This is a genomic window from Kribbella sp. NPDC049174 (assembly GCF_043197365.1).
Lineage (GTDB): Bacteria > Actinomycetota > Actinomycetes > Propionibacteriales > Kribbellaceae > Kribbella.
The window spans coordinates 57,672-507,620 of sequence record NZ_JBICSZ010000003.1; the positions used below are offsets into that span (position 1 = coordinate 57,672).

Here is a 449,949-nt window from a genome sequence, read left to right on the forward strand (position 1 = left end):
CCGATGTTCAGGATCAGCAACGTCACGATGGCCGGTGCGATCCCGGGCAGCGTGATGTGCCAGGTCTGTTTCCACCGGTTGGCACCGTCGATCCTGGCCACCTCGTACAAGGTGTCGTCGATCTGCGTGAGTGCGGCCAGGTAGAGGATGGTGCCCCAGCCGGCCGTCTGCCAGACGTCGGAGGAGACGTAGATGGCCCGGAACCAGTCCGCGTCCTGGATGAAGTTCACCGTACTGCCGGTCGTTGCCTTCAGCACCTGGTTGATCGTGCCGTGCAGCGAGACCAGTTGCAGGATCATCCCGGCCACGATCACCACCGAGATGAAGTGCGGCAGGTAGGACACGGTCTGGACGAACTTCTTGAACCGCTGCCCGCGCAACTCGTTCAGCAGCAGCGCCAGCGCGATCGGGATCGGGAAGGTGAACAGCAGACTCAGTCCGCCCAGCACGACGGTGTTGCGGAACACCTGCCAGAAGGTCGGGTCCTCGATGAACATCCGGATGTAGCGCAGCCCCACCCACTGCTCGCCGAACATCGACCCGCCGGGCACGAAGCGCCGGAACGCGATGATGTTGCCGGCCATCGGCAGGTACTTGAAGACCACGAAGTACGCGATCGGCAGCGCCAGCAGCGCGTACAGCCGCCAGTCCCGTTTCACATCGGTCCAGAGACTGCGGTGGTGACGCACCTCTACGCGGCGGTTGTGCACGCCCGCTGCCTCCTCACCGAGTCTGTCCACCTCCCGTTTCCGAGAGGCTCGAAAGTTTCGTTGAAACCTTCGACACTTAATGTGGGACACACCGTACGCACGCCCCAACACACCGTCAATAGGTCGAGCAAGCGGTTTCCAGACGGTCCGATGAAGGTAGTTGAGACGTAAGCCACGCCCGCCCGGGGTGGGTCGGCGTACTCCGGCGTGGGAAGAATGGGCTCATGCTGCAGCCGACACGGGAGGTGACTCCCTACACCGAGCTGGACCGGGCCGCCTGGGCGCAACTCGCCGAGACGACCGTGTCCCCGCTGACCGCCGAGGAGATCGAACGGCTGCGCGGTCTCGGCGACGAGATCGACATGAACGAGGTCCGCGAGGTCTACCTGCCGCTGTCGCGGATCCTCTCGCTGTACGTCCGGCACGCCCGGGCCCTGCACGCCGACACCGAGAGCTTCCTCGGCAAGCCGGCCGCGACCCGGACGCCGTTCGTGATCGGCATCGGCGGATCGGTCGCTGTCGGCAAGTCCACCACCGCCCGCCTGCTGCGCGAACTGCTGGCCCGCTGGCCCGAGCACCCGCGGGTCGCGCTCGTCACCACCGACGGCTTCCTCTGGCCGAACGCCGAGCTGGAACGCCGGAACCTGATGATGCGCAAAGGGTTCCCGGAGTCGTACGACCGCAAGTCGCTGCTGCGCTTCGTGGTCGAGGTGAAGTCCGGGATGGACACGGTCGAGGCGCCGGTCTACTCACACCTGCACTACGACCGGATGCCCGGGGTCCGGACCACCGTCGAGCAGCCGGACATCCTGCTGCTCGAGGGTCTGAACGTGCTCCAGCCCGCCCCCCGGCACGCGGACGGCAAGAGCGGCCTGGCCGTCAGCGACTTCTTCGACTTCTCCGTGTACGTCGACGCCGGCGCCGACGACATCCGGTCCTGGTACGTGCACCGCTTCCTCAAACTGTGGGAGACCGCGTTCCGCAACCCGGAGTCGTACTTCGTCCGGTACGGCGAGCTGAGCCGGGACGAGGCGGTCAAGAAGGCGGAGTCGCTCTGGGACGGCATCAACGGGCCGAACCTGCGGGAGAACATCCTCCCCACCCGCTCCCGGGCCACCCTCGTCCTCCGCAAGGGCGCCGACCACACCGTCCGCTACGTCCGGTTGCGCAAGCTCTGAACTGCCGGGACGATCGCTGCGGCGACGACCACGGCGGTCAGGCCGAAGGCCACCGAGTAGCCGGTGCCGGCGACGATCGCGCCGAAGACGATGGCGCCGACGCCCCAGCCACCGTCGTACGCCAGATTCCACAGGGCGCTGACCTGGCCGTAGCGGGACCTGGGGACGCGGTTGTACATCAGCGACAGGGTGAGGTTCTGTGCGGCGCCGAAGCCGATACCGAACAGGGTCGAGCCGACCACGATGGCGACGGCGCTGCCGATCAGGATCAAGGCCGCGGCGCCGAGTGCGGCGAGGATCAACGCCGCCGGCAGCAGCTTCGCCGGGCCGACGCGATCGCCGTACCGGCCGGCCAGCCAGCGGGCGCCGGGTGCCGTGATCGCCTGCATCAGCAGGGCTGCGGCCACCAGTGACTGCTTGTCCTCGGCAACCGCCAGGGGCAGGAAGGTGACGCTGATCCCGGCGGCGACGGTGACCGCGGCGAACACGAACGTCGGCATCAGTAGGCCGCTCCCCCGCAGACCGCCGAGCACCTTGACGTGCTGCTCCTCGACGCTGGGCTGCCTGGGCATCCCGCCGAGGGCGACGAGACCTACCAGCGCCGCCACGGCCGCGAAGACGAACAGAGCGTCGAAGCCGACCACGGAGGTCAGGTAGACGCCGAGCGGAAGGCCGATCGCGGCCGGCAGGCCGACGACCACGCCGTAGATGCCGAACGCCTCACCGCGCCGGTGCGCCGGGGTCACCTCGGCGATCAGTGCGACCGCGCCGACGACCAGGATCGCCAGGCCGGCGCCGCGGACGACACAGACCGCGAGCACGAGCGGAAGCGACGCGGTGGCCAGCAGGACCAGGGACGGCGCACCCAGCAGGATCAGCCCGAGCCCGAGGACGACCTGGTAGCCCCAGCGGGCCAGCATCCTGGGGACGAGCAACTCGACGCCCACCGCGGACAGCATCATCGCGCCGGTGGACAACCCGGCGCCGATGCCGCCGGAGCCGCTGGCGGCCAGGTACAGCGGGACCACCGAGGTGAGCAGGTACATGCTCAGCGCGGAGCCGAAGACCGTGAACAACAGGCGGCCGAACTGGCCCGTCAGCAGGCGGGGAGCCGTGGGTGCGGTGACGGTGGAGACTTCGCAGATGGTGGTCATGTTTCGACGGTAGGAGCGGACCGGTCTGCCCTACAGATCCAGTTTCGCCCCGGCCAAGAGGACCAGTTACGGGAGCTGGTCGGCGATCAGGGCGGCCAGGCGGTTGAGGGCGGCGTCGATCTGCGCCGTGGTGACCGCGCTGCAGGACAGTCGGAGGGCGTGGATCGGCGGGCCGGCGTCGTAGAAGTGGCTCATCGGCGTCCAGAGCACGCCGTACTCGTGGGCGGACGTCTCCAGCAGTACGTCGTCGACCGGGAACGGCACGGTGACGACCACGAAGAAGCCGCCGGACGGGATCGTCCAGCTGACCTCTCCGTGGGGGAAGCGAGCGGCCAGACCGTCAGTGATCGCGCGCAGGTTGGCGGCGTAGATCTCGCGCTCGCGCCGGTTCGCGGCGACCAGGCTGAAGTCGTTCGCGAGCAGCTTGCCGCCGATCACGGCCTGCGCGACCGGCGAGGTGTTCACGGTGACCATGCTCTTGATCTTCGACAGCTCGTCGGCGAGGACTCCGAAACTTCCGTCCGGAGCCTCGACAGTCTGGTCGGCGACGACGTACCCGACCCGCGCTCCGGGCAGCCCGGTCTTGGCGAACGACCCGAGGTAGACGACCCGCCGATCGGTGTCGAGGGCCTTCAGGGTCGGCACCCGATCGACCCCCTCGGCCGGGAACAGCCCGTACGGGTTGTCCTCGATCAGCAGCAGATCCTGCTCAGCGGCGACCTCCAGCAGCCGTCGTCTGGACTCCAGATCCAGACTGAGCCCGGACGGATTGGCGAAGTCCGGCATCACGTAGCACGCCCGCGGCCGCAACCCGTCGGCCCTGGTCGCCTTCACCACCGTGGCCAGATCGACGTCCTCGGCAACCGGTACGACGGGGAAGTCGAGCAATCGAGCAGCACCGGTGATGCCGACGTACGTCGGGGAGATCGCGAGCAACACGTCCGTCGCGCCGGCCCGCAGGGCCCGCAGGGTGAGGACCATCGCCTCCTGGCAGCCGACCGTGATGACGATCGCCTCGGGATCGACGTGGATGTCCTCGTCGACGGCGAGGTTGCGGGCGACCAGGTCGTGCACGATGCCCTTGGTCCGGCCGTACTGGAAGATGGTCCGTCGTACGGCGGGTTCGTCGTACCCCTGCGTACGCAGGTGATCGGCGAACAGGTCGAGGTAGGTGTGCAGGTCCGCGAGGTCGAAGAACTCCTCGGTCGGACGGCCGGCGGCGAGTGAGATCGCATCCGGGTAATGGTGCGAGACCTCGTTGAGGAAGTTCATCGAGTTCAGCGCGCGGTCCGTCAGCGAACCGTGCAACTCGGTCAGTCTCAGGTCGGCCATCACGCTCTCCCCGTCGTCAGCCCGGCCACCGCGGCCAGGTCGGCACAACCAGCCAGCAGCATCGCGTCCCGCACTTCTCGCCGGAGCAGTCCAAGCGCTTCGTCCACAGCTTCCACAGCCAATGCCCACAGCAACGGTCGCCCGACCATAACTGCGGACGCCCCCAACGCAAGGGCTCTGACGACATCGGTCCCACTGCGGATGCCACTGTCCAGCAGTACGACGCAATCGTTGCCGACCGCATCCACAACCGGGCCGAGGGCATCGATCGACGCGATCGCACCGTCCAGCTGGCGACCGCCGTGGTTCGACACCACGACGGCCTGCGCTCCCGTGTCCACCGCCCGACGGGCGTCGCGCGGATCGAGAATCCCCTTCACCACCAGGGGAAGCTCGCTCTCCCGCCGAATCCACTCCAGGTCCCGCCAGGACACGGCGGGTTCGAAGGCGGAGGCCGTGTGAGCAGCGACCGCAGAAACCCCGGCCGCCGCGGTGTGCGCGGAGACTCCCGACGCCGCCGCGTGCGCGTCTGTCGTTATGTCGACAAGGTTCGCAGCGACCACATCCTCCGGGAGCGCGAAGGCATTCCGCACGTCCCGCAGTCGACGGCCCATCACGGGGACGTCCACCGTCACCATCAGCGCGGTGCATCCAGCCTCCGCAGCGCGATGCACCAGAGATGTCAGCAGGGCGCGATCTCGCAGCCAGTACTGCTGGAACCAGGAAGGTGCCGCAGCCGCGATCTTCTCCAGCGGATAGCTGCTCAACGTGCTGATGACGTAGGGGATTCCGGCCTCGGCAGCCGCACGCGCGAGCAGGAGTTCACCATCGGGATGGAGCAAGCGCTGATACGCCATGGGCGCGACTGCTACCGGCATCGCGAGCTCGGAGCCGAGGACCGAACCTGTGGTGTCGGGCTCGTCGACGCCGGCCAGCACGCGCGGGACGAGAGTCACCGAGTCGAGGGCCGCGCGGTTCAGTCGCATCGTCGTCTCGGAACCGCTGCCGCCGGCAACAAAGTCGCGGACGGCGGTCGGCAGGACGGCCGCCGCCTGCGACTCGTAGTCGGCGAGAGCCTCAGCCACCGGCCACCTCAGCCATCGCGCAACACCTCAGTCATCGCCGAAGATTCCGCTCAGCCAGGTGGCTGCCTCCTCCATCGCCTTCTTGCCGCCGTCGAGGATGCCCGACATCGCGAAGAAGCCGTGCACCATCCCGTCGTACCGGCTGAGGGTCGTCGGTACGTCGGCGGCGTGCAACTTCTCCGCGTAGTACTCACCCTCGTCGCGCAGCGGGTCGTACTCCGCCGTGATCACCAGCGCGGGCGGGAGATTCGCGTGCGACTCGGCCAGGAGCGGCGAGGCGAGCGGGTCCAGACCGTCGGCGGAGTCGGTCAGGTAGTGATCCCAGTACCAGCCGACCGAGGTCTTGTTGAACAGGTACGGGTCGTCGCCGGCCCGCATCGAAATGGTGTCCGAGCCGTAGAGCGTGTTCGGGTAGACCAGCAGTTGGCCGGCCAGTTCCGGACCGTTGTCCCGGGCAAGCAAAGTGGTCGCGGCCGCCAGGTTGCCGCCGGCACTGTCGCCGCCGACGACCAGTCTGGTCGCGTCCACCTGCAGTTCCTTGGCGTTCGCCGCGATCCATTGGGTGGCGTTGTGGCAGTCGTGCACCGCGGCCGGGAACGGATGCTCCGGCGCGAGCCGATAGCCGACCGTGATCACCTGACAGGGAACGGCATTGGCCAGTTTGCGGCTGATTCCGTCGGCGGTCTCGATGCTGCCCAGCGTCCAGCCGCCGCCGAAGAAGTAGATCAACGTCGGCAGCGGGCCGGCCTGGTCCGGCCGGTAGAGGCGCAACGGCAGACCGTCGTCGGTCGCGATGTCCTCGACGTGGTGAACCGCTTCGACCTCACCGCCCGCGGCCTGGATGGACTCGAGGTCGGCGGCACGGGCCTCGGCCAGCGTCTGGGTGTAGAGCTGCGGAACCTGGTTGGCCTCGCGTTCGGCACGCATGGCCTCGACCTGCGGGTCCAGCGGCATCGGATCACCCCAATCGGATCGGCATGGACTCGTGCCCACGCAGCAGCAAGCTACGGCTCCGCACCGGCTCGCTCACGAGTCGCAGTCCGGGGAACCGGCGGAACAACTGCCCGAATGCGGCCCGCCCTTCCATCCGGGCCAGCGCGGCCCCGACACAGTAGAACGGTCCGGCGCCGAAGGACAGATGCTGAAGGTCGTCACGGCCGGGATCGAACGTGTCGGCGTCCGGATGTTTGGCCGGATCCCGGTTCGCCGCGCCGGGCAGGATCAGGACCAGACTGCCCTCGGCGATCGGTTCGCCGGCCAGTTCGAGATCGGTCGACGCCTTCCGGCTGATCAGCTGCACCGAGCTCTGGTGTCGCAGGATCTCCTCGACATGGTCCGACGCCAGCCCCGGATCGTCGCGCAGCGCGTCGATGAGTGGTGGCTCGGCGAGCAGTAGTTCGAGGCCGTTGGTGAGCAGGTTCATCGTGGTCACGAAGCTCGCGTTGACCAGCACCAGCAGGTTGTCGATCAGCTCCTGCTCGTCGATCCCCGACGTCCCCGAATCAAGCGCATGCACGAGCGATCCGACTGTGTCTGATTCCTTCCCCACCCCACCGCCCCGGTCGTCGTCGCGCGGCCGGAGCCGTCGGTCGCGGATCATCCGTGCGTAGTAGGCGTTGAGCTCGTCGGCGGCCTGGTTCGCGGCCGCCAGCTTCTCCGGCGCCTTGCCACCCAGGTCGAGGTATTCGTCGATCCGCTGGGTCCGGTCGCGGAACCAGCCGAGGTCGGACCGCGGGATGCCGAGGAACGTCCCGATCACCGTGATCGGCAGCCGGTAGGCGAAGTCGACGAAGTCCACCAGCTGTCTATCCGCACCGGCCTTGCCGAGGTCGTCGAGCAACTCGGCGACCAGGCCGTCGACGACCGGTTCGAACCCGGCCAGCCGGCGCGGTGTCAGTACGGCCTGGAAGACCTTGCGCATCCGCAGATGGTCCGGTTCGTTGCGGAACATCATCGACCCGCCGAGCCGGCGCAGCACCGAGGCCTGCGGGTCCGGGTCCGCGGTCAGCAACCGGTGGAACCTGGTGTCCTTGAGTGCTTCCTGGGCGGCGTCGTACCCGTTGACGACAACGGCGTACGGCGAACTCCCCGGTTCGAGGCGGCAGACCGGGCCGATCCGATGCAGCTCGGCGAAGAGCGGCATCGGATCGCGGCGACCTTGCTCGGAACCGAGGGCGGCGAGAAGTTCGTTCGCGGTCCGGGCAGGCATGACGATCAGCGCACCAGTTTGAGCGGCACCGAGGCCGCCATCGCCTGGTAACCGGCGTCGTTCGGGTGGATGTGGTCACCCGAGTCGTAGGCCGGGTTCAGCTTGCTCGGCGCGGCCGGGTCACGCAGCACCTGGTCGAAGTCCAGCACGCCGTCGAACTCCTTGCTCGACCGCAGGTAGCTGTTCACCGCCTGCCGGGTGGCCTCCTTCGTCGGGGTCCAGCTGTCGGTGCCGCCGATCCCCTCGAACGGAGTGATCGTGGTGACCAGGCTGCGCAGCCCGCGTTGCTTGACCTGCGCGTTCACCTGCCGCAGCGCGCCGATGATCTCGGCCGCGGAGTCGTCGGACATCCAGATGTCGTTGACGCCCAGCTCGGTGATGACGGTGCGTACGCCGGTCTGCGCGAACACGTCCTCGTTCAGCCGGGCCAGCGAGTTCACACCGACCTCGTTGAAGCCCGGGAAGGCGCCGTTGTCGGACGGCTCGCTGCCCTCGTGGTTGAGCCGACTGCCGGCCAGGCCGGCGTTCAGCACACTCGGCACCTTGTCCCGCTTGCCGGCCGACGCGATCAGGCGCTCGGCGAGCTGGTCGGGCCAGCGGTTGTTGGCGTTGAACGTGCTGGCGGTGCCGTCGGTGATCGAGTCGCCGAGGACGACGATCGATCCGTCGGCCTTGTCGGTCTCCACGTCGACGCCGGACAGGAAGAACCAGCAGCAGCGCCGGGTCAGCGTGTACGCCGTACCGCCGGGCTGGGTGACCAGGTTCGACGGGCCGACGAAGTTGTCCTGGATCGACGAGCCGTGGAACGTCGTCGGGCCGGTGTTCTCCGGGAAGTACAGGCTGACGACGAGGTCGTCGAGGTTGCCGAGCCGCAGGTTGACCGGGTCACTGAGCAACTCGCTGCCCTTGACCATCGACGCGGTCCCGGCGCCGTTGAACGTCAACGTCCGCAGGGTGGCCGGGTCGATGTCGGACAGCTCCGGGGTCGCCTTGTTGGGCTTGGCAACGGTCGCGGCGCCCACGGTGACCGTCTTCTCGCCATAGATGTTCGACAGCCGGATCCGGATCCGGTCGCCGCCGACGGTCGGCCGCACCACCAGCCGGACGCTCTGGTCGGTCAGGCCGAGGTTGGTCGAACCGGACGCGTTGCCGTGGGTGACCGCGGTGGCCCAGGTGCCCACCCAGTCGGCGTCGGGCTGATCGCCGCCGTAGTGGGCGCCGGCCAGGCTGGAGCCTGCCAGGGTGAGCGCCGCGGTCACCGCGACCGCGCGCCAACTGCTGGAAACATGCATGGACGGACCTCCTGGGCGGAATCGGATGCGGACGGAACGTAATACGCGGCGAGTAATCCGGTCAATGAAACGGAAATGCATTTCTGGAAATGCTTTCGCAGCGGTTAGCCAAGCGGTTCCACGGCCCGATCGCAGGGGTATTCCTTCACCTGGCCGACGCAGTGATCGGTCGACTCCGGAGAGCGACGATCACGCCTGCACAGCAGGGATTCCAGCCTCTTTCCAGCGGTCCGCGCATCGAGTAGAGTCGCGCCGACGGCTGGGGGTGGCCGGAGTCGAGGGGACTATTGACGAAATGCCGCCTGAATTCGTCCTGCCCGAGCACAGCAACAATTATGCGCTGCGGGCGCTTTCTCTGTTTCATCGCTTTGCGGAGCGTCCCGCGCTGGTCCGCGGTGACCGGCGGGCGACGTACGGCGAACTGATCGGCGACGTGCTGCGGATCGCGGCCGTGGTCCGGGACGCCGGCATCCGGCCGGGCGGCAAGGTGCTGGTGATGGCGGCGAACTGCTTCGACGCGCCGGCCCTCCAACTCGCCCTGCACCTGCACGGATGCCGGGTGCTGTGGTGTGCGCCGATCACATCCCGCCGCGAGATCGACCGGTTCGCCGTGCTGGCCGACGCGGACGCACTCGTGTACGACGGCCACCTCGGTCGGGAGCTGGCCGAGTCACTCGCGCCGATGCCGGCCTTCGAGTTGACCGAGCTCATCCGACGCCCGGCATCCTCGCCGTACGAGATCGATCCGGCCGTGCCGGCGCCGGACTCGGTGCTGCAGACGAGTGGGACGACCGGCGATCCGAAGCTCGTGCACCACACGCAGAGCTTTTACGAGCAGATCCTCGACCTGGCCGATGCCTTTGCCGGCAACGGGTTCCCGCTGTTGCGGCACTACTCGGGTTCGCCGTTGTGGCTGGCAAGCGGGCAGATCACCAGCTTCTTCAACCTGTTCACCGGTGGGGTGTTGTTCCTCACCGACACCTGGTCACCGGACGAGTTCTACCGCGTCGTCTCGACGGAGAGGATCACGTCGACCTATGTCACGCCGCCGATGCTCTACGAACTGCTCGACCATCCCGGTGGGGAGGAGTTCGACTGCAGCAGTCTGTTCATGCTCAACGTCGGTGCGGGACCGGCCACGCCGTCGCGACTGCGTCAGGGCATCGCACGGTTCGGTCCGGTGCTGCGGATCGTCTACGGACTGAGCGAGGCCGTCGTCGTCACCGCGTTGCCGGGATTGACCGAAGACCCCTTGCACCCCGAGCGGTTGGCGTCGGCCGGTACGCCGTACGGCGATGTGCGCATCGAGATCCGGGATGACGACGGGAAGGTGCTTGCGGCCGGACAGACCGGGGAGGTGTGGGTGCAGAGCAAACTCACGTTCGCTGGGTATCTCGGGAAGCCGGAGCTGACCGCGGAGACCTTGGTCGACGGGTGGTTGCGGACACGCGATCTCGGCTACGTCGACGAGGACGGGTACCTGTTCCTGGTCGATCGGGTGCACGACATGATCGTCACCACGCGCCGCAACTGGGCCATCTTCTGCCGCCCGATCGAAGACGTCCTCGCGACCCATCCCGCCGTCCGCACCGCCGCGGTGATCGGCGTACCGGATCCCGTCGTCGGCGAAGCGGTCCACGCCTTCGTCGTCACTCGATCGCCGGTCACCACGCAAGAACTTCAAGGTTTGGTCACCGGGACCCTGAACGAGATGTGGAGCCCTACCTCCATCGACTTCGTGGCCGAGTTGCCGCTGACCCGCATCGCCAAGGTGGACAAGGTTGCCCTGCGCAAGCTGTACGCGGAGCTCCACGGGAGTGATGCGGACGCTGTGGTGGGTGGCGCATGACCCCACGCCGTGGGTTGGTGGTGCTGTTCGCCGCCGACGTCCTGTCCGCGGTGGGCAGTCGGGTCTCGATGGTGGCGATTCCGTGGCTGGTGCTGGTGTCCACCGGCAGTGCGGCGCGGATGGGACTGGTCGCCGCGGCCGAGATGGTGCCGTACATCGTGGCCAGCATCATGGGCGGGCCGGTCATCGATCGGCTCGGCGCGCGGCTGTCCTCGATCATCGCGAATCTGGCGAGTGCGGTGGCGGTGGCCGCGATCGCGGCGACCACCGGGCTCGGGTTCGCGGCGCTGATGTTGCTGGTGGCTGTGGCAGGTGCGCTGCGCGGTGTCGCGGACCGGTCCAAGGAGTTGCTGGTACGGCCGATGGCGGAGGCGGCCGAGGTGGCGCTCATCCGGGTGACCTCGCTCCATGAGGCGTTCGCCCGCGGTGCGACCTTGCTGGGCGCGCCGCTGGCCGGGTTGCTCATCTACTGGACCGACGCGGCCTCGGTGTTGTGGATCGACGCGGCGACCTTCGTGGTGTGCAGCCTGCTGGTCGCCGCGTTCGTTCATCCGCCGGACACCACGGTGGAGGCGCGCCGGGACAAGTACTTCCGCTCCCTGGCGGTGGGATTCTCCTTCGTACGACGCGACGCGCTGCTCGCCACGATGCTGATCACCACGTTCACCATGAACGTCTTCGCCAGCGCGAGTACGGCGGTGTTCATCCCGCTCTGGGTCGCGGAGGAACTCGGCTCACCGGCCGGCCTCGGTCTGACCCTCGGTGCATTCTCGGCCGGCGCGTTGCTCGGCAGCATCGGGTTCGCCGTACTCGCGACCAAGGTGCCGCGGTACCTGACCTTCGCCATCGGTGCGTTCATCGGCGGCAGTCCACGCCTGCTCGTCCTCGGGCTGAGCGACGACCTGGTCCTGGTGATGGTGGTGACGTTCCTGTCCGGGATCGGGATCGCCGCCATCAACCCCGTCTTCGGCGCGGTGCTGTACGAACACGTCCCGAAGGACCTGCAGGCGCGGGTGATCGGCCTCGTCGCGGCCACGTCCTTCGCCGGGCTCCCCATCGGCGCCCTGCTGGCCGGCGAACTGGTGAGCGCCTTCGGCCTGATCCCGGCCCTGATAGGCTGCGGGTTCGCCTGCCTCATCGTCAGCGCCTACCCGCTGCTCCACCGAGGTCCCGGCAAAGTCCTCGACGCCCCAGCCCCGGCAGAGGCAACATGAACGAGTCAACCGGCCCTCACTGCCTCACCCCGCGGAGGCACTATGAACGAAGCGACTGACCCTTACTGCCTTGCCCCCGGTGAGAGCGAGGCACTGCTCGGCGGCCATCCCTGGCGGCGCTTCGTCGTCCTCGGTGACAGCGTCGCCGAGGGTCTGTGTGAACCGGTCGACGGCTACAGCGACCTGCAGTGGGCCGACCGGATCGCGGCCGAACTCCGGGCGATCCGACCCGAGCTCGCCTACCTCAACCTCGGCGTCAGCGGCCTGCGCAGCCGCGAGATCCTCGCCACCCAACTCGACCCGGCGCTGGCCTTCGGCCCCGATCTCGCCCTGGTCGTCGGCGGCGGCAACGACGCCTTCCCGGCCACCTACGACCCCGACCGGGTCGACCGCGCCCTGACCCTGATGATCACCGCGTTGCAGGACGCCGGCGCCGACGTGATGACGCTGGGTATGTTCGACGTCTCCTACAGCCCGGCCGTCGCCGACTGGCTCAGACCAGGACTCAGGCAACGAATGCGAACCCTCTCGACCCGGACCGCCGCCCTCGCCGACAAGCTCGGCACCATCCACATCAACCTGACCGACCACCCACTGTCCACTGATCCCGGTCTGTACAGCTCCGACGGCCGTCACGGCAACGCCCGCAGCGACGCCGTCGCCACCGCCGAGACGGTGCGGGCGCTCGGCCGACGGCTCTGAGGATCATCGGACCCGCTTCACCGGCAGGATGGCGGCGGCTCCGACGACGGCGCTGATCCCGGCAACGGTGTAGAGCACGGCGTAGCTGCCGCTGCCGATCGCCAGGATGGCCGGCGCGATCGCGGGCGCGACGAAGAACGGGAGCGCGCTGGCGATGTTGAAAACGCCGAGATCCTTCGCGGCCGTGGCCCTGTCCGGGAGTACGTCGGCCACGAGCGCGAGGTCGACCGCGATGTACAGGCCGAAGCCGAGTCCGCTGATGGCCATGCCGACGAGGAAGCCGTTGAAGTCGTCGGCGAGGGCGATCACGAACAGCGCCGCGCCGTACACGATCGACGCGGTGACGACGAGGATCTTCCGTCGGCCGGTCCGGTCGGAGACCCGGCCACCGGCGAGGGACGCGACGACGAGCACGGCGGACTGGACGAGGGTGCCGAGGAAGACCTGGTGCGGTACGTCGGCCTCGGCGCTGCCGAGCTGGTCCAGCAGGTAGTAGGCCTGGTAGGTGGTGAGGAAGGCGTAGGCCATCAGAAGCAGGAATCGGCTGGCGAAGGCCCAGGCGAGGTCCGGGCTCTTGCGCGGGTTGAAGTAGAAGGCACTGGGCAGCTCCCGCAGCGACCAGGCCGGCTTGTCCGCGGGGTCGAGCCGGCGATCGTTCAGCCTGCTCACGAACAGCAGGACGAAGAACCCGCCGATCGCGCACGGCACCAGGAACATGGCGAGCCGGTTGCCGGTGAACAGCTGGACCAGGAAGGTGGCGCTCACGGACGCGATCGGCAGGGCGATGCCCAGGACACCAGCGACCGAACCGCGTTGATAGACGGGGACCTGGTCCGGCAGCACCGCCACCTGAGCGGCGAGCAGGGCATTGAGGGACAACTGGGCGAAGCACCATCCGATCAGGACGACCAGGACGTTCGGTGCCAGCGCGACAATGAGGATGCCCAAGGTGCCGCCGCCCAGGCCGGCGACCATCCAGGGCCGCCGCATGCCCAGTCGCGACGAGGTGCGGTCGCTCAGTTTGCCGAAGAACGGGTTTCCGACCATCGCCACGATCGATCCGATGCCGGCAACCAGCGCCAGGCTGTTCGGTGCTTGCTCGATCCCTACCAGCGAGTTGACCTTCAGCGCCAGGGAGACCAGTAGTGGAGCCAGGAACACCAGGGACGTGCCCATCGACGCCAACGCGTAGAGCGAGATGAAGCCCCACCCGACCCGGCTCTCTGGCATCTGGCTCTCCTCACGGCGGTCGAGAACTGGCGACAGACGGGAGGTGCTTCGCGCGTTTCCTCACGATAGCTGCCATCCCGCCGGTCGCCAGGAGTGATCAGTCGACCTTGACGAGGTCGGCGGTGATCGGCGCGGGCCTGAACCCCTTGACCGTCATGTAGGTGCCGACCGACAGCTCCCAGAAGGCGATCGGGAGCGTCGCGAGCATCGTGATGGCGGAGGTCTGCTCGTTGTGGCCGAACAGGGTCGCGACGTTGGCGGTGAAGAGCAGCGGAGCCCCGATCAGACCAACGGTGGGGATGATCCGCGGAACCAGCCGCGACTGGTACATCAGGGTGCCGAGCAGGACGGCGTTGATACAGGCCATGAAGCCCGGACCGAACAGGAACGTCCACTCGCGGACGGCGACGAGGGCCTGGCTGCTCGCGACCGAGCCGGCGCCGTGCTGGTTGAGGGTGACGACAGCGAGGAGGCTGACGACACCGGTCATGATGATCGCGGCCTCGAGCAGCCGGGAGGTGACGAAGCCGAGCGCGAGGGACTGGTTCTGCCGCTTGAGGACCGGGAACAGGGCCACGGCGCTGCCGACGCAGGCGATGGCGTTGACGAAGTCCAGCAGGCCGGCCGACAGGAGTCGCGTGTCGTGCCCGGCGTTGACCGTGAGGTCCGGGTTCAGCGCCGATCCGATGAGGACGAAGGCGGGCAGGGACGCCGCGAAGGTGATCAGGTAGAAGATGCCGGCGGCGCGGGCGTGATTGCGGGTCGGGTCGCCGGAGGTACGGCCGGCGGTCGTGGGTCGAGCTGTGGTGGTCATGGCTTGTCTCCAGTGTTCGAACTGCGCGGATCGTTCGGGTTGGGCGGCGACGCCGGGTCGGGCTCCACCTGGGCGACCGAGATGAGGGGGAGGCCGAGGTCGCGGAGGCGTTGCAGCAGCCCGTGCAGGGCGGCCTGGTCCACGACAGGGCCTCGGAGGGTGGTGGTGCCGTCGGCGCCGGCGCTGAGGGTGAGCCCGTCGAACCAGACCGACCACCGCGAGTCGAGACGCCCCTGGAGGCGGATCTCGTACCAGCTGCGGTCGTGCGGCCGGCCGGTGGCTGTGCTGCTCACGGGGTGCTCCTCTTGTCGATCCCGACTGCCCGCCCTGTGGTGCGGGCTGTCCGGGTATCTGCAAGCTAGGAGCCGATGTGATGAACCGGCTTCACATCATGTGATGAAGTCGGTGATGATCTTTCTCCGCTTCTCAGCCAGCGGGGCGGTGCGACAGCAGGTTGAGCTGGTGCGCCCGCCGTACCGCGGCACGGCGGTTGTTGACGCCGAACTTGGCGTAGATGTTCCTGGTGTGGGTTCGCACGGTGTTGAGCGAGACGACGAGTTCCCGGGCGATGGAGGGGCCGTCGAGGTCGCTGGCGAGCAGCCGCATCACAGCCAGCTCGCGTTCGGTCAGCGGCTCGATGAGGCCATCCCGGGGAGTCCGGTTCAGCCGGGGCGTGGCTGCCTCGTGCAAGTCATGCGACCCGACGGCTGCGTCGAGGAGTCGGCGGAGGTACGCCCGGCCGGGGTGGTGCCGGTCCAGCGTGGTGAGCAGCGTGGTCATCGGCGGCCCTTCGCTGGTGAAGACGCGGATGTAGCCTTCGGGCTCGGCCAGGGCCAGCGCGCGTTCCAGCATCGCCTGTGCCTCGTCGTCATCACCGTCTGCATGCCGCGCGAGCGCGAGGAGTGCCAGGAGTTCGATGACGGTGCCTTTCCTGCCGCCGTCCTCGGCTGCCGCGAGCAGTCGCTCGAGCAGACTGACGGCATCGCTCAGCTGGGAGCCATTGGCGTCGTACTGGGCGAGCAGGACCCGGGCCAGAGTCACGTGTTCGTACTCGCGCAGGTACGACGCCTCGTCGTGCACGGTCACGCCGTACCGGCTCGCCCACTCCAGCGCAGCGGTCACGTCCCCGTGCGCCGCCAGCATTCGCGCGCGCAGTGCGGGGACCGGTCGCACGTTGGGTGCGAAGTCGCCCACGTACACGCGTTCTGCCTCCGCGAGCAGCCCTAGCGCAGCGTCGACATCGCCCTCGGCCTCCCGGAGCAGCGCCATCGCGACGCGCCACCGGTACGGGTTCTGCGGCAGGCCGGCCTGCTCGCCGAGGTCGTCGCTGCGCCGCAGGTACTCCGTGGCAGCGGCCAGGTCGTTGCGCTCCAACGCGATGTGACTCAGCCCGACGTACATGTCCCGGGTGCCGCGGAGGGCTGGGTCGTGTCCGGCGAGCTCGAGGGCGCGCTCGTAGGTGCGTTGTGCTCGGTGCAGTTTGCCCTGCGTGGACTCGAGGTCGGCGAGCGTGATGGAGCACCCCAGCACGTCGGCGATGTAGCCGAGCCGATGCAGCCCGTCCGCGGCGTCGGTGTAGCTGCGATGGGCGGCGTCGAGGTCGCCTGTCGTCCAGGATGCGAGCCCGGACAGGGCATCGGCCGAAGCCCGGGTCAGGTGATCGTGCTCGGGGGCACGGTCGACCGCCAGACGGGCGTGCACCAAGGTGCCGGCCGGGTCGCCCCCGATGAGCGCCAGCGCGGCCCGGTACTGCTCGATGCAGCCCGGTAGCCGGGCGAGCTCACGCTCGTCGACGACCACGATCTCTGCACGCCCGACCGGTCTCGCACTGCCCGCGGTGTCGCTGTATCGGCCCGCGCTGGGATTGGAGCCGCCGTCGAGGCCGGTCAGTAGCCGCTCGATGTCGCGCAACCGGCGCTCGACATCGCCGAACTCGTTGCTGGCCATCAGGGCGCCGACGAACCCCATGGCGAGCACCGGCCGGCGCTCGACCACGTCGTCGGGAAGCTCGTCGATCCATCGGCGCAGGGTTGCTTCCTGCCGGTTCCGGCGCAGCTCTGGAACAGCCAGCTCGACAAGGTCGGCGGCGCGGTCGATGTCGCCGGCGGCGAGTGCGTGCCGGACCGCGGGCACCGGCTCGCCGGCTTCGCCGTACCAGTTGCCGGCCCGTCGATGCAGGTCCGCGACGTCGCCGCGCTCGTCGAGCAGATGTGAGCGGAGGACGTCTCCGAAGAGGTGGTGGTAGCGGTACCAACGCCGCTGGTCATCGAGTGGGACGAGGAAGAGGTTTGCACGGTCGAGCCGTTCCAGCATCGCCTTGCCGTCGTGCTCGCCGGTCACGGCATCGCACAGCGGGCCGGTGAGACGGTCCAGGATGGATGTGTCCAGCAGGAACCGTCGTACCGGATCGGGCTGGCGGTCCAGGACCTCTTCCACCAGGTAGTCGACGACGAACCGGTCGTCACCGGCGAAACCGGCGATGAACCCGGTGGCATCGCCACGACCTTGGAGCGACAGCGCGGCGAGTTGTAGGGCCGCGACCCAGCCTTCGGTGCGCTCCTCGAGTGACGCGATGTCCTCGGTGGTCAGGCGCAGGCCGGTCACGTCGTTGAGGTAGGTGGCTGCTTCGGCGAGGGTGAAGCGAAGGTCGGCGGCGCGGACCTCGATGAGCTCACCGCGGGCGCGCAGGCGGGCCAGTGGGAGGCCGGGGTCCGCGCGGGTGCTGATCACCAGCCGCACCTGCGGCGGCAGCCGGTCAACGAAGAAGCTCATCCCGGCCCGGATGCCAGGACCGTCGGCGAGGTGGTAGTCGTCCAGAACCAAGGTGACCTCCCCCGGCAGCACGCTCAGCTCGTTGAGCACCACAACGAGCACCCCCTCAATCGAGCTCTGCCCGGCTGCAAGCAACGGCAGTGCCCCGGCCCCCACGCCGGGAACTGCCCGATCCAACGCGGTAACCACGTAAGTCCAGAACGCATCCGCCTCCTGATCCCCCACATCAAGAGAAACCCACGCAACCGCAGACCCGGTGGTGCGGGGGTTGGTGGGTGTTAGCCAGGTGGTGAGGAGGGTGGTTTTGCCGAAGCCGGCTGGGGCTGAGATGAGGAGGAGGCGGCCGGGGCGGGAGAGGTGGTTGTTCAGGCGTGGACGGGGAACCAGGCCGGGGCGTGGGGCAGGGGAGAACAGCTTGGTCTCGACGAGAGGTCCCGTCATCGCAGCTCCCCCTTGCGGTTGACGCCCTGCGCACGAGCGTAAGACACCCGCCGACACGACCTCCGGCACCTCAGCCAGCGCGACCGACGGACGGAGTACCTGTGCCTTGACCGGGGCATATCGATTGTCGTTATTATCGACTAACGATGTTATCGAGAAACGATAGGGGTACGTGACATGCGATTGCCGCAGTCGATCGTCGGCCTCGGCCGGTGGAGTCGCACCGATGCCCTGGTTCTGCAGGGCCTGCTCGGGACCGCGTTCGTCGTACAAGCCGTGATCGGCCTGGTGATCCCGCTGCTCGGCGTGGCCGGTGCGCTCGATCTGGACACCAGTCGGGAGGTTCCCGTGACCGACGTGGCAGCCCCCGACCTCCCGGAAGCCGACGGAGTGCAACTGTCCGCATCCGGATCAGCGACGCTCACCGTCGACGACCCGAGTCTCGGCCAGCGAGTGCTGCTCGAACTGCCGACCATCGTCGGTGCCGTGCTGATCCTGTTGGGGATCTACCTGCTGTTCCGGATCGCCCGCACGCTCTGCCTCGGTGACCCGTTCGCACCGCACAATCCGCTCCGCCTCTTCGGCATCGCCCTCCTGATCGCGGTCGGCAGCGTCACCGGCACCCTCCTGCAGGCAATGACCACCAACCAGCTAGTCGCCGGCACGCCGTTGGCGCACAACGTCCCGTTCGCGGTCGAGTTCTCGTTGCTCCCGCTGGTGGTCGCCCTCCTCGTCGCCGCCCTGGCCGAGGCGTTCCGCGTCGGCGTACGCCTCCGCGAGGACTCCGAGGGACTGGTCTAGTTGCCCCCCGGCGATCCCCACCGCATCCAGGTCAACCTCAGCCGCCTCCTGGCCGAACGCAACATGACCCTGACCGAACTCGCCGACCGCGTCGGCATCACCATCGTCAACCTGTCCATCCTCAAGAACGGCCGAGCCAAATCCATCCGCTTCTCCACCCTGACCGCCCTCTGCGAAGCCCTCGACTGCGCCCCCGGCGACCTCCTGGACCTCACCGACGACGCTCGGGCCGGGTCAAGGAGCCAGTAGCAGACCGCTCGTCAATGCGCCTTGCCCGACGTTGACGACCGGCCCGGCGCCGGGGACGGAGAAGCGGAGGTAGGCGCCGGCGGGGGTGCCGCCGAAGAGGTAGGGGGCTATGCAGAAGGGGACGGCGGCCTCGTGGACCTCGCCTGTTGATACCTCGATGAATTGCATGGTGAGGCGGTCGACCGGGACGTGGGCTTGGAGGATGTAGCCGCCTTCGGTGATCGCGGCGTCCAGGGCTGCTTGCCAGGCGTGCGCGGACACCTCGGGTCCGACGACGACGCCGACCCCGCCGTACGAGCCGGATGGTTTGAGGACGAGTTCGCTCTGCTTGGCGACGGCCTCGGAGCGGAGGCCCTCGGACAGCACCGAGGTTCGAGGGACGTGGCGCCGTACGACGTCGGCGTCCTCGGGCGACAACGTGGACAGGTCGTCCCAGAGCCAGGCGAGGATCGACTTGCTGGCCAGGAGCCAACTCGCGGCGGGCGTGAACATCCGGACCGCACCGGTGCCGACCGCTGTCGCCAACGCGTCGAGGCCAGTGCTTGGTTGAGTGCCTTGTGGGACGAACATGCGGAGTACGGCGTCGATCGGGCCGTCGTCGACGCACAGCCGGCCGGCGTCGTCCAGCGTCAGCCACTCGACCGGGAACACCCGCATGTCCAACCCGAGCTCGCGTCCGCGTTCGCTGAACGGCTCGAGCAACTTGATCATCGCCTGCCCGTCCTGCGAACCCGGGTACGTTCCACCGGTGGTGAAGATCATCGCGAGCCGGTCCTGCCCACTCAACTGCAGAGCCGCCCGCACCGCCTCGTAGCGAGCGTCGACGGCCGACGGCGGCGCGGTCAGCCCGACCGCATCCAGCACCGGATCACCGTCGTACGCCGACAGGAACCGCCGCGCGACCCCATCGGAGTCGTGCGCACCACCGAGTGCGCTGTCGATGTTGGCCTCGACCACGTACGGCGTACCGCCCGCCAGCAGGATGTCCGCACGCACACCCCCGATCAGCTCCTCGCTCAACACCAAGTCCTCGAACAGCAGGTCGATCGCGCCGACCGGCATCCCGACCGCCCGCCGCAGCTCCCCCGCGGTCGTTGCCCGACGCAAGCACGCTTCCAGGATCAGCCGCGCGACCGTCGCCGAGATGTCGGTGAGCTGCCCGTAGGCGGCCGCGGACATGATCGGCGGCCGCAGCGGCCGCCACTCCTTGTTGTGCGTCGCGACTCCGTCGTACACCTGCTGCCACGACTCGACTCCCCGCGCGACGAGCGCCGTACGAACGTCCTCGGACAAGCGAGGCCACAGGTCGGTCATACTTCCTCCAGTACGGCGTGGATCGCGGCGACGAGGTGGTCGCGACCGGGTTGGACTGCTCGATCCAAGGCCAGGGCGAACGGCAGGACAGCGCCGTCGGGTCTGGTGATGCGGCGCGGTGGGGCGTCGAGATCGCATCGTTCGGCCGCGACGGCGAGGACTTCGGCGGCGAACCCGCTGGTTCGGTTGGAGTCGTCGATCACCACCAGCCGGCGGGTTTTGGCCAGCGACGCGGCCAGGCCGTCCACGTCGAGCGGGTAGACGGTTCGCGGATCGAAGACCTCGACCGAGATCCCGAGACCGGACAGTTCGTCGGCAACGGCCAGCGCATCCTGCACAAGGTGGCCAAGGGCAACGACCGTGACATCGGTCCCGATCCGGGCGATCCGGCCGACGCCGAGCGGCACCGGCGCCAACGTGCTGAAGTCGAGATCGTCGCGGACGCCGAGCGCAGCCGAAGGCGCGAACACCACGACCGGATCGTCGTCCCGGATCGCCGAGACCAGCAGACCGTACGCATCCGATGGCGTCGCCGGCACCGCGGTCTTCACGCCGACGTGTGCGAACAGACTGTACGGATGGTCGGAGTGCTGCCCGGCCCACCCGGTCCGCGAGCCGGAGCCTGGTACGACGTACGTCACCGGGACCCTGCACTGACCACCGGTCATCAACGAGAACTTGTGCGCCTGGTTGGCGATCTGCTCGAAGACCAGGAACAGCAACGACGGGATCTGAAACTCGACCACCGGCCGGAGACCGGCCAGCGCCGCACCGGTGGCGAAGTTGGTGAACGCCTGCTCCGACAACGGGGTGTCCAGCACCCGATCCGGGCCGAAGCGGTTGAACAACCCGGCGGTCAGGTTGGAGGCCGCGACCCGGATGTCCTCACCGAGCAGGAACACCGCCGGGTCGGCATCCATCGCGTCGCCGAGGGCCCGGTTGAGGGCCTTCAGGTACGAGAGCTTCATCGCATCACCTCCGGCGAGGCGTAGAGGTACTCGAGTGCGGCGGCCGGGTCGGGATGGGCGCTGCCCAGCGCGATCCCGGCCGCCGCGTCGAGCAGGGCCTCGACCTCGGCATCGAGCTGTTCCCGCTCGGCAGCGGTCAGTCGTGCGCCCTGGATCTCCACTGGGTCCCGCGACCGCCCAGCGGAGACTTCCTCGGTCGAGCGATAGGTGAGCCGCGTCCGGTGCTCGAAGGTGTGATGAGCGTCGAAGCGGTACGTCGTACATTCCAGGAACGTCGGCCCCTTGCCGGCCCGGGCCCGGTCCACCGCCGAGGACGTTGCTGCCAGCACCTTTTCCGGATCCTGCCCGTCGATGGTGAAGGCCGGGATGCCGAAGGCGCGGGCGCGGCCGCTGATACTGCCGGCGACCGCCGACGCGACCGGCATCGTGGTGGCGTAGCCGTTGTTCTCGCAGACGAAGATCACCGGCACCCGCCAGAGCGCGGCCAGGTTGAAGGCCTCGAGCAGCATGCCCTCGTTCATCGCACCGTCGCCGAAGAAGGTGACCGCGACGGTGTCGCGGCCCTGCCGGCGATGCGCCCAGGCGGCACCGGTCGCGATCGAGCCGGCCGCGCCGACGATCGCGTTCGCGCCGAGGATGCCGAGGCTGAAGTCGGCCGCGTGCATCGAGCCGCCGCGGCCTTTGTTCAGCCCCGACTCCCGGCCCATCAGTTCGGCGAACAACCTCGCCGGGTCGACCCCGCGAGCCAGTACGTGCCCGTGGCCACGGTGGGTGCTGGTCAGCACGTCGGACTCCCGAAGCGCCGCACAGACGCCGGTCGCGATCGCCTCCTGCCCGACGTATGGATGGATGCCGCCGACGATCTCACCGGACCGGACGAACTCGATCGCACGCTCCTCGAAGCGGCGGATCAGCCGCACGGTCCGATAGAGACGGGCAGTGGTCACGGGGCCTCCCGGCCTGGACTGAGGAGCGGAGGGAGCGAAGCGACTGGAGCGACGAGGGAAGGCCGGGAGCCAAGGCCCCGTGACCCCGCCGTGCCGGAGGCGCGGCAATTCAACACAGCGAGAATGGCGTCCCAGAGGCGGGCGCGGGCTGCGAGAGCGGTGTTGATGGTGTCCGCGCAGGCCTCCCACTTGGCCGGGTCGTCACCACAGAGGTCGGTGACCATCTGCATCGCCATCGGGGTGTGCTGCTCGCCGTCCACCTCGATGTGCCGTTCGAGGTAGTCGACGAAGGTGTTGAGCTTGTTGGACCGCTCGTTCACCGCGACCACCTGGGTGAACATGTCCGGGATCAGGTCCTCCCGGCCGAACGCGAACGCGGCCGCCTGGCAGTGGATCGGCGCGTTCTCGATGATGTCCCAGGTGGTGCCGGCGAAGTCGATCGACGCCTGCGGTACGCCGGCCGCGCGCAACGACTCGACCACCGAACCGCCCTCGCGCAGCAACCCGATCAGCCGCGTGATCGCGGTGGTGTCGGCACCGGCCTCCGTCATCCCGTTGACGTAGAGCTCGAAGTGGCTGATGAACCCGTCGCCCAGCTCGTCGCTCTCCTCGACCATCACGATGTCGTTGATCAGCCGCCGGCTGCCGGTGTGCGCGGTCGGGATCCACGGCACCGTGACACAGGTGAGTTCGCGCTGCAGCGACTTCAGCAGGGACATGAAGTCCCAGACCGCGAACACGTGGTGCTCCATGAAGGTGACCAGCGCCTCGTGCGTGTCCAGGTTGGCGTAGAGCGGGTGCTGGACGACCTTGTCGCGAGCCTCCGTGACCGCCTTCTCCAACTGCTCGATCCCTGGGTGGGTCTGACCCCAGTCGTAACGGGACATGTGCTGGTCTCCTTAGCGATCGGCCCAGAGTGTTGGGCAGTAGTCGGGGTCGGCGTAGTCGGGGTGGCCGACAGGAGTACGCCGTACCAGGACGTCGTGGTTGTAGGCGGCCAAGGTGCCGTCGGACAGCGGGAACTCGCGGTAGCGGTTGCCGCCGTCCTGGAGGTGCAGCGAGATCGCCCGGCGGGGACGGTCGCTGACGTTCGCCCCGCTGCCGTGGTACGTCCGGCAGTGGTGGAAGTTCATGTGGCCGCGCGGGATGGTGATCGGGACCTTGACCACCTCGGCGTTGTTGTACGTCGCGTTCTCGGTCAGCATCTGGTCGAGCCGCGACCGGTCCCGCTCCGCGAAGTGGCGTACGACGGTGTCGTCGGAACCGATCTCCTGCCAGCGATGGCTGCCGTCGACCATCGTGATCGTGCCCATCTCCGGCGGGCAGTCGTGGAACGGGATGAACGCGGTCAGCATCCGGTCCGACGACGAGGAGGACCAGTAGTGCTTGTCGAAGTGCCAGGGCACGATGTTCGACGGCTCACCCTCGATCGGCGGCTTGTAGATCAGCGTGGACTGGAAGATCCGGATCTCGTCCACCTGGGCCAACCGCGCCGCGACCGCGCCGATCAGTGGTTTGCGCAGCATCTTCGCCAGGCCGTCGTGTTCGTAGTGCACGTAGTCGTTGTGCCGTTGGACGTCGCCCTTCGACGGGTCCCAGTAGGCCAGCTTCGGCGGCGTCGTCGGCAGGGTCCGGTCGCGCTCGCCGGCGTAGTACCGCTCGCTGGCGTTGACCAGCTCCTCGGTCTCGTCGTCGGTGAGCAGCTTCTTGGACAGGTACCAGCCGTGCTCGTTGTAGAAGGCAACGTCCTCGTCCGACGGCAGTAGCTCGATCTCTTCCTCGGACAGTGTGAATTCCAGCGTCATGCGTCAGCTCCCGCCAGCTCGCGCTCTTTCGCCTCGTAGAGGGCCTTGATGTTGCCGCTGCCGAACGTCATCGCGCCACGCCGCTCGATGATCTCGAGGAACAACGTGCGCCGGACGTGCATCGACTCGGTGAAGATCTGCAGCAGCTGACCCCAGTGATCGCGGTCGACCAGGATGCCGAGCTTCTGCAGGTCCTCGACCGGGGTGTCGACCTCGCCGACCCGGTCGGACAGTGCTTCGTAGTACGTGGACGGCGTACCGAGGAAGTTGACCCCGCGACCGGCCAGCGTGCTGACCGCCTCGACGATGTCGCCGGTCCGCAACGCGATGTGCTGCACCCCGGCGCCCGCGTGCCAGCTGAGGAAGTCGTTGATCTGGCCAGGGCGGCGGCTCGGGTCCGGCTCGATCAGGGTGAAGGTGACGTGTTTCGACGGACTCTGGACGACCTTCGAGTCCATCCCCTGGCCGGCCACCTCGATGTACTCCTCGAAGATCCGCGGGAAGCCGAAGACGTCCTCGTAGAACTTCGCGGTCGGCTCGAGGTCGCCGGACGGTACGCAGATGGCCAGATGGTCGATCTCGCTGAACAGCTTCTCGTCCGGTCCGCCGCTGGGCTCGGTGATGTGGAACCGGCCGGGCAGGAACTCGTGCCGCGGTCCGTGCCGCTCGACCAGTCGGTGGATCACGTCGCCGAAGCCGGCCGCCTCCGCGATCACCACGGTCGTCTCGCCATCCTCGTACCGGATCGGCTCCTGGAGTCCTTGGGCGCCTCGGGCAACCAATTCGCCGTACGCCGCTGTGGCGTCGTCGACCTCCAGCCCGACGACGGCGACCCCGTCACCATGGCGTTGCACGTACGCCGCAGCCGGGTGGTCCGCGGCCAGGCCGGAGGTCAGCACGATCTGAACGGCGTCCTCCCGCAACAGCAGCGATCGCTGATCCGGCAGCCCCGTCTCCGGCCCGCCCTGCCCGTGGATCTGCAGGCCGAACGCGTGTCCCAAGTAGAACGCCGCCTGCCGAGCGTCGCCCACGTACATTTCCACGTGGTCGATCCCGTAGATCTCCATCACACCCTCACCTCACTGTTGATCTGTAGTGCCGACACGAGGCACTCTCTTCTCCGGCGTACTGGCGGCGCCGAGGAGCAGGCTCACGTTCTGGCCGCCGAACCCGAACGAGTTCGACAGCGCGTACTCCAGCCGGATCTCCCGTGGTTCCTTGCGAACGTGGTCCACCGGGCAGGCGGGGTCCGGATCGTCCAAGTGGTACGTCGGCGGCACCTGGCCGGTGTTGACAGCCAGCGCGGTCGCCGCGGCCTCCACCACACCTGAAGTGCCGAGCATGTGACCGGTCAGCGCCTTCGTCGAACTCACCGCCGGCTGGTGATCGCCGAACGCCAACCCGATGGCCACGGACTCGGCGACGTCACCGAGCTTCGTGCTCGTACCGTGCGCGTTGACGTAACCGACCTGCTCGGGCCGCACAGCGCCACTCGCGAACGCTCGCCGCATGCAGGCTGCGGCCCCTTGTCCGTCGGGACGCGGCGCCGTCGGGTGATGCGCATCGGAGTTGACCCCGTATCCGACGACATCCGCATAGCCGGGTGCATTGCGTGCGGCGGCGTGCTCGGCGCTCTCCAGCACCAGCAGCGCCGCGCCTTCACTGAGGACGAATCCGTTGCGGCGCAGGTCGAACGGACGACTGGCCTCGGCCGGGTCGTCCCAACCACGTGCGAGCGCCCGGGCATTGGCGAACGTCTCAGCGAAGGTCGGGAACAGCGGTGCCTCGCTCGCTCCGCACAGTACGATGTCCGCCTCGCCGGACCGGATCAGGCGGACCGCGTCGGCGATCGCCTGCGCTCCGGAGGCGCACGCCGTACCGACCGACGAGGTGTAGCCGCGGAGGCCGAAGCGGATCGCTACGCGGGCGGCCGGCATGTTCGGGAGGATGCCGGTCAGCAGGTACGGGCTGACGGCCGCGCGACCACGTACGGCTCGGGCGAGGACTTGTTGTTCGAGGGTCGCCATCCCGCCGACACCACCGATGATGACGCCGATCCGGTCCGGGTCGACGTTGTCCAACTCCTCCCCCGCACGGCCCCGGTCGTCGCCGATGAGCAGGCCGGCGTCCGCGAGCGCGTCCGCGGCAGCGAGTTGGGCCAGGATGACAGTCCGGTCCATCACCTTGCCGTCCGGGCCGCTCGCGATCTTCCCCGGGTCGATCGGCGGCAGGATGCCGGCGAGTTCGACCGAGTTCGCGACCGGGTGGTCGGCCGGTGGCTTCACGATCCCAGACCGGCCGTGCAGCAGAGCGCCGTACACGGTCTCGACGCCGCGTCCGACGGGGGTCAGCAGCCCCATCCCGGTGATCGTGACGGCGGGCGCGCTCATGCGTCTGCTCCCGTTAGGCGCTCCTCGCGGAGCGCGACCTTGCGGACTTTGCCGGTGACGGTGACCGGGACCTCGTCGCCGCCGACCACGGTGACCTTGCGGATGATCGCTGCCACCTCGTCGCCGACCGCCGACTTCACCTGATCCGTGCGATCGATCGCTGCCGCATCGGGAGCCAGCTCCAGCAGCACATCGGCGACGTACTTTCCGTTCTCCGGCAGGATCACGACCGTGCAGTCGAGGACCTCGGGAAGCGCGGCCAGGATGCGTTCCTCGGACATCGACGTGAACAGCTGCGGTCCTTCGAAGCCGGCGACGGCGTCCGGGATCCGGTCGAGGTGGAAGTAGTGGCCGGTCTCGTCGCGGTAGGCCAGGTCGCCGGTGAGGAACCAGCCGTTCAGCCGGAAGCGGTACGTGTTGACCGAGTCGTTCCAGTACCCGGGTGAGACAGACGCCGAGCGGAAGCCGAGCAGGCCGACCTTGCCGGCCGGCAGTTCGTCGCCGGCCGAGCTCAGCACGGCGGCTTCCGCGAACTGGTACGGCTTGCCGATACAGCGGCCGTAGTGGTCGCTGTCGATCGTGTGCGTGATGTGGAAGCCGTTGTGGCCCATCTCGCTGGAGCCGAGACCGTCGACGAAGTGCGAGCCCTTGACCGTCGTCCGCCCTTGCCTGGTGACGGTCTCACGGGTGCCGACGGCAACGAGTTTGCGGATGTGCGGCTCGTGCGCGCAGTCGCCGGTGTTGAACCACATCCGGACCGAGTCCAGGTCGTGCTTGCTCAGGTCCTCGCGGGCCAGGCCGGCCCAGGTGACGGCGAATCCGTAGACGGCGCGTGGCTTCCAGCGCTCGATCTGTCGCAGTACGTCGGGCGCGTCCTGACTGGACAGCAACAGCATCTGAGCTCGGTTGCCGAGGACCTGGTTGACCATCAGGACCGTCGCGGTATGCGGGATCGGCAGCGCGTTCAGGATCCTGTCGGTGCCCTGCGCCTGCGGCATCGTGAGCAGGTGCTTCAGCGCGGCGTACAAGGTGGTGTGAGTGTGCAGCACAGCCTTGGGTACGCCGGTCGTGCCGCTGGTGTGCGTGATGACCACGGGGTCGTCGCCGTGGTGGCGGTAGTGCTCGGGCGCTTTGGCCGGATCACCGGTGCCGAGCTCGTGTGGTTCGGCGAGGACTTCTGCCTGCAGGAGCGGCCGGTGGGCGGCGTCAGCCAGTACAGCGGTGACGCGCAGGCGGCGGATGTACTCGTCAGCGATGGGCGGAGCCATCTTGCCGTTCATCAGCGCGGGGATTGCGCCTCTGCGGGTCAGCGCAAGGAAGCTGAGCACGATGTCGGCGGCGTTGGTTGCCCAGATCGCGACTACGTCCCGGCGGCCGATGCCGTGCTCGTGCAGCCAGGCAGTCCGGGCCTGGACTCGTTCGTCGAGTTCGCCCAGCGTCAGCGGGTGCTCGGCCGGATAGTGGTCGACGGGTGTGTCGAAGGTCAGCCCTGGTCCGTCGAGATCGGCGCCGTGGGCAATCACCCGGTGCAGGACGTTGCCGGTGCCGATCTCGGGATCGGCGGCCAGCCTGGCTCTCAGACTCTTCATGTTCGCACTCCCCAACTCACGATCCGGGCGGTTGCCTGCTCGGCGTCGATGTCCACGATCAGCACTTGGTCGGCGTCCCCGTCGCCGATCAGCAGGGCGGCCTCGTCGAGTCCGCCGTCCGTCACACACACCACGGGTCCGCGCAGGTCCCACTTCGCCGCGATCAGCCCCGCGACGCTGTTCGGCACCGACTGGAAGAAGAACAGCGGCCCGATGCGCTTGCCTTCAGCAACAGCTCGCCGTACGTGCTCTGCGCTGGTCAGGTCGCCGTCGCTCACCAGCACGATCCCGGTGTTTCTTGACGGCGGCTCGGGCAAGGCACTCAGGCAGCGATCCGCAACAACTGCAGCCAGGGGGTTGAACGTCGACAACACGAACCCCGGCAAGGCCGGCGGTCCTGCCTCGACGTCGTCACCCGGCTCCGGCCAGTAACCCTCACCGAGCACCACAAGGTCATGAACTTCCAGCGCCGGCCTCATCCCGCACACACCACCAGCGCGGTATTGGCGCCCCCGAACGCCGAGTTCAGCGTCATCCCGTACGGCGAGTGGGCCGGCCGCGGCGCATCCAGAATCAGATCCAGCGCACACTCCGGATCAGGCTCCAGAAACCCCGCATTCACAGGCAACTTCCCTTCCCGCAAGGCCTGCACAGTCACCACCAGCTCAACCAACCCCGAAGCCTCCAGCGCATGCCCATGCACCCCCTTGGTCGAACTAACCGCCGGGCCGGCTTGGGTGAATACCTGCCTGATCGCCGCGGCTTCGGCGGCGTCGCTGAAGGTGGTGCCGGTGGCGTTGGCGTTGATGTAGCCGATCTCGTCGGGAGACAGGTTGGCTTTGCTCAGTGCGGCTTGGATTGCGGCTGCCAGGCCTCGACCGTCCGGGGACGGCTGACACGGGTGGTACGCGTCTCCGGCTCGACCCCAACCAGCGATCTGCGCCAGCCCTTCGCCCGCTTCCAGGACGACTGCGGCTACACCGTCCCCCAGGAGCAGCCCTCGGCGGTTGAGACTGAACGGCCGGACGGTCTGGTCGTCGGAGAGCGCTCGGCCCGCGTCGAAGAGCGCGTACTGGTCCGACTCGACCAAGTACGCGGCTGCGACGACGATCCGGTCGGCCCGCCCGCTCCGGATCAACGTCGCGGCGTCGGCGACCGCCGTACTGGCTGAGACGCAGGCGCTGGTGTAGATGCGTTGCTGGCCGAAGTCGCAGGACGGGGCGGTGTGCAGCGCGAGCAGGAGAGGTGTCGTGCTGCGGTCGACACCTGCCTGACTGCAAGCGGTGGCTATTGCCAGGTCCAGCTCTTCTTCCAGAGTGCCGACGTCTGCAGCCGTGGCGGCGTGGTGCACGCGGCGGTTGCTGGTATCGAAGCGCTGGACCTCGGTGAACGCCGCCGTACCGACCAGCTGCGCCTCAGGGCCGCGCCCAAGTGCGGTCAGGACCGAGAGGCCGGTGACAGAGACCGGTCCGGGTTCAGACATGGCTGGTCAGCACCTCGGCCAGTACCGTCACCGCGTCGTCGACGGTGGCCATGCGTTCGAGCTGGTCGTCGGACAGCTCTACGCCGTACCGCTGCTCGACCTGATGGACCAGCCAGGCCAGCTCCATCGAGTCGATCCGCTCGGCGCCGGGTGGTCGCTCGCCGAGTCCGGTCAGCCAGGTGATGATGTCGTCCCGCCCGGGCGGTGGTGGGGTCGAGTTCATCAGACTTGCTGGGCTACCCGGCCGGCCACCTCGGCGGTGAACTCGCCGACCGTCATCAACGCCAGCTGCTCGGACTCGTCGTCGGAGAACCGGACGCCGAACCGGTCCTCGACCCGGACCGACAGATCCGCCAGCGCAAGCGACTCCAGGTCCACCCCGGCCGGGCCGAGCGTGGTCTCGTCGTCGATGCCCTCGGTGTCGTAGTTCATGTCCTGCAGTTGCGCGATGACGAAAGCGCGAACCTCGTCCTTCATCGGGATACCTTCTTTCGGTGGGAGACGGTCGGGTGCATGTGTGGACGGCGGCGGCCGGTGACGACCAGCGCTCGACTGCCAAGGACCTGCTGCTGGAACTCGCCGGCTCGCTCCTCGGGCGGTCTATGGACCTGCGCCGCGAGCCGAGCGGCCGGCCGTACGTCGACGGTCTGGCGGTGAGCATCAGCCACAGCCGCACCCTGGTGGCGGTCGCGGCGTCTGCGGCCGGCCCGGTCGGCGTGGATGTCGAGGACGTGTACCAGCGGGAGGTCGCCGGGCTGGCTCGCCGCTGGTTCGATCCGTCTGAGCTCGAGTGGATGGCGGGGGAAGCGGATGAGCTGACCGCGTTCCTGCAGCTGTGGACGGCGAAGGAAGCTGTCGGCAAAGCTCTCGGCCTGGGCCTCCGCAACACCGGCCTCCGCCGCCGCATGCCACTCCCCACTTCGCCTGTCCCTGCGGAACAGGCACCCCGGGTTGAGGTAGGCGCCGACAGCGGCGGACCCGGCGACGCGAGGCTCCCGGCACTTCGCGGCAGCTTGGTCCCGTCTGAGCCGGACCTCGCCGTGCTGCACCTGTCGGTCGATCAGCCGGCAGTGCTGGCTGTGGCTTTGCCCGCGGACGCTGGTGAGGTGCTTCTGATCGAGCATCACGGGGCCGCCTTGCGGAGGACGGTGAGGTCCCGGACAAGCTTCCCGGTAGTGGTTCGAGGCATCTGATCGAGGATCCGGAGGCTTCGCGGGCGTTTGTAGGGAGCCAGACGTTGCGCGAGTTCGGACTCCAGGACCGCGATGTCGCGGCGCTCCTTCAGCTGTAGGTAAGCGGTGATCGACCCGTCGAAAACGACGACCGCCGCCTCGACACCGCGGAGCGTGCCCAGGGTGTACTCGACCTCGGTCAGGTCGACCTTCATCCCGCCGACGGAGACCTGCGAGTCGAGCCGGCCCTTGATGCTCACCAACCCGGTGTCCGCATCGACGACCCCGGCGTCACGCGTCCGCAGCCAGCCGTCCGCCCAACGCGCCGGATCGGAGAGTCCGAGGTACGGCGATTCCGGCCACCGGATGTGGAGTTCGCCGTCGACCGCGCGGACCTCGATCCCCGGAGCCGGGCGGATCGCCGGCCGATGTTCGCCGTACAGATCGGTGCCGATGACTCCGACCTCGGTCATCCCGTACATGTTGCCGAGCGGTACGCCGTACTTCGACTCGAACGACTGTGACACCGCCGCCGGCACCAGCTCGCCGCCGGTCGTCATCCGCTTGAACTGTGGAAGCTTCGGCGGCTCCTGCACCGACGCGAGCAGCCCGATGTGGAACGGCACCCCGAGCACCGTCGCCGGCGTGTCCCCCGACGCGATGGCCTGAACGATCGCGTCACCGGTGAGCCGCGTCGGCGGGACCAACTCGACTCCGGCGTGCAGGCCGTACATGAGACCGCCGACCAACCCGAGCACGTGCACCATCGACGGCAGCAGGATCACCCGCTCGCCCCGCAACGGAACACCGTCGATCTGGGTGTACCGCAGTACCTCCTCGACCAGATCCTCCGCGGTCCGCCCGATCACCTTCGACGGCCCGGTCGAACCGGAGCTGAGTTGTACGACGGCGTGCGCCGTACCGGCCGGATGACCGGAGTAGCTGGCCACATCGGTCTCGACCTCGAGGAAGGTCCGCAGACCGGCCGGGACCGGCCGACCGGGCGACACGACCACCTGCGGGACCAGCCGCTCGATCGCACGCCGGACCTCGTAATCGGTCAGCCGATGATCGAGCAGGATCGCCTGCCCACCGCTGCGCCAGACCGCCAGCAAATGCGTCACGAAAGCCATCGACGGCGGTAACCGCAATGCCGCCGCACCACCCGCCCGTAAACCGGCCGCCGCCAATTCGGATTGGCGATCCCGCACCAACCGGCGTAGCGTCGCACGATCAATGGGATCGGGCAACCGAAAGCAAATGTCACCCGCCGAGCCGGCCAGCAGCACATCATCGACCCACTGGGCACCCTGGGTGGTTCCGGGCACCACGACAGCACCGTCCATGGTCATCCGAGCTCCGAAGTTCGTTACACACAAAGGATTCGAAGACCAGAACCCCCACCAAGGCCTGGCGATGACGCGACGATACGACACGATCACACAAACGCGCTATGCACCAAAAGTGATAGTCCCACTACCGTTCGCAACCACCCTGCAGCAACATTCCAATTCAATGAAAACAAACCGACCCCAACCTCCCCAACGGTTAGGTTTTCCCATCACCCTTCACTTCCACGAAGGGTAACCCGCGCAATTCCCCAACCCCACCAACAGGACCACACCAGAATGATTTCCAGGCAATTTGCGCCGCCATTCCGATACCTCGACAACAGCTCGGGTGGATCCGACTCGGTCCACCAGAAGCCGCCGACCTTCCAGGCCCCAGCTACCGGTGCCCGGTAAGGTCCAGGAGCTCGGACGCCGCTTCGAGGCACTGCAGGCGACGTCCGCCGGTTGACGACGAGGAGCTGCCATGCAGGTTGAGCCCGGCCGAGTGTTTCGCGAGGCATGGATCGATGGAGTCAAGCAGCACTATCCCGGCGAACCGAAGCCCAGCTACATCACCCCCTGGGACGAGACACCCGCCTGGGAGCGCGCGAGTGCCGCGGCTGTCTACGAGCAGGTCAGAACCTTCATCGAGACATCCGAAGGCGCGACCGCCAAGCTGAGCCGTCCACAGAAAGGCCGATTCGTAGCACTGTGCTGGATCGCCCAGATCTACAAGCACTTCCCCAACCCGAAGCCGTCCTACGTCGCCGACTGGGACGACCTGCCCGCCTGGCAACGCGAGACCGACGCCGACATCTTCGAACGCATCGAGCAGCAGTCCTAAGACGCGCACCAAGACACCCGACCTGCCTACACAACACAACACGGCGATCCCGCCGAAGAGGCGATCTCCTGCCGCCCAACCACACACCGCGTCCTCTCCGCGCATCACAGCATCCCTGACTGGGGTCCGCGACCGCGCCGAAGGCGCCAAAAGACTGCCGCCGCCGAAGGCGGTGTCCTTTCCGCGGAGGCGGTGTGCTTAGGCGGAGGCGGGGTCCTTCTGGGCGGGTGCGCCGAGGGTGGCCAGGGCGTCGGCTACGCGGCCGTGGGCGGCTTCCAGGGCAGCCCGGGCAGCTGGGATGGGCGTGCCGGTCAGGAGGTGGACCAACGCCGGCTTGAGTTCGCCGTCGGCTTCGGCGAGGGCGGACTCGCAGGCGTCGGGGTCGGCGCCGGTGGCTTCGCCGAGGATGCGGAGCATGCGGCCGCGGAGTTTCTGGTTGGTGGCGACGAGGTCGACCATCAGGTTCGACCAGGTGCGGCCGAGTTTGATCATCAGGGTGGTGGAGAAGGAGTTCAGGATCATCTTCTGGGCGGTGCCGGCCTTCAGTCGGGTGGAGCCGGCGATGACCTCGGGCCCGGTGTCCGCGGCGATGACGATGTCGGCCAACGGCGCCAGCGGGGCGGAGGGGTTGGACGTCACCAGGACGGTGGTCGCCCCGGCCGCTCGTGCGGCCTTCAACGCGCCGGCGACGTACGGCGTACTCCCGGAAGCTGCGAGGCCGATCGCGATGTCCTGAGCGGTGACGGCGACCGCGTCGGCGGCGCCGCCCTCCTCGGAGTCCTCGACGTTCTCGACCGCGCGGAGCAGCGCCTCCATACCGCCGGCGTGATGGGCGACCACCAGGCCCTCCGGCACGTGGAACGTCGGCAGCAGCTCAGCCGCGTCCAGGACGGCCAGGCGGCCCGACGTACCGGCGCCGAAGTAGTGGACCCGACCGCCGCCGCGCACTGCCTCGACAGCGGCATCCACGGCGCGGGCCAGCTCGGGGATGACGACGCCCACAGCACCGGCGACCCGGGCGTCCTCGGCGTTCACCATCCGGAGGATCTCGATCGTGCCCACCGCATCGATGGCGAGCGTCCTGGGGTTGCGCTGCTCAGTCGGCGTGGTCACAGCTCCGATGTTAGTTTCCTACTGAAGATTTTTCAATTCTGTTGATCGTTGACGGAAACGATTGACGCAACCTTGAGACAGTGACCCGGAGCCCTCGCGGCAGCTACTCGGAGCCCTTGAGGCGGTGCCCGCGGACCGCGGTGGCGGTCTCCTCGAGCGCCTTGCGCGCATCCGGCAGGACCTGCTGGGCCACGCCGATGAAGAGGCAGTCGATCACGGTCAGCTGAGCGATCCGGCTCGACATGGCGCCGGAGCGGTACGTCGTCTCCCGGGCGGCCGTGGTGAGCACCAGGTCAGCCGTCCGGGCCAGCGGGGAACGGGGGAAGTTCGTCACCGCGACCGTGGTGGCGCCGTGCTTGGCCGCCTCCTCGAGCGCCTCGACGACCTCGACCGTCGTTCCGGTGTGGGAGATGCCGATCGCCACGTCGCCGTCACCGAGCAGCGCCGCACTCGGCAGCGCCACGTGGACGTCGGACCACGCGAAGGCGACCCGGCGGATCCGGTGCAGCTTCTGCTGCAGGTCGAGCGCCACGAACGCGCTCGCACCGAAGCCGTACAAGTCCACCCGCGGCGCGTTGACGACCGCCGTGACCACCTTGGCCAGGGCGTCGACATCGACCTGCTGAGCGGTCTCGCGGACGGCCCGCTCGTCGGCGAACGCGACCTTGGAGACCACGTCCGCCAGCGAGTCACCGGGCTCGATGTCGCCGCCGATCTCAGGCCGGATACTCTCCTGCGCCGACTGGGCCGCCAGCTGCAGGCGGAGCTGCGGATAGCCGGGGACGCCGATCTGTTTGCAGAACCGGATGACCGTGGTCTCCGAGGTGGATGCCACCTCGGCCAGTTCGGAGATCGTCATCGCCGCCACTCCGCCCGGGTCCGCGAGGACCGCGTTCGCCACCCGCTGCTCGGCCGGCGCCAGCGCGGGCATCACCGCGCGGACCCGGACCAGCAGCGGCCCCGTGGGTTCTGGAGAGGAAACTGAGTTCATGACAGCACGGTACGGCGCCTATGCACGAAGTGGGGTCACCGACGCGAAAGTCTCCAACCTGTAGCGACAAATGATTCAGGCGTTCGCTCTCCGTCGAGAAGAACACCATCCTTGCTCGTGATCTTCACACCGTCGACATACACACCACGCCCCTGGTAGAGCGCGTCGGAGGTGTAACGCCACCTGATCGTCTGATCACCGGCCGCGAGATTGGCGAACACCTGGTGCCAGTGCCGGTCGCCGGAGCCGCCGATCGTCCCGTCGGTGTCGATCACGGATCCCCGGTCCAGCACGGTGAACGGCACCTTCGTCCACGTCGTCCCGTCGGCCGAGGTCTCCAGCGACAGCAGGTCGGTGTCCTCGGTGTCCACGAACATGTCGAACGTCAGCTTCGCGCCCTCGGCCGGTACGGCGACCTGCGTGGCCAGGGTCGTGGTCGCGCCGTCCGTCGTACCGGAGAACCAGGCATCCTTGCCGTGCCGCGGCCCGACGCCGAGCGCGAGCGCCAGCCCTTGGACGACCGCGCGCCGGGCCGGGTTGTTGCTGCCCCAGTTACGGCTCGGGTGGACCCGGTTGGTCAGCAGGATCGCGAACGAACGGGAGTCGAAGTCGATCACGACCGACGTACCGGTGTACCCGGTGTGGCCGGCCGCGCGCGGTCCGGACAGGCCGCTCATGTACCAGCGCTGGTTCAGCTCGAAGCCGAGCCCGTGGTCGTTGCCCGGGAAGGCGCCGTTGAAGTTGGTGATCATCGCGGTGACCGAGGATTCCTTGAGGATCCGGGCGCCGCGGTAGCTACCGCCGTTCAAGAAGGTCTGGGCCAGAATCGCCAGGTCGTCCGCGGTGCTGAACACACCCGCGTGCCCGGCGACGCCGTCGAGGGACCAGGCGTTCTCGTCGTGCACCGAACCCCAGACCATCCCGCGCGGCGGCGCGGACTGGAACTCGGTGGCCGCGATCCGCTGCTTCTTGCGGGGGTCCGGGTTGTAGCCGGTGTCCCGCATCTGCAGCGGCTTGGTGATGCCGTCGGCAACCAGCCTGTCGAGCGTCTTGCCGGTGACCCGGTGGGCCAGCTCGCCGAGGGCGATCAGGTTCAGGTCGCTGTAGAGGTACTTCGTCCCGGCCGGGCTGGTCGGGGTCGCGGTCAGCGCCATCTGCATCCGCGAGGCCGGGTCGGGCCGCGCGCTCCACAGCGGCAACCAGGCCGGCAGCCCGGTCGTGTGGGTGAGCGCCTGCCGGACCGTGATCGCCTGCTTGCCGTTCTCGGCGAACTCCGGCACGTAGGTCGCGATCGGCGTGTCCAGCCCGACCTTGCCCTTCTCCACCAGCTGCAGCACCACGATCGAGGTGAACAGCTTGGACACCGACGCCATGTCGAAGATCGTGTCGGTGCGCATCGGGATCTGCTGGTCCGCCGGAAGTTCTTCAGCGCCGTTGCCGGCTGAGTTCACTGTGTACTTCAGCGCCATCCCGGTGGCCGTCTTGGTGACGATCTTCCCGTCGTGGCCGAGCAGCGTGACCGCACCGGCGTACAGGGGTTTCGCCGTACCGTTGGGCCTGGTCCAGGCGTCGACCTGGGCCAGCGCCGCGTCGATCGGCGCCGGGTCGAGACCGGCCTTGGCCGGGGTGGAGTCGCGCAAGAGAGTCGTCCTCGGTGCGTAGCCGTCGTACGGGCGGTCGAACCGGCCAGATCTGTTGCCATTGGCAACTGCAGGGGTGGTCATCGCGAGCATCAGGGTGGAGACTACCGCGATTCCGAGGACTCGTCTCACCGGTGCGCTCCCTTGTACAGCAGGTACTTCGCCCGGCGGGCGGTCCACGCGTCGGTCTCGGACTTCCAGGCCGCGACGATCTCCTCAGCCGTCGCGCCGGCCTCCAGCATGGTCCGGAACCGGTCGGATCCGGTCAGCAGGTCGATCCACCGGCCGGGCGGGTTCTCGGCCCGCCAGGAGAAGCCCGGGTAGAGCCGGCGCGCCTCCACGATCATGTGGGTCGCGGCCGTGATCGCCTCCACCTTGTGCGGATCGGTGATCTGCACCTGGACGCCGCCGCAGAGCACATTCGCGTTCTTGCTGATGAACGGCGTGAAGTACGCCTCCCGGAAGTCGACTCCGGGGATGTTCTTGGCCTGCAGCGCCTCGGCCCACTTGTAGTCGATGTACGGCGCCCCGATCAGCTCGAACGGCCGCGTCGTACCGCGGCCCTCGGAGAAGTTGGTCGCCTCGAACAGGCACATACCCGGGTAGAGCAGGGCGGTGTCCGGGGTCGGCATGTTCGGGCTCGGCATCACCCAGGTCAGGCCGGTGTCGGCGTACAGCTGGTCGCGCTTCCAGTTCTTCACCGGGATGACCTGGAGTTCCTTCAGCCGCGCGCCGTTCGCGTCGAGCGGCAGGTACTCCGCGTTGAACAGCCGGGCCAGCTCACCCACGGTCATCCCGTGCTGCTGGATGATCTCCTCCTTGCCCACGCCGGAGGTGAAACCGGGCTTGAGCATCGGCCCACGCGCGTACCCGCCGACCGGGTTCGGCCGGTCCAGGACGACGAACTTCGCGCCGGTCCGGGTGGCCGCGATCATCGCCTCGTACATCGTCCAGATGTAGGTGTAGAACCGCGCCCCGACGTCCTGGATGTCGAAGACGACGGTCTCCACGCCGGACTTGGTGTAGAGGCTGACCAGCTTGTCCGCGTTCGCGCCGTAGGCGTCGTACACCATGATCCCGGTGCGCGGGTCGATGTGGTCCTGCTCGGATCCGCCGGCCTGCGCCGTACCGCGGAAGCCGTGCTCGGGGCCGAAGACCGCGACGATGTTGACCTTCCCGGAGGCGTGCATCGTGTCGACGATGTGGCTGAGGTCGGGCAGGATGCCGGTCGGGTTGCTGATCACGCCGACCTTCTGGCCGGCCAGCGCCTTCCAGTCGTCGGCGGCCAGCACCTCGGCGCCGACCATCGCCTGTCGCCTGCTGGGGGTCTGGACGGCATGGGCCGCCGGTACGTCGATCAGGGGGGCGGCGGCCAGGGCACCGGCGCCCGCGAGCAAACTGCGGCGCTTCATCAGACTTCTCCTTCGGCAGGCATTACGGGCGGAACATCAGGTCGGCCACCACGGGGCGATGGTCACTGGCCGCTTGTTCAGAGGGAACGGAGGCGCGCCGGACGCGGAACCCCGCGCCGACGGTGACGAAGTCGATCCGCTTGACCGGGCCGACCGCGGGGTAGGTGTTCGGGCCGCCGGCTGTGGTGGCAGCCGCCGTCCAGGAGTCGGTGAGGCGGCTCCACAGTCCGGCGAGCTCGGGAGCGCCCGCCTCGGCGTTGAAGTCGCCGGTGAGGATCTGCAGATCCTTCCGGCGGTCCCGCGCCAGGATGTTCATCGTGTCGGCGACCTGGGCCTGCCGCACCGACGGATCGGCCCGGTAGTCCAGGTGCGTGGAGTAGACGTGCACCCGGCGGCCGCGGACGTCGATCTCGGCCTCCAGGAACCCTGGCGCCGGGGCCGGCACCGGGTTCGGGTCCTGGGTGGAGAGCCGGGTGATCGGGTGGTTCTCGGTCCGGACCAACGGGAACCGGGACAGTACGCCGACGCCGTACTGCCGGCGTGGCTGCCCGGCCGCGGGTGGGTCGAGGTCGTAGATCGGCGCGAACCCGGCGTACATGCCCAGCTTCTCCGCGAGTTCGGCGAGGGTGTCCCGCCACTCGCTGCGCGCAGCCCAGTGGACGTCGACCTCCTGCAGCCCGATCACGTCGGCGTCGAGCGCCTTCAGCGCCTGCGCGGTCCGCTCCAGGTCGAACACGTTGTCGGATCCGGCACCCGCGTGAATGTTGTACGAGGCAACGGTCAGCCGGGTGTCGCGCGGGTCGAAGGTGAGTCCGTGGCCGAACGGGTGCAGAGTTTGGGCCGGATCGGGCTGCGCCGGGATCGCGACCGGCAGCTTCCCGGCCGGTGCGAGTTCGCCGTACAGGACCTTGGCCAGCGCCTCCATCGACACCGCCGCGTAGCCGTAGGTGGCCAGCGTGGTCTGTGCCGAGGGGAAGTAGGCGACGTCGTACGGGTCCCGGACGGCGACCACGATGACCGGCCGGCCGGTGACAAGCAGGGCGTTGACGAGTTTCTGCTGCTTGGCCTGCTTGTCGGTGACGGTGGTGTCCCAGGCCTTCATCGTGAGGACCACGGTGAGGTCGGCGCCGGCGGATGCCGCCACCGCATCGTCGATCTTGGCGTCGGTCGGCGTCGCGCCGGTGTCCTTGACGATCGCCGTCGCGCCCCGGCCCTGCAACGCGGTCCCGAGGGCGGCCGGGGTGTACCCGGCGACCAGGATCTTCCGCGGTGCCGGCGACAGCGGCAGCAGGCCGGCGTCGTTCTTCAGCAGCGTCGTACTGCGGTCGGCGATCCGCTGGGCGGCGGCGTAGTTGGCCGGTGTGCCGACCACCTTCGCGACGCGACTCAGGTCGACGTACGGGTGATCGACGACGCCTGTCTTGACCTTGAGCTTCAGGATGCGCTCGACACTCTGGTCGATCCGCGCCTCGCTGATCCGGCCGCCGCGGACGGCGCCGAGCACCGAGTTGAACGCGAGCTCCGGATTGGCCGGCATCAGCAACTGGTCGACTCCCGCCTCGATCGCCCGCAGCGGGATCTCGGCGTCGCCGTACTTCTCCCGGACACCCTGCATACCGAGCGAGTCGGTGATCACCACACCGTCGAAGCGAAGCCGCTCGCGCAGGACGCCGGTCAGGATCGGCCTGCTCAACGTGGCCGGGTCGCCGGACGGATCGAGGGACGGGACCACGATGTGCGCGGTCATGATCGAGTCGATTCCGGCCCTGATCGCCGCCTGGAACGGCGGCGCGTCGATCGTGTTCCACTCCTCGACGGTGTGATTGATCGTCGGCAGCGACGTGTGGCTGTCGTCCCGGGTGTCGCCGTGACCGGGGAAGTGCTTCGCGGTCGACACGATCCGGCCGTCGCGCTGGTACCCCTTGACCTGTTCCGCGGTCAGGTCCGCGACCAGCGAGGGGTCGGACGAGAAGGAGCGGACGCCGATCACCGGGTTCAGCGGGTTCACGTTGACGTCCGCGACCGGCGCGAAGTCGGTGGTGACACCGACCGCCTTCAGCTCCCGGCCGCCGATGCCGGCCGCGAGCCGCGCGTACTGCGGGGACCGCGTCGCACCGAGCGCCATCGCGCCGGGGAACTGGGTCGCCGGGGGTCCGACGCGGAACACCACGCCGTACTCCTGGTCGGTGCTGATCTGCAGCGGGATCCCGGTAGCGCCGATGGACGCGCTCTGCAGTCCGTTGGAGAGCCGGGCGATCTGCTGCGGGTCCTTGGTCGAGTCGGTCCAGGCGAAGTAGATGACGCCGCCGAGGTGGTACTTGCGGACCACCTCGGCCGGCGTCGCCACGCCGTACAGGTTGGTGTTGCGCTGGTCGGCCGTGTCCGCTGTCGCCCCGTAGGCGTAGCAGACGAACAGCTGGCCGACCTTCTGCTCCAGCGACATGCGTCGCAGCGTGTCGCGGACCCAGCGGTCGGTGCCCGCCTGTGCGGTCGTGGTGCCGGCGATCGTCGTACCGGCGACCGCGGCGGCGGCGAGGCCGAGGGTCTGGCGTCGGGTGAGGGTTGGGCGGGCGAGTTCCATCGTCACCAGGTCAATCCGTGGCCGAAGGGATAGAGGGCGGTGTCCGGCTGGCCGGCGACGGGGATGTCGACGGGCAGCTTTCCGGTCGGCTTGATCTCACCGTAGAGGGTCTTGGCCAGTGACTCCATCGATACCGCGGCGTAACCGTAGGTAGCCAGGTACGTCGGTGCCGCGTCGAAGTACGCGATGTCGTACGGGTCGCGCACAGCAACCACGATCACCGTCTTGCCGGTCGCGAGCAGGCCCTTCACCAGCTTCTGCTGCTTGGCCAGTTTGTCGGTGACGGTGGTGTCCCAGGCCTTCATCGTCAGTACGACGGTGACGTCGTTCAGCTGCGCTTTGGCCACAGCATCCGCGATGGCCGCGTCACTTGGTGCCGCCCCGGTCTGCGCGACCGTGGTGGTGGCTCCGCGCTTGGTCAGGCTGCTGGCGAGCGACTGCGTCGTACTCACGCCCCAGCCGGTGACGAGGATCTTCCGCGGGTCGGCGCTCAGCGGAACGGCGTTCGCGTTGTTCTTGACCAGCGTGACGCTCTTGTCGACGATCGTCTGCGCGGTCGCCAGGCTGGCCGGCGTACCGACCGTGGTGGCCACCTTCGCCGGGTCGACCAACGGGTTGAACAGGACGCCGTTCTTCAGCTTCATCAGCAGGATGCGCAACAGGCTCTCGTTGATCCGCTGCTCGCTGATCCGGCCCGAACGGACGGCGTCCAGTACGGCGTTGAACTGCACGTCCGGCGCCGGCGGCAGCAGCAACTGGTCCACGCCGGCCTCGATCGCCCGGACCGCCACCTCGGCGTCGCCGTACTGCTGGCGGACCGCGGCCATCTCCAGTCCGTCGGTGATGATGAGGCCCTTGAATCCGAGCTGCTGACGCAGGACGCCGGTCAGGATCGGCTTGCTCAGCGTCGCCGGGTCGCCGGACGGATCGAGGGACGGGACCACGATGTGCGCGGTCATGATCGAGTCGATCCCGGCCTTGATCGCGGCCTTGAACGGCGGCGCGTCGATCGTGTTCCACTGCTCGAGCGTGTGGTTGATCGTCGGCAGCGCGGTGTGGCTGTCGTCGCGGGTGTCGCCGTGGCCCGGGAAGTGCTTGGCGGTCGCCATGATGCCGGCGTCGCGCTGGTAGCCCTGCACCTGCGCGACCGTCATGTCCGAGACCAGCTTCGGGTCACTGGAGTACGAGCGGACCCCGATGACCGGGTTCAGGGCGTTCACGTTGACGTCGGCGACCGGGGCGTAGTCCTGCCGGATCCCCATCGCCTTCAGTTCGCGGCCGGTGATGGCGGCGGCGGTCCGGGCTTCCGCGGTGTTCCGGGTCGCGCCGTGCGCCATGTTGCCGCCGAACTGCGTGGCCGGCGGACCGATCCGGACCACGACGCCCTGCTCCTGGTCGGTCGCGATCATCATCGGGACGTGCAGGCCGGTGTTGAGGGCTGCTGTCTGGAGCTGGTTCGAGAACGTCGCCAGCTGGGTCGGGCTCTCCACATTGCCGCGGCCGTTGAAGTAGATCCAGCCGCCCGGCTTGTACTTCGCCACCACCTCGGCCGGCGTGGCGACGCCGTACAGGGTGGTGTTGCGGGTGTCGGGCTTGTGCGCGTCCGGCCCGTAGGCGAACAGCACGAACATCTGCCCGACCTTCTCCTCCAGCGACATCGTCTGGATCGTCCGGCCGAGTGCGGCGGCCGAGTTGCCGGGTGGTTCGGGTGACGGAGCGCTGACAGCTGTGCTGACCCCGACTCCGGAGACAGCGGTGGCGAGGGCAAGGCCGGCGAGACTCACTCGGCGCAAGGCGGACATGACAGACCCCCTACAAGTTATTGAATTACAGGCGCGCCCCCGCGACGCGAAAGTTACCCACACCGCCACAGTGGGTCAAGGGGAAACTACTAACTGACGTTGTGTAGTCAGACCTCCAGGCAGACAGATACGCGCGGAGAAGCCCCAACGCCAGGGCTTCTCCGCGCGTACTGCATTCCGGGGACCGGATTCCCCGGAGCTTCAGGACTCCAGGCCGACGACCTTCAGCACGTTCGGCCACGCCTTGAGCGCGGCCTGCAGGGTCGGGTCCTGGACGGTGGCGAGGGCTTCTTCGTAGGCAGCCTCGAGTACGTCGGCCACGCGGACCACCTCGCCCGTCGAGGCGGACCGCACGGCGGCCTCGACCATGGCGACGCTGATGACGTTCGAGTGCACCTCCGACTGCGGAATCGTCGACTCCCGGACCGCGTCGACGAACTCGACCAGTGAGCCGGCGATCTGCTCCGGGTCTTCCGGCAGCGCGCCCGGCACGGCCTCGCCCGTGGCCAACTCGGCGACCGGTGCGTTGTCTCCGTCCCAGGTCGCCGTACCGCCGGATGCGCTGGCCCGCCAACTGCCGTTCCACGACGTCTCCAGGCCGGGCGCGCACCAGCTGCCGGTGAACGAGAAGCGGGTGCCGTCGGCGAACTTGAAGATCGCGGAGGCGGCCGCGTTGCCGTCGAACCAGCTCCAGTCCGGGTTGTACGACTCGCAGTACACCGAGACCGGCTCGGACCCGATCAGCTTGCGGGACAGGTCGAACTGGTGGATCGCCATGTCGACGAGCAGCGGTTCGGCCATCCGCTCCCGGAAGCCGCTGAAGTGCGGAGCCTTGAAGAACTCACACGACAGCGACCCGATCGTGCCGAGCTCGGCGAGTTGCCGGCCGAAGGCGTTCCCGGCCCGGAAGTAGCGCCGGGACTGCGACACCATCAGCAGCTTCCCGCTCACCTCCGATGCGGCAACCATCGCCAGGCACTCGCGAACCGTCTCGGCCAACGGCTTCTCGCAGAGCACCGGCAGCCCACGCAGCAAGGCATCAACGCTCACCTTGGGATGCGCGACCGGCACGGTCACGTCGATGACCGCATCGGCTCGGTCGGCCAGTTCGCCGAGGGTGGCAGCCACCGGTACGTCGCCGTACCCGTGCTCGTCGGCGGCCGTCCGGGCCAGGTCGACATCGAGGTCGACCAGGCCGGTCAGGACTACATCAGGATTGTCGGCAATCGTCCGAAGCCAGGCGCGGCCCATCCCGCCCGCGCCGACCTGGAGGAGTCGCAAGGGTTCAGGCATCGGCAGACTCTTCGATCGGACCCGTGTAGCCGTGACCGTTGAAGAAGTCCTCGGTCTCGTACCGCAGCAACGTCGGCACCGCCCGCTCCGGCCGGTCGCTGTTGACCCAGGCGACGCCGTTCGCGATCACCTTGCGGATGTCCTTGTGGTGGTAGACCGGGTAGTCCTGGTCACCCGGCGAGAAGTAGAAGATCTTCCCGTGGCCGCGACGGAACGTGCAGCCGGACCGGAACACCTCGCCGCCACTGAACGACGACACGAAGACCAGGTCGTCCGGCACCGGGATGTCGAAGAACTCCCCGTACATCTCCTGCTGCTCGATGATGATCGGGTGCGGAACGCCCTGCGCGATCGGGTGCGTCGGGTTCACCGTCCAGACCAGCTCGCGGTCCCGCTCGCTGCGCCAGCGCAGCGTGCACGACGTACCCATCAGCTTGCCGAAGATCTTCGACCAGTGGCCGGAGTGCAGGACGACCAGGCCCATCCCGGACAGCACATGCTGGTAGACGCGCTCGACCACCGCGTCGTCGACCTCGCCGTGCGCCGCGTGACCCCACCACACCAGTACGTCGGTCTGCGCCAGCACCTCCTCGGTCAGGCCGTGCTCGGGCTCGTCGAGGGTCGTCGTACCGACCGTCGCCTCGGCGCCGAGGTTGTCGCTGATCCCGGCGGCGATGGTCGAGTGCATGCCGTCGGGGTAGATCTCGGCGACATGCGGCTCGACCTGCTCGTGCCGGTTCTCGCCCCAGACGAGTACGCGAATCGTCATAGTGAAACGTCCTTGGATGTGGAGGGTTATTTGACGGCTCCGCCGATGGCGCCGGCGGCGATGTACTTCTGCGCGGCGACCAGGAGCACGATGGCCGGGATCGCCGAGAGGACCGCGGTCGCCATCACCGCGTTCCAGTTCTGCACCTGGGTGCCGAGGTACTGGTAGATCCCGAGCGTCACCGGCCGGACGCCGCCCTTGGTGGTCAGCGTGAGCGCGAACAGGAAATCGCTCCAGGAGAAGAGGAAACTGAACAGTCCCGCGGTGATGAGGGAGTTCTTGCTGATCGGCAGCACGATCGAGACGAACGCCCGGAACAGCCCGGCACCGTCCACCCGCGCGGCCTCCACCAGCGACGGCGGCAGCGAGAGCATGAACGAACGCAGGATCAGGATCGCGAACGGGACACCGCTGCTGCAGTTGGCCACGATCAGGCCCGGGATCGAGTTCAGCAGCCCGAGCCGCTCGTACGCCGTGTAGAGCGCGTTGGCGATCACGATGCCCGGAATCATCTGCGAGATCAGGATCGCCAGCAGCCCGACCGACACCCAGCGGGACCGGAACTGCGAGAGCGCGTACGCGCACGGGGTGGCGACGGCGAGACTGAGCACCACGGTGCCGGCCGCGATGATCAGGCTGGTGACCAGGTTGCCGCCCTGCTCGCTGAGCGCCCGCCGGTAGCCGGCGAACGTCGGGTCGAGGGGCAGGAAGCCGGCCGTCAGCGTGTTGCCGGACGGTTGCAGCGACGCGTTCACCATCCAGTAGACCGGGAACAGCATCATGCCCAGGATCAGCACGCCGATCACGGTGTAAACACCCCGACGGACAGTCGACTCGGTCATGGGGCCTCCCGGCCTGGACTGAGGAGTGGAGGGAGCGAAGCGACTGGAAGGACGAGGGAAGGCCGGGAGCCAAGGCCCCATGACCACGCCGGTGCCGAAGGCCCGGCCAAATGCACTGTGTCGGTCATCGTCGTACCCTCCTACTCGTCGACGGCACGACGGGTGCCGCGCAGGTAGAGGACCGCGAACAGCAGCGAGATCGCGATCAGGATGTTGCTCAACGCGGCGCCCTCGCCGAACTTGAAGTCGATGAACGACCGCTCGTACGACTGGGTGGCCAGCGTCTGGGTGGCGTTGGCCGGACCGCCGCCGGTGAGGCCGAGGATGATGTCCAGCACCTTGATCGTGTAGACCACGCCGAGCATCAGCACCACGCTCGCGACCGCCCGCAGGTTCGGCCAGGTGATGTACCAGAACGCACGCCACCCGGTGGCGCCGTCCAGCTGGCCGGCCTCGTACAACTCGTCCGGGATCTCGGCCAGACCGGAGTACAGCAGCGTCACGTTGAACGGGATGCCGATCCAGATGTTCACCCCGATGACCGCGATCAGCGCGACCGACGGCGAGTTCAGCCACGGCACCGGATCGTTGATGATGCCGAGCCCGGTCAGCGTGCGGTTCAGGATGCCGCTGTCCTGCTCGAGGATGGACCGCCAGGTCGCACTGGACACGATCAGCGGCAGCAGCCACGGCAGCAGGAGCAGCGATCGCAGTACGCCGTTGAGCGGGAAGCGCCGGCGGAAGAACAGCGCCAGCGCGAGCCCGATGACGAACTGGAAACTGATCGAGCCGAGGGTGAACAGCGCCGTGTTCACCATCGCCTGCGAAAACAGCTGGTCCGTCACCACCGCCGTGTAGTTCTTCAGGCCGACCCAGGGAGCCTCGCCGGTGAAGAACGTCCGCAGGCCGTAGTCCTGCAGGCTCATCATCAGGTTCTTGACCACCGGGTACCCGAACAGGGCGACCATCGCCAGCGCGGCCGGCAGCACGAACAGAACCTTGGTCAGGTCCTCACCCCGGTGGCGCCGGCCACGGAACCTGCGAGCAGGCTCCGGGCCGGACGCCGCGGCGTCATTGCGGGTCAACGTCGCATGGGCCATTGCGATCAGCCGCCGGAGGCCTGCTTGAAGGCGTCCTGGGCCGAGGCCTTACCGGTCAGCGCGAGAGCGATCGCCTGGTAGATCACCTTGGCGGCCTCCGGCCACTTGTCGCCGAGCTTGCCGGTCCGGGACCGCGCGGTCTTGACCTGCTCGGTGAACGCCTTCATCGACGGCACTTCCTTGACGTACTGATCGAGCAGCGCGATCTTGGTCGGCACAGTGAAGCGGGCCTTCGCCCAGGCCAGTTCGTTCTCGTCCGAGTTCAGGCACTTCACGAAGTCGGCGGCCTTCTGCTGCTTGGCCTGGTCCTTGTTCAGCGGCACCGTCCAGGCCTCGCCACCGAGCGGCGCGACCGGCGTCTGGTCCGGCTTGTTCAGCGGGAACTTGACCACGTCCCACTTGACGTTCGGGGCCTTCTCCAGCGCCGGGATCTGCCACGGACCGTTCACCATCATCGCGGCCTTGCCGGCCACGAACTGGTCCTTCGCGTCGCCCTGGGTCCAGTTGATGACACTCTTCGACGCCGACCCCGACTGCACCAGGTCGACCCACAGCTGCAGCGCCTCGGCCACCTGCGGGCTGGTCAGGTCGGTCTCGTCACCGCCGTTGGTCCACATCGCCGGCAGGAACTGCCAGGATCCTTCGTACGTCGCGTTCGCGTTGAAGGCGATGCCGTACCGGCCGGGCTTGGTGAGCTTCTTGGCCGCGGCCTTCAGCTCCTCCCAGGTCTTCGGCGGCTGGACGCCGGCCTCCTGCAGCATCTGCGTGTTGTAGAACAGCGCGATCGTGTTCGTCACCGGCGCCAGTCCGTAGAGCTTGCCCTCGTACGACGTCGCGTCGACCATTCCCTGAATGACTCCGTCCCCAGTCAGGCCCATGTCGTTCAAGGGCGCCAGCGCACCGGTCGCGGCGATCTGCTGCACGTCGGGGTTGTCCAGCATCAGCACGTCGGGCAGCGTCTTCGACGAGGCCTGCTGCAGCACCTTCTGGATCAAGGTGTCACCAGGCACCGTCTCCCGTTGGATGGTGATGCCCAGCTGGCTCGCGCAGGAGTCGAGTCCCTTCTGGACGAGCGACTTGTCGGGGTCGTTGTTGTAGTAGTCCAGAATCGTGAGGCTCTTGACGGTGTCGCCGGACGAGGACGACGCCGAGTCACCGCCGTTGTCACCACAGGCTGCCAGCACGAGCGACAGGGTCGTCGCGCCCGCCAGCACAGCGGTGATCCGCTTGCTGATCATGACTTGCGCTCCTTCGGAGGGGATGGTCGGAGGCCGCCGCGGGCAGGCTGATCTAAGCGTTTAACCGCGTGCCGCCGAAGAATGCCGTTCACTTGTCTGCTGGTCGGTAAACCGCTTAACTGAGGTGTCCAAGGACTATGTTCCTCAGGTCACACTGCTGTCAAGAGTTCAGAGGAGGTTCGCTGCGATGGTGAACATGCGGGACGTCGCGCACCGCGCGGGCGTGTCGATCGCGACCGTCTCCTTCGTGCTGAACGGCACCAAGCCGGTCACCGCGGCGACCCGGGCGCGGGTCGAGAAGTCGATGGCCGACCTGGGCTACCAGCGCAACGTGGTGGCTCGCGCGCTGGCCAGCCGGCGGACGCACATCATCGCGATGGCCTACCCGGCGCTGGACCACAAGTTCGGCTTCTCGGCCGCCGAGTTCTTCACCAGCGCCGCGGACGCGGCGCGCAAACAGGACTACCACCTGGTCCTCTGGCCGGTCGGCAACGACGGCAGCGAACTGACCGAACTGGTCGGCCAGGGCCTCGTCGACGGCGTCGTGCTGATGGAGGTCCAACTGGACGACCCACGCGTGGCGGTCCTGCAGGGGACCGGTACGCCGTTCGCCCTGATCGGGCGAACGAGCGAACTGGAGGGCCTGTCCCATGTCGACATCGACTTCGACCGAACCGTCGAGGACGCGATCGGCTACCTGCACGGCCTCGGGCACCGGCGGCTGGCGCTGATCTCGGGCAACCTCAACGATCCGCTGTTCAGCACCTACGGCCCCTATGTCCGCTCCGAAGCCGCCTACCGCCGGGTCGCCCCGGAGTACGGCCTCGAAACCGTCGTACTGGAATGCTCCGGCTCCACCCTGGCCGGCCAGGAAGCCATGGCCCGCCTCGTCCGCGATCACCCGGACACGACCGCCGTCCTGATCGTCAACGAATTCGCCGCTCTCGGCGCCGTCGCCGGCCTGAACCGCCTCGGCCTCCGCGTCCCCGACGACATCTCGGTCCTGCCGTTGCTGATGGCCCCGGAGATGGCGGCCCTCACCAACCCTGCGCTGACCATCATGCGAACCCCGGGCCCCGAGCTCGGCCACCTCGGCACCGAAGCCCTCATCCGGCAACTGGACGGCGCCGACCCCCTCCCGCCCCAACTCGTCCCAGCCAAGCTCTACCCCGGCGCCACCACCGGCCCACCCCGCTGATCCAGCCCCCAGAGGGCGGCGATCAGGGGGCGGCGGAGGTCGGCGCGGCGGGCGCAGAGGCCGATGGTGAGCGGCTCGAGGTCGGCGGGTAGCTCGGTCAGCCGGTCGGCCGATGGCGAGGACTCCAGGACCAGACGCGGCACGATCCCGGTGCCGCAGCCGAGTGCTACGAGAGCCAGGAGCGCTTCGTGGCCGTCCGGTTCGGCGGCGATGACCGGCTTGATGCCTTTGCGACGGAACCATCGAAAGGCGGCTTCCCGCACCAGACCACGAGCCGGTACGACGAACGGCCCGTCAACTGTGGATTGGTCAGCTGCAACCAGCACGAGGTCGGTGACGGCCACCGTGCGAGTCACCAAGGTCTGCGGCAGGCGCTTCGGAATGCCTGCGACAGCGGCGTCCACCTCACCTTCGTCGAGCCGCGCCAATGCCGCCGCCGCGTCGCCGGTCCGAACGTCGAGCCGGATCTGCGGATGGGCAACCCGCAGCGGCGCGAGCAAGTCGGGCAGCAAGGCCTGGCAGGCGGTCACAGTGGCGAAGATGCGCAGCTCCCCCACCAGGTCGGTCGCCTCGCCTGTACCCGCGTGGTAGTCCTCCCAGAGCGCCAAAGCCCGTTCGGCGTACGACGTGAAGCGCTGACCGTCCGCGGTGAGGACGACGCCGCGCGGACCGCGGTCGAGCAGCCGCGCACCCGCTCGCACCTCCAGCCGCTGGATCGTTCTGGTCAGCGTCGCCGCGCTGACATGACACTCCAGGCTGGTGCGCCCGTAGTTCAGGGTGCGCGCCAGGTGCAGGAACAGCTCCAGCTCCCGATGCTCCATATTCCATTCTCCGCAACGGCCCGGTGCAGATGTTGCGCTTGCTGCAACACTCGCGCTCGACCTTAACTGAACGGCATGAGCACCTTCACCTCGTCGGTCTTCCGCACCGAGACCATGACCGTTCCGGGCGGAACGGAGACCATCTTGCGCGGCGGCCGGGACCTGTTCCCGTTGCTGCCACAGGCGTTGCACGGCGTCCGGCGGATCGGCGTCCTCGGCTGGGGACCGCAGGGACGCGCCCAGGCCCAGAACCTGCGCGACTCGCTGGCCGGCACCGACGTGACCGTGTCCGTCGGCCTGCGTCCGGGGTCGGCCTCGGCGGACGACGCGCGCAAGCACGGATTCACCGAGGAGGACGGCACCCTCGGCGACTTGGCGACCGTGGCCGCGGCCTCCGACCTGGTGATCCTGCTGATCGCCGACGCCGCGCTGGCCGCCGAGCACGAGAAGATCTTCGCGGTGCTCGAGCCCGGCGCCACGATCGGTCTGTCGCACGGCTTCCTGCTGGGTCATCTGAGGGCCGTCGGCGGCGACTTCCCCGCCGGCCACCCGGTGATCGCGGTCTGCCCCAAGGGCATGGGCGATTCGGTACGACGCCTGTACGAGCAGGGCGCGACCGTGAACGGTGCCGGCATCAACGCGAGTATCGCCGTCCATGCCGATCCGGACGGTCACGCGACCGACCGCGCGCTGGCCTGGTCCGTCGGGCTGGGGTCGCCGTACACGTTCGCGACCACGCTGGAGAACGAGTACAAGTCCGACATTGTCGGTGAACGTGCCATCCTGCTCGGCGCGGTCCACGGCCTGGTCGAGGCCCTTTACCGACACTTCCGGCTCGACGGTGCCGATCCGGTCACGGCGTACGAGCGTTCGACCGAATCGATCACCGGCCCGATCGCGCGCACCATCTCCGCGGCCGGCCTGCCCGCCGTCCGCGCCGCGCTGACCGGCGACGGCCGGGACCTGTTCGACCGCGCCTACACCGCCGCCTACGGACCCGCCCGCGAGCTCGTCGCCGAGATCTACGACGAAGTTGCCGACGGCACCGAACTGCGCAGCGTGATCCTGGCCGAGCACCGCCTCGCCACCCGGCCGATGTCCCGGATCGGCGGCAGCCCGATGTGGTCGTACGGCGCCGAGGTCCACGCCCGCCGCGGTACGACGCCGGCGGAGATCGACCCACTGACCGCGGGCCTCTTCGTGGCCACAATGGTCGCCCAGGTCGACGAGTTCGCCGACCGCGGCCACCCCTGGTCCGAGATCGTCAACGAGTCGATCATCGAGGCGGTCGACTCGCTGCTGCCGTATATGCACGCCCGCGACGTGGCCTACATGATCGACAACTGCTCCCGCACCGCCCGCCTCGGCACCCGCCGCTGGGGCCCGCGTTTCCAGGCGTCGTACGAGCAGATCGCCCTTCCCGCCCTGGACGCGCCCGCCGATCCGGCACTCATCAACAGCTTCCTCGACAACCCCACGCACGCAGCCCTGACCGAAGCCGCCAAGCTCCGCCCGTCGGTAGACATCTCGGTTTCCTAGTCGTGCTTTCCAGCGCCGATTCACCCTGCTCCCGGAGCTGCCGTCGGAGGATCCGCACGAGGGCGATCGCGAGATGATGCGCCTCGGCCTGCAGGTGGCACCGCCGGAGACGTCGATCGCGGCCGAGGATCTCGCCCGGATTCCGCAGCAGACGACGCTGCAGCGAGCGTTCGTGGCGCATCTGCGCTCCGGCCGCCGCTGGGCCATCCGCGCGGGGATCAGGCTGACCGGCTAGAAACGCAAGTACGCCGGGAGAAACCTTCTCCCGGCGTACTTGTCGGAACATCTCAGAGCTTCAGTGAGCTGGCGACCACGTCGGCCAGGGAGTGGGCGATCTCGTCGGCGGTGTCCGAGGACTCCGCTTCGACCATGACCCGGACCAGCGGCTCCGTGCCCGACGGGCGGAGGAGGACGCGGCCGGTGTCACCCAGGCGGGCGGTGGCTTCGGCAACGGCGGCCTGGACGGCCGGGTCGGTGCCGGCGCGGGACTTGTCCACGTCCTTGACGTTGACCAGCACCTGCGGGAGCCGCGACATCGCGCCGGCCAGATCGCTCAGCGTCTTGCCGGTCTGGGCGATCCGGGCGAGCAGCATGACCGCGGTCAGCGTGCCGTCCCCGGTGGTGGCGTGGTCGGACAGGATCACGTGCCCGGACTGCTCACCGCCGAGCTTGTGACCGCCGGCCTTCATTGCCTCCAGCACGTACCGGTCGCCGACCTTGGTCTGCTCGACCGCGATCCGCTCCCGGACCATCGCCTGGACGAAGCCGAGGTTGCTCATCACGGTGGCGACCACGGTGTCGTTGGACAACCGGCCACTGTCACGCATCGCCAGCGCCAGGATGGCGAGGATCTGGTCGCCGTCCACCAGTTCGCCGTTGGCGTCGACGGCCAGGCAGCGGTCCGCGTCGCCGTCGAGCGCGATACCGAGGTCGGCGCGGTGGCCGAGCACCTCGCGCTGCAGCCCCTCCAGGTGGGTGGAACCGCAGTCGAGGTTGATGTTCAGTCCGTCGGGTGCGGCGGCGTACGTGATCACCTCGGCACCGAGCCGGCGCAGAGCCTCCGGCGCGGTCTGCGAGGCCGCGCCGTTGGCGCAGTCGATCACGACCTTGACCCCGTCGAACCGGTTCGGCGCGGACCGGACCAGGTGCGAGACATATGTCTCGAAGCCCTGCCCGTCGTCGAACACCCGGCCGACGGCGGCACCGGTGGGACGCTGCCACTCCTCGCCCATCCGGGCCTCGATCGCGTCCTCGATCGCATCGTCCAGCTTGATCCCGCCGCGGGCCAGGAACTTGATGCCGTTGTCCGGCATCGGGTTGTGGCTGGCGGACAGCATCACACCGAGATCGGCGCCGGTCGAGCCGGTCAGGTAGGCCACGGCCGGGGTCGGCAGTACGCCGAGCCGGACCACATCGACGCCGGCGCTGGCCAGACCGGCCACCACGGCGGCTTCCAGGAACTCACCACTGGCCCGTGGATCCCGCCCCACAACGGCGCGTGGCCGGTGCCCTTCGAAGGCACCGGCCTCGCCGAGTACGTGAGCTGCCGCGACCGAGAGGTCGAGCGCCAGCTCCGCGGTCAGGTCCACGTTCGCCAGGCCACGGACTCCGTCCGTGCCGAACAAACGACCCATCAGGTGATCAGCGCTTGCTGTACTGCGGCGCCTTGCGGGCCTTCTTGAGACCAGCCTTCTTCCGCTCCTTGATCCGCGCGTCGCGGGTGAGCAGACCGGCCTTCTTCAGCCCCGGCCGGTTCGCCTCCTGGTCGGCGGCGTTCAGGCAGCGGGCCACACCCAGCTGCAGCGCACCGGCCTGGCCGGTGATGCCACCGCCGTTGATCCGGGCGATCACGTCGTACGAGCCCTCCAGGCCCGCGACGACGAACGGCTCGTTCACGTGCTGCTGGTGGACCTTGTTCGGGAAGTAGACGTCCAGCGGCTTGCCGTTGACGGTCCACTGACCGGTGCCGGGCACGAGGCGGACGCGGGCGACGGCCTCCTTGCGGCGGCCGGTGGCGCCGGCGGGGTTGATCACCGCGACCCGACCCGTCTCGGCGCGCTGCTCCGGAGTCGGGTTCGTCTCGGAGGTGTAGGCGACCGGGCCCTCGTTGTCGATGGGGACCTCGGGGTCGAACGCTTCGGTCTCGGTGGTGATGTCGCTCACGCTGGGAATCCTCGTTTACCTGGCTCGTCGATCGCTTACTGGGCGATCTGGGTGATCTCGAACGGCTTCGGCTGCTGGGCGGTGTGCGGGTGCTCCGGACCGGCGTACACCTTCAGCTTGGTGAGCAGCTTCCGGCTCAGGCGGTTCTTCGGCAGCATGCCCCAGACAGCCTTCTCGACGGCCTTGCGAGGGTCCTTGTCGAGGATCTCGCCGATCGGCGTGGCCGTCAGACCACCCGGGTGACCCGAGTGGCGGTACGCCAGCTTGTCCGTCCGCTTGGTGCCGGACAGCGCGACCTTGGACGCGTTGACGACGACGACGAAGTCACCGCCGTCCACGTGCGGCGCGAACGTAGGCTTGTGCTTGCCACGCAGCAGGGTGGCGATCTGGACGGCGAGCCGACCGAGCGTGACGTCGGTGGCGTCGATCACGTGCCACTCACGGGTGACGTCAGCAGGCTTCGGGCTGTACGTGCGCACGGTCGTTGACCTTCGTTTCTCAGAGGTTGACAAAACTGGTACGTCGGCGAATGGTCCGCCGACGGGGCTGGGACCTGGAACGCACAACAGCAGCCCAGAATACCGGCGGTGTCCGCCCCGGGTCAAAGCGAGCAAATCCCCGCCGGGGACCCCGGCTTGGAAGCAGACCCCGACAGCACTAGTTTAGCGGTGAAGATTGCAGTCCGATCCGCGTCCCGCCGGCTGACGATAACCCTCACTCACCAGGCGATGACGCCAGCTTCCGAAGAGGGCATTGTGACCGATCAGTCGCTCACCGTCCGGGACAACCGGACCGGCAAGGACTTCGACCTTGCCATCACCGATGGCACCATCCGTGCCGCCGATCTCAAGCAGATCAGCGCATCCGACGGCGACGGTGGCCTGGCCACCTACGACCCCGGGTTCGTCAACACCGCCTCCTGCCGATCGTCCGTCACCTTCATCGACGGCGACAAGGGCATCCTGGAGTACCGCGGGTACCCGATCGAGCAGCTCGCCGAGCAGTCGAACTACCTCGAGGTGGCTTACCTGCTGGTGAACGGCAAGCTGCCGAACAAGGCGGAGTACGAGGCCTGGGCGCACGACGTGACGTATCACACGTTCGTGCACGAGAACCTGAAGACCTTCATGCAGGGCTTCCGGTACGACGCGCACCCGATGGGCATGCTGGCTGCCTCGGTCGGGGCGCTGTCCACCTTCTACCCCGAGTCGCGCAACATCTTCGACGAGGAGTCCCGGGCGCTGCAGATCCGGCGGCTGATCGCGAAGATGCCGACGCTGGGTGCGTTCGCGTTCCGGCACGCCCAGGGCAAACCGTACGTGTACCCGGACAACGAGCTCAGCTACACGGCGAACTTCCTGTCCATGCTGTTCAAGATGAGCGAGCCCAAGTACGCCGCCGACGACCGGCTGGTGCGGGCGCTCGAGATCCTGTTCATCCTGCACGCCGACCACGAGCAGAACGCCTCAACCAACGCGGTCCGGGCGATCGGCTCCACCCAGGTCGACCCGTACACGGCGGTCGCCGGCGGCATCGGCGCGCTCTACGGCCCGCTGCACGGCGGCGCCAACGAGGCGGTCCTGAAGATGCTCCGCCGGGTCGGCTCGGTCGACAACGTCCCGTCGTTCATCGAGGGCGTGAAGAACGGCGACGAGCGGCTGATGGGCTTCGGCCACCGGGTCTACAAGAACTACGACCCGCGGGCCAAGATCATCAAGAAGGCCGCCGACGACGTGTTCGAGGTGACGGGCATCAACCCGCTGCTGAAGATCGCCGTCGAGCTGGAGAAGATCGCGCTGGAGGACGAGTACTTCGTCTCCCGCAAGCTCTACCCGAACGTCGACTTCTACTCCGGCCTGATCTACGAGGCCCTGCAGTTCCCGCCGGAGATGTTCACCGTGCTGTTCGCCATCCCGCGGACCTCGGGCTGGCTGGCGCAGTGGCTGGAGATGCTGGGCGACACCGACCAGAAGATCGCCCGCCCCAAGCAGATCTACACCGGCGAACGCGGCGTCCAATACGTCCCCATGGGCGACCGCTGACCCACAGCCCGAACGGCCCCTCCCTCGCGGAGGGGCCGTTTGCGTTTCAGGTAAAGGACACCACCTTCGGCGGCGACAGTTCCTCTGGCCGCCTCCGGCGGCAGGCGCGAACCCCAGACCCGGCCAACCGCAATCGGCGGAACCAACCTGGACACCTGGCGGGTGATCGCATCAGAAGCACTCACCTGCTCTCGGCCGACTCTTGACCGCCAACCGCGACCAGCGGGGAGGCCGACCAACCGCGAGCCTCCCAACCTTCTCCCCAGCACCGCGATGAGCGGAGCCGGCCTGAACCCATTTCGAGCAGCCGGGCGCCGGTCCGGCCGTCGCGGAGGTTCTCACACCAAGCGGTCGGCACGTCAGGGTGCAGCCGCCTGGCATCCGTCAGCGCCTTGTAGACAACCGATGCGGACATCTGCGAGCCAGGGGGCGGCGTTAACTTCTGGGAGCGGTTAGCTTCGGTGGATGGGCATGCTGGAGGGGAAGGTCGCGCTCGTCACCGGAGCGAGTCGCGGTGTGGGGAAGGGGATCGCTCTCGGGCTCGGTGAGCAGGGAGCGACCGTCTACGTCACAGGCAGGACCGTGGCCGGCGGCGCGCCGACGACGCCGCTGGACGGCAACGTGCAGGAGACCGCCGCGGAAGTGACGGCCCTTGGCGGGCACGGGATAGCGATCGCGTGCGACCACCGCGACGACGAGCAAACGAGGAGGGCCGTCGCGCGAGTGGTGACGGAGACCGGCCGCCTCGACGTACTGGTGAACAACGTCTGGGGCGGCTACGAGCACTTCTGGGACGGCACGGAGTTCTGGGTCGAGGCCGGCTTCTGGACGGTGCCGATCGACCGCTGGGACGCGATGTTCCAGGCCGGGGTCCGAGCCCACTACGTCACCAGCGTGGCGGCCGCGCCGACGATGGTCGCCCAACGCTCAGGGCTGATCGTCAACGTCTCCTCCGACGCCGCGGACAAGGACGACGCCGGCGTCCCCTACGGCGTAGCGAAAGCCGCCACCGACCGCATGATCGCCTGCATGGCCCACGACCTCCGCGACCACGGCGTAACCGCTGTGTCCCTATACCCAGGCCTCGTCCGAACCGAGTCAGTCCTCCGAGCAGCCGAACACTTCGACCTCTCCGACTCAGAATCCCCCCAGTTCATCGGCCGAGCCGTCGCAGCCCTAGCCGCCGACCCCACAGCCATGCGCCTCACGGGCCAGGTAGTGCGATCAGCCGAACTCGGCCAGCACTACGCCTTCACGGACACCGACGGCCGCCACCCGGGCACCAACGGCCCGCCCTACCAGCCCCCAGTTGCCTAAGGCCCCCGAAGGAAGCCCTCCGGCGACTGCGCTTCTGGCTGCCCTCGGCTGCCACGCCTGAGACGGCTCTCGGGCACCACAGTCGTCTGCAGGTTGTCCGATCCACACCCGGTCCGCCCACCACACCCGGCCGGGTCACCGGTCTGCGCGCCGAAGGAGGCGGCCAAAGGAACAGCCGCCGCCGAAGGCGGTGTCCTTTGCGGCTTCTCCGGGTGGTTGGTTAATGTGTAGTGAATTAACCAACTTATGGGTATTGACCGGGTCTTGGGGTCAGGTTAATGCTTTCACCATGACCAGGGAAGGCCGTACGACGCTTCGGGATGTGGCTGCTGCCGCCGGGGTTTCGGTGGCGACCTGTTCGTATGTGTTGAGTGGGCGGGCGGACCGGACGACCCCGTTGCCGGAGCCGACACGGAGAAGGGTCGAGGAGGCTGCCCGGCAGCTCGGGTACAAGGGCAATACCGCCGCCCGGAGCCTGCGCCGGCAGCGGTCCGAGCTGATCGCGCTGGTCTACGCCCCACCGGTTGGCCCCTGGCTGGACCGGCTGACGATGGAGTGCGAGGACATCGCCGCCGCGCACGGCTACTCCGTGATCGGAGTCCCAGTACGGCGCCTCGACCGCGCCGCCCAGTCGTTGCGCGTCATCACCCGCGGCCATGTGGACGCTGCCATCTTCACGCCCGGCCTCAGCGACGACCTGGATCTGACCGCGGCCCGGCGATCCACCCGCGCGTTGCTGGCCTTCAGCGACCACCTGGACCTCAAAGGTGTGGACGTCGTACGCAACAACGTCCGGCAAGCCGTCGCGGAAGCCACCACATACCTCCTCGACGCAGGTCGGGAGCGGATCGCTTTTCTGTCCCACGCCGCGCGCAACGACGACCGGTACCTGGGGTACGTCGACGCCCTGCAAGCGCGCGGGCTCGACGTCGATTCGGGGCTGGTCCGGATCGGGGCGGCCTCGCGGGAGGAGGCGGTCGTCGTGGTCCGCGACCTGCTTGAGTCACCGAAACCACCGGACGCGCTCGTGTCGGAGTCGGACCGGGGCGCGTTCGCCGCACTGCAGGCGGCGGTCGACCGTGGGTTCAAGGTGCCGGACGACCTCGCCGTGATCGGCACCGGCAACACCCTGGAAGCGACCTACTCGTCACCGCCGCTGACCAGCGTCGGCATGTACCAACTGGACTTCACCGAGATGGTCGAGGCGCTGTTCGCGCGTATCGACGATCCCACGCTGCCGGCCCGGAAGCTGTCCATGCCCTGGGTCCTGAACCGCCGCGTGTCCGCCTAGCCCTCCGCCGCTCCGCCCCAGCCCTCCGCCCCAGCCCTCCGCCCCAGCCCTCCGCCGTACCCACTCCGCCCAGCCCTCCGCCGTACCCCACCTACGGAAGCCACACCCCACCCTTCGGAAGCCGTTCGGAAAGGTTTCGCCATGCCCTCTCTCGACCGCCGCTCGTTCCTCCAGCTCGGGCTCGGTGCCACCGTCCTCGGCGCGGTCGGCACGGCCTGCTCGCCGGCCACCCCGGCGGCGAAGAAGCAGGACGCCCGGACGTTCACCATCTACTGGAACGCCGGCCACGGTTATCAGGCCTACAAGGACGTGATCGACCAGTTCGGCAAGGATCACGACCTGGAGATGAACTGGCAGAAGTTCCAGTGGCCGGATCTGACCACCAAGCTGACCGCGGACTTCCGGTCCGGGAACGTGCCGGATCTGGTCGAGGAGGTGTCCGCCGGGACCGGGACGCAGTACGGGCTGGCCGGCAACGTGCTGGCGCTGGACGAGTTCGCCGCCGCGGACCAGGCGTTCGGCTTCCCCGGCGACTTCATCGACCAGGCCGTGGTCGCCCGGCAGTACGAGGGCAAGACGTACTCGATCCCGCTCCACCTGACCGCGAACGGGCTCGTCTTCTACAACAAGGCGATGGTCGCCAAGCCGCCGACCACATGGGACGAGTTCCTCGACATCGCCAGGTCGGCGACCAGGGACAAGGTCTCCGGTACGGCGCTCAACGCCGACGCCAGCTACAGCGCGCCGTTCTACAGCCAGCAGGGAGTGGACTTCAGCCAGGTCGCCGGCAAGCAGTTCATGGTGCCGGCCGACGGAGCGCGGACCGCGTTGCAGTACATGCAGGACCTGATCTTCACCCACAAGGTCTCCCCCGCACCGGTCGCGACGACCGACTACTCCGGTCCGCAGAAGCTGTTCTCGGCCAAGCGGGCGGCGATGTTCGTGTCCGGGCCGTGGGACATCGGCCCGATCCGGCAGGGCAGCCCGGACATCGAACTCGGGCTCGCCGTACCGCTGACCGGGGCGGTCCAGGCTTCGTCGATGGCAGGCGCCGGCCTGATGATCCCGGCCAAGGCCAGGGACCCCAAGCTGTCCTGGGAGCTGCTGACCAAGCTGACCGCGGTGAAGACCGAACTGGCCGCCACCAAGGAGGCCGGGATGTCGATGCCGCGGAAGAGCTGGGCCGCCGATCCGGCCGTCGCCGCGGACCCCGATCTGGGCACGATCGCCAAGGCTCTCGCGGTGGTGGCCAAGCAGGACGTCGCGCTGTCCGCCAGCGGTAAGGCCGCCCAGATCACCGAGCTGTGGAAGAAGGCCTACCAGCAGATGATCATCCAGCACGCGCCGGTCGAGCAGACGCTGGCCGACTTCCGCAAACAGGCCGGGGCCGCCCTGTGACCCGTCGGCGTCAGGCGGCGACCGCATGGCTCTTCCTCTCTCCGGCGGTGCTGTTCTTCGTGCTGTTGTTCTTCCTCCCGATCGGCAACCAGCTGATGACCGGCCTGTACGACGCCGACGGCGTCTCGTTCGTCGGCCTGGACAACTTCAGTCGCGCCCTGAGCGATCCCGAAGTGATCCACTCGTTCCTGATCACCTTGTTGTACGCCGCCGGGACTCTGATCGTCGGTACGGCGGTGGGCCTCGGACTGGCCGTGATCCTGAACCAGGCGCTGCCGGGGCGCACGCTGTTCCGCTCGGTGCTGCTGATCCCCTATCTGACGTCGGTCTCGATCGTCGGGCTGCTGTGGCGGAACATCCTCGATCCGCAGGTCGGCATCCTCAACCGGCTGCTCGAGTCCCTCGGCCTGCCCGGTCAGACCTGGCTGAGTACGCACCCACTGGCGACGATCGTCGGCATCACGGTCTGGTCCGGCGCGGGCTACACGATGGTCCTGTTCCTGGCCGGTCTGCAGGGGATCCCGGGCCTGTACTACGAGGCCGCGCGGATCGACGGCGCCGGTCCGTGGCGGCGGTTCTTCGCGATCACGCTGCCGTTGCTCGCCCCGACGACGCTGTTCGTTTCGATCATCGGATTGATCAGCACGTTGCAGCAGTTCGCGCTGCCGTACATCGTGACCGGCGGCGGGCCCGGGAACGCGACCTCGCTCTATGCCCATCGGCTGTTCATCGTCGCGTTCAACGACAACGACTTCGGCTACGCGTCGGCGTTGTCGGTCCTGCTCCTGCTCGTCGTACTGGTGCTTTCACTGCTGCAGTTGCGGATCGGAGACCGGGCCAATGCGTGAGCGGCTGTTCCCCGGTGACCGCTTGGTGGCGTACGTCGTACTGGTGGTGCTCGGGCTCGTCACCGTGCTGCCGTTGTTGTACATGATCGTGCTGGCGTTGCAGAGCGATGCCGAGGTGCAGTCGGGTGGTCCGGTGCTGTGGCCGGCTGAGCTGCAGTGGGGGAACTTCACCCGGCTGTTCGAGTCGGCGCCGTTCGGGCGGTTCTTCGTGAACAGCTTCGTGATGGCCGGGGCGATCACGATCGCGCACCTGGTCTTCGACCCGCTGGTCGGGTACGTGTTCGCGAAGATGGAGTTCCCGGGCAAGCGGATCGCGTTCGTCGCGGTGCTGTCCACGCTGATGGTGCCGTTCTTCGTCCGGATGCTGCCGATCTACGCGATCTTCGCCAACCTGGGCTGGATCGACACCTACCAGGGGCTGATCGTGCCGTTCCTGATGGATGCCTACGGCATCTTTCTGATGCGGCAGTTCATCCGGCCGCTGCCGGACGAGCTGATCGAGGCGGCCCGGGTGGACGGCGCCGGCGAGTTCCGCATCTACCTGCGGGTGATCCTGCCGCAGTGCAAACCCGCGCTGGCGGTGCTCGGCCTGTTCACCTTCGTCTTCCAGTGGAACGAGTTCCTCTGGCCGTTGATCGCCACCAGCCGGACCGAGATGCGCACCCTGCCGATCGGGTTGACGCTGTTCAACCAGGAGTACTTCACCCAGTGGAATCTGACCGCGGCCGGCGCGCTGCTGCTGTTCGTCCCGACCGCGTTGTTCTTCGTGATCACGCAGAAGTTCCTGGTCGAGGGCATCGCGCTGTCCGGAATCAAATAACTCACGGAGCCCCTTGATGCGCCCTAACGTGATCGTCTTCTTCACCGACCAGCAGCGCTGGGACACCGTCGGCGCGGCCGGGTGTCCGCTCGGCCTGACTCCCAACCTCGACCTGATGGCCCGCCACGGCACCATGTTCGAGACCGCGTGCACAACCAATCCCGTGTGTGCACCGGCCCGCGCCGCGATGCAGACGGGCATGTACCCGACGAACACCGGCGTCTACCGCAACAACGTGCCGCTGCCCACGGACGCGCCGACGCTCGGCCGGCTGTTCGGTACGGCGGGCTACCAGACCGGCTACATCGGCAAGTGGCACCTCGGCACCCAAGACCCCGTTCCGGTCGCCGAACAAGGCGGCTACGACTTCTGGTTGGGCTCGAACCTGCTCGAGTTCACCTCCGACGCGTACCGGACCGTCGTCTACGACCGCGGCGGCGAACCCGTCCGCCTGCCCGGCTACCGGCCGGACGCGTTGACCGATGCGGCGATCCGGTTCGTCGCCAGGGCTTCGGCAGATGAGCGGCCGTTCATGCTGTTCCTGTCGCTGATCGAGCCGCACCACCAGAACGAGCACGACGACTACCCCGCCCCCGCCGTCTACCGGGACACCTACAACGGCGCGTGGTTGCCACCGGACCTCGCCACACTGCCCGGTACGGCGCACCAGCACGCCGCCGGGTACTACGGCCAGATCAAGCGAGTCGACGAGTGCCTCGGGCGGCTCCGTGACGCACTGGTCAGTCTGGACCTGCTGGACGACACTCTGGTCGTCTACACGTCGGACCACGGCTCCCACTTCAAGACGCGGAACAGCGAGTACAAGCGCTCACCGCACGACGGGTCGGTCAGAGTTCCCCTGGTCGTGGAGGGCCCTGGTTACCGCGGTGGTAGGCGCGTCGGCGTACCGGTCAGCACCGTGGACGTCGTACCAACGGTGCTCGACGCGGCAGGGATCGAGTTGCCGGACCATCTGGACGGCGTACCCCTGCGTGAACGGACGTCCAGCGACGGTGTGCTGATCCAGGTGAGCGAGTCGGAGGTGGGCCGGGCGCTGCGGACGGACCGGTGGAAGTACTACGTCCACGCGCCGGAGGTGGGTGACGAGCCCGCGTCCGATCAGTACGTCGAGCGGGCCTTGTACGACCTGACCGCCGACCCGTACGAGCTGAACAACCTGATCGACAGCGCCGGCCACCAGGAACTCGCTGCCGACCTGCGGGACGCCTTGATCGCCCAGGTCGCGCGGATCGAGCGACGGGACCTGACGGTCGAGCCGTGTCCGGACGTGCGCGACCGCGGGCGGTTCCCGGAGACCACGGTCCGGCGGATGAAGCTCGACGGCCGACTGCTGGAGTGATCCATACGGCCTAAGGGTCCCCCTGAGGAGTACGTCGTACGGGGCTAAGGGAGTACGGCGGACTACCGCAGCCGGGGTAGGCGGAGTGCCCTCGTCGGGCCGACGCGGTGAGTGGGTGGTTTTCGCGACGCTGTTGACACATCGATCGCGACAGGGAGAAACCATCATGAATGCCTTGATCTACAAGGGAAACCGCATCGCCGGACTGCTCGGCCGGCACAGTGTCGACATCCTTCGGGTCAGCCTCGGGCTGGTCTTCCTCGGATTCGGCGTCCTCAAGTTCTTCCCGGGGGCGAGCCCGGCCGAGGCGCTGGTGATGCGCACCATCGACACGCTCACCCTCGGCATCATCGACGGGCGGAACGCGGTCCTGCTGACCGCGCTGATGGAGTGCTTCATCGGGCTGACCCTGGTCACCGGGAAGTTCCTGCGGACCGGGCTGCTGGTGCTCGGCCTCTCGCTGGTCGGGATCATGTCGCCGCTGGTGCTGTTCTTCGGCGACCTGTTCCCCGGGACGCCGACGCTGGAAGCGCAGTACGTGCTGAAGGACATCGTGCTGGCGGCCGCCGGACTGGTGATCGCCGCGAAGGCCCTGGCCGCGTCGCCACTGCGGCTGCGGGCGTGACCCTTGAGCATTGGAGATGGCCCCGGGCGGGCTCAGTTGCCTCGGTCCGGGGCCATCCGGCGCCTCTGCTGACTACGACGCGGCCGGGGCGCTCGCCGGTTCCTTGAGATTCGCGACCAACTGGTCGAGCTGACCGCGGGCCCGGCTCATCGCCACGTGGTCGATGTAGTCGCGGGACTCGACGATCAGCCCGTCCCGGACGCGCAGGACGAACACGCACGGTGCGGTGAACGGCTCCCCCGTCGCGATCACAGTCCCGGCGTAGTCGAACTCGGCGACGATCACCTCCGGGTCGGCGGTGTGATGGATCCGGATGTTGTCCGGCTGGAACCGGATCGTCCCGGCCACCCGCGGCGCGTTCAGGCCGAAGTGCTCGCGCAGGGCGTCCCGGCTGAGCAGCGGATGGTCGCCGTACGGGTTCATCGGATGGCGTACGTCGGTCTGCTCGGCGTACAGCGCCGGGAGCGCGTCGAAGTCGCGATCGGCGACACCGTGGACGAGTTTCAGGAAGACCTCTTCGGGAGTCATCGGGTTCCTCTCGGATAAACGGAGTAGCGACTCCGAATATACGGAGCGCCGACTTCGTTTACAACCCATTGCCGGGTCGCGGCGTCTCCTAGGCTGAGAGACGACGCTGAGCCGGATCGCCAAGAGGGGAGCAGGGTGCGAGCAGACGCGCGGGACAACCGGGCCAGGATCATGACCGCGGCGGACGAGGTGTTCGGCCGGTCCCCGAGCGCGTCCACCGATGACGTGGCGAAACTGGCCGGTGTCGGCATCGCGACCGTGTTCCGGCACTTCCCCACCAAGACCGAACTGCTCGAAGCGGTACTCACCCTGCGCCTCGAGCGGCTCCGCGACCGGGCCATCGAGCTTGCCGACAGCAACTTTCCGGGCGAGGCGTTCTTCGGCTTCTTCACCCAGGTGGTGTCGGAGTCGGCGTCGAAGCTGGCGATCGCCGAGGCGCTCACCGCGGCCGGCTCGGTCGCCGGCGCGGACGCGAAGAAGGCGGGCAGCGGGCTGCGGGAGGCGTTCAACACTCTCCTGACCCGGGCTCAGGAGGAAGGCGTCGTCCGGCGGGACGCCGGGCTGACCGAGGTCTACGCGCTGCTGATCGGCGCGTCCCGGGGAGCGACTGCGGTCGGGCTCGAGCCGGAGAACCGCGAGCGGATGCTCGGGATGCTCTTCGACGGTCTGCGGCCTCGTCCGTGAGGCGGCGCTGGAAGAACTGGTCTCGTAAGCGCCGAGTCGTGATGGTGCTGGTGCTCGCCTTCGTACTGCTCGTGCCGGTGCCGCTGGGCGCGTATGCGGTGTCGCTACGGGTGCGGTACGTCGGTGAGCCGGCCGCCGAGGCGCGGACGCGGGACAACGACGCACTATGGCTGGGCCACGCCTGGGTGGACGGGCGGAAGACCGAGGCGGACGTGACCGCGCTGGCCCGTCAGCTCGCTGACACGGGGATCCGGGATCTCTATGTCCACGCGGGCCCGTTGGAACATGACGGCACGTTGCCGCTGGCGAAGGTATCACCGCGGGCACGTTGGTTCACGTCGGCAATGCGGGCCGCCGCGCCCGACGTCCGCGTGCAGGCGTGGCTGGGCGACATCGTGCAGCCGGGGAAGAACCCGGGGATGGATCTGGCCGACCCGGCCGTGCGGACGCGGGTCGTGGCGTCGTCGGCCGCCGTACTCGACCAGGGGTTTCAGGGCATCCACTTCGACTTCGAGCCGGTGCAGTCCGGGTCGGCCGGGTTCCTCGCCGTACTGGACGAAACGCATCTGCTGACGGCCGAGCGCGGCGTACCGCTATCCGTCGCGGCAGCGCAGCTCGAGCCGCTCTGGCACGTCAACGCGCTCCCACTGGCCCTGACCGGCGAGGCCAAGTGGTGGTCGCAGGACTATTTCGCCGAGGTGGCGCGCCGGGTCGAACAGATCGCTGTGATGTCCTACGACACCGCGATGCCGTTGGAGTCCTTGTACGGCGGCTATGTCGAGCAGCAGACCAAACTCGCGCTGGAGGCGACTCCGGCAGCGACGGACCTGCTGATGGGCCTGCCCGCCTACTGGGAGAGCAACCCGTCCCACTGGGGCCACGCGGAGACCGTCAGCGCAGCGGTCCGAGGTGCCCGGCTCGCCCTAGGCACCTCGAACCGCCAGAACTTCGGCCTGGCCATGTACGTCGACTTCACCGCCACCCCGGACCACTGGGCCGCCTACCGCGACGGCTGGTGCGTCAGCCCCTAACGAGCGCGTTCGACGCGACCCTCGTCCCAGACCGGCTCATTGGACTCGTAGACCGAGCCGTCAGCGCCGAAGACCAGGTAGCGGTCGAAGCCTCGGGCGAACCAGCGGTCGTGCGTCACCGCGAGCACGGTGCCGTCGAAGGAGTCGAGGCCATCCTCCAGGGCCTCGGCTGACTCGACGTCGAGGTTGTCGGTGGGCTCGTCGAGCAGGAGGAGCGTGGCCCCGGACAGCTCGAGCAGGAGGATCTGGAACCGGGCCTGCTGACCACCGGAGAGGCTGTCGAACGTCTGCTCCGCCGCATGCGCCAGCTCGTACCGGTCCAGCTTCCGCGAGGCCAACTCGCGCCCCATGCCCTCCCGGTGGTCGTCACCCCGGTGCAGGATCTCCAGCAGCGTCCGGCCGACCAGCTCCGGGTGCTCATGCGTCTGCGCGAACCAGCCCGGTCGCACCCGTGCGCCCAGCTTCGCGTTGCCGGTGTGCACCACCGGAGCGATCTGTACGTCGCCGACCGGCCGGTGCTCGACATCGGGGTCGGAGCCACCGTTGGCGAGCAGCCGCAGGAAGTGCGACTTGCCGGACCCGTTGGACCCCAGTACGGCGACGCGTTCGCCGTACCAGACCTCCAGGTCGAAGGGCTTCATCAGACCGGTCAGCTCCACACCGGTGCACACCACCGCACGCTTGCCGGTGCGTCCGCCGGTGAGCCGCATGCTGACCTTCTGCTCGCGCGGGATCGCCTGCGGCGGACCGGCCTCCTCGAACTTGCGCAGCCGGGTCTGCGCGGCCCGGTAGCGCGACGCCATGTCGGAGTTGTACGCCGCCTTCTGCTTGTACATCAGCATCTGCGCGCGGAGCTTCGCGTGCTCCTCGTCCCAGCGCTTCCGCAACTCCTCGAACCGCTCGAACCGGTGCTGCCTGGCCTCGTGGTACGTCTTGAAGCCGCCACCGTGCGTCCACACCGTGTTGCCGGCGGCACCGAGCTCCACCGTGACGATCCGGGTAGCGGTGTTGGCCAGCAGCTCACGGTCGTGGCTGATGTAGAGCACCGTCTTGTCGGTGCCGCGGAGCTGCTCCTCCAGCCAGCGCTTCCCGGGGACGTCGAGGTAGTTGTCCGGCTCGTCGAGCATCAGGACCTCGTCCGGACCGCGGAGCAGGGCCTCCAGGACCAGACGCTTCTGCTCACCACCGGACAGGGTCTTCACCTCGCGCCAGCGACAGCGGTCGAACGGTATGCCGAGTGCGGCCGTCGTACAGACGTCCCAGAGGACCTCAGCGTCGTACCCGCCGACCTCACCCCAGTCGGACACGGCCTGCGCGTACTTGAGCTGGGTCTTCTCGTCGTCGGCCTCCATCATCGCCAGCTCGGCCTTGTCCAGCTTGGCGGCGGCGGTCTGGATCGCCTCCGGTGCGACCGACAGCAGCAGGTCGCGCACAGTGGACGAGTCCCGGACCGAGCCGACGAACTGCCGCATCACGCCGAGCCCGCCGGACCGCGCGATACTCCCGCTGTGTGCTTTCAGGTCGCCCGCGATGATCCTGGTCAGCGTGGTCTTCCCCGACCCGTTCGCCCCGACCAGAGCGACCTTGGCCCCGTCCCCGACCCGGAACGTGATGTCGTCCAGCAACACCCGACCGTCCGGCAACTCGAACCCGACCCCACCGACATCCACGTGACCCATCCCACCAGTCTGACCGCCAAAGGCCGGACCAGGCGACCGGTTATCGTCAGGTTTGTGCGGACGAAGACCGGGGCGACCCGATGGTGACGGCCAAAGGCGTCCATCCGGACACCGTGCGCGGGACGTCCGATGCCGGGTAAGCGCGGCGCGCTGCTGGATCCCAGGTCGCGGGAGTACCACTGGGTGGCGACGGCCATTCAGGCCGTCGCGGAGGCCAGCGGGCAGAAGAGCCGGTGGAACAAGCGCGTCTACTTCGAGCTCAGTGGCCTCGAAGGGGCGGCCAGTCCGGACGGCGGGATGAGTGTCAGCGACGCGACCGTGCTGCACCCGCTGCGCCGCGCCTACGCAGGCGAACAGCTGACCGACAGCGACCTGTCCCAGCTCCGCGACGCGCTCGTCACGCTGACGCATGAGAGCTTGCACCTCTGCCACGAGCTGCAGAACGCCGACGGTGCCGTTCAGCTGTCGGCCGCCGAACTGGCCTTGGAGGAAGGCCTGGCGGAGAACTGGGCCCAGCAGAACGTCCACCAAGTGATCCATGCCATGGACCTGGCCGGCAAGCACCCCACGTTGCTCACCCAGAAGCCGGTCGACGCCTACCCCGCCCTGCAATCGGCCACCACCACGCTGGTCGATGGTGTCGACACCTTGAGCGGCCGGCAGCACGAGGAGGTCGTCCGCCGGCTCCAAGCGGCCAAGGCCACCGAGCGGTTCGGCGTGATCGCGGACCTCGTCATCGAAGGCCGGTACGGCGGGACGGGTGACCGGCCCGAGCTCCGCGCTCAGCTGGAGCGGACCTTGCAGGAGAAGTTCGCCCCGGTGCTGACGGTCGAGCGGGACGGATCCCTCGACGCCGACGCGCAGAAGCAGCGCGGCTCCGAGATCAGCGCGCTCGCGGTGGCGGAGCTAGACCAGGTGCTGACCTCACCGCATTCACGCTCACCAGCGCAGCAGCCGCAAGCGGTCGAACAGACCTGGGAACAACAGATCCTCGCCTGGCAGAAGGAGCAGACCCAGCAGGCCGCCGCGCGGGAGCCTCAGGTCGGGAGCGTGGAGCATCTGCAGAAGTTCTTGGCGCAGGGGCAGCCACACCGCGAAGACAGCGGGCAGGTCGCACAGCTGCCGGGTACGCCGGCCGACCCGCGGCACCTCATCGCACGGAGGAATCCGGGCCGAGCCGTCGACTGACCTGCTGCGACGACAGGATGTTCTCGTGAGGTTCTCGGTCCGTGTCGGCGCGGAGGTCCTGCCAGGAACGCCGGAGTACGAGTGGGTGTCGAGCGTCGTGGCGGCCGTCGAACGTCGTACCGGCAGGACGTCACGATGGGACCGGCGGCTCTACGAAGGGCCGAGCGACCAGTCCGGTGGCAAGGCGGTGGCGAACGGTCCGCTGATCCTTGCCCGGAAGAACGTCCTGGATCCGGTCGTGCGGGCCTACACCGCGCAGGCGCCACTCACTCCTGACGAGATCGTCGCAGCCCGGCAAGCGGTGTACGTGACGGTGCACGAGGCCGTCCACCACCTGTCCGACGCGGGCGACGAGGAGGCGCCGGACGCGGTCTGGCACGGGTCGCCGGCGGAGATCGCGCTGGAGGAAGGTCTCGCCGACACCGAGGCCGTCCGGATCGAGATGGACATCATCCGGGACATCGGGATGGACCGGGCTGTGCCCCGGATCCTCGACCTGCACATCTCCGCGGCGGAGTACTCCGCCTACAACCAAGCGGTGGACGACGTGGTGCACGGCCTGGCCGAGCTCACCGAGCAGCACCCTGACGACGTCCGGGCGGTGATCCACCGGACCCCGATGGCGCAGCGGTACGCCGCGATGGCCGACCTGGTCATCGATCACCGGCTGGGTGACCTCACCGAGCACCGCGCCGAGCTCCGGGCCAGGCTCGCCGAGCCGCTCCGGTCCGGGCTCGGGGCGTTGCCGAGGTACGAGGGACACGATCGACCGGCCGAGATGTCTCCCCAGCAAGCAGCCGACATCGGTGCGCAGCACGCGCAACGGGCAGTCCGTGAGGTCGGCAGGCGGCTGCCCCAGCTCAGGTCGCAGTACGCCGCGGTTGCCGACATGCAGCGCTTCCTGGGCGAGCACACGGGGCACAGCACGGCTGCAGGTGCAGGTGCAGGTGCAGGTGGCGCGGCGGCCGGAGCAGGCGCGGCGGCATCGGGAGCGGCCGCAGCCGCGGCCGTTGTGCTGCCGTTCAGACGAGAACTTGGCCGGGCTGTCGAGTGAGTGTCACCAGTCCTTGAGAGCGTCCAGGTAGGTGCCGCCGGGCGGGCGGACCTGACCGGTCATGAAGAGTTTGAGTGGGGCGGCGTACAGACCGAAGGTGCGTGAGCCTGTGAAGAAGCCGGCCGAGTCGCAGCCGTCGTACTGGACCCAGATCTCCCGTACGCCGGTGGACGTGTCGAACCTCAGCACGATCGCCTCGGACGGCTGCGCGGTCTGCGGTGTGCACTTGAACACGGGCAAGTCCGGATTCCGCTCCGGCAGCACCTTGATCGCGTCGACGACCTGCTGCGCGACGTCGGCGTTGAAGGCCTGCTGACCGAGCAGCATCGTGGCACCCGGCGTGAGCCGGTAGCGGCACGCCTGCAGCCCGAACACCGGCTTCTCGACGTCCAGCCCGGTCCCGCTCTGTACGGCGTTGTTCCCCGCTCCCAGGATCGGGTGGTCGGCTGGGCACGCCGCATCCCCCGCCGGCGGCACCAGCGCCGGCGTGCGGGATCCGGACTCCGAGCCCGACCCGGCCGCACTCTCGCTGCTGCTGTCCTGGGCGCTCGATGCGATCGGCGACGGCTCTCCGATCGCGTTCCAGACACCTCCGATCGACGCTGCCACCACTACGGCCGCCGCGGCCATCACCATCCCCTGCCGGCGCTTGCGGACCCGCCGACGTGCCTCTGCGGCCAGCACACTGCCCCGCGGACCAGTGGCCGCGTCGGCCTGCTGCTGGAACGCGTCGGCGATCTTGGGGCCGAGCTCCTGCTCAGACTCGTGCTCAGGCATCCTCGGCTCCTTCCTTGCTCAGCGTGGTCTTCAGTGCTGCCAGTGCTCGGTGTACGTGCGACCGGGCAGTCGCCTCCGCGCAGTGCAGCAGTGCACCGATCTCGGCGTACGAGAGCTCCTCGTAGAAGCGCAGTACGACGGCTGCCCGCTGCTTGTCCGGCAGCGTCGAGCACAGCGCCCAGACGGCATCGGACTCAGCTCTGTCCGCGGCACCGTCCGGAGCCGGTGGCCCGGTCCGGACCGGGTCGGCGGCCGGTGCCTCCCGGCGACGGAAGCGACGCCACCAGGAGATGTGTGCGTTCACCACCATGCGTTTCACGTAGGCCTCGGGGTCGTCGGCGCGGCTCACCCGGCTCCAGCGGGCACAGGCGGTCGTCAGGGCGTCCTGCACCGCGTCCTCGGCCAGGGCTTTGTCCCCGGTCAGGACGTAGGCGAAGCGCAGCAGCGCGTCCGCCTTCTCGGTGACCCAGATCTCGAAGTCGATCGAGTCCGTCCGTGCCTCTGCTGCCGCCAAGGCTGCCTCCATACCCTCAGGACGGCGATGGACCCGCGTTCGTTGCACGCAGTACCCGGAACCCCTTCGCGCTGCCGACCCGCGCGCAGGGGTAGCCCTGCTCGGTCAGCCAGCGTTGCAGCGAGTCGCCGCCCAGGTTCTTGCCGACGACGAACCATGCCACGCCGCCGGGGGCAAGACGGGCCAGCCAGCGCAGCAGCATCTTGTGCAGCTCGGGCTTGCCGATGTGAATCGCCGGGTTCGACCAGATCTGGTCGAAGACCACGTCCGGCGGCACGTCGTCCGGCAGCGCCGGGTGCACCCGCTCCGCGACCCCGGCGGCCTTGGCGTTCTCCGCGGTCAGCTCCAGCGCCCGCGTGTTCACGTCGACCGCCCACACCTCGGCCTCCGGCGCCTCCACGGCCAGTGCACACGCGATCGGGCCGTAGCCGGTTCCCAGGTCCAGGAACGTGCCCGGTTTGGCCGGCGGATCCACCTCGCGCAGCAAGACCGCCGTACCGATGTCGAGGCGGTCCCGGGAGAACACTCCGGTCGCGGTGGTGAACGTGTACTCGCGTCCCCAGATCCGGGCTTCGACAGTACGGCGTACGTCGGCCGAGCCGGGCTCCGCCGAGAAGTAGTGGTCAGCCACGCTGGTGCACCTCTCCCCTGACCTGCCGGGCTTGCAGCGCCCGTGCGGCCAGCTCGTCGTCGGCCGGGTAGCGCACTTCCTCCAGTGTGAGGCCGTGGGCGGGCAGGACAGACACAGCCGAGTCCCGCACTTTCCCAGCCAGTACGGCGGCCGGCCAGCTCACGTCACGTCGCCCGTCCCCCACCGGGATCAGTGCACCCACCAGAGCCCGGACCATCGAGTGACAGAAGGCATCGGCGATCACTGTGCCCTCCAGCTGTCCCACACCCGTCCGCTGCCAGGAGTACTCCAGCAGGGCCCGCACCGTGCTGGCCCCCTCTCGCTTCTTGCAGAAGGCCGCGAAGTCGTGTTCGCCGAGCAGTCCGGCTGCGGCGGCGTTCATCCGGTCCACGTCCAGTGGGCGGCCCACTCGCAGTACGTGACCCCGTGTGAGCGGGTCCCAGCCTGCCGGGTCGTCACACAGGCGATACACGTAGCGACGGGCCAGAGCGGAGAAACGGGCGTCAAAGCCCTCTGGAGCCGCTCTGACGGCTGTGACAGCCACATCCTCGGGTAGGACGCCGTTCAGGCTTCTGAGCAGCCTCAGCGGCTCTACAGCGCCTTCGACGTCCACATGGGTGACCTGACCACGAGCATGGACGCCGGTGTCCGTCCGGCCGGCGCAGGTGACCGTCACAGGCTCAGGCAGCCGCAATACGACGCGGAGGGTCTCCTCCAGCACGCCTTGCACGGTCCGGAGACCTTCCTGACGGGCCCAGCCGTGGAAGGCCGTTCCGTCGTACCTCAGGTCGATCCGCCAGCGCGCAGTACCGTCAAACACAGTGCAATCTAACGCAACAGCGCCCCCTCACCGTGAAGTGAGGGGGCGCTGTCGTACGGCTCAGGTGTTACTTGTCGTCGTCCTCGGTCTCGCCGGCCTTGGTGAAGCCGGCAGCCTCGGCGTCCGCCTCGCTCTTGAACCAGACCTCGGCCTCGGTCTGGTCGTACCACGGCGACTCGGTCGTGTGGTACTTCATCGAGTTCTCGTTGCCCTTGATGTCGAAGCCGGCCGGCGCGGAGCCGTCGGCGTTCGGGGCGGCCGAGCCGTCGTACTTGCCCGCGACAACGTCCTGGACCTTCTCGTCCTGAACGTCCTCGACCTCGGGCTCGACGTCGGCCGCCGCCTTCTTGGCCGGGGCCTTCTTCGCGGTCTTCTTCGCCTTCGGCGAGTCGGCCAGCGCCTCGACCAGCTCGATCTTCACCATCGGCGCGTTGTCACCCTTGCGCGGGCCGAGCTTGGTGATCCGGGTGTAGCCGCCCGGACGGTCGGCGTACCGCTCGCCGATCTCGGTGAAGAGCACGTGCACGACGCTCTTGTCCTTGATCCGCTTCATCACCTGGCGGCGCGAGTTCAGGTCACCACGCTTCGCCTTGGTGATCATCGACTCGGCCAGCGGCTGCAGGCGCTTGGCCTTGGCCGCGGTGGTGGTGATGGCGCCGTGCTCGAACAGCGACGTCGCGAGGTTGCTGAGGATCAGCTTCTCGTGCGCCGGGCTGCCGCCCAGCCGGGAACCCTTGGTGGGGGTAGGCATCTCTTGACTCCAGGAATCTCAGGCCGCTCGGGACCCGGGGGTGGTTAGTACTGCTCGGTCTCGGCGAAGCTCTCGTCCTCGTCGTCCGCCTCGGTGCCGTACGCCTCGGCGGCCGCACGCAGGTCGAAGCCAGGAGGCGAGTCCTTCAGCGACAGGCCCATCTCGGCCAGCTTCAGCTTGACCTCGTCGATCGACTTGGAGCCGAAGTTGCGGATGTCCAGCAGGTCCTGCTCGCTGCGCGAGATCAGCTCACCCACGGTGTGGATGCCCTCACGCTTGAGGCAGTTGTAGGAGCGGACGGTCAGCTGCAGGTCCTCGACCGGCAGGGCCAGGTCGGCCGCCATCTGCTCGTCCACCGGCGACGGGCCGATGTCGATGCCCTCGGCCTCGACGTTCAGCTCGCGGGCCAGGCCGAACAGCTCGACCAGCGTCTTACCGGCCGACGCGACGGCGTCGCGGGGCAGCATCGACGGCTTGGTCTCGACGTCGACCACGAGGCGGTCGAAGTCGGTGCGCTGCTCGACACGGGTCGCCTCGACCTTGTAGGTGACCTTGAGCACCGGCGAGTAGATCGAGTCGACCGGCATCCGGCCGATCTCGGCGTCGGCGGACTTGTTCTGGATCGCCGAGACGTAGCCCCGGCCCCGCTCGACGACCAGCTCCATCTCGAGCCGGCCCTTCTCGTTCAGGGTGGCGATCTTCAGGTCCGGGTTGTGCACCTCGACACCGGCCGGCGGCGCGATGTCCGCGGCGGTGACGTCACCGGGGCCCTGCTTGCGCAGGTACATGGTGACCGGCTCGTCGTGCTCGGAGGAGACGACCAGGTCCTTCAGGTTGAGGATCAGCTGGGTGGCGTCCTCCTTCACCCCGGCCACGGTGGAGAACTCGTGGAGGACGCCGTCGACCTTGATGCTGGTCACGGCGGCACCCGGGATGGAGGACAGCAGGGTCCGGCGGATCGAGTTGCCGAGGGTGTAGCCGAAGCCCGGCTCGAGCGGCTCGATCACGAACCGCGAACGGTGCTCGTCGACAACCTCTTCGGTCAGGGTGGGGCGCTGGGCAATAAGCACTTCGTGTTCCTTGTCTGTCGCGACGACCACTATTTGAGGTCGCGAAGGGTGAAGAAACAGACCCGTCCGGCCGGCGGCCCGGAGGCCGCCGGCCGGAGGCGGATCAGTTCTTCGAGTAGAGCTCGACGATCAGGTGCTCGGCGACCTGGGTGTCGATCTGCTGCCGGGTCGGCAGCTGGTGGACGAGGATGCGCAGCCGTTCGGGCATGACCTCGAGCCAGGCCGGGACGACGCGCTCGCTGTGCGTCTCCCGGGCGATGATGAACGGGGTCGTCTCGACCGACTTCGCCTTGACATCGATGATGTCGTGGGCAGCCACCCGGTACGACGGGATGTTCACCTTGATGCCGTTCACGGTGAAGTGACCGTGTACGACGAGCTGACGGGCCTGCCGCCGGGTCCGGGCCAGGCCGGCGCGGTAAACCACGTTGTCCAGCCGGGACTCCAGGATGATCAGCAGGTTGTCACCGGTCTTGCCGGAGCGCCGCGAGGCCTCCTCGTAGTACCGGCGGAACTGCTTCTCCAGGACGCCGTACGAGAAACGGGCCTTCTGCTTCTCGCGCAGCTGGAGCAGGTACTCGCTCTCCTTGGGACGGCCGCGGCCGTGCATACCCGGCGGGTACGGACGACGCTCGAACGCCTTGTCGCCACCGACGAGGTCGACCCCGAGACGGCGCGACTTCTTGGTCATAGGTCCGGTGTAACGGGCCATAGTTCAGTGCTCCTCTCGGAAGATCAGACCCGGCGCCGCTTGGGCGGGCGGCAGCCGTTGTGGGCGGTCGGGGTGACGTCCTGGATGGTGCCGACCTCGAGGCCGACGGCACCCAGCGAACGGATCGCGGTCTCACGGCCGGAGCCGGGACCCTTCACGAACACGTCGATCTTGCGCATGCCGTGCTCCATCGCCCGGCGCCCGGCGGCCTCGGCGGCCATCTGCGCGGCGAACGGAGTGGACTTGCGCGAACCCTTGAAGCCGACGGTTCCCGCGGAAGCCCACGAGATGACCGCGCCGGTTGGGTCGGTGATCGTCACGATCGTGTTGTTGAACGTGCTCTTGATGTGCGCGTGGCCGGCGGCCACGTTCTTCTTCTCCTTGCGGCGCACCTTCTTCGCGCCGGCCGCGGTGCGGCTCTTGGGAGGCATAGGTCAGTTGCTCCTGGGGTGGTCGACGGTCATCCGGGTCATCACTTCTTCTTCTTGCCGGCGATCGCCTTGCGACGACCCTTGCGGCTGCGGGCGTTGGTCCGCGTGCGCTGACCACGCACCGGCAGGCCGCTACGGTGCCGGCGACCCTGGTACGACCCGATCTCGATCTTGCGGCGGATGTCCGCGGTCACCTCGCGACGGAGGTCACCTTCGATCTTGTAGTTACCTTCGATCCAGTCCCGGAGCTTCACCAGCTCCTCGTCGCCCAGCTCGTGGACGCGCTTGTCACCGGAGATCCCGGTGGCTTCGAGCGTCTTCAGGGCGCGAGTACGACCTACACCGAAGATGTAGGTGAGAGCGACCTCGATGCGCTTGTCGCGCGGCAGGTCGACCCCTACGAGGCGTGCCATGTGGCGGTGTTCCTTTCGTCGGCAGAGGTGTGGTGGCGCGCCGCGTCCTTGCCCGCCTCGGTGAGTTGTTGTTCACCGGCAAGGCCCCGGCCTCTGTTCCGGGGGCAGCATCCAGCTGTACAGCTTTCGTGCTGGATGAGCGTGCGCGCTGTGGTGCGAAAGTGCGGGTGTGCTGCTCGAGTGCGGGTTTTAGCCCTGCCGCTGCTTGTGCCGCGGGTTCTCACAGATCACCATGACCCGGCCGTGACGGCGGATCACCTTGCACTTGTCGCAGATCTTCTTGACGCTCGGATTGACCTTCATCGAGCTTCTTTCTTCGACAGGTGTTGGTGGTGGTCTTACTTGTACCGGTAGACGATGCGACCCCGGGTGAGGTCGTACGGCGACAGCTCCACGACGACCCGGTCCTCGGGGAGGATCCGGATGTAGTGCTGCCTCATCTTGCCGCTGATGTGCGCGAGCACCTTGTGCCCGTTGGACAGCTCAACACGGAACATCGCGTTCGGCAGGGCCTCGACGATGGTGCCCTCGAGTTCGATGACTCCCTCTTTTTTGGGCATGTCCTCGCACTTCTGTAGACGACGTACTGAATGATGGATTACCGCTGGCTCCAGCCCGGCTCAGGCGCCCTCCCGACGTACGTCAGGCAGCCGCGGGCAGCACGAGACAGAGGCTACAAAGAGCCAAGGAAAGAGTGTACGCCACCCACCCAGGCGAAACCCAATCGAGACCGCTCAGCCGGCCCGTGAGGCCTCCAGGACGTCAATATGCTCGGCTCCCCAGGCATCCAGCGGCGCCAATGCCTCGTTGAGTGACTGACCGAGCGCGGTCAGTGAGTACTCGACCTTCGGCGGCACCTGGTGGAAGACCTCCCGGTGCACGATGTCCCGGCTCTCCAGCTCGCGCAACTGCTGGATCAACATCTTCTCCGTCACGCCGGCGACCTCCCGGCGCAGCTCGCCGAACCGCATCGGTCCGTGGTGCAGCGCCCACAGGATCCGCGGCTTCCACTTCCCGCCGATCACGTCGGCCGCGGCGTCCAGGCCACAGGTGTACGGAAGCATCACTTACCTTTCGGTCAGTACCTGACAAATTAGTGGGTACTTGTCCATCCTAAAGCCTCAGACCAGGCTGGACGGCATGAAGACTCCTGTCACCGTCCTCGGTCTCGGCGCGATGGGTACCGCCCTCGCCCGGGCCTTTCTGGCCGCCGGTCACCAGACGACCGTCTGGAACCGCACCCCCGGCCGCTCCCCCGAACTCGACACCCTCGGCGCCAGCCGCGCCGCCACCGCGGCCGAGGCGGTCGCCGCCAGTCCGCTCGTGGTGGTCTGCCTGCTCGTCGACGCGACCGTCCGCAGCACCCTCGACGGCCTCGACCTGACCGGCAAGACCGTCGCCAACCTCACCAACGGCACCCCGGCACAGGCCCGGGACACCGCCGACTGGGCCGCCGCGGCCGGAGCGGCGTACCTGGACGGCGGAATCATGGCCGTGCCCGCGATGATCGGCGGACCCGCCGCCTTCATCTTCTACAGCGGCTCCCCGGACGCGTTCGCGCGGCACCGGGCCGACCTCGCCGCGATGGCCCGGCCCGAGTACGTCGGCAGCGACCCGGGGCTGGCCGCATTGCACGACATCGCCCTGCTCAGCGCGATGTACGGCATGTTCGGGGGCGCCCAGCACGCACTGGCCCTGGCCGGCAGCGAGAAGGTCTCCGCGATGCGGTTCACCGAGGACTTCCTGCTGCCCTGGCTGACGGCGATGCTCGGCAGCCTGCCGGGGATCGCCAAGGATCTCGACGAGGGTCCCGAGCCGGGTGCGGCGGGTTCGAACCTCGCGATGCAGGCGGCTGCCTACGACAACCTGATCGACACCTCGATCGGCCAGGGCGTCGATCCCGCACTGCTCGTCCCGATGGGCGAACTGCTGCGCAAGGCAGTGGCGGCCGGGCACGACGACGAGGACCTGGCCGCTCTCGTCCCGCTGCTCAGGGCTGGTGGGTAGCGGCCCACTGTTCGCCTTCGCGCCAGATCTGCTGGGGCATCAGGTCGAGCAGATCGCACGCGGCGTCCAGCTGCGCGAGGGCGGTGGCGGAGTCGCGGTACGCCGGCAGGATCGCGACGAAGTGCCGTCCCTCGCAGCTGAACCCGAACGGCGGCACCGCGGCGAGCGCCTCGACCGCGCGCGCATGCAGCACCGCCTCGGCGTGATCCTCCCGGCCGTTGAACAGGCAGTACCGCCCGGGCAGGCCGTCGAACGTCATCTTGATCGGCAGCAGACTCGCGGCTGCCACCGGAGCCAAAGCGGCCGGCAGCACCTGCAGGGGCGGTAGCGGCCGATCGACCTGCAGCTCGAGGAAGTCGAAGCCCAGGTCGCGCCGTCCGACCTTGTGCCGGAACCGCCCGGTCGAGAACTCCCGGCCCCGATGCCGGCCCGAGGTCACGTCGTAGACCTCGGCCTCCGGGTCCAGCGAGAACGGCGGGAACGGCCAGCGCTGCGGCAACTCCGGCTGGTCCGCGCTGATCCGCCAGCCCAACTGCTCGACGACACCGCCCCAGGCCTTGCGCCGTCGGCTGTCAGCGACCCGCAGAGCGACCGTGAACCCCACCAGCACCAGGAACCAGACCAGCACCATCCAGCCGACCCAGCGCGGCTCCAGCAGCAGTCCGGCGATCCCCAGCGGTACGGCGACCGCGAACCAGATCACGTAGACGAGGGCCGACCCCTGGCGCAGCTGCCAGTCCCAGTCCGGCCGCAACCGCGGGCCGGTGAGGCGCCGGGAGACCTGCGCCGCTGTCAACGGCGCTTTCCGAGGTTGCTCAGGGCGAACAGGGTCCAGGGGATCAGCAACCAGACCGGCCAGAAGTGCGGCCAGTTCCCACCGTTCGCAACCCCGATGACGAACCAGATCACCACGTTGATCAGGACGACGCCGGTGAAGCCGCCGCCGAGTGCCGCCAGCCCATGACGCTGCGGCTCTGCCTCTCGCTTCCGCTCCGGGAACTCGCCCGGCGCCGGAGCCGGCTTGCTGTCCTGCACCATCGCCGGAGTCTGGTACGTCCGCGCCGGTGGCAGGTCACGCACCAGCGGTTCCAGCTCGCCGTACGTCTGCACCGAGTAGAGCTGGTCGAGGCGGGAGGCGAACTCGGGCTGGTCCAGCCGGCCGTCCGCGAACGCGTCCCGCAACCGGCCGGCGATCTTGTCGCGGTCGGCTTCGGTGAAACGTTGGTGCGGCTGGTACTGAGGCATGGCTCAAGTGTGCCTCAGCGGTGGGCCCTTGGCGTCCCCCGACGGGTGGACCCCGGTTGTCCATCGGTACGGCGAGTCAGCGGACTCCGGCGTACCGTAACGGCGTCAGTCAGTCGGCCAGTGCGCCGTACTGGATACCGAGCTCGGCCAGCTTGGCCTCGCCGCCGTCCAGCGCGGTCAGCACCCACGGACCCTGCGGGGTCAGGGTGAACGTGTGCTCGGTGTGCGCGGCGACCTTGCCGTCGTTGGTCACGACGGTCCAGTCGTCCTCGAGCGTGTGGTTGTCCTGCTTGCCGAGAGTGAGCATCGGCTCGACCGCCAGCGCCAGCCCCTCGACCAGCTTCGGGCCGCGGCCGGGCCGGCCGAAGTTCGGCACGTTCGGCGGCTGGTGCATCGCCGACCCGATCCCGTGCCCGACGAAGTCCTCGACGATCCCGTACGACGAGTTGGCCCGGACGTGGGCCTCGACCGCCGCCGAGATGTCGGTCAGCCGGCCACCGAGCTTCGCCGCGGCGAACCCGCGCCACATCGACTCCTCGCAGATCCGGGCCAGCTCGAGCAGCTCCGGCTCCACCTCGCCGACCGCGACGGTGATCGCGGCGTCGCCGTGCCAGCCGTCCACGATCGCACCGCAGTCGATCGAGATCAGGTCGCCGTCGGCCAGCACCCGGTCACCGGGGATGCCGTGCACGATCTCGTCGTTCACGGACGCACAGATCGAGCCGCTGAAGCCGTGGTAGCCCTTGAACGACGGGGTCGCACCGGAGGAACGGATGTTGTCCTCGGCGATCGCGTCCAGCTCACCGGTGGTCATCCCGGCCCGGACCTCGCCCCGCAGCAGTTCCAGCGTGCGGCCGACCACCAGGCCGGCCGCACGCATGGCGAGGATCTGTTCGCGGGTCTTGATCTCGATCCCGCGGTCTCTGAACATCACAGCTCGTACTTACCCCGTGATCGTCTTCAGGGCGGCGAGCACCCGCTCGCTCACCTCGTCGATCTCGCCGACGCCGTCCACCTCGACCAGCAGGCCACGCTGGGCGTACACCCGCAGCAGCGGCTTGGTCTCGGCGGTGTAGACGTCCTGCCGGTGCCGGACGACGTCCTCGGAGTCGTCCGCCCGGCCCTCGACGTGGGCCCGGCGCAGCATCCGGTCGACCAGGACGTCGGTGTCGGCGACCAGCGCCACCACCGCGTCCAGCTTGTGGCCGTGCTCGGCCAGGATGTCGTCCAGCGTGCCGACCTGGGCCAGCGTCCGCGGGTAGCCGTCCAGCAGGAAGCCGTCACCGGCGTCCGCCTCGGACAGCCGGTCCCGCACCATCGCGTTGGTGACCTCGTCCGGAACGTAGTCGCCGGCGTCCATGTAGCGCTTCGCCTCGAGCCCGAGCGGCGTCTCGTCCTTGACGTTCGCACGGAAGATGTCGCCGGTGGACACGGCCGGGATATTCAGGCGTTCCGCAAGCACCTTTGCCTGCGTGCCTTTGCCCGCCCCGGGCGGACCCATCAGCAACATTCTCATCAGCGCAAGAACCCTTCGTAGTTACGCTGCTGCAACTGAGACTCGATCTGCTTCACGGTGTCCAGACCGACGCCGACCATGATCAGGATCGACGTACCGCCGAACGGGAAGTTCTGGTTCGCGTTCAGGAGCACCAGCGCGATCAGCGGGATCATCGAGATCACCGCCAGGTAGAGCGCGCCGGGCAGCGTGATGCGGGACAGCACGTAGCCCAGGTACTCCTCGGTCGGCCTTCCTGCCCGGATGCCCGGGATGAAGCCGCCGTACTTCTTCATGTTGTCCGCGACTTCCTTCGGGTTGAAGGTGATCGAGACGTAGAAGTACGTGAAGAAGATGATCAGGGCGACGTACGAGATCATGTAGATCGGGTGGTCGCCTTTGACCAGATTGCCCTGGATCCACTGCGCCCAGGGCTTTTCCTGCTGGAACTGACTGACCAGCACCGGCAGGTAGATCAGGCTGGAGGCGAAGATGACCGGGATGACACCGGCCTGGTTCACCTTCAGCGGGATGTAGGTCGAGGTGCCGCCGAACATCTTGCGGCCGACCATGCGCTTGGCGTACTGCACCGGGATCCGGCGCTGCGCCTGCTCGATGAAGATGACCGCGGCCATGATCACGAGACCGATCGCCAGCACCACCACGAAGGTGGGCAGGCCCTTCTCCTTGCGGATGCTCCACAGCTGGGAGGGGAAGGTCGCGACGATCTGGGTGAAGATCAGGATCGACATACCGTTACCGACGCCACGGTCGGTGATCAGCTCGCCGAGCCACATCACCACACCGGTGCCGGCCGTCATGGTCAGCACCATCACGACCACCGGGAACCAGCTGTCGTTGTGCAGCAGCGGCTCCTGGCAGCCCTGGAACAGCCGGCCCGGGGTCCGCGCCAGCGCGACGAACGCGGTGGCCTGCAGGACCGCCAGCCCGACGGTCAGGAACCGGGTGTACTGGGTGATCTTGGCCTGTCCTGCCTGGCCTTCCTTCTTCAGCGACTCCAGCCGCGGGATCACCACGGTGAGCAGCTGCAGAATGATGCTGGCGGTGATGTAGGGCATGATGCCGAGCGCGAAGATCGCGAGCTGCAGCAGCGCACCGCCGGAGAACAGGTTGATCAGGTTGTAGAGGTTCGCGTTGGCGCCGCCCTGTGCGAGCTTGAGACAGGTGTCCAGCGACTTGACGTTGACACCTGGCGCCGGAACGACCGAACCGATCCGGAAGATCACGACGATGAAGAGCACGAACAAGATCTTCCGGCGCAGGTCCGGAGTCTTGAACGCGTTGGCAAAGGCGCCTAACACCCTGTCCTCCCACATGTTTCCTCTGCCCGGTCCGGGCAGGGGCCTAGCAAAGCAGCTTGGCAAGAGACGAACCAGGGCTCGTCCGAACTCCAGCGCACGATATCAAGCGCCGGCTCGCACGAGCCCTGGACATCACACCTCGGTGGTGGTCCCCCCGGCCGCCTGGATCTTCTCCTGGGCGGACTTGGAGAACTTGTGCACCGAAACCTGCAGTGCCACGGTCAGCTCGCCGTCACCCAGCACCTTCACCGGCTGACCGCTGCGAACCGCGCCCTTGGCGACCAGGTCGGCCACGCCGACCTCACCGCCTTCGGGGAACAGTTGTCCGAGCTTGTCCAGGTTAACGACCTGGAACTCCACCCGGTTCCTGCTCTTGAAGCCCTTCAGCTTCGGCAGCCGCATGTGCAGCGGCATCTGGCCACCCTCGAAGTACTCGGGGATGTTGTTACGCGCCTTGCTGCCCTTGGTACCGCGGCCGGCCGTCTTGCCCTTGCTGCCCTCACCACGACCCACGCGGGTCTTGGCGGTCTTGGCACCGGGCGCCGGACGCAGGTGGTGAACCTTCAGCGCCATGTCAGTCGACCTCCTCGACGGTGATGAGGTGGCGAACCGTACGGACCATGCCGCGGATCTCCGGGCGGTCGTCGTGAACGGCGACGTCGCCGATCCGCTTCACGCCCAGGGTCCGCAGCGTGTCGCGCTGGTTCTGCTTGCCACCGATGCCGGAACGGGTCTGGGTCACCTTCAGGCGAGCCATCAGGAGGCCACCTCCGCCCGCGCCTTCAGCAGCGCCGCCGGGGCGACGTGCTCGACCGGCAGACCACGGCGAGCCGCCACGGCCTCCGGTGTCTCCAGGCTGCGCAGCGCCTCGACGGTGGCGTGAACCACGTTGATGGCGTTGGACGAGCCCAGCGACTTGCTCAGGATGTCGTGGATGCCGGCGCACTCCAGTACCGCACGCGCCGAGCCACCCGCGATCACACCGGTACCAGGAGCAGCCGGACGCAGCATCACGACGCCTGCGGCCTTCTCACCCTGGACCGGGTGCGGGATGGTGCCCTGGATCCTCGGCACCTTGAAGAATGCCTTCTTGGCCTCCTCGACGCCCTTGGCGATCGCCGCGGGCACCTCCTTGGCCTTGCCGTAACCCACACCGACGGTGCCTTCACCGTCGCCGACGACCACGAGGGCGGTGAAGCTGAAGCGACGACCACCCTTCACGACCTTGGCGACACGGTTGATGGCTACCACGCGCTCGATGTAGGCGGTCTTGTCAGCTGCCGCACCGCGACCACCGTCGCGGTTACGGCGCTCACCACCGGCGCCGCCTCCGCGACGCTGCTGGCCTCCGCTCATTTCGAATCCTCGCTTCGCTCGGAGTTCTCATTCGCGAGTCGCTGCTGCGCTGAATTGTCCACTCGCATGCGCTCGTGCACGGAACTACCTTCTTCCTTTTGTGTCGCCATGTCAGAAGCCGAGGCCGCCCTCACGGGCGGCGTCGGCCAGGGCCGCGATGCGGCCGTGGTACTTGTTCCCGGCCCGGTCGAACACGACCGAGTCGATGCCGGCAGCCTTCGCCCGGTCGGCGATCAGGCCGCCGACGGTCTTGGCCTTGTCCGTCTTGTTCGCCTCCGCGCCACGCAGGTCGGCCTCCATGGTGGAGGCGGACGCCAGCGTCTTGCCGGCCACGTCGTCGATGACCTGAACGAACAGGTGCTTCGACGACTTGGTGACCACCAGCCGCGGCCGGTCGGCCGTGCCGTTGATCTTCTTCCGGACCCGGATCTGGCGACGCAGGCGCGACGCCGTCTTCTTGGCGGAGTGCTTGTGCGGACGCAGTCCGATCGCCATGGTTACTTACCAGCCTTTCCGACCTTGCGGCGCACCTGCTCGCCGGCGTACCGCACACCCTTGCCCTTGTACGGCTCGGGCTTGCGCAGCTTGCGGATGTTGGCGGCAACCTCGCCGACGGACTGCTTGTCGATTCCCTGCACCGAGAACTTGGTCGGCGACTCCACCGCGAAGGTGATGCCGTCCGGCGCCTCCACCGTGATGGTGTGGCTGTAGCCGAGCGAGAACTCCAGCGTGGCCGGGCCCTTGGACAGGACGCGGTATCCGACGCCGACGATCTCGAGCTTCTTCTCGTAACCGTCCGTCACGCCGGTCACCAGGTTGGCGATCAGGGTGCGGGACAGGCCGTGCAGTTCCTTGCTCTTGCGCTGGTCGTCCGGGCGGCTGACGGCGATGGTGCCGTCCTCGTCCCGGTTGACCACGATGGGCTCAGCAACGACGTGCGAGAGCTGACCCTTGGGACCCTTCACGGTGACCGTCTGGCCGTCGATCGTGACGTCGACGCCGGACGGGACCGTGATCGGGAGCTTACCGATGCGAGACATGAGAGTGGTCCTCCTTCCGGTTCTTCGTCACCAGACGTAGGCGAGGACTTCCCCGCCGACGCCCTTGTTCTTGGCCTGCCGGTCGGTCAGCAACCCCTGGGACGTCGAGATGATCGCGACGCCCAGGCCACCGAGAACCTTGGGCAGATTGGTCGACTTCGCGTAGACCCGCAGGCCCGGCTTGCTGATCCGCCGGACGCCCGCGATGGAGCGCTCCCGGCTGGGGCCGAACTTGAGGTCGACGATCAGGGTCTTGCCGACGGCGCCCTCTTTGGGCTCCTCCACCTTGTAGGAGGAGATGTAGCCCTCCTGCTGGAGGATGTCGGCGATGCCCTGCTTGATCTTGCTGTACGGCATCGAGGTCGACTCGTGGTACGCCTGGTTGGCGTTGCGCAGACGCGTCAGCATGTCTGCGATCGGGTCGGTCATCGTCATGGCCTGGGGCCTCTTTCCCGCCGTGGTTTCGCCGGCCGGCGACCTACGGTGACTAGATGGTGAGTGGAGAAAAGATCGGGGGTGGAGACGGTCACCAGCTGGACTTGGTCACACCGGGCAGCTCGCCCCGGTGCGCCATCTCCCGCAGGCAGATCCGGCACAGGCCGAACTTGCGGAAGACCGCCTTCGGCCGGCCGCAGCGCTGGCAACGGGTGTAACCGCGCACCGCGAACTTCGGCTTCCGGGCCTGCTTGACCTTGAGTGCTGTCTTCGCCACGTCAGTTCTCCTTGAACGGGAAACCGAGCTGCCGCAGCAGGGCCCGGCCCTCGTCGTCGTTCTTCGCGGTGGTCACCACGGTGATGTCCATGCCCCGGACCCGGTCGATCCGGTCCTGGTTGATCTCGTGGAACATCACCTGCTCGGTCAGGCCGAAGGTGTAGTTCCCGGTGCCGTCGAACTGCTTCGGCGACAGACCGCGGAAGTCGCGGATCCGCGGCAGCGCGAGCGCCAGCAGCCGGTCCAGGAACTCCCACATCCGGTCACCGCGCAGCGTCACGTGCGCGCCGATCGGCATCCCCTCACGCAGCTTGAACTGCGCGATGGACTTACGGGCCTTGGTGACCTGCGGCTTCTGGCCGGTGATCGCGGCCAGGTCCTTCACCGCGCCGTCGATCAGCTTGGAGTCGCGAGCCGCCTCGCCGACGCCCATGTTCACCACGATCTTGGTGAGCCCGGGCACCTGCATGACGTTCTCGAACTGGAACTGCTCCTGCAGGTTGCCGACGATCTCCTCGCGGTACTTCGTCTTCAGCCGCGGCAGGACCTTGGTGCCCTCGGTTGTCGTTGCAGTCATCAGATCTCCTCGCCGGTACGCCGCGCGATCCGGACGCTCCGGAAACCGGTGTACGTCGAGCCGTCGGGGCGCCGCTTCTGCACCTCGACGCGGTTGTAACCGACGCGGGTGGTCACCTTCTGCTTCTTGCCGTCCTTCTCGACCTCGACCAGAAGCATCACGTTGGAGACGTGGATCGGGGCTTCCTGGGTGACGATGCCACCGGTGGTGCCGCCGCGCTGGGCCTGCTGCACCTTGGTGTGCTTCTTCACCCGGTTGACGCCCTCGACGATGATCTTCTCGTCGTCGGGGAAGACCTGGATGATCTTGCCCTCGAGGCCCTTGGACTTGCCGGCGATCACGCGGACGAGATCACCCTTCTTCACGTGCAGCTTGTTCTGTGCCATCTCAGAGCACCTCCGGGGCGAGCGAGATGATCTTCATGAAGCGCTTCTCGCGCAGCTCCCGGCCGACCGGCCCGAAGATGCGGGTACCACGCGGCTCGCCGTCGGCCTTCAGGATCACCGCGGCGTTCTCGTCGAACCGGATGTAGGAGCCGTCCGGACGCCGGCGCTCCTTCACGGTCCGCACGACGACCGCCTTGACGACGTCACCCTTCTTCACACCACCGCCGGGGATCGCGTCCTTGACGGTGGCGACGATCGTGTCACCGACACCGGCGTAGCGCCGACCGGAGCCACCGAGCACGCGGATGCAAAGGATCTCCTTCGCGCCCGTGTTGTCGGCGACCTTCAGTCGCGACTCCTGCTGGATCATCTGTTGATCTCCTGGTTGTCTCGCTGGTTCTCACTCACGTGAGCCTTGCGGAACGAATAATTTCGATTGGTTGCCGGTCAGTGCCGAAGCGCTGGGCCCGGAACTACTTGGCCTTCTCGAGGATCTCGACGACGCGCCAGCGCTTGGTCGCCGACAGCGGCCGGGTCTCCATCAGGAGGACGCGGTCGCCGATCCCGGCGGCGTTCTGCTCGTCGTGCGCCTTGAGCTTGCTGGTGCGCCGGATGACCTTGCCGTACAGCGCGTGCTTGACCCGGTCCTCGACCTCGACGGTGACGGTCTTGTCCATCTTGTCGCTCAGCACCAGGCCCTCACGGGTCTTCCGGCGGCCTCGCGCCTCGGGGGTCGTGCTCACGTTCTCGTCCTTCGCTGCGTTCTCGGTCATGCCTTGCTCCCGGCCTTCTCGCTGTCGTCCGCGGTCTCCTCGGCGTCGTCAGCCTCGACGACGTCCTCGGCCGCGGCAGGCGCGGCGTCGACCTCTTCGGTGATGCCGAGCGCGCGCTCGGTCAGCACCGTGTAGATGCGGGCGATGTCCTTACGGACGGCGCGCAGCCGGCCGTGGGACTCCAGCTGGCCCGTGGCAGCCTGGAACCGGAGGTTGAACAGCTCCTCCTTGGCTTCAGCGAGCTTGCTCTGCAGCTCGTCCCGACCCAGGTTCCGCAGCTCGGCGGCGGTCACGGTCGTAGCCATCAGTTCTCACCTGCCTCTCGGGTGATGAAGCGGCACTTCATCGGCAACTTGTGGATCGCGCGGCGCATGGCCTCGCGAGCGATGTCCTCCGGTACGCCGGACAGCTCGAACATCACGCGACCGGCCTTGACGTTGGCGATCCACCACTCCGGCGAACCCTTACCGGAACCCATCCGGGTCTCGGCCGGCTTCTTGGTCAACGGGCGGTCGGGGTAGATGTTGATCCACACCTTTCCGCCACGCTTGATGTGCCGGGTCATCGCGATACGCGCGGACTCGATCTGCCGGTTGGTGACGTAGTGGCTCTCCAGCGCCTGGATGCCGAAGTCACCGAAGGCCAGCGTGGTACCGCCCTTGGCAGCGCCGGAGCGCTTCGGGTGGTGCTGCTTGCGGTGCTTGACCTTGCGGGGGATGAGCATTGGTCAGCTCTCCGTTCCGGTCGTCTCGGCGGGCTTGCCGGCGGCCTTCTCGGCCGGCGCGGCCGCGTCGGTCTTCGGGGCCTCGGCGCGGGCGCCACCGTCCCGGCGGTCGTCACGACGACCGCCACGGTCACCGCCGCGGCCACCACGGTCACCGCGGTCACGGTCGCCGCGAGCCGGACGGCCACGCCCCTGAGTGGCGGCGCGGGCAGCTGCCTGCGCCTCCCGCTCGGCGCGAGTGCCGGCGACGTCGCCCTTGTAGATCCAGACCTTCACGCCGATCCGGCCGAAGGTCGTGCGGGCCTCGTAGAAGCCGTAGTCGATGTCCGCACGGAGCGTGTGCAGCGGCACCCGGCCCTCACGGTAGAACTCCGACCGCGACATCTCCGCGCCACCGAGCCGGCCGGAGCACTGGATCCGGATGCCCAGGGCGCCGCCACGCATGGTGGTCTGCATCGCCTTGCGCATCGCGCGGCGGAACGCCACGCGGCCGGACAGCTGCTCGGCCACGCCCTGCGCGACCAGCTGGGCGTCGACCTCGGAGTTCTTCACCTCGAGGATGTTGAGCTGCACCTGCTTGCCGGTGAGCTCCTCCAGGCTGCCCCGGATCCGGTCCGCCTCGGCGCCGCGGCGACCGATGACGATGCCCGGACGGGCGGTGTGGATGTCGACGCGGACGCGGTCACGGGTGCGCTCGATCTCCACGCGGGAGATGCCGGCGCGCTCCATGCCCTTGCTCAGCAGGCGGCGGATCTTGACGTCCTCGCCCACGTAGTCCTTGTACAGCTTGTCGGCGTACCAGCGGCTCTTGTGATCGGTGCTGATGCCGAGACGGAACCCGTGCGGGTTTACCTTCTGTCCCACAGTCAGGACTCCTTCTTCTCAGCGGTGGCCTTCTTGGCAGTCGCCTTCTTGGCCGGCGCCTTGTCGGCGGCGGCCTTGTCAGCGGCCTTCTTGGCCGGTGCCTTCTTGGCAGCCTTCTTGGTGTCCGCCTTCTTGGCCTCGGCCGGCGGCTCCTCCTCGACCCGCGGCGCGACCACGACGGTGATGTGGCTGGTCCGCTTGTCGATCCGGGTGGCCCGGCCCTGTGCACGGGGGCGGTGACGCTTCAGCGTCGGTCCCTCGTCCACGAAGGCCTTCGCCACGACCAGGTCGGCCCGGCTCAGGTGCTCGGTGCCCTCGGCGTTCGCCGCAGCGCTGTCGACGACCTTGTACACGGTCGCGGCAGCGGCCTGCGGGGCGAACTTCAGAGTGGCGAGTGCGTCGTCGACGCCCAGACCGCGCACCAGGTCGACCACGCGGCGCGCCTTCATCGGCGTCACGCGGACGAAGCGCGCGACCGCGAAGGCCCCGGGCTCGTCGCCCAGCAGACCCTCGCGACGGGCGCTGATCGCCCTACGCTCTTGAACGCTCATGATGTTCGAATCTCTCCGTAGGTTGCTTTCGCTTCGTCACTGACCACGGTCAGCGACGCCGTGACTTCCGGTCGTCCTTCTCGTGACCCTTGAACGTCCGGGTCGGGGCGAACTCGCCGAGCTTGTGCCCGACCATCGCATCCGTCACGAACACGGGCACGTGCTTGCGGCCGTCGTGCACCGCGAGCGTGTGGCCGATCATGTCCGGCACGATCATCGATCGGCGGGACCAGGTCTTGATGACGTTCTTGGTGCCCTTCTCGTTCTGCACCTCCACCTTCTTCATCAGGTGGTGGTCGACGAACGGGCCCTTCTTCAGACTGCGTGGCATTCTGGCCGGCTCCTATCAGCGCTTCTTGCCGGCCTTGCGGCGCCGGACGATCATGCGGTCGCTTTCCTTGCGGGTGCGGGTGCGCCCCTCAGGCTTGCCCCACGGGGACACCGGGTGACGACCACCCGAGGTCTTGCCCTCACCACCACCGTGCGGGTGGTCGACCGGGTTCATCGCGACACCGCGGACGGTCGGGCGCTTGCCCTTCCAGCGCATCCGGCCCGCCTTGCCCCAGTTGATGTTCGACTGCTCGCCGTTGCCGACCTCACCGAGGGTGGCGCGGCAACGCACGTCGACCATCCGGACCTCGCCGGACGGCATCCGCAGGGTGGCCATCCGGCCCTCCTTCGCGACCAGCTGGATGCTGGCACCGGCCGAGCGGCCCATCTTGGCGCCGCCGCCCGGGCGCAGCTCGACGGCGTGCACCGTGGAGCCGACCGGGATGTTGCGCAGCGGCAGGTTGTTGCCGACCTTGATGTCGGCGGCCGGGCCGTTCTCGACGATCGTGCCCTGCTTCAGGTTCGCCGGGGCGAGGATGTAGCGCTTCTCGCCGTCGACGTAGTGCAGCAGCGCGATCCGCGCGGTGCGGTTCGGGTCGTACTCGATCTCGGCCACCTTCGCCGGGACGCCGTCCTTGTCGTACCGCTTGAAGTCGATCAGCCGGTACGCCCGCTTGTGACCGCCGCCCTGGTGCCGGGTGGTGATCTTGCCGGAGTTGTTCCGGCCGCCCTTCTTCGGGAGCGGACGCAGCAGCGACTTCTCCGGGGTCGAACGGGTGAGCTCGACGAAGTCGGCCACGCTCGAGCCACGGCGGCCCGGCGTCGTCGGCTTGTATTTGCGGATACCCATTACGACTGGCCTCCGAAGATGTCGATGCGGTCGTCACCCTTGAGGGTCACGATCGCCCGCTTGGTGTCCGGGCGCTTGCCCCAGCCGGACCGGGTCCGGCGGCGCTTGCCCTTGCGGTTGATGGTGTTGACGTCGCTGACCTTGACCTTGAAGACCTTCTCGACCGCGAGCTTGATCTCGGTCTTGTTGGCGTTCGGGTCGACCTCGAACGTGTACTTCTGCTCGTCCAGCAGGCCGTAGCTCTTCTCGCTCACGACCGGCCGCAGCAGCACGTCCCGCGGGTCCTTGTTGACTCCGTGGCTCATGCCTCTACCTCCTCGGCTTCGGTCGACGTCGCGACAGCCTTGACGGACTTGCCCTTCGGGGCGCCGGCGACGAAGGCGTCGAGCGCTCCCGTGGTGAACACGACCGCGTCGGCGACGAGTACGTCGTACGCGTTCAGCTGGTCGGCGGCGATCAGGTGCACGTGCTGCACGTTGCGCAGGCTCAGCCAGGTGAGCTCGTCGGCACGCTCGACCACGACCAGGGCCTTGCCCGGGTCGGTGACCTCGGACAGCACCTTCAGCGCGGTCTTGGTGGACGGGGTGTCGCCGTCGACGAACTTCTCGACCACGAACACCTGGCCGTCACGGGCCCGGTCCGAGAGCGCACCGCGAAGCGCGGCGGCAATCATCTTCTTCGGGGTCCGCTGGCTGTAGTCGCGCGGGGTCGGGCCGTGCACCACGCCACCGCCGGTGAACTGCGGCGCGCGGGTCGAGCCCTGCCGGGCGCGACCGGTGCCCTTCTGGCGGTACGGCTTGGCGCCACCGCCGGACACCTCGCCCCGGGTCTTGACCTTGTGCGTCCCCTGCCGGGCCGCGGCCAGCTGGGCCACCACGACCTGGTGGATCAGCGGGATGTTGACCTGGACGTCGAACAGCTCGGCCGGAAGCTCGGCGGAGCCCTTCTTGCTGACCTTGTCGCCCTTCACGACGACGACGTCGACGGTGCTCACTTGGCAGCTCCCTTCGCGGCGTTGCGGATCAGCACGAGGCCGCCCTTCGGACCAGGAACGGCGCCCTTGAGCAGGATCAGGCCGCGCTCGGTGTCGATCGCGTGGACCGACACGTTCTGCGTGGTGACCTTCTCGTTGCCCATCCGGCCGGCCATCCGCAGGCCCTTGAAGACCCGCCCAGGGGTGGCGCAGCCACCGATGGAGCCCGGCGAGCGGTGCTTCTTGTGGACACCGTGGGTGGCGCGCAGGCCGTGGAAGCCGTGCCGCTTCATCACACCGGCGAAGCCCTTGCCCTTGCTGGTGGCGGAGACGTCGACCAGCTCACCAGCGGCGAACGCCTCGGCCTTGATCTCCTGGCCCAGCGTGTACTCGCTCGCGTCGGCGGTGCGCAGCTCCAGCAGGTGGCGCCGCGGCGTCACGCCGGCCTTGTCGAAGTGGCCGCGCATCGGCTTGGCCACCTTGCGGGGGTCGATGTCGCCGAACGCGATCTGGACGCCGTCGTACCCGTGGCTGTCCGAGGTGCGAACCTCGGTCACGACGCACGGGCCGGCCTGGATCACGGTCACGGGGACGACGCGGTTGTTCTCGTCCCAGGTCTGGGTCATGCCGAGCTTGGTGCCCAGCAGACCGCGCGTGTTCTTCTGCTTGCTCATTGGTTGTTCGCGTCCCTCAGAGCTTGATCTCGATGTCGACACCGGCCGGCAGGTCGAGCCGCATCAGCGAGTCGACGGTCTTCGGCGTGGGGTCGATGATGTCGATGAGCCGCTTGTGGGTGCGCATCTCGAAGTGCTCGCGGCTGTCCTTGTACTTGTGCGGCGAGCGGATGACGCAGAACACGTTCTTTTCCGTCGGCAACGGCACCGGGCCAGCAACCTTCGCACCAGTACGCGTCACCGTGTCGACAATCTTGCGCGCCGAGCTGTCGATGACCTCGTGGTCGTAGGCCTTCAGCCGGATGCGGATCTTTTGTCCCGCCATCGCTTCGCTTCGTCCTTCTCTATCGTCTTCGTTGCGTTGCTCCGACCCCCGAGGTCGGGTGTGTCGCGGACGCGGAACGCGCGCGACTCACCGCTTCATCGACCTGGAATGGTGATCGGGGCCCGGTCTCGGACCGGAACCTCGGCATGGTCTCCGGTCCGGCGCACCAGCCAGACCAACGGTCTGGGGCGCGCCCCGGCGGCCTCGCCTGAGCAACCTGAATATTGTGCCAGAGATCGGCGTCGAAACGCCAATCCGGTGGCTTCACCCCTGATCCGGCGCACCTGATGCGCCGGATCAGGCGCAAAGCAGAGGTCCGCGGGGGCTCAGGACTGCGAGCCCTCGCGGACCTCGTGAGATCACTTGATGATCTTGGTGACCCGGCCGGCGCCGACGGTGCGGCCACCTTCGCGGATCGCGAACTTCAGACCCTCTTCCATGGCGATCGGCTGGATCAGCTCGACCGACATGTCGGTGTTGTCGCCCGGCATGACCATCTCGGTGCCCTCGGGCAGCGTGACGACGCCGGTGACGTCCGTGGTGCGGAAGTAGAACTGAGGCCGGTAGTTCTGGAAGAACGGCGTGTGACGGCCGCCCTCCTCCTTCGACAGGATGTAGACCGACGCGTCGAAGTTGGTGTGCGGGGTCGTGGTGCCCGGCTTGATGACGACCATGCCGCGCTCGACGTCCTCGCGCTTGGTGCCACGAAGCAGCAGACCGACGTTCTCACCGGCCTGGCCCTCGTCCAGCAGCTTGCGGAACATCTCGATACCGGTGACCGTGGTGGTCTGCTTCTCCGGACGGATGCCGACGATGTCGACGGTCTCGTTGATCTTGACGACACCGCGCTCGATCCGGCCGGTGATGACCGTGCCGCGACCGGTGATGGTGAAGACGTCCTCCACCGGCATCAGGAACGGCTTGTCGACCTCGCGCTCCGGCTGCGGGATGTAGGAGTCGACCGCGTCCATCAGCTCGATGATCGACTCGCCCCACTTGGCGTCGCCCTGCAGCGCCGGGTGAGCGGCGACGCGGACGATCGGCGCGTTGTCGCCGTCGAACTCCTGCTCCGAGAGCAGCTCGCGGACCTCGAGCTCGACGAGCTCCAGGATCTCCTCGTCGTCGACCATGTCGCACTTGTTCAGCGCGACGACCATGGCCGGCACGCCGACCTGACGGGCGAGCAGCACGTGCTCACGCGTCTGCGGCATCGGGCCGTCGGTGGCGGCGACGACCAGGATCGCGCCGTCCATCTGGGCCGCACCGGTGATCATGTTCTTGATGTAGTCCGCGTGACCCGGGCAGTCAACGTGGGCGTAGTGCCGGGCCTCGGTCTGGTACTCGACGTGCGCGATGGAGATGGTGATACCGCGCTGACGCTCTTCGGGCGCCTTGTCGATCTGATCGAAGGCCGACGCCTCGTTGAGGTTCGGGTACTTGTCGTGCAGCACCTTGGTGATCGCCGCGGTAAGAGTGGTCTTACCGTGGTCGATGTGACCGATGGTGCCGATGTTGACGTGCGGCTTAGTCCGCTCGAACTTCGCCTTCGCCACTGGGGCCCTCCTAGTAAATGTTGACTACGCCGTACGACGCTGTGGGTGGTTGGTCCGGAGCGAGAGACTACTCGCCCCGGGCCTTCTTGATGATCTCTTCCGCCACGTTCTTCGGAACCTCGGCGTAGGAATCGAACTGCATCGAGTACGACGCGCGTCCCTGCGTCTTGGAACGCAGGTCCCCGACATACCCGAACATCTCCGACAACGGCACCAGGGCCTTCACGACCCGGCTGCCACCGGGGCCTTCGTCCATCGACTGGATCTGGCCACGGCGAGAGTTGAGGTCGCCGATCACTTCACCCATGTAGTCCTCGGGGGTGGTGACCTCGACCGCGAACATCGGCTCCAGGATGACCGGAGTCGCCCGGCGGGCGGCGTCCTTGAAGGCCATCGAACCGGCGATCTTGAACGCGAGCTCGGAGGAGTCGACGTCGTGGTAGGCGCCGTCCTGCAGCGTCACCTTGACGTCCACCATCGGGTAGCCGGCCAGTACGCCGAACTCCATCGCCTCCTGGGCGCCCTCGTCCACCGACGGGATGTACTCCCGGGGGATGCGGCCACCGGTGACGGCGTTGACGAACTCGTACCCGCCCTCACCACCGGCCTCGACGCTGGTCGGCTCGATGTCGATGATCACGCGCGCGAACTGACCCGAACCACCGGTCTGCTTCTTGTGCGTGTAGTCGACCTTCTCGACCTTCTTCTTGATGGTCTCGCGGTAGGCGACCTGCGGCTTGCCGACGTTCGCCTCGACCCGGAACTCGCGCTTCATCCGGTCGACCAGCACCTCGAGGTGCAGCTCGCCCATCCCGGCGATGATGGTCTGGCCGGTGTCCTCGTCGGTCCGGACCTGGAAGGTCGGGTCCTCCTCGGCCAGCCGCTGGATCGCGACGCCCAGCTTCTCCTGGTCGCTCTTCGACTTGGGCTCGATGGCGACCGAGATGACCGGGGCCGGGAACTGCATCGACTCCAGCACGACCGGGTTCGACGGGTCGGCCAGGGTCTCACCGGTGGTGGTGTCCTTCAGACCCATCACGGCGACGATGTGGCCGGCGCCGATCGACGCGATCTCCTCACGCTTGTTCGCGTGCATCCGGTAGATCTTGCCGATCCGCTCCTTGCGGCCCTTGGTCGGGTTCAGCACCTGCGTACCGGTCTCGAGCTTGCCCGAGTAGACCCGGATGAAGGTCAGCTTGCCCAGGTGCGGGTCGGCCGCGATCTTGAACGCCAGCGCCGAGAACGGCTCGCTGTCGTCCGGCTTGCGCAGCACGACCTGCTCCGCGTCCTTGACGTCGTGACCCTCGATGGCCGGGACGTCGATCGGGCTCGGCAGGTAGGCGTTGACCGCGTCGAGCAGCGGCTGGACGCCCTTGTTCTTGAAGGCCGTACCGGTCAGCACCGGGGTCAGCTTGCTGGCCAGGGTGGCGCGGCGCACGGCGGCGACCAACTGCTCCTGGGTCGGGTCTTCACCCTCCAGGTACAGCTCCATGATCTCGTCGTCGGCCTCGGCCACGGTCTCGACCAGCTTGTCGCGCCACTCGGCGGCCAGGTCGGTGTGGCTGGCCGGGATCTCCTCGACCGTGTAGTCCTCACCGATCTTGGTCTCGCCACGCCAGGTCAGCGCGCGCATCCCGACCAGGTCGACGACGCCGATGAAGTCGGCCTCGGCCCCGATCGGCAGCTGCATGACCAGCGGGACGGCGCCGAGGCGGTCCTTGATCATGTCGACACAGCGCATGAACTCCGCGCCGGTGCGGTCCAGCTTGTTGACGAAGCAGATCCGCGGCACGCCGTACCGGTCCGCCTGACGCCAGACGGTCTCCGACTGCGGCTCCACGCCGGCGACACCGTCGAACACGGCGACGGCACCGTCGAGGACGCGCAGCGAGCGCTCCACCTCGACGGTGAAGTCGACGTGGCCCGGGGTGTCGATGATGTTGATGGTGTGGTCTTTCCAGGTGCAGGTCGTCGCGGCGGACGTGATGGTGATGCCGCGCTCCTGCTCCTGCTCCATCCAGTCCATCGTGGCGGCGCCCTCGTGGACCTCACCGATCTTGTAGGTGATACCGGTGTAGAAGAGGATCCGCTCGGTCGTCGTCGTCTTGCCGGCGTCGATGTGAGCCATGATCCCGATGTTGCGGACCTTGGCCAGGTCGGTGGTGATTTGTACGGCCACCTCGGTGGTCTACCTCTCGATTCTGTACTGCGTCAAAGGGGTGAGCGCTGGGGTCCGGATCGGACCCCGGATCACCAGCGGTAGTGGGCGAAAGCCTTGTTGGCTTCGGCCATCTTGTGCGTGTCCTCGCGGCGCTTGACCGAGGCACCCAGACCGTTCGAAGCGTCCAGGATCTCGTTCATCAGGCGCTCGGACATGGTCTTCTCGCGACGGGCGCGGGAGTACGTCGTCAGCCAGCGCAGCGCCAGCGTGGTGGACCGGCCCGGCTTGACCTCGATCGGCACCTGGTAGGTGGCGCCACCGACCCGGCGGCTCTTCACCTCGATGCTCGGCTTCACGTTGTCCAGCGCACGCTTCAGCGTGATCACCGGGTCGGTGCCGGTCTTGGTGCGGGTGCCCTCGAGCGCCGTGTAGACGATGCTCTGCGCGATCTGCTTCTTGCCGTCGACCAGGATCTTCGAGATCAACTGGGTGACGAGCGGCGAACTGTAGACCGGGTCGATGATGACCGGCCGCTTCGGGGCGGGACCCTTGCGCGGCATTAGCTCTTCTCCTTCTTCGCGCCGTAACGGCTGCGGGCCTGCTTCCGGTTCTTCACACCCTGGGTGTCGAGCGAACCGCGGATGATCTTGTACCGGACACCCGGAAGGTCCTTCACACGACCGCCACGCACGAGCACGATCGAGTGCTCCTGCAGGTTGTGGCCGACGCCGGGAATGTACGCGGTGACCTCGATGCCGCTGGTCAGGCGGACACGCGCAACCTTGCGAAGAGCCGAGTTCGGCTTCTTCGGCGTGGTGGTGTAAACGCGCGTGCACACACCGCGACGCTGAGGGGAACCCTTCAGGGCGGGCGTCTTGTTCTTGGACACCTTGTCCTGGCGGCCCTTGCGGACCAGCTGCTGAATGGTGGGCACCGCGTAGGTCTCTTTCTGTCGTCCGGCTTTCTTCTGCTGCTGCTGTTGCCTGACCCCCGCGGTCGGGTGTGTCGCGTGCGCACGGGCGTACCGGAGCCGTAATCTTCCAGACTGTCGGCAGGAGTCCCGTGCCACGCGCGCAGACCCGTTCGACCGAGGGGCACGCATGACGGCCCAGGATGACCCGGGCACGATCGTTAAGACTAGCGGCTGCCTCAAGCACGGTCAAAATGAGTAACCGACCGGCGATGAGGTGTTTCCGCAGGTCCAGTCTACAGGGCCTACGGCGTAGCTGTGCCGGCCAGGAAAGCGGCTGCCACCGCGGGGTCTCCCTCGACCGTCAGGACGCTTCCCGGCAAGCGCTTCCAGAGGCAGAGGTCGAGCTCGGCCGCCGTCCCCGAGACGACCGCCTCACCGGTCGCCTTGCCGCGCTCGACCTGCGGCCGATCCCCTTCTGGCACAGGCGTGAGCGTCCATTCGTCACCGGTGTCGACGGCCCGTACGCCGACCTGCCGGGTGACCGCCGGCGCGAACCCGCGGGCCAGCATCCGGGGCAGGAACACCCCGAAGACCTCGTCGACCCCGTCGGCCGCGATCCGGGCAGGTACGACGGTAAGACCACTGGCCGACCGCTGGTCCTGATCCGCCCCGGCCTGGACGGCGTCCACGAGGTGGATCACCGTCTCATGCATGCGCCGGCGCGACCAGAATGCAGCGCGCTGTTCGACCGGCGCGAAGTTCCAGCACGGCTCGTCCGGATCGACGGCCCGGATCGCGGCGGCCAGTGCCGCGGTCGTGCCGCCATACCAGTCGGCCCAGGAGATCGTCGTACGCAGAACTTCGGGGACTCGCTGGCCGGTGCCGCTGAGCAGGATGGAAGCGGCCCAGCGTTGGCCGGCTCCGAGGTGCAGAGCCAGGTCGGCCAAGGTCCAGCCGGGGCATCCGGGCACCGCCGCGGCCGGGTCGACGCGATCGAGGACGGCCGCGAAGTCCGCGGCCGTCCGCTCGAACTCGGCCAGATAGTCGATGGGGCTGTCAGACACGGAACTGGACTTCGCCGATCAAACCGTCGGTGACGCGATAGAGGGCGATCATCGGGGTCGGCTCGCCGGTGTCGTACGCCAGGATGTGCTCGACCACCCAGTCGCCGAGCATCAGCTTCTGCACCACCTCGGTCTTGCAGCGGCCGGCGTCGAAGCGCGGCCGGTAGTACTCGCGGAGGAACCGGCGGCCCTTCAGTTCGGTGCCGTCGGCCAGCTCGATCCGAGCGGTCGGCGAGTACATCGCCAGGAACGCTTCCAGGTCGTGCGCGGCGTACGCGGAGTGCTCCCGGGCGACCACCCGCGCGGCCGGGGTATCAGCCGTGGCGGCGGCGACTGTGGCGGCCGCAACGCTGGCGAGCGGCGTGGCCGCGGGAGCGGCAGCCGAAGCCGGCGTGGCTGTGGGAGCGGGAGTAGCTGCGGGAGTGGGCGTGGCGGCGACTGAGGGCGTGGGAGTAGCGGCGGCTGTGGGAGTAGGCGTGGCCGGGGAGGTGGAAGGCTTCGGCCGGCTGGCGGGCTCGGCGGGTGCCTTCGTCTCCTTCACCGCCACGGTGGGCTTGGCGGCGGCCGTCGGGCGCCGGGTGGAGGACTTGGCCGGTGGAGGGGGTACGAGGAGTTTGTCCTGGCCGTCCGGCTCCTCGCCCAGGTGGGCGATCGCCCAGTCCAGAGCCTTGGTGACGGCGGCGCGTGATTCTTCGGTGTGGTCGAGCATGTCGAACCCGTGGTGCCCTTTCGGTACGTCGATGATGTCCAGCGCGGTGCCACCGGCGGAGACGAACTCCGCGACCGGAGCGGCGAGCTCCTCGTGCTCGAGTCCGGCTCGGGTCAGCAGTACCGGCAGATCCTTGTGTTTGCCGATCACTTCGGCGGCATTGACCAGTTCGTCGACACCGGGCGGGGTGGCGAGCAGGGGGTACGTGAGGGCGACACAACGCAACCAGTCGGGGCGGCTGTCCAGCCACTCCCCTGCCAGCAGGCCGGCGCCGGAGAAGAACCACAGGGCGACCCGATCGGGGTCGACCCGTGGATCGGATCGCAGTGAGCCGACCGCAGCCTCCACCTCGTCCGCGGCGGTGACCAACTGGTCGAAGCCGCGGAGCAGGCTGTGGTCGACGACAGCAGCCACTACGCCACGCCGGGCGGCAGCGGTTGCGTAACCCTTGAACACCGGCCACTCCCGCGGCGTCGCCGCGGGGTCGGCCGGCACGGGACCCCCGTGCACGAAAAGAATCGCGCCGGTCCGGGCGGTTCCGGCCGGGCGGTAGAAGTCGATCTCTCCGAGCCGGTCGACCCGCACGTCTGGTCCGTCCAAGACTCCCAGGACGAAAGGCCGCAGGTAGGCCGGGAGATCCGTCATGGACCAATCTTGGCGCATCCCGGGGACAACTTCAGCCGCCACCCCGCGCGCCGTCCACACTCCGCTGCGCAAGCTCGGTCAGAACGCCGGAATCCACGTCGGACAAGCGTTTGACGTACAGGCAGCCGACGCCGGTCGTGTGCGGGCCGAGTCGCTCGAGCAGTTCGTCGTACCCCTTGAATCCCTCGGTGAGGTAGAGGGTCAGGGCCTGTTTGCGGGCGGCGAAGCCGATCTGGAACCAGTCCAGCTCGCGACCGCTCTCGTAGACCAGGTGGCGGTCGCCGTAGCCGACGATGGACGGGCCCCACAGGGCCGGCTCGAGGCCGGTCGCCCCGGTCAGCAATTCGTTCAGTGCACGGGCGTCCTCGCCGCGTGGTCCGGCGAGGCCGGCCAGGTAGTCGTCGACGGACGCATCGGTCTTGACGGTCTTGTTTCCGGCCATAGCCCATCCTGCCTCGCCCGGTGCCTGCTCCGGAACGCCGCGATGGCGGCACCCCCGGACTGGGAGTGCCGCCCTCGGCGGTGTGTGACTCGAATCAGTTCTGGTACGAACCGAGGTCGAAGTCGTCGAGCGGGACCGACTGCCCGGTGGACGGGCCGAAGTCGTAGTCGTACGACTCGTAGCCGACCATCGAGTACATCGCGGCCTTCGCCTCCTCGGTGGGCTCCACCCGGATGTTGCGGTACCGGTCCATACCCGTACCGGCCGGGATCAGCTTGCCGATGATGACGTTCTCCTTCAGACCGACCAGCGAGTCGGACTTGCCGTGGATCGCGGCCTCGGTGAGGACGCGGGTCGTCTCCTGGAAGGAGGCGGCCGACAGCCACGACTCGGTGGCCAGCGAGGCCTTGGTGATACCCATCAGCACCGGACGACCCGAGGCCGGCGTACCGCCCTCGGCGACCACGCGGCGGTTCTCCGCCTCGAACATGATCCGGTCCGCGAGCTCACCCGGCAGCAGCTGGGCGTCGCCCGACTCGATCACCGTGACCCGGCGCAGCATCTGCCGGACGATGATCTCGATGTGCTTGTCGTGGATGGCCACACCCTGCGACCGGTACACCTCCTGGACCTCGTCCACCAGGTGCTCCTGCGCCTTGCGCACACCGAGGATCCGCAGTACCTCCTGCGGGTCCGGCGTACCCTGCGTCAGCTGCTGACCGACCTCGACGTGCTGACCTTCCTCGATCAGCAGGCGGCCACGCTTCGACACCGGGTAGGCGACCTCCTCGGAACCGTCGTCCGGGGTGAGCACCAGCTTCCGGGTCTTGTCGGTGTCCTCGATCGAGATCCGGCCCGCGGCCTCCGAGATCGGCGCCTTGCCCTTGGGCTGGCGAGCCTCGAAGAGCTCGACCACACGCGGCAGACCGTGGGTGATGTCATCACCCGCGACACCGCCGGTGTGGAAGGTACGCATGGTCAGCTGCGTACCCGGCTCACCGATGGACTGGGCCGCGATGATGCCGACCGCCTCGCCGATGTCGACCGGCTTGCCGGTCGCCAGCGACCGCCCGTAGCACTTCGCGCAGGTACCGGTCTTGGCGTCACAGGTCAGCACGGAGCGGACCTTGACCTCCTCGAGCCCGGCCTCGACCAGCTTCGCGATCGAGACGTCGCCCAGGTCGCTGCCGGCCGCCAGGACGACGGTGCCGTCCGCACCGATGGCGTCGGTGGCCAGCGTCCGTGCGTAGGCGCTGGTCTCGACGTTCTCCGCGTGCACGACCTTGCCGTCCGGACCGGGCTCGCCGATCTTCTTCGGCAGGCCCCGCTCGGTGCCGCAGTCCTCCTCGCGGATGATCACGTCCTGCGAGACGTCCACCAGACGACGGGTCAGGTACCCCGAGTCGGCGGTCCGCAGCGCGGTGTCGGCCAGACCCTTCCGGGCACCGTGGGTGGCGATGAAGTACTCGACCACCGACAGACCCTCGCGGAAGTTGGACTTGATCGGCCGGGCGATGATCTCACCCTTCGGGTTGGCCACCAGACCACGCATACCGGCGATCTGCCGGATCTGCATCATGTTGCCTCGGGCACCCGAGTGGACCATCATCCAGATCGGGTTGGCCTTCTCGAAGTTCTCCTCCATCGCCTTGCCGACCTCGGCGTTGGCGCCGGTCCAGATCTCGATCAGCTCCTGACGCCGCTCGGACGAGGTGATCAGGCCTCGCTCGAACTGCTTCTGGACCTTCTCGGCCTGCGACTCGTACCGGGCCATGATCTCCGGCTTGGATGGCGGCGTGCTGAAGTCGTCGATCGACACGGTCACACCGGAGCGGGTGGCCCAGCGGAAACCGAGATCCTTCAGCGCGTCCAGGCAGTTGGCCACCTGGACCTTGGAGTACCGCTCGGCCAGGTCGTTGACGATCCCGCCGAGCTGCTTCTTGCCGACCTCGACGTCGACGAACGGGTAGTCCGCCGGCAGCGCCTCGTTGAACAGGGCCCGGCCCAGCGTGGTCTGCAGCGAGAACGCACCGCCGTCCAGGTCCACCGCACCGGTCGGTACAGAGGCCTCGTCGAGACGCAGCGTGATCTTCGCCTGCAGCGACAGCTCGTTGCGGTCGAAGGCCATCAGCGCCTCGGCCACCGAGCTGAACGCACGACCCTCGCCGAGCGCACCCTCCTTCAGCATGGTCAGGAAGTAGATGCCGATGATCATGTCCTGCGTCGGCATCGTGACCGGACGGCCGTCGGCCGGCTTCAGGATGTTGTTCGTCGACAGCATCAGGATCCGGGCCTCGGCCTGCGCCTCGGCCGACAGCGGCAGGTGCACCGCCATCTGGTCACCGTCGAAGTCCGCGTTGAACGCGGAGCAGACGAGCGGGTGGATCTGGATCGCCTTACCCTCGATCAGCTGCGGCTCGAACGCCTGGATACCCAGCCGGTGCAGGGTAGGCGCCCGGTTCAGCAGCACCGGGTGCTCGGTGATGACCTCTTCCAGCACGTCCCAGACCTGGGCGCGCTGGCGCTCGACCATCCGCTTGGCGGACTTGATGTTCTGCGCGTGGTTGAGGTCGACCAGCCGCTTCATCACGAACGGCTTGAACAGCTCCAGCGCCATCGCCTTCGGCAGACCGCACTGGTGCAGCTTCAGCTGCGGACCGACGACGATCACCGAACGACCGGAGTAGTCGACGCGCTTACCGAGCAGGTTCTGCCGGAAGCGGCCCTGCTTGCCCTTGAGCATGTCGGACAGCGACTTCAGCGGCCGGTTGCCCGGGCCGGTGACCGGACGGCCACGGCGGCCGTTGTCGAACAGCGCGTCGACGGCCTCCTGGAGCATCCGCTTCTCGTTGTTGACGATGATCTCCGGCGCGCCCAGGTCGAGCAGTCGCTTGAGCCGGTTGTTCCGGTTGATCACCCGGCGGTACAGGTCGTTCAGGTCCGAGGTGGCGAACCGGCCACCGTCGAGCTGGACCATCGGCCGCAGGTCCGGCGGGATCACCGGAACGCAGTCGAGCACCATACCCATCGGGCTGTTGTTGGTGGCCAGGAACGCGGTGACGACCTTGAGCCGCTTCAGGGCGCGGGTCTTGCGCTGGCCCTTGCCGGTCTTGATCGTCTCGCGCAGGTTGTCCGCCTCGGCCTTCAGGTCGAAGGTCTCCAGCCGGCGCTGGATCGCGGCGGCACCCATGGCGCCCTCGAAGTACTTGCCGAACCGCTCCTTCATGGCGCGGTAGAGGATCTCGTCGCCCTCCAGGTCCTGGACCTTGAGGTTCTTGAACCGGGTCCAGACCTCGTCGAGGCGGTCGATCTCGCGCTGCGCACGGTCGCGCAGCTGCTTGACCTCACGCTCGGCGCCTTCCTTGACCTTGCGCCGTACGTCGGCCTTGGCGCCCTCGGCCTCGAGCTGTGCCAGGTCCTCCTCGAGCTTCTTCAGCCGCTGCTCGATGTCGTTGTCGCGCCGGTTCTCGAGCTGCTTGCGCTCGACGTCGGTGCGACCCTCCAGCGACGCGAGGTCGCGGTGCCGCGACTCCTCGTCGACGTCGGTGATCATGTACGCCGCGAAGTAGATGACCTTCTCCAGGTCCTTCGGGGCGAGGTCGAGCAGGTAGCCGAGCCGCGACGGGACACCCTTGAAGTACCAGATGTGGGTGACCGGCGCGGCCAGCTCGATGTGGCCCATCCGCTCGCGGCGCACCTTGGAGCGGGTGACCTCGACGCCACACCGCTCGCAGATGATGCCCTTGAAGCGAACACGCTTGTACTTACCGCAGTAGCACTCCCAGTCCCGGGTGGGACCGAAGATCTTCTCGCAGAACAGTCCGTCACGCTCGGGCTTGAGCGTCCGGTAGTTGATCGTCTCGGGCTTCTTGACCTCGCCGTGCGACCACTGGCGGATCTCATCCGCGGTCGCCAGGCCGATCCGAAGCTCGTCGAAGAAGTTCACGTCGAGCACGATGTGTTATCTCCCGTTGCTAATTTTGGTCTGAGTGAGTTGGTTGTTGATCTCAAGCGGCAACCCGCTCAGACCTCCTCGACGCTGTTCGGCTCACGCCGGGACAGGTCGATGCCCAGTTCCTCCGCGGCACGGAAGACGTCCTCCTCGCTGTCGCGCATCTCGACCCGGCTTCCGTCGGACGAGAGCACCTCCACGTTCAGACACAGGGACTGCATTTCCTTGACCAGAACCTTGAAGGACTCCGGGATACCCGGCTCCGGGATGTTCTCGCCCTTGACGATCGCCTCGTACACCTTGACCCGGCCGACCACGTCGTCGGACTTGATCGTCAGCAGCTCCTGCAGCGCGAAGGCGGCACCGTAGGCCTCCAGGGCCCACACCTCCATCTCGCCGAACCGCTGACCGCCGAACTGGGCCTTACCACCCAGCGGCTGCTGGGTGATCATCGAGTACGGACCGGTCGAACGCGCGTGGATCTTGTCGTCGACCAGGTGGTGCAGCTTCAGCATGTACATGTAGCCGACACCGACCGGCTCCGGGAACGGCTCACCCGAACGACCGTCGAACAGCCGGGCCTTACCGGTGTTGTCGACCATCCGGACACCGTCGCGGTTCGGCAGCGTGGAGCCGAGCAGGCCGGTGACCTCCTCCTCCTTGGCGCCGTCGAAGACCGGGGTGGCGACGTTCGTCATCGGCTGGGCGGAACCGGCGCCGATCTTGATCAGCCGCTGGGCCCACTCCTCCTTGTTCGACTCGTCGATCTCCCAGCCGCGGCTGGCGACCCAGCCGAGGTGGGTCTCGAGCACCTGACCGACGTTCATCCGGCCGGGCACGCCCAGCGGGTTCAGGATGATGTCGACCTGGGTGCCGTCCTCGAGGAACGGCATGTCCTCGACCGGCAGGATCTTCGAGATGACGCCCTTGTTGCCGTGCCGGCCGGCCAGCTTGTCGCCGACCGAGATCTTGCGCTTCTGGGCGACGTACACGCGGACCAGCTGGTTCACGCCCGGCGGCAGCTCGTCGCCGTTGTCGCGGTCGAAGACGCGGACGCCGATGACGGTGCCGTTCTCGCCGTGCGGCACCTTCAGCGAGGTGTCGCGGACCTCACGGGCCTTCTCACCGAAGATCGCGCGCAGCAGCCGCTCCTCCGGCGTCAGCTCGGTCTCACCCTTCGGGGTGACCTTGCCGACCAGGATGTCGCCGGTGGTGACCTCGGCGCCGATCCGGATGATGCCCCGCTCGTCCAGGTCGGCCAGCATCTCGTCGGAGACGTTCGGGATGTCCCGGGTGATCTCCTCCGGCCCCAGCTTGGTGTCGCGAGCGTCGACCTCGTGCTCCTCGATGTGGATCGAGGTCAGCAGGTCCTGCTGAACGACGCGCTGGCTGAGGATGATCGCGTCCTCGTAGTTGTGACCCTCCCACGGCATGAACGCGACCAGCAGGTTGCGGCCGAGCGCCATCTCGCCCTCGTCGGTGCACGGACCGTCGGCCAGCGGGCTGTTCACCTCGACCCGCTGCCCCTGGTCGACCAGCGGACGCTGGTTGATGCAGGTGCCCTGGTTCGACCGGCGGAACTTCGCCAGCCGGTAGGTCTGGTACGTGCCGTCGTCGGCGGCGACCTCGATCAGGTCGGCCGAGACCTCCTTGACCACACCGGCCTTGTCGGCCACCAGCACGTCACCGGCGTCGACCGCACCGCGGTACTCCATCCCGGTGCCGACCAGCGGCGCGTCGGCCGTGATCAGCGGAACGGCCTGCCGCTGCATGTTCGAGCCCATCAGCGCGCGGTTGGCGTCGTCGTGCTCGAGGAACGGGATCATCGCGGTCGCCACCGACACCATCTGGCGCGGCGAGACGTCCATGTAGTCGACGTCGTCGACCAGCACGAGCTCGACCTCACCGTGCCGCCGGCGGACCAGCACCCGGTCCTCGGCGAACCGGTTCTCGTCGGTCAGCGCGGCGTTGGCCTGGGCGATGACGAACCGGTCCTCCTCGTCCGCGGTCAGGTAGTCCACCTGGTCGGTGACCTGGCCGTCGACGACCTTGCGGTACGGCGTCTCGACGAAGCCGAACGGGTTCACCCGGCCGTACGTCGCGAGCGAGCCGATCAGACCGATGTTCGGGCCTTCCGGGGTCTCGATCGGGCACATCCGGCCGTAGTGGGACGGGTGCACGTCGCGGACCTCGAAGCCGGCCCGCTCCCGGCTCAGACCACCCGGGCCAAGGGCCGACAGGCGGCGCTTGTGGGTCAGACCCGCGATCGGGTTGGTCTGGTCCATGAACTGGGACAGCTGGGAGGTGCCGAAGAACTCCTTCAGCGCCGCCACCACCGGACGGATGTTGATCAGGGTCTGCGGCGTGATCGCCTCGACGTCCTGGGTCGTCATCCGCTCCCGGACCACGCGCTCCATCCGGGCCAGGCCGGTGCGCAGCTGGTTCTGGATCAGTTCACCGACGGTGCGGAGACGGCGGTTGCCGAAGTGGTCGATGTCGTCCTCTTCGACCACGATCTCGCCCTGCGGCGCGTCCAGCTCGGTCTTGCCCTCGTGCAGCGCGACCAGGTACTTGATCGTCGCGACGATGTCGTTGATCGTCAGGACGGCCGTGTCGTGGGCCTCGTCGCGGCCCAGCTTCTTGTTGATCTTGTACCGGCCGACCTTGGCCAGGTCGTAGCGCTTGCCGTTGAAGTAGTAGTTGTCCAGCAGCGCCTGGGCGGCCTCCCGCGTCGGCGGCTCACCCGGCCGCAGCTTGCGGTAGATGTCCAGCAGCGCGTCGTCCTGCCCGGAGGTGTGGTCCTTCTCCAGGGTGAGCCGGATCGACTCGTAGTCGCCGAACTCCTCCAGGATCTGCGCGTCGGTCCAGCCGAGCGCCTTCAGCAGCACGGTGACGTTCTGCTTGCGCTTGCGGTCCAGCCGGACGCCGACCATGTCGCGCTTGTCGACCTCGAACTCCAGCCACGCGCCGCGCGACGGGATGATCTTGGCGGTGAAGATGTCCTTGTCCGACGTCTTGTCCGGCGTGCGCTCGAAGTACACACCGGGCGAACGGACCAGCTGGGACACGACGACCCGCTCGGTGCCGTTGATCACGAAGGTGCCCTTGCGCGTCATCAGCGGGAAGTCACCCATGAAGACGGTCTGGCTCTTGATCTCACCGGTTTCGTTGTTCATGAACTCGGCGGTGACGAACAGCGGCGCGGAGTAGGTGACATCCCGCTCCTTGCACTCGTCGACCGTGTTCTTCGGAGGCTCGAAGCGGTGGTCGCGGAACGACAGCGACATGGTGCCGCTGAAGTCCTCGATCGGGGAGATCTCCTCGAAAATCTCTTCCAGGCCGCTGGGGCCGGACAGGTCCGACCGTCCCTCGGCCTCGGCGGCGGCCACACGGGCCTGCCACGTTTCGTTTCCGACCAGCCAGTCGAAACTGTCCACCTGCAGCGCAAGCAGATCCGGAACCTCGAGAGGCTCGGAGATCTTTGCGAAGGAGATGCGGCGGGAGCCGGAAACGTCGGAAATGCTGTCGGACTGGGGGTTGCGCGAGGCGACCAAGGGGCGTCCTTCCACGGGCTCGCAGAAATCACTTCGGTGCTGGGAGCGCACGCCGAACCGCCCTAGTCAAGTCGAGACCAGAGCCAGGGTGGGATTAAAGGCAGCGCAAAGCAATAGGCTACCCGATGAGGGCAAGCCTGTCCAATGGGGTCCGATACTATGCCTTCGGACCACCCACTCAGTCAAGGATCAACCCGGGTTCTCGAGCAGGAAGACCACCTGCGAGCCGCCCAGGACATCCTGTCCGGAGTCACATAGAGACTACAGTCCGGCGATCTCCTGGACCAGCCATTGATCGCCGTTTCGGACCATCGTGAACCTCGTCCGGTTCAGATCGACCCGGGGCTTACCCTCTGTGATCGTGCTGGTGGTGGTCTGGTTGACGAAGATGATCAGCGTGACCCGGTCGGCGTCGCCGTCGCGGACCCCGACCTCGCGCACCTCGGCCCGGACCGTCGCCTTGGTCTTGGTGGCCAGCTCGCCGGCCACCTTCGCGGTCTCGTCGAACTTGCCCGCGAACTCCGGGGTCATCGTCGCCCGGGCGGCAGCGAAGCTCTTGTCCAGGTCGCGGTAGTCGTAGCTGAGCGCGGTCTCGGCGGCCTTCCGGCCGGCCGCGGCAGCCTGGTCGCGGGCGTCCTCGGCCTGCTTGCCCTGCCACGCCTTGACCCCGAGGACGACGGCGAAGGTCAGCACCAGGACGACCAGGACGCCGAGCAGCGCGGACAGCACACCGCCCAGCGATCGCCGCGTTTCATCACTTTCTGTAGCGACCGGAGACTCTTCAGCAGCCTCTTCGGGGGTCTCCAGGGTCTCCGGTGTGGCCGGGGTCACGTCGTCGTCGAGCGGTTCGGAGACCTTCGTTGTCACCTCCGCCGGAGCTTCGGCCGTCGTTTCGGTGGCCGTCGTACCGGTGGCGGTACGGCGCTGGCCGGCGATGCGGGGGCGGTTGCGGGAACGGTCCGGCATCAGCCCACCGCCTGCAGGTCGGCGGTCAACCAGCGGTCCTGCTCCCGGACCAGGTCCAGCTTGATCCGGTAGCGGCGCTGCACCCCCTCGGTCGAGGCGGTGTTCGTCACCACCGCGTCCACGATCACCAGGACCTGGGCGGAGTCCTTGTCGTTCGAGACCACCGCAGCCTCCTTCACGTCACCCTTGGAGGTCGCCTTGTTGGTCTGCACCTCGGCCTTCACCACGTTCAGCCCGGCCTGGAACTCCTCCTTGAACTGCCCGGTGGAGTCGTCCAGCACCCGCTTGGTGTCGGCGTCCCAGGTCTTGTAGTCGTACGTCGTGAAGTCGAGGGCCAACTGCCGACCCGCCTTCATCGCGCCCTCCCGCTCGGCCGTGTCGTCGCTCTGCCGCTGCAATGCGACGATCGAGAGGGTCGCACCGGCCAGCGCGACCACGAGCAGGACGCTCAGCGCCCACGCCAGGATCACGGGGCCGCGCTTGGAGTTACGAGAAGACCCAGAGCTGGCAAAAATCACTGTCCGGTCACCGGTCCGAGGATGAGGGCTTTCCAGGAGTCGCTGCCGAGCAGGTCGGCCTGGCCGCCGGTCGAGCCGAGCACCATCTCCGGCATCCCGTTGGATCCGCCCGCGGTACCGGTGGCCGGGTCGTACCCGATGCCGTACCCGGTCCGGTTCAGGTCCTCGCGGGACGACGGGCTCGGCTTGTTCTGTGCGCCGCGGACGTTGACACCGGTCGACGGACTCGCGGCGCAGCCCGCCTTCGAGTTGGCGGCCTTGTCTGTGGTGTCTTGAGGGATCCGCTTGTCGGTCCCGCCGTACCCGGCCCGGCAGGCGGGCGGGTCGATCCCGAGCACCAGGCCGAAGTGCGCGTCGTAGTGCCCGGTGCCCTTGTCCTTGGCCGGTACGACGTACCCGCCCATCGACACCGCCGGGTACACGACCAGCAACTGCTCGACGGCGTCCAGCCGGACGGCGGTCAACTCGCTCACCGTCAGCAGGTTACCGAGCAGCACCGCGATGTCCGCACGGTTCTCCGAGATCAGGGCGGTCACCTGCTCGGAGGCGCCGGAGCCCTGGTCGATCACCTGGCGGATCTCCGCGTCCGAGCTGACCAGGGTGTCGGACAGCAGGGCGAGGTTCTTCGCCCAGGTCTTGATCGCGTCGCCGCTGGCCACCTGGGTGGCCAGCACGGTGTCGCCGTCGTTGATCAGCTTGATCGTCTGCAGGATGTTGGCGTCCGCGGCGTCGATCAGCGTGCCGGAGTTGTCGATGATCCGCTGCAAGTCGGTCCCCCGGCCCTTCAGCGCCGCCCCGAGCTCGCTGACCGTGGTCCTCAGGCTTTCCTTGTCGACCGAGTTGACCAGTTGGTCCAGGTTCAGCAGCAGCTCGGTGGTGTCGATCGGGATCGCGGTGTCCGCGCGGTCGATCCGCGAGTGGTCCCGCAGGTACGGACCGCTGTCGCGGCGCGGCTGCAGGTCGACGTACTGCTCGCCGATCGCGGACCGGTTCGCGACCACCGCGAGCAGGTCGTTCGGGATCTTCACGCCCTTGTCGATGTCGAGGTTCACCTCGACGCCGTCGGACAGCAGCCTCAGCTCGCCGACCCGGCCGACCGGCTGGCCGCGGTACGTCACCTCGGCACCGGAGAAGATGCCACCGGACTCGGCGAAGCTGGCGCTGACCGTGTAGTCGTCGTCGAACAGCAGCTTGTCGATCTGGGCGTACTTGCCGCCCACGTAGGCGACGCCGACCACGGTGATCAGCAGGAACACCATCAACTGGATCCGGACGCCTCTGGTGATCACTTCGCCACCCCCGGCATCAGGACCTTGGCCAGCTCGGGGTCGAAGCCCGAGCGGTTCAGCTTCGGCGTACAGACCGGCAGTCCGAGGATCGTGGTGCAGGTGGTCGCCGTACCGGTCGGCACCGGGAGCGCCGGCAGGCCGGTCGGGTTGTGCACCGGGACGCTCAGCCGCGGCACCGAGACCGACGTCGGACCGGCGGTCGGCAGGGTGATTCCCACCAGGCCCTGCAGGGCCTTCTGGGTGTTCACGTCCAGGGTGATGCCGAGGTTGGTGAAGTCGCCCTGGACGGCCTTGGCGGCAGCGTCCGGGAACGGGTAGGTGAACAGCAGCTCGAGCGACTTCGGCAGGTTCTCCCCCGCCTCGGCCAGCTTGGTCAGGATCGGGTACAGCGACTGCAGGTTCGCCACCAGGTCCTGCTGCGACGCGGTGATCACCCGGGTGGCCGTGTTGCCCAGCGTCGCCAGCGCCTGCAGCGTCTTCACCAGGGCCGCGCGCTGCTTGTCCAGGGTCGCGATCGACTTCGGCAGCGAGTCGATCGCGGTCGCCAGCGTCGCCTTCTGCGCGTTCAGCTTCTTGGCCAGCGCGTCGACCGCGGCGATCGCGGTGACGATCCGTTCCTTGTTCTGGTCCAGCGTGCCGACGAACGTGTTCAGCTGGGTGAGCACGCTGCGGATGGCCGGCTCGTTACCGGTCAGCGCCTTGTTCAGCTCCTGGGTGATGATCTGCAACTGGGCCACGCCGCCGCCGTTCAGCAGCAGCGACAGGGCGGACAGGACTTCCTCGACCTCGACGTTGCTGGTGGTCCGCGACAACGGGATGATCTCGCCGTTGTCGAGCTTCCCGCGCGGCTGCTCCGACCCGCTCGGCGCCGACAGCGACACGAACTTCTCGCCCAGCAGGCTGGTCTGCCGGATCGTCGCCCGCTCGTTGTCCGGCAGTTCCAGGCTCTTCGGCAGCTTGATCCGGACCTTGGCGACGTACCCGTCCAGCCAGACCTTCTCGACCGTGCCGACGGTGACGTCGTCCACCTTGACCGACGACTTCGGCACCAGGTCCAGTACGTCGGCGAACTCGACGGTGACCGTGTACGACGGCCCCTTGATCTTGGCGCCACCCGGCAACGGCAGCGAGTACACGCTGAAGTCGCACCCGGTCAGCAGCATGGCCATCCCGAGCAGCCCGGCGATGATCGTCGTACGGCGTCTCATCGGACCAGCCCCCCGAGGGTCGGGTCGACCGGGTCAGGACTGTTCAACGGTGCCTTCGGCTGCGGGGCCCACGGCGTACCGGCCGGACCGCCGCTCGCCGGCGCACCACCGGTGAGCTGGCTCAGCAGCGGCAGCTTCTTCAGGGCGTCGAGGACGGGCTTCAGCGCCGTACAGGTCGACATCGGCTGGTTCGCCTGCCGCAGCAGTGAGCAGATGAACGTCGCGGGGTCGTCCAGCTGGGCCAGGTTGAGCCGCTGGTCCAGCGTCCCGTACTGCGGGTTGTACACGCGGGCCAGGTTGCCCAGGCCGAGCGGCGCGGTGTCGAGCACCTCGGCCAGCGCGGCCTTCTCCTTGACCAGGATCTGCGACAGGTCGGTGGCGCTGGAGATCGTCGTCTTCAACAGCGCCCGGTTGTCCTTGACGAACGTGGCGACCTCACCGAGCGCCGTCGCCAGCAGGGACAGCGCCTTGGCCAGATCCTGGCGTTCACCGGCCAAGGTGGTCGAGGTGGCGGCGAAGTTGGTGTTGAACTGGCGGACCAACTGGTCGTTCGCGGCCAGCGCGGACACGAACGTCTGCAACTGCCGGATGGTCGCGAACAGACTCTGTGAGTTGCCCGCCAGCGTCCCGGTCAGCTTGGACACGTCGGTGATGGTCTGGTTCAGCTTGGCGCCCTGACCGTTCAGGTTCTTCGCCGAGACGTCCAGCAGCCGCGACAGCGCGCCCTGGTCGTTCGCACCCTTCGGACCGAGCGCGACGGACAGGTCGTTCAGGCTCTGGTAGATCTGGTCCAGCTCCAGCGGTACGGCGGTCCGGTCGATCGGGATCTCGGCCCCGTCGGCCATCACCTCACCCTTGGAGTAGACCGGGGTGAGCTGGACGTACCGGTCGGCCACGATCGACGGCGCCGCGATCACCGCCTTCGCGGTGGCCGGCACCTTGTGCTTGGCCTCCCACCAGAACTTCACCCGCACGGTCCGGCCGGCCGGGGTGACACTTTCCACCTCGCCGACCTTGATGCCGAGGATCCGTACGTCGGAGCCGGGGTAGACCGACACCGCGCGCGGGAAGTACGCCGTGGCGCTCACCCGGTCGGATTTCGGCCAGAGCGAGACCACGCTGACCGCGAGAATCACCAGGACCACCGCGATCGCGATCAGCCGGGACAACGACGCGATCTTCATCAGCCGCCACCTCCCAGGATCGGCGGTATCCCGGCCGGCGGAACCGCCGGCAGGGGGATCTCCGGGACCGGCACCAGGTTCTGCAGGTAGACGTCGAACCAGGGGCCGGTGCCCAGGGTGTTGGTGAAGACGCGGACGAACGGCGCCAGGCCCTTGATGCTGGCGTCCAGGTCGTTCTGGTTCTTCAGCAGGACCGCCAGCACGGCGTTCACCTTCTGCAGTGTCGGCGCCAGGTCCTTGCGGTTCTCCCGGACCAGCGCGGTGATCTGGGCGGACAGCTTCTGCGTCGACACCAGCAACTGGTGGATCAGCGCCCGCCGGGCCTGCACGGCCTGGAAGACGGTGTTGCCGTCCTTCATCAGCTTGATCAGCTGCTGGTTGCGGTCGGCAAGGACCTTGGTGACCACGTTCGAGTGCTGCAGCAACAGTTTCAGCTGCTCGTCGCGCTTGGCCACGTTGCGGGACAGCCGGGACAGCCCGGTCAGCGACGCCTGCACCTCTTCGGGCGTGTTCTGGAACGTCGTCGAGAGCGTGTCCAGGGCCTTGGCCAGCTGAGCGGTGTCGATCCGCTCGGTGGTGTTCGCGAGATCGCTGAAGGCGTCCACGACGTCGTACGCCGAGATGGTCCGGGCCAGCGGGATCTCGGCGCCGGCCTTGAGCTGACCGGTGCCGGCCGGGTTCAGCTTGAGGTACTTCTGGCCGAGCAGGGTCTTGATCTTCATCTCGGCGCCAGTCTGGTCGCCGAGTTTCACGCCCTTGTCCACCACGAAGTCGACCCGGACGTGGGTGCCCTCGAGCTCGACCTTGCGGACCTGCCCGACCCGGACGCCGGCCACCCGGATCTCGTCGTTCGGCTTCAGCCCGCCGGCCTCGGAGAACTGCGCGGAGTACTTCGTCCCGCCACCGATCAGCGGCAGGTCCTGCGCCTTGAACGCGGCCAGCATGATCAGCCCGAGCACGGTCAGGCCGATGACGCCGACGGTCACCTGGTTCTGCTCGCGGAACGGCTTCACTTGGCGCACCTCGCCGAGTTGTTGTCGTAGGCAACCGGGACGCGGGTTCCGACGGGCAGGGTGACGTTGCCGTCGAAGTTGCACAGGAAGAAGTTGAACCAGGAGCCGTACGACGCCGTGCGAGTCATCGTGTTCAGCTTCTCCGGCATGTTCTGCAGTGTCTTCACCCAGATCGCCTGGGTGTCGTCGAGGGTGGTCGCGACGGTGCGGAGCCGGGCCAGGTCGGCCTTGATCGGCACCCGGGACTGCTGCAGGAGACCGGCGGTCTTGTTGTTCAGTGAGTTGATCGAACCGACCGAGTTCAGGATCGGGTTGATGTCCTGACTCAGCCCGGTGATGAACTGCTGCAGGTTCACCAGCAGCTGAGAGAAGTTCTGCTGCCGCTGGGAGACGATCTGCAGCGTCGAGGTCAGGTTGGTGATCAGGTCGCCGATCACCTGGTCCGCATCAGCCAGGGTCGTCGTCAGAGACGCGGTCTTGGCCAGCAGCGACTCGATCGTGCCGCCCTCACCCTGCAGCACCTTGATCACCTCGAACGCGAACTGGTTCACGTCCGCCGGCGTGAGCGCGGTGAACAGCGGCTTGAACCCGTTGAACAGCACCGAGAGGTCCAGCGCAGGCGCCGTCCGCTCCTTCGGGATGACGCCTCCTCCCTTCAGCCGTGGGCCGCCGCCGACGCCGTCGGTGAGTGCGATGTAGCGGTTCCCGACCAGGTTCCGGTACCGCAGCGTCGCCTTCGTGGACTCGTCCAGGACCTGGTCGGAGTCGACGCTGAACGTCACCATCGCCAACGTGTCCTGATACAGCGCGATCTTGTCGACCTGGCCGACCTTCACCCCCGCGATCCGGATGTCGTCACCCTTGTTCAGCCCGACCGCGTCGGTGAAGACCGCCTTGTACTTCGTCGTCGCGTTGAAGCTGATGTTCCCGATCGTCACCGCCAGCAGCGCGGTCGCGACGGTGGTCACCACCACGAAGATCGCCAGCCGCACGGTGTCGAGCGAGGTCTTCTTGTCCAGGATCTTCACTTCAGGTTCACCTGCCCTCCGCGCAGCAGGGGCCCGACCATCAGGGTGGTCAGGTCCGGTACGTCGGACGGCGCGACACCCATCTCGGGGCCGACGACCGAGTCGATCACCGTCTGCTCGGCCGGCGTACCGACGCCCTGGGTGTCCAGGTCGAAGCCGGGCATGGCCCGGTTCAGCTGGAGGTTCAGCGGGAATCGCTCGTTCTTGTTGTGGTCGCCGATCACGCCGTCCTCACCGGTGATGTACGGCGCCGGGTTGTCCTGGGTGTACGGACCCGGCTTGGCCCCCGGGTGACTGTAGTTCTTCCCGACGCAGGTCGGCCCGCGGTGGTCCTGGTAGGCCGGCAGTTCGTTCGGCTCGTACGGCGTCGGCTGGTTGGTGATCAGCTCGAGGTTGATGTTCAGCCGGCCGTCCCGGAACGTGTCGTTCAGGATCGGCGCCGTGTCGGTCATCACCTTCAGGAAGCACGGGTACTCCGGCGAGTACCGCTCCAGCAGGTCCAGCACCGGCCGGCTCACCTCGCCGAGCCGGATCACCCGGCTCTCGTTCTCCTTGAGGACGGTGTTCGTCGTACTGGACAGCTTCTGGACGTCGACGAAGAACTTCTGCAGCTGGACCTGCTTCTCCACCACCGTGTTGCCGGTGACGGTCAGGTTACGCAGGGCGCGGACCAGGTCGGGCGTCGCGTCGCCGTACAGCTGGGAGACCTGGGTGAGCTTGGTCAGCGCGGCCATCAACTTCGGGACGTTCGGGTTCAGCTTCTTCAGGTACGCGTCCAGCTGGGTCAGCGTGCCGGCGATCTCGGCGCCCCGGCCCTCGAGGGCGGTGGCCAGCGTGTTCAGGGTGGCGTTCAGGTCGGCCGGGTCGACCGCCTGCAGCAGTGGCAGGGCGTCGTTCAGCACCTTCTCGATCTCGATGCCGACCGCGGTCTTGTCCCGCGCGATCACGTCACCGGCCTTGATGTGCCGGCCCTGTGCACCGGTCGGCGGGACCAGGGCGACGTACTTCTCGCCGAACAGCGTCTTCGGCAGGATCCGGGCGCTGACCGCGCTGGAGATCTCGGCCACCTGGTCGGGTTTCAGCGACAGCTCGACGGTCGCCTCGTCGCCGTCGGTGGAGACGTCGCGGACCTCGCCGACGATGATGCCGCGCAGCTTCACGTCCGCGTGCTTGTTCAGCTGCAGCCCGATGTGGCTGGTCTTCAGCTCCACGTCGATCGTCTTGGTGAAGACCTTCGCGTAGAAGGCGTAGGTCAGCCAGAGCAGGAAGCACAGCACGCCGATGAAGGCGATGCCGAGGATCTTGTGGGATAGCACTCTGGTCATGGCGCTACCCCGCCAGCCTGACTGTGGTCGTCGTACCCCAGATGGCCATCGACAGCAGCAGGTCGACGACGTTGATGACGACGATGGAGGTCCGGACCGCACGACCCACCGCGACGCCCACACCGGCCGGGCCGCCAGTCGCGTGGTAGCCGTGGTAGCAGTGCACCAGGATCACCAGGACGGCGAAGACGAGCACCTTCCCGAACGACCACAGCACATCCCCGGGTGGCAGGAAGAGATGGAAGTAATGGTCGTACGTCCCCGTACTCTGCCCGTAGAACATGGTCACGGTGAGCCGGGTGGCGAAGTACGACGCGAGCAGGCCGACGACGTACAGCGGCACGACCGCGACCAGGCCGGCGATGATCCGGGTGGTGACCAGGAACGGCAGCGACGGGATCGCCATCACCTCGAGGGCGTCGATCTCCTCGCTGATCCGCATCGCACCGAGCTGGGCGGTGAACCCGCAGCCGACCGTCGCGGCCAGCGCGATCCCGGCGATCAGCGGACCGATCTCGCGGGTGTTGATGTACGCGCTCACGAACCCGGCGAAGGCCGAGGTGCCGATCTGGTTCAGCGCCGAGTAGCCCTGCAGGCCCACCTCGGTCCCGGTGAAGAAGGCCAGGAAGGTGATCACGCCGACGGTGCCGCCGATCACGGCGAGCGCGCCGGTGCCGAGCGTCACCTCGGCCAGCAGCCGGAGGATCTCCTTGCGGTACCGGGTGATCGACTTGCCGGACCAGGCCAGCGCCTTGATGTAGAAGGCGAGCTGCTCACCCAAACGATCGAGTGAGCTCAACGGCTTGCGAACCAGCGTGTCCACGAGGGCCGACATGGTCAGGCCCCCTTCGGCGGAACGAGCTGGAAGTAGATCGCCGTCATCGCGAAGTTCGCGACGAACAGCAGCATGAAGGTGATGACGACGGACTGGTTCACCGCGTCACCGACCCCCTTCGGCCCGCCGCCCGCGTTCATTCCCTTGTACGACGCCACCACCGCGGCGATGAATCCGAACACCAGTGCCTTCGCCTGGCCCTGCCACAGGTCGGGCAGATGGGCGAGCGCGGTGAACGAGGCGATATAACTGCCTGGCGTCCCGTCCTGCAGTACGACGTTGAAGACGTAACCGCCCATCACGCCGACCACGCTGACGAACCCGTTCAGGAAGAACGCGACCAGCATCGTGGCCAGCACCCGCGGCACCACCAGCCGCTGGATCGGGTCGATGCCGAGCACCATCATCGCGTCCAGTTCCTCGCGGATCTTGCGCGCGCCGAGGTCGGCACAGATCGCCGAACCACCGGCACCGGCGATCAGCAGCGCGGTCGCGATCGGCGACGCCTCCCGGACCACGGCCAGGACGGCGGCCGAGCCGGTGAAGGCCTGGGCGCCGAACTGCTTGATCAGGCCGCCGACCTGCAGCGCGATCACCGCGCCGAACGGGATGGCGACCAACGCGGTCGGGATGATCGTCACGCTCGCGACGAACCAGGCCTGCTGCAGGAACTCCCGCAACTGGAACGGCCGGCGGACCGACGCCCGGGCGGTATCGAGGGCGAAGGAGAACAGCGAGCCGGCCTGTTTCAGGGGGGCGGTGGCAGAAGCGGTCACGGGGCCTCCCGGTCTGGACCGAGGAGCGCAGGGAGCGAAGCGACCGGAGCGACGAGGGAAGACCGGGAGGCAAGGCCCCGGGACCGGCCGCGCGGCAGCGTGGCATTCAATACAGTCACGTAGCCCCCACCACGTCGGCGGCGAAGGACCCCGGCGGTGGGGTGACGCCGTTCTCCCGGCACCACTCGCCGGGCGGCCGCTGGGTCGGCCGGATCACACCGCTGCTCGGCAGCTGCTGCACCGGGATCGGCGGCAGCGGCGGGAGCTCCTGGTCCGCCTCGCGGGCCAGTTCGTCGGCGTCCTTCTCCTCGGACATGCCGATCGGGCCGACCCGCTGCGCGTTCAGGAACTGGCGGACCACCGGTTCCTCGCTGGACAGCAGCATCTCCCGCGGGCCGAACATCGCCAGATGCCGGTGATAGAGCAGCCCGATGTTGTCCGGCACCGTCCGCGCGGTGTTGATGTCGTGGGTGACGATCAGGCAGGTTGCCTGGGTCATCTCGTTCAGGTCGATGATCAGCTGGTTCAGGAACGCCGTACGCACCGGATCGAGACCCGAGTCGGGCTCGTCGAACAGCAGGATCTCGGGCTCCAGCACCAGCGCGCGGGCCAGGCCGGCCCGCTTGCGCATCCCGCCGGAGATCTCGCCGGGCAGTTTCCGCTCCGCGCCGACCAGGCCGACCATCTCCATCTTCTCCATCACGATGGAGCGGATCTCGGCCTCGGACTTCTTGGTGTGCTCACGCAGCGGGAAGGCGACGTTGTCATAGAGGTTCATCGAGCCGAACATCGCGCCGTCCTGGAACAGCACGCCGAACAGTTTGCGGATCTCGTACAGCGACCGCTCGGAGCAGGTGGCGATATCGGTGCCCTCGATGTGGACGTGACCCTTGTCCGGCTTGAGCAGACCGATCAGCGTCTTCAGGAAGACGGACTTCCCGGTTCCGGACGGGCCGAGCATCACGCAGATCTCACCGGCGGGCAGCGTCAGGGACACGTCGCCCCAGATCAGCTGGCTTCCGAAGGACTTGGTGAGACCTTCGACGCGGACTTCGACGCCCACCTGGCCCTCCTGATCGGTCTTCCTCACGGGATGTCTGACTCGCCCCGACCGACGACGTTCTGCCGTTCCAACGACGGGGCGGTTGCCTAGGTTACGCACGAGTACGGTTTTGTGTAACCCCCGCATGTCAAACGACGGTGACCAATGCGTCACGCTCCGGTCACGCCGATCACTCTGTGCTGACGCCGATCACGGTGTGCTGATCGGCCCGCGGCTCCGGGTGATCCTAGCGGCTGCCCAGGTCCGTATACGGCGCCCCCACCGCGGACCACCGCCGAACTGGTATCGCAGCGCAAACGACTCGACACACATCGCGACCGCTGATCCGAGATCTGTCCGGAAACCGGTCCGAAAGCTAGCGTCGATCAAGGGATTTCGCCTGGCCGAGGAGGGGACTGACGGATGAACATCGAACGACGAACATTCCTCAGAGGAAGTGCGGCAGTCGCGGGCGGCATGCTCGCGGGCGGGCCGTTCCAGGGGTTCGTGGCCCGCGAGGCGGTCGCGGCGCCACAGGACGGCCCGGCGTTCCGGGCGCTGCGGGCGATCCCGGACCAGCGGGACGGCAAGGTCCGGCTGCATCTGCCGGAGGGGTTCAACTACCGGTCCTTCCACGACACGGAGTTCCCGGTCGTGCTGAACGACGGCACCAACCTGCCCGGGCGGCACGACGGCATGGGCGCGTTCAAGCGGCGCAACGGCAACATCGTGCTGGTCCGCAACCACGAGGTGAACAACCCGGGCGCGCCCTTCGGACCGGGTACGCCGTACGACACGATGGCCCAGAGCGGGACGACGACGATCGAGGTGACGCGGTTCGGCCAGGTGATCGACGCATACACCAGCCTGAACGGCACGATGATGAACTGCAGCGGCGGAGTCATGCCGTGGGGCAGCTGGATCACCTGTGAGGAAACGGTGAACGGGCCCGACGTCGGCGCGGACTTCACCGGTGTGTCGAACGTGCCACTGACCAAACCGCACGGGTTCGTCTTCGAGGTCCCGGCCCGCGGCCAGTCCGACCGGCAGCCGATCACCCACGCCGGCCGGTTCGCGCACGAGGCTGTCTCGTTCGACCCGCACGACGGATACCTCTACCTGACCGAGGACAACTTCGCGTTCCCGTCCGGCTTCTTCCGCTACCGCCCGCCTCGCAACCCGATGAAGCGGGGGCGGATCGAGGACGGCGGCCGGCTGCAGATGCTCGCCGTCAAAGGCCGTCCGAACCTGAACCTGGCGGCCGAGCAGCCACGGCGGGCGACGTACGACGTGAAGTGGGTCGACATCGACGACCCGGCGCCCAAGTTCCCCTACACACCGGGGCAGCCGGCGCCGACGACGAACGACCAGGCGCTCGTGTACGTCGGTGACCAGGGTCGCTCACAAGGAGCGGCGTACTTCTCCCGGCTGGAAGGGCAGGTGTACGACAACAACGTCGTGTACTTCTGCTCGACGCAGGGCGGTGGCGCGGCGGAGACCGGGCCGGATCCGGTCGGTGGCTACGGCAACGGCTTCGGCCAGGTCTGGGCCTATCACACCCGGGCACGGAAGCTGCAGCTGATCTATCAGTCGCCGAACCGGGCAACGCTGGACTTCCCGGACAACGTGACGACCAGCAAGCGCGGAACTCTGGTGCTCTGCGAGGACAACACCGAGGACAACTACCTGCGCGGGCTGTCCCGGGGTGGTCAGCTGTGGGACATCGCGCTGAACCGGCTCACCAGTAGCACCGGGGTGGACAGATCCGGCGACGAGTTCGCCGGCTCAACGTTCAGTCCGGACGGTCACACCTTGTTCGTCAACATCCAGGCCAGTCGCGGGATGTCGTTCGCCATCTGGGGACCGTGGCACCGCATCGGAGTCTGACGGTCGAGGACGACGTCCTCGTCTGGCTACATGACGACGACGCAACGGTTGCCCAGGCCGTCAGCGATCTGACGGACCTGGAGCCGCTCGTGGCCGTTGCGGTCGTCGTACTGGTGGTGCTTCTTGTACTGCGCCGGTGGATGGACGCGATGTTTTTCGCGGCCGGGGTCGGTGTTGTCTGGGCGGTCAATCCGCTGCTGAAGGAGCTCGTCGGGCGGTCGCGGCCGGATCTCTGGCCGTTGCCACCTGACGTGTCCGAGTACAGCTTCCCGAGCGGTCATGCGGCGAACACGGCCGCTCTCGTCGGCGCGGTCGTGTTGATCCTGCGCCGTCGGCTGCCGGCTGTCCTGACCGGCGCGGCTGTGCTGCTGGTGGTGGGGTGGTCGCAGTTGGCACTCGGACGGCACTACCCCTCCGACGTTCTCGTCGGGTGGCTCTGGGCGCTGGCCTGGGTGAGCCTGCTCCGGAAAGTGACGAAGGGCGGCCCTGGGTAGGACCGCCCTTCGGCGTACTGCTGTGTTGTGCGGCTACGCCGCACAGATCACTTCAGGGTGACGGTGGCGCCGGCGCCCTCGAGGGCCTCCTTGGCCTTCTCCGCGGCAGCCTTGTCGACCTTCTCCAGGATCGCCTTCGGGGCCGACTCGACCAGGTCCTTGGCCTCCTTCAGACCAAGGCTGGTGAGACCGCGCACCTCCTTGATGACCTGGATCTTCTTGTCGCCGGCCGACTCGAGGACGACGTCGAACTCGTCCTGCTCGACGGCCTCTTCGGCGGCAGCGGCCGGGGCGCCCGCGGCAGCGGCAACGGCGACCGGGGCGGCGGCGGTGACGCCGAACTCCTCCTCGAACGCCTTAACGAACTCCGACAGCTCCAGCAGGGTCAGTTCCTTGAACTGGCCGAGGAGCTCTTCGGTGCTGAGCTTCGCCATTTTGGCGGTCCTTCCGTAAATGTGTTGCTGGGTGATCACTGAATGGGTGTTGCGTGGGTGACAGCGTCAGCTCTCGGCCGGCGCGGTCTCCTCGGTGCTCGCCTCGGCAGGTGCCTCGACCGTGTCCTGCACGGCCGGCGCCTCCTCCGCCCCTTGATCCTGCGCTGGGGCGGCCTCGGCCGGCAGCTTCTCCTGCAGCGCCGCGAACAGGCGCGCGGCCTGGGACAGCGGAGCAGCGAACAGCGACACCGCTTGCTGCGGAGCCGCCTTCATCGCACCTGCGAGCTTCGCGAGGAGGACCTCACGCGACTCCAGGTCAGCGAGCTTGTTGATCTCGTCAGAGCCGAGTGCCTTGCCTTCCAGCACTCCACCCTTGATGACGAGAAGGGGATTCGCCTTGGCGAAGTCACGCAGGCCCTTGGCCGCAACCACCGGGTCGCCCTTGATGAACGCGATGGCCGACGGACCCTGCAGCAGCGAGTCGAATGACTCGACGCCGGCGTCCTTGGCCGCGATCTTGGTCAGCGTGTTCTTCACCACGGCGTAGTTCACGTCGTCACCGAGCGCAGTGCGCAGTTCCCGCAGCTGCGCCACGGTGAGTCCGCGGTACTCGGTCAGCACGGCGCCGTTCGAGCTGCGGAAGTTCTCCGTGAGCTCTGCGACGTCGGCAGCCTTGTCCGGCCTCGCCATGGGGTCTCCTTTTCTTGGCTTCCACGCCTTGGACCCCTGAAAAGGAAAACGCCCCTGCGCAGGCGCAAGGGCGTGAACATACAGTCACACTATCCAAGTCACCTGCGCGGGCCGCCCACTCGGAAGTGGGACCTTCAGCTACTCGAGGAGCAGCGACCAGCGGTCTTCGGCAGCATTCAGTGTGCCTGATCTGGACGCGGGAACCAAATCGGTTCCACTCAGACCGGCTGGTCCTGGGTCGGATGCGGTGGGATCCACCGGTGCATCGCGGCCGCGGCGGCCCAGCCGGTCGCGGCCATGAACACGATCGCAGGCCCCAGTCCCAGGACGGCGGTCGCCCCCGCCAGCAACAACGGGCCCGCACCGTTCCCGGTGTCGGCGAACAACCTGAACGCACCCAGGAACTGGGCCCGGCCGACAGGTGGAGACGCATCGGCGCCCAACGTCATGATCACCCCGGCCCCCAGCCCGTTCCCGACCCCCATCAGCAGCGCGACCGCTGTCAGGGTGACGGTCGAGTGGGTCAACGGCAGCAGCAGATGAGCCAGTCCGAGGACGAACATCGACGGTACGGCGACCCACTTGCGGCCGAGGCGGTCCATCACCGACCCGGCCGGATAGAAGAGCAGCATGTCGACCGCGCCGGACAACCCGAAGATGATGCTGGTGGTCTCCGGATCGAGCCCGATGTGCAGCGCCCACAGCGGAATCACCACCTGCCGCGACGCCCGGACCGCTCCGACCAGCAGCGCTCCGACACCGAGGGTCCGCAGCACCGGCATGTGTTCCCGGATCACGGTCCACGTCGACTGGGCGGCGACCGGCCGGCTTCCGCGCGTACGTCGTACCGACTCGATGTCGGGCAGACTCACCAGCACGCCACAGGCCAGGACAGCAGCGACCAGGTGGACCCAGTAGGCGCCGTCGGTGCCGAGGAACCTCATCGCGAACGCGCCGAGGAACGGGCCGATGAACGAGCCGATCCGCTGTACGCCGCCGAGCGTGGACAGTGCGCGGGCCCGTAGCTGGATCGGCACTGCCTCGCTCAGGTAGGCCTGCCGAGCCAGACCCCACACCGCTCCGGCCACTCCGGTGGCGGCGATCGCGATCGCGAGACCCCAGGCCGTCGGGACGAGCAGACAGGCGACCAGGGCGAGCGCGACCAGGCCGGTCGCGAGGATCATCGCGCTGCGTTCACCGATCTTGTTGGTGAGCGCGCCGGCCGGGATGTCGCCGATGACCTGGCCGAGGCCGGCCGCCGCGACCACCAGTCCGGCGGCCGCGACCGATGCGCCGAGGTGCGTGGCGGACACAGCCACGACCGGCGCGATCGCGCCTTGGCCGATGCCGTACAGGAGCGCGGGCAGGTAGACCGATGGTGCGATCTTCCAGAGGCTCGCCGACCCGGCCATCAGTGGATGCCCGCCGAGGCGCGCGTCGTACTGCGGTCCCGCGCCGCCGGGGTCGCGCCCAGCAGCTCGGACACCGACCATGCGGCCGGGACGATCCGCTCGCCGAGCTCCTCCAGCCGCTCCTCCGGCATCCGCAGCTCCGGTCCGGAGATCGACAGACAGCCGATTGCCTGACCGGTGAAGTCGAAGACCGGTGCGGCGACCGACCTGATCCCCGGCGTGCGTTCCGCCATCGACTTCGCGAAGCCCCTGGTCCGGATCTCGGCCAGCTGAGCGGCCAGTACGACGGGATCAGTGATGGTCGCGGGCAGCACCTGCGCGAGCGGAGCGGCCAGTACGTCGGCCTGTCGCTCCCACGGCGAGAACGCGAGCAACACCTTGCCCGGGGCACCGAGCGGCAACGGCACCGGAATGCCGAACTCCGTGTAGGTACGGCGCAACTGGTGACGACTCTCGACCTGATCCAGTACGACGCGCTGCCCGGTCGGCAGCAACTCGTGCACGGCCGCGGTCTCCTCGGTGTCGTCGCGGAGCGCGCGCAACACCGGCAGCGCGGCCTCGCGCAGGCCGGCCGGGATCCCACCGCTGTGAGCCAACTGGGCGACCAGCGGACCGATCGCGTAGCGGCGGTGTGCCGTCTGGCGGATCAATCCGTTCTCCTGCATCGCCAGCAGCAGCCGATGCACGGTGCTGGTGGACAGACCGGTGGCGCGGGCCAGGTCGCTGATGCCGAGGTCGGGAGTACAGGCGTCGAAACACCGCAGGATCGCCACCGCCCGGTCGATCGACTGCACCGACCCACGGCGGATCTCGTGTTCCTGCATAGCAGGAGATTATCCCACGATGCGGGAAATGGATGCCCGCTCTCACTAGCTGGACACCGTGGCACCTAGGCTGACCGCAGGTCTTGCCGATCACGTTGGGAGCGCCATGTCCGGTTCGGTCCAGGTGGGTTCCGTAAAGGTTGCCGGCGGCAATGAAGTGCCGGTGGTGCTCGACCCGGACCGCGGCGTGGTTCCGGCCGCCGAGCTGGGCTTCGACGGGGACCTGCTGTCGCTTCTCGGCCGGATCTCGCTGAGCGAGCTGGCTGTTGCCGCGCGGTCCGCGCCGGAGAGCTTCTTCCGCGATCCGGCCGGGTTCGAGTTCGCCGCGCCGTACCGGCAGCCGCGGAAGCTCTGGGGGATCGGGCTGAACTACTTGGAGCACGCCGGCGACCTGTCCGAGAACGTGCCGACCGAGCCGGCCTCGTTCATGAAGGGCGACCACACGATCATCGGGCCGGGCGATCCGATCCCGGTGCCGGCACAGAGCACCCGGACCACGGCCGAGGCCGAGCTCGGGCTGGTGATCGGGCGGGAGTGCTACCAGATCGAGGAGGACGAGGCGCTCGACTACGTGTACGGCGTGGTGCCGGTGCTGGACCAGACGGCCGAGGACATCCTGGAACGCAACCCGCGGTTCCTGACCCGGTCGAAGAACTTCCCGGGATTCTTCTCTTTCGGGCCCACGATCGTCGGACTGGACGCCGTACTGGCGCATTGGGGTTCGCTCGATGCCGTGGAGGTGTCGACGGTGCTCAACGGCTCGGTGCACCGGAGCAACACGGTGTCGAACATGGCCTTCAGCCCGGCGTTCCTGGTCAGCTTCCACAGCAAGGTGATGCCGCTCTTCCCCGGCGACATCATCTCCACCGGTACGCCGGGAGCGGTGCACATCAACCCTGGCGACGTGGCGGAGTGCCGCATCCCGGGCGTAGGCGTCCTCACCAACCCGGTGATCGCCGGCCGATGACGATCACCGAGTCCTGGCGGCAGATCGAGCGCTGGCTGGCGCAGTACGCGCCGGCGAGTCACGCCGTACTCGCGCCACCCGCCACCGACGCGGATCTCCAAGCCTGCAACGCCGTGATCGAGCTGCCGCCGGACCTGGTCGAGTCTCTCCGCTGCCACAACGGCCTCACCGAGTGGGCCAACATCCTTCCCGAGGGCCCACCCTCCAGCACGACCGAGATCGCGGCCAACTGGGAACTCCGGATGGACCTGGCCCCGGACTTCGACGGCTTCACCCGTCCACGCGCCCAACACCGATCCGTACTGGCATCCGTCCTGGGTCCCCTGGGCCGACTCCGAGGGCGACCTCCAGATCATCGACCTCCGCCCGGGCCCGTCCCACGGCCGCCTCGGCATGGCCTACCACGACGGCACCGCCGACTTCATCGACTCCTGGCCGAACCTCACGACCTACCTGCAAGCCGTAGTCCGCGCACTCCACAACGGCACCGGAGTGAGCGGCTGGTACCCGTACCTCACCACCCACAAAGAACTCTGGTGGGACCACGGCCCAGACAAGACGTCCGTCAACGACGAACCCCTCACCCGCCTCCCCGGCCAGAACTAGTCCAGAGCTAGCGGGAGAACTAGCTCAGGACGGCGAGGGCGTCGATTTCTACCAGCATGTCTTCGCGGGGGAGGCCGGTGAAGACGGTGGTGCGGGAGGGGAGGACGCCGCTGGGGGTGCGGGTGGAGAGGAACTCGGCGTACGCCTCGTTCATGGCGGCGAAGTGGTCGCGGGTGGTGAGGTAGCAGCGCATCATCACCACGTCGTCGAAGCTGCCGCCGCCGGCCGTCAGGATCGCCTCGATGTTCTGCAGGACGCGGGTGGTCTGGCCCTTCACGTCATCGGTGAAGACGAACTCGCCGGTGGCCGGGTCGACCGACCCTTGGCCGGACACCTGCAGGATGTTGCCCTTGCGGACACCCTGGGAGTACACCGGCATCGGCGCGGGGGCGTCGGTGGTGGAGACGGCGGTCTTGTCGGACATCAGGGTCATACCTCTCAGTTGTAGTCAGTACTGATCGCTGTGGTGGTGGCGAGCAGGTCGGGCAGGAGCTCGAGCACCTGCTCGTAGTTCAGCAGTACGTCGGGCACCGAGACCGACACGGCCCCGACGACCCGGCCGTCGTGGTCGGTGACCGGGGCGGCGATGCAGTTGATGAAGGACTCGTGCTCGGCCCGGTCCTGCGCCCACCCCTGAGCCCGGACCTCGTCCAGTTCGTCGCGCAGCGCCTCGGGCTCGGTGATCGTCTGCGGCGTGAACGCGTGGTAGTCGATCGACGCGAGCAACGCCTCCCGCTCACGCTTCGGCTGAGCCGCCAGCAACACCTTGCCCACGGCGGTGCAGTGCAGTGCAGCCGGTACGCCGACCTGCGAGTACATCCGCACCGACCGCACACTGTCGAGCTTGTCGATGTAGATCACCTCACCGTTCTCCCACGCCGCGAGATGCACGGTCTGCCCGGTCTTCTGGTTCAGCTGCCGCAGGTGCGGTGCAGCCACCGCCCGTACGACGTACTGTTCGCGAGCCGCATCCGCCAGCGAGAACAGTCGCGACCCCAACCGGTAGCGATGCGACTCGTCACGCCGTACGAACCTATCTGCCTCCATGGTCCGCAGCAGCCGCAGCACTGTCGTCTTGTGTACGTCGAGCTCCGTCGCGAGCTGGTCCAGCGACCGGTCCCCCTCACCCAAGCTGGCAAGGATCTGCAACGCCCTGGCAAGGCTCTGACTCATGGCAGCTTCACACCCGCTGGACCGACCCGCGTGGCGGCCCACTCCTCGTCAGAGCAGTTCAGCAGGGTCTTGCGGACAGCGGGGTCCAGCGGAGCCGCATGGTCCTCCGGCACGGCCAACACCGCAGCAGCACCCAGGTGTCCCTGCCGCAACCTCTGCTCCATCGGCAACCCCTGCAACGTCCCAGCAAGGAACCCGGCCGCGAAGGCGTCACCAGCGCCTACCGGCTCGACTACCTCAACGGTGAGCGCCGGCACCTCGGTACGACGGCCATCCGGCTCCAGCACGAGAGCAGTATGCGCGTCGTTCTTCATCACCAGCGTGGAGCGCGGACCAAGCAGCTCACGCAGCTCAGCGGGGTCACTGGTGCCTGCGAAGACCTGAGCCTCGTCAGCCCCGATCAGTACGACGTCAGCCGCCCGCAGCAACCGCCACAGCGGCTCGGGGTCCTTGTCCCGCCACAGCGCCGGGCGCCAGTTGAGGTCGACGCTCAGCTTGAAGCCATAGGTGCCACGTAGAGCCGCCAACCGCTCGAGCATCTCGGCAGCCGTGGCGGAGATCGCAGCGGTGATCCCGGTCGTGTGAACGAGCTCCGCGCTTTGAAGCCTGGCGCGGACTTCAGGCCGGTCCAGGAACGCCGGACTCATCGCCGAGGCAGCCGAGCCGGACCGGTAGTAGTGCATCCGCGACCGGCCGTCCGCGGAGTGCTTCACGTAGAGCGCGGTCGGTCGTTCCGGGTCCTCTTCGACGCCGCCGATCTCGACACCTCGCGCTTGCAAGTCACGCAGTACGTGCCGGCCGAACCCGTCGTCGCCGAGTCGCGAGATCCAACTGGTCGCGACCCCCAGGGCGGCCAGCCCACCGGCCACGTTGCACTCGGCCCCACCCACCGACCGCCGGAACGTCTCGACATCCTCCAGCAGACCACCCGCATCCCCGGCGAACATGATCATCGCCTCGCCGACACAGACCGCGGTCGGGGCCGTCTCACCAACGGGGTCGGACATCGGCACTCCTCGGTGGGCAGGTGATGGGATGGGTACCCGGAACAGACGTCCGTTGACGCGAGTTCCGGCGCGATGCTACAACCGTGGAGTCAGAATGCGCAATCACCATTGCGTATTCTGCAATCTCACTCACAGCAGAGGATCAGATGCCAGCCTCCTACGATGCAGACGCCCTCACCGCTCTTGCCGACCAGCAGGTGAGCTGGCAGGACAAGGCACTACCGCCCGCGTTCTGGGGCCGGACCGTCGCCGAGGTGCTGGCGGACAAGCCCCGGCTCTCCCAGTTGCCCACTCCCCTGCTGACGCTGTCCGCGCCCGGCCTGCGGCACAACGTGGACACCCTGGCCCGCTGGTGCGCCAACCACGGCGTCGAGCTGGCGCCACACGGCAAGACCACGATGGCGCCCGCCCTGTGGGCAATGCAGCTCGAGGCCGGCTCCTGGGCGATCACCCTCGCGAACGGCTTCCAGCTCGGCGTCGCCCGCGCGTACGGCGTCAGCCGAGTGCTGATCGCCAACGCCATCGTCTCCCCGCTGCAACTGCGCTGGATCGCCGACGAGCTCGCATCCGACCCCACGTTCGAGGTCCTGGTCTGGGCCGACTCGGTCCGCACCGTCGAGATCATGGAGGCGGCCCGATCGGCGTACGTCGGACCGGACGCGCGGCCCCTCGACGTCCTGGTGGAGGTCGGCGGACTCGACGGCCGGACCGGTGCCCGTGACGCCGAGACCGCACTGGCCGTCGGCGAGGCGATCGCTCAGGCATCGACATTGCGGCTCACCGGCGTCGCCGGGTACGAAGGCGCGATCGGTCACGGCGTCGACGAGGCCGAGCTCGAGGTGGTTCGCGCGTACCTCCGCGAGCTGGGCGGGATTCACACTCGCCTGCGGGACAAGGGCCTGTACGACGCGGACGTCGTACCGGTCGTGAGCGCCGGAGGCAGTCAGTACTTCGATGACGTCGCGCGAGTGCTGGCGCCGTTCGGTGAGGACGGCGCGCGGGTGGTGCTGCGATCGGGCGCGTACATCACGCATGACGACGGTATGTATCGCCGGCTCTCACCGCTCGGTGAGACGCCGCGGACGGATGGGGAACGACTGGTTTCCGCGATGCACGGCTGGGTCCGGATCACCTCGCAACCCGAGCCGGGGCTGGCGATCTTCGACGCGGGCCGACGTGACCTGCCGTTCGACCAGGATCTGCCCGAACCACAGCTGATCCGGCCGCGCGCGGACGGCGAGCCGGTGCTGAAGGCCGACGGGATGACCGTCGCCAAGCTGAACGACCAGCACGGCTACCTGCACTTCGACGGCGAACCGGTGGTCATCGGCGACGAGCTCAGAGTCGGACTTTCGCACCCGTGTACGGCGTTCGACAAGTGGGGACTGATCCCGGTCGTCGACGACCCGGACGCCGCCGACCCCGTCGTCGTCGACCTGGTCAGGACCTTCTTCTGACATGGCCGACCTGCTGATCAAGGGCGCGACCGTGCTGGACGGTTCCGGCGCTCCCGGCGTTCTCGCCGACGTGGCCGTGGACGGTGCGCGCATCGTGGCTATCGGCAACGACCTGCCGGCCGGCCGCCGGACGATCGACGCGGACGGACTGGCGCTGTCACCCGGGTTCATCGACATGCACGCGCATTCCGATCTGCAGATCCTGGCGAACCCGGACCACACGGCCAAGGTCAGCCAGGGCATCACGCTGGAGGTGCTCGGTCAGGACGGCCTGTCGTTCGCACCGATCGACGACCCGACCCGATCAACGCTCCGGCGTCAGATCGCCGGCTGGAACGGCGAACCGGACGACTTCGACTTCAGTTGGTCCACCGTCGGCGGGTACCTGGACCGGCTCGACCAGGGCATCGCCTGCAACGCGGCGTACCTGGTCCCGCAGGGCACACTGCGGATGATGGTCGTCGGCACCGAGAACCGCCCGGCCACTCGCGCCGAACTGGACGAGATGAAGCGGCTGCTCGCCGAGGGCCTGCAGCAGGGCGCGGCCGGCATGAGCAGCGGCCTCACCTACACCCCCGGCATGTTCGCGACGACCGACGAACTGGTCGAGCTGTGCACGGTGCTGGCTTCGTATGGCGGCTACTACAGCCCGCACCAACGGTCGTACGGCGAGGGCGCTTTGGACGCGTACGGCGAGATGGTCGAGATCGCCCGTCGATCCGGCTGCGCGCTGCACCTCACCCACGCGGTGATGAACTTCGAACCGAACCGCGGCCGCGGCGCCGACCTGGTGGCGATGATCGACAAGGCCGTCGCGAACGGGGTCGACGTGACCACCGACACGTACCCATACTTGCCGGGGGCAACGACGCTGGCAGCGATCCTGCCGAGCTGGACCGCCGAGGGTGGACCGGACGCGCAGCTGGCGCGACTCCGGGATCCCGCCTCCCGTGAGCGCATCGCCCACGAGATGGAGCAGGTGGGCTCGGACGGTTGCCACGGGTGCGTGACCGACTGGAACACCATCGAGATCGGCGGCGTGAAGAGCTCGTCGTTGAGCGGTGCTGTCGGCCAGACGATTGCCGCACTCGCCGAGTCGGCGCGCGAGGCACCGGCCGAGGTGTTCTTCGACCTGCTGATCAGCGACAACCTGGCGACCTCGATCCTGCAGCACGTCGGGCACGAGCAGAACGTCCGCGCGATCATGCGCCACTCCAGCCACACCGGCGGCTCGGACGCGATCCTGGTCGGGGCGAAACCGCATCCGCGCTCGTGGGGCACGTTCCCGCGCTATCTCGGCCGGTACGTCCGCGAGCTCGGCGTACTCGATCTCGCCGACTGCATCCATCACCTCACCGGCCGCCCGGCCCGGCGACTGCGGCTGACCGATCGCGGGCTGGTCCGGGAGGGGTATTACGCCGATCTCGTCCTGTTCGACCCGGCCACCGTGCGCGACACCGCGACCTTCGACGAACCCCGGCAACAGGCCGAGGGCATCCCCTACGTCTTCGTCAACGGCGTCCCTGTCATCGACGCCGGCCGCCGGACCGACGCACTGCCCGGCGGCGCTGTCCGTCGTCCTTCTGGAGAGGAAGCTCTATGACCACCACGCTGGATCTGCTCCGCACCGACCGCGTCCTGACCGTGGTCCGGGCACCGGAGATCTCCGACGCCCGCGACCTGTGCGCGGCCCTGGTTGCCGGCGGCATCCATGTCGTGGAGCTGACCTACACCACGCCTGACCTCCCGAAGCACCTCGAACGGGCCGCAACCACCGCTGCCGAGACCGGCGCGGTGGTGGGAGCCGGCACCGTCCAGACCGGCGCGCACGCGAAGCAGGCGATCGACGCCGGCGCCCAGTTCCTCGTCACGCCGGGCCAAGGCCCCGAGGCGGCAGCGATCGCCGAAGCCGCTCGCGCCGCCGGGATCCCCGTCGTACTCGGCGCGTTCACTCCGTCCGAGGTGATGACCGCTCTCGCCCTGGGCTCCGACGCGGTGAAGATCTTCCCGGCTCACCAACTCGGCCCGAAGTACTTCAAGGACCTGAACGGCCCGTTCCCCGGCGTACCGCTGATCCCGTCCGGTGGCGTCAACGCCGGCAACGCCCGTGACTTCCTCGCCGCCGGCGCCCTCGCCGTCAGCGCCGGCACGGACGTCGTCTCCCCCGCTGATGTGGCGGCCGGGAACTGGCAGGACATCACCACCAAGGCCGCCACGTTCTGCAAGGCTCTGCAATGAGAGTGACCGCGGTCGAGACCATTCGCCCGCGGATCCAGTCGAACCTGTGCTTCGTCCGGCTGCACACCGACACGGGCCTGACCGGTCTCGGTGAGTCCTTCTTCGGCGCACCCGCCGTGGAGACTCACATCCACGAGACCGTCGCACCACTTCTCCTCGGCATGGACGATCCCGCACCGCAGCGGGTGGCCGCACTGCTCACGCCGTACGTCGGCTATCAGGGCGGCGGCGCCGAACTCCGCGGCAACGGCGCCATCGACATCGCCTTGTGGGACCTGATCGGCAAGGCCACGGACCTGCCGTTGGCGCGGCTGCTCGGTGGACCGGTACGGGACCGCATCCGGACGTACAACACCTGTGCGGGTGGGCGTTACGTCAGCACCACGACGCGGCAGAACTCCTCGAACTGGGGTCTGCCCACCGATGCCGGCGAGTACGAGGACCTGTACGCGTTCCTGCACCACCCGGCCCGGCTCGCCCGCGAACTGTCGGACGAGGGCACCCGCGGGATGAAGATCTGGCCGTTCGACCAGGCCGCCGAGGAGAGCAACGGGACCGACATCTCGCCGCGGGCGCTCGCCGCCGGCCTGGACATCGTCGCGGCGATCCGCGCCGAGGTCGGGTTCGAGATGGACCTCATGATCGAGTTGCACGGATTGTGGACCCGGACGGCGGCCGCCAAGATCGCGCGGGCGCTGGCCGAATTCCGCCCGTACTGGATCGAGGACCCGCTCCGGCCCGACGCGGCCGACGCACTCGGCGTCCTGCGCGCGGAGATCGACATACCGATCGCCACCGGCGAGACCTGTATCGGTCGCCGCGGATTTCTCCCACTCTTCCAACGCGGCGCGGTCGACGTCGCGACCCTGGACATCGGCTGGACCGGCGGCATCACCGAAGCCGCCAAGATCGCCTCCCTGGCCGACGCCTACTCGGTCCCCATCGCCCCGCACGACTGCACCGGGCCGGTCTCCCTGGCCGTCGCGACTCACCTGGTCTGCAGCCAACCCAACGGCCTCCTCCAGGAAACCGCCCGGTCCTTCGTCCGCACCTGGTACCCGACTCTGGTGGAAGGCCTTCCGGAACTGATCCCGGGCGAGATCGTCGTACCGACTGCGCCAGGCCACGGTGTGCATGTCCGCGACAACCTGGTGCCCGACGATCTCGCCACCCAACGGATCTCCCGGCTATCCGATCAGCTCTAGCACCGGCCCTTCGTGCAGTGCTCGGTAGACCTTGTCGCGGAGTGCGTTCGCCTCTGCGTCGGTGAGGGTGCGGTCCACCGGTCTGAGGACCAGTCTGACCAGTACGTTCCGCTGACCCGGGGTCAGTTGGAGGCGATCACGGGCAGCCGGCGGCAGGTCGTCGTACGACGTCTCGCCGAGGACCTCAAGGGATTCCGCGGCGTCAGCGTCGGCGCCGAGTGCGTTGCGGACCTTGTCACCGAGCACCTCGGGTGAGACGTCGGCAGACGCGTCTACGACGACGGAGAGGTCGCGGCGGACCGGTGGCATGGAGGAGACGGGCTTGTACGGCGTCAGGTCGAGCATCTGGTCCGCTGCCCGCGGATCTGTCGATCTGAGCAGCCGGATGTCGCGGATGCCCTTGCGCAGCATCAGGAGGCGGTCCAGCCCCGGCCCCATGGCCAGACCGGTCCAGCTGGCGTCCAGACCGGCTCGTTGGAGGACATGCGGCGCCGCAACACCGCACTCACCGATCTCGATCCACTGGTCGTCGAGCAGTACGTCGATCTGGCGGCCGTGGATCGTGTACGGGTGGACTGCCGGCACTGTCCGGTACGTCTGGCCCGGCAGCACGGTGTCCACGAGCCGGGCGATCATGTCTTCCAGCTCGGGCTCTCCGACGGTGACGTTGCGGCTGATCCGCCAGAGGTCGAGCTGATGCGGCGTACCGGTGTGCTGCCAATCGACGGAGTCACGGCGGTAACAGATACCCGCACAGATCATCAGTACGTCGGACGACGAGGAGCCGGCCAGTTCACGCAGTGCCGGTGGGATCATCGCGGACGTGTGGCTGCGCAGTACTTCGCCCTCTGACGCGTAGCGGGTGTAGCGAGCCTCCCGGGTCACCGCGTCGCCGGCGTACCCGAGGTTGTCGTAGTTGTCGGCCAGTGTGACCACGGGATGGTCGCGTCTGGTCCAGATCTCGGTGTACGGCCAGGCGTGGCCCAGGGCCGTACGGATCGAGTCGACGATCAGCTGGATGGCATGGGGTCCCTGGGCCGGATCGGTGAGGTCGCGCAGGGCCAGGGCGTCGTGCAGTTCAAGCGGGGTAAGGACAGACATGGGTCTCGCTCCAAGGTGACGGTCTCGACGGGGGTCCACCCCGGTCGGCCGCGGTCACCTCAGGAGAGAGCGCAGCAGCAGCTCACCCCGTCGGCACCGTCGTGCCGGCCGGGGCGCAGAAATCGCCGCCCGTACTGCGCCATGCCTCCACTGTACCGGTCTGGGACGATAGGCCGCATGCGATGGATCGACACACTGGAAGCCGCAGCCGCCGAGAAGCTGCCCGAGGCCGTGCACCGGTATTACCGGCAAGGCGCGGCCGGCGGGGTCAGTGTGAGCGAGGCCGTCGCGGCCTGGTCGGCGTACCGCTTCCGGCCCCGTGTCCTGAACGACGTGTCCACGGTCGAGCTGGGTACGACGGTGCTCGGCACGCCGGTCGACGTACCGGTGCTGGTGGCGCCGTCGACCCTGCATCGGATGGCGGATCCGGACGGCGAGGTCGCGATGGCGACCGGTGTCGGTGCGGCGAACTCGCTGATCGGTCTGTCCAGCAACGCCGGTACGACGTTCGCCGACCTCGGGGCGACCGGTGTGCCGTGGTGGTTGCAGATCTACGTCGTGCGGAATCGCGAGATCACCGAGCGCATGCTGGACGCGGCGGTCGAGGCCGGCGCGCGGGCCGTCGTCCTGACCGTCGACACCCCGGTGGTCGGCCGCAAGGAGGACACCGGGGAGACCGTGTGGGATCTCGTCCAGCCCAGCCAGTTCCTGGCGAATCTGCCCGAAGGCGACTGGACCGACGCGGACCTGGCGAAGTCCGATGACCTGAGTCCGGACGTGATCGGCCGGCTCGCCGAGCGCACCGGGCTGCCCGTGGTGGTGAAAGGCGTGCTGCGCGGCGACGACGCCAAACGCTGCGCGGACGCGGGCGCGGCCGGCGTGATCGTGTCGAACCACGGCGGCCGCCAACTCGACGGATCCATCCCGACCGCGCAGGCACTGCCGGAGGTCGCGGAGGCGCTCGCGGGCACGAGCACCGAGGTGTACGTCGACGGCGGCATCCGTCGCGGCGAACACATCCTCACCGCGCTGGCGCTGGGTGCCCGAGCCGTCTTCGTCGGCCGCCCGGCCCTCTGGGCCCTCACCGTCGACGGCTCCGCCGGAGTCACCCGCCTCCTCACCGACCTGGGCACCGAGCTCGACCACTGCCTCCGGCTGGTCGGCTGCCCCCGCCCCGCCGACCTGACCCCCGACCTGGTAATCCGCACCTGACCCACCGGCCGGTGACCGGGGTGGCTCGTACGGTGGGGTGGAGGGCGCGAGAGGGGTGTAGGTGTGGAGCCGCTGCGGATTGTTTCGTTGAATGCTTATCCGGCCGGGTATCAGCTGGTTCATGATTTCGCGGAGCGGAACGGGCACGAGATCGTGCTGGTGGTGACGCTGCCGCACACGAGCCGGTACGGCGAGTCGGTCCGGCCGATGGTGCTGGATCTGCCGGAGCGGACCAACGCGCTGATCACCACCAAGCTGCGGACCGTCGCGGCCCCGGTGATCGAGACACTGCGACCGGACGTGATCATCTCGGCCGCGTTCCCGCGACTGATCCCGGCGGAGATCCTCGAGATCCCGAAGTACGGCGCGATCAACTGCCACCCGTCCCCACTGCCGGCCGGGCGCGGGCCGACACCCCAACGGCTGATCTACGAGGGTGACGACCGGGTCGGCGCGACCGTGCACCGGACCGCCGCCGAGTTCGACACCGGCGCGATCCTCGCGCAACGGATCGCGCCGCTACCGGACGATCTCAACGGCATCGGCATCATGCGCACCTGGCGCGCGCTCCTCACCGAATGCCTCGACGAGGCCGTCCCCCGCCTCGTCGCCGGCGACCCCGGCGAGACCCAGGACCCGGCCAAGGCGACCGAGGCGCCGTTCTTCACCGAGGCGGAGTACCTGCTCGACCTCACCGAACCGTCCGCAGTGGTACGGCGCAAGGCCGCCGCGCTGAACGTGACGTCGCCCGCGGCCAAGGTGCAGCTCGGCGGTACGACGTACGTGATCAGCCGGACGGACGTCGTACCGACGGAAGCGACCGCGGCGCCGGGCAGTGTGCTGGCGGAACACGAGGATGGCTGGACCGTGCAGACCGGCGACCTGGCGCTCCGGCTGACCCGGCACTCCCCTTAGCCAGCCACCAGAGCCGGCCACGGGGATGCAGAAAGGCCCCGGTCCGTAGACCGGGGCCTTCCAATGCTGGTGACGCTTTAGGCGTCAGCCGTCTCCTCGAGGAGGTTGCGGGTGAGGTTGGGGTCAACCTGGACACCCGGGCCCATCGTGGTGGAGACGACGGTCTTCCTGATGTAGCGGCCCTTGGAGCTGGCCGGCTTGAGCCGGAGGATCTCCTCCAGCGCGGCGCTGTAGTTCTCCACCAGCTGGGCCTCTTCGAAGGAGGCCTTGCCGATGATGAAGTGCAGGTTCGCGTGCCGGTCGACCCGGAACTCGATCTTGCCGCCCTTGATCTCGGTCACGGCCTTGGCCACGTCCGGGGTGACCGTACCGGTCTTCGGGTTCGGCATCAGACCGCGCGGGCCGAGGACGCGGCCGAGGCGGCCGACCTTGCCCATCAGGTCAGGGGTGGCGACGACGGCGTCGAAGTCGAGCCAGCCGTCGGTCACCTTCTTGATCATGTCGTCGTCGCCGACGAAGTCGGCGCCGGCGGCCTTGGCGGCCTCGGCCTTGTCACCGGTGGCGAAGACGAGGACCCGTGCCGTCTTGCCGGTACCGTGCGGAAGGTTGACGGTGCCGCGCACCATCTGGTCGGCCTTGCGGGGGTCGACCCCGAGGCGCATCGCGACGTCTACGGTCGAGTTGAACTTCTTGCCGCCGGCGGCCTCTTTGGCCAGCCGGATCGCCTCGAGCGGCGTGTACAGGTGGTCGAAGTCAATCTTGTCCGCGATCGTGCGGTAGGCCTTACTGCGCTGTGCCATTGGGTTTCCTCTCTGGGGTGTGGTCCACGGGCGGCGCTTCGCCCTGCCACAACTGCATGAAGTCTTGCTGCGGTGTACGGACTCAGCCGTCGACGGTGACGCCCATCGAGCGGGCGGTGCCCTCGATGATCTTCATCGCGGCGTCGATGTCGCGGGCGTTCAGGTCCGGCATCTTGGTGGTGGCGATCTCGCGGACCTGGTCCTTGGTGATCTTGCCGACCTTGTCGCGCTGCGGGACGGCCGAGCCCTTCTGCAGACCGGCGGCCTTCTTGATCATCTCCGGCGCCGGCGGCGTCTTGGTGATGAAGGTGAAGGAACGGTCTTCGTAGATGGTGATCTCGACCGGCACCACGTTGCCGCGCATGGACTCCGTCTGGGCGTTGTACGCCTTGCAGAACTCCATGATGTTGACGCCGTGCGGACCGAGCGCGGTACCGACCGGCGGGGCCGGCGTCGCGGCACCGGCCTGGAGCTGCACCTTGACCAGGGCAGCGATCTTCTTCTTGGGAGGCATTTCGGGTCCTTAGACTTTCTGGATCTGGCTGAAGCTGAGTTCCACCGGGGTCTCCCGGCCGAAGATCTCCACCAGCGCCTTGATCCGCTGGGCGTCGGCATTGATCTCCGTGATCGTGGCGTGCAGGGTCGCGAACGGCCCGTCGACCACCATGACCGAGTCGCCGACACCGAAGTCCGCAACCTCGACCTTCTTCTTGGCCGCGGTCTTGGTCGGTGCGGCGCCGGCCTCGGCTGCCGCTGCCTCGGCCGCCGCCACGACGGCCGGAGCAAGCATCTTCTCCACCTCTTCGAGGCTGAGCGGGACGGGCTTCTGGCTGTTCCCGACGAAACCGGTCACCGACGGCGTGTGCCGCACGGTCGACCAGGACTCGTCGGTCAGGTCCATCCGGACCAGCACGTAACCCGGGAGCACGGTGCGCTTCACCATCCGGCGCTGCCCGTTCTTGATCTCGGCGACCTCCTCGGTCGGCACGATGATCTCGAAGATGTAGTCCTCCATGTTCAGGGAGTTGATCCGGTTCTCCAGGTTGCCCTTGACCCGGTTCTCCATCCCCGAATAGGTGTGGACGACGTACCAGTCGCCGATCTGCGAACGCAGCCGGCTGCGCAGCTCCTCGAGCGGGTCGCCCGGCTCCTCGGGCTGCGCTTCCTCGGGCTCGTCGGCCTGCGCGGCGGCGGCCGCGGCCGCGACAGCGAAGGCTTCCATGTCGGCGTCGTCGGCGGGCTCGTCCTCGTCGGACTCGTCGTCCGCGGTCAGGCTCGCGGCGGCCGCCGTACCGGAGTCGGCGTCGCCGGCGGAGAAGACCACCTCGTCGGCGACCGGCTCCTCGTCGGTGTCCTCGACCGCCGTCTCGGCGGTCTCGGCGGCCAGCTCGTCGGCGGCGTCCTCGACGTCGGACGCGGTCACGACCTCGTCGTCCTCGGCGGCATCGGCGGCGGCGACCACCACGACGGGCTCGTCGTCGGAGTCGTCCGCGTCGGCCGGGCCCTCCTCGGCCTCGTCGTCGGCGGTGTACTCCTCGGCTTCGTCCTCGATCGCGATCTCGTCATCCTCATCGTCGTCATCGGTGTCGAGATCCGCGAACAGGTCGTCATCGTCGTCGGAGTCGTCGTCCAGGTCGAGATCAAGGTCCAGGTCGATCTCGTCGTCGGAGTCAGCGGATACGTCGAACTCGTCCTCGAAGTCGAGGACCTCGTCGTCACGCTCGGACACGTTGTACTCCGTCATCTCTTGCATCGGGTCTTGTCTGCTTCGGGTCGGGCCGCGGCCCGGGACCCCCGGCTCAGGTGTTCGTGGGCGGCTGCGAACTGTCTCAGCCGAAGATCTTGAACATCGCCCAACCGAAGGCGAGGTCGAGAACCGAGACGATCGCGATGACGAACACCACGAAGGTCAGGACGACCACGAAGTAGGTGGAGAGCTGCTTGCGAGTCGGCCAGACGACCTTGCGGAGCTCGGCAACCACCTGGCGGTAGAAGCGCAGCAGGCGGTTGCCCGACTTGCTCTCCGCAGGCTTGCCGGCGCCGGACGGTGCCGGGGTGCGCGTCTCCGTCACGACCTAACCTCTTTCGCTAGCGGCGGCCTGACCGGCCCTGCGCCGGTCAGGATTTGCAGGGCACGAGGGACTTGAACCCCCAACCTTCGGTTTTGGAGACCGATGCTCTGCCAGTTGAGCTAGTGCCCTCTGCAATCCTCCGGACGCCGCGGGACCTGATCTCGGGCATGCCGAGTCAGGGCCTCCAACGCCCGGACTAGAAGAGTGTACGGGTTCGGGGCCACCTGGTCGAACTGAGGCCCTGCCCGTACGACCCCCTCCCGGGCGTCGCACCGCGACGAGAACCATACAGCCTCCACCCGGTCCCAACGGACCACACCCCCACCGCGTTCCCGGATCGTGGACGACGTGCCGCGGCCGCCCGGCCCCGAGTACGTGCGGCCGACCGACAGTGCCAGGATGGGCACCATGGGTTCCAGGGTTTCGGCGCGGATCGGCGCCATCAGTGAGTCGGCGACGCTCGCGGTCGACAGCAAGGCGAAGGCGCTCAAGGCGGCCGGGCGACCGGTGATCGGGTTCGGGGCCGGTGAGCCGGACTTCCCGACGCCGGACTACATCGTCGAGGCGGCCGTCGAGGCGGCCCGCGATCCGAAGAACCACCGCTACAGCCCGGCCGGCGGCCTGCCGGAGCTGAAGCAGGCGATCGTCGCCAAGACCAAGCGCGACTCCGGCTACGAGATCGAGGCCGCCCAGGTGCTGGTCACCAACGGCGGCAAGCACGCGGTCTACAACACGTTCGCGACGCTGCTCGACCCGGGTGACGAGGTGCTGCTGCCGGCGCCGTACTGGACGACGTACCCGGAGACCATCCGGCTGGCCGGCGGCGTACCGGTCGAGGTGCTCGCCGACGAGACGCAGAACTACTGCGTCACCATCGAGCAGCTCGAGGCGGCCCGGACCGAGAAGACCAAGGCCCTGCTGTTCTGCTCGCCGTCCAACCCGACCGGCGCGGTGGACAGCCCGGAGGCGATCGAGGCGATCGGCCGCTGGGCGCTCGAGCACGACCTCTGGGTGATCACCGACGAGATCTACGAGCACCTGACGTACGGCGACACGACGTCGACCTCGATCCCGGTCGCCGTACCGGAGCTGGCGGACAAGACCGTCGTGCTGAACGGTGTCGCCAAGACCTACGCGATGACCGGCTGGCGAGTCGGCTGGATGATCGGCCCGAAGGACGTGATCAAGGCCGCGACGAACCTGCAGTCGCACCAGACCTCGAACGTCTGCAACGTCGCCCAGCGGGCCGCGATCGCCGCGCTGACCGGGGACCTGAGCGCGGTCGACGAGATGAAGAAGGCGTTCGACCGCCGCCGCCAGACGATGGTGAAGCTGCTGAACGAGATCCCCGGTGTCGAGTGCCCGGAGCCGACCGGGGCGTTCTACGCGTACCCGTCGGTCAAGGGCGTGCTCGGTAAGGAGATCGCGGGCCGCACTCCGACGACGTCGGCGGAGCTGGCCGAGGTCATCCTGGACGAGGCCGAGGTGGCCGTCGTACCGGGTGAGGCGTTCGGTGCGCCCGGATACCTGCGGCTGTCGTACGCGCTCGGCGACGCGGATCTGGCCGAGGGCGTCGGCCGGATCGCCAAGCTGCTGAGCTGAGCGTCGGGACTGAGATGAGGGCCGTCCATCCGCAGGGTGGACGGCCCGATTTCTGTCCGGGCGCTGTCCCTCGGTAACCTTCTGTGATGACGCATCGGGATCTGCGGGTGCTGCCGAAGGCGCATCTGCATCTTCACTTCTCGGGCTCGATGCGGCACCTGACGCTGGTCGAGCTGGCGGACAAGCACGGCGTCCGGTTGCCCGACGCGCTGCGCACCGACTGGCCGCCGGAGCTGTCGGCGGCGGACGAGCGCGGCTGGTTCCGGTTCCAGCGGCTGTACGACATCGCCCGGTCGGTGCTGCGCACGGAGGACGACGTACGGCGCCTGGTCCGGGAAGCGGCCGAGGACGACCGGGCCGACGGCTCCCGCTGGCTCGAGATCCAGGTGGACCCGTCGGGGTACGCGAACCGCTTCCACGGCATCACCGAGTTCACCGACCTGGTCCTGGACGCAGCCCGGGACGCGGCCGCCTCGACCGGCATCGCCGTCCAGGTGGTGATCGCGGCCAACCGCACCCGCCACCCGCTCGACGCCCGCACGCTGGCTCGGCTCGCTTCGCAGTACGTGGGGCGCGGTGTGGTCGGTTTCGGCCTGTCGAACGACGAGCGGCGCGGGACGACGTCGGAGTTCGCGCCGGCCTTCCGGATCGCTCGCAACGCCGGACTGCTCTCCACACCGCACGGTGGTGAGCTGTGCGGCCCCGCCACCGTCCGGACCTGCCTGGACGAGCTGGGAGCCGGCCGGATCGGCCACGGCGTCCGGTCGATCGAGGACTCCGACCTCCTGAAGCGGATCGTCGACGCACAGGTCGCCCTGGAGGTCTGCCCAGCCTCCAACGTCTCCCTCGGCGTCTACCGCAGCGCCGAGGAGGTGCCCCTCCGGCAGCTCTACGAGGCCGGCGCCCGAATCGCCCTAGGCGCCGACGACCCCCTCCTCTTCGGCTCCCGCCTGGCCGAACAGTACGAAACAGCCCGCACAGTCCACGCCTTCACCGACGAAGAACTAGCCAACCTGGCCCGCAGCTCCGTCCTCGCCTCCACCGCCCCCGCCGACATCCAGAAAACCCTCCTCACCGACATCGACAACTGGCTCGGCGTCACCGCCCCCGCCCTGGCGTGAAAGCCGTCTACCTGGCCCGGCACGGCCAGACGGAGTGGAACGTCGAGGGCCGGAAGCAGGGACGGCTCGACTCGCCGCTGACGCCAGAGGGGCTCGCTCAGGTACGTCGCAACGCCCGGCTGATCGGCAAGGAAGAGGTCGACGCCATCTACGCCAGCCTGCTCGGGCGGGCCTACACAACGGCAGAGGTCTTCGCGACAGCGCTTGGGTTGCCGCTGCACGTGCTCGACGATCTCAGCGAGGTCGACCACGGTGAGTGGTCAGGACTCACCACGGCAGAGGTCGAGGCGGGCTGGCCGGGGCAGTTGTTGGTCCGGCAGCGTGCGAAGTACGACTTCCGGTTCCCGGGTGGCGAGAGCTATGCGGATGCCGACGGACGGGCCGGGCGGGCGCTGGCGGAGGTGGCGCGGTCGGGAGCACGGCGGCCGCTGCTCGTCTCGCACGAGATGATCGGGCGGATGCTGCTGAAGCAGTTGGGTGTGCCCGATGCGCTGGCGCGCAGCCAGCCGTCCGACGTTTTCTACCGCGTCACAATCGGTGACCAGGGCATTGTCGTGGAGACGCTGTGAGACTTACGTTGCGTGCATGACGCCGACGAAGATCTTGTTGCCTGAGGATGAGTTGCCGACGCGTTGGTACAACGTGCTGCATGATCTGCCGACGCCGCCGCCGGCGGTGTTGCATCCGGGGACGGGGCAGCCGGTGGGGCCGGATGATCTGGCTCCGTTGTTCCCGATGGATCTGATCCTGCAAGAGGTGTCGCAGGACCAGTACGTCGACATCCCGGGCGAAGTGCTCGACGTCTACAGGCTCTGGCGGCCGAGCCCGCTCTACCGGGCGCACCGGCTGGAGAAGGCGCTCGACACCCCGGCCCGGATCTACTACAAGTACGAGGGCGTCTCCCCGGCCGGGTCGCACAAGCCGAACACCGCCGTACCGCAGGCCTACTACAACGCCAAGTCCGGTGTCCGGAAGCTCACCACCGAGACGGGTGCCGGCCAATGGGGTACGGCGCTCGCCTTCGCCTGTGCGCAGTTCGGGCTGGAGTGCGAGGTCTGGCAGGTCAGGGCGTCGTACGACCAGAAGCCGTACCGCCGGACGATGATGGAGGTCTTCGGCGCGACCGTGCACCCGAGCCCGTCGGACCTCACCGAGGCGGGACGCAAGATCCTGGCCGGCGATCCCGACTCCCCTGGTTCGCTCGGTATCGCGATCAGTGAGGCGGTCGAGGCCGCCATACAGGACGAGACCGTGCACTACGCGCTCGGCTCGGTGCTCAACCACGTGCTGCTGCACCAGACGATCATCGGCGAGGAGGCGCTGATCCAGCTCGCCATGGTCGGTGAGACGCCGGACCTGCTCGTCGGCTGCACCGGCGGCGGCTCGAACTTCGGCGGTCTCGCGTTCCCGTTCCTGCGGGAGAAGTGGGCCGGCCGGATGGCGCCGATCATCCGCGCGGTCGAGCCGGCCGCCTGCCCGTCGCTGACGCAGGGGACGTATGCGTACGACTTCGGCGACACGATCGGGATGACGCCGCTGATGAAGATGCACACCCTCGGCCACGACTTCGTCCCCGACCCGATCCACGCCGGCGGGCTGCGGTACCACGGGATGAGCCCGCTGATCAGCCACCTCTACGAGACCGGTGAGATCGAGGCCGTCGCCAAGCAGCAGTCGGAGTGCTTCGCCGCCGGTGTGCAGTTCGCCCGCACCGAGGGCATCGTGCCGGCCCCCGAGCCCACGCACGCACTGGCCGCCGCGATCGAGGAAGCCCTGCTCTGCAAGGAGTCCAGCGAGGAGAAGGTCATCCTCACCGCCCTCTGCGGCCACGGCCATCTCGACCTGGCCGCGTACGACGCCTACCTCACCGGCGCCATGACGGACCGGTCCTGGGACGACGCCGACATCCAGGCTTCGGTGGCACAGGCCCTCTCGCGGCTACCAGCGGTCAACTAGCGCCCACCGCGCTTCCACCAGGGTTTGGGCTGCTTGGCGACTGCTGTCAGCCAGTCCGCCGGGATGGCCCACCCCCTGGTGCTGAGTGCCTCGAAGTACTGCGCTTTGAGGCTGTCAGGCAACCAGTACGTCGCACTGCTCCGGTCAGCGACCTCGAAGTACGTCGTGCGATGCCCAACACTCCACACCGTCGCCAGGTTGGAGCAGTACGCAAGCCGCACGTAGTCCCACCGTGCCTGCTCGTCCGACAGGTCGTAGGCGCGCTCGGTCACCTGCAACAGCCGCCGCTTCGGCCGGGGCTCCTGCTCGATTCCCTCGATGAGTCCCTGCACCAGCGCCCGGTCCGCTGTCAGCTCATCCGGCAGCCGCATCCCCACGGGATCCAGTACGGCCGACCCCACTCGCGGACCCGCCACCTCCAGAAACACCTCCAACAGCGCCAGCCCCTCCTCAGCCCGCACAAACCGCGAGAGCTCCGCATCCAACGTCGTCACTGCTTCCTCGGCCACAGCAGGACCCTAATCTGCCCCGGTCTGCCCGCATCTGCCCCGCCTGCTTACGCTCAGCTAGCCCGTCTCGACCCACCCAGCTGCCCCGGACAGCGGCCACCGGGCGTGTCGGCATCGCCGGAAAGCCCTTCCGCAGCGGGGATTCCGGGGCATCCCGGGGCATCGCGGGGCAGCTTGGGGCAGATCATCCACAGACCCGGCTTTCGTGGTCGCGGACGGTGTTCGGGCACCTACAATTACCGCCATGCCAGAGCCCAACGAACTGCTGCGAGCCGCCCGGGAGCGGACGGCGTCGCGGCGCGCGCCCGGTGAGCAGATGTCCCGGGCCGAACTCGCGGAGGCCGTCTGCAGCTGGCTGTGGGAGACCACCGAGACGAAGTACGAGCTGGACGGGCACTACATCGCGAAGCTCGAGCGTGGTGCGGTCCGCTGGCCCGGAGCGGCGTACCGGTCGGGGCTGCGGTACGTCCTGAACGTCGCCGACGACGGCGAGCTGGGGTTCGTCCCGCCGGGCGGTCCCGGCAGTGTCGATCCCGAGCCCGGTACCAGTTCGATGCTCGGTCTGGAGGACGACCTGGTGCAGGCCGGCGACGAGTCGGTCGCGCTACTCGCCCTCGCCGAGGAGTCGAACGTCGGTGAACTGACCGTCGAACAGCTGCACGCGGACATCCTGCGGATCACCCAGAACTACCTGCGGACGCCGACCAAGGCGCTGTTCGTCCGCAGCCGCGCCGTCCGGGACCGTGCCTTCCGCCTGCTCGCCGGACGCCAGCCACCGAACCAGACCCGCGACCTGTACGCGACAGCCGGCTGGGCGCTGACCCTGCTCGGCTGGATGGCGGTGGACCTCGGCCGGCCGGACGTCGCCGAGAGCCACACCCGGACGGCGTGGGCCTGCGCCGAGGCCGCCGATCGCGACGACCTCCGTGCCTGGGTCCGTGCCACCCAGCACACGGCCGCGTTCTGGCAGGACGACTTCGCCCGGGCGGCGTCGTACGCGCAGGACGGGCTGCAGTTCGCCCGCGGCAGCTCGACCCTGTTTCTCGCGAGTGTGTCGGCAGTGGACCTGGCCCGGTCCGGGCGTCACGCCGAAGCCCGCGAAGCCCTGGCCATCGCGAAACGCACCACGGTCCGCACCGATGTTCCCGAGCTCGGCGGCCCGTTCCTGTGTACGCCGGAACGCGCAGCGGGCATCTGGTCCGACGCGCACCTGGCGCTCGGCGAGGCGGAGGAGACGTTGAAGCACGCGGACCACGGCGTCGCGATGTTCGAGGCCGCACCGCATGCGGTCCGCAACTTCGGCTCCGAACGCATGGTCCGGCTGCAACTCGCCAAGGCCCATCTGCAACTCGGTGAGCTGGACGGCGCGACCGAGGCGGTCGCGGCGGTGCTCAGCACACCGGTCGAGTACCGCGTCCGTCCACTCATCCACCGCATCAGCGAGGTCGCCGCCCTCACTCGGCTCAGCCGGCACGCGACCGATCCCAAGGCCCTCGCTCTGCACGACTCGATCCGTGTCTTCATCCGTCACCCCGCCAGTCGGGCGACGCCCAGCAAGTAAGAGGAGTACTGATGTTCGAAGAAGTTCGCGACCACTGGTACTGGCGGCCGGGCTGGCGCGCCGACCGCAGCTTCTACACCTGGCACATCACCTTCGAAGGGCGCGAGGAGATCGCTGCGCTCCACGCGTCGTACGCCGATCTGATCGACGACCTCCCCGGCTTCACACCCGTGCCGCTGGAATGGCTGCACCTCACCCTGCAGGGCGTCGGCTTCACCGACCGCGTACCGGAGGCCGACCTGGCCGACATCATCGACGCCACCCGCCCCCGCGTCGCGAACCTGGGATCCTTCCCGGTCACCGTCGGCCCGGCCGTGCTCGACCCCGAAACCATCCGGCTCCCGGTCCGCCCGATCGAACCCCTGCAATACCTCCGCGACCTCACCCGCGCCGCCATTACGGACGTCTGGGGCGACGACGCCGTCCCCGAACTCCCCGAGCTCGACCCCCACATCACCCTCGCCTACAGCAACCACAACGCCCCCGCCGCCCCACTAACCACCCGCCTACTGGCCCACGACCCGCACTCCACAGCCCTCTCCATCACCACCCTCACCCTCATCACCCTCACCCGAACCCACCACCTCTACCACTGGAAACCCCACCTCACCCTGGAACTCACCTAACAACCCCACCTGGCCTCCGAGTTCCGGTCATGAGACCTCACATCCTCACTGACCGGGAACGCAAGCGTCTCGGCCGCTGCCGGCTGTGCACTCCACCGCGGTCACGCCGCGCCGACACTGCCGCGGCGGCCTCCAAATTATGTTGCCAAGCGCAACCACCCCACTGTGCCCAGACTGTTTCCACAACCTGGTAAGGGTTGTGGACAACCTGCCTCGCTGAATCCCCTTGAAAATAAGGGATCCTGGCTTTTGAAAACTGTCGGTGGGTGTGTCTAGAGTTGACGGTATGGGACTCCTGGATGAGCGGCCGGTGTGGTCGATGAGTGGCGGCGAGATATTGTCGGGTCTCGACGCGGTCAATGCTGAGATCGCCCGCCTGAAGACCCGCGGTCTGCACCTCGTCGCCCGCCTCGACGACACCGGATACGCCAACGAGATCGGCGCCCACGACACCGTTCGCCTGCTGACCTTCCGCTACCGCCTCGACAGCATCGAGGCCCATCGCGACGTCCGCCTGGCCCGCGCCCTCCCCAAGTACCCGACCGTCTCCGCTGCCCTCCCCGACACCACCCCAGCGCCCGCTGCCGACCCCGACGTCTCCACCACCCATCCCGACGACACCGACGACACAGACCTCAATGGTCCTGCCGTCGATGGTGGCGCGGGGGAGGCCGGTGAACGGCCGCTCCACCCAGCTCAGGCCCAGGCGATCGTATGGGCGCTGGACCGCGTCGCCGCCAGAGTCCCGCCGGAACATCTCGCCGTGGCCGAGGAACAACTGGTCGACCTCGCCAGGCACCTGTCGCCAGGACAGCTACGCAAGGCCGGCAAGGAGATCGGCGACCTCCTGGACAGCGACGGCCCCGGACCCGGCGAGGACAAGGCCTACGCCCGGGAGTCGCTGACTCTGGCGAACGCCGAGAACGGTGTGAAGTTCCGCGGGTTCCTGGCCAACGAGAACGCCGAACTCCTCCGCGCCCTGATCCACGCCGGCGCCCGCCCCCACAAGACCCTCGACGGCGAAATCGACCCCCGCCCCCGCGAAAAGCGTCAGGCCGACGCCCTCACCACCGCCCTAACCATCGCCGCCACAACCACCGACACCGGCTACACCCCACCCGCCACGCCCACCACCGGCCACGCCGCAACCACCGGGCAGCCCGCCCCCAAGCCCGCGCCCACCGACACCGACGGTTCCGGTTCCGCCGTGCACGAGGCCGCCGAGCCCGCCGCTGCATCCACCGACACCGCCGGGACCGCCGGAGTTGGTGGGACTGGTGGGTGGGTGCCGGGGTTCGGGGCGAAGGCGAACATCACCGTCACCATCGACTTCAACGACCTGGAGGCCGCCACCGCCGACGCGACCGGTCAACTCGGGTACGGCGACGCGCTCTCGGCCGCCGCGATCCGCCGTCTCGCCTGCGACGCCACCATCATCCCGCTCGTACTCGGTTCGAACTCCGAACCACTCGACGTCGGCCGCTCCGAACGACTCGTCAACCGCGCGATGCGCCGCGCCCTGAACGCCCGCGACAGAGGCTGCGTCGTCTGCGGCGCACCACCCATCCAGTGCGACGCCCACCACGTGCAGTCGTGGATAGATGGTGGCCCGACCGCCATCTCCAACCTGGTGCTGCTCTGCCGCCGCCACCACATCGACCTACACCACGGTCACTGGACGATCACCATCACCAACGGTGCAGTCCACGTCTCGCGCCCCACCTGGGCCGACCCACCACGCATTACTCACCGCGCCGCCCAAGGGCACCCGCCTGCCCACGCCCGAGTCGACGCGTCACCACCGAACGGCACCGCACCATCCACGCCGAATCAGCGGGCCAACGAGCCCGCGGCCTCGGAACAGTCGCTCAACAAGGCCGACGAAACCAATGGGAGTGAATCCATTCGCCCCGACCCGTGGCATGAGCCCGCGGCTTCCGGCGAAGGTCCCCGCTCGAGGTGGCAGGCCGACGAGGCCGCGCGCCAGGAAGCAGCGCGCTTTGCCGTCTGGGGTGACGACACGACGCGTGCTGCCCTCGAGAAGTCCGGCCGACCTGGCAAACCTGTTGATCCCGCCCACGCGGCTGGCTTCAATCCCGTCGATCCGTGGGGCGATGCCGGCGTCCCTGAAGACACCGCAGATCTCGTCTCACACGCCGCGCTGTAGACGAGAGCACCACACCGACCGGCCTATCGGTGCCAGCCTCGCTCCACACCGCTGCGCCCGCCCGGGCTGGGCGTCCTCGTCCTCGCCGACGTCAAGGCCAGGCCCTCCGGGTGCCTCCGGCCAGCCTTGACCCCGACTCTGGGCGAGCCCCGTGCGTGCAGCTCAGGTGCCGTAGGTGCGGAGTGAGACAACGTGGGCTCGGCGGGTGCCGTTGGTTTTTAGGGCTTTTAGGCGGAGGGCTGTTGCGGTTACGGAGACGTGGTGGCGGTTGGTTCGATGGTGGTTGGCCTCGACTGTGGCGATGGGTTGCCAGTCGGCGCTGCCGTTTCGCGCCTCGAGAATGTAGGTGTTGAGGAGGGTGGGGAGGACGTCGAACGGGGTGCGGTGGTGGTGGAGGTTGATGAGGTCTTCTTCGACGTCGGCGTCGAGGATGACGACGATCTCGGCGAGTTCCACGGGGGTGGGCCAGGTGAGCTGGATCCAGGGTTCGGGGTCCCAGGCGAGGTCTTCGGAGGACCAGAGTTGCGGGCCGCCGTACGGGCGGGAGTAGCCGCCGATGACGTTCGAGGCGGCGTACGCCGAGGTGTCGCCGAGACGGAGGCAGAGGCCGGCCCTCGGCAGGATGTGTTTCCAGGAGCGGAACTGCTCGGTCCACTGCTCGTCCGGTGCGGGGTCGCGGTGGGCGAAGAAGATCATCCCGGGCAGGGCGGTTGCCGCCGTGTGGACAGAGATGTCGGGGTTCTGTTTGAGGACGACGATCACGTTGCCGGGGCGGTCCGGGCGGTAGTCGACGGGTACGTCGATCCACCGCTTCTCCCCCGCAGTCACGGGGACAGAACGGGAGTCGACGTACGCCAGCGGCAGGTAGTTCTGAGGTTTGAGCGGATCGTGCAGCTCGACCGTCAGCACCGCGTCGTGAGCCGCGTCGACCAGCAACTGCAGACCGTCCAACGCCGGATCGACCGGCACGACCATCGCGACATCACTGTCCAGCGGCAACGTACCCGACGAGACCTCAACCGCCGGACAGGTCAAGGTGGACGACGCGGTGACGGTGGCTTGCAGGGCGAGGTTCGCCGGGTCTTCGTCGACCACACCCAAGACCGACGCGTCAGCACGCTGCATCGCGCGGCGCATCACCTCGAACCGTTCGGTCGCCAACTCCCGCGGCGACAACCCGTTGCGTGACGCAACGGCTGAGGCGATCCCGACGGCCTCCCCCAGTACGGCGCACGTCGCCATCACCCGCGTCGTTCCGAACGCCACGTGACTCGCGCTGATGTTCCGCCCGGCCATCCACAAATTCGACACATTCCGTGAGTACAGGGACCGCAACGGGATGTGGTAGTTCCCGTCCGGATGCCAGTGCTTCGACCCACGCTCGGACGAGTACACCCCACCAGGCGGATGCAGATCGATCGACCACCCGCCGAACGCAACCCGGTCCTCGAACAACGTCTGCCGGAGTACGTCGTGCTGCGTCAGCACGTGATCGCCGAGGAACCGCCGGTACTCACGCTTCCCAGGCACCGACCCGATCCACTCCAGCGTCAACGTCTCAGCGTCGAAGCGGCCCGAGTTCTTGATGTAGTCCCAGATCCCGTAGACCACCGCCTGCAGCTCGTCCCGGATCCGTTCGTTGTCGTCGACAACATCCAGCTCCCCACCCCACTCGATCCACCAGTAGGCACACCCGTTCAGATCGGAGCGGATGATCCGTCGCGACGGAATCGCCGTCTCGTCGATGTCCCGCGCAAAGGACGGCGGCACGAATCGCACCGGCGATCCGGTGTCCTTGCTGTAGAAGAGGATCGTGCTCCCCAACGTGTTCCCGTCCGGGACCTCCGGAGCCCACGACTCGTCGTACAGCGACCGCGGCTCCCGGCCGGTCGTGAAGTCCGCCCCCGCGAGATACCCGACCAGCCCGTCCCCCGAGCAATCGGCGTAGACCGGGCTGACGAACCGGATCTCTTTCTCCGACCCCATCTGCCACCCGGTGACCGATCGGATCATCCCGTCCGCGGCGTCCACCGTCCGCACGTCCGTGTTCAGGAACAGCGAGATCCGCGGCTCCGCCCGGACCGCCTCCAGCAGTACGAGGTCCCAGTAGTACGGATTCCCCTCCGGGTTCCGGTACTGGTTCTCGACGAACAGCTCGCCCATGATCCCGGTCTCCCGGGCGAAGTGCTGGACGCCGTGCGCGGTCGCCCCGCACACCCACACTCGCACCTCGCTGGAGGAGTTGCCGCCGAGCACCGGCCGGTTCTGGACCAGGGCCACCGTGCTCCCCTGCCGGGCCGCGGCGATCGCCGCGCAGATGCCGGCCAGGCCGCCGCCGATGACGGTCAGATCGGTACGGACGTCGAGCTGCTGCATACAAGAACCTCTCAGGTATCCGGATGAACCACGGGCTGTCCCGGCCCGTTCGGGTGGTTCGCGGTCAGATGGTCGGGAACGCGCTGAGCGACCAGCACGAACAGCAGACCGGCGGTCAGTACGTCGCTCGCCCGGCCGGCGAAGAACTCGGTCCAGGTCGTCCCGTTCGGCGTACCGGTGTCGAGCGTGACGTCGGCCAGCTGCCCGATCGGTGCGTCGACAACCCCGGTGATCGCGACCGTCAGCGCTCCCTCCGACTTGGAACGCTCAACGAACTCCCGCGTCGTCGCGTCCGTCCCGGACCGCGTGATGACCAGCGCGACGTCACCCGGCCCGAGCAGCCCGGCTCCGATCTGGGACGACTGCGGTCCGTCGAAGAACCACACCGGGATCCCGATCCGCAGCAACCGGATGTAGAGCTCCCGGGCCGGGATCGCGTCACCCCACTCCCCGTAGATATGGGTACGACGCGCGCCGGCGATCGCATCGGCGACCCGGGTGGCATCGGTCAGATCGATCGCGGCCAGTGCGTTGCGCAGCGCGTTCGCCTGGGTGGACGCGAGGACGTTCAGGACCTGCTCGGGCGGATCCGCCGGCCCGATCGCCATCCCGATGTCACTCGCCCAGCCCGCTTCGAGGCCGCGGCCGATCTCCATCGCCAGCGCGGCCCGGAGCGCGGGATACCCGGCGAACCCGAGGTGGGTGGACAGCCGGGTGACCGTCGCGGCCGAGGTCTGCGCGGCCTCGGCCAGTTTGGTGATCGACCCGCGCGCGACCTCGTCCGGGTTCGCCAGGACGTGTTCGGCGACCCGCTGCATCGCGCCGTTCAGGTCCGGCAGCGCGCGCTTGACCAGCTGCAGCGGACTCGGGCTGCCGGCTCGCTCCATCGAAGTAGATCCCATCCCGTGATCATCACGTATAGACGAACTGGGCACTCGCCACACCGTCGGTATCGCTCACCACCCGAACCCAGTGCGCACTGAACCCGGGCGGGAACACGTGCGTACGGATCTGCCCTGGCTCGACCGTCAGCGACTCGACCGCGCCGAACCGCCCATGCCCGTGAAAGTCGATCTCCACGGTGATCGTCAGAGGCTGCTCGGAGAAGTTCTCCAGGTGCAGGCACTTCCCGTCGAACCCGGTCATCAGGTACGGATCCGACGGTTCACCGGCGACGACCGGCGTCTCCCACCACGGACCGCCCCACCCGGCCGGTTTGCCGAAGTTCCACAGGTCGTCGGTCTTCCCGAACCACAGCCCGGACTGCGGTTCCGCCGTGGTCGGGTTGAGCCCGTGACTCGGTGACGCGTTGTCCGCGCCGGCGACGAGCATCCCGCGCCAGGAGCAGAAGTCCCCGAGCACCCACAGGTGGGTCGAGATCGGCCGGACACCCCAGATCCGGCCGCCGTACGCCCACGGCGACAGCTCGTAGAACATGCCGTGGTGGTCGAGCAGCAGCCGCTCGTGCTCGACCTCCCGGATCCGCGGCCACTCGGTCTGCCACTTGTGGTCGAAACAGTGCGACGCCTTCGGCAGCCGGTATCGGGTCCACTGCTGGTCCGACTCGGTGAACACCTCGAGGATCGCCGACGCGCGATCCCAGCCGGCCGCGAAGATGGTCCCGCCGAACTCGTGCCGCCCGCCGATCGCGGTGAACGGATCGTCCGCCAGCACGCGCCACGCCGTACCGTCGTACTCCGCCAGTCGGCCTCGCGACCGCTCACCGGCCCACTCGGGCTCGGCGTACTCGTTGGAACAGACGACGAGCCGGCCGAACGACGTGTAGCAGTCCTTGTAATGGACCTTCATCTCGCCGTCGGTGTCGAGTTCGTCGTTGAGGTCGAAGAGCTGCAGGCATTCGTACGTCGTCAGGTCGAGCTCAAGCAGCTCACCTTCCATGGCCAGCACGTACACATGCGTGTCTGGCTTGGTCAGGTGGCGCGACGTACCGCAGACCCGCAGCGGCTGCAGTTCGGGGATCGTGACGATCTTGTGGTCGGCACTGATCACGTGCGGCCCGAGAACCAGCTGCGAGGTCGGGAAGTGCACGAACCGGTTGGTGTAAGTGCCGTCGACGCCGAGCGTCTCGGGCACGATCTCCATCGACAGGTCGGGCTCGATCCGGCGCAGGCTGACCCCGGCACCGGACCGCGCCTTGTGCGAGTTGTAGTTCTGGACGTAGAGCTTCCCGTTCCACGGCATCAGCGAACCGACGCCGAGCTCGCTGCGCGGCGGGCCGAAGTCGCCGACCTGCGCGAGATGGGGGAAGACACCTGAGACGTTCTGCATCTATTTGATCCCTGTGTGAGTCATGGCGGCGATGAACCGGCGTTGCAGCAGGACGAAGACAATCAGTACCGGGACGATCGAGATCACCGACGCGGCCATGGTCAGACCGGGCGCGATCTGTCCCTGCTCGTCGACGAAGTTGGTCAGGCTGAGCGGCAACGTGTAGCGCTCCGGGTTGCTGATCAGCACCAGCGGCGTCTCGTAGTCGTTCCAGGACCAGACGAACGCCAGGATGCCGAGCGCACTCAGCACCGGTGTTGCCAATGGCAAGTAGATCCGGGTGAACACCTGCCACTCGTTGGCGCCGTCCATCCGGGCCGCCTCGGCGAACTCGGCCGGCTGGCTGACGAAGAACTGGCGCATCAGGAAGGTGCCGAGCACGGTGAACATGCCGGGCAGGATCAGCGCCCACAGCGTGTCGTAGAGCCCGAGCTTCTGGAAGTAGATGAACCGCGGCACCAGCAGCAACTGCGCCGGGATGATCGCGGTCGCCAGGTACAGCAGGAACAGCCGGTCCCGGCCCTTGAACGACATCCGCGCGAACGCGTAGCCGGCCATCGTCGCGGTGACGAGTTCCCCGGCCACCCGCAGTACGGCGACGAAGACGGACCGGCCGAACGCCGGCAGCACCGAGGTCGCACCGGACAGCACCGTGCTGAAGTTGTCCCACTGGAACGGGTCCGGGATCCACTGCATCGGGATCCGGTAGGCGTCCACGTCGGCCTTGAGCGCGGTCGACAGCATCCACGCGAACGGCGCGAGGAAGGCGATCGCCAGGATCCACAACGGGATCCCCCACAGCCACTTCGACTTAGTCATGGAGAGCCTTTCCTCGCTGCGCGCGCCAGGTCACCAAGGTCAGCGCCAGTACGCCGATGAACGTCACCAGGCCGATCGCCGACGCGTAGCCGAACCGGTAGAACTGGAAGCCCGTCTGGTACATGTAGTACGAGATCGTGGTGGTCGAGTCGCCCGGACCGCCCGCGGTGATCAGCGCGATCAGCCCGAAGCCCTGGGACGCGCCGATGATCAGCGTCACCAGCAGGAAGATCGTTGTCGGCAGCAACGACGGCCAGGTGATCACGCGGAACTTCGCCCACGCCCCGGCACCGTCGATATCGGCCGCCTCGTACAGCTGCCGCGGCGCGTCCTGCAACGCGGACAGGTAGATCAGCGAGCAGTAGCCGACACCACCCCAGACCGCCATCACGATCAGCGCGGGCAGCGCCCAGTGCGACGACGCGAACCAGCCGGGCTGCAGACCGAAGACGTCGAGCACCTGGTTGACCAGGCCGGCCTTCGGGTTCATCAGCATCAGCCAGGTCATCCCGATCGCGACCACGTTGACGATGTACGGCAGGAAGAAGATCGCCCGCAGAACCGCGCGCCCCGGCAGCGGCCGGTTCAGCGCGATCCCGAGCGCCAGCCCGAGGACGACGGTCAGCGGCACGCTCACCCCGACGTACACCAGGGTCAGACCGACCGCCCGCCAGAAGCCTGGGTCCTGGGCGATCGCGACGAAGTTGTCGAGGCCGTTGAAGGTGATGCCGCCGAGACCGGACACCAGGTTCCAGTCGGTGAAGGCGAGCACGATGACGCTGATCAGCGGGATCAGGGTGAAGGCGATGACGCCGAGCAGGTTGGGCGCGATGAAGAGGAACCCGATCCAGCCGCGCGGCTTGATCCCAGGCCCCTTTCCGGCCCCGGCCGACGGTTCCGGGTGACGGGTGACGGTCTGCTCGGCCGTCGTGACCGTGGCGGTGGCCATCACGACCTCCTCTCGTTCCGGGCGATCGCGGCGTCGGCGAGCCGCCGTACCTCACGAATGGCGACGCCCGGGTCCTTCTCGCCCAGCCAGCACAGGTCGCCCTGCTGCTTGACCGCGAGGCTGATCTCCGGGAACCCGGTCAGCCGGGTGTCGGTGGCGAGTTTGGGTTCCGCGTCCAGGACGACACGGTGGAACGACTCGACGTCGAAGAACTTGTCCGGCTCCTTGCCGAGCATGCCGGTGATCACCTGGTCCTCGGTGACGTTGCCGAGGGTGGGCAGCTTGCCGGCCTTGAGCATCGGCCCGGAGCCTTCGGTGAGCCAGAACTTCACGAACGCCCAGGCCGCCTCGAGTTTCGGCGACTTCGGGTTGACCATGACGAAGTTGCTGTAGCTGCCGCCGTTCCAGTCCTTGCCGTCGACCGTCGGCGGTGGTGCGAACGAGACCTTGAAGTCGTGCGGGTACTTCTTCGGGTCGTACAGGTATCGCAGGTTGAACGGCGCGGTCGACCAGAGGTGGAACTCCTCGCGGAGGAAGGAGTTCTGCTGGTAGGCGTTCAGGTGCCGGGACAGCACCTCGCTCCACGGGAACGCGGATCCCTCGGCGATCATCTCCTGGCCGAGGCGCAGGCCCTGCTCGAAATGCGGATCACCGAAGTTCGACCGATCGCCGTCGTACCAGTAGTTGGGGCCGAGGGCGATCCGGGCGACGTCGGGGATCGAGTAGGCACCGATCGTGGTCCCGGTCGTCAGGCGTCGAGCCGTACTGCGGTAGTCCTCGATCGTCCACTGCCGCGGCAGGTCGACACCGGCCTGCTGCCGGAGCTTCTCGTTGAAGAGGACGAAGGCCGGCTCGCGGGCGGTGGCGAGCGCCTTGACCTTGCCGTTCTCGATGTAGGCCCGCGGCTCGACCGTGTCCAGGAACGGTTTCAGGTCCGGGTCCGCGGTGACCCGGTCGGTCAGGTCCGCGGCCAGTCCGGACCCGGCCCGCAGCGCCATCGACGCCTGCGAGTAGGTGAAGTACACGTCGATGTCGAGTCCGCCCTGCAACGCGGTGTCCAGCTTGAGGTTGCCGCGGGCATCGTTCACGAACCGGGTGTAGTTCACCTTGTACTGCGGGAACTTCTTCTCGAACGCCTCGACGACGGCCGCCGGGCCGGACGCGGCCGGGACGCCGCCCCACACCTGCAGCGCACCCGATCGCGCGCCGCCGGACGAACATCCCGGCACGACCGCCGCGGCCGCCGCCGCGCCCAGCCCGGCGAGGACCTCCCGCCGTGAAAATCCTTTGCGCCTCACACTCCACCTCCCACCAGATTTCGCAAAAGATTAGCGAGAATGGAGGGTTTTGCCTAGCCCTGGTGCAAATCTTTTTCAGCGGTGTACCGACGAACGGGTAGTAGTCCCGGGTGCGCGCCGATGGCGCCCGGGCCATCGTGGACCGGATGATCGGCCCGGCACTACTACCCGTCCCTCGGTACGCCGATCCGTTGCGCGACCGCACTCCGGACGGTCGCGACCACCCAGTTCGGATCACCAAGCACCTGCTGATAGGTGAATCTCAGAACCAGCCACCCGTCCGCGACGAGGTCGTCGTACCGGCGGCAGTCGGCGGCGAAGTCTCCGGCCGAGCCGTGGAACTCGTAGCCCTCGGCCTCCAAGGCGACCCGAGCCGGCCGATGTCCCAGGTCGACCCGTACACGGAAGCCGCCTAGGTCGACCAGGACCTGCGGCTCGAATCCGTCGACCCCGGCCGATACCAGCAGGCTTCGCAGCATCGACTCGAGGAAGCTCTCGGAGCTCCCGCTTGCGACGGCCGCGACCTGGACCGCGTTCGGCCGTCCCGGCCCCCGCATCGCGATCGCCGCGGCCTGCAGTTCCTCCTGCGTCAGCCGACCCCGGGAGAGCGCGGCGTCGGCCACCGCGAGCGCCTCGCCGAACGGCAGGATCCGCGCGCAGTCCAGGACTGTTCGCAGCAACGAGGTCCTGCGCCGGCTTGGGTCAGCCGACCCGATGGCGCCCCAGTGCAAGATCGCAGGCGGTCCGGAACGGGCGTTGCGGTTCATCGGCAAGGTGATGTGGGGTTTCGGCGGCACGACGAGCAGCGGCAACTGCCAGCCGACGGCCGCACTCGTATGCGAGATGACCCCGTCATAGGCGATAGCCGCCGCCAGGTCCGCGGCAAGGCCGGGTATCCCGTAGATCCCACGCGTGAGCCGCGCGACGTCGCCGCGACGAACCGCCGCCGCCAGCGCACGCCGGGACGTCGCGCTGACCAGCTCGGCGGACGTCGCCCAGCCGCCCTGCAGGATCAACACCTCCACGACGGACACCACCCGACAATGCTGCCCGAGGGTGAGAGGTTCCGGCTGGCGCTATCCACAGCGGACCGAAGGACGGGTGGTAGTCCCGAGTGGCGCCTCGGCGACACGCCTGGGGTCGCGCCGCGAACTCACCGCAGGAGGACTACTACCCGTTCTTCGGTACGAATCAGAGACTGGCGTTCACCAGTACGGGTTCGTTGACCAGGGTGATGCCGAACGCCTGGTGGACCTGGGCGCGGATGTGGGCGGCCAGGCCGAGGATCTCCTTGGCGGTGGCGCCGCCGCGGTTGGTCAGCGCCAGGGTGTGCTTGGTGGAGACCGAGGCCGCACCGATCGCGAACCCCTTCGCGACGCCGGCGTGCTCGATCAGCCAGGCCGCGCTGGTCTTCACCCGGCCGTCCGGCTGCGGCCACTGCGGCGCCCCGGCCGGTACGTCGGAGGCCGTGTCGAGGATCGGGTTGGTGAAGAACGAGCCGGCGCTCCACGTGTCGTGGTCGGCCTCGTCCAGGACCATGCCCTTACTCCGCCGCAGCCCCAGGACGGCTTCGCGGACGTCGGTCATCGGCGCGCGCGACCCTGGCTCGACATCGAGCACGCGGGCCAGTTCGGCGTACCCGACCGGTGCGGACAGATCGCCGAGCCTCAGCTGGAACGTGACCTCGAGGACGACGTACCGGGACGGATCGGCCTTGAAGCGCGAGTTCCGGTAGCTGAAACCGCAGTCGGCCGCATAGATCGTCCGGACCGCGTTGTCCACCCGGTCCCAGACCCGCACCGACGCGATCGTCTCGGCCACCTCGTGACCGTAGGCGCCGACGTTCTGCACCGGGGTCGAGCCGGTCAGGCCGGGGATGCCGGACATCGACTCCAGACCGCTCCACTCCTCGGCGATCGCGCGCTGGACCACCGCGTCCCAGTCCTCACCGGCCTGGATGTTGACCATCGCGCCGGAACACAGGTCCGCGTCGACCCGGATCCCGCGGGTGGCGACCTTGATCACGGTGCCGCGGAACCCTTCGTCGCCGATCACCACGTTGCTCCCGCCGGACAGCAGCAGCACCGGCTCCCCGGCGGCGTCGGCATCGCGGACGGCGGTGACCAGGTCGTCCTCGGTGCTGACCTCCACCAGCTTGTCGGCCAGCCCTCCGATCCGCAGGGTGGTGAAGTCGGCCAGGCGTACGTGGGTCTTCACTGGACGCGCACGACCGCCCTGGCCCGGCCGAGGACCTTCTCCTCGCCGGCGATCGCGGTGATGTCGATCTCGGCCAGCCCGTCCGCGACCTTGTCGACCTTGGCCGAGAACGTCACGCTCGCGCCCTTGTCGTCATCCGGTACGACGACCGGCTTGGTGAACCGCACGCCGTACTCGACCAGATCGGCCGGGTCGTCGAGCCAATCCGTGACGAGGCGGACCGCGGAGGCCATGGTGAGCATGCCGTGCGCGATCACGCCGGGCAGACCGAGCGCGGCGGCCATCCGGTCACTCCAGTGGATCGGGTTGAAGTCCCCGCTGGCACCGGCGTACCGGACCAGGTCCTCGCGCCGGAAGGTGACGGTCAGCGGCGGCAACTCGAGGCCGACCTCGATGGTGCTCATGCGTCGGCCCGGTTGTGCGAGATCGTGGAGGTCGAAGTGGCGATCGGCTCGCCGTCGACAGTGCTCAGGGCGGTCTCGTACATGATCACCTCGACGTCACCGGCCTTGCGCACGGTGGTGATGGTCGCGGTCGCGGCGATGTCGTCGCCGGCCTTGATCGGGCGGGTGTAGGCGAACTTCTGCGCGCCGTGCACGATCCGGTCCAGCCGCAGCCCGAGCTCCTCGTCGTTCAGCAGCTGCTCCAGCGCCCGGCTGCCGAGCATGAAGGCGAAGGTCGGCGGTGCGATCGCGTCAGCACCCCGGTACGCCGGGTTGGGGTCGCCGATCGCGTCGGCGAACTCGCGGATCTTCTCCCGGCCGACCTGGTAGGACTCGGCGGCCGTGTAGCTCCGGCCGACCATCGTGGCGTCGATCGTCATATCCCGTAACCCTACTGGCAGACTGTGACGGCGAGTGCCGCCACCCACTCCGTTGGACCGACTGGGGAAGGTTGAATGTGACGGCAGTGACGGCGCTGGCCAGGTACGCGCCTCGGTACCGGCTGGAGATCGGCGAGCCGACCGGGTCCGCGTGGCTCCGGGTGGACCGGATCCTGGAGCCGGACAGCCCTGAGCTGACCGAGCTCCTCAAGCGCGACCACGACGCCAGCGGGCACACGTCGGCCCACGCGAACGCGCTCAGCCTGATGTCCTTCTACGCCGGCCGCGCACCCGCGACCGCGCTGCTGTTGTGGGCGCTGGAGGGCCATGTCCTCGACATCCGCCCGCACAACCTCTGGGTCCGCCCCCACGACGGCCACGGCCTCGCCGCCGTCGCCATCCGCTCCGCCCGCTACCTTCCAGGCGGCCTCGAGACCCTGTACGACGTGGTGCTCCGGCAGCACCTGCTACGACTGTCCGCCGAGCTCCACCGCCGTACCCGAGCCGGACTCCGCCAACTCCACGGCGGGGTAGCAGCGGGCTGCGCCATGGGCTTCTGCGCGGCCACCCGCGAGCAGGAGACCGTCTCCCCGACCTACCTCCTGAACCGCTGGCAGACCTTCGTGGCCAAAGCCCCGGGCGGTCTCTCTCGCCTGGGCGACGTACAGGAGGCGGCTGGAAAGCTCGTCTACCTCCGGAACACCTGCTGCCTCTACTACACCAGCGAAGCCGGCACCGGCACGCTCTGCGGCTCCTGCTGCCTCACCCCACGCGAAGACCGCCTGGCCGCCTACGAGGGCGGCCGCCCGATCCTCACGGTCTGAGCCGGCGGGCCGTCCGGGGGCACAGCAAAGGGCCGCTTCGGGTGTCCGAAGCGGCCCTCGCGAAGAGGCTGGGGTCAGCGGGTTTCGCGGTGATCGGTGTGGTCGTTGCAGCGCGCGCAGTACTTCTTCAGCTCAAGACGATCCGGGTCGTTACGCCGGTTCTTCTTGGTGATGTAGTTGCGCTCCTTGCAGACGGTGCACGCCAGCGTGATCTTCGGGCGGATGTCGGTTGCCTTGGCCACTGCTGCCTCTTCTTGTCAGGAGTGCGCAGGTTCGCGCACTCTCGTCATACGTGGTCGGTGGGTAGCGGGGGCGGGAGTCGAACCCGCGACACCACGATTATGAGCCGTGTGCTCTAACCACCTGAGCTACCCCGCCGGGAGAGTCCGTCACCCCACCCGGCGGACCGGGTGAGATGTCGTGCTCAGAGCCCCTTTACGGAATCGAACCGTAGACCTTCTCCTTACCATGGAGACGCTCTGCCGACTGAGCTAAAGGGGCGGGCCGAGGAGAGAGATTACACGGTCCGCAGCCTCGATGTGAAATCGAGCCAGGCGCACCCTGTGCTCCCCTCTGTCCGACCCGGAAAGCATACCGGTTCCAGAGAGTGCTTCTGACCAATTTTCAGTCCAGTACGGAGTCATCCGCGGAAAAGTCGTCCGAGGCATCAGAGGGTGGGTTCTCCAGGTGCCAGCGCACCGAACGCCGGAGGCTCTCAGTGGGGTCCACCGGCGCCCACCCGAGCACCGTCCGCGCCTTCCACGAGTCCATCAGCAGGGTGCTGGTCCAACGCCCCGGTCAGCGACAGATCGGCCGGCAGCAGATCGTCACGTACCCGAACCAACTCCACGTCCGGCGCGTCCGCCGCGGCCAGGATCTGCTCGGCGAACAGCCGGTACGGCGCTGTGGCCGGCTCCACGATGTTGAACGCCTCACCTCGGTGGTCACCGGCCAGTGCCAACGACACGGTTGCTGCGACATCACCGACGTACACCCGGCTGAACAGGAACTGCCCGGACCCGATCGGGATCCGCTTCCGCCCGGCCCGCACCCGCCGCAGGACGAACTCGAACCGCCTCTGGTAGTCGTGCTCGCCGTACACCGCCCCCAACCGCAGCACGGTCGCTCCGCACGGCAGGTACCGCTCCTCCATCTCCAGGTTCTCGTACTGCGGCCCGTCCACGAACCGCCTCTCCCGCAACGGAGCGGACTCGGTCAACGGCACTCCGTCGCTGGTCCGGTCCGAGTGCAGAGCGTCGTACGCGCGATAGACGTCACAACTGGAGATCGCCACCAGCTTCACCGACGGTCCCACCGCCCCGAGCGCCGCATCGGCCGCGGCGGCGTTCATCCCGGAGACATCGACCAGCCCCTCGACCGCGAACGGCTCCAGAGCCGCTGTGAGGGCCGGACCGTCGTGCCGATCCACATGCGCGTGCTCGACAACCGGCAGGTCGGCTGGTTCGTGCTCACCCCGATGCACGACCAGCAACTCGTGCCCCTCCGCCGCCAGCCGCTCCACCACTGCCCGCCCGATGAACTGAGTCCCACCCAGGATCGCGATCCGCATGACACCAGTCCTACCGGGCACTGCCGACCCAGCCCACACCTGTCTGCGTTAAGCAGACGACCACACCCGGCTCGGGTAGGACGTTCGCAGGACCGGCATCACCTCGGTGACGAACGTCTCCACCGAGCCGCGGTTCTCGTCCTCCGGGAGGCCTGCGACCTCGAGCGAAATGCCCGACAGCTCGTGGCCGAAGGCCTCCTGGTAGCGGCCGAACTTGTCGATCACCTGCTCCGGCGACCCCACCAGCACCAACCCACCCTCGAGGAACTCCTCCAGCGTCTGGAACGGCAACTGGTTGTGCCGAGCGCCGGGTGAGTCCATGAACGCGTCGAAGATCGGCCGGTACCCCTCCACCGCCTCCTGCGACGTCTTCTTCACGTACAGCCCGTTGAACCCGGCTCCGACCACAGCATCGGCCGGATCACGCCCGTACGCCTCCCATCGCTCCCGGTAGTGCCGGATCAGACCGGCGTACTTCTCCAGCGGATGGAACCCGTTCGCCGAGAACAACGGGTCACCCCAGCGAGCCGCCAGCTCAGTGGACTCGGTCGACGACGCCGAGCCGTGCCAGAGCGGAATGCCATCACCCCGATAAGGCCGAGGCTGAGTAGTCGCCTCCACCAGCGCAGGACGGTAGGAGCCCGACCAAGTCACACCCGTCTCCCGCAGCAACCGCCGCAGCAGCTCGTACTTCTCCCGGTTCCGCCACCCGCACCGGGTCCAGCAACGACAGCACGGTCACCGTCGTCAGCAGCCGGATGGAACCGCTGGTACGGCGTCAGTTGCACCCCACTGATCGGGTCCGGCGAGTTGTCGATCAGCGTGTACGTACAGAACTTCACCGCACCTTCTTCTCGCCCGCGGTGACCGGCAGCCCGAGGCGGTTACCTGCGACCGGCGCTGGGCACGTCCCGTACGCCGTGAACGCGAAGGGCAGGTTGACCGTCCGGTTGAAGTCGATCAGCACCGACTGGTCCTTCTCCACCACCCCAGTGGTCACACTGCGCCAGGGAGCCGTCTCCTCCCCGTTCGTCTTGTCGTGGAAGGACAGTGTGAGTCGCCCTCCGCCGGCAGCCGTCGCCACCAGCTCGTACGCCGACCCGCCCAGCGCCACGTGGACCGTGCCGACCGCAGTGACGTGCTGACGGAGGTCATCGCGTGCTGTGGAGACCTCAACCCGCTCCGGCTGCGGGTACGGCGTGTAGTACGCCTTCACCACCCAGTCCGGGTTCAGTGGGTACGTCGGTACGCCGCTGAACCCATTCCGGGTCGCCGCCCGTGGGTCCCGCTGGCGAACGGCGTACCGGCCCCCTCGCCGTACGAGCTCCGCGAGGCGGTCGCCGTACAGCAGCCAGCTCAGTGAGCCCGCCTCGGCCACACTCGCCGACGTTTCGCCGTGCACCGGATCACCGCCCAGTGTCAGCTCGCCGTCGGCCTTGACGAACGCCTGCTGGTTGTCGGCCCACCACTTGCCCGGAAGTCCACGGATCAACCCAGGTGTCGGCGGCAACCAGTCGAAGGCGACGATGGTCAGCCAGCCGTAGTCGGTGTCCAGGTCCTGTTCGCGGGCCGCGTGCCAGGTCTGCCAGTCCTGCTCGAGATCGGAGACGACAGTCATGACGCCAGGTCCTTCCGGGTGGTCTGTTCGCGGTGTGCCACTTCGGACCGGACGAGTGGGATGACGTAGCGGCCGAAGTCGATCGCGTCGTCGTAGATGTCGTACCCGCGGGCGGAGAAGATCCGGATCCCGAGGTCGTAGTAGTCCAGCAACGCGGCCGCCACCGTGTCCGGCGTACCAACCAGCGCGGTCGAGTTACCGCCGCCACCGGTCAGCCCGGTCGGTGCGGTCCAGGCCTGTTTGAGGATCTGGATGAACTCCCGCGTCCGCCCGTACCGGTCGTCCTTGGCCAGGAAGTCGCCCTCGGCCGCCTGGTCCGCGGTCGACCCGCCGGTGATCACGTGCACCTCGAACCGGCCGCCGCTGATGTGGTCGAGGGTCGCGAACGTCTTCGCGGTCAGGGTCGGGTAGGCGACGTTCGGCCGGTGTGCGACCACCAGGTTGATCCGTTCGGTCCGGCCGGCGACGTACGCGGCGACCTGGGCCGGGTCCGGCGACCCCGAGTGGTAGGCGAACAGGATCCGGTCCCACCCATTGTCCTCGTGGGCTCGGGCGAGCTTGGCCGTGTACTCCAGGTCCAGCGGGCCGCCGGTTCGCGGCGTGACCTCGCTGGCCGGGTTGGTCCCGGCGATGCCCAGGAACTCAACTGGCATGGCGTTCTTCCTTCCGTACGGTGAGGGCGAGAAGTTTCAGGAGGTGTCTGGCGACCGCGTCGTTCTGCCGGAACCCGGCGCCGTTGAAATGCGGCCGGGAGAACCCCGACGACCCGGCCGAGCCGGACACCGACGGCCCGAGCAGGAACAGCGACGGATGGACGGTGCCGTCGGCCCGGATCGCGCGACACTGCGCGTCGGCCTTGAGCTGACCGCCGCCGAGACTCGTCCCGTCCGCGGCGAACAGTTCGTCGGCCGCCAGGACGCCGGACGCAAGCAACCCGCGCAGCAACGGATCTGTCGCGGCCAGTACGTCGGGCCGCGGCAACCGAGCCTCGACGAACGCCCGCGTCCGAATCTCGCCGCCTACGCCGGAGCTCCGGGCCACGAACTGCCCGTTGTCGATGGCAACCTCGAGATCAGGACCGGCGAACCGGACGATGCCGGCTCGATACAACGCGAGCAGTTCCTCGAGCCGCCGCGGCGGCGGACCACTCGCCACGAACGAGAAGAACCCGTGCCACTCGGTCTCGACATGCCGGACCCGATCCTCGTCCGACAGCCGCCCTTCGGTGATCGCCACCGACAACACGGCGTAGATGCTCAGCAGCGCATTGAAAACAGCAAGATCAGCCGAGTACGACGCATCCGCCCGCCGCAACAGGTCCGCCTCGATCAACCCGGCCAGGAACTGCTCGAACCGCTCCCGCTCCTGGAAGAACCGCCCGTTCAGCGGCCGATCCACGTCAGCCCGCACGAACCGGTCCTCAGGATCCGGTACGGCGTCCTCGACCGCCGCGACGAACTCAGGGGCTGTCGGCAACGACCCGTCGAGCACCGCGGCGAATCGTTCCCACGACCACCGAGTTCGGTCCGGATGCGCCCTGAACAACCGCTGATAGTGGGCGAACGTCAGTTCCTTGTCGATCAACGGACTCAACTGGGTCTGGAAGTCGAGCACCCCGTCGCCGAGCTCGTCCAGCGCCGCCTTGGTCAGATAGTGGGTCGGCACGGGCTTCGTCCCGGCCACGGTGTAGCCGAGCTTGGCGTGATACGGCACGCCACGTCGCGACCCGACGTACAGGGTCGGCTCGTTGCCGGACGGGCGGTAGCTGAGGAGGCCGTCGCACTCGTCGTACCAGCCGCCGCGGCCTTCGGTAAGCAGAACCATCAGGTCGATGAACGCCTGGCCAAAACCGCGGACGATCACGTCCTCGCCCGGCCGCAGGTCGCTCAGGTCGACGTCGGCGGTATAGCCGGGTGGGATATAGGTCAGTCCGGCGTCGGATGCGCTCGCTGCCCAGGCGGCTTCGGATGCCGTCGGCAATCGGTCGAGGTAGCCGAGGGCAAGCACCACGACGTCCGCTTCGATCTCCTTGCCGGATGCAAGCACCACGCGTTGGTCGGCGGTCAACTCGACTGCTCGCTCCAGGTGGGTGGTGACACTCGCGGGCAGGTCGCGGACGACCCGGTCCCAGACCCATGCGAGGTACTCGGCCTGCAGCAGCCGCGGCGGGAAGTCCATCGGGCCGGCCGGTTCCAGACCGGCGCGCTCCAGGATCACGGCACCCTCGCCAGCCACCCAGGTGGCGAGGTCCGGGCCGGGGATGATCGGCCCGTCGCACTCGACCGATTCGTCGGTGAAGATCGTGACGTCGGACGTCATCGAGTTCATCCAGAGCAGCCGCGACTGGTCCCGCCGCCAGATCCGGCCGCCACCGGCCGGATACGGATCCACCACGTGGATCTCCAGCGATCGATCGCCGAGCAGCTCGGGAGCACTCGCCGCGAACCGCTCGAGCAGCCCGACCGTGCGCGGTCCGCCGCCGACGAACACGATCTTCGCCGGGGAGTCCACCGATGGCGTGCGTGGCCGGCTGAACTCCGCGGCGACGACCCGCTCCTGCGCTGTCATGTGTCCAGCCCGACGTGTCCGCTGTCCAGCCCGAGGTGTCCGCGCAACGTCGTACCGGCGTACTCGGAGCGGAAGACACCGCGCTCGCGCAGCAGCGGGACCACCCGGTCGACGAAGTCGTCCAGGCCGCCGGGAGTGAGGTGTGGGACCAGGACGAAACCGTCGGCCGCGTCCTCCTGGACGTGACGGTTCAGGGCCGCGGCGACCGTCGACGGGGAGCCGATGAAGGTCTGGCGGTTCTGCTGGTTGATCACGGTCTCGCGCAACGACCAGCCGTGCGCCTCGGCCTGTGCTCGCCATTCCGCCACGATCGGCGCCGGGTCGTTGTAGCCGACGCGGCCCTGAGTGACGGACGAGCCGACCACCGGGTCCTCTGCCGGCAGCGGACCATCCGGGTCGTACGCCGAGAGGTCACGACCCCAGAGGAGTTCTGCCAGCACGAGCGCCGTCGGTCCGGAGACCTGCTGCTCACGGATGTACTGCGCCTTCTCGACCGCCTCCGCGTCGGTGTCGGCGACGACAACCGTCACTGCGGGCATGATCTTGAGCGATTCCTCGGTCCGGCCGTAACGAGCGAGCCTCGACTTCACGTCCTTGTAGAAGGTCTGCCCGGCCTCGAACGTCCCGTGCCGGCTGAAGATCACGTCCGCACCCGACGCGGCGAACTCCCGGCCCTGATCGCTGTCGCCGGCCTGGATGACGACCGGCCGGCCCTGCGGCGACGGCGGTAGCCCGAACCGTCCACGGATGTCGAAGTGGGCGCCCTCGTCCGCGAAGGCCCCAGCGCCTTCACGGGCGAAGACACCCGCAGCCTGGGCCAGAACCAGATCGTCCTCGGTCCAGGAATCCCACAACTTCCGCACGATCCGCAGCGACTCCTGCGCGCGGACGTAGCGATCCGCCTTGTCCAGGTAGCCGCCGCGGCGGAAGTTCTCGCCGGTGAACGCGTCCCACGACGTCACCACGTTCCAGGCCGCGCGTCCGCCGGAGAGGTGGTCGAGGGTGGCGAGACGCTTCGCCAACTCGTACGGCTCGTTGAACGTCGAGTTCACCGTTGCGGCCAGGCCGAGATGCCGGGTGACCGCGGCCAGCGCGCTCAGCACCGTCAGAGACTCCGGCCGGCCGACGACGTCGAGGTCGTGAATCTTCCCCTTCACCTCCCGCAGCCGCAGTCCCTCGGCCAGGAAGAAGAAGTCGAACGTCCCGCGCTCGGCTGTCTCGGCCAGATGCTTGAACGACGTGAACTCGATCTGCGACCCTGACTCCGGATCCGACCACACGGTGGTGTTGTTCACGCCCGGAAAGTGCGCCGCGAGATGGATCTGCTTGGTCATCGCTCGCTCCCCGAATACCTGTTCTCCGGCCGCCGCAACCCGAGCCGGTTCCGCAACGTCCCCGCCCGCCCGGCGGACCCGACCAACTTCTTTGCCCGAAGCAACGGAACCAGCCGATCGGCGATCACCGGCACATCGACCTCCAACGAGGCCGGCCGCAGCTGCACCCCATCCACCCCCGCCTCAGCCCATTCCCCAATCAGGTCCGCCAACCGCTCGACCCCACCGATGTAGTCGAGCTGTCCGGCCCCATCAGCCCGCAACGCCCCCGCCGCCGGATCCTCCTCCAGCAACACCCCCACCGAAACCAACACCCGCGGGGAGGCGTCCCCGCTGCGCCCGCCGCGTCCCCGCGCCGGCCCGCCGAGATCCGCGGCGTGTGTGGTCGGTTGGCCGGCCCGCGGGTTCGCGCCTTCCGGCCGATCCTGGGCGGCGTGCTGCCGCTGCCCAGCACGCCGAGCGCCGCTCTGCCGCGTCGCGGCGGCACCGCGCGCACCCGCCCGCTCCTCGGCGGCCGCTCGGATCGCCGCTACCCGTTCCGCCAACTCACCCGCGCCCGGCAGCAGAACCAGCTCGGCGTCTGCTGCGGCTTCCAGCGCCTCCGGGGTGTTCACCCGGATCGCGGTGATCGGGTGACCCTGGGGTGGGCGGGGGACGATGGACGGGCCTTTGATGCTGAAGGTCGGGCTCTCGTAGTCCACGTAATGGATGCGGTCTCGGTCTATGAACCGCCCGGTGGACGCGTCCCGGATGATGGCGTCGTCTTCCCAGGAGTCCCACAGGTGCCGGCTGACGTCGACGACGTACCGGGCCTCGCGCCACGTATCGGCCGCGGGAGCCGGTTCACGACGACCGATCACCGCAGCCGCCTCGGCGGACGACGACACGTCCGCGACCCACCCGCCGCGACCGGACGAAACGTAGTCGAGCGTGGCAACGGACGCCTGCACGTGGAACGGCTCGGTGTGCGTGACCGTGATCGTCGGCAGGAGCCCGATCCGCTCGGTCGCCGGTGCGATCCGGGCCGCCAGACCGAGCGCGTCCAGCCGCACACTCACCCGATCGGCAACATCCGCCGGCGCCTCCAACGCGTCAGCAAACGTCGCGATGTCGATTCCAGCCGCCTCGGCCCGCTGAACAGCACGCAGCGCGAGCTCCCCGGTCAGGATCGCGGCCGGGTCCACCTCCGCCCCACGCCACGCGGCCGGATGCCCGCCGGCACCATCGATCTCGATCGCCGTGATCAACTTCCGGCGGCTCATGACGCCACCTTCAACGCGACCGCCAGGTCTTTCGTGAACGGCAGCGGACCGATCGACTCCGGATCGACCGACGTGTCGAACTGCGGCTCGAAGCCGGCCGCCAGATACAACCCCGCCGCCTCCGGCTGCCGCGGTCCCGTGGTCAGGTACAGCTTCCGGTAGCCGAGGTCGACCGCGGCCGCCTCCAACTCCGCAATGACCCGGCGCCCCAATCCCTGCCGACGATGCAGGTGCGAGGTCCACATCCGCTTCACCTCGGCGGTCTGGTCGTCGTACCGGCGAATGGCACCGCCGGCAACGGTCTGTCCGCCGGACCGAAGCAGGACGAACGCGCCGCCCCGCTCGGGGTGGAAGTCGGACGGCGGGACCTCGGTGAGCTGGGTATTCTCGTTGGTCCGGCCGTACCGGGTGCTGTACTCGACGACGAGATCGGCGAGCAACGGCGCCGCCTCGAGATCCTCCGGGCGAGCCCGCACTGCCTCGATCCCGGCGAGCTGGACCGGCACACTCTCGGCCAGCCGACTGCCGTCGACGGTAGCGAGGAACGCCTCGGTCACCTGATAGAGCGGCACGGACGCTACCGGGTCCAGCAGCAGCCCGCCCCCGTCGTACAGGCGAATGTGGGACGACAGCACGAACCAGCCCTGCCCGATCGCGCCGGCACCGAGGCTGGTGAGCACCGGGCGGAGCGCGTAGTCGATCACCAGCACGTGCGCCGGCGTACCACCCGTTGCCAGCGGCAACACCGTCTTGCCCTTCAAGGCGTACTGCGGCAACAGGTCGAGGAACACCTTGAGAAGCCCGGAGTACGCCGCCTTGTAGACGGGTGTGGTGACCACGACGGCGTCAGCAGCCTCCAGAGCCGCGATGGCCGAAGCGACCTCCGGGTCGTCTGCTCGGCCGCGCAACAACGGCGCGGCCGGGAGGTCGCGGAGGACGATCGGGGTGACGGTGTGACCGCGGCTGATCAGCCGCTTGGTCACATAGTCGAGGACTGCGTCGGTGCGGGAGATCTCGGACGGACTGCTGGAGATGGTCGCGATCGTTGCCATAGCTCGCCTCCTACTTCTGCTTGTCCTTGGGGAGTCCGGGCGGATTGACCAGCGACTTCGGCACCGCCTCCGCCTCCAGGCCCCACTTCTTCAGGACCTTCGGGTAGCTGCCGTCGGCGATCGCCGCGTTCAGTGCGTCCGCGAGCGGCTTGACCAGGCCGTTGTCCTTCTTGGTGGTGATCCCGACCAGTCCCTGGACCGGGTAGCTGGACGACACCGTGCCGACGATCTCGGTCTTGCCCTGGGTCGCCACGTGGTACGAGGCGTTCGGGTTGGGACCGAGGTAGAGATCGATCCGGCCGGACTCCAGTGCGAGATACGTGTCCGACGCCTGCTGGTAGTACTTCGGGTTCGCGGGCTTGCGTCCGGCGGCCACGTTCTGCTTGTTCCAGTCGAGCAGGATCGCCTCCTGCAGCGTGCCCGAACTGACCGCGACGGTCTTACCGGAGATGTCGGCCGGGCCGCTGATCTTCAGGCCGGATCCTTTCTTCGCCTCGAACGCGTGCAGGCCGAGCCGGTAGGTGGCGAAGTCGTACTTCTCCTTGCGCAGTTCGGACACACCGATGTTGGAGATGCCGACCTGGTACTTGCCGGAGTCGAGCCCGAGGAACAGGTTCTCCCAGTTCGTGGTCTGGATCTGCGCCTTCAGGCCGAGCACGCTCGCGACCAGGTAGGCGATGTCGATCTCGACACCGATCGGGGTCTTGTTGTCGTCCGCGGTGAACCCGAGCGGCGGCAACCCGCCACCGGCCGAACCGTTGCCGATGACAAGCGTTCCGCTCTCCCGTACGGCGGCCGGCAGCTCGGCGGCGATGCGGTCGACCTTGGCCGACGTGATGTGCTGCTGATTCGCCGAGGTGTCGAACGCGACCACCGAAGCGTCACCGCTCGTGGACGCCGACTGCGTCACCGGATCCGCACACGCGGCCAGTGCGAGCAGTGCGACGGCAGTGGTGACTACCCATGGCTTCTTCATGGTCAGATTCCTCAGCTCGTCAGGGGAAGGCCGGGTGGGTTGATCTCGGACTTGCCGACCGCTTCGCTCGACACGTTCCAGCGCTCCAGGACCTTGGCGTAGCTGCCGTCCGCGATGACGCCGTCGAGCGCCGCCTGGTACGCCTTGACCAGGCCGCTGTCCTTCTTCGTGGTGGCCGCGATCAGGCCCTGCAGCGTCGGGCCGGCACCCGAGAACTTGCCGATCGTCTCGGTCTGGCCGGACGTCTTGACGTGGTACGCGATCGACGGGTTCGGCCCGAGGTAGGCGTCGATCCGGCCGGAGCTCAGCGCCAGATAGGTGTCGGACTGGTTGTTGAAGTACTTGATCGTCGCGGCCGGCAGGCCGGCCTTGACGTTCGCCTCGTTCCAGTCGACCAGGATCTTCTCCTGGTTCGTCCCGGAGCCGACCGCGATCGTCTTGCCGGCCACGTCCTTGCCGCCGGCGACCCGCCAGGGGTTGCCCTTCTTCGCCTCGAACGCGATGTCGTCCTTGCGGTAGGTGGCAAAGTCGTACTTCTGCTTGCGCTTCTCCGTCACGGTGATGTTCGAGAAGCCCGCGTCGTACTTGGCCGAGTCCAGACCGATGAACAGGTTCTCCCAGCTGGTCACCTGGATGTCGGGCTTCAGCCCGAGCGCCTCCGCCACCAGATAGGCGATGTCGACCTCCAGGCCGACCGGAGTCTTGTTGTCATCGGCAAGGAATCCGAGCGGCACGTTGCCGCTGCCGAATCCGGCGCCGACGATCAGGGTGCCGCGGTCGCGGACCTTGGCCGGCAGCAGCGCCGCGGCGGCCTCGTTCTTCGTGGTGGTCACGCGGTTCTGCTCGGCCGACGTGTTGACACCGGTGTCGGCGGCGACCTGCTGGGGCTCGGCGCCGCAGCCGCTCAGTAGAACCAGAGCAGCGGCAGCGATCGGGAGTCGTTTCATCAGTCAGAGAACCTTGGAGATGAAGGCGCGGGTGCGCTCGTGGACGGGGTTGTCGAGCACCTCGTGGGGTGGACCCGACTCGACGATCCGGCCGCCGTCGATGAAGACCACCGTGTCGGCGATCTCCCGGGCGAAGCCGATCTCGTGGGTGACGACGACCATGGTGGCGCCGTCGCGGGCGAGTTCCTTGATCACGTCGAGGACCTCGCCGACCAGCTCGGGATCGAGTGCGCTGGTGGGTTCGTCGAACAGCAGCACCTTCGGCCGGAGCGCCAGCGCACGGGCGATCGCGACGCGTTGCTGCTGGCCGCCGGACAGCTGGCGCGGGTACACGTCGGCCTTGTCGCCGACCCCCACGCGCTCCAGGAGTTCGCGGGCCAGCGGCTCGACCTCGCCGCGCTTGCGGCGTTGCGCCGAGACCGGTGCCTCGATCACGTTCTGCAGGACGGTGAGATGCCCGAACAGGTTGAAGTTCTGGAAGACGAACCCGACCTGCGAGCGCTGCCGCAGGATCTCCCGCTCCCGGAGCTCATGCAGCTTGTTCCCGCGTCGGCGGTAGCCGATCAGCTCGCCGTCGATCCGGATCAGTCCGCGGTCCACCTTCTCCAGGTGGTTGATCGACCGCAGCAGCGTCGACTTGCCCGACCCGGACGGCCCGAGCATCACGGTCACGGTCCCCGCCTGCACCTCGAGGTCGACACCCTTCAGTACGTCGAGGTCGCCGAAGCTCTTGTGCACCCCTTTGACGTCGATCATCGGGTCGCCTTCCAGGCACGCCGTACCCGCTGGAGCGGGGTCGGTGGCAGCTCACGCGTCGTACCGCGGGCGAAGTGCCGCTCGACGTAGAACTGGGCGATGGACAGCAGCGTGGTCAGGACGATGTACCAGACCGTCGCGACCATCAGCAGCGGGACGACCCGGCTGTTGCGGCCGTAGATCACCTGGACCTGGTAGAAGAGCTCCGGGATCGCCATCACCGAGACGATCGAGGTGCCCTTGAACAGGCTGATCACCTCGTTCGCGCCGTTCGGCAGGATCGAGCGCATCGCCTGCGGGAGCACGATCCGGAAGAACTGCCGCAGCCTCGGGATCCCCAGCGCGGCGGCGGCCTCGAGCTGGCCCTGGTCGACCGAGATGATGCCGCCGCGGATGATCTCGGCGGCGTACGCGGCCTGGTGCAACGCCAGCCCGAGCACCGCCGCACCGAGCGGGCCGAAAAGGTTGTTGGTGCTGAAGTGCACGAACTCCGGGCCGAACGGGATGCCCAGGCTGAGCTCCTGGTACAGGTAGGCGATGTTGAACCAGAACAGCAACTGCACGATCAACGGGATCGAGCGGAACGCCCAGATGTAGCCCCAGGCAACTACTTGGAGGAACGGGCTGGTCGACAGCCGCATCGTCGCGATCACCGCACCGAGGGCGAACCCGAGCACGGTCCCGTACACGGTCAGCTGGATGGTCACCCAGAGCGCGGAGAAGATCGTCCGGGTGGTGACGAACTGGAAGAACGTCGGCCAGTCCCAGCCGGGGTTGGTGGCCAGACCGTGCACGAACATCGCGAGCAGGACGAGCACGACGGCGACGCCGGCCCACCGCCACGGGTACCGCCGCCCGACCACGGGCAGATCGGCATCGTCCGGTACGGCGGTCTGCGGCGGGTCGGCGGCATGCGGGGCGGAGGTGAGCGAGGTGGTCGACACGGGTTCTCCCTGGCGGTGGGCAGGCTTCGCGGGCGCTCGTCCGGCACGGATGCGGGCACGGCGCGGCAGACGTCCGGAGGCCGGACGCCGTCGTACGGAATGTGCTGTCGGGTCAGCGCAGACAGAGGGCGCTGGAGACGCGCAGGAGATCGATGTGGAGGCGGTAGTACGGCAATGCGCGTGTCATTCGCGTCCTCCTCTGTCGCTCCTGAATCGATCGGTGAGTCCAGTATGGGTCGACTTTGAAAGTTAAGTAACTTGGTCGACAAACCTCTCAATATATGGACGGCTTATACCGGCCTGGAGGGCGTGCTGGGCACCATTTGCCGGGTGATCCGCGTCACGTCCGCATTCAACTACCCGCGGGTCCGTTTCACGCGTGAGCGTCTACGCGGCGGCAAGGCACCCTCACCGTGCGTGTGCGAATTTGTTGATCTGCGCGCGGTCCGCGTTTGAGGGTCCGTGACCTCCTCGTTATGGTCGTTGGGTCGCTGTACCCCTCGCAGCGACTGCCCCTCCCTGGAAGGCCCTCCCCTGTGTCTCCTCAGCGCGACGTCCCGGCTGCCCCACGCCGGGCCGCCAAACATCGTTCCTCGCGTCGAAGTACCAACCGCCGCACCCAGCTGATCGGCATGACCGCCGCTCTCGCCGCCGCGGCCGGCACGACCGCAGTCGGCATCACCTCCTCCGCCACCGGATCCTCCACGGCGACCACCGGACTGAACCCCTCACAGGCCGGCGATCTGACCGCAGCCAGGATCGAGCGGCGGGACCTCGCGTCCCGTGACGCATCCCGCGTCGACCTGAACCTCGAGGCGACCCGCAAGGCGCAGGCCGACAAGGCCGCCCAGCAGCGGGCCGCGCGGCTGGCCGCGAACGCGACACTGACCCAGCGTCGTGCCCTCGCGCTCGCCGCCGCCAAGGCAGCCGCCGCCAAGAAGGCCGCCGCGCAGGCGCGTGCGCTCGCCGCGGCGAAGGCGGCCGCGGTCGCCAAGGCCAAGGCTGAGGCCGAGGAGAAGGCCAAGGTACGGGTCGTCCTCCCGACCACCGGTTACCACCTGACCGCTCACTTCGGCCAGGCCGGCGGCCGCTGGGCCAGCAACCACACCGGTCTCGACTTCGCCGCACCTCTCGGTACCCCGGTTCGTTCGGTGCTGGCCGGTGAGGTCATCCAGGCGGCGTACGCCGGTGCGTACGGCCGCCAGGTGAAGGTCCGTCACGCCGACGGTACGGTCACGTCGTACAGCCACATGTCCGAGTTCGACGTCTCGGTCGGCGACAACGTGGCCGCCGGCGACAAGGTCGGCGCGATCGGCGTCACCGGCAACACAACCGGCCCACACCTCCACTTCGAGGTCCTCCTCGGCGGAGACAACCAGGTCGACCCCGAGCCCTGGCTCCGCGACCACGGCGTCAACCCGTAGTACCCAGGAACCTCACCACGGCCGCCACGAAGGCGCCGGCATCAACACCCAAGTCGCCCCGGCCAACACGAAGGCCGGGGCTTCTTGACGCAACAAACCCAGGCGTAGTTCCGATCCTTCCTCAGAGCATCTTTGCCATGTCGACGGCGTCGATGTAGGTGCCTTCGATGAGGAACTCGTTGGGGTGGGTGCCTTCGATGATGTAGCCGTGGCGTTCGTAGAGGCGGCGGGCGACGGTGTTGGTGCCGTGGACGTGCAGGCTGATCTTGCGGGCGCCGCGGCGTTTGCCCTCGGCCTCGGCTGCTTCGAGCAGGGCGGCGGCGACGCCTTGACCGCGGGCCTCCTGGGCGACGGCGAGGCCGTTGATGGTGAGCACGCCCGCGCCTTCGGGAAACGTGTACTTGTCCTGCAGCCGGAGGTAGCCGACCACCTGGCCGTCGTGCTCCGCGACCAGGTGCGCCTCCGGGCCGCTGCGGGCGAAGAAGCTGTCCCGGATGTGCTCCTGGTACGACGGGAAGCCGGTGCTGGCGTCCCACGAGGTCTGGTCGATCCGGAGGAGTACGGCGTCGTCGGTCTCGACGGCACGGCGAATGGTCAGGCGGGTGGCGGTCACCCGACAATCCTCACCCGCCGACCAGGTCAGCCTCCGGCAGGGTCACGGTCGCGGTGAGCCCACCGCTCGGATTCGGTGTCAGCTCGAGCCGACCGTGATGGCTCTCAACGATCCGCGCGACCAACGCGAGCCCCAGTCCGTGGCCGGCGCCGTACCGATCCTTGGCGAACGGCTCGACGAGAGTGGCGACCTGCGCGGGGTCGAGCACCGATCCGGTGTTGTGTACGACGAGACGTCCCGGACCGACCGTGATCGACACCGAGCCGCCGCTGTCGACGTTGTGCCGGATGCCGTTCTGGACCAGGTTCGTCACCACCTGATGCAGCAGTACGTCGTTGCCCTCCACAACCGATTCGGAGAGCTCGCACCGCACCGCGACCCCAGCGGCCGAAGCTTCCGACTCCAGCACGGGCAGCGCCTGACGGGTGATCGCGGCAAGATCGACCGGGTCCAGCTCGACGGTCCGGTTGTTCAGCGCGGCAAGACTGAGCAACGCCTCGACGATGTCGATACCGCGCTGGTTCGTCTCCGCGAGCCGCTTGACCAGCTCGGGCACGTCCTGGTGCTCCAGGTCGGCCTGCGCGACGTCGAGCATCGTCTTCATCACGGCATGCGGGGTCCGTAACTCGTGCGACGCGTTGGCCGCGAATCGCCGGTACTGCTCGAACGACGCCTGCAGCCGGTCGAGCATCGCGTCGAAGGTGTCGGACAGGTCGGTGAACTCGTCCCGGATCCCGGTCAGCCCGATCCGATGGTCGAGCGAACCGCTCGCCGCCTTGCGGGCCGCGGCCGTGATCTCCTGCAGCGGTCTCAGCATCCGCCCTGCCAGCACCCATCCGCCGACCAGCCCGACGATCGCCAGAAAGCCCAACGCGTACGCCGACAACGTCACCACTGTGTCGAGGATCTCGCCCCGGGTCGGGACCGGACCCTCGTCGCGTGGATTCGCCGCGGTGAGCGGATAGTTCGGGACCAGGCGCATCACCGCGTAGATGACGAAGGCCACCACCGCACCCGCCACGACCAGCAGACCCGCGTAGCTCAACGTCAGCCGCAACCGCACCGTCAGGCGCGGCCGCCAGGTGATCAGCGGCTCGCTCATGCTTCACCGATCCGGTAGCCGACGCCAGGCACGGTGTGGATCACCCACGGATCGCCGAGTCGTTTCCGCAGCGCGGAGATAGTGATCCGGACTGCATTGCTGAACGGATCCGCGTTCTCGTCCCAGGCCTTCTCCAGCAGCATCTCCGCGCTGATCACCCCACCACGCGCGGCCATCAGCACCTCCAGCACGGCGAACTGCTTCCGGGTGAGCTTCACGTAATGCCCGAACCGGTACACCTCCCGCCGATACGGGTCCAGCCGCACCCCGGCGTACTCGATCACGGTGGGCGCAGCCGCGGCCGGCCGTCGTATCAGGGCTCGCAGGCGTACGACGAGCTCGCGCAGCTCGAAGGGTTTGGTCAGGTAGTCGTCGGCGCCGAGCTCGAACCCGGTCACCTTGTCGTCCAGATCGCCGGCCGCGGTCAGCATCAGCACCCGGCATCCGATGCCCTGCGCAACGATCTGCCGGCACACCTCGTCCCCGTTCGGGCCGGGGATGTCACGGTCCAGTACCACCACGTCGTACCCGTTGACGGCGACCGCCTCCAGCGCCGCGTGACCGTCGAAGGCCAGATCGGCCGCGATCGCCTCCAGCCGCAGCCCGGCCCGGAGCGCCTCGGCGAGATATACCTCGTCCTCGACGACCAGCACCCGCATACCGACCATTGAACCAGGCCGGGCATATCGAAAACGTATGCCGAAACGCAGACGCTCCCGCAACAGCCGCCCGGATGAACTGTTGCCATGCGCACCGATGACCTGATCACCCGCGAACGCCGGATGACGGCGCTGTCCGCCCTCGCGATCGTCGCCGCGATCACCAGCTTCGCCGTCGCGGCCTGTACGACGGTCTCGGCCCAGGGCGACCCGGCACCGTCAACGGCCGATCAACCGTCCACCACCGGCCGAGCGAGTGGCCCTCCTGGTTCTGACGACGGCGTGCTGCCCGAGAAGACGTCGGCGTTCGACACCGACCTGCCCGGCATCGCGAAACTCGACCCAGCCCTGCTGAAAGCGGTCCAGCAGGCCGAGACGGCCATGAAGAAGGACGGCATCACCATGCAGGTAACCACCGGCTGGCGGAGCAAGAAGTATCAACAGGAACTGCTGGACAAGGCGATCCGCAAGTACGGCAGCCGGAAGAAGGCCCTCGAGTTCGTCTCCACACCGGAGGAGTCGCATCACGTGACCGGCAACGCGGTCGACATCGGCCCGACCGACGCGGACGACTGGATCATCCGTAAGGGTGCCCGGTTCGGCCTGTGCCAGACGCTGTCCAACGAGATGTGGCACTTCGAACTCGTCACCACGCCCGGCGGCGAGTGCCCACCGATGAGCTAGCGGGTCTCCTCCGGCGGATCCGCCAGTACGGCGAGCGGCCGCTGCCGCCAGTGCACGTCGTGCCAGGCGTCGAGCTTCCACCCGATCTTGCGGTAGGTGCCGATTTCTTCGAACCCCAGGGCCTTGTGCAGGCCCACGCTGGCGTCGTTCGGCAGCGTCATCCCGGCGACCGCCGTACGGAAGCCACGCTCGGTCAGCCGCTCGAACAGGGCCTCGTAGAGCGCGCGCCCACCACCGGTCCGCCGGCGTCCGAGCTCCAGGTAGACGCTCACCTCACAGGACCATCGGTACGCCGCTCGCGGCTTCATCGGACCGCCGTACGCGTACCCGACGACCCGGCCTTCGTCGTCCTCCAGCACCATCCAGGCGTGGGTCGCCTGCGCGCTCTCGATCCGCGCGGCCATCTCCTCGGCCGTCGGCGGCTCGATCTCGAAGGTGATCGCCGTACCGGTGACATAGGGCGCGTAGATCGCCGCGCAGGCCTCCGCGTCGAGCGGCGAGGCGTCTCTGATCTTTGGCATGTCACGATAGTAGCCATAGATGCCGCTATAGTGGCAACCATGTTGGATCAACTGTCCGCCTCGCTCGCCGCGACGGTGCAGGCCGCCCGGATCGCTCAGGACCTGTCCGTGAACGCGCTGGCCGAGCGTTCGGGGGTGTCCCGGGCGATGATCGGCAAGATCGAGCGCGGCGAGGCGCAGCCGACCGCAGTACTGCTCGGCCGGCTGTCCGGTGCCCTCGGCATGACCCTGTCCGAACTGGTCGCCCGCGCCGAGAACACCGACGACCTCCTCCGCCGCCGCGCCGACCAGCCGGCCTGGACGGACCCCGCCACCGGCTACGTGCGCCGCGCGGTCTCACCGGTCACCGACGGCCCGCTGGAGCTGGTCGAGGTCGAGCTCCCACCCGGCGCCTCGGTCTCCTACCCGGCGGACGCCTACATCTTCAAGTACCAGCAACTCTGGATCCTCGACGGCCACCTCCGCTTCCACGAGGGTCCGGTCGTCCACGACCTCCACACCGGTGATTGCCTCCAGCTCGGCCCGCCGTCGGCGACCACGTTCCACAATCCGTCGAGCATCCCGTGCCGCTATCTGGTCGCCCTGGTCAAAGGGCGGAGTTAGCGGACACGCGCCGGTACGGCGTGATTGGCTGACCCCATTGCCCAACGCCGTACGGAGGAACGATGACGGTGTCCCCGCTGGTCTGGATCCTCAGCCTTGCCCTCATCCTCGCGCTGCTCGCGTTCGACTACTTCTTCCACGTCCGGTCCGCACACGTGCCGACGCTCCGCGAGGCGGCGATCTGGTCCTGTGTTTACGTCGGGATCGCGCTGCTGTTCGGACTCGCCTGCTTCGTGTTCGGGGGTACGGCGATGGGCTCGGAGTACTTCGCCGGGTACATCACCGAGAAGGCGCTGTCGGTCGACAACCTGTTCGTGTTCCTGATCATCATGACCAGCTTCCGGGTGCCGCGGGAGAACCAGCAGAAGGTGTTGCTGTTCGGCATCGTCTTCTCGCTGATCGCCCGGGGCGGGTTCATCTTCCTCGGCTCGGCGCTCCTGAACACGTTCGCCTGGGTGTTCTACCTGTTCGGCGTGGCCCTGCTGCTGACCGCGGGCAACATGCTCAAACCGCAGACCGAGGAATCCCACTCGGCGCAGAACTTCGTGGTCCGGATCAGCCGGCGCCTGTTCCGTACCTCGGAGGACTTCGACGGCGACCGGCTGTTCAGCACCGTCGACGGCCGCCGGGTGATGACGCCGATGGTGCTGGTGATGGTCGCGATCGGCGGCACCGACCTGATGTTCGCGCTGGACTCGATCCCGGCGATCTTCGGGCTGACCCAGAACGTGTTCATCGTGTTCACCGCGACCGCGTTCAGCCTGCTCGGGTTGCGGCAGTTGTACTTCCTGCTCGACGGCCTGCTGGACCGGCTCATCTACCTGTCTTTCGGGCTGGCCGCGATCCTCGCGTTCATCGGCGCCAAGCTGATCCTGCACGCGCTGCACGAGAACAACCTGCCGTTCATCAACGGCGGCGAACACGTCGACGTGGTCGAGATCAGCACCGGGCTGTCCCTCGTGGTCATCCTGGTCGTCCTGGTGATCACGGTGCTGGCGTCGCTGTTCAGCACCCGCGGCCGCACCCAGACCGCGATGGCCAACATCCGCCGCGACGCGGCCGCCTACCTGGACGCCGAATACACCATGGACCACGGCGAGCGCGAACGCATCTTCCTGCGGCTGCTGGCTTCCCGCGACCACATCATCGCTTTGGGCCCCGAAGCCCGCCAGCAGGTGAAGAACGAACCCGAACTGATGGACCTCTGCCGCCGGGCCGCCGCCAGCCACGCCGCCGCCCACAGCGAACACGAGATCCGGCCTAGTCTGTAGCTCTATCCCACGCGACCGACTCCGCGCGCTCCTGCGTCGCGTGCTCCGCGGCTGCTCCCGCCCACCCAGCTTTTCCCTGGCGTGCTGCCGCACGCTTTGCGGACTGCCGCCCGCGATTGACCACACCGTGGTTCGCGGAGGTCGTGATCACCTGAACGACTCTCCGTGCGGGCGTATGCACCAGATGACAGCTCACCTATGAGTCGCTGCGGTTATCCCACGTAAGGGACTACAGATGCTCGATCGTGATGCCGTGTTGCGCTGTCAGCCGTTGGGCTATCAGCGAGCGATGGCAGGCCTCTGGGGCCTGCTCGACGCACAGCAGTGCCACAGTTCCACTGCTCGGCAGCGCGGACACAATCGGGGTGAGGTCAGCGCGGTCGAGGATCTCGGTGGTGTAGCGGTGGGTGTACTCGGCGGCGAGTTCGCGGCGCGTGCGTTTGCCGACCCCTTGGCGGTCGTCCTCGGCGTACTGGAGGTGGCGTAGCTCGGTGGTTGGGGCGAGCTCGGCATGGTGCTCGTAGGCGATCCCGGCGTGGGCGAGGGCAGCCTGCAGCCGGAGTGAGTTCGCCCAGGCGTACTCGGGTCCGCGGACACCGCGGCGCTGACGTACGTCGAGCAGGAGTCGGACGTCAGCGTGCTTCAGTCGTCGCAGGAACGACTCGGCGTCGAAACCATAGACGCCGATTGTCACCATTCTGAGCACCGGAATCACCCACCCGCCTGCTACTCGTGCCGGTTGGACCGGCACGAGTGGCGGAGGCGGTGAGGTCGCATCACGCGACGGCGGTTCCCTCGAGCTCGACCAGTTGGCCGGGGATCGCCAGCCGTGTCACCCCGAGCATCGTGGTGGTCGGTGCTCCCCCGGCGGCGCCCAACCGCGACGCCAGTACGCCGTACTGCGGGAACAGCAGATCGACGTCGGTGGTGTAGACGTTGAGCCGGACCAGGTTCGCGAGGGACATGCCGGCCTCGACGAGCACGGCCTCCAGGTTGTCGAGGCTCAGCGCCAACTGCGCCGCCATGTCCCCGTCGTGCTGGGGCTTGCCGTCGGCGCTCATCGCGGTCTGCCCGGAGCAGTACAGGGTCCGGGTGTGCCCGGAGACGATCTCGCCCTGGTTGAATCCCATCTCCACCGACCACTTCACTGGGTTGACTGCCGTTCGTTCTGTTGCCACATCAGCTCCATTCGATGCATCGCGAGTACGGACGCCCATCGGCTCCCTGACGTCCTGTCAACGAGCCTCGCAACCAATCACGACACCCTCTGTCGTGTATTCGGTAAGGTTCCCGTATGCGCGCCGACCGGTTGGTCTCGCTGGTGCTGCTGCTGCGCCAGCGCGGTCGGCTGACCGCGGACACACTGGCTCGCGAGCTGGAGGTATCCACCCGCACTGTCCTCCGCGACATCGAGGCGCTGTCCGCGGCCGGCGTACCCGTCTACGCCGAACGCGGCCGGTACGGCGGCTTCGCCTTGTTGCCCGGTTTCCGGACCGAGCTCACCGGACTGAACCACGACGAGGCGCTTGCCTTGCTGACCGCCGGATCGGGCCGCGGCGAGCAAGTGTTCGGCCTCGGCTCGGCGCTCGCTTCGGCGATGCGCAAGGTGGTCGACGCGCTGCCCGAGAGCCATCGAGCCACCGCGGCCGGCGCGGCCCAGCGATTCCTTGTCGAGCCGGAGACCGACCTGCTCTCACGCCGGCTGGTCACTGAGGACGTGCCCCACACCACGATGATCGAGGTCCGACGCGCGGTGCTCACCGGGCACAAGTTGCGCATCCACTACGCGGCCACAGGCCAGACACCGCAGTGGCGCACGGTGGACCCGATCGGCCTGGTGACCGTACGCGACCGGGTCTACTTACTGGCCACAAGATCCGGCGCAGACCGCACCTACCGACTGTCGCGGGTGGTGGCCGCCGAAGTACTCCCCGAGCCGGCACAGCGACCGAACCGGGTCGACCTGGACCGGATCTGGCGAGAACGCTGCGCGCAGTTTCTGTCCGACGGCCATATCACCGTGCTGGTACGGGTGAACCCGGCGCGGCGGGAAGATCTGCTGGACACCGCGATGGCTGTCCGCGCCGAGGAACCCGACGCAGACGGCTGGTTGCGGCTGAAGGTGACCTACCAAGATTCACGACACGCCGAATGGGCGCTCTGGCAGCTCAGCACGGACGCGGAAGCCCTCGCCCCGCAGTCCCTGCGCACCGCCCTGCGCAACCGCGCCGCCGCGATCGCCACCCGCTACGGCGACTCGTCCTGAGAGTTGGTCGCCTTCTGCCGGGCTTCCCAGGCCGGGTGTTGGGGATCGTCGTTGTGGACGATGATGTCGGCGTGATCGGTCGGGCGGACCGTGTCGAAGTAGAACTGCTGTGAGGGGATGTAGCGGCTACGATAGCGTCGCTCGACCTCGGTGGCAGATCTGGTCGAGGTCTGGTCTCGGGTCCGGGCGCGAGCCAATGTCTTCTCGAACGCGGCGGATACGAAGATGCGCAGGTCCCACCGGTCAATCAGCTCCGGGCGCATCAGGAACACACCGTCGAAGAGCAGTACGGCGTCGGCGGGTGCTGTCATCACCGACTCGGACAATGCGGTGTCCGTCACCTTGTCGTAGACCGCCTGCTGGAACCTTCGGTCTCCGCCCGGCCCCAGCGGATCGAGCAGCACCCGGTGCAGCGCGTCGAAGTCGAAACTGTCGTGATAGCAACCTTCGGCGGAGTCCTCCCCGCGCCGATAGCGTTGCGACCGCGGGGTCAGGAACTCTTCGATCGTCGCTCGGATGACATCGCGGCCCTGCGCACGCAGTACGACGGCGAGCTCGTCAGCCAACGTGGTCTTGCCAACGGCGGGCGGTCCGTCGAGGGCAACCCGCGTCGGGTGCCCATTCGCGACAGATCCAACCGCCTCGGCCAAGCGGCTCAGAAGCTCGCTGCGGGTGCCGTTGTCCATGTACTACCGCCGATCCTGCGTAGTGATCTCGCGTCGAGCTCACCCTAGGCCGGTGCCCGTGCACGCCAGGCTGCATCGCCAGCGACGGCGTGGGATAGAAATCAGCCTTTGACTGCTCCTGAGGCTAGGCCGGTTACGTAGAAGCGTTGGAGGCCGACGTACAGGACCACGCACGGGATCATCGCGATCACCGAGCCAGCGACCAATGAGCCGAAGTTGACCTCGCCGTAGGCGCCGGCTTGGACGTTTACCAGAGCGACGGGCAGGGTGTAGAGCTCGTCTTTCGTGAGGAAGGTGAGGGCGCCGAGGAACTCAGTCCAGGCCGCGAGGAACGCGTAGAGGGCGACCGTCGCCGCGCCCGGTGTCACCAGGGGACGCAGCACGGACCCGATCATTCGCAGTGTGCCGCAGCCGTCGACGTGGGCTGAGTCCTCCAGCTCGACCGGCACCGACGAGAACGAGTTGCGCATCACGAAGACGCCGAACGGCAGGTTGACCGTGGTGTAGAACAGCACCAGCCCGAGCAGGCTGTCAGTCAGCCGCAGGACGTTCATCTCAAGGTACAGCGGCGTCAGGATCGCCTGGAACGGAATCATCATCGACACCACCACCAGCGCGAAGAGCAGCGGCGCGCTGCGGAACCGGAACCGCGCGAACCCGTAGCCGGCGAACGTCGCCAGTACGGCAGTCAGCACCGCCGTACTCAGCGCCACGACCAGACTGTTGCCGACGGCCCGCATCAGGTTGCCCGGTCCCTCGATCAGGGTCCGGAAGTTGTCCCAGGTCAGGTGGAAGAAGGTCGATCGGTCCGGGGCCGCGACGATCACGTCGTTCGGCTGCACCGACCGGAAGAGTGCCCACAGCAACGGTACGGCGAAGACCAGGAAGGCACCGCCACCGCCGACGACGTACAGGACGTTCTTCAGCCTCATGGTCAGTCCCTCTCCCGGAGCAGCCAGAACTGGGCCGCGGTGACGAGTCCGACCACGACCACCAGCACGATCGACAGCGCGGTCGCGGCACCGAGCTGCAGTTGGACGAAGGCGCGGTTGTAGATGTACTGGACCACCGTGGTAGTGTCCGTGCCCGGACCGCCGCGGGTCAGGATGTAGAACTGGGTGAACGCGAGCAGCGAGCCGACCACCGAGATGATCACCGACATCGCGATCGTCGGCCGCAGCACCGGGATGGTGATCTCCCACTCCTGCCGCCACCAGCCGGCCCCGTCCAGCTCGGACGACTCGTAGTACTCGCGCGGGATCGCCTGCATCCCGGCCATCAGCAGCATCATGGTCAGCCCTGACACACCCCAGATCACCAGCACGCAGATCAGGCCGGTCGCGAGCGGCCCGTCCACCAGCCAGGCCGTCGTACCGTCGGTGATACCGAGGGAGCGGAGAATGATGTTGATCGCACCGCTGTCCGGCTGGGCCTCCAGCACGGTGACGAAGCTCAGAGTGGACAGGCCGACGACGAACGGCAGGAAGAAGATCGTTCGCAACACGGTCGAGCCGCGGCGCTTGCGTCGTACCAGTACTGCGAGCGCATAGCCGAGCACCAGGATCGGCCCGGTCACGATGACCGTGTAGAGCAGGGTGTAGAGCACCGACTTCGCGAACGCGGCGTCGGAGACGATGGCCGTGTAGTTCTTCACTCCGCTGAATTTCACCGTGCCGATCAGCGGCCAGTTGGTCAGCGAGATCACCAGGGCGAAGCCGAGCGGCACCAGCACGAAGACCGCGACGAACAGTACGGCGGGCGTCACCAGCAGCAGCCCGGTCCGGGACGGATGGGTAAGCGAATCCCGTCGGCCGGCAACCCTCGCCCGCCGCGGCGCCGGTTCTACCTGAGGCCTGACCTCTGTCCGGGTGCTCATGCCTGCCCCTGCGCGAGGATTCGATCGAAGTTGCTCTGGGCTTCCGTCATGGCGGCCTCCAGCTCGCCGTCGAACACTGCCCGGCGGAACATCTGCAGCCACGGGCCGTCCGGCTGGTTGTAGAGCAGGTTGTAGGAGAGCGTGGTCGGTGCGTACCCCTCTGAGATGCGCTCCAGCGGCAGCGTTGCGAGCGGGAACTTCTTCGCGAACTCCGGTGTCGCGGCATCCGACCGGACCGGGGTGTACCCGCCGGCGGGCAGATCGATCTGCTGCGGCAGGTCGAGTGCGAACCGGACGAACTCCCAGGCACCGGAGGCGTTCCGGGCGCCGCGCGGGATGCACATGTTGTCGCCGCCGTCGAAGAACGCCGCGCCACCGTTCGGACCGGACAGCAGCTTGGGTGTCACCTTCTGATGGAAGGCCTCGTCCGAGGAGGAGACCACCACGGCGTAGTTCGACGGGAAGATGCCGATCTTGCCGGCCCGGAAGTCGCTCCCCCACCGGGACGCGTCGTCGGAGAAGTTCGCCCGCGGCACCAGTCCGTCGACCCACAACTGCCGATGCAGCTCGAGCATCTGCCGAACTACGTCGTTCCCAACGATGTCTCCGGACTGCTCACCGACCTTGCCTTTGATGAGGTCGGTGTCGGCGGCCCAGATCATCGGCTGGACGACGAACCCGAGAGCGCCCGGGCTGTTCGCCGGGAAACTCCACGCGTAGATGTCGTCGCCCAGTTTCCGCAACTTGCGAGCCGCCGCGATCAGATTGTCGAAGGACGTGATCGCCTCGTCCGGGTCGACGTCCGCCTTGTCGCACAGCTCGGTGTTGAACCAGAACATCGAGTTGTCGGCCAGGTACGGTACGCCGAACGCCCGGTCGTCCTTGGTCGCCAGTCGCAGGTGTCCGGGGCTGAGTTTGTCCCGAAAGTCCAAGGCCTGCAGGGGTTCGGTGAGGTCGGTGAACGCATCCCGGTAGATGAACAGCATCGAGTTGATGTCGTCGATGTCGACCAGGTCCGGCACCGACCGGCCGCGGATCGCGGTCGCCAGCTTGGTCACGTACTGCGCGTCCAGGACCGGCGTCAGCTCGACGGTGAGCCGGTCCTGGGACGCGTTGAACTTCTTCACCAGATCGGTCAGACCGGTCTGGGTCGCCGCCCGGCACCACACCTGCACGGTGCCGGTGGCGTCCTGCCCGAACCCGGCCGCCTGGACGTCGGGCTCGGGCAGCACCGAACTACAGCCCGGTACGGCGGCGGCCGCGGTTGCGGCCGCCGTCACACCGAGGAACTTCCGTCGCGTCAGCATGAGTACCTCCGCCTCACATGGGAGCCCCCGCTGGTGCGCGCCTGAGTTCAGGCGCGCGGAAGCCAGACGCGCATCGCACCGATCTCGCGATTCGCCCAGGCGTAGTACGGCACCGCGACCACGTCGACCTCGTCGCCGACCTGATCCGCGGCCTCCGGCGTGAACGGCCAGCCTCCTCGGTGACCGGTCCCGATCCGTCCACGGGTCTTCAGCACTGTCACCCCGTCGAGCAGGCCGTCGTCGTGGCTCGCGGCAACTGATGCCTCTGGCAACAGATGCAGATCGTCGACGTTCGCCTCCTGGTCGGCCTGCTCGACCGCGTAGACCAGCGGACCGCGTTCCAGTGCGACACACCCCCGTACGGCGTCGACGCGTGGATCGGCCGCGATCACGCGTGCGGCCATCGGCAACTGCAGGTCGATCACGTCCGCCTCGACCCGCGCGTAAGTGCCGGCCTCGACGGGCTTGCCGTTGACGGTCGCACCTTCCGCCCAGGCCGGGATCCGGAGCTCCACCGCGACGGAGCCGTCGACGGTGATTCGCACCGCGCCGTCCCACGGGTAGGCCGTCTCCACGGTCAGGGTGGCGTTGCCCACGGTCAGTGTGCCGGCGGCGTACTGATGGATCTGCACGGCGCCGTCGCCGCTGCTCGCGAGGTAGCCGTCGAGGCTGGCCAGGGTGCGCATGATGTTCGGCGGGCAGCACGCGCAGTCGAACCACCCGCGCCGCCCGTGCGCCGGGCTACGACCGCTGTCCGCATGCGCGCCACCGCGCAGCTGCAGCGGGTTGACGTAGAAGTACTCCGTCCCCTTGAGCGAGACACCGGCGAGGAAGCCGTTGTAGAGCATCCGCTCGATGGCATCCGCGTAGAAGGCGTCACCGGTCGCGAGCAGCATCCGCCAGGCCCACTGGATCCCGCCGATCGCCGCGCAGGTCTCGGCGTAAGCGCGGTCCGGCGGCAGCTCGTACTCGTCGCCGAAGGCCTCACCCTCCCAGCGGGCGCCGAGGCCGCCGGTGAGGTAGGTCTTCGTGGACCACATGTGCTCGAACTGCGTCTTCAACGCGTCGAGCAGCTCGGTGTCACCGGTCTCGAGCGCGACGTCCGCGGCGCCGGCCGCCAGGTACACGGCCCGGACGGAGTGACCTTCCACCGTGGTCGCCTCGCGGACCGGGACGCGGTCGGAGAAGTAGGTCGGCTCGTGGCCGTGCTTCTTGATGATCCCGTGGCCGCGGGCCTCGACGAACCACTTGGCCAGGTCGAGGTAGGCCGCCGTACCGGTTTCTCGATACAACTCGACCAGGGCCATCTCGATGACCGGGTGACCGTCGACGTCAACAGTCTGGCCCGCGGAGTCGCCGAAGGTCGCCACCAGGTGGTCGGCGATCTTGATCGCGACGTCGAGCAACTCGCGGTCTCCGGTGCAGCGGACCTGGGCGACGGCGGCCTGGATCAGGTGGCCGGCGCAGTAGTGCTCGTGGCTCCAGACGAGATGCTGGTAGCGGCCCTCGTCGCCGTCGCGGAGCTGGACGACGGAGTCGAGGTAGCCGTCCTCGCGCTGGGCGGCGGCGACGATCGCGGTGAGCTCGCGCTGGCGCTTGAGCAGGTCCTCGTTCGGGTTGCGGCCGTACTCCCACGCGGCGGCCTCGAGCCACTTGTAGACGTCGGAGTCGGCGAACACCGGGCCGATCGCCTCGCCCTCGCCGATGCCGGCGGCGAGCCGGAGGTTCTGCAGGTTGCCGGCCGTCTCCAGCTGGTCCTGGCCGCTCGGGATCGCACGCTCGCCGTTGCGGGTCTGACGCGGCGCCCAGAAGCCGCCGCTGATCTTGGCCTGGCCGAGGCCGACGGGTTGCCAACGGCCGCTGCCGCTGGCGGCTGGACTGCGGGAGGTGGTGACAGAGTCCGGGGAAGGGCTCATGGGGGAAGCTCCTGAGGTTCGCGGAAAATCCAGAACACGTTTTCCTTGACGAAGCTAGAGACGCCGAACGGTCTGGTCAACCCCTCGGACCTGGCGAAATCCGGACAATGCGGTACTCGTGCTGTACTGTTTCCGGAAAGTTCGGAAAGGAGCTGCCGGATGGCGTCACGTGGCCCTGCCCTGCCCCGGATCACCGATGTGGCCGCACTGGCGGGCGTCTCCACGAGTACGGCGTCGAAGGCGCTGAACGACACCGGCCAGCTCCGCGAGGAGACCAGACAGCGGGTACGACGAGCCGCCGAGCAACTCGGGTTCACGCCGGACAGCCGCGGCCGGGCGTTGTCGTCCGGGCGCAGTTTCACGGTCGGGCTGATCACCACCGACAGCTCCGGGCGGTTCAGCATCCCGATCATGCTCGGCGCGGAGGACGCGCTGAGTGCGGGCGAGATGGGGCTGCTGCTGTGCGACACCCGGGACGACCCGTTGCGCGAGCAGCACTACCTGCGGTCGCTGGTGTCGCGGCGAGTGGACGGCATCATCGTGACCGGGCGACGGACCGAGCCGCGCGCGCCCATCGACGTACCGATTCCCGTCGTCTATGCCTTCAGCCCGTCGACGGATCCGTCCGACACCTCGGTGATCGCGGACGACCGCAGTGGCGCGGCCTCCACCGTGCGGCATCTGCTCAGCCTCGGCCGCCGGCGGATCGCGCACATCACCGGACCCGAGTCGCACCACAGCGCGCAGACCCGCGCTGCGGCGACGGTCGAGACCGCCGGCGACGCGTTGGCCGATGAGCCGATGCACGGTGAATGGAGCGAACGCTGGGGCCGCCACGCGGTCGATGTCCTGCTGCGTACGTCGCCCGACCTCGACGCGATCTCCTGCGGCAGCGACCAGATCGCCCGCGGCGTCTGCGACCGCCTCCGCGAGCTCGGCCGGTCCGTCCCCGACGACATCGCGGTCACCGGCTACGACAACTGGTCCGTCATGGCCCTGGCCAGCCGGCCACCGCTCACCACCGTCGATCTGGAGTTGGAAGAGCTCGGCCGCCGTACCGCCAACCTGCTGCTGGACGCGATCGCCGGTTCACCCCACCCCGGCTTGATGGAGCTCCCGACCCGGTTGGTCACCCGCGAATCCACCCTCGGCACCTGAGGTCACCAGATAGTCGCTCGGCGGACCGCCGTTGTCCGCCTGGCATCGGTAGATTCGCGGGGTGCTGCGCAAGCTCGTGATCGGCCTCGCGGTGATCGCCACGCTGGTGGCGGGGGTGGGCACCGCGCGCCTGGTGCTGCCCCGGACCGATCCCACTCGAGGTGTGGTCAAGCAACTGGCGTTCCTGCGGGCGGAGATCGAGGGCGGCGCCGACCACGCCGCGCAACAGCAGTTCCCGGAGGGGTACTTCTTCCTCAACGCCCTCTACGGACTGACCTGGGTGCAGGTCGGCCTCGCCGATCCGGACCGGTCGGTCGACGCCGCGGTCGAGGCGCGGTGGGCTCTCGACCGGCTCAAGTCCCCGGACGGGACCGCCGTGTTCGACGCTTCGCTCCGACCGAGGTACGGCGTCTTCCACGCCGGCTGGACCAACTGGCTGCGTGGTGGACTGGTCGCGCTCAAACACTCCGACGCGGCCGAGATCGAGGAGTTCACCAGCGCCTCGGTCGAGATCGCGACCGCGTTCCGCACCGCCAGGACTCCGTTCCTGCCGGCGTACCCGGGTCAGGCCTGGCCGGTCGACTCGACCGTCGCCATCGCCTCACTCCGCCTGTACGACGAACTCGTGGCGCCGCGGTTCGGCGCGACGGCCGAACGCTGGGTGGCCGCGGTGAAGACCCAACTGGATCCGGGGACCGGGCTGATGCCGCATCAGGTCGAGCCGGCGACGACCGGCGCGCGGGCGTCGTCGCAGAGCATGATCCAGCGGTTCCTGGTGGAGATCGATCCCGCCTTCGCGCGGGCGCAGTACGAGATCTTCAAGGATCGGTTCGTGGCCGGACTGGGCGTCCGGGAGTATCCGAAAGGTGTCGGCGGGCAGGGTGATGTGGACTCGGGCCCGCTGATCCTCGGGATCAGCCTGTCCGCGACCGTGGTCACGATGGGCGCGGCCCGGGTCGAGCGCGATCCGCTCGCCGATCGGCTCGCCCGGGAAGGCGATCTGCTCGGCCTGCCGGTCAGCGGGCCGAAGACGAAGCGGTACGCCCTCGGCCTGGTGCCGATCGGCGATGCCTTCCTGGCCTGGTCGGCGTCGGCACGGCCGATCGTGGCTGCTGAGCAGCCGGAGCTCTCAAGCGGTGCCGGCTGGTGGCGCGACCCGTGGCTGCTGCTGATCTGGTCGCCGGCGCTGATTCTCTGGGGTCTTCTCCGGTTCAGGCGCCGGCGAAGACGGCACTAGGGTGAGGATGTGCAGCGGATCTCGTCTCGGAATGCCCGGTTTCAGGTCTGGCAGTCGTATCTGACCAACCGGACCAAGCGGCACCGGGCGGGCGAGTTCCTGGTCCAGGGCGTGCGGCCGATTTCGATTGCCGTCGACAACGGCTGGCCGGTCCGGACGCTGATCCACGACGCGTCCCGGCCCTTCTCGCACTGGGCCCAGGAGCTGTACCAGCGGCTCCCCGGGGTCGAGCGGGTGGCGATGGAGCCGGAGTTGCTGGCCGAGCTCGGCGAGAAGGAGGCCGAGGTGGTCGCGGTGGTGGAGATGCCGCCGGACGACCTGGATCGCATCCCGGTCGGGCCGGACTTCCTCGGCGTGGTCTTCGACCGGCCGACCGGACCGGGCAACATCGGGTCGATCATCCGGTCCGCGGACGCGTTCGGTGCGCACGGTGTGATCGTCACCGGGCATGCGGCCGACATCTACGATCCGAAGGCGGTCCGGGCGACGACCGGGTCGCTCTTCGGCGTTCCCGCCGTCCGCGTGCCGTCGCATCGTGAGGTGATCGAGTGGGCCCGGCGGTCGACCGGCGCACCGATCGTGATCGTGGGCACGGACGAGCACGGGTCAGCGGATGTGTTCGACTTCGATCTGACCCAGCCGACCTTGCTGCTGATCGGCAACGAGACCCACGGACTCAGCACCGCGTGGAAGGAGGCCGCCGACGCGTTGGTGCGGATCCCGATCACCGGGTCGGCGAGTTCGCTCAACGCGGCCAACGCCGCGACGGCCGTTCTGTACGAGGTGTCGCGGCAGCGATCCCATTCGTCCAAGACTCGCTAGGTTGCTGCGGCCTAGCGTCGTACCCATGAGGCCACAACCCTTGATCGCGGTGAGCGACGTCGAGAAGAGCAGCGCCTGGTACTGCGCGGTGCTGGGAGCGGTCAGCGCTCACGGCGGACCGGAGTACGAGCGACTCGTGGTCGACGACGTACTCGTCATGCAACTGCACAGCCTCGCTGTGGACCACCATCACGGACCGTTCGGCGATCCCTCGCATCCGTTGGGGAACGGGGTCGCGATCTGGTTCGAGGTGGACGACCTGGAGGCAGCCGCCGAGCGTGCTCGCACCCTCGGCGCCACCGTCCAGACCGACATCCACCACAACCCCAACGCCGATCACTACGAGCTCTGGCTCCGGGACCCGGACAACTATCTCGTCGTCCTCGCGTCTCACCCGTCGAGTCGGTAGAACCGCCAGAACGGGTGCTCGATCGGCAGGATCTCAACGCTGCCGAAGCCGGCGCGTTCGGCCAGCCGGCGCATCATGGCGGGCCGGATCCCGAGTGGTCCCACGACCTCGGAACCGGCATCGGGACGGCCTTGCGGGACACACCACAGGACACCCGCAGCGGCCATGAAGCGCTCGACCTCGTCACCCGGGGCGGTGAAGTTCTCCGCGACGTGCTCCTCCATCACGATCACCGAGCCGCCGGGCGCCAAGGAGCTACGGGCAGCCTCGAGTGCTGCCACCGGATGCGGGAGATCGTGCAGGCACTCGAAGAAGAACGCCACGTCGTACCCGTCGCGGGGCAGCGGTTGGGTGATGTCGGCGACCTCGAGGTCGACCTGGCCGGCCACGCCGCGCTCGGTGACGTACCGGCGGCCGCGGGCGATCGACTCCTCGTCCAGGTCGTACCCGTCGACGCGTACGTGCGGGAACGCCTCCGCGAGCCGGATCGACGCCCAGCCCACGCCCGCGCCCAGGTCCGCGACGCGCGCCGGACTGGTGGTGTCCGCGAGACGGGCCTGGATATCCGGCACCTGAGGCAGCCACTCATCGATCAACGAGTTCTCGTAGGCGGGCCGGTTCAGTGCCTCTTGCGCGGTCACCGCGTCGGGACCGTAGGCCGCGTACGGGACGCCGTCCCCGGTCCGGAACGCGGCGACCAGCGACGGAAGCGCGCGGCCGATCGCGGGCACGATGTAGGACATGCCGCCGACGTAGAACGGGCTGATCTCGTCGACCAGTGTCTCGCTGACACCGTCGGCCAGGCTGAACAGCGCGGTCGACGGCTCGTCGCCATCGGCGATCAGCAGGCCGGCGACCGCCTGCTGCGCCAGCCATTCCTGGGTGTAGCGAATCTCGTTGGCGGTCCGCTCTGCCAGTTCGGCAGCTGTCGCGGGCCCGTCGTTCGACAGTGATCGGTACAAGCCCAGCTGGATGCCGAAGTAGACGTTCAACAGCTCCACGGTGTCGAGGGTCTGCAGGAAGAGGCGGCCGGACAGTTCCTCGGCCGCGGACGGCGTGGGGGTCTCCTCGACCTGATCCAGCAACGTGCTCATGATGTCCTCCCGATACTTCGCGGCACCCGGTGCGCCGCTTCTGTCTGGGAGGCGCCAGGTCTGCTGTGGCGATGCCACACGACCGGCGGCTAGCTGTGCCAGGTCACGGTTTCCTCCGGTCGATAGACGCAGAATCGCCCGGTGGAGACAGCCAGTTCGAGGTGGCGGGCCAGCGCGGGATGGACCTCGCGGATCGCCTTGATCGCCGTCGCGATGCGCATCGCGACCGCCTTGCGAGCACGTTCGGCCTGGTCTCCCGTCGTACGGACCCGGCCACCGAGGCCGTAGGCCGCGGCCAGTTCGCGGACCAGGAAGTCCCGCTCGTCGGTCAAGGTACCGACCAGCTGGGCGGCGCCGTCCCGTTCGGCGTCGGCGATGTCCGTCTCGAGTTCGGTGACCCGGCGCTTGTAGGCCGCCCGAGCCGCGCCGTCGAGGAGCGGCCCGGTGTCACCGCCGCCCGCCGACCGCGGTGGGCCGCCACCAGCGGCGACCAGATCGAGCACGTGGACCGGCTGGCCGGGCCGGGCCAGCACTACGGACAGGTCGTGCATTCCCTTGGAGTCCGGGACGGTTGCCTCGCCGTCCCGCCAGCGCAGGTGCCAGGTCCGGCCGTCCTTGCGGAACACACCCTCAATTCTTGTGGCTGGTCCAGCCGGTACGCCGATCGCGACCAGGTCCTGCTCGGCCTTGGTGAGCCAGGGCTTGGCGCCGGCACCGCGGCACGCATCGACGGCGTTGGTCAGCAGCCGGCGCGCCTCGTCGGTCTGACCCAGGAACGCCGCCAACCGGCCGAGGACGTGGGCGGTCACGCCCATCACGCCGCCGCCGATACCGTCGATCACCCACAGGTCTTCGTACGGCGCGAGCCGCCGAGCGACCTCCTCGGCAGCATCGGCGCGACCGAGTGCGATGGCCGCGTCGCCGGCGTGCCACATCCCTTCGAGCCATTCGCAGTCGTCCGGCATGGCATCCAGGCCGCGGCCCATCAACCGGTCGAAGAACAGCCCGGACTTGTCGGGTTCACCGGCCGCGGCGAAGTAGCTGGCACCCATGCCCAGGGCAACGGGTGACTCGGACACGACCTTGATGACCGCGTCCGCCTCCGCCGCGAAGCTCGCGGGGAGTACGCCCGCTGTCCGATGTGTCCACAGGCGGAGGGTGAAGACCATCAGCGCAGCGTTGGCGCTGCCGGCGCGTCGGCCGATCGCCTCGGCCTCGTCGGCGTAGCGGACAGCCGTCTCGATGTCACCGGACATCAGCGCCCGCGCTCCGCGCCACAGCGGGACGTACCAGGAGTAGAGCGGCAGCATCAAGCGGTCCGACGTACGAGCGAAGGCGTCGATCTCCGCGTCGACCGCAGGCCAGTCGCCTCGCTCCATCAGCGCGACCAGGCGCAGCCGGCGGGCGAGCAACTGACACGGCGAATCGTGGCCGCGCTCGGCGACCATGAGCATCCGACTCGCCGCGGCGAACCGCTCGTCGACCCGGGCGGGGCCCGCGATGGTGTCGCAGTACGCCGCCAGTGTGCCCGACTCGACACAGGGGTGGGCCACTCGTTCCGCCATCTCGATGGCAGAACGGGCCAGCTCGACCCGCTCGCTCTCCCGATCCGTTCCTGCGTAGGCGAGTGACAGCCGCCCCATCACCGCCGCACGCAGTCCGCCGTCTCGGTCCGGCAGTGATCTCAGCGCCTCCTCGAGCAGCTCTGTCTGCAGTTCGTCGTACTGCGGAACCTCGAAGCCGCCCAGACCGGTGCCCATGCCGAGCGCGGCCATCGCCAGGTGGCTGGCCCTGCCGTTTCGCCGAGCCAGTTCGGCGGTCGCTGCGAATGTCTGACGGGCGCCTTCGAGGTCACCGGCGTACATCTGCGCCTCGCCGAGCTCGAGCATCACCTTCGTCCGCTCGATGTCCTTGCCACGTAAGGCGATCCGATACGCGTCGACCGCTTGTTCGTAGCCCATCCGCGACCTGGCCGCTCGTGCCGCCCGCAGCGCCCACTCCGCAGCCCGTTCGGCGGCGTCTGGACCGAACGCGGCGGACCAGTGCCGGGCCAGCTCGCCCGCTGCGGCGTCCTCGTCCGTCGCTGTTGCCTCGAGTTGCTCAGCCAGCGCTCGATGAACAGCGGCTCGGCGCGCTGTACCGAGCGACGCATCCAGCACCTCCCGGACCAGGGCGTGGGTGAACCAGATCCGGCCGTCGACCGGCGGACCGGCCAGCAATCGGGCGGCGGCCGCCTCCTCCAGCAAGTCGAGAACAGCCGGGCTGCCGGCGACAGCCGTGACGAGTGATACGTCGGCACCGTCCCCGGCGACTGCAGCGACCTCCAGAATCGCTTGGCAGTCCTGACTGACTCGCGCGATCCGCCGGGCCAGCACTTCCCGGACGCCATCGGGTACGCCGGTCGTCGCCGGCCGAGCGGCGAGCAGCCGGGAGACCTCTCGCACGAAGAACGGGTTGCCGCCGGTGCGACTGTGCACCATGCTCGCCAGCTCGTCGGTGGCGTTGTCGCCGAGCACGCGCGTCACCACCTCCGCGACCTCGTCGACATCGAGACCGTCGAGCCGGATCCGCTGCACGGCGGTGGGCAACTCCCGTACGACGGCCAGAACGTCGTCACCACTCTCGAGCGGCTCGTCACGACACGTGGCGACGAGCAGGACTCGAAGGCCTGGCAACGCGTCGATGACCGTACGGAGCAGCAACAGCGAAGCGCCGTCGGCCCACTGAAGGTCTTCGAGGATGAGAACGATCGGGTCGTCGCCGGAGACCTGCTGCAGCGCGTCGATCACCGAAACGAACAACCTTGCTCGTGCACCGGCGTCACCGCGCAGTACTCCCAGTCCGTCTGCGCTCGAGTCTGCAGGCTGGTCGGCAGCGAGCCGGTGCTGCGGCGCCAACTCCCGGAGGATCGTCCGCCACGGCCAGAACGGCGGCATCTCGGTCGCCGAACACCAGCCCCAGGCGACTTTCACACCCGCTTCCTGGGCATGGTCCGCGAGCGCCTCGGCCAGGGTGGTCTTGCCCATGCCTGGCTCACCAAGGACGACGGCGGCCCGGCCGCGGCCATCGCTCGCTGCCGCCAGCAAACTGTCGAGCTCAGCCAGTGGCCTGGCCCGGCCCACCATCACCCGTCGCTCCATCCGACGCCTCCCCAACTACATGCTTGGCAGCATGCTCCTCCGGGTCAACCGGTCGGAAGAAGCGTGTGCGGCCCGTAATCAGGCGGTGCAGAGGAGTTCGCCGTGGAGGATGGAGATCCAGCCGTCGGGGCGGGCGGCCCAGGTGCGCCAGGCAGCTGAGATGCGTTCGAGGGTCTGCTCCGGTACGCCGGCGCGGCGGGCCTGGTCCGCCATCGCCGACTGCAGGACGCGGTCCGCCCACATGCCGCCCCAGAAGTCGCGCGAGTCCTCGTCGGCGAACGTCCAGTTGCTCGCGGTCGCGTCCACCTTCTCGAAACCGGCCTCCAGCGCCCACGACAGCATGCGACGGCCGGCGTCCGGCTCACCCTGGTTGGCGCGCGCCATCCGCTGGTAGAGGTCCATCCACTCGTCCAGCTCGGGCAACTCCGGATACCAGGTGAAGCCGTGATAGTCGGAGTCGCGGACGGCCACGATCCCGCCGGGCTTGCAGACCCGGCGCATCTCGCGCAACGCCTGCACCGGATCCGCCACGTGCTGCAGGACCTGGTGCGCGTGGACGACGTCGTACGAGTCGTCGGGAAGATCCAGCGCGTGGACGTCGCCGACCACGAACTGCACCTTGATGTCGAGCTTCGCGAAGGTGGCCTTGGTGATGTCGAGCGCCGCGTCGGTTTCAAGAGCAGTGACCTGGCCCGGCTCGACCAGCCTGGCCAGGTCGGCGGTGATGGTGCCGGGGCCGGCGCCGACGTCGAGTAACGACATACCTGGCCGCAGATGAGGAAGCAGGTAACCGGCCGAGTTCTCCGCGGTGCGCCAGCTATGCGAACGCAACACCGATTCGTGGTGGCCGTGCGTATACACGTTACTCATCACAGGCTCCTTTGCCTCCGGTCGGACACCTCTTCACGCTACTCCAGGATCTTGATTTATGAGACATATCGTCTTGAATAGTGATACACACTAAGAGCGATATCGAGGCAGTTCTTCTGAACGTGGGTCTTACGTCGGGTGGCGACTCCTGTCAGGGCTGGCTAGGGTGCGGCGGTGCAGTCGAAGCCGATGGTGATTGTGGTGAGCGGCCCGCCGGGGACCGGGAAGACGACGCTGGCGCACCGGATCGCCGCGGCGATCGGCTGCCCGGCGATCTGCCGGGACGAGATCAAGCAGGGGATGGCGCACGCGACCCCGGGGTTCGTGCCCGGGCCGGGCGACCCGCTGACGATGCGGACGCTGTCGACGTTCTTCGACGTGATCGGGCTGCTGGTCGGCCGCGGTACGACGGTCGTCGCCGAAGCCGCCTTTCAGGACCGGCTGTGGAGCCCCGGCCTGACCCCGTTGCTCAGCCGGGCGGATCTGCGCATCATCCACTGCATGATCCCGGCCGACCTCGCCCTGGCCCGGATCAACGCCCGTACCGCTGCCGACCCGCACCGCAACGCGCACGAGGACGCGCAGATCGGCGCCGACGCCCGGCTTCGCACCCACAACGCGTTCCAGCCCGTCGACCTCCCGGTCCCGATGCTCACCGTCGACACCTCCACCGCGGTCTACGACCCGCCACTGCCAGAAATCCTCAACTTCCTGTCGCGTTGACCTCTCGGGCGGATCGCCTGATTAGGGTCTGGGCATGGAGCGTTTCGAGGGGCTTACCACCGCGCATGTCGCGGACGCTTGTATCCGCGCCGGCGTGCCGGTGCGGACGGTTTCGCTGACGTCCGTGGCCGGTGGCCGGGTCGCGGGTCGCGTGTTGCCGGCTCAGCACGTGGGCAGCGTCGATGTCTTCCTGGAGGCGTTCGAGTCGGCCAAGGTGGGCGACGTACTGGTCGTCGACAACGGCGGGCGGCGGGACGAGGCGTGCGTGGGTGACATGGTCGCGCTCGAGGCACAGGCGGCCGGCGTCACCGGGCTCGTCGTGTGGGGGCTTCATCGCGACACGGTCGACATCACCGCGATCGGCCTCCCGGTGTTCAGTCTCGGCGCGTTGCCGACCGGACCGTTGTGGCTCGACCCGCAACCGAGTGATGCGTTGTCGTCGGCAACCATCGGCGAGTGGACCGTCACCCGCGACGACGTCGTACTGGGTGACGAGGACGGGGTCGTGTTCGTGCCGGCCGACCGGGTCGACGAGCTCTTCGACCTGGCCGAGTCCATCCGCGACACCGAGTACGCGCAGGCGGACGCGATCCGGGCCGGGCGGTCGTTGCGTGAGCAGGTCCGGTTCGCCGAGTACCTCACCGCGCGAGCGGCGAATCCGGAGCTCACCTTCCGGCAGCATCTGCGTGCGGTCCAGGGTGCGATCGAGGAGTAGCTACTCTGGCTCGGTGATCAACGCATCGGCCGCGGGCAGCTGGAAGCTAGGGGAAGTCACCGTCAACCGGATGGGCTTCGGCGCCATGCGGATCACCGTCAACCCGGACCGCGACGTCGCGATCCGGGTACTGCGCCGAGCCGTCGAGCTCGGCGTCAACCACATCGACACCGCCGGTTTCTACCGGACGCCGGGCGGCCCGCTCGACCTCGACGACGGCGAGCCGGTGCGGTACGCCAACGAGCTGATCCGCGACGCGTTGGCGCCGTACCCGGACGATCTCGTCATCACCACCAAGATCGGACCGGGTGAGGATCCCGAGGGCGCCTTCTACCAGGCCCGGACGCCGACGGAGATCCGCACGCAGGTGGAGACCAACCTGCGCCAGCTCGGCGTCGACTGCCTCGACGTGGTCAACTTGCGCATCATCAAGAAGCCGGGCTCCGACTCGATCGCCGAACGGTTCGGTGCCCTAGCGGACCTGCGCGACGCCGGGCTGATCCGGCAGCTCGGAATCTCCAACGTGCGGGCCGACCACCTCGACGAGGCGGAGGCGATCGCGCCGGTGGTCTGCGTGCAGAACAGCTACGCGATCGACATGCGGCGCGACCAGGACGAGCTGATCAGGCTGTGCGCGGACCGCGGAATCGCCTACACGCCGTTCTTCGCGATCGCCGGATCCTCACGCGAGGGCGGCGCCACCACCGACCACTCCGACGCCGTTCAGGCGATCGCCACCGCCCACGGCGTCACCCCACAGCAGGTCCGCCTCGCCTGGACTCTCCACCAAAGCCCCAACGTCCTGGCCATCCCCGGCACCGGCAACCCCCTCCACCTGGAGGAAAACATCGCCGCCGCCGCAATCCACCTCTCCCCAGCCGAGCTCGCCACGTTGAACTGACCGCAACGGCTAGCCGACCGCGGTGCGGACGGCGGGGGCGATCTCCTGGGCCCATTTGGCGAGTTGTACGTCGTACGGGTCGGGGCCGGTGGGGAAGAGGGTGAAGCCGGCGGCGCCGTGGTTCAGAACGGCGTCGGTGAGTTCTTCGATCCACTGGGCCGGGGATCCGCCGATCCAGCGGCCGTCGTCGTCGCGCGCACGTCGTACCGGCGAGGAAGTGATCGCGCCCGGGAAGTTGTAGACGGTGGCGACGTCGGACGGTTTGCGGCCGACCGCGAGGGCCGCCTCTTCGATGATCGGGCGGGACCAGCGGTAGCGGTCGCTCAGCCAGTCGGCCGCGTGGCCTGGGATCCAGCCGTCCGCCTGCCGGCCGGTCGCGGCGAGCGACTTCGGGCCGTTCGATCCGGTCCAGATGAGCGGCGCGGCGACGGTTGCGGGCTTCAGATGGCCGATCGGGTAGTGCTTGGTCGGGGTCGGGCGGCCGCCGCCGGACAGGGATCGGACCAGCTGCATCGCTTCCTCGAAGGCTTCGACCGCTTGGGCGGGGCGCAGCTCCGGCACGCCCATCGTGGTGATGTGGTTCCACGCTCCCCCGGCGCCGAGACCGAGGACGAACCGGCCGCCGGACAGTGCGGACAGCGCCGACGCCGTACGGGCGAGCACCGGGGCGGGCCGCAACGGCAGGTTGGTCACGTTGACGAACGCGGACAGCCGCTCGGTCCGGCCGAGGATGAAGCCGATCGTCGCGTACCCGTCCAGCAGGTCGGCGACGTACGGGTGATCCGACAGGCTGACGTGGTCCAGCCCGTCCCGATCGGCTTGCCGGGCCAGTCGCAGGATCCGGTCCACGTCGCGGATCTTGTCGGGTGAGCCGTATCCGAATCGCACGGTCATGTCTCGTCTCCTCCAATTGCTTCGTAGGCCTAAATAGTAGCCCTACGAACTATCAGTTCCACAAACTGTCCGTGCTGCGGACTACAGTGGAGGCATGGCGACCACGACAGCGCAGGACGCGGAGCTGGCGGGCGCGCTCGTTCAGACGATGCACGTCCTGCAGGATCTGTACGCCGAGACGAGCCGGCCGCTCGGTCTGACGCCGCAGCAGGCGCACCTGCTCTGCGTGCTCCTCGGCGGCCCGCTCGGGATGACGGAGCTGAGCCGCATCCTCAGCATCGAACGGTCCAGCCTGACCAGCATGGTCGACCGCCTCGAACGCCGCGACCTGGTCGCCCGCATCCCGAACCCCACGGACCGCCGCGCCTGCCAGATCGAGCTCACCGATCCCGGCCTCGCCCTGGCCAACGACGCCCACATAGCCTTCACCACCCGCATCGAAGACCTCACCGCCGATCTCAGCCCGACGGCCCGCCGCACCCTCACCACCACCCTGACGAGCATCGTCACGAGGTGACTCCGGTCGTCGCCGACATCCCCAGGCTCGGACCCGCGCGCTAGGCGGGTGATCGGGTGCGGCCCCGCGTGGCCAGGGTCAGGCCGGCGGCGGCGATGACGGCTGCGGCCAGGAAGCCGGTGCCGCGGTCTGCGCCGGCGGCGACCAGGCCGAAGGTGGCGGGGCCCAGGCCGGCGGCCAGGTCGATGCTCATGCTGACGGTGCCCATGACGGCGCCGCGTTCGGCGGCGGGGGCGCGGTTGAGGGCCAGCGTCATGATCGCCGGTGTGCCGAGGGCGACGCCGATGCCCAGTAGCGCCGTACCCAGGACGAGGCCCGGCACGCTGCGCCAGCCGCCAATGGTGACCAGGGCGATCGTGGTGCAGAGCAACGACAGCCGGACACTGCGGACGGCCCCCAACCGGTCTGGGATGCGGGCACCAGCGCTCCGGATGACCACGACGATCGCAGCGAAGCCGAAGAGCAGGAACCCGGCGCCGGACAGACCGAGATCGAGCGCATAGAGCGGCACGAACGCCAGGAAGCCCGCCATCCCCCACACCAACGCGAGCAACAACAGCGCAGGTACGACGGCAGCCGGCGGAATGAGCCGTGACGGCCCGGCAGCCGGCTCGTCCGTCACCTCGCGCGTGTCGCCGACACGAGTTGCGAGGAGTACGGCGACAAGCGCGGAACCGGCCGCGACCAGCCAGACCGTGGTGAAGCCGGCCACGTTGACCAGGAGTTCCCCGATCGGCGGGCCGACCGCGAGACCGACGTACAGGGAGAGGGAGAACAGGCTGATCGCCTCCCCACGGCGTTCGACCGGGGCCAGGTCGCTCATCGCGGTGACGGCGCCGACGAAGAAGAACGCGTCGCCCACGCCGGTGAGCAGCCTGAGTGCGGCGAGCGCACCGGCGGAGTCGACCAGGCCGTAGGCGGCAACCGACGTGGCGAAGATGATCCCGCCGCCGACCATCGCGAGGGACCGGCCGTGCCGATCGGCCAGTCGCCCGGCCCAGGGCCGCAGTACCAGGGCCGACAGGCTGAACGCGGCGACGACCAGACCGACGGCGATGTTACCGCCGGTAAGTTCGCCCGCCACGTACCGCGGCACAGCGGGAATCAGCAGTCCGTCGGCGAGGAAATAGGCCAATCCGGCCGAGCCGAGCAGCGCGAACTGCGGCGTGACGAGTCGAGGAACGGTAGAAGTCGCTGCTGTACTCATGGCATCTCCTCTGGTCAGCCCCACAATGGCCGTACGGCAGCTGCCAGGGCATCGGTAGTTCTGCCCATCCCGGGAGGTTGCGATGGGACAGCACGATCCGCGACTCGCAGAGCTGCTCTGCGCGCTGTCCGTGAGCCTGGACCTCGCCATGGCGCAACCGCCGGAGAAGTCGATTCGCAGTTGCCTGGTCGCGATGCGCCTCGCTCACCGCCTGGAAATCAGTGACAAGCGCACGGTCTACTACGCGACCCTGCTGCGCCACCTCGGCTGCACTGCCACCACGCACGAGGAGCTCTACCTCATGGGCCCGCGTGCGGCCGAGCTGCGGCCGTTGGCAGAGCGCACTGACTCCAGCAGCCGCAAGGAGTCGTTCAACTACCTCAGACACGTCGGCAAAGGTGCCGGCATCAGACGCCTCCAGTACGTCGCGCGCACCGTGACAGCAGGTGAAGCCGAGCTGCTCCGAGCCGTCTGCGAAGTGGGCAGCATGCTCGCCGAACGCCTTGGACTGGGCCCGGCGACCTCCGAAGCGCTCTACCAGAACCTGGAGCGCTGGGACGGCAAAGGTACGCCGAAAGGCCTGGCGCGCAACGAGATCCACATCGCCACCCGCATCGCCGAGGTCGCAACCCAGGCAGTCATCGTGGGCGGCCAGACACTGCAGAAGCGGGCAGGCGGCTGGCTGGACCCAGACGTCGTCGCCGCGTACGACGACAGCCTCGTAGCCGAGCTGGACGAGATCGACGTGTGGCAAGCGACTCTGGACGCCGAGCCACCACCCTGGTGCATCGCACAGGATCTGGACGAGCTGGCGCGCACCTTCGCCTACTTCGTCGACCTCAAGTCGCCCTACCTCTTCGGCCACTCCACTGGCGTCGCCGCCCTCGCTGACGAGGCTGCACAGGTGCTGCACCTCGAGGACGCGGAGAGAGCGACTCTGCGACGTGCAGCCCTGCTGCACGACCTCGGCCGGGTCGCAGTGCCTACAGCCGTGTGGGAGCGCCCCGGTCCACTCCGGCGAGCAGATTGGGAGCAGGTGCGGCTTCACCCGTACCAGTCCGAGCGGATCCTCGCCCGATCCCCAGTACTGGAGCCCGTCGCCGTACTGGCGGCTCTGCACCACGAGAGGCTCGACGGCAGTGGCTATCCGCGGCAGGCCAAGGGTGGCGAGCTCTCCACCGCGGCACGGATCCTTGCTGCGGCGGACTGCTACCAGGCGTTGACCCAGGACCGTCCGCACCGGTCCGCGCACTCGCCTCAGGGAGCCGCTGAACTCATCCTGGTGCAGGTAGCGGACGGACGGCTCGACGGCCGCTGTGCGAAGGCCGTGCTCGCGGCGGCCGGGCAACAGGTGCCCGGCCGCCGGATGAGCCGTCCCGCCGGTCTCACCGAGCGGGAGATCGACGTACTGCGTCTACTCGCTCGCGGGTCGTCCAACGCCGACATAGCCCGCGAGCTGGTGGTGTCACGCCGTACTGCCGAGCATCACGTCCAGCACATCTACGGCAAGATCGGTGTGTCCACCAGAGCCGCGGCCGCGCTGTTCGCCATGCAGCACGGGCTGTTTACACAGTGACGAGCTTCTCGAAGAAGAACTCGTGCTTGAGGAACGAGACGTCGTACTCGTGCCCCGGGAACGGCGGCAGCAGCTGAGCAGCCTGGAACAGACGCCAGCCGTCCTTCAGCGCGTCCAGCCCGGTCTTGTACGGCGGGACGTCGCTGTCCCCTGTCGTCGGCGACGTCTCGCCGGTGCCGTCGTACGTCGACCAGCCCACGACCCGCGCGTCGAGCGCGGAGGAGGCCAGGTAGAGCACCAGCACCTGCTGGCGGACCGTCTGCTGACCGGCGGCGACGGGTGCGGTGGTGGTCATACCATCTCCTTCTTCGCGTGCGGGTTGAGGCTGCGCTGCGCGACCACGCGGGCCGGGCGGTTGGACACCCGGGTGACCCAGAACTCCGGGTCGAAGGTGTCGTCACCGGTGAGGGCCTGCCACAGCTTGATCCGGTTGTACTTCTCCAGCCGGCCGGTGGCGTTCTCGTACCAGGGGAACGACTGGTCGAGCTCGCGCGCGACCTCCTCGTCGTACAGGTCCTCGACGTTCCACAACCGGACCTGGCGGACGGTCGGGTTGAAGCGGATCTTGAACATGTAGCGGTCGATGTCGCTGTCGTTCTTCCGGCCGCCGTGCCAGATGCCGTGGTGCAGGAAGACGACGGTGCCGGCCGGGCAGACCAGCCGGGTCTGGCCGAGCAGGTTCTGGTACCGGCCGGTGTCGCTCTCGTTGGTCCGGCGCAGGTGGCTGCCGGGCACGCTCAGCGTGCCGCCCATCTCGAGCGTCACGTCCTGCGGGTAGTACATGAGCTGTACGTCGAACGCATCCGGGCGGACGTCGATGATCGCGTCACCGTGCAGGTTCTGCGCTTCGCCTTCGTTGGCCTTGCGGATGTGCACTGCGTGGTGGTCGACGGTCGGCTCCGGCCCGACCAGGCTGTGGATGGCGCCGGCCACTTCGGGCAGCTGCACCAGCCGCTGAACGAACTCGCTGCCGGTGAACGCCTCCGACAGCGGGGTGCCGTACGGAACGCCGGGGATGCCGGCCTTCAGTACGTCGATCGCCTGCTGGTTCATCTCGTCCGGTACGACGGCGTCCATCCGGAACGACCCGGTGGCCACGAAATGCGCCATCTGAACCGAGGTGAGCAGGTTCTTGCGATGCGGATGGGGCATGAGTCTCCCTCTCGGGGGGAAGTGGTAACTACTCCACAAGGCTAAAGAAAGACAGCGTTGTCGCGCGTGGGCTGTGTTCACCACTGGTGGTAATTTCTCACCATGATCTCGTTGCCCCTGGCGGCGCCGCCGGACGTGGTGAACGTCGGCGCCGGGATCCACGGCGTGCGCAGCCTGCGAGATGTCTTCCGGCTGCCGGACCTGTGGCAGCTCCACCTCTACAGCTACTTCGCCGAGTTGACCGTCGACGGTACGACGTACGCCGTGGCACCGGGCTATGTCAGCCTGACCCCGGCCGGGGCGCAGGTGCGGTTCGACTACCGCGGCCGGTCCGAACACCTCTACGTGCACTTCCGGCCCGCGGCGGTCGGCGAGCCGTCGTACCTGCCCGTCGTACAGGATGCGGGCGCGGCCGCGCCGGTGCTGGCCGATCTGCTGCGGTCAGCCCTGGAGGCGTCGCCGTCGGGGTCCGCGCGGGTGACGGCCGAGGTGTGGACCGCGTTGTGGCGGATCGCAGAACTCGGATCGTCGTCCAGCGCCGAGGACGCGACCCACCCGGCGGTGTCGGCGGCCATCGCCTACATCGAGGCGAACCTCGCCCAGCCGCTCACCATCCCGGCGCTGGCCCGGATGGCCGGCGTTTCACACAACCACCTGACCCGCCTCTTCCACGCCGACACCGGCCTGACCGTGATCGCCTACATCCGCCAGCGCCGGATGACCCGCGCCCGCCACCTCCTCGTCTCCTCGACCCTCTCCATCCCGGCAGTCGCCGCCTCGGTCGGCATCCCCGACCTCCAAGCCTTCAACAAAACCTGCCGCCGCGAACTCGGCGGCTCCCCCCGCGCAATCCGAAACGCAGTGGCCGGTACGACGCCGGCGGGTTAGTTTGCCGGGCATGTACGAGCTGATACCAGTGGCCGAGGCACCTGAGTACGACGAGGAGGCCGAGCGGCGGTTCCGTGAGGACTGGCCGGAGTTCATCTTTCATGACCTGGAGGTGAGGAAGTACTCCGAACGGCGGGCGGAGTACTTCCGGGATCTGGAGTTCTACCTGGTCTCCGACGATCAGCGGCTGATCGCGGGATGCTGGGGTGTGCCGATCGCGTGGGACGGGACCATCGGCGATCTACCGGGTGGGTTCACCGACTCGCTGGTCCGGGCGGTCACGTCGTACGAGGAAGGCGTCGTACCGGACACGTTCGTGCTGATGGCGGCCGCCGTACGGAACGACGAACAGGGCAAGGGGCATGCGAGCCGGGTGATCAGCGCGGTGCGGGAGCGCGCGGCCGACGGTGGGCTGCCGCAGGTGATCGCGCCGGTCCGGCCGACGCTGAAGTCGTCCTATCCGTTGACCGACATCGCGTCGTTCATGAGCTGGACGCGAGAGGACGGACTGCCGCTCGATCCGTGGGTGCGTACGCACGTCCGCCTCGGAGCGACGATCCTCGCGCCGGCGCCGGAGTCCCAGACGATGACCGGAACCGTCACCGACTGGGAGAAGTGGACCGGCATGGTGTTCCCGGCATCCGGCTCCTATGTCATCCCCGACGGTCTGACCCTGCTCGAGATCGACCGCGCGACGGACGTCGGCGTCTACCGCGAGCCGAACATATGGATGCGGCACGCCTGACTTCCCCGCCCGAGCGTCTGCTGATCAGGCGGACAGTGGGAACGCGGTGGCGACGGCGGCCGTGCGGCTGGTGACGCCGAGGCGTTCGTAGATGTTCTCCAAGTGCTTGCGAACGGTGCCTTCAGCAACGAACAGCCGACGGGCGATCTGGGTGTTGCTGTGGCCCTCGGCAACGAGGCGCAGGAGCTGGAGCTGCCGGCTGGTCAGGTCCGGGATGCCGGCCCGGCGGCGTTCGAGGTCGCGGTGGATCTCGATGAAATGCGGCCGGAGCATCCGGAGCAGCAGCCGCTCGCGTTCGGTGAAGTCGCGGCCGGTGCCGCGGAACAGCAGCAGCCGCCGGTCCTCGGTTCCGGTCGCCGGGAATGGTACGGCGATCTCGCTGCGGACGCCGATCACCCGGAACCACTCACCGATGGGTGATCGCGCCAACTGACCGGCGGACAGATAGTCGGAGACCTTCCAGACGCTCTCGTAGTCACCGGTGCGTTGCGGCCGGGAGCACACGTCGTCGGCCCAGTACGACCGCCAGAACAGGTCCTCCCAGCCCTCGCCGGGGTCGACCTCCTGCTCGGTGACCTCCTCGTACGCGACGAACTCGCGATCCAGCGGACGGCTCACCTGGAACGTGATGTCGTCGGCCGGGATCAGCTCGGCGAGCGCCCGCATCAGCTCCCGCGGAAACACCTCATCAGGTCCTGCCTGCCGCCCCAGGTCGATGACATCCAGCATCCGGCGCAGATCCCGTTCGGTGACGGTCAACTGCTCCACCATGACGTACCCCTCCCTCCTGCTCAGGCTAAGCCCGCATCGGCGGTCAGCGAATACGTCGAACTGCGTATGGCTGTGAGCGGTCCGCCGCGGTCACGGTTGGTCGTGGAAGTTCACACCATTGGGAGGGAAAGACTCATGAAGCTGTTGTCTCGCCTGGCCGGCCTGTCGGCCGCACTGCTGGTGACGGTCGTCGCACTGTCCGGTACGGCGCACGCCAAGCTGCCACCGCCTGATCCGAATACCGGGACGCCGACCGTGTACTACGACGCTCCGGCGCCGACTGTGGTTGTCGAGAGCGGGCTGTCCATGCTGCAGGTGGTCGGGCTGATGCTGCTCGCCGCCATCGCCGCGGCCGTCGTCACAGCGATCGCGGGGCGCCGGCTGCCCCGGATCTCGACCGGCGGAACGGTCCAGGCAGGAGCTCGGTGATGTTCCGACGTGCGTGGAGGTGGCCGGCGGTGCTGGCCACCTCCGCCCTGATGCTCACCGCAACCATCCCGTCGCCGGCCGCAACCACAGCGGCCGGGTCGGCGGCTTCCGGGTCGGCGGCTTCCGGGTCGGCGGCTTCCGGGTCGGCGGCGTCCGCTGAGCCGGTGCTCGATTGGAGCCGGGTTGCGACGCAGTCGATCGTGGCCGCCGGGCGGCCTCCGGCCAGTACCGAGGTGCTGATGGGGATCGTGCACATCGCGATCGCCGACACTGTGGCCGGACTGGGACACGGCCGGCCGTACGTGGCCGCCGTACGTCCCGATCGGCACGCGTCTGCCGCGTCCGCGGTCGCCACTGCGGCGTACGACGTACTGAAGGCACGGATCCCGGCTGCGGGGCTTGACGTCACGTACGCCGACTATCTGGCCGGTGTGCTGGACGGTAAGGCCAAGACTCGGGGGATCACGCTGGGGCGTGCGGTGGCAGCCGCCGTACTCGCGTGGCGCGCAGGAGACGGCTTCGACAAGCCAGTGACGTACGTGCAGCGGCCACCGGGTCCGGGAGTGTGGGAACCGACCGCAGCGACTCCACCGGTCGACCTGGTCCTCACCCAGGTCAGGCCGCTGACACTGCGCTCTCGCGCGCAGTTCCGGCCCGACGGCCCTCTTGCGCTGACGAGCAAGCAGTACGCGCGTGACGTGGCTGAGGTCGCTGCACTCGGCCGCAAGGTCAGTACGACGCGGACCGCCGTACAGACCGAGACAGCGATGTTCTGGTCGGAGCACACCGCCCAGCAGTTCAGCCGCGCTCTGGTGCGCCTGGCGGGCGAGCGGCATCTCTCGCTGTCCGAGGCGGCCAGGATGCTGGCTCTGGTCCACGTGACGACTGGGGACGCTCTGATCGCGTGCTGGGACGCCAAGTACCACTACCGCTTCTGGCGGCCGGTCCACGCGATCCAGCGCGCCGACATCGACCGCAACCCGCGGACGACGGCCGACCCCACGTGGCAACCGCTCCTCGGCGCCAACCACCCGGACTACCCCTCGGGTCACGCCTGCTTCACCGCAGCCACCACCCGAGCCCTGGAGGCCTTCTTCCACACGAGCAGGCTGAGGCTCTCGATCGACAGCCAGGTCACGGGCACCACCCGCACCTACGAGAACCTGTCCGCCGTCCGCCACGACGTGCGTCAGGCTCGGATCCTGTCCGGCCTCCACTTCCGCCACGCCATGGAAGACGGCGACCAGCTAGGCACCAACGTCGCCAACTGGGTAACCCACCGCTTCCGCTAGGACAGCGCCAGTTGGGCGAGACCACCGACCCCGAGCACACCACGAAGGATGTCCACGCACTCTTCGCGGTCGGGGCCGGTGATCGCCTGTTCAGCCCAGAGTGCGGCGTCTTCGAGGGCTCGGGTGTGGCGGTAGTAGGTGACAGCGTCCTGGTCGAGCTCGATGTCGCCGTACCCGGTGAAGAAGGCTTTGAGCTGCTCGGGAGTGGTGGGACCGAGGGAGCCCATGCCGCCGAGCATGAACATCAGGTCCTGCTCGGGTGGCGCCAGTACGACGTCGTCCCAGTCGATCAGGTGGACCTGGCCGTCGACGAGGACGTTGCCGAGGTGCGGGTCGGCGTGACACACGACCCTGCGGCCGCTCGGCTCCGGCGGCCTGATCAGCAGGCGGGTGATGGTGTCCTGATGCTCTTTCCAGACCGCGGCCAGCTCAGCCTCGACGTCGTCCTCCGGCGCTTGCGTGGTGAGCCGGGTCTGCAGCTGCTCGGCCAACGGGGGGACGCGGGCGTCGACCGGGCTGTGCCGGGGTAGCGCCTGGCGGAGTCGTTCTGGCGGCTCTGACGAGTGCACTCGCCGGAGGAGTACGCCGTACTGCGTCCACTGCTCGGTGGTGAGGCCCGTCTCGGCCGCACGGACACCGTCGATCCACGGTGTGATGGTGAGGCGCTTCTTCCCGTGGAAGCTCCAGAGCCCGCCCTCCATCGTACGGACCAGCTCCGGGACCCCGGGCACGCCGCTGTCCCCCAGCCACGCCGCCACCTGGTGACCCGTGTTGGTGCCGGCTCCACTCCACTTCACGGCGTACGTGTTGATGGCAGTGGCCGCCCGCCACACCTGCGCCGCGACATCAGCCCCGTGCCCGACCGGTGAGAGCTCCACCACATCAAGCCCGAAGTCCTCAAGCACCCACCCCTGCAGCTTCCTCACGCCCGCCAGCATGCCCGGCCACCGGCCGCGATGCGAGCCGCTTTCCGGGCAGACCGGCGTACGAAGGTCAGCGGTAGTTGACGAACTGGACGGCGAAGTCGAGGTCCTGGCCCTTGATCAGGGCCTGGACCGCCTGGAGGTCGTCGCGGCTCTTGCTGGAGACCCGCAGCTCTTCGCCCTGGATCTGCGCCTTGACGCCCTTCGGGCCCTCGTCGCGGATCAGCTTGGACAGCTTCTTCGCGTTCTCCTGGGTGATGCCGGCGCTGATCGAGGCGTTGATCTTGTAGACCTTCCCGGACAGCTTCGGCTCGTCGGCCTCCAGGCCCTTCAGCGAGATCTGCCGCTTCACCAGCTTGTCCTTGAACACGTCGAGGACGGCGTTCACCCGCTCCTCGGTGTTCGCCTGCATGTCGATCGCCTCACCGGACCACTTGATCCCCGCGTCCACGTTCTTGAAGTCGAACCGCTGGCTGATCTCCTTCGCCGCCTGGTTGACGGCGTTGTCCACCTCCTGACGGTCGACCTTGTTCACGATGTCGAAGGAGGACTCCGATGCCATGGGCAGTTCCTTTCCGATTTGCTGTCAGGGGCACTGTCTGTTGTATCGTCTCCCACGCCGGTTCACGAACCGGCAGCACCCTGGCGGGTTGCCCGAGCGGCCAAAGGGAGCAGACTGTAAATCTGTCGGCGTATGCCTACGCAGGTTCGAACCCTGCACCCGCCACCAGCAGCAAACCAGCCCCTGACCTGCGGAAACGCAGAGCAGGGGCTGTTTCGTTGTGTCCGGCTGTGTCCGGCTGTCACCGGGGATCTACGGCTGTCTGTGCGGAATCCGTGCGGAAGTTTGGAGCCCTAGGCAGCGCGTTCGGCTAGATCCTCCTTGAGTGCGGCCTCTACTCGCCGCCGGGCTACCTCGTCCTGTCCGTCGAGGCACTTGGCGTAGACCTTGAGCAGGACGTTGACGCTGTGGCCCGCCCACTCCGCTACCTGCGTCGCTGGCACGCCCGCGTTCAGCCACAGCGACACAGCAGCGTGCCTGAGGTCATACGGCCGCTTCGCGAGTGGCGAGGCTGCCTGGGCTTCGCTGAGCGCCTTCTCACGGGCCTTGTTCCAGACCCGTGCGTAGGTGTTCGAGGACACCGGGTTGCTGTACGGCGGCGGCAACGGGATGCCCGCCTTCCCGGTGCGACTGACGAACAATCGTCCGCCCGGACCGGGACGGAACTCGTCAATGTGCCGGCGCAGCAGCTCGACCAGTTCCGGACAGGCCGGGACGGGACGAGTGGCCTTATCCGGCCGGTGTTTCAAGCTCCGGTCCTCGCTCGCCTCGCCACTGTCGGTCCAGTCAGTTCCGGCGTGCTGCGTAGAACCCGTCAACAGCAGCTCGCCCCAGCCGTCCTCGGGAAGTTTGCAGCCCGAGACAGACAGGTGCTTCGCCTCTGACGGCCTCAGTCCCGCGAAGTAGAGGCAACCGAAGAATGCCTCCAGCGCGGGATAGATCTCTCGCACTGCGCGGAGCAACGATCGCGCTTGGCTCGGGTTTGCCACCACGCGCCGGTCAACGATGTCGGTGTTCTCCGGCTTCGTCCACTGCACTTTGTCGATCGGGTTGGCCTCGAATAGCTCCAGTTCTACGGCGTACTCCATCGCGCTGTAGAACGCGGACCGCTTCCGTGTGACCGTGGCGGGTGCAGCCGACTTTCCGTCGAGCTTCAAGGCGAGCGCATCGAGTGCTCGACGCATTACGGGAGCTTCGCGCAGCTTGGACAGATCCGGCGAATTGTCTGCGATCCATCGCAGACGTACGGCGTCCTTGTCCTGTGGAGTCGCGTCCAGGACGGCGCTGCCCCCGCGCGCGGCCTTATTGAATGACCAGTTCCGGAGGACCGAGCGAATCTGCTGCATCTCATCGGCCGTCCTGCTCGGCAGGAGTGCGATTGTCACAGCCGCGAGCGCTTCGGAGATGTTCTTGCGGTGACGCGGTGATGCGTGGGGCCACTTGACATCGACAAACTCGGCCGCGTGTTCGTACCAGGTGCGTCGGCTCAGCTGTCGGAGCATCGTTTGGGGCAGGCCAGTAGCGATGTCGAAGGGAACACCTTCACGCGCGGCCGTGGTCAGCTTCGATCTGAAGCTGTCAGCGAGCTTGATATGGGCGAACGTCTGCTGCGACCGCTTGCCAGCGACCGCCCACCTGACGGTGTAGGTCTTGCCGCGCTTTCCGGCGTACGTGTCGATCTTCCAGATGCGCACGTCGTAGGACAGGTTGTCGGTGCTCACGCAGCATCCTCCAGGCTTTCGAGCCAGCGTTCGTAGTCGGTGAGGCGGATTCGGATATCGCCGTTCGGGAGCTTGATGCAGCGGGGTGCCTTCTTGGCGGCTCGCCAGTCATAGAAGGTCGAGCGGGCTACGCCCAGGTCGGCGCACACGTCAGCGATCGACAGGTGTGCCCGCCGCCGGGGAGAGGTTGCCGTGCTCACGCAGGTGTCTCCTTCGAGGTCGAGAGGCCCTGACAAACTGACAAAACTGACAGAACCCGGGTTTTGTCGGTTTTGTCGGTTTTGTCATGGGGTGGTGAGGGCTGCGGGGTGGACTTCGTAGGCGGTCGAGGGGCGGCCGCCCTTGCTGGACTTCTCAGTTGTCTTGGATCGGATGTGGCCGTGGTCGGTGAGGATCTGGAGTGCGGGGTCGAGGTCGGCGGCGGTGGCGAATCGGGTGCGGCCTTGGAGGGAGCGGAGGGCATCTCTGCGGGTGAAGGTGTCGTGGCCGTGTTTGGTGATCCAGGCGAGGAGTTCGCGGGCGTCGTCGAGGTCGGGGTCGGATCGGCCCATGAGGTCGTAGACGGCTAGGGCGTGGTCGAGGTAGTAGCGGCCGATGCGTTCGGCGGCGTGCATGGTGTCGGCGGTGATGGGTCGGGCGTAGCCGGTGGTGAAGGTGTGGGCGAGGTGGAGCAGGGCAGCGACCCGGACGACGGCTCCGGCGAGCTTGGAGGCCCAGTCGGTGATCGGTGCGAGTTGTCCGGTTTGTGGGTGGAGTCGGGGTTCGATCCAGTCTTGGAAGTCGAGCAGGACCTGCCGTGCGTCCGGGGTCAGGTCGAGGGTGTTCGGGGTGTCGTTGTCGGCCAGGAGCAGGACGAGGGTGCGGAGGGCGTCGCGGTAGGTGGACTCGACGGGCTCGGGCACGGAGTCGGCTTGGTTGTTACGGGTGCCGACGGTGTTGACGGGCAGGCTGTAGAGGATGCGGGCCAGGACGCCTCGGTCACGGAATCCGGGCTGTGCGGCCAGGCCTTGCAGGGTTCCGGGCTGGGTGGTGACTCCGAGGGTGAGTGCGGGCCGGTCGATCGATTCGGACTCGCGGCCTTTGCGGTCGACTTGGAGCTTGTCGCCGGCGTGGCCTTTGAGGAACACGCCGAGGTTGGGTGCGGCGGAGTAGCGGGTGCCGGTGAGGGTGGCGAACACGTCGCCTTCGGCGGACAGCACGGCCAGCCGGCCGCCGTGGGTCGCGAGCAGCGAGATACACGATTCCGGCGTCACGTCGTCGGTCATCAGCCGGGGCAGTTCCGGTACGACGATCGCGGCGGCTTCCTTGGCGGCGGCGGTCGCGTCGGCGAGTGCTTCCTGTGGGTTCGCGGTGGCGCGTTCGGCCTTCTTGGCCAGCTCCTCGGCGCGGGCGTAAGCGATCCGGGCGGCCAGCTCGGTCTCGATCCGTTGCTCTGCTGCGGCTGCCTGCAAGGCCTGTTCGGCGTCCGACAGTGGGCCGGTCATGGCCCGGAATACCGGCGACTTGCGCGACCCCGGCGGGAGCGCGGTGACGGTGTAGAGGTTGACCTGTTCGAGCCATGACCGGTCGACTTGCACGAGCACTTTGCCACCGGCCGCGGTGGACAGGCAGGCCAGCGCGACGGACCCGGCCAGGTCGGCCGGGGTCTGGGTCGCTTCGGCGACGGCGGTCACCTGGTCGGCCAACCAGGCGGGGAACACATCGACCGGGAACGGCCTGAGCAACCGGTCAGTCTTCAGCGGCACCGGTGCGCCGTCCCACACCGGGCCGGCGGCCCCCAATGCATCAGCGGCCTCGTGATCGTGATGCATAGGTGTGATCTGAGGTTTTTGGGTGCTTCCGATCGGTGTCGGGGCGGTTGGTTCCCAAGGGTCTTCGGGCGGCTCGGTCAGCGGTGGTAGCCAGTCGGGGATGTGTTCGGCGCTCATGCTGCGGCGATCCCTTCGTCACGGAAGCCTCCGGTGATGGCGGCTCGGATTTCTCGGTCGCTTTGCTGTGCAAGGTGTCCTACGTCGGTCAGGGCAGCGACGGCGTCGGTCGGGTCGATCGCTCCGGCCGCGACGAGTCGTGCGACGCCCCTGGCGGCGCCGTAGAGGGTGTTGCGGCGCCGGCCTTCGGGGGCGCGGCGTACGGCGTCGAGGTGGGCGGCCAGAAGCTTGGAGGGGTGGGAGATGCCCCCGGCCTGTCGTGTTGTGGTTGGGCCGGCCGGCGGGGTGCTGACGGCCGGGGCGGGCAGGCACGCGGTGACGAGAGCGGGGGGCATCTCCACCAGGTCGTGGGCGGTGGTGCCCCACTGGTAGGGGCGGTGGGTGCGGTGGTGGATGGATGGGGGCAGGACGACGTAGCCACCGTCTGCCTTGATGTCGATCCCGGCCAGGTTCGGCATCGGCCGCGACGGCAGGTGCTGGCCGGGGTGGCGGTAGTACAGGTGCAGGCCACCGGAACCGGTGTGGACGTGGAGGGTGCGCGGCACCAGCCGCTCGGTCATCAGGTCGGACAGACTGCTGTCGCCGCCGTGCGCCGGGTCCACATCGACCACCACCAGGCCGGACACGGCACCGGTGCGGACCGCGAGCTGTCCGCGCGGGACGGCGGCCACGATCGCGGCGACGCGGGCCGGGTCGGTGGTGGCGGCGTAGAACCCGTGGCAGGTCAGGTGCCCGCAGCTCGCCGGGTCGTGGTCGGTGCCTTCGGCCTGGCGGCAGGGTTCGCAGTTGGCCACGGGGCGCTTGGAGCGACCGAGCACGAACACCGGCCAGCCACGTCCGGCGGCTTGCAGGGCGACGGTCAGCAGGTCAGTCACGGCAAGGGTCCTCTCGAGTAGCAGGGTTCAGGCGGCGTGCTGGTAGGTCGTGGCGGGCACGACCTGGACGGGCTCGGTACCGGGTCGGCGGATCTCCCGGTGGCCGGGTTCGCGCTTGTGGGCGGCGACCTGGACGAGTGCGGAGGTGGTCGCGCCGGTGGATGGGTCGGAGCCGGTGAGGAAGCCGAGGGTGCGGGCGGCCATCAGAAGTGCCACCAGCGGCGGCGCCGGTCGGCGGTGTCGAGGCGGTCGCGGGCGGCGAGTGCTTCGGCGGTCTCGTTCTCGGCGGAGTAGGTGTTGAAGTCGGCGAGGGCTGCCCGGTACTCCTCGGCCGGGGTCGGCGCCTGGTCGTCGGTTGGCTTGTGCGTGCTGGTCTTGCGGGGTTTGCGGGCCATGGTGGTTCGGGTCTCCCTCGGTGTGGTGGTTAGCGGTTGCGGTTGGTGTGTTGGTCGAGGACGCGGCGGCCGATGCGTCGGCGGCGGCCGGTGCCTTTGCAGCGGGGGCAGTTGCGGAACGATTTGCGGGTCGGGGAGCCTGACTTGCCGGAACCTGAGCAGCGAGGGCAGTTCGCGTAGGGCCAGATCCGGCAGCCGACCAGATAGCCGACGACCAGGACGAGGACGAGCGCGGCGAGCAGCAGGACCGATCCGGCGGTGACGAGCGCCACGAGCGGCGCCATGGACTCAGCCATCTCTGTCACTTTCTGTAGTCGGATAGGGGTGTGCGGGGCCGGGTCGGGCACCGTGTGCGGTGGCCGTCCTGGTGATTGGTGGGGTGGTTAGCTGCCGATGATCGGGTTAGGTTTCTCACTCACCGGGTGAGATGGGCCGATTGTGGGCCTGACCTGCGGGAAGTTAGCGAGTGAGTCGAGTTAACCGGGGGCTGGAATGCCCTGGTCAGAGCCGCTGAGAGCGGTGTTCTGGCCCCCGGTGCCTGGTTAACTCGCGAGCTGGCCGGCGCCGTCTTCGTCGCCGTCGTCGGCCTGATACCGCAGCACGATCGCGTCACGGACGGTAGCGGGATCGATCGGGTAGCGGTTGCCGGTCGAGGGCACCTTGATCCCGTGGTCCTTCGCGAGGATCTCCCGCAGTGCCTTGCCGGACAGGTTCTGGTAGGGCGTCCACGTCGGGGCGTGGCGCTTGAGCAGTGCGGGCACGTCAGCGCTCGGGACCGGCTCGGCGCCGAGGACTTCGTCCAGGTCGGCGAGCAGGTCGCGGGTCTCGATCTCGATCGGCGCGGCGCCGGGCAGGGGCTGGTTGCGTTCTTCGATCGCGGCAAGCGCGCGTTCGATCAGCGGCGTCACCTGGTCGTTCTCCTTGGACACGTCGAGGAAGTACCACTGAAGGATCTCCGAGCGCTCGCCGCTGAAGCCCTTCACGATCGACGTTCCCCGGTCGGTGCCGGGGATCAGCTCGGTCGCGCGGTGCCCGGCGGTGTAGGCACCCTGGCCCAGCAGCGCGTCGTTGGCGACGTGGTCGGACACGGCGAACGCGATCCCGTTGGAGCAGTTACGGGTCACATCACGCGGCATCGACGTGGCCGTGGGCGCCTGGGTGGACACGATCAGGTGAATCCCGCGCTTGCGACCGAGTTTCACGATCTCGATCACGTACTTTTGGATCTCCTTGCCGAACGTGTCGTCGTACAGCGCGACGTGCGCCTCTTCGAGCAGACCCACGAGCGGGTGCAGGCCGACGCCCTTGTTCGCGATTTCCCGCGTGACAGAAGGGATCTCGTACCGGACCAGCAGTTCGCCGCGTCGCTGGACCTCGTCGTACATGGCTTTCAGGTCGTCGCGGATCTTCTCGATCGACTCGGCGTCGGCGCCCATCACGTAGCGCGAGCAGCGTGGCCGGAACACCTCGAAGTCGTAGTTGGTGTCCGGCACCCAGATCCGCAGCTCCGCGGTCGGGTCGAGCGCGGCACCGATCATCAGCACCCGCGCCGAGGCGGACTTGCCCTGACCGGGGATGCCGCCGGTGATGGTGTTCCGTTCGGCCATCGGCGCGAGCATCGGCTCACCCCGCAGCGTCCGGCCGGCGGGGACGCCCTTGAAGAAGTCGACCAAACCGCCTTCCAGCAAGGGATACGCGCCCGCGCCCTCAGCCAGCGCGCCCTTGTCGGCGACCCAGAGGTCCAGGATCCCGGCCTCGCTGCCGGTGGTCGGCCACACCTCCTTGGTGGCCCGGTGCAGGCCGGTGGCCAACTCGGCGCGGCGGCAGGCGATCTTCTCGGCCGTGACACCGGCAGGCAGCCGCACCACGGCGTGGGTGCCGCGCCCGTCCACGCGGGCCGGGGTGATGAACTGCAACAGCAGGCCCTGCTTCAGGTACTGCGTGATCGCCGGGATCCGCAGCGCCTTCAGCGCCTGGGCGATCGTGTTCTCATCGATCGCCACATCGAAATCGGTGTCGCCGCTGGTGACCAGCCACGCGGGCGGCTCCGCGCGGCGCTTGCCCTCACGCCACGCGGCCAGCACCAGCAGGAACGGCAGCGCGATCGTGAACAGCCCCCACACGAACGCGACAGCGGCGATCACGAACCCGATCGCGGCGAAGAACCCCGACCACACGCCGGTGAACGATCCGTTCCCGGTGAGCTTGGTGAGTACCGCGATCACGAACACGGTAAGGGGGATGCCGATGAACGTTGCGGCGAGCACCTTCACCAGGCCGATGAACAGGCGCGGGAGATCCATCAGGCGCTTGTGACGCCGCTCGGTGGCCATCTCCTTGCGGTCGGCCCACTCCTTCAGCGCCTCCCGGTCGCCGACCGCCTCAGCGGCCTTGATCTGGCGCCTGTAGACACCCATCGTGGACGCGTCCCACGCCCGCTTCGCCCACGACTCCACACCCTGCACCACGGTGAACGAGTGCCGCAGCACGGCCTTCCCGGCGGTCATCGTCGGCTCGTGCGCCTTCACCGCCACCGCCGCCGACTTCGCCACCCGAGCCGGTGCCATCGCGCGACGCACCACCAGCGCACCGCGCGACGCCAACCGGCGGTCGAGTTCGGCCGACTCCTCGTCGGTCAGAACCTCACCCTCGACCACATCGTGAACCTCGGTCGCGTCGTCCGCCGGGACCCGCTCGGCGTCCTCGTGAATGATCTCCTGAAAGCCGTCCTGAATGTCGCCGTGAACGCTGTCCTGAACGGTTTCGTGATCGGTGCCGTGAATCCGGTGGACGTTGTCATGGTTGGTGTTGTGGTCGTTCACGGGTGCCTCCTTCGGGTCGTGTCCGTTGGGGGTTGTTGGGGTGTTCATGCGGCGACCGCCTGTCGGCCGGTGAGGTCGCCCATGTCGTGTCCGAGTGCTTCGGCGACGGCGGCGATCAGGTCGCGGGCGGCGGGCGGGGTGACCGCGTTGCCGAGTTGGCGGACCTTCTCGCGCTTGTTGCCGAGCACGACGTAGCCGGGGGTGAACGCCATCCCGGCGGCGATCTCGTGCGGCTCCAACATCCGGAACAGGCAGTCCTCGACCGCCGGGGTCGAGTACTCCAGCAGCGACTGGTGCCCCGCGGTGGTCAGGGTCCGCAGCGGTTCACCGATAGGAGTTGACATCTCGGCGCCATCACCCCTGGCGGTGTTGTTGCGCATCACCAGCGCGTACCGGTCGCGAGTGGTGAAGGTGCCGTGCGGGTCGTCGGTGCTGCGAGCGGTGGCGTTGCCGTAGTAGGGCATCAGCAGGCCGTGATGGTTGCCAGCGGCGGCGAACGTGTCGAAGACCTGCCCGACGCCCTTGGCGGTGTTGTTCGCCCGCAGCGGCACCACCAGCGCTTCGGACTCGTTCGCGGTCCGCGTCCGCATCACATCCATCACTCCGGTAGCGGCGTCGTTCCAGGTCCCACCGGCCGGTACCAGCAGGGCCGACTCGTTGCGGGTCGTCTGGGTCCGCAGCACCGCCGTCACCGGCATGGCCTGCTTGCCGTCGCGGCCTTCCATCGGCACCACCAGCGGCGCGCCGACACGGGCCTGACGGTCGAGCGCGGCGGCGATCCGCTGCATGGTCTTGTCGGCCAGCGGCCGGACCTTGTCCCCGATCCGCTGCCCCGGCAGGGTCCAGTCGATCGCCGACGCGGCAGGCAGCCACCCCGGCTCCACCACAGCGTTGCGGCACGAGACGCGCGGGCAGCGCCACACGTACTGCGCCCGGTACCGGCCCCACACCTTGTCCGGGTTCTTCCACGCCTGCATCGCGGCCACCAGCTCGTCACAACCGGGGCAGTAGGCCAGCGGCCGGGTCCACCGGTCCAGATCCGGGCAGCGGGTCTCGTTCCGGTGAGCGACGACGTACATCCGGTCCCGCGACTGCGGCGCGGGCCGCCCGCCGGCCTGGGCGTGCATCGAGTTCAGGTACACGACGTGCAGGCAGTACCCGAGCGATTCCAGCGACGCCCGCCACGACGGCCACAGCACCCACTTCGCCGCGTCCACGACGTTCTCCACGATCACAGCCGCGTAGCGGTGGTACTCGGCGAACCGCACCACGTCCCACATCGTCGCCCGCGACCGCTCCGCCGCCTCGTCCGGCAACGTCTCCCCGAACAGATCCGGCGTCCGGTCAAGGTTGCGCTTGACGCCCTTGGCCTGTGAGTGGTTCGTGCACTCCGGGGAGAACCACGCGCCATCGGTACGCGGGTAACGGCGCGGCTCGACCTGCGACAGGTCCGCACAGTCGTGATCAGTAGTCGGGTGGTTGGTGTTGTGACTGTCCACCGCAAGCCGCCAGTGGTTCGCCGCGAGCACCACGTGCACACCAGGGACCTGCTTCGCGCCCGTGGTCGTGCCGCCAGCACCGCAGAAGAAGTCCTTCCAGCTCATGTAACTCATCAGGCAGCCTTCCCCTCGAACTGCTCCGTCGTCTCGGTCGCCGTGTCGTCAGTTGCGGACTCGCGTTCCCGCTCCGCACGGGCGGCTCGCCGGGTCGCGAGCAACAGGTACCGGACGTTGTCCGCGACCTTGGCCGACAGACCCGCAGAGCAACCGGTCGACTTCCGCGCCCACGCCGGGGTGATCTCGCGCGGGTCCGTGTTCAGGTCGAGCGCGAGCATCGCGTCCTCCACGTAGTCGCCCAGCAGCTTCCGCGCGGTCTTGGCCGGGGCCTTCTTGCGGGGCGACGGCTTGCGCGGCGACCGCGTTTTGGTTGTCTTGCCGGTTGCCTGGGGAGATGCCCCGCCCGCTGTCGTGGAAGCCGATTCGAGAGCCTCCGGAGCCGGGGGCATCTCCTGGGCCACCACCGGCGCGGCCAGCGGCTCAGCGGCCTTCTGCGGGTCAGCCAGCGCGGCAGCCTGCTCAGCCCGCAACACCGCCTCGGTCAGGCGGTCACGCAACACCGGCGCCGTTTCGGCAGCACAGAACACCAGCAACGGCGGCACCGAGTGCAGCACGATCCCAGCCAGATCGCCCTTGCCGAACGACGCCCACGTGTTCATCACGTACGTTGCGGCGAATGCGAACCGCTTCGTTCGGCAGATCCACGGCCCAGCGTCGGTGACCTGGTAGCGGGCGGTGATCTGCTCCGCCCTTAGAACCGCGATCAAGACCAGTGACACCATCGGGTCCAACAGCCACGCCGCCAGCCATGGCAGCGAGCCCACCGGTGCGCCGTCAGCGGCGAACGCCTGCACGTTGACCATCGTGAACGCCAAGCCCAGAACGATTCCCAGCCACATGCACCGGTCCACCTGCGTGCGGATCGACTCGACCCGCAGCGCCACCACGTCGGGGTGAGTGGACAGCGCCCGGACCTGCGACGCCTCAGCCGCGGAGACCCGCAGCCGGTCCACACCGGAAGGCTTGCCCTTGCCTGGTGCAACAACAGCGGTGGTGGTCATCGGCCCTCCTCACTGGTCAGAAGCTGCCGGGCGTCGGCCAGGAACCCGGCCAGCACCCACAGGTCTCCATACGCGGTCGCGGCCTCCGCCGACACCGCGCCGGCCTTCCCCGCCGGGGGTATCCCGCCGACCAGCACGAACTGCGACAGGTGCTCGAACCGCGCCTGAAGCTCATCCACGGTCTGGCCCGACTCCACGCCCAGCCGTTCTGCCCACAGGTCTTCCAGGCTCGTCACGCGTGGCCGCTTCATCGCTGGGTCTCCTTGATCCCGGTGTGGCCCTGACCGGAGATCGCGGCCTGTGCCGTGGTCAGGCACTCGCCGACCCGGCGGGCGTGCTGTCCGGCCAAGAGCAGCGCGTCCACGGCCAGCGCGACGCTCACGCCCGGGTCGCCCTTGTCGTCGTACACGTCGTGCGTGGTGAGCGATCGGACCAGCCCGGCGCCGAGCTGGCGCGTCAACTGCTCCAGCGCGAATCCGACCTGCTGCAAGCTGCCCAGCACGTCATAGGCCAGCGGAGCGGGCACCGTGCGGGAGATGGTCGAGTGGTTCAGAGTCCGGATCGCCTCGTAAGCGGCGTCTGCGGACTTCGGCAGGTGGGCGCTGCTCATGCCGCACCGTCCGTGGCGAACTCGTCGGCGACCAGCTCGCGGCCAGCGGCCAGAACCCGGCGCTGAGCGCGGCGGACACGGCGGCGGTCCAGAACCGACGCGGCCGGCCCGGCGGTGATGCACGAAATCTCCGCCTCCAACAGGTCCAGCTCAGCCGCAATCAGCGGCCACTCCTGCTCGATCGTGGCGAGCTCGGCCGCGGTGGGCTCTTCGCCACCAACGGGCGAAAGGTGGATCATGGCCACGGGTTGTGCCTCTCTCATCAGATGGATTAGTGCGACCCCAGACGCCTCGGCGGGTGCCACCGCCGGGGCGTCGCCCGGGTCATCGGGAACGCTGGTCAAACTGGCCATGGGCCTTCTCCCAAGCGGTGTTCCGAGCGATCTGCCGGGACAGGCACGACGGGCACGGCTTCCGTCCGTGAATGCCCTGACCGGCAACCCCTTTGCCCTTGCAGCGCTTGCAGCCCTTGACGTTGTTCGGGTCCTGACGAGTGCCGAAAAACATCGGTCCTCCTTGTTGCATAAGCGATACTGTGATGCGCACCACGGTAGCGATTCACTCTCGGTTGCGCAAGTAGGGTGCGGTACACTGGTGCGGTGAGTGACCTGAGGGATGACCTATCAGCGGCTACCCGCCGATACCGACGAACTGAGTCCGCCCATGAGGAGGCGCGGCACGAGGTGCTCGCGGCAGTCCTCGCCGCTTTGAGGGGAGGTGTGCCGCCGACTGAGGTTGAACGCCTCTCGCCATTCACGGCTGCGTACATCCGCAGGGTGGCGCGCTCAGAGGGCGTGCCACCGGCAGCGCCCGGCCCCAAGCGGATCGGTTCCTGAGTGGCTGGCTCGTTCATGCCTCCAGCGTCGATGCGAATCGCGGCGACGCTGTGCACTCGCGAACCTGCGCACTTTTGTGCGCAATGTTCGTTGTTGGCAGCGGTTCACTAGAGGGATCACACCAACGAGGGGAACTGCAGATGCACGTAGGAGAGCGGATCGGGGCGTACCGCAAGCGGCGCGGTATGTCGCAAGACGCCCTGGCCGGCCTCATCGGAATGTCGCGCTCCTGGCTCTCGCAGGTCGAGCGCGGCATACGTGGTGTCGATCGCCTGTCCACCCTGAACGACCTAGCAACCGTCTTGCGCGTCGACGTAGCCGACCTGATCGGCCGCGACTGGGTACTCGCGCCCGATGCGCCTGAGCAGGTGACCGCGGTTGACGCCGTACGGAGCCAACTGGCGAGCTACCACCACCTGCTAGGCGAGCAAGCCACCCCATGGCCTCTCCCACAGCTCCGGAACGGCGCTGTCCAGGTCCACCAGGCCTACCAGGCGGCGAAATACCACACGGCCACCGCGATGCTCCCCGACCTAATCCGGGCCGCCGACGCGTACGACGGCTACCAAGGACGCGACGGTCGGGAGACGCACCTCGCCCGCTGCTCGGTCTACGTAGCCGCCGCGAAGCTGCTGACGAAGGTCGGTGAGCACCAGCTCGGCTGGCTCGCTGCCGACCGAGCGACGCATGCCGCGCTGGCGGCAGACTCGAAGGCCGCTCAAGGAATGGCCGCGCACCAGATTGTGTGCGCGCTACTCCGCAGCGAACGCATCGATGACGCTGAACGGGTCGCCGTCCGCTCAGCCGAAGGTCTCATGCCCCTCACCGGCTCCGACGCCCCGGACGCTGTCTCGCTCGCCGGGTCCTTGTGGCTCATCTCATCCGTCATCGCCGCTCGCCGGACGGATCGCGCAACGGCCACCGAACGACTGACCACGGCCGGTCAGCTCGCAGACCTCCTCGCCCACGACGGCAACCACTGGTGGACCGCCTTCGGTCCCACCAACGTCCGAATCCACCGAGCCTCGGTCGCAGCCGAATTCGGAGACCCGACCGACGTGCTGCGCGCCGCCACCGAGATCGACGCTGAGGCCATGCCGACCGGTCTCCAAGGCCGCCGCTCCCGCCTGCACATCGACCTCGCCTGGGCGCAAACCCAGGCCAAGAACGACATGGAAGCGATCCTGCATCTCCAGCAAGCCGAACGAGTCGCCCCCGAGCTGATCCGCTACCACACCATCGCCCGAGAACTGGTCCGCGAACTCCTCAGACGCTCCCGCAAACCCACCCCAGCCCTGACCGCCATCGCTACCCGCGCAGGAGTCCTCGCGTGACCGACCGCACGCTCTACCTCGTCACCTGCGGAGCGCCTCTCGCGTCACGCATCGGAGATGGCGCGCAAGCCGCCCGTGATCGTGGGTGGGATCCCTACGTCATCCCCACAGATGCCGCGCTCCCGTGGCTCGAAGGTCAGGACCTGGCCAACGTCCCAGTCCTCACTGGCAACCGCGCCCCCGGTGAGCCGAAGTGCACTCCGAAGGCCGACGCGGTCGTCGTGGTCCCGACGACATTCAACACGCTCAACGCATGGGCGAACGGCAACGCCAACACTTATCCGCTGACGATCCTGTGCGCTGCACTCGGCTCTCGCACGCCCACCGTCGCCGTTCCATTCGCCAAGCACGACCTTGCCGGCCATCCGGCTTGGCTCGCGTCCCTGGCCGTGTTGAGGTACGCGGGTATTCGAGTTGTCGACCCTCATGATGGTTCAACCGCGTCGTTGGAGCCGCTGCAGTCCGGGACAGGAGACACCGTGACGGCGAGATTCGAATGGGACTGGGTGCTCCGCATCCTGGGCTGACAGCTCATGATGGGCGGGTCGCCAACTTGACCCGGTTGCCCTGCGCCCGCCACGGCCTGGCGGTTCGCGGACGGGACGGCTCCCCAGAGTTAGGCTCAATGCATGTTGTACGACGTGTTCATCTGTCACGCGAGTGAAGACAAAGACGACTTCGTCCGGCCGTTGGCCGAGCGCCTGCGTGCGGAACATGTCGAGGTCTGGTACGACGAGTTCAGTCTTAAAGTGGGAGACAGTCTTCGGAGGTCGATCGACCGCGGACTTAGCCAGTCGCGCTTCGGCGTGGTGGTACTGAGCCCGACCTTCTTCGGGAAACGCTGGCCCCAACGGGAGCTCGATGGCCTCGTCGCTCGCGAGATGGCTGGGGCCGACCCCGTCATCCTGCCGATATGGCGACGGGTTGAACCATCGGATGTATTGGCCTATTCGCCGCCGCTCGCCGATACGTTGGCGATATCTGCAGCTAGTGGACTGGATCATGTGGTTCGCCAGCTCGTCACGAGAATTCGACCTCAAGGATCGACGCTCATCATCGCTCGGGATCACCTTCTCGAAATGGGCTTCGTTCCTCCCGTCATCAGTGACGACTGGTGGCTCGATGTCGCCGCATTCTCCGAGTCCAATGACATGGAAGGCGGCTGGCAGGAGTCCATGGGGTGGGGCAGATGGGGGTTTCCATTACCGCCTCCGTCCAAGGATCCGGCCGAGCGCGGCCTTCGTATGGCGTGGGCGGCGCTGCAGATGACCTGGGAGCGAGAGGCGGAATCGCGACCTATAACCCAGGTGACAAAGCCCGAGGTGGTTGCTGAGTTCATCAACTCGCAGGTCGGTCTCAGGGAGACGTGCCGCAGGTTTCCCCGTTACCTAATAAGCTACGCTCCGCAGTTGGTCATACCGGGGTTTGGTGGCGAATTCGAGGACGATATTGAGACGGCATACTGTCGCTCACGTGCGGCTGCGGAGGAATCTATCGCCCGAGGATCAGTTTCCGGTACCGCTCTTACGACCGATGGTCTGCCGCCGAGGTGCGCCGACGAGTATGTATTGAGGGACCCAGAGTTCGGCGGATATTCACCGGGGCATGTAGCGTGCGGGTTTGTTCAGGGCAATTATGTTGCCAACGGTCCGCCAGTCATGTACTACAGCCACATTGACTACGTCGCATGGCTGCTGTCCGACGAAAGTCGATGGCTCCCGGCAAGAATACGCGACATGCTTACGCGCGGCATGGCTGAGTGGGGGGTGTGGATATGGGACACCCGCGACCGCCGAGCACAAGAGCAGTTCGGATTCGAGATGATCGAGTGTTCCGGGTCATTCGGCAAGTCACTCGCTGAGGCAACCTCGCAGCTCGACTTCAGGCCGACCAGAAATGTCCGGGTCGACTTGGAACACCGTCTCCATTTCAGTTCGCAACTGCTGGGCCTTCCGGAGAGTGGTGAAGAGTTAGCCGCGCGGGTGTTGGACGCAAGGTTCCTCGATCACTACTTCGCAGCCAATTGTGATGGCGGGCCATAGTTGGTTCGGCACGGCTAATTATCTGCCGCCGCCCGAACTCATGACGTGTTCATAAGCCCTTCTGAGCGGATCGGCTAGCTTCTCCTCCAACTGAGTCGCGTTGGCGTAAATGATTGTCGTCCAAGTCTTCATGTCGAAGGGCAACTCTGTCTCCCTGCGGGCCGTGCGGATGACATACTTCTCGGCGCCGCGAGCTATTCCAGCCTCGTAGTATACGTTCGGGCTGTTGAGCGTGAAGTCGGCGAGGACAACGTCGCTATCGCGGATCTGCTGCTCGATCGCCGTGCTGATCTCATAGTCGCCATCAAGCAAATCCATGCGGCTGACTTCGATAGGCAAACCCGTGGCGCTTGTCGCCCGCCTTATTGCTTCGTAGTAATCCACAAGCGCCGGCTCTTCGTCGAAGCGAAATGACATCGCGACGAAAAGCGAGATTGTTCCAGCGATGACTGGGTTCGGATGAGGCGCACGCCTTAAGGGTCTGATCTCCGTTCCTGTGCGTACGAAGCCTTGACCCGTTGCGGTGAGGACGGGCGCAATGAAGTCGGGTGCCTTCGGCACATGAATAGCCAGGATATTTACACCATCGATGACAAACGACTCCAATCGGACGCCTATCAGCGATAACTGCTCGGCAACCGCGTGAACTCGTGTCGATATGATGCCGAGTCTGCTGTCCGGGATTCCGACCAGTTCACCATCGTCCAAAACTCCGACGACAATAGTTCCGCCGCTAGAGTTCGCAAATGCGGCCAACTGCCGTGCCACATCGTCTGACCTGAGATTGGATTTTAGCTCTAATGTCTCCGACTCGCCTCGCTTGATTAGACTCAGTAATTCATCTCCGGTCAATCTTCCCTCCATTTGTTGTCTAGCCGGCGTGGGACCGCGACGCGAGCCAGAGTGTGTGCTCTCGGCTGATCGCATCTTCTGCGTCGTTCATCTCGCGTGCCCAGTCTTCTTCAGTTGTCGCCGCCTCCAGTTTCGCTAACGCGCTTGCTAGGTCCGAGACGGTGGTCGCGTACGCGCGAGCAATCTGATCATGTTGTTTTGTCTCCAGCCAAGCGACAATTGCACCAATTGCGGCAGCGAGTGTTGGAGTAAATGTCAGGCCAATGTCTGTCAATGATTCAAGAAGCGCGGCTGCTGCACCGCCGAACTCCAGCGCGATTAGGCCTATCCTCCAGAAGCGAGCTTTTCGGCGATTCTGGTTGTGCCTGTCCTGATACCATTTCTGCTGATCCTGGACCCGATCAGCTATGTAGATTCTCTTTCTTTCGTCCAAATTGGCTGACCGCGCCGACCGCATCCATGGAGTTAGATTGGATCCAATGATGGCGTCAAGTGATAGCTGCGGATACCTAGCCCGCATGGTGTCTAGCAGACTGACGAATGTGCGGTCCGCTTCGTCGTTATTCATGGTACGCGGAAAGGGGTCGCCGGCGGCCGCGAATTTCCACGATAGAGTCTTGGCGGACTCGGCGACGGCGCGCCCGTCGTACCAGTCGCGTTCCGGATGCTGTTTCCACAGTTGTGACTCGACCAGCAGGGCTCCAATGAAGAGGAGTAGCGCGACCAGGCCGAGTAGATCGATGTCGTGATCGCCCATCCTCCAGCTGGCGACTCCGCAGGCAGCCGCTGCTACAACGAAGGTGAGCCTCAGTTGCGTGAGGCGAAGGTAGGACCTCTGGCCTGCGCGAGATGCTTGATCGGCGGCGCGGAAGAGCTGAGGCATATCAGTGTCGGGGATGGCCATGGGAACGATGGTGCCCTACGGTGTGATCGCACGCTGCGGCTTGTTGTAGCGTGTCGAGCGGGTTAGCGGACTGGAGGGGGCAAGGGTGGGGCACGCGAGTCAGGTACGCCTACAGTGGGTGGCGGAGGTCGCGGCGAGCAAGAAGCGTGACAGCACTAGGCACAAATGCTTCATTTCTTATCACGCAGCCGACACAGATGAAGTAGCGCAGTTTCTGGAAGATTTCGGCTCTGAATTCATTGGGAAAACTGTCGGCGTGACCGATGAGGATGACTTCATCGATAGCGAAGATAGCGAATACATCATGGATCGAATTCGCAAGGGCTATCTTGGAGATTCGTCGGTAACGATCCTCCTGGTCGGCGCATGTACATGGGCTCGACGTTATGTCGACTGGGAGATCGCATCGTCGCTGCGCAATAGCAAGTACAGCAAGATGAACGGTCTTCTCGGCATTAGGTTGCCGAGTGTGGGGCACATCAATCCCCAATTGCCTGCTCGCTTTAGCGACAATGTTGTCCGCGATTCTTCTGGGAATGACGTTGGGTACGCGCGATGGTATTCGTATCCGACGAGCAAGGCGAGTCTGCGGAACTGGATTAGTGATGCCTTCTCGGCTAGAACGAGTCGCGCGCATCTCAAAGACAACTCGCGTGCGCGCAGGGTGCGCAGCGCGTCCTGTTCGTGACCAACTGTGCCTTGAAGATGCGACCCGCACGGACGCTCGAACGCCTGGTACCCAGATCCGTGCCCAGGATGCCGCGCTTTGGCGTCGGATGGGCGGGGAGGATGAGACGCACGAGACCTCGATTGGGTGATCAACCGCGCGGCGGCGAGACGAGCACTCGCGCTTGAGACGCCTTCAGGGCAGTCATAACCCAGAGGCCGCAGTCCAGCCGGCTCAGGCCCGTTCGCACTTGCGCCGCTCGCGCCGCGCCCCCGCGAACGGGTCGACACTCGCGCTCGCCGGCCAGTTGGCTGTCCGCTGGGGCGGAAGACGACCTGGGGCTCGGCCCGTTGAACCTTCAGCCCCGTCCCGGCCGGGGGTGGTTCCCCACCCGCCCATCCGGCCGGGCTGCGCGCAACCTATAACCACACCGGCGGCGGGTGCGGCACATGTTCGCGCGCTGGATCTGGCCACCGGGCAGATATTCGACCGGTTCCGGGATCGCAAACGCTGGACCGAGTTCGTTCCTCGCCTTCCGCAAGCCAGATCCGGGCGGGTCCTAGGGAGGGGCTACTTGACGACGGCGAGCGCAAGTCGGACGATCGACTTCTAGAGCTGCGCTTGCAAGGGGCGGGGCCTGTTCAGTGGCCGCTGGCGGCGAGCAGGTGATTGGGTGTGTCGGCTGATATGCGGGGATCTGTGGTGCGAGGAGCGCCCGCGCAGCCACGAAAGAAATTCGCCGCATTCATTTCATATGACCATCGTGACGCCACCATTGCTCGCGCTCTCCAGCGAGGAATATTGCGGATTGGACGACCTCCGTATCGACGTGCTGCTGAAAGGGTCTTTCGCGATGAGTCGGACCTGACTGCTCATCCGTCGCTTTGGGGCTCGATCGAAGCGGCCCTGGATAATTCGTCCACCCTGATACTGCTGGCGAGTCCGGAGTCAGCTAGCTCATACTGGGTCGGCAGAGAGTTGGATCATTGGCTCGCCAGGCGGGGAACTGAGTCGGTCATAATTGTTGTGACGGGCGGCGAGATCGGCTGGCTACCCAAGGGTGGGATGCAGAGTCGCTCGAACGCGATACATCCGGCTCTGATAAGCAGGATGCAAGATGAGCCGTTGTGGGTCGATCTACGATGGGCGAGATCGGCCGGCGAGGAGTGGAGACAGGATTCCCGCTTTATGCAGGCGGTTGCTTCGGTCGCCGCCGCGGTCCGCGGGGATGACAAGGCGGAGTTGATCGGTGAAGAAGCGCGACAGCATCGGCGGACGGTCCGCCTGGTGCGTTCGGCCGTCGGCGCGCTGATCGCCCTGACTGTGTTGGCAGCCATCGGAGGCGTGGCGGCACTCGACCAGCGCAATCAAGCAAACCAACAGCGAGATGAAGCTCGCCATCAAGCAAAGACGGCGGAGTCTCGGCTCTTGGCACTCCAAGCGAACCAGAGTCAACCCGACGCCTGGGATCGCGCCATGTTGTTGGCGATCGAGGCAGCACGCACGCAGGAGAATATCGACACGCGGCACGCCCTCTTCCGGGCCGCTAGGCAGAATCCTCGGATACACGCAAAACTGGCGTCCGGCGCGCTTGCGATGGCCGTCGATCCAGCGCACGATCACGTAGTGCTCGGAACGCAGGATGGCCGCATCCGCGTACTAAATGTGAGCAATGGAGCAACCGTGTGGACCGTAGAGTCCGAGGGCAAGCGGCCGGTCCACGCTCTCGCGCTAGCGGCTCGTTCCCAGCTCATCGCAGCGGCCGACCAGGGCCAGACGGTTGTGGTCCGGAAGATAGGAGCACGCTCAACACCCCTTTTCCTTCGGTTTCCGGTTGAAGTTGGTGCCCTAGCGATCAACCCGCAAGAAACGGTGTTGGCAGTTGGTCTTCGCGAGATGCTCCCCTCGCCGGCATATGTCGAATTCTACGATCTGCGTAGCGGAAAGCGACTCGGGCGCATGAGCCCACCTGAGCCGTCTGGTGATTCTTATCCAAACCATTCGGTCACGGCGCTCGCCTACGACCCGTCGGGCCGATACCTTGCCATTGGTGCGGGCTTCCTTACAGCAGACCTCAGCGTCTGGGATGTTCGAACCCGTGAGCTTGCGCACCATGTACTTGCCGATGAGCGCATTCCGCTAGTTGGACTTCGTGGTGTATCAGGCATCGGTTTCAGTCCTGATGGACAGCTCATGGCTGCCTCATTCGGGCAGGTTATCCGGGTTTGGGAGATGCCCAATGGCTCCCCGCAGACAACGATAAGAGTATCGACCCGCGGCGCGAAGGGCGTGTCGTTCTCTCCTGACGGGTCTGCCCTCATCAGCGGTAGCCCCGATCGGACCGTCTACACGTTCGATGTTGGGTCAAAACGGCGACTATTTCCGCCGCTAACTGGCAGTCGACAATCTGTCATCGCTGACTTCTACGGCAGCAAGGCGCGGGTGGTCACCGCAAGTGCAGAAGATGTTCTCGCCTGGGACCTCGATCGACATGAAAGGGTCGCTCGTCCGATCCAGGCTCATGCGTCCGCGATACTCAGCGTCGGCCAGGCTGGCCGGTCCGGTGTTGTCACAGGCGATCGCGACGGAGTGGTCCGTCGTTGGGATCGCGACGGCAAGGTCATCGCAGCGCCGCTCAGGACCGGCGAGCCGGTGTTCGGTCTCAGTGCATCGAGGAACGGCGACCTACTCGCTATTACTGGGACGAACAGAGTTAGGGTCTGGGACTTCACCCAGAAGAGCTACCTCGTCAACCTGGCTCCGGGCATTCAACCGGCCGCCGCAATTAGCCCCGATGGAAGGCTGCTGGCTATGACGCTATTCGATGAAGGAGGCATCGAGGTGGGCGTAATGCTGTGGGATATAGCCTCCAGGAAGGAGGTGCGCCGCTGGATTTCAGGACCGAATCTCGACCGGCCAACAATTGTCTTCGCTCCAGACGGTAACTCACTTGTTATCGGCGATGGGAATGGTCAGCTAATAGATTGGAACCTGCGAACCGGAGGCGCGCGTTCGATCGAAAACCGTCTACCTGATGGCGTCAGGTCCTTGGCGTTTAGTGAGTCAGGTGAAATACTTGCAGCGGGCAGCGGACAGGAAGAAATTGAGCTTTGGGAAATGCCACAGTGGAGGCCCATCGAGGCGTCGTTCAATGGCGATAGTGGCGGTGTGGCATTTCTGAGCTTTAGTGCCGATAATAGATTCTTAGCATCGTCTGGGGGCAGCGGAGGATTTAGCGTATGGGACATAGCCACCCGTCGAGCAATGATAGAACCATTTCCAATGGACTCGTCCCTCGCGGGTGTTATTATGCTTGATGAACGGATGCTGGTATCAGCTCACGACGATGGCACTGTGCGCATGTGGGATTTTTCTGTGGATCGACTAATCGAGATCGCTTGTAGAGCAGCGAATCGCAACTTGACGATATCTGAGTGGAATCTCTACATCGGTAGCGACATCCCGCATCACGACACGTGTTGACGAGTTCATTCGCTCTGCCAATGGTTAATCAGCCCTGACGGCAACTGCGGGCGGCGCCAGTCGCACCATCGGGAACGGCCAAAACGAATGTAATTTGCCAACCTCTCAGAGCACGTCCACCACAGAACCTCCGCGAGGATGATCCTCATCCACCACATCGGCGCACTTATTGGTGCCGGTCTGCGATTCGGCCGATCGCGCCGCTGCTATGGCCACAATGAGCCCGGCGGCGCCCAGGGGGCAGCAAGGCTGCGTCGGCAAGCTCGCCGAGGAGGCGCATTGGGGTCGCCGAACGTCCTCAACTCGGTAGATCCGCACGTTAGGACCGCCAGCATGCCGTCGTCGAAAGCCGGGCGGTGTCGCACATCAGTTGGCGTAGATCCGTCGCGGATCAGTTGTCGGATCACAGAGTGGGTGGGCGGAGCCACCTTTCGGGAGGCAAACCGGGAGGCAACGACCCCACACCGGTCCGGACACGAGTGGACGTCAGTGGACTCAAATGAAAGGCAGTCAAACTGCCCGCAACACAGGGGAAATCCATGGCATGGAAGCGGTCTGAGGGATCGTGCCGACCGGGCTGTTGACTGCTCGTGGAGCGCGGTCGGAAGGGGCGCCCACAATGCCCGCAGAGGTGTGCGACGCGGAATTGGTGCGGAAGTTTGACTGCCTGCTGACATCCGCGCAGGCCAGAGCGTTGCAGGCGGCCCTCTGTAAATCTGTCGGCGTATGCCTACGCAGGTTCGAACCCTGCACCCGCCACCAGCAGCAAACCAGCCCCTGACCTGCGGAAACGCAGAGCAGGGGCTGTTTCGTTGGTGCCGGCCTCTCAGCGGTGGGGTTGGAGGTAGTTGTTGACTGTCAGGCGGCCGATCTTGGTGCCGTGTTTGACGCCTTCGGTGGTGGCGTGGGTGAAGTGGAAGCCGACCAGGACCCGGGAGCGGGCGTTCTCGTTGGAGGCCTGGGAGAAGCTGCTGTAGTGGCGGATCGTCGGGCTGGGGTCGGTGCAGGTGCTGCCGGGAACGGCGGTGAAGCTGCACAGCGAGAAGTTCATCCGGTCCGTCTTGAAGAAGCCGCGGAGTACTGCGGCCGCGGCGCCGCCCTCGACGCTGTGGCCGGAGTCGTGTTCCGGGATCGGCGGGGTGGTCACCAGCGGGGTCCAGGTCGGGTCGGCCGCGGTGTTGGGGTTGCCGTCCGTCGCGGCCAGTTGGATCGCGGTGACCGGGCGCCAGAACAGGAGCTTGTACTTCACGTCGAAGGTCGCGATGTAACCGTCGGTCAGGGCGATGTCGAGCAGGCCGAACAGGCGGGCGCTCTGCCAGAGATCCAGGTGCCGGGCCGTTGCCACCTGGCGGGCGACGCGGTTCCACTGCAGCGGTGAACTCTCCACCCAGAACCGGGCGATCTGGGTCTCCTCGGCGGTGCGTGCGCTCGGCGTGGTGATGCCGTCACCACCGAGTCGCTTCACCTCGTTGAAGTCCGCGGTGTACCGCTTGGAGCCGAGCGGGAAGGGCGGCGCGATCGGGAACTGTCCGGCGGACCTGAGTGCGAACGGCCTCACCTCTCCCCAGGTCGGCGCGAAGGCGAACGGCGTATCAGGCGTGAAGCGGTACTCGCCGGGGTTGACGCCTTGCGGGAAGCCGGCGTCGATCAGCAGGATCGTCGAAGCGCCGTCGTCAGCGCGCTTCGCGAGGATCGTGTACGCCGATTTCTTCCCGAGCTCGATGCCGTCCAGCTTCGCCTTGCTGTCGGGAATGGCGGCAAGTGCCGCGGTGTAGGCAGTCTCCACGCCTGCGATCGCGGCGGCGGTGTCGGTGAACGGTGGTGTCAGGTCCGTCAGGGCTGCGACCAATGAGGTTCGCGCGGCGGCAGCGATGGCAGCGTCTGGGGAGGCGTGGCGTGCGCGGCCGTGGAAGGCATAGGGACGCGAGCGTGGCGAGATGGCGTTCAGCGCATCGTGGATGGCGATATGCATGATCGCGTACATCCGGGACTCGTGCAGCGGGTTGAGCGTCGGTGCGAGCGTGGCAGCGAGCGCGGCCGTCGCGGCGGTCTCGTTCCACCGGATCACCGCGTTGCCGTTCATTGCCGCGGCGCCGCTCGTGACCGCCGGACCCTGCGGTGCCGCAGAGACGGCGGCTCCGGTGGTCGGCGTGAGCAGAGCGATCACCAGGACCGCTCCGACAGCGAGTTTGACACGGGACAGGGCAGCGCGAATTCTGGCCACGATTGGGCCCCCCTCGAGATGTGCCCGGAGCATCGGATCACGGGCATCATTTCGACGCTACGAGCGCCCTATAGGCGGGTCAACGCGTCACGGCCGGGCAATCCCTCACGACTTCCGGCTGCTTTTCGAAGGCCGGTCAGCCGGCGTTCAGGGCCCGGGACAGCTCTGGCGTCAGGTCTTGGACGGCGTACGTGAGGCTCAGGGCCGAGAGGTAGACCATGGAGGTGGATCGTCCGACGTTCAGGGGGACGAAGGCGCCGCGGGTCACGGCGGGGACGCGGGCGAAGGTGGGGTGGCGGTCAGGGTGTCGAGCTTGCCGTCGGAGCTGGTTCCGATGATCAGGTCGGCCTCGATCTTCGAGTACAGCTCCGGAGAGACTTCGGCGCGGCCGGAGGAGCCTTGCATGTTCGGCATGGCGGCGACGGTGTCCGAGACGCCGGCGAAGCCGAGGGCGCGGAGGAACTTGATCGAGGTGTCCTCGTTGGAGTGGATCAGGTAGAGCACCGCGCCGGCGTAGTTGAAGAACGTCACCGTCTTGCCGGCGAAGACCGAGTTGGCCTTGCGCGCGTCGGCGATCTTGCCTTCGACCTCGGTGACGAGCTCGCCGGCCCGGCCGGTGCGGCCGAGGGCCTTGCCGACCGGCAGGTGCGCCTCCTGCCAGGTGTCCTTGCCCAGGCCGTTGAGCGGCGATGACGGCGCCGGAAGGCCGTCGTACGGCGCTTCGTCCCAGGATGCGACTGGACATGTCTCTCCTACCTGCTGGGCCAGATGATCCGGCGGGCTAGCGAGTCACGGCGTTCTCCTGTTCGACCCGGGAGAGTTTCTCGGGGTTGCGGACGACGTAGAGGCCGCTGATGAGGCCGTCGTCGAGGCGGAGGGCCACGACGTCGTCGATCTCGCCGCCGATGCGGACGATGAGGGCCGGCGAGCCGTTGATCTGGACCGGCTCGACCGAGACGTTGCCGGGGAGGTTGGGGAGGCCGGCCGACAGCAGGCGGGCCACCTTGTCGGCGCCCACGACGGGGTGCGGGACGACCTGCCGCACTCCGCCGCCGTCGCCGAGGAGCACGACGTCCGGCGCGAGCAGGTTGAGCAGACTCTGCAGATCACCGGTCTCGATGGCGCGCTGGAAGGCCTCGACCGCGCCCCGGGACTCGGCCGCCGAGACGACACCGCGGGGGCGGCGGGCGGCGACGTGGTTGCGGGCGCGGTGGGCGATCTGGCGGACGGCGGCCTGGGTCTTGTCGACGGCTTCGGCGATCTCGTCGTATTCCAGGTCGAAGACCTCGCGGAGTACGAACACCGCGCGCTCGGTCGGGGTGAGGGTCTCCAGCACCAGCAGCATCGCCATCGAGACGCTGTCGGCCAACTCGACGTCCTCGGCCACGTCCGGTGCGGTCAGGAGCGGCTCGGGCAGCCAGGGGCCGACGTACGACTCCTTGCGGCGGCCGAGCGTGCGCAGCCGGGTCAGCGCCTGCCGGGTGGTGATCTTGACCAGGTACGCGCGCTGGTTCCGCACCTCGTCGTGCTCGACGTCCACCCACCGCAGCCAGGTCTCCTGCAGCACGTCCTCCGCGTCGGCCGCCGAGCCGAGCAGCTCGTAGGCGACGGTGAACAGCAGGTTGCGGTGGGCGACGAACGCCTCGGTGGCGGAATCCATGCGCTCGGTCATAGGTGGTTCCTCTCGACTCTCTCCTGCACGGGACGCCGGTCCCGGCCGCTCTGTGACATCCGGGTTCGGTGGTTCACGTCACAGTCACAGGAGCCCGGTCGCCGACGTCTCGTGGTCATCCACTACACAACTCCACGAATGAGGACGACATCCATGCGATTCAACCTGATCGAGAACCCGCTCGCCGCGAAGTTCGGGAAGCGCTTCGCCAACGCCGCGATGGTGATCGAACAGTCGACGCTGCCGAAGGCCACGCAGGAGCTGGTCAGCCTGCGCGCCAGCCAGATCAACGGCTGCGGTTTCTGCGCCGACATGCACACCAAAGAGGCCACCGCCGCCGGCGAGTCCGCGGTCCGCCTGCACCTGGTCGCCACCTGGCGCGAGTCGACCGTGTTCACCGAGGCGGAGCAGGCCGCGCTGGCGCTGGCCGAGGAAGGCACCCGGCTCGCCGATGCCAGCACCGGCGTCTCCGACGACACCTGGGAGCTGGTGCGCAAGCACTACGACGACGACCAGATCGCCGCGCTGGTCTCCCTGGTCGCGCTGATCAACGCGGCCAACCGGATGCAGGTGATCGTGCGCAACCCGGGCGGCTCCTACCAGCCGGGTATGTTCACCTCCTTCGTCGACAACTGACTTCGTCGGCATCTGACGGCCCGCCGGAATAGCGGCGGGCCGGTCCGTGGTTTCCTCTGAGGACCGATCTGGCCGAGAGGAGCGGGCGTTGAAACCCACCGAGTTCGTGAAGGTGAACACTCAGTTCTGGGGCGACCACCTACGGAGCGTGAGTGAGCATCTGCCCGGCAGTCACGGACGCGAGTTGCCGGGGCAGCTGCTGTACCCGCGGATGATGGTGCTGACCGAGACCCCGGACTGGAACATCCTCGAGCTGGTCGGGGTGAGCCGCGAGTACCGGGCCCTCGAGGTACGACGTCAGAAGGCGCAGAGCATCGAGGAGTACTTCGGTCTCACCGACGGCTCACCGGTCGTCTCGCTGGCCGGCGAGAACATCCTCAAGGACGCGACTGTCGCCACCGAGGCCGGGCGTCGCGAGCTGGACGCCAGGTTCCCGAGCGCTCAGAAGATGCTGGGCGAGACGTACGTCGGCCCAGGCGACCAGCTGCTCCGGTTCGCGCCGGGCAACTACTCGACCTTCGACCGGGTCCTGCTCGTGCACTCCGCCGGTACGGCGACCAGACTCCACTGGACCTTCTTCGCCCTCGCGATCCACCGGTCCGAGCCGGCCGACAAGTACCTGGACTTCCTGCGGAACTTCGCCACCGCGGCACCCCACCTGGACCCGGTCGGCACCGTGAGCGCGCCGCGCGGCGACGAGGGCCTGAAGAGCGCGGCGTTCACCAGCACCTACCTCGCGCACGGCCTCCAGGACTCGACCGCCGAGGAGTTCCTGACCGAGCACGAGAGCATCCTGCTGACTGCGTTCGACGCGACCCGGCTGATCCCCCGGCCGTCGCTCGAGGGGCCGGACAGCACGGTCACGCCCGACTTCATCCTCGAGCGGGCTGACGGGACGCACATCGTCGGCGACCTCGGCCTCCCGCTCCGCGAGGCCGGCAAGAAGCACCGCCGGTCGGCCACCGTCCGCGAGGGCGCGGCTCAGCTCGCCGAGTACGCCAAGTACTTCGAGGAAGCCGAGAACCGCGCCTTCGTCCAGACGAAGTACGACGTCGAGGTGAGCGAACCGCGGAAGCTCCTGATCGTCGGCAGCCAGCAGCCCGTGACCGCCGACGACCTCGCCGAAGCGGCGGCAGAGATCGTCGACTACGACACGATCCTGCGCCTCTACCTGGCCGCGAAGTCCTAGACCGGCAGGATGCAGACCGGCTTCGGCCAGGAGACCGGGGCGCCGTCGGGGATCAGGGTGCCGTCGGCGGCGTCGATGACGAAGGTGGCGATGGTGTCGGAGCGTTCGTTGGCGGCGTAGAGGCGGGTCCCGTCGTTGCTGAAGGCAAGGTGACGGGGCCAGTCGCCGCCCGAGTCGATCGTCTGGACGAGCTCGACCGAGAGGCCGTCGCCTGCGATGGCGAAGACCGCGACGGTGTTGTCGCCGCGGTTGGAGCCGTACAGGTGGCGGCCGTCGGCGGAGATGAGCAGCTCGGCCGGGAAGTTCTCGCCCGGGGAGTCGGCCGGCCGGGTCGAGGCGGTCTGAACGATCTGCAGTTTGCCGTCGGCGTAGCTGCAGACGGTCAGCGTCGAGTCGAGCTCGTTGATCACGTACGCCGCTCCCTCGCTCGGGTGGAACACGAGGTGCCGTGGACCCGCGCCGGGGTGGATGTGCAGCCGGTCAACCTCCTCCAGCCGCCCGTCCTCGGTCAGCGTGGACACGTAGACGGAGTCCGAGCCGAGGTCGACGTCGAAGGTGTACGTACCGGACGGGTCGAACGCGATCTGGTGCGCGTGCGGACCCTCCTGGCGCTCCTTGTTCGGCCCGGTGCCCTCGCGCTGCAGCACCTGGGTGGCCTCGCCGAGCGAGCCGTCCGCCGCGATCGGGTGGATCGCGACCGACCCGGACGTGTAGTTGGCCGACAGCAGGAACCGGCCGGACGGGTCGATGTCCAGGTGGCACGGGTGGTCGCCGCCGGTCGGCTGCTCGTTCAGCAGCTCCAGCGCACCGTCCGGCTGGATCGCGAACGCGCTGACGTTGCCGTGGTCGGTCTCGTTCGTGACGTAGAGGAACCGCCCGTCCGCGGATCTGACCAAGAAGGACGCATCGGTGATCGTCGCGACCAGTCCGATCCCGTCCAGCGGGCCGAACCCGATGCCCTGCCCGCCGCCCGGCTGACTTGTGTAGCTCCCGACATAGATCCGCTCAGAAGTCATGGCCCCTACCCTGCCAGGTCATGGCGACAGCGGCATCGTGGTGTCCAAAGCTCAGCGAAGGCTTAACCCGTAGAGCGCCGATCCCCAGCCCAGATCCGGGACCAGCACCTGCCACCCCTTGCGCCGGTACAGCCTGGGCGCGGGCCGATCGTCCACCCAGGTCGTCAGCAGCGCCTTCCCGTGCGGAAGGTCAGCCATCAGTACGTCGTGCAGCGCCGCACCCACCCCTCGGCCCTGCTCGTCGACCGCGACCGCCAACGACACGATCTCGAAGTGCCCACCGATCCACTCCTCGACGATCTCCGCCGGCGCGGACTCGGCGATCCGGTCCGACCACCACTGCCCGCGCTGCCCGGTGAACCCGTATCCGAACCCGATGATCCGGTGGTCCGATCTAGCGGCGACGAACTTGAACCCGTCGCGCTCCGAGTGCAGCGGCAACTGCTCGCTCCGGAACTCCTCGGCCCTGGCGGCATCCTCGTCGTACCCCGGCGCCCCGAAGGCGGACAGGTAGACGGCGGCCAGCTCCGGAGCGGCCTCGAGGGTCTCTTGGACCGTGAGTACGTCGACGATCACCTGGCCTAGCCTAGGCGGATGGACACTGAGGCGTTCCTGCGACGGATCGGGATCAGCGAGTACGACGGCCCGCCTCGATTGGAAGCCTTGTCGCGGCTGCATGAGGCGTACGTCGACCAGGTGCCGTACGAGTCCGTGCAGTTCCAGCTGGAGCCGGGTGGACCACTCGAGCCGGAGGAATCGTCGAAGCGGATCATCGCGCGGGAGACGGGTGGCTACTGCTTCCAGCTGAACGGGTGCCTCGCTCTCCTACTCACCGAACTCGGCTACCGCGTGACGATGCACCGCGGCGGCGCGCAGACCCCGACCCGGCCCGGCGACGTCGACGCCAGCCACATGGTGCTCACGGTCAGCGGGCTGGTCGAGGATCCGGATCGCCTCTGGCTGGTCGACGCCGGGCTCGGCGAGACTCTGGTGCAGCCGCTACCGCTGGAGGTGGGCAGTACCTACCAGGAGCCGTTCGACCTCCGGTTGCGTCCGTCCGAGAAGGTCGACGGCTGGCGGCTGGACCACGACCCGCGGGCCAACCTGATCGGCATGGACTTCGAGTCCGCCGAGGTCGGCCTGGGCGCCTTCGCCGACCAGCACGCGAACCTCTCCGCCAACCCGGAGTCCCCGTTCCGCCGGCTCGCCTCCGCCTTCCGCCGGAAGCCGAAGTCGGTGGTGGTGCTCCGCTCCGTCGGCCTGACCGAGACGTTCGCCGACCGGATCGACTCGACCATCATCGAGACCCTGGCCGACTACTTCGCCACCCTGGCCGACGAGTTCTACCTGCCGCTTCCGCACCTGGGCCGGACCCAGCGCGACCAGCTCTGGCGCCGAGTCTGGTCGCAGTACGAAGGCTTCCTGGCCAAGCAATCCGCTTGAAGCTGTCAGGTGGCCAGGGCGAACAGGGTGCTCGGGAGCACCGACAGTACGGCGGCTGTGGCGGCGCAGAGTGAGATCATCGCGACGGCCGGGGACTCGATGTCGACCGAGAACGGATCCTCGGCAGGGAGGCGGAAGAGCTCGGCGATCCAGCGGAGGTAGACCGCCAGGCCGATCATCACGTTGATCGCCATCACGATCGCGAGCCAGCCGAGATGCGCGTCGATGACGGCCTGGAAGGCGGCGAACTTGGTGAACAAACCGGCCAGGCCCGGCGGAAGACCGGCCAGCACGACCAGGAAGAAGATCAGCGCAACCGCCAGCCCCGGCTCGGAGCGCACCATGCCGCGATAGTCCGTGAGCAGCCCACCCGGCCGATGCCGCTGCACCACAGCGACCGAACCGAACGCGCCGAGGGTCACCACGACGTACGCCGCCAGATACCCGACCACAGCCTGCGCGTCGCCGACCGCCAGCGGAGCGAGCAGGAACCCGACCTGACCGATCGACGACCAGGCCAGCAGCCGGACCGCCTCCACCTGGCGCAGCGCGGCCAGGTTGCCGACCGTCATCGTCACCGCGGCGAGTACGGCGACCACCGTGCGCAGATCCGATCCGTCCGGTGCGATCCCGGTCGTCACCAGCACCAGCAGTCCGGCGACACCGGCCGACTTCGACACGACGGCGAGGAACGCGGTCACCTCGATCGGCGCCCCGACGTACGTGTCCGGCAGCCAGGCGTGGAACGGCACCGCCGCGATCTTGAACGCGAAGCCGACGATCACGAACAGCCCGGCCGCGAACGCGACCCGCTGCAGATCCGGGTCGAGCCCGTTCAGCCGGTTCGCGATCGTGGTCAGGTACAGCGAGCCGGTCACGCCGTACAGGTAGGAGATGCCGAACAGCATCACCGCGGTCGACAGCACCGACACCAGGAACGCCTTCAGCGCACCCTCGGACCCGCGGCGATCCCGGCGGAGCGCGACCATCGCGAAGCTCGGCAGCGAGACGACCTCCAGCCCGATCACGACGGTGGCGAGATCGCGCGCCCCGGCAAGCACCGTCGCGCCGGTGAGCGCACTCAGCAGCAGGAAGTGGTACTCCCCGACCGGGATGTCCGAGGCCAGCAGCTTGTACGCCGACAACCCGACGACCCCGAGCCCGCCGATCAGCAGCACCGCCCACAGCCCGGCGGTCAACGGCTCGAACACCAGGCTGCACTCGGCCGGCCCTTCCACCGCCGGCCGGCAGAACGCCGGTTTGAAGTCGTCCCGCTGGGCCCAGACGAAGACCAGCCCGAACAGGATGACCGCGCCGGTGAGGAACGTGATCAGGGTGTGCCGGAGCTGCGCCGGCGCGCTCTTCCAGAAGGCGTCCACCAACAACACGGCAACCGCCCCGAGCGCAAGCGCCAACGGTACGGCGACCGCCTGCCAGTCGGTCCAAGTCAGGGTCACAGGCTGCCCCACTGGGTTAGGAGGAGGCCGGGCCAGACGCCGAGCAGGACGGTGAGTGCGATCAGCGGTGCCCAGGTGATGAGCTCGATCCGGCTCAGGTCGACCGCGAAGGCCGCGGCCGGGTGCTCGGCGGGATCACCCTGGCAGAGGTTGCGGACCAGGCGGAGGAAGTACGCGGCGGTCAGCACGGTCCCGAGGCCGGCGATCACCATCAGCACCAGATAAGTGGTCCGGGGCAACAAGTCGCTCGGGTCGTACGCACCGAGCAGGATCAACATCTCACCCCAGAACCCGGCCAGCCCGGGCAACCCGAGCGACGCCAGGCAGGCGAACGTCAGCAGCGCACCGATCCGTGGCAACCGGGCATACAGCGCCCGCCCGATCGTCCGCAGGTCGCTCGTGTCGTGCCGATCCTTGATCGCACCCGCCAGGAAGAACAGCAGACCGGTGATGATCCCGTGCGCGATGTTCGCGAACAGCGCGCCCCGCAGCCCGGCCGGCGACAGCGTGGCGATCCCGAGCCCGATGAAACCCATGTGGCCGACACTCGAGTACGCGATCAGCCGCTTCACATCGGTCTGAGCCAGACACGCCAGCGACCCGGCGATGATCGCCACGGTGGAGAATCCGGCCAGGTACGGCGCGATCGTGACAGTCGCATCGGGCAGCACCGGGACCAGGATCCGGATCAGGCCGTAGGTGCCGAGCTTCAGCAGCACCCCCGCCAGCAGGACCGACCCGACCGTCGGCGCCTTCGCGTGCGCGTCCGGCAACCAGATGTGCAACGGCCACAGCGGCACCTTCACCGCGAGGCCGACCGCGATCAGCACCGCCGCTGCGAGCGGCACCCCATGCCCGCCGAGCACTGGCGAGTTGGTCAGCCGGACGATGTCGAACGTACCCGCCTCCCGGTACACGAGCAGGAACCCGATCAACATCAGCGCCGAGCCGAACACCGTCATCAGCACGAACGTCGTCGCGGCCCGCTTGCGGCCGGCCGGGTCGTGGTCGTCACCCCAGATGTCGATGACCAGCCACATCGGGATCAGCACGATCTCGAAGCAGATGAAGAACAGCACCAGGTCCATCGCCGAGAAGGTGCCGATCACACCCGCCTCGATCACCAGCAGCAGCGCGATCAGCGACCGGGTCCGGCCGACCCGCGGCGTGATCTTCAACGAGTACAGGCAGCACAGGAACACCAGCAGCGCGGTCAGCACGATCAGCGGCATCGAGATCGAGTCCACCGCGACGTGGAACCGCACCCCGAGGGCGGGAATCCACGGCACGTTCGTCACCGCCTGCAGCGGCCGGACGCCGTCGCCGAGCACCTCGTCCAGCAGGTTCGAGTACGCGAACCAGCTCCCGCTGGGCCAGAGCAACAGCGACCCGACCAGCACCAGCCCCGAAATCACCGAGCCGTACAGCGCCGCCAGCCGGTCCCCGATCGCGGCCGGAAGCGCCCACAACGCAAGCGCCGCAAGCAGCGGCAGCGCAAGAATCCCCAGCAGAATCGCGCTCATGAGCCGATCACCCCGGCAAGCACCGCCAGCGCAACCACGCCGACCACCGCCGCGGTCAGATAGCTCTGCACGTTTCCTGTCTGCAACCGCCGGAACCCTTGTGACGCCAACATCCCGGTTCGACCGACCGCCCGCACATAAGCCCCGACCACGTCCTGATCCCCCGCAACCGTCAGCCGCGCCAACCACCGCACCGGTACGGCGAACATCCGGTGGTACAGCGTGTCGATGCCGAACTCACGCTCCAGCACCACCGGCCGCGGATCCGCTCCCCGCGACCACAGCGAGTACGCCGGAAGCGCCCCGAGCAACGCGAGCACAGTCGTCACCAACCCGACGATCCAGTTGAGATGGACGCCGTCGACGTACCCGAGAACGATCGAAGCGACGGCGAGCAGGACCAAGGGCGACAGCATCACCCACGGCGCGTCGCGGAGCTTGGAACTGTCGGGCTCCTCGAGGTCGGCCATCGGGTCGTCGTCCTCGAAGGCTCCCATCGCGCCGGCGAGCGCGGGCGTCCGGAAGAACACCCACAACCACATCCGCACGCAGTAGAACGCGGTCATCGCCGCGGTCAAGCAGACAGACACCAGCACGACCCATCCCACGACCGCACCGTCCCGCGCGTGCTCCCAGGCCGCCTCGACCACCGCGTCCTTGGAGAAGAACCCGGCGGTCCCGGGTACGCCGGCCAGCGAAGCGAGACCGATCGTCATCGTCGCGAACGTGACCGGCAACGCCTTACGCAACCGGCCGCGGCGCGTGTAGCGACGCAGTACGACGAATGCCGCGCTGCCGACCTGGTGGAGCAGGACGCCGGCGCAGAGGAAGAGTAGACCCTTGAACGCGGCGTGGGTGACCAGGTGGAAAAGCGCAGCGTGGCGACCGTCCGCCGTCCCCAAGGACAACGCGGAGAACATGATCGCCAGCTGGCTCACGGTCGACCAGGCGAGCACACGCTTCACCTCGACCGCGGCCATCGCACACAGCGCGGCGAACAGCATCGTCACCGAGGCGACGATCGCCAGCACGGTCATCGTGGTCTCGGAGGCGGCGAAGAGATCGAACAGGCGGGCGATCAGGAAGACGCCGGCGGCAACCATCGTCGCGGCGTGGATCAGCGCGCTGACCGGGCTCGGGCCGGGCATCGCGTCCGGCAGCCAGGTCTGCAACGGGATCTGGGCCGACTTGCCGACCACGCCGACCAGGAGCAGCAGCGTGCCGGTGGTCAGTACGTCCGGGGAGATCTGGCTGGGGTCGAGCTCGGAGATCCGGAAGGTGCCGGCACCGACGCCGATGACGAAGATGCCGAACAGGAAGCCGACATCGCCGAACCGGGTCATCAGGAACGCCTTCACCGCGCCGGAGCGGGCGTCGCGGCGCTCCCAGTAGTGACCGATCAGCAGGTACGAGCAGGCGCCCATCACCTCCCACCCGATCAGCAGCAGGAACAGGCTGTCGGCGACCACGACCGTCACCATCGCCGCGGTGAACAGAGTGACGAGAGCGTGGTACGACGCCGGGCGTTCGTGCAGGTATCCGAGGGAGTAGACCTGGACGCAGGTCGCGATCACGCCGACGACTGCGAGCAACAGGACGGTCAGATCATCGGTGCGTACGGCGAAGCCGATGGTGAGGTCGCCGACGGACGAGTTCAGGAAGCTGGTCTGGTCGGGCTCAACGCCGTACAGCAGACCGGCGGCGAGTACGACGAGCAGGGAGAAGCCGACGCCGGTCACGCGCCAGGCGGTCGCGATCATGTGGCCCTCTCCTGCTCGACCAGATCCCGGGCGGCATCGGCGTCGACGTGGCCGTGACCGCGGAACAGCAGCAGCACGATCGCCAGCCCGAGGCCGATCTCGGCCGCCGCCAGCGTGATCACGAAGACCGCCAGCGTCTGGCCGGTGGCGAGGCCGTCCAGCCGCCAGGCATCGAAGGCGACCAGGTTGAGGTTGACGGCGTTCAGCATCAGCTCGAACGACATCAGCATCGTGATCGCGTTGCGGCGCGCGAGCACGCCGTACACACCGATGCAGAACAACGCGACCGCCAGCAGCAGCGGAAGAACCAACGGCATCTCAGTCCTCCTCCGTCTTCTTCCGCTGGGACAGGGCGATCGCTCCGATCAACGCTGCCAGCAGGAGGACGGACAGAACCTCGAACGGGAGCACCCAGGTCTTGAAGATCGCGGTCCCGACAGCCTCCGCCGACCCGTCCGGCACCGGTTCGATCTTCTCGTTGCCGAAAGCAAACACGACACCGGACCCGAGGATCAGCGCGAGCACACCCGCCACCACCGCGGCGAAGGGACTGCGCCGCGTGGTCAGCGCGGGCAGCGGATTCGTCGGCGCCTTGGTGAGCATCAGCGCGAACAGGACCAGGACGACGATCGCCCCGACGTACACCAGGATCTGCACCAGTGCGACGAACTCGGCGTGCAGAGCGCCGAAGCAGCCGGCGACCGCACCGAGCGCGACGACCAGCCACAGCGCCGCGTGCACGATCCGGCGGGAAGTGACGACGAGGACGGAGGCGATGAGCGCGACTGCTCCGGCAACGCTGAAGAGTGCAGTCGTCACGCCTCGGCCTCCGGCGAAACGGCTGTCTCCGGCGCCGGCGTGACGGTGGGTCCGGGGTCGATCGGCTGCGGTGCCGGGACGGTCCACATCCAGTCGCGGAGGCGGTCCTTCTCGTGGGTCAGGTTGCGGATGTCGGTCTCGGCGTACTCGAACTCCGGCGACCAGAACAGCGCGTCGAACGGGCAGGCCTCGATGCAGATCCCGCAGTACATGCACAGGCTGAAGTCGATCGCGAACCGGTCCAGCACGTTCCGGCTGCGCTCGCGAGCCTGCTCACCGACCGACGGAGCGGTCTCGGTGTGCGAGTCGATGTAGATGCACCAGCTCGGGCACTCCCGGGCGCACAGCATGCAGGAGGTGCAGTTCTCCTCCAGCAGCGCGATCACGCCCCGGGTCCGCGGCGGCAACTCGGGCTGGACATCGGGGTACTGCTCGGTGACGGAGCGGCGGGCCAGTGTCTTGGCGGTGACCTTCAGCCCCTCGATCAACCCCTTGCCAGGTACACCCACGCCTCCTCCTCCCGTCAGTAGGATCCCTGCAAGCAGGACACTAGTCGGTTCCGGCCCAAACCGGTGCGACCCGAGGTCAGAGTTCGCGCTCCAGGCGGGCGGCAACCTGCCGGTATCGGCTGACCGGTATCAGGTGAACGCCGTCGAAGGCCCCCGAGTCACGGATCTTCAGGATCAGCTCACAGGCGTGGTCGACGCCGGCGTCCCGATCCCGGTCCACCGCCTCGATCAGCGCGTCCGGGATGCTGAGCTGCGGCAGGGCCGCCAGGTTGTGGGCCATCTTCGCGCTCGCCAGCACCATCACCCCGGCGTACACGGGAACGTCCAGCGCGACGCTGTCCCGCCAGCGCAGCAGCTCGTCCAGGTCGTAGCTGACCTGGACGTACAGGAAGTCGGCCTCGGCCTTCCACCGCGGCACCGGCCGCAGCCGGGTCGCCGCGCCGACCTGGAACGGTTGGCAGCCCGGGTACGACGTATCGCGCGCCTGCTCGATCATCGTCCGAACCGTCAGCTGGCTGGTCCGCGCGCCCTCGGCCGGGTCGTCGCCGTGCACGAACAGGAACTGCTCGACGCCGTACGCCGCCGCGGTGAGCAGGTCGCGCCGGAAACCGAGCAGGTTCCGGTCCCGCGAGTTGAGGCACGCGATCCCGCGCGACCCCATCGCCTGCACCTCGTTCGCGACCGCGACACTCGACACGGTCGCCCGCCCGATGTGGTTGTCCGGGATCAGGAACGCGTCCGCGATCGGACTCATCACGCCGATCTGGTGCCGCACCTTCTTCAGGTCCGGCCGCGTCGGCGGCTCCACCTCACACACCAGCTCGAACATCCCCCGAGCCTACTGAACCCGGCGCCGCGCCGACTCCGGTTTCCACATGCCGTCACCCCACCTACCTTCGGGAGATGGGGAGGTTTCAACCGCTGCTGGGCGCCGCCGTCGTCGGCGCCTTCATCATGGTTGCCGTCAACGTCATGTTCGCCCTGTTCACCGGCGACCCCGGCAAGTGGGTCGGCCCCGCCGTCGTCATGAGCCCCTTCGCCGCCATCTTCGGCGCCATCGCCGGCGCCGCCGTAGCCGCCCTCACCCGCCGCCCACCCCCACGCCGCCCGGACGACCGCCGCTCCGACAAACGCAAGTACAGATAGCCCACGCGTGTTGCCGCGCGCGACCGAACACCACCACCGCCGGTCCGCAAGATCACGTACGGCTCGCGACGCTCGCTGATTGCGGTCGGGTTTCGGCGCCAACGCGCGAGTGGCAGTTCGTCCATGAACTCTTGCCAAAGCACGGCCGCGAGGTACTACGGTCTCGACGAGCGGTTGCAAACCACCAGCGGAAGGAGCCGCCCGTGCTGACGCAGGTCGCGGAGGGTGTGCTGAACCACCGGAGCGAGTTACTCCAGAACAACACCGTTGTCGTACAAGGCACCGCTGGCGTGTTGCTCATCGACGCCGGGATAACGGGTGATGAAATGACCTGCCTCGCGAACGATCTTCGCGAGTTGGGCCAGCCCGTGGTCGCAGGATTCTCGACACATCCTGATTGGGATCACGTGCTCTGGCACGCCGAACTTGGCGAAGCTCCCCGTTACGGCACGGCCCGCTGCGCGGCTTATCTGCGAGATCTGCGGTCGAACCCGGACTGGAAGGTCCGCGCCGCCGAGGCATTACCTCCGGAGATCGCCGACGAGACACCGCTTGACCTGTTCGGCCTCATTACCGGTCTGCCTGCCGAAACCACGCAGATTCCTTGGGATGGTCCTGAAGTCCGGATTATCGAGCATCCGGCACATGCCCAGGGCCATGCGGCGCTGTTGATCGAGGAGCGCGGCGTTCTCGCGGCCGGCGACATGCTCTCTGATCTCTTTGTTCCGATGCCCAACTTCGAGGAGGCCGCCGACCCGGTCGAGGACTACGTCGCTGGGCTGCTGGTGCTCGAGGGCGTGGCGGACGACGTCGATTTCGTCATCCCGGGGCACGGGTCCGTCGGCGGAGCTGATCAAGCACGCACACGGATCGAACTGGACCGCGCGTACATGCATGCCCTGCGTGACGGCCGTGCTCCCGACGACCCGCGGATCGGCCCATCGGCCAAGCCGGGCTGGGAATGGGTGAGCGACATCCACGCAGGGAACGTGCAGCAGCTCGCCAACAGAAGCGAACGCGACGGCACGCCCGGCTAGCGATCCGCTTGCGACACAACCTGCCCCGGCCAAGTTTCTTGACGCAAGACACGGGATCGAGGTCGGGACGTTGACCGGCTAGCGGTGTGGTTGGTCAGGGTAGGAGCTCGATGTAGCCGTCGGTTCCGTGGACGCGGATTCGTTGGCCGTCCTGGATCAGGCGGGTGGCGTCTAGCACGCCGACGACAGCCGGCAGTCCGTACTCCCGTGCGATCACGGCGCCGTGCGTCATCAGGCCGCCCACCTCCGTCACCAAGCCTGTGATCGCGACGAACAGGGGCGACCAGCTGGGGTCCGTGTACGCCGTGACGAGGATGTCGCCCGCTTCTAGATCGGCCTTCGCCAGGTCGAGGATGACGCGGGCCCTGCCCTCGACGGTTCCGGCGGAAACCGGCAGGCCGGTCAGGGCACCGGCCGGTACGTCGTCGCGCCGGTAGGCGCCGGTGATGGCCTCGCCGTCCGATGTGAGCACCCGCGGCGGCGTCAGCGCGTGGTACGACCGGAACGCGTCCTTGCGTTCCTGGATGAGCTGATCGTCCACCTGGTTGGTGCGTACGACGTCGTGGAACTCCTGGAACGTGAGGTAGAAGACGTCCTCCTTCTCGGGAAGCACGTTGGCCTCCACAAGGCGCTCGGCCTCTTCCAGCAGGGCTTCCTTGTAGACGAAGTACCGGCTGATGATGTTGTACTTCGGGTACTCCCGGTAGCCGATGAAGGTCCGCACCCGGTCGATCATCCGCTTGGTCTCGTCAGCCTTCTGCTCCCCGTCCGGCAAAGCCCGAAGACGTTCCAGCAGGTCTTGTTGCTTCTTCTGCGCCTCCCGCCGCCCCTGCTCGAAGCGCCGCTGGGCGGCACCCGGCTCGAACAGCTTGATGTTGTCGAGGATCAGCGGCACGAGGGTGGTGGGGCGTTCGCTCCAGCGCGGCCTCGTGATGTCGATCTCGCCGACGCAGCGCATCCCGTATCGGTCGAGGTAGGCCTCGATGGCGTCGCGCGCCTCGATCCCGCCCGCGAGCTTCGGCAACTCGTCCAGGAAGTCCTCGTTCTCGACGCCCTGCAGGAACGCCACCAGCTCCGGGTACGGGCGGATCACGTCGGCTACGTCGAGCAGCGCGAGGCCCATCTCCGAGGTGACGTTGTTGGGTGCCGACAGCGTGAGCGTGTCGGCCGCGTTCTTCTCGCCCAGCCATTCCTGCAGCTGGTCGTTGAGCCACCAGGTGGCCTCCATTCCCGCCATGATCGCCTGCATGCTCAGCGGATCACCGAGGACTCGCTTGTGCTCCTGGAAGGCCTCCAGCAGGAAGTCGAACAGCGCCGGTCCGGTCAACGTCGCGATGTCGCGCCGCAGGGCCGCAACAGACGCCTGACTGCGCTCGATCAGCTCGGTGACGATGGCCGGATCGGTCTCGATCGGGGCGGACTTGCCGCGGACCGGTGGCCCGCCGGGCCCCTCGTCGGGGAGTGTCGGGACGAAGTCGCCGCGGTCGAGGACGGTCTCCAACGCGTCCCTGATCAGCGGATCACCTCTCCCCACGACGTCCAGGAATGCGGCGCGACCTGCCGGCGAGGCCAGACGCTTGGTGGCGTCGACGAACAGCCTCCCGCCGGCCTCGAGCATCGGCGCCATGGCCGTCAGCTGCCACACGGAGACGCCCAGGGGCTTCATGGGGTCGGTCATCATCTGCTGGTGGCCGACGGAGAGGTAGACGTGGTTCTCCTGGTCGCCGGTCTCGGGAATCGGGAACAGGGTGGTGATCGCCCGGCTCTGAATGATCTGGAAGCCATCGTCGACCAAGCACCATTCGATGTCCTGCGGGCGGCCGAAGTACGCTTCGATCCGCCGCCCGAGTTGCACGAGCCGCACGACCTGCGCGTCCGTCAGCGCCGGCTGCTCCTGCCGTTGCGGGTCGATCGCGAGTACCTGCGTCCCGCCCGCCGGCAGGGCGTAGATGGCGAGTTGCTTGGCGGCGACCGTCTTGGCGACAACTTCGCCATCGCGCACCTTGAAGACGTCCGGGTTCACCAGGCCGGAGACCAAGGCTTCACCGAGGCCGAAGCCGGCGTCCACGGCGGCGACCTTCCGGTTGCCCGTGACGGGGTCGGCCGTGAACAGGATGCCGGCCGCCTGCGGGAGGACCATCTGCTGTACGACCACGGCCATGTGGACCTTCCGGTGGTCGAAGCCGTTCCGCAGGCGGTAGGTCACGGCCCGCTCGGTGAACAGCGACGCCCAGCACCGGCTGACGTGCTGGAGGATCGCCGCTGGGCCCACGACGTTGAGATACGTGTCCTGCTGGCCCGCGAAGGAGGCCGTCGGCAGGTCCTCGGCCGTCGCGCTGGACCGGACGGCGTACGCCGCTTGCTCGCCGACCCGTGCAAGCGCGTCGGTGACCGCTGCCGCGAGCTCGTCGGGGATGACGACCCCTTCGAGCGTCTGACGGATCTCCGCGCTGAGCGTGCTGATCCCCTCCCGGTCGTCCGGGCTCAGACGCGACAGCTGATCGAGCCGATCGTCGATCGACGGCGCTTCCGCCATGATCCGCCGGAAGGCGTCTGTCGTCACGCAGAAGCCGGCCGGCACGCGGATGCCTTCAATCCGCGACAACTCCCCCAGGTGCGCGCCCTTGCCACCAGCAACCGCGACCTGCCTAACGTCAACCTCTCGAAGATCCAGCACGTACTGCGCGATCACTGCGACACCTCCGAGGTAGCCGGGTTGCGGTGCACTGCACTGGCCGATCGAGTCACCGGCGCCTCGAGCTCTGTCGAACCTCTTGATACGTCGACAACACACGCACGTCGTGCCCCATTTCCGCAGGTCGTAGCCTCGGGCGACGATTCTGTGCCATGACCCGGGTCTCGCTGCAAGCCCCGCGGTGCGTCCCACGGGGGTGACGAGCGAACTCCTGGTCCTGGGCGAATTCCTGCAGGCCGGACATGTTGCTCATGACGGAGCCCGGCGCGTCCACGGTCGCCTGGAGGATCCGGGTTGCGCGACGGGTTCGTTGCGGGCGACAGCACGCAGACTAGCGGCGATAAGCCGCGCAAAAGGGCGGGTGGGGCTGCCGGCGAGCACGCGACGGAGGAGCGGGCGTAGCCGGCTGCGAGGGTCGTCTGGCTAGAGGTCGTTCAGGCGAGCTTGGAGGAAGGCTTGTTCTGACTGGTTGGCGGTGAGGGTTGCGGCCGCTTCGTAGGCGGCGCGGGCTTCGGGGCGGCGGTCGAGGCGGACCAGTAGGTCGGCGCGGATCGCGTGGAAGAGGTAGTAGGAGCCGAGGTCCAGGTCGTCGATCAGGTCGAGCGCGGCGGCGGGGCCGTCCACCTCGGCGAGGGCTACAGCTCGGTTGAGGGCGACGATGGGGCTCGGGGCGATCGCGAGCAGGTGGTCGTACAGCTGGAGGATCTGCCGCCAATCCGTCTCGGCGGCGGTCGCCGCGTCACTGTGTACGGCGTTGATCGCGGCCTGGAGCTGGTACGGACCAGGCTGGTTGCGGCGGAGACAGCGTCGTACCAACTCCTGGCCTTCGGCAATCAGTGTGCGGTCCCACAGCGCTGGGTCCTGGTCGGCGAGCAGGACCAGTGAGCCGTCAGACTGCACGCGGGCCGGTCGGCGGGACGCTTGGAGGAGCATCAGTGCGAGCAGGCCGACGGCCTCGGGTTCGTCGGGCATCAGCTCGACCAGTAGCCGGCCGAGCCGGATCGCCTCCGCGCAAAGTTCGTCGCGGACGAGTGCTTCGCCGGACGAAGCGGCGTACCCCTCGTTGAAGATGAGGTAGACGACGGCCAGCACACCGCGGACGCGTTCGGGCAGGTCGGCCTCGTACGGCACCCGGTACGGGATCCCGGCCGCGCGGATCTTCGACTTGGCCCGGACCAGCCGCTGCGCCATCGTCGGCTCCGGGACCAGGAACGCGTGGGCGATCTCGGCCGTGGTCAGACCGCCGAGCATCCGCAGCGTCAGCGCGACGCGAACGTTGAGCGCCAGCGCCGGATGGCAGCAGGTGAAGATCAGCCGGAGGCGGTCGTCCTGCACGACGCCCTCCTCCACTGGTTCGGCCTCGGCCTGCAGCAACGCCGCCTGGACGTGCTTGTCCTCGCGCACCGCCTCACGCCGCAGCCGGTCGATCGCGCGGTTCCGGGCGGTGGTGATGATCCACCCGGCCGGACTCGGCGGTACGCCGCTCGCCGGCCACTTCTCCACCGCCGCCGCGAACGCGTCCTGTACGGCGTCCTCGGCGATCTCCAGGTCACCGAACACGCGCGTCAGCACCGCGACGGCCCGCCCGTGCTCGGCCCGGAAGACCCCGGCGATGTCCATGCTCACCCGGCGAACGGCCGAACCTCGATGGACAGGTTCCTGAGCACCCGAGCCAGCCGGCTTCCCCAACTGAGCGCCGCGTCGAGATCCTCCACCTCGATCACGGTGAACCCACCCAGATGTTCCTTCCCCTCCGTGAACGGCCCGTCAGTCACCAACACCTCCTCACCCGAGGCCTTCAGTACGGTCGCCGTCTCCGGCGGATGCAGACCCGCCGCAAACACCCAAACCCCAGCCGCCCGCATCTCCTCGTTCAACGCATTCAGGTCACGCATGATCGGCTCGAGAAACTCCGGCCCGGGCGGCGGTCCGTCGGGCTGGTAAATGCTGAGCAGGTACTGATTCATCTGAACCTCCTGGTGAGTGCTGTCACCATCTACACGAACGCCCTGCCGCCACATCGACAGCCAATATCCTGCCACCGCGACGAAAGAAGGCCCGGACCATCAGGTCCGGGCCTTCGCTTGGCAGTTCGGGTCGTCAGTCCGATGCGGTCAGGCGAGCGCCTTGGTCTTCAGGGACTCGTACTCCTCCTGAGTGATGGTTCCCGCATCGAGCAGTTCCTTGGCACTCGCGATCTGCTCGGCCGGGCTCTTGCTGGAACTTGCGACCTGCTGGATGTACTTCTCCTGCTCGGCCTGCTGCCGCGCAACGGCCGACATCTGCCGCTCGTTCATGCTCCGGCCCCGGGCGATGAGGTAGATCAATGCCCCCAGCCACGGAACGAAGATGAGCAGGATCGCCCAGCCGGCCTTCGCCCAGCCACTCAGCGACCGGTCGCTGAACAGGTCCCACAGGCACCGGAACCACACCATCAGTGCGGCGATCCAGATGAAGAACCAGAAGCTCCAGAGGAGCACTTCCCCGAAGTCGTTCGACATTGCGTCCACGGCCATTCCCTCCCGAAATGAACCCCGCGCCGCCCACCGGGCGCCGCGTTCCCCAACACTTGGTTACCTCACCATCGCCCCGCTCCCGAAAATCCGCCAGATCCTGGCGCCAAACAGTCACCCGTGGGCAGGCATTACCGGTCGCCGACGTGTCCTTTTCTCAGTTCGGATCGGCAGGTAAGGAGACCCTGATTTCGAGGCCGCCGCCCGGGCGTGGGGTGGCGACGACCGTGCCGTCGTGGGCTTCTGCTACCGAGCGGACGATGGACAGGCCCAGGCCGGCGCCCTTGCCGCTGACCAGGCGTTCGGCGCCCAGGCGGTAGAAGGGTTTGAACAGGGATTCGACCTCGTACGGCGGGATGTCGGGGCCGGTGTTGGTGACCACGATCTCGACTCGGTCGCCGAGGGTCTTGCTGACCACCCGGACCCAGCGGTCGCCCTCGGGCAGGTTGTGGCGGATGCCGTTCTCGACCAGGTTGTGGACGAGGCGCTCCAGCAGCAGGGCGTCGCCTTGGGTCGGCGCGTCGCCTGGGCCGCGGATCAGGTCGACACCGACGGCCGAAGCCTCGCCGGACAGCTGTCCGGCGACGTGGGTGACGATGTCGCCAAGGTTGACCGGGTAAACAGTTTTGAGTTGCTTCTCCGAGTCGGCCAGGATCAGCAGCCCGTCGATCAGTTGCTCGTGCCGGGCGTTGATCGTCAGCAGGCTCTCGCCCAGTTCCTTCACGTCGGCGGACGCCGTACGGCGGTGCATCGCCACCTCGACCAGGGCCCGGCCGAGGGTGAGCGGCGTACGCAACTCGTGGGAGGCGTTGGCAACGAACCGGCGCTGGCCGTCGAACGAGTGGTCCAGCCGCTCGACCATCGTGTCGAAAGCATCGGCCAGGTTCTTCACCTCGTCGTCAGGTCCGCGCAAGTCGATCCGCTCGTGCAGCGCCGCTGGAGAAGCGGCGATGCGTCGGGCGGTGTCGGTGACCCGGTGCAGAGGCGCCAGCACCCGTCCGGCGACGAGCCAGCCGAAGCCGGCCGCCAAGCCGCCGACCACGACCAGGGCGATGCTGCCTTGGGTGAGCAGTGACTTGATCGCCGCTCGTCGTACCTGCTCCCGTTGCTCCTTGATGACCTGGTCGGCAGCCGGACCGGTCAGCAGGTCGCCGTCCTTGTTCAGCACGTACAACTGGTTCGGCGGCCTCGGTGTCGGGCTCGTAGTCGGCGGCGGGCTCGTAGACGGCGTAGAAGGAGTGGCAGGCGGTGAGTCGTGGTACGTGCCCTGCACCAGCACGCGATACCCGCCGGTGAGGTTGTTGCTGAACAGCACGTAAGTCACACCGAGCAGGAGCACCCCGGCGACCATGAAGAGCCCGCCATAGATCAGCGTCAGCCGCCCCCGCAGCGTCAGCCGCTTCATGGAATGCGGTAGCCGACGCCGGTGACGGTCTCCACCAGTCCCGGCTCCCCCAGCTTCCGCCGCAGCTTCAGGATGGTCAGCCGGACCGCCCCGGTGAACGGATCCACGTGCTCGTCCCATGCCTTCTCCAGCAGTTGTTCGGCCGAGACGGTCGCGCCGTCGGCTCGCAGCAGCTCCGCCAGTACGGCGAACTCTTTCTTCGACAGCGGTACGTACCGCCCGTCCCGAAACACCTCGTGCCGGGCCGGATCCAGCGTCACTCCGGCACGACGCAGTACCGGCGGATCCGCAGGACGACTCCGCCGCCCGAGGGCCAGCACCCGCGCGGCCAGCTCGGTGAAGGCGAACGGCTTGGTCAGGTAGTCGTCAGCACCCAATCCCAGTCCCTCCACCCGGTCGGTGACAGCAGCCGCGGCCGTCAGCATCAGCACCCGGGTGGCCGACCCGGACTCCACCAGCCGCCGGCACACCTCGTCACCGTGGACGACGGGGATGTCGCGGTCCAGCACGAGTACGTCGTACTCGTTCACCGTCAGGCGTTCCAGCGCGGCACCACCGTCGCCGGCCACGTCGACGGCATGTGAGTCGTCCCGCAACCACTCCGCGATCGCTGCCGCCAGCAACGGTTCGTCCTCGACCACCAGAACCCGCACGCCACCCATGATCCCCGACGGCCGTGTTTCCTCCGCGTTATCGCGCTCGGAAACGGCAGGGAAACGGCTCGCAGCGAAGGCTGAGCCACCTGAACCGACGCGAAGGAGACACAACGTGAAGCGCACCACCACTCTGGCCGCGGCGATGCTGGCGGCCGCCGTACTGCTGACCGGCTGCGGCTCGGAGGAACCCGACAACCAGGTGGCCTCGGGCACCGGGGCCCAGGCGCAGGCGACCGCACCCAGCAGCGCGCCGGCCAGCCTCAGCCGGGACGAGATGGCGATCAAGTTCACCCAGTGCCTGCGGGAGCAGGGCCTGAACGTGCCGGACCCCGAGCCGGGTAAGGGGCCGATGCTCAAGTTCGACAGGAACTCGGGTGTCACGCAGCAGAAGGTCCAGGAGGCGATGGACGCCTGCAAGCAGTACAACCCGCAGGGCGAGAGCGGTCCGAACCCGCGGCAGGAGGAGAACGGCCGCAAGTTCGCCGAGTGCATGCGGAAGAACGGCGTGGAGAAGTTCCCGGACCCCAAGCCCGGTCAGCGCGGCGTCATGATCGGTCCGGGGGTCGGTGACGACCCCGACTTCCAGAAGGCGCAGGAAACCTGCCAGCCCATCCTGGCAGGTCAGTGATGCGCCGAGCTTTGACCGCTGTGGTCGTCCTGGCCGCCGGAGGGGCTGCGAGCGCCTTCCTGGTGAACCGGGGCGACACCAGCCAGGCAGCAGACCAGACAGCCGTCGCAGTACCCGTCAACACCGCCAAGGTCGCGCAGCAGACGCTCAAGGACACCGAGACGGCAGACGGCGAGCTCGGCTTCGGTACGACGTCCGCCACGGTCAACCGCACCGCCGGAACCATCACCGGCGTACCCGACAGCGGACAGGAGCTCCGACGCGGCCACACCGTCTACAGCGTCGACAACAAGCCCACCACGCTCATGTACGGCGCTCTGCCGGCGTACAGGAGGCTCGCGGACGGCAGTGAGGGTACGGACGTCCTGCAGCTCGAGCAGAACCTCAGTGCGATGGGCTACACCGGTTTCACCGTCGACGACGAGTACACCGACGCCACAGCCGAGGCAGTCGAGGAGTGGCAGGAGGACCTTGGCCTGGACGAGACAGGTGTCGTCGAGCTCGGCAGTGTCCTGTTCGCACCGGGTCACATCCGGGTGGACAGCGTGGAGGCGCAGGAGGGCGCACCGATCGGCCCGAACCAGAATGTCCTCACCTACACCGGCACCAAGAAGGCCGTCACCGTCCAGCTCGACGCCGCCGACCAGCGCCTCGCGAAACCGCAGGCGAAGGTCGACGTCACCCTCCCGGACGGTGCGACCGTGCCGGGCCGGGTGGAGAAGGTGTCCACGGTGATCATCCCGGCCGAGAGCCCGGACAAGGATCCGGAGACCAAGGTCGAGGTGATCATTGCCATCGACAACCAGAAGGCGGTGGCCGCCTGGTCGCTGGCCTCCGTCGACGTCACCTTCACGGCGTCGGAACGCAAGAACGTGCTGACCGTGCCGGTGTCCGCGCTGGTCGCCCTGCGCGAGGGCGGATTCGGCGTCGAGGTGTCCGACGGTACGGCGTCGCAGTACGTGCCGGTGAAGACCGGGCTGTTCGCCGGCGGCCAGGTCGAGATCAGCGGGACCGGGATCAAGGCCGGCACCGCGGTGGGGATCCCGAAGTGATCGAGCTGACCGAGGTGACCAAGGTGTACCCGGGCGGTGTCACGGCCCTCGGCGGGGTCAGCCTGCGGATCGACCGCGGCGAACTGGTCGCGATCGTCGGGCCGTCCGGGTCGGGAAAGTCGACGATGCTCAACGTCCTCGGCACCCTGGACCGGCCGTCCTCCGGCACGGTCCGGATCGACCGGTACGACGTGGCGCGGTTGTCCGACTCGGGTCTGTCCGCGTTGCGGGCGACCCGGATCGGGTTCGTCTTCCAGCAGTTCCATCTGGCGTCCGGCGTACGGGCGGTGGACAACGTGGCGGACGGGCTTCTCTACTCCGGGCTGCGGCCGTCGGTACGGCGGAAGCGTGCGGCGGCCGCGTTGGAGCGGGTCGGGCTCGGCCACCGGATGGACCACGAGCCGCATGAGCTCTCCGGTGGTGAGCGGCAACGGGTCGCCGTGGCCCGGGCTGTCGCGGGTGAGCCCGCCGTACTGCTGGCGGATGAGCCGACGGGCGCACTGGACTCTGCGTCTGGGGCCGGGGTGATGCAGTTGCTGCGCGATCTGCACGCGGCCGGTACGACGGTTGTCATCATCACGCACGACCGGGACATCGCGGCGTCGCTCCCCCGGCAGGTCCGGATGCGCGACGGCCGGATCCTCGAGGAGGTGCGGGTATGAGCACTGAGTTGAAGCCGGCGAAGCTGTGGCCGCGAGACGTCGTACGGGTCGGGGCGGTGGGGCTGCGGACGCGGCCGATGCGGGCCTTCCTGTCCGCACTGGGGATCGCGATCGGGATCGCGGCGATGGTGTCGGTGGTCGGCATCTCGTCCTCGTCGCGCGCCGAGCTGGACGGCCAGCTCGATGCCCTGGGCACCAATCTGCTGACGGTCGCGCCGGGCACCCGGTTGACCGGCGAACAGGCCCAGCTGCCGCTCACCGCGGAGGCGATGGTCGGCCGGATCAAACCGGTCCGGGCGCAGTCGGCGGTCGGCCGGGTCGACGATGCGTCCGTCTACCGGAGCAACAAGATCCCGGCGATCGAGACGAACGGCATCGTCGCGTACGCCGCCCGGCCGAACCTGCTGGACACGATCGGCGGCGTGGTGCGCAGCGGCAAGTGGATCGACGCGGCGACCGGCCGCTACCCGGCGACCGTGCTCGGGGCAAGCGCCGCCGAGCGGCTCGGGATCACGCGCGCGGGGCCGGACACGCAGGTGCTGATCGGCAACAAGTGGTTCACTGTGCTCGGCATCCTCGAGCCCGCGGCCCTGGCTCCGGAGCTGGACAGTGCCGCGCTGATGGGGTGGCCGGCGGCGGACACCACGCTGGACTTCGACGGGCATCCGACCACCATCTACACCCGGTCGGACGACGCCCACGTGGAGGCGGTGCGATCGGTGCTCGGAGCAACGGCCAACCCGGAGGCACCGAACGAGGTCGACGTGTCCCGGCCGTCGGACGCACTCGCCGCCAAGCAGGCCGCGGGCGAGGCGTTCACCGGCCTCCTCCTCGGACTAGGCGCCGTCGCGCTACTCGTCGGCGGCGTCGGGGTCGCGAACATCATGGTGATCTCGGTCCTGGAACGCCGCTCCGAGATCGGCTTGCGCCGCTCACTCGGCGCAACCCGGGGCCAGATCCGCACCCAGTTCCTCACCGAGTCCCTGCTGCTCTCCGCACTAGGCGGCGTAGGCGGCGCCCTCCTAGGCTCCGCAGTAAGCGCCGGCTACGCGTCGTACCAGAACTGGCTAACCGTAATCCCCCTCTGGTCCCTAGCCGGCGGCATCACAGCCACCCTCCTCATCGGCGCCCTAGCCGGCCTCTACCCGGCAATCCGAGCCTCCCGCCTGTCCCCCACCGAGGCCCTGGCAACTCCATAACCGATTCGGGGAGGATCTTCTCCCGATCCAGGGCAAGATCCTCCTCGAACCGGTCAGAAAACTGTCACCCCGATGCCGGTGATCGCCAGCTGGAGGAGGGCTACTGGGACCAGGCCCTGCCAGGCGAGCTTCTGTAGCTGGTCGGCGCGTAGGCGTGGGAATGAGACGCGGACCCAGATCACCAGCAGAGACACGAAGGCGATCTTCAGGATCGACCAGATCCAGCCGATGGAGTCCGGGCCGGGACCACTCCAGCCGCCGAGGAACAGGACCGTGGTGAGGCCGGCCAGTACGACGATGCCGGCGTACTCGGCGAGCAGGAACATCGCGAACCGGAGACCGGTGTACTCGGTGTACGGGCCGAAGATGACCTCGGAGTCCGCGACCGGCATGTCGAACGGCGGCCGCTGCAGCTCGGCCAGTCCGGCGATGAAGAACACGACCAGACCGGGCAGCTGCCAGAGCAGCCACCACGGGTTCCACGCCTCCGCGATGCCGGTGAGGCTCAGCGAACCCGCCGCGACCGCGACGCTGGCGGCGGAGAGCACGAACGGCAGCTCGTAGCTCATCAGCTGCGCGGCGACCCGCAGACCGCCGAGCAGGCTGTACTTGTTGCCGCTGCCCCAGCCTGCCATCAGCGAGCCGAGGACGCCGATGCTCATCACGGCGAGCACGAAGAACAGGCCGGAGTCGAGGTCCGCGCCGACGATGCCGGGAGCCAGCGGGATCGCGGCGATCGCGGCCAGGTACGGCAGGATCGCGACGATCGGGGCCCACTCGAACACGCGCCGGTCCGCGGCGGCCGGGACCACGCTCTCCTTCTGGACGAACTTCACGCCGTCCGCGACCAGTTGGGCCCAGCCGTGGAACGCACCGGCGTACATCGGGCCGAGCCTCGACTGCATGTGAGCCATCACCTTGTGCTCGGCCTGACCGACCAGCAAGGGCGCCACCAGGAAGGCGACCACCACGGCCACCACCCGCACCACGAACTCGACCATAGACGGCACCCTATCGACTCCGACTTGACCTCAACCAACGTTGAGGTCGAAGGGTGGGTACTTCATCGACAGTTGAGGAGCACTCATGACCACCGTTCTCGTCACCGGAGCCACCGGGCGCGTCGGCCGTCACGTCGTGGCAGGCCTGCGGGCTGCCGGCGCAACGGTCCGAGCCTTGGTCCGTACGCCGGATCTGGCCGGCCTGCCCACGGACGTCGAACTGATCCAGGGCGACATCTACGATCCAGCCGCCGTACGACGCGCAGCGGCCGATGTGGACACGGCCTTCCTGTTGTGGCCATCCTTCAGCGCCGAGGGAGCCGCGCCGATCGTCGCGGAGCTACCGAAGCGAGTGGTGTATCTGTCCTCGTTGAACGCCTCGTCCGGCGGCGTGTGGGGTGACGTCGAGGAGCTGCTGCGCCAGGCGGGCAAGGACTGGACGTTCCTCCGGCCCGGCGGCTTCGCGGTCAACGCGCAAGGATGGACCGAGGAGTTCCGCACCGGCGACGTCGTCCGGCTGCCGTACCCCCAGGCCGGCCGATCCCTCATCCACGAGCGAGACATTGCCGCCGTCGCCGTACTCACCCTCCTGAACGACCGGCACATCGGCCAGACCTACGACCTCACCGGCCCCGAGGTCCTGACCCAGGCCGAACAGGTCCACACCATCGCGCGCGCCGTCGGCAAGCCGATGCGGGTCGAGGACCTCTCCCCCGCTGAAGCCCGCCAGGCGATGCTCGACCTGGGCGCCGACCCGGTCCTCGCCGAGAGCTCGGTCACCTACTGGGCCTCCTTGGTCGACAACCCCGAACCAGTCACCACCACAGTCCCCGAACTCACCGGCCACCCCGCTCTCACCTTCGCCGACTGGGCCACAGAACACGCCAACGAGTTCCGCATCCTCTCCACCGCCGAGGTCGCCGACCGCTACGTCACCGCGTTCCGCACCGGCCGTCTGGACCAGGCCCTGGCCTTGTCGGCGCCCGAGGTGGTCCGCGTCGCACCCCTGGAAACCGGCGGCGAGGAAACCGAGGTCAAAGGCATCGACGCCATCCTCGAGAACGCCCGGCGCCTCAACGCCGACGTCGAGTTCCTGGCCGTCCACCTCGTCGGCCCGCTCCTGCTCGACGACCGCTTCGCCGTCCGCTTCACCTTCGACGAGCTCAACGTCCGCACCGGGCAGCGCTCGCACACCACCAAGCTGTCGCTCGTCACCGTCACAGCAGGCCAGATCACCCGCGAGGAGGTCTTCTACTACACCCCACCCACCGGAAGCTGACGCGAGCGGATCAGGACTCGGGATCGGCCGCAGCTGGTGGATCGGCCGCAGCTGGTGGATCGGCCGGAGCTGGTGGATCCGCCGCGGGTGGTACCTCGGCTTGTTTGCGGGTACGGCGTTCCGCGCCGGCTCGGCGGGGCCGGGCCGGGGTGGACGCGGCCTGGGCAGGAGCGAGCGGATCCGGATCGGGTGACCCCGGCGGCCGCGGACCCCAGGTGTCCGGGTCCGGCACACCCGGCGGCAGCGTGCGCCGGCGACTAGGTGCACCGTGAGCGGGAGCGTGGTCCGACTCCCCCGGCTCTTTCGCGCCGGGCCAGGGTTTCGCGACCCGGGAGGCGAGGACGAACTCCTTGCGCAGCGGGTTGCCTTCGAACCCGTCGGGAAGCAGCAGCGGAATCAGGTTCGGGTGGTCCGAGAAGGTGATGCCGAACATCTCATGCGTCTCACGCTCGTGCCAGTTGGCCCCGGCGTACAGCTCGGACAGCGTCGGCAACACCGGCTTGTCCCGCGGGATCAGCGTCCGCACCAGCAGGTGCTCGACATGCGCCCCGCCCCAGAAGTCGGCCAGATGCGACACCACCCGGAACCCATCCGTGAGCTCGTCGCTAGCGGTCAGGAAGTCGAAGAACGTCAGGCCGACGGCATCTCGCAGCAGCTCGTGCGCGGCGACCCACGACTCCGCCGGTACGTCGATCGCCACCGGACCGAAGCTGTCGGCCTGGGTCGCGGCGATCCCCGCATCGGTCAGCGCGTCGAGGGCGTCGGTGCTCACTGCGGCGTCACCAGGTCGCGGGTGAGCGCGGCCGCGGACGGCTCGTCGTACCGGCTCGTCAAGTTCTCGCCGGCGATCTTCTCCTGCAGTTTGAGGATGCCCTGCAGCAGCGCCTCGGGCCGCGGCGGGCAGCCGGGCACGTAGACGTCGACCGGGATGATCTGGTCGACACCCTTGGTCACGCAGTACGAGTCCCAGTACGGGCCGCCGGAGTTCGAGCAGGAGCCGAACGAGATGACGTACTTCGGCTCCGGCATCTGGTCGTAGAGCCGCTTGATCGCCGGCGCCATCTTGTCCGTCACGGTGCCCGACACCACCATCAGGTCGGCCTGCCGCGGCCCGGGCGCGAACGGGATCACGCCGAGCCGGATGAAGTCGTGCCGGCCCATCGACGCGGCGATGAACTCGATCGCGCAGCAGGCGAGGCCGAAGTTGAACACCCAGAGGGAGTACTTGCGGCCCCAGTTCAGCAGGTACCGGACCGGCTCGGGCGCGAGCTTGGCCAGCGCACCCACGTCCGGGCGCACGATCGGCAACGGCAGCTCGGTCTGGGCCATGGCCTCAGCCTAGTCCGACAATCTCCTCGGCGAGGACCTCTGGGTATTCCAGCGGCGCGTAGTGTCCGACGCCGTCGACGAACCGGAGCCGTTCGTCGCTGAAGAAGTCGTCGAGCCGGTCCGACCACGCCCGGGGGAACAGCGGATCGAACTCGGGCCACAACACCACCGTCGGTACGCCGATCCGGTCGTACGACGCCGGCGCCATCTCCGCGGCCGACGTGGCGACCGACCCCGCACCGGCCCGGTACCAGTTGATCGATGCCGTGAACGCACCCGGCGCCGAGTAGACCTCAACCAGGTGATCCAGCTCCGGCTCGAACCCGGGCCCGGACCAGTGGGTCCAGAAGTGCCGCAGGTACGCGCGGACCGCGTCCGGATTCCCGTCGATCAGCTCCTCGATCACCGGCAGCCTGTGAAAGGCCTGGTACCAGAATTCCGCCTGCGCGTGCTCGGAGAACACCCGCTTCCCGATCCCCGGCAGCGGCGGCGCGATCACCATGCCGCGGACCAGGTCGGGCCGGCTCCGGGCGATCCCCTGCGCGATCCGGCTGCCGATGTCGTACCCGGCGAGCACCGGACGCTCGAGTCCGAGTTCCTCGATCAATCCGACCACGCTCCGCCCCTGGCCCGCGACGCCGTACTGCGAAGCCTCCACCGGCGGCTTGTCCGACTCCCCGAACCCGCGCAGATCGGGCACCACCACCTCGAACCCGCGCTCGACCAGCATCGGCGCCAACCGGCGATAGTCCGTCCGATCGCCCGGCCAGCCATGCAGCAACACCACGGCCGGTCCGTCCCCGTCCCGGTCGTACGCCAGCGTGAACCCGTCCACCGCGCTACTCAGCATGCAGCTCATTGTTGACCACCCACGAGCCCCGGCCTACCGTGATTGGACAGGACTGGACAGGTTCATTCGGGTAGGAGACGGCATGGCCGATCAGCTTGAGGTGCGGGGACCGGAGTCGCGGGCGCTCGCGGTGGAGAGCAACGGGCTGAACGTGATCGCGGACGAGGAACGGAAGGGCCGGCCCAGTCAGCTGTTCTGGCCGTGGTTCGGAGCGAACGTCTCGGTCCTCGGCCTGAGCTACGGCGCGTTCGCGCTCGGGTTCGGCATCTCGTTCTGGCAGGCGCTGATCGCCGGCCTGATCGGCATCGTGTTCTCGTTCCTGCTCTGCGGGCTGATCTCACTGGCCGGCAAACGCGGTTCGGCGCCGACGATGGTGCTCAGCCGGGCCGCGTTCGGTGTCCGGGGCAACAAACTGCCGTCGCTGGTGTCCTGGTTGCTGACGGTCGGCTGGGAGACCGTGCTGACCATCCTGGCGACGCTGGCGACCGCGACCGTGTTCGAGCGGCTCGGCTGGGGCGGCGGTTCGCTGACCAAGGTGATCGCGCTGGTCGTGGTCGGCGTACTGATCGTGGCCTGCGGTGTCCTCGGGTTCGACCTGATCATGCGGGCGCAGACCGTCATCACGGTCGTCACCGGCGTCCTCACGGTCGTCTACATCATCCTGGTCGCGGACCAGATCAACTGGACCACGGTGTCGGGCCTGCCGAGCGGATCGAGCCAGCAGATGATCGGCGCGCTGGTGTTCCTGATGACCGGCTTCGGCCTCGGCTGGGTGAACCTGGCCGCGGACTACTCGCGCTACCTCCCGCGTCAGTCGTCCGGCGCCGGCGTGGTCGGCTGGACCACCTTCGGGGCGTCGGTCGCACCGGTGATCCTGTTCGGCTTCGGACTCCTGCTGGCCGGCTCATCGACCGATCTGAGCAGCGCGATCGCCGCCGATCCGATCGGTGCCCTCGCGGAGGCGTTGCCGACCTGGTTCCTGGTCCCGTTCGTGATCGTCGCCGTCCTCGGCCTGGTCGGCGGCGCCGTCCTCGACATCTACTCGTCCGGCCTGGCCCTGTTGTCGATCGGCCTGCCCGCACCCCGGTACGTCGCCGCGTTCATCGACGGACTGGTGATGATCGCCGGAACGATCTACGTGGTCTTCTACGGCGACGAGTTCCTCGGCGAGTTCCAGGGCTTCCTGATCACGCTCGGCGTCCCGGTGGCGGCCTGGTGCGGCATCATGCTCGCCGACATCCTGACCCGCCGGCGCGACTACGCCGACGCCGACCTCTACGACCCACGCGGCCGGTACGGCGACGTGCGGTGGCTGCCGGTGGTCACCATGATCGTTGCCACCGGCATCGGATGGGGCCTGGTCACGAACACGCTGGCGTCCTGGCTGACCTGGCAGGGGTACCTGCTCGAGCCGTTCGGTCTCGGCGGCAAGGAAGGCGACTGGGCCTACGCGAACCTGGGTGTCCTGTTCGCCCTGGTGGCCGGCTTCGTGGTCCAACTGGCCAGCGGCACGTCCGCCGTACGCAAGCAGGAAACGGTGGCGTGATGGGCCCGGTTCTCGCGCTGATCGACCTGCAGCGGATCTTCGCCGCCCCGGAGTCGCCCTGGGCCGCGCCGGAGTTCCAGCGAGTGGTGAAACCGGCCCGGCAGCTGGTCGATCTGCTCGCCCCGAAGGTGATCTTCACCCGGTTCGTGGCCCCGGCGAAACCAACCGGTTCCTGGGCGACGTACTACGAGGTCTACCCGTTCGCACGGCAGTCGCCGGACTCCGACGACTACCAGTTGGTGGACGAGTTCAAGGGTGCTCCAACTCTGGACAAACCCACGTTCGGCAAGTGGGGTCCCGAGCTCGCCGAGGCGGTCGGGCCCGGCGGACATCTGGTCCTCGGCGGCGTGTCCACGGACTGCTGCGTGATCACCACCGCTTTGGCCGCGGTCGACGCGGGTGTCTACGTGCAGGTGGTCGAGGACGCGTGCGCCGGCGGGGACGCGGACAGCCACCGGAAGGCGATCGACATCATGCGGCTCTACTCGCCGATGCTGGAGATCGTCACCGTCGACCAGGTCCGCGCGCTGAACCAGTGAGCCGCCGATGCCCGAGATCGCACTGAAGCACGAACGGATCGCGGCCGTCCTGGCCCGGGAGATCCGCTCGGGCCTGGTACGGCGGGGTGCCCAACTGCCCGGTGAGGTCGAACTGGCCAAGCGCTTCTCGGTCAGCCGGAACACGGTCCGCTCGGCACTCGCCGTACTGACCGAGGACGGGCTGATCACCACCCGGACCGGCAAGGGGTCGTTCGTACTGTTCGACGGGCGACCGCTGGACGGCCGGCTCGGCTGGACGCACGCGCTGGCCGAACAGGGTGTCGAGACCCGGATGCGGACGGTGAAGATCGCCCTCGAACAGGACCTGGAGCTGGCCGATCGACTCGGGCTCTCGTCCCCGGACGTGATCGTGATCGAGCGGCTGCGGCAGCTCGTGAACGGCGCGGCGATCTCGATCGAACGCAGCCGGATCCCCGCCGTGACGTCCTTGCGCGATCTACCCGAACGAGGGCTCGAGAACGGCTCGATCACGGCCACCCTGCATCGCGCCGGGTTGCACCTCGACCACTGTGAGCAACGCCTCCGCGGCCGTCCGCTGGACGCCGCCGAGGCCGAGCTGCTCGGCCGCCCGGAGGGGACCTGGTTCCTGCACACCGAGCGGACCAGCTTCACCGCCGACAACACCTTCGCCGAGTACGCCGACAGCCTCCTGGACCCCGAACACTTCGAGCTGAGCCTCAGTTACGGCCACTAAGGCGCTGAGCCTTGCGGGCATAGGGAGTAGTGCCGATGTGGTGGCACTCCTCAGGCGAGCACTGTCTACCCATCGACCAGCTCGCGGAGGAAATCATGATCGTCTACTCGACCGGTGCCGTCCAGGCAGAGATCAAGTATCGCCAGGAACGGATCAAACGCGACTTCCAGCGCCCGTTCTGGTTCCAGCGCAAGCCCAGGCCGGTGGCCGCCCAGCCCTGCGCGCCCGAGCTTCGTGCTCGTCCGGCGATGTGAAAGCCAGATCACCGCCTGTTCCCACCTGTCCCCCCGGCGCGGCCGGGCTCTCCGGAGCCCGGCCGCGCTTCGTCGTTTCCGGGGTTTTCAAACGGTCCCTACGCCGTACCCGAGGTCCCTAGGACCGCCTAGGGAGCACCTAGGGCGGGTGGATAGGGAGGAGTTCCGATGTGCGGGTCTACCTCAGACGAGCAGATTGAGGTCATCGGCAGGGAGCCGAGAGCACCGAAGGAGCAGAGATGTTCACGAACGAATCAGTCAAGGCAGAGGTCGACTACCGCAGGGAGCGCATCAGCCGCGACTTCCGGCAGCACCGGGCCACCGGGACCCGCCGGCACCTCGTCCACCTGTTCGGCCGGAAAGCGTGAAGGGAGGCACACCATGTTCATGACACCTGAGTCGATGAAGGCGGAGACCGCCTACCGTCAGGAGCGGATCACCCGCGAGTTCCGGCGGACCACCCGCCGGGAGCGCACCGAGCAGGCCCAGCGGCCGGAGCCGCGGCGCGCTCGCCGGGCCCTCCGACCCACTACCGCGGCATGACCGCCGAGACCGCCGTCTCTGACCCGATAGCACCGGTCAGGGACGGCGTTTTCGTTGCCACCGGCGACCACCGGAAGGGCTGCCGTCGATTTGTGTCGGCTCCAGGGGCGAAGATGGACGACGTGCCCTGGACTACGACACCTCTCGTCGGCCGCTCTGCCGAGATGGCCGCCCTGCTCAGCGCCGTCGACGACGCCAGGACGCGTCGCGCCGGCGCCGTCCTGATGTCGGGTGACGCCGGCGTCGGCAAGACCCGGCTGCTGGACGAGGTGGCCACCGGTGCGCACGAGCGCGGTTTCGGTGTCCTGGTCGGCCACTGCACCGACTTCGGCGACGCCGGCCTGCCGTACCTGCCGTTCACCGAGATCTTCGGCCGGCTGGCCGGCGACCGGCCCGACCTGGTCGAGAGCGTGCTGACCAACTTCCCGGCGATCGGCCGGCTGCTGCCCACCCACCGCCTGATCGGCGCCCAGCCGGCGCCGCAGGAGGGTCAGCTGGACCGGGCCGCGCTGTTCGACGCCGTCCTGGGCGCGTTCACCGCGCTGTCCACCAGCGAGCCGCTGCTGGTGATCATCGAGGACGCCCACTGGGCCGACGACTCGACCCGGGACCTGATCGGTTTCCTGATCACCCGGCTCACCGCGCAACGCCTGGCCCTGGTCGTCTCCTACCGCAGTGACGACCTGCACCGCCGGCACCCGCTGCGCCGCCCGATCGCGGAGTGGTCCCGCAATCCCCGGGTCCGCCGGGTGAACCTGCTCCCCCTGGACGCCGACGAGTCCCGTGCCCTCCTCAGTTCCCTGCTGACCGAGCCGCTGCCGGAGTCCGAGGTACGACGCATCCTCGAGCGGGCCGGCGGGAACGCGTTCTTCACCGAGGAACTGGTCGCCGCGGCCTCGATGGGTGACGGCGACGCCGTACCGCCGGATCTGGCCGATCTGCTCCTGGTCCGGCTCGACCCGCTGTCCGACGACGCACGCCAGGTCGCCCGGGTGATCGCGGTGGCCGGGCGCCGGGTGCCCCACAATCTGCTGAGCGCCGTGGCCGGACTGCCTGAGCGTGAGCTCGACGTGGCTCTGCGTGAGCTCATCGACGCGCACATCATCGACGTACCGACCAGCGATCGCTACTACTTCCGGCACGCCCTGCTGGCCGAGGCCGTGTACGACGACTTGCTGCCGGGCGAGCGGGTTCGGCAGCACGCGGCGTACGTGCAGGGGCTGAAGGACCAGACCGTCGCGGGGACTGCGGCTGAGCTGGCCGGGCACGCCACCCGGTCGCACAACCTGGCCGAAGCCTTCGAAGCGCGCGTCCGGGCCGGTGAGGAGGCCATCTCGGTCGCCGCGCCGCAGGAGGGGCTGAAGCACTACGAACTCGCCCTGGAGCTGTTCCCGAACCGGGCGCCCGAGAGCACCATCGACAAGACCTGGCTGATTGTGCAGACCGCGACCGCCGCGACGCTGTCCTCGCAGCACCTGCGGGCGCTGAAGATCCTCCGCAAGGCGCTCGCCGAGCTGCCCGCGGACGCGCCGAAGCTGCAGCGGGCCCAACTGCTGCTGCCACTGGCCGACATCGCGCTGATCATCGATCAGGACCAAGAAGCGAACGAGGCGATCTCGCAGGCGCTCAAGCTGGTCAACGACGAGCCGGCCAGCGTGTTCAAGGCGCACGTCGCGTCGCTCTACGCCCGGGTCTCCGACGCGCTGGGCCGGCCGATGGAGGCCGAGCGCTGGGCGTTGCGGGCGCTGGAGATCGCCCGCGAGGCCGGGCAGGAGTCCGCGATGGGCGACGCCGGGATCACTCTGGCCGTGCTCCGTCGCCGGGCCGGTGACCCGATCGGCGCGGTGCGGCAACTCGAGGAGGCCGCCGTACGGGCGCAGTTGGCGGGAGATGCGGCAGCGGAGATCCGGAGCCGGTTCCTGCTCGGCTCGACGCACTACGAGCAGGGCGACCTGCAGAACGCGAAGGCGGCACTCGCCCTCGCGATGAAGCGCGCCGCCGAGCTCGGCCGGCAGTGGGCCGCGTACGGGTTCGACGCGCGGCGGATGCTCGGGCTGACTCAGTTCGTCCTGGGCGAGTGGGACGACGCGGCCGCAACCGCCCGGACGGATTCGATGACACCGAACGCCTCCGCTGCGGCGCTGCGGGCGGTGGAGTTCGCCGTCCGGGGTGGGCGTGGTGACACCTCGGTCGCGGAGGAGCTGGAGCGGCTGCGTAAGTGGTGGGACCTGGACGTGATGCTGCCGATCATCGGTCTGCAGCCGGCCGTGGACGCCTATCGGCAGCTGGACCAGTGCGCGGAGGCGGAGAAGCTGATCGCCGACGTGTCCGCGTTGTTGGCAGACGTGTTCCAGTCCGAGTGGTTCATGGCCCGGATCCGGTTCTCGACGCTCGGGCTGCAGGTGTTGTGCCACCGGGCCGTGGGCGAGCCGTCGGCCGCCGAGGAGCTGGTGGCCAAGGGGGCGGAGCTGGTGGCGGCCGGGCATGCGACGGCTGAGAAGGGTCTGCCGCCCGGGCGGCTGATGGGTGTCGAGGGTTTGGCGTGGCTGGCGCGGCTGGAGGCGGAGTGGGAGCGGCTGCGGTGGCTGGCCGGGATCGACCCGCCGACGCCGGAGGACCACGTGTCGGTGTGGGAGCGCACGGTGGACGCGTTCGGGTACGGCTACACCTTCGAGCAGGCGTGGTCGCGGGTGCGGTTGTCGGCCGCGCTGCGGGCTGCCGGCCGGGTCGCGGAGGCGAACGAGCAGGCGGCACTGGCCGCCGAGGTGGGGCGTGAGCTGGCGTCGAAGCCGCTGCTGGACGAGAGCGGCGGCGTGGAGGCCGGCGGTGGGGCGAGCAGCCTGACGTCCCGGGAGACCGAGGTGCTCGCGTTGCTGGCTGAGGGGCGCACCAATCGGCAGCTGGCTCGGGAGCTGTACATCAGCGAGAAGACGGTCAGCGTGCACGTCTCGAACATCCTGGCCAAGCTCGGCGTCCGGTCCCGGACCGAGGCGGCCGCGGTCGCCCGCCGCGACGGCCTCCTCGACTGAACGACCGGCTGCCCTGATCGGTCGGGTGGACCGATCAGGGCGGCTGGATGCGGCCCACCACCCGGGTCGCTCACGTTCGGCGCTGTGCGTGTCCGCCGAACGTGAGCGATCGGTGTGGGCGGACCCGGGTGTGGGGCCCGGGCGTCTTGGGTCTGTCGCCGGTCAGCCGTGACTGCGGCGAGGAGCGGCTTCTGCTGCGGCGTGACGGGCTCGGGCGCGGGCTTCGGCCAGTTCGTCACCGGAAAGGCCTGCGCGGCTACTCTCCGTCGGACGGTCCAACCGGGTGATGTCACTGAACACGTCCTGCGCGTGCCGCATCCTGGTCACAGCCAGTATCACGATCCCGGCCGCGACCAGCGTGATCACCACCCAGAGTTGCCACGTCATAGCCTCACCGCCCTGTACTCACCCCGTTCCCCCGCGTAATCACCATAGCTGCGTTCTCAGCGATTGGCGACGGGCTGTACGCATTCCGTTATACCGGCGGGAAACTTCGTGACGTTCGTTGCCAAATGCAATCACAAAGGGTGATCAGGCAACGATCTGGCCGCCTGGGCGAAAACTACGCTCAGTCACCGCGCGGGGTGAGTCGGCTGACCCGGAAGATGTACGCCGCCCGGCCGTCCACCGGCTCACGGAACGCGATCACCTCGTGCACCCCGTGCTCCGGCTCGGCCGCGATCAGCCGGGACGCATCCAACGGCACGAACCGCGTCCGCAGTGGCTCCGGCAGCAGCACCTTCGCCGCGTCGCTCGCGGCCTTGTCCACCACCCAGAACTCCCCGTCCTCGACGCTGATCGTGACGGTCACCAGCACCCCGTCGTACCGGCCGGTGACGAGCTCCGGCGAGATCTCGGCCGGCTCCGACGGCGGCACCGGCCGCTTCGGCAGCTCGACTCCGGCGGTCTCGCGCAGGACGTGGCCGACCAGTTCGTCGTACAGGGCCGGGGCGTCGCCACCGTTGGTCAGCAGCGCGACCGCGACGCCCTTGGCCGGGACCAGCCGGAAGAACGCGGACTGCCCGATCGTCCCGCCGTCGTGACCGTAGAGCGGGCCGCCTTCAGCACCGAAGATCATCCAGCCGAGCCCCCACTGCTCGGCCAGCCCACCAGTCGGGGGTACGTCGACCTGCGGCTCCCACAAGCTGTCGATGGCCGACCGGTCGAGCAGCGTCGCGTCCAGATAGGCCCGGCCGAAGGCGATCAGGTCCCGGGCGCTCATCGCCAGCAACGCCCCGGCCGGCGCCATCCCGTGCACGAGGCTCCACTGCGGCGCGGCCTGCAGCGGCGCACCCGGCGTCGGCGAGACATGCCCGAGCGCGGTGCGGTAGAGCAGAGCCTCATCCGGGATCGTCGCCACGTGCTTCTGCTCCAGCGGTACGACGATGTGCTCGCGCACGAGCTCGTGATACGGCTTCCCCCGCAGTACCTCGGCGATCCGGCCGAGGATGACGAACCCGGCGTTGTTGTAGGAGAACCCGGCACCCAGCGGGACCTCCTGCGCGAGCCCGGGTACCACGTCGCGCACGTACAGCTCGACCCCGTCGTCACCGCGGGAGGTCGGCGTGAAGGCGTCACCGGAGAAACCGCCGGTGTGGATCAGCAGGTGCCGCGGCGTGACGGCGGCGGCCGCGACCTCGTCGGCCAGCTTGAACTCCGGCAGGTAGTCGCGCACCGGCCGGTCGAGATCGACCTTGTCCTCGGCGACCAGCTGCATGATCAGCGTCGTCGTCCACAGCTTGGTGATCGAGCCGATCTGGAAGATCGAGTCGGTGGTCGCCTCGACGCCGGTGTTCAGGTTGAGGACACCGGCCGCTGCCTCGCTCACCTCACCGTCGGCGAACACCGCGATCGATGCGGCCGGTACGTCGTGCTTCGCGATCAGGCGGGCCAGGTTTTCGTCGAGCCAGGTTTGCACGGTGTCACTCCTTCGACAGGACACGGATCAGGTTCGTGCCGAGGACCTTGCGAATGGTTGCCTCAGGCAACCCTCGGCGGAGCAGGGCGTCGGTGACCAGCGGCATCCCGGCCGGTCCTTCCAGGCCGGGGACGAACACTTCGGCCTCCAGGCCCTGGATGATCAGTGGCCGGTCGCAAGCCGGGATCTTCTCGGCGAACACCTCGGCGACGAAGTCGCTGCCCAGCCCGACGTGATCCGCGCCGGCGACGTCGACGACGTACTCGATGTGATCGGCCAAATGCTCGACGGTGGGCTTCTCGGCGTCGGTGAGGAAGCCGGCGAAGAAGTTCACGCAGACGACACCGCCGGTCGCGGCGATCCCGCGCAGCTGGTCGTCGGTCAGGTTGCGGTGGTGCTCGCGCAAGGCGCACGCGCTGGAGTGGGATGCGACGACCGGCTTGGTCGCCAGCTCGAGGATGTGCTCGACGCCGCCGCGGCCGACGTGCGAGACGTCGATCAGTACGCCGAGCTCCTCCAGCAGACCGACCGCCTCGACGCCGGCGTGGGTGAGTCGGCTGCCGGTTGCGTCCTCACCGGATCCGTCGCCGAGCGCGCTGCGGCCGAAGTGTGTGAACGACACCATCCGGACGCCGAGCCGGTGCAGGGTCTGCAGGAGCTCGAGGTCGTTGTCGATCTGCGGACAGCCTTCGAGCGCCAGCACCAGCGCGATCCGGCCGTCGCGGTCGGCGAGGTCGGCGAGGTCGGCGGCCGTCGTACAGAGAAGCACCTCGTCGGAGTTGGCTTCGGCGATCCGGTGTGCTGCCTCGATCATCCGCAGCGTCTCGCGCAGCGATCCCTCCGGCCGGAACTCGTCGTCGATGAACACCGGCAGCACCTGGACGTCGATCCCGCCCTCGCGCAGCTGCGGTATCCACCGCTCCCGGAAGTACTCCGACCAGTTCTCCTTCGGCCGCCGCGCCACCAGCATCAGCAGGTCGTTGTGCGCGTCGGCCACCACCGCATCCCGGTGCAGGTCGGTCATCGATCCCCCTTCGGTCGGCGGCACCCAGAGTAGCCTTGCGGCGGTGAGAGTTCTTTCGGCTGAGGATGTCCGTCGGACGGTCCCGATGAGTGCTGCGATCGATGCGGTCCGGGATGCGTTCCGGGAGCTGGCGGCGGGGAACTTCGTGTTGCCCGCGCGGCAGATCTTCGGCGACGGGACGGTGCTGGTGATGTCGGCGTACCACTCGCCGTCGGGGACCGCGGTGGTGAAGAAGGTCGGGATCGCGCTCGACCAGGTGCCGGCGATCCGGGCCACGGTGATCTGGACCGGAGGCGGTGAGCAGCTCGTCGCCGACGGCAGCTCGATCACCACCTTGCGGACCGGTGCGGTCGTCGGTGTCGCCACCGATCTGCTCGCACCGGCGGACGCCTCCCGGCTCACGCTGATCGGAACGGGCGCTCAGGCTCCCGACCAGGTCCGCGCGGTTCTCGCCGTACGACGGATTGCCGCGGTGACCGTCACCGGCCGCTCGGCCGACCGGGCCGAGGCGCTCACCAGGAGCTTGGCCGCCGAGTTCCCCGACGTGAAGTTCACGCCCAGCACGTCCGTCGACGACGCGGTCGCCGATGCCGACATCGTCTGCTGCGCCACCTCGTCATCCACCCCACTCTTCGACGCCGACGCACTGCCGGAACGCGTCCACGTCAACGCCATCGGTGCCTTCCGCCCGACCATGCGTGAACTCCCCCGCGACCTCCTCGCCACCGCGTCCATCGTCATGGTCGACCAGCAGGAGGCCGCCCTCGAGGAGTCCGGCGAGATCATCGACGCCGTCCAGTCAGGTGCCGTCGAAAACCTGCTGGAGCTGGGACCCGCCCTCTCACAACCGTTGAATCCCACCGGCCGCACAGTCTTCAAGTCCGTCGGCATCGGCGCCCAGGACTGGGCTATCGCCGCCGCCCTGGCGCGGGCCTAGGTCCAGCGGAGGACGCCCTTGCGGTAGGCGTAGAGCAAGCCGACCGCGACGAAGGCGAGGAAGATGAACATCTCGATCAGGGTGGCGAACCCCAGAGCGGCGAAGACGGTGGCCCAGGGAAAGAGGTAGATCGCGTCCACGGCGAAGATCACGTAGAGGTACGCGAACAGGTAGTACCGGATGTGGACCTGGGCCCAGCCCTCGCCGACCGGGTCGACACCGGACTCGTAGGTCTTGAGCTTGCCCTCGGTCGGGTAGGTGACGGTGAGCGCCTTGTTCAGCGCGAACGCGCCGAGCAGTCCGGCCAGGCCGAGGACGACGACCGCCGCGATGACTCCATAGCTCTCCGACACGGACAGCAGCTTAGTTCGTGCAGAGCATGATCGAGTCGACTGCGACGTACGGGCCGTAGCCCGAGGCGACGTCGGCGACCTGGAGGCGCAGCCGGGTGACGCCGAGGATCTTGTAGTTGAGCCAGGTCTCGGTCTCCTGCTTCTGCAGCACCGACGTCATCGCCTTCGTCCCGTTGTGCAGCGATGTCCGCACGGTCCCGTCGGTCAGGTTGCCCAGCCAGTTCCGCACGTAGCTGCAGCCGGTCGAGTCGACCTCGCCCCAGACGTACCCACCCTTGTCCGCGAGCAGATCGGCCTCCGCCCGCCGCGGCCCCTCCCTCGGCGGGACGACGTTGAACTGCGGCATCGCCTTCCCACCCGTCGCCAGCAGACCCTTCTTGAAGATCCCGCGCCAGACGTAGTGCTTGAAGCTGATCATCGGCGAGATGGCAGCTGCGTACGGCGCCTGTGGCCCGACCGCGATTCGGTAGGTCCGGACCGATCCGGGCTGCACGGTCTTGATGGTGACGCTGGTGCCGGACGAGTACCCGTGGGCGACCTCCTGCCACCGGCGTGCGGACGGTATCCACTGGTGCAGCGGGATCCGGGTGCCCGCCCTCGGCGCCGGCGACAGCGTGCCGATCACCGTGATGACGCCCTTGGTCGCGTCCGTGGTCCGGATGCTGTAGATCTTCGCCGTCCGTGCCGACGCCGTTGCCTTGGCCGTGACCGCGGCCGGCGCTGCGGCCGCCGTACTGCCGAGACTCAGCGCACTGTCCGCCGGCGCCACCGGGGCGGCACATCCGGCCAGCGCGAACGCCAGCAGTCCGGCAACGACGCGTCCGGCAACGACACACGCAGGGCGACGGCCCATGGGAACTCCCAGCAGGTGGATCACAACTTGATGACGACACCCTGCCGTTTCTCATTCCGGATCGCAAGCGAGCGGCTGCGGAGTGTGACACTGGAGGATTTCGTTCTACCTGACGGAGTCCGGCCCCTAACACCGTGTCCCAGGCTGTGGACCACCGGGGCTTCCGCATGGTTCTGTTCTAAGGGCGAACTAATATTGGGGTTATCGCCCTGACTGGGGGGATCGACCTGTCGTCCACGAAACGGCCGGCCGGCCCAAGCTTCGACTTGGAGATGAACAGAACAGTGACCATCGAGGTCAAGCAGCTCGACCGCGTGGTGATCCGCTTCGCCGGCGACTCCGGCGACGGGATGCAGCTCACGGGGGACAGGTTCACAGCGGAAACGGCTTCGTTCGGCAATGACCTGTCGACGTTGCCCAACTTCCCAGCAGAGATCCGGGCACCAGCCGGAACGCTGCCGGGCGTGTCGTCGTTCCAGCTGCATTTCGCCGACCACGACATCCTCACACCGGGTGATGCGCCCGATGTGCTGATCGCGATGAACCCGGCCGCGCTCAAGGCGAACCTGCGCGACGTGCCGCGCGGCGCCACCCTGATCGTCGACACCGCCGACTTCACCCCCCGCAACCTGAAGCGGATCGGGTACGAAGAGAACCCGCTGGAGACCGGTGAGCTCGACGGCTACCACGTCGTACCGCTGAACCTGACCGGCATGACGGTGGAGTCGGTCAAGGAGTTCGGGCTGACCCGCAAGGACGCGTCCCGGGCGAAGAACATGTACGCCCTCGGCCTGGTGTCCTGGCTGTTCCAGCGACCGGTCGAGTCGACGATCACGTTCCTGGAGACCAAGTTCGCCTCCAAGCCCGACATCCGCGACGCCAACATCGCGGCGTTCCGGGCCGGCTACAACTTCGGCGAGACGGCCGAGGAGTTCTCGGTCCGCTACGAGGTGAAGCCGGCCAGCATGGCCACCGGCACCTACCGGAACATCTCCGGCAACCTCGCGCTGGCGTACGGCCTGGTGGCGGGCGCCCAGCGCGCCGGTCTGCCGCTGGTCCTCGGCGCCTACCCGATCACCCCGGCCTCCGACGTGCTGCACGAGTTGTCCAAGCTCAAGCGGTTCAACGTCACCACGGTCCAGGCCGAGGACGAGATCGCCGGTGTCGGTGCCGCGCTCGGCGCCTCCTTCGGCGGTGCGCTCGGCGTGACCACGTCGTCCGGTCCGGGGATCAGCCTGAAGTCCGAGACGATCGGTCTCGGCGTGATGCTCGAACTGCCGCTGGTGGTCTGCGACATCCAGCGCGCCGGCCCCTCGACCGGGATGCCGACCAAGACCGAGCAGGCCGACCTGCTGCAGGTGATGTTCGGCCGCAACGGCGAGGCCCCGCTGCCGGTGCTCGCGGCCCAGTCCCCGGCGGACTGCTTCGCGATCGCGATCGAGGCGACCCGGATCGCGGTCACCTACCGGACGCCGGTGATCGTGCTGTCCGACGGCTACCTGGCCAACGGCTCCGAGCCGTGGCAGATCCCGGTGATCGAGGACCTGCCGACGATCGACCCGGACTTCACCCTCGAGCCGAACGCCACCAACGACAAGGGTGAGCCGACGTACCTCCCCTACCTGCGCGACCCGGAGACCCTGGCCCGCGCCTGGGCGATCCCGGGTACGGCGGGACTGGACCACCGGATCGGCGGTCTGGAGAAGGAGGACAAGACCGGCAACATCTCCTACGACCCGGCCAACCACGACCTGATGATCCGGACCCGGCAGGCGAAGGTGGACGGCATCACCGTCCCGCCGCTGGAGGTGGACGACCCGGACGGTACCGCGAAGGTGCTCGTCCTCGGCTGGGGCAGCACCTACGGCCCGATCGGCGCGGGCTGCCGCCGGGTCCGCAAGGTCGGCGGCAAGGTCGCGCAGGCGCACCTGCGGCACCTGAACCCGTTCCCGTCGAACCTGGGCGAAGTACTGAAGTCCTACGACAAGGTGCTCGTGCCGGAGATGAACCTCGGCCAGCTGGCGATGCTGCTGCGGGCCAAGTACCTGGTCGACGTGGTCTCGTACGCGCAGGTCCGGGGTATGCCGCTCGGCGCCGCGGAGCTGGCCGAGGTGATCGGCAACCTGGTCGAGGAGACCGAGGGGATCGACGACGACGCCCGGCACCTGGGCGAGGCGGCGGCCAGCCTGACCCATGGCGAAGCTCTGCACACCGAGCCGAACGGCCGGCCCAACGGCCAGCTGCACCACCAGGAGGGAGCGCGATGAGCACGGTCGACCTCGGCCTGCCGGGTCTGCCCGGCGGCCTGCGCGGCGTACCGGCCGCGACCGAGCCACAGAACCGCAAGGAGTACGTGTCGGACCAGGAGGTCCGGTGGTGCCCCGGCTGCGGGGACTACGCCGTCCTGGCCGCTTTCCAGGGGTTCCTGCCGGAGCTCGGGATCAAGCGGGAGAACGTGGCGATGGTGTCCGGGATCGGCTGCTCGTCGCGGTTCCCGTACTACCTGTCGACGTACGGCATGCACTCGATCCACGGTCGCGCGCCGGCGATCGCGACCGGTCTGGCGGTGGCCCGGCCGGACCTGAGCGTCTGGGTCGTGACCGGTGACGGCGACGCGCTGTCGATCGGCGGCAACCACCTGATCCACACGCTCCGGCGGAACGTGAACCTGAAGATCCTGCTGTTCAACAACCGGATCTACGGCCTGACCAAGGGTCAGTACTCGCCGACCTCGGAGCCCGGCAAGGTGACCAAGTCGACGCCGATGGGCTCGGTGGACAACCCGTTCAACCCGGTCTCGCTGGCGCTCGGCGCGGAGGCGACGTTCGTGGCCCGGACGGTGGACTCCGACCGCAAGCACCTGACGTCGGTCCTGCGCCAGGCCGCGGAGCACCGGGGCACGGCGTTCGTGGAGATCTACCAGAACTGCCCGATCTTCAACGACAACGCGTTCGACGCGTTCAAGGACCCGGAGACCCGGGACGACGCGATCATCCCGCTGGTGCACGGCGAGCCGATCCGGTTCGGCACGGACGGCCACCTCGGCGTGGTCCGCGACGGCTTCGCCTCGCTGGCCGTCAAGGAGGTCGCCGACCTTCCGAACGGCGAGGCAGACCTGGTCGTCCACGACGCGCACACCGACGACCCGGCGTACGCGTTCGCCCTGTCCCGGCTGACCGACGCCGGCGTCCTGCACCGCGCCCCGATCGGCGTCTTCCGCTCGGTCGACCGCCCGGCGTACGACGACATGGTCCGCCAGCAGATCACCACCGCCCAGGAAGCCCAGGGCACCGGCGACCTCCAGGCCCTCGTCACCGGCGCCGACACCTGGACCGTCAACTGATACTGAGTCTTTCAGCTCAGGAAGGCTCGGACGGCTTTCTGAAAGCCGTCCGGGTCTTCGATCCACGGGTAGTGCCCGACACCGTCGAGCACTACCCGTTCTGCGTTCGGCAACGCGCGGAGCAGGCTGTCGGTGACCGCCGGCGGACGCAGGTCCTCAGCGCCATGAACCAGGAGCGTCGGTACGGCGATCTGCCGGCAGGAAGCGTGGCGATCCGGCAAGGCCCGGAGCTCGGCGCGGAGGTCGTCGGCGCAGGACTGGTTCGGCTCGAAGCGCGGAGTGTTGAGGCGGCGGGCGTGGTCCAGGGCTGTCGACCGATCGGCGAAACCCGTTGAGAAACGGGCGATCCAGGGGTCGTCGGAGGGTTCGCGGGCGAGGATCTCGGCGACGCGACGACGGTACGACGGTGGTGGTCCGTCGAGCCCGGTGCTCGAAACCAGGACCAGGCGACTGAGGTGGTCGAGGTGCGCACCGGCGTACTGGAGAGCCAACGCCGCACCCCAGGAGTGGCCCATGAGCACGACCTTCTCGTGCCCGGTGCTCTGGCGAACTGTCTCGAGGTCGGCGACGAAGCGGTCGAGGGTGTAGGGACCGCGGCGGTCCGAGCGGCCGCAGCCACGTTGGTCCCACCGGTGCAGCCTGAACCCAGGCAGCGCAAGGTCTTCGAAGACATCCCACCAGCCCGGGCCGCCGTGGACCAGGACGACAGGCGGGCCGTCGCCGGTGACCGCGGTCCAGAGCCGGCAGCCGTCGTCAGTCGACAAGCGCGCCATAGACAGCGGCTCGCAGCTCGCGGCGGATGGGGTAACTGGCGGACGGACGCAACTGGGTCAGGAAGATGACGATGAGCTCGTCGGCCGGCGAAACGAAGAACGCGGTCGAGGCGGCGCCGCCCCAGAAGTACTCACCGGGCGTACCGATCGTCTGGGCCACGACCGGATCCAGCAACACCCCGAACCCCAGTCCGAACCCCTGTCCCTCCCGGCGCGTCTCCCCGCCGAAGTCGGCCATCGACGCCAGGTCGCGACCCTCCGGCAGATGGTTGGTGGTCATGAACCGCAGCGTCCGCGGCCCGATCACCCGGACGCCGTCGAGCGACCCGCCACCGGCCAGCATCCGGGAGAACCGCAGATAGTCCCCGGCCGTCGACACCAGCCCGGCGACGCCGGACAGGAACGTCCGGGGCCGGGTGTACGCGCTGGTCCGCGGATCGTCGGTGAGCTCGAAGCCGCCCTCGGCGTACGCGTAGCTCGCGGCCAGCCGGCCGATATTTGCCTCAGGCACCGAAAACCCGGTGTCCGTCATCCCCAGCGGATCGAAGATCCGTTCCTGCAGATAGCGGTCCAGCGGCAGCCCGCTGATCACCTCGCACAACAGGCCGACCAGGTCGGTGGAGATGCCGTAGATCCAGCGGGTGCCCGGATCGGTCTGCAACGGCAGCTCCGCCAGCCGCGCGGGCAACTCCGACAACGGTTCCTCGGAGTCCATCCAGGTCAGCCCTGCCTCTCGGTAGAGCCGGCTGACCGGATGCTTGCCGTACGGCGCCGCCAGCCCGGACGTGTGCATCAACAGGTCCCGCACCGTCATCTCCCGGGTGGACTCCCCCGCGCCGTAGACCTTCGGGCGGCCGAGTGCGGGCAGGTACTTCACCACCGGGTCGTTCAGCTGGAACAAGCCCTCTTCGTAGAGCTGCATCAGCCCGAAGCTCACGATCGGCTTCGTCATCGAATAGATCCGGAAGATGGTGTCCGGCCGCATCGCGGTCCCGCGCTCGGCATCCATCGACCCGCACGCGTCGAACAACACCACTCGATCCCGCCGCGCCACCACGGTCACCGCACCCGGGTAGTGTCCGGCCGCGACATAGCGCCGGACCAGCTCCGACAGCCGGGTCATCCCGAGCGAGGACATCCCGACCTCCTCAGGCCCAGCGGTCGACCACATCCAGCCTCCCTGTAACGATCACTTCAGGATCGACAGTATCTGAAATGAATGTTACCAAGCAATGTCTGCGGTTAACTTGGCCGGATGGACGACCGTGTGGTCCTGGTAGTGGCTTACGACGGTGTCGAACTGCTGGACATCGCGTGTGTGACGTCGTGTCTGGACATTGCCAACCGGATCGGCGCGAGTCCGCCGTACCGGGCGGTGCTGCTGACGTTGGGCGGGCGGGCCGTCACGTGTGACTCAGGTCTGAAGTTGCAGGCCGACGAAGCGCTCGAGCGGTTCAAGGAGCCGTTCGACACGTTGCTGGTGTCGGGCGGGCTCGGGCACGAGAAGGCCGCCACGGATCGCCGATTGGTCGGTCACGTACGGCGCCTCGCCGCGCTGGCCCGTCGGGTCACGTCGGCGTGCACGGGTGCGACCGTACTCGCGGAGGCGGGCCTGCTGGCCGGGCGGCGTGTGACGACGCATTGGATGTACGCCGAGCAACTCGCGGCCAACTACCCGGAGGTGCAGGTCGACGCCGACCCGATCTACATCAGGGACGGGCACGTCGCGACATCCGGCGGCGTCACGAGTGCGCTGGACCTGACGCTGTCGTTCATCGAGGAGGATCACGGCGGGGCGCTGGCCCGCGGTGTCGCGATGGGGACGGTCGCGTACCTGCAACGGCCGGGTGGCCAGTCGCAGATGAGCATGTTCGTGGCGACCCGGCTGAGCGGCGATCTGCTGGTCCGCCGCGTTCGCGATCACATCCACAGCCACCTCAACACCGACCTGAGTACGCCGGCGCTGGCCCGCTTCGCCGGCGTCAGCGAGCGGCACCTGTCGCGGTTGTTCCTGACCCATGTGAAGCAGACGCCGGCGCAGTACGTCCGCGGCGTCCGGACCGAGGCGGCCGCGCACTTGGTGGTGTCGGCCGAGCTTCCGCTCGCCGCGGTCGCGCGGCAGTGCGGCTTCGGATCGACCGAGTCGCTGCGCCAGGCGTTCCTCGATCGGTACGGCGTACCTCCGTCGATGTACCGCCGGGAGCGGGCCGGCTGACCGCAGGAATCCGGCAAGCTTCCGCACGGATCCGGACGCGATCGGCCGTCGGTCGACACCTCGGCCGCCTGAGTTCCGCAGGATCGGCCCATGACGAACACGGCAGCGCCCCGCGGCCTGGCCGCCCGGTGGCCGACCGCGCTGGCCCTGGTCACCATCGCCGGTGCCCTCGTGCTGATCATCGGGACGGATCGTGAGGCCGAGTTCTTCGGGCCGGCGGTCGCGACGATGGCCGGGATCTACCTGATGGCGTACGCGATCGGGCGGCCGTGGACCGCGTGGGTCGCGTTCGCCGTACTGAGTGCGGTGGCGTCGGTGTTCCACGCACTGGCCGAGGCGGAGGTGTGGTCGGTCGAGCCCGGGATCGGGATGACCGCGGTGCTGGTCGTGCTGTGGTTGTGGGTGATCGCCCGGCGCAGGTTCACCGAGCCGACCTTCTCCTTGGAGACCGCCGGGATGGTGTTCTTCGGAGCGATCACCGTGCTGGTCGTCGCGACCGAGTCGACGACGGCAATCGTCCTGGCCGGCCTCGGCTGGCTGTTCCACGGCGCCTGGGACGCCTACCACTTCCGCCAGAACACGATCGTCAACCGCCCGTGGTCCGAGTACTGCGGCGTGATCGACCTGGCGGTCGGCACCTCCCTCCTGATCGCAGCCGCAGCCTGAGGAGAACGCATGACGTGGTTCATCACTGCCCTGAAGAAGTACGCCGTCTTCAGGGGCCGGTCCCGGCGCAAGGAGTACTGGTACTTCGTCCTGTTCGCCGTCCTCACCTCCGGCGTACTGCGTCTGATCGACACCGCACTCGACCTGACCTGGGGAGACCGGTCCACCTTCGGCGTCCTGCAGGCGCTGTGGTGGCTCGCCGTACTGATCCCGAGCATCGCCGTCCTGGTCCGCCGGCTGCACGACACCAACCGCACCGGCTGGTGGTGGCTGCTCAACCTCGTCCCGGTCATCGGCCCGATCGTCCTCATCGTCTTCGCCGCCCAACCCGGCACCCCCGGCCCCAACCCCTACGGCCAGGACCCCAAACCCAGCGGAGCCCTCATGACCGACACCGAAGACCGGAATCTCTGAGCCCGGGCCGGTAGCCGGCAGCGTCCTACAGGACGTCTACCGGTTGGTCGCCGAAGGCTGTGAGGGGAGGGAGGCCGAGGGCGATCGCGTCGGCCAGGCGGGTCCAGCCTTGCGGGCCGAAGGGTTCGATGGCGTGGGTGAAGTGGTGTTCGAGGGTGCGGGAGGCCGCGACGGCGGCCTCGTGTTCGGTGTCGTCGATCAGCCCGTTGCGGTGGGCCTCGGCCAGGTCGTCCCAGTCTTCGGTGCCGATACTGCCGTCGCGGCGACGGTACGGGTCGAGCTCGAGGTCGACGTACGTCCACTCGTTGTCGATCAGCACCGGCGGAGTGCTCACGTCCGCGACCAGCAGACCTCTCGGCCGCCAGGTCGCGAACCACCAGCCGTCGCGCGGGACGAGATGCAGCGCGTCTTCGCCCGGACCACCCGGGCTCGTCTGGGCCACCTCGCAGAAGCTGCCGTCGTTGCCACGGTGCAGTGAATGCCGAGGTGTGAAGAGCCAGGTGCCGTAGTCGTCGGTTCCCAGCTGGTACGTCGGCCAGAGTCCGCAGCCGGCGGGGCGTTTGCGCTTCCGGACGAACGTCGTCGGTGGAGTCACAGCAGTTCGCTCAGGGTGTGGATGAGCAGGCCGACCAGGGCGCCGACGACGGTGCCGTTGATGCGGATGAACTGAAGGTCGCGGCCGACGTGCAGCTCGATCCGGGCGGCGGCCTCGCGACCGTCCCAGCGCTCGATGGTGTCGGAGATGACCGAGACGATCTCGCTGCCATAGGTGCGGATGGCGTACCCGACCGCCTCGGCGGCACGGTCGTCCACCTTCGCCCGCAGCGCGTCGTCGGACTGGAGCCGTTCACCGAGGTCCTGCAGCGCCTTGGTCGCGCGGATTCGCAACGAGCTGTCGGGGTCGCCGATCGAGTCGATCAGTGCGGTCCGTACGGCGTCCCAGACCGCGGTGAGACTGGACCCCATGTCCGGGTGGGTCAGCATCCGGGCCTTGAACGCCTCGAAGCGATCCATCATCTCCGGGTCGTTCTGCAGGTCCGTGGCGAGCTGACTGAGCAGCCGGTCGACCGCCATCCGGGCCGCATGCGTCGGGTTGTCCCGTACGTCGGCCAGCCAGGCCAGCGCCTCACGATGGATCCGGTCGATGACCAGCCGGTCCACCCAGTGCGGCGACCAGCGCGGCGCCCGCGGACCGACGACCTCGGCCAGCAGCTCCCGGTTGTCGCGCAGCCAGTCGTGCGCCTCCACCATCAGCAGGTCGAACAACGCGTGATGCGCACCGTCGTCGACGACCGACTGCAGGAAATGGCCGGCGATCGGGCTCAGCGGCTCCTTCACGAACCGCGGTAGCAGCGATCCCCGGACGAAGGCGGTCACGTCCTCGTCACCCAGCTTCGGCAGCGCCGCGCCGATGGTCCGGGCGCCCTCGGCCACGATCCGCTCGGCATGGTTGCCGGAGGCAAGCCACTCACCGGCCCGGCGGCTCACCTCGGCGGTGCGCATCTTCTCCGCCACCACCTCCTCGGACAGGAAGTTCTCGGTGACGAACTGCTCCAGGCTCTCGGCCAGGCTGTCCTTGCGGGTCGGCACGATCGCGGTGTGCGGGATCGGCAGCCCCAGCGGCCGGCGGAACAACGCGGTCACCGCGAACCAGTCCGCCAGCGCACCCACCATCGCGGCCTCGGCCGCCGCGTTCAGATACCCCCAGCTGCCGTCGCGGTGCAGCGTGATCACGTAGACCACCGCCGCGAGCCCCAGCAACGCCAACGCCACCGACCGCATCTGCCGCAGCCCGCGCCGCCGCACCTCGTCAGCAGCACTCAAGGTCAAGGTCGCCATACCCCGATCTAACCAAGCGGCTGGTGATCACGCCCTCAGGCGAGTCCCCTGTCGATCCATGAAACCCGAGATCAGCGCGAGGATCAGGCCGGCCAGGGCGAGGCCGGCGCCGAGGCGGCTCGGCCATTCGTAGCCGTAGCCGGCGGCCAGTACGACGCTCCCGAGCCAGGCGCCGAGGGCGTTCGCGATGTTCAGCGTCGAGTGGTTGAGCGAGGCGGCCAGCGACTGTCCTTCGTGGGCGACATCCATCAGGCGGGTCTGCAGCGCCGGGACCAGGATGCTCGCCGAGAACCCCATCGCGAACACCGCGACGAGCGCGGTCGGCTTGGTCTGGGCGAGCCACCCGAACGTCCCGAGCACGATGGCGATCGCGATCAGGCCGCCGTACAGGCTGCCCATCAGGGACCGGTCGGCGAGGCGGCCGCCGACGACCGTGCCGCACGTCATGCCGACGCCGTAGACGGCCAGCACGATGGTGACCGCGGCCGCGGAGAAACCGGCCAGTTCCGTCATCGTCGGGGTGATGTAGGAGTACGTCGCGAACATGCCGCCGAACCCGACCATGCCGACCAGCAGCGCCATCCACACCTGCGGCCGGGCCAGCGCGCTCAGCTCGCTGCGGACGTTGACGTCACTGCCGACCGGCTGCGGCGCCACCCAGAACCAGACCGCCACCAGCGTCAGCAGCCCGAGTACGCCGACCGCGAGAAACGGCGCCTGCCAGCCGAGTTTCTGGCCCATCAGCGTGGTCAGCGGGACGCCGATGATGTTGGAGACCGGCAGGCCGACCATGCTCATCGAGACCGCCCAGGCCCGCCGGTTGACCGGCACCAGCGAGGCGCCGACCACCGCGCCGATCCCGAAGAACGCACCGTGCGGTACGCCGGTCAGGAACCGCGCGGCCATCAGGAACTCGTAGCTGGAGGCAACGGCCGACAGCACGTTGCCGAGCACGAAGACCGCCATCAGTCCGAGCAGCAGCCGCTTCCGTCCGGTCCGCGCGCCGAGCGCCGCGATCACCGGCGCACCGACCACGACACCGATCGCGTACGCCGAGATGAGGTGACCGGCGGTCGGGATCGAGATGTTCACCCCGTCGGCGATCTGCGGCAGCAGCCCCATCGTCACGAACTCGGTGGTCCCGATCGCGAATCCACCGGTCGCCAGCGCGAACAACGCCAGCCCGACAGGTCGCGAGGTGGTACGAGTGTCAGGAGTCACCGAACTTGTCACGCCTGATTGTCGCATTCACCAGCAGCCCGGCCTGACGGATGTCACCGTTGAGGTCGGGAGATGGCCGTGGGAGCATCCGGCATGGGCAACTTTGGCGACCATCAGCTGGGCATCTACCTGCAGGGCATGTTGCAAGGAACCAAGCCGGAGATCACCACCGACCTGGCTCGGCTGGAGTCCCAGGCGGCCGGGAAGTTGTCGGTCGAGGCGATGGGGTACATCGTGCCGAGCGCCGGCAGCGGCGCGACCGCGCGGGCGAACCTGGCCGCGTTCGACCGCTGGCGGCTGGTGCCGCGGATGCTCCGGGGCAGCACCGAGCGGGACCTGTCCTGCACGATCCTCGGTACGCCGATGCCGGCGCCGGTGCTGGTCGCGCCGATCGGCGTACAGACGCTGGCCCATCCGGACGGCGAGCTGGCGACCGCGCGGGCCGCGGACGCACTCGGGCTGACCTACACGCACTCGACCCAGGCGAGCTACGCGTTCGAGCAGATCGAGGCGAGCAGCAAGTGGTACCAGCTCTACTGGCCGACCGATCGCGACGTCTGCCTGAGCTTCCTGCAACGTGCGAAGGCCAGTGGGTACGGCGTTCTGGTCGTCACCCTCGACACCGGGACGCTCGGCTGGCGACCGGCCGATCTGGACCGCGGGTTCCTGCCGTTCCTCAAGGGCGAAGGGCTGGCGAACTACTTCAGTGACCCGGCCTTCCAGGCGAAGCTGGTCAAGCCGGTCGCCGAGGACCCGGCCGCGGCGGTGATGCACTGGGCACAGATGTTCCCGAACGTCGGGCTGAGCTGGGACGAACTGTCGTTCCTGCGCGACAACTGGGACGGACCGATCGTGCTCAAGGGGATCACCTCGGTCGACGACGCCAAGCTCGCGGCCGAGAACGGTGTCGACGGCGTCGTCGTGTCGAACCACGGGGGCCGCCAGGTCGACGGTGCGATCGCGTCGCTGGACGCGTTGCCCGCGATCGCCGAGGCGGTGGGCGAGCAACTGACCGTGCTGTTCGACTCAGGTGTTCGCACCGGCGCGGATGCGGCGAAGGCGCTCGCCCTCGGCGCGAAGGCGGTGCTGCTCGGGCGGCCGCTGCTGTACGGTCTCGCGCTGGCCGGTCAGGCGGGTGTCGAGCATGTACTGCGGTGTTTCCTGGCCGAGCTCGACCTCACCCTGGCGCTGTCCGGATACGCGAACCATCGCGAGCTGAACCGCGACTCGCTGGTCCGGGCATGAAGGCGGTCGTCTTCGACCTCGACAACACGCTCTTCGACCACACCGCGTCGTCGACCGCCGCGATCCACGAGTGGGTTGCGGAGCTCGGCGGTACGGCGTCGGACGAGCTGGTCGCGCAGTGGTTCGTGATCGAGGAGCGCAACTTCAATCAGTGGCTGAGCGGCGCCGTCACTCATCAGGGCCAACGGCGGGGGCGATTGCGCGACTTCCTGCCCCTGCTCGGCCGTCCGGTTCCGGCGCTCGACGAGGAGCTCGATCAGATCTACACCGGATACCTGCGCCACTACCAGGCGAGCTGGGCGGCGTACCCGGACGCGCGACTGGCCCTGGAAGTTGCCCGCAGCAACGGTTGGCGCGTCGGCGTGCTGACGAACGGGAGTACGAAGCAGCAGAACGCCAAGCTGGCGGCCATCGGGCTCGCCGACCTGGTCGACGTGGTCTGCACCTCGGAGTCTCTCGGCGTCAGCAAGCCGGACCCGCAGGCCTATCTACAGACCTGCGGCGCCCTCGGCGTCGAGCCGGCTGACACCGTGATGATCGGCGACAACCTCGAGCTGGACGTCCTGGCGGCCCGCCAGGCTGGTCTTACTGCCCACCACCTGGATCGGGCCGCCGGACTCACACTGACCGAGATCCTGCCTAGATCCCGCAGTTAGGGGCGTCCCACACGTTCGACGTACGGATGTCCGCGTGCGTGTGGTCGTTGTGACCTGGGTAGCCCGGACCGAAGATGCCGCCGAAGCCGTGGTTGCGGGCCTGCTTGGCCAGGGTGCAGAGGGAGTGGACACCGACCAGATCGGCGGACCGGCCGTACAGGTGCTGGCTGTTGCTCGCGCCGCCGACCGCGTTGTTGCACGGGATGCTGCGGAACCCGCTGGTGACGACCAACGGCTGGTCGCCGAGTGCGTGCCGCATCGCCTCCAGCTGCCACATGGTCTGCAACGCGTTCGCCTTCGTCGCCGCCTCACTGAGCGGTCCGCCGTCGAACCCGGAGCCACCGCAGCCGTCGTCCAGCTCGGCGTAGGTGAAGTGGATCGGCGTGCAGTCGTCGTCCTGCAGCGCGTAGATCTTGCTGAACGTGGCCGGCCCGGCGATGCCGTCGGCCCCCAGTCCGTACGCCGACTGGAACCGCTGCACCGCCGCCTTGGTGGCCGGCCCGAACGCGCCGTCGGTCGCCAGGTGGCCGCCGTACCCGGGCCAACCGGCCACCCGGATCTGCAACTGCCGCACGTCCTCCCCGCTGGCGCCTTGGGAGAGGGTGCGACCCCAGGTGTAACAGCCGTCCGCGTGGGCCTTGGTCGCGGTGACCACCTGGGTCGTGACGGTCGCGGCCAGCATCGCCGCGAACAACGCGAGGATGGCCAGGATTCGAGGTAGGGGTTTGCTGAAAAGCTGGGACATCGGACACCTCCGGGGCGGTGAAGGACCTGTCCGGGCCAGCATCGCGGCAGTATCCACCGGTTGGCCAGAGTTCAGCGGAACTTTTCGACATCGGGCAAGGCAACCATCCGGAGGGCCCAGACGGTCAGACAGGATGTGACCATCAATGAGCGCATGCTTACTCTGCGTGCCGAGGGGACGGGGTCGCCGGTGACAGCAGCGGAGAGTTTCGACGCGTTCGTGCGGGCCCGATCACGGGCGCTGGTGCGGACGGCGTACCTGCTGACCCGCGACCACGCGCTCGCCGAGGACCTGGTGCAGACCGCGCTGGCCAAGGCCTGGTTCGCCTGGACCCGGATCGAGGGCGGCGATCCCGAGCCGTACGTCCGCCGGATCATGGTGAACACCTACGCGTCCTGGTGGCGCCGGCGCTGGAACGGCGAGGTCCCCAGCGACGAACTGCCCGAGACCGCGGCTCCCACCACGAGCGAGGAGCGGACCGACTTCTGGCAGGCCCTCGGCCGGCTGCCCCGCCGGCAGCGCGCCGTGATCGTCCTGCGGTACTACGAAGACCTCACCGAGGCCGAGACGGCCCGGCTCCTCGGCTGCAGCGTCGGCACGGTGAAGAGCCAGACGAACAAGGCGTTCGCCAAGCTCCGCCTCGACCCGGCCCTGCTCTCCGCTTCCGCCGACCAGGAGAACGTCCGATGAACCTCCAGGACCTGCGCGACGAGCTCACCGCCCGCGCCACCACCGCCGACGACCACCCGGCCGACCTGCTGCCCGGCGTCCGGCGGAAGGTCCGCCGGACCAAGCAGCGACGCCTCGCCGCCGCACTCGGTAGTATCGCGGCGATCGTGGCGCTGGCCGTCACCGTCGTACCGTCGGTGATCGACACCTCGACACCCGACCCGGCCGAGAACGTGCCGGCCGACATCACCAAGAACGGCTTCACGCTGTCCGGTGTCGAGGGCCCGGACCGGCTGGAGACCGGGACGATCGGTGACGTCGGCTCCAGCCGGCTCGCCATCGACTGGATCCCGACCACGCACGACGTCGGGCTCTACGCCTTCTGCCAGGCGACGTCGACCACGACGCACTACTGGGTCAGGATCAACGGGCAGACCGCGGCCTCCGGTGCTTGCTCGACGTCGGTGGATACGCCGGACGGCCACATGCTGCGGTCGGACGACACCCTGTGGCTCAACACCCCGTCCGGACAGCCGGCCGCGTTCAGCATCGAACTGGTCGACGAGCGGGGCAAGCCGGTCGAGGACCAGGCCGCACAACTTGCCCTCGGCATCTATCGGGCCGGTGAGCTGCAACGTCCCGGACCTCCCGTGCGGATCCCGCCGCCCGCACCCGGCGACTACGAGAAGGACGGCGTGCGGTTCCGCACCCGGGTCGGTGGCGACACCTTGACCGCGGCGCAGGTCGCGGACCGCGGCCAGGGACAACTCAGCCTGACCTTCCGGGCAAACGCCGGCCCGGTGGTCCTGCACAGCTTCTGTACGGCGGACAGGTTCGGCTACAACTCCGTCTACGGAGTGCGGATCAGCCTCAACGGTGTGGTCCGCAGTACCGGCACCTGCTCGTCCTCGGTGACCGACGCCGTCCAGGGATCGGCCATGACATGGGGCGACGTGGCCGGGGCCGGCGAGCAGGTCGTCGTGGTGGCGACTCTGGTGGACCAGAACGGCCGGCCGGTTTCGGTGCCGGAGGCACAGATCGGCCTCGGCGTCTACCAGAAGGGTGACCAGCGTCCGGTCGCCGACGGTGTCGCCCTGGACGAGCTGACCGAGTACAGCGGCTACACCTATCGACTGGCCGACGTACGAACGGTGGACGCCGTCGCCGGGAAGGCGCTGGAACTGGCCACCCCGGAGGGCAAGCCGTTCCTGATCGCTTACGGCAGCTCTGACATCGGATCCAACGCCACCGTCGAGCTGAGCGGCCTGAGCCTGCAGAGCAATGGTGACACCGGCGGTGGTGTCGCCACGGTCGGCGAGGCGGCGCGCGGCGCAGGCACCGCCTCCGTCGCGATCTCCAAGGGCAAGGCCACCAAGGGCAAGCTGGTGCTGGCCCTGTACCTGCCGGCCGGCTAGATCCAGGAGTGCAGGTCGGCGGCGTCCTTGGCGAAGCGGTCCGGGGAGTCGTCGGCGACGAACTCGAGGAGCGCGTTGATCTCGCGCTCCTCGGCGGCGAGGCGACTGAGGACCGGGCGCCACAACGACTCGCGGCCGGAGAGCGGGAGGCGGGTGTTCGACGGCCACCAGGAGAAGACGTGGACGGTGGTCAGCCACGGCATCAGCGCCTCGAGCTGCGCGAGACACTCGGCGTCACTGAGGTCGACCGGCGGCTGCCAGTAGGTCTTGAGGTTCGGCGCGCCGACGTCGAGCAGCAGCGTGATGGTCGAGTCGACCTCGTCGGTCAGCGTGTTGCGGTGGAACTCCATCGCGATCTCGATCCCGGAGCCGGCCGCCACATCGGCGAGCTCGGCCAGGCCACGGGTGACCGCCATCCGGTCCCCCACCCCGGCTTCCGCCGTACCGACGTTGCCCGCCCAGACGCGGATCCGGGGTGCGCCGAGCGCCTCGGCCGTGGCAACGGCCGAGCGCATCTCCTCGCGGTCGACACTGCCGGCCCGAAGGTAGGAGCCGTACGCCGCGATCGCCAGCCCACGGTCCTCGCAGAGGGCCTTCACCCGCTTGGCGGTCGCCAGGTTCCCGAGCGGCACGTGCACGTCGCCACCCCACTCGATCGCCGCCAGCCCCGCGCCGGCCGCGACCTCAACCACCTCGGCGGCCGGCAACTGGCGGAACGTCACCGAGACCAGACCGGTCCTCACACCCACGGGTGCCTCCTCGTGTTCACACCTCCATCCAACCGCATCACACCAGCGCGCCAGGCGGTGCGGCCGCCACTGGACACCGGCCCGTCTCACGTCATGAGCAAAGGAGTTGGATGCGGCTGACGAAGGACTAGGCTGAGCAGCGTGCCAGAACAGCGGAGAGGGTTCATCTACGGGCTCTCCGCGTATCTGATCTGGGGCCTCTTCCCGCTCTACTGGAAACTGCTGGACCGCTCCGGCGCGGTCGAGGTGCTGGCCCACCGGGTGCTCTGGTCGATGGTGACGATCTCGCTGCTGGTCGTCGTACTGCGGAAGCTCGGCCAGGTGAAGGCGGTGCTCCGGGACCCGCGGCGGCGGTGGCGGTTGATCGCGGCGGCGGTGCTGATCTCGGTGAACTGGGGCACGTACATCTGGGGCGTCCAGAACAACCGGGTAGTGGAGACCTCGCTCGGTTACTTCATCACCCCGCTGTTCACCGTGCTGCTCGGCGTCCTGGTCCTCAAGGAGCGGCTGCGGCGGTGGCAGTGGATCGCGCTCGGGATCGCCTTCGTCGCGGTGATCGGGTTGACCATCGAGAACGGCCGGCCGCCGTGGGTGGCGCTCATCCTGACCTTCTCGTTCGGCCTGTACGGGCTGGCGAAGAAGCAGGCCGGCGCCGGGGCGATCGAGGGGATGGCGATCGAGACCGCCACCGTCGCACCGGTCGCGCTGGTGGCGATCCTCGTCCTCGGGGCGCAGGGCCAGTCGACGGTCGCGGACCACGGCGCCGGATACCTCATCGTGGTGCTGCTGGCCGGGCCGATCACCTCGATCCCGCTGATGATGTTCGGCGCGGCCTCGACCAGGGTGTCGATGACGACCCTCGGGCTGCTGAACTACATCACGCCGAGTATGCAGTTCGCGCTCGCGGTGCTGCTCTTCCACGAGGCGATGTCGCCGATGCGGTGGGCCGGGTTCGGACTGGTTTGGTTCGCCCTGGCCGTCTTCACCTGGGACACGATGGCGCACCGGCGCCGGATCCAGTCGCTCGAGCGGGCCGCGCTGACTGCCTCCGCAGTGTGACTGTTCGATCTCTCCTTGCGACTTAGGGCAACCTAAGCCTTACGACGTTCACCTGACCTTCACTCAGTCACCGCCTGGCCTCCCTAGGGTCCCTGGACGTGACCAAGTTCCTGCCGCTGATCAGCCAGCTCGGCACCCGCCACGGATCCCGAAGCTTTCGCACCTGCGAGCTCAAGTGCGCCAACCAGTGTGACCACCCGGAGCCGAACACCTCCGGCAACGAGCACATCCAGACAGTGATGCGGTCCGCGTTCTCGCGCCGCAACGTCCTCAAGGTCGGCGCCGCCGGAGTCGCGGCCGCCGGCGTCGGCGCGCTCGCCGCCAACCTGACCCCCGCGGCCGCCGACCAGTCGGTCGCGGCCGGCTCCGGCGGCGATCACGGCAACGGCGCCTTCCCCGGCTTCGGCAAGCCCGGTGCGCTGACGCACAGCGTCGTACCGCCGAACCGCAAGGACGACATCGTCATCCCGCGCGGCTACGAGCAGGGCGTCATCATCGGCTGGGGCGACCCGGTCGAGTCCGGCGCGCCGAAGTTCGACGCGTACAAGCAGACGCCCGAGGCACAGGCCAAGCAGTTCGGCTACAACAACGACTACACGATGATCGTGCCGCTCCGCGACGACCGGAAGGCGCTGCTCGTCTGCAACCACGAGTACACCGACGAGAACCTGATGTTCCCGACCGGCAAGTACGACCAGAAGACGATCGCTCGCATCGGCCTGGCCGCCCACGGCATGACCGTGGTCCAGATCGAGCGCGTCGGCCGCACCGGCCAGTGGCGCCGGGACAAGCAGGGCTCGAAGTACAACCGCCGGATCACCGCCACCACCAAGTTCGAGGTCACCGGCCCGGCCGCGTCCGACCCGCGCGTCGGAAAGGTTGCCTATGGCACCTTCGGCAACTGCGCCGGCGGTGTCACCCCGTGGGGCACCATCCTGTCCGGCGAGGAGAACTTCAACGGGTACTACGACGTGTCCGGGACCGTCCCGGCCGAGTACGTGGACAGCTACAAGCGGTACGGCGTACCGACCACGGTGACCAAGTCCGCGCGGGAGTGGAGCACCGTCGACCCGCGGTGGGACCTGAGCAAGACGCCGACCGAGGTGTTCCGGGCCGGCTGGATCGTCGAGGTCGACCCGTACGACCCGACGGCGGCGCCGAAGAAGCGGACCATGCTGGCCCGGCTCAAGCACGAGGGTGCGACCACCACGATCACCGCCGACGGGCGGATCGCGGTGTACCTCGGCGACGACGAGAAGGGCGAGTACATCTACAAGTTCGTCTCGGCCGGCAAATATGACTCCGACAACCGGAAGAAGAACTTCGGCCTGCTCGACGAGGGCACCCTGTACGTCGCCAAGTTCACCGGCGACGGTACGGCCGACGGCGTGTACGACGGTATCGGCCAGTGGATCCCGCTGACCACGGACAAGAAGTCGTTCATCGACGGCATGTCCGTGCAGGAGGTGCTGATCAACACGCGGTTCGCGGCGGACAAGGTCGGCGCCACCCGGATGGACCGGCCCGAGGACGTCGAACGCAACCCGGTGAACGGCCGGGTTTACGCCGCGCTGACGAACAACGACAACCGCGGCGCGAAGTTCCCGGCCGACGAGGCCAACCCGATCGTCACGTCGCACACCCGCGACACCCTGGGCGGGCCGCTGATCGAGAAGGCCGGCAACCGGAACGGGTACATCCTCGAGCTCACCGAGGAGGGCGACGACGCGGCCAAGACCGGCTTCTTCTGGACCCTGTTCCTGGTCTGCGGCGACCCGACCGCGCAGGAGACGTACTTCGGCGGCTTCGACAAGACCAAGGTGAGCCCGATCTCCTGCCCGGACAACGTCAGCTTCGACGGCTCCGGCAACCTGTGGATCTCCACCGACGGCAACGTGCTCGGCTCCAACGACGGTATCTTCACCGTCCCGGTGGCCGGCCCGAACCGCGGTCAGGTCAAGCAGTTCCTGTCCGTGCCGTTCGCTTCCGAGGCCTGCGGTCCGCTGGTGTCGGAGGACGACAAGACCGCGTTCGTGGCCGTCCAGCACCCGGGCGAGACCGACGACGCGACCTTCGAGAAGCCCACCTCGACCTGGCCGCACACCGACAAGTTCCCGCGTCCGGCGATCGCCTGCGTCTGGCGTCGCGACGGCGGCCGCGTCGGTAGCTGACGTTTCCGCGAGAGGCCCGGTGCCGCGGCACCGGGCCTCTTGACGACGGCTATTCAGGACGTCTAATATCCAGAATATGAAGATGAACGAAGGCGTCGAATGGGCGATGCACAGCTGCGTGAATCTCAGCTGGGTGCCCGGTGAGGCGGTGACCGCCAAACGACTCGCCGCCTTCTACGACCTTCCCACGGCGTACCTGAACAAACAGCTCCAGGCGCTCACCCGGGCCGGCATCCTGTCGTCGGTCTCCGGACCCAAGGGCGGCTTCCAGCTCGCCCGGGATCCGCGCAACATCAGCCTGCTCGACATCGTGGTCGCGATCGACGGCGCCGACGACTCGTTCCGCTGCGCCGAGATCCTGAAGGACGGCCCGGGCGCCGACCCGCACGCCGACTACCGCAAGACCTGCCTGGTCTCACAGGCGATGCGCGCCGCGGAGCTCAACTACCGGCGCGAACTGGCGAGTCAGTCCATCGCCGACATCGTCGCCCGGGTCGAGGAACAGTTCCCCGCCGCCCCCGACAACACCCGGAACTGGTTCGCCAACCTCAAGTCCTGACGCTTTGCTGCCCCTCTCAAACCATTCACTCCGGAGTGATTCTGGATGTTTAATATCCATAATAAGTCTCTTGTGCTCGCCCTGCTGGCGTTCGCGCAACTGATCATCGCGATCGACTACACCATCGTGTTCGTCGCCGTCCCCGACATCGGCCGCGAACTCGGCTTCGCCGCCCACAACCTGCAGTGGGTGGTCAGCGGGTACGCGGTCGCGTTCGGCGGCTTCCTGCTGCTCGGCGGCCGGATGTCCGACCTGCTCGGCCGCCGCCGGATGTTCACCCTCGGCCTCTTCCTGTACGGCGCTTCGTCGCTGGCCGGCGGGTTCGCGACCTCACCGGAGTTGCTCGTCGGAGCCCGTGCGGTCCAGGGCTTCGGCGGTGCCGTCCTGGCGCCCGCCGTGCTGTCGCTGATCGGCACTCTCTTCACCGAGGGACGGGAGCGCAACCGGGCGTTCTCGATCTGGGGCGCCGCCGGTGGCAGCGGGATGGCGCTCGGCTCGTTGCTCGGCGGGGTGCTGACGCAGTCCTTCGGCTGGCCGGCCGTGTTCTTCGTCAACGTGCCGCTGGCCGCGATCGGCGTGGTCGCCGCGGTGCTGCTGATCCCGACGGATGCGCCTGCGCGAAGTGGCCGCAGGTTCGACGTGCCAGGTGCGGTGACAGCGACGGCGGGGATCACGTCGATCGTGTTCGCGCTGGTCCAGGGTCCGGCGACCGGATGGAGTGGGCTGAGTATTCCGGCGGCTGTCGTCGGCGTCGCACTGCTGGTGGTCTTTGCGCTGATCGAGATCCGGTCGGTGGACCCGTTGATGCCGCTGCGGTTGCTGGGGATGCGGAACCTGCGGACCGGCATTGCAGTGATCACTCTGTTCGCTGCGACGTTCGGGCCGTTGCTGTACTTCGAGACCGTCTACTTCCAGGAGGTCCACGGGTACAGCGCTTTGCAGACCGGGCTGGCCTATCTCGTCCCCACGGTCGCGATCTTCGTCGGCGCCAACCTCGGTGGCCGGCTGGCGACCCGGTTCGGACTGCATCTGACGTTGGCCATCAGCCTGGGAGTCGGCGCCGTGGGCACGGCACTCCTGGGACTGGGGCTGTCGACCAGTGCGTCGTACGCCGTACTGATCCCAGGACTGTTGATCCTGGGACTCGGCCAGGGCAGTTCGTTCACCATCATGTACGCCGCGGCGTCCACGGGTGTCGCGGCCGAGTACCAGGGCATCGGGTCCGGGATGGCGTCGACCGGTCAGCAGATCGGCAACGCGGTCGGTCTCGCCATTCTGGTCGCGATCGCCAACCGAGGCGTCGACGGTCTCACCGGTGACGCCCTCCGAACCGCCACCACCGACGGCCTGCGCGTCGCGGTACTCCTCACCGCCGGCGGCATCATCATCACCGCCGCTCTCGCCCTCACCGCCCGCAAGACTCCGGCACCGGCACTCGTCGATGCCGTCAGCAACTAACTCTCCAAGGAGCTCCGCCATGAAGCCTGTACTGATCCGCGCCACCGACGCCGAGACCCTGCCTGCCAGCGGCGTCACCCTGTTCGCCGACGTCCCCGACACCGGCGGCCACCTCACCAGCCACCGCTCGATCTTCAAGCCCGGCAAGGACGGTGCTCCCCCGCACCTGCACAAGGAAGCATCCGAACTGTTCTTCGTCCTGACCGGCTCCCTCCGGGTCCTGACCGGTGACGACGTGATCACCTTGCAGCAGGGCGACTTCCTCGTCGTACCGCCGAACACCCCGCACGCCTTCGAGGCCGCCGGCGAGTCCGACACCGAAGTCCTCTTCGTCCTGACCCACGCCAAACCCCGCTTCGACTACTACCGCCTCCTCGAGTCCGTCTACCGAGGCGAAACCCCGCCCGCCGAACTGGGCAAAACCAGCGACCTCTACGACAACCACTACGTCGAAAGCCCTACCTGGCAAAGCCGATGACCACTAGTGCCCGGCCGGTTGCACAACGGCCGGGCACTGGTGCGCGTCATGGGTTCGGCGATTTGGGGCACTGGGAGGAGATGAGCCATGAATGGTTGCTGACTGCCGAGGAGCGGGGGAACGCTGCGACTGATATCGACGCCGACGGGCCGTGGATCGAGGGGAATCTGGTTCGGGTGCTGGTGCATGGGGCGACGTACTTCCGGCGGTTGTACGACGAACTGCGGGTGTTGCGGGCCGGGGATCGGGTGTATTTCACCGACTGGCGTGGAGACCCGGACGAGGCTCTGGTGGACGACGGGCCGAGCATCGGGACGGTGTTGTGTGAGCTGGCCCGTGCCGGTGTGGAGGTCCGGGCGTTGTTGTGGCGGTCCCATTCGGATCACCTGAACTTCAGTTCGCAGGAGAACCAGCGGTTCGGTGCCGAACTGAACGAGGCCGGCGGTGAGGTGCTGCTCGATCAGCGGGTACGGCGGTTGGCGTCGCATCACCAGAAGCTGTTCTTGATCCGGCATCGCGGGAATCCGAAGGCCGATGTCGCGTTCGTGGGTGGAATCGACCTGTGTCACGGGCGACGTGACGACGAACGGCATCTGGGCGATCCGCAGCCGGCGCCGATGGACCCGCGCTACGGATCCCGGCCCCCCTGGCATGACGCGATGCTCGAGGTCCGCGGGCCCGCGGTGGGTGATCTGCTGCGGTGCTTCGTCGAACGCTGGGACGATCCGCATCCGCTGGATCGGCGGACGCCGTACCGGATGCTCACCCAGCGGCTGGCCCGGATGCCGCGGCATCCGTCGAACCTGCCGGAGGCGTTTCCGGATCCGCCGCAGGCCGGGCCGCATACCGTGCAGGTGCTGCGGACGTACGCGCACAAGCATCCGGGGTTCCCGTTCGCGCCGCGTGGGGAGCACAGTATCGCCCGCGGTTACCTGAAGGCGTTCGCGCGGGCGCGGTCGCTCATCTACGTGGAGGACCAGTACTTGTGGTCCGCGGCGGTGACGCGTGGCGTGCGGGAGGCGTTGGAGCGGTCGCCGGAGTTGCGGGTGATCGCGGTCGTGCCGCGGTATCCGGATCAGGACGGGCGGATCAGCGGGCCGCCGGCCCGGTACGCCCAACTGGAGGCGTTGCGGTTGCTGGACTCGGATCGCGTGGCCGCCTACGACCTGGAGAACGAGGCCGGCGTACCGATCTACGTGCACGCGAAGGTCTGCGTCATCGACGATCAGTGGCTGACCTGCGGCTCGGACAACTTCAACCGCAGGTCGTGGACGAGCGACAGCGAGCTGACCTGCGCGGTCGACTCCCAGGACCTGGCCCGGTCGGTGCGGTCCGAGCTGTGGTCCGAGCACTTGGGCACAGCTCCGGAGCTCGACCCGATCGCCGGCTTCAAGCAGTGGCAGCAGCAGGCCGCCGACCTCGACGAGTGGCACGCCAATGGTTGCCCTGGGCCACGACCACCGGGCCGGATCAGGCCGCATCGCCCCGAACCACTCACCCGCTTCCAGTCCCTCTGGGCGGGATGGCTGGCCCGGCACCTCTACGACCCCGACGGCCGTCCCACCGCGATGCGCCGCCAAAACGCCTTCTAGCCAACGGCAGCAGCTTGTAGCGCGGCCGAGCTCTTTCAGACCGAGCGGGTGGCTACCAGGTCGCAGAGGGAGTCGAGGGCCTGGCGGGCGGAGCCTTCGGGGAGGGCGGAGAGGAGTTTGCGGGCGTCGGTGGCCCGGCGGCGTACGTCGTCCTCGGCCTGGCGGAAGGCGGGATGCGCGCGGAGCAGCTCGAGGGTCTCGGTCAGGCGCGCGTCGTCGGAGAGATCGGAGTCGAGGAGCTCGAGCAGGCGAGCGTCGTCCGGCCGGGCGGGATCGGCCTGGGCGCGGAAGATCAGGACCGGGAGGGTCGGGACGCCCTCACGCAGGTCGGTGCCGGGCGTCTTGCCGGACTGGCCGGACTCCGAGGCGATGTCGAGGAGGTCGTCGGCCAACTGGAAGGCCACGCCGATCTCCTCGCCGAACGCGCGCAGCGACTCCTGCACCTCGTCGGGCGCACCGGCGTACTGGGCCCCGAAGAGCGCGGACGTCGCGATCAGCGAGCCGGTCTTGTCGGCGACGACCGACAGGTAGTGGGCCAGCGGGTCCTGGCCCTCGCCGACGCCGAGGGTCTCGCGGATCTGGCCCTCGACCAGCCGGCCGAAGGTGCGGGCCTGGATCCGGACTGCCTCCGGGCCGAGGTCGGCGACCAGGTCCGAGGCCCGGGCGAACAGCCAGTCGCCGGACAGGATGGCGACCGAGTTGTCCCAGGCGGCGTTCGCGGTGGCCGAGCCACGCCGGAGCGCGGCCTCGTCCATCACGTCGTCGTGGTGCAGGGTCGCGACGTGGGTCAGCTCGACCACGACGGCCGCCTTCACCACGTCGTCAGCAGCCGGCTCCGGACCGAACTCCGCCGCCAGCAGGACCAGCAGCGGCCGGAACCGCTTGCCACCGGCAACCATGACGTGCTGCGCCGCAGCGGTGACGAACGGCGCCTCGGACTGGGTCGATTCGCGCAGTGCCTGCTCGACCGACTCCAGCCCAGCACGAACCCGGGCTTCGAGCGCCTCGTCGGCGAACGCGAAGCCCAGGCTCTCGGCCGGCAGCGGGGTCGGACTCAACGGATGAACTCACCCGCGCGGGCCGCCAGGTCGAGCACCGGTCCGGGAACCAGACCGAGAACCACCGTGGCGGCGAGACCGAGGGCGACCGCGGTCGTGGTCTGCCAACCCGGCAGGGCCACGTCCGGCGCGTCCGCCGGGAGGTCGGAGAAGAACATCAGCACGATCACGCGAACGTAGAAGAACGCGGCGACCAGGCTGCACAGTACGGCGACCACCACCAGCGGCCACGCGCCACCGGTCCAGGCCGCCGTGAACACGGCCCACTTGCCGGTGAAGCCCGCGGTCAGCGGGATCCCGGCGAAGGAGAGCAGGAAGAAGGCGAAGATGCCGGCCAGCAGCGGCGACTTCTTGCCCAGCCCGGCCCAGCGGGACAGATGGGTCGCCTCGCCGCCCGCGTCCCGCACCAGCGTGACGACCGCGAAGGCGCCGATGGTCGGGAAGCCGTAGGTGACCAGGTAGAACAGCACCGCCTGGGTCGAGGTGATCCCGGTGGTGACGCCGTTCCCCATCTGAGCGAGCCCCACGAAAGCGGTCAGCAGGAAGCCCGCGTGCGCGATCGACGAATAGGCCAGCATCCGCTTCACGTCGGTCTGGGTGATCGCGACGACCGAGCCGACCACCATGGTCAGGATGGCGACGATCCACATCATCGGCGCCCAGTCCCAGCGGGTACCGCCGAGCGCGACGTAGAAGACCCGCATCAGCCCGATGAACGCGGCGATCTTGGTGCAGGCCGCCATGAAACCGGTGATCGGCGTCGGCGCGCCCTGGTAGACGTCCGGCGTCCAGGAGTGGAACGGTACGGCACCGACCTTGAACAGCAGGCCGACGCCCAGCAGACCGGTCCCGGCCAGCAGGATCGCGTCACCGCCGGTCTGCGTGGCCAGTGCGTCGGAGATCCCGCCGAGCGACATGGTGCCGGCGAACCCGTACAGCAGCGCGATCCCGAACAGCAGGAACGCCGACGCGAACGCACCGAGCAGGAAGTACTTCATCGCCGCTTCCTGCGAGATCAGCCGGCGACGCCGGGCCAGCCCGCAGAGCAGGTACAGCGGCAGCGAGAACACCTCGAGCGCGACGAACAGGAGCAGGAGGTCGTTGGCCGACGCGAACAGCATCATGCCGCCGACCGCGAACAGGGTCAGCGGGAAGATCTCGGTGTGCTCGACCTTGGCCGCCGTCCCCTCACGCTCGGCCTCGGACCCCGGTACGGCGGCCGCCTGGCCGGCGAACGCGGACAGTCCGCCGTCGACCGAGCGCTCGGCGAACAGCAGCACGCTGATCAGCGTCAGCGCGAGCAGCACGACCCAGGTGAACAGCGCCGGGCCGTCGACCGAGATCGCACCCTGCGCCGCGACCAGTTCCTTGTTCTCGTTGATCAGGAGGGCGGCCAGCACACCGGCGACGACGATCGAGACGACGGTGATCGCCAGCTGGGCCGCGTGCCGCAACTGCCGGGGCAGGAAGGCCTCGACCAGTACGCCGACGCAGGCCGCACCGAAGACCACGAGCAGCGGCGCGAGTTCGCCGTACTCGATCTTGGGCGCGGTGAAGTCCGCCAGCGGCAGAATCTGCGCGATCACTTCTGTCCCTCCGTCACGGGGATCTCCGGAGCCGGGTCAGTCACGCCGACGTGCTGCATCGTCGACTCCACCGCCGGCTTGATGATGTCCACGACCGGCTTCGGGAAGATTCCCAGGCCGATGATCAGTACGACGAGCGGCGCGATCGCGAGCACCTCGCGCACGTTCAGGTCCTTCAACTTCTCGATCCCGTCGCGGACCGGCCCGGTCATCAGGCGTTGGTACATGATCAGGATGTAGAGCGCGGCCAGCACGATCCCCAGGACCGCGATCACCGCGAGCACCTTGTGCCGGCTGAACGTCCCGGCCAGCACCATGAACTCGGAGATGAACGGCGACAGACCGGGCAGCGCCAGGCTGGACAGACCGGCGAACAGGAACGTGCCGGCCAGCACCGGTGCCACCTTCTCCACCCCGCCGTAGTCGGCGATCCGCGCGGACCCGCGCCGGGAGATCAGGTAGCCGGCGACCAGGAACAGCGCCGCCGTGGACAGGCCGTGGTTGAACATGTAGAGCGTCGACCCGGTCAGGCCCTGTGACGTCAGCGCGAAGATCCCCATCACGATGAAGCCGAAGTGCGAGATCGACGTGTAGGCGATCAGCCGCTTGATGTCGGTCTGGCCGATCGCCACCAGGGCGCCGTACAGGACCGAGATCAGCGCCAGCACCAGGACGACCGGGGTGGCCCACTCGGACGCGTTCGGGAACAGGCCCAGGCAGAACCGGATCATCCCGAAGGTGCCGATCTTGTCCAGGATGCCGACCAGCAGCACCGAGGTGCCCGGCGTCGCCTCGGCGGCGGCGTCCGGCAGCCAGGTGTGGAACGGAACCATCGGCGCCTTCACCGCGAAGGCGAAGAAGAAGCCGAGGAACAGCCACCGCTCGGTGTTCTGGCTGATGTCCAGCTGCATCAGGTCGGTGAGCAGGTACGACGGGTCACCGGCCCGGGCCGAGAGCACGTACAGCCCGACCACCGACGCCAGCATCAGCAGACCGCCGAGCAGCGAGTAGAGCAGGAACTTCACCGCGGCGTACGAGCGCTGCGCACCGCCGAAGCCACCGATCAGGAAGTACATCGGGATCAGCGTGGCCTCGAACAGCACGTAGAACAGGAACACGTCGGTGGCGGCGAACACGCCGAGCGACAGTGCCTCCAGGCCCAGGATCCAGGCGAAGAAGGACTTCTCCGACCAGCGGCCGTCCTGCGCGTCGTTCCAGGACGCGATCAGCACGACCGGGGTGAGCAGCGCGGTCAGCACCACCAGGACGATGCCGACGCCGTCGAGGCCGAGGGCGAAGTGCGCACCGAACGGCTCGATCCAGGTGTGTGTCTCGGCGTAGTCCGCGGCACCGTTGCGCTGGTAGCCGATCGCGATGATCGCGGTCAGCACCAGGGTGACGAGCGAGAAGCCGAGTGCGACCTGCTTGGCCAGCAGCGCCTTCGCCTTGGGCACCAGCATCGTCGCCAGTGCCCCGACGAACGGCAGGAGCAGTAACAGGGTCAGCCAACCGATGTTCACGACAACCTCACCGCGAGGAGGGCGACGACCACGAATGCGGCGCCGAAGACCATGCTGAGTGCGTAGGAACGGACGAAGCCCGTCTGGACCCGGCGGAGCCGGCCGGACAGCCCGCCGAACAACGCGGCCAGCCCGTTCACGAAGCCGTCCACACCGCGGTTGTCCAGCCAGACCAGGGTCCGGGTGAGGTACTGGCCCGGGCGCATCAGGACCGCCTCGTTCAGCGCGTCGCCGTACAGGTCACGGCGGGCGAAGGTGGTGACCGGCGAGACCCGGACGGGTGCCTCGCGCGGGATGTCCCGGCGGAACAGCACGACACCGATGGCAGCGCCGACGATCACGGTCGCGAGGATGATCAGCGTCATCGCCAGCGCGCTGAGCGGCGGATGGGCTTCCTCGAAACCGGTCACCGGCTCCAGCCAGGTGACGATCCAGTGGTTGACGAAGTAGAGCGCACCGCCGACCAGCGAGAGGATCGCCAGGATGATCAGCGGGCCGGTCATCACGTTCGGCGACTCGTGCGGGTGCACGTCCTTCTCCCAGCGCTTCTCGCCGAAGAAGGTCATCATCATCAGCCGGGTCATGTAGAACGCGGTGATCCCGGCGCCGAGCAGCGCACACAGGCCGACCACCGTGTTCTCCGCGAAGGCGACCTCGATGATGTGGTCCTTGCTGAAGAAGCCGGAGAACGGCGGGATGCCGAGGATCGCCAGGTAGCCGAAGGCGAACGTCACGAAGGTGACCTTCATGTACTTCGCCAGACCGCCGTAGCGCCGCATGTTCACGTCGTCGTTCATGCCGTGCATCACCGAGCCGGCACCGAGGAACATGTTGGCCTTGAAGAAGCCGTGCGTGAGCAGGTGGAAGATCGCGAAGGCGTAACCCACCGGGCCGAGACCCGCGGCGATCATCATGTAGCCGATCTGGCTCATCGTCGAACCGGCCAGTGCCTTCTTGATGTCGTCCTTGGCGCAACCGATGATCGCACCGGTCAGGGCGGTCACCGTTCCGACGACCACCACCGCGGTGGACGCGGCGTCGGTGACCTCGTAGATCGCGCTCGAGCGGACCACCAGGTAGACGCCGGCGGTGACCATGGTCGCCGCGTGGATCAGCGCCGACACCGGGGTCGGGCCCTCCATCGCGTCCAGCAGCCAGGACTGCAGCGGCACCTGCGCGGACTTACCGCAGGCCGCCAGCAGCAGCATCAGGCCGAGCAGCGTGGCCCAGGTGCTGGACAGCTGCTCGGCGCCGGCGTTCACGGTGGTGAAGGCGGACGAGCCGAACAGCGCCCACATGCTCATCACCGCGAGCGACAGGCCCATGTCACCGACCCGGTTCACCACGAACGCCTTCTTCGCGGCGACCGCGGCGGAGTTCTTGTGCTGCCAGAACCCGATCAGCAGGTACGACGCCAGGCCGACGCCCTCCCAGCCGACGAACACCAGCAGGTAGTCGGCCGCGAGTACCAGCAGCAGCATCGCCGCGATGAACAGGTTCAGGTACCCGAAGAACCGGCGCCGGCGCGGATCGTGCTCCATGTAGCCGACCGAGTAGATGTGGATCAGCGAACCCACACCGGTGATCAGCAGCACGAACAGGATCGACAGCGGGTCGATCAGCAGGGAGAAGTCCACCTTGATACTGCCGACCGAGAACCACTCGAACAGCCGGATCGTCTCGGACCGCTCCTCGCTGCCGAGGCCTTGCATCTGGAAGAACAGCACAACGCCGAAGGCGAACGAGATCAGCGGCGCCAGCGTCCCCAGCAGGTGACCCCACGCGTCGGTGGCCTTGCCACCCAGCAGCAGGATCGCCGCGGACAAGGCCGGAACCGCGACCAGCAGCCACGTCAGCTCATGACTCATCGGTGCTTACCTCAGTACTTGAGCAGGTTGGCGTCGTCGACCGAGGCCGAGCGACGGGTGCGGAAGATGGCCATGATGATCGCCAGCCCGACCACGACCTCGGCCGCGGCCACCACCATCACGAAGAAGGCGGCGATCTGACCGTCGAGGTTGCCGTGCTGGCGGGCGAAGCTGACGAACGCGAGGTTGCACGCGTTCAGCATCAGCTCCACACACATGAAGACGACGATGGCGTTACGACGCACCAGCACGCCGAGCGCACCGATACTGAACAAGATCGCCGCGAGCACGATATACGGCTCGGTCGTCATGCGCGTCCTCGCTTCGCTCCGGGCGCGCATGCCGAAAGCGTGCTGCGTTGAATGGTTCGCTCGCTCCGCTCGCTCACGCCTTCTCTCCTTCGCCAAATCCGGACAGATCCGTGCTCTCGGGCCCGGACGGGACCTGGTCACCGGGATCGCCTTCGCTGATCTCGCGGACCTTGTCGACCTCGTCGCGCTCCTCGTTCTCGGGGAACACGGTGCCACGTGCCTGCAGCACCCGCGAAACCGAGGTCGGTGCGATCGATCCGTCCGGCAGCAGGGCCGGCGTGTCGACGGCGTTGTGCCGGGCCAGCACGCCGGGCGTCGGCAGCGGACCGGGGTGGACGCCGGACTCGGCGTACTTGCGGATCCGGTCCTCGGCGTGGTCGCGCTGGGTCCGCTTCTTGGTCAGCCGCTCCCGGTGCGCCAGCATCATCGCGCCGAGTGCCGCGGTGATCAGCAGCGCCGAGGTCACCTCGAAGGCGAACACGTACTTGCCGAACAGCAGCTGCGCGATCCCCTTCGGGTTGCCGTCCGGCTGTGCGTCGGCCAGCCCGACCGGGTTGCCGTACACCGCGTTGCCGACGGCCGCGACCAACAGGACCGCGAAGCCGAGGAACGCCAGTCCGGCCAGCAGCCGCTGGCCGCGGATCGTCTCCACCAGGGAGTCGCTCGCGTCCACACCGACCAGCATCAGCACGAACAGGAACAGCATCAGGATCGCGCCGGTGTAGACGATGATCTGTACGGCGAACAGGAACGGCGCGTCCTGAGCGGCGTACTGGATGGCCAGGCAGATCATCACGGTGGCCAGCAGCAGCGCGGAGTGCACCGCCTTGCGGACCAGCACCATCGCGATCGCGGCCAGCACCATGACCGGCGCGAGCATCCAGAACGCCACCTGGGCGCCGGTGACGAGCGGCATCACTTGCCGTCACCACCCTCGGCCGGTACGGCGGCACCGGTCAGTCCGAGGTAGTAGTCCTTCTCGGTGCTGCCGAGCTGCATCTCGTGCGGCGGCTCCTGCATCCCGGGCAGCAGCGGCGCCAGCAGGTCCTTCTTCTCGTAGATGAGGGACTCGCGGCTGCGGTCGGCCAGCTCGTACTCGTTGGTCATGGTGAGCGCCCGGGTCGGGCAGGCCTCGATGCACAGACCGCAGAGGATGCAGCGCAGGTAGTTGATCTGGTAGACGCGGCCGTAGCGCTCACCGGGCGAGAAGCGGCCTCCCTCGGTGTTGTCCGCGCCCTCGACGTAGATCGCGTCCGCCGGGCAGGCCCACGCGCACAGCTCGCAGCCGACGCACTTCTCCAGACCGTCCGGCCAGCGGTTCAGCTGGTGGCGGCCGTGGAAGCGTGGCGCGGTCGGCTTCTTCTCGAACGGGTACTGCTCGGTGAACACCTTGCGGAACATCGTCCGGAAGGTGACCCCGAACCCGGCTACCGGGTCCCAGAGGGACTCTTTGACACTAGCCACGGCTGCCTTCCTTGCTGCGGATCTCAGTCTCGCTTCGGCTCGGCGTGTGAACGAGCGGTGGGGGCACCGGGAAGCCGCCGGCGAAGGCGTCGAAGTCCTTCGCACGGTCGTCCTCGGTGAGCTTCTCAGGCTTGGGCTTCTGCGGGATGAACATGGTGATCACCGCGATCAGCAGGACCACGGCGGCGGCCACCAGCAGCGTCGTACGGCTGAAGGTGGTCTCCCGGCCGACGGCGCGGACGGTGGCGACCAGCAGGATCCAGCCCAGTGAGACCGGGATCAGGATTTTCCAGCCCAGCTTCATGAACTGGTCGTAGCGCAGTCGCGGCAGCGTTCCGCGCAGCCAGATGTAGAAGAAGATGAAGCACATCATCTTGCCGACGAACCACAGCACCGGCCAGAAGCCGGAGTTCGCGCCGTCCCAGATCGAGATCGGCCAGGGCGCCCGCCAGCCGCCCAGGAACAGCGTGGTCGCCAGCGCCGACACGGTCGCCATGTTGATGTACTCGGCCAGGAAGAACATCGCGTACTTCATCGACGAGTACTCGGTCAGGAAGCCGGCCACCAGCTCGCCCTCGGCCTCCGGCAGGTCGAACGGCGCCCGGTTGGTCTCGCCGATCATCGAGATCACGTAGATCACGAACGACGGGAACAACAAGAACGCGTACCAGCCCGGGATCGGGATGTCCGCGCCGAACAGGTTGATCGACTGGTTCGAGCCCTGCGCCGCGACGATCTCCGAGGTGGACATCGAGCCGGCGAACAGGAACACCGTCACCAGCGCCAGGCCCATACCGACCTCGTAGGAGATCATCTGGGCGCTGGAGCGCAGACCGCCGAGCAGCGAGTACGTCGAGTTGGACGACCAGCCGCCGAGCACGATGCCGTAGATGCCGATCGACGCGATCGCCATCACGTACAGCACCGAGACCGGCATGTCGGTGAGCTGCAGCCGGGTATAGGTGTCGGTGAACGGGATCTTCACCGTCGGCCCGAACGGGATCACCGCGAAGGTGAGGAAGGCCGGGATCGACACGATCACCGGTGCGGCGACGAAGACGAACCTGTCGACGCCCTTGGGCATCAGGTCTTCCTTGAACATCAGCTTCATACCGTCGGCCAGCGACTGCAGCAGACCCTGCGGGCCGTGCACGTTCGGGCCGATCCGGTGCTGCATCCGGGCCACCACCCGGCGCTCCCACCAGATGTTGAACAGCGTCAGCACGATCAGGAAGACGAAGACCAGCAGCACCTTCAGGCCGACGACCCACCACGGGTCGCGCCCGAAGCCCGCGTCCGGCACCGCCAGCGGGATCCCAGCGACCAAACTCATGCGTTCCCTCCGGCGATCGTCACGATCGAGCCATGGTCTGCGTGCAGCGACCGGCGCACATGGGAGTCGGCCGAGTTGGCCGGCAGCCACACCACGTTGTCGGACATCGGCGTGATCACCACCGGCAGCCGGATCGACCCGGCGTCGGTGCTGACCACCAGCTCGTCACCGTCGGCGACACCGACGCGGTGTGCGGTGGTGAGCGAGATCCGGGCGACCGGCGTCCGCGCCGTCGCGGTCAGATGCGGCTCACCGTCGTTCGCGCGGCTGTCGTCGATCAGCATCCGCCAGGTCGCCAGCCGGGTGGAGTCGAACGCGCCGAGCGACGGACCGGCCTGGTACGTCGGCTCCTGCGCGCGGTCGCCGTCCCAGCGGCCGAGCTCGTCGAACTCCCGCTTCGCACCGGCCGGCGTGGCGAACCCGATCGAGCGGTCCATCTCCTGCGCCAGCGCGGCCAGCGCGCGGACGTCGGGCATCGCGGCCGGGACCTGCAGCACCACCGGGAACGGCCGCTCGCGACCCTCCCAGTTGACGAAGGTGCCGTCCTTCTCCGCCGGCGGAACCACCGGGAAGACGACATCGGCGTGCTCGGTGACCTGAGAGTTGCGGACCTCGAAGCTGACCACGAACGGCGCCGCCTCCAGCGCGGCCAGGGCCGCGGCCGGGTCCGGCAGGTCGTCGATCTCGACACCCGCGACCACCAGGGCCTGCAGCGATCCGGCGGCGGCGAGGATCTCGGTCAGATCCCGTCCGACCGTCGACGGCAGGCCGTCCACACCCCACGCGGCCTGCATGTCGACCCGCGCGTGCGGGTCGGACACCAGCCGGCCGCCGGGCAGCAGACCCGGCAGGCAGCCCGCCTCGAGCGCGCCCCGGTCACCCGCACGACGCGGGATCCACGCCAGCTGAGCGCCCGTGTCGAGCGCGACCCGCAGAGCCGTCGAGTAACCACCCGGCACGCTGGCCAGCCGCTCGCCGACGATGATGATCGAGTCGGACCCGAGCGACGCCAGCGCGGCCGCCCCGGTCTCACCCGCGTTGCCGAGATCAGCCAGTACGGCGGCCTCGGTCCCGGGCGACGCCGGTACGACGACACCGTCGAGCTTCTCGATCCCGCGCGAACCGTAGGCCGCGACCGTGAAGACCTTGGTGCCGTGCGCGCGGACGCCCTTGCGGAGCCGCAGGAACACCGACGGCGCCTCCTCTTCGGGCTCGAACCCGACGAGCAGCACCGATCCGGCCTTCTCCAGGTCGCCGAACGTCGTACCCAGGCCGGTGCCGGCCACCGCGGCGGCGAGGAAGTCCGCCTCCTCGGCGGAGTGCGGCCGGGCCCGGAAGTCGATGTCGTTGGTGCCGAGCGCGACCCGGGCGAACTTCGAGTACGCGTAGGAGTCCTCGAGGGTGAGCCGGCCGCCGGTCAGCACCGCCGCGTTGCCGCGGGCCGCGGTCAGCTTCTCGGCCGCGAAGGTCAGCGCCTCCGGCCAGGACGCCGGCCGCAGCTCGCCGTCCTCGCGGATCAGCGGGTGGGTCAGCCGGTCACCGGTGGTCGCGTAGTTGAACGCGAACCGGTCCTTGTCCGAGATCCACTCCTCGTTGACCTGCGGGTCGTCACCGGCCAGCCGGCGCATCACCTTGCCGCGCCGGTGGTCGACCCGGATCGCCGCACCGGAGGAGTCGTGCTCCGCCACCGACGGAACCGAGACCAGGTCGAACGGCCGGGACCGGAACCGGTACGCCGCGCTGGTCAGCGCACCCACCGGGCAGATCTGGATGGTGTTGCCGGAGAAGTAGCTCTCGAACGGCTCCTTCTCGTAGATGCCGACCTGCTGCAGCGCACCGCGCTCGACCAGCGCGATGAACGGGTCACCGGCGATCTGCTCGGAGAAGCGGGTGCAGCGGGCACACAGCACGCAGCGCTCGCGGTCCAGCAGCACCTCGGCCGAGATGTTGATCGGCTTCGGGTAGGTCCGCTTGATCTCGGTGAACCGGGACTCGCCGCGACCGTTGGTCATCGCCTGGTTCTGCAGCGGGCACTCGCCGCCCTTGTCGCAGACCGGGCAGTCCAGCGGGTGGTTGATCAGCAGGAACTCCATGTTCCCGTGCTGCGCCTTGTCCGCCACCGGCGAGGTCACCTGGGTGCGCACCACCATGCCGTCGGCAACGGTGATCGTGCAGGAGGCCTGCGGCTTCGGCATCCCCCGGCCGTTCCCGGCGTCGGTGATCTCGACCAGGCACTGCCGGCAGGCGCCGACCGGGTCGAGCAGCGGGTGGTCGCAGAACCGCGGGATCTGGATCCCGATCTGCTCCGCCGCCCGGATCAGCAGGGTGTTCTTCGGAACCTTGACCTCGATGTCGTCGATGGTCACGGTCACCAGATCGGTGCGCTCGACCTCCGACCCGGCCGGTGGGTTCGCTTGGATCGTCATGCGCTTGCTCCAGCGGTAGCGAAGACAGTGCTTGCCATCGGGTCGAACGGGCAGCCGCCGTTCTCGAAGTGCGCCAGGTACTCGTCCTTGAAGTGCTGGATCGAGCTGGTGATCGGCGCGGTCGCACCGTCGGCGAGTGCACAGAAGGACCGGCCGGTGATGTTCTCGCACAGGTCGAGCAGGGTGACGAGGTCCTCCTCGGTGCCCTTGCCGTGCTCGAGCCGCTCGAGGATCTGCACCAGCCACCACGTGCCCTCACGGCACGGGGTGCACTTGCCGCAGGACTCGTGCTTGTAGAACTCGGTCCACCGCAGCACCGAGCGGACCACGCAGGTGGTCTCGTCGAAGATCTGCAGCGCCTTCGTGCCCAGCATCGAGCCGACCGAGCCGACACCTTCGTAGTCCAGCGGTACGTCGAGGTGCTCGGCGGTGAGCAGTGGAGTCGAGGACCCGCCCGGGGTCCAGAACTTCATCTCGTGCCCCTCGCGGATCCCGCCGGCCAGGTCGATCAGCTGCCGCAGCGTGATGCCCATCGGCGCCTCGTACTGGCCCGGCCGGGTGACGTGCCCGGACAGTGAGTACAGCGTCATGCCCTTGGACTTCTCGGTGCCCATCGAGGAGAACCAGTCCGCGCCGTTCTTGATGATGGCGGGAACGGACGCGATCGACTCGACGTTGTTGATCACTGTGGGGCAGCCGTACAGACCGGCCACGGCCGGGAACGGAGGACGCAGCCGGGGCTGGCCGCGCCGGCCCTCGAGCGAGTCGAGCAGCGCGGTCTCCTCGCCGCAGATGTATGCGCCGGCGCCGGCATGAACGATCACGTCCAGGTCGTAGCCGCTGCCGAGGATGTTGGTGCCGATGAAACCGGCCGCCTTCGCCTCCTCGACCGCCTGCTGCAGCCGGCGGATCACGTGCAGCACCTCACCGCGGACGTAGATGAACGCGGTGGATGCCCGGATCGCGTACGACGCGATGATCACGCCCTCGACCAGCGTGTGCGGCGAGGCGAGCATCAGCGGGATGTCCTTGCAGGTCCCCGGCTCGGACTCGTCCGCGTTCACCACCAGGTACTTCGGCTTCGGGTTGTCCTGCGGGATGAACGACCACTTCATCCCGGTCGGGAAGCCCGCGCCGCCACGGCCGCGCAGACCGGAGTCCTTGACCGCAGTGACCACATCGGCCGGCTGCATCCGCAGTGCGGTCTGCAGTGCGTCGTACCCGCCGGAGCGCTGGTACGACGCCAGCTGCCAGGAACGGATCTGGTCCCAGTTGTCGGACAGTACCGGGGTCAGCATGGTCAGTCCTCCTTCCGGGAGTCGGGAGTGGCCGGGGAACCGGTGCCGGACTCGCGGCCCGGCTGGTCCTCGGGACGCGGGCCGGGAACGGAGTCGATCGGGGCCGGGGAACCGCCGCGACCACCCGGAGCGGTCCAGTTGCGCTCGCGGGCCAGCCGCAGACCGGCCAGCGTCGCCTTGCCGCCGGTCGGACCCTCGTCGGCCCGGCCGTCGGGGAAGCCGGCCAGCACTCGCTCGGCCTCGCGCCAGGTGCAGATCGTCGCGCCGCGCGGGGACTTCACCTCGGTGCCCTCGCGCAGGTCGTCGACCAGCTGGGTGGCCGACTCCGGCGTCATGTCGTCGAAGAACTCCCAGTTCACCATCATCACCGGCGCGTAGTCGCAGGCGGCGTTGCACTCCAGGTGCTCGAGGGTGATCTTGCCGTCCTCGGTGGTCTCGTCGTTGCCGACGTCGAGGTGCTGCTTGAGCCGCTCGAAGATCAGGTCACCGCCCATGACGGCGCACAGCGTGTTGGTGCAGACCCCGACGTGGTACTCGCCGACCGGGCGGCGCTTGTACATCGTGTAGAAGGTCGCCACCGCGGACACCTCGGCACCGGTCAGCCCGAGCACCTCGGCGCACGCCTCGATGCCCTCCGGGGTGACCCGGCCCTCGACCGACTGCACCAGGTGCAGCATCGGCAGCAGCGCGGACCGGCCGACCGGGTACCGGGCGGCCAGCTCGCGCATCTCCGCGATCGTGGTGTCGGTGATGTTCGAGTCACCGGTGCTGTAGGGCACCGGCTTGTCGGTCGCAGTCGCATGATTCAGGCTGCTGTTCTCGGCCATCTATCGGTCCACTCCACCCATCACCGGGTCAAGGCTGGCGACGGCGACGATCACGTCGGCGACCTGTGCGCCCTCGCACATGATCGGCATCGCCTGCAGGTTTGCGAAGGACGGGTCACGGAAGTGCGCCCGGTACGGCTTGGTGCCGCCGTCGGAGACGAGGTGGCAGCCGAGCTCGCCGCGGGGCGACTCGATCGCCACGTACGCCTGGCCGGCCGGCACCCGGAAGCCCTCGGTGACCAGCTTGAAGTGATGGATCAGCGCTTCCATCGACTCGCCCATGATGTGCTTGATGTGGTCGAGCGAGTTGCCCATCCCGTCGGTGCCGACGGCCAGCTGGCTCGGCCAGCCGATCTTCTTGTCGGCCACCATCACCGGCTCGCCCTCCATCTTGGCCAGCCGGTCGGCGCACTGCTCGACGATCTTCAGCGACTCGTGCATCTCCTGCAGCCGGACCCGGAACCGCCCGTAGGAGTCCGCGGTGTCCCAGGTCGGTACGTCGAAGTCGTACGTCTCGTAACCGCAGTACGGCTGGGTCTTGCGCAGGTCCATCGCGTACCCGGTCGAGCGCAGCGGCGGGCCGGTGATGCCCAGCGCCATACAGCCGGTCAGGTCCAGGTAGCCGACGTTCTGCAGCCGGGCCTTGAAGATCGGGTTCGCGTTGCACAGCTCGGCGTACTCGGGCAGGTGCTTGTTCATCCAGGTGATGTACTCGCGGATCTTGTCCAGCGCACCCGGCGGCAGGTCCTGGGCGACACCGCCCGGCCGGATGAACGCGTGGTTCATCCGCAGACCGGTGATCAGCTCGAACAGGTCGAGCGTCATCTCCCGCTCCCGGAAGCCGATCGTCATCACGGTGAGCGCGCCGATCTCCATCCCACCGGTGGCGATGCAGACCAGGTGGCTGCTGATCCGGTTGAGCTCCATCAGGAGCACCCGCATCACGTTCGCCTTCTCCGGGATCTGGTCCTCGATCCCGAGCAGCCGCTCGACCGCGAGGCAGTAGGCCGCCTCGTTGTAGAACGGCGACAGGTAGTCCATCCGGGTGCAGAACGTGACGCCCTGCGTCCAGGAGCGGAACTCCATGTTCTTCTCGATACCGGTGTGCAGGTAGCCGATACCGCAGCGGGCCTCGGTCACCGTCTCACCCTCGATCTCGAGGATGAGCCGGAGCACGCCGTGGGTGGACGGGTGCTGCGGGCCCATGTTGACGACGATCCGCTCCTCGGGCTCCTCGCCGAGGCCGGCCACGACCGAGTCCCAGTCCTGACCGGTGACGGTGAAGACCTTGCCCTCGGTGGTGTCGCGAGTGGTCGCGTACGGGTCTGACGGTGTCGATTGTGTTTGGGTCATCAGTTGTACGACCTCCGCGTGTCGGGCGGTGGGATGACGGCGCCCTTGTACTCGACGTCGATACCGCCGAGCGGGTAGTCCTTGCGCTGCGGGTGACCCGGCCAGTCGTCCGGCATCTGGATCCGGGTCAGTGCCGGGTGACCGTCGAAGATGATGCCGAAGAAGTCCCAGGTCTCCCGCTCGTGCCAGTCGTTGGCCGGGTAGACCGAGACGATCGACGGGATGTGCGGGTCGGCGTCGGGTGCGGACACCTCGAGCCGGATCCGCCGGTTGTGGGTCATCGACATCAGGTGGTAGACCGCGTGCAGCTCGCGGCCGGTCTCGTTCGGGTAGTGCACGCCGCTGACGCCGGAGCAGAACTCGAACCGCAGCGCCTCGTCGTCGCGCAGGTGCCGGCACACCTCGACCAGCCGCTCGCGCTCGATGTGCAGGGTCAGCTCGCCGCGGTCGACCACGACCTTCTCGACCGCGCCGTCGCCGACCAGGCCCTCGAGCCGCTCGGTGGCGCCGTCGAACCAGGAGCCGTACGGCTTCGGCGTACCGCCGGGCAACGCGACCTGGCGGCGCAGACCGCCGAAGCCGGAGGTGTCACCGGTGCCGCGGACACCGAACATGCCCTCGCGCTGGTCCACCACCTCGGCCGCCGGCGTCTGAGCGTCGCCGGCCGGCGAGGTCGCCGGAAGGTTCTCGGGTTGCGTATCGCTCATCGCCGTCCTCGCTTCGCTGCGGGCGTCGCTGCGCGACAGAGTCGGCTGTGCTTGATTGTTCCCTCGCTCCGCTCGGTCATCGAAGCAGCCCCTTCATCTCGAGCGTCGGCGAGGCGGTCAGTGCGGCGGCTTCCTGCTCCGCCTGCAGCGCCCTCTTGTTCGCGCCGAGCTTGCCGTGCTGGATGTCGTCGTGCAGCTTGAGGAACGCGTCCAGCAGCATCTCCGGCCGCGGCGGGCAGCCGGGCAGGTACATGTCGACCGGTACGACGTGGTCCACGCCCTGCACGATCGCGTAGTTGTTGAACATGCCGCCCGACGACGCGCAGACACCCATCGCGAGCACCCACTTCGGGTTCGGCATCTGGTCGTAGATCTGGCGCAGGACCGGGGCCATCTTCTGGCTCACCCGCCCGGCCACGATCATCAGGTCGGCCTGCCGGGGCGACGCCCGGAAGACCTCCATGCCGAACCGGGCGGCGTCGTACCGCGGCGCGCCCGTCGTCATCATCTCGATCGCGCAGCAGGCCAACCCGAAGGTTGCCGGCCACAACGAGGCCTTCCGCATGTAGCCGGACAGGCCCTCGATCGTGGTCAGCAGTACGCCGGCCGGAAGCTGTTCCTCAACACCCATTGCTCAGTCCCACTCCAGTCCGCCGCGGCGCCACACGTAGGCGTACGCGACGAAGACGGTGACGATGAAGATGACCATCTCGATCAGCCCGAACAGCGCCATCTGGTCGAAGGCGACCGCCCACGGGTAGAGGAAGATGATCTCGATGTCGAACACGATGAAGAGCATCGCGGTGATGTAGTACTTCACCGGGAACCGCCCGCCACCGACCGGCTGCGGGGTCGGCTCGATCCCGCATTCGTAGGAGTCGAGCTTGGCCCGGTTGTAGCGCCGGGGTCCGACCAGCGCGCTCGTCACCAAGGTGCCCGCCACGAAGATCGCCGCGAGCACACCGAGAACGAGGATCGGTACGTAAGGGTGCATCGGGTTCCTGCTCCCTCCTTCAGCCGGTGGTCAGTCTGTCTGCGTTTCCGAACAGCACTGTGTTATCAGTACCGCTGTGGCTCATCTCACTCGCCCCGCCGGTTTCAGGCGGCCGGGGCGACCTTGGTGAGGCCGTTGATGATCTTGTCCATCACGTCGCCGTCGCGCGGGTCGGTGAGGTTGGCCAGCAACTTCAGGGTGAACTTCATCAGCGTGGTGCGCGGCAGACCGTACTTCGTGCACAGCCGCATCACCTCCGGATTTCCGATCAGCTTCACGAAGATCCGGCCGAGCGTGTAGTAGCCGCCGTACTCCTGCTTCAGCGCCTTCGGGTACGCCGTCAACGCGCGCTCGCGCTGGTTCGGCTGCCGGTGCAGCGCCTGGGCGGCGACCTCGGCGGCGAACGCCCCGGACTCCATCGCGTACGGGATGCCCTCGCCGTTGAACGGGTTGACCATGCCGCCGGCGTCGCCGAGCAGCATCAGGCCGCGGGTGTAGTGCGGCTGGCGGTTGAAGCCCATCGGCAGGGCCGCGCCGCGGATCGGGATGGTCTGGAACTCGTCCCGGAACTGCCACTCCTCCGGGGTGTTCTTCAGCCACTGCTTCAGCAGGTCGGCGTAGTCGACCTTGCCGAACGCGTCGGACGTGTTCAGGATGCCGAGGCCGACGTTGACGGTGCCGTCGCCCATCCCGAAGATCCAGCCGTAGCCCGGCAGCAGGTTGCGCTGTCCCGGGTGCTGCGGGTCGTCGGCCCACAGTTCCAGCCACGACTCGAGGTAGTCGTCGTCGTGGCGCGGGCTGGTGAAGTAGGTGCGGACGGCGACACCCATCGGGCGGTCGTCGCGCTTGTGCAGGCCCATCGCGATGCTGAGCCGGGACGAGTTGCCGTCGGCCGCCATCACCAGTGGCGCCCGGAACTCGACGTCGGCACCGGCGCGGCGGCCGTTGTCGTCGACCGGCTTGGCGGTGACGCCGACGATGAAGCCCCGGTCGTCCAGGATCGGCGCGGAGACGTTGGTCCGCTCCCGCAGCCGGGCGCCGGCCTTGACGGCCTGCCGGGCGAGCATGTCGTCGAAGTCCATCCGGTTCCGGGTCAGGCCGTAGTTCGGGTGGCTGGACAGGTCCGGCCAGTCGAGCTGCAGCACGTGCCCGGCGCCCTGGATGCGCAGACCGTAGTTGCGGATCCAGCCGGCCTCTTCGGAGATGTCGATGCCCATGTTGATGAGCTGCTTGGTGCCGCGCGGGGTGAGCCCGTCGCCGCACACCTTCTCCCGCGGGAAGGCGGTCTTCTCCAGCAGCAGGACGTCGAGTCCCGCGTTGGCCAGGTGATAGGCGGCGGCCGAGCCTGCGGGTCCGGCACCGACGACGATCACATCAGCGGTCTCCGCCTGCTGCCCGCTCGGCACGCTCTGGCTCATCTCATTCCCGGCCTGGAAGTTGGGGGGCTGTGCGCTCGTGAATCGCTTCACGAAGCCTCGTCACCCGACAGTCTAGGACTGCCTGACGCGGACACGAAACCGGCCCTGAATCCCTTGGTAGCAACCGATTTATGCGCTGTTTTCCTTGCGAAATTAAACGGCCTTGACCGCCCGGTGGATGGCGACCAGACCACCGGTCAGGTTGCGCCACTGCACCCGGGTCCAGCCGGACGCCTCGATCGTGCGCGCGAGCGGCTCCTGCGCCGGCCAGGCGCGGACCGATTCGGCCAGGTACTCGTACGCGTCCGGATTGGTCGACACCGCCTTCGCCACCACCGGCACCGCCCGCATCATGTACTCCAGGTAGGCGATCCGGAACGGCTTCCAGGTCGGGTGCGAGTTCTCCAGGACGACGAGCCGCCCGCCCGGCCGGGTCACCCGCAGCATCTCCTGCAGCGCGGTGGTGACGTCGTTCACGTTCCGTAGCGCCCACGAGATCGTCACCACGTCGAACGTGTCGTCGGCGAACGGGAGCCGCAGCGCGTCGCCGGCGATCAGGTCGAGCTCGGGGTAGCGGCGCTTGCCGACCCGGAGCATGCCGACCGAGAAGTCGCACGACACCACCTCGGCGCCGGCCTCCCGCAGCTTGATACTCGACGCACCGGTCCCGGCGGCCAGATCGAGGATCTTCATCCCCTTCCGCGGCGCGATCTCCGCGAACGTCTGCGGCCGCCAGTGCAGCTTCTCCAGCCCCATCGTGGCCACCGCGTTCGTCCGGTCGTACCCCTCGGCCACGTTGTCGAACATGGCCGCCACGGCATGCGGTTCTTTGCTCAGATCTGCGCGGGTCACCTGTCTAGTGTCCTGCACCGCTCTCCGTGCGCCAGCTCCGGTGTCCAGGTGGGTGCCTCGCAAGGCGGAGGGGAGGGCTCGATGCGGGTTTCATCGTGCCCTTCCCTCCAACGCAGCGAGGTGCCCGCATGGGCGACGGAGATGGTGTGCGGAGGGCGGTGTAGGACGCGAGGTTGATCACGGGTGCGACGGGCGCCGAAATTCGCTGGACATCGGGCAGGCATACGCTTGCATCTCGTGAGTGCATCTCCATGGAGTCGGTCGGCCATCGAGACCCGGGGGCGGGCCGCGAACGAGGAGTGGTGCGGTGAGCTTGTCTGAGCCGGTCGGGAGCCAGGCTCCCCATCTGGTGATTCGCAGCCAGCGCGTCGACGGGGTGTCGGCCCAGCTGATGGACCATCTGCCCGCCGAGGGCGGCCTGGCCTGGGTACGACGTGGCGACGGTCACATCGGCTGGGGTGTCGCCGCCCGCCTCGACGTTGCCGGTAGCAACCGCTTCCGGGACGCGGTGGCCTGGTGGAAGGACCTGGTCGCGGCCGCCGTGGTCCGCGACGACGTCGGCGTACCGGGGTCCGGGCTGCTCTGCTTCGGGTCGTTCGGGTTCACCGACAACGACCCGAGCCAGCTGGTCGTGCCCGAGGTGATCGTCGGCCGCCGCGGCGGAACCACCTGGGTGACCACGATCTCGCCGGCGAGCTCGCTGGCCGCGCCGCCGGAGCTCGTCACCCACGAGCCGTCACCAGTGCACGACATCGCGTTCGCGGACGGCGCGCGATCCGGTACCGACTGGTCGAGCATCGTCGCGGACGCGATCAAGCGGATCACCGCCGGTGAGCTGGACAAGGTGGTGCTGGCCCGCGACCTGATCGCGATCGCCGAGCAGCCGATCGACCTGCGCTGGCCGTTGCGGCAGCTCGCGACGTCGTACCCGAACTGCTGGACGTTCTCCGTCGACGGACTGATCGGGGCGACCCCCGAACTCCTGGTCCGCCGGGAGAAGGGGCTGATCACGTCCCGGGTGCTGGCCGGGACCATCCGCCGTACCGGCGACGACGCGCACGACCTCGCGCTGGCGGCGTCGCTGGCCCGGTCCAGCAAGGACCTGGAGGAGCACGAGTTCGCGGTCCGCTCGGTCGCCGACGCGCTGAAGCCGCACTGTACGTCGATGAACGTGCCGGAGACCCCGTTCGTGCTGCACCTGCCGAACGTGATGCACCTGGCCACCGACGTCGCCGGAGTCGCCGCGAACGGCGCCTCCGCACTCGGCCTGGCCGCCGCGCTGCACCCGTCCGCGGCGGTCTGCGGTACGCCGACCGACCTCGCCCGCGACCTGATCGGCGAGATCGAGGGGATGAAGCGCGGCCGGTTCAGTGGACCGGTCGGCTGGATGGACGGGGCCGGCGACGGCGAGTGGTGTATCGCGCTGCGCTGCGGCCAGGCCGACCCGGACGACCCGCGGCGGATGCGCCTGTTCGCCGGCGCGGGCATCGTGGCCGGCTCCGATCCGGTCGCCGAGCTGGCCGAGACGAACGCCAAGCTGGTTCCGATGAGAGACGCGTTGGGAGACTGAGGGTGAAGCTGACGAAGTTCGCGCATGCCTGTGTCCGGCTGGAGAAGGACGGGAAGGTCCTGCTCGTCGATCCGGGGACGTTCAGCGAGGACGCCGTGTTCGAGCGCGCCGACGCGATCCTGGTCACGCACGAGCACCCGGACCACCTCGACGTGGAACGCATTTCGGCTCTGGACGCGCCGGTCTACACCAACGCGGGCGTGGCCGCACAGTTGAGCAGCCTGGGCGACCGGGTCAGCGTGGTCGCCGACGGGCAGTCCTTCGAGGCGGCCGGCTTCGCGGTCCGTGCCTACGGCAAGGATCACGCGGTGATCCTGCCGGAGCTGGGCGTTCCGTGCGAGAACGTCGGCTACCTGATCGAGGACGCCGTCTACCACCCGGGCGACTCGTTCACCCGCCCCGACCGCCAGGTGCACACCAACCTGGTCCCGATCTCCGGCCCGTGGTTCTCGCTCCCGCCCGCGATCGAGTACGCCCGCACGATCACCGCCGAGCAGACGATCGGCATCCACGACGGCCTCCTCAGCCCCATCGGCCTCGGCATGATGAAACGCTGGCTAGGCGAACAAGGCGGCCGCCCATACCTCGGCCTGGACCCAGGCGAATCCACCGAACTCACCTGAGCCCAAGGACACCGCCTCCGGCGGCGACTGTTCTCTCGCCGCCTCCGGCGGAAGCTGCCACATCCCGTCACGGGCAAGGTGATCGGCGAGCAGCACCTGGAGCGGTGAGCGCGTGACACACCGGCTGGACACGCGGCCGTGTTGCTGAGGATCGCCGTGTTGAGCACCGGATCCCGTTGCAGGAAAGGGAAGGCGAGCTCCTTGAACGCGGCCGGGTCGCTGGTGACGCGCGCGATCATGCGGTGAACTCGACGTCGACGAAGTCCGCGACCTGGCGGTACCCGGCCTCGTGGTAGATCTTGTTCGAGGTCGGGTTGGCCAGGTCCGTGTAAAGGCACGCCTGGTTGCCCTGCGCAAGGATCTCCGCGGAGACGTGGCTGGTGAGCGCACCGGCGTACCCGCGCCGCCGGTGCTCCGGTGGGGTGTAGACCGGCCCGACCCGGCAGGCCCCGAAGACCGGGTGGTGGTAGCCGACCATGCTCACCGGCTCGCCGCCCGCCTCCCAGATCCACATGCTCTTGCTCTTCAGCTGGTCCTCGGCCCACTCCAGGCTGGGCTCGTGGAACTCGTCAGCGAATCCGTCCGCGACCCAGGCCGCGACCAGCGCCGTCTCGTCGTCGTTCATCAAGCGCGGGGAGCCCTCCGCCGACAACGGCGTCAGCGTGCCGAGCTTGTGCAGGCGGGTCGCCTTGGTCTCGGTCGCCGTACCGCCGCGCCGCTCGCACCAGCGATCAGCGAATCGCCGGGCGGCAGGGCGATCGCCTGCCACGCCGATCTGCTCGATCGGTACGTCGAGATACGCGTCGGCGACCGCTTCGGCGTACTCCGGTCGCAGCGCGCCGAGGTAGACCATCCGCCCGGGCGTCCGCATCGCGGCACCGACCACCTCGCCGGCGCCGTCGTGGACCGAGGCGTAGTACGACGGCTCGTCCTCCACGTGGGCCCCGGTGACGCGGGCGCGGACGTTGCTCATGATGAGCGTGTGCAGGACCGGATCCTGTTGCAGGAAAGGGAAGACCGTCTGCTCGAAGGCGGCCGCGTCAGTCGTCACACGCACATCCATGCCTCCGGAGACTACGCCTGAGGAGGTTCCGAGGTCGTCCGGATTTACACTGCGGCTATGTCCACCACGCGGTTGCTCCTGCTCGGGGTCGTGCGGATCTTCCAGCCGGCCTACGGGTACCAGTTGCGCCGCGAGCTGCTCACCTGGAACGTGCAGGAGTGGGCGAACATCAACCCCGGATCGATCTACACCGGTCTGCGGACGCTGGCCAAGCACGGCTATCTGCAGGAGCTCGAGGAGAGCCAGGGTCAGCGGCCGGGGCGTACGTCGTACAAGCTGACGGCCGACGGTGAGACGGAGTACTTCACCCTGCTCCGCGAGGTGCTGTGGGCTGTGGACGGCTTCCGGCCGGACAAGATGCAGGCGGCGCTGAGCTTCCTGTGGTCCCTGCAGCGCGACGAGGTGCTCGCGGCGCTGGACGCCCGGATCACGCAGCTCGAGCAGCGGGAGACGTTCGCGACGTTCTCCGAGCGGCAGGTCACCGAGGACCCCGGTACGCCGAACCACGTGGTCGAGATGTTCCGGATCGCCACCGCCCGCGACCGCGGCGAGCTCGAGTGGACCCGTTCCTTCCGCGACCGCGTCGCCGACGGCGCCTACTCCTTCGCCGGCGAACCGCCCGACTGGGAGCCGGCTCCCGGCCTGGTCACCCTCTGGGGCGAGGTCCCCGACCCGCCCGTCGACTGACCGCGCTCAGCCGCTCCGAGCACCGACTAATCAACATTGACTATTCAATGTTGATTGGTGAGACTTGCTCCCATGATGATCGAAGCGCGCGGGCTGGCGCGTACTTTCAAGACCAAACGCGGCCCGGTGGAGGCCGTGCAGGGGGTGGATCTCGACGTCGCCGACGGGGAGATCGTCGGCTTTCTCGGGCCGAACGGGGCCGGCAAGACCACCACGATGCGAATGCTGGCGACCCTGATCAAGCCGACCGCCGGCACCGCGACGGTGGCCGGCTGCGACCTGGCGAAGGACCCGGTCGGGGTCCGCCGCGGCATCGGGTACGTGTCCCAGAGCGGCTCGACCCTGCCGGAGGCGATCGCCGGCGACGAGGTCGTCGACCACGCCCGGCTGTACGGCGTACCGAAGGCCAAGGCGGCCGCGGACGGCCAGCGGCTGTTCGAGGAACTGGACCTGCCCGGCCTGTGGCGGCGGCAGTGCAAGACCCTGTCCGGCGGCCAGCGGCGCCGGCTCGACATCGTGATGGGGCTGATCCACGACCCGAAGCTGATCTTCCTGGACGAGCCGACCACCGGTCTCGACCCGCAGGCCCGGGCGAACCTGTGGCAGCACATCCGCAGCCTGCGCGACCGCGGCGCGACGATCTTCCTCACCACCCACTACCTGGACGAGGCGGACGCGCTCTGCGACCGGATCCTGGTCATCGACCACGGCAGGATCGTTGCCTCCGGCACCCCGGACACGCTGAAGCAGCAGGTCTCCGGCGACGCGGTCCGGCTCAGCCTCGCCGACGCCGGCCAGGCGCCCGCGGTGACCAAGATCGTCCAGGAACTCGCCGGTGCGACCGAGTTCGAGACCGACGGTGACGTGGTCGGCTTCCGGATCCCGCGCGGCGGGTCGGTGCTGCCCGGCCTGCTTCGCCAGGTCGATGCCCAGGGCATCGAGCTGAACGGTGTCGAGGTGCACCGACCGACGCTGGACGACGTGTTCCTGACCATGACCGGCCGTTCACTCCGCGACGAGGACGCCACGCCCGCCGGCAGCGAGACCGAGGAGGCCGTGGCATGAGCACGCTTCGCGAGACCTGGATCGTCTTTCACCGCGCGATGCGGCTGACGTTGCGAAACCCGATGTGGGCGGTGCTGATGCTCAGCCAGCCGCTGCTGTACTTGTTCCTGTTCGGCCCGCTGCTGAAGCCGATCACCGCGCAGATCAGCCAGGGCGCGACCACCAACGCGTACCAGGTGTTCATCCCCGGCCTGATCGTCCAGCTCGGCATGTTCGGCGCGATGTTCGTCGGCTTCGGCCTGATCGCGGAGTACCGGGCCGGCGTGATCGAGGCCGACCGGGTCACCCCGGCGTCCCGGATGGCTCTGATGGCAGGGCGGGTACTGCGGGATGTCGTCGTACTGGTCGTGCAGACGCTGGTGTTGCTGATCGCCGCGGTCCCGCTCGGTCTGCGGGCGCCGTGGGGCGGTGTGCTGTTGTCGCTGGTGATCGTCGCGCTGCTCGGTGCCACGTTCGCGTCGCTGTCGTACTCGGTCGCGCTCATCACCAAGAGCGAGGACGCGCTGGCCCCGTTGCTGAACGGGATCGCGATGCCGCTCCTGCTGCTGTCCGGCATCCTGCTGCCGATGCAGATCGGCCCGGAGTGGTTGCAGCGGCTGTCCGACATCAGCCCGCTCAAGCACGTGGTGAACGGGGTGCGCGCGCTGTTCCGCGGCGACATCGACAACAGTTCGTCGCTCTGGGGTCTGTTCTGGGTCGTCCTGCTGACGATCATCGGACTGACTGTCGGCGCACGGACCTTCCGGAAGGAATCCGCATAGCCTCCTTCCCCGGATTTCGGCTTTCGGGTAAGGCGTTGTTCATCGGGGAGTCGCTGGGCGGGATTAGCCTCCGGCCATGCGCTCGCCGATGGTCCGTGGGGTGGTCGGCTCGGCCGTAGTCGCCGTGGCGAGCCTGGTGACCTCGGTGGTGCCGCCCTCCTCGTGGGTGGCGTCGTTCCCGATCACCGGCGACCTGCGGGCCACTCTGCCCGGCCGGATGGTCGGACTGTCGTTCATGGTGGCCGGGCTCGGGCTGATGGCCTGGGCCTGGCTGTCCGTGGGTCGGCAGGTCATGGCTGGTTTTCGGCCTCCAGTACTGCGCATGGCGGCGTACTGGAGTGTGCCGCTGCTCCTGATCCCGCCACTGTTCAGTCGGGACGCGTGGAGCTACGCCGCGCAGGGTGCCCTCGTTGCCGAGGGGTTCAACCCGTACGACGTGGGCCCTGGCGTACTGTCCGGCCACATCGTCGAGGCCGTTGACCCGATGTGGATGCAGACGCCGGCGCCGTACGGACCACTACCTCTCGCGTACGGCGGCCTGGTCGCGCAGCTCATCATGGACCCGTACGTGCTGATGCTGGCGCACCGGCTGCTCGCCGTACTGGGGATCGTGTTGATCGCCTGGGCCGTACCGCGGCTTGCGACCGCGTGCCGGGTGGACCCGGTGTTCGCGACGTGGTTGGTGGTCGCGAACCCGGTGCTGATCACGCATGGCCTTGGCGCTGCGCACAACGACGTACTGATGCTCGGACTGGCTTGTAGCGCGTTTGCGCTGGCTTTGACTGGTCGGTGGGGCACTGCGGCGGTTGTGGCTGGTGCAGCGGCTGCTGTGAAGCTGCCGGGCGGGCTGGTGGTGGTCGCCATCGCGGCGGTGATGAGTCCGCTGGCTGGGCGGGCTCTTCGCTTCGCGAGTCTGGCGATCGCCGGTGCGGTGTCCGTGCTCACGCTGGTGACGATCGGTGAGTTGACTGGTGTGGGGTCGGGTTGGCTGAGTGCCCTCGACGTACCCGGCCTGGTGCGTTCGCCCTTCTCCATCGCGAACCTGATCGGAATGGCCGCGTCCGGCGTACTCGGCTGGCTGGGCGAGGACACCGCCGCCGAGCAGGCTCTCCAGATCGTCCGTCTGGTCGGAATGCTCACGGCCGTCACGCTGATCGCCGTACTGAGCCTCCGCTCCTCCATCCACCACGCAGCCCGCGCAGTAGGCATCGCCCTGCTGGCGGTGGTCGTCTTAGGCCCGAGCGCCCACGACTGGTACTTCCTCTGGTGCCTACCGTTCCTAGCCGTCGCCCGCCCCGGCCGCAGACTCACCACCACCATCACCGCAGTAAGCCTCATCTTCACCATCGCCGCGCCCCTCAACTCCTCCCTCCGCGGCGCCACCATCCCAATCCTGACCACCACCGCCCTGGCGATCGCGACCATCGCACCCCTGCTCAACCACTTGCGCACGCTGCAGCCGGAGAAGAAGGCTCGGGTCCCGGTCACTGCTGCTTGAGCGCCGCCAATAGCCCTTCACTCAAGGACCGGTGGTCACTGCGCGACACCCGCGCTTCGACCACGTCCACGCCGGCGACGGTGGGGGCTAGGGCGGCGCGGAGGGCGTCGGGGGATTCGGTGAGGGTGTAGGGGGTGTTGGTGGCGGCGCAGAGGGAGGCGAGGTTGGTGTTGTGGGGGGTGCCGAAGATGCGTTCGAAGTGGGTGGCGTGGGTGGGGTCACCTTGTTCGAGGGTGGAGAAGATGCCGCCGCCGTTGTCGTTGACGACGACGATGCGCAGGTCGGGGCGGGCCTCGTCAGGGCCGATGATCAGGCCGTTGGCGTCGTGCAGGAAGGCCAGGTCGCCGATCAGCGCGTACGTCGGGCCGGCGTTGGCCAACGCGGCGCCGACAGCTGTCGAGATGGTGCCGTCGATACCGGCCAGGCCGCGGTTGGCGATGGTGCGGATCGGGACGACGGGGGCGAGGTCGAGGTCGCGGACCGGGTTCGAGGAGGCGACCACGAGCATGCCGTCGGCACCGACCGCTTCGCCGACGATCGCCGCGACGCCCGGACCGGTGAGGCCGTCGGCGAGGACCTTGTCGATCACCGGTCGGGCCAATTGGTCCGCGTGCTGCCAGCGGTCGAGCCAGTCGGTGGTGTCGGGGCCGGTGACCTCCAGCCCGGTGACGACGGACGCCGCGCTCCGGGCCGGGTCCGGCCACAGCCCGGTCGGCGAGACCACGATCACCTCGACGTCGGGCCGGGCGAGCAGCCTGGCGATCGGTCGCGACAGTGTCGGGTGCCCGAACACGAGTACCCGCTCGATCTCCCCGGCCAAAGAGTTTGCCTGAAGCAACAACCGGTACGCCGAGATGACCGCGGGACCGGTCCGGGCCCGGCTGGACGGCTCGGCGAACAACGGCCACTGACCACCCTCGGCAGCCAACCGCGCGGCCTGCGACGCCCCATCCCCAGCAACAACCACAGTCTTCGGCCCAGGTGCGACAGCCGACGGCTGACCGGCTGCCGCATGCACAGCAGTCCAAGGCCCAGTACTACGACCATCCAGCGACTCTGGCCACTCGGGCCCATCAGTAGGCACCAACGGCTCAGCCAACGGGCAGTTGAGGTGCACCGGCCCCGGATCCGACGACCGAGCTCCCACTGCGTTGGCCACGGCCCGTGCGACCTGCGAACGCCAGTACGCCACCTGCCCGACCTCACGCACCGGCGTACCCATCTCGTGGAACAGCCGCACCGCAGACCCAAACACCTTCAGCTGGTCCGTAGTCTGGTTGGCGCCGCTCCCCCGCAGCGCCGGCGGCCGGTCCGCGCTCAGCACGATCAGCGGCAGCCCACTGTGCGACGCCTCCAACACGGCCGGGTGCAGGTTCGCCACCGCAGTACCGGACGTCGTCACCACCGGCACCGGCAGTCCGGTCCCTCGGATCAACCCGATCGCCAGGAACCCCGCCGTACGCTCGTCGATCCGAACGTGCAGCCGCAGACGGCCGTCACGATCAGCAGCAGCCAGTGCCAACGCCAGCGGAGCGCTGCGCGAGCCCGGCGCCACCACGGCCTCCCGTACGCCGCAACGGATCAGCTCGTCGACCACCACAGTCGCAAACGCCGTGGACGGGTTCATCCAGCACTCCTCTTCTGCACTCGATTCATGCGCTCTTCCCACGCCGCAGTCCTGGCTGCATCCGCCCGAGCCGCTTCCAGCAACACAGGATCCGGCTGAACACGCTTCACCGGCAGGAAGCCGTCCACTGGCAGCAAGGGCTCAGCAACGACCTCACTGGTGAACATGGACACCGTGGCCAGTCCACACGCATAAGGCAGCTCCGGCAGCGCAGCAGCGAGTGCCACACCAGCAGCGATGCCGACAGACGTCTCCAACGCCGACGACACCACCACAGGCAGTCCAAGCAGTTCAGCGATCTCCAAGCACGCCCGCACTCCACCGATGGGCTGCACCTTGAGTACGGCGATGTCCGCCGCCTCCAGCTTCTTCACCAGCATCGGGTCCTCGGCACGCCGAATGGACTCGTCCGCAGCCACCGGTACGTCGACCAGCCGTCGTACCGCGGCCAGATCCTCCACAGCCGCACAGGGCTGCTCGACGTACTCCAGGTCGAACCGCTTGAGCTCCTTCAAGCAGCGCACCGCCTCGTCGACCGACCAACCACCATTGGCGTCGACACGCACCCGCCCCGGCCCGATCGCGTCCCGCACGGCCTCCACACGTGCCAGGTCATCCGCCAACGTCTGCCCCGGCTCAGCCACCTTCACCTTGGCAGTGCCACAACCGGACGCCCGCACGATCTCAGCGGCCCTGTCCGGCGTCACCGCAGGCACAGTGCAGTTCACGGGTACGGCGGTACGCACCGGAGCCGGCCACCCGTCCTCAGCCGCCTCCCGCGCAGCCTGCAGCCAGGAGACACACGTGGCGTCGTCGTAGTCCAGGAAGGGACTCCACTCGGCCCACCCGGCAGGCCCCTCGAAGAGCATGCCCTCGCGCACGGTGATCCCGCGGAACTTGTTCTTCAACCCGATCGAGTACGTGATCACCGCACGCCCTCCACCAGCCGCCGGCGATCCACCTTGCCCGAGGCAAGCATCGGCAGTGCGCTCAGCGGGATCACCTCACGCGGCGCCCAGGTCCGCGGCAACACCTCGGCCACGAAGTCCCGCAACTCGTCCCGCCCGGCGTCACCGACCACGAACGCGACGACCCGAGTCCCCCACTCCGCGTCCGGCACACCGAGCACGACCGCATCCGCGACGGCCGGGTGCTCGAGCAGTCGCGCCTGCACCGACGGCAGCGTCACGTTCACCCCACCGGAGATCACCACGTCGTCGAGCCGCCCGATCACCTTCAAGCGCCCGTCCACCAACAGCCCGCGGTCCTGGGTCCGGAACCACCCGTCCCGCAGCACCTCCGCGGTCAGCTCCGGCCGCAGCCGGTACCCGGAGAACAGCGTGGGCCCCTTGATCAGGATCCGCCCGTCGTCGAAGTCGATCGACGTCCCCGGCAACGGCTCACCGGCGTACACGCAGCCGCTACCCGTCTCCGTCATCCCGTACGCCGGTATGGCGGTCACCCCGGCCTCCGCGGCCCGGGCCTTCAAACCGGCCGGCGTCGAGGCCCCGCCGATGACGATCGCGTCGAAGGACCGCAGCGCGTCCAGGTCCGTCTCCAGGTAGCGGGCCAACTGGGTCGGCACCATCGCCGTGTAGCGCCGCGGCCCAGTCATGGACGCGGCAGCCGCGCTGAAGCTGTCCTCCATCACCACCGGCGCCAGACCGGCCAGCACGGACCGCGTGAGGATCTGCAGCCCGCCGACGAAGTACGGCTTCATCGGCAGCAGCCACTGCCCCGGTCCACCGAGCCGCTCATGCGTAGCGGTGGCGGACGCGACCAGCGCATCCCGCGAGAGCAGCACGCCCTTCGGCTCACCGGAGGACCCGGATGTGGTCAGCACCACAGCGCACCCGTCCTCCAGCCGCTCGTCCGGTGCTGCCGCCTGCCGGACCCGGGCCGCATCCGCCGGATCGGGTGGCAAGGGGGCGAACGGCGTACCGCTGCCATCCAGTACTGCGGTGAGCGCGGACAGCACGGCATCCGGCGTACCGGGGACCAGGCGCAAGGTAGACATGTCAGCAACGAGCGTACGGCCCGGCCGCGGCGGTCCCGCTCGCGGCTGACACAATCGACAGTCATGGCCACCCCTGCCCAGTGGATCGAAGGCGCGCGCCCACGTACGCTGCCCGCCGCGATCGCTCCCGTCCTCGTCGGAACCGGTGCAGCCGCCTACCTGGACGGCTTCGTCTGGTGGAAGGCGCTACTCGCCCTCGGTGTCGCGCTGGCCCTGCAGATCGGGGTCAACTACGCCAACGACTACAGCGACGGCATCCGCGGCACGGACGAGAACCGGGTCGGTCCACTGCGCCTGGTCGGCTCCAAGGTCGCCACTCCGAGACAGGTGAAGACCGCAGCCTTCACCTGCTTCGGTGTGGGCGCCGTGCTCGGGATCATCCTGAGTGCGACGTCCAACTGGTGGCTGCTGGTCGTGGGAGCGGCGTCACTCGTCGGTGCGTGGTTCTACACCGGCGGCAAGAAGCCCTACGGCTACCGGGCGCTCGGTGAGGTCAGCGTCTTCCTCTTCTTCGGTCTGGTCGCCGTACTGGGCACTACCTATGTGCAGGCGGAAACACTGAGCTGGACGGCTCTAGCCGGCGCTGTGGCGATCGGGTCGATCGCCTGCGCGCTGCTGGTGGCCAACAACCTGCGGGACATCCCCACCGACACCGTGACCGGCAAGCGCACACTGGCCGTGGTCCTGGGTGCCGCCCGCTCCCGCCAGCTGTACGCCGCCCTCGTCGCGCTCGCCTTCGTCCTAGCAGCCGTCTCAGCCCTCGCGACACCGTGGACCCTGCTGGCGCTCATCGCCCTGCCACTGGCTGTCAAAGCAATCCGCGTGGTCATGAGCGACGCAGTCGGCCCCGCCCTCATCCCGGTCCTCAAGGGGACGGGCCTGACCGAGCTCCTCTACGCCATCGGCCTGGCAGTTGGTCTGGCACTTGGCGGGTAGTTCTTCCCACGCGTGCTACGCAGTCGCTCCTTCGTCGCGCCGGCTACGCGCGCTCCCGCCCACCCTCGGCTTGTCGCCGGTGCATCCATGCCGGGCTGCCGCCGGCGTGCGCGGGGCTATCGCCCGCGATCTTGCGGGACTACCGCCCGCGATCTGCGGGGCTGCCGCCCCGCGGGTGGCCGGCTGTCGCTCGGCGTTCTGCGGCCTTATCGGCCTCGCTTGCGGGCGCATCGCCCGCATGCTGCGCGGCTCCTTCGTCGCCCGCGATCGATGGCCCGGCCACCGTCCGTCTACGGGCCAACTCCTGACCGGGTCAACCGTCAAAACCCCGAGCCGGCTGACCACGGTTGGCCATCTCGCGGACGAGCGCCGGCCAGGCCACCGACCGCGGGCGACGAAGGAGCCCGCAACCGCGGGGCGACAGCACCGCAGGTCGCGGGGCGACAGCACCGCAGGTCGCGGGGCGACAGCAACGCAGGTCGCGGGGCGGCAGCCCGCAAGGAAACTCGGGTGGGCGGGAGCGCGCATAGCTGGCGCGACGAAGGAGCGACTGCGTAGCACGCGTGGGAAAGTCCACAGTCCCCCAACACCACAATCACTCGCTGACGAACACCGGCCAAGCAGTCAACGGCGGGCGATGAGCCCGAACGATGCCGGCGACAGCCCGGCAAGAAACACACCGGCGACAAGCCGAGGGGGTGGGCGGGAGCGCGCGTAGCGGGTGCGACTCATTAGGAGTGCCCGCGCAGCACGTGGGGGATTAAGCGCTAGGCTCCCGCCACCGCCCACTCGTGACAAATGTTTCCAGCGTGCCCAAGTACGGCGCGATATCGATCCCGTTGGTGCGGAGCCACGCGTCGTCGTAGTACGTGTTGCCGTACCTCTCACCGCTGTCGCACAACAACGTCACGATGCTCCCGCGGACGCCCGTACGGCGCATCTCCTCGGCCAACCGCAATGAGCCCCAGAGGTTCGTACCTGTCGAACCGCCGACCAGACGGCCAGTCACCCGCGAGCAGAACCGCATCGCCGCGATCGAGGCGGCGTCTGGGACGGCGATCATCCGGTCAACCACGCCGAGGACGAACGACGGCTCCACCCGCGGCCGGCCGATTCCCTCGATCCGGGACGGGCGGCCGGTGGAGAAGTCGTCGTCGCCGGCCTCGAAGGCGGGGAAGAAGGCCGAGTTCTCCGGGTCGACCACCGCGACCGAGGTGTCATAGCGCTGGTAGCGGACGTAGCGGCCGATGGTCGCGGACGTACCGCCGGTGCCGGCGCCGACCACGATCCAGGTGGGGATCGGGTGCTGCTCGAGACTCAGTTGGCCGAAGATCGACTCGGCGATGTTGTTGTTGCCGCGCCAGTCAGTGGCCCGTTCGGCGTACGTGAACTGGTCCATGTAGTGGCCGCCGGTCTCCTCGGCCAGCCGCTTCGCCTCGCCGTAGATCTGGCCGGAGCGCTCGACGAAGTGGCAGCGGCCGCCGTAGAACTCGATCAGCTCGACCTTCTCGGGGCTGGTCGAGCGCGGCATCACCGCGATGAACGGCAGGCCGAGCAGGCGGGCGAAGTACGCCTCGCTGACCGCGGTCGAGCCGCTGGAGGCCTCGATCACCGTGGTGCCCTCGCGGATCCAGCCGTTGCACAGCGCGTACAGGAACAGCGAGCGGGCGAGCCGGTGCTTGAGCGAGCCGGTCGGGTGCACGGACTCGTCCTTCAGGTACAGGTCGACCCCGGTGAGTTCAGGCATCGGGAACACGTGCAGGTGGGTGTCCGCGCTCCGGTTCGCGTCGGCGTCCACGATCCGGATCGCCTCGGACACCCAGGCCCGGGCCTTGTCGTCGCGCCGATCAACCTCACGACACACCGCGTCAACCTCACTCATGCGGGCCAGGCTAGATGCTAAGGGCCGGATTTGAGTATTCCTACGCTCGGTCACCGGACGCCGGGCCGGAACGATGAGGCCCATGATTCCGATGGGTCCGATCGAGTTCTCGCCGGCCGAGGTGGCGATGATCCTCACCGTCATGGCTCTGGTCGGCGTCTGCGCCGCGCTGCCCGCCACGATCCCGCTGGCCCTGGTCGGTCACCGCCGCGGCGCGCAGTACCCGGGCTGGAACGCGCTCTGGTACTGGCTGTGCGGGACGATTCCTACTGTGGTGATCATGGGCGCGCTGATCCAGACCGGGATCGGGTGGGCCGTCGTGCCGCTGAGCTGGCCGCCCGCGCTCCTGGTCGCCTGGTTGCTCAAACCGCGGCGACCCGGCGGCGAGCTAGGTTGGGGGGACATGACGTCTGGGCGGCAGGGGGAGCGATGAGCGAGCACGAAGAGCGGCCGACGCGGCAGCGGGCCACGTTGACTGAGATCAGTTCGCGGGCATGGGAGCACCCGGCGGACCGGGGCGCGCTGGTGGCGCTGCGGCAGCTGAAGGGCTTCGACTACGTCCTGCGGAAGCTGTCCGGGCTGATCAACGAGCGGGCCTTCCGGCTGCAGTTCCTCGGCTCGGCGATCCGGGTCGACGAGCGCCAGTTCCCCACCGTGCACCGGCTCTACACCGAGGCCGGTACGACGCTCGACGTACGGCAGCTGCCCGAGCTGTACATCACCAACAGCCCGATCTGGAACGCCGTCACCATCGGCATGGACAAGCCCTTCATCGTCGTCAACAGCGCTCTGCTGCAGGGTCTGGACGAGGAAGAGCTCCGGTTCATCCTCGGTCACGAGCTCGGCCACGCGCAGAGCGGGCACGCGCTCTACCAGTCCCTGCTGTTCTGGCTGATGCGGCTGACCGGCGCGGTGAACTGGATGCCGATCGGTGCTCTCGGCATCCGTGCGATCATCGCCGCCCTGCACGAGTGGTCCCGCAAGGCCGAGCTCTCCGGCGACCGGGCCGGCCTGCTCGCCGTACAGGACCCGGCGGTCGCGCTGCGCGTCCAGATGAAGCTGGCCAGCGGCGGCCAGCTCCGCGAGCTCGACACCACCGCGTTCCTGGCGCAGGGGACGGAGTACGAGAGCGCGGGCGACCTGCGGGACAGCCTGCTGAAGCTGCTGCTGCTCGAGGCGCAGTCGCACCCGCTGGCCGTCGTCCGGGCGCACGAGCTGCGGCGCTGGGTGGACGAGGGCGAGTACACCCTGATCGTCTCCGGCACCTACCCGAAGCGGCAGGACGACGCCACCGCCTCGATGTCGCAGGAGGCGAAGAACGCGGCCAAGTCCTACTCCGACGCCTTCGCCCGCTCCCAGGACCCGCTCGCCAAACTCATCCGCGACATGGGCGACGGCCTCGGCGGCGTCCGCGAGTGGGTCTCCTCCAAGTTCCCCCCGCCCCGCTGACTCCAAGCCCGCAGACAGACGAAGGGCCCGCTTCCCCCTCCCGGGAAGCGGGCCCTTCGAGCTTTTCCGGTCAGCCCATGTGCACCGGGGCCTGACCGTCGGAGGCCAGATCCTTGTGCTTGATGGACAGGCCGACGATGGTGACGACCGCCGCGCCCAGCATCAGGAACGTGGACCAGAGGAACGCGCGGGTGAACCCGTGCGTGGTGGCCACCGCGGTGAACTGACCCTCCAGTTGCTTCAGCTGCTCCGGTGACGCACCGGACTGAGCCGCCTGCTGCAGGCCGGGAGCCAACTCGGTGAACCTGTCCTTGATCGCGTTGGCGGAGATCGTGCCCAGCAGCGCCAGGCCGACCGCACCACCGATCTGCTGGACCGTGTTCAGCACAGCGGAGCCGACACCGGAGTCCTCGTGCGCGACCCCACTGACCGCGGTCAGCGTGAGCGGCACGAAGATCAGGCCCATCCCGAACGACAGCAGCAGGATGAACGGCAGCAGGTGGGTCAGGTACGACGAGTCCACCGCCAGCCGGCTGAATCCGAACATGCCGCCGGACACCAGCACACCACCGGCCCCGGAGATCCAGCGGGGGTCCATCTTCGCCACCAGCGACGAGGCGACCTGGGCCGCGGCCACGATACCGAGGCTGAACGGCAGGAACGCGAACCCGGTCTTCAGCGCGCTGTAGCCCATGATGTTCTGCACGAAGATGCCCAGGAAGTAGAACATCGAGAACATCGCGGCACCGACGACCAGCATCACGAAGAAGCTGACCCCACGGGTCCGGTTGGCCAGGATCCGGAACGGCATCAGCGCGTGCTTGGAGCGGGACTCGATCAGCAGGAAGACCGCGAGCAGGGCCACGCCGCCGAGGATGAACAGCAGCGTGAGCGAGTCGCCCCAACCGTCCGTCGCCGCGTGCGTCAGGCCGTAGACCAGCGAGGTCAGACCCAGCGTGCCGGTGATCGCACCCGGCAGGTCGAACTTGCCGGTCTGGCGCTCGGACTCACCCAGGAAGCGGAACGCGAGTACGGCGACCAGCAGACCGATCGGCGTGTTGATGAAGAAGGTCCAGCGCCAGTCCGCCTCGGTCAGCGCACCGCCGAGGATCAGGCCGACAGCCGCACCGGCGCCGGACATCGCGGCGTACACGCCCATGGCGCGGTTTCGCTCCTTGCCGGCCGGGAAGGTGGTGGTGATCAGCGCGAGCGCGTTCGGCGACGCGGCCGCGGCGGCGACACCTTGCAGGATCCGGCTGGCCAGCAGCACACCCTCGCTCTGGGCGATACCGCCGATGAACGAGGCCACACCGAACAGCACGACACCGAACACGAACACCTTGCGGCGGCCGAGGATGTCCCCGATCCGGCCGCCGAGCAGCAGCAGACCACCGAAGGCCAGCGCGTAGGCGTTGACCACCCACGGCAGCGTGGCGTTGCTGAAGCCGAGATCGGTCTGGATGTGCGGCAACGCGATGTTGACGATGGTGCCGTCCAGCACCACCATCAGCTGCGCCATGCTGATCAGCGCGAGCGCGATGCCGAGATTGCGATGGCCGTGACCGTTGCCGGCCTCGGTCACCGAGTCGACCGGCCGGTTCTCCGGCGGATCGGCCTTGACGACGTCTTCGGACATGAATATTTCCCCTCTTGGGCGTAACTGCCTTGGTAGCTAGCGGACCGGCCCCTCACCGGTCAGCTCGCCTGCGACCCCCGCGCCGCAGGCAGGATCACGTTGTCGATCACTCGGAGAATCAGGTCGTCGGTGGGCGGGACGCCGAGGATGTAGGCGTGGTGCACGATGACCGCCGGCAACGTCACCGACAGCAGCTCCACATCGACCTCGGGCGCGATCTCGCCACGCGCGACCGCGCGCTCGTAGACCTTCCGCGTCAGCGCCAGCCGGGGTGCCAGGAACCGCTCCTGGAACGCCGTCTTCAGCTCCGGATCCCGGTGCAGTGCGGTGACCAGACCGGCGATCACCGACATCGGCATCTCGTCGGTGAAGCCGCCGTCGCCGCAGGACATCGAGATCAGGTCACCGCGCAGGCTGCCGGTGTCGACGTCCTCGGGCAGCGGGCAACCCTTCGCCCGGCTGATCGCGTCGACGACCAGGTCGGCCTTGGTGGACCAGCGCCGGTACAGCGTCGCCTTGCTGGCCTTGGCAGCCGTCGCCACCGCGTCCATGGTCAGCCGGTCGTACCCCAACTCGGCCACCACAGCCACGGTCGCGTCGAGGATCTCCTCTTCACGACCGCCTTCGACCCGAGGCCGATGCCGCACACCCGCTGACTCCACCACTCATCACCCTGCGTAAACACATAGTCACCGATAGAACGAAACGGTTTCGTTTCATCCATCACTCTACGACTCATGTGAAGGAGTGCACAAAGGATTTTGGCGGGATTTTTCGAGTGGCCTAGGTCACTCTCCGTACCAGTCGCGCAGGTGGTACGCCGTTCTCAGGCGTAGCTGCCCGATCGGGCTGCCCGACCGGCCGACTCCGGTGCACGAAAAACAGCCCCCACACCTCGTCGCGAGGGGTGAGGGCCGAGTGGTCAGGTGGTCAGTCGTCGTCTTCGGCGGTGCGCGCCTGCTCGATCCGGTGCGACATCTTCTCCGCGCGGTGCTCGATCTTTCCGGCCAGCCGGTCGCGGGCGGAGCGCAGCACGAAGATCGACAGGATGGAGGAGACGATCAGGGCCAGCAGCAACAACGGGAAGACGGTCAGCCAGTTGTTCAGGGCGAACCACAGCACGGCGAAGCAGGCGGCGAACAGGGCCGCCCGCAGGCCGGTGTAGATGGCGAACTCCTTCATCTCACACCCCAGCGTAGGAGTGCAGACCGGAGACCAACAGGTTCACTCCGACGAAATTGAAGATGAAGACGAACCAGCCGACGATCGCGATCGTCGCGGCCCGGCGGCCACGCCAGCCCGCCGTGGCCCGCGCGTGCAGGTAGGCGGCGTACACCACCCAGGTGACCAGCGACCAGACTTCCTTCGGGTCCCAGCCCCAGTAGCGGCCCCAGGCGTACTCGGCCCAGATCGGCCCGGCCACCAGGACACCGAACGTCCACAGCGGGAAGGCGAACGCCAGCACCTTGTACGCCGTACCGTCCATCGCCTCGGCACTCGGCAGCCGGCGCAGCGAGGCCGACATGGTCCCACCGGCCAGCACTCGCCGCTCGGCCCGAGCCTTGATCAGGTAGAGCACCGACACCAGGCCGCCGACCGTGAATGCACCGCCGGAGATCGCCGCCGCGGACACATGGATGACGAGCCAGTACGAGTGCAGCGCCGGCACGAGCGGCCCGGCAGGGGTATAGAGCGCGAGAGTCGCGAGACCCAGTACTGCGGCCACCACCAGCGTGACGCCGAGACCCAGCCACTGCAGGCGGTAGCGGTGCACGAAGAGCAGGTAGACCGCGGCGACCGCGAGCGACGCCGTGATCGAGAACTCGTACATGTTGCCCCACGGCACCCGCTCGGCCGCGAGACCACGAGTGAGCACACCGCCCAGGTGCAGCACGAAGGCCAGCCAGGTCAGCAACAGCCCGATGCGGCTGGCCGCTTCCATCCGCTCGGTCCGGCTTGAAGAAGCGTCGTCAACCGGACTGTCGACAGCAGCCGTAGCACCGGCCGACCCACTCGAGACCTGCTCGGAGCCGTCGGCCGCGACCAGCACCTCAGCCTCTTGCTGCACTTCGGCAGCCTGGGTCACGACCGCTCGGCCCGCAGCCCATTCGAACGCGTGCGACATCATCGCCAGTGCGTAGATGACAGTGGCAGTCGGGACCAACAGGTTGGAGACTTGCGCGAAGGTCTCCGGGCTCATGGCTGCTCCTGCTTACTCGATGGAACTGGTCTCAGGCTGTCGGTGATGGCCTGGAGTTCGTCGCCGAGGCCACGCTCGGGTCCGCGGTCCAGTCCCGCGACTTCGACCACGGTACGCCCGTCCTGGGTCCGGACCCGCACCCAGGTACGCCGTGGATGCACGAACAGCGATCCCATCAGCCCGAGGATCGCCAGCAGGATGCCGGCCAGAGCCAGGTCCGTGCCCGGGGTGTGGCTGACCTGCAGCTTCACCCAGCGGCTGTACCCGTCGAAGGTGATCGAGCCCAGCTTGTCCGGCAACGTGGTGGTCTGCCCCGGCGCCATCTGGAACCGCAGCTTGTCGCCGTCCTTCTCGAACTGGGTCAGCTTCGACTTGTCCAGCTGGTAGACCGACTGCGGCTTCCCGGTCTCCTCCTGCGGCCGGCCGTAGTACGCCGTCATCACCAGCTCGGGGTTGAGGTCGTCCGGGAACACCGAGACCGGCCCCCGCTGGTCGATCACCGCGGTCGGCAGGAAGAAGCCTTCGAAGCCGAGCTGGGCCGGCCGGGCGTCCGGTGCCTTGATCACACCGAACGACGAGAAGTTGCCGTCCTGCGGGAGGAACGGCGCCGGACCGGAGAACGCGACCTGCCCGTTCCCGTCCTTGACCGTCACCCGCGGCGCGTAGCCGTGGCCGAGCAGGTAGACACTGCTGCCGTCGAGCTTGAGCGGGTGGTTCACCTTCAGGTCGTACGACCTCTCCGGTGCGTCCGGCGTCTGCTGGTAGGTCAGCTGCGCGTTGAACTCGCGGGCCGCACCACGTTGCGGGCCGTCCTCCTGGAACTTCACCTGGAAGTCCTTCACCGTCAGCGAGAACGGCGGCAGGTCGTCCTCGCTGAACACCCGGCCCGGCGCGAAGTCGTCGTACTGCGCCAATGAGTTGGAGAAACCGTTGCCCACGACAACCAGGACGGTGCCGCGGTAGCCGAACAGCGAACCCCAGGCGACGCCGATCAGCGCCAGGATCAGGGAGAAGTGGAAGAGCAGGTTGCCGGCCTCGCGCAGATAGCCACGCTCGGCCCCGATCGCACCGTCGTACGCCTCGACCCGGAAGCGGCGTTTGCGAAGCTCGCGGGTGGCGCGCTCGAGCACGTCGCCGGGCTCGTCGATCGTGAAGCTCTGGTAGCCGGCCAGCCGGTTCAGGTTGCGCGGCGGCTTCGGCGGCCGGGCCCGGACGGCCTTCAGGTACACGCCGAGCCGGGGCACCACACACCCGATCAGCGAGATGAACAGCAGCAGGTAGATGGCCGAGAACCAGGCCGACTTGTAGACGTCGAACAGCCCGAGCTTGTCGTAGATCGGCCCGAGTGTCGTGTGCGCCTCGAGGAAGTCGGACACCTTGATCGGGTCGATCCCGGTCTGCGGGATGAGCGACCCCGGGACGGCGCCCAGCGCGAGCAGGAAGAGCAGCACCAGGGCCGTCTTCATCGACGTCAGCTGCCGCCAGGTCCAGCGCAGCCACCCGACCAGGCCCAGCGCCGGCGGTTCGTTGGGTGGCTCCGGCGGTGCGGCGGCGCGATCCTTGACCACGGTCATGTCACACCGCCGACCCGAAGTTGCTGACCCACTGCCTGAGGTCGGCGGTCATCGAATCCCACACTCCCGTCAGCAGCAGCAGTCCCACCGCGATCATCAGTACGCCGCCGATCCGGATCACCAGCACCTGGTGGGCCCGGACCCACGCCACCGCGGCCAGCATCCGCCGGAACGCCAGCGCCGCCACGATGAACGGAATGCCCAGCCCGAGACTGAACACCATCGCCAGCGTCGCACCCCGCCCGGTGCTGCCCTCGGTCGCGGCCAGCGTCATCACGGTCCCGAGCGTCGGCCCGATACACGGCGTCCAGCCGAATCCGAACAGTACGCCGAGCAGCGGCGCCGCCGCGATCCCGACGGCCGGCACCCGGTGCACCCGCAGATCCTTCTGCAGGAACCCGAACCCGCCGAGGAACACCAGCCCCAGGACGACGGTCAGCGCGCCGAGCACCCGCGTGATCGCGGTCTGGTGCTCGAGCAGAGCATCACCGGCGGCCCCGAAGACGACGCCGGTGAGGATGAACACGGCCGAGAACCCGGCCACGAACAACGCGGTCCCGGCCAGCATCCGCCCACGTCGTTCCGACCCGAGCTCGGCCGCGGACAGGCCGGTGACATAGGACAGGTAGCCCGGCAGCAGCGGTACGACGCACGGCGAGAAGAACGAGATCGCGCCGGCCAGCACTGCGATCGGCAGTGCCACCAGCATCGAGCCCGTCATCGACTGGGCGAACCACTCACCCATCAGCCCGAAGCGTCCTTCACCATGCCTACCAAGGTCTGCTTCGACACCTCACCGAGCACCCGCGCGGCGACCTTGCCGTTCTTGTCGATCACCAGGGTGCTCGGGATCGCCGACGGACTGATCTGCCCGCCGCGGAAGCCGAGCAGCAGTTTGCCGCTCGGGTCGAAGATGCTCGGGTAGGTCATGCCGAACTCCTGGGCGAACTTGCGGGCCGGCGCCTTGTCCAGGTCCCGGGTGTTCAACCCGACGAACTGCACCGACGGGCCGAGTTCCTTCGCCGCCGCGACCAGGTCGGGAGCTTCCTTGCGGCAGGGGTTGCACCACGAACCCCACACGTTGAGCACGACCACCTTGCCGGTGTGGTCGGCCAGGTTCCAGGTCTTGTCGTCGAGGGTCGTGCCGGTGAGGGCCGGAGCCGGTTTGCGGTCCGCCGGAGCGAACACGGACACGTTGCCCGAGCCGCTGACGAAGCCGGTCTGCCCCTGCCGGTTCTCCGAGGCCTGCTGGCCCGACGAGCAGGCCGTAGCGGCCAACAGCACCGCGGCGACCACAACCGACGTACGACGAAACATCACGCGCCGCCCACGAACTTCTTCGGGTTCTTGATCGGCAACAGGTCCTTGGCCGGCTCGGCGTACCCGACCGAGACGATCGACTCGCCGTGGAAGGTGAACGAGGTCAGGCTGGCCAGGCTGCACTGCCGCTTGCGCGGGTCGTGCGGCAGCCGGCGGCCCTCGATCGCGGACCGGACGATCCAGATCGGCAGCTGGTGCGACACGATCAGCGCCTCGTGTCCGGCCGCCTTCTGCCGGGCGGTCTCGATCGCGTCCCGCATCCGGCGGACGATCTGCTGGTACGGCTCACCCCAGGACGGCTTGATCGGGTTGCGCAGCAACCACCAGGCGCTGGGGTTCTTCAGCGCGCCGTCCCCGACACCGAACTTCTTGCCCTCGAACAGGTTCGCCGCCTCGATCACCCGCTCGTCGATGTCCGGGGTCAGCCCGAACACCTTGGCGATCGGCTCCATCGTCTCCTGGGCCCGCTCCAGCGGCGAGCTGACCAGGTGGACGATGTCGCGGCCCTTCACGTGGTCGGCCACGCGTTCGGCCATGGTGCGGCCGAGCTCGGACAGGTGGAAGTCGGGGATCCGGCCATAGAGCACGCCGGTCGGGTTGTACACCTCGCCGTGACGCATCAGGTGCACGACCGTCGTTTCGGTCACCGCTGCCCTCTCCATAGTTCGGTACAGCCCATCAGTTCGGTACAGCCTTCAGTTCTGTACTGCGGCCGCCGCGCGGGCGGCCGGCGCCAGGGCGGACTCGAGTTCGGCCAGCGCGTCGTCGTCGATGGCGCTACTGACGAACCAGGCCTCGAACGCGCTCGGCGGCAGGTAGACCCCGGCGTCCAGCATGGCATGGAAGAACGCCGCGAACCGGGGCAGTACCTGGGCGTTCGCCCCGGCGAAGTCCCGGATCTCGGCAGGTCCCTCCGAGGACTCCACGAAGAAGACGCTGAAGAGGTTCCCGGCCGCCTGGATGACGTACGGCACACCTTCCTTGTCCAGCGCGGTCCCGACCAGCCGCTGGATGGTGGCCGAGGTCTCGTCGAGCTTGGCGTAGACCTCGTCGGTTGCCAGCCGCAACGTGGTCAGCCCGGCCGCGGTGGCGACCGGATTCCCGGACAGGGTGCCCGCCTGGTAGACCGAGCCCTCCGGCGCCAGATGGGCCATCACGTCGGCCCGCCCGCCGAACGCGGCCGCCGGGAAACCACCGCCCATCACCTTGCCGAACGTCATCAGATCAGGCTGTACGCCGTCCACGCCGTACCAACCGGAGCGGGTGATCCGGAAGCCGGTCATCACCTCGTCGGAGATGAACAGTGCGCCGTTGTCCTTGCACACGGCGGCCAGGAAGGCGTTGAAGTTGTCCCGCGGCGGGACGACGCCCATGTTGCCCGGCGACGCCTCGGTGATCACGGCCGCGATCTGGTCGCCGTACTCGGCGAAGGCAGCGGCGACGGCGGCCTGGTCGTTGTACGGCAGCACGATCGTGTCCGCCGTGGTGGCCTCGGTGACACCCGGCGTACCGGGGATGCCGAGGGTGATGACGCCGGAACCGGCCTGGGCCAGCAACGCGTCCACATGGCCGTGGTAGCAGCCGGCGAACTTGACGATCTTGTCGCGACCGGTGAATCCGCGGGCCAGCCGGAGCGCGGACATGGTCGCCTCGGTCCCGGACGACACCAGGCGGACCTTGTCCACCGGGGTCCGGGCGACGATCTCCTCACCGAGCAGCACCTCGGTCTCGGTCGGCGTCCCGTACGACGTACCGCGGGAGACCGCGGCCTGGACGGCGGCGGTCACCTCCGGATGGGCGTGGCCGAGCAGCATCGGTCCCCAGGAGCACACCAGGTCGAGATAGCGATTGCCGTCGGCATCGGTGATGTGACATCGGTCACCCGATGCCATGAAACGCGGCACGCCGCCGACGGCGCGGAACGCACGCACGGGAGAGTTGACCCCGCCCGGCGTGACTGCGGAGGCCCTCGCGAAGAGTGCGGCGGACTGTTCTGTGTGGTCGGGCACGGCCGCCATTCTCCCCGACCTGCCCGCCGGTCCGATCGGCGGGCAGGGCCGATCGGCCGGGATCGAGTGCGGGCAGGGGGTTCACAGGTGCGTTGTTACGCGCCAGTATGGGTACCCGGTGACCGCTCGTACACGGTCTGGTCCGGCGCGTAACCCACGCACGGGGCGGACGTTAGACCAATAACGACGGCGACCGACCAGACGAAATGACGTGTCCGCGGCGTGGGGCCGGGCAGCTCGATGAGTCACGGAGGGGATCATCGATGGCGAAGGGCAAGCGCCGCGCCACGGGTAACGGATGGCGTCAGGTGGCGCCGCTGATCCCGTTGGCGTTGTTCGCGAGCGCGTTCACCGTCAGCGCCACGGACGATCCGGCAGTTGCCACCGCCTCGCTGGAGCAGGGACTGTCCGGCAGGGATCCGGTCGTCGTACCGGCCAAACCGATCGCCGTGCCGGCCAACGTGCCGGTGCCGGGTGTGGTCGGCCACGGTGTCGACCCCGGCGAACAGCCGACCCAGGTCGTCTCCGGCCTGTCCCGCAACGGGATCCCGACCCTGGCCCTGAAGGCGTACTCCCGGGCCCAGCAGGTGATGGGCCAGGTGGACCCGGCCTGCAACCTGCCCTGGACGCTGGTGGCCGCGATCGGCCGGGTCGAGTCGAACCACGGCCGCTTCGGCGGTAACGCGCTGAACTCCCAGGGCGTCGCCGTGCCGGGGATCTTCGGCCCCCGGCTGGACGGCGTCAGTACGGCGCGGATCACCGACACCGACGCGGGTGCGTTCGACGGTGACGGCGCCTTCGACCGCGCGGTCGGCCCGATGCAGTTCATCCCGGGCACCTGGCGGTCGATGGGTGTGGACGGCGACGGCGACGGGGTGCGGAACCCGCAGGACATCGACGACGCGGCCATGTCGACCGCGGTCTACCTGTGCTCCGGCAAGACCGACCTGTCCAAGGCGAGCGATCTGAACTCGGCCGTCCTGCGCTACAACCACTCCCAGCAGTACGCCGACCTGGTGCTGAGCATCGCCAAGGCGTACGCCGGCGGCAGTTGGATCGCGGTCGGCAACGGGACCGAGGACGACGACCAGGGCATCGACCGGGCCGGCGACCAGATCGGTGACGACCTGATCGACGCCCCGGCCGACGACAACCTGCCGCAGGCGGCGGACAACCCGACCTACCCGTCCACCGTGAAGCCGACGCCGTCGACCGTGGACCAGAGCGGCAAGCCGAGCACGGATCCGACCAAGACCCCGCCGTCGACCACCAAGCCGACGACGAAGCCGACCACCAAGCCGCCCGCTGACGACCCGACCACCTCGACACCCAAGCCGCCGACCACGACGACGCCGACCGCACCCGGTGTGGCGACGCTGCAGACGGCCGCCGGCCTGATCGTCGGCACGGTCGGCAGCACGGTGGGCGAGCTGACCAAGGCGACGCAGTACTGCCAGGCCGAGATGGCGAAGGTGACGATCACCAAGCCGTCGCAGGACCAGCTGCAGAAGTGCGTGACCGCCTACCAGACCGGCGGCACGAAGGCCGTCGACCAGGTCATCCGCAACCTGCTGTCTCTGCTCGGACTGCTGGGCATCCTCGGTGGAGGCCTGGGCGGAAGCTGACCTACTGACCGGCGCGCCTGCCCCCACCCCTCCCTGGGCGCGCCTCTGGCGACGCCACGGAGCACCTCCCCCCGGCTTCGTGGCGTCGCCCCTTTTAACGTTAGATACAGCTATCGTTCTACGGCCCAGGCCTTCTCGATCGTCTGGCTGATCTTGTTGCCGGCCAGATCCGTCGCCGTCACCCGGATGTTCGCGTACGACGCCGCACCCGGCGCGACCGGGATCCGCGCCCCCACCGCGCCGCCGAGTCCACGCGGGCTGAGGTGGAGCCGCTGCCACGTCGTACCGTCGTACGAGATCTCGGCGGTGGTCCGGAACAGGCCCAGGCCGCGGGCACCCGGCTGATATCCGGGCTTCAGCTCGAGCCAGCCGTCGGCCACCGTGTAGTCGACCTGGACGAGTGGCAGCACCGATCGTCCGGGCGCCGGCTTGGACAGGAACCGCCACTCGGTGTGGGTCGCGGTCGAGGTGGTCGCCCAGCTGTTCGGCCCGCGCTTCTGGTCCAGGACCAGGTCGTACCAGGCGGCCTTCGCCGGGACTGCGAACTGCGCGACGGACCAGTCCTTGCTGCCGAGCTCCACACCGTTGCTGCTGAGCTTCAGGCTCGTCACGTCACCGCGATCGCCCCAGCCGTAGGTGTCGCCGTCGCCACTCACATACTGCGGGATCGCAATCCGCAGCGCGTTCTCGAACCGGGCGGCGGGCAGGCCCTCGGACTCGCTGCCCGTGGCGTTGTCCGGGGTCGCCGGACGCATCAGCGACTCCCACCAGCCGCGGGTGACCTTCTCGTTCGGCCGGTAGCCTCGGGCGATCGTGTACTCGTACCCGGACTCGTTCCACTCCCCTGCCACGGTCCTCTCGTCCCACGTGACGCCCTTGACGTCAGTGGCCAGGTAGTCGGTGCGGACGACCGGGCCGGTCACCTGACGGGTCGAGGACAGACCGGTGGAGATGCCCGGCAGGTGGGCGGACCGCTGGTCGAGGTGCAGGTACCACGCGTCGTTGCGGTGGTAGTTCGTGGTCACCGCGGCCGGGCGCATCTTTCCGATGTCGTACGTCAGCGGGCCTTGCACCGTGGACGGCCCGACCGCCAGGTCGTAGCGGTAGGTGCTGTCGAGCAGACCGTTGAGCTGGAACGTCACGGGACCCTTGGCCAGCAGGTCGAGCAGTTGCTTCCCCTGCTCGGCGCGGAGCAGGTAGAACGGAATGCCCTGCTCGGATCCGGTCGACCAGTATCCGGGCGCTTCCTTGTACATGAAGACTGCCTTCGCGCCGGCGTCCTTGGCCGCCTTGACCTGCTTCGCCACCTCGTTCAGCGAACGCCAGCGGACCAACGCCACCTTGTCCTTGGCTCCGGCCAGCTCGGCCGCCGTACCGTCGCCGCCGTTGTGGAGCGGCAGTTTCTCGTTCCCCACGAAGACAGTCCGGTACGACGCCTCGTCCGGCGTCGGCAGGCGGAAGCTGCTGACCGTGCCGCTGACGTCGACGGTCAGCTTGGGCTGTGCGAGGTCCCAGCGCTGCACGACCTGGAAGGTGCCGTTGGCAACCTTTCCGAAGTCCTGCACGTAGACACCGTTGGCGACGCGCTCGTTGTAGGCCCAGCCGGAGACCGCGTCGCGGTTGCCGATCTTGCGGTGCCAGGCCAGGCCGATGCTCTGCGCGTCGGCGCGCAGCGGGGTCTTCACCGTCACCTTGTTCGCCGTCCGGGCGTCGAAGGTGAAGGTACGGTCGCGATCGATCCACTCGTCCGGGTCACCCATCAGGGTGACCGAGTTCGTCCAGTTCGCCTCGTCGCCGCCCATCGCGTACGCCATCACGCTGTACCGTCCGGTCGGCACCTCGAGGGTCCGGCTGCCGGTCTGGTCGAAGGCGATCGCGTTCACGTCGCCGGTGTCCTGGTTCCACAGCTGGACGCCGCTCGCCCCGGCCTTCGTGGTCGCGGGCTGACCATCGCGCCCGATCCCCTTCACCGTCACCTGGTGCAGTCGTCCCGCGGCCGCGAACCCGAGCCCGGTCCGGTACGACGAGTTGCCCGAACGTGCCGTGAGTACGCCGGAGTACTTGGCCGGCTGGGTCTTGGCCAGGTGCAGGGTGACTACGGCGGACGCCGTACCGCCGGCTGGGATCGTCAACCGGGACGGGCTGACCGTGACGGCGGCCTTGACCTTGGCGGGTGACTGGGCGCCGACAGTCAGGTCGAGGGTGACCGACTTGTTCGAGTTGTTGCGGTAGGCAACCTTGCGGGTGACCGGTTCGGGTGCGGTGGGTCCGCTCCAGGAGAGGTCGCCGAAGAACAGGTTCGCGGTGTCCGGCAGGACCTCCGGGTCGAGTGCCTTCGGGATGTCGATCCGGCCGAGACCCTGCTGGTCGACCCTTGCCGCGGCCGACGGGACAGCGGTCGCGGCAAGGGCGGCCTTCAGTTGCTGGCCGGTCCAGTCCGGGTGCCGCTGGGACAGGATCGCGGCCGCGCCGGCGACGTGCGGAGTCGCCATCGAGGTGCCGCTCATCGCCGTGTAGTACTGGCTGAGCACGTGGCCCTGCTCGGTACCGGCCGCGCGGGCGGCCGCGATCTCGACGCCGGGTGCGGTCACCTCGGGCTTCAGCGCGCCGTCGCCGAGACGTGGGCCGCGGCTGGAGAAGTACGCGAGCTGGTCGTCACGGTCGACCGCGCCGACGGTCAGCGCCTCCGCCGCCGTACCGGGAGAACCAATGGTTTCCTCGGCGCCGGCGTTACCGGCCGCGATGACGAACAGGGCGCCGCTGGACTTGGAGAGCTGGTCCACGGCCTGGCTCATCGGGTCGGAGCCGTCGGTCGGCCAGCCGCCGAGGCTCATGCTGACCACCTTGGCGCCCTGCTGAACGGCCCACTCCATCCCGGCGATCGCCTCGGAGTCGTAGCCACCGCCGCTGTTGTCGAGCACCTTGCCGATCAGCAGTTCCGCGCCCGGCGCGACCCCCTTGCGCTTGGCGTCGGACGCCGTACCCAGGCCGGCCACGATCGACGCGGTGTGGGTGCCGTGGCCGTGCAGGTCCTGGACCGCCTGGTCGGGGATGAAGCTCTCCGAGGCGATCACCTGCTTGGCCAGGTCGGGGTGGCCGGCGTCGTACCCGGTGTCGAGGACGGCCACCTTGACGCCGCGGCCGTCGTACCCGGACCTCCAGGCGGTCGGCGCACCGATCTGTTTCGTGGACTGGTCGAGGGTGGCGTGGGTGCGGCCGTCGAGCCAGATCTTGCTGACCTGGCTACCCGACTTGAACGTGGTCGGGCCGCTGACGCTGTCCCAGAAGGTCTTGGCGTCGGACTTCTGCACGCTGACGGCGGTGCTGCCGACGCTGGGCAGGGTACGGCGAACGGTCGCGGCCTGTGGTGCGGGCGGGGTGCTGCGGAGGGTCGGCGGAGCGGTGAGGAGGAGCGGCAGCCGGTCGTTGCTGGCGTCGTCGTACCCCTGGGCGACGAGGTCGGTGAGGTTGAACAGTCGCTGGTCGAGGCGGCCTTCGGTGAGCAGCGGATACGCCTCCGCCGGGACCAGGGTGAGATCGCCGTCGAAGTTGCCGAAGTAGTACGGCTCGTCGCTGGTCAGCCGGGCGGAGACCTGACCGTTCGAGCTGGTGGTCAACTCGGCGACGTCACCCGTGACGAGGGTGATCCGGTGCGTACTCGCACCCGGTGTGGGGCGTTCGGTGGTGCTGGTGGTCCCACCGCCGGCGGCCTGTGCCGGGGTGGTCGCCAGCGTCAGGGAACCGGCGACCACCATCGCGAGCAGGCTCTTCGCGAGACGTGACAATCGGGTACTCACAGGGGATACCTCCCGATGCCCCGACCCACGCGAGGCCATCTTCCGGAGCCTGACAGTTGCCCTCAGCCCCGGTCCACCGATCGCCGTGACGTACATCCGCCATGACCGGTTCCGGTCAGTGGGCCCAGCCCCACCCAGGCGTGGGTCCAGGCGGATACCGCTGCGGCCGGGCGCTTCCTAGGTTCGGAGTCATGGAGAAAGACTGTGGTTCGTCGACAACCTGCGGGTGCTGCTGACGGTGCTGGTGGTGCTGCACCACATCGCGGTCACGTACAGCGGGATCGGGCTCTGGTACTACACCGAGGAGCCGACCAGTGGAGCGGTCGAGCTCGGGCTGACGGTCTTCCTCTTGGTCAATCAGGCGTGGTTCATGGGGGCGTTCTTCTTGCTGTCCGGGTACTTCACGCCCGCGTCGTACGACCGGAAGGGACCACGGGCGTTTCTGCGCGACCGGCTGATCCGGCTCGGGATCCCGTTGCTGGTCTTCTACTTCGTGTTCAACCCGATCCTGGCGCACACGATCGGCTCGGGGCCGCTGTGGTTCGTGTTCGCGCTGCTCGTCTTCGACGGGTCGTACGCCGTCCTCCGGCAGCTCAGCCTGAACCGTCGGTTGCGCCCGGCGAAGCCGCTCACCTATCGCAAGGTGTTCGGGTTCGTGCTGGCTCTGGCGCTGGCGACCTATCTACTGCGGATCGTGGTGCCGATGGGCACGTGGGTGCCGGTCATCGACTTCCCGACCAGCACTTATCTACCGCAGTACGTCAGCTTCTTCGTGGTGGGTGTGGTGGCGTATCGACGGGACTGGCTGGCCGGCATCACCACGCGGATGGGGAGGGTCGGGCTCGGGCTGGCGATCGGCGCGACGGTCGTGTTCCTCCCGCTCGCGCTGGGCGTCGGGTCCGACTGGGCCGGGCACGGCACGCTGGCCTCACTGTTCTACGCACTGTGGGACTCGAGCTTCGCGGTCGGTCTGGTGCTCGCGTTGGTCGCTCTCTTCCGGCGCCGGTTCAACACGTCGGGCCCGGTACGGCGGTACCTGTCCGGTCAGGCGTTCACGGTGTACGTGATCCACGCGATGGTGGTGACCGCGGCGGGGCACGCCCTCAGCTCGCTGGACGTGCCCACCATGGTGAAGTTCACCATCGCCGCGGTCGTGGTGCTCCCGGTCTGCTTCCTGCTCGCCGGGCTCGTTCGCCGGCTTCCCGGCGTACGCCGGGTGCTCTGATCAGGCGAAGCGCTTGGCGACCTGCTCCGCCCGGTCCACCAGGTCCAGGTCGTAGGCGACGCCGGGGACGTAGAAGTTCACGTAGTCGGCGCCGGCCTCGAGGGCGGCCTCGACCTTGTCCGCGATCTCGTCCTCGGTGGCGATGAAGTTGTCCTTGTCGAACTTCTCCCGGTTCATCGGGCCGAGCGCCTTCTCGGTCGCCCGCTGCGGGTCGTCACCCTTGTCGATCGGGAAGATGTTGAAGTTGGTCGACTTGATGATCTCGTCGTAGTCGCGGCCGACCTTCTCGCAGTGCTGCCGGATGATGTCGCACTTCTCCTTGATCACCTCGGGGTTGCCGCCGCCGATGTTCGCCGCGTCGCCGTACTGCGCGACCAGCTTCAGCGTCACCTGCGGACCACCGCCGCCGATCCAGAAGCTCGGGTGCGGCTTGCGCACACCCTTCGGCTCGTTGATCGGCTTGTCGATCGAGTAGTACTTGCCGTCGTAGACCGGCTTGTCCTCGGTCCACATCTTGTAGATGATCTCGGTCGCCTCGCGGAAGGCGGCCATCCGCGGCTTCACCTCGGTCCACTCGTAGCCGTACGCCTTCCACTCGTGCTCGTACCAGCCCGCGCCGATCCCGGCGTACAGGCGGCCGTGGCTGGCGACGTCGACGGTGGACGCGATCTTGGCGTAGAGCGCCGGGTTGCGGTAGCCGTTGCAGCCGACCATCTGGCCGATGTTCACCCGCTGGGTGTCGCGGGCCAGGGCCGCGGTCGCGCTCCAGCACTCGAAGGTGGTGTTGTCACTCGGCTCCGGCACGGTGTGAAAGTGGTCGAACAGCCAGATCGAGTCCCAGGACTGGTCGTCGGCCCGCTTGGCGACGGCCGTCATCGCCTCCCACTGCTCCACCGGATCCGCGATCTGCGCCAGATCCATCTTCCAGCCCTGCGGAACAAAAATGCCGAAACGTGTAGTCATGCTGACATCCTTTCCAACCACCCCCACCACGGTCCATCACTCCAGCTACTGAATTTGCACTCAATCAGACCACTCCAACTTCTTAATCCCTCCCACCCTCGTGTCCCGGTGCGCGGGCCGCGTTCGAGGCTGCGTGAGAGCGCTCTAGTTCCGGAACCGGTGGGGTATTGACCGGGGGGTGGGGAGGGCTGAGAGTCGGGCGCGAGACGCGGGTGTGGCCCGCGGCCGAGGCTAGGAGTCGCCCATGCCCAGGTGGCCTGTTGTTCGCCGGTCGAGACGCCGTACGGCGCTCATCACCGTAGGAGCGTTGTTGATCGGGCTGTTGCCGCTGCCGGCGGTGGCAGAGGAGCCGGTGCCGGTGGTGTTGGCGGCGTTCGAGGGGGCGGAGCCGTTTGCGTCGCCGCCGAGTCCGGGGATCTTCGGGTGGGGTAGTGACGGTGACGACCCGCCGACGATGGAACTGCAGGCGCGGGCGGATGCGCCGGCCGGCGAGAAGGTGTTGCACGGGACCTACAACATCAGCGGGTGGGGCGGGTTCAGCCATGACGTGACGTTCGACCAGAACCCTGGTGACTGGTCGGCGCACAAGGGCATCCGGTTCTGGTGGTACGGGCAGAACACCGCGCCACTGCCGCCGGGATCCGGCAAGCGGATCTTCTTCGAGATCAAGGACGGCGGCGCCAACGCCGAGGCCTCGGAACTGTGGAACACCAGCTTCACCGACGACTGGCAGGGCTGGCACCTGGTCGAGATCCCGTTCAGCGACCTGGTCTACCGCACCGACTACCAGCCGGTCGGCGGGATCGACCAGGTGCTCAACCTGACCCACATGTGGGGCTATGCCTTCACCATGCCGGCCGGATCGCCGGGCGAGTTCGCGATCGACCAGGTCGAGGTGTTCGGCAAGGCCGACCCGGCGCTGAAGGCGAGTGTCGTCACCGACGCCGGCGTCTACCCGGTCAAGGAGGGCGGCACCGCGAAGGTCAAGATCTCCGTCGCGACCACCGGCAGCACACCACTCGAGGAACCGGTCACCGTCGCCTACCAGACCGGCACCGGCAGCGCCGGCTCCGACGACTACACACCGGTCACTGGGACCTTCACCTTCCCAGCGGGTACGCCGTCCGGCGCGTCGCAAACCGTGGACGTCGCGACCCGCAAGGACCGCACTGCCGAGGTCGCCGAGACGATCCCGCTGGAACTCACCGTCACCGGAGCGAAGGCGCCGTCGACCCAGCCGACCGTCGTGATCAACGCGCACGACCTGCCGTATCTCAACAGCAAGCTCCCGCTGAAGAAGCGCGTCACGGACCTGCTGGCCCGGATGACACTGGCCGAGAAGGTCGGCCAGATGACCCAGGCCGAACGCAACGCACTCCGGTCGCGCACCGACATCGCGTCGTACGCGCTCGGCTCGTTGCTGTCCGGCGGCGGCTCGGTGCCGACGCCGAACACCCCGGCGGCGTGGGCCGCGATGATCGACAACTTCCAGCTGAACGCGCAGGCGACCCGGCTGCAGATCCCGTTGATCTACGGTGTCGACGCCGTCCACGGGCACAACAACTTGGTCGGCGCGACGATCCTGCCGCACAACATCGGCCTCGGCGCGACCCGTGATCCGGACCTGGCTCGCCGGACCGGCGAGGTGACCGCGACCGAGGTCCGCGCGACCGGCATCCCGTGGGACTTCGCACCGTGCGTGTGCGTGGTGCGCGACGACCGCTGGGGCCGGGCCTACGAGGGGTACGGCGAGGACCCGGCGCTGGTGCAGTCGATGGCGACCGTGATCACCGGCATGCAGGGCAAGGCCGACGGCAGCCAGCTCAAGCAGAACAACCGCGTCCTGGCGACGGCGAAGCACTTCGTGGGCGACGGCGGTACGACGTACGGATCGTCGACGACCGGCTCGTACAAGATCGACCAGGGCATCACCGAGGTCACCCGTCAGCAGTTGGAGACACTGCACCTGGCGCCGTTCAAGACGTCGGTGGATCTCGGCGTCGGCACCGTGATGCCGTCGTACTCGAGTGTCGCCATCGACGGCCAGGCCCCGGTGAAGATGCACGGTAGTGGTGAGCTGATCAACGGGGTGCTGAAGGAGCGGATGGGCTTCGACGGGTTCGTGATCAGCGACTGGCAGGCGATCGACCAACTGCCGGGCGACTACCCGAGTGACATCCGGACGTCGATCAACGCCGGCCTCGACATGATCATGGTGCCGACGAACTACCAAGGCTTCACCCAGGGCCTGACCGACGAGGTCACCGCCGGCCGGATCCCGCAGGCACGGATCGACGACGCGGTCCGGCGGATCCTGACCGAGAAGTTCCAGCTGGGCCTGTTCGAGCACCCGTACGCCGACACCTCGCGGATCGCCGAGGTAGGCGGCGCCGCACACCGGGCGGTCGGCCGTGAAGCGGCGGCCAAGTCCCAGGTGCTCCTGAAAAACGACGCCGATCTGCTGCCACTGGCCGCGACGAACAAGGTGTACGTCGCCGGCAGCAACGCGAACGACCTGGGCAACCAGATGGGCGGCTGGAGCATCAGCTGGCAGGGCGGTTCGGGTCCGACGACCACCGGTACGACGATCCTGGACGGGATCAAGCAGGTGGCGCCGTCGGCAACATTCAGCGCGGACGCATCGGCTCCGCTGGACGGTCATGACGTCGGCGTGGTCGTGGTCGGCGAACGCCCGTACGCCGAGGGGATCGGTGACGTGGGCAACGGTCACGACCTGTTGCTGTCGGACGCCGACAAGGCCGCGGTGGACAAGGTGTGCGCGGCGATGAAGTGTGTCGTGCTGATCGTGTCCGGCCGGCCGCAGGTGATCGCCGACCAGCTCGGCGCGATCGACGCTCTGGTCGCGTCGTGGCTTCCCGGCACCGAGGGTGCCGGTGTCGCCGACGTGCTCTTCGGCAAGCGGCCCTTCACCGGTCGCCTCCCGGTCAGCTGGCCCCGGGCGGAGGATCAGCAGCCGTTGAATGTCGGTGACGCGGCCTACGATCCGCAGTACCCCTACGGTTGGGGTCTGACCACGCAGGCGACAGCTCGGCAGAAGTTGACCGAGGCGCGCAACCTCCTGCTGCAGCAGCGTGATCCGTATGCGCTGGCCGCAGGTGTCGCAGCCGGTGTCGCACTCCACGTCAAGGACTGGTCAGGGCCGCAGGCAAGCATCGCGCTCGCCGCCCTCGCCCAGTCCGGGAAGTACCTGGAGCAGACCACGGCGGACTCGTACGCCCAGGGCGATGCGGTGGTCAGTGCGGCCCGCTGGATCGCACAGAACCAGATCGGGGCGAACGTCGACGAGCCGACCTCGAAGCTCACCTCCGATGCGGAGCACCTGCTCCTCACCGGGAGCCTCCAGGCCGCGGTCGGCAAACTGGCCGCGGCCTACCGGCTGAAGTAAAGCCAATGGGCGGGACGGAGAAACCCTCTCATCCGTCCCGCCCATCACCACGTCGACGCCCCTGATCGCCAACGCCCCCGCGTGGTCCCCCAGCTCAGCGCCGTTCGGACAGGTAGACGCAGGCTCCGGCGAAAAGGTTCGAAACGGTCTAGACCGGCGTCAGTTCGCGGTCGCGGACCTCCGGCGCCGCGGCGGCCGCGAGCTTGTTCGGCCACCAGGCCTTCCGTCCGAGCAGGACCATGATCGAGGGCAGCATCACGATCCGGACCAGCGTGGCATCGATGAGGACGGCAACGGCCAGGCCGACACCCATCTGCTTCATCTCGAGCATGCCGAGGGTGGCGAAGACCGCGAAGACCGAGACCATCACCGCGGCCGCACTGGTCACCACACCGGCCGACTCGGTGATGCCCTTGCGAACAGCCTCCCGCGGCGTCAACCCCGCCGCGACACCTTCCCGGATCCGGCCCAGCACGAACACGTGGTAGTCCATCGACAACCCGACCAGGATCACGAACAGGAAGAGCGGGATCCACGACACCACGAACCCGGCCGATGTGAACCCGAGCAGCCCCTCTGCCCACGTGTGCTGGAACACCAGCGCCAGGACACCGAAGCAGGCAGCCACCGAGGCCAGGTTCAGCAAGGTAGTCACCAGCGCGATCGCCAAGCTCCGGAACGTCACCGCCATCATCACCAGCGTCAACGCCAGCACGAACGCGATCACATACGGCAGCCTGTCCCGCTGATTGTTGCCGTAGTCAACCGACTCGGCCGACTCGCCACCGACCGCCCAGGTCACCGACCCCAGCGCGGCCGGCGCCAGCTCGGTCCGCAGCTGACTCAGCGCGGCCTCGCCGTTCGCACTGCTCTCCGGCAGCACCGACACCAATGTCAGCACCGCGGTCCCGTCCGCCTGCCGGATCGCCTCCCCCGGCGGTACGACGAACTTGCCGGACTGTACTGCGGTCTCCTGCAGCTCGGTCAACGCCGAGACCGCACCTCCGCCCTGCGCGACCACGTCGTACGAGAGGCCGCCCTGGGACGGGAAGTTCGCCTGTAGCTCCTTGAACGTGCGGACCTCGGGGATGCTCTGCGGCAGCGTGTTCAGATCGGCCGGCTCGGTCTTCATCCCGAGTGCCGGTACGGCGAGCGCCACCACGGCGACCGCGGAGATCGTCAGTGCGGCGCGCGGATAACGCAGTACCGGAGCCAGGATCCGACGGCTGATGCCGCCCGGGCCGATGCGCCGGTTGAGCCGCCACAGCAGCGGGACGCGCGGCCGGTCGACCCGGTGCCCCAGCTTCGCGAGCAGCGCGGGCAACACGGTCAGCGAGCCGAGCACCGCCACCGCGACGACCACGATCGTTGCCGTTGCCATCGACGTGAAGGTCGCATCCTGCGAGACGTACAGGCCGGCCATCGAAACGATCACGGCGAGACCGGAGACGACCACCGAGTGCCCGGAGGTCGCGGCCGCGATCTCGACCGCGTCCAGGGTGCTGCGGCCCTTACGGCGTTCCTCGCGTTCACGCTTGAGGTAGAAGAGCGAGTAGTCGACGCCGACCGCCATACCGATCAGCAGGACGACGTTCGCCACCGAACCACCGTCCGGGAACAGATAGGACAGCGGCGCGTAGAAGCCGAGGGCGGCGCCGACGGCCGAGAACGCCAGCAGGACCGGGATGCCGGCCGCGATCAGCGCGCCGAAGGCCAGCAGCATCAACGCGAAGGTGATCGGCAGGCTGAGCTTCTCCGCCTTCGCGAGATCGGAGCCGACCTGTTTCCAGATCCCCGCGTCCACCGACGCACTGCCGGCCTGCGTGATGCTCAGGTCCGGGTTCGCCTGCTGCACCTCGGCGGTGGTGGCGACGATCTTCTCGATGTTGTCGGACGCGTCGTCCGGCGTACCTTTCAGCTCCATCGGGACGAGCGCGGCCTTGCCGTTCTCCGACCAGACCGGCTGCCCGACCGCCTGGATCGAGTCCAGCGCCTTGAGCTTCTGCTGGAGCTGGGCGATCGCCGTACTCGCGGCCGCCTTGTCCAGCGGGCCGTCCGGGTCGGTCAGCAGGACGGTCTCGGTCGGGCGGTCGCCGAGTCCTGCCTTCTCGATCAGTTCCGCCGCCTGGCCGGACTGGCCGACCCAGGTGTCCTTGCTCTCTGTCTGCTGCTTCGGGATGGCCACCGACATCCCGACCGCGACGACGACGAGCAGCAGCCAGAGGCCGATCGCCCGCCATGGATGAGTCGCACTCCACCGCGCGACGCGCACAGTTACTGATCCCCTGCTCACCCTGGCCCACCTCTCGTTGGTTCGGTCAGGACGAGCCTGACCGGAGCACGGGCGGAACTCAGGAGTCTTGAGCCCCCCGGTGAGGTGGACCTAGGCCTACCCTGCGACGGGTTCGACGGTGCGGGAGCGGAGTCGGCGGAGCATCCGGGCGTCCTCGAAGCCGACCGCCCGCGCGGCCGCCTCGACCGTCGTACCGTGGCCGATCAGGTGTTCGGCGCGCTCGAGCCGGAGGAGTTGCTGGTAGCGCAGCGGGGTCAGCCCGGTTGCGGTGGTGAAGATCCGGGTCAGGGTCCGCTCGCTCACGCCGACCTGGCCGGCGAGGTCGGAGAGCAGCAGGCGGTCGGCGTACCGGGCATCGATGACGTCCTGCACCCGGTGGGCGAGATCGCTGAGGTGACCGCGATGCCGCAGCATCGCGCTCTCCTGCAACTCGTCACCGTTGCGCCGCGCGTAGACGACCATCTCCCGCGCCACCCGCGCGGCCGCCTCGGCACCACGCGCGACAGCGACCAGATGCAGCGCGAGGTCGATGCCGCTGGCGATCCCCGCGGACGTGATCACGCGATCGTCCATGACGTAGAGGACGTCCCGCACGATCGTCGCCTTCGGGTACCGCGCGGCCAGTTCGTCGGTCAGGTCGTGGTGCGTGGTGTAGCGCCGGCCGTCGAGCAACCCGGCCGCCCCGAGCGCATCGGCTCCCGAGCACACACTCGCCACCGATCCACCGGCCGCGTGGTGACTGCGCAACCGCTGCCTGGTCTCCGGCCCGATCGGCGGCACCGGCGACAGTCGCGGCGACCTCCACCCCGGTACGACGATCAGGTCGTTCGGACCGAGGTCGGGCCAGGCCAGCCGGGCCTTCACCGGAACGCCCTGGGCCGTGAGGATCTCGTCGGTCTCGGCCACGTAGCTCAACCGGTAGCCGTACCCGAGGTCGTTCGCGGTCGAGAAGACCTGCGCCGGCCCGGCCAGATCCAGCAGGTGCAGCTTCGGCACCAGCAGGAAGGCCACCTGGGTAGGGCTCATCTGGTCAGGATGGCACGGGTACGGCGGTCAGTTCGTCGAGCGTCCGAATGGTGGCGAACCGTCCCGCGAGCGCGTACTCAGTTCGCTCGGTGACGATCTCGGGACTGAGTGTCCGCGGATCGGCCAGGACCTCCTCGAGGGTCGCGTCGGCCGGCATCGTCCAGTGCGGCAGCGGGGTGGTCGCGGTCGCCTCGGTGACGAACACGACGTCGTACCCGAAGTCGGAGGCGACCCGGGTGGTCGTCTCGCAGCACTGCTCGGTGCGGATGCCGCTGATCACCAGCTCGGTGACGCCGTGCTGGGTGAGGAGCTGCTGCAGATTCGTTGTGGTGAAGGCGTTGTGGGACGTCTTGGTGATCAAGGGCTCGCCGGGCAGCGGCTCGAGGCCCTCGATCAACCGGACGTGGCCGTTGACCGGGTCGAACGCACCGCCGGTGCCGGGCTCGGTGTGCAGCACCCACACCACCAGGTCGCCCTTGTCCCGGGCCGACCGGACCAGGCGGTCGACCCGCTCGGCGATGTCGGGGTGGTTCACGGCTCGCCAGTTCGGGCGGACCCGGAAGGACTCTTGGACGTCGATCACGATCAATGCGGTTCGGCTCATGACGACCATGCTCGCGGCCGGCCGCCGTACCGGAGAAGGCCCGATCGGGGCCACTGGCGGACCGATCCGGTCAGCGGTGGCGCAGCGTTTCGATTGTCGTGCAGTCATCGGACGAATTCGAACGGTGACGAACTGTTCCAAACATTGGACTGGCGTGCCTATGGTGCCCGGGTCGGCGTGAGAACGCTCTCGCCGGCCCACCGTCGATTCAGTGAGGGGAATGCGATGCCCGACCACCTACCCCGCCGCCAGGTCCTCCGCACGGCCGGCGTGCTCGGGCTGGGCGCCGCCGCCGCGGGCGCTCTCAGCAGCGCCGCGGACGCCGCCACCCAGGCCAGTTCGACCGCTGGTACGCCGGATAAGTTGACCGCCATGGGCGAACACCACGGCAAGTTCGAGATCCGCAAGGACCCGTTCGGCACCACCCCCGACGGCCAGAAGGTGGACGTCTACACGTTCACCAACGGCCGGGTCACCATCTCGATGCTGACCTGGGGTGCCACCATCCAGCGGGTCGAGACCCCGAACCGGCGCGGCCGGACCGAGAACATCAGCCTCGGCTTCGACAACCTGCCGGACTACGCGACCCTCAGCCCGTACTTCGGCTCGACCATCGGGCGGTACGGCAACCGGATCGCGAAGGGCAGGTTCACCCTGGACGGGACGACGTACCAGATCCCGATCAACAACGGCGAGAACGCGTTGCACGGCGGCACCATCGGCTTCGACAAGAAGGTGTGGAAGGCCAAGGTCGTCCGCGGCGACAAGGCTGTCGGGGTCGCGTTCAGCTACGTCAGCCCGGACGGCGAGATGGGCTTCCCCGGTGAACTGACCACGACCGTGACCTACACGCTGGACCGGCGGGACACGCTGCGGATCGAGTACCACGCGACCGTCGCGGGCAAGCCGACCATCGTGAACCTGACCAACCACGTGTACTTCAACCTGGCCGGTGAGGGCAGCGGCTCGATCGACGGCCACGTGCTGCAGATGGACGCACCGTCGTACACCCCGGTCGATGCCGGGCTGATCCCGACCGGCGAGATCGCGCCGACGGCCGGTACGCCGTTCGACTTCAGCAAGCCGACCGCGATCGGCAAGCGGATCCGGGACGACCACCCGCAACTGGTGATCGGGCGCGGGTACGACCACAACTTCGTCCTGGGCGCCGACGCCGGCAAGGACGGCCTGCGCTACGCCGCCCGCTTCTGGGAGCCGGAGGAAGGCCGCACGGTGACGGTCCACACCACCGAGCCGGGTGCGCAGTTCTACAGCGGCAACTTCCTCGACGGCACCTTCCAGGGGATCGGCGACAAGTCCTACCGCCAGGGCGACGCCTTCGCCTTCGAGACCCAGCACTTCCCCGACTCCCCCAACCACCCCAACTTCCCGTCCACCGTCCTCCGCCCCGGCGAGACCTACACCTCCACCACCACTTACACCTTCGGCACCAAGTAGGAGTCGTCGGTCCCCGATCGGCCGCGCCGCCAGACTGTTCCCTGGCGGTCGCGGCCGGTCCATTGTTCGAGGGCGACGATGTCGGCCGACGCGCCCAGTTCGCGTTCCAGCAGCCAGTAGGCCAGGTCGACGCCGGCGAACCAGCCGGTGCCGCAGGTGACCAGGTCGCCGTCGTCGACGATCCGGGCGTCGATCACCTCGGCCCATGGCGCCAGGCGTTCGTAGTCGGCGCGGTGGGTGGTGGCAGGACGGCCCTCGATCAGGCCGGCGGCCCCGAGCAGGAGGGATCCCGAGTCGATCCCGGCCAGGATCAGGTTGTTGCCTCCGGCCCGCTTCGCCTCGGCCAACTGCTTCGGAATCACCCCGCGCTCGATCTCCTCCAGGATCCAGCCGCCGGACACCGCGAGGACCCGCGCCGTGCCGGGTGACCACGGCTCCAGCCCGGCGAACGTCGTCCCGTAGCACCCGGTCACCTCGGTCACCCCGTCAGCCGTCACCAGCCGGGGATCCACCGCCAACCCGCGCCGCTTCGCGTTCGCGAACACCGCGTACGTCGCCAGCGCGTCGACCTCGGCCACTCCTTCGAACATCAGTACGTCGATCCGCATGCACCCCAGCCTGCTGTGGTCGAAGCTTGGAAGGGGAGTGGCTGGAAAGACATCATCAGCTAGATTCGCGCCATGACCAGAGTCGCCGTACTCGCCCTCGAAGGCGCGATCGGGCTCGAACTGGCCGGCGCCTGTCAGGTGTTCGCCAGCGCCGGGGGCCGGTACGACGTCCGCGTCTGCGGCTCACCCGGTACGACGCTGATGGCGCACGACCAGCCCATCCTCCGGGCCGAAGCGCCGTACCCGCTGACCGAAGCACTCCGCGCGCACACCCTGATCGTGCCCGCCGCCTTCGAACCGGCCGACGAGGTCGTGGAACTCGTCCGGGAGGCGCATCGGCGCGGAGTGCGGATCGCGTCGATCTGTACCGGAGCATTTGTGCTCGCGGCGGCAGGCGTACTGGACGGACGGCGAGCCGCGACGCACTGGGCGCATGCGAACGAGCTCGCCCGCCGCTACCCGGAGGTCGAGGTGGTGGTCGACGCGCTCTATCTCGACGAAGGCGACGTACTGACCTCCGCGGGTATTACCGCAGGCTTGGACCTCTGTCTGCATCTGGTCCGGCGCGACCACGGTTCGGCCGTCGCGGCCACGGTCGCACGGCGGCTGGTGATGGCACCACATCGCGACGGCGGTCAAGCCCAGTTCATCACCGCACCCGTTGTCGCAGGCAACGATTCCCTCGAGCCGGTGATGCGCTGGATGCGCGACCACCTCGCCGAGCCCCTCACTCTCACCGCCATCGCCGCCCACGCCGCGATGAGCCCCCGCACCCTGTCCCGCCAGTTCCGCGCCCAGACCGGCACGACTCCCCTCCAATGGCTCATCCGCCAACGCCTGACCCGCGCCCAGGAACTCCTCGAAACCACCACCCTCCCCATCACCCAGATCGCCACCCTCTCCGGCTTCACCACCCCCCTCCTCCTCCGCCAGCACTTCACCAAGACCTTCGCCACCACCCCCACCACCTACCGCCGCACCTTCGCGGACCACACGTAGTTGGGCATTGCCCGCATCGGGCAACGGGCGCACGCTGGCCGGTAGAGGATGGTGACGGTGGTGGCGAGGTCGGCCTCGGCGATCGAACCGGCTCGCGGCCCACGGCCGTGGGCTTTGTGGGCGACCGTCGTGGCGGGTTTCGGCACGCTGGCCGTCTCGATCGCCCTCGCGATCGCGGGCGACGAACTGGTCCGGCCCGGCCTGCAGGCGTTCCTGTTCAACTGGATCACCATCCCGTACCTGATCAGCGGCACCCTCGCCTGGTGGCGCCGGCCGGAGAGCCGGCTCGGTCCGCTGATGATCGCCACGGCGTTCGTGATGGCGTTGACCGCCCTGCAGTGGTCCTCGGTGCCTGCCTTGCACGCGATCGGTCACCTGCTCGACATGGTTCCGGCCGCCATGTTCCTGCACGTGTTCCTCGCCTATCCGACCGGACAACTGCAGACAGGTCCGCGCCGTGCGATCGTCATCGCCGGCTACGTGGACGTCGTGCTCCTCCAGTTGGCGAAGATCCTGGTCGGAAGCAATCCGGACGGTCTGCTCGCGATCACGACCCAGCCGGCGCTCGCGAACCGGATCGAACAGGTCCAGCTGATCGTGATGAGCATCCTGTTACTGTCCGGCGCCGCTCTCCTGCTGGTACGCCGGCCGGCCACAGGCCGGACGCGGAGGCGTCCGGCGACGCTGCTCGTGGACACCTTCGGACTCGGGCTGATCATGCTCGCCGTCCTCTACGTCGCCGGTCTGCGAAGTTGGACCCAGATCGAAACCGTCCGGCACATCACCTTCGCCGTCCTCGGGCTCGCGCCGGTCGCGTTCCTGCTCGGCCTGCTCGACGCCCGGCTCGCGCGCACCGACGTCGGCGCCCTGCTGATGGAACTGCGCGCGCACCCGGGCGGCGATCTGCGCGAACCACTGGCGCGGGCCTTGCACGACCCCTCGCTGACGATCTCCTACTGGCTGCCTCAGTACGGGACCTGGGCCGACCCGGAAGGCCACGCCATCTCCCTGCGAGGTCCCGAGGACGGGCGGGCGACCCGGGTCATCCACCGGGACGAGGTGCCGGTCGTCGCCCTCGAGTTCGACCGGTCGCTCGAGGACGAGCGCGAGTTGCTGGATGCCGTCGCGGCAGCGGCCGGGATCGCTTTGGAGAACAACCGGCTGCAGGTGGAGCTGCGCGCCCGCCTGCAGGAGTTGCAGGGTTCACGGGCGCGGGTCATCGACGCCGGTCAGAAGGAGCGGCAGCGACTCGAGCGCAACTTGCACGACGGCGCCCAGCAGCGCCTGGTCGCGCTGGCGCTCGAACTCCAACTGATCGCCCGGAGCTCCGAGGGCGACACCTCGAGCCGGCTGCTGCAGGCCAAGCGCGAGGTCACCACTTCGCTCGACGAGTTGCGCGACGTGGCCCGCGGCATCCACCCCGCGGTGCTGACCGGCCACGGCCTGGCGGTGGCCTTGGAGTCGCTGGCCGCACAAGCCGCCGTACCCGTCGAGCTCGAGGTCGCGGTCGACGGGCGGTTGCCCGAACGGGTCGAGGTCGCCGCGTACTACGTCGTCAGCGAGAGCCTGACGAACATCGCGAAGCATGCGCGCGCGACCACGGCATCCGTGCACGTCACCCGGTCGAGCGGCGCCGTGGTCGTCGAGGTCGTCGACGACGGTGTCGGCGGAGCGGACACCGAGCGCGGGACCGGCCTTCGCGGTCTCGCCGACCGGGTCGAGGCCGTCGGCGGGCGGCTGCGGATCTGGAGTCCGGCCGGGCACGGGACCCGGCTCGAGGCGGAGCTCCCATGCGAGTAGCGATCGCCGAGGACAGCCTGCTGCTGCGCGAGGGACTCACCCGGATCCTCGGCGGCGCGGGTCTCGAGGTGGTCGCGGCGTACGACAACGCCGACGAGCTGCTGCGGTACGTCCGCGGCTTCCCGCCTCAGGTCGCGATCCTCGACATCCGGTTGCCGCCGACCCACACCGATGAGGGGATGCGCGCCGCCCTGCGGATCCGCGAGCAGCACCCGGACGTCGGCGTACTGGTGCTGTCGCAGTACCTCGAGCTCGGGCTGGCCATGCAATTGCTGTCGGAGTCGGCCGAAGGAGTCGGGTATCTGCTGAAGGACCGGATCAGCGACGTCGACGACTTCGTCGGCGCGGTCCGGCGGGTGGCCGGCGGCGGCTCGGCGGTCGACCCGAAGATCGTCTCCACCCTGCTGCAGCGGCGGCGCGGCGACGATCCGCTGGCCGTGCTGACCCCGCGCGAGCGAGAAGCCCTGGAGCTGATGGCGACCGGCGCCTCCAACCAGGGCATCGCCGACGCGCTGACGATCACCCTGCGGGCCGCGGAGAAGTACGTCTCCGGCATCTTCACCAAACTCGGCATCCCGACGACCCGCAACGAGTCCCGCCGGGTGCTGGCTGAGCTGCTCTACCTGCGCGCCTGACGCCAGAAACCCGAACCCATCCTTCACCGGTCGACCGGTCTCCCGAACGCGCCCAGAGGCGCGAGTCTCGAACGTAGACCGAGTCCCTGGAGGAGCAGTGCACAAGACCCGCGTGATTCCAGAACGAACCCGAGCCTCCCCGCCGGCCCGATCCCAGTCCACGTCCACGTCATCGGAGATCCGTCATGACTCTCATCCGCAATCACCCCGTGGCGAGCTTCTTCGTCCTCGCCTACGCGCTGGCCTGGGGAGCTGTCCCGTTCGGGAGCTTCTTCGCCCCCGGCGCCCTGATCGCCGCCCTCGTGGTCGTCTTCCTGACCGAAGGTGTCGCCGGCCTGCGTTCCGTCGGAGTCCGGTTGATTCGCTGGCGGGTCCGGTGGGTCTGGTACGTCGCCGCGATCGCCGTACCGCTGCTCGTGCACTTCGTGACGATCTCGCTCAACCAGGCCATGGGCGCGTCAGCACCGGACACCGGTCAGTTCACGCCGTGGTACGGCCTCGCGGTCGTCATCGGGATGAACATCGTCAACCCGATGGGCGGCCCGTTCAGCGAGGAGCCGAGCTTCCGTGGCTACGCGCAGCCGAGACTCCAGGCGAACCGCACGCCGCTCGCCGCGACAGCCATCATGGCCGTTGCCATCACCGGCTGGCACGCGCCGCTGTTCCTGATCTCCTCGTTCGGGCTTCGGCCGTTCGAAGCGCTGACCACGGTCGCGGTCACCATCTGGTACGCGTGGCTGTTCAACCACGCCGCCGGCAGCGCACTCATCACCCTCATCGCGCACGCCACCGAAGGCAGCATCAACACCGAAGACCTCTGGCCCGCCGGCGCGGACGCGACCCGCGAGACCTGGCTGTACGTCGCCGTGTGGTGCGCGGTCGCCATCGTCCTGCTCATCGGCAGCCGCCACTTCTGGACTTCCCCTGCCCCAGCCGACGCCACCCAACCCGTCAACGTTCCGGAGCGTGTCTCATGACCACCACCCCGACCACACCGATCCCCACCCCGACAGTCCACCGCTCGTGGAGCGGCTGGCGCACCCTGCTGGTCGTCGTCGGCGGCCTGTTCGCCCTCGTCAGCGTCGTCCTGTTCGCCATCGGCGGCATCGGGCTGTGGGCACAGCATCAACGCGACGGCGATGGCTACTTCACTGCGGGACCCGAGCGGGTCACCACCAACTCGTACGCACTGTCCTCGCCGTCACTCGACATCGGCGGCACCGGACCGGATGCCTTCTACACCGACGATTTCCTCGGTGAGGTCCGAATCGCCGTCGAGTCGAGGAATCCGGGCACCCCGGTGTTCGTCGGCATCGGTCCGGCCGCCGAAGTCGCGCAGTACCTGAACGGCGTCGCCCACGACGAGGTCGCGGACTTCGACGTCGATCCCTTCAAGCTCTCCACCACCGCACGAACCGGCGACAAGCCCGCCACCGCGCCGGCCGACCAGTCCTTCTGGGTCGCCTCCGGCACCGACACACTCAGCTGGACCGCCACCTCAGGCGACTGGTCCGTCGTCATCATGAACGCCGACGGCTCCCCAGCCGTCGACGCCGACCTCACCCTCGGCGGCACCCTGCCCGCCGTCCAGGGCATCACCATCGGCGCATTCATCGGCGCGGTCCTGATGCTCCTGATCGGCACCGCCATCATCATCGCCACCATCACCACCCGACCCTCCGCAGCGACGCGCTGAGGGTGAGCAAGGGTTACCTAAGTCGCTTAGGGTCGATGGCATGGCTGAGCCGGTGCTCGAGATTCCGTTCGATGATGCGTTTCGGTTCGATCCGTCGCCTACGTTTGCTGAGTTGAGAGAGAACCGGCCGGCGGCCCGGGTGCGGACGTTGGCCGGGGCCGAGGTGTGGTTGGTGACCCGGTACGACGATGTGCGGATGGTGCTGGCGGATCCGCGGTTCTCGCGGGCGGCGGTGGTGAAGCAAGGGGCGCCGCGGGTGGCGTTGGCGAAGCCGATGCCGAACAGTCTGACCACGACGGATCCGCCGGAGCACACCCGGTTGCGCAAACTGGTGTCGTCGACGTTCGCGCACCGGCGGATCGAGCGGACCCGGCCCTGGGTGGCGGAGCTGTCGGCGCAGTTGGCGGAGGATGTGGCCGCGGCCGGCGACGGGGCGGACATCCGGCAGTTGGTCGCGTTGCCGTTGCCAATCCAGGTGATCTGCCAGTTGCTCGGCGTACCGTACGACGACCGCGAGCAGTTCCGGGAGTGGACCGAGCTCGGCTACAGCATGCGGATGGCGGAGAAGGATCTCGTCGAGGACGCGATGACGAGCCTGACCGCGTACATCGAGGCGCTCGTCACCAAGAAGCTGGCGAACGCCGACCAGCCGGCCGAGGATCTGCTCGACGAACTGGTCCGGGCGCGCGAGGAAGGCGACCGGCTCAGTCAGGACGAGCTGATCGCGTTCGGCGTGAACCTGCTCGTGGCCGGCCACGAGACCTCGGCGAACCAGATCTCCAGCTGTGTCGCGACCCTGCTGCGCTGGCCGGAGAACTGGGTCAAGCTGGTCGCGAACCCCGATCTGGTGCCGTCCGCGGTCGAGGAGTTGCTGCGGTTCAACCGGTTCAGCGAGGTCGGCCAGTTGCGGGTCGCGATCGAGGACGTCGTGCTGCACGGCGTACAGATCAAGGCCGGGGAAGGCGTGATGGCGGCGCTGAACTCGGCCAACCGGGATCCGCGGGCGTACGACGAACCCGGTGAGCTGCGGCTGGACCGCAAGGACAACAAACACCTGTCGTTCGGCTTCGGCCCGCACTTCTGTCTCGGCGCCCAGCTGGCCCGGATCGAGCTGCAGGAGTCATTGCTGGCACTCGTCCGGCGCTTCCCGCGGATGAGCCTGGCCAAGCCGGCCGAGGAGCTCGAATGGCGACGCGTCCTCGTCAGCGGCCTCGCAGAACTACCGGTGAACCTCGGCCTCGAAGGCTGAGATCCACCGGCAGCCTGGCGATCAGTTCTGCGACGCGAACACGACCCCGTGCTCGGTCTCGTACTGCTCGATGAACCGCGCGGCCATCGGCTCGCTCGACGCGATCGCGTCGGCCAGCGTCTTCGCGGTGCGCTCACGACCCGCCGGCCAGTCCGACAGCAGCGCGTACGCACGCGCCCGTTTCTTCTCCAGCGCGGTCGGCTCCGGCTGGTCCGCGGCCGGCTTGTCGTCCTCGGTCTTCGCGACCACGACCGGCTCCGGCTCGGGGAACACCTGCTCGACCTTGGGCGTGCTGATCAGTGCCGGCGGCCGGGTGTCCGTGGTGTCCGCGAACGGCGACGGCGGCTGCGGCTTCTGCACCACCGGCTCGGCCTTCGGCTGCGGCGCGAACGGCCTGAGCTTGCCGCTCACCGAACCGTTCACCGAACCGTTCGCCGTGCCGTTGGCCGGGGATGCCGAACCGCTCTGGACGACGTGCTGCGGCTCGCTCTCGTCCTCGACGACGACCGCCTCGGCGACCGGCTCGTCGCTGTCGTTCTGATCGACGATCGCCATCAGCTCGCCGGTCCAGGCGTCCTCGTCGCGCAGCGACACCCCGGTGCTGTCCGCCCGCAACGGCCGCGGCTGCCCGCCTTCGAGCACCCATACCGCTGCCGGCACGCGCGGTCCCTCCTCGGGCTGCTCCGGCGGTGGCGAGATCGCCTTGGTCAGCTTGTTGGTGATGACCTCGTAGTTGATCCGCTCCTCGAGCATCCCGGCCAGCCGGTCCGGGTCGTACGTCGTCTCGGCGATCTTGGCCAGCCGCTCGTCCTGGTGCTCGGAACGGATGTACTCGGCAACGGTTCCGGCGATGGCCTCGCGCCGGGACTTGTTCCGGATCTGGTGCTGGGCCGCGCGCAGGCTCTCGTACAGGCCGTACCCGTGCTCGATCGCCAGGGACCGGGCCAGCCAGGTCACCCGCGGCTCGCGGGCCCACTGGATGACGCCGTACACCGGACCGGTCTCGCGCATCTGCCCGGCCCGGCGCAGCGCGTCCCGGCGGCGCGCCGAGCTGTGGATCAGCCACAGCACATAGGCGAACGCGGACAGGCCGCCGAAGCCGAAGGCGAGGAACCGCTCCTCCGGCCGCCAGTGGCCGACCACGTTGAACACGACCGCGACCAGGGCCGCGAAGAACGACATCGCGCGGTAGGCGTAGGCCTGCTCACCCTTGCGCCGGCGCAGGTCGGCCAGCGCGGCGGTGGCGACACCACCGAGCTCCAGCACGGCCACCGCGGGCGTGACGAGGGCGATCTTGAGGAACGGCGAGAAGCCGGTCTCGGGCCAGGGGATGTGGGTCACGCCGGCCCAGACCTGGCCGACAAGTGCGGCCGCGGCCGCAGTAGCGTAGAAGGCGTAGGCGACCTTGTCCGCACCGGTGAGAGGTACGTTCGCCAGTTCGCCAGGACTGGTGCTGGTGGTGTTCTCCTGCAAGACGTGGTCTCCTGACCGGTTTGGGCTCTCCGGCAGTATCGTCGGGTGATGGTACGGCGGCCTCCCCCAAGGGCGCTGCACGAGGCTACCGGTTTCCGGCCCCGAAAGGGGAGGCGAATCCGGAAACGTCTCGAACCTCCCCACTCCGGCCCGACTTCACACCTGCGAGTTTTACCCCCCTCTTTTTGTGTTCCCGACATTGCGCTCACTGCCCGCCCCGGACGCGCTGACGCCGTACCTACGTGACCGCTACGGCCTCGACTTCCCGGCCGCACGCTGCTCCGCTCCCTGGTGAACGACGTCTACGAGGTGACTACTGCGGACGCGCAATTCATCCTCAAGCTCTACCGGTACGGCGGCCGCCACCCGGACGAAATCCGTTGGGAGACAGGGCTTTCGGCTCATCTGAGACTTCGGCGTACTGGTTGCCCAGTTCCACGAAATGGCCGATTCGTATGTGTCCGAATTTCCCCGGCGGACGGCCGACCTGTCACACAGCCTCGACGAACTCCGCCCGCACCTTGCACCCGCGGAGGAAAACCTGCTCCAAGCCCTTGCCGATGCTGTACGGAACAACCTCGCGCAGTACAGTCCCGCCCGCGGCATCTGCCACGGCGACGTGACCCTCGCCAATCTCCTGGTCGCCGGCAACGGTCTCACGCTGTACGACCTCGACCTCGCCGGTGCCGATTATCGCGCCGAAGGCTGGGCCGACCGCGAACTGAACGCCCTCCACCAGGCGGCCGAGCAACTTCTCTGACGCGTCAGGGAGATTGCCAGCGAGTCCCCAGGATTCGTCCAGGAAGCGCGAGGTTTGGGCGCACATCCTGGGGACATGAGCCACGTCCTGCCGACCTCGCTGACCGCACGGGTGACCCTCGCGGTCGTCTTGCTGATGGCAACGGTCAGCCTGGTGATGAGTGCGCTGACCACGGCCGCGATCAGCTCGTACCTGACCAGGCAGCTCGACGACAAAGTCTCCGCATCGCACAGCCGGGCGATCGGCGTACTGAACAAGGGCGGCGACAACCGGCCCGCTCCGCCCGACATCGACAACCCGCACGGCCAGGACGCGGGCACCATCACCCTCTACCGAACCGGCTCAACCACCAGCGGCAACGTCATCACGTCGGACGGCGAGTTGGCCGGCCTGTCCGCGCAGGCGATCAGCACGCTCTCCACGGTGCCGACCAGCACGAACGAAACCGTCGACGTCCCTGGGCTGGGTCAGTACCGGGTGCACGCGTCGCTCATCAACGGTACGACGGTCGTCACCGGCCTGCCCACCAAGGACATCGACGACACGGTGAACAGCCTGATCGGCTGGGAAGTCCTGTTCGGCTGCGTCGGCGTGGTCGCCGCGGGAGGTGTCGCCATCATCGTCGTACGGCGTCAGTTGCGGCCGCTGCGCCAGGTCGCGCAGACCGCCCGCCAGGTCGCCGGCCTGCCATTGGCGACCGGCAAGATCGGGATGACCGCGCGGGTGCCGGAAGCGCTCACCGACGAGCGGACCGAGGTCGGTCAGGTCGCGGTCGCGTTGAACACCTTGCTGGGTCACATGGAGAACGCGTTGGACGCCCGGCATCGCAGCGAGCAGCAGGTGCGGCAGTTCGTCGCCGATGCCTCCCACGAGCTGCGCACGCCGCTCACCACGATCCACGGCTACGCCCAGCTCAGCCTCCGCAGCCCGGAAGTTCTCCCGCTGGCCATGGGCAAAGTGATGGTGGAAGCCACCCGGATGGCCTCGCTGGTCGAGGACCTCCTCTTGTTGGCCCGGCTCGACGCCGGCCGGCCGCTCGACCTCAGACCGGTCGACCTGACCCGCCTGGCGATGGACTCGGTGACCGACGCGCGGATCGTGAGTCCCGACCACCACTGGACGCTGAACCTGCCCGCGGAGCCCGTGGTCGTCACGGCCGACGAGCAGCGGATGCACCAGGTCGTCACCAACCTGCTGAGCAACGCCCGCCGGCACACCCCGGCCGGCACCACCGTGACCGTCGGCCTCCACGCCGACGAGGCTCGTCACTCCGCCGTACTGACGATCCACGACGACGGACCCGGTATCCCGGCCGACCTGCAACCCAACGTCTTCAAGCGATTCACCCGCGCCGACACGTCCCGCACCCGCGATTCCGGCGGCGCCGGACTGGGCCTGTCCCTGGCCCAGTCCATCACCGAAGCCCACGGCGGCGCGATCGCCGTCACCTCCCGCCCCGGCAACACCTGCTTCACCCTGGCGCTGCCCAGGTGACTCCTCAACCCGTGGTGACAGGTAGTCCGACGAGCCGGGCGCTCTCTTCCCACAGGTGATCGCAGCGCGCTTGGTCAGTGGTGTGCGGGGCGGTCTGCACAGCTTGGCGTTTGACGAAGAACTTGCCGCTGATGCCGGCCACATCGGCAGACGTGGCGAGCCAGGCCGGGGTGTCGGCGCCGACGTCCGGACCAGGACAGAAGCGGTCGAGGATGCGGGCGCTGAGCCGGAGGAGACCGTGGGCGTCGCGGCCGAGGCCGGTGTCGCGGATGATGCCGGGGTGAGCGCCGTTCACCGTGATGGCGGTGCCGGCCAGCCGGCGGGCGAGGGCATAGACGAACATCGCGTTCATGTTCTTGGTCCGCCCGTACGCCGCGAACGGGCGGAAGCTCGGGATCGGTGCCAGGCCTGCGCGGCTGTCCAGCCGGTCGACGTCGACGGGCACCCGGCGCAGCGCGGTCGGCGAGGCGCCGACGACCACGAAGCGGGCCGGCCGATCGCCGAGTGCGTCCGCGAGCGAGCGGAGCAGCAAGTACGGCGCCAGATGGTTGGTGGCGAGGAGCCGCTGGATCCCCTCCTCGGTGACGTCGTCGATCGGCGTGACCACGGCGGCGTTGCTGATGACAACATCCGCCGGCTCGTCGCCGAGCCGGCCGGCCAACCGACGTACGTCGGCCAGCAACGACAGATCGGTGACGTCCAGCCACAGGTCCGCACCTGGTACGGCGGCCTCGATCCGCCGGGCCGCATCCGTCAGCCGCTCCGCACTGCGGCCGACGAGGACGACCGACATCCCTTCGCCGGCAAGTCTTTCCGCGATCGCGGCTCCGATGCCGCCGCTCGCTCCGGTGATCACCGCTCGCATTCGCGCCTCCTTCTAGGTTGACGCTGTCAACCATAGGCAGGTCAGGTTGACGGCGTCAACCAAGCGCCGCGCGCTACCATCGCGGGATGGGGACGCGGGAGGATCTGATCGAGGTCGCCACCAGGCTGCTGGACAACGGCGGGGTGCCCGCAGTGACCCTGCGCGAGGTCGGCCGGCTGGCCGGGGTGTCCCACAACGCGCCGTACAAGCACTTCGCCGACAAGCAGGCGCTACTGGCGGCGGTCGCGGCGCGAGACCTCGAGCGGCACAGCATGCTGATCCAGCAGGCGGTCCGGCGGAAGCGATCCGCCAAGGCGGCGCTGAGCGAGGCGATGGGTCGCTACATCGCCTGGGCGCTGGAGTACCCGGAACGCTTCCGGCTGGTCTTCGGTCGCTGGACGACCGAGTCCCCCGAGCTCACGGCGGCGGCCGAGACTGCCCAAGCCGGGCTGGTCGGCCTGGTCGAAGCCGCGCAGGCGAGTGGTGCACTGCCAGCCGGAGATCCTGTCCGCCTCGCCTCGCTGGTCCGCTCGGTGGCTCACGGCGCGGCCGACCTCGCGGCGACCGGTCACCTCTCCGCCACCGGCAAAGGCCACGCCGGCCCCGAGCAACTGGTCGACGATCTGCTGACGTACCTCGAGACGGCCGCTACCTGACGGTCTGATCAGAGCTGGGTGTTCGGGGTGCCTACTCCGCGGAGGAGGGTCTCGACGATCTGGGTCGCGAAGGCGTCGGTGTCGGCGTCATCGGGATGACCGCTGAGGTCTTGGCAGACCTCGTGAATGAGGGCGTAGTAGACCCGGCGCGCCCAGACCGGGTCGACGTCGGCGCGCAGGATGCCGGCCTCTTGCAGGCGAGCGAAGAGCAGGTCGCACCGCTCGACGACTCCGGCCTTGATCCGGTCGGCCTCGTTGCCGGGGGCAAGGGCTGCGTTCATCGCGAAGCCCCAGGAGACCTTGACGCGGAGCGCGTTCGCGGTCGCCTGGTAGAGCGCGACGATCGGCGGCGTGCTCTCCGGCCGAGCGTCCTCGACGGCGTTCGCGAGTTGCCGTGAGGCCCAGATCGCCATCGCGGTGATGAGCGCCTCCCGGGTGGCGAACCGGCGGTGCACGGTCGTCCGCGCCACTCCGGCCGCGGCGGCGATCTCCTCCATGGTGGCGTTCGGTTTCCGGTTCAGGGTCCGCTCGGCCGCCTCCAGGATCGTCTGCACGGTCCGCTCGGCGTCCGCGCGCAGTGGACGGATGACGACCTCGTTCATACACCGAAGACTACCTTCTGGGCGCGACTCATCGCCTACTTGCGACATTCGTGTTGCAAGTAGTACGTTTCCAGAGTCAGTCACGATGCGATTTAGGAGTCTCCATGGATCTGCAGTTGAAGGACAAAGCCGCCCTCGTCACTGGTGCCAGCCGTGGGATCGGCCTGGCCGTGGTGGAGCAGCTCGTTGCGGAGGGGGCGCGTGTCGTCGCGGTCGCCCGGACCGGTACGCCGGAACTGCGGGTCACCGGCGCCGACGTGGTACTCGCGGATCTCGCCGTACCGGGTGGACCGGAGCAGATGGTCGCGGCGGCGATGGACGCGGTGGGGGAGCTGGATCTGCTGATCAACAATGTCGGTGGTGGAGACGGCGACGCGGCTGCCGGGTTCCTGGACTTCGACGACGACGCCTGGCGATCGATGTTCGAGCTGAACTACTTCGCGACGGTCCGGGCGACTCGGGCGGCGTTGCCGAGTCTGATCCGGCAGGGCGGCGCGATCGTCAACGTGTCGTCGATCGGTGCCCGGACTCCGGCGGGCGGACCGGTTCCGTACACCACGGCGAAGGCGGCGCTGACCGCACTGGGAAAGGCACTGGCCGAGGAGTTCGGGCCGCAGGGAGTGCGGGTGAACACGGTGTCACCAGGCGCGGTACGGACGGCGTTGTGGACGGATCCGGAGATGTACGGCGGTCAGCTCGCGCGGAAGCTCGGTGTCACGCAGGACGAGTTGCTTGCCGGCCTGCCCCAGCAGACCGGCATGCTCACCGGCCGGCTGATCGAACCGGCCGAGGTAGCAACTCTTGTGGTCCAACTCTGCTCCCCGCTCACCGCAAGCATCGTCGGCGCCGACTACGTGATCGACGCCGGCAGCGTGAAGACGGCCTGATCACCGCTGCCGGGGGTGAACCCTCACCCGGCAGCCAGCGCCTTTTGCGCCTGGGTGGCCAGGGTGGTGGCGCGTTGGTTGTCGGAGCCTCCGTCGGCTACCAGGACGGCGTAGCGGAAGCGGAGGGTGGAGCCGGCTTCGAACGGGAGTTCTTCGGAGAAGAACGGGGCCGGGCAGACGGCGGCGAAGTCTTCGGAGCGGACGAACCACTGCGGTGGGTGGCGGACGTTGTCGGCCGCGTCGGCGATGATGATGGTCGAGGCGCGGTCGTTGTTGTCGTGCTTGCCGCTGAAGCCCATCCAGGCCGCCTTCTGGCCGCGCAGCTCGTCGCCGCCCTTGCCCTGCTGGGCCAGCACCGTGCCGTTGGTGAACGACCGCGGTCCGCGCCAGAACAGGCCGCCGTACCCGGCGTTCTCCCGGCCGGCCGTGGTCGGGCTGCCGATCTGGATGGTCTCACTCGAGACGTTCGTCATCGCGGTCTCGTAGACCAGCACCCAGCCGTCGTCGGCGAACCGCGTGGTCAGCGACCGCGACTCGTCGACGACGTGCGCGCCGGCCTGTGTCCGCCAGGACAGCTGGTGGGAGAACCGGACCAGATCGTCGGACACGTCGAGCGCGTCGATCCGGTCGTGGTCCATCGAGCCGTTGTTGTCGAGCTGCTGGTAGCCGGCCTCCTTGGAGAACGTCGGCCCGCCCCAGAAGTTCTCGTGCCCGAAGTGCGGCAGCGACCAGGTCAGGCCCTTGTGCCAGACGTGGTCGTGCGGCCGGAACACACTGACCAGGTCGCCGTCCAGCGTCCGGATCGGGTGCAGGTAGGGCCGCGGCGACTCGAGCTGGCGATCGGTTGCCCGGTAGACATAGGTGAACAGCTCGCTGTCCCCCGCCGTGACCTGGATCGACCGGCCGACAGCATGGTTACAGCCGAGGTTCTGGGTCATGAACTCTCCCGTTTCGATTGAATGATGGTCCACGGCGCCCCGAGTTCGCTGAACAACGCCAGCTCGTCGGAGGCCCGGTCGATCCACTTCTCCACATCGACCACAATCGGGTGTCGCTCGAGTCCCTCCCCTTCCCACCGCACCAGTGCCGCCGGGATCGCGGCCGGCGGCTCCGCCACCCGCACCGCCTCGACGACCTTGGTGAAGCCACCGGTCGCGGAGAGCGGGCAGTACAGCGGTACGGCGGGATCCGCACGATGGGCAAGCAGGTTCTCGAGCAGGTCGGCCCGCTCGTACTTCGTCACAGTCACCCCGGTGCCCCGATGGAGCTCGAGCATGTCCGTGGCGTACTTCAGGACGGCGCGACCGGTCGAGCCGTGCACGATCACCTGCGGCTCGAGATGCTCCGCGGCGCACAAGGTCACCGCGATCAGGATCGTCGTACCGCGACCCGTGACAATCCGGACCGTGGACGTGTCGTCGGACTCGATCGCGTTGGCCCGGAACAGCTCGGTCTGCACCGACCGTACGTCGTCAGCACCGGGCGAACCGTCGAGCAGCAGCGCGGCCGCGGTCGAGTGGGCGAGCGGGTTCGTCACCGCGCCGTCGACCACCGCGACGCCGTCGAGAGTACGGCGACCGGCCCATCGCGCACGCTGGAAGTACTGCGCCTTCCGCACCCACTTGCCGACCGCGCTGATCCCGCGGATCTCACCGAACCGGCCGTCGGCCATCATCTCCGCCAGCGCCAGTGTCGCTGTGGACGCCTGGGCCTGGAAGCCGACCTGGCAGGCCCGACCGGTCTCGGCGACCACCGCGGACAGCTGCTCGAACTCGGCCAGCGACGCGGTCGGCGGTTTCTCCAGCAGTACGTCGGCACCGGCCCGCATCGCCAGTTCGGCCAGCGGGACGTGAGTCTGGATCGGCGTACTGATGATCACCACGTCGACCTCGGTCGACGCGAGCAACTCGTCAAGTCCGCCGTACACCTGGACGTCGGCGGGCAGGTCCTCGGCCGGCCGCGGATCGGCGACGGCGACCAGCCGGGCGCGGCCGGCCTCCGCCAGCCGCGCCACGTTCCGGACATGTGATGCCCCGTGGCCGTGGACACCTGCCACGGCCACTCGAGGCGCGGTCATCTGCAATCAGTTGCCGTCAGCAACACTTACTTGAGCTCCCCGTTGACCTCGTCGATGAATCCCTGGGCTGCCTTCTCCGGCGTCTGCCGGCCGAACAGCACCTCGGTGGTGTAGCGCTGGATGATCTTCTCCACCTGGCCACCACCCACCGGCGGGGCGGGCGACGGGTCGCCGAGCTCCTTGCCGATGTCCTGGATGAACTTGGCGGACGCGGCGTCGGCCGGCTGCAGCTTCGGCGTCACCGCCGCGCGGATCTCGGTGTTCGGCGGCACGCCCCGCTCGGCCAGCAGGATGTTCCCGGCCGCGGTGTTGTTGGACAGGTAGTTCACGAACTCGGCCGCCGCCTTCTGGTTCTTCGACCGCGACGAGATCGACCAGAACATGGAGCCCTTGTAGTAGGAGCCGTTCGCGCTGGCCTTGCCGTCGACGCTGGGGATCCGGAGCAGCTTGAGCTCCTGGCCGGCCGCCTTGCTCATCGCGTTCAACTGGTTGCTCCACATCCAGCTCATGGCCAGCTTGCCGGTGGCCATCGCGGACTGGTCGAGCGCCGCGTTCATGTCCTGCGAGACGAACTCCGCCGACGGGATGGCCTTGGCGTCCTTCAGCTTCAGCACCTGCTGGTAGAACGCGGTCACCTGGCCGGCCGTGACGCCGAGCTTGCCGTCCTGGGTCCACAGCGACTCGCCGTGCTGGCGGGCCCACAGATTCAGCGCGGCCTCGTTGGTCCCCGGCGCGCCGGTCCCCCAGCCCTTGCCGTTCAGCTTGGTGCTGAGCTCGGCCGCGAGCTTGGTGTAGTCGTCCCAGGTCCAGGTGGTGTCGTCCGGAAGGGCGACGCCGGCGGCCTTGAAGATCGCCGGGTTGGCCACGATGGCGAAGGAGTTGATCCCGGCGTTGAGGCCGTAGAGACCGCCGTCGAACTCACCGGCCTTGAGGGTGTCCTCCTCGAACTTGCCGGTGTCCAGCCCTTCGGCCTTCTTCAGGTCGAGCAGTGCGCCGCGGTCGGCGTACTCGCGCAGGTACTTCTCGTCCATCTGGATGATGTCCGGCGCGTCGTTCGCGGCGACCGTGGTGGCGAGCTTGTCCCAGTACCCGGACCACTCGCCGAACTCACCCTTGATCGTCACGTTCGGGTGGTCCTTCTGGTACGCCTCGATCGCCTGCTGGGTCATCTTGGTGCGGGTGTCGCCACCCCACCAGGTGAACCGGAGGGTGACCGGCCCGTCGGCGGATCCGCTGTCGCCGGCGCCGCCGGAGTCACCGCCGCAGGCACTGGCGGCCAGCAGGGTGGTGGCGATCGCGGCGGCGGCCAGGGCCCGCAGGCGCCGGCCCGCGGTGGGTGGGATGTGCGGCCTCATGATGTGCACCTTTCAGGGAGTTACTTGATGCCGGTGGTGGCGATGCCCTTGATCAGGAACCGCTGGCCGAGCAGGAAGGCGAGGAAGATCGGGACGAGGGAGACGACCGACATGGCGAACATCGATCCCCAGGAGGATTCCGCGGTCGCGTCGACGAACGACCGCAGAGCCACCGGGACGGTGTACATCTTCGGGTCGGTCAGGTAGATCAGCTGGCTGAAGAAGTCGTTCCAGGTCCAGATGAACGTGAAGATCGTGGTGGTGGCCAGGGCCGGCACCATCAGCGGCAGGATCACCCGCAGGAAGATCCCGCCCCGGCCGCAACCGTCGATCCGGGCCGCCTCGTCCAGCTCGCGCGGGATACCGCGAATGAACTGCACCATCAGGAAGACGAAGAAGGCGTCGGTGGCCAGCATCTTCGGGATGATCAGCGGCAGGAACGTGTTGATCCAGCCCGCCTGCGAGAACAGGATGTACTGCGGCACGATCACCACGTGGATCGGCAGCATGATGCTGAGCAGCATGATCGCGAACCAGAACTTCTTCCCGACGAACTCCAGCCGGGCGAACGCGTACGCCGCCATCGAACACGACACCAGGTTGCCCAGGACACTGCCCAGCACCACGGCCGCGGAGTTCAGCAGGTAGCGGGTGAACGGCTCGGTCAGCGCGTTCCAGCCGACCCGGTAGTTCTCGATCCGCAGGTCCTTCACCAGCAGGCCCGGCTCGCGGAAGATCTCGTTGCCCGGCCGCAGTGAGCTGACCACCATCCAGATCACCGGGTAGAGCATCACCAGGGCGGCGGCGGCCAGGGCGAGGTGGATCAGCACCGGCCGGATCCGGACCCAGCCGATCGCACCGGTCCGTCGCGCGGTGACCGTGCTGCGGAGCGTCTCAGTCGTCATAGAACACCCAGTACTTCGAGGCGAAGAAGTTCGCCGCGGTGAAGACCCCGATGATCACGAGCAGGAACCACGCCATCGCGGAGGCGTAGCCCATGTCGAAATTGCCGAAGCCCCGGTCGTAGAGGTAGAGCGTGAAGAACATGGTCGAGTCCGACGGGCCGCCGCTTCCCCCGGAGACGACGAACGCCTGGGTGAACGACTGGAACGCGTGGATGATCTGCAGCACCAGGTTGAAGAAGATGATCGGGGTGAGCAGCGGCAGCGTGATGCTGAAGAACCGGCGCAGTGCACCGGCCCCGTCCACCGAGGCGGCCTCGTAGTACATCGCCGGGATCTGCCGCAGGCCGGCCAGGAAGATCACCATCGGCGAGCCGAACGTCCACACGTTCAGCACCACCAGGGTGCCGAGCGCCGTACTCGGGTCGGAGATCCAGCCCTTGCCGTCGATCCCGACCAGGGCGAGCACCTGGTTCATCAGACCCTCGGTGCCGAACACCTGACGCCACAGGATCGCGATCGCGACACTCGAGCCGAGCAGCGACGGCAGGTAGAAGACCGAACGGTAGAACGCCATCCCGCGGACGCCGCGGTCCAGCACGACCGCGAGCAGCAGGGCGACCGCCAGCTGCAGCGGCACCGAGACGAACACGTAGGTGAAGGTGACGCGCAGCGAGTTGTGCAGCCGCTCGTCGGACAGCATCCGGGTGAAGTTCTCGATCCCGATCCACTGGGGCGCCTGGATCAGGTTGTAGTCCGTGAAGGACAGGTACAGCGAGGCCAGCATCGGCCCGATGGTGATGAGGAACAGCCCTAGCAGCCACGGCGCGAGAAACAGGTACGCAGCCAGATTGTCCTTCTTCTGCCCTGCGGGTTTCTTCTGCCGGAGCGAGCCGAGCTCGCCCAGCGCACTCATACTTTCTTACCTCCGGAAACCTCTCGGGCCTGCGGAAAGCGCTTGCCTTGGCCGGTCAAGTTAGCCCAGGAAACCGGTTCACACAAGACTTTGCGCCAACCTCGCCTGACCAGAAGCGGACTCCTGCGAAGTATTGACAGGACAAACCTCCGAGGAGACAGTACTGGACATTTGGCAACCGCTTACCGACGCCCGGGCGAGCGGTTCCGTCCCCTGTCACCTTTGGAGGCTTCGATGCAGCGTCGTACGTTCCTCGCCGGCTCACTGACCACGCTGACGGTCGGTGCCCTCTACCCGGCCACCGCGGCCGGGGCCACAAATGCTGGAGTAGCCGCTGTGGACGAAGACTTCCTCGCCGTACTGACCAACGCCAACCAGGTGCAGATCCCGCTCGTGCTGGGCAACCTGCAGAACCCGTCCGACAGTGTCCGGGCCGTCGCGCGGAAAGCCCGCCGGCTCGTCTCCGGGTACGTCTGGGGCAAGTCGTCGTACCACCACGACGCGTCGCTGCTGGCTCCCCTGCTGTGGCTGGCCGAACAGCTCGCGGCGCGCCAGCACGAGGACGGGCTGTACGACGTCGGCAACCTGCACTCGCCGCCGGACACCTCGTTCGCCATCCAGGACATCTGCATGGTCTACGGGCTGCTCGACGCCGACGACCAGCCGGAGACCGAGCCGCACCGTGCGATTCTGGCGAAGGTACTGCGGAAGGCCGGCCCCGCACTCGCGAGCGGCGGCGTGCACACGCCCAACCACCGCTGGGAGATCGCGGCCGCGCTGGCCCGGACCCACCACCTGTTCCCGGACCGCCGGTACGCCGCGCGTATCGACGACTGGCTCGACGAGGGCATCGACGCGACGCCGGACGGGATCTACAGCGAACGCAGCTCGACGTACGCCTCCGAGGTGACGAACCACTGCCTGCTCGGCATCGCCTGGACGCGGAACAAGCCCGAGCTGCTCGAGTACGTCCGGCGCAACCTGGACGCGACGCTCTACTTCCTCGAGCCGAACGGCGAGGTCGACACGATCGCGTCCCGGCGGCAGGACCAGACCCGGATCCGCGAGGTCTGGTGGTACCTGACCCAGTTCCGCGAGCTCGCCCTGCACACGGGTGACGGCCGGTTCTCGACTGTTGCCAAGAGCATCGAGCAGCGCGGGACAGGTGAGATCGGCGACTTCCTGGCCGAGGTGCTGGAACGGCCGGAGATCGCGGCGGTGCTGCCGGCACCGACGCCCGCGCCGACCGACTTCGCTCAGCACTACCCGTCGCAGGCGTCGGCGCGGATCCGGCGGGGCACGCGGACCGCGACCGTCTTCGGTGGGACCGACTTCCACGACATCCCGGTGATCGCGTCCGGGCTGTCCACGAACCCGACGTTCTTCAAGCTGCGCAACGGTGCCGCGATCCTCGACTCGGTCCGGCTGTCGCCGCAGTTCTTCAGCACCGGCCACTTCCGCAGCGACGGCATGCGCCGGGCCGGACCGCGCACGTACAAGCTGGCGCAGGAGGTGAAGGTGCCGTACCACCTGCCGCTGCCGAAGCGGTACCGGCGGGACGACGGTCTGTACCCGCTCACCCTCGACGGGCGGTTCTACGCGTCGATGGACTTCCCGCACCGGCCGAAGCAGTTCCGGACGCTCCGGACCGAGGTGACGATCGTTGAGCTCGGCAACGGGTACGACCTGAGCTTCGAGTTCGACGGTGACGAGACGGCGTACGCGATCGAGCTCTGCTTCCGGGCCGGCGGCACGCTGGCCGGGGTCGAGGCGTTGGGGACCGCCGGCAACCATCAACTGGTCTCCGGAACCGGCTCCTACACGGTCGGCGCCGACCGGATCGAGTTCGGCCCCGGCAACGGCGCCTCCCGGGTCTCCATGGACCCGGGCGAGCGCTACACCTACCTCGGCGGCAGCCTCACCCCGGACGGCCTCCGTGTCTACCTCACCGGTCGCACCCCGGGCCGCCAAAGCCTGCAGTTGCGTACTTCCTAGGCGGTGATGACCACCTTCGCGCGAGCGTGCTCCGTCTCCACGTAGCGAATGGCCTCAGCAATATCGGCCAGCGGGTAGGTCCGATCGATGGCCGGGATGAGTTGTCTGTCCTCGGCCATCGATCGGAGCGTCGCGAGGTTCTCCGCACTCGGCCGCGCATCGAACGTGACGATCCGCTGGCCGACGAAGCGGGACAGCAGCACGCCGCGGAGGATCAGGCCGACCGGGCCGAAGACGCTGCCGCCCCGGAACACGCCGCCACCGGACAGGACGAGCGTCCCCTTCGGCGTCAGCGCGCGGCGCAGGTCGGCGAGTGACCGGTTTCCCACCAGGTCGAGGACGACGTCGTACTGCGTTCTGGTGAAGTCGTCCCGGGTGTAGTCGACGACCTGGTCGGCGCCGAGCGATCGCATCAGGTCGACGTTCTTGGTGCGGCAGACAGCGGTCACCTTGGCCTCGAGCGCCTTGGCGATCTGTACGGCGAACGTGCCGACTCCACCCGAGGCGCCGTTGATCAGGAGTTGCTGTCCCGCCTTCAGTTGCGCGACATCACGCAAGCCGATCAGAGCGGTGTTCGCCGCGAGCGGGATCGCGGCCGCCTGCTCGAAGGTCAGGTTGGCGGGTTTGTGGTCGACCACGGTCTCCGGCGCCTTGACGAACTCGGCGAACGCCCCGACCGCCTCACCGAACACCTCGTCCCCGGGCTTCAACCGCCGTACCTCGGGCCCGACGGCTTCCACCACCCCGGCGAAGTCCGTGCCCAGGACTCCCTTGGGCGCGCGGAGCCCGAACGTCGCCGGATCCATCAGCCGGGCGACGTACGGGTCTCCACGCATCACGTGCCAGTCACGGGCGTTCAGCGACGCCGCCCGGACCCGCACGAGCACGTCGTTGCCGGCGACCCCGGGTTGGTCGATCTCCTGGACCTGCAGCGCCTCGGGCGCGCCGTACCGCTCCTGCACAACGGCCTTCATGCCGCGACGTTATCCGGCGATGACCGACCGCAACATCCGGACGATCCCTACGGTGTCCCTGGATCGGCTAGCCGGACTGTCGTTTCGAGTACGCCGTCATGTGGGATGCGGACGACGTGGACACGGCGGCGCTGGTCGCGCAGGTACGTGCGGGTCGAGGTGGTCAGCGTGGCGGGCCGGTGGCCGGACCAACTGATGGTGATGACGACAGGGCCTCGCCTGATCGTGAGGGCGTCGGCTGTCGCCGTACGGGTCTGGTTGTAGGGGACGACGGTGCCGTCCGAGAACGTGACGTCGTCACCTGGCTGGAGGACCAGCGGGATCTGCTCGGTGGCGGCGGTGGTCGCGGTGACCCGTCGAGTGACGGAGTGCGAGCTGAGGATCAGGTCGGTCGACACCGAGCCGTCGGTGGTGCGGTAGCGGACCAGATTCTTGTCCGGGTACTCGGCGACAAGGTTGCCCTCAGCATCAGCCTTGCCGTTGCGGACCGTTGCCCAGCAACCGGTGGACGTCTGCTGCGCGTGGATCACCGTGCCTGCCACCGGATGCCAGAGGAATCCGGTCCCGGCCTTGACCACACTGCCGGGCCTGGTCCCGAAGAACGCGCCCAGGTAGAAGCCCGGCCGGCGTACGTAGAGGTAGTCCTGGTTCTCCACCTCGTCGCGACGCAGTTCGGTGAAGTCGTCCCGGCGCAGATACGGGATCCGCGCGATCGCGGCCCGCTTCGCGTCGCGGGTCGGCAAGGTCTCGCCGTACGGCGCGTGCGCGATGATGCGGGGTGACGTGTCCTGTTTGGCCAGCGCCGGTGCGGGCGCCGGGTCGGCAGCCCAGGCGGCGCGGAGGGCCGCCTTGTCCTCACGGGACGTGAAGAACGCGCCGAGGGGCGGTACGGCGGGGACGAAGTGCGAGGCGAGGATGGACCGGTCGGGATCGGGGATCGCGTCGTCGTAGTACGCGGTGGCGGTGCGGTCGGACACCGCGTAGTACGTCAGCCAGCCGGAGCCGTCCGGTTCGCGGAGCAGGTTGTAGCCGAACCAGTCGGTGAACCTGCGGGTCATCGAGACGAGCAGCGGGTTCCGGGTGTGCAGGTAGAGCTCGGCCATCTCCGGGAGCATGACCTCGAAGTTGTAGTTGATGTCCATCCCGCGGGGGTCATAGAAGAACCCGGCGGGGCTCTGCGACCACTTGGCGACGAACCGGATCCGTTCCTGCAGGCGCAGCCAGCGGGCGCGGTCGGGCAACAATCTGAGGGTGAGGGCGGAGCCGGCAACACCGGCGACAGCCTGGTTGGTGTACTCGAACGGGTCGTCCCAGACCACGGCGTTGGCCGGGTCCAGGTACCAGTCGACTCCCTTGCGCAGGGCACCTTCCAGCTGGGTACGACGACCCGGCAGCGCACCGGCCCGGCGGAGATTGGCGAGCGTCTTGGCCAGGTAGCCGAGGCCGAAGCCGCTCGACGCCTTACCTCGCTCACCGGGCGCGTACTCGGGCCAGGAACCATCGGGGTTCTGCAGCTTCAGATAGTGATCCAACGCAGCATCGAGCCGCCCGAGCAGCGCGGGATCACGGTGGTACGGGTTCCACGCCCGCCGATTGGCATGGAACCAGCTCAACGTGAACACGTGCTCCTGCACCCGCGCGTTGAACGGCTGAGCCGGCGTCCGCCACCAGCCACCACCCATGAACCCGTACGGATCGGTGTCCACGATGTCGTTGGTCATCGGCGCAAGAGTCCTCAAATACCCCGCGAACCGCTGCTCCCCCGGCGCAAACAACCGCCGATCCGGGGCGCCCGCCGGCAGATTCGCCAGTAGGGGCAGGCTTCCGTCGGCGCGGGCCGTTGACGGCAACAGGGTGGAAGCGAGTCCGGCGCCGGCGGCACCGAGCAGGACAGTACGACGTTTCACGGGCATGACTGAACTCCTGAAGGGTCGACGGGAGGGGTGGAGCTCACCGGATCGTGACGACTGTGAACTCCGGGTCGGGAACGCTGCGGCCGGTACCTAGGTCTGTGATGGAGGCGCCCCATTGGGTGAACTCGGGGGTCTTGTCGCGGTAGCCGCGGTTGCCGCGGAAGACGATGCTGTGGGAGTTCCGCAGGCCTACGCCGTACGGCGAAGGGCCGAGGACGGTGGCGACGCGGAAGAAGACGGAGTTGGCGAAGAGGAGGTCGTGGCAGTGGTCCAGCTCGACGGCCTGGGACTGCCAGCCGTAGATGTGGTCCTCGGTCTGGAGGCCGAGGAACTCCCAGTTCGCGAGGTGCCGCAGGACCACTTCGCGGTGCTGGTGGTGCTCGACCGAGACCTCGTAGGCACGGGTGGGGACGGTCGAGTATTCGACCAGCAGTCCGTTGTCCGCCCAGCCGTTGGCGCTCCAGATGTTCGACAGCACACCGCCGCCACCGCGGACCCAGACGCCGTACTTGTGCCGGCCCCGGTACGTGTAACCCGGATCGCCGCTCGCGACGTCCTCGGGATGCCATTTCACGAACTGCGTGGTGATGTCCGCGAGGTAGGAGCCACGGCCTGACTGCCAGCGGATGTTGACCGACCCGGCCGTGTCCCGGGCTGTGTCGAGACCGAGTCCGGAGACGATGTTGCGGCCACCGGGCGGCGTCTCCACCAGGGCCTTCGGCCGCTCCGGATCACCGAAGTACGACGTGCCGTCCGGGGTCCGCAGCCAGGTCTGGCGCGGATGGAGTCCGATCAGGTTGGTCCGGTGCCGAAGCCGCAGCGTCCCGGCCAGGAGGTACTCGCCGATCGGCACGAACACCGACTCGTGCCGATCGACCGCGGCCTGGAACACCGCCAGATCGTCCTCGGTGCCGCTGCCGACCGTCCGTCCCATCCGGGCCGCGACCTCGGTGATGCTCACCCAGCTCGACACCGGCGGCAGGTCGGGTACGTCGGAGCGCAGCATCGCGGACACGTCGCGGTGCTCGTCGTACGACACTCGCACGCCGTCGGTCCGGGACTCGCCGACGGACAACGCCCTCGCGATCCGCAGGCCGTAGGTCAGGTCGATCCCGCCATCACGAGCCGGCGTGCGGCCGCCGGACTGGGCCAGGGTCAGCATCGTCGGAGTCCGTCTGGAGACACTGTCGACCAGGTTCAGCTGGTTGCTGTTCCGGATCAACGGGTTGGTTGCGCCAGGCAACAGCTCGCTGTCGTTCAGCACGATGCCGGAATCGGTGAGATCGTCGAGCAGGCAGTTCTGCAGGTACAGATGCACGAACTGACCCGGCACACACTCGACACCCCGCGGCGCATCGGCCAGGACGGTCCGGACCACGACCAGCTTCGCGTCGTTGTTGGTCCGGATCGCCGTCTCGCGCTGACCGGTGAACCGGCAGTCCAGGACTGTCGTCTGCCAGCCGGCCGAGGCCGCGAACGCGTTCAGGCCGACGGCTCCCCCGGTGACCCGGACCCGCTGGATCAGGTTCGCGTTGTGGTCGATCCCGGCCCAGCCGTCGCCGACGTCGAGGTCGAGGTCCTGCAGCACGCACAACTGCGCACCGCCGAAGCGGACCGCAATCGCCCGCGGGTTGCCCGGGCCGATCGTGAGGTCCAGGTTGATCAGACCGGAGCCGAAGGTGTCGTTGTTCGCGTAGGTCACCGGCCCACCGACCGGTCGCCGCCGGAACGAGAACACATCGCGTGGAGTGCTGCCGGCGTACCCGGGACTGTTGTCCGCCAGAACGAACCGCGGCCGGCGTGCGCCGTACCCGATGATCCGCACCGAGTCGTGGACGTCGATCGGACCGCTCAGCCGATAGGTGCCCGGCGGCACCAGGACGACGCCGCCGCCGTCACCGAGCGGGAAGTCGCGCACCCCGCCGAGGATGTCGCCCAGTTTGTTCGCGATCCCGCGCCGCGACGCCTCGTCGACCGCGGCCCGGACGGCGGCGGTGTCGTCGCCGATCCCGTCGCCGTGCACCTCGAACCCCGGTGACCCGAGCAGCACCGCCCCCGGATCCGGCGGCCTCGACTGGTACGCCGACGTGAACCGGACCGGATCCCGGTCGCCGCTCGCGACGGCCGGGATGGCGGTGCTGATGACGGAACCTGCGACGGCTCCGGCGGCCAGACCGGTGAACTGGCGTCGACTCAGCATGTGCTGCCTCCTCGCGGCGGGGTGCTGGTGCGGTGAATGGTGTCCACGCGGCTCTGCACCCGTCAAGATGTTGTCGCTGATAATCCGCATTACCACTGATCATGACCTCTTGACGGCCCTCGACAGACTGTTCTACGGTTCCCGGCAATGCGTATTACTGCGAAGGATTGAGCGAATGCCGGACAAGGCCACCACCCGACTGACCCAACGGGACATCGCACGGCTGGCGAAGGTGAGCCAGACGACCGTGTCGCTGGTGCTGAACAACCGCAGCGACGCGACCGCGCGGATCCCGGCGGAGACGCGGGACCGGGTGCTGAAGGTGATCCGGGAGACCGGGTACCAGGCCGATCCACTGGCCCGGCGGATGCTGAAGCAACGCAACCAGATCCTCGGCGTGTTCACCTACGAGTCGGTGTTCCCGAGTTCGAGCGGCGACTTCTACCACCCGTTCCTGGCCGGGATCGAGGACTGCGCCGAGCGGCTCGGCTGGGACCTGCTGCTGTTCACCAGCGCGCCGGTGACGTCGGGCCGGCGACAGATCTTCCACGAGAACAACCGGCTCCGGATCGCCGACGGCTGCCTGCTCCTCGGTCGTCGGATCCCGACCGAGGAACTGGCCCGGCTGATCGCCGAGGAGTACCCGTTCGTCTCGGTCGGCCGTCGCGACGACGCCGGCGGTCCGGTGCCGTACGTCGGCGCCGACTACGCCGCGGCCACGTCGACGACGATCGAGAAGGCGTTTGCCCTCGGCCACCGTCGGGTCGCGTTCGTCGGCCCCGGCGCGGGCGCCGAGTCGTCCGCCGATCGCCTGCGCGGCTTCCGTCGTACGGCGGGTAACCGGGCACCGCACCTGCCGACCGCCGACCGGCCGCCGGCCGAGGTGCTCGACGCGCTGCTGGACGGGCGGATCACCGCCGCGTTCGTCGAGGAGCGGGCGGACGCGGTCGCGCTGGCCGAGGTGGCGGCCGAGCGGGGTGTCGACATCCCGGCCGACCTGTCCGTGATCGCCCTCGGTGACGCGACCCGGCCGGCCGCGACCGGTATCGACTTCAGCGGCTTCCACGTCCCGCGTCAGGAGATGGGCCGCCAGGCCACCGAACTGCTCGAGGCCGTGCTGAGCGGCCACGCCGCGGCCGGCACGCAACGGCTGCTGCCGTGCGAGATGGCCGAAGGCACCACGTTGATCGCACCGAAAGGTTTGTAATGCAGACAGATCTTCTCATAGTCGGCGGCGGGCTCGGCGGCATCGCCGCGGCCCTGGCAGCCCTGCGCGCCGGCCGTTCGGTCGTCCTGACCGAGGAGTTCGACTGGCTCGGCGGGCAGCTGACGAGCCAGGCCGTGCCACCGGATGAGCACAGCTGGGTCGAGCAGTTCGGCATCACCGCGTCGTACCGCGCACTCCGTGAGGGGATCCGCGACTACTACCGTCGCCACTACCCGCTCACCTCGGCGTCGCGGGCGGCGGTGCAGCTCAATCCGGGTGCCGGGTACGTGTCCAAGCTCTGTCACGAGCCGCGGGTCGCGCTGGCGGTCCTGGAGGGCATGCTCGCGCCGTACCGAGCCAGCCGGCGGCTGCAGGTTGTCCAGCCATTCAGGCCTGTCGCCGCAGAGACCGATGGCGATCGGGTCAGCGCGGTGACGGTGCAGCACCGTGTCACGGACGATCAGCTCACGATCACAGCGCCGTACATTCTCGATGCGACCGAGACCGGCGAGCTGCTGCCGCTGACCGGCACGGAGTACGTGACCGGCTTCGAGGCGCAGAGCGACACGGGTGAGCCGAGCGCGCCGGCCGAGGCGCAGCCGTTCAACATGCAGGCGGTCTCGTACTGCTTCGCGATCGACCACGTCGACGGTGATCACGTCGGGGACAAGCCGGCCAACTACGCGTTCTGGCGGAACTACCAGCCCTCGTTCTGGGGTGACCGGCTGCTGTCCTGGACGGCGCCGAACCCGCGCACGCTGCAAGCCTCGGAGCGGACCTTCACGCCGAACCCGGACGACGACCCGCTCGCGGTCGTCGCGGATCAGCGCCGGACCGGCGGCGACACGAACCTGTGGACCTTCCGCCGGATCGCCGCCCGCCGGCACTTCGAGCCGGGTGCGTACGACAGCGATATCTGCCTGGTGAACTGGCCGATGATCGACTACTTCGAGGGCCCGGTCATCGACGTACCGGACGCGGCCAAGCACCTGACCGCGGCGAAGGAGCTGTCCCAGGCGGTCTTCTACTGGCTGCAGACCGAGGCACCGCGCCCCGACGGCGGCGCGGGCTTCCCGGGCTTGCGGCTGCGCGGTGATCTGCTCGGTACGACGGACGGCCTGGCGCAGGCGCCGTACATCCGGGAGTCCCGCCGGATCAAGGCGGAGTACACGATCGTCGAGCAGGACCTGTCGGTCGCTGTCCGCGGCGATCGGGGCGCGGTCGAGTACGACGACAGCGTCGGCATCGGGATGTATCGCATCGACCTGCACCCGTCGACCGGTGGGGACAACTACATCGACGTGGCCAGCAGCCCGTTCCGGATCCCGCTCGGGGCGCTGATCCCGCGCCGGGTGGAGAACCTGCTGCCGGCGAACAAGAACCTCGGCACCACCCACATCACCAACGGCTGCTACCGCCTGCACCCGGTCGAATGGAATATCGGCGAGGCCGCCGGCGCGCTCGCGGCCTTCTGCCTGGACCGCGGCGTCAGCCCGCGCGCAGTACGCAACACCCCGGCCCTGCTCGGCGACTTCCAATCCCAACTGGTTGCCCAGGGCATCGAACTCGGCTGGCCGGCCATCGAAGGCTACTGAGTACCGGCTACTGATGGAGGACAGATGAAGCTACGTGTGCTGACCGCGGCGGCCACTGCCGCGGCCCTGCTGACCGCCTGTGGAGGCGGCTCCTCGGAGTCCGGTAGTGAGGGGCCGGTCAACCTGCGGATGACGATCTGGAGTGCGAACGCCAAGCATCTGGCCCTGTTCGACCAGATCGCCGCCGACTACAAGAAGGACCATCCCGACGTCGGCACGATCACCTTCGAGTCGATCCCGTTCGAGAACTACACCACCGCGCTGACCACCCAGATCGGCGGCGGCAACGTGCCGGACCTGGCGTGGATCTTCGAGAGCACCGCACCCGACTTCGTCACCTCCGGCGCCCTCGAGCCGATCGAGAAGGACGCCGATCTGCTGCCGAGTACGACGGCCAACTGGGAGAAGGACGGCAAGCTGTACGCGTACCCGTTCTCCACTTCGCCGCTGGGCGTGTTCGTCAACACCGACCTGGTGACGGCGGCCGGCCGGCCGACACCGGCCCAGGAGATCGCGGCTGGGACGTGGACCTGGGAGGAGGCCGCGAAGACAGCGGCCGCCGTACAGGCTCGCGGCAAGGGTGGTCTGGTGGTCGGCGATTTCGACTTCAAGGGCTGGGACACGCTGAACGCGGTCTGGTCCGGCTGGGGTGCGCGGCCGTGGAGCGAGGACGGCAAGAGCTGCCAGTTCGACCAGCCGGCGATGGTGGACGCGATGACGTTCGTCCACGACCTCGTCTTCACCACCAAGGGCATGCCCGGTCCCGGCGTGACGAAGGACTTCTACGCCGGTGACTCGGCGATGGTCCTGACCCAGATCAGCCGGGCCGCGTTGCTGGAGAAGGCCAAGTTCAAGTGGGACCTGGTCCCGCTGCCGTCCGGTCCGTCCGGTGAGTACTCGGTCGTCGGTCAGGCCGGGATCGGTGTGCTGAAGCGCGGTAAGAACGCCGACGCGGCGAAGGAGTTCCTCGCCTACTTCAGCAACGCGGAGAACTCGGCCAAACTCGCGCAGTTCTTCCCGCCGCCGCGCAAGGCGCAGCTCACCACCGCGACGCTGGCCAAGGCGAACCCGCTGTTGAAGCCCGCCCAGCTGGACAGTGTCGTGGTCAAGGGCATCGAACGCGGCACGATCAAACCCAGCCACACCGGGTACGCCGAACTGCAGCAGACCGTCCGGGCCGCGCTCGACCCGCTGTGGAAGCCGGGCGCTGACGTCAAGGCCGTGCTGTCCGACGTGTGCGCGAAGATCAACCCGCTGCTGGCGAAATGACGCTGCTGCTGGAGAAGCCGGCATCCACGGTGACGGCTGCGGACAAAGCGCCGTACTGGACGATGCGGCGGCGGGACGAGCTGGCGGGGTGGCTGATGGTCGCCCCGCAGCTCGCCGGGATCGTTGCCTTCGTCATCGTTCCGCTCGGGCTGGTGGTCTGGTACAGCCTGCACGAGTGGAACGTGCTGGCCGGGACGTTCGACTTCGTCGGCGGCAGCAACTACCAGGCACTGGCGGACGATCCGCGGCTCGGGCCGGCGTTACGGGCGACCGCGGTGTTCTCCGCCGGGCTGGTGGTGCTGAACCTGAGTCTGGCGCTGTTCCTCGCCGTACTGCTGAACCAGAAGCTGCGCGGCACGGTGGTCTTCCGGACGCTGTTCTTCTCGCCGGTCGTGGTGACGTTGGTCGCGTGGACGATCGTGTGGGGGTTCCTGCTCCAGGACAACGGGGGCGTGAACGGGCTCCTCGACCTGTTCGGGATCGACGGGCCGAACTGGCTGCGCTCGGGCGGTACGGCGATGGCGTCGGTGATCGTGGTCCAGTTGTTCAAGAACGTCGGGCTGAACATGGTGCTGTTCCTGGCCGCGTTGCAAGGCGTGCCGGCCGAGCTCTACGAAGCCGCCCGGATCGACGGCGCGTCCGCGTGGGCCCGGTTCCGGCGGGTGACGCTGCCGCTGATCAGTCCGACCATTCTGCTCACGATGATCCTGACGATCGTCGGCTCGCTGCAGGTGTTCGCGCAGATCGCCGTACTGACCCAAGGTGGTCCGGGGACCTCGACCACCGTGCTCGTGTATTACCTGTACCAGCAGGCGTTCCAGTTCCATCACTTCGGGTACGGCGCGACGCTCTCGCTGCTGCTGTTCGGGATCGTGCTCGTGCTCACCGTGGTGCAGTGGCGGATGCGGAGGCGGTGGGTGTTCCATGAGTCCTAAGGTCAAGATGCTCGTTTACGGCGTACTGCTGGTGTGCTGTGTGCCGTTCGTGTTCCCGATCTGGTGGATGGCGACGACCTCGCTGAAGCCGGTGACCGAGATCTTCGCGTTCCCGCCGTCGTTGCTGCCGGGGGCGCCGACGCTGGACGCGTACCGGCAGGTGTTCGAGCTGCAGCCGTTCGGGCGGCAGTACGTGAACAGTCTCTATATCGCTGTCGTGGTGACGATCCTGACGCTGGCCGTGTCCTCGCTCGCCGGGTACGCGTTCGCGCGGATCCGGTTCCGGGGCGCCGGCGTGGTCTTCGTGATGGTGCTGACCGGGCTGCTGGTGCCGAACGAGGTGACGATCATCCCGCTGTACCGGATGTTCGACGCACTCGGCCTGGTGGACACCCATTGGCCGCTCATCCTGGTCCCGGCACTCGGGGCGCCGAGCGTGCTGGCGACGTTCATCATGCGGCAGTTCTTCATCACCCTGCCCGGCGAACTGGAGGAGGCCGGCCGGGTGGACGGTCTCGGCCGGTTCGGCCTGTTCTGGCGGGTCTGCCTCCCGCTGGCCCGGCCGGCCATCGGAGCCGTGTCGATCTTCACCTTCCTGCACAGCTGGAATCTCTACCTGGAGCCGATCGTGTTCCTGTCCAGCAAGGAGAAGTTCACCATCCCGCAGGCGCTGACGCAGTACGTCGACGCCTACGGCGGGCCGATGTGGAACACCCAGCTCGCGGCGGCGACCCTGTCCGCGCTGCCGGTCCTGATCATCTTCGTACTGGCCCAACGCCAGTTCGTCGAAGGACTCGCCCAAACCGGACTGAAGGGCTAGCCCCCGGCCTGTTGCGGCCGCGTGGAAAAATGTCAGAGTGAGTTTCCACGCGGCTGCTTTCATCGCCACCAGTCTCGACGGCTACATCGCCCGGCCGGACGGTTCCATCGACTGGCTCACCTCGCGCGGTGAACAGGCCGGTGACACGGGGTACAACGAGTTCATGACGTCGGTCGACACCGTCGTCATGGGCCGCAACACCTTCGAGAAGGTCCTCACCTTCGACTTCTGGCCGTACGACGGCAAGCAGGTCGAGGTGCTCAGTACGACGCTCGCCCCCGACGCCGACGAGCGCATCATCGTCCACCGCACCCTGGACGCCCTGATCGAGACCCTCAACGACCGCGGCGCCAAACGCATCTACGCCGACGGCGGCCGAGTCATCCAGACCTTCCTCCGGGCCGGCATCCTGAACGAACTCACCATCACCACCGCCCCCGTCCTCCTAGGCACCGGCATCCCCCTCTTCGGCACCCTGGACCAGGACATCGCCCTCACCCACAACGCCACCCGAACCCTGAAAGCCGGCTTCACCCAATCCGACTACACCATCCACCGCTAGGTGTACTGGGGTTAGGTTTCCTGGGGCCAACCCACGCGAGCTGCGCCGCCGCTCCTTCGTCGCGCCGCTACGCGCGCTCCCGCCCCGGGTTCCCTCTCGCGGGCTCATCGCCCCCGATCAACCGCCCGGCCGGCGTACGTCGCCCGTGATCCGTCCGCCACGCGATCGCGTCCGTCAGCAACCCGTGGTTTACACGTCCCCCTCGGGCCGTCCCCACTCAAGCAGCTCCGGCTCAGCCGCCTGCCGCCGGAGACCTCAGCCGGCTACAGGTTGAGCCCTTGGCTCAAGTCCCGTCCCTCGGACCACGCCCGCCGGGGATCCTCAGCCGACGAGGCCGGACCGGTTTGCTCGGCGGGCTTCGTCGGGTTCATGCCGGCCCGCAGCGCATCGGCCAGTTCGTTGCTGTCGTGTGAGATGTTCGACGCCTCGGACCACGTGGCCTCGAAGTCCTCGCGCAACGTCCGAATGCCACCACGCGCCCCGTCGACCGCCTGGGTCGCGTCGGAGCCGGCCTCCTGGATCACAGCAGCAGCCCGGCCCTGGTCGTGGACGGTTCCGGGGACGTTGACCAACGGCTCGAGGTTCTCGCGCGCCGTCCGCAGCCGCCAGTCGGTACGCTCAACGCCCGCGATCGCGCCATGCACCGCCCGATCGAACGCCGCCAGCCGGTACCGAAGCTGGTCATTCGCCTCAGACCGCTGACCCGGCAACTCATCCAGCTCGTTGAGAAACTCCCGACCGGCGGCGATCGACCGCGCACTCTGCTCGAGCCGGTCCCGCACCTCATCGATACCGCCCTGCGCCCTCCGCAGGTCCTCCTGGACGTCGTAGGCCGCGTACCGCGCAGTCCGCAGCGGAAACTCCGCCTCCTCCTGGTTCTCCGCGAATCGGACCCGGTTGGCCTGATCGGACAGCACACCGACGCCGTGCTCCACGTCGCGCAGCCGTCGGTCCACGACGTCGGTCAGGTCCGCCGCGTCACCCAGCGACGTTCGCGCCGTGTTCAGCGCGTTGGCCGTCATCTCCGCCAACGCCGCCGCCCGCTCCGCCGCCTGCGCAGGCGTCATCCCGTCCGCCGGTGTACTCACTGACCGTCCTCGCCGTCCGGCCGCTCCCCGGCGACAAGAGCATCATCAGCCGCCAGCGCTTCCCTCAGACTCGCACCTACCGCCCGGATCTCATTCCGAGCAGCCCGCAGATCCGCATCCGGCGCCCGCTCATCCGGCACCTCGGACACCTCCGGCCCCCCGTCCCCTGGCACCTCCGGCACGGCAAACACTCCCTCTCACCATCGACAACAGACCCCGAGCGTATCCCCACCGAGGCCCACCACCGCCGCGTTATCCACAGCCTCACCAGGACCCGTCCGGACTCCCGAGCCGGCGGCGCTGTCGCCGGACGTCATGCTTCGGCAGGGTCCACCCGGCCATCGACGCTGTTGTTGCGGACGTCGGCAGCAGCGAGCCCAGCGCGCATCTCGTCCCGCACCTCGCGCTCCCACGGTCCGGTGGAAGTCAACGGGATCTCCGTCATGAATCGCCGCTCATCCTCGGGTATCCGCGCGACGACGAGATCGGGGTCGGTCACAACGGCGGCGTAGAGGTTCGGGCCGTCGGCGGAGAACAGGTCGGCGACGACGAGGCGACCGTCCGCGGCGCGCATGACGTTGGCCGGGTTGTCATCCAACGGTCCCCACCAGGGCAGCTCTCTCCGTGCCCGTTCGTTGATCCGGTGCACGACATCAACAAGATCAGCAATCTCCGGCGCCTGCTTTTTGATCGCCTGGTGGAAGGCAACGGCCTCGTGCTCAGGGACGGGCAGCAGCCATTCCATGATCTGAAGGTCACCGCCACCGGCCAGACGACGGTGCCCGAACAGTTCGGGCACCTGCCTGGTGTGCGCTGCCTCGCGGTACAGCGCCGCGGTGTACGGTCCGGCCGGATCGAACGGACTGATCCGCGCCGCAGCCGTTCCGTCCGGCGAGCGAAGCGCGATCGCCCAGTCGCCGGCCCCGCAGGGCGTCCATCCCGCCGCGAGAAGCGCTTGCTCCGCGTCCCGGTGATCGGCGAGTCTGCCCAGAAGAGCGAGCGTCTCACGCTGACGCCCGACTTCCTCCCACATCATGGCGCCGAGCATAGGCGGCCACGCACGACCACCGCCCCCGAGTTTTCGCTCGGGCTCAGCCACGATCTCTTGGACGTGGACGAGTCCCACGGTCGGCGAGACGGACAGGCCCCTACGGAGAACCAGGGCGATAAGCCCGCAATTCCCCGGGCGGTAGCCGGTCAGAAAGCACCGGCGCCAAGCCGGGGGCGGGCGGGAGCGCGCGTCGCGGGTGCGACGCAGGAGCTCCCGCGTAGCACGCGTGGGCTACCGAAGGAGGTGAACTGCCTCGGCGGCCCAGTACGTGAGGATCGTGTCAGCGCCGGCCCGGCGGATCGACGTGAGGGTCTCCAGAATGGCCCGGTCGCGGTCGATCCACCCGTTGGCGGCTGCCGCCTCCACCATCGCGTACTCACCGGAAATGTTGTACGCGGCAACGGGCACGTTCACGTGGTCGCGGACCTGCCGGATGATGTCCAGGTACGCCAACGCCGGCTTCACCATCACGATGTCGGCGCCCTCGGCCACGTCCAGATCGACCTCGCGGATCGCCTCACGGGCGTTCGCGCCGTCCTGCTGGTAGGTCTTGCGATCGCCTTGCAGCGCAGAGCCCACAGCCTCGCGGAACGGGCCGAAGAACGCCGACGCGTACTTCACGGCATACGCCAGGATCACCGTGTCGACGAACCCGGCCGCGTCCAGCGCCGTACGAACCGCACCGACCTGGCCGTCCATCATCCCGGACGGGCCGACGACATGCGCACCCGCGGACGCCTGGGCGACGCCCATCTCGGCGTAGAGCTTCAAGGTCGCGTCGTTGTCCACGCGGCCGGAGGAGTCCAGCACGCCGCAGTGCCCGTGCGAGGTGAACTCGTCCAGGCACAGGTCCGACATGACCAGCAGCGCGTCGCCGACCTCGTGCACCGCGTCCCGGATCGCGACGTTCAGGATGCCCTGGGGATCCAGCCCGCCGGAGCCGGTCTCGTCCTTCGATTCCGGTACGCCGAACAGCATCACGCCGCCGAGTCCCAGCTGAGCCGCTTCCGCGATCGCCTTCCGCGCGGTGTCGCGGGTGTGCTGGTACACCCCCGGCATCGACTTGATCGCGATCGGCTCGCGGGCGCCTTCCCGGATGAACATCGGCAGGATCAGCTGCCGCGGTTCCAGCGTGGTCTCCGCGACCAGCCTGCGCATCGCCGCCGACGACCGAAGCCGCCGCGGCCTGACCTCCGGGAATCCACCAGACAAGGGACTAGCTCTTCCTGCGTGAGCCCGAGCGGCGCTCGGACGGACGGGTGACCGGTTCACCGGCCTCGATCATGGTGTCACGCCGGTCGGCGCCGAATCGAGCGAGTGCGTCGGCCAGTTCCTCGGCGGACGGCGACTCGGCCATCGCGTCGACCCGCAGGCCGTGCTCCTCGGCCGTCTTCAGCGTCGCCGGGCCGATCACCGCGATCACCGTCGATGCGTGCGGCTTGCCGGCGATACCGACCAGGTTGCGCACCGTCGAGGACGAGGTGAACACGACCGCGTCGAACTTGCCGGACTTGATCGCCTCGCGGGTCGGCGCGGGCGGCGGTGCGGCTCGCACGGTCCGGTACGCCGTCACGTCGTCGACCTCCCAGCCGAGGTCGGTCAGCCCGGCGACCAGGGTCTCGGTGGCGATGTCGGCCCGCGGCAGGAACACCCGGTTGATCGGGTCCAGCACCTCGTCGAACGGCGGCCAGTCCTCGACCAGCCCGGCGGCGGACTGCTCACCGGACGGGACCAGGTCCGGACGGATGCCCCAGGCACCGATCGCCTCGGCGGTCTTGTCGCCGACCGCGGCGATCTTCAGCCCGGAGAACGCCCGTGCGTCCAGACCGTACTCGTCGAACTTCTCCCGGACCGCCTTGACCGCGTTGACCGAGGTGAACGCGACCCACTCGTACCGGCCCTCGACCAGGCCGCGGATCGCCTTGTCCATCTGCTGCGGGTTGCGCGGCGGCTCGACCGAGATCGTCGGCACCTCTTCCGGCATCGCGCCGTACCGCCGCAGCCGGTCCATCAGCGGGCCGGCCTGGTCCTTGGTCCGCGGGACCAGGATCCGCCAGCCGAACAGCGGCTTGGTCTCGAACCAGGACAGTGCCTCGCGCTGCTCGACCACCGCACCGACCACGATGACGGCCTCGCCGGTCACCTTGGCGGCGCGCAGGTCCGCGACGATCGTCTCGAGCGTGCCGACCACGCTGGTCTGCGAGGTCGTCGTACCGCCGACCGTGGCAGCCACCGGGGTGGTCGCGTCGAAGCCGGCCTCGGCCAGCGCGGCGACGGTCTCCTTCAGTACATCGGTCGCGTTCAGCAGCACCAGCGTCTGCTTCGGGTGCAGCCGGGTCAGGTCCAGCTTCGCCTCGGCCAGGTCGAGGACCGTGACCTCGCGGTCGCCCTTCATCGTCAGCGGGATCCCCGCGTACGTCGGGACCGCGCTGACCTCGCTGACACCGGGGATGACGTTGAAGCTGATCCCCGCCTTGCGGCACGCGGCCGCCTCCTCGGCACCGCTGGAGAAGGTGAACGGGTCACCGGTCAGCAGGCGTACGACGTTCGCCGCGGACTTGGCCGTCTTCACCACCAGCCGGGCCCGGGCGGCCACCTTCAGCGCCCGGCTGCCCTCGGCGCCGGATCCGTCGACCACCTCGACCCCCGGCCGGCAGTAGGCCAGGAAGGGGTCGTGCTCCGGTCCCTCGACCACGACGGCGTCGGCGTTCGCCAGTACGTCGCGGCCGGCCAGCGTCAGCAGGGAAGGGTCGCCCGGCCCGACACCGACGAACGTGACGTGCCCGAGTGGTCTGGTCTGCTTGACCGTCGTGGTGGCGGCAACCTTCGCCGGCACTTTCTGAGGTGTCGTCGATGCCGCGGTGGCCGCTGTCTTCGCGCTGCTCACGTCTGCCTTCGCCCTCGTCCTCGTCCTGCTCGTCTTCTTGGCCGTCGTGCTCTGTGCCGGTGTCATATTCGCTCCAGCAACTCGTTCGCCAGCGCCTTGCCCAGTGACACCGGGTCGTCCACCGGCCCGTTCGCCGACAGCCGCCGTACGCCGTCCTCCTGGCCGAGCGCTCCCCGCAGCCACAGCTCCGGGCCGTCCTCACCTTCGACCACCTCGGCCAGGGCACCGACCGGAGCCGTGCACCCTGCCTCGAGCGTGGCAAGCATCTGCCGCTCCGCCGTCACCGCTGCCCGTGTGGCCGGGTCCTCCAGCGGCGCCAGGGCAGCCAGCACCACAGCGTCGTCCGCCCGGCACTCGATGCCGAGGGCACCTTGTCCCGGCGCGGGCAGGACCTGGATCGGATCCAGCGTCTCGGTCACCTCGGCGAGCCGTCCCAACCGGGACAACCCTGCCCTCGCAAGCACGACCGCGTCCACTTTGCCCGCGGCGACCATCGAGATACGGGTATCCACGTTCCCGCGGATCCCGGTGCATTCGAGGCCGAGGCCGAGCGCATCCAGTTGTGCGACCCGGCGCGGCGAGCCGGTGCCGACGAGGGCACCCTGCTGCAGCTCGCCGAGGGTCAGCCCGTCACGGGCGACCAGCACGTCGCGCGGGTCCTCGCGCACCGGGACGGCGCCGATGGCCAAGCCGTCGATCGGTGCGGTCGGGAGATCCTTCAGCGAGTGCACGGCGATGTCGATCTCTCCTGCCAGCAACGCGTCCCGCAGTGCGCTGACGAAGATTCCGGTGCCGCCGATCTGCTCCAGCGGCGCCTTGTTGACGTCGCCGGTGGTGACGATCGGGACGAGCTCCACCTCGTGCCCGAGAGCGCCAAGCTGCTCGGCCACCCAGGTCGCCTGCGCGGTCGCCAGGGCGGACCGCCGCGTACCAAGCCTGATCATGCGCGGTCACCTCCGGTCGAGTCGGCGCGGGTATGACTGGTCTCTTCCGGGGTCTTCGCGGCAGTGACCGCGTCGACGGTCGCCGGGTCGAGGGCGAACAGTTCGCGGAGTGCGTCGGCGTACGTCGGCCCGCCCGGATCGGCGGCCAACTCCTTCACCCGCACCGTCGGCGTGTGCAGCACCTTGTCGACCACCCGGCGGATGGTCCGGGCGACCTCGTGCCGCTGGTTGTCGTCCAGTCCGGGCAGCTTGCGGTCCAGCCGGGCCAGCTCGGACTCGACCAGCTCGGTCGCCATCGCCCGCAGCGCGACCACGGTCGGCGCCACCGATGCGGCCCGCCGGGTCGCCTCGAACGAGCCCACCTCCTCCGAGACGATCCGCCGCACCCCTTCGATGTCGTCGTCGCTGCCGCCCGCCGTACCGGCGAGATCGGCCAGGGTGACGAGCGTGACACCGGGGATCCGGGCCGCCTCGGGCGCGACGTCCCGCGGCAGGGCGACGTCCAGGACGCCGAACGGCCGCCCGTCGGTCGCGTTCCGGATCATCTCCTCGGTCAGGACGACGCCGCGCGCACCGGTGCAGGACACGACCAGATCGGCGTCGGCCAGCGCGTCCGGCACGGCCGCGAGCTGGATCGCCGTACCGCCGACCCGCTCGGTCAGCGCGACCGCGCGGTCGTAGTTGCGGTTGGCAACGGTCACGCTCGCGGCGCCACCGTTGAGCAGGGTCTGTGCGGCCAGCGAGGCCATCGAACCGGCGCCGACGATCAGCGCGCGCCGGCCCTCGAAGCCGCCGACCGCGTCCAGTCCGGCCGAGACGACGGAGCGTCCGGCCGCGTCGATCCCGGTCTCGGCGCGAGCTCGCTTCCCGACCCGCAACGCGTGCTGGTACAGGGCGTTCAGGCCGGTGCTGATGGTCTCCAGGTCCTGGCCGGCACGCAGCGATTCCTTCACCTGGCCGAGGATCTGGCTCTCGCCGACGATCATCGAGTCCAGCCCGACCGCGACCTGGAACAGGTGCGCGACCGCACCTTCCTCGAAGTGCACGTAGAGGTGCTCGGCCAGATCCAGCAGCGGTACGCCGGTGATGTCGGACAGGATCGCGGTGACCTCGTCCATGCCGGCGTGGAACCGGTCGACGGTCGCATAGACCTCGGTGCGGTTGCAGGTGGCAAGGACCGCGGACTCCGTGACGGCCGGGGTGTGCTTGACGGCCAGGGCCAGCTTGGTCGCCGCGTCCGCGTCGAGCGCCACTCGCTCGAGGACGTTGATGTCAGCTGAGCGGTGGCTGATCCCGACGACCAGGTAACTCACGCGCCGACACCTCCCCCGACGCTCGGCAGATCGGTCAGACCGTTCATCGCTGGTAGCTCGGGCACCTCGGGGAGCGCCGCCTCTCCGGACTTTCGTTGTTCGTGGTACGCCAGGATCTGCAACTCGATCGAGAGGTCCACCTTGCGGATGTCGACACCGTCGGGCACGGACAGCACCACCGGCGCGAAGTTCAGGATGCTGGTCACCCCGGCGGCGACCAGCCGGTCGCACACCTCCTGGGCCGGACCGGCGGGAGTGGTGATGACACCGATCGAGACCCGGTCGGCCTTGACGATGTCCTCCAGCTCGGCGAAGTCGCGGACCTCCATGTCGCCGATCCGCTCGCCGACCAGGTTCGGGTCGGCGTCCAGCAGGGCCACGATCCGGAAGCCGCGGGTGCCGAAGCCGGAGTAGTTCGCCAGCGCGTGACCCAGGTTTCCGATCCCGACGATGACGACGGCCCAGTCCTGGGTGACGCCGATCTCGCGGGCGATCTGGTAGCGCAGGTACTCGACGTCGTACCCGACGCCGCGCGTGCCGTAGGAGCCCAGGTAGGACAGGTCCTTGCGGAGCTTGGCCGAGTTCACCCCGGCCGCGGTCGCCAGATCCTCGCTCGACGCGGTGGCGATCCCACTGTCCGACAGCGCGGTCAGGGCCCGCAGGTACACCGGCAAGCGCGCGACAGTCGCCTCGGGAATGCCGCGTTCGGTTCTCGTCGGCGGGCCGGGGCGACGGCTGCTGGCACGCGTCACAATTCTCCTGGGGAACGTTCGTTCTAGCCGCGGTCTGACGGCCGGCGGCGCTTCTTACTCTAGGAGCTTGTGAACGTGAGAACAAAATCGGCGACTGCCGAGGTGACCGACAGCACTAAGTGGTCAGTGCCTTTCTGAGCCTGGCCGGGTCGACCCGCCAGAAGTCGTGCTGCTTGCCGTCCACGAAGGTGACCGGGATCTGCTCGCCGTACTCGGTGAACAACCGGTCATCCTGGGTGATGTCGACCTCGGTCCAGTCGACGCCCAGCTCGGCACAGACCTGCTGGACGATCACCCGGGCGTCGTCGCAGAGGTGGCAGCCGGGTTTGCCGTAGAGCGTGACGCGGGTCATTTCCTCAACTGTCCCTTGGCGACCTTGCCGGTGACCGAGTGCGGCAGGTGGTCGACCACCTCGATCTCGACCGGGCACTTGAACCGCGCCAGCCGCGTCCCGGCGTACTCCAGGACCTCAGCAGTGTCGATCGACGCTCCGGTCTCCGGTACGACGAACGCCTTCACCGCTTCCCCGGTCTCCTCGGACGGTACGCCGATCACCGCCGACTCACGGACGCCGGGAGCGCCGACGAGGACCTCCTCGACCTCGCTCGGGAAGACGTTGAAACCGGACACGATGATCAGCTCGCGCAACCGGTCGACCAGGAACAGGTCGCCGTCGGCATCCAGGTAGCCGACGTCACCGGTGCGGTACCAGCCGTCCTCGTCCGGGCCGTCGACGCCGTCCGGCCAGTAGCCGGAGAACAGGTTGCCGCCGCGGATCACGATCTCGCCGGGGTCGTCGCCCTCGACGTCCTCACCCTGCTCGTCGGCGATCCGCAGTTCGAGATTCGGCACCGGGCGGCCGACCGAGCCCGGCTTCGGGTCGTGCTCGCCGAGGGTCGTGGTGACACCCGGGGACGCCTCGGTCAAGCCGTAGCCCTGGTGGACGAACTTCCCGGTCTCCTGCTCGAACCGGTCGGCGAGCGCGCGATCGAGGGTCGACGCACCGGTCAGGACGACCTTGACCGTCCGCATCGCGTCGCGCAGGTCGGGCCGGGCCAGCAGGGCGTGCAGGGCCGGCGGCGCGAGCGGCAGCCGCGTCACGCCGTACTTGCTGATCAGATCGAGCGTGTGCGTGGAGTCGAAGCGCTGATCGATGATTAGCGCGGCGCCGGTCGCGACCGCCCAGCCGAGCACGGCGTTCAGGCCGAACGCGTGGAACATCGGCAACACGCCGAGAACGATGTCCTCGGGGCCCATCCGGTCCTCGCCCAGCTCGGAAAGATTCTTCACGTTCGCCGCCAGCGCGCGGTGGGAGAGCATCGCGGCCCGCGGGTCGCCACTGGTTCCGGAGGTGTAGAGCAGGACCGCGAGGGTCTCCGGGTCGAACTGCGGAAGTAACGGAGCGTTACCGGCGAGCTCGCCGGCCCGGACCGTCCGGAGACCCTCGATCTTGCTCGCGAGATCCCCGTCGGCGACCGCCAGGCGGGCTCCGGAATGCGCCACGACGGTGCTGATCTCGCTCGCCGTGAGCCCTGTGTTCAGCGGTACGGCGACCAGGCCGGCGCGAAGAACTCCCAGGTAGGACGTGACGAAGTCGACGCTGTTGGCGAGCAGCAGAATGACCCGGTAGCCCGGCACCAGACCGGCCGCGGAGAACCCCTGGGCGGCCCTGTCCACCGCGGCGTCGAGCTCGCTCCAGGTCAGCCGCCGGTCGCCGTCGACCAGCGCGAGACGTTCACCGTGACGTTGCGCTGTGTCACGAAGAATGTCCGCGAAATTGAAGATCACCAGGCGAGTCTGTCATGAGCCGCTAAGGTGCTCTCCCGTGGTTGGGGGTTGTTCACGCGATCTGTGCGCGAGGGCGGGGCTGGGGCGGGAGGGGCGGGAGATTCGGACCGATCGGCACGCTCGGAACGGTTGCAGCAGAGCGTGACGGGATATATACAGGTGAACTCGTGGGCGACCTTCTGCTGAACCTCACACTGCAGAAACCGTCCGCGCGGGGAGACCATGCGCGATGAACCCCGACAGCAGGCTGCTCCGTCATGCGGGAAGCAGCCGGCTGGCGCATTCGTGACGATCGGACCGGACGGAAGGCGGCACGCCTCGGACTGTTGACAGCGGGTGCTCGAAGCGTAACGCTCGGTGCTGTCTCAGCCGCTGTGGCCATTCGCGGATGTGTCAGAAGACGTGCCAGTTGAACGGGGAGAAATCTTGACGACGCCGGAGCCAAGCCCGGACGGGATGAGACGTGCAGAGCTCGTCGATCGCGCCCAGGCCGGGGACGTCGGTGCCTTCGGTGAGCTCTACGACGAGTACTCGCTCACCGTCTATCGCTACATCTACGCACGGGTGTCGTCCTCGGCACTCGCCGAGGACCTGACCAGTGAGACGTTCGTCCGGGCGCTGCGGGCGCTGGACTCGTTCCGCTGGCAGGGCCGGGATTTCGGCGCCTGGCTGGTGACGATCGCCCGGAACCTGATCACCGACCACTACAAGTCCGGCCGGGTCCGGCTCGAGGTGGTCACGGACGAGATCGAGACGCACGACCGGCAGACCGAGGGGCCGGAGGTCGACGTACTGGCCGCCGCCACCGCCGAGGTACTGCGGGACGCCGTCGCGAACCTGCCCGACGAGCAACGCGACTGCCTGACGATGCGATTCTTCGCCGGTTTGTCGATCGCGGAAACGGCCAAGGCGCTGGAGAAGTCCGAAGGCGCCGTCAAGCAACTGCAACTGAGGGCCGTACGGCACTTGGCGAAGGTTATCCCCAAGGACTTGAGGTGAGGCGGATGACAACGAATGTCTTTCGTAACCCGTCAGGGAGTTTCCTCGTTTGCCTGATGAGGACCTGTCGGTGACCCCGACTGGCCATTGAGGAGAACGAGAACTCATGAGTGACCTACACAGGGCTCGAGCGCGCGCGGAGACCTTCGCGCACGCCGTCGATCACGGGCCCCGTCACTCTTCGCGACTGAGCGATGACCCCGAGCTGATGGAAGCTGTGGAACTGGTCGGACGGCTGAGGACCGCCGGCGCAGTGGCACCGCGACCGGAGTTCAGTGCCGAACTGCGGCACCGCCTGCTGGAGCAGGCGGCGGCAAGAGCGGCTACGACGACTCCGACGATGGTGCGCAGCACACCGGACGACTCGGACGACCCGCCGACCCGCGAGGACGTCGACGCGTCCGTGACAGATATCCGCCGCCATCGTCACGGCCGGCGCATCCGGCTCGTGGCCAGTACCGCCGCGCTGGTCCTGCTCGGAGGTGGCATCGGTTCTGCCGCCGCCGCTCAGCAGGCGATGCCCGGTGACACCTTGTACGGGATGAAGCGAGGCATCGAGAACGTCGCCACCAACGTCGGGGTCGGCGACGACTCCCGCGGCCGGCGCGATCTCGAGCACGCGATGACCCGGCTGTCCGAAGTCCGCGCGCTGGCCGAGTCCGGCGGTGACGTGGGCACGATCAACTCCACCCTCGACGACTTCTCGGCACAGGCTCGCAAGGGCGTGTCCCGGCTGGTCGCGTCGTACCAGCAGGATGGCGACGCCGGTTCGATCACGGCGGTCACGGGGTTCATCACCAGCGCCCGCCAGGCTCTTGGTGAGCTCGCACCGAAGCTGCCGCCGGAATCACTGAAGTCCGCCGTCGAGGCGCTCGCCACCATCGAGCAGCTGGCCCAGCACACCTCGGCCGCCTGCCCGAAGTGCGAGCAGCCGAAGCCGGCCAAGGGCGGCAACCAGCCGGCCGCGCCGAACAACGGCAACGAGCCGACGAACCCGGTCAACGGCGGTCCGAGCGCGGGCCCGTCCAGCAAGCCGACCACGGGTCCGAGCGCCACGCCGAGTACGGCGCCGAGCCAACTGCCGAACACGACGATCGTGCAGGAGTCCAACACTCCTCCACCGAGTCTGAAGACACCCCCGAAGCCGTCGTCGTCGAGCTCCAACCCGACGACGACCCCGACGGTCGTCCCCACCCTCCCCACCCCAGGCACACCGTCATGGCCCTGGCCGTTCCCGACGCTGTCCCTCCCGAGCACGCCGATCATCAATCTCCCCGGCGTCATCCAGACCCTCCTTCCCCCATGGAAGTAGGTCCCTGACACCAAGAAGCCCGGCGCGATCCCGCGCCGGGCTTCGTGTTTTCCAGGTCCGTCAGAAGAAGACGCTGCGGCGTTGCATGAGGAGGGCGTAGAGGGTCTGCTGGATGGTTTCGCGGACCTGGTCGGTGACGTTGAAGACGAGCATCGGGTCGTCGGCGGCACCCTCGGCGAAGTCGTCGGTGCGGATCGGCTCGCCGAACTCGATCAGCCACTTGGACGGCAGCGGGATCAGCCCGAGCGGCCCGAGCAGCGGGAAGAACGGTGTGATCGGGATGTACGGCACGCCGAGCAGCCGGGCCAATGACGCGATGTTCCCGACCAGCGGATAGATCTCCTCGGCGCCGACGATCGAGCACGGCACGATCGGCACACCCGTCCGCATCGCCGCGCTGACGAAACCGCCCCGGCCGAACCGCTGCAGCTTGTATCGCTCGCTGAACGGCTTCCCGATCCCCTTGAACCCTTCCGGCCACACGCCGACCAGGTCACCCCGCCCGAGCAGCCGCTCGGCGTCGTCGTTGCTCGCCAGCGTGGCGCCGCCCTTACGCGCCAGCTCGCCCACGAACGGCGTCTGGAACACCAGGTCGGCCGCGAGCGTCCGCAGCGGCCGGTTCGCGTGGTCGGCGACGATCAACTGGGTGACGAGCCCGTCCAGCGGCATCGTCCCGGAGTGGTTCGCGACGATCAAGGCGCCGCCGGTGTCCGGGATGTTCTCCACGCCACGGACCTCGACCCGGAACCACTTCTCCGCCATCGGCCGCAGCAGCGGCAGCAACACCTGGTCGGTCAAGTCCGGGTCGTACCCGAACTCGTCGACCTCGTACTCCCCGCTCAACCGCCGCCGCAGGAACGCGAGCCACTCCGCGACCCGCCGCTCCCCTTCTTCGCCGAACAGGTCGCGCACGACCCGCTCGAGCCCGGCGAAGTCGAGAGCAGCCGGGGCCTCGACCAACGGAAGATCCTCGACGACCGGCTCGATCGGCAGCTCTGCGGTCTGGCTGCTCGCAGGCTTCTTCTTGGCGGACCGGCCGGCGCGTGGTCCGGCGAGTGCGCGCGCGGCCGCGGAGGGCGTCGTACGACGGCCGCTGCCGCGACCCGGCCGACCGCCAGAACCGATCGGGATCACATCGGCGTCAGCCACGCAGCGCCCCCAGCCCGGCGCTGAGCAGCTGGGACGCCTGGGAGACGGCACCCGGGCCGAGCGAGTCACGGAAGGCATCGAAGGCGCCGGCGGTCGTGTACTCCGGCTCGAACCCGAACTCGGTCCGCATCCGCGTCGTGTCCACCGCGCGCCCGTAGGTCAGGAAGGTGATCTGGTCCGGCGAGAAGTCCGCCAGCCGGGCCCGGCGTACGGCGGCCGCCGTGCTGGACGCGGTGAACGGGGGCAGCCGCAGGGCCGGCCGGCCGAGCCGGCGGATCGCCTGGGAGAGCGCGAGGATCCCGTCACCGGCCAGGTTGAAGGTCCCGGGCAGGTCGTTGACGGTGGCATGGTGGATCGCCTCGACGCCGTCGTCCTCGTGCAGGAACTGGAGGCGGGCGTCGTACCCGAAGACCGTCGGGATGACAGGCATCGAAAAGTACCGGGTGATCGGGGAGTCGGTCTTGGGGCCGATCCAGTTCGCCATCCGGAGGGTGGAGACGCAGACGTCGGGCCGGCGCCGTGCGAAGCCGCGCACGTACCCCTCGACCTCGACCGCGTCCTTACTCAGCCCGGTCTGATGGATCGCCCGCGGCGCCATCTCCTCGGTGAACATGGCCGGGTCCCGCGGACCCGCGCCGTACACGGTGGTGGACGACTTCACCACCAGCTTGGCCACTCCGGGCGCCTTCTGACAGGCGGCCAGCAACTGCATGGTGCCGATGACGTTGATCTCTTTCATCGACGACCGACCGCCGGCACTGCCCGGGGTGGCCACGACGCCGGTGTGGACGACCGTATCGACGTCCTCGGCGGCGATCACCTTCGCGATCACGGGGTTGCGAATGTCGGCCCGGACGAACCGGACCCGGCCCAGCTCGGCCCGTGGCGGAACCACATCGATGCCGAGCACCGTGCCGATCGACGGGTCGTCGGCCAGCCTGCGGGCACAGCGAGCACCGGCGTCTCGCGAGACGCCGGTCACCATCACCACCTGTGCCACGAGAGACCCCCAGCCAGACAGCAACCCCACACAACGCCGCACCGGACCCCGGTGCGGCCGGAACTGCTTACTTGCCGAGCTTGCGGCGCTGCACCCGCGTCTTCTTCAGCAGCTTGCGGTGCTTCTTCTTCGCCATACGCTTACGGCGCTTCTTGATAACCGAACCCACAGTGGACCTTCCAAACCTAAAGAGAGCGTCGGCAAAGCTTACCCGCTGGCGTGCTGAGCGGATAATCCGTGCGTAGCTCCGGTGTCCAGGTGGGTGCATCGCAAGGCGGCGGGAGGGCCTCGATGCGGTGTTTCATCGTGGCCCTCCCGCCAACGCAGCGAGGTGCCCGCATGGGCGCCGGAGATGCGTGCGGAGTATCCGCTCAGCACGTCTGGGTCGTCTTCCCGACCTAAAGCGGGCGACTGGGTAGGCTGGAGGCTCGACCTGGGGAGGCTGGCATGAGGGCTCGGTACGACGGTCTGGCCGACTGGTACGAGGAACGGTTCGTGGCCGGCGCGGAGCCGCATCAGCCCGGACTGCTCGACCTTCTCGGCCCCGGATCCGGCCCATGCCTGGACATCGGCTGCGGCACCGGGCGCAACTTCGAGACCATCCGCGCGACCGGCCGCTCCGTCGTCGGCGTGGACTACTCCGCCGACCAGCTCCGGGTGGCCCGGACCCGCACCGACGGTCCGCTGATGGTCGCGGATGCCGCCGTACTGCCGTTCCCCGATGAGTCCTTCGACACCGCGATGGTGATGTGGATCTCCACCGACGTGGACGACTTCGGCAAGGTCCTCCGGGAGGCGACCCGGGTACTGCGTCCTGGCGGTGTGCTGGTGACATACGGCGTACATCCCTGCTTCAACGGCCCGCACGTCGTCTACAACGGCGACGACGGCAGTCGCTTGATTCATCCGAACTACCGCACACCCGGCTGGCACGACGAGTCGCCGTGGTGGGCCGAGGACGGCATCCGCCGCCGCGTCGGCATGCGCCACACTCCCCTCGCCGAGTACCTCAACGCCTTCCTCAGCACCGGCCTCACCCTCGAACACTTCGAAGAGCCCGGCGGCTTCGAGGTCCCGCATGCCCTCGCCGTCCGCGCCCGGCGTCCCGCACTTGGCTGACTGACGCGAAAGCCAGGTTCACGCGGCCTTGCGGACGGGGATCTGGACGATCGGGTCGGTGAGGACGGCCAGGTGGGGGCGGGTGGTGGTGGCCTGGTCGGACGTGGTGGTCGCGTAGGCGGCCGGGGTGAAGGCAACGGCGGCGAAGCCCAGGCTGACGATGGTGCCGGCGGCAACGGTCTTCACGATCTTCGTGCGCATCAGGTGCTCCCTGGAGGTCCGGGGCCGGGACTCGTTCCCGGCGATGACTCAATCCTGGGTCCCCGCACTGCGACCCTCCTGTGAGCTTCCTGGGAGCTTCCTGGGAGCCCTGAGTCGAAGGTCAGGCGACGGTCGCGGTGATGGTGACGGGGATGTTGCCGCGGGTGGCCTTCGAGTAGGGGCAGATCTGGTGGGCGGCGGCGCCTAGTTCGTCGGCGGTCTGCTGATCGACACCGCTGACCTCGAGGTTGAGTACGGCGCTCAGGCTGAAGTCGTCGTCCTCGTGGTGCAACGTCACTTCCGCGATCACGGCCAGGTCGGCCAGCCGGATGTGGCGTGCGGCCGCGGCACGCTTGACCGCACCGAGGAAACAGGACGACCAGCCGACGGCGAACAACTGCTCCGGGTTCGTCGCGTCCCCCTTGCCGCCGAACTCCTTCGGGACCGCCAGGGTCACGTCGAGCAGACCGTCGCTGGTGAACGTCCGGCCGCCGTTGCGTCCCTCGCCGGTAGCCGTCGCGACCGCGGTGTAGCTCGTGCTCATGTCTTGATGCCCTTCTGCTCGATGCCGGTCCGCCGCTTGCGTCACCGGTCTAACAGGTGACGATGTTGGCATCCGCTCGCGTCACCTGTCAAACTGGTGACGTGGAACATTCCTTTCCGTGTGGCAACACCGCCCTCGACTTCGTGGGCACGCTGAAGGCTCGGCGCAACGACGTACCGCGGGAGGCCTTGCGCGCGCCGGCGAGCCTGCAGTCGTGGCTGCGCGAGTCGGGCGTCGTCGACGGCGACACCGAGTGCGGTCCGGGCGACGTGACCACCGCGATCGCACTGCGCGAGGCGATCTACTCGCTGGTGGCCGCGCGGTTGTTCGGCGGCGAGTACGACGCCGAACAGATGGATGTGCTGAACGACGTGGCTCGCGGGCCGGCGGCGATTCCTCAGCTCACTGCGGCTGGTCGGCGTACCGAGGCCACTGCAGACCAGGCGCTGTCGTCGATCGCTCGCGAGGCGATCGCGATCCTCGGTGGCACCGATGCCGAGCTACTGAAGGAATGCGGTCGGCCGGAGTGCACCCAGGTCTACCTCGACCGGTCGCGGGGCAGTCGCCGCGAATGGTGCGCGATGGAGACCTGCGGGAACAAGATGAAGGCCCGCGCCTACAGGGCTCGCAAACGCTCTGAAACCACCGCCTAGCCCCAACGGGTCAGAGGTAGTTGGCTATGGGGCCGAGGGTTACGAGGGCTGAGCCGGCGGCTTGTTGTGTTGTGGCGGGGGCCAGGGCGGCTTGGGCGCGGGTTAGGCGTTCGTGGTGACCGAGGGCCTTGGCTGCGTGGGCTGTTAGGCACCAGAGGACCTCCAGCAGGAGGCCTGGCGAGGGCTCGGGGGTGACCTGGAGGGCTGCGGCTGCCTCGGCTGTGCGGTTCTGGGACAGCAGCACGACTGGGCGGGTCCACGGCTCATACGGGCCGTAGTCGGCGTCAGGGACGGGCAGGCCGTGCCGCACGTGGTGACAGGCAAGAGCCAACGCCAGCAAGCCTTCCTGCAACCCTGGCATGCCCGCGCCTTCCAGCAGCTCAGCTGCCTCGCGGTAAGCCGGCTCCGTGTCCAAGCGCATCGCCCGGTACCACTGCGTGAAGACACCCACCAACGGGAGCTCATGGCGAGCGGCGAGCGCATCGGCGGCCGCTGCGTGGTGGTCTGCGGTGGCGAAGTCGCCGAGCGCACTCCGCGCCTGCAGTCGGACCAGCTGACCGAGGACCTCATACGTGACCAGCCCATGCCGCTCCGACAGGTCGATCATCAACTCCTCCCCGATCGCATCGCGCTGTGGCGCAAGGCCCGCGCGATCGCAGGTCTGCATGAACACACCGTTCAGCGCGAACGCAAGCAACACCGGATCATCAAGCCCACGGGCGATCTCCTCCGCCTCACGCGCTGCCTCCGCAGCACGGGGCTCCCTCGAACCTCGCGACTCCAGCGCGATCGTCGCGAGCAGCCGAGCCCGGGTCGCCTGATGCTGCTGTGTCCGCAGCGCCCGCTCAGCCGCCGCAACAATCGCAGCAGCCTGCGCTTCGTCGTCCGACCGCATCCAGATCGCCGGTACGTCGTACGCACCGATCACCCTCGCCGTCAGGTCAAGATCACCAAGCTCCTCGGCCGCAGTGATGGCAGCAAGCCGGTGGCGACGTGCTGCCTCGAGCCCACCGCCTCCTGTCACCGCGAGGTTGCGCAGCAAGCCCACCGTCGACTCCAGCCGCGCACGAGCGCCTGTGCCAACAGTCCGGTCGTACGCCGCGGCAGCCTCCTCCCACACTCGTCCTGCCGAGACAGGCTCCAAGTGCTCGGCCTGGTTGAGTATGTCGGTCTCCAGGCGACTCAACGCAGTACCAGGATCCACACCGAGCTGGTCGATCAGCATCGACCGGGCACGCCGTAGTACCGCCAGAGCATCGCCCTGCCGACCAGTCCGGTAGAGCGCGAGAGCCAGCAACCGCCACGCCTCTTCACGCCACGGATGCTCGGTCACATGGGCATCCAGCTCGGGCACAGCCTCGGCTGCAAGGCCTAGCGTGAGTTGAGCCTCGGCCTGGCGCTCCACAGCTCGCAGCCGCAACTCGGTGAGCCGTGACCGCTCTGCCTGCGCCCAGTCCTCGTCGGCGAAGTCGGCGTACGCAGGACCACGCCACAACGCCAGACCCTTCGACAGCTCCGTCAACAGCTCCCCCGCAGGCAGTGCGGCAGCTACCGCCTTCTCGAACCGCCAGGCGTCAACCGCCTCCGTGCGCAAGGCGTAGCCAGGCCCCTCGGTCACCAGCAGGCGGGCCGGTGTACGCGGCGCGCGGTCCGGTTCCAGCGCGCGCCGCAGCGACGCCACAAAGGTCCGAACGGCGCTCAGCGCGCCATCTGGCGGGTCGACCCACAGATCGTCGACCAGCCGGGACGCCGGTACGACGCGTCCGCGCGCGACGATCAGCCGGGCCAGCACCGCCCGATGCCGCGGACCCTTCAGGGCGACCGGCCGCCCGGCGTCATCCCAGGCCACCACCGGCCCGAGCACCCCGAATTCCACCCGGCCACCGTAGCGCTCATCCATTGCTCATCCGCGTCCGGAAGGCTGACGACCATGAAGATCAACGGATTCGACTACCAGCGCGTCACCGGCGTGGGCGGTGTCTCGCTGAACGTCGCGGTCGGCGGCTCCGGTACGCCGATCGTGCTGCTGCACGGGTTCCCGCAGACGCACCTGATGTGGCGCCACGTCGCCACCGACCTGGCCGCCGACCACACCGTCATCTGCCCCGACCTCCGCGGCTACGGCGCCAGCGACAAGCCCGCAGACGACTACTCGAAGCGGGTGATGGCCGCCGACATCGTGGCGGTGGCGCGCGAACTCGGCCACACCACCTTCGCCCTGGCCGGCCACGACCGCGGCGCGCTCGTCGCCTTCCGGGCCGGTCTCGACCACCCGGACGTGATCACCCACCTGATGTGCCTCGACGTACTTCCGACCCTCGACATGTGGGACGTGATGCACGGAACCACCGCCGCCGTCGGCTTCCACCTGTTCCTGATGGCGCAACCACCCGGCCTGGCCGAGACCATGATCGCCGCCAGCGCGGACACCTTCTTCGACCACTTTCTGACTCTGTGGGCGAAAGACAGCGAAGCGATCCCCGCCGACGTCCGCGCCGCCTACCTGGACGCCTGCCGCGCCGCCGTCCCGTCGATCGTGGCGGACTACCGCGCATCGGCGACGATCGACGTCACCCACGATCAAGCAGATCTTGCTGCGGGCAACAAGCTGCGGATGCCGACGACCGTGATCCAGCAGGACTGGGGTGCGGCCCTCGGCTTCGACGCCCAGGCCCTGTGGCGCGCCTGGTCGACCGACCTCGACCACCAGACGACTTCCGCCGGTCACTTCATGGCCGAGGAGTCCCCGGCAGAGATCACGACGGCCATTCGCGACCTACTGAAGCGCTGATCCGAGATAGGCCGCCGACTCGGCCAGAGCGTCGAGCGCCCCAGGCAGCGCCGGACTGACCAGGCTGCCGTTGCGCTTGACCGCAGTACCACCGACGAAAACTGTGTCGACGTTGCCGGGATGGGCCGAGGTGACGACGGTCGCGATCGGGTCGCCGAGGTGCGCGACCAGGTTGAGATCCGTCCGGCGCAACAGGACGAGATCCGCCTGGTTGCCCACGGCAAGCGAACCGACATCGGTCAGACCGAGGGCGCGAGCGCCCTCCAGCGTGGCGATCCGCAGTACGTCGGCCGCCGTGAACGTCTGGTAGCCGAGGGCGAGGAGTTCACGCATCGCGGTGAACATGTCACCGGCCCCTGAGGTGACCGCATCGACGCCCAGGCCGAGACCCGCTCCGGCGGCGCGCAACCGTGGCGCCAGCGGTTCACCCATCTCCATCCGCGCCTCGACGGTCGGTGTCACCGAGACAGCCGCGCCGGACTCCGCGATCAGCTTCAACTCGGAGTCCGGCAGATTGTTGCCGTGGATGTACAGCGTGTTGGACCGCAACAGACCGGCATCCCGCAGCCGCGTGATCGGATCCAGCGCCAGCGAACTACTACTGATGTGAACCACGACCGGAAGTCCGAGCGAGTCCGCCAGCTCCCAGTCCGCCCGGACGGTCTCGAACGGCACAAACGAGGGACCGATCGCCGCCACCGCGAGACCGATCCGCTCTGACGCGCGATCCATGATCCTGCGCATACCGTCCGCACTGACGGCAGAGCCGCTCAACGGCAACGGCCCATAGCCGAACACCGCCCGGATTCCGCTGTCCCGCAGGGCATCCAGCGCGGCATCGGCGTGCGCGTCGGACGACTGCACATGGGAGAAGTCCTGCACCGTCGTGACGCCGGCATCCAGACACTCGAATGCGCCCACGAGGTTGCCCGCAGCAACATCTTCCGGGCGAAAGCGGGTACCGTAGCCGCCGATCACTCGCTCGAGGTACACGCCGAGATCGGCATCGACCGCCACCCCGCGCAACGCGGTCTCCCACAGATGCCGATGCGTGTCCACGAATCCCGGCAGCACGATCCGCTCGGTCGCGTCGATCACCTCGACGCCGGCCGCCTCGACATCCGCGATCAGCCCCGGCCCGACCGCCGCGATTCGTCCGTCCTCGATCAGTACGTCAGTCTCCCGCCGAGCCATCACCTCCGGCTCGGTGTCGATCACCAATCCACCGCGCAGCAACGTCCGCATCCATTTCTCCTCACTAGAAAGCTTTAAAGAAAGCTATCACCAAAGACACCTAGACTGTCAACGGACGGAAGGAGGTCCGGTGGGCGAGAGCGGCGATCCGGTGGATCGGTTGATCGCTTCATGGCAGCGGGAGTTGCCGGAGGTGCTCTATCCGACGAGCGAGCTGGCCAAGCGGATCATGGTGCTCGCGGCGGAGCTGAACGAGGCGACCCGGCGGGTGCTGCGCGACCTCGGGCTCACCACCGCGGAGTTCGACGTGATCGTTTCGCTGCGCCGGTCAGGAGCGCCGTACCGGCAGAAGCCGTCCGATCTGAGCCGGAGCCTGCTGCTGTCCTCCGGCGGGACCAGCAACGTGACGAACCAGCTGGTCCGGCGCGAGCTCGTCGTCCGTGAACCGGATCCCGAGGACGGTCGCGGCACTCAGATCCGCCTCACCGACGAGGGCAGGGCGCTCGCCGAGCGCGCCGTCCAGGCCAGCTCGGCCGCTCACCACGAGCTGTGGGCGGGCATCCCGGACGAGACCCTCAAACAAGCCGGCGCCGCGCTGCGCGAGCTGTTCCGGCCATAACTCCCGGACATAACGAGGCGGCCGGCCCCCTGAGGGATCCGGCCGCCTCGCATCTCGTGGTTATCCGGCTTGAAAGTAAGCGCCCTTGAGGTAGTCGTGCACGGCGTCCTCGGAGACCCGGAACGAACGACCCACCCGCACCGCGGGCAGCTCACCGGAGTGCACCAACCGGTACACCGTCATCTTGGACACGCGCATGGCCGTGGCGACCTCCGCCACGGTCAGGAACTTCACCTCGGCGAGCGGCTGCTCACCACCGGACTTCTTTGATGCCATTGCGCACCGCACTTCCAGCACGGATCGTGCGCCGGCTTCCCCTCCGGCACCTCCGCCCGTGCATGCAATGAGCGTAGTGGCTGTTGGTACGAATGGGAAAGAGGGGGACTCGTGTGACTCAGTAGGTAGGGTCCAGGCCCAGCAGCGGGAAGCTGATGTCGCGGGTGGCCTTGATCGAGCGATCCAGCCAGGTGTCCGGGTTGTAACCGGTCGACCAGTCCTCGTACGACGCGTCCCGGCCGTCCGTCATCCGCAGTGGCGCGGTCCGCGCGTACCGGATCCGGACGTCCTCGCGCCACGACTCCGGCACCGGCGTCTGCGGGTCGATCGGGCTGCCCGCCACGATCGCGAGCAGGTGACTCCAGGCCCGCGGTACGACGTCGATGATCGCGTACCCACCGCCGCCGGTCGCGACCCACTTGCCGCCGGCGACCTCGTGCGCCAGGTCGTGCAGGGCCAGGTACGCCGCCCGCTGCCCGTCGACCGATTTCGTCAAGTGGGCCAGCGGATCCTCGACATGCGAGTCACACCCGTGCTGGGTGACCAGCACCGACGGCCGGAACGCTTTCACCACGTCCGGCACGATCGCGTGGAACGCCCGGAGCCAGCCGGCGTCGCCCGTCCCCGGTGGCAGCGGGATGTTGACCGCCGTACCCTCCGCGCCCGGTCCACCGGTCTCCCCCGCGCTCCCGGTGCCGGGGAACAGCGTGGTGGGCGACTCGTGCAGGCTCACGGTCAGCACCCGCGGGTCGTCGTAGAACACCGTCTGTACGCCGTCCCCGTGGTGCACGTCGACGTCGACGTACGCGACGCGCTCGGCACCGTGGTCGAGCAGCCACTGGATCGCGATGGCGGGATCGTTGTAGACGCAGAAACCACTTGCCGCGGCAGGCATCGCGTGGTGCAGGCCGCCGCTGATGTTGGCCGCGTGCAGGACGTCGCCCTCCCACACTGCCCGGGCTGCCTCGACGGAGGCGCCGACCACGTGCGCGGACGCCTCGTGCATGTCCGGGAAGCAGTACGTGTCCTCGGTGCCGAGGCCGTGCAGCTGGTCCGGCCGGTCGGGATCCTCACCCGCGCGTCTGACCGCGGCGATGTACTCGGCGGTGTGCACGGTCCCGATCAGCGCGTCGTCGGCAATCGGGGCCGGCACGACCTTCAGTTGGTCGAGTACGCCGAGCGCCCGGGCCAGCCGCACCGTCAGATCCACCCGGATCGGACTCATCGGGTGGCCATGGCCGAAGTCGTACGCCGTCAGACCGTCGTCGAAGACCAGCATCGCCTCACCACTCATGCCCCCGACCTTAGCCGTCACCGCTCCGGCACGGGTTTTCCGAACCTGACGTTCAGCCGATAAGCACCACCCCGCGCATGGAAGACCGTCATCACCAGGACGCCCACCAGGGCAGCGATCCCGGCCGCTCGCGGGTGGTCGCCGATGTGCGCCCAGAACGCCAGCAGTCCGGCGATGACGAACGCTCCCACGCCGCCGACCGCATTGCGGACCGGCGAGTTGCCGGTCAGGTTCGGGTATTCCCGGGCAGTGATGCCCAGGACGAAGTGCGGAATCCCGTTCGTCCCCATCAGCCCGGCCAGGAAGCTCAGCAGCAGCGCCTGCGTCATGATCCACCTCATTTCAGTCTACGTGTGTTGACTGAAAGCTAGACCTCTCTGCGACCTGAGTCAACATGCGTAGACTGAACGGCGTGACGACTCGGGTGGAGCAGCGGCGGCGGACGGAAGAGCGGATCCTGGCGGCGGCGCGGCAGTTGTTCGGGGAGCACGGGTACGACCGGACCACGATCCGCGCGATCGCCGAGGCGGCCGACAGCGACGCCGGGCTGGTGATGCGGTACTTCGGCTCCAAGGAGAAGCTGTTCGCCCAGGCCGCGGCGATTCCGCCGGACGGGCCGATCGAGGGGTCGCCGGAGGAGATCGCCGTACAGCTGACGGCCGGACTGTCGGCGAAGCTGGCTGAGGAGCCCGCCTCGGCGCTGGCGGCGATGCGGGCGATGTTCAGTCACCCGGATGCCGCGGCGGAGGTGCGGGCGGCGATGGCGGCACAGCAGCGGCAGGTGGCCGAGCAATTGCCGGGCGAGGACGCCGTACTGCGTTCTGGCGTGATCGGCGCGTTGATCCTGGGACTGGTGGTCGGTCGGCACCTGGTGAAACTGGACGGGCTCGACGCGTCGCCGGACGAGTTGCTCGAGGTCGCCGGGCCGATGATCGCCTGGCTGACCGAGGGTTCGGGGTGACGCCTACAGCGTTTGGGACATCAAGGCGAGGCGGCGGTTGGGGTCGTTGAAGGTTTCGGTGCGGCCGGTGGGGAGGAAGCCTGCTCGGCGGTAGAAGGCGGCGGCCCGTGGCGCGGCGTCGTACACCCAGAGGAGCAGGCGTTTGAAGGACTGCTCGCGTGACCAGATGAGGAGTTCGGCGGTGAGCGCGTCGGCGACGCCGCGACCGCGGGACTCCGGGGACACCCACATCGCGAGCATCAGCGCGGCATCGGGATCGCGTTCGTCCTCGCCGGCCGGTGCGCCGGTGACCATGCCCGCCGCGTCGTCGTCGACCTCGGCCAGCAGAGTGACCTTGTCAGTCGCGCGGAGCCGGGTCCGCCAGTCGGCCTCCATCAACGCGACCGAGTTCTGATAGGTGCTGTAGAACGACTCCGGCGCGTCCAGCAACGCCCGTAGACGCACGTCCCGCAACGCCGCCCAGTCGTCCTCCCGCAACCTCCGCACACTCACCGTCATACGGCCACCCTGGGCGGCGGCGGACCGCACGGCAAACGGATTTAACGAGTCGAAGCGGGCGGCGCGACACCCCTCCAAGGCCGCGCCGGCCGCTTCCGCAGGGACCGATCCACTCGGTCGCTGATCCGGTCGAGTTCCGTCCCCCACAGGCGGGTCGACCGGGTCGAACTGATGGCTACTGGGAGTCACACATGGCCCTGTAGCCGGTCTATCGGTCCAGGACTGCAAGGTGTTACAGGATTTGCAGGAACCTGCAAATCCGGCTGCGGTTCGGTTGCGGAGGGTTACCAGAGCTGGTCTAGGCCTGTACTCTTCGCGGTCCACCCAGGCGGCAGGCAACTTGATGCAACGTTGAGCATCGGACTTGCGCTGAGTAGCCGTCAGGCCGCACAGTTCCGTCCCGTGAGGAAGTCCGTGAGCTCGATGAGACCCAATCGACGGCAAATCTTCACGGCGGGGGCCGCGGTGGCTGCCTCGACCGTGGCCGTCTCCACTGCAACCGCGCCGGAGGCGGCCGCGACGACCGGCGGGCCCTACGGCTCCGGCGTACTCGGTTCCTGGTCCACCGCGACCCGGGCCATCTCGACCGCCGCGCAGATCCAGCGCACCCGGGAGACCAACGGGGTGTTCATGTTCGGCGACAGCATCTCCGTCCAGGACGGGAAGGCGCTGGCGATCCGGCTGCTGAACCGCGACGGCAGCCAGATGGCCGTGCACAACTGGTCCAGCCGGCCCACCTCCGGCGCGGTCGACGCGCTGCAGCAGTGGGCGTCGACGTACGGCCTGCCGCGGCGGATCCTGATGGCGAGCGGGTCGAACGACATCTTCGACCCGCCGAAGTTCGCGGCGCAGATCGACCGGGCGATGAGCATCGTCGGCCAGACCCGGACGCTGTACTGGGTCAACCTCCAGGTCGTGCGCAAGGCCGTGACCGGGCCTGTGCAGCTCGCCGACCAGCGCAACAGCTCGTGGCTCAACATGCAGCTGTACGACGCGCAGGAGAAGTACCCGAACCTGCGGATCATCCGCTGGGCCGAGTGGCTCTGGGTCAAGCCGTACCGCCTGACCAACTACCTCCGCGACGGCGTGCACCCCACGGTTCCGCTCGGTCAGGACGCCCGCAACGAGCTGATCGTCCAGTCGCTCACGCAGCGCTGAATCGGGCTGGCGCGCGCTCGCGTGCTCCCGCTACTCTGGTCACGTGAACACGAACTTGCAGCTGTGGTGGGCCGTCTAGGGCGGCTCCCTGTTCACGTGCATCCGAGAGGCCGCCTCGCCGAGGCGGCCTTTTCCATGTCCTCGGTGGGGCGTTCACACACCGAAGGGCAAACGAAAATGACCTCGCTTTCTGGAATCACCCCGTCCGGCCGGCTGACCCTGGGCAACCACCTCGGTGCGTTGCGCCGGTTCACCGATCCGAACGGGTACTACTTCGTCGCGAACCTGCACGCGATGACGACCAAACACGATCCCCGCCGACTCGCCGCACTCACCCGGGAATGCGCGACGCTGATGCTCGCGGCCGGAATTCCGCCGGGCACGGTCTTCGTGCAGTCCGACGTACCGGCCCACGCCCAACTCGCCTATTTGCTGGAATGCACGTCGTACGTCGGGGAACTGTCCCGGATGATCCAGTACAAGGAGAAGGGCAAGGGCAGACCGATGACCCGGGCCTCCCTGTTCACCTATCCGTGCCTGATGGCCGCCGACATCCTGCTCTACGGCTCGGACCGGGTGCCGGTCGGCGGTGACCAGGACCAGCACGTCGAGCTGGCCCGTGACATCGCGATCCGGTTCAACCGCGAGTACGGCGAGACGTTCGTCGTACCGCAGCTGGCCAAGGCGGTGCTCGCCACCCGGATCAAGGATCTGTCCAACCCGGCCGCGAAGATGAACAAGTCCGACACCGACGACGCGATCGGGACGATCCGGCTGCTCGACCCGCCGGACGTGATCCGGCGCCAGGTGATGCGGGCCGTGACGGACTCCGAGAACGAGGTCCGGCACGACGAGGCGGCGAAGCCCGGTGTCACCAACCTGCTCGAGATCCTGGCTGCCTGTACCGACGGCGATCCGGTCGCGCTCGCCGCGTCGTACTCCTCGTACGGCGAACTGAAACAGGACGTCGCGGACGCGGTCTTGGCCGTGATCGAGCCGCTGCAGAAGGAGTACGCGCGACTGGCGACGGACCCGGGTGCGATCGACGACCTGCTCGCGCAGGGCCGGGACCGGGCGATCGAGGCGAGCCGGCCGCGGTTCGAGGCGGCGGTCCGGGCGATGGGCCTGGCCGGGTCGACGGCGGCCGGGGGCGGTTTGGCAGGATCGGCGCCATGAAGCTTCGCGTCGCCACGTTCAACATCCGCAACTCCTCCGCCCCGGACGGCGACAACGCCTGGCCGGTACGGCGGAACGCGACTGTGGCGGCGATCGAGGAACTCGATGCGGACGTGGTCGGGCTGCAGGAAGTGCTGCCGGACCAGCTCGAGTACCTGCGCTGGCGGTTCTCGCGGTACGAGATCGCCGGCGTGGGCCGGGACGACGGGATGAGTGCCGGTGAGCACTCGGTCGTCCTGGTCCGGCCGGGCGACTGGAAGGTGGAGAGGCACGAGACCCGGTGGCTGTCCGACGACCCGGGGACGCCGGGGTCGGTCGGCTGGGACGCGGACCTGACCCGCATCGCGACCCTGGTCTGGTTGCGGCACCTGAACGGTACGACGATCGGCGTCGTGAACACGCACTACGACCACGCCGGCGAGGTCGCCCAGCTGCAGTCGTCGCGGCTGATCGCGCGCTGGATCGCCGGCGGGCTGCCGTGGATCGTGATGGGCGACCTGAACGCGACACCGGACTCGCCACCGCTGAAGGCGTTGACCTCGGCCGGTCTGCGGAACGCCGTACCGGTCGAGGCCGGTGGCAGCTGGCACGACTTCACCGGCGCGGAGGACGACGACCGCATCGACCACATCCTGGTGACCGAGTCCTGGAAGGTGGTCGACGCGGCCGTGTCCCACGTACGCCCGGGCGGACGGCTGCCGAGCGATCACTGGCCGGTGGTCGCGACGCTAGATCTTGGCTAGTACCTCTTCCCGCAGACGCTCGAGGGCGTCGAAGCGGCGGTTGCCGGAGCCGAGGAACGAGTCCGGTACGAGGAGTTCGTCGATCCCGGCGGCCGGGTACTGCGCGACCGTGTCGAGCACCTCCTGGGCCGACCCCATGATCACGTGCATGCCGCGTCCCTCGAGCCGCTCCTTGCGCTCGACCGCCTCGGTGTCACCCGGTACGACGACCTCGAGGATGGTCTGCGCGGATCGACGTACCGACTTCGGGTCGCGGCCGAGCTTCGCGCAGTGCTCGGCGAAGATGGTGCCCTTGTGGGCGGCGAGCTCGGGGCGGCCCCAGTGGTTCCACTCGTCGGCGTACTTCGCAACGATGCCCAAGGCAACCTTTTCGCCGGCCGCGCCGATCATGATCGGCAACCGGGCCGGCTTCGGCTCGAGCGGAGCACTGGCGAGCTGGTAATTCTCCCCGTCGAAGGTCGTCCGTTCCTCGGTCAGCAACCCCTTGATGACCTGGCAGGCCTCCTCGAACCTGGCCAGCCGCGCCCGCACCGGCGGCAGCTCGATCCCGTACACCTCGTGCTCGTTGACCTGCCAGCCCGCCCCGATCCCGAGGACGAACCGGCCGGCACTCATCTGATCGATCGTCGCCGCCTGGTTCGCGACGACGGCGGGATGACGGTAGGTGTTCCCCAGCACCATCGACCCGATCCGCACCCGCTCGGTCCGGGCCGCCAGACCGGCGAGCAGGGCCAGACACTCGTTGACGGGCACGGACAGGTCGTCCCCGTTCTGCATGAAATGATCCGCAATCCACACGCCATGCCATCCGGTCCGCTCGGCGTACTCAGCTCCTTCGAGCACTTCCAGCCAGGTCCGAGAGGCAGCGGGCCACAAAGAAAGGCCAGGGGTGTGACCCTACGTTCTGCCGGTCAAGCGCTCTCCTGCGCCGCCAGCACCGCTTCGCCGTTCTCCTCGGCCCACTCCGTGAGCATCCGGATCGGCCCCATCAACGTGCGGCCCAGGCCGGTCAGTTCGTACTCGACCCGCGGTGGGACGCCGCCGTGGTCACGGCGTTCGACCAGACCGTTCGCCTGCAGCCTGCGCAGCGTCTGGGTCAGCACCTTCTTCGAGATCCCGCCGATCAACGTGATCAACTCCGAGTGCCGGCGTGGTCCTTCGTTCAGCCCCCAGAGAACGACCACGGCCCACTTGTCCGCGATCACCTCGACCGCCAACCGCGCCGGGCAGTCCGCGAGAAACACATTGCCGGGATCCAAACCGTCCACGGCCGTCAGGGTACCCAGAGGTTCCCACGGCGCTCTCTACCGTCTCTTGCATGGCAGGCCTACCGGAAAGCACCCACAGACTGTTCACCGAGCCGAAGGACGTCACAATCATCACCCTCGACCCCGACGGCTCCCCGCAAGCCTCCTTGGTCTGGGCCGAACGCGAAGGCAACGACATCCTGATCGGCATCCAGCACCCCCATCGCAAGACCCGCAACCTCCTCCGCGACCCGCGCGTCACCCTGGTCGTCCAGGACGACCGCCCCAGCCCTCGAGGCATCACGCAGTACCTGGTCCTCCGCGGCACCGCAAAACTCGAAGGCCCCGGGATCCCTGACGAATACAAGGCCCTGATGGACCGACAATCCCTCCGCTACCTCAACAACCCCGACTTCCCCTACGGCCAAGGCATCCTCCACACCGGCATGATCGCCCGCATCACCATCGACCGAGTGACTGGCGAAGGGCCGTGGGCGGGTTAGACGATGTGCCAGCGCATCAGGAAGGCGCCTACGGAGAGGACGAGGTAGGTGAGGACCAGGAGGGTGCCGATGCCGGGGCGGGGGCGGTGGGGTCGGGTGGGGTGATCGGCGGCCTGGTGGCGGAGGGATTGCATGACGGCGCCAACATAGGCCGTTTGGTCCTTGGGGATGCCGTTGATCTCGTTCTCGTCCTGGCCTCGGACCAGTACGACGTTGTCGTCGCCGACCTCGATGCGGTCCACGTCCTGCCAGGCGACGCTCCGGATGAGCATGCTGGTGCGGGCTTTGACGGCGGTGGACGTCAGGACCACGCGATACAGGACCACACCGCCGGCGACGCGGACGACCGAGGCGCCAATGATGGTGAGGAGGCCGACGGCGAGCATGTCGCGGGCGCCCATCCAGAGCCAGGAGTTCAGCGCCGGTACGGCGATGAACGGGGTGACGAACAGCGCCCAGGCCCACCACGGCGCCGGATCCAGCGGCACTCGCCACGGCAACTCCGGCACTGGTACGGCGGCACTCACTTCTTCGGGCGCAGGCGTGGCGGCCGGATCCACCGAACGATTACCCATGGGCGGGACCATAGTCGACTCATCCCTAGTACACGGCAAGAAACTGCGGCGCTAACAATAACGGCCGCTCCGGCTCAGGTGTTACTCGAAGGGTGCTTACTCGGCGGCGAGGGCTCGCGATCGGTTCCGCGCTGCCTCGATGGCGGACAGGAACGCGGCTCGGACCTTGTGGTCTTCCAACTCGCGGATGGCGGCGGCCGTCGTACCGCCTGGGGACGTGACGCGCTCGCGCAGCACGGTCGGGTGTTCGCCCGTCTCCCGCAGCAGCTTCGCGGAGCCGACGACCGTTTGGACGACGAGTTCCGTCGCGGTGCCGCGGGGCAGGCCCATGTGGACGCCGGCCTCGATCATCGCCTCGACGACGAAGAACAGGTACGCCGGACCGGACCCGGAGATCGCGGTCACCGCGTCCTGCTGCTTCTCCGGGACCCGGATCACCCGGCCGGTCGCCGCCAGCAGGCTCTCCGCCAACTCGAGGTGGCTCTCGTCGCAGTGCGCGCCGCGGGAGATCGCCGCCATCCCCTCGTCCACCAGGGCCGGTGTGTTCGGCATCACCCGGACCACTGCTACACCTTCCGGCAGTCGCGACTCGATGAAGCCCGTGGTGACACCGGCCGCCATCGACACCACGGTCTGGGACGCCCTGACCGCCGGGGCGATCTCGCTGAGCAGGTCGCCCATGTCCTGCGGCTTCACCACCAGGACCAGGGTGTCCGCCTTGGCGGCCGCGTCCAGGTTGGACACGACGTCGACGCCGTACCGCTCCCGCAACTCGGCGGCACGCTCCTCCCGGCGCTCGGTGATGAGGAGCTCCTCCGGTCGCCGCCCGGCCCGAATCAGCCCGGACAGCAACGTCTCCCCCATCACACCGGCTCCGAGAATGGCCACCTGACTAGTCATGACCTCAGGTTACTGATCGAGCTGACCGGCGAGGTTTCAGGTGCTCAGTGGGCGGGACGTACTACTTCTTGCTGATCAGGGAGCGGGCGAAGAACTGCAGGTTGGCCGGTCGCTCGGCGAGGCGTCGTACCAGGTAGCCGTACCAGTCCTCGCCGTACGGGATGTAGACGCGCACGGTGTGGCCCTGCGAGGCCAGCCGGAGCTGCTCCTCCGGGCGGATGCCGAAGAGCATCTGGTACTCGAAGCTGCCCGGCCGGCGGTTGGCGCGGTCGGCGAGCGAGCCGGCGATCGCGATCAGCCGCGGGTCGTGGGAGGCGATCATCGGGTAGCCGGCGCCGTTCATCAGGATCTTCATTGCCCGGACGTACGCCTTGTCCACAGCCCGCTTGTCCTGGAACGCGACCGACTCCGGCTCCTTGTACGCACCCTTGCAGAGGCGGACGCGGGAGCCTGCGTGGGCGAGGTCGCGGCAGTCCGCCTCGGTCCGGCGCAGGTACGCCTGCAGCACCGCACCGGTCTCCGGGAAGTCCTGGCGCAGCTCGCGGAGGATGCCCAGGGTGGAGTCGGTGGTGGTGTGGTCCTCCATGTCGAGGGTGACCGTCGTACCGGCGTTGCGGGCCGCGTGGCAGATGGTCCGCGCGTTCTCCAGCGCGATCTTCTCGCCGTCGCCGGGCAGCGCCTGGCCGACCGCGGACAGCTTCACCGAGACCTCGGCGTTCTTGGTCAGGCCGGCGTCGGACAGCTGCTGGAGCAGCTCGAGGTACGCGTCCGCGGTGGCGGTCGCGGCGGCCAGGTCGGTGACGTCCTCACCGAGGTGGTCGAGGGTGACGTACAGGCCGTTGCTGACCAGCTTCTCGGTGGCCAGCACAGCCTCCGGAGCGGACTCGCCGGCCACGAACCGCGCGACGATGCCACTGGACACCGGGAGCGACGAAACGGCCTTCTTGATCTGGGGGCTGCGGGACATGCCCAGCAGGACTCGCCGAAGCACTACGTGTTCCTCCTCATCAACCCACCCGGCCCCATATGCCAGTGGTGTCAGCAGGTTACGCGCCTGAACCAGACGCTCGCTAATCGTGTGTCCGGGACCACACCACCGGGTCCACTGGTTCGGTCACAGCCCGTGCCCACGCCCGGCTCAGGACCCTCACCGGGAGAGGATGCGGTATGCCCATCTTCAAGCGTCGCAGGCGGAGTACCGGGGAGGCCGACCCGATCGGCGCGTTCTGGTCCTGGTGGACCGAGTCCGGTGCCGCGATCGTCGCCGACGCGATCGCTCGCCAGCAGCCGACCGAGACGAGCGCCGTACTCACCGAGTACCTGGGCCGGATCCACAACGACCTCGAATGGGAACTCGGTCCGGGCCTGCACGCCGACCACGTGCTGATCGTCACCGCGGCCGGCGACCCGGGCCTCCGGGCGACCGCCCGGCGCTGGTTGCGCGCGGCGCCGCCGTCGGACCAGACCTGGGAGTACGCCGACCTCCGCCGGCCCGGACCGGCCTTCACGATCCGGTTCGACGGGCTGCCGCCGATAGCGATCGACGAGGCAGTGGTGACGCTCGAGGCCGACGCGGCCTCGATCCACGTCGGCGTCCATCACCCCACGTTCCCTGAACTGCCGATCGACGTACAGCGGCGGGTGACGTTCCTGATGCTCGACCTCGTCCTCGGCGAGGAGATGGTGGAGACCTGGGTCGGCGCGATCGACACCCTCACCGACGAACCCGCCGAGGTGAAGCCGATCGGGATCCTCCTGCCCGCGGTCGCCGCGTTCGCGGCTGAGCACACACTCGAGGACGGCAGTCCCGCTTGGAAGATGCTCGAGGGCGTCCGCGACGGACACCGCCTCATCGCCACCGCCGAGTACCCGCTCCGCTCGATCCGCCGCCCGCACCTGGACACGCACGCGGCAATCTCGATCGGCTACCCGGTACGGCGTGAGGACGGCCTGCCGGAGGCGGACATGCTGGACGAACTCCGCCAGTTCGAAGACCACCTCACCGACCGCCTCGGCGGCTCCGGCAACCTCCTCGCCCACGAGACCTCGGCCGGCACCCGGGTCCTCCACTACTACGTCGACGGTACGACGCCGGCCGGCGAACAACTCAAAGCCGCCATCACCGGCTGGCCCCACGGCAAGGTCGCCGTCGCCGTATCCCCCGACCCCGCCTGGGACAACGTCTCCCACCTGGCCGGCTGAACTCTCCCCCCTCCCCCGCGCGGCCCGCTACGCGCGCTCCTCCGTCGCGTGCTTCGCCGGGACACTCCCGCCCGCCCCCTTCTGCGCGGATGCCGCCGCTCAGTCGACTGCGACGTGATCCCGCCGACCGCGATCCGGTATCGCCGCCGCTTAGCCCGCTCCCCCGTCGCGTGCACGCGACTTGCTGCGGCCCGGGCCAGGCCGTGCCCGGCCGTGATCGGCATGGGTTCGACCGACCGCCGTGATCGGCAAGAGGACGGGCCGGCCTCTCTCGAAACGCCGTCCACGCCCGGGCTCTAGGGACATGCGGGAAGCCGTATGTTCGTCGCGCATAGCTGGATAGCTTCGTTCGAACGAGATGGTCAACGTGGCGACCACACTCTCCGGCCCAACCGGTGCCGGCTGCCGAGTAGAGCCTGATTGCGCTCGCGATCCGGCCTACAAAGGCTGTGGGACGTTCTTGGCGACGTGCATGCGGTGATCGAATCGTGGAGTCCGGCGGAACTGTTCTCGGTAGTCGGTCGCGCGGTGGCCGAGTGTGGTTGGCGACGATCTCGCCCACAAGCGTGCGGAAGAATCCTCGGTCAATGAGTGGCGATGCAGCGGCAGGTCAGCTCATTGGCGAACATGCCAGGTAGCGAAGGACCCCATACGATGCCCGCTCCTTCGCCCGGACCCACGTGCGTCTCGATCGAGCTCCACGCCAGCCGAGTCGGTCGTGTCGACCGACACCTCGCTCGCGCCGCTGGCCGATGTGCTCGACTCTCGGCGCGCGTGAAAGTTGCGCCGCTGGACAGGGCCGAGGGTGCAGGACAGCGGGCAGACCTCCGCAGGAGTTGCGAATCCACATCGCCAGGGTGTTTTCTGGCGCGCGCTGTTCTTTACGTGTCCGGCAGTGGCTGTTGTGCTCGGTGGGTGCCGGTGGGATCGACGTGGAAGGCGAACCCGTTGGGGGTGATCCATTCCAGCGTCCTGGGATCGACGCGGCGCACGTTCCAGCGGCCATGCGTCTTGACCCTGTGCGGGAAGCGGCGCAGGGGTGCGAGGTTGGTGGGGGTGGTTTGGCCTGGTGGGCCGAGCGGGTCGTAGGGCTGGATGTGGTCCAGGTCCATGCCGGGGTGGGTTTCGCGGGTGCCGTAGGGGAACAGCTCGACGGGGTGGATGAGTTTGACTCGTTCGCGGATCCGGTCGGGGATTTCGTAGGCGTCGACGCTGACGGCGTCGTTGAGGTCGATGACCGGCTTCACGGTGTAGGGGCCGTGGCCGACGAGCTCGCTCAACTGCGATGCGAGGAGTGGGCCGAGGTCTTCGACGCGCAGGACGCCGGTGCCGGTGGCCAGGGTGTGGTCGGTGAGGTGAACGTAGATCTCGGTCTGCCCGGGCCGCACCGGTCGACCCGTTCGTGGGTTGGTGTGGGCGTCTCGCCGGATTTGGGCGAGCCGGGCGTCGAGCGCGCGGCGTGCGGCGGTGTCGGCAGTCGTGGCATCGACCGTCGCGGTGTCGCTGTCGTCGCGGTCGGGTTGGAGGCCGGGGTCGAATGGCTCGATCACTTCCTTGTAGGGGGTGTCGAGGGGGTCGGGGAGGTTGCTGTGGCTGGGGTGGGGGGCGTCGCGGTCGGCTTCGTCGTCCGGGCCGGGCTCTGCCCAGTCAGGTAGCAGGCCCTGGTCGCTCGAGGAGGGATCGTGGTTCTCGTCTCGTGGTGTGCGCCGGCCGTACTCAGCATCGCGCGTTGACTGGGCTGTTGAAGCTTTGTCCCGGGTGCGGGTAGCGGCCGGGTCGGCGGTCGACAGATCACGGCGCTCGGACTCGTCCTTGGTCGTGCCGGCGTCTGGAGCCGTGTCCGGGCCGGTGGCTTCGGCAGATGCTCGCGCGGTGCAGGCGCTGGCCTCGCCGGTGGCGGCGGCCGTTGGGCTGGCGTTGCCGGTGGGCTGGCGCGGTTCGGGCGGGGCGGGTGGGGTGTTGTTGAGGTGTTGGTGGGCTTGGTGGAGGAGTTCTTCGGTGTAGCGGGGGTCGGTGATGATGCCGACGGCGTCGGCGCGGCGGTGTTGGAGGGAGGTGGTGTCGCCGAGGATTTTGAGGGCTTCGGCGATGCTGCCGATGCGGGCGTTGAAGCGGATGGCGTGGCCGGTGGCGGTGCGGATGAAGATGGTCTTGGTGCCGTGCTGGTCAGACCGTCCAAGGTGGACGCCGCGTTCACGCTTCTTCTGCTCGGCCTTCTGGCGGGTGCCTTCGGGGTCGGCGTGGGTCTTGGCGGCCTCGACGATCTTGTCCAGCCGGATCGGGGTGAGCGAGTCGACGACCCGGGCGACGCGCTGGTCGACGGCTCGGGCGGCGTCGTGGGGCAGGTCGAGGCAGGCGGTGGCGATCTTGCGGGCCTTCCAGCCGGTGGCGTGGCCGGCTTGGACGCGGGCCCAGGTGAGCGGGAGGCGGTGGCGCAGGGCGAGGGCCTGGCCGATGAAGTCCGCGGCCGCACCCGCGGACATGCCGAGCAGGGCACCGAACTCGGCCGGCGCGAACTCGGCGATCTCCGGACAGCCGTCGCCGCCCAGGACGATGGCGCGTTCACGGCCGTCGCTGGGGCGGCGGCTGGCGCTGTGGCCGGGACGGGTCAGGCTGGTGTCGGGGTGGTGGTGGTCGGCAAAGATCTGGGCATGTTCGATCAGACGCGCGTCGAGGCGGTTGACCTCGGCACGGTGTTCGGCGGCCGACTCCAGCAGGTCGGCCGTCGACAGCATGGTCAGATCTCCATCGAACATGTGTTCGGCCTTAGGTGATTGTCGGCGATGAGGGCAAGCTCGCGGAGGGCCAGATCCCCTTATCCACAAGGCGAAACATCACATTGTGGGGTTGCGGAAACCGGATAGGCATCAGCACTGAGACTGGGTCGCTGGACGGCCGCGGTGACCTGCTCAGGTGGGCGGCTCGCGCCCTCACGCGGGGGTGCGCAGCCACCACGAGTCACCGGCTGGCCCCACGGCAAGGTCACCGTCGCTGTATCCCCGACCCCCGCCTGGGACAACATCGCCCACCTGGCCGGCTGAACTCCCCCACGCCGCCCGGCAACCAATCGGTCGGGACAGCGGTCTATACCTCTGCAGCTCGGATCAGCAGAGGGTGGAGAAATGAGGAAGCTACCGATTGCCTTGACCATGCTTGCCGTGACCGCCGGACTGGCCATCAGCCCGGTAACAGCAAGCGCGAAGGCACAGGCCGTCGCGGCCTGTGCATTCAATCTCGGATCCGTGACCGCCGGCGGTCACCAGGTCGTCCAGCGCATCACCGCGACCAGCCCGCCGACGGCCGGGGCCCGCGCCGTCACACCGAACCTGTACGCCGACGGGGCCGCGAGGATCAGCGGCTCGTTCATCAACGAAGCCGTTCCGACCGGGACGAGCCGCCGCGGACGGGTCGTTCTCGGCAACGCGATCTACCAGCACTGGATCGAGCTCGGCACCAACGGCGCGGTCACCTCGTCGAAGTTGGTCCGCATCGGTGGCGGCTGGAGCACGTTCACCGACTACGAACACTCGACGTTCAACGACAGCCCGACTCACCCGCGCACCTACGAGTACGCGCTGCGCTCCGACGGCATCCTGTTCCGCTGGGCCGTCGGCGACATCGGGGACTGGACGCCGTACGGCTCCGCGCCCGGCTTCGCAGCGGTCAAGTCGATGACGCTGATCAGCAAGACGGCGTCGTACGACATGTTCCTCGCGAACACGCGCGGCGGCGCGCTGTACACGATCCGGATCCCGATCAGCGCGGCGATGAAGCCGGTCGTGACGAAGGTCCGCACCGGTACCTGGCAGGGCTTCGAGGCGCTGGTGGCCGGGCAGTGCGGCAACTACGGCACCGTCGTCGTCGGCATCGACAAGGACACCAAGTCCGCCTACATGTACACCTTCGGTCACGCGAACGGACTGAGCACCTCCATCACCGGCCACGGAAAGGTCCCCGGCACGTTCGCCGACCCGGTGTACTTCCGCTGGGCTCCACCAGTGAAGTCCGACTGGCTCTTCGGCGAATAGAACGCGAGCTGGCGCGCGGCAGCGGGCAGCCCTACACTCCCGCTGCCGCGCACGCGGGAGCGGCATGCGGTGCCACGATCCTCTCGAGGGGTAACGTGCCGCGACTATGGACGAGCGTGGCGCCGAAGGGATCCTCGCCCGGACTGTGCTGGATGAGATCAATCGGCGTCACTCGACACAGTTCCGCCTGGGGTCTCGACCTAGAGGCGGTGTGAACGAGACCTGGTTCCTCGACGGACCGGACCGAAGGCGTGCGGTCCTCAAGGGTTGATGCCGGCAGCCTCAGCCACCTGCACGCGACCGCTGCGGTTGTCGACAAGCTCAGATCACGCGGCTACCCGACGCCGCGATGGCTGTTCGTCGGGCAGGTCGAGAGCAGTCGGACGTATCACGTCCAGGAGTTCGTTCCGGGGGAACTGGCACCCATCGGCGCTCCCGCAACGAGGCTGGGAAAGCAGTTGATCGAGCTGGTCGAGTTCAATGCTGGTTTCGATCCCTGGCCCGATCGCAACGTCTCGTCCGCTGTCGTCTCGCACTTCACGGGCCTGCCTTGCCGACCTGCGACACGCCGCACCTGAGCTCCGCCAGGTCGTGGACCGCTACGCGCACTTGTTTGATCAGCTCGGGCTGGCCGAGTTGCCGGGCGGTGAGTTCGCGCACGGTGATTTCCACTTCTACAACGTTCTCGTCCACGACGGCCGCGTGAGCGCCGTCGTGGACGTCGAGGCCTGCGGTAGTGGAACGCGGGCGATCGACTACGGCAGGCTGTTGCGAGATACGTACTTCGGCGCCGATGGCAATCAAGCTGTGCGTGCCATGATCAAACGCGCGGGCGAGGCCGTAGCCGGTCCCGACGTCTTGGCATTCTGCGCGGCCGCAGCCGCCGTCGATAACCTGCACTGGCGGGTTCACTGCAGACCGGCCAAGATTCCTTCGACGCTCCCCGGCTTCGAGCGCCTGGCCGTCGATCTTGCACACAGCTGCATCTAACAGCTGGTTTCCTGGAGGAGGTTGGGTGCGCTACTACCACGCGGAGCATGAGTCTGCGTATCGGAGGATCGGAGAGCTTGGGTATACGCAGTGGAACGATCTGTTCGATCAGAGCGGCGCTTGGACCTATGACTACTTCCAGAACCGGGCGTTCCTCGAATGGGTCTTACCGCGGCTCGATCTTCCGCCGGCAGATGCGACACGAGTGCTGGAGTACGGGTGTGGCACCGGGCCAGCGGCGTGCTTCATGGCCGGTCGTGGCTTCCAGGTGGAGGCGATCGATCTCATCCCGGAGGCGATCACGCTCGCGCGGCGGATGGCTGAGGAGCGGGGCGTGCGTGTCGCGTTCAGGGTGGCGGATATCTGTGCGCTGGCATCCGATCAGGTGAGCGGGCGCTATGAGATTGTTCTAGACAGCTATTGTTTGCAGTCCATCGTCACTGATGAAGATCGCGGCGCTGTATTCGCGGCCGTCCAGGCACGACTGAAGCCGGGCGGGTACTACGTCATTTCAACGGCATTGCGTACGCCGGGACGCAACAATGAGCCTGGCTTCTATTACGACGCGTCGACGGGGATTTACTACCGCGAGGTTCCGGCCGGCACGGTTGCTGATCATGTTGTTGAGATCGACGGGCGCTGGCATATTCCGCACCGGAGGCACATTTCGGCTGACGCGCTTCGGGATGAGCTTGTCGCGGCGGGCTTTCAGGTGATGAGTCTGGAGGGTTCAGAGACCGGCGATGTTGTTTGCTGCCTCGGCACACCGTGAGGCATGGCGGCCAGACAAAGTCGCATGTGGTCTGGTGCGCGCCTGTCCCCCTCAAGACGGCACGCACCAGACGGTCTGGCGGTTGTTGGGCCGAGCGCTTCTTACGCTGACGGATCTTGCAGCAAGCCGTGAAGCGCGCGACGAAGGAGCACGCGTAGCGGCGGCGTTGACTGGCCACAGTCATCCGAACCACCTTGCGGTCGAACGAGCGGCGGCAGCCGCGCAGAAGGGGCGGCGGCAGCCGCAGAAGGGGCGGGTGGGAGCGCCCGGCGAGCACGCGACGGAGGAGCGCGCGTAGCGGGTGGCGTGGCCTCAACCGGTGGGGCGTGGGCGGGTGGCGTGGGGCTCAGGCGGTGCGGCGGCGGAGGGTTGCGGCGCCTAGGCCCAGGGCGCCCAGGATGAAGGCGATCACGACCACAGCGTCCAGCCCCGCGCCCGCACCGAAGCCGTTGCCTTGGGCAACGTTGGTGACGGCGTCGACGGCATAGGACAGCGGGAGGACGTTGCTGATCGCGTGCAGGACGCCGGGGAGCTGGTCGCGGGGGATGAGCAGGCCGCAGAGGAGGATCTGCGGGATCATCACGGCCGGCATCATCTGGACCGCCTGGAACTCGGTGGCCGCGAAGGCGCTGGCGAACAGGCCGAGCGCCGTACCGAGGACGCCGTCGAGGACCGCGACCACGCCGAGTTGCCAGGCGGCGCCCTGGATGTCCAGGTCCAGTGCGTAGAGGGCGATCGAGACGACCACGACGGCTTGGACGACGGCGATCAGGGCGAACGCCAACGCGTACCCGAGCAGGAAGTCGAGCTTGCCCATCGGCATCGTGAACAGCCGGGAGAGCGTGCCGGCGGAGCGTTCCCGCAGGGTCGCGACCGAGGTGACGACGAACATGATGATGGACGGGAACACCGCGAGCAGCGGTCCGCCGATCCGGTCGAAGGTGGCCGGTGAATCGGTGAACATCCACCACATCAGGCTGACCAGCAACGCCGGCAGCACGATCAGCATCGCGACGGTGCGGTGGTCGCGGCGCAACTGGGCGAGGACTCGCGCGGCGACGGCGAAGGTGACCCGGAGCGTCATCGCGCACCTGCCTTCCGGTCGATCAGGGTGAGGAACACCTGCTCGATGTCGTCGGTTCCGACGGAGTCGAGCAGGGCTTGCGGGGTGTCGTCGGCGAGCAGGTCGCCGTCGCGCATCAGCAGCAACCGGTCGCAGCGGACCGCCTCGTCCATCACATGGCTGGAGACGAGCAAGGTCGCGCCGGCGTCCGCCAACGTGTGGAAGAGGTTCCACAGATCGCGCCGGAGCACTGGATCGAGACCGACGGTCGGTTCGTCGAGGACGAGCAGGTCCGGACTACCGAGCAGCGCCGCGGCGAGCGAGGCCCGCGAGCGCTGACCGCCGGACAACCGATCCACGCGTTCGTCGGCATGCGAACGCAGATCCACCGCGTCGATGACGCGCTCCACGTCGTCGGCCGGCACACCGAGTACGGCGGCGAAGAATCGCAGGTTCTCGGTGACACTCAGATCCCCGTACACGCTGGGCTCCTGGGTGACATAGCCGATCCGGCCGCGCAGCTTGGGCGCTCCGGCGGGCTGATCGAGTACGGCGATGTCGCCGGTGACCTTGGCCTGGAGCCCGACGATCGCCCGGATCAACGTCGTCTTGCCGCAGCCGGACGGCCCGAGCAGCCCGGTCACGGTGCCGGTCTGGAGGTCGAACCCGACCCCGTGCAGGACCTCACGGTCGCCGCGCACCACCACGACGTCCCGGCAGCTCACCGCGTTTTTCATCATGCGATGAATTTAGCTCGCGACGCAGCGCCTTGGCAAGAGGTTTCAGATCACGAGGTGACCGGAACGCTGACTCAGAGTCTCCAGGTCCGGGTCGCCGTACCGCTGCCGGTAGGCGCCGAACGTCACCACCTTGACCGCACCCCAGCGGCCGACCGCGTCGGCGTACGTGTCGCCGGACACGAAGACCGGCGGCGTCCGCTTGCTATGGAACTTGTCGGCGTACATGACGAGCTCTTCCTCGGGCGATCCGGGGATGTAGTCGTCGACCGGGATGGGCAGCGACTGCCGCCGTACGTCGTCTCGCGTGATACCGACCCCGGTATGCCGGGAACAGAACCGGCTGATCTCGTCCGGGAAGCCGAGGCCCTGCAGGAGTTCGTGCCCGAGTACGCCGTGCCTGACGTAGTCGACCACATCGAGTTCGCCGGTCGGACTGTAGAGGCGGTAGACGCCGATGTCGTGGAGCAGGGCGCCGGCGCGGATCAGGTGGCCATCGAGATCCAGCGGCGCAAGAAGCTGCTCGGCGATCTGGCAGACGAGTTCGCAGTGGGTGTGGACGGACTCGAAGGCCTCGCGGGTCGGCGCGTGATCGCGATGCAGGGCACGGATCTCGCGGTCGGTCGGGAGCTGCATCAGCCGGTGAGGTGCAGTTGCAGGACCGGGGCCAAGCGATCGATCAACGTGGCGAGGTCGGTGGACGCGACGGGCTCGAGGTCGACCAGATAGCGGGCCATCGCGACACCGATGAGCTGGGTCGCGACGAGGCTGACGCGTAGGTGGGCATCGGGTACGTCGAGCGCGCGAGAGACCGGCTGGATGATCATCTGGGTGACACCCTCGCGCATCATCCGCGCCACTCCGTCACTCGTCACCACACTGCGGAAGATCGCCTTCATCCGCTGCTGGCCGTCGGGAGACTCCCAGACGCCCAGGAACACGGTCGCGATCCGGCGGCCGAGCTCCTCCGGTGGGCCGTCGAGGATCCGCGCGGCCACCTGCCGGGGATCGACCGGGAGCGACATCGCCTCGATGAACAGCTCGTCCTTGCTGTCGAAGTAGTGATGCACCAGCGCCGCGTCCACCCCCGCCTCGCGGGCGATCGCGCGGATCGAGGTGGCGCCGAAGCCTTTCTCCGCAAAGGATTCCCGGGCCGCCCGCAGGATCTCGCCGCGGGTGTCCGGCCCGCCCGGACGACGCCCGGGGCGAGCCGCGCGGGTGGTCATGTGGTCAGCTCCGAGATCTCTCCTTCGGGGGTGACGGCGAAGGAGGATCGGCGGGAGGTGCGGACGAAGTGCTTGCGGGTGAACTCGAGCGACTCGACCAGGTCGACCTCGCGTTCGGACCGGCTGGTCGCCCGGCGGGTGTTGATCTCGATGATGATGTGACCGCGGAAGTCCTGGTTCGCCAGGCCGTTCAGCAGATCCGCGGCCCGCTGGGTGCCGCGACCCGGCACCAGGTGCTCGTCCTTGGCCGAGCCGGTGCCGTCGGTGAGGTGGATGTGGGTGAGGCTCTTGCCCATGGTCGCCGCGAGCTCGACACAGTCCTGCTCGGCCGTCGACGAGTGCGACAGATCCAGGGTGGTGTGCGCGTAATCCTGCTCGGTCGGGTCCCAGCTCGGTGCGTACGCCTGCAGGCCCCGGCCCGGCGCGCGCCACGGGTACATGTTCTCGACCGCGAAGATCACCCCGGTCTCTTCCTCCAGCCGCGCGATCCCCTCGACGAAGCCGCGGGCGTAGTCCCGCTGCCAGCGGAACGGCGGGTGGACGACGACCACGTCGGCGCCGAGCTCCTTCGCGGCCTCGGCGCTGCGCTCGAGCTTGCCCCACGGATCGGTACCCCAGACTCGCTGCGTGATCAGGAGACACGGCGAGTGGATTGCCAGCACCGGCAGCTGGTGGTAGTCGACCAGCCGCTGGATCGCGTCGATCTGGGTGCTGAGCGGGTCGATCCCGACCATCACCTCGACCCCGTCGTACCCGAGCCGGGAGGCCAGCTCGAACCCGCTGGCCGTCGACTCGGGGTAGACAGACGCGTTCGACAGGCCGATCCGGGCGGACTTGCTGGTGCTCATCTGGTGCCTTCGCGGTGGTTCGTCAGGGGTGGTGCTTCATCGGGGTTCCAACTGGTCGAGCCGGGACAGGATGACACCTTCCCGCAACGCCCACGGACAGACCTCCAGTGCGGGCAGGTCGAACAGGTCCATCACCGCGTCCGCGACCAGCGCACCCGCGAGCAGCTGCGGCGACCGGCCGGCCGACACCCCGGGCAGGTCGGCCCGCTCGGCGGCGGACATCTTGGTCAGCTTCGGCATCCAGTCGGCCAGGTCGTCCCGGTCCAGTCCGCGCGGCACGTACGGACCGTCGTCGGACGGTGCCGCACCGCAGATCCGGGCCAGCGACCGGAACGTCTTGCTGGTGGCGACCGCACGCTGCGGCTTACCGGCCCGCAGTACGATGCCGGCCACCGCGGCCATCTCGATCCGGATCCGCTTCCGCAGCGCCCGGACCTCGTCCTTGTCCGGCGGGTCGGCGGACAGCCCCTCGCGGGTCAGCCGGCCGGCGCCGAGCGGGACCGACACCGCGACGGTCGGCTCCTCGTCGGATCCGGCCGCGATCTCCAGCGAGCCGCCGCCGATGTCGAACACCGCCAGCCGGCCCGAGGACCAGCCGAACCAGCGTCGGACAGCGAGGAAGGTCAGCCGCGCCTCGTCCTCACCGGTCAGCACCTGCAGATCGATCTCGGTCTGCTTGCGGACCCGGTCGAGCACCTTCTCGCCGTTCGGCGCCTCCCGCAGCGCGGAGGTGGCGAACGCCAGCACCGACTCGCAACCCTTGTCCTCGGCCAGCTCGGAGGCTTCCTTGATGAACGCGACCAGCCCGTCGGACCCGGAATCGGCGATCTTGCCCTCCTTGTCCAGGTGCTCGGCCAGCCGCAACTCGGCCTTGTGCGAGTACGCCGGCAGTGGCGGGGCACCGCGATGTGCGTCCACCACGAGCAGGTGGACAGTGTTGGATCCCACGTCGAGTACGCCGAGCCGCATACCCTCACGCTACTGGACAGACGTGACACCAGCGCGTGCCGGAGTCTTCGTTCACGTTTGGGCGGCGAAGGCGCGTACGCTTTCCAGGTGCCTGAGGTTTCTCTCGATTTTCCCCGCGCCTGGGTCGAGTTCATCGATCCGGAAGACCCCGACCAGGTGTTCCGCTGCGACCTGACCTGGCTGACGTCCAACTGGTCCTGCATCTTCGGCGGTGGCTGCCGCGGCATCTACAAGGGCCGGCCGAACGACGGCTGCTGCACCCTCGGGGCACACTTCTCCGACGATGACGACGAGAAGCGGGTGAAGACGTACGTCAAGGAGCTGACCAAGGAGGACTGGCAGTTCCGCAAGGAGGGCCGCAAGAACGGCTGGGTCGAGACCGACGACGACGGTGATCGCAAGACCCGTGTCTGGGAAGGCGCCTGCATCTTCCTGAACCGGCCGGACTTCCCCGGTGGCGGCGGTTGCGCGCTGCACGGGCTGGCCCTGAAGAAGGGTGTGCACTTCGTCGAGACCAAGCCGGACGTGTGCTGGCAGCTCCCGATCCGCCGGACCTTCCGCGAGGTCGAGCGACCGGACGGTACGACGTACACCGAAGTCGGGATCGGCGAGTACGACCGGCGCGGCTGGGGTCCGGGTGGGCACGACCTGGACTGGTATTGCACCGGCAACACCGAGGCGCACATCGCCGTTGAGGCCGTCTTCGAGTCCAGCAAGGTCGAGCTGCAGACCCTGATGGGTCACAAGGGGTACGACGTACTCGCCGCGTACTGCCGGGAGTACCTGGAAGCCGGCCGGCTTCTGCCGCACCCGGCCTCTAAGTGATCTTCCCGTTGTCGACGAGCCACCCGATCGCTTCCAGGGTGGCCTCGAGCGCCGAGTAACGCGGACGGAAACCGAGCAGTCGCGCGGCCTTCTCCATCGAGCAGTGCGGGCTGTGCGCGATGTGGTCGTACGTCGCCGCCGCGTCGCCCGCGGGCACCGTCCGTCGCCACTCCTCCCAGGGCAGGAAGGCCAGCCGCGCCTCCTGGCCGAACGATCCGGCCACGCCCTCGGCGTACCCACGCAGTGTCATCGCCCCTTCGGCGACGGCGTGGAAGCTCTCGCCGATCGCGACCGAGCGGTTCCGGAGCGCGGCGAGGAACATACCTGCCACGTCAGCGGCGTGCACGTGCTGGATCGTCTCCAGGCCGAGGTTCGGCAGGGTCAGCTCGTCGCCGCGGGCAAGCTTCTCGAACACGCCTAGGTCGAGGTTGGCCGCCGGGTTGATCGGCGTCCAGCCGGGGCCACTGATGTGCCCGGGGTGGATCAGCGTGACCGGGAGCCCGTCGCGACGGGCCCGGTCCAGCAAGTAGCTCTCGATCGCAGCCTTGTTGATGCCGTACTCGCCGAACGGCCGGCGCGGCGCGTCCTCGCGGGTCGGCACGGTCGCACTCGGACCGTGCACCCAGATGGTGCCGCAGTGCAGCAGGTGCTGGATCTTCCCGTGCACCGCCTCGGCCAACTGACGGGCGCTGTCCTCGGTGAAACAGATCAGGTCGATCACGACATCGGGCTGCAGCTCGACTACGCGCGCACCAAAGGTGCCCTCGGCATCCTCCGCGGCCCGATCGACCTGGACCATCCGCACCCGGCTCCAGGCCCCGTTCGACTGGTACGGCGACCGCTCGCCACGACTGAGGACGACGACCTCGTGACCGAGCCGGACCAGCTCGGGAACCAGATACGTACCGATATGACCGGTGCCACCGATGACGACTGTGCGCATGGTTCCTCAGCCTAGTGCGGCGTCACGACACTCATCGAGGCCCGCTTCGCGAGGACACGGCGCCGCCGGGTCGGGAGCCCCAGCATCGGGTTGACGACGCCCCAGGCCGCGCCCTTGCAGATCAACTCCTTGTAAACGGCGGCGATCCGCCCGGTCAGGGCGGCCCGGACGGCGCGGTCGTCGAGGGTGACGTACTGGATCACGCCCTCCTTGCGGCCCAGCGAGATGCACTGGTTGAAGTAGGCCAGCGGCGCGTGCGGGAGCTTCCCACCGGTCAGCCGCGCGGCGATCGTGTCGGCGGCCTGCCACGCCATCGGCGTACCGGAAGCGCAGGACATCCGCAGCGGCTTGTCCTTCGCCCCCATCGCGAACGCGGCGTCGCCGATCGCGTAGACGTCCGGGTGCGAGACCGAGCGCATCGTCCGGTCCACGACGATCTGTCCGGTGCCGGTCACCTCCAGCGTGGTCGCGGCCGCGATCGGGTGGACCGCGAAACCGGTGGTCCAGACCGTGACGGACGAGGTGATCGGTCCGTCGGCGGTGAGTACGGCGCCGGCCTCCACGCCGGTCACTGTGGTGTGCTCGTGGACGGTGATCCCGAGTTTTGCGGCAACCTTCCGCAGGTGGGCTTGCGCCTTCGGCGAGAGCCAGTCCCCGAGGCTGTCGCGGGCGACAAGGGCCACCTGCAGGTCCGGGCGGGCTTCGGCGATCTCGGTGACCGCCTCCAGGCCGGTGAGGCCGCCGCCGACGACGGTCACGGTCTGACCGGCGTCCAGTTCCGCCAGCCGTTCGCGGAGCTTCAAGGCGCCGGGGCGGCTCGCGATCTGGTGCGCGTGCTCGGCCACGCCAGGGACGCCGTTGTCGTTCCAGCGGCTGCCGAGGGCGTACACGAGGGTGTCGTACGCCAGCTCCTCAGCGCCCTCACCGTCGGCGATGGCGACGGTCTTGCGGTCGGCGTCGACCGCGGTCACGCGGGCGAGACGGATCTCGACACCGGTGCCCGCGAACATCGCGGCGAGCGGGCGCGGCGTGAGGTCCTGACCGGTGGCGAGCTGGTGCATCCGCACCCGCTCGACGAAGTCCGGCTCGGTGTTCACGAGCGTGATGGCGACGTCGTCGGTGTGCAGTCGCCGGGCGAGCCGCCCGGCCGCGATCGCTCCGCTGTAACCGGCCCCGAGGACGATGATGCGGTGCTTCATATCCGTACTCCTGTCTCGTCTGGTTTCGCCCCTTGAACCGGATGGCCGGGCGATTCCTGACAGGAGTGCGCTGTGAAGCAGCTCACAGGAAGGCGTGGAACACAGGCTCCCCGTGATCGGTGGCCGCCCACAGCGCGGTCGCACGCTCGAGCTTGTCGGGGTTGACCTGGTTGCGGAGCCCGGCGATGCCGCCGGCGCCGACCTCGAGACACATGATGCCGACGACCCGGCCGTCCACGACCGCGACGACGGCGGGATCGCCGTTGGCGATCCAGGCGTAGATCTCGGGAGCACCGCCGATCGCGGCCCGCTTGGCCGGGCTGGGTTTGAACAGGCGCCACAGGAACGTCGCCACCGCGACGGCACCCTCGAGCGCCGTGGCACGGGCGGGGACCTTCCCGCCGCCGTCACCGATCGAGACGGCGTCCGAGGTCAACAGGCGCACCAGTGGCTCGGTCCGGCCGGTGGTGGCGGCCGCGAGGAACTCCTCGACGATCCGGCGGGCGGCGGCCGCGTCGACCTCGGCGCGGGCCTTGCCGGCCGCGACGTGCTTGCGGGCCCGGTGGAAGGTCTGCTGACTGGCGGCCTCGGTGATGTCGAGGATCCCGGCGATCTCGCGATGCGAGTAGTCGAAGGCCTCCCGCAGTACGTAGACCGCGCGTTCGTTCGGGGACAGGCGCTCCATCAGGGTGAGGACCGCGTAGGAGACCGACTCGCGCTGCTCGGCCGTGTCGGCCGGGCCGAGCATCGGGTCCCCGGCGAGCAGCGGCTCGGGAAGCCATTCCCCCACGTAGGTCTCACGCCGTGCCCGCGCTGAGGTGAGCTGGTTCAGGCACAGGTTGGTGAGCACCTTCGTCAGCCAGGCCGCCGGGACCTCGATCCGGTCGGCGTCGGTGGCCTGCCAGCGCAGGAACGTCTCCTGCACCGCGTCCTCGGCCTCCGCGGCGGAGCCGAGCAGGCGGTACGCGATGGCCTCGAGGCGGGGCCTGGAGGCCTCGAACAGGTCGACATCGCTCACCGGGAGGGCCATGTCCCGATCCTAGGCGGCGCGGCGACCGGCCGTTCGGGTCCGAGCCCGCCGCGACACACCCCCGGGTCCACGACTGTCGGTGCTGGGGGCCAGAATGACTGACATGCGTCTGGATCATCTGTCGTACGCGTGCGGGCCCGATGGCTGTCCTGCGACGCTCGAGCGGTTGTCCGCGCTACTGGGCGCCGAGTTCGTCGACGGCGGGGTGCACCCGCGGTTCGGCACCGTGAACCACATCCTGCCGCTGGAGAACGACCGCTACATCGAGGTCGTCGACGTCCTCGACCACCCGGCCTCCGACAAGGCGCCGTTCGGTCAGGCGGTGCGCGCCCGCAAGGAGCTCGGCGGCGGCTGGCTCGGCTGGGTGGTGGCCGTCCGCGACATGGAGCGGATGGAGAAGCGCCTCGGCCGGGAGGCGGTGCCCGGCAACCGGCACCGGCCGGACGGGGTGAACCTGACCTGGCGGCAGATCGGCGTGAAGGGTCTGATGGCCGACCCGCAACTGCCGTTCTTCGTGCACTGGGACGACCTCGGCGAGCACCCGTCGGTCGGCGGCAAGGGCATCAAGCTGACCGCCCTGGAGATCGCCGGCGACCCGCACCGGGTGACGGACTGGATCGGCCACCCCGCCGACCACCTGCTCGACGACCTCGAGGTCGACTGGCGCCCCAACGGCCAGCCCGGCCTCGTCTCCGCCGTGTTCGAGACCCCGAACGGCGCGGTCCGGCTGTAAACCGTCGTACCTCTTGACCTGGTCCTTCCGCAGGCCTAACGTACAACCAAATGGTTGTAGATGAAGTGGTCGTGGACCGGTTACTGCACGCGTTGGCCGATACGACCCGGCGCGACATCGTCCGGCGCTGTCTGGCGGGTGAGGCGTCGGTGTCGCGGCTGGCGGAGGCGTATCCGATGAGCTTCGCGGCGGTGCAGAAGCATGTCGCCGTCCTCGAGCGGGCCGGGCTCGTCACCAAACAACGCAGTGGCCGGGAGCAGCTGGTGAGCACCGATGTCGACGCAGTCCGGCGAGCTCGCGAGGCACTCGACCAACTCGAAGCGACCTGGCGCGGGCGGGTGGACCGGATGTCGGACCTGCTGACCGAGACCGAGGGGAACCAGAACGATGAGCGTGACCAGCGTTGACAAGGATTTCGACGCCCTGACCCTGACCGTGATCGCCGACTTCGACGCGACCACCGAGCGGGTCTGGGAGCTGTGGGCCGACCCGCGACTGCTCGAGCGGTGGTGGGGACCGCCGACGCATCCGGCGACCATGGTCGAGCACGACCTGACCGACGGCGGCGAGGTCGCGTACTACATGACCAGCCCCGAGGGTGAGAAGTTCCACGGCCGATGGCGGTTCACGGCGGTCAACCCGCCCAAGTCGCTGGAGTTCGTCGACAGCTTCGCGGACTCTGACGGCAAGCCGGTCGAGGGGATGCCGACCAACACGATCCGGATGCAGCTCAGCGCGTACGACGGCGGCACCCGGATGGAACTGCGGTCGGTGTTCGACTCGCGCGAGCAGATGGATCAGCTGATCGGCATGGGGATGGCCGAGGGCCTGGAGCAGGCCGTCAGCCAGATCGACGCACTGCTCGCCTAGTGGATGTTCTCGAGCTCGGCGAGTGAGGTCTCGAGGTGGACGAGCAGCCGCTGGAGATGCGGGACCGTCCGGCGGCAACCGACCAGGCCGAAGTGCAACTGGTGGTCGTAGCTGGTCACGCTGATGTTCAGCGCCTGCCCGTTCAGCACGATCGAGGCCGGGTACATGCCGAGCAGGCGCGACCGGTTCCAGTACAGCGGACTCTCGGCCGGGCCGGGCACGTTGGAGATGACCAGGTTGTACGGCGGCGTCGTACGGCCGGCCACGCCGGGCAGGATCGCCGCGGGGCCGGCGACACCGAAGCCCAAGGCGCCGATCATCGGGTTCTGCAGTGGGCTGAGCGCGGACAACACACCCTTGCTGTAGCTGGTCGACGTCATGATGCGGTGGATCCGGCGATCCGGGTCCGCCTCGTCGGTGGCCAGGTCGGCGATCAGCGTGCTCAGCGAGTTCCCGCCGCCGGGCGCGTCGGAGGTGCCGCGCAGCGACACCGGGACCATCGCCGTCAACGCCTTGTCCGGCAGGGCGTTCAGCTCGAGCAGATAGTTGCGCAGAGCACCTGAACACATCGCCAGCATCACGTCGTTGAGGGTGGCGCCGGTGATCGCGCGGACCTTCTCGAGCCGCTCGATCGGCCAGGACTGCGCGGCGAACCGGCGTGCCCCGGTGATCGACTGGTTGAGGATCGTCCGGGGTGCCTGGAACGGGACGGTCGAATGCAGCAGGCTCTTCAACCCGACCGGCGTGAGGCCGGCCAGGTCGGCGAGCAGCCTGCCCGCGTTCCCTGGCATGCGGGCGACCGTCGTCAGCAACCCGTCGCTGCTCCCGCTCGACTCGGCACTCGGTGCCGGCAGCGCGAAGGGCGCGGGCATGCCGGTGCGGGTCGGGTCGGTGGTCAACGTGTCCTGCATCCAGCGCAGTGCGGTGACGCCGTCGATCATCGAGTGGTGGACCTTGCTGTACAGCGCGAACCGGCGACCCTCCACACCCTCGATCAGCTGCATCTCCCACAGCGGCCGGTGCCGGTCCAGCAGCGTGCCGTGCAGCCGGCTGGTCAGCTCGAACAACTCCCGGAACCGCCCCGGCCGCGGCAACGCCGACAACCGCACGTGGTACTCGAGATCGATCTGATCGTCCTGCTCCCACGACCAGTACCCGAGGTCGAGCGGCCGGTTCCGCACCCGGCGGGCGAACAACGGATTGACCGACCCCGCCTGGACCATCTCGTGGTAGAGCCCTGACACATAGTCGCGGGACACTTCCGGGAACACGTGGTCCCGGCCGGCTCCCTCGGGGAGCTCGAACAGCATCAGCCCGCCGACATGCATCGCCTGTTCGCGCGTCTCGCCGAGCAAGAACATCGCGTCCAGCGGCCCCACCGCGGTCATGGGGCCTCCCGGCCTGGACTGAGGAGCGCAGGGAGCGCAGCGACTGGAGCGACGAGGGAAGGCTGGGAGCAACGGCCCCATGACCCGCCGCGCCGGAGGCGTGGCATCAATACAGTCATGGTCCCCTCCCGCTCCCGACTGGGCTCCTGACGATTCATCGTCGTCACCCGGAACCCAGCCGTCTACCCCTGCTGACAGCGCTTACGGAGATTTAGTTATCCCCTCAGCTACTGCCGCAGCAGTTTCAGTCGAGCGGGCGGTAGTTGACGCCGATGGCCTCGATCCGGGCCAGGTGCGGGCGGAGCCGGGTGAGGAACTCGTCGTACGACGTCCTGGGTGAGCCCCAGGCGCGTTCGGCGAAGGCGGACAGGCGCGGCAGCAGCATGTAGCCGACCTGCTCCGGGCCCTCCATGTACTCGGTCCAGATCTGGCACTGGGTGCCGACGATGCGGGCCTGCTCCTCGTCGGTGAGACCGGGCGGGATCACCTCGAAGTCGTAGACCTTCTCCAGCGGGATGAAGTTGCCGATCGCGAGCGGCTCGGTTGCCGGGTCGCCCTGGTAGTAGTCGAAGTACACCGACTCGCACGGCGCCATCACGACCTCGTGACCGGCCTTCGCGGCGACCTCGCCGCGCTGCGCGCTGCGCCAGGCCATGATGACCGCGTCCTGCGGGCAGTCGGTCTCGACCATCTCGTCCCAGCCGACCAGCCGGCGGCCCTCCTCGGCCAGCACCGACGAGACCTGCGCGGTGAACCAGCCCTGCAACTGCCCGGCCTCGGTCAGGCCGAGCTCGGCCTGCCGCTTCTGGGCCGCGTCGGCCTGCGTCCACTGCACCGACGGGCACTCGTCGCCGCCGAGGTGGATGTACGGGCTGGGGAAGATCTCCAGCACCTCACGCAGCACGGTCCGGACGAACTCGACCGTCTCGTCGTTGACGTTCAGGACGTCGTCGCTGATCCCCCAGATCTGCCGGACCCCGAGCTGGGTGTCCGGGAAGTTGCCGAGCTCCGGGTACGCCGCGATCGCGGCTTGCATGTGACCCGGCAGGTCGATCTCCGGGACCACGGTGATGCCCCGCTCGGCGGCGTACGCGACGATCTCGCGCAGGTCGTCCTTGGTGTAGAAGCCGCCGTGCCGCTGACCGTCATACTCGAACTCGGTCTGGTGGTGGGTCATCTTCCCGACCATCGACTGGTCCCGCCAGGCGCCGACCTCGGTGAGCCGCGGGTACGCGTCGATCTCGACCCGCCAGCCCTGGTCGTCGGTGAGGTGCAGGTGCAGCACGTTCAGCCGGTGCAGGGCGATCACGTCGAGCACCTTGAGCACGAAGTCCTTCGGCATGAAGTGCCGGGCGACGTCGAGCATCATCCCGCGCCAGCCGAACCGCGGCGCGTCCGCGATGTGCACCGCCGGGACCGCAACCTTGCCGTCCTCGGCCGGTACGGCGGCGTCCAGCAGCTGCCCGTACGTCGTCTCGGCGTGCCGGAGCGCGTCCTCGGAACCGGCCGAGAGCCGGGCACCCTCCGGAGTAACGTCGATGCGGTACTCGGTCTCACCGAGGTTCTCCACCACCGTCCGGACCGCCTCGGCCGCCGGATCCTCAGCGATCCACTGACCTTCGGTGACGGTGAGTTCGCGCGGGGCAGGGACGATCGCGATGTCGGGCATTCCGGACTCCAAGGAAGGATCGAATTACGTCAGGACGATCCTATAAGCGGGGATCGGCTGCCGTCTATGTTCGGAAGTGCGTACAACTCGAATGTTGAGAACGCTGCCGAACATCCCTAATCAAGCTGCCTTCCTCATCAGGTTGATGAGAGGGTGAGCCCGTGACGACCGACCAGAGACCTGCCGATCTGCAGCGGACGACATTGCGGGTCCTGGTGACCAGCAACGCGCTGGGCGGAGTGGCGACGGCGAGTGGGTTCGCCGTGGCCGGTCTGCTGGCGGAGGACGTCTCCGGGTCGACCTCGATGGCCGGACTGGTCGCCACGTCGACCACTCTGGGTGCTGCGCTGCTCGCCGTACCGCTGGCGCGGTTGGCGCGGTCGCATGGGCGTCGCATGTCGTTGTCGACCGGCTACCTGATCGCCTTCACCGGTGCACTGCTCACCATCGTCGCGGCCCAGATCGACTCGCTCGCCCTGCTCCTGTTCGCCGGCTGCCTGTTCGGTAGCGGCTCGGCGTCCAACCTGCAGTCCCGGTACGCCGCGACCGACTCGGCCGACCCGGATCACATCGCGCGCTCACTGGCCATCGTCGTCTGGGCGACCACCATCGGTGTGGTCGTCGGCCCGAACCTGACCGGAATCGGCGGCTCGGTCGGGACGTCGCTCGGGCTGATAGCGCTGGCCGGCCCGTACATCTTCTCCGTGTTCGCCTTCGGCATCAGTGTGGCGACGGTGTGGTTCGGTCTGCGCCGACTACAGCAGGCCACGCCCAGGGTGAAGGTGGAACGCCAGCCACTCGCGGCGACCTTTCGCCAGGTCGTCGCCATCCCGCACGCCCGGCTGGGCCTGCTGGCCATCGCGACCGCGCACGCGGTGATGGTCGGAGTCATGTCGATGACATCGGTTCATCTGAGTCACCACGGTGCCTCGTTGACGGTCGTCGGCTTCGTCCTGAGTGGTCACGTGGCCGGCATGTTCGCCCTGTCCCCGTTGACCGGCTGGCTGGCCGATCGCCTCGGTCGCATCCCGACCATCGGCATCGGACTCGGCGTACTGGCGATGGCGATGACGCTCGCGGCCCTGGCACCGAACGACGCGCACGGCCTCACTGGGGTGGCCCTGTTCCTGCTTGGCCTCGGCTGGTCCGCCTGCCTGGTGGCCGGCTCAACCCTGCTCTCCCGCTCGGTCCCCGAGGACATCCGCACGTCGGCGCAGGGTCTCTCCGACCTCACCATGGGCGTACTCGCCTCGATCGCCGGCATCGCCTCCGGACCGGTTCTCGCCTACTTCGGCTTCCACTGGCTCGCAGTCGGCTGCGGCCTACTCCTCATCCCCGCCGCCGTCCTCGCCGCAACCACCCCCCAACACTTGCCTCAGGCAACGTAAGTGACGGTGCGAATCACCTCGACTGCGCCCGCGTCCCGCAGACTGTACGGCCACGGCTATGGTCTTGCGGTGTGAGTATCGCGGACGGTGGGATTCCGAGTCCCAACATCTGGCATCACCCGAAGGTGTACGAGGTCGAGAACCGGGCGGTGGACCCGGACGGGGTGATCGAGCCGGCTATGCGGGCGATCCGGGACTGGGCCGGGACGACGGTGCTCGACATCGGCTGCGGGACCGGGTTCCACCTGCCGATGTTCGCCGCGACCGCGGCCCGGGTGATCGGCGTCGAACCCCATGGCGCGCTCGCCGAGGCCGCGCGGCGTCGTACTCGAAATTTGGGGAACGTCGAGGTGCGGCAGGGTACGGCGCAGCGGTTGCCGGTGCCGGATGCGTCGATCGACGTGATGCACGCGCGCTGGGCGTACTTCTTCGGACCTGGCTGCGAGCCGGGACTGGCCGAGCTGGACCGGGTGATGCGGCGCGGCGGGACCGCGTTCGTGATCGACAACGACGGCAGCCGGTCGACGTTCGGGCGCTGGTTCAGCGCGGCGTACCCGATGATCGATCCGCCTGTGGTGGAACGGTTCTGGACCGCACGCGGCTGGCACCGGACCCGGCTGGACATGGGCTGGCGGTTCGAGAGCCGGGCGGACTTCGAGGCGGTGGTCCGGATCGAGTTCACCCCGGCCGACGCCGAGCGGATCATCGCCGCCCATCCCGGGGCCGAGGTCGACTACGCGATCAACCTGTGGAGCAGAACGTTCTGAACATCTTCTGAAACGGCGCGCGGCGACCGCTGCGAACGGACCTGCACTCCCCATAGGGTTGACGGAGCACTCGACGGGGCCACTGGGGAGGCGCCAGCCACGGATGGACGCACTGCTGCTCGAACACATACCCGGTCTGCCGGAGAAAGTCCTGATCGAGGTAGGTGAGCAGCGAGCCCTGGTGATGCCCAGTGCCGCCGCAGCCCGTCGCCTGGCCGACCTGGTGATCGGCGTGGAGGATCCGCCCGACGGTGCCGTGGTCAGGACCGGCGGTGCGGTTCGGCTGGTGCCTGCCGAAGGCGGACTGCTCCCGCACCTGACTGTGCTCGGCAATGTCATCCACGGGCACACCGTGGCTCATCGGGTGACCCGTCAGACGGCCAAGGACCTCAGCGTCCAGACAGCGAAGTGGTGCGGCTTGGAGGACGTGCTGGCCCGCTACCCGCACGAGATCACGTCAGGCCGTCGTCGACTGGCCGGTGTGGCCAGAGCGCTCCGCGCCGACCCGCGGGTGATTGTGCTGGAAGACGCCGGCGGTCTGCCGACGTGGGGATCTCTCCTCAGCCTCCAGTCCAATCCCGAACTCAAGAGAGCGGCACTGGTGCTCATCACAACCGACGCTGAGCGTACGACGGGCTTCGGCGATGAGGAGTAGTCGTCGGGCGTTCCTGGGGACGGCGGCAACGCTCTTTGTCGCAGGGTGTTCGAGTGATGTCCTCGGCCTACGTCGCAGTGTGCGCGTGGCGGTGAGCTGGAGCGGCCAGGAGCTGCGGGCGTTCCACGAGGTCCTCGACGGACTTGGCAAGCTGGACTACCCGGTGGAGGTCGTGCCACTGGGCGACGACATCTCCACGGCCTTCGGCGCCCGCTCCACCCGTCGGCCGGACATCGTGATGCTGCCGCAGCCCGGACTGGTCCCCCGCCACCTGCACAACCTCGAGCCCATCCCGACTGACCTTGCTGATCGTGGCCGAGCGCATCTATGGGCTGAGCTCCTGGTGCACGACGGGACGACGTACGGGGTGCCGTTCAAGACAGCACACAAGTCCGCGGTCTGGTACCGGCCCTCGGTGTTCGAGGAGGTCGGCGTACAGCCGCCAACGCTCTGGTCGGAGTGGCTTGCCGTCAACCGGTCGCTCTCTCTTGCCGGCGTCCGGCCGCTGTCACTGGCTGCCGGGGATGGCTGGGTGCTCACCGACTTCTTCGAGAACGTGCTGCTCGGTATCGCGCCCGCTGTCTATTCGGCACTCGCGACAGCCGACAACCCGCAACCGTCACGCCAGCCGCAGGTCGCTGCAGCGCTGCGCCTGCTGGGCACGATGTGGTCGGCTCCGGGAGCGTTGGCCGGCGGTGTCGACCGGTCGCTCGTGCAGCAGTTCCCTGACGCAGTTGTCGAGGTGTTCGGACACCGCAGGGCCGCCATGGTCCTCGCCTCCGACTTCGCAGAGCCTGTGGTGCGGTCCTTCGCCGCAGACCCCAACGACGTCGGCCTGTTCACCTTTCCAGCACTCGCACCGGGTGCGGCGGCGCCTGTCGTGGTGGGCGGTGACGTGATGGTGCTGCCGAAGCCCACCTCCGACGACGCCCTCGATCTGGTACGACGCCTTGCCGCGCCAGCCGCCGTGGACCCGTGGATCAAGCAAGGCGGGTTCCTGGTCGACGGACGGGTGTCCGGCTACTCCCCCGAGCTCACCCGGCTTGCCGAGCAGCTGTCCCGGCCGGGCGGCCTGCTGCAGTTCGACCTGTCCGACCGGCTGGGACGACTCGGGGACATCAATGGTCTCTGGCGAGTCCTCACCGACTTCCTCGTCCGCATCGGCGACCACGGCAGTCAGGTCGTACCAGACGCTGTGGGCGCGGCGATGACGGAGCTGCGGAAGGTAGAGAGCTGATGGGCTTGCAGAGCAACGGCCTGTCGCTCGAGGTCGTCGGCCGCGAGGTGAGCGGTCGCCCGGTGCCCGGCAAACCACGCCGGCCGGCCGGGCCCTATCTGCTCGGTCTGCCGGCGTTGCTGCTGAGCTGCCTGCTGCTGATCCCGATCGGGGTCACAGTGGTCGCGGCGTTCCGGACACCGAGCGGTTTCGGGCTCGGCAACTTCGCGGTGATGGGTGACCCGGGCGCATTACGGGCCGTGGGCAACAGTCTGGTCTGGGTCGCGGTCGCGTTCGGGCTGGTGGTGGTCGGGTTCTTCCTTGCCCTGTTGAGTTATCGGCTGCCCGGGCTGACGTCGTTCCTGCAGCCCGCACTGGTGATGCCGTTCGCGGTGTCGGTGCTCGTATCGGGTGCGACGTTCCGGATGATCTTCGACCCGGCACCCGAACGCGGCACCGTGACCGCGGTCTGGACATCCCTGTTCGGGTCGAGCCCGGTCTGGCTCGGTCCCGGCCTGGTCTGGCTCGTCCTGGTGTCCGCCTTCGGCTGGACCTGGCTCGGGTACGTCGTCTCGTTGTTCCGCGCCGGTCTGGACGCCATCCCCGATGACGTGAGCCGCACGATCGCTGCCGAAGGCGTCACGGGTTGGCGGCGGCTGTTCGCGGTGGAGATCCCGCTGCTCCGGCCAATCACCGGTGTGGTGACGCTGACCCTCGTGATCGCAGCAGTCCGGGTCTTCGACCTGGTGCTGATCGTCGTACCCGGGCCGATGCAGCGGTCTGCCGACGTACTGGGGCTGAACTGGTGGCGGGCCACGACGACAGGTGACGACCCGGGTCGTACTGCGGCTCTCGGTGTGGTGCTGTTCGCGATCGTGGCCGCTGTCGGCGTGGTCGGCGTACGTGGTCTGCGTCGGCGCCGGTGGGCGATGCCGGTGGCTGTGGTGACGCCTGACCCGTCGCTGGGTCGTCCGAAGCCCAGCAAGCGAGTGCGGCGGATCGGGTGGACTGTCGGCTTCGCTGTCAGCCTGGTGTGGATCCTGCCGGCTGTGGTGCTGGTTGCCACCGCCTTGCACTCTCCACGCGAGGCAGGACTGCGAGGCTGGTGGTCGTTGTCCGGTCTCGGGTTCTCGTCATTCGCCGCTGCTGCGAATGTCGGACTGTTCCGGGCCTTGCTGTCGACAGTGCTCATTGCCGGCGCGGCAACGGCAGTGTTGCTGGTAATCGCCGTACCGACTGCCTATCTGGTCGCGTGGGGTGGGCTGCCACAGTGGCTGGGGCGAGTGATGACGTCAGTGTTCGTGGTGCTCGCAGTCACGCCGGTGCAGATGTACGCCGCTCCGTTGCGGGATGCGATCGGTGCGGCGGGGTTGGCCGGCTCGCGGATCGCCTTGGCCTTGGTCCACGCGGCCGCGGGTCTGCCGTTCGCCGTACTGCTGTTGCGGTCTGCGTTCGCATCCGCGCCACCTGCGTTGGTGTCCGAGGCTTTGCAGGGTCCTGCGCGACAGAGCGCCGTACTGGCGACTGTGCAGCGGACATATCGGCCAGCACTGGTTGCGGTGGCGGTGTTGGAGTTCGCACTGGTGTGGAACGACTTCATCGTCGGCTTCCTGATCAGTGGCCCTGGTACGACGCCGTTGTCGCTGGTGTTGTGGGGTGAAGCCCGGCAGTTCTCCGCGTCGGCCGGAAGTGTCGCCGCAGCTGGTGTGGTTGCTTCCGTCGTACCGGTGGTGCTGCTGCTGACGTTCTGGCGGACCGTGGTGCGTGGACTGACTGCGGGGAGCAGACCATGAGTGGCGAGGAGCGAAGGCCCGAGGAGAAGCCACACCCGAGTCGGCTGCGCAACTACTTCTTCGGGATCAGTGCACTTGCGTCGGGTCTGCTGTCCGGCCTGGCGTCCGAGAGGTTGTCGCAGAGCCTCGACAGTGGCGGTTGGGTCCGCGCGGTCGGGCTCACCCTCACCATCGGCTTCGCCCTGGTCTGGGTGATCTACAACCTGCCGACGGCGGTGCGCGCGTACCGGCGATGGCGACGGGGTGGTGTGGTCGCCGGCCCGGCTCCAGAGCTCCACAGGGCGGCGGAAGAGGCGGAGACGTGGATGGTCTCGCTCGGCTCGGGCGCCGGAGGGATGGCCGCGGCGGAGTGGTTCGCACTGAACGAGTCGCGGCTGCGGGAGTTGTTGCAGACGGAGAAGGCGCGGGACGAGACCGCTGACGATCTCGCCCGGATCTGTGACGCGTTGGAGGTCTGGTACCTCCGCCGATGCGAGCCTGGTGTGCTGTTGGAGTTGAGCGAGTTCCTCGCTGCCGTTGCCGAGGCGACCGGGCGGCGCGACCTCGCGGAACTCGCTGCAGCCCGGACAGCAACGGCGTACCGGCTGATGGGTGACTTGGAGAGTGCGAGCACACGTCTGGGCATCTCGAACAACGTGGCGACACACAGCCGTACTGCGGCCGCGCTGACAACTCGTCGGCAGGTAGAGCGGGCGTTGCTGCACCTGGAGCGGGCGGAGCAGTCGCCGACGGGCAACGATCGGGATGAGGCCGTGCTGAACGCACGGGACCGGTTGGACGATGCGCGGCTCAGTCGACCGGGTCCCGACCTCGCTGCCGAGGTGGCGATCTCCATCAACCTCGCGATCGTCCACCTGTATCAGCAGGACCCCGAGAACGCGCTCGACCACCTGCGGACGGCGGCGGCCCGCGCCACCGCGGCAGGAGACATCAGTGGCCACGCACACGCGCTTGAACTGCAGGGTGTGGCCGCCTGGATGCAACGCAGCCCGGCCGAGGCCAAGGGCTGGTGGGAGCACGCCGAACACCTGTACGCCGAGATCGACGAACGCGAAGGCCGCGCGCGGTGCCTACAGCATCTGGGATCGGCAGAGGTCGTCGCCGGGGATCTCAACGAAGCCCTGAAGCTGCTCGAGCGGAGTGCACTGCTGCGTCACTCCGACAGCGAGCTGCTCACGACGTACCTCGAGGTCGCTCGCCGGACCGGGAAGCTTCCGGAGGTCGATCCCGACCCCGATCCCAACCCCCGCGACGGCTGGCTCCGCCGCCTGGTCACCCGGCTGCGGAACCACTTCGGCTGACCCTGTGGACAGGCTTTCGGGATTTGTCGGCAGCTTCGCCTAGGTTGTTCGGCATGGCGAAGGCAGCGGGGAGCACGAAGGGGAAACCGGCGTTCGCGTGCTCGGAGTGCGGGTGGACGACGCCGCGATGGATCGGCCGGTGTGGCGAATGCCAGGCATGGGGCACGGTCGCCGAGGTCGGTGCGCCCAAGGCCGCCCGGATCACGGCCGGCCCGGTGTCGTCACCCGCGATGCCGATCGCCAAGGTGTCCGCGATCGAGGCCGAGTCCCGTCCGACCGGGATCGGCGAGCTGGATCGCGTCCTCGGCGGCGGCGTCGTACCGGGTGCGGTGATCCTGCTCGCCGGTGAGCCCGGTGTGGGCAAGTCGACGCTGTTGCTGGAGGTTGCGGCGCAATCGGCTCGACGGGGTCAACGGACGCTCTATGTGTCTGGTGAGGAGTCCGCGGCCCAGGTGCGGCTGCGGGCCGGGCGGACCGACGCGCTGGTCGACGAGTTGTACCTCGCGGCCGAGACGGATCTGTCCACGGTCGTGGGCCAGGTCGACGCGGTCGAGCCGTCGTTCCTGGTGATCGACTCGGTGCAGACGATGGCGCATCCCGAGGTGGAAGGTGCGCCCGGTGGCGTGACGCAGGTCCGCGAGGTCACCGGAGCGCTCGTGCGACTGGCGAAGGAGCGGCACATCGCCGTCGTGCTGGTCGGGCACGTCACCAAGGACGGTGCGATCGCTGGTCCACGGATGCTGGAGCACCTGGTCGACGTCGTGCTGGCGTTCGACGGCGACCGGCATTCCGGGTTCCGGATGGTGCGGGCGACGAAGAACCGGTTCGGGCCGTCGGACGAGGTCGGGTGTTTCGACATGGTCGACACCGGCATCGTCGAGGTGACCGACCCGAGCGGCCTGTTCGTCTCCGAGCACGCCGAGCCGGTCGCGGGGACGTGTGTGACGGTGATGATGGAGGGCCGCCGGCCGCTGCTGGCCGAGGTCCAGGCCCTGGTCGGGCCGTCGGCGACACCACAACCGCGCCGGACCACATCCGGGCTGGAGTCGTCCCGGGTCTCGATGGTCCTCGCCGTACTGGGGAACCGGGTCGGCCTGAAACTGAGCGACCAGGAGGTGTACGTCGCCACCGTCGGCGGCGTGAAGATCGCCGAACCGGTCGCGGATCTCGCGGTCGCGATCGCGGTCGCCTCCTCGGTGATGGACCGGCCGATCCACCCCGGCCTGATCGCGATCGGCGAGGTCGGTCTGGCCGGCGAGGTGCGACGCGTCGGCGGGCTGGAGAAGCGGCTGGCGGAGGCCGCGCGCCTGGGCTTCACGAAGGCGATCGTTCCTGCCGATGTGCCGAACCGCGGCAAAGAGCTGAAACCTATGGACATGCAGGCGAAGTACGGCCTGCGGGTCTTCGCCGCCGCCGACCTCCCGTCCGCCCTGCTGGCCGCCGGCCTCACCTGAGCCGAGCCGCGGCCGGCCGGATCCGAGCCGCGGCCGGGCCCTGTGTTCCGGACCACACCGGGCCGCTGGGGTGAGACGCGGGATCCACGGGCGCCGAGTCGGGAACGTACCCTGGGACCGCCCCCCGCCGGGTTCAGCGTGGAACCTGGGACCCCACCGGCGTTGCCGGGTTGACCGCAGGAGCTCTCAGATGACCGGTTCCAGAGTTGTCGCGCTCGGCCACTACCAGCCCGAGCGGATTCTCACCAACGACGAGCT

Annotated in this window: 441 protein-coding genes, 4 tRNA genes and 6 pseudogenes (2 of these 451 running past the window's edge); 157 read left to right on the forward strand and 294 right to left on the reverse strand. The window is 68.3% G+C overall.

What is annotated here, in order from left to right; translation table 11 throughout:
• Positions 1-710: the 5' portion of an ABC transporter permease gene (locus tag ACGFIF_RS17490; RefSeq protein ID WP_393155569.1), read on the reverse strand. The gene continues 220 nt to the left of window position 1, outside the view; the window shows 710 of its 930 coding nt (coding positions 1-710); the start codon lies at positions 708-710; the stop codon falls past the left edge of the window.
• Between the two features lie 224 nt (positions 711-934).
• Here ACGFIF_RS17490 and coaA point away from each other — a divergent pair, with 224 nt between their 5' ends.
• Positions 935-1,888: a type I pantothenate kinase gene (gene coaA / locus ACGFIF_RS17495; RefSeq protein ID WP_393155570.1), complete on the forward strand. Its 954-nt coding sequence runs from the start codon at positions 935-937 to the stop codon at positions 1,886-1,888.
• Here the strand turns inward: coaA and ACGFIF_RS17500 are convergent.
• The 6 genes from ACGFIF_RS17500 to ACGFIF_RS17525 form a co-directional block, all read right to left on the reverse strand.
• The gene (locus ACGFIF_RS17500; protein ID WP_393155571.1) at positions 1,864-3,042 is read right to left on the reverse strand and encodes an MFS transporter; all 1,179 of its coding nucleotides are present in this window, start codon (positions 3,040-3,042) and stop codon (positions 1,864-1,866) included. The two genes, coaA and ACGFIF_RS17500, sit on opposite strands and share 25 nt — an antisense overlap.
• Before the next feature lie 66 nt (positions 3,043-3,108).
• Positions 3,109-4,374, reverse strand: coding sequence for a PLP-dependent aminotransferase family protein (locus ACGFIF_RS17505; RefSeq protein WP_393155572.1), 1,266 nt, complete (start codon positions 4,372-4,374; stop codon positions 3,109-3,111).
• Entirely contained in the window at positions 4,374-5,459 is a 1,086-nt protein-coding gene (locus tag ACGFIF_RS17510; RefSeq protein WP_393155574.1) for an alpha-hydroxy acid oxidase, read from the reverse strand. Before ACGFIF_RS17510 ends, ACGFIF_RS17505 begins: the two co-directional genes overlap by 1 nt.
• A 27-nt stretch (positions 5,460-5,486) precedes the next feature.
• Positions 5,487-6,413, reverse strand: coding sequence for an alpha/beta hydrolase (locus tag ACGFIF_RS17515; RefSeq protein ID WP_393155576.1), 927 nt, complete (start codon positions 6,411-6,413; stop codon positions 5,487-5,489).
• Positions 6,414-6,417: 4 nt separating this feature from the next.
• The gene (locus ACGFIF_RS17520; protein WP_393155578.1) at positions 6,418-7,668 is read right to left on the reverse strand and encodes a cytochrome P450; all 1,251 of its coding nucleotides are present in this window, start codon (positions 7,666-7,668) and stop codon (positions 6,418-6,420) included.
• Between the two features lie 5 nt (positions 7,669-7,673).
• Positions 7,674-8,960 carry an SGNH/GDSL hydrolase family protein gene (locus tag ACGFIF_RS17525; protein ID WP_393155579.1) on the reverse strand — a complete coding sequence of 429 codons (1,287 nt, stop codon included), beginning with the start codon at positions 8,958-8,960 and terminating at the stop codon, positions 7,674-7,676.
• A gap of 295 nt (positions 8,961-9,255) precedes the next feature.
• On the opposite strand from ACGFIF_RS17525, the gene ACGFIF_RS17530 reads away from it, so the two are divergent.
• The 3 genes from ACGFIF_RS17530 to ACGFIF_RS17540 are packed head-to-tail and all read left to right on the forward strand — an operon-like array spanning position 9,256 to position 12,725.
• Positions 9,256-10,809, forward strand: a complete 1,554-nt coding sequence (locus ACGFIF_RS17530) for an AMP-binding protein (protein ID WP_393155581.1) — start codon at positions 9,256-9,258, stop codon at positions 10,807-10,809.
• Positions 10,806-12,023 (forward strand): MFS transporter, encoded by a 1,218-nt coding sequence (locus ACGFIF_RS17535; protein ID WP_393155582.1) that lies wholly within the window; start codon positions 10,806-10,808, stop codon positions 12,021-12,023. Before ACGFIF_RS17530 ends, ACGFIF_RS17535 begins: the two co-directional genes overlap by 4 nt.
• 42 nt (positions 12,024-12,065) lie before the next feature.
• Positions 12,066-12,725 carry an SGNH/GDSL hydrolase family protein gene (locus ACGFIF_RS17540; protein WP_393155584.1) on the forward strand — a complete coding sequence of 220 codons (660 nt, stop codon included), beginning with the start codon at positions 12,066-12,068 and terminating at the stop codon, positions 12,723-12,725.
• A gap of 3 nt (positions 12,726-12,728) precedes the next feature.
• Here ACGFIF_RS17540 and ACGFIF_RS17545 read toward each other — a convergent pair whose 3' ends face one another.
• The 4 genes from ACGFIF_RS17545 to ACGFIF_RS17560 all read right to left on the reverse strand — a co-directional run bounded on the left by ACGFIF_RS17545 (position 12,729) and on the right by ACGFIF_RS17560 (position 17,982).
• Positions 12,729-13,955, reverse strand: a complete 1,227-nt coding sequence (locus ACGFIF_RS17545) for an MFS transporter (RefSeq protein ID WP_393155586.1) — start codon at positions 13,953-13,955, stop codon at positions 12,729-12,731.
• A 97-nt stretch (positions 13,956-14,052) separates the two neighbouring features.
• Positions 14,053-14,769, reverse strand: coding sequence for a DUF4386 domain-containing protein (locus ACGFIF_RS17550; protein ID WP_393155587.1), 717 nt, complete (start codon positions 14,767-14,769; stop codon positions 14,053-14,055).
• Positions 14,766-15,062 carry a hypothetical protein gene (locus tag ACGFIF_RS17555; RefSeq protein WP_393155589.1) on the reverse strand — a complete coding sequence of 99 codons (297 nt, stop codon included), beginning with the start codon at positions 15,060-15,062 and terminating at the stop codon, positions 14,766-14,768. The genes ACGFIF_RS17550 and ACGFIF_RS17555 overlap by 4 nt, the downstream gene beginning before the upstream one ends.
• A gap of 133 nt (positions 15,063-15,195) precedes the next feature.
• Positions 15,196-17,982 carry a LuxR C-terminal-related transcriptional regulator gene (locus tag ACGFIF_RS17560; protein WP_393155590.1) on the reverse strand — a complete coding sequence of 929 codons (2,787 nt, stop codon included), beginning with the start codon at positions 17,980-17,982 and terminating at the stop codon, positions 15,196-15,198.
• 177 nt (positions 17,983-18,159) lie between these two features.
• Between ACGFIF_RS17560 and ACGFIF_RS17565 the strand changes: the two genes are divergently transcribed.
• The gene (locus ACGFIF_RS17565; RefSeq protein ID WP_393155591.1) at positions 18,160-18,783 is read left to right on the forward strand and encodes a DUF2975 domain-containing protein; all 624 of its coding nucleotides are present in this window, start codon (positions 18,160-18,162) and stop codon (positions 18,781-18,783) included.
• Positions 18,784-19,032, forward strand: coding sequence for a helix-turn-helix domain-containing protein (locus tag ACGFIF_RS17570; RefSeq protein ID WP_393155592.1), 249 nt, complete (start codon positions 18,784-18,786; stop codon positions 19,030-19,032).
• On the opposite strand, the gene ACGFIF_RS17575 is transcribed toward ACGFIF_RS17570, so the two are convergent.
• The 12 genes from ACGFIF_RS17575 to ACGFIF_RS17630 are packed head-to-tail and all read right to left on the reverse strand — an operon-like array spanning position 19,018 to position 30,005.
• Positions 19,018-20,346 carry a hypothetical protein gene (locus ACGFIF_RS17575; RefSeq protein ID WP_393155594.1) on the reverse strand — a complete coding sequence of 443 codons (1,329 nt, stop codon included), beginning with the start codon at positions 20,344-20,346 and terminating at the stop codon, positions 19,018-19,020. The genes ACGFIF_RS17570 and ACGFIF_RS17575 overlap by 15 nt on opposite strands.
• Positions 20,343-21,314: an alpha-ketoacid dehydrogenase subunit beta gene (locus tag ACGFIF_RS17580; protein WP_393155595.1), complete on the reverse strand. Its 972-nt coding sequence runs from the start codon at positions 21,312-21,314 to the stop codon at positions 20,343-20,345. Before ACGFIF_RS17580 ends, ACGFIF_RS17575 begins: the two co-directional genes overlap by 4 nt.
• Entirely contained in the window at positions 21,311-22,261 is a 951-nt protein-coding gene (locus tag ACGFIF_RS17585) for a thiamine pyrophosphate-dependent dehydrogenase E1 component subunit alpha (RefSeq protein ID WP_393155596.1), read from the reverse strand. Before ACGFIF_RS17585 ends, ACGFIF_RS17580 begins: the two co-directional genes overlap by 4 nt.
• Positions 22,258-23,148, reverse strand: a complete 891-nt coding sequence (locus ACGFIF_RS17590; RefSeq protein WP_393155598.1) for a DUF3050 domain-containing protein — start codon at positions 23,146-23,148, stop codon at positions 22,258-22,260. The genes ACGFIF_RS17585 and ACGFIF_RS17590 overlap by 4 nt, the downstream gene beginning before the upstream one ends.
• Positions 23,149-23,160: 12 nt before the next feature.
• Positions 23,161-24,066 carry a phytanoyl-CoA dioxygenase family protein gene (locus tag ACGFIF_RS17595; RefSeq protein WP_393155600.1) on the reverse strand — a complete coding sequence of 302 codons (906 nt, stop codon included), beginning with the start codon at positions 24,064-24,066 and terminating at the stop codon, positions 23,161-23,163.
• On the reverse strand, positions 24,063-25,133 hold the full coding sequence (gene hppD, locus ACGFIF_RS17600; RefSeq protein WP_393155601.1) for a 4-hydroxyphenylpyruvate dioxygenase: 1,071 nt from the start codon (positions 25,131-25,133) through the stop codon (positions 24,063-24,065). Before hppD ends, ACGFIF_RS17595 begins: the two co-directional genes overlap by 4 nt.
• Before the next feature lie 12 nt (positions 25,134-25,145).
• Positions 25,146-26,456 carry a beta-ketoacyl-[acyl-carrier-protein] synthase family protein gene (locus ACGFIF_RS17605; protein WP_393155603.1) on the reverse strand — a complete coding sequence of 437 codons (1,311 nt, stop codon included), beginning with the start codon at positions 26,454-26,456 and terminating at the stop codon, positions 25,146-25,148.
• On the reverse strand, positions 26,453-28,045 hold the full coding sequence (locus tag ACGFIF_RS17610; RefSeq protein WP_393155605.1) for a class I adenylate-forming enzyme family protein: 1,593 nt from the start codon (positions 28,043-28,045) through the stop codon (positions 26,453-26,455). The genes ACGFIF_RS17605 and ACGFIF_RS17610 overlap by 4 nt, the downstream gene beginning before the upstream one ends.
• Positions 28,042-28,524: a hypothetical protein gene (locus ACGFIF_RS17615; RefSeq protein ID WP_393155607.1), complete on the reverse strand. Its 483-nt coding sequence runs from the start codon at positions 28,522-28,524 to the stop codon at positions 28,042-28,044. Before ACGFIF_RS17615 ends, ACGFIF_RS17610 begins: the two co-directional genes overlap by 4 nt.
• Positions 28,521-29,528 (reverse strand): beta-ketoacyl-[acyl-carrier-protein] synthase family protein, encoded by a 1,008-nt coding sequence (locus tag ACGFIF_RS17620; protein ID WP_393155608.1) that lies wholly within the window; start codon positions 29,526-29,528, stop codon positions 28,521-28,523. The genes ACGFIF_RS17615 and ACGFIF_RS17620 overlap by 4 nt, the downstream gene beginning before the upstream one ends.
• Positions 29,521-29,751, reverse strand: a complete 231-nt coding sequence (locus ACGFIF_RS17625; protein WP_393155610.1) for an acyl carrier protein — start codon at positions 29,749-29,751, stop codon at positions 29,521-29,523. The genes ACGFIF_RS17620 and ACGFIF_RS17625 overlap by 8 nt, the downstream gene beginning before the upstream one ends.
• Positions 29,751-30,005, reverse strand: coding sequence for an acyl carrier protein (locus ACGFIF_RS17630; RefSeq protein ID WP_393155611.1), 255 nt, complete (start codon positions 30,003-30,005; stop codon positions 29,751-29,753). Before ACGFIF_RS17630 ends, ACGFIF_RS17625 begins: the two co-directional genes overlap by 1 nt.
• A gap of 17 nt (positions 30,006-30,022) precedes the next feature.
• Here ACGFIF_RS17630 and ACGFIF_RS17635 point away from each other — a divergent pair, with 17 nt between their 5' ends.
• Complete coding sequence (locus ACGFIF_RS17635; RefSeq protein ID WP_393155612.1) at positions 30,023-30,721, forward strand: 4'-phosphopantetheinyl transferase superfamily protein; 699 nt, start codon at positions 30,023-30,025, stop codon at positions 30,719-30,721.
• Here the strand turns inward: ACGFIF_RS17635 and ACGFIF_RS17640 are convergent.
• On the reverse strand, positions 30,652-32,052 hold the full coding sequence (locus ACGFIF_RS17640) for a class I adenylate-forming enzyme family protein (protein ID WP_393155613.1): 1,401 nt from the start codon (positions 32,050-32,052) through the stop codon (positions 30,652-30,654). The genes ACGFIF_RS17635 and ACGFIF_RS17640 overlap by 70 nt on opposite strands.
• Positions 32,053-32,515: 463 nt before the next feature.
• Between ACGFIF_RS17640 and ACGFIF_RS17645 the strand changes: the two genes are divergently transcribed.
• A complete protein-coding gene (locus ACGFIF_RS17645) occupies positions 32,516-32,875 on the forward strand; it encodes a hypothetical protein (RefSeq protein WP_393155614.1) in 360 nt (119 codons plus the stop codon).
• Positions 32,876-33,073: 198 nt separating this feature from the next.
• Here ACGFIF_RS17645 and murQ read toward each other — a convergent pair whose 3' ends face one another.
• From murQ to ACGFIF_RS17700, 11 genes are all read right to left on the reverse strand, one after another.
• Positions 33,074-33,988 carry an N-acetylmuramic acid 6-phosphate etherase gene (gene murQ, locus ACGFIF_RS17650; RefSeq protein ID WP_393155615.1) on the reverse strand — a complete coding sequence of 305 codons (915 nt, stop codon included), beginning with the start codon at positions 33,986-33,988 and terminating at the stop codon, positions 33,074-33,076.
• Positions 33,989-34,091: 103 nt separating this feature from the next.
• Positions 34,092-34,979, reverse strand: coding sequence for a MurR/RpiR family transcriptional regulator (locus tag ACGFIF_RS17655; RefSeq protein WP_393155617.1), 888 nt, complete (start codon positions 34,977-34,979; stop codon positions 34,092-34,094).
• Positions 34,980-35,014: 35 nt separating this feature from the next.
• A complete protein-coding gene (locus ACGFIF_RS17660; protein ID WP_393155619.1) occupies positions 35,015-36,751 on the reverse strand; it encodes a serine hydrolase in 1,737 nt (578 codons plus the stop codon).
• On the reverse strand, positions 36,748-38,031 hold the full coding sequence (locus ACGFIF_RS17665) for an exo-beta-N-acetylmuramidase NamZ domain-containing protein (RefSeq protein WP_393155620.1): 1,284 nt from the start codon (positions 38,029-38,031) through the stop codon (positions 36,748-36,750). Before ACGFIF_RS17665 ends, ACGFIF_RS17660 begins: the two co-directional genes overlap by 4 nt.
• A 22-nt stretch (positions 38,032-38,053) precedes the next feature.
• On the reverse strand, positions 38,054-40,612 hold the full coding sequence (locus ACGFIF_RS17670) for a glycoside hydrolase family 3 N-terminal domain-containing protein (RefSeq protein ID WP_393156786.1): 2,559 nt from the start codon (positions 40,610-40,612) through the stop codon (positions 38,054-38,056).
• A 2-nt stretch (positions 40,613-40,614) separates the two neighbouring features.
• Positions 40,615-42,414, reverse strand: a complete 1,800-nt coding sequence (locus ACGFIF_RS17675) for a glycoside hydrolase family 3 protein (protein WP_393155621.1) — start codon at positions 42,412-42,414, stop codon at positions 40,615-40,617.
• 201 nt (positions 42,415-42,615) lie between these two features.
• Positions 42,616-43,707, reverse strand: a complete 1,092-nt coding sequence (locus ACGFIF_RS17680; RefSeq protein ID WP_393155623.1) for a Gfo/Idh/MocA family protein — start codon at positions 43,705-43,707, stop codon at positions 42,616-42,618.
• Complete coding sequence (locus ACGFIF_RS17685) at positions 43,700-44,476, reverse strand: ThuA domain-containing protein (protein ID WP_393155625.1); 777 nt, start codon at positions 44,474-44,476, stop codon at positions 43,700-43,702. Before ACGFIF_RS17685 ends, ACGFIF_RS17680 begins: the two co-directional genes overlap by 8 nt.
• 26 nt (positions 44,477-44,502) lie before the next feature.
• Positions 44,503-45,318, reverse strand: a complete 816-nt coding sequence (locus ACGFIF_RS17690) for a carbohydrate ABC transporter permease (RefSeq protein WP_393155627.1) — start codon at positions 45,316-45,318, stop codon at positions 44,503-44,505.
• A 140-nt stretch (positions 45,319-45,458) separates the two neighbouring features.
• Complete coding sequence (locus ACGFIF_RS17695; protein ID WP_393155629.1) at positions 45,459-46,418, reverse strand: carbohydrate ABC transporter permease; 960 nt, start codon at positions 46,416-46,418, stop codon at positions 45,459-45,461.
• A gap of 5 nt (positions 46,419-46,423) precedes the next feature.
• Positions 46,424-47,656, reverse strand: coding sequence for an extracellular solute-binding protein (locus ACGFIF_RS17700; protein ID WP_393155630.1), 1,233 nt, complete (start codon positions 47,654-47,656; stop codon positions 46,424-46,426).
• 187 nt (positions 47,657-47,843) lie between these two features.
• Between ACGFIF_RS17700 and ACGFIF_RS17705 the strand changes: the two genes are divergently transcribed.
• Positions 47,844-48,854 carry a LacI family DNA-binding transcriptional regulator gene (locus ACGFIF_RS17705; protein ID WP_393155632.1) on the forward strand — a complete coding sequence of 337 codons (1,011 nt, stop codon included), beginning with the start codon at positions 47,844-47,846 and terminating at the stop codon, positions 48,852-48,854.
• Here the strand turns inward: ACGFIF_RS17705 and ilvY are convergent.
• Positions 48,821-49,675 carry an HTH-type transcriptional activator IlvY gene (gene ilvY, locus ACGFIF_RS17710; RefSeq protein WP_393155634.1) on the reverse strand — a complete coding sequence of 285 codons (855 nt, stop codon included), beginning with the start codon at positions 49,673-49,675 and terminating at the stop codon, positions 48,821-48,823. The two genes, ACGFIF_RS17705 and ilvY, sit on opposite strands and share 34 nt — an antisense overlap.
• 75 nt (positions 49,676-49,750) lie before the next feature.
• On the opposite strand from ilvY, the gene ACGFIF_RS17715 reads away from it, so the two are divergent.
• Complete coding sequence (locus tag ACGFIF_RS17715) at positions 49,751-51,214, forward strand: ketol-acid reductoisomerase (RefSeq protein WP_393155636.1); 1,464 nt, start codon at positions 49,751-49,753, stop codon at positions 51,212-51,214.
• Positions 51,215-51,230: 16 nt separating this feature from the next.
• Positions 51,231-51,449, forward strand: a pseudogene (locus ACGFIF_RS17720) (hypothetical protein); the annotation flags it as partial.
• Between the two features lie 52 nt (positions 51,450-51,501).
• Here ACGFIF_RS17720 and glmM read toward each other — a convergent pair.
• Genes glmM through rplM form a run of 3 tightly spaced genes read right to left on the reverse strand, consistent with a single transcriptional unit; the run spans position 51,502 to position 53,856 of the window.
• On the reverse strand, positions 51,502-52,848 hold the full coding sequence (glmM, locus tag ACGFIF_RS17725; RefSeq protein WP_393155637.1) for a phosphoglucosamine mutase: 1,347 nt from the start codon (positions 52,846-52,848) through the stop codon (positions 51,502-51,504).
• 7 nt (positions 52,849-52,855) lie between these two features.
• Positions 52,856-53,377 carry a 30S ribosomal protein S9 gene (gene rpsI / locus ACGFIF_RS17730; protein ID WP_393155638.1) on the reverse strand — a complete coding sequence of 174 codons (522 nt, stop codon included), beginning with the start codon at positions 53,375-53,377 and terminating at the stop codon, positions 52,856-52,858.
• A 35-nt stretch (positions 53,378-53,412) separates the two neighbouring features.
• Complete coding sequence (gene rplM, locus ACGFIF_RS17735) at positions 53,413-53,856, reverse strand: 50S ribosomal protein L13 (protein WP_131286311.1); 444 nt, start codon at positions 53,854-53,856, stop codon at positions 53,413-53,415.
• A gap of 276 nt (positions 53,857-54,132) precedes the next feature.
• Here rplM and ACGFIF_RS17740 point away from each other — a divergent pair, with 276 nt between their 5' ends.
• The 8 genes from ACGFIF_RS17740 to ACGFIF_RS17775 all read left to right on the forward strand — a co-directional run bounded on the left by ACGFIF_RS17740 (position 54,133) and on the right by ACGFIF_RS17775 (position 63,078).
• Positions 54,133-55,419 carry a citrate synthase gene (locus tag ACGFIF_RS17740; protein WP_337003707.1) on the forward strand — a complete coding sequence of 429 codons (1,287 nt, stop codon included), beginning with the start codon at positions 54,133-54,135 and terminating at the stop codon, positions 55,417-55,419.
• A 465-nt stretch (positions 55,420-55,884) separates the two neighbouring features.
• Positions 55,885-56,736 (forward strand): SDR family NAD(P)-dependent oxidoreductase, encoded by an 852-nt coding sequence (locus tag ACGFIF_RS17745; protein WP_393155639.1) that lies wholly within the window; start codon positions 55,885-55,887, stop codon positions 56,734-56,736.
• 289 nt (positions 56,737-57,025) lie between these two features.
• Positions 57,026-58,027 (forward strand): LacI family DNA-binding transcriptional regulator, encoded by a 1,002-nt coding sequence (locus ACGFIF_RS17750; RefSeq protein WP_393155640.1) that lies wholly within the window; start codon positions 57,026-57,028, stop codon positions 58,025-58,027.
• Positions 58,028-58,168: 141 nt separating this feature from the next.
• A complete protein-coding gene (locus ACGFIF_RS17755) occupies positions 58,169-59,425 on the forward strand; it encodes an ABC transporter substrate-binding protein (protein WP_393155641.1) in 1,257 nt (418 codons plus the stop codon).
• Positions 59,422-60,273 (forward strand): carbohydrate ABC transporter permease, encoded by an 852-nt coding sequence (locus tag ACGFIF_RS17760; RefSeq protein WP_393155643.1) that lies wholly within the window; start codon positions 59,422-59,424, stop codon positions 60,271-60,273. The genes ACGFIF_RS17755 and ACGFIF_RS17760 overlap by 4 nt, the downstream gene beginning before the upstream one ends.
• Positions 60,266-61,093 (forward strand): carbohydrate ABC transporter permease, encoded by an 828-nt coding sequence (locus ACGFIF_RS17765; RefSeq protein ID WP_393155644.1) that lies wholly within the window; start codon positions 60,266-60,268, stop codon positions 61,091-61,093. The genes ACGFIF_RS17760 and ACGFIF_RS17765 overlap by 8 nt, the downstream gene beginning before the upstream one ends.
• A 16-nt stretch (positions 61,094-61,109) precedes the next feature.
• Positions 61,110-62,453 carry a sulfatase-like hydrolase/transferase gene (locus ACGFIF_RS17770; RefSeq protein WP_393155645.1) on the forward strand — a complete coding sequence of 448 codons (1,344 nt, stop codon included), beginning with the start codon at positions 61,110-61,112 and terminating at the stop codon, positions 62,451-62,453.
• A gap of 166 nt (positions 62,454-62,619) precedes the next feature.
• Positions 62,620-63,078, forward strand: a complete 459-nt coding sequence (locus ACGFIF_RS17775) for a DoxX family protein (RefSeq protein WP_393155646.1) — start codon at positions 62,620-62,622, stop codon at positions 63,076-63,078.
• Between the two features lie 72 nt (positions 63,079-63,150).
• Here ACGFIF_RS17775 and ACGFIF_RS17780 read toward each other — a convergent pair whose 3' ends face one another.
• Positions 63,151-63,606, reverse strand: a complete 456-nt coding sequence (locus ACGFIF_RS17780; protein ID WP_393155647.1) for a nuclear transport factor 2 family protein — start codon at positions 63,604-63,606, stop codon at positions 63,151-63,153.
• Between the two features lie 135 nt (positions 63,607-63,741).
• Here ACGFIF_RS17780 and ACGFIF_RS17785 point away from each other — a divergent pair, with 135 nt between their 5' ends.
• Together ACGFIF_RS17785 and ACGFIF_RS17790 are read left to right on the forward strand one after the other, a co-directional pair.
• The gene (locus ACGFIF_RS17785; protein WP_393155648.1) at positions 63,742-64,290 is read left to right on the forward strand and encodes a TetR/AcrR family transcriptional regulator; all 549 of its coding nucleotides are present in this window, start codon (positions 63,742-63,744) and stop codon (positions 64,288-64,290) included.
• Between the two features lie 41 nt (positions 64,291-64,331).
• Positions 64,332-65,321: a hypothetical protein gene (locus ACGFIF_RS17790; protein WP_393156787.1), complete on the forward strand. Its 990-nt coding sequence runs from the start codon at positions 64,332-64,334 to the stop codon at positions 65,319-65,321.
• Here ACGFIF_RS17790 and ACGFIF_RS17795 read toward each other — a convergent pair.
• Entirely contained in the window at positions 65,318-67,000 is a 1,683-nt protein-coding gene (locus ACGFIF_RS17795; protein ID WP_393155650.1) for an ABC-F family ATP-binding cassette domain-containing protein, read from the reverse strand. The genes ACGFIF_RS17790 and ACGFIF_RS17795 overlap by 4 nt on opposite strands.
• A gap of 129 nt (positions 67,001-67,129) precedes the next feature.
• On the opposite strand from ACGFIF_RS17795, the gene ACGFIF_RS17800 reads away from it, so the two are divergent.
• Together ACGFIF_RS17800 and ACGFIF_RS17805 are read left to right on the forward strand one after the other, a co-directional pair.
• Positions 67,130-68,188, forward strand: coding sequence for a hypothetical protein (locus ACGFIF_RS17800; protein WP_393155652.1), 1,059 nt, complete (start codon positions 67,130-67,132; stop codon positions 68,186-68,188).
• Between the two features lie 25 nt (positions 68,189-68,213).
• Positions 68,214-69,242, forward strand: a complete 1,029-nt coding sequence (locus tag ACGFIF_RS17805) for a hypothetical protein (protein ID WP_393155653.1) — start codon at positions 68,214-68,216, stop codon at positions 69,240-69,242.
• A gap of 3 nt (positions 69,243-69,245) precedes the next feature.
• Here the strand turns inward: ACGFIF_RS17805 and ACGFIF_RS17810 are convergent, their stop codons facing one another.
• The 12 genes and pseudogenes from ACGFIF_RS17810 to ACGFIF_RS17865 form a co-directional block, all read right to left on the reverse strand.
• Positions 69,246-70,019 carry a hypothetical protein gene (locus ACGFIF_RS17810; RefSeq protein ID WP_393155655.1) on the reverse strand — a complete coding sequence of 258 codons (774 nt, stop codon included), beginning with the start codon at positions 70,017-70,019 and terminating at the stop codon, positions 69,246-69,248.
• The gene (locus tag ACGFIF_RS17815; RefSeq protein WP_393155656.1) at positions 70,012-70,533 is read right to left on the reverse strand and encodes a SigE family RNA polymerase sigma factor; all 522 of its coding nucleotides are present in this window, start codon (positions 70,531-70,533) and stop codon (positions 70,012-70,014) included. Before ACGFIF_RS17815 ends, ACGFIF_RS17810 begins: the two co-directional genes overlap by 8 nt.
• A gap of 16 nt (positions 70,534-70,549) precedes the next feature.
• The gene (locus tag ACGFIF_RS17820; protein ID WP_393155658.1) at positions 70,550-71,164 is read right to left on the reverse strand and encodes a class I SAM-dependent methyltransferase; all 615 of its coding nucleotides are present in this window, start codon (positions 71,162-71,164) and stop codon (positions 70,550-70,552) included.
• Entirely contained in the window at positions 71,157-71,984 is an 828-nt protein-coding gene (truA, locus tag ACGFIF_RS17825; protein WP_393155659.1) for a tRNA pseudouridine(38-40) synthase TruA, read from the reverse strand. The genes ACGFIF_RS17820 and truA overlap by 8 nt, the downstream gene beginning before the upstream one ends.
• Before the next feature lie 202 nt (positions 71,985-72,186).
• Positions 72,187-72,735: pseudogene (gene rplQ, locus ACGFIF_RS17830) on the reverse strand (50S ribosomal protein L17); the annotation flags it as partial.
• Between the two features lie 44 nt (positions 72,736-72,779).
• Positions 72,780-73,805 carry a DNA-directed RNA polymerase subunit alpha gene (locus tag ACGFIF_RS17835; protein ID WP_132147665.1) on the reverse strand — a complete coding sequence of 342 codons (1,026 nt, stop codon included), beginning with the start codon at positions 73,803-73,805 and terminating at the stop codon, positions 72,780-72,782.
• A gap of 103 nt (positions 73,806-73,908) precedes the next feature.
• Positions 73,909-74,517, reverse strand: a complete 609-nt coding sequence (gene rpsD / locus ACGFIF_RS17840) for a 30S ribosomal protein S4 (protein WP_337003750.1) — start codon at positions 74,515-74,517, stop codon at positions 73,909-73,911.
• A 23-nt stretch (positions 74,518-74,540) separates the two neighbouring features.
• Positions 74,541-74,948: a 30S ribosomal protein S11 gene (gene rpsK / locus ACGFIF_RS17845; RefSeq protein WP_012923659.1), complete on the reverse strand. Its 408-nt coding sequence runs from the start codon at positions 74,946-74,948 to the stop codon at positions 74,541-74,543.
• 41 nt (positions 74,949-74,989) lie between these two features.
• Positions 74,990-75,361, reverse strand: a complete 372-nt coding sequence (gene rpsM / locus ACGFIF_RS17850) for a 30S ribosomal protein S13 (RefSeq protein WP_012923660.1) — start codon at positions 75,359-75,361, stop codon at positions 74,990-74,992.
• 189 nt (positions 75,362-75,550) lie between these two features.
• On the reverse strand, positions 75,551-75,664 hold the full coding sequence (rpmJ, locus tag ACGFIF_RS17855) for a 50S ribosomal protein L36 (RefSeq protein ID WP_008361054.1): 114 nt from the start codon (positions 75,662-75,664) through the stop codon (positions 75,551-75,553).
• A 35-nt stretch (positions 75,665-75,699) separates the two neighbouring features.
• A complete protein-coding gene (gene infA / locus ACGFIF_RS17860) occupies positions 75,700-75,921 on the reverse strand; it encodes a translation initiation factor IF-1 (RefSeq protein ID WP_012923661.1) in 222 nt (73 codons plus the stop codon).
• A gap of 174 nt (positions 75,922-76,095) precedes the next feature.
• Positions 76,096-76,425, reverse strand: a complete 330-nt coding sequence (locus tag ACGFIF_RS17865) for a winged helix-turn-helix transcriptional regulator (RefSeq protein WP_393155662.1) — start codon at positions 76,423-76,425, stop codon at positions 76,096-76,098.
• A gap of 76 nt (positions 76,426-76,501) precedes the next feature.
• Between ACGFIF_RS17865 and ACGFIF_RS17870 the strand changes: the two genes are divergently transcribed.
• Entirely contained in the window at positions 76,502-77,368 is an 867-nt protein-coding gene (locus ACGFIF_RS17870; RefSeq protein WP_393155663.1) for an NAD(P)-binding domain-containing protein, read from the forward strand.
• On the opposite strand, the gene ACGFIF_RS17875 is transcribed toward ACGFIF_RS17870, so the two are convergent.
• The 46 genes and pseudogenes from ACGFIF_RS17875 to ACGFIF_RS18100 form a co-directional block, all read right to left on the reverse strand.
• Complete coding sequence (locus ACGFIF_RS17875; RefSeq protein ID WP_393155664.1) at positions 77,352-78,164, reverse strand: hypothetical protein; 813 nt, start codon at positions 78,162-78,164, stop codon at positions 77,352-77,354. The genes ACGFIF_RS17870 and ACGFIF_RS17875 overlap by 17 nt on opposite strands.
• Positions 78,161-78,613: a DUF1707 domain-containing protein gene (locus ACGFIF_RS17880; protein WP_393155665.1), complete on the reverse strand. Its 453-nt coding sequence runs from the start codon at positions 78,611-78,613 to the stop codon at positions 78,161-78,163. The genes ACGFIF_RS17875 and ACGFIF_RS17880 overlap by 4 nt, the downstream gene beginning before the upstream one ends.
• Before the next feature lie 109 nt (positions 78,614-78,722).
• Positions 78,723-79,544 carry a type I methionyl aminopeptidase gene (gene map / locus ACGFIF_RS17885; protein ID WP_393155667.1) on the reverse strand — a complete coding sequence of 274 codons (822 nt, stop codon included), beginning with the start codon at positions 79,542-79,544 and terminating at the stop codon, positions 78,723-78,725.
• 12 nt (positions 79,545-79,556) lie between these two features.
• Positions 79,557-80,129 carry an adenylate kinase gene (locus ACGFIF_RS17890; RefSeq protein ID WP_393155668.1) on the reverse strand — a complete coding sequence of 191 codons (573 nt, stop codon included), beginning with the start codon at positions 80,127-80,129 and terminating at the stop codon, positions 79,557-79,559.
• A complete protein-coding gene (gene secY / locus ACGFIF_RS17895) occupies positions 80,129-81,430 on the reverse strand; it encodes a preprotein translocase subunit SecY (RefSeq protein ID WP_393155669.1) in 1,302 nt (433 codons plus the stop codon). The genes ACGFIF_RS17890 and secY overlap by 1 nt, the downstream gene beginning before the upstream one ends.
• Before the next feature lie 132 nt (positions 81,431-81,562).
• Positions 81,563-82,003 (reverse strand): 50S ribosomal protein L15, encoded by a 441-nt coding sequence (gene rplO / locus ACGFIF_RS17900; RefSeq protein ID WP_132318733.1) that lies wholly within the window; start codon positions 82,001-82,003, stop codon positions 81,563-81,565.
• Position 82,004: 1 nt separating this feature from the next.
• Complete coding sequence (rpmD, locus tag ACGFIF_RS17905; RefSeq protein WP_012923669.1) at positions 82,005-82,187, reverse strand: 50S ribosomal protein L30; 183 nt, start codon at positions 82,185-82,187, stop codon at positions 82,005-82,007.
• The gene (gene rpsE, locus ACGFIF_RS17910) at positions 82,187-82,786 is read right to left on the reverse strand and encodes a 30S ribosomal protein S5 (protein ID WP_132190630.1); all 600 of its coding nucleotides are present in this window, start codon (positions 82,784-82,786) and stop codon (positions 82,187-82,189) included. Before rpsE ends, rpmD begins: the two co-directional genes overlap by 1 nt.
• A 111-nt stretch (positions 82,787-82,897) precedes the next feature.
• Positions 82,898-83,281, reverse strand: a complete 384-nt coding sequence (gene rplR / locus ACGFIF_RS17915) for a 50S ribosomal protein L18 (RefSeq protein WP_132147629.1) — start codon at positions 83,279-83,281, stop codon at positions 82,898-82,900.
• A 2-nt stretch (positions 83,282-83,283) separates the two neighbouring features.
• Positions 83,284-83,826 carry a 50S ribosomal protein L6 gene (rplF, locus tag ACGFIF_RS17920; protein WP_393155671.1) on the reverse strand — a complete coding sequence of 181 codons (543 nt, stop codon included), beginning with the start codon at positions 83,824-83,826 and terminating at the stop codon, positions 83,284-83,286.
• 27 nt (positions 83,827-83,853) lie between these two features.
• Positions 83,854-84,261 (reverse strand): 30S ribosomal protein S8, encoded by a 408-nt coding sequence (rpsH, locus tag ACGFIF_RS17925; protein WP_131360997.1) that lies wholly within the window; start codon positions 84,259-84,261, stop codon positions 83,854-83,856.
• A 91-nt stretch (positions 84,262-84,352) separates the two neighbouring features.
• Positions 84,353-84,538, reverse strand: coding sequence for a type Z 30S ribosomal protein S14 (locus ACGFIF_RS17930; protein WP_012923674.1), 186 nt, complete (start codon positions 84,536-84,538; stop codon positions 84,353-84,355).
• 1 nt (position 84,539) lies between these two features.
• Positions 84,540-85,115 carry a 50S ribosomal protein L5 gene (gene rplE, locus ACGFIF_RS17935; protein ID WP_393155672.1) on the reverse strand — a complete coding sequence of 192 codons (576 nt, stop codon included), beginning with the start codon at positions 85,113-85,115 and terminating at the stop codon, positions 84,540-84,542.
• The gene (gene rplX / locus ACGFIF_RS17940; protein ID WP_393155673.1) at positions 85,115-85,501 is read right to left on the reverse strand and encodes a 50S ribosomal protein L24; all 387 of its coding nucleotides are present in this window, start codon (positions 85,499-85,501) and stop codon (positions 85,115-85,117) included. The genes rplE and rplX overlap by 1 nt, the downstream gene beginning before the upstream one ends.
• A 1-nt stretch (position 85,502) precedes the next feature.
• On the reverse strand, positions 85,503-85,871 hold the full coding sequence (rplN, locus tag ACGFIF_RS17945) for a 50S ribosomal protein L14 (protein WP_012923677.1): 369 nt from the start codon (positions 85,869-85,871) through the stop codon (positions 85,503-85,505).
• A 103-nt stretch (positions 85,872-85,974) separates the two neighbouring features.
• A complete protein-coding gene (rpsQ, locus tag ACGFIF_RS17950) occupies positions 85,975-86,274 on the reverse strand; it encodes a 30S ribosomal protein S17 (protein ID WP_393155675.1) in 300 nt (99 codons plus the stop codon).
• Positions 86,271-86,579, reverse strand: a complete 309-nt coding sequence (gene rpmC, locus ACGFIF_RS17955) for a 50S ribosomal protein L29 (RefSeq protein WP_393155676.1) — start codon at positions 86,577-86,579, stop codon at positions 86,271-86,273. Before rpmC ends, rpsQ begins: the two co-directional genes overlap by 4 nt.
• Positions 86,579-86,998, reverse strand: a complete 420-nt coding sequence (gene rplP / locus ACGFIF_RS17960; protein WP_132216203.1) for a 50S ribosomal protein L16 — start codon at positions 86,996-86,998, stop codon at positions 86,579-86,581. The genes rpmC and rplP overlap by 1 nt, the downstream gene beginning before the upstream one ends.
• A gap of 3 nt (positions 86,999-87,001) precedes the next feature.
• Positions 87,002-87,862: a 30S ribosomal protein S3 gene (gene rpsC / locus ACGFIF_RS17965; protein WP_393155678.1), complete on the reverse strand. Its 861-nt coding sequence runs from the start codon at positions 87,860-87,862 to the stop codon at positions 87,002-87,004.
• 83 nt (positions 87,863-87,945) lie between these two features.
• Positions 87,946-88,413, reverse strand: a pseudogene (gene rplV / locus ACGFIF_RS17970) (50S ribosomal protein L22); the annotation flags it as partial.
• Between the two features lie 49 nt (positions 88,414-88,462).
• Complete coding sequence (gene rpsS, locus ACGFIF_RS17975; RefSeq protein ID WP_131361012.1) at positions 88,463-88,744, reverse strand: 30S ribosomal protein S19; 282 nt, start codon at positions 88,742-88,744, stop codon at positions 88,463-88,465.
• Between the two features lie 15 nt (positions 88,745-88,759).
• Entirely contained in the window at positions 88,760-89,593 is an 834-nt protein-coding gene (gene rplB / locus ACGFIF_RS17980; protein ID WP_132216194.1) for a 50S ribosomal protein L2, read from the reverse strand.
• Positions 89,593-89,898: a 50S ribosomal protein L23 gene (gene rplW, locus ACGFIF_RS17985; RefSeq protein ID WP_132147597.1), complete on the reverse strand. Its 306-nt coding sequence runs from the start codon at positions 89,896-89,898 to the stop codon at positions 89,593-89,595. The genes rplB and rplW overlap by 1 nt, the downstream gene beginning before the upstream one ends.
• Positions 89,895-90,587 carry a 50S ribosomal protein L4 gene (rplD, locus tag ACGFIF_RS17990; protein WP_393155680.1) on the reverse strand — a complete coding sequence of 231 codons (693 nt, stop codon included), beginning with the start codon at positions 90,585-90,587 and terminating at the stop codon, positions 89,895-89,897. Before rplD ends, rplW begins: the two co-directional genes overlap by 4 nt.
• The gene (gene rplC / locus ACGFIF_RS17995) at positions 90,584-91,240 is read right to left on the reverse strand and encodes a 50S ribosomal protein L3 (RefSeq protein ID WP_393155681.1); all 657 of its coding nucleotides are present in this window, start codon (positions 91,238-91,240) and stop codon (positions 90,584-90,586) included. Before rplC ends, rplD begins: the two co-directional genes overlap by 4 nt.
• 16 nt (positions 91,241-91,256) lie before the next feature.
• A complete protein-coding gene (rpsJ, locus tag ACGFIF_RS18000; RefSeq protein ID WP_012923688.1) occupies positions 91,257-91,565 on the reverse strand; it encodes a 30S ribosomal protein S10 in 309 nt (102 codons plus the stop codon).
• A 359-nt stretch (positions 91,566-91,924) separates the two neighbouring features.
• Positions 91,925-93,118: an elongation factor Tu gene (gene tuf / locus ACGFIF_RS18005; protein WP_132216182.1), complete on the reverse strand. Its 1,194-nt coding sequence runs from the start codon at positions 93,116-93,118 to the stop codon at positions 91,925-91,927.
• Between the two features lie 67 nt (positions 93,119-93,185).
• On the reverse strand, positions 93,186-95,297 hold the full coding sequence (fusA, locus tag ACGFIF_RS18010) for an elongation factor G (protein WP_393155683.1): 2,112 nt from the start codon (positions 95,295-95,297) through the stop codon (positions 93,186-93,188).
• Between the two features lie 71 nt (positions 95,298-95,368).
• Positions 95,369-95,839, reverse strand: coding sequence for a 30S ribosomal protein S7 (rpsG, locus tag ACGFIF_RS18015; protein ID WP_131361025.1), 471 nt, complete (start codon positions 95,837-95,839; stop codon positions 95,369-95,371).
• Entirely contained in the window at positions 95,839-96,213 is a 375-nt protein-coding gene (gene rpsL / locus ACGFIF_RS18020; RefSeq protein WP_012923692.1) for a 30S ribosomal protein S12, read from the reverse strand. The genes rpsG and rpsL overlap by 1 nt, the downstream gene beginning before the upstream one ends.
• A 281-nt stretch (positions 96,214-96,494) precedes the next feature.
• Positions 96,495-97,256: a maleylpyruvate isomerase N-terminal domain-containing protein gene (locus ACGFIF_RS18025; RefSeq protein WP_393155685.1), complete on the reverse strand. Its 762-nt coding sequence runs from the start codon at positions 97,254-97,256 to the stop codon at positions 96,495-96,497.
• Positions 97,249-98,610 carry a nuclear transport factor 2 family protein gene (locus ACGFIF_RS18030; RefSeq protein ID WP_393155687.1) on the reverse strand — a complete coding sequence of 454 codons (1,362 nt, stop codon included), beginning with the start codon at positions 98,608-98,610 and terminating at the stop codon, positions 97,249-97,251. The genes ACGFIF_RS18025 and ACGFIF_RS18030 overlap by 8 nt, the downstream gene beginning before the upstream one ends.
• A 31-nt stretch (positions 98,611-98,641) precedes the next feature.
• Positions 98,642-99,052, reverse strand: a complete 411-nt coding sequence (locus ACGFIF_RS18035) for a DUF1801 domain-containing protein (protein WP_393155688.1) — start codon at positions 99,050-99,052, stop codon at positions 98,642-98,644.
• Between the two features lie 94 nt (positions 99,053-99,146).
• On the reverse strand, positions 99,147-103,007 hold the full coding sequence (locus tag ACGFIF_RS18040) for a DNA-directed RNA polymerase subunit beta' (RefSeq protein ID WP_393155689.1): 3,861 nt from the start codon (positions 103,005-103,007) through the stop codon (positions 99,147-99,149).
• Positions 103,008-103,075: 68 nt separating this feature from the next.
• On the reverse strand, positions 103,076-106,558 hold the full coding sequence (gene rpoB / locus ACGFIF_RS18045; protein WP_393155690.1) for a DNA-directed RNA polymerase subunit beta: 3,483 nt from the start codon (positions 106,556-106,558) through the stop codon (positions 103,076-103,078).
• Between the two features lie 261 nt (positions 106,559-106,819).
• Positions 106,820-107,524 (reverse strand): hypothetical protein, encoded by a 705-nt coding sequence (locus tag ACGFIF_RS18050; protein ID WP_393155692.1) that lies wholly within the window; start codon positions 107,522-107,524, stop codon positions 106,820-106,822.
• Positions 107,524-107,994: a hypothetical protein gene (locus tag ACGFIF_RS18055; RefSeq protein ID WP_393155693.1), complete on the reverse strand. Its 471-nt coding sequence runs from the start codon at positions 107,992-107,994 to the stop codon at positions 107,524-107,526. The genes ACGFIF_RS18050 and ACGFIF_RS18055 overlap by 1 nt, the downstream gene beginning before the upstream one ends.
• A 44-nt stretch (positions 107,995-108,038) precedes the next feature.
• Complete coding sequence (locus ACGFIF_RS18060; RefSeq protein WP_393155695.1) at positions 108,039-109,331, reverse strand: MCE family protein; 1,293 nt, start codon at positions 109,329-109,331, stop codon at positions 108,039-108,041.
• Positions 109,328-110,539: an MCE family protein gene (locus ACGFIF_RS18065; protein WP_393155696.1), complete on the reverse strand. Its 1,212-nt coding sequence runs from the start codon at positions 110,537-110,539 to the stop codon at positions 109,328-109,330. The genes ACGFIF_RS18060 and ACGFIF_RS18065 overlap by 4 nt, the downstream gene beginning before the upstream one ends.
• A complete protein-coding gene (locus ACGFIF_RS18070; protein ID WP_393155698.1) occupies positions 110,536-111,723 on the reverse strand; it encodes an MCE family protein in 1,188 nt (395 codons plus the stop codon). The genes ACGFIF_RS18065 and ACGFIF_RS18070 overlap by 4 nt, the downstream gene beginning before the upstream one ends.
• Entirely contained in the window at positions 111,723-112,736 is a 1,014-nt protein-coding gene (locus tag ACGFIF_RS18075) for an MCE family protein (RefSeq protein WP_393155699.1), read from the reverse strand. Before ACGFIF_RS18075 ends, ACGFIF_RS18070 begins: the two co-directional genes overlap by 1 nt.
• Positions 112,733-113,764, reverse strand: coding sequence for an MCE family protein (locus ACGFIF_RS18080; protein WP_393155701.1), 1,032 nt, complete (start codon positions 113,762-113,764; stop codon positions 112,733-112,735). The genes ACGFIF_RS18075 and ACGFIF_RS18080 overlap by 4 nt, the downstream gene beginning before the upstream one ends.
• On the reverse strand, positions 113,761-115,089 hold the full coding sequence (locus ACGFIF_RS18085; RefSeq protein WP_393155703.1) for an MCE family protein: 1,329 nt from the start codon (positions 115,087-115,089) through the stop codon (positions 113,761-113,763). The genes ACGFIF_RS18080 and ACGFIF_RS18085 overlap by 4 nt, the downstream gene beginning before the upstream one ends.
• Positions 115,090-115,093: 4 nt before the next feature.
• Positions 115,094-115,924 carry an MlaE family ABC transporter permease gene (locus ACGFIF_RS18090; RefSeq protein WP_393155704.1) on the reverse strand — a complete coding sequence of 277 codons (831 nt, stop codon included), beginning with the start codon at positions 115,922-115,924 and terminating at the stop codon, positions 115,094-115,096.
• A gap of 2 nt (positions 115,925-115,926) precedes the next feature.
• Positions 115,927-116,700, reverse strand: coding sequence for an MlaE family ABC transporter permease (locus ACGFIF_RS18095; protein ID WP_393155706.1), 774 nt, complete (start codon positions 116,698-116,700; stop codon positions 115,927-115,929).
• Between the two features lie 115 nt (positions 116,701-116,815).
• Entirely contained in the window at positions 116,816-117,763 is a 948-nt protein-coding gene (locus ACGFIF_RS18100; RefSeq protein ID WP_393155708.1) for an ABC transporter ATP-binding protein, read from the reverse strand.
• A gap of 402 nt (positions 117,764-118,165) precedes the next feature.
• Between ACGFIF_RS18100 and ACGFIF_RS18105 the strand changes: the two genes are divergently transcribed.
• Entirely contained in the window at positions 118,166-119,629 is a 1,464-nt protein-coding gene (locus ACGFIF_RS18105; RefSeq protein ID WP_393155709.1) for a PhoX family protein, read from the forward strand.
• Positions 119,608-120,123, forward strand: coding sequence for a phosphatase PAP2 family protein (locus ACGFIF_RS18110; RefSeq protein ID WP_393155710.1), 516 nt, complete (start codon positions 119,608-119,610; stop codon positions 120,121-120,123). Before ACGFIF_RS18105 ends, ACGFIF_RS18110 begins: the two co-directional genes overlap by 22 nt.
• A 47-nt stretch (positions 120,124-120,170) precedes the next feature.
• On the opposite strand, the gene rplL is transcribed toward ACGFIF_RS18110, so the two are convergent.
• From rplL to ACGFIF_RS18130, 4 genes are all read right to left on the reverse strand, one after another.
• Positions 120,171-120,557 carry a 50S ribosomal protein L7/L12 gene (rplL, locus tag ACGFIF_RS18115; protein ID WP_393155711.1) on the reverse strand — a complete coding sequence of 129 codons (387 nt, stop codon included), beginning with the start codon at positions 120,555-120,557 and terminating at the stop codon, positions 120,171-120,173.
• Positions 120,558-120,623: 66 nt separating this feature from the next.
• Positions 120,624-121,247, reverse strand: coding sequence for a 50S ribosomal protein L10 (gene rplJ, locus ACGFIF_RS18120; protein WP_393155712.1), 624 nt, complete (start codon positions 121,245-121,247; stop codon positions 120,624-120,626).
• Positions 121,248-121,465: 218 nt separating this feature from the next.
• A complete protein-coding gene (locus ACGFIF_RS18125) occupies positions 121,466-122,740 on the reverse strand; it encodes an MFS transporter (RefSeq protein WP_393155714.1) in 1,275 nt (424 codons plus the stop codon).
• Positions 122,659-123,483, reverse strand: coding sequence for an IclR family transcriptional regulator (locus ACGFIF_RS18130; RefSeq protein WP_393155715.1), 825 nt, complete (start codon positions 123,481-123,483; stop codon positions 122,659-122,661). Before ACGFIF_RS18130 ends, ACGFIF_RS18125 begins: the two co-directional genes overlap by 82 nt.
• Positions 123,484-123,589: 106 nt before the next feature.
• Here ACGFIF_RS18130 and ACGFIF_RS18135 point away from each other — a divergent pair, with 106 nt between their 5' ends.
• Positions 123,590-124,450: a fumarylacetoacetate hydrolase family protein gene (locus tag ACGFIF_RS18135; RefSeq protein ID WP_393155716.1), complete on the forward strand. Its 861-nt coding sequence runs from the start codon at positions 123,590-123,592 to the stop codon at positions 124,448-124,450.
• A 393-nt stretch (positions 124,451-124,843) separates the two neighbouring features.
• Positions 124,844-125,056 (forward strand): hypothetical protein, encoded by a 213-nt coding sequence (locus tag ACGFIF_RS18140; RefSeq protein WP_393155718.1) that lies wholly within the window; start codon positions 124,844-124,846, stop codon positions 125,054-125,056.
• A 19-nt stretch (positions 125,057-125,075) separates the two neighbouring features.
• Here ACGFIF_RS18140 and ACGFIF_RS18145 read toward each other — a convergent pair whose 3' ends face one another.
• The 3 genes from ACGFIF_RS18145 to ACGFIF_RS18155 are packed head-to-tail and all read right to left on the reverse strand — an operon-like array spanning position 125,076 to position 127,236.
• Positions 125,076-125,480, reverse strand: a complete 405-nt coding sequence (locus ACGFIF_RS18145) for a RidA family protein (RefSeq protein ID WP_393155719.1) — start codon at positions 125,478-125,480, stop codon at positions 125,076-125,078.
• A 14-nt stretch (positions 125,481-125,494) separates the two neighbouring features.
• Positions 125,495-126,229 carry an IclR family transcriptional regulator gene (locus ACGFIF_RS18150; protein WP_393155721.1) on the reverse strand — a complete coding sequence of 245 codons (735 nt, stop codon included), beginning with the start codon at positions 126,227-126,229 and terminating at the stop codon, positions 125,495-125,497.
• Positions 126,226-127,236 carry a sugar kinase gene (locus ACGFIF_RS18155; RefSeq protein WP_393155723.1) on the reverse strand — a complete coding sequence of 337 codons (1,011 nt, stop codon included), beginning with the start codon at positions 127,234-127,236 and terminating at the stop codon, positions 126,226-126,228. The genes ACGFIF_RS18150 and ACGFIF_RS18155 overlap by 4 nt, the downstream gene beginning before the upstream one ends.
• A gap of 146 nt (positions 127,237-127,382) precedes the next feature.
• Here ACGFIF_RS18155 and ACGFIF_RS18160 point away from each other — a divergent pair, with 146 nt between their 5' ends.
• The 4 genes from ACGFIF_RS18160 to ACGFIF_RS18175 are packed head-to-tail and all read left to right on the forward strand — an operon-like array spanning position 127,383 to position 132,136.
• Positions 127,383-128,693, forward strand: coding sequence for an amino acid deaminase (locus tag ACGFIF_RS18160; RefSeq protein ID WP_393155724.1), 1,311 nt, complete (start codon positions 127,383-127,385; stop codon positions 128,691-128,693).
• Position 128,694: 1 nt separating this feature from the next.
• A complete protein-coding gene (locus ACGFIF_RS18165) occupies positions 128,695-130,296 on the forward strand; it encodes an amidohydrolase family protein (protein WP_393155726.1) in 1,602 nt (533 codons plus the stop codon).
• Complete coding sequence (locus ACGFIF_RS18170) at positions 130,293-130,931, forward strand: bifunctional 4-hydroxy-2-oxoglutarate aldolase/2-dehydro-3-deoxy-phosphogluconate aldolase (RefSeq protein ID WP_393155727.1); 639 nt, start codon at positions 130,293-130,295, stop codon at positions 130,929-130,931. The genes ACGFIF_RS18165 and ACGFIF_RS18170 overlap by 4 nt, the downstream gene beginning before the upstream one ends.
• Positions 130,928-132,136 carry a mandelate racemase/muconate lactonizing enzyme family protein gene (locus tag ACGFIF_RS18175; RefSeq protein ID WP_393155729.1) on the forward strand — a complete coding sequence of 403 codons (1,209 nt, stop codon included), beginning with the start codon at positions 130,928-130,930 and terminating at the stop codon, positions 132,134-132,136. The genes ACGFIF_RS18170 and ACGFIF_RS18175 overlap by 4 nt, the downstream gene beginning before the upstream one ends.
• Here the strand turns inward: ACGFIF_RS18175 and ACGFIF_RS18180 are convergent.
• Positions 132,119-133,237 carry a hypothetical protein gene (locus tag ACGFIF_RS18180; protein ID WP_393155730.1) on the reverse strand — a complete coding sequence of 373 codons (1,119 nt, stop codon included), beginning with the start codon at positions 133,235-133,237 and terminating at the stop codon, positions 132,119-132,121. The two genes, ACGFIF_RS18175 and ACGFIF_RS18180, sit on opposite strands and share 18 nt — an antisense overlap.
• Positions 133,238-133,414: 177 nt before the next feature.
• Here ACGFIF_RS18180 and ACGFIF_RS18185 point away from each other — a divergent pair, with 177 nt between their 5' ends.
• On the forward strand, positions 133,415-134,449 hold the full coding sequence (locus ACGFIF_RS18185; RefSeq protein WP_393155732.1) for an alpha-hydroxy acid oxidase: 1,035 nt from the start codon (positions 133,415-133,417) through the stop codon (positions 134,447-134,449).
• Between the two features lie 63 nt (positions 134,450-134,512).
• The gene (locus ACGFIF_RS18190) at positions 134,513-135,364 is read left to right on the forward strand and encodes a methionyl-tRNA formyltransferase (RefSeq protein WP_393155734.1); all 852 of its coding nucleotides are present in this window, start codon (positions 134,513-134,515) and stop codon (positions 135,362-135,364) included.
• 77 nt (positions 135,365-135,441) lie between these two features.
• On the opposite strand, the gene rplA is transcribed toward ACGFIF_RS18190, so the two are convergent.
• The 5 genes from rplA to ACGFIF_RS18215 all read right to left on the reverse strand — a co-directional run bounded on the left by rplA (position 135,442) and on the right by ACGFIF_RS18215 (position 138,365).
• Positions 135,442-136,164: a 50S ribosomal protein L1 gene (gene rplA, locus ACGFIF_RS18195; RefSeq protein WP_393155735.1), complete on the reverse strand. Its 723-nt coding sequence runs from the start codon at positions 136,162-136,164 to the stop codon at positions 135,442-135,444.
• 82 nt (positions 136,165-136,246) lie between these two features.
• A complete protein-coding gene (gene rplK, locus ACGFIF_RS18200) occupies positions 136,247-136,678 on the reverse strand; it encodes a 50S ribosomal protein L11 (protein ID WP_132319511.1) in 432 nt (143 codons plus the stop codon).
• 9 nt (positions 136,679-136,687) lie between these two features.
• On the reverse strand, positions 136,688-137,629 hold the full coding sequence (gene nusG, locus ACGFIF_RS18205) for a transcription termination/antitermination protein NusG (RefSeq protein WP_393156789.1): 942 nt from the start codon (positions 137,627-137,629) through the stop codon (positions 136,688-136,690).
• Between the two features lie 364 nt (positions 137,630-137,993).
• Complete coding sequence (gene secE / locus ACGFIF_RS18210) at positions 137,994-138,236, reverse strand: preprotein translocase subunit SecE (RefSeq protein WP_020388149.1); 243 nt, start codon at positions 138,234-138,236, stop codon at positions 137,994-137,996.
• Positions 138,237-138,292: 56 nt separating this feature from the next.
• Positions 138,293-138,365, reverse strand: a tRNA-Trp gene (locus ACGFIF_RS18215).
• 279 nt (positions 138,366-138,644) lie between these two features.
• Between ACGFIF_RS18215 and ACGFIF_RS18220 the strand changes: the two genes are divergently transcribed.
• The 4 genes from ACGFIF_RS18220 (at position 138,645) to ACGFIF_RS18235 (ending at position 142,915) form a co-directional block, all read left to right on the forward strand.
• Positions 138,645-139,838 (forward strand): pyridoxal phosphate-dependent aminotransferase, encoded by a 1,194-nt coding sequence (locus ACGFIF_RS18220; RefSeq protein ID WP_393155738.1) that lies wholly within the window; start codon positions 138,645-138,647, stop codon positions 139,836-139,838.
• Positions 139,839-139,924: 86 nt separating this feature from the next.
• Positions 139,925-140,959, forward strand: coding sequence for an adenosine deaminase (locus ACGFIF_RS18225; RefSeq protein ID WP_393155741.1), 1,035 nt, complete (start codon positions 139,925-139,927; stop codon positions 140,957-140,959).
• Entirely contained in the window at positions 140,956-141,528 is a 573-nt protein-coding gene (locus tag ACGFIF_RS18230; protein ID WP_393155743.1) for a histidine phosphatase family protein, read from the forward strand. Before ACGFIF_RS18225 ends, ACGFIF_RS18230 begins: the two co-directional genes overlap by 4 nt.
• 16 nt (positions 141,529-141,544) lie before the next feature.
• Positions 141,545-142,915, forward strand: coding sequence for a TrpB-like pyridoxal phosphate-dependent enzyme (locus ACGFIF_RS18235; protein ID WP_393155744.1), 1,371 nt, complete (start codon positions 141,545-141,547; stop codon positions 142,913-142,915).
• Here the strand turns inward: ACGFIF_RS18235 and ACGFIF_RS18240 are convergent.
• Entirely contained in the window at positions 142,912-143,424 is a 513-nt protein-coding gene (locus tag ACGFIF_RS18240) for a hypothetical protein (protein ID WP_393155746.1), read from the reverse strand. The two genes, ACGFIF_RS18235 and ACGFIF_RS18240, sit on opposite strands and share 4 nt — an antisense overlap.
• 244 nt (positions 143,425-143,668) lie before the next feature.
• Between ACGFIF_RS18240 and ACGFIF_RS18245 the strand changes: the two genes are divergently transcribed.
• From ACGFIF_RS18245 to ACGFIF_RS18255, 3 genes are all read left to right on the forward strand, one after another.
• Positions 143,669-144,985, forward strand: coding sequence for a hypothetical protein (locus tag ACGFIF_RS18245; RefSeq protein ID WP_393155747.1), 1,317 nt, complete (start codon positions 143,669-143,671; stop codon positions 144,983-144,985).
• An 11-nt stretch (positions 144,986-144,996) separates the two neighbouring features.
• Positions 144,997-145,611 carry a 2'-5' RNA ligase family protein gene (locus tag ACGFIF_RS18250; protein WP_393155749.1) on the forward strand — a complete coding sequence of 205 codons (615 nt, stop codon included), beginning with the start codon at positions 144,997-144,999 and terminating at the stop codon, positions 145,609-145,611.
• Between the two features lie 286 nt (positions 145,612-145,897).
• Complete coding sequence (locus ACGFIF_RS18255) at positions 145,898-147,778, forward strand: DUF222 domain-containing protein (RefSeq protein ID WP_393155750.1); 1,881 nt, start codon at positions 145,898-145,900, stop codon at positions 147,776-147,778.
• 162 nt (positions 147,779-147,940) lie between these two features.
• Here the strand turns inward: ACGFIF_RS18255 and ACGFIF_RS18260 are convergent, their stop codons facing one another.
• The 10 genes from ACGFIF_RS18260 to ACGFIF_RS18305 form a co-directional block, all read right to left on the reverse strand.
• Positions 147,941-150,154 carry an FAD-dependent oxidoreductase gene (locus ACGFIF_RS18260; RefSeq protein ID WP_393155752.1) on the reverse strand — a complete coding sequence of 738 codons (2,214 nt, stop codon included), beginning with the start codon at positions 150,152-150,154 and terminating at the stop codon, positions 147,941-147,943.
• A gap of 11 nt (positions 150,155-150,165) precedes the next feature.
• Complete coding sequence (locus ACGFIF_RS18265) at positions 150,166-151,056, reverse strand: MurR/RpiR family transcriptional regulator (protein WP_393155754.1); 891 nt, start codon at positions 151,054-151,056, stop codon at positions 150,166-150,168.
• Positions 151,057-151,066: 10 nt separating this feature from the next.
• Positions 151,067-152,443, reverse strand: a complete 1,377-nt coding sequence (locus ACGFIF_RS18270; RefSeq protein WP_393155755.1) for a hypothetical protein — start codon at positions 152,441-152,443, stop codon at positions 151,067-151,069.
• The gene (locus ACGFIF_RS18275) at positions 152,444-153,262 is read right to left on the reverse strand and encodes a carbohydrate ABC transporter permease (protein ID WP_393155757.1); all 819 of its coding nucleotides are present in this window, start codon (positions 153,260-153,262) and stop codon (positions 152,444-152,446) included.
• Positions 153,255-154,211, reverse strand: coding sequence for a carbohydrate ABC transporter permease (locus tag ACGFIF_RS18280; RefSeq protein ID WP_393155758.1), 957 nt, complete (start codon positions 154,209-154,211; stop codon positions 153,255-153,257). Before ACGFIF_RS18280 ends, ACGFIF_RS18275 begins: the two co-directional genes overlap by 8 nt.
• Entirely contained in the window at positions 154,211-155,509 is a 1,299-nt protein-coding gene (locus tag ACGFIF_RS18285; protein ID WP_393155759.1) for an ABC transporter substrate-binding protein, read from the reverse strand. The genes ACGFIF_RS18280 and ACGFIF_RS18285 overlap by 1 nt, the downstream gene beginning before the upstream one ends.
• A 164-nt stretch (positions 155,510-155,673) precedes the next feature.
• Complete coding sequence (locus ACGFIF_RS18290) at positions 155,674-156,546, reverse strand: DUF559 domain-containing protein (RefSeq protein WP_393155761.1); 873 nt, start codon at positions 156,544-156,546, stop codon at positions 155,674-155,676.
• 154 nt (positions 156,547-156,700) lie between these two features.
• The gene (locus ACGFIF_RS18295; RefSeq protein WP_393155763.1) at positions 156,701-157,726 is read right to left on the reverse strand and encodes a UDP-N-acetylmuramate dehydrogenase; all 1,026 of its coding nucleotides are present in this window, start codon (positions 157,724-157,726) and stop codon (positions 156,701-156,703) included.
• Positions 157,723-158,130 carry a MaoC family dehydratase gene (locus ACGFIF_RS18300; RefSeq protein WP_393155765.1) on the reverse strand — a complete coding sequence of 136 codons (408 nt, stop codon included), beginning with the start codon at positions 158,128-158,130 and terminating at the stop codon, positions 157,723-157,725. Before ACGFIF_RS18300 ends, ACGFIF_RS18295 begins: the two co-directional genes overlap by 4 nt.
• Entirely contained in the window at positions 158,127-158,549 is a 423-nt protein-coding gene (locus ACGFIF_RS18305; protein WP_393155767.1) for a MaoC family dehydratase N-terminal domain-containing protein, read from the reverse strand. Before ACGFIF_RS18305 ends, ACGFIF_RS18300 begins: the two co-directional genes overlap by 4 nt.
• A gap of 77 nt (positions 158,550-158,626) precedes the next feature.
• On the opposite strand from ACGFIF_RS18305, the gene ACGFIF_RS18310 reads away from it, so the two are divergent.
• The gene (locus ACGFIF_RS18310; RefSeq protein WP_393155768.1) at positions 158,627-159,373 is read left to right on the forward strand and encodes a hypothetical protein; all 747 of its coding nucleotides are present in this window, start codon (positions 158,627-158,629) and stop codon (positions 159,371-159,373) included.
• Between the two features lie 74 nt (positions 159,374-159,447).
• On the opposite strand, the gene rpmG is transcribed toward ACGFIF_RS18310, so the two are convergent.
• The 16 genes and pseudogenes from rpmG to ACGFIF_RS18390 form a co-directional block, all read right to left on the reverse strand.
• Positions 159,448-159,615 (reverse strand): 50S ribosomal protein L33, encoded by a 168-nt coding sequence (rpmG, locus tag ACGFIF_RS18315; RefSeq protein ID WP_133800754.1) that lies wholly within the window; start codon positions 159,613-159,615, stop codon positions 159,448-159,450.
• A 62-nt stretch (positions 159,616-159,677) separates the two neighbouring features.
• Positions 159,678-159,751 (reverse strand) — tRNA-Met (locus tag ACGFIF_RS18320).
• Between the two features lie 50 nt (positions 159,752-159,801).
• A tRNA-Thr gene (locus ACGFIF_RS18325) sits at positions 159,802-159,874 on the reverse strand.
• A 214-nt stretch (positions 159,875-160,088) separates the two neighbouring features.
• Positions 160,089-160,943 (reverse strand): NAD-dependent epimerase/dehydratase family protein, encoded by an 855-nt coding sequence (locus ACGFIF_RS18330; protein WP_393155770.1) that lies wholly within the window; start codon positions 160,941-160,943, stop codon positions 160,089-160,091.
• Between the two features lie 48 nt (positions 160,944-160,991).
• A pseudogene (locus ACGFIF_RS18335) lies at positions 160,992-161,636 on the reverse strand (LLM class flavin-dependent oxidoreductase); the annotation flags it as partial.
• Positions 161,637-161,781: 145 nt separating this feature from the next.
• Positions 161,782-162,561: a DUF1684 domain-containing protein gene (locus ACGFIF_RS18340; RefSeq protein ID WP_393155772.1), complete on the reverse strand. Its 780-nt coding sequence runs from the start codon at positions 162,559-162,561 to the stop codon at positions 161,782-161,784.
• Positions 162,558-163,214, reverse strand: coding sequence for an LLM class flavin-dependent oxidoreductase (locus ACGFIF_RS18345; RefSeq protein WP_393155773.1), 657 nt, complete (start codon positions 163,212-163,214; stop codon positions 162,558-162,560). Before ACGFIF_RS18345 ends, ACGFIF_RS18340 begins: the two co-directional genes overlap by 4 nt.
• Positions 163,204-165,129 (reverse strand): FAD/NAD(P)-binding protein, encoded by a 1,926-nt coding sequence (locus ACGFIF_RS18350; protein ID WP_393155774.1) that lies wholly within the window; start codon positions 165,127-165,129, stop codon positions 163,204-163,206. Before ACGFIF_RS18350 ends, ACGFIF_RS18345 begins: the two co-directional genes overlap by 11 nt.
• Positions 165,126-166,463, reverse strand: coding sequence for an NtaA/DmoA family FMN-dependent monooxygenase (locus ACGFIF_RS18355; protein WP_393155776.1), 1,338 nt, complete (start codon positions 166,461-166,463; stop codon positions 165,126-165,128). The genes ACGFIF_RS18350 and ACGFIF_RS18355 overlap by 4 nt, the downstream gene beginning before the upstream one ends.
• Entirely contained in the window at positions 166,460-167,725 is a 1,266-nt protein-coding gene (locus ACGFIF_RS18360) for an LLM class flavin-dependent oxidoreductase (protein WP_393155777.1), read from the reverse strand. Before ACGFIF_RS18360 ends, ACGFIF_RS18355 begins: the two co-directional genes overlap by 4 nt.
• On the reverse strand, positions 167,722-168,777 hold the full coding sequence (gene ssuE / locus ACGFIF_RS18365; protein ID WP_393155779.1) for an NADPH-dependent FMN reductase: 1,056 nt from the start codon (positions 168,775-168,777) through the stop codon (positions 167,722-167,724). The genes ACGFIF_RS18360 and ssuE overlap by 4 nt, the downstream gene beginning before the upstream one ends.
• Before the next feature lie 10 nt (positions 168,778-168,787).
• Positions 168,788-169,753 carry an ABC transporter substrate-binding protein gene (locus ACGFIF_RS18370; RefSeq protein WP_393155781.1) on the reverse strand — a complete coding sequence of 322 codons (966 nt, stop codon included), beginning with the start codon at positions 169,751-169,753 and terminating at the stop codon, positions 168,788-168,790.
• 11 nt (positions 169,754-169,764) lie between these two features.
• Complete coding sequence (locus ACGFIF_RS18375) at positions 169,765-170,700, reverse strand: ABC transporter substrate-binding protein (protein WP_393155782.1); 936 nt, start codon at positions 170,698-170,700, stop codon at positions 169,765-169,767.
• Between the two features lie 3 nt (positions 170,701-170,703).
• Positions 170,704-171,456, reverse strand: a complete 753-nt coding sequence (locus ACGFIF_RS18380; RefSeq protein ID WP_393155784.1) for an amino acid ABC transporter ATP-binding protein — start codon at positions 171,454-171,456, stop codon at positions 170,704-170,706.
• A complete protein-coding gene (locus tag ACGFIF_RS18385) occupies positions 171,453-172,400 on the reverse strand; it encodes an amino acid ABC transporter permease (protein ID WP_393155785.1) in 948 nt (315 codons plus the stop codon). The genes ACGFIF_RS18380 and ACGFIF_RS18385 overlap by 4 nt, the downstream gene beginning before the upstream one ends.
• Positions 172,401-172,512: 112 nt before the next feature.
• Positions 172,513-172,587, reverse strand: a complete 75-nt coding sequence (locus ACGFIF_RS18390) for a putative leader peptide (protein WP_369410014.1) — start codon at positions 172,585-172,587, stop codon at positions 172,513-172,515.
• A 445-nt stretch (positions 172,588-173,032) separates the two neighbouring features.
• Here ACGFIF_RS18390 and ACGFIF_RS18395 point away from each other — a divergent pair, with 445 nt between their 5' ends.
• Positions 173,033-173,824, forward strand: a complete 792-nt coding sequence (locus ACGFIF_RS18395; RefSeq protein WP_393155786.1) for a M23 family metallopeptidase — start codon at positions 173,033-173,035, stop codon at positions 173,822-173,824.
• A 121-nt stretch (positions 173,825-173,945) separates the two neighbouring features.
• Here the strand turns inward: ACGFIF_RS18395 and ACGFIF_RS18400 are convergent, their stop codons facing one another.
• The 3 genes from ACGFIF_RS18400 to ACGFIF_RS18410 are packed head-to-tail and all read right to left on the reverse strand — an operon-like array spanning position 173,946 to position 176,198.
• Positions 173,946-174,437: a GNAT family N-acetyltransferase gene (locus ACGFIF_RS18400; RefSeq protein WP_393155788.1), complete on the reverse strand. Its 492-nt coding sequence runs from the start codon at positions 174,435-174,437 to the stop codon at positions 173,946-173,948.
• Positions 174,438-174,447: 10 nt separating this feature from the next.
• A complete protein-coding gene (locus ACGFIF_RS18405) occupies positions 174,448-175,539 on the reverse strand; it encodes a sensor histidine kinase (RefSeq protein ID WP_393155790.1) in 1,092 nt (363 codons plus the stop codon).
• Positions 175,536-176,198: a response regulator transcription factor gene (locus tag ACGFIF_RS18410; RefSeq protein ID WP_393155791.1), complete on the reverse strand. Its 663-nt coding sequence runs from the start codon at positions 176,196-176,198 to the stop codon at positions 175,536-175,538. Before ACGFIF_RS18410 ends, ACGFIF_RS18405 begins: the two co-directional genes overlap by 4 nt.
• An 87-nt stretch (positions 176,199-176,285) precedes the next feature.
• Between ACGFIF_RS18410 and ACGFIF_RS18415 the strand changes: the two genes are divergently transcribed.
• Entirely contained in the window at positions 176,286-176,882 is a 597-nt protein-coding gene (locus ACGFIF_RS18415; protein ID WP_393155793.1) for a M15 family metallopeptidase, read from the forward strand.
• On the opposite strand, the gene ACGFIF_RS18420 is transcribed toward ACGFIF_RS18415, so the two are convergent.
• The gene (locus ACGFIF_RS18420) at positions 176,879-177,403 is read right to left on the reverse strand and encodes a GNAT family N-acetyltransferase (RefSeq protein WP_393155795.1); all 525 of its coding nucleotides are present in this window, start codon (positions 177,401-177,403) and stop codon (positions 176,879-176,881) included. The genes ACGFIF_RS18415 and ACGFIF_RS18420 overlap by 4 nt on opposite strands.
• A 39-nt stretch (positions 177,404-177,442) precedes the next feature.
• Here ACGFIF_RS18420 and ACGFIF_RS18425 point away from each other — a divergent pair, with 39 nt between their 5' ends.
• Positions 177,443-178,006 (forward strand): helix-turn-helix domain-containing protein, encoded by a 564-nt coding sequence (locus ACGFIF_RS18425; RefSeq protein ID WP_393155796.1) that lies wholly within the window; start codon positions 177,443-177,445, stop codon positions 178,004-178,006.
• A gap of 62 nt (positions 178,007-178,068) precedes the next feature.
• Complete coding sequence (locus ACGFIF_RS18430; protein WP_393155797.1) at positions 178,069-179,277, forward strand: TerC family protein; 1,209 nt, start codon at positions 178,069-178,071, stop codon at positions 179,275-179,277.
• A gap of 229 nt (positions 179,278-179,506) precedes the next feature.
• On the opposite strand, the gene ACGFIF_RS18435 is transcribed toward ACGFIF_RS18430, so the two are convergent.
• Together ACGFIF_RS18435 and ACGFIF_RS18440 are read right to left on the reverse strand one after the other, a co-directional pair.
• Complete coding sequence (locus ACGFIF_RS18435) at positions 179,507-179,974, reverse strand: DUF488 family protein (protein WP_393155798.1); 468 nt, start codon at positions 179,972-179,974, stop codon at positions 179,507-179,509.
• 79 nt (positions 179,975-180,053) lie between these two features.
• Positions 180,054-180,407 carry a RidA family protein gene (locus tag ACGFIF_RS18440; RefSeq protein WP_393156790.1) on the reverse strand — a complete coding sequence of 118 codons (354 nt, stop codon included), beginning with the start codon at positions 180,405-180,407 and terminating at the stop codon, positions 180,054-180,056.
• A 164-nt stretch (positions 180,408-180,571) separates the two neighbouring features.
• Here ACGFIF_RS18440 and ACGFIF_RS18445 point away from each other — a divergent pair, with 164 nt between their 5' ends.
• The gene (locus ACGFIF_RS18445; RefSeq protein ID WP_393155800.1) at positions 180,572-181,543 is read left to right on the forward strand and encodes a helix-turn-helix transcriptional regulator; all 972 of its coding nucleotides are present in this window, start codon (positions 180,572-180,574) and stop codon (positions 181,541-181,543) included.
• Here ACGFIF_RS18445 and ACGFIF_RS18450 read toward each other — a convergent pair.
• The 5 genes from ACGFIF_RS18450 to ACGFIF_RS18470 form a co-directional block, all read right to left on the reverse strand.
• Positions 181,525-182,229: a cytidylate kinase family protein gene (locus ACGFIF_RS18450; protein WP_393155802.1), complete on the reverse strand. Its 705-nt coding sequence runs from the start codon at positions 182,227-182,229 to the stop codon at positions 181,525-181,527. The genes ACGFIF_RS18445 and ACGFIF_RS18450 overlap by 19 nt on opposite strands.
• A gap of 101 nt (positions 182,230-182,330) precedes the next feature.
• On the reverse strand, positions 182,331-183,161 hold the full coding sequence (locus ACGFIF_RS18455) for a carbohydrate ABC transporter permease (RefSeq protein WP_393155803.1): 831 nt from the start codon (positions 183,159-183,161) through the stop codon (positions 182,331-182,333).
• 2 nt (positions 183,162-183,163) lie between these two features.
• The gene (locus tag ACGFIF_RS18460; RefSeq protein ID WP_393155804.1) at positions 183,164-184,105 is read right to left on the reverse strand and encodes a carbohydrate ABC transporter permease; all 942 of its coding nucleotides are present in this window, start codon (positions 184,103-184,105) and stop codon (positions 183,164-183,166) included.
• Positions 184,102-185,412 carry an extracellular solute-binding protein gene (locus ACGFIF_RS18465; protein WP_393155806.1) on the reverse strand — a complete coding sequence of 437 codons (1,311 nt, stop codon included), beginning with the start codon at positions 185,410-185,412 and terminating at the stop codon, positions 184,102-184,104. Before ACGFIF_RS18465 ends, ACGFIF_RS18460 begins: the two co-directional genes overlap by 4 nt.
• A 47-nt stretch (positions 185,413-185,459) precedes the next feature.
• Positions 185,460-187,328: a glycoside hydrolase family 127 protein gene (locus tag ACGFIF_RS18470; protein WP_393155808.1), complete on the reverse strand. Its 1,869-nt coding sequence runs from the start codon at positions 187,326-187,328 to the stop codon at positions 185,460-185,462.
• Between the two features lie 159 nt (positions 187,329-187,487).
• Between ACGFIF_RS18470 and ACGFIF_RS18475 the strand changes: the two genes are divergently transcribed.
• The 4 genes from ACGFIF_RS18475 (at position 187,488) to ACGFIF_RS18490 (ending at position 190,954) form a co-directional block, all read left to right on the forward strand.
• Positions 187,488-188,486, forward strand: a complete 999-nt coding sequence (locus ACGFIF_RS18475) for a LacI family DNA-binding transcriptional regulator (RefSeq protein WP_393155809.1) — start codon at positions 187,488-187,490, stop codon at positions 188,484-188,486.
• Between the two features lie 61 nt (positions 188,487-188,547).
• Positions 188,548-189,723, forward strand: a complete 1,176-nt coding sequence (locus ACGFIF_RS18480; protein WP_393155810.1) for a hypothetical protein — start codon at positions 188,548-188,550, stop codon at positions 189,721-189,723.
• Between the two features lie 9 nt (positions 189,724-189,732).
• Positions 189,733-190,545, forward strand: a complete 813-nt coding sequence (locus ACGFIF_RS18485) for a TrmH family RNA methyltransferase (RefSeq protein ID WP_393155812.1) — start codon at positions 189,733-189,735, stop codon at positions 190,543-190,545.
• A 25-nt stretch (positions 190,546-190,570) separates the two neighbouring features.
• The gene (locus ACGFIF_RS18490; protein WP_393155814.1) at positions 190,571-190,954 is read left to right on the forward strand and encodes a VOC family protein; all 384 of its coding nucleotides are present in this window, start codon (positions 190,571-190,573) and stop codon (positions 190,952-190,954) included.
• On the opposite strand, the gene ACGFIF_RS18495 is transcribed toward ACGFIF_RS18490, so the two are convergent.
• The 3 genes from ACGFIF_RS18495 to ACGFIF_RS18505 form a co-directional block, all read right to left on the reverse strand.
• The gene (locus ACGFIF_RS18495; RefSeq protein WP_393155815.1) at positions 190,936-192,048 is read right to left on the reverse strand and encodes a methyltransferase; all 1,113 of its coding nucleotides are present in this window, start codon (positions 192,046-192,048) and stop codon (positions 190,936-190,938) included. The genes ACGFIF_RS18490 and ACGFIF_RS18495 overlap by 19 nt on opposite strands.
• Positions 192,049-192,137: 89 nt before the next feature.
• Entirely contained in the window at positions 192,138-195,188 is a 3,051-nt protein-coding gene (locus ACGFIF_RS18500; RefSeq protein WP_393155817.1) for an ATP-binding protein, read from the reverse strand.
• Between the two features lie 78 nt (positions 195,189-195,266).
• Positions 195,267-196,058 carry a class I SAM-dependent methyltransferase gene (locus tag ACGFIF_RS18505; RefSeq protein ID WP_393155818.1) on the reverse strand — a complete coding sequence of 264 codons (792 nt, stop codon included), beginning with the start codon at positions 196,056-196,058 and terminating at the stop codon, positions 195,267-195,269.
• 174 nt (positions 196,059-196,232) lie between these two features.
• Here ACGFIF_RS18505 and ACGFIF_RS18510 point away from each other — a divergent pair, with 174 nt between their 5' ends.
• The 3 genes from ACGFIF_RS18510 to ACGFIF_RS18520 are packed head-to-tail and all read left to right on the forward strand — an operon-like array spanning position 196,233 to position 198,397.
• Entirely contained in the window at positions 196,233-196,781 is a 549-nt protein-coding gene (locus ACGFIF_RS18510; protein ID WP_393155819.1) for an AAA family ATPase, read from the forward strand.
• Positions 196,782-196,815: 34 nt separating this feature from the next.
• Positions 196,816-197,496 carry an RraA family protein gene (locus ACGFIF_RS18515; protein ID WP_393155821.1) on the forward strand — a complete coding sequence of 227 codons (681 nt, stop codon included), beginning with the start codon at positions 196,816-196,818 and terminating at the stop codon, positions 197,494-197,496.
• A gap of 13 nt (positions 197,497-197,509) precedes the next feature.
• Positions 197,510-198,397, forward strand: a complete 888-nt coding sequence (locus tag ACGFIF_RS18520) for an aldo/keto reductase (protein WP_393155822.1) — start codon at positions 197,510-197,512, stop codon at positions 198,395-198,397.
• Between the two features lie 9 nt (positions 198,398-198,406).
• On the opposite strand, the gene ACGFIF_RS18525 is transcribed toward ACGFIF_RS18520, so the two are convergent.
• Positions 198,407-199,291, reverse strand: coding sequence for an LLM class flavin-dependent oxidoreductase (locus tag ACGFIF_RS18525; RefSeq protein WP_393155823.1), 885 nt, complete (start codon positions 199,289-199,291; stop codon positions 198,407-198,409).
• A 94-nt stretch (positions 199,292-199,385) separates the two neighbouring features.
• Here ACGFIF_RS18525 and ACGFIF_RS18530 point away from each other — a divergent pair, with 94 nt between their 5' ends.
• On the forward strand, positions 199,386-199,808 hold the full coding sequence (locus tag ACGFIF_RS18530) for a MarR family winged helix-turn-helix transcriptional regulator (protein ID WP_393155824.1): 423 nt from the start codon (positions 199,386-199,388) through the stop codon (positions 199,806-199,808).
• 40 nt (positions 199,809-199,848) lie between these two features.
• On the opposite strand, the gene ACGFIF_RS18535 is transcribed toward ACGFIF_RS18530, so the two are convergent.
• Positions 199,849-201,015 (reverse strand): MFS transporter, encoded by a 1,167-nt coding sequence (locus ACGFIF_RS18535; protein ID WP_393155825.1) that lies wholly within the window; start codon positions 201,013-201,015, stop codon positions 199,849-199,851.
• 82 nt (positions 201,016-201,097) lie between these two features.
• Here ACGFIF_RS18535 and ACGFIF_RS18540 point away from each other — a divergent pair, with 82 nt between their 5' ends.
• The gene (locus tag ACGFIF_RS18540; RefSeq protein WP_393155827.1) at positions 201,098-202,591 is read left to right on the forward strand and encodes an HD domain-containing phosphohydrolase; all 1,494 of its coding nucleotides are present in this window, start codon (positions 201,098-201,100) and stop codon (positions 202,589-202,591) included.
• Here the strand turns inward: ACGFIF_RS18540 and ACGFIF_RS18545 are convergent.
• Both ACGFIF_RS18545 and ACGFIF_RS18550 read right to left on the reverse strand, forming a co-directional pair.
• On the reverse strand, positions 202,581-202,886 hold the full coding sequence (locus ACGFIF_RS18545) for a hypothetical protein (protein WP_393155829.1): 306 nt from the start codon (positions 202,884-202,886) through the stop codon (positions 202,581-202,583). The genes ACGFIF_RS18540 and ACGFIF_RS18545 overlap by 11 nt on opposite strands.
• Positions 202,883-203,743: a phytanoyl-CoA dioxygenase family protein gene (locus tag ACGFIF_RS18550; RefSeq protein WP_393155830.1), complete on the reverse strand. Its 861-nt coding sequence runs from the start codon at positions 203,741-203,743 to the stop codon at positions 202,883-202,885. Before ACGFIF_RS18550 ends, ACGFIF_RS18545 begins: the two co-directional genes overlap by 4 nt.
• Before the next feature lie 102 nt (positions 203,744-203,845).
• Here ACGFIF_RS18550 and ACGFIF_RS18555 point away from each other — a divergent pair, with 102 nt between their 5' ends.
• Entirely contained in the window at positions 203,846-204,631 is a 786-nt protein-coding gene (locus ACGFIF_RS18555) for a helix-turn-helix domain-containing protein (RefSeq protein ID WP_393155831.1), read from the forward strand.
• A gap of 10 nt (positions 204,632-204,641) precedes the next feature.
• A complete protein-coding gene (locus ACGFIF_RS18560) occupies positions 204,642-205,376 on the forward strand; it encodes a hypothetical protein (protein ID WP_393155832.1) in 735 nt (244 codons plus the stop codon).
• Positions 205,377-205,400: 24 nt separating this feature from the next.
• Here the strand turns inward: ACGFIF_RS18560 and ACGFIF_RS18565 are convergent, their stop codons facing one another.
• Positions 205,401-206,147 (reverse strand): LuxR C-terminal-related transcriptional regulator, encoded by a 747-nt coding sequence (locus ACGFIF_RS18565; RefSeq protein ID WP_393155834.1) that lies wholly within the window; start codon positions 206,145-206,147, stop codon positions 205,401-205,403.
• 135 nt (positions 206,148-206,282) lie between these two features.
• Here ACGFIF_RS18565 and ACGFIF_RS18570 point away from each other — a divergent pair, with 135 nt between their 5' ends.
• Both ACGFIF_RS18570 and ACGFIF_RS18575 read left to right on the forward strand, forming a co-directional pair.
• Positions 206,283-206,576: a hypothetical protein gene (locus ACGFIF_RS18570; RefSeq protein ID WP_393155835.1), complete on the forward strand. Its 294-nt coding sequence runs from the start codon at positions 206,283-206,285 to the stop codon at positions 206,574-206,576.
• Positions 206,576-207,868 (forward strand): vanadium-dependent haloperoxidase, encoded by a 1,293-nt coding sequence (locus tag ACGFIF_RS18575; RefSeq protein WP_393155837.1) that lies wholly within the window; start codon positions 206,576-206,578, stop codon positions 207,866-207,868. Before ACGFIF_RS18570 ends, ACGFIF_RS18575 begins: the two co-directional genes overlap by 1 nt.
• On the opposite strand, the gene ACGFIF_RS18580 is transcribed toward ACGFIF_RS18575, so the two are convergent.
• Positions 207,865-208,794, reverse strand: coding sequence for a phosphotransferase enzyme family protein (locus ACGFIF_RS18580; RefSeq protein WP_393155838.1), 930 nt, complete (start codon positions 208,792-208,794; stop codon positions 207,865-207,867). The two genes, ACGFIF_RS18575 and ACGFIF_RS18580, sit on opposite strands and share 4 nt — an antisense overlap.
• Positions 208,795-208,861: 67 nt before the next feature.
• The gene (locus tag ACGFIF_RS18585; RefSeq protein WP_337004033.1) at positions 208,862-209,353 is read right to left on the reverse strand and encodes a YajQ family cyclic di-GMP-binding protein; all 492 of its coding nucleotides are present in this window, start codon (positions 209,351-209,353) and stop codon (positions 208,862-208,864) included.
• Positions 209,354-209,435: 82 nt separating this feature from the next.
• Between ACGFIF_RS18585 and ACGFIF_RS18590 the strand changes: the two genes are divergently transcribed.
• A tRNA-Tyr gene (locus ACGFIF_RS18590) sits at positions 209,436-209,521 on the forward strand.
• 125 nt (positions 209,522-209,646) lie between these two features.
• On the opposite strand, the gene ACGFIF_RS18595 is transcribed toward ACGFIF_RS18590, so the two are convergent.
• From ACGFIF_RS18595 to ACGFIF_RS18655, 13 genes are all read right to left on the reverse strand, one after another.
• Positions 209,647-211,074, reverse strand: a complete 1,428-nt coding sequence (locus tag ACGFIF_RS18595; RefSeq protein ID WP_393155840.1) for a tyrosine-type recombinase/integrase — start codon at positions 211,072-211,074, stop codon at positions 209,647-209,649.
• Complete coding sequence (locus tag ACGFIF_RS18600) at positions 211,071-211,274, reverse strand: helix-turn-helix transcriptional regulator (RefSeq protein WP_393155842.1); 204 nt, start codon at positions 211,272-211,274, stop codon at positions 211,071-211,073. Before ACGFIF_RS18600 ends, ACGFIF_RS18595 begins: the two co-directional genes overlap by 4 nt.
• Before the next feature lie 84 nt (positions 211,275-211,358).
• The gene (locus ACGFIF_RS18605) at positions 211,359-212,885 is read right to left on the reverse strand and encodes a YfjI family protein (RefSeq protein ID WP_393155844.1); all 1,527 of its coding nucleotides are present in this window, start codon (positions 212,883-212,885) and stop codon (positions 211,359-211,361) included.
• Between the two features lie 113 nt (positions 212,886-212,998).
• Complete coding sequence (locus tag ACGFIF_RS18610) at positions 212,999-213,877, reverse strand: bifunctional DNA primase/polymerase (protein ID WP_393155846.1); 879 nt, start codon at positions 213,875-213,877, stop codon at positions 212,999-213,001.
• A gap of 27 nt (positions 213,878-213,904) precedes the next feature.
• Entirely contained in the window at positions 213,905-214,081 is a 177-nt protein-coding gene (locus ACGFIF_RS18615; protein WP_393155847.1) for a hypothetical protein, read from the reverse strand.
• Positions 214,081-214,272: a hypothetical protein gene (locus tag ACGFIF_RS18620; RefSeq protein WP_393155848.1), complete on the reverse strand. Its 192-nt coding sequence runs from the start codon at positions 214,270-214,272 to the stop codon at positions 214,081-214,083. Before ACGFIF_RS18620 ends, ACGFIF_RS18615 begins: the two co-directional genes overlap by 1 nt.
• Positions 214,273-214,301: 29 nt before the next feature.
• Positions 214,302-214,568, reverse strand: a complete 267-nt coding sequence (locus tag ACGFIF_RS18625) for a hypothetical protein (RefSeq protein WP_393155850.1) — start codon at positions 214,566-214,568, stop codon at positions 214,302-214,304.
• A 246-nt stretch (positions 214,569-214,814) separates the two neighbouring features.
• Complete coding sequence (locus tag ACGFIF_RS18630; protein ID WP_393155851.1) at positions 214,815-217,094, reverse strand: cell division protein FtsK; 2,280 nt, start codon at positions 217,092-217,094, stop codon at positions 214,815-214,817.
• Positions 217,095-217,138: 44 nt separating this feature from the next.
• On the reverse strand, positions 217,139-218,707 hold the full coding sequence (locus ACGFIF_RS18635; RefSeq protein WP_393155853.1) for a DNA cytosine methyltransferase: 1,569 nt from the start codon (positions 218,705-218,707) through the stop codon (positions 217,139-217,141).
• Entirely contained in the window at positions 218,707-219,711 is a 1,005-nt protein-coding gene (locus ACGFIF_RS18640; protein ID WP_393155855.1) for a hypothetical protein, read from the reverse strand. Before ACGFIF_RS18640 ends, ACGFIF_RS18635 begins: the two co-directional genes overlap by 1 nt.
• On the reverse strand, positions 219,708-219,962 hold the full coding sequence (locus tag ACGFIF_RS18645; protein ID WP_393155857.1) for a hypothetical protein: 255 nt from the start codon (positions 219,960-219,962) through the stop codon (positions 219,708-219,710). Before ACGFIF_RS18645 ends, ACGFIF_RS18640 begins: the two co-directional genes overlap by 4 nt.
• Positions 219,959-220,321: a hypothetical protein gene (locus ACGFIF_RS18650; protein ID WP_393155859.1), complete on the reverse strand. Its 363-nt coding sequence runs from the start codon at positions 220,319-220,321 to the stop codon at positions 219,959-219,961. Before ACGFIF_RS18650 ends, ACGFIF_RS18645 begins: the two co-directional genes overlap by 4 nt.
• Entirely contained in the window at positions 220,318-220,674 is a 357-nt protein-coding gene (locus ACGFIF_RS18655) for a DUF6284 family protein (RefSeq protein WP_393155860.1), read from the reverse strand. Before ACGFIF_RS18655 ends, ACGFIF_RS18650 begins: the two co-directional genes overlap by 4 nt.
• Before the next feature lie 623 nt (positions 220,675-221,297).
• On the opposite strand from ACGFIF_RS18655, the gene ACGFIF_RS18660 reads away from it, so the two are divergent.
• From ACGFIF_RS18660 to ACGFIF_RS18670, 3 genes are all read left to right on the forward strand, one after another.
• Positions 221,298-222,491: a helix-turn-helix domain-containing protein gene (locus ACGFIF_RS18660; protein WP_393155861.1), complete on the forward strand. Its 1,194-nt coding sequence runs from the start codon at positions 221,298-221,300 to the stop codon at positions 222,489-222,491.
• Positions 222,488-223,018 carry a flavoprotein gene (locus tag ACGFIF_RS18665; protein ID WP_393155863.1) on the forward strand — a complete coding sequence of 177 codons (531 nt, stop codon included), beginning with the start codon at positions 222,488-222,490 and terminating at the stop codon, positions 223,016-223,018. Before ACGFIF_RS18660 ends, ACGFIF_RS18665 begins: the two co-directional genes overlap by 4 nt.
• A gap of 102 nt (positions 223,019-223,120) precedes the next feature.
• Entirely contained in the window at positions 223,121-224,533 is a 1,413-nt protein-coding gene (locus tag ACGFIF_RS18670; protein WP_393155864.1) for a toll/interleukin-1 receptor domain-containing protein, read from the forward strand.
• Between the two features lie 18 nt (positions 224,534-224,551).
• On the opposite strand, the gene ACGFIF_RS18675 is transcribed toward ACGFIF_RS18670, so the two are convergent.
• Positions 224,552-225,460: a helix-turn-helix domain-containing protein gene (locus ACGFIF_RS18675; RefSeq protein ID WP_393155866.1), complete on the reverse strand. Its 909-nt coding sequence runs from the start codon at positions 225,458-225,460 to the stop codon at positions 224,552-224,554.
• Positions 225,405-226,289, reverse strand: a complete 885-nt coding sequence (locus ACGFIF_RS18680) for a DUF4231 domain-containing protein (protein ID WP_393155868.1) — start codon at positions 226,287-226,289, stop codon at positions 225,405-225,407. Before ACGFIF_RS18680 ends, ACGFIF_RS18675 begins: the two co-directional genes overlap by 56 nt.
• A 118-nt stretch (positions 226,290-226,407) precedes the next feature.
• Here ACGFIF_RS18680 and ACGFIF_RS18685 point away from each other — a divergent pair, with 118 nt between their 5' ends.
• The 3 genes and pseudogenes from ACGFIF_RS18685 (at position 226,408) to ACGFIF_RS18695 (ending at position 230,439) form a co-directional block, all read left to right on the forward strand.
• Complete coding sequence (locus ACGFIF_RS18685) at positions 226,408-226,977, forward strand: TIR domain-containing protein (RefSeq protein WP_393155869.1); 570 nt, start codon at positions 226,408-226,410, stop codon at positions 226,975-226,977.
• A 666-nt stretch (positions 226,978-227,643) separates the two neighbouring features.
• A pseudogene (locus ACGFIF_RS18690) lies at positions 227,644-227,976 on the forward strand (toll/interleukin-1 receptor domain-containing protein); the annotation flags it as partial.
• Positions 227,977-228,066: 90 nt separating this feature from the next.
• Positions 228,067-230,439 (forward strand): WD40 repeat domain-containing protein, encoded by a 2,373-nt coding sequence (locus tag ACGFIF_RS18695; RefSeq protein WP_393156792.1) that lies wholly within the window; start codon positions 228,067-228,069, stop codon positions 230,437-230,439.
• 826 nt (positions 230,440-231,265) lie between these two features.
• Here ACGFIF_RS18695 and ACGFIF_RS18700 read toward each other — a convergent pair.
• From ACGFIF_RS18700 to ACGFIF_RS18710, 3 genes are all read right to left on the reverse strand, one after another.
• Positions 231,266-232,663, reverse strand: coding sequence for a vanadium-dependent haloperoxidase (locus ACGFIF_RS18700; protein WP_393155871.1), 1,398 nt, complete (start codon positions 232,661-232,663; stop codon positions 231,266-231,268).
• Positions 232,664-232,927: 264 nt separating this feature from the next.
• Positions 232,928-233,431: an ABC transporter substrate-binding protein gene (locus ACGFIF_RS18705; protein WP_393156794.1), complete on the reverse strand. Its 504-nt coding sequence runs from the start codon at positions 233,429-233,431 to the stop codon at positions 232,928-232,930.
• Positions 233,432-233,444: 13 nt separating this feature from the next.
• The gene (locus ACGFIF_RS18710; protein ID WP_393155872.1) at positions 233,445-234,335 is read right to left on the reverse strand and encodes an RNA polymerase sigma-70 factor; all 891 of its coding nucleotides are present in this window, start codon (positions 234,333-234,335) and stop codon (positions 233,445-233,447) included.
• A 153-nt stretch (positions 234,336-234,488) separates the two neighbouring features.
• Here ACGFIF_RS18710 and ACGFIF_RS18715 point away from each other — a divergent pair, with 153 nt between their 5' ends.
• Both ACGFIF_RS18715 and ACGFIF_RS18720 read left to right on the forward strand, forming a co-directional pair.
• Complete coding sequence (locus ACGFIF_RS18715) at positions 234,489-234,971, forward strand: carboxymuconolactone decarboxylase family protein (protein WP_393155874.1); 483 nt, start codon at positions 234,489-234,491, stop codon at positions 234,969-234,971.
• 88 nt (positions 234,972-235,059) lie between these two features.
• Positions 235,060-236,160, forward strand: a complete 1,101-nt coding sequence (locus ACGFIF_RS18720) for a hypothetical protein (RefSeq protein ID WP_393155876.1) — start codon at positions 235,060-235,062, stop codon at positions 236,158-236,160.
• Here the strand turns inward: ACGFIF_RS18720 and ACGFIF_RS18725 are convergent.
• Positions 236,157-237,176 carry a lactonase family protein gene (locus ACGFIF_RS18725; protein ID WP_393155878.1) on the reverse strand — a complete coding sequence of 340 codons (1,020 nt, stop codon included), beginning with the start codon at positions 237,174-237,176 and terminating at the stop codon, positions 236,157-236,159. The two genes, ACGFIF_RS18720 and ACGFIF_RS18725, sit on opposite strands and share 4 nt — an antisense overlap.
• Positions 237,177-237,227: 51 nt before the next feature.
• Entirely contained in the window at positions 237,228-237,752 is a 525-nt protein-coding gene (locus tag ACGFIF_RS18730; RefSeq protein ID WP_393155879.1) for a GNAT family N-acetyltransferase, read from the reverse strand.
• Between the two features lie 18 nt (positions 237,753-237,770).
• Between ACGFIF_RS18730 and ACGFIF_RS18735 the strand changes: the two genes are divergently transcribed.
• Positions 237,771-238,619: an arylamine N-acetyltransferase gene (locus tag ACGFIF_RS18735; protein ID WP_393155880.1), complete on the forward strand. Its 849-nt coding sequence runs from the start codon at positions 237,771-237,773 to the stop codon at positions 238,617-238,619.
• Positions 238,620-238,624: 5 nt separating this feature from the next.
• Here ACGFIF_RS18735 and ACGFIF_RS18740 read toward each other — a convergent pair whose 3' ends face one another.
• From ACGFIF_RS18740 to ACGFIF_RS18770, 7 genes and pseudogenes are all read right to left on the reverse strand, one after another.
• Positions 238,625-240,076 (reverse strand): NADH-quinone oxidoreductase subunit N, encoded by a 1,452-nt coding sequence (locus ACGFIF_RS18740; protein ID WP_393155881.1) that lies wholly within the window; start codon positions 240,074-240,076, stop codon positions 238,625-238,627.
• A complete protein-coding gene (locus ACGFIF_RS18745) occupies positions 240,073-241,599 on the reverse strand; it encodes a NuoM family protein (protein ID WP_393155883.1) in 1,527 nt (508 codons plus the stop codon). The genes ACGFIF_RS18740 and ACGFIF_RS18745 overlap by 4 nt, the downstream gene beginning before the upstream one ends.
• Complete coding sequence (locus ACGFIF_RS18750; protein WP_393155885.1) at positions 241,596-243,359, reverse strand: NADH-quinone oxidoreductase subunit L; 1,764 nt, start codon at positions 243,357-243,359, stop codon at positions 241,596-241,598. The genes ACGFIF_RS18745 and ACGFIF_RS18750 overlap by 4 nt, the downstream gene beginning before the upstream one ends.
• Positions 243,356-243,676 carry an NADH-quinone oxidoreductase subunit NuoK gene (gene nuoK / locus ACGFIF_RS18755; protein ID WP_393155887.1) on the reverse strand — a complete coding sequence of 107 codons (321 nt, stop codon included), beginning with the start codon at positions 243,674-243,676 and terminating at the stop codon, positions 243,356-243,358. Before nuoK (ACGFIF_RS18755) ends, ACGFIF_RS18750 begins: the two co-directional genes overlap by 4 nt.
• A gap of 1 nt (position 243,677) precedes the next feature.
• A complete protein-coding gene (locus ACGFIF_RS18760; protein WP_393155888.1) occupies positions 243,678-244,178 on the reverse strand; it encodes an NADH-quinone oxidoreductase subunit J in 501 nt (166 codons plus the stop codon).
• A 158-nt stretch (positions 244,179-244,336) separates the two neighbouring features.
• Positions 244,337-244,564: pseudogene (locus tag ACGFIF_RS18765) on the reverse strand (4Fe-4S binding protein); the annotation flags it as partial.
• 199 nt (positions 244,565-244,763) lie between these two features.
• Positions 244,764-245,516 carry a methylenetetrahydrofolate reductase gene (locus ACGFIF_RS18770; protein ID WP_393155890.1) on the reverse strand — a complete coding sequence of 251 codons (753 nt, stop codon included), beginning with the start codon at positions 245,514-245,516 and terminating at the stop codon, positions 244,764-244,766.
• Positions 245,517-245,590: 74 nt separating this feature from the next.
• On the opposite strand from ACGFIF_RS18770, the gene ACGFIF_RS18775 reads away from it, so the two are divergent.
• Both ACGFIF_RS18775 and ACGFIF_RS18780 read left to right on the forward strand, forming a co-directional pair.
• Positions 245,591-245,833 (forward strand): hypothetical protein, encoded by a 243-nt coding sequence (locus ACGFIF_RS18775; RefSeq protein WP_393155891.1) that lies wholly within the window; start codon positions 245,591-245,593, stop codon positions 245,831-245,833.
• 203 nt (positions 245,834-246,036) lie between these two features.
• Positions 246,037-246,870, forward strand: coding sequence for an MBL fold metallo-hydrolase (locus ACGFIF_RS18780; RefSeq protein WP_393155893.1), 834 nt, complete (start codon positions 246,037-246,039; stop codon positions 246,868-246,870).
• A gap of 94 nt (positions 246,871-246,964) precedes the next feature.
• Here ACGFIF_RS18780 and rph read toward each other — a convergent pair whose 3' ends face one another.
• From rph to ACGFIF_RS18810, 6 genes are all read right to left on the reverse strand, one after another.
• Entirely contained in the window at positions 246,965-249,562 is a 2,598-nt protein-coding gene (gene rph / locus ACGFIF_RS18785) for a rifamycin-inactivating phosphotransferase (protein ID WP_393155895.1), read from the reverse strand.
• Positions 249,563-249,988: 426 nt separating this feature from the next.
• A complete protein-coding gene (locus ACGFIF_RS18790; RefSeq protein ID WP_393156795.1) occupies positions 249,989-251,185 on the reverse strand; it encodes an RNA polymerase sigma factor in 1,197 nt (398 codons plus the stop codon).
• 2 nt (positions 251,186-251,187) lie between these two features.
• On the reverse strand, positions 251,188-251,532 hold the full coding sequence (locus ACGFIF_RS18795) for a YciI family protein (protein WP_393155896.1): 345 nt from the start codon (positions 251,530-251,532) through the stop codon (positions 251,188-251,190).
• A 147-nt stretch (positions 251,533-251,679) separates the two neighbouring features.
• Positions 251,680-252,066 carry an SHOCT domain-containing protein gene (locus tag ACGFIF_RS18800; RefSeq protein ID WP_393156797.1) on the reverse strand — a complete coding sequence of 129 codons (387 nt, stop codon included), beginning with the start codon at positions 252,064-252,066 and terminating at the stop codon, positions 251,680-251,682.
• Positions 252,067-252,235: 169 nt separating this feature from the next.
• Positions 252,236-253,483, reverse strand: a complete 1,248-nt coding sequence (locus tag ACGFIF_RS18805; protein ID WP_393155898.1) for a sensor histidine kinase — start codon at positions 253,481-253,483, stop codon at positions 252,236-252,238.
• Positions 253,480-254,136, reverse strand: coding sequence for a response regulator transcription factor (locus ACGFIF_RS18810; protein WP_393155899.1), 657 nt, complete (start codon positions 254,134-254,136; stop codon positions 253,480-253,482). Before ACGFIF_RS18810 ends, ACGFIF_RS18805 begins: the two co-directional genes overlap by 4 nt.
• 115 nt (positions 254,137-254,251) lie before the next feature.
• Here ACGFIF_RS18810 and ACGFIF_RS18815 point away from each other — a divergent pair, with 115 nt between their 5' ends.
• The 4 genes from ACGFIF_RS18815 to ACGFIF_RS18830 are packed head-to-tail and all read left to right on the forward strand — an operon-like array spanning position 254,252 to position 257,680.
• Positions 254,252-254,767: a hypothetical protein gene (locus tag ACGFIF_RS18815; RefSeq protein ID WP_393155901.1), complete on the forward strand. Its 516-nt coding sequence runs from the start codon at positions 254,252-254,254 to the stop codon at positions 254,765-254,767.
• Complete coding sequence (locus ACGFIF_RS18820; protein WP_393155903.1) at positions 254,767-255,819, forward strand: peptidoglycan-binding protein; 1,053 nt, start codon at positions 254,767-254,769, stop codon at positions 255,817-255,819. Before ACGFIF_RS18815 ends, ACGFIF_RS18820 begins: the two co-directional genes overlap by 1 nt.
• Positions 255,816-256,481: an ABC transporter ATP-binding protein gene (locus tag ACGFIF_RS18825; RefSeq protein WP_393155904.1), complete on the forward strand. Its 666-nt coding sequence runs from the start codon at positions 255,816-255,818 to the stop codon at positions 256,479-256,481. Before ACGFIF_RS18820 ends, ACGFIF_RS18825 begins: the two co-directional genes overlap by 4 nt.
• The gene (locus ACGFIF_RS18830; protein ID WP_393155906.1) at positions 256,478-257,680 is read left to right on the forward strand and encodes an ABC transporter permease; all 1,203 of its coding nucleotides are present in this window, start codon (positions 256,478-256,480) and stop codon (positions 257,678-257,680) included. The genes ACGFIF_RS18825 and ACGFIF_RS18830 overlap by 4 nt, the downstream gene beginning before the upstream one ends.
• 53 nt (positions 257,681-257,733) lie before the next feature.
• On the opposite strand, the gene ACGFIF_RS18835 is transcribed toward ACGFIF_RS18830, so the two are convergent.
• Positions 257,734-258,681, reverse strand: a complete 948-nt coding sequence (locus ACGFIF_RS18835) for an NADH-quinone oxidoreductase subunit H (RefSeq protein WP_393155907.1) — start codon at positions 258,679-258,681, stop codon at positions 257,734-257,736.
• Positions 258,682-258,766: 85 nt separating this feature from the next.
• Here ACGFIF_RS18835 and ACGFIF_RS18840 point away from each other — a divergent pair, with 85 nt between their 5' ends.
• Positions 258,767-259,960 (forward strand): NAD(P)H-binding protein, encoded by a 1,194-nt coding sequence (locus tag ACGFIF_RS18840; RefSeq protein WP_393155908.1) that lies wholly within the window; start codon positions 258,767-258,769, stop codon positions 259,958-259,960.
• Positions 259,961-259,970: 10 nt separating this feature from the next.
• Here ACGFIF_RS18840 and ACGFIF_RS18845 read toward each other — a convergent pair whose 3' ends face one another.
• The 3 genes from ACGFIF_RS18845 to ACGFIF_RS18855 are packed head-to-tail and all read right to left on the reverse strand — an operon-like array spanning position 259,971 to position 262,139.
• Complete coding sequence (locus ACGFIF_RS18845) at positions 259,971-260,732, reverse strand: NADH-quinone oxidoreductase subunit C (protein ID WP_393155909.1); 762 nt, start codon at positions 260,730-260,732, stop codon at positions 259,971-259,973.
• Positions 260,729-261,289 (reverse strand): NADH-quinone oxidoreductase subunit B, encoded by a 561-nt coding sequence (locus ACGFIF_RS18850; RefSeq protein WP_393155910.1) that lies wholly within the window; start codon positions 261,287-261,289, stop codon positions 260,729-260,731. The genes ACGFIF_RS18845 and ACGFIF_RS18850 overlap by 4 nt, the downstream gene beginning before the upstream one ends.
• Before the next feature lie 4 nt (positions 261,290-261,293).
• On the reverse strand, positions 261,294-262,139 hold the full coding sequence (locus ACGFIF_RS18855; RefSeq protein WP_393155911.1) for an alpha/beta fold hydrolase: 846 nt from the start codon (positions 262,137-262,139) through the stop codon (positions 261,294-261,296).
• A gap of 82 nt (positions 262,140-262,221) precedes the next feature.
• Here ACGFIF_RS18855 and ACGFIF_RS18860 point away from each other — a divergent pair, with 82 nt between their 5' ends.
• The 7 genes from ACGFIF_RS18860 to ACGFIF_RS18890 all read left to right on the forward strand — a co-directional run bounded on the left by ACGFIF_RS18860 (position 262,222) and on the right by ACGFIF_RS18890 (position 268,765).
• Positions 262,222-263,685 (forward strand): purine-cytosine permease family protein, encoded by a 1,464-nt coding sequence (locus tag ACGFIF_RS18860; protein ID WP_393155913.1) that lies wholly within the window; start codon positions 262,222-262,224, stop codon positions 263,683-263,685.
• On the forward strand, positions 263,685-264,224 hold the full coding sequence (locus ACGFIF_RS18865; protein WP_393155915.1) for a cysteine hydrolase family protein: 540 nt from the start codon (positions 263,685-263,687) through the stop codon (positions 264,222-264,224). Before ACGFIF_RS18860 ends, ACGFIF_RS18865 begins: the two co-directional genes overlap by 1 nt.
• A gap of 7 nt (positions 264,225-264,231) precedes the next feature.
• Positions 264,232-264,939: a GntR family transcriptional regulator gene (locus tag ACGFIF_RS18870; RefSeq protein ID WP_393155917.1), complete on the forward strand. Its 708-nt coding sequence runs from the start codon at positions 264,232-264,234 to the stop codon at positions 264,937-264,939.
• Between the two features lie 95 nt (positions 264,940-265,034).
• A complete protein-coding gene (locus ACGFIF_RS18875) occupies positions 265,035-265,193 on the forward strand; it encodes a hypothetical protein (RefSeq protein ID WP_393155919.1) in 159 nt (52 codons plus the stop codon).
• 239 nt (positions 265,194-265,432) lie between these two features.
• Entirely contained in the window at positions 265,433-265,561 is a 129-nt protein-coding gene (locus tag ACGFIF_RS18880; RefSeq protein ID WP_393155920.1) for a hypothetical protein, read from the forward strand.
• A 13-nt stretch (positions 265,562-265,574) separates the two neighbouring features.
• Positions 265,575-265,736, forward strand: coding sequence for a hypothetical protein (locus ACGFIF_RS18885; RefSeq protein WP_393155922.1), 162 nt, complete (start codon positions 265,575-265,577; stop codon positions 265,734-265,736).
• 113 nt (positions 265,737-265,849) lie between these two features.
• Complete coding sequence (locus tag ACGFIF_RS18890; RefSeq protein WP_393155924.1) at positions 265,850-268,765, forward strand: AAA family ATPase; 2,916 nt, start codon at positions 265,850-265,852, stop codon at positions 268,763-268,765.
• A gap of 162 nt (positions 268,766-268,927) precedes the next feature.
• Here ACGFIF_RS18890 and ACGFIF_RS18895 read toward each other — a convergent pair whose 3' ends face one another.
• From ACGFIF_RS18895 to ACGFIF_RS18905, 3 genes are all read right to left on the reverse strand, one after another.
• Complete coding sequence (locus ACGFIF_RS18895; RefSeq protein ID WP_393155925.1) at positions 268,928-269,152, reverse strand: hypothetical protein; 225 nt, start codon at positions 269,150-269,152, stop codon at positions 268,928-268,930.
• A gap of 181 nt (positions 269,153-269,333) precedes the next feature.
• Positions 269,334-270,683, reverse strand: a complete 1,350-nt coding sequence (locus ACGFIF_RS18900; RefSeq protein WP_393155927.1) for a serine hydrolase domain-containing protein — start codon at positions 270,681-270,683, stop codon at positions 269,334-269,336.
• Positions 270,684-270,687: 4 nt separating this feature from the next.
• The gene (locus ACGFIF_RS18905) at positions 270,688-271,707 is read right to left on the reverse strand and encodes a dipeptidase (RefSeq protein ID WP_393155928.1); all 1,020 of its coding nucleotides are present in this window, start codon (positions 271,705-271,707) and stop codon (positions 270,688-270,690) included.
• A 43-nt stretch (positions 271,708-271,750) separates the two neighbouring features.
• Between ACGFIF_RS18905 and ACGFIF_RS18910 the strand changes: the two genes are divergently transcribed.
• A complete protein-coding gene (locus ACGFIF_RS18910) occupies positions 271,751-272,644 on the forward strand; it encodes an ornithine cyclodeaminase family protein (protein ID WP_393155930.1) in 894 nt (297 codons plus the stop codon).
• Here ACGFIF_RS18910 and ACGFIF_RS18915 read toward each other — a convergent pair.
• Both ACGFIF_RS18915 and ACGFIF_RS18920 read right to left on the reverse strand, forming a co-directional pair.
• Positions 272,641-272,997, reverse strand: a complete 357-nt coding sequence (locus ACGFIF_RS18915; protein WP_393155932.1) for an NADH-quinone oxidoreductase subunit A — start codon at positions 272,995-272,997, stop codon at positions 272,641-272,643. The genes ACGFIF_RS18910 and ACGFIF_RS18915 overlap by 4 nt on opposite strands.
• A gap of 10 nt (positions 272,998-273,007) precedes the next feature.
• Positions 273,008-273,850: a hypothetical protein gene (locus ACGFIF_RS18920; protein WP_393155934.1), complete on the reverse strand. Its 843-nt coding sequence runs from the start codon at positions 273,848-273,850 to the stop codon at positions 273,008-273,010.
• A gap of 272 nt (positions 273,851-274,122) precedes the next feature.
• Between ACGFIF_RS18920 and ACGFIF_RS18925 the strand changes: the two genes are divergently transcribed.
• Both ACGFIF_RS18925 and ACGFIF_RS18930 read left to right on the forward strand, forming a co-directional pair.
• Positions 274,123-276,117 carry a 2-oxoacid:acceptor oxidoreductase subunit alpha gene (locus ACGFIF_RS18925; protein ID WP_393155935.1) on the forward strand — a complete coding sequence of 665 codons (1,995 nt, stop codon included), beginning with the start codon at positions 274,123-274,125 and terminating at the stop codon, positions 276,115-276,117.
• The gene (locus ACGFIF_RS18930; RefSeq protein ID WP_393155936.1) at positions 276,114-277,193 is read left to right on the forward strand and encodes a 2-oxoacid:ferredoxin oxidoreductase subunit beta; all 1,080 of its coding nucleotides are present in this window, start codon (positions 276,114-276,116) and stop codon (positions 277,191-277,193) included. The genes ACGFIF_RS18925 and ACGFIF_RS18930 overlap by 4 nt, the downstream gene beginning before the upstream one ends.
• 11 nt (positions 277,194-277,204) lie before the next feature.
• On the opposite strand, the gene ACGFIF_RS18935 is transcribed toward ACGFIF_RS18930, so the two are convergent.
• Both ACGFIF_RS18935 and ACGFIF_RS18940 read right to left on the reverse strand, forming a co-directional pair.
• Entirely contained in the window at positions 277,205-277,966 is a 762-nt protein-coding gene (locus ACGFIF_RS18935) for an alpha/beta fold hydrolase (protein WP_393155938.1), read from the reverse strand.
• The gene (locus ACGFIF_RS18940) at positions 277,947-279,137 is read right to left on the reverse strand and encodes a serine hydrolase domain-containing protein (protein ID WP_393155939.1); all 1,191 of its coding nucleotides are present in this window, start codon (positions 279,135-279,137) and stop codon (positions 277,947-277,949) included. Before ACGFIF_RS18940 ends, ACGFIF_RS18935 begins: the two co-directional genes overlap by 20 nt.
• Positions 279,138-279,221: 84 nt before the next feature.
• Here ACGFIF_RS18940 and ACGFIF_RS18945 point away from each other — a divergent pair, with 84 nt between their 5' ends.
• From ACGFIF_RS18945 to ACGFIF_RS18955, 3 genes are all read left to right on the forward strand, one after another.
• Entirely contained in the window at positions 279,222-280,181 is a 960-nt protein-coding gene (locus tag ACGFIF_RS18945) for a GlxA family transcriptional regulator (RefSeq protein WP_393155941.1), read from the forward strand.
• Positions 280,182-280,271: 90 nt separating this feature from the next.
• A complete protein-coding gene (locus ACGFIF_RS18950) occupies positions 280,272-280,847 on the forward strand; it encodes a hypothetical protein (protein ID WP_393155943.1) in 576 nt (191 codons plus the stop codon).
• A gap of 9 nt (positions 280,848-280,856) precedes the next feature.
• Positions 280,857-281,261, forward strand: a complete 405-nt coding sequence (locus ACGFIF_RS18955) for a DUF805 domain-containing protein (protein WP_393155944.1) — start codon at positions 280,857-280,859, stop codon at positions 281,259-281,261.
• A gap of 25 nt (positions 281,262-281,286) precedes the next feature.
• Here ACGFIF_RS18955 and ACGFIF_RS18960 read toward each other — a convergent pair whose 3' ends face one another.
• Genes ACGFIF_RS18960 through ACGFIF_RS18970 form a run of 3 tightly spaced genes read right to left on the reverse strand, consistent with a single transcriptional unit; the run spans position 281,287 to position 284,321 of the window.
• Positions 281,287-281,856, reverse strand: coding sequence for a DUF402 domain-containing protein (locus ACGFIF_RS18960; protein WP_393155946.1), 570 nt, complete (start codon positions 281,854-281,856; stop codon positions 281,287-281,289).
• On the reverse strand, positions 281,853-283,100 hold the full coding sequence (locus tag ACGFIF_RS18965; protein ID WP_393155948.1) for a DUF445 domain-containing protein: 1,248 nt from the start codon (positions 283,098-283,100) through the stop codon (positions 281,853-281,855). Before ACGFIF_RS18965 ends, ACGFIF_RS18960 begins: the two co-directional genes overlap by 4 nt.
• A gap of 27 nt (positions 283,101-283,127) precedes the next feature.
• Complete coding sequence (locus ACGFIF_RS18970; RefSeq protein ID WP_393155950.1) at positions 283,128-284,321, reverse strand: MFS transporter; 1,194 nt, start codon at positions 284,319-284,321, stop codon at positions 283,128-283,130.
• A 93-nt stretch (positions 284,322-284,414) separates the two neighbouring features.
• On the opposite strand from ACGFIF_RS18970, the gene ACGFIF_RS18975 reads away from it, so the two are divergent.
• Both ACGFIF_RS18975 and ACGFIF_RS18980 read left to right on the forward strand, forming a co-directional pair.
• On the forward strand, positions 284,415-285,566 hold the full coding sequence (locus tag ACGFIF_RS18975; RefSeq protein WP_393155952.1) for an alpha-hydroxy-acid oxidizing protein: 1,152 nt from the start codon (positions 284,415-284,417) through the stop codon (positions 285,564-285,566).
• Entirely contained in the window at positions 285,563-286,222 is a 660-nt protein-coding gene (locus ACGFIF_RS18980; RefSeq protein ID WP_393155954.1) for an HAD family hydrolase, read from the forward strand. The genes ACGFIF_RS18975 and ACGFIF_RS18980 overlap by 4 nt, the downstream gene beginning before the upstream one ends.
• Here ACGFIF_RS18980 and ACGFIF_RS18985 read toward each other — a convergent pair.
• Positions 286,206-286,967: a D-Ala-D-Ala carboxypeptidase family metallohydrolase gene (locus tag ACGFIF_RS18985; RefSeq protein WP_393155956.1), complete on the reverse strand. Its 762-nt coding sequence runs from the start codon at positions 286,965-286,967 to the stop codon at positions 286,206-286,208. The genes ACGFIF_RS18980 and ACGFIF_RS18985 overlap by 17 nt on opposite strands.
• 153 nt (positions 286,968-287,120) lie before the next feature.
• On the opposite strand from ACGFIF_RS18985, the gene ACGFIF_RS18990 reads away from it, so the two are divergent.
• Positions 287,121-287,657, forward strand: a complete 537-nt coding sequence (locus ACGFIF_RS18990) for a SigE family RNA polymerase sigma factor (protein WP_393155958.1) — start codon at positions 287,121-287,123, stop codon at positions 287,655-287,657.
• Positions 287,654-289,051 (forward strand): hypothetical protein, encoded by a 1,398-nt coding sequence (locus tag ACGFIF_RS18995; RefSeq protein ID WP_393155960.1) that lies wholly within the window; start codon positions 287,654-287,656, stop codon positions 289,049-289,051. The genes ACGFIF_RS18990 and ACGFIF_RS18995 overlap by 4 nt, the downstream gene beginning before the upstream one ends.
• Here the strand turns inward: ACGFIF_RS18995 and ACGFIF_RS19000 are convergent.
• Positions 289,048-289,800: a sugar phosphate isomerase/epimerase family protein gene (locus ACGFIF_RS19000; RefSeq protein WP_393155962.1), complete on the reverse strand. Its 753-nt coding sequence runs from the start codon at positions 289,798-289,800 to the stop codon at positions 289,048-289,050. The two genes, ACGFIF_RS18995 and ACGFIF_RS19000, sit on opposite strands and share 4 nt — an antisense overlap.
• Positions 289,801-289,941: 141 nt before the next feature.
• Between ACGFIF_RS19000 and rarD the strand changes: the two genes are divergently transcribed.
• From rarD to ACGFIF_RS19030, 6 genes are all read left to right on the forward strand, one after another.
• Complete coding sequence (gene rarD, locus ACGFIF_RS19005) at positions 289,942-290,859, forward strand: EamA family transporter RarD (RefSeq protein ID WP_393155964.1); 918 nt, start codon at positions 289,942-289,944, stop codon at positions 290,857-290,859.
• A 98-nt stretch (positions 290,860-290,957) separates the two neighbouring features.
• Complete coding sequence (locus ACGFIF_RS19010) at positions 290,958-293,030, forward strand: PhoX family protein (protein WP_393155965.1); 2,073 nt, start codon at positions 290,958-290,960, stop codon at positions 293,028-293,030.
• Between the two features lie 76 nt (positions 293,031-293,106).
• Entirely contained in the window at positions 293,107-293,589 is a 483-nt protein-coding gene (locus tag ACGFIF_RS19015) for an RrF2 family transcriptional regulator (RefSeq protein WP_393155966.1), read from the forward strand.
• A gap of 72 nt (positions 293,590-293,661) precedes the next feature.
• Positions 293,662-295,047, forward strand: coding sequence for an MFS transporter (locus ACGFIF_RS19020; protein WP_393155968.1), 1,386 nt, complete (start codon positions 293,662-293,664; stop codon positions 295,045-295,047).
• Between the two features lie 19 nt (positions 295,048-295,066).
• Positions 295,067-295,525 carry a cupin domain-containing protein gene (locus ACGFIF_RS19025; RefSeq protein ID WP_393155970.1) on the forward strand — a complete coding sequence of 153 codons (459 nt, stop codon included), beginning with the start codon at positions 295,067-295,069 and terminating at the stop codon, positions 295,523-295,525.
• An 80-nt stretch (positions 295,526-295,605) separates the two neighbouring features.
• Entirely contained in the window at positions 295,606-297,117 is a 1,512-nt protein-coding gene (locus tag ACGFIF_RS19030) for a phosphatidylserine/phosphatidylglycerophosphate/cardiolipin synthase family protein (protein ID WP_393155972.1), read from the forward strand.
• 35 nt (positions 297,118-297,152) lie between these two features.
• Here ACGFIF_RS19030 and ACGFIF_RS19035 read toward each other — a convergent pair whose 3' ends face one another.
• The 17 genes from ACGFIF_RS19035 to ACGFIF_RS19115 all read right to left on the reverse strand — a co-directional run bounded on the left by ACGFIF_RS19035 (position 297,153) and on the right by ACGFIF_RS19115 (position 316,132).
• Positions 297,153-298,175 carry a polyprenyl synthetase family protein gene (locus ACGFIF_RS19035; RefSeq protein ID WP_393155974.1) on the reverse strand — a complete coding sequence of 341 codons (1,023 nt, stop codon included), beginning with the start codon at positions 298,173-298,175 and terminating at the stop codon, positions 297,153-297,155.
• On the reverse strand, positions 298,172-299,761 hold the full coding sequence (nuoN, locus tag ACGFIF_RS19040; RefSeq protein ID WP_393155975.1) for an NADH-quinone oxidoreductase subunit NuoN: 1,590 nt from the start codon (positions 299,759-299,761) through the stop codon (positions 298,172-298,174). Before nuoN ends, ACGFIF_RS19035 begins: the two co-directional genes overlap by 4 nt.
• Positions 299,758-301,281 carry an NADH-quinone oxidoreductase subunit M gene (locus ACGFIF_RS19045; RefSeq protein WP_393155977.1) on the reverse strand — a complete coding sequence of 508 codons (1,524 nt, stop codon included), beginning with the start codon at positions 301,279-301,281 and terminating at the stop codon, positions 299,758-299,760. Before ACGFIF_RS19045 ends, nuoN begins: the two co-directional genes overlap by 4 nt.
• A complete protein-coding gene (gene nuoL, locus ACGFIF_RS19050) occupies positions 301,278-303,149 on the reverse strand; it encodes an NADH-quinone oxidoreductase subunit L (RefSeq protein ID WP_393155979.1) in 1,872 nt (623 codons plus the stop codon). The genes ACGFIF_RS19045 and nuoL overlap by 4 nt, the downstream gene beginning before the upstream one ends.
• A gap of 11 nt (positions 303,150-303,160) precedes the next feature.
• Complete coding sequence (nuoK, locus tag ACGFIF_RS19055) at positions 303,161-303,460, reverse strand: NADH-quinone oxidoreductase subunit NuoK (protein WP_393155981.1); 300 nt, start codon at positions 303,458-303,460, stop codon at positions 303,161-303,163.
• Between the two features lie 73 nt (positions 303,461-303,533).
• Positions 303,534-304,376 carry an NADH-quinone oxidoreductase subunit J gene (locus ACGFIF_RS19060; protein WP_393155982.1) on the reverse strand — a complete coding sequence of 281 codons (843 nt, stop codon included), beginning with the start codon at positions 304,374-304,376 and terminating at the stop codon, positions 303,534-303,536.
• Entirely contained in the window at positions 304,376-304,924 is a 549-nt protein-coding gene (gene nuoI / locus ACGFIF_RS19065) for an NADH-quinone oxidoreductase subunit NuoI (RefSeq protein ID WP_393155983.1), read from the reverse strand. Before nuoI ends, ACGFIF_RS19060 begins: the two co-directional genes overlap by 1 nt.
• A complete protein-coding gene (gene nuoH, locus ACGFIF_RS19070; RefSeq protein WP_393155985.1) occupies positions 304,917-306,257 on the reverse strand; it encodes an NADH-quinone oxidoreductase subunit NuoH in 1,341 nt (446 codons plus the stop codon). Before nuoH ends, nuoI begins: the two co-directional genes overlap by 8 nt.
• Positions 306,254-308,683 carry an NADH-quinone oxidoreductase subunit G gene (locus tag ACGFIF_RS19075; protein WP_393155987.1) on the reverse strand — a complete coding sequence of 810 codons (2,430 nt, stop codon included), beginning with the start codon at positions 308,681-308,683 and terminating at the stop codon, positions 306,254-306,256. The genes nuoH and ACGFIF_RS19075 overlap by 4 nt, the downstream gene beginning before the upstream one ends.
• Positions 308,680-309,981: an NADH-quinone oxidoreductase subunit NuoF gene (gene nuoF, locus ACGFIF_RS19080; protein WP_393155989.1), complete on the reverse strand. Its 1,302-nt coding sequence runs from the start codon at positions 309,979-309,981 to the stop codon at positions 308,680-308,682. Before nuoF ends, ACGFIF_RS19075 begins: the two co-directional genes overlap by 4 nt.
• A 2-nt stretch (positions 309,982-309,983) precedes the next feature.
• On the reverse strand, positions 309,984-310,808 hold the full coding sequence (gene nuoE / locus ACGFIF_RS19085; protein ID WP_393155991.1) for an NADH-quinone oxidoreductase subunit NuoE: 825 nt from the start codon (positions 310,806-310,808) through the stop codon (positions 309,984-309,986).
• Positions 310,809-312,161, reverse strand: coding sequence for an NADH-quinone oxidoreductase subunit D (locus ACGFIF_RS19090; protein WP_393155992.1), 1,353 nt, complete (start codon positions 312,159-312,161; stop codon positions 310,809-310,811). It abuts the gene before it with no gap.
• On the reverse strand, positions 312,161-312,868 hold the full coding sequence (locus ACGFIF_RS19095) for an NADH-quinone oxidoreductase subunit C (RefSeq protein ID WP_393155993.1): 708 nt from the start codon (positions 312,866-312,868) through the stop codon (positions 312,161-312,163). The genes ACGFIF_RS19090 and ACGFIF_RS19095 overlap by 1 nt, the downstream gene beginning before the upstream one ends.
• A gap of 76 nt (positions 312,869-312,944) precedes the next feature.
• Entirely contained in the window at positions 312,945-313,499 is a 555-nt protein-coding gene (locus ACGFIF_RS19100; RefSeq protein ID WP_393155995.1) for a NuoB/complex I 20 kDa subunit family protein, read from the reverse strand.
• A 3-nt stretch (positions 313,500-313,502) separates the two neighbouring features.
• The gene (locus ACGFIF_RS19105; protein WP_132209850.1) at positions 313,503-313,862 is read right to left on the reverse strand and encodes an NADH-quinone oxidoreductase subunit A; all 360 of its coding nucleotides are present in this window, start codon (positions 313,860-313,862) and stop codon (positions 313,503-313,505) included.
• Positions 313,863-313,966: 104 nt separating this feature from the next.
• The gene (locus tag ACGFIF_RS19110; RefSeq protein WP_393155996.1) at positions 313,967-315,280 is read right to left on the reverse strand and encodes a geranylgeranyl reductase family protein; all 1,314 of its coding nucleotides are present in this window, start codon (positions 315,278-315,280) and stop codon (positions 313,967-313,969) included.
• Positions 315,281-315,433: 153 nt separating this feature from the next.
• Complete coding sequence (locus ACGFIF_RS19115) at positions 315,434-316,132, reverse strand: demethylmenaquinone methyltransferase (RefSeq protein ID WP_393155998.1); 699 nt, start codon at positions 316,130-316,132, stop codon at positions 315,434-315,436.
• 307 nt (positions 316,133-316,439) lie between these two features.
• On the opposite strand from ACGFIF_RS19115, the gene ACGFIF_RS19120 reads away from it, so the two are divergent.
• Both ACGFIF_RS19120 and ACGFIF_RS19125 read left to right on the forward strand, forming a co-directional pair.
• Positions 316,440-317,702, forward strand: coding sequence for an isochorismate synthase MenF (locus ACGFIF_RS19120; protein ID WP_393155999.1), 1,263 nt, complete (start codon positions 316,440-316,442; stop codon positions 317,700-317,702).
• A gap of 2 nt (positions 317,703-317,704) precedes the next feature.
• The gene (locus ACGFIF_RS19125; protein WP_393156000.1) at positions 317,705-318,325 is read left to right on the forward strand and encodes an MBL fold metallo-hydrolase; all 621 of its coding nucleotides are present in this window, start codon (positions 317,705-317,707) and stop codon (positions 318,323-318,325) included.
• A 235-nt stretch (positions 318,326-318,560) separates the two neighbouring features.
• Here ACGFIF_RS19125 and ACGFIF_RS19130 read toward each other — a convergent pair whose 3' ends face one another.
• Positions 318,561-319,388: a GNAT family N-acetyltransferase gene (locus ACGFIF_RS19130; RefSeq protein WP_393156001.1), complete on the reverse strand. Its 828-nt coding sequence runs from the start codon at positions 319,386-319,388 to the stop codon at positions 318,561-318,563.
• A 57-nt stretch (positions 319,389-319,445) separates the two neighbouring features.
• On the opposite strand from ACGFIF_RS19130, the gene ACGFIF_RS19135 reads away from it, so the two are divergent.
• The 4 genes from ACGFIF_RS19135 to mptB all read left to right on the forward strand — a co-directional run bounded on the left by ACGFIF_RS19135 (position 319,446) and on the right by mptB (position 323,399).
• A complete protein-coding gene (locus tag ACGFIF_RS19135; RefSeq protein ID WP_393156003.1) occupies positions 319,446-320,075 on the forward strand; it encodes a PadR family transcriptional regulator in 630 nt (209 codons plus the stop codon).
• 72 nt (positions 320,076-320,147) lie between these two features.
• Positions 320,148-321,140: an ATP-binding cassette domain-containing protein gene (locus tag ACGFIF_RS19140; protein WP_393156005.1), complete on the forward strand. Its 993-nt coding sequence runs from the start codon at positions 320,148-320,150 to the stop codon at positions 321,138-321,140.
• Positions 321,137-321,901, forward strand: coding sequence for an ABC transporter permease (locus ACGFIF_RS19145; RefSeq protein ID WP_393156006.1), 765 nt, complete (start codon positions 321,137-321,139; stop codon positions 321,899-321,901). Before ACGFIF_RS19140 ends, ACGFIF_RS19145 begins: the two co-directional genes overlap by 4 nt.
• Before the next feature lie 76 nt (positions 321,902-321,977).
• Positions 321,978-323,399, forward strand: a complete 1,422-nt coding sequence (mptB, locus tag ACGFIF_RS19150; RefSeq protein ID WP_393156008.1) for a polyprenol phosphomannose-dependent alpha 1,6 mannosyltransferase MptB — start codon at positions 321,978-321,980, stop codon at positions 323,397-323,399.
• Here the strand turns inward: mptB and menD are convergent.
• From menD to menE, 3 genes are read right to left on the reverse strand one after another with little or no spacing between them, the layout of a single operon-like run.
• Positions 323,386-325,026 carry a 2-succinyl-5-enolpyruvyl-6-hydroxy-3-cyclohexene-1-carboxylic-acid synthase gene (gene menD, locus ACGFIF_RS19155; protein ID WP_393156009.1) on the reverse strand — a complete coding sequence of 547 codons (1,641 nt, stop codon included), beginning with the start codon at positions 325,024-325,026 and terminating at the stop codon, positions 323,386-323,388. The two genes, mptB and menD, sit on opposite strands and share 14 nt — an antisense overlap.
• Positions 325,023-325,955 carry an o-succinylbenzoate synthase gene (locus ACGFIF_RS19160; RefSeq protein WP_393156011.1) on the reverse strand — a complete coding sequence of 311 codons (933 nt, stop codon included), beginning with the start codon at positions 325,953-325,955 and terminating at the stop codon, positions 325,023-325,025. The genes menD and ACGFIF_RS19160 overlap by 4 nt, the downstream gene beginning before the upstream one ends.
• Positions 325,952-327,043 (reverse strand): o-succinylbenzoate--CoA ligase, encoded by a 1,092-nt coding sequence (menE, locus tag ACGFIF_RS19165; protein WP_393156013.1) that lies wholly within the window; start codon positions 327,041-327,043, stop codon positions 325,952-325,954. Before menE ends, ACGFIF_RS19160 begins: the two co-directional genes overlap by 4 nt.
• Before the next feature lie 63 nt (positions 327,044-327,106).
• Here menE and ACGFIF_RS19170 point away from each other — a divergent pair, with 63 nt between their 5' ends.
• Positions 327,107-327,979: a 1,4-dihydroxy-2-naphthoate polyprenyltransferase gene (locus tag ACGFIF_RS19170; RefSeq protein WP_393156014.1), complete on the forward strand. Its 873-nt coding sequence runs from the start codon at positions 327,107-327,109 to the stop codon at positions 327,977-327,979.
• A gap of 760 nt (positions 327,980-328,739) precedes the next feature.
• Here ACGFIF_RS19170 and ACGFIF_RS19175 read toward each other — a convergent pair.
• The gene (locus ACGFIF_RS19175) at positions 328,740-329,861 is read right to left on the reverse strand and encodes a PLP-dependent cysteine synthase family protein (protein ID WP_393156016.1); all 1,122 of its coding nucleotides are present in this window, start codon (positions 329,859-329,861) and stop codon (positions 328,740-328,742) included.
• A gap of 82 nt (positions 329,862-329,943) precedes the next feature.
• Between ACGFIF_RS19175 and ACGFIF_RS19180 the strand changes: the two genes are divergently transcribed.
• Together ACGFIF_RS19180 and ACGFIF_RS19185 are read left to right on the forward strand one after the other, a co-directional pair.
• Positions 329,944-330,294, forward strand: a complete 351-nt coding sequence (locus ACGFIF_RS19180) for a hypothetical protein (protein ID WP_393156017.1) — start codon at positions 329,944-329,946, stop codon at positions 330,292-330,294.
• On the forward strand, positions 330,291-331,310 hold the full coding sequence (locus ACGFIF_RS19185) for a M48 family metallopeptidase (RefSeq protein WP_393156019.1): 1,020 nt from the start codon (positions 330,291-330,293) through the stop codon (positions 331,308-331,310). The genes ACGFIF_RS19180 and ACGFIF_RS19185 overlap by 4 nt, the downstream gene beginning before the upstream one ends.
• A 70-nt stretch (positions 331,311-331,380) precedes the next feature.
• Here the strand turns inward: ACGFIF_RS19185 and ACGFIF_RS19190 are convergent, their stop codons facing one another.
• The 9 genes from ACGFIF_RS19190 to hemL form a co-directional block, all read right to left on the reverse strand.
• The gene (locus ACGFIF_RS19190; protein ID WP_393156020.1) at positions 331,381-332,946 is read right to left on the reverse strand and encodes an MFS transporter; all 1,566 of its coding nucleotides are present in this window, start codon (positions 332,944-332,946) and stop codon (positions 331,381-331,383) included.
• Positions 332,947-333,005: 59 nt separating this feature from the next.
• On the reverse strand, positions 333,006-333,593 hold the full coding sequence (locus tag ACGFIF_RS19195) for a TetR-like C-terminal domain-containing protein (protein WP_393156022.1): 588 nt from the start codon (positions 333,591-333,593) through the stop codon (positions 333,006-333,008).
• A gap of 283 nt (positions 333,594-333,876) precedes the next feature.
• Complete coding sequence (locus ACGFIF_RS19200) at positions 333,877-334,128, reverse strand: DUF4229 domain-containing protein (RefSeq protein WP_393156024.1); 252 nt, start codon at positions 334,126-334,128, stop codon at positions 333,877-333,879.
• A gap of 1 nt (position 334,129) precedes the next feature.
• Positions 334,130-335,146, reverse strand: a complete 1,017-nt coding sequence (gene ccsB, locus ACGFIF_RS19205) for a c-type cytochrome biogenesis protein CcsB (protein ID WP_393156026.1) — start codon at positions 335,144-335,146, stop codon at positions 334,130-334,132.
• On the reverse strand, positions 335,143-336,720 hold the full coding sequence (locus ACGFIF_RS19210) for a cytochrome c biogenesis protein ResB (RefSeq protein ID WP_393156027.1): 1,578 nt from the start codon (positions 336,718-336,720) through the stop codon (positions 335,143-335,145). The genes ccsB and ACGFIF_RS19210 overlap by 4 nt, the downstream gene beginning before the upstream one ends.
• Position 336,721: 1 nt before the next feature.
• A complete protein-coding gene (locus ACGFIF_RS19215; protein WP_393156028.1) occupies positions 336,722-337,465 on the reverse strand; it encodes a cytochrome c biogenesis CcdA family protein in 744 nt (247 codons plus the stop codon).
• Positions 337,465-338,037 (reverse strand): TlpA family protein disulfide reductase, encoded by a 573-nt coding sequence (locus tag ACGFIF_RS19220; protein WP_393156799.1) that lies wholly within the window; start codon positions 338,035-338,037, stop codon positions 337,465-337,467. Before ACGFIF_RS19220 ends, ACGFIF_RS19215 begins: the two co-directional genes overlap by 1 nt.
• Positions 338,037-338,702, reverse strand: coding sequence for a histidine phosphatase family protein (locus ACGFIF_RS19225; RefSeq protein ID WP_393156029.1), 666 nt, complete (start codon positions 338,700-338,702; stop codon positions 338,037-338,039). Before ACGFIF_RS19225 ends, ACGFIF_RS19220 begins: the two co-directional genes overlap by 1 nt.
• 33 nt (positions 338,703-338,735) lie before the next feature.
• Positions 338,736-340,058 (reverse strand): glutamate-1-semialdehyde 2,1-aminomutase, encoded by a 1,323-nt coding sequence (gene hemL / locus ACGFIF_RS19230; protein ID WP_393156031.1) that lies wholly within the window; start codon positions 340,056-340,058, stop codon positions 338,736-338,738.
• 254 nt (positions 340,059-340,312) lie between these two features.
• On the opposite strand from hemL, the gene ACGFIF_RS19235 reads away from it, so the two are divergent.
• On the forward strand, positions 340,313-341,674 hold the full coding sequence (locus ACGFIF_RS19235; RefSeq protein WP_393156032.1) for a lytic transglycosylase domain-containing protein: 1,362 nt from the start codon (positions 340,313-340,315) through the stop codon (positions 341,672-341,674).
• 110 nt (positions 341,675-341,784) lie between these two features.
• On the opposite strand, the gene ACGFIF_RS19240 is transcribed toward ACGFIF_RS19235, so the two are convergent.
• The gene (locus tag ACGFIF_RS19240) at positions 341,785-345,471 is read right to left on the reverse strand and encodes a S8 family peptidase (RefSeq protein WP_393156033.1); all 3,687 of its coding nucleotides are present in this window, start codon (positions 345,469-345,471) and stop codon (positions 341,785-341,787) included.
• A gap of 220 nt (positions 345,472-345,691) precedes the next feature.
• Between ACGFIF_RS19240 and ACGFIF_RS19245 the strand changes: the two genes are divergently transcribed.
• On the forward strand, positions 345,692-346,696 hold the full coding sequence (locus tag ACGFIF_RS19245; RefSeq protein ID WP_393156800.1) for an acyltransferase family protein: 1,005 nt from the start codon (positions 345,692-345,694) through the stop codon (positions 346,694-346,696).
• On the opposite strand, the gene ACGFIF_RS19250 is transcribed toward ACGFIF_RS19245, so the two are convergent.
• Positions 346,697-347,659, reverse strand: a complete 963-nt coding sequence (locus ACGFIF_RS19250) for an LLM class F420-dependent oxidoreductase (RefSeq protein WP_393156035.1) — start codon at positions 347,657-347,659, stop codon at positions 346,697-346,699.
• A 244-nt stretch (positions 347,660-347,903) separates the two neighbouring features.
• Here ACGFIF_RS19250 and ACGFIF_RS19255 point away from each other — a divergent pair, with 244 nt between their 5' ends.
• On the forward strand, positions 347,904-351,065 hold the full coding sequence (locus tag ACGFIF_RS19255; RefSeq protein ID WP_393156036.1) for a glycoside hydrolase family 3 N-terminal domain-containing protein: 3,162 nt from the start codon (positions 347,904-347,906) through the stop codon (positions 351,063-351,065).
• A 148-nt stretch (positions 351,066-351,213) separates the two neighbouring features.
• On the opposite strand, the gene ACGFIF_RS19260 is transcribed toward ACGFIF_RS19255, so the two are convergent.
• From ACGFIF_RS19260 to ACGFIF_RS19270, 3 genes are all read right to left on the reverse strand, one after another.
• Positions 351,214-353,358: an MMPL family transporter gene (locus tag ACGFIF_RS19260; protein ID WP_393156038.1), complete on the reverse strand. Its 2,145-nt coding sequence runs from the start codon at positions 353,356-353,358 to the stop codon at positions 351,214-351,216.
• Positions 353,359-353,454: 96 nt separating this feature from the next.
• Positions 353,455-354,384, reverse strand: coding sequence for a GlxA family transcriptional regulator (locus tag ACGFIF_RS19265; protein WP_393156040.1), 930 nt, complete (start codon positions 354,382-354,384; stop codon positions 353,455-353,457).
• Positions 354,385-354,388: 4 nt separating this feature from the next.
• Entirely contained in the window at positions 354,389-354,988 is a 600-nt protein-coding gene (locus ACGFIF_RS19270; RefSeq protein ID WP_393156042.1) for an isochorismatase family protein, read from the reverse strand.
• 225 nt (positions 354,989-355,213) lie between these two features.
• Here ACGFIF_RS19270 and ACGFIF_RS19275 point away from each other — a divergent pair, with 225 nt between their 5' ends.
• On the forward strand, positions 355,214-356,446 hold the full coding sequence (locus ACGFIF_RS19275) for an aldose epimerase family protein (RefSeq protein ID WP_393156043.1): 1,233 nt from the start codon (positions 355,214-355,216) through the stop codon (positions 356,444-356,446).
• On the opposite strand, the gene ACGFIF_RS19280 is transcribed toward ACGFIF_RS19275, so the two are convergent.
• Entirely contained in the window at positions 356,425-357,054 is a 630-nt protein-coding gene (locus tag ACGFIF_RS19280; RefSeq protein WP_393156044.1) for a DJ-1/PfpI family protein, read from the reverse strand. The genes ACGFIF_RS19275 and ACGFIF_RS19280 overlap by 22 nt on opposite strands.
• Positions 357,055-357,126: 72 nt before the next feature.
• Here ACGFIF_RS19280 and ACGFIF_RS19285 point away from each other — a divergent pair, with 72 nt between their 5' ends.
• The 6 genes from ACGFIF_RS19285 (at position 357,127) to ACGFIF_RS19310 (ending at position 363,433) form a co-directional block, all read left to right on the forward strand.
• On the forward strand, positions 357,127-358,053 hold the full coding sequence (locus tag ACGFIF_RS19285) for a GlxA family transcriptional regulator (RefSeq protein WP_393156046.1): 927 nt from the start codon (positions 357,127-357,129) through the stop codon (positions 358,051-358,053).
• A 60-nt stretch (positions 358,054-358,113) separates the two neighbouring features.
• Positions 358,114-359,853: a sensor histidine kinase gene (locus tag ACGFIF_RS19290; RefSeq protein WP_393156048.1), complete on the forward strand. Its 1,740-nt coding sequence runs from the start codon at positions 358,114-358,116 to the stop codon at positions 359,851-359,853.
• On the forward strand, positions 359,844-360,488 hold the full coding sequence (locus tag ACGFIF_RS19295) for a response regulator (protein WP_393156049.1): 645 nt from the start codon (positions 359,844-359,846) through the stop codon (positions 360,486-360,488). The genes ACGFIF_RS19290 and ACGFIF_RS19295 overlap by 10 nt, the downstream gene beginning before the upstream one ends.
• A 185-nt stretch (positions 360,489-360,673) precedes the next feature.
• Positions 360,674-361,465 carry a type II CAAX prenyl endopeptidase Rce1 family protein gene (locus ACGFIF_RS19300; protein ID WP_393156051.1) on the forward strand — a complete coding sequence of 264 codons (792 nt, stop codon included), beginning with the start codon at positions 360,674-360,676 and terminating at the stop codon, positions 361,463-361,465.
• On the forward strand, positions 361,462-362,184 hold the full coding sequence (locus ACGFIF_RS19305) for a hypothetical protein (protein WP_393156052.1): 723 nt from the start codon (positions 361,462-361,464) through the stop codon (positions 362,182-362,184). The genes ACGFIF_RS19300 and ACGFIF_RS19305 overlap by 4 nt, the downstream gene beginning before the upstream one ends.
• Positions 362,185-362,296: 112 nt before the next feature.
• Positions 362,297-363,433, forward strand: coding sequence for a cytochrome P450 (locus ACGFIF_RS19310; RefSeq protein WP_393156054.1), 1,137 nt, complete (start codon positions 362,297-362,299; stop codon positions 363,431-363,433).
• 21 nt (positions 363,434-363,454) lie between these two features.
• On the opposite strand, the gene ACGFIF_RS19315 is transcribed toward ACGFIF_RS19310, so the two are convergent.
• Positions 363,455-364,906 carry a hypothetical protein gene (locus ACGFIF_RS19315; RefSeq protein WP_393156055.1) on the reverse strand — a complete coding sequence of 484 codons (1,452 nt, stop codon included), beginning with the start codon at positions 364,904-364,906 and terminating at the stop codon, positions 363,455-363,457.
• 421 nt (positions 364,907-365,327) lie between these two features.
• Between ACGFIF_RS19315 and ACGFIF_RS19320 the strand changes: the two genes are divergently transcribed.
• Positions 365,328-365,666, forward strand: a complete 339-nt coding sequence (locus tag ACGFIF_RS19320) for a phosphotransferase (protein WP_393156802.1) — start codon at positions 365,328-365,330, stop codon at positions 365,664-365,666.
• 75 nt (positions 365,667-365,741) lie between these two features.
• On the forward strand, positions 365,742-367,160 hold the full coding sequence (locus ACGFIF_RS19325; RefSeq protein WP_393156056.1) for a sensor histidine kinase: 1,419 nt from the start codon (positions 365,742-365,744) through the stop codon (positions 367,158-367,160).
• Between the two features lie 4 nt (positions 367,161-367,164).
• Here the strand turns inward: ACGFIF_RS19325 and ACGFIF_RS19330 are convergent, their stop codons facing one another.
• Positions 367,165-368,025, reverse strand: coding sequence for an SDR family NAD(P)-dependent oxidoreductase (locus tag ACGFIF_RS19330; protein WP_393156057.1), 861 nt, complete (start codon positions 368,023-368,025; stop codon positions 367,165-367,167).
• Positions 368,026-368,111: 86 nt separating this feature from the next.
• Between ACGFIF_RS19330 and ACGFIF_RS19335 the strand changes: the two genes are divergently transcribed.
• Positions 368,112-368,681 carry a TetR/AcrR family transcriptional regulator gene (locus ACGFIF_RS19335; RefSeq protein WP_393156059.1) on the forward strand — a complete coding sequence of 190 codons (570 nt, stop codon included), beginning with the start codon at positions 368,112-368,114 and terminating at the stop codon, positions 368,679-368,681.
• Between the two features lie 8 nt (positions 368,682-368,689).
• Here the strand turns inward: ACGFIF_RS19335 and ACGFIF_RS19340 are convergent, their stop codons facing one another.
• Positions 368,690-369,283, reverse strand: coding sequence for a TetR/AcrR family transcriptional regulator (locus ACGFIF_RS19340; RefSeq protein ID WP_393156061.1), 594 nt, complete (start codon positions 369,281-369,283; stop codon positions 368,690-368,692).
• A 104-nt stretch (positions 369,284-369,387) separates the two neighbouring features.
• On the opposite strand from ACGFIF_RS19340, the gene ACGFIF_RS19345 reads away from it, so the two are divergent.
• The gene (locus tag ACGFIF_RS19345; protein WP_393156062.1) at positions 369,388-370,170 is read left to right on the forward strand and encodes an SDR family NAD(P)-dependent oxidoreductase; all 783 of its coding nucleotides are present in this window, start codon (positions 369,388-369,390) and stop codon (positions 370,168-370,170) included.
• 23 nt (positions 370,171-370,193) lie between these two features.
• Here the strand turns inward: ACGFIF_RS19345 and ACGFIF_RS19350 are convergent, their stop codons facing one another.
• Genes ACGFIF_RS19350 through ACGFIF_RS19370 form a run of 5 tightly spaced genes read right to left on the reverse strand, consistent with a single transcriptional unit; the run spans position 370,194 to position 375,420 of the window.
• Positions 370,194-371,108, reverse strand: coding sequence for a PmoA family protein (locus ACGFIF_RS19350; RefSeq protein WP_393156063.1), 915 nt, complete (start codon positions 371,106-371,108; stop codon positions 370,194-370,196).
• Complete coding sequence (locus tag ACGFIF_RS19355) at positions 371,105-372,247, reverse strand: Gfo/Idh/MocA family protein (RefSeq protein WP_393156064.1); 1,143 nt, start codon at positions 372,245-372,247, stop codon at positions 371,105-371,107. Before ACGFIF_RS19355 ends, ACGFIF_RS19350 begins: the two co-directional genes overlap by 4 nt.
• Positions 372,248-372,273: 26 nt before the next feature.
• Entirely contained in the window at positions 372,274-373,602 is a 1,329-nt protein-coding gene (locus ACGFIF_RS19360; protein WP_393156066.1) for an ABC transporter substrate-binding protein, read from the reverse strand.
• Between the two features lie 20 nt (positions 373,603-373,622).
• On the reverse strand, positions 373,623-374,507 hold the full coding sequence (locus tag ACGFIF_RS19365) for a carbohydrate ABC transporter permease (protein ID WP_393156067.1): 885 nt from the start codon (positions 374,505-374,507) through the stop codon (positions 373,623-373,625).
• Positions 374,497-375,420 (reverse strand): carbohydrate ABC transporter permease, encoded by a 924-nt coding sequence (locus tag ACGFIF_RS19370; protein WP_393156068.1) that lies wholly within the window; start codon positions 375,418-375,420, stop codon positions 374,497-374,499. Before ACGFIF_RS19370 ends, ACGFIF_RS19365 begins: the two co-directional genes overlap by 11 nt.
• Positions 375,421-375,654: 234 nt before the next feature.
• On the opposite strand from ACGFIF_RS19370, the gene ACGFIF_RS19375 reads away from it, so the two are divergent.
• Entirely contained in the window at positions 375,655-377,415 is a 1,761-nt protein-coding gene (locus tag ACGFIF_RS19375; RefSeq protein WP_393156070.1) for a hypothetical protein, read from the forward strand.
• Here the strand turns inward: ACGFIF_RS19375 and ACGFIF_RS19380 are convergent.
• From ACGFIF_RS19380 to ACGFIF_RS19390, 3 genes are read right to left on the reverse strand one after another with little or no spacing between them, the layout of a single operon-like run.
• Positions 377,412-378,389, reverse strand: coding sequence for an NAD(P)-dependent alcohol dehydrogenase (locus ACGFIF_RS19380; RefSeq protein ID WP_393156072.1), 978 nt, complete (start codon positions 378,387-378,389; stop codon positions 377,412-377,414). The genes ACGFIF_RS19375 and ACGFIF_RS19380 overlap by 4 nt on opposite strands.
• 47 nt (positions 378,390-378,436) lie before the next feature.
• Positions 378,437-380,302 (reverse strand): hypothetical protein, encoded by a 1,866-nt coding sequence (locus ACGFIF_RS19385; RefSeq protein WP_393156073.1) that lies wholly within the window; start codon positions 380,300-380,302, stop codon positions 378,437-378,439.
• Between the two features lie 37 nt (positions 380,303-380,339).
• A complete protein-coding gene (locus tag ACGFIF_RS19390; RefSeq protein WP_393156075.1) occupies positions 380,340-382,502 on the reverse strand; it encodes a glycosyl hydrolase family 28-related protein in 2,163 nt (720 codons plus the stop codon).
• 175 nt (positions 382,503-382,677) lie between these two features.
• Here ACGFIF_RS19390 and ACGFIF_RS19395 point away from each other — a divergent pair, with 175 nt between their 5' ends.
• From ACGFIF_RS19395 to ACGFIF_RS19420, 6 genes are read left to right on the forward strand one after another with little or no spacing between them, the layout of a single operon-like run.
• A complete protein-coding gene (locus tag ACGFIF_RS19395; protein ID WP_393156077.1) occupies positions 382,678-383,709 on the forward strand; it encodes a LacI family DNA-binding transcriptional regulator in 1,032 nt (343 codons plus the stop codon).
• Positions 383,709-385,304: an FAD-dependent oxidoreductase gene (locus tag ACGFIF_RS19400; protein ID WP_393156078.1), complete on the forward strand. Its 1,596-nt coding sequence runs from the start codon at positions 383,709-383,711 to the stop codon at positions 385,302-385,304. Before ACGFIF_RS19395 ends, ACGFIF_RS19400 begins: the two co-directional genes overlap by 1 nt.
• 24 nt (positions 385,305-385,328) lie before the next feature.
• A complete protein-coding gene (locus ACGFIF_RS19405; protein ID WP_393156080.1) occupies positions 385,329-386,573 on the forward strand; it encodes an ABC transporter substrate-binding protein in 1,245 nt (414 codons plus the stop codon).
• Entirely contained in the window at positions 386,570-387,508 is a 939-nt protein-coding gene (locus ACGFIF_RS19410; protein WP_393156082.1) for a carbohydrate ABC transporter permease, read from the forward strand. Before ACGFIF_RS19405 ends, ACGFIF_RS19410 begins: the two co-directional genes overlap by 4 nt.
• Positions 387,498-388,328: a carbohydrate ABC transporter permease gene (locus ACGFIF_RS19415; RefSeq protein ID WP_393156084.1), complete on the forward strand. Its 831-nt coding sequence runs from the start codon at positions 387,498-387,500 to the stop codon at positions 388,326-388,328. Before ACGFIF_RS19410 ends, ACGFIF_RS19415 begins: the two co-directional genes overlap by 11 nt.
• 37 nt (positions 388,329-388,365) lie before the next feature.
• Entirely contained in the window at positions 388,366-388,890 is a 525-nt protein-coding gene (locus ACGFIF_RS19420) for a dihydrofolate reductase family protein (RefSeq protein WP_393156086.1), read from the forward strand.
• A 263-nt stretch (positions 388,891-389,153) separates the two neighbouring features.
• Here the strand turns inward: ACGFIF_RS19420 and ACGFIF_RS19425 are convergent, their stop codons facing one another.
• The 9 genes from ACGFIF_RS19425 to ACGFIF_RS19465 form a co-directional block, all read right to left on the reverse strand.
• Positions 389,154-389,978, reverse strand: a complete 825-nt coding sequence (locus ACGFIF_RS19425) for a hypothetical protein (RefSeq protein ID WP_393156088.1) — start codon at positions 389,976-389,978, stop codon at positions 389,154-389,156.
• A gap of 313 nt (positions 389,979-390,291) precedes the next feature.
• Positions 390,292-391,026 carry a hypothetical protein gene (locus ACGFIF_RS19430; protein WP_393156090.1) on the reverse strand — a complete coding sequence of 245 codons (735 nt, stop codon included), beginning with the start codon at positions 391,024-391,026 and terminating at the stop codon, positions 390,292-390,294.
• A 234-nt stretch (positions 391,027-391,260) separates the two neighbouring features.
• Positions 391,261-392,241 (reverse strand): porphobilinogen synthase, encoded by a 981-nt coding sequence (gene hemB / locus ACGFIF_RS19435; RefSeq protein WP_393156091.1) that lies wholly within the window; start codon positions 392,239-392,241, stop codon positions 391,261-391,263.
• Between the two features lie 4 nt (positions 392,242-392,245).
• A complete protein-coding gene (locus tag ACGFIF_RS19440; protein ID WP_393156093.1) occupies positions 392,246-393,982 on the reverse strand; it encodes a uroporphyrinogen-III synthase in 1,737 nt (578 codons plus the stop codon).
• A complete protein-coding gene (gene hemC / locus ACGFIF_RS19445) occupies positions 393,979-394,860 on the reverse strand; it encodes a hydroxymethylbilane synthase (RefSeq protein WP_393156094.1) in 882 nt (293 codons plus the stop codon). Before hemC ends, ACGFIF_RS19440 begins: the two co-directional genes overlap by 4 nt.
• A complete protein-coding gene (locus ACGFIF_RS19450) occupies positions 394,857-396,173 on the reverse strand; it encodes a glutamyl-tRNA reductase (RefSeq protein ID WP_393156095.1) in 1,317 nt (438 codons plus the stop codon). Before ACGFIF_RS19450 ends, hemC begins: the two co-directional genes overlap by 4 nt.
• Complete coding sequence (locus ACGFIF_RS19455; protein ID WP_393156096.1) at positions 396,170-396,925, reverse strand: redox-sensing transcriptional repressor Rex; 756 nt, start codon at positions 396,923-396,925, stop codon at positions 396,170-396,172. The genes ACGFIF_RS19450 and ACGFIF_RS19455 overlap by 4 nt, the downstream gene beginning before the upstream one ends.
• A 115-nt stretch (positions 396,926-397,040) precedes the next feature.
• Positions 397,041-397,277: a glutaredoxin family protein gene (locus ACGFIF_RS19460; RefSeq protein ID WP_393156098.1), complete on the reverse strand. Its 237-nt coding sequence runs from the start codon at positions 397,275-397,277 to the stop codon at positions 397,041-397,043.
• Positions 397,274-398,713, reverse strand: a complete 1,440-nt coding sequence (locus ACGFIF_RS19465; RefSeq protein WP_393156099.1) for a class I adenylate-forming enzyme family protein — start codon at positions 398,711-398,713, stop codon at positions 397,274-397,276. The genes ACGFIF_RS19460 and ACGFIF_RS19465 overlap by 4 nt, the downstream gene beginning before the upstream one ends.
• A gap of 456 nt (positions 398,714-399,169) precedes the next feature.
• Here ACGFIF_RS19465 and ACGFIF_RS19470 point away from each other — a divergent pair, with 456 nt between their 5' ends.
• Both ACGFIF_RS19470 and ACGFIF_RS19475 read left to right on the forward strand, forming a co-directional pair.
• Positions 399,170-399,712 (forward strand): sigma-70 family RNA polymerase sigma factor, encoded by a 543-nt coding sequence (locus tag ACGFIF_RS19470; RefSeq protein ID WP_132209913.1) that lies wholly within the window; start codon positions 399,170-399,172, stop codon positions 399,710-399,712.
• Between the two features lie 208 nt (positions 399,713-399,920).
• Complete coding sequence (locus tag ACGFIF_RS19475; protein WP_393156101.1) at positions 399,921-401,024, forward strand: DUF5667 domain-containing protein; 1,104 nt, start codon at positions 399,921-399,923, stop codon at positions 401,022-401,024.
• Between the two features lie 60 nt (positions 401,025-401,084).
• Here the strand turns inward: ACGFIF_RS19475 and ACGFIF_RS19480 are convergent, their stop codons facing one another.
• From ACGFIF_RS19480 to ACGFIF_RS19490, 3 genes are all read right to left on the reverse strand, one after another.
• The gene (locus tag ACGFIF_RS19480) at positions 401,085-402,173 is read right to left on the reverse strand and encodes a lysophospholipid acyltransferase family protein (protein ID WP_393156102.1); all 1,089 of its coding nucleotides are present in this window, start codon (positions 402,171-402,173) and stop codon (positions 401,085-401,087) included.
• The gene (locus tag ACGFIF_RS19485) at positions 402,166-403,173 is read right to left on the reverse strand and encodes an NAD-dependent epimerase/dehydratase family protein (protein ID WP_393156103.1); all 1,008 of its coding nucleotides are present in this window, start codon (positions 403,171-403,173) and stop codon (positions 402,166-402,168) included. The genes ACGFIF_RS19480 and ACGFIF_RS19485 overlap by 8 nt, the downstream gene beginning before the upstream one ends.
• Before the next feature lie 67 nt (positions 403,174-403,240).
• On the reverse strand, positions 403,241-403,342 hold the full coding sequence (locus tag ACGFIF_RS19490) for a 30S ribosomal protein bS22 (RefSeq protein WP_008356322.1): 102 nt from the start codon (positions 403,340-403,342) through the stop codon (positions 403,241-403,243).
• A gap of 278 nt (positions 403,343-403,620) precedes the next feature.
• On the opposite strand from ACGFIF_RS19490, the gene ACGFIF_RS19495 reads away from it, so the two are divergent.
• Entirely contained in the window at positions 403,621-404,292 is a 672-nt protein-coding gene (locus ACGFIF_RS19495) for a class I SAM-dependent methyltransferase (RefSeq protein WP_393156104.1), read from the forward strand.
• Between the two features lie 18 nt (positions 404,293-404,310).
• Here ACGFIF_RS19495 and ACGFIF_RS19500 read toward each other — a convergent pair whose 3' ends face one another.
• Together ACGFIF_RS19500 and ACGFIF_RS19505 are read right to left on the reverse strand one after the other, a co-directional pair.
• Positions 404,311-404,493: a hypothetical protein gene (locus ACGFIF_RS19500; RefSeq protein ID WP_393156106.1), complete on the reverse strand. Its 183-nt coding sequence runs from the start codon at positions 404,491-404,493 to the stop codon at positions 404,311-404,313.
• Positions 404,494-404,614: 121 nt separating this feature from the next.
• Positions 404,615-405,037: an organic hydroperoxide resistance protein gene (locus ACGFIF_RS19505; RefSeq protein WP_393156107.1), complete on the reverse strand. Its 423-nt coding sequence runs from the start codon at positions 405,035-405,037 to the stop codon at positions 404,615-404,617.
• A 101-nt stretch (positions 405,038-405,138) separates the two neighbouring features.
• Here ACGFIF_RS19505 and ACGFIF_RS19510 point away from each other — a divergent pair, with 101 nt between their 5' ends.
• The gene (locus ACGFIF_RS19510) at positions 405,139-405,690 is read left to right on the forward strand and encodes a CGNR zinc finger domain-containing protein (RefSeq protein WP_393156109.1); all 552 of its coding nucleotides are present in this window, start codon (positions 405,139-405,141) and stop codon (positions 405,688-405,690) included.
• A gap of 10 nt (positions 405,691-405,700) precedes the next feature.
• Here ACGFIF_RS19510 and ACGFIF_RS19515 read toward each other — a convergent pair whose 3' ends face one another.
• The gene (locus ACGFIF_RS19515) at positions 405,701-407,590 is read right to left on the reverse strand and encodes a BTAD domain-containing putative transcriptional regulator (RefSeq protein WP_393156110.1); all 1,890 of its coding nucleotides are present in this window, start codon (positions 407,588-407,590) and stop codon (positions 405,701-405,703) included.
• A 30-nt stretch (positions 407,591-407,620) separates the two neighbouring features.
• On the opposite strand from ACGFIF_RS19515, the gene ACGFIF_RS19520 reads away from it, so the two are divergent.
• A complete protein-coding gene (locus tag ACGFIF_RS19520) occupies positions 407,621-408,481 on the forward strand; it encodes an alpha/beta fold hydrolase (protein WP_393156111.1) in 861 nt (286 codons plus the stop codon).
• Here ACGFIF_RS19520 and ACGFIF_RS19525 read toward each other — a convergent pair.
• On the reverse strand, positions 408,467-409,726 hold the full coding sequence (locus tag ACGFIF_RS19525) for an amidohydrolase family protein (protein WP_393156112.1): 1,260 nt from the start codon (positions 409,724-409,726) through the stop codon (positions 408,467-408,469). The genes ACGFIF_RS19520 and ACGFIF_RS19525 overlap by 15 nt on opposite strands.
• A 79-nt stretch (positions 409,727-409,805) precedes the next feature.
• Between ACGFIF_RS19525 and ACGFIF_RS19530 the strand changes: the two genes are divergently transcribed.
• Positions 409,806-410,294: a MarR family winged helix-turn-helix transcriptional regulator gene (locus ACGFIF_RS19530; protein WP_393156113.1), complete on the forward strand. Its 489-nt coding sequence runs from the start codon at positions 409,806-409,808 to the stop codon at positions 410,292-410,294.
• 60 nt (positions 410,295-410,354) lie between these two features.
• Here ACGFIF_RS19530 and ACGFIF_RS19535 read toward each other — a convergent pair whose 3' ends face one another.
• The 3 genes from ACGFIF_RS19535 to ACGFIF_RS19545 form a co-directional block, all read right to left on the reverse strand.
• The gene (locus ACGFIF_RS19535; protein ID WP_132209923.1) at positions 410,355-410,570 is read right to left on the reverse strand and encodes a helix-turn-helix domain-containing protein; all 216 of its coding nucleotides are present in this window, start codon (positions 410,568-410,570) and stop codon (positions 410,355-410,357) included.
• A 118-nt stretch (positions 410,571-410,688) separates the two neighbouring features.
• Positions 410,689-411,864 carry an acetoin utilization protein AcuC gene (locus ACGFIF_RS19540; protein WP_393156114.1) on the reverse strand — a complete coding sequence of 392 codons (1,176 nt, stop codon included), beginning with the start codon at positions 411,862-411,864 and terminating at the stop codon, positions 410,689-410,691.
• A 17-nt stretch (positions 411,865-411,881) separates the two neighbouring features.
• Complete coding sequence (locus ACGFIF_RS19545) at positions 411,882-412,193, reverse strand: hypothetical protein (protein ID WP_393156116.1); 312 nt, start codon at positions 412,191-412,193, stop codon at positions 411,882-411,884.
• 83 nt (positions 412,194-412,276) lie between these two features.
• Between ACGFIF_RS19545 and ACGFIF_RS19550 the strand changes: the two genes are divergently transcribed.
• The gene (locus ACGFIF_RS19550; RefSeq protein WP_393156117.1) at positions 412,277-412,825 is read left to right on the forward strand and encodes a TetR/AcrR family transcriptional regulator; all 549 of its coding nucleotides are present in this window, start codon (positions 412,277-412,279) and stop codon (positions 412,823-412,825) included.
• A gap of 3 nt (positions 412,826-412,828) precedes the next feature.
• Here the strand turns inward: ACGFIF_RS19550 and ACGFIF_RS19555 are convergent, their stop codons facing one another.
• Positions 412,829-413,323 (reverse strand): GNAT family N-acetyltransferase, encoded by a 495-nt coding sequence (locus ACGFIF_RS19555; RefSeq protein ID WP_393156119.1) that lies wholly within the window; start codon positions 413,321-413,323, stop codon positions 412,829-412,831.
• Positions 413,324-413,788: 465 nt separating this feature from the next.
• Here ACGFIF_RS19555 and ACGFIF_RS19560 point away from each other — a divergent pair, with 465 nt between their 5' ends.
• The 3 genes from ACGFIF_RS19560 to ACGFIF_RS19570 all read left to right on the forward strand — a co-directional run bounded on the left by ACGFIF_RS19560 (position 413,789) and on the right by ACGFIF_RS19570 (position 416,400).
• A complete protein-coding gene (locus ACGFIF_RS19560; RefSeq protein ID WP_393156120.1) occupies positions 413,789-414,481 on the forward strand; it encodes a hypothetical protein in 693 nt (230 codons plus the stop codon).
• A 177-nt stretch (positions 414,482-414,658) separates the two neighbouring features.
• The gene (gene trpS / locus ACGFIF_RS19565; protein ID WP_393156121.1) at positions 414,659-415,657 is read left to right on the forward strand and encodes a tryptophan--tRNA ligase; all 999 of its coding nucleotides are present in this window, start codon (positions 414,659-414,661) and stop codon (positions 415,655-415,657) included.
• Positions 415,654-416,400: an endonuclease/exonuclease/phosphatase family protein gene (locus tag ACGFIF_RS19570; protein WP_393156123.1), complete on the forward strand. Its 747-nt coding sequence runs from the start codon at positions 415,654-415,656 to the stop codon at positions 416,398-416,400. Before trpS ends, ACGFIF_RS19570 begins: the two co-directional genes overlap by 4 nt.
• Here the strand turns inward: ACGFIF_RS19570 and ACGFIF_RS19575 are convergent.
• Together ACGFIF_RS19575 and ACGFIF_RS19580 are read right to left on the reverse strand one after the other, a co-directional pair.
• Positions 416,386-417,276 (reverse strand): TIGR03560 family F420-dependent LLM class oxidoreductase, encoded by an 891-nt coding sequence (locus tag ACGFIF_RS19575; RefSeq protein WP_393156124.1) that lies wholly within the window; start codon positions 417,274-417,276, stop codon positions 416,386-416,388. The genes ACGFIF_RS19570 and ACGFIF_RS19575 overlap by 15 nt on opposite strands.
• Before the next feature lie 35 nt (positions 417,277-417,311).
• Positions 417,312-417,668 (reverse strand): winged helix-turn-helix transcriptional regulator, encoded by a 357-nt coding sequence (locus ACGFIF_RS19580; protein ID WP_393156125.1) that lies wholly within the window; start codon positions 417,666-417,668, stop codon positions 417,312-417,314.
• A 50-nt stretch (positions 417,669-417,718) separates the two neighbouring features.
• Between ACGFIF_RS19580 and ACGFIF_RS19585 the strand changes: the two genes are divergently transcribed.
• On the forward strand, positions 417,719-418,150 hold the full coding sequence (locus ACGFIF_RS19585; protein WP_393156126.1) for a pyridoxamine 5'-phosphate oxidase family protein: 432 nt from the start codon (positions 417,719-417,721) through the stop codon (positions 418,148-418,150).
• On the opposite strand, the gene ACGFIF_RS19590 is transcribed toward ACGFIF_RS19585, so the two are convergent.
• From ACGFIF_RS19590 to ACGFIF_RS19600, 3 genes are all read right to left on the reverse strand, one after another.
• Positions 418,147-418,725 (reverse strand): hypothetical protein, encoded by a 579-nt coding sequence (locus tag ACGFIF_RS19590; protein ID WP_393156127.1) that lies wholly within the window; start codon positions 418,723-418,725, stop codon positions 418,147-418,149. The genes ACGFIF_RS19585 and ACGFIF_RS19590 overlap by 4 nt on opposite strands.
• A gap of 96 nt (positions 418,726-418,821) precedes the next feature.
• Positions 418,822-419,625, reverse strand: coding sequence for a pyrroline-5-carboxylate reductase (gene proC, locus ACGFIF_RS19595; RefSeq protein WP_393156128.1), 804 nt, complete (start codon positions 419,623-419,625; stop codon positions 418,822-418,824).
• Positions 419,626-419,686: 61 nt separating this feature from the next.
• Positions 419,687-420,616 (reverse strand): proline dehydrogenase family protein, encoded by a 930-nt coding sequence (locus ACGFIF_RS19600; RefSeq protein WP_393156129.1) that lies wholly within the window; start codon positions 420,614-420,616, stop codon positions 419,687-419,689.
• Between the two features lie 176 nt (positions 420,617-420,792).
• On the opposite strand from ACGFIF_RS19600, the gene ACGFIF_RS19605 reads away from it, so the two are divergent.
• Positions 420,793-421,827 (forward strand): DUF695 domain-containing protein, encoded by a 1,035-nt coding sequence (locus tag ACGFIF_RS19605; RefSeq protein WP_393156131.1) that lies wholly within the window; start codon positions 420,793-420,795, stop codon positions 421,825-421,827.
• A gap of 881 nt (positions 421,828-422,708) precedes the next feature.
• Here the strand turns inward: ACGFIF_RS19605 and ACGFIF_RS19610 are convergent.
• On the reverse strand, positions 422,709-424,583 hold the full coding sequence (locus ACGFIF_RS19610; RefSeq protein WP_393156133.1) for a DUF222 domain-containing protein: 1,875 nt from the start codon (positions 424,581-424,583) through the stop codon (positions 422,709-422,711).
• A 366-nt stretch (positions 424,584-424,949) separates the two neighbouring features.
• Here ACGFIF_RS19610 and ACGFIF_RS19615 point away from each other — a divergent pair, with 366 nt between their 5' ends.
• The 3 genes from ACGFIF_RS19615 to ACGFIF_RS19625 all read left to right on the forward strand — a co-directional run bounded on the left by ACGFIF_RS19615 (position 424,950) and on the right by ACGFIF_RS19625 (position 427,617).
• The gene (locus ACGFIF_RS19615) at positions 424,950-425,855 is read left to right on the forward strand and encodes a hypothetical protein (protein ID WP_393156134.1); all 906 of its coding nucleotides are present in this window, start codon (positions 424,950-424,952) and stop codon (positions 425,853-425,855) included.
• Between the two features lie 480 nt (positions 425,856-426,335).
• Complete coding sequence (locus ACGFIF_RS19620) at positions 426,336-426,845, forward strand: phosphotransferase (RefSeq protein ID WP_393156136.1); 510 nt, start codon at positions 426,336-426,338, stop codon at positions 426,843-426,845.
• A gap of 25 nt (positions 426,846-426,870) precedes the next feature.
• Positions 426,871-427,617, forward strand: a complete 747-nt coding sequence (locus ACGFIF_RS19625) for a class I SAM-dependent methyltransferase (RefSeq protein ID WP_393156137.1) — start codon at positions 426,871-426,873, stop codon at positions 427,615-427,617.
• Between the two features lie 346 nt (positions 427,618-427,963).
• On the opposite strand, the gene ACGFIF_RS19630 is transcribed toward ACGFIF_RS19625, so the two are convergent.
• Genes ACGFIF_RS19630 through ACGFIF_RS19655 form a run of 6 tightly spaced genes read right to left on the reverse strand, consistent with a single transcriptional unit; the run spans position 427,964 to position 432,460 of the window.
• Positions 427,964-428,701 (reverse strand): ABC transporter permease, encoded by a 738-nt coding sequence (locus ACGFIF_RS19630; RefSeq protein WP_393156139.1) that lies wholly within the window; start codon positions 428,699-428,701, stop codon positions 427,964-427,966.
• Positions 428,698-429,420 carry an ABC transporter ATP-binding protein gene (locus tag ACGFIF_RS19635; protein WP_393156140.1) on the reverse strand — a complete coding sequence of 241 codons (723 nt, stop codon included), beginning with the start codon at positions 429,418-429,420 and terminating at the stop codon, positions 428,698-428,700. The genes ACGFIF_RS19630 and ACGFIF_RS19635 overlap by 4 nt, the downstream gene beginning before the upstream one ends.
• 42 nt (positions 429,421-429,462) lie before the next feature.
• Positions 429,463-430,053 carry an HDIG domain-containing metalloprotein gene (locus tag ACGFIF_RS19640; RefSeq protein ID WP_393156142.1) on the reverse strand — a complete coding sequence of 197 codons (591 nt, stop codon included), beginning with the start codon at positions 430,051-430,053 and terminating at the stop codon, positions 429,463-429,465.
• A complete protein-coding gene (locus ACGFIF_RS19645; RefSeq protein WP_393156143.1) occupies positions 430,053-430,643 on the reverse strand; it encodes a TetR family transcriptional regulator in 591 nt (196 codons plus the stop codon). Before ACGFIF_RS19645 ends, ACGFIF_RS19640 begins: the two co-directional genes overlap by 1 nt.
• Positions 430,640-431,491: a sugar phosphate isomerase/epimerase family protein gene (locus tag ACGFIF_RS19650; RefSeq protein ID WP_393156145.1), complete on the reverse strand. Its 852-nt coding sequence runs from the start codon at positions 431,489-431,491 to the stop codon at positions 430,640-430,642. The genes ACGFIF_RS19645 and ACGFIF_RS19650 overlap by 4 nt, the downstream gene beginning before the upstream one ends.
• A gap of 36 nt (positions 431,492-431,527) precedes the next feature.
• A complete protein-coding gene (locus tag ACGFIF_RS19655) occupies positions 431,528-432,460 on the reverse strand; it encodes a Ppx/GppA family phosphatase (protein ID WP_393156147.1) in 933 nt (310 codons plus the stop codon).
• Positions 432,461-432,547: 87 nt separating this feature from the next.
• Here ACGFIF_RS19655 and ACGFIF_RS19660 point away from each other — a divergent pair, with 87 nt between their 5' ends.
• Complete coding sequence (locus ACGFIF_RS19660; RefSeq protein WP_393156149.1) at positions 432,548-433,285, forward strand: hypothetical protein; 738 nt, start codon at positions 432,548-432,550, stop codon at positions 433,283-433,285.
• Here ACGFIF_RS19660 and ACGFIF_RS19665 read toward each other — a convergent pair.
• The 3 genes from ACGFIF_RS19665 to sigJ form a co-directional block, all read right to left on the reverse strand.
• A complete protein-coding gene (locus tag ACGFIF_RS19665; RefSeq protein WP_393156150.1) occupies positions 433,278-434,228 on the reverse strand; it encodes an NAD-dependent epimerase/dehydratase family protein in 951 nt (316 codons plus the stop codon). The two genes, ACGFIF_RS19660 and ACGFIF_RS19665, sit on opposite strands and share 8 nt — an antisense overlap.
• 11 nt (positions 434,229-434,239) lie before the next feature.
• Positions 434,240-435,427 (reverse strand): NAD(P)/FAD-dependent oxidoreductase, encoded by a 1,188-nt coding sequence (locus tag ACGFIF_RS19670; RefSeq protein WP_393156152.1) that lies wholly within the window; start codon positions 435,425-435,427, stop codon positions 434,240-434,242.
• A gap of 82 nt (positions 435,428-435,509) precedes the next feature.
• Positions 435,510-436,457: an RNA polymerase sigma factor SigJ gene (gene sigJ / locus ACGFIF_RS19675; RefSeq protein WP_393156153.1), complete on the reverse strand. Its 948-nt coding sequence runs from the start codon at positions 436,455-436,457 to the stop codon at positions 435,510-435,512.
• Positions 436,458-436,560: 103 nt separating this feature from the next.
• Here sigJ and ACGFIF_RS19680 point away from each other — a divergent pair, with 103 nt between their 5' ends.
• The 3 genes from ACGFIF_RS19680 to ACGFIF_RS19690 are packed head-to-tail and all read left to right on the forward strand — an operon-like array spanning position 436,561 to position 438,060.
• Positions 436,561-437,190, forward strand: a complete 630-nt coding sequence (locus tag ACGFIF_RS19680; RefSeq protein ID WP_393156155.1) for a VOC family protein — start codon at positions 436,561-436,563, stop codon at positions 437,188-437,190.
• A 50-nt stretch (positions 437,191-437,240) separates the two neighbouring features.
• Positions 437,241-437,597: an ArsR/SmtB family transcription factor gene (locus ACGFIF_RS19685; protein WP_393156156.1), complete on the forward strand. Its 357-nt coding sequence runs from the start codon at positions 437,241-437,243 to the stop codon at positions 437,595-437,597.
• Positions 437,584-438,060 carry an SRPBCC domain-containing protein gene (locus ACGFIF_RS19690; RefSeq protein ID WP_393156158.1) on the forward strand — a complete coding sequence of 159 codons (477 nt, stop codon included), beginning with the start codon at positions 437,584-437,586 and terminating at the stop codon, positions 438,058-438,060. Before ACGFIF_RS19685 ends, ACGFIF_RS19690 begins: the two co-directional genes overlap by 14 nt.
• Here ACGFIF_RS19690 and ACGFIF_RS19695 read toward each other — a convergent pair.
• Positions 438,057-439,448, reverse strand: a complete 1,392-nt coding sequence (locus ACGFIF_RS19695; protein WP_393156159.1) for a wax ester/triacylglycerol synthase family O-acyltransferase — start codon at positions 439,446-439,448, stop codon at positions 438,057-438,059. The two genes, ACGFIF_RS19690 and ACGFIF_RS19695, sit on opposite strands and share 4 nt — an antisense overlap.
• A 244-nt stretch (positions 439,449-439,692) precedes the next feature.
• Positions 439,693-441,117: a beta-N-acetylhexosaminidase gene (locus tag ACGFIF_RS19700; RefSeq protein WP_393156161.1), complete on the reverse strand. Its 1,425-nt coding sequence runs from the start codon at positions 441,115-441,117 to the stop codon at positions 439,693-439,695.
• A 161-nt stretch (positions 441,118-441,278) separates the two neighbouring features.
• On the opposite strand from ACGFIF_RS19700, the gene ACGFIF_RS19705 reads away from it, so the two are divergent.
• From ACGFIF_RS19705 to ACGFIF_RS19740, 8 genes are all read left to right on the forward strand, one after another.
• Positions 441,279-442,505, forward strand: coding sequence for an MFS transporter (locus ACGFIF_RS19705; RefSeq protein WP_393156163.1), 1,227 nt, complete (start codon positions 441,279-441,281; stop codon positions 442,503-442,505).
• A gap of 71 nt (positions 442,506-442,576) precedes the next feature.
• Positions 442,577-443,272, forward strand: a complete 696-nt coding sequence (locus tag ACGFIF_RS19710) for a class I SAM-dependent methyltransferase (RefSeq protein WP_393156164.1) — start codon at positions 442,577-442,579, stop codon at positions 443,270-443,272.
• A 103-nt stretch (positions 443,273-443,375) separates the two neighbouring features.
• Complete coding sequence (locus ACGFIF_RS19715; RefSeq protein WP_393156166.1) at positions 443,376-443,927, forward strand: hypothetical protein; 552 nt, start codon at positions 443,376-443,378, stop codon at positions 443,925-443,927.
• A gap of 85 nt (positions 443,928-444,012) precedes the next feature.
• Positions 444,013-445,164, forward strand: a complete 1,152-nt coding sequence (locus ACGFIF_RS19720; protein ID WP_393156168.1) for an ABC transporter substrate-binding protein — start codon at positions 444,013-444,015, stop codon at positions 445,162-445,164.
• Complete coding sequence (locus ACGFIF_RS19725) at positions 445,164-446,936, forward strand: ABC transporter permease subunit (protein ID WP_393156170.1); 1,773 nt, start codon at positions 445,164-445,166, stop codon at positions 446,934-446,936. The genes ACGFIF_RS19720 and ACGFIF_RS19725 overlap by 1 nt, the downstream gene beginning before the upstream one ends.
• On the forward strand, positions 446,933-448,237 hold the full coding sequence (locus ACGFIF_RS19730; RefSeq protein WP_393156171.1) for a hypothetical protein: 1,305 nt from the start codon (positions 446,933-446,935) through the stop codon (positions 448,235-448,237). The genes ACGFIF_RS19725 and ACGFIF_RS19730 overlap by 4 nt, the downstream gene beginning before the upstream one ends.
• 53 nt (positions 448,238-448,290) lie before the next feature.
• Positions 448,291-449,691, forward strand: a complete 1,401-nt coding sequence (radA, locus tag ACGFIF_RS19735) for a DNA repair protein RadA (protein WP_393156173.1) — start codon at positions 448,291-448,293, stop codon at positions 449,689-449,691.
• Between the two features lie 190 nt (positions 449,692-449,881).
• Positions 449,882-449,949, forward strand: partial view of a beta-ketoacyl-ACP synthase III gene (locus ACGFIF_RS19740; RefSeq protein WP_393156175.1) — the start only. It continues 871 nt past the right edge of the window; only the first 68 of its 939 coding nucleotides appear in the window; its start codon is at positions 449,882-449,884; the stop codon falls past the right edge of the window.

Coding starts and splice junctions, on each gene's coding strand:
- coaA (WP_393155570.1), top strand. CDS start 935: ATGCTGCAGCCGACACGGGAGGTGACTCCCTACACCGAGCTGGACCGG.
- ACGFIF_RS17500 (WP_393155571.1), bottom strand. CDS start 3,042: ATGACCACCATCTGCGAAGTCTCCACCGTCACCGCACCCACGGCTCCC.
- ACGFIF_RS17505 (WP_393155572.1), bottom strand. CDS start 4,374: ATGGCCGACCTGAGACTGACCGAGTTGCACGGTTCGCTGACGGACCGC.
- ACGFIF_RS17515 (WP_393155576.1), bottom strand. CDS start 6,413: ATGCCGCTGGACCCGCAGGTCGAGGCCATGCGTGCCGAACGCGAGGCC.
- ACGFIF_RS17520 (WP_393155578.1), bottom strand. CDS start 7,668: ATGCCTGCCCGGACCGCGAACGAACTTCTCGCCGCCCTCGGTTCCGAG.
- ACGFIF_RS17525 (WP_393155579.1), bottom strand. CDS start 8,960: ATGCATGTTTCCAGCAGTTGGCGCGCGGTCGCGGTGACCGCGGCGCTC.
- ACGFIF_RS17530 (WP_393155581.1), top strand. CDS start 9,256: ATGCCGCCTGAATTCGTCCTGCCCGAGCACAGCAACAATTATGCGCTG.
- ACGFIF_RS17535 (WP_393155582.1), top strand. CDS start 10,806: ATGACCCCACGCCGTGGGTTGGTGGTGCTGTTCGCCGCCGACGTCCTG.
- ACGFIF_RS17540 (WP_393155584.1), top strand. CDS start 12,066: ATGAACGAAGCGACTGACCCTTACTGCCTTGCCCCCGGTGAGAGCGAG.
- ACGFIF_RS17545 (WP_393155586.1), bottom strand. CDS start 13,955: ATGCCAGAGAGCCGGGTCGGGTGGGGCTTCATCTCGCTCTACGCGTTG.
- ACGFIF_RS17550 (WP_393155587.1), bottom strand. CDS start 14,769: ATGACCACCACAGCTCGACCCACGACCGCCGGCCGTACCTCCGGCGAC.
- ACGFIF_RS17560 (WP_393155590.1), bottom strand. CDS start 17,982: ATGACGGGACCTCTCGTCGAGACCAAGCTGTTCTCCCCTGCCCCACGC.
- ACGFIF_RS17565 (WP_393155591.1), top strand. CDS start 18,160: ATGCGATTGCCGCAGTCGATCGTCGGCCTCGGCCGGTGGAGTCGCACC.
- ACGFIF_RS17575 (WP_393155594.1), bottom strand. CDS start 20,346: ATGACCGACCTGTGGCCTCGCTTGTCCGAGGACGTTCGTACGGCGCTC.
- ACGFIF_RS17580 (WP_393155595.1), bottom strand. CDS start 21,314: ATGAAGCTCTCGTACCTGAAGGCCCTCAACCGGGCCCTCGGCGACGCG.
- ACGFIF_RS17590 (WP_393155598.1), bottom strand. CDS start 23,148: ATGTCCCGTTACGACTGGGGTCAGACCCACCCAGGGATCGAGCAGTTG.
- ACGFIF_RS17595 (WP_393155600.1), bottom strand. CDS start 24,066: ATGACGCTGGAATTCACACTGTCCGAGGAAGAGATCGAGCTACTGCCG.
- hppD (WP_393155601.1), bottom strand. CDS start 25,133: ATGGAGATCTACGGGATCGACCACGTGGAAATGTACGTGGGCGACGCT.
- ACGFIF_RS17605 (WP_393155603.1), bottom strand. CDS start 26,456: ATGAGCGCGCCCGCCGTCACGATCACCGGGATGGGGCTGCTGACCCCC.
- ACGFIF_RS17610 (WP_393155605.1), bottom strand. CDS start 28,045: ATGAAGAGTCTGAGAGCCAGGCTGGCCGCCGATCCCGAGATCGGCACC.
- ACGFIF_RS17615 (WP_393155607.1), bottom strand. CDS start 28,524: ATGAGGCCGGCGCTGGAAGTTCATGACCTTGTGGTGCTCGGTGAGGGT.
- ACGFIF_RS17620 (WP_393155608.1), bottom strand. CDS start 29,528: ATGTCTGAACCCGGACCGGTCTCTGTCACCGGCCTCTCGGTCCTGACC.
- ACGFIF_RS17625 (WP_393155610.1), bottom strand. CDS start 29,751: ATGAACTCGACCCCACCACCGCCCGGGCGGGACGACATCATCACCTGG.
- ACGFIF_RS17630 (WP_393155611.1), bottom strand. CDS start 30,005: ATGAAGGACGAGGTTCGCGCTTTCGTCATCGCGCAACTGCAGGACATG.
- ACGFIF_RS17640 (WP_393155613.1), bottom strand. CDS start 32,052: ATGACCATGGACGGTGCTGTCGTGGTGCCCGGAACCACCCAGGGTGCC.
- ACGFIF_RS17645 (WP_393155614.1), top strand. CDS start 32,516: ATGCAGGTTGAGCCCGGCCGAGTGTTTCGCGAGGCATGGATCGATGGA.
- ACGFIF_RS17655 (WP_393155617.1), bottom strand. CDS start 34,979: ATGAACTCAGTTTCCTCTCCAGAACCCACGGGGCCGCTGCTGGTCCGG.
- ACGFIF_RS17665 (WP_393155620.1), bottom strand. CDS start 38,031: ATGAAGCGCCGCAGTTTGCTCGCGGGCGCCGGTGCCCTGGCCGCCGCC.
- ACGFIF_RS17670 (WP_393156786.1), bottom strand. CDS start 40,612: ATGGAACTCGCCCGCCCAACCCTCACCCGACGCCAGACCCTCGGCCTC.
- ACGFIF_RS17675 (WP_393155621.1), bottom strand. CDS start 42,414: ATGTCCGCCTTGCGCCGAGTGAGTCTCGCCGGCCTTGCCCTCGCCACC.
- ACGFIF_RS17680 (WP_393155623.1), bottom strand. CDS start 43,707: ATGCCTGAACCCTTGCGACTCCTCCAGGTCGGCGCGGGCGGGATGGGC.
- ACGFIF_RS17685 (WP_393155625.1), bottom strand. CDS start 44,476: ATGACGATTCGCGTACTCGTCTGGGGCGAGAACCGGCACGAGCAGGTC.
- ACGFIF_RS17690 (WP_393155627.1), bottom strand. CDS start 45,318: ATGACCGAGTCGACTGTCCGTCGGGGTGTTTACACCGTGATCGGCGTG.
- ACGFIF_RS17695 (WP_393155629.1), bottom strand. CDS start 46,418: ATGGCCCATGCGACGTTGACCCGCAATGACGCCGCGGCGTCCGGCCCG.
- ACGFIF_RS17700 (WP_393155630.1), bottom strand. CDS start 47,656: ATGATCAGCAAGCGGATCACCGCTGTGCTGGCGGGCGCGACGACCCTG.
- ACGFIF_RS17705 (WP_393155632.1), top strand. CDS start 47,844: ATGGTGAACATGCGGGACGTCGCGCACCGCGCGGGCGTGTCGATCGCG.
- ilvY (WP_393155634.1), bottom strand. CDS start 49,675: ATGGAGCATCGGGAGCTGGAGCTGTTCCTGCACCTGGCGCGCACCCTG.
- ACGFIF_RS17715 (WP_393155636.1), top strand. CDS start 49,751: ATGAGCACCTTCACCTCGTCGGTCTTCCGCACCGAGACCATGACCGTT.
- glmM (WP_393155637.1), bottom strand. CDS start 52,848: ATGGGTCGTTTGTTCGGCACGGACGGAGTCCGTGGCCTGGCGAACGTG.
- ACGFIF_RS17745 (WP_393155639.1), top strand. CDS start 55,885: ATGGGCATGCTGGAGGGGAAGGTCGCGCTCGTCACCGGAGCGAGTCGC.
- ACGFIF_RS17750 (WP_393155640.1), top strand. CDS start 57,026: ATGACCAGGGAAGGCCGTACGACGCTTCGGGATGTGGCTGCTGCCGCC.
- ACGFIF_RS17755 (WP_393155641.1), top strand. CDS start 58,169: ATGCCCTCTCTCGACCGCCGCTCGTTCCTCCAGCTCGGGCTCGGTGCC.
- ACGFIF_RS17765 (WP_393155644.1), top strand. CDS start 60,266: ATGCGTGAGCGGCTGTTCCCCGGTGACCGCTTGGTGGCGTACGTCGTA.
- ACGFIF_RS17770 (WP_393155645.1), top strand. CDS start 61,110: ATGCGCCCTAACGTGATCGTCTTCTTCACCGACCAGCAGCGCTGGGAC.
- ACGFIF_RS17775 (WP_393155646.1), top strand. CDS start 62,620: ATGAATGCCTTGATCTACAAGGGAAACCGCATCGCCGGACTGCTCGGC.
- ACGFIF_RS17780 (WP_393155647.1), bottom strand. CDS start 63,606: ATGACTCCCGAAGAGGTCTTCCTGAAACTCGTCCACGGTGTCGCCGAT.
- ACGFIF_RS17790 (WP_393156787.1), top strand. CDS start 64,332: ATGGTGCTGGTGCTCGCCTTCGTACTGCTCGTGCCGGTGCCGCTGGGC.
- ACGFIF_RS17795 (WP_393155650.1), bottom strand. CDS start 67,000: ATGGGTCACGTGGATGTCGGTGGGGTCGGGTTCGAGTTGCCGGACGGT.
- ACGFIF_RS17800 (WP_393155652.1), top strand. CDS start 67,130: ATGCCGGGTAAGCGCGGCGCGCTGCTGGATCCCAGGTCGCGGGAGTAC.
- ACGFIF_RS17810 (WP_393155655.1), bottom strand. CDS start 70,019: ATGCCTGAGCACGAGTCTGAGCAGGAGCTCGGCCCCAAGATCGCCGAC.
- rpsD (WP_337003750.1), bottom strand. CDS start 74,517: ATGGCCCGTTACACCGGACCTATGACCAAGAAGTCGCGCCGTCTCGGG.
- rpsK (WP_012923659.1), bottom strand. CDS start 74,948: ATGCCTCCCAAGAGCCGCACCGCGGCCGGCGCGAAGAAGGTGCGCCGC.
- rpsM (WP_012923660.1), bottom strand. CDS start 75,361: ATGGCACGCCTCGTAGGGGTCGACCTGCCGCGCGACAAGCGCATCGAG.
- rpmJ (WP_008361054.1), bottom strand. CDS start 75,664: ATGAAGGTCAATCCGAGCGTCAAGAAGATCTGCGACAAGTGCAAGGTG.
- infA (WP_012923661.1), bottom strand. CDS start 75,921: ATGCCCAAAAAAGAGGGAGTCATCGAACTCGAGGGCACCATCGTCGAG.
- ACGFIF_RS17865 (WP_393155662.1), bottom strand. CDS start 76,425: ATGCTTCCGTACACCTGTGGCCTGGACGCCGCGGCCGACGTGATCGGC.
- ACGFIF_RS17870 (WP_393155663.1), top strand. CDS start 76,502: ATGAAGACTCCTGTCACCGTCCTCGGTCTCGGCGCGATGGGTACCGCC.
- ACGFIF_RS17880 (WP_393155665.1), bottom strand. CDS start 78,613: ATGCCTCAGTACCAGCCGCACCAACGTTTCACCGAAGCCGACCGCGAC.
- map (WP_393155667.1), bottom strand. CDS start 79,544: ATGTTCAGAGACCGCGGGATCGAGATCAAGACCCGCGAACAGATCCTC.
- ACGFIF_RS17890 (WP_393155668.1), bottom strand. CDS start 80,129: ATGAGAATGTTGCTGATGGGTCCGCCCGGGGCGGGCAAAGGCACGCAG.
- rplO (WP_132318733.1), bottom strand. CDS start 82,003: ATGGCGCTGAAGGTTCACCACCTGCGTCCGGCGCCCGGTGCCAAGACC.
- rpmD (WP_012923669.1), bottom strand. CDS start 82,187: ATGGCTCGCCTGAAGGTGACCCAGACCCGTTCCGGCATCGGTGGCAAG.
- rpsE (WP_132190630.1), bottom strand. CDS start 82,786: ATGAGCGGAGGCCAGCAGCGTCGCGGAGGCGGCGCCGGTGGTGAGCGC.
- rplR (WP_132147629.1), bottom strand. CDS start 83,281: ATGGCGATCGGACTGCGTCCGCACAAGCACTCCGCCAAGAAGACGGCG.
- rplF (WP_393155671.1), bottom strand. CDS start 83,826: ATGTCTCGCATCGGTAAGCTCCCGATCACGGTCCCGTCCGGCGTCGAC.
- rpsH (WP_131360997.1), bottom strand. CDS start 84,261: ATGACGATGACCGACCCGATCGCAGACATGCTGACGCGTCTGCGCAAC.
- rplE (WP_393155672.1), bottom strand. CDS start 85,115: ATGACTGCAACGACAACCGAGGGCACCAAGGTCCTGCCGCGGCTGAAG.
- rplX (WP_393155673.1), bottom strand. CDS start 85,501: ATGGCACAGAACAAGCTGCACGTGAAGAAGGGTGATCTCGTCCGCGTG.
- rplN (WP_012923677.1), bottom strand. CDS start 85,871: ATGATCCAGCAGGAGTCGCGACTGAAGGTCGCCGACAACACGGGCGCG.
- rpsQ (WP_393155675.1), bottom strand. CDS start 86,274: ATGACCGAGAACGCAGCGAAGGACGAGAACGTGAGCACGACCCCCGAG.
- rpmC (WP_393155676.1), bottom strand. CDS start 86,579: ATGGCTACGACCGTGACCGCCGCCGAGCTGCGGAACCTGGGTCGGGAC.
- rplP (WP_132216203.1), bottom strand. CDS start 86,998: ATGCTCATCCCCCGCAAGGTCAAGCACCGCAAGCAGCACCACCCGAAG.
- rpsS (WP_131361012.1), bottom strand. CDS start 88,744: ATGCCACGCAGTCTGAAGAAGGGCCCGTTCGTCGACCACCACCTGATG.
- rplB (WP_132216194.1), bottom strand. CDS start 89,593: ATGGGTATCCGCAAATACAAGCCGACGACGCCGGGCCGCCGTGGCTCG.
- rplW (WP_132147597.1), bottom strand. CDS start 89,898: ATGAGCCACGGAGTCAACAAGGACCCGCGGGACGTGCTGCTGCGGCCG.
- rplC (WP_393155681.1), bottom strand. CDS start 91,240: ATGAGCAAGCAGAAGAACACGCGCGGTCTGCTGGGCACCAAGCTCGGC.
- rpsJ (WP_012923688.1), bottom strand. CDS start 91,565: ATGGCGGGACAAAAGATCCGCATCCGGCTGAAGGCCTACGACCACGAG.
- rpsG (WP_131361025.1), bottom strand. CDS start 95,839: ATGCCGCGCAAGGGTCCCGCCCCGAAGCGGCCGGTCATCATCGACCCG.
- ACGFIF_RS18030 (WP_393155687.1), bottom strand. CDS start 98,610: ATGACGGATCTCCCGGCCTACCTGCGGCCTTTCGTCCTGGGAGTCTTG.
- ACGFIF_RS18035 (WP_393155688.1), bottom strand. CDS start 99,052: ATGGCCGGAAACAAGACCGTCAAGACCGATGCGTCCGTCGACGACTAC.
- ACGFIF_RS18050 (WP_393155692.1), bottom strand. CDS start 107,524: ATGCCGGACCGTTCCCGCAACCGCCCCCGCATCGCCGGCCAGCGCCGT.
- ACGFIF_RS18065 (WP_393155696.1), bottom strand. CDS start 110,539: ATGAGACGCCGTACGACGATCATCGCCGGGCTGCTCGGGATGGCCATG.
- ACGFIF_RS18070 (WP_393155698.1), bottom strand. CDS start 111,723: ATGAAGATCGCGTCGTTGTCCCGGCTGATCGCGATCGCGGTGGTCCTG.
- ACGFIF_RS18085 (WP_393155703.1), bottom strand. CDS start 115,089: ATGACCAGAGTGCTATCCCACAAGATCCTCGGCATCGCCTTCATCGGC.
- ACGFIF_RS18090 (WP_393155704.1), bottom strand. CDS start 115,924: ATGTCGGCCCTCGTGGACACGCTGGTTCGCAAGCCGTTGAGCTCACTC.
- ACGFIF_RS18105 (WP_393155709.1), top strand. CDS start 118,166: ATGAACATCGAACGACGAACATTCCTCAGAGGAAGTGCGGCAGTCGCG.
- rplL (WP_393155711.1), bottom strand. CDS start 120,557: ATGGCGAAGCTCAGCACCGAAGAGCTCCTCGGCCAGTTCAAGGAACTG.
- rplJ (WP_393155712.1), bottom strand. CDS start 121,247: ATGGCGAGGCCGGACAAGGCTGCCGACGTCGCAGAGCTCACGGAGAAC.
- ACGFIF_RS18125 (WP_393155714.1), bottom strand. CDS start 122,740: ATGGTCGGTGTCCGAGCTGCTGGGCGCGACCCCGGCGGCGCGGGACCG.
- ACGFIF_RS18130 (WP_393155715.1), bottom strand. CDS start 123,483: ATGCAGGAACACGAGATCCGCCGTGGGTCGGTGCAGTCGATCGACCGG.
- ACGFIF_RS18135 (WP_393155716.1), top strand. CDS start 123,590: ATGTCCGGTTCGGTCCAGGTGGGTTCCGTAAAGGTTGCCGGCGGCAAT.
- ACGFIF_RS18140 (WP_393155718.1), top strand. CDS start 124,844: ATGGCCTACCACGACGGCACCGCCGACTTCATCGACTCCTGGCCGAAC.
- ACGFIF_RS18145 (WP_393155719.1), bottom strand. CDS start 125,480: ATGTCCGACAAGACCGCCGTCTCCACCACCGACGCCCCCGCGCCGATG.
- ACGFIF_RS18150 (WP_393155721.1), bottom strand. CDS start 126,229: ATGAGTCAGAGCCTTGCCAGGGCGTTGCAGATCCTTGCCAGCTTGGGT.
- ACGFIF_RS18155 (WP_393155723.1), bottom strand. CDS start 127,236: ATGTCCGACCCCGTTGGTGAGACGGCCCCGACCGCGGTCTGTGTCGGC.
- ACGFIF_RS18160 (WP_393155724.1), top strand. CDS start 127,383: ATGCCAGCCTCCTACGATGCAGACGCCCTCACCGCTCTTGCCGACCAG.
- ACGFIF_RS18165 (WP_393155726.1), top strand. CDS start 128,695: ATGGCCGACCTGCTGATCAAGGGCGCGACCGTGCTGGACGGTTCCGGC.
- ACGFIF_RS18170 (WP_393155727.1), top strand. CDS start 130,293: ATGACCACCACGCTGGATCTGCTCCGCACCGACCGCGTCCTGACCGTG.
- ACGFIF_RS18175 (WP_393155729.1), top strand. CDS start 130,928: ATGAGAGTGACCGCGGTCGAGACCATTCGCCCGCGGATCCAGTCGAAC.
- ACGFIF_RS18180 (WP_393155730.1), bottom strand. CDS start 133,237: ATGTCTGTCCTTACCCCGCTTGAACTGCACGACGCCCTGGCCCTGCGC.
- ACGFIF_RS18185 (WP_393155732.1), top strand. CDS start 133,415: ATGCGATGGATCGACACACTGGAAGCCGCAGCCGCCGAGAAGCTGCCC.
- rplA (WP_393155735.1), bottom strand. CDS start 136,164: ATGGCACAGCGCAGTAAGGCCTACCGCACGATCGCGGACAAGATTGAC.
- rplK (WP_132319511.1), bottom strand. CDS start 136,678: ATGCCTCCCAAGAAGAAGATCGCTGCCCTGGTCAAGGTGCAGCTCCAG.
- ACGFIF_RS18220 (WP_393155738.1), top strand. CDS start 138,645: ATGGGTTCCAGGGTTTCGGCGCGGATCGGCGCCATCAGTGAGTCGGCG.
- ACGFIF_RS18225 (WP_393155741.1), top strand. CDS start 139,925: ATGACGCATCGGGATCTGCGGGTGCTGCCGAAGGCGCATCTGCATCTT.
- ACGFIF_RS18235 (WP_393155744.1), top strand. CDS start 141,545: ATGACGCCGACGAAGATCTTGTTGCCTGAGGATGAGTTGCCGACGCGT.
- ACGFIF_RS18245 (WP_393155747.1), top strand. CDS start 143,669: ATGCCAGAGCCCAACGAACTGCTGCGAGCCGCCCGGGAGCGGACGGCG.
- ACGFIF_RS18250 (WP_393155749.1), top strand. CDS start 144,997: ATGTTCGAAGAAGTTCGCGACCACTGGTACTGGCGGCCGGGCTGGCGC.
- ACGFIF_RS18255 (WP_393155750.1), top strand. CDS start 145,898: ATGGGACTCCTGGATGAGCGGCCGGTGTGGTCGATGAGTGGCGGCGAG.
- ACGFIF_RS18260 (WP_393155752.1), bottom strand. CDS start 150,154: ATGCAGCAGCTCGACGTCCGTACCGATCTGACCGTCATCGGCGGCGGC.
- ACGFIF_RS18265 (WP_393155754.1), bottom strand. CDS start 151,056: ATGGGATCTACTTCGATGGAGCGAGCCGGCAGCCCGAGTCCGCTGCAG.
- ACGFIF_RS18270 (WP_393155755.1), bottom strand. CDS start 152,443: ATGCAGAACGTCTCAGGTGTCTTCCCCCATCTCGCGCAGGTCGGCGAC.
- ACGFIF_RS18275 (WP_393155757.1), bottom strand. CDS start 153,262: ATGACTAAGTCGAAGTGGCTGTGGGGGATCCCGTTGTGGATCCTGGCG.
- ACGFIF_RS18280 (WP_393155758.1), bottom strand. CDS start 154,211: ATGGCCACCGCCACGGTCACGACGGCCGAGCAGACCGTCACCCGTCAC.
- ACGFIF_RS18300 (WP_393155765.1), bottom strand. CDS start 158,130: ATGAGCACCATCGAGGTCGGCCTCGAGTTGCCGCCGCTGACCGTCACC.
- ACGFIF_RS18305 (WP_393155767.1), bottom strand. CDS start 158,549: ATGACGATCGACGCCACGATGGTCGGCCGGAGCTACACGGCCGCCGAG.
- ACGFIF_RS18330 (WP_393155770.1), bottom strand. CDS start 160,943: ATGCGGATCGCGATCCTGGGTGGGACTCAGTTCATCGGGCGGGCAGTG.
- ACGFIF_RS18340 (WP_393155772.1), bottom strand. CDS start 162,561: ATGACTGTCGTCTCCGATCTCGAGCAGGACTGGCAGACCTGGCACGCG.
- ACGFIF_RS18345 (WP_393155773.1), bottom strand. CDS start 163,214: ATGCCAGTTGAGTTCCTGGGCATCGCCGGGACCAACCCGGCCAGCGAG.
- ACGFIF_RS18350 (WP_393155774.1), bottom strand. CDS start 165,129: ATGACAGCGCAGGAGCGGGTCGTCGCCGCGGAGTTCAGCCGGCCACGC.
- ACGFIF_RS18355 (WP_393155776.1), bottom strand. CDS start 166,463: ATGACCAAGCAGATCCATCTCGCGGCGCACTTTCCGGGCGTGAACAAC.
- ACGFIF_RS18360 (WP_393155777.1), bottom strand. CDS start 167,725: ATGAGCCGCCGGAAGTTGATCACGGCGATCGAGATCGATGGTGCCGGC.
- ssuE (WP_393155779.1), bottom strand. CDS start 168,777: ATGGCAACGATCGCGACCATCTCCAGCAGTCCGTCCGAGATCTCCCGC.
- ACGFIF_RS18370 (WP_393155781.1), bottom strand. CDS start 169,753: ATGAAGAAGCCATGGGTAGTCACCACTGCCGTCGCACTGCTCGCACTG.
- ACGFIF_RS18375 (WP_393155782.1), bottom strand. CDS start 170,700: ATGAAACGACTCCCGATCGCTGCCGCTGCTCTGGTTCTACTGAGCGGC.
- ACGFIF_RS18380 (WP_393155784.1), bottom strand. CDS start 171,456: ATGATCGACGTCAAAGGGGTGCACAAGAGCTTCGGCGACCTCGACGTA.
- ACGFIF_RS18395 (WP_393155786.1), top strand. CDS start 173,033: ATGACCGCCGCTCTCGCCGCCGCGGCCGGCACGACCGCAGTCGGCATC.
- ACGFIF_RS18405 (WP_393155790.1), bottom strand. CDS start 175,539: ATGAGCGAGCCGCTGATCACCTGGCGGCCGCGCCTGACGGTGCGGTTG.
- ACGFIF_RS18410 (WP_393155791.1), bottom strand. CDS start 176,198: ATGCGGGTGCTGGTCGTCGAGGACGAGGTATATCTCGCCGAGGCGCTC.
- ACGFIF_RS18415 (WP_393155793.1), top strand. CDS start 176,286: ATGCGCACCGATGACCTGATCACCCGCGAACGCCGGATGACGGCGCTG.
- ACGFIF_RS18420 (WP_393155795.1), bottom strand. CDS start 177,403: ATGCCAAAGATCAGAGACGCCTCGCCGCTCGACGCGGAGGCCTGCGCG.
- ACGFIF_RS18425 (WP_393155796.1), top strand. CDS start 177,443: ATGTTGGATCAACTGTCCGCCTCGCTCGCCGCGACGGTGCAGGCCGCC.
- ACGFIF_RS18430 (WP_393155797.1), top strand. CDS start 178,069: ATGACGGTGTCCCCGCTGGTCTGGATCCTCAGCCTTGCCCTCATCCTC.
- ACGFIF_RS18435 (WP_393155798.1), bottom strand. CDS start 179,974: ATGGTGACAATCGGCGTCTATGGTTTCGACGCCGAGTCGTTCCTGCGA.
- ACGFIF_RS18440 (WP_393156790.1), bottom strand. CDS start 180,407: ATGGGATTCAACCAGGGCGAGATCGTCTCCGGGCACACCCGGACCCTG.
- ACGFIF_RS18445 (WP_393155800.1), top strand. CDS start 180,572: ATGCGCGCCGACCGGTTGGTCTCGCTGGTGCTGCTGCTGCGCCAGCGC.
- ACGFIF_RS18450 (WP_393155802.1), bottom strand. CDS start 182,229: ATGGACAACGGCACCCGCAGCGAGCTTCTGAGCCGCTTGGCCGAGGCG.
- ACGFIF_RS18455 (WP_393155803.1), bottom strand. CDS start 183,161: ATGAGGCTGAAGAACGTCCTGTACGTCGTCGGCGGTGGCGGTGCCTTC.
- ACGFIF_RS18460 (WP_393155804.1), bottom strand. CDS start 184,105: ATGAGCACCCGGACAGAGGTCAGGCCTCAGGTAGAACCGGCGCCGCGG.
- ACGFIF_RS18465 (WP_393155806.1), bottom strand. CDS start 185,412: ATGCTGACGCGACGGAAGTTCCTCGGTGTGACGGCGGCCGCAACCGCG.
- ACGFIF_RS18470 (WP_393155808.1), bottom strand. CDS start 187,328: ATGAGCCCTTCCCCGGACTCTGTCACCACCTCCCGCAGTCCAGCCGCC.
- ACGFIF_RS18475 (WP_393155809.1), top strand. CDS start 187,488: ATGGCGTCACGTGGCCCTGCCCTGCCCCGGATCACCGATGTGGCCGCA.
- ACGFIF_RS18490 (WP_393155814.1), top strand. CDS start 190,571: ATGAGGCCACAACCCTTGATCGCGGTGAGCGACGTCGAGAAGAGCAGC.
- ACGFIF_RS18495 (WP_393155815.1), bottom strand. CDS start 192,048: ATGAGCACGTTGCTGGATCAGGTCGAGGAGACCCCCACGCCGTCCGCG.
- ACGFIF_RS18500 (WP_393155817.1), bottom strand. CDS start 195,188: ATGGAGCGACGGGTGATGGTGGGCCGGGCCAGGCCACTGGCTGAGCTC.
- ACGFIF_RS18505 (WP_393155818.1), bottom strand. CDS start 196,058: ATGAGTAACGTGTATACGCACGGCCACCACGAATCGGTGTTGCGTTCG.
- ACGFIF_RS18515 (WP_393155821.1), top strand. CDS start 196,816: ATGGAGCGTTTCGAGGGGCTTACCACCGCGCATGTCGCGGACGCTTGT.
- ACGFIF_RS18525 (WP_393155823.1), bottom strand. CDS start 199,291: ATGACCGTGCGATTCGGATACGGCTCACCCGACAAGATCCGCGACGTG.
- ACGFIF_RS18530 (WP_393155824.1), top strand. CDS start 199,386: ATGGCGACCACGACAGCGCAGGACGCGGAGCTGGCGGGCGCGCTCGTT.
- ACGFIF_RS18535 (WP_393155825.1), bottom strand. CDS start 201,015: ATGAGTACAGCAGCGACTTCTACCGTTCCTCGACTCGTCACGCCGCAG.
- ACGFIF_RS18540 (WP_393155827.1), top strand. CDS start 201,098: ATGGGACAGCACGATCCGCGACTCGCAGAGCTGCTCTGCGCGCTGTCC.
- ACGFIF_RS18545 (WP_393155829.1), bottom strand. CDS start 202,886: ATGACCACCACCGCACCCGTCGCCGCCGGTCAGCAGACGGTCCGCCAG.
- ACGFIF_RS18550 (WP_393155830.1), bottom strand. CDS start 203,743: ATGCCCCATCCGCATCGCAAGAACCTGCTCACCTCGGTTCAGATGGCG.
- ACGFIF_RS18555 (WP_393155831.1), top strand. CDS start 203,846: ATGATCTCGTTGCCCCTGGCGGCGCCGCCGGACGTGGTGAACGTCGGC.
- ACGFIF_RS18560 (WP_393155832.1), top strand. CDS start 204,642: ATGTACGAGCTGATACCAGTGGCCGAGGCACCTGAGTACGACGAGGAG.
- ACGFIF_RS18565 (WP_393155834.1), bottom strand. CDS start 206,147: ATGGTGGAGCAGTTGACCGTCACCGAACGGGATCTGCGCCGGATGCTG.
- ACGFIF_RS18570 (WP_393155835.1), top strand. CDS start 206,283: ATGAAGCTGTTGTCTCGCCTGGCCGGCCTGTCGGCCGCACTGCTGGTG.
- ACGFIF_RS18575 (WP_393155837.1), top strand. CDS start 206,576: ATGTTCCGACGTGCGTGGAGGTGGCCGGCGGTGCTGGCCACCTCCGCC.
- ACGFIF_RS18585 (WP_337004033.1), bottom strand. CDS start 209,353: ATGGCATCGGAGTCCTCCTTCGACATCGTGAACAAGGTCGACCGTCAG.
- ACGFIF_RS18605 (WP_393155844.1), bottom strand. CDS start 212,885: ATGCATCACGATCACGAGGCCGCTGATGCATTGGGGGCCGCCGGCCCG.
- ACGFIF_RS18615 (WP_393155847.1), bottom strand. CDS start 214,081: ATGGCCGCCCGCACCCTCGGCTTCCTCACCGGCTCCGACCCATCCACC.
- ACGFIF_RS18620 (WP_393155848.1), bottom strand. CDS start 214,272: ATGGCCCGCAAACCCCGCAAGACCAGCACGCACAAGCCAACCGACGAC.
- ACGFIF_RS18625 (WP_393155850.1), bottom strand. CDS start 214,568: ATGGCTGAGTCCATGGCGCCGCTCGTGGCGCTCGTCACCGCCGGATCG.
- ACGFIF_RS18635 (WP_393155853.1), bottom strand. CDS start 218,707: ATGAGTTACATGAGCTGGAAGGACTTCTTCTGCGGTGCTGGCGGCACG.
- ACGFIF_RS18640 (WP_393155855.1), bottom strand. CDS start 219,711: ATGACCACCACCGCTGTTGTTGCACCAGGCAAGGGCAAGCCTTCCGGT.
- ACGFIF_RS18645 (WP_393155857.1), bottom strand. CDS start 219,962: ATGAAGCGGCCACGCGTGACGAGCCTGGAAGACCTGTGGGCAGAACGG.
- ACGFIF_RS18650 (WP_393155859.1), bottom strand. CDS start 220,321: ATGAGCAGCGCCCACCTGCCGAAGTCCGCAGACGCCGCTTACGAGGCG.
- ACGFIF_RS18655 (WP_393155860.1), bottom strand. CDS start 220,674: ATGGCCAGTTTGACCAGCGTTCCCGATGACCCGGGCGACGCCCCGGCG.
- ACGFIF_RS18660 (WP_393155861.1), top strand. CDS start 221,298: ATGCACGTAGGAGAGCGGATCGGGGCGTACCGCAAGCGGCGCGGTATG.
- ACGFIF_RS18670 (WP_393155864.1), top strand. CDS start 223,121: ATGTTGTACGACGTGTTCATCTGTCACGCGAGTGAAGACAAAGACGAC.
- ACGFIF_RS18675 (WP_393155866.1), bottom strand. CDS start 225,460: ATGCGATCAGCCGAGAGCACACACTCTGGCTCGCGTCGCGGTCCCACG.
- ACGFIF_RS18680 (WP_393155868.1), bottom strand. CDS start 226,289: ATGGCCATCCCCGACACTGATATGCCTCAGCTCTTCCGCGCCGCCGAT.
- ACGFIF_RS18695 (WP_393156792.1), top strand. CDS start 228,067: ATGCAAGATGAGCCGTTGTGGGTCGATCTACGATGGGCGAGATCGGCC.
- ACGFIF_RS18710 (WP_393155872.1), bottom strand. CDS start 234,335: ATGACCGAGCGCATGGATTCCGCCACCGAGGCGTTCGTCGCCCACCGC.
- ACGFIF_RS18715 (WP_393155874.1), top strand. CDS start 234,489: ATGCGATTCAACCTGATCGAGAACCCGCTCGCCGCGAAGTTCGGGAAG.
- ACGFIF_RS18725 (WP_393155878.1), bottom strand. CDS start 237,176: ATGACTTCTGAGCGGATCTATGTCGGGAGCTACACAAGTCAGCCGGGC.
- ACGFIF_RS18735 (WP_393155880.1), top strand. CDS start 237,771: ATGGACACTGAGGCGTTCCTGCGACGGATCGGGATCAGCGAGTACGAC.
- ACGFIF_RS18745 (WP_393155883.1), bottom strand. CDS start 241,599: ATGAGCGCGATTCTGCTGGGGATTCTTGCGCTGCCGCTGCTTGCGGCG.
- ACGFIF_RS18750 (WP_393155885.1), bottom strand. CDS start 243,359: ATGATCGCGACCGCCTGGCGCGTGACCGGCGTCGGCTTCTCCCTGCTC.
- nuoK (WP_393155887.1), bottom strand. CDS start 243,676: ATGCCGTTGGTTCTTCCGCTGCTGCTGGCGGTCGCGTTGTTCTGCATC.
- ACGFIF_RS18770 (WP_393155890.1), bottom strand. CDS start 245,516: ATGTTCGAGCTGGTGTGTGAGGTGGAGCCGCCGACGCGGCCGGACCTG.
- ACGFIF_RS18775 (WP_393155891.1), top strand. CDS start 245,591: ATGGGGAGGTTTCAACCGCTGCTGGGCGCCGCCGTCGTCGGCGCCTTC.
- ACGFIF_RS18790 (WP_393156795.1), bottom strand. CDS start 251,185: ATGGACATCGCCGGGGTCTTCCGGGCCGAGCACGGGCGGGCCGTCGCG.
- ACGFIF_RS18795 (WP_393155896.1), bottom strand. CDS start 251,532: ATGAATCAGTACCTGCTCAGCATTTACCAGCCCGACGGACCGCCGCCC.
- ACGFIF_RS18800 (WP_393156797.1), bottom strand. CDS start 252,066: ATGTCGAACGACTTCGGGGAAGTGCTCCTCTGGAGCTTCTGGTTCTTC.
- ACGFIF_RS18805 (WP_393155898.1), bottom strand. CDS start 253,483: ATGAAGCGGCTGACGCTGCGGGGGCGGCTGACGCTGATCTATGGCGGG.
- ACGFIF_RS18820 (WP_393155903.1), top strand. CDS start 254,767: ATGCGCCGAGCTTTGACCGCTGTGGTCGTCCTGGCCGCCGGAGGGGCT.
- ACGFIF_RS18830 (WP_393155906.1), top strand. CDS start 256,478: ATGAGCACTGAGTTGAAGCCGGCGAAGCTGTGGCCGCGAGACGTCGTA.
- ACGFIF_RS18835 (WP_393155907.1), bottom strand. CDS start 258,681: ATGGTCGAGTTCGTGGTGCGGGTGGTGGCCGTGGTGGTCGCCTTCCTG.
- ACGFIF_RS18840 (WP_393155908.1), top strand. CDS start 258,767: ATGACCACCGTTCTCGTCACCGGAGCCACCGGGCGCGTCGGCCGTCAC.
- ACGFIF_RS18850 (WP_393155910.1), bottom strand. CDS start 261,289: ATGGCCCAGACCGAGCTGCCGTTGCCGATCGTGCGCCCGGACGTGGGT.
- ACGFIF_RS18855 (WP_393155911.1), bottom strand. CDS start 262,139: ATGCTGAGTAGCGCGGTGGACGGGTTCACGCTGGCGTACGACCGGGAC.
- ACGFIF_RS18860 (WP_393155913.1), top strand. CDS start 262,222: ATGGCCGATCAGCTTGAGGTGCGGGGACCGGAGTCGCGGGCGCTCGCG.
- ACGFIF_RS18865 (WP_393155915.1), top strand. CDS start 263,685: ATGGGCCCGGTTCTCGCGCTGATCGACCTGCAGCGGATCTTCGCCGCC.
- ACGFIF_RS18870 (WP_393155917.1), top strand. CDS start 264,232: ATGCCCGAGATCGCACTGAAGCACGAACGGATCGCGGCCGTCCTGGCC.
- ACGFIF_RS18875 (WP_393155919.1), top strand. CDS start 265,035: ATGATCGTCTACTCGACCGGTGCCGTCCAGGCAGAGATCAAGTATCGC.
- ACGFIF_RS18880 (WP_393155920.1), top strand. CDS start 265,433: ATGTTCACGAACGAATCAGTCAAGGCAGAGGTCGACTACCGCAGGGAG.
- ACGFIF_RS18885 (WP_393155922.1), top strand. CDS start 265,575: ATGTTCATGACACCTGAGTCGATGAAGGCGGAGACCGCCTACCGTCAG.
- ACGFIF_RS18890 (WP_393155924.1), top strand. CDS start 265,850: ATGGACGACGTGCCCTGGACTACGACACCTCTCGTCGGCCGCTCTGCC.
- ACGFIF_RS18895 (WP_393155925.1), bottom strand. CDS start 269,152: ATGACGTGGCAACTCTGGGTGGTGATCACGCTGGTCGCGGCCGGGATC.
- ACGFIF_RS18905 (WP_393155928.1), bottom strand. CDS start 271,707: ATGACCGACCTGCACCGGGATGCGGTGGTGGCCGACGCGCACAACGAC.
- ACGFIF_RS18920 (WP_393155934.1), bottom strand. CDS start 273,850: ATGGGCCGTCGCCCTGCGTGTGTCGTTGCCGGACGCGTCGTTGCCGGA.
- ACGFIF_RS18925 (WP_393155935.1), top strand. CDS start 274,123: ATGAACAGAACAGTGACCATCGAGGTCAAGCAGCTCGACCGCGTGGTG.
- ACGFIF_RS18930 (WP_393155936.1), top strand. CDS start 276,114: ATGAGCACGGTCGACCTCGGCCTGCCGGGTCTGCCCGGCGGCCTGCGC.
- ACGFIF_RS18935 (WP_393155938.1), bottom strand. CDS start 277,966: ATGGCGCGCTTGTCGACTGACGACGGCTGCCGGCTCTGGACCGCGGTC.
- ACGFIF_RS18940 (WP_393155939.1), bottom strand. CDS start 279,137: ATGTGGTCGACCGCTGGGCCTGAGGAGGTCGGGATGTCCTCGCTCGGG.
- ACGFIF_RS18945 (WP_393155941.1), top strand. CDS start 279,222: ATGGACGACCGTGTGGTCCTGGTAGTGGCTTACGACGGTGTCGAACTG.
- ACGFIF_RS18950 (WP_393155943.1), top strand. CDS start 280,272: ATGACGAACACGGCAGCGCCCCGCGGCCTGGCCGCCCGGTGGCCGACC.
- ACGFIF_RS18955 (WP_393155944.1), top strand. CDS start 280,857: ATGACGTGGTTCATCACTGCCCTGAAGAAGTACGCCGTCTTCAGGGGC.
- ACGFIF_RS18965 (WP_393155948.1), bottom strand. CDS start 283,100: ATGGCGACCTTGACCTTGAGTGCTGCTGACGAGGTGCGGCGGCGCGGG.
- ACGFIF_RS18975 (WP_393155952.1), top strand. CDS start 284,415: ATGGGCAACTTTGGCGACCATCAGCTGGGCATCTACCTGCAGGGCATG.
- ACGFIF_RS18980 (WP_393155954.1), top strand. CDS start 285,563: ATGAAGGCGGTCGTCTTCGACCTCGACAACACGCTCTTCGACCACACC.
- ACGFIF_RS18985 (WP_393155956.1), bottom strand. CDS start 286,967: ATGTCCCAGCTTTTCAGCAAACCCCTACCTCGAATCCTGGCCATCCTC.
- ACGFIF_RS18990 (WP_393155958.1), top strand. CDS start 287,121: ATGCTTACTCTGCGTGCCGAGGGGACGGGGTCGCCGGTGACAGCAGCG.
- ACGFIF_RS18995 (WP_393155960.1), top strand. CDS start 287,654: ATGAACCTCCAGGACCTGCGCGACGAGCTCACCGCCCGCGCCACCACC.
- ACGFIF_RS19015 (WP_393155966.1), top strand. CDS start 293,107: ATGAAGATGAACGAAGGCGTCGAATGGGCGATGCACAGCTGCGTGAAT.
- ACGFIF_RS19025 (WP_393155970.1), top strand. CDS start 295,067: ATGAAGCCTGTACTGATCCGCGCCACCGACGCCGAGACCCTGCCTGCC.
- ACGFIF_RS19030 (WP_393155972.1), top strand. CDS start 295,606: ATGAGCCATGAATGGTTGCTGACTGCCGAGGAGCGGGGGAACGCTGCG.
- nuoL (WP_393155979.1), bottom strand. CDS start 303,149: ATGAGTCATGAGCTGACGTGGCTGCTGGTCGCGGTTCCGGCCTTGTCC.
- nuoK (WP_393155981.1), bottom strand. CDS start 303,460: ATGACGACCGAGCCGTATATCGTGCTCGCGGCGATCTTGTTCAGTATC.
- ACGFIF_RS19060 (WP_393155982.1), bottom strand. CDS start 304,376: ATGCCGCTCGTCACCGGCGCCCAGGTGGCGTTCTGGATGCTCGCGCCG.
- nuoH (WP_393155985.1), bottom strand. CDS start 306,257: ATGAGTTTGGTCGCTGGGATCCCGCTGGCGGTGCCGGACGCGGGCTTC.
- ACGFIF_RS19075 (WP_393155987.1), bottom strand. CDS start 308,683: ATGACGATCCAAGCGAACCCACCGGCCGGGTCGGAGGTCGAGCGCACC.
- nuoF (WP_393155989.1), bottom strand. CDS start 309,981: ATGCTGACCCCGGTACTGTCCGACAACTGGGACCAGATCCGTTCCTGG.
- nuoE (WP_393155991.1), bottom strand. CDS start 310,808: ATGGCCGAGAACAGCAGCCTGAATCATGCGACTGCGACCGACAAGCCG.
- ACGFIF_RS19090 (WP_393155992.1), bottom strand. CDS start 312,161: ATGACCCAAACACAATCGACACCGTCAGACCCGTACGCGACCACTCGC.
- ACGFIF_RS19095 (WP_393155993.1), bottom strand. CDS start 312,868: ATGAGCGATACGCAACCCGAGAACCTTCCGGCGACCTCGCCGGCCGGC.
- ACGFIF_RS19100 (WP_393155995.1), bottom strand. CDS start 313,499: ATGGGTGTTGAGGAACAGCTTCCGGCCGGCGTACTGCTGACCACGATC.
- ACGFIF_RS19105 (WP_132209850.1), bottom strand. CDS start 313,862: ATGCACCCTTACGTACCGATCCTCGTTCTCGGTGTGCTCGCGGCGATC.
- ACGFIF_RS19110 (WP_393155996.1), bottom strand. CDS start 315,280: ATGAGCCAGAGCGTGCCGAGCGGGCAGCAGGCGGAGACCGCTGATGTG.
- ACGFIF_RS19130 (WP_393156001.1), bottom strand. CDS start 319,388: ATGGATGTGCGTGTGACGACTGACGCGGCCGCCTTCGAGCAGACGGTC.
- ACGFIF_RS19135 (WP_393156003.1), top strand. CDS start 319,446: ATGTCCACCACGCGGTTGCTCCTGCTCGGGGTCGTGCGGATCTTCCAG.
- ACGFIF_RS19140 (WP_393156005.1), top strand. CDS start 320,148: ATGATGATCGAAGCGCGCGGGCTGGCGCGTACTTTCAAGACCAAACGC.
- ACGFIF_RS19145 (WP_393156006.1), top strand. CDS start 321,137: ATGAGCACGCTTCGCGAGACCTGGATCGTCTTTCACCGCGCGATGCGG.
- mptB (WP_393156008.1), top strand. CDS start 321,978: ATGCGCTCGCCGATGGTCCGTGGGGTGGTCGGCTCGGCCGTAGTCGCC.
- menD (WP_393156009.1), bottom strand. CDS start 325,026: ATGAACCCGTCCACGGCGTTTGCGACTGTGGTGGTCGACGAGCTGATC.
- menE (WP_393156013.1), bottom strand. CDS start 327,043: ATGTCTACCTTGCGCCTGGTCCCCGGTACGCCGGATGCCGTGCTGTCC.
- ACGFIF_RS19170 (WP_393156014.1), top strand. CDS start 327,107: ATGGCCACCCCTGCCCAGTGGATCGAAGGCGCGCGCCCACGTACGCTG.
- ACGFIF_RS19175 (WP_393156016.1), bottom strand. CDS start 329,861: ATGAGTGAGGTTGACGCGGTGTGTCGTGAGGTTGATCGGCGCGACGAC.
- ACGFIF_RS19180 (WP_393156017.1), top strand. CDS start 329,944: ATGATTCCGATGGGTCCGATCGAGTTCTCGCCGGCCGAGGTGGCGATG.
- ACGFIF_RS19185 (WP_393156019.1), top strand. CDS start 330,291: ATGAGCGAGCACGAAGAGCGGCCGACGCGGCAGCGGGCCACGTTGACT.
- ACGFIF_RS19190 (WP_393156020.1), bottom strand. CDS start 332,946: ATGTCCGAAGACGTCGTCAAGGCCGATCCGCCGGAGAACCGGCCGGTC.
- ACGFIF_RS19200 (WP_393156024.1), bottom strand. CDS start 334,128: ATGAAGGAGTTCGCCATCTACACCGGCCTGCGGGCGGCCCTGTTCGCC.
- ccsB (WP_393156026.1), bottom strand. CDS start 335,146: ATGAGCCCGGAGACCTTCGCGCAAGTCTCCAACCTGTTGGTCCCGACT.
- ACGFIF_RS19210 (WP_393156027.1), bottom strand. CDS start 336,720: ATGACCGTGGTCAAGGATCGCGCCGCCGCACCGCCGGAGCCACCCAAC.
- ACGFIF_RS19215 (WP_393156028.1), bottom strand. CDS start 337,465: ATGGGTGAGTGGTTCGCCCAGTCGATGACGGGCTCGATGCTGGTGGCA.
- ACGFIF_RS19220 (WP_393156799.1), bottom strand. CDS start 338,037: ATGTTTCGTCGTACGTCGGTTGTGGTCGCCGCGGTGCTGTTGGCCGCT.
- ACGFIF_RS19225 (WP_393156029.1), bottom strand. CDS start 338,702: ATGGAGAGGGCAGCGGTGACCGAAACGACGGTCGTGCACCTGATGCGT.
- hemL (WP_393156031.1), bottom strand. CDS start 340,058: ATGGCGGCCGTGCCCGACCACACAGAACAGTCCGCCGCACTCTTCGCG.
- ACGFIF_RS19235 (WP_393156032.1), top strand. CDS start 340,313: ATGGCGAAGGGCAAGCGCCGCGCCACGGGTAACGGATGGCGTCAGGTG.
- ACGFIF_RS19250 (WP_393156035.1), bottom strand. CDS start 347,659: ATGACTACACGTTTCGGCATTTTTGTTCCGCAGGGCTGGAAGATGGAT.
- ACGFIF_RS19255 (WP_393156036.1), top strand. CDS start 347,904: ATGCCCAGGTGGCCTGTTGTTCGCCGGTCGAGACGCCGTACGGCGCTC.
- ACGFIF_RS19265 (WP_393156040.1), bottom strand. CDS start 354,384: ATGAGCCCTACCCAGGTGGCCTTCCTGCTGGTGCCGAAGCTGCACCTG.
- ACGFIF_RS19270 (WP_393156042.1), bottom strand. CDS start 354,988: ATGAGCCGAACCGCATTGATCGTGATCGACGTCCAAGAGTCCTTCCGG.
- ACGFIF_RS19275 (WP_393156043.1), top strand. CDS start 355,214: ATGCCCGACCACCTACCCCGCCGCCAGGTCCTCCGCACGGCCGGCGTG.
- ACGFIF_RS19280 (WP_393156044.1), bottom strand. CDS start 357,054: ATGCGGATCGACGTACTGATGTTCGAAGGAGTGGCCGAGGTCGACGCG.
- ACGFIF_RS19285 (WP_393156046.1), top strand. CDS start 357,127: ATGACCAGAGTCGCCGTACTCGCCCTCGAAGGCGCGATCGGGCTCGAA.
- ACGFIF_RS19295 (WP_393156049.1), top strand. CDS start 359,844: ATGCGAGTAGCGATCGCCGAGGACAGCCTGCTGCTGCGCGAGGGACTC.
- ACGFIF_RS19300 (WP_393156051.1), top strand. CDS start 360,674: ATGACTCTCATCCGCAATCACCCCGTGGCGAGCTTCTTCGTCCTCGCC.
- ACGFIF_RS19305 (WP_393156052.1), top strand. CDS start 361,462: ATGACCACCACCCCGACCACACCGATCCCCACCCCGACAGTCCACCGC.
- ACGFIF_RS19325 (WP_393156056.1), top strand. CDS start 365,742: ATGAGCCACGTCCTGCCGACCTCGCTGACCGCACGGGTGACCCTCGCG.
- ACGFIF_RS19330 (WP_393156057.1), bottom strand. CDS start 368,025: ATGCGAGCGGTGATCACCGGAGCGAGCGGCGGCATCGGAGCCGCGATC.
- ACGFIF_RS19335 (WP_393156059.1), top strand. CDS start 368,112: ATGGGGACGCGGGAGGATCTGATCGAGGTCGCCACCAGGCTGCTGGAC.
- ACGFIF_RS19340 (WP_393156061.1), bottom strand. CDS start 369,283: ATGAACGAGGTCGTCATCCGTCCACTGCGCGCGGACGCCGAGCGGACC.
- ACGFIF_RS19345 (WP_393156062.1), top strand. CDS start 369,388: ATGGATCTGCAGTTGAAGGACAAAGCCGCCCTCGTCACTGGTGCCAGC.
- ACGFIF_RS19350 (WP_393156063.1), bottom strand. CDS start 371,108: ATGACCCAGAACCTCGGCTGTAACCATGCTGTCGGCCGGTCGATCCAG.
- ACGFIF_RS19355 (WP_393156064.1), bottom strand. CDS start 372,247: ATGACCGCGCCTCGAGTGGCCGTGGCAGGTGTCCACGGCCACGGGGCA.
- ACGFIF_RS19360 (WP_393156066.1), bottom strand. CDS start 373,602: ATGAGGCCGCACATCCCACCCACCGCGGGCCGGCGCCTGCGGGCCCTG.
- ACGFIF_RS19365 (WP_393156067.1), bottom strand. CDS start 374,507: ATGACGACTGAGACGCTCCGCAGCACGGTCACCGCGCGACGGACCGGT.
- ACGFIF_RS19370 (WP_393156068.1), bottom strand. CDS start 375,420: ATGAGTGCGCTGGGCGAGCTCGGCTCGCTCCGGCAGAAGAAACCCGCA.
- ACGFIF_RS19375 (WP_393156070.1), top strand. CDS start 375,655: ATGCAGCGTCGTACGTTCCTCGCCGGCTCACTGACCACGCTGACGGTC.
- ACGFIF_RS19380 (WP_393156072.1), bottom strand. CDS start 378,389: ATGAAGGCCGTTGTGCAGGAGCGGTACGGCGCGCCCGAGGCGCTGCAG.
- ACGFIF_RS19385 (WP_393156073.1), bottom strand. CDS start 380,302: ATGCCCGTGAAACGTCGTACTGTCCTGCTCGGTGCCGCCGGCGCCGGA.
- ACGFIF_RS19390 (WP_393156075.1), bottom strand. CDS start 382,502: ATGCTGAGTCGACGCCAGTTCACCGGTCTGGCCGCCGGAGCCGTCGCA.
- ACGFIF_RS19395 (WP_393156077.1), top strand. CDS start 382,678: ATGCCGGACAAGGCCACCACCCGACTGACCCAACGGGACATCGCACGG.
- ACGFIF_RS19400 (WP_393156078.1), top strand. CDS start 383,709: ATGCAGACAGATCTTCTCATAGTCGGCGGCGGGCTCGGCGGCATCGCC.
- ACGFIF_RS19405 (WP_393156080.1), top strand. CDS start 385,329: ATGAAGCTACGTGTGCTGACCGCGGCGGCCACTGCCGCGGCCCTGCTG.
- ACGFIF_RS19410 (WP_393156082.1), top strand. CDS start 386,570: ATGACGCTGCTGCTGGAGAAGCCGGCATCCACGGTGACGGCTGCGGAC.
- ACGFIF_RS19415 (WP_393156084.1), top strand. CDS start 387,498: ATGAGTCCTAAGGTCAAGATGCTCGTTTACGGCGTACTGCTGGTGTGC.
- ACGFIF_RS19430 (WP_393156090.1), bottom strand. CDS start 391,026: ATGCTCGGCGCCATGATGTGGGAGGAAGTCGGGCGTCAGCGTGAGACG.
- ACGFIF_RS19440 (WP_393156093.1), bottom strand. CDS start 393,982: ATGACACCGGCACAGAGCACGACGGCCAAGAAGACGAGCAGGACGAGG.
- hemC (WP_393156094.1), bottom strand. CDS start 394,860: ATGATCAGGCTTGGTACGCGGCGGTCCGCCCTGGCGACCGCGCAGGCG.
- ACGFIF_RS19460 (WP_393156098.1), bottom strand. CDS start 397,277: ATGACCCGCGTCACGCTCTACGGCAAACCCGGCTGCCACCTCTGCGAC.
- ACGFIF_RS19470 (WP_132209913.1), top strand. CDS start 399,170: ATGAGACGTGCAGAGCTCGTCGATCGCGCCCAGGCCGGGGACGTCGGT.
- ACGFIF_RS19475 (WP_393156101.1), top strand. CDS start 399,921: ATGGAAGCTGTGGAACTGGTCGGACGGCTGAGGACCGCCGGCGCAGTG.
- ACGFIF_RS19495 (WP_393156104.1), top strand. CDS start 403,621: ATGAGGGCTCGGTACGACGGTCTGGCCGACTGGTACGAGGAACGGTTC.
- ACGFIF_RS19500 (WP_393156106.1), bottom strand. CDS start 404,493: ATGCGCACGAAGATCGTGAAGACCGTTGCCGCCGGCACCATCGTCAGC.
- ACGFIF_RS19505 (WP_393156107.1), bottom strand. CDS start 405,037: ATGAGCACGAGCTACACCGCGGTCGCGACGGCTACCGGCGAGGGACGC.
- ACGFIF_RS19515 (WP_393156110.1), bottom strand. CDS start 407,590: ATGGATGAGCGCTACGGTGGCCGGGTGGAATTCGGGGTGCTCGGGCCG.
- ACGFIF_RS19520 (WP_393156111.1), top strand. CDS start 407,621: ATGAAGATCAACGGATTCGACTACCAGCGCGTCACCGGCGTGGGCGGT.
- ACGFIF_RS19525 (WP_393156112.1), bottom strand. CDS start 409,726: ATGCGGACGTTGCTGCGCGGTGGATTGGTGATCGACACCGAGCCGGAG.
- ACGFIF_RS19535 (WP_132209923.1), bottom strand. CDS start 410,570: ATGGCATCAAAGAAGTCCGGTGGTGAGCAGCCGCTCGCCGAGGTGAAG.
- ACGFIF_RS19540 (WP_393156114.1), bottom strand. CDS start 411,864: ATGAGTGGTGAGGCGATGCTGGTCTTCGACGACGGTCTGACGGCGTAC.
- ACGFIF_RS19545 (WP_393156116.1), bottom strand. CDS start 412,193: ATGACGCAGGCGCTGCTGCTGAGCTTCCTGGCCGGGCTGATGGGGACG.
- ACGFIF_RS19555 (WP_393156119.1), bottom strand. CDS start 413,323: ATGACGGTGAGTGTGCGGAGGTTGCGGGAGGACGACTGGGCGGCGTTG.
- trpS (WP_393156121.1), top strand. CDS start 414,659: ATGACCTCGCTTTCTGGAATCACCCCGTCCGGCCGGCTGACCCTGGGC.
- ACGFIF_RS19570 (WP_393156123.1), top strand. CDS start 415,654: ATGAAGCTTCGCGTCGCCACGTTCAACATCCGCAACTCCTCCGCCCCG.
- ACGFIF_RS19585 (WP_393156126.1), top strand. CDS start 417,719: ATGGCAGGCCTACCGGAAAGCACCCACAGACTGTTCACCGAGCCGAAG.
- ACGFIF_RS19590 (WP_393156127.1), bottom strand. CDS start 418,725: ATGGGTAATCGTTCGGTGGATCCGGCCGCCACGCCTGCGCCCGAAGAA.
- proC (WP_393156128.1), bottom strand. CDS start 419,625: ATGACTAGTCAGGTGGCCATTCTCGGAGCCGGTGTGATGGGGGAGACG.
- ACGFIF_RS19605 (WP_393156131.1), top strand. CDS start 420,793: ATGCCCATCTTCAAGCGTCGCAGGCGGAGTACCGGGGAGGCCGACCCG.
- ACGFIF_RS19610 (WP_393156133.1), bottom strand. CDS start 424,583: ATGTTCGATGGAGATCTGACCATGCTGTCGACGGCCGACCTGCTGGAG.
- ACGFIF_RS19615 (WP_393156134.1), top strand. CDS start 424,950: ATGAGGAAGCTACCGATTGCCTTGACCATGCTTGCCGTGACCGCCGGA.
- ACGFIF_RS19620 (WP_393156136.1), top strand. CDS start 426,336: ATGCTGGTTTCGATCCCTGGCCCGATCGCAACGTCTCGTCCGCTGTCG.
- ACGFIF_RS19630 (WP_393156139.1), bottom strand. CDS start 428,701: ATGACGCTCCGGGTCACCTTCGCCGTCGCCGCGCGAGTCCTCGCCCAG.
- ACGFIF_RS19635 (WP_393156140.1), bottom strand. CDS start 429,420: ATGATGAAAAACGCGGTGAGCTGCCGGGACGTCGTGGTGGTGCGCGGC.
- ACGFIF_RS19640 (WP_393156142.1), bottom strand. CDS start 430,053: ATGCAGCTCCCGACCGACCGCGAGATCCGTGCCCTGCATCGCGATCAC.
- ACGFIF_RS19645 (WP_393156143.1), bottom strand. CDS start 430,643: ATGACCACCCGCGCGGCTCGCCCCGGGCGTCGTCCGGGCGGGCCGGAC.
- ACGFIF_RS19650 (WP_393156145.1), bottom strand. CDS start 431,491: ATGAGCACCAGCAAGTCCGCCCGGATCGGCCTGTCGAACGCGTCTGTC.
- ACGFIF_RS19655 (WP_393156147.1), bottom strand. CDS start 432,460: ATGCGGCTCGGCGTACTCGACGTGGGATCCAACACTGTCCACCTGCTC.
- ACGFIF_RS19665 (WP_393156150.1), bottom strand. CDS start 434,228: ATGCGCACAGTCGTCATCGGTGGCACCGGTCATATCGGTACGTATCTG.
- ACGFIF_RS19670 (WP_393156152.1), bottom strand. CDS start 435,427: ATGAAGCACCGCATCATCGTCCTCGGGGCCGGTTACAGCGGAGCGATC.
- sigJ (WP_393156153.1), bottom strand. CDS start 436,457: ATGGCCCTCCCGGTGAGCGATGTCGACCTGTTCGAGGCCTCCAGGCCC.
- ACGFIF_RS19680 (WP_393156155.1), top strand. CDS start 436,561: ATGCGTCTGGATCATCTGTCGTACGCGTGCGGGCCCGATGGCTGTCCT.
- ACGFIF_RS19685 (WP_393156156.1), top strand. CDS start 437,241: ATGGTTGTAGATGAAGTGGTCGTGGACCGGTTACTGCACGCGTTGGCC.
- ACGFIF_RS19695 (WP_393156159.1), bottom strand. CDS start 439,448: ATGACCGCGGTGGGGCCGCTGGACGCGATGTTCTTGCTCGGCGAGACG.
- ACGFIF_RS19700 (WP_393156161.1), bottom strand. CDS start 441,117: ATGCCCGACATCGCGATCGTCCCTGCCCCGCGCGAACTCACCGTCACC.
- ACGFIF_RS19715 (WP_393156166.1), top strand. CDS start 443,376: ATGGACGCACTGCTGCTCGAACACATACCCGGTCTGCCGGAGAAAGTC.
- ACGFIF_RS19725 (WP_393156170.1), top strand. CDS start 445,164: ATGGGCTTGCAGAGCAACGGCCTGTCGCTCGAGGTCGTCGGCCGCGAG.
- ACGFIF_RS19730 (WP_393156171.1), top strand. CDS start 446,933: ATGAGTGGCGAGGAGCGAAGGCCCGAGGAGAAGCCACACCCGAGTCGG.
- radA (WP_393156173.1), top strand. CDS start 448,291: ATGGCGAAGGCAGCGGGGAGCACGAAGGGGAAACCGGCGTTCGCGTGC.